The 461,373-nt window shown below is 42.8% G+C and carries 366 protein-coding genes and 1 tRNA gene (1 of these 367 running past the window's edge); 209 read left to right on the forward strand and 158 right to left on the reverse strand.

Annotation, left to right across the window (positions count from 1 at the left end; translation table 11 throughout):
• Positions 1–183: 183 nt before the first annotated feature.
• From BLP33_RS27325 to BLP33_RS27335, 3 genes are read right to left on the reverse strand one after another with little or no spacing between them, the layout of a single operon-like run.
• Positions 184–336, reverse strand: coding sequence for a hypothetical protein (locus BLP33_RS27325; RefSeq protein WP_167516176.1), 153 nt, complete (start codon positions 334–336; stop codon positions 184–186).
• A gap of 35 nt (positions 337–371) precedes the next feature.
• The gene (locus BLP33_RS27330) at positions 372–515 is read right to left on the reverse strand and encodes a hypothetical protein (RefSeq protein WP_175489904.1); all 144 of its coding nucleotides are present in this window, start codon (positions 513–515) and stop codon (positions 372–374) included.
• A gap of 50 nt (positions 516–565) precedes the next feature.
• Positions 566–727, reverse strand: a complete 162-nt coding sequence (locus tag BLP33_RS27335) for a hypothetical protein (protein ID WP_175489905.1) — start codon at positions 725–727, stop codon at positions 566–568.
• A 567-nt stretch (positions 728–1,294) separates the two neighbouring features.
• On the opposite strand from BLP33_RS27335, the gene BLP33_RS02515 reads away from it, so the two are divergent.
• Positions 1,295–2,725 carry a tetratricopeptide repeat protein gene (locus BLP33_RS02515; protein ID WP_090524554.1) on the forward strand — a complete coding sequence of 477 codons (1,431 nt, stop codon included), beginning with the start codon at positions 1,295–1,297 and terminating at the stop codon, positions 2,723–2,725.
• A 24-nt stretch (positions 2,726–2,749) separates the two neighbouring features.
• Here the strand turns inward: BLP33_RS02515 and BLP33_RS02520 are convergent, their stop codons facing one another.
• From BLP33_RS02520 to BLP33_RS02530, 3 genes are all read right to left on the reverse strand, one after another.
• On the reverse strand, positions 2,750–3,049 hold the full coding sequence (locus tag BLP33_RS02520; RefSeq protein ID WP_090524556.1) for a hypothetical protein: 300 nt from the start codon (positions 3,047–3,049) through the stop codon (positions 2,750–2,752).
• 233 nt (positions 3,050–3,282) lie between these two features.
• Complete coding sequence (locus BLP33_RS02525; RefSeq protein WP_090524558.1) at positions 3,283–3,651, reverse strand: helix-turn-helix domain-containing protein; 369 nt, start codon at positions 3,649–3,651, stop codon at positions 3,283–3,285.
• 166 nt (positions 3,652–3,817) lie between these two features.
• A complete protein-coding gene (locus BLP33_RS02530) occupies positions 3,818–6,103 on the reverse strand; it encodes an ATP-dependent helicase (RefSeq protein ID WP_090524560.1) in 2,286 nt (761 codons plus the stop codon).
• A 165-nt stretch (positions 6,104–6,268) separates the two neighbouring features.
• Here BLP33_RS02530 and BLP33_RS02535 point away from each other — a divergent pair, with 165 nt between their 5' ends.
• The gene (locus BLP33_RS02535; protein WP_090524562.1) at positions 6,269–6,775 is read left to right on the forward strand and encodes a hypothetical protein; all 507 of its coding nucleotides are present in this window, start codon (positions 6,269–6,271) and stop codon (positions 6,773–6,775) included.
• Between the two features lie 9 nt (positions 6,776–6,784).
• Here the strand turns inward: BLP33_RS02535 and BLP33_RS02540 are convergent, their stop codons facing one another.
• Positions 6,785–7,144 carry a response regulator gene (locus BLP33_RS02540; RefSeq protein WP_167516173.1) on the reverse strand — a complete coding sequence of 120 codons (360 nt, stop codon included), beginning with the start codon at positions 7,142–7,144 and terminating at the stop codon, positions 6,785–6,787.
• A gap of 389 nt (positions 7,145–7,533) precedes the next feature.
• Positions 7,534–9,498 carry a M1 family metallopeptidase gene (locus BLP33_RS02545; RefSeq protein ID WP_090524566.1) on the reverse strand — a complete coding sequence of 655 codons (1,965 nt, stop codon included), beginning with the start codon at positions 9,496–9,498 and terminating at the stop codon, positions 7,534–7,536.
• 199 nt (positions 9,499–9,697) lie between these two features.
• Here BLP33_RS02545 and BLP33_RS02550 point away from each other — a divergent pair, with 199 nt between their 5' ends.
• From BLP33_RS02550 to BLP33_RS02560, 3 genes are all read left to right on the forward strand, one after another.
• Entirely contained in the window at positions 9,698–10,645 is a 948-nt protein-coding gene (locus tag BLP33_RS02550; RefSeq protein ID WP_090524568.1) for a DUF6438 domain-containing protein, read from the forward strand.
• 85 nt (positions 10,646–10,730) lie between these two features.
• The gene (locus tag BLP33_RS02555) at positions 10,731–12,752 is read left to right on the forward strand and encodes a thioredoxin domain-containing protein (RefSeq protein WP_090524569.1); all 2,022 of its coding nucleotides are present in this window, start codon (positions 10,731–10,733) and stop codon (positions 12,750–12,752) included.
• A 12-nt stretch (positions 12,753–12,764) separates the two neighbouring features.
• Positions 12,765–13,268: an FKBP-type peptidyl-prolyl cis-trans isomerase gene (locus BLP33_RS02560; protein ID WP_090524571.1), complete on the forward strand. Its 504-nt coding sequence runs from the start codon at positions 12,765–12,767 to the stop codon at positions 13,266–13,268.
• Positions 13,269–13,405: 137 nt separating this feature from the next.
• On the opposite strand, the gene BLP33_RS02565 is transcribed toward BLP33_RS02560, so the two are convergent.
• The gene (locus BLP33_RS02565) at positions 13,406–14,125 is read right to left on the reverse strand and encodes a toxin-antitoxin system YwqK family antitoxin (RefSeq protein WP_139159913.1); all 720 of its coding nucleotides are present in this window, start codon (positions 14,123–14,125) and stop codon (positions 13,406–13,408) included.
• Positions 14,126–14,194: 69 nt separating this feature from the next.
• Entirely contained in the window at positions 14,195–16,984 is a 2,790-nt protein-coding gene (locus tag BLP33_RS02570) for a TonB-dependent receptor (RefSeq protein ID WP_090524576.1), read from the reverse strand.
• A 128-nt stretch (positions 16,985–17,112) separates the two neighbouring features.
• Between BLP33_RS02570 and BLP33_RS02575 the strand changes: the two genes are divergently transcribed.
• The 29 genes from BLP33_RS02575 (at position 17,113) to uxuA (ending at position 57,692) form a co-directional block, all read left to right on the forward strand.
• Positions 17,113–17,679 carry an acyl-CoA thioesterase gene (locus tag BLP33_RS02575; RefSeq protein ID WP_090524579.1) on the forward strand — a complete coding sequence of 189 codons (567 nt, stop codon included), beginning with the start codon at positions 17,113–17,115 and terminating at the stop codon, positions 17,677–17,679.
• Between the two features lie 52 nt (positions 17,680–17,731).
• Positions 17,732–19,636: a tetratricopeptide repeat-containing sensor histidine kinase gene (locus BLP33_RS02580; RefSeq protein ID WP_090524580.1), complete on the forward strand. Its 1,905-nt coding sequence runs from the start codon at positions 17,732–17,734 to the stop codon at positions 19,634–19,636.
• A 256-nt stretch (positions 19,637–19,892) separates the two neighbouring features.
• Positions 19,893–20,963, forward strand: coding sequence for a fatty acid desaturase (locus BLP33_RS02585; RefSeq protein ID WP_090524582.1), 1,071 nt, complete (start codon positions 19,893–19,895; stop codon positions 20,961–20,963).
• A 569-nt stretch (positions 20,964–21,532) separates the two neighbouring features.
• Positions 21,533–23,062 carry a TolB family protein gene (locus BLP33_RS02590; RefSeq protein ID WP_090524584.1) on the forward strand — a complete coding sequence of 510 codons (1,530 nt, stop codon included), beginning with the start codon at positions 21,533–21,535 and terminating at the stop codon, positions 23,060–23,062.
• 16 nt (positions 23,063–23,078) lie between these two features.
• Positions 23,079–23,993, forward strand: a complete 915-nt coding sequence (locus tag BLP33_RS02595) for a TIM barrel protein (RefSeq protein WP_090526169.1) — start codon at positions 23,079–23,081, stop codon at positions 23,991–23,993.
• A 180-nt stretch (positions 23,994–24,173) separates the two neighbouring features.
• A complete protein-coding gene (locus BLP33_RS02600; protein ID WP_090524586.1) occupies positions 24,174–24,785 on the forward strand; it encodes a gluconate 2-dehydrogenase subunit 3 family protein in 612 nt (203 codons plus the stop codon).
• A 3-nt stretch (positions 24,786–24,788) separates the two neighbouring features.
• Positions 24,789–26,507 carry a GMC oxidoreductase gene (locus BLP33_RS02605; RefSeq protein ID WP_090524589.1) on the forward strand — a complete coding sequence of 573 codons (1,719 nt, stop codon included), beginning with the start codon at positions 24,789–24,791 and terminating at the stop codon, positions 26,505–26,507.
• 184 nt (positions 26,508–26,691) lie between these two features.
• Positions 26,692–28,371 (forward strand): GMC oxidoreductase, encoded by a 1,680-nt coding sequence (locus tag BLP33_RS02610; protein ID WP_090524591.1) that lies wholly within the window; start codon positions 26,692–26,694, stop codon positions 28,369–28,371.
• Between the two features lie 36 nt (positions 28,372–28,407).
• Positions 28,408–29,835, forward strand: coding sequence for a Gfo/Idh/MocA family protein (locus BLP33_RS02615; protein WP_090524593.1), 1,428 nt, complete (start codon positions 28,408–28,410; stop codon positions 29,833–29,835).
• 126 nt (positions 29,836–29,961) lie between these two features.
• Entirely contained in the window at positions 29,962–30,528 is a 567-nt protein-coding gene (locus BLP33_RS02620; protein ID WP_090524595.1) for a gluconate 2-dehydrogenase subunit 3 family protein, read from the forward strand.
• Positions 30,529–30,678: 150 nt separating this feature from the next.
• Positions 30,679–31,830 (forward strand): Gfo/Idh/MocA family protein, encoded by a 1,152-nt coding sequence (locus BLP33_RS02625; RefSeq protein WP_254780046.1) that lies wholly within the window; start codon positions 30,679–30,681, stop codon positions 31,828–31,830.
• A gap of 26 nt (positions 31,831–31,856) precedes the next feature.
• Positions 31,857–32,909, forward strand: a complete 1,053-nt coding sequence (locus BLP33_RS02630) for a sugar phosphate isomerase/epimerase family protein (RefSeq protein WP_090524597.1) — start codon at positions 31,857–31,859, stop codon at positions 32,907–32,909.
• Between the two features lie 460 nt (positions 32,910–33,369).
• On the forward strand, positions 33,370–34,677 hold the full coding sequence (locus BLP33_RS02635; protein ID WP_090524599.1) for an MFS transporter: 1,308 nt from the start codon (positions 33,370–33,372) through the stop codon (positions 34,675–34,677).
• Between the two features lie 142 nt (positions 34,678–34,819).
• Entirely contained in the window at positions 34,820–35,263 is a 444-nt protein-coding gene (locus BLP33_RS02640; RefSeq protein ID WP_090524602.1) for a c-type cytochrome, read from the forward strand.
• A gap of 34 nt (positions 35,264–35,297) precedes the next feature.
• A complete protein-coding gene (locus tag BLP33_RS02645) occupies positions 35,298–36,548 on the forward strand; it encodes a nucleoside permease (protein ID WP_090524604.1) in 1,251 nt (416 codons plus the stop codon).
• A gap of 2 nt (positions 36,549–36,550) precedes the next feature.
• The gene (locus BLP33_RS02650; RefSeq protein WP_090524605.1) at positions 36,551–37,444 is read left to right on the forward strand and encodes a hydroxypyruvate isomerase family protein; all 894 of its coding nucleotides are present in this window, start codon (positions 36,551–36,553) and stop codon (positions 37,442–37,444) included.
• 50 nt (positions 37,445–37,494) lie between these two features.
• A complete protein-coding gene (locus BLP33_RS02655) occupies positions 37,495–38,370 on the forward strand; it encodes a sugar phosphate isomerase/epimerase family protein (protein ID WP_090524607.1) in 876 nt (291 codons plus the stop codon).
• Between the two features lie 18 nt (positions 38,371–38,388).
• Positions 38,389–39,159: a 3-keto-disaccharide hydrolase gene (locus tag BLP33_RS02660; protein ID WP_090524609.1), complete on the forward strand. Its 771-nt coding sequence runs from the start codon at positions 38,389–38,391 to the stop codon at positions 39,157–39,159.
• Between the two features lie 317 nt (positions 39,160–39,476).
• Positions 39,477–43,667 carry a hybrid sensor histidine kinase/response regulator gene (locus tag BLP33_RS02665; RefSeq protein WP_090524611.1) on the forward strand — a complete coding sequence of 1,397 codons (4,191 nt, stop codon included), beginning with the start codon at positions 39,477–39,479 and terminating at the stop codon, positions 43,665–43,667.
• A gap of 32 nt (positions 43,668–43,699) precedes the next feature.
• Complete coding sequence (locus BLP33_RS02670) at positions 43,700–44,482, forward strand: NIPSNAP family protein (RefSeq protein WP_139159914.1); 783 nt, start codon at positions 43,700–43,702, stop codon at positions 44,480–44,482.
• Positions 44,483–44,934: 452 nt separating this feature from the next.
• A complete protein-coding gene (locus BLP33_RS02675) occupies positions 44,935–46,179 on the forward strand; it encodes an efflux RND transporter periplasmic adaptor subunit (protein WP_090524613.1) in 1,245 nt (414 codons plus the stop codon).
• A gap of 120 nt (positions 46,180–46,299) precedes the next feature.
• Positions 46,300–47,757 carry a TolC family protein gene (locus BLP33_RS02680; protein WP_090524615.1) on the forward strand — a complete coding sequence of 486 codons (1,458 nt, stop codon included), beginning with the start codon at positions 46,300–46,302 and terminating at the stop codon, positions 47,755–47,757.
• A gap of 79 nt (positions 47,758–47,836) precedes the next feature.
• A complete protein-coding gene (locus BLP33_RS02685) occupies positions 47,837–48,502 on the forward strand; it encodes an ABC transporter ATP-binding protein (RefSeq protein WP_090524617.1) in 666 nt (221 codons plus the stop codon).
• A gap of 25 nt (positions 48,503–48,527) precedes the next feature.
• Positions 48,528–49,763: an ABC transporter permease gene (locus BLP33_RS02690; protein ID WP_090524619.1), complete on the forward strand. Its 1,236-nt coding sequence runs from the start codon at positions 48,528–48,530 to the stop codon at positions 49,761–49,763.
• A gap of 31 nt (positions 49,764–49,794) precedes the next feature.
• Positions 49,795–50,985 (forward strand): ABC transporter permease, encoded by a 1,191-nt coding sequence (locus tag BLP33_RS02695; protein ID WP_090524621.1) that lies wholly within the window; start codon positions 49,795–49,797, stop codon positions 50,983–50,985.
• A gap of 21 nt (positions 50,986–51,006) precedes the next feature.
• Positions 51,007–52,380 (forward strand): sigma-54-dependent transcriptional regulator, encoded by a 1,374-nt coding sequence (locus BLP33_RS02700; RefSeq protein WP_090524622.1) that lies wholly within the window; start codon positions 51,007–51,009, stop codon positions 52,378–52,380.
• Positions 52,364–53,662, forward strand: coding sequence for a sensor histidine kinase (locus BLP33_RS02705; RefSeq protein ID WP_090524624.1), 1,299 nt, complete (start codon positions 52,364–52,366; stop codon positions 53,660–53,662). The genes BLP33_RS02700 and BLP33_RS02705 overlap by 17 nt, the downstream gene beginning before the upstream one ends.
• A 386-nt stretch (positions 53,663–54,048) precedes the next feature.
• Positions 54,049–55,719, forward strand: coding sequence for an alpha-amylase family protein (locus BLP33_RS02710; RefSeq protein ID WP_090524626.1), 1,671 nt, complete (start codon positions 54,049–54,051; stop codon positions 55,717–55,719).
• A gap of 779 nt (positions 55,720–56,498) precedes the next feature.
• Complete coding sequence (gene uxuA / locus BLP33_RS02715; protein ID WP_254780047.1) at positions 56,499–57,692, forward strand: mannonate dehydratase; 1,194 nt, start codon at positions 56,499–56,501, stop codon at positions 57,690–57,692.
• A gap of 83 nt (positions 57,693–57,775) precedes the next feature.
• On the opposite strand, the gene BLP33_RS02720 is transcribed toward uxuA, so the two are convergent.
• A complete protein-coding gene (locus BLP33_RS02720) occupies positions 57,776–58,138 on the reverse strand; it encodes a nuclear transport factor 2 family protein (protein ID WP_090524628.1) in 363 nt (120 codons plus the stop codon).
• 181 nt (positions 58,139–58,319) lie between these two features.
• On the opposite strand from BLP33_RS02720, the gene BLP33_RS02725 reads away from it, so the two are divergent.
• From BLP33_RS02725 to BLP33_RS02745, 5 genes are all read left to right on the forward strand, one after another.
• The gene (locus BLP33_RS02725) at positions 58,320–58,868 is read left to right on the forward strand and encodes an RNA polymerase sigma factor (protein ID WP_208864721.1); all 549 of its coding nucleotides are present in this window, start codon (positions 58,320–58,322) and stop codon (positions 58,866–58,868) included.
• A gap of 12 nt (positions 58,869–58,880) precedes the next feature.
• Positions 58,881–59,696: a zf-HC2 domain-containing protein gene (locus BLP33_RS02730; protein WP_090526173.1), complete on the forward strand. Its 816-nt coding sequence runs from the start codon at positions 58,881–58,883 to the stop codon at positions 59,694–59,696.
• A gap of 14 nt (positions 59,697–59,710) precedes the next feature.
• Positions 59,711–60,574: a DUF4097 family beta strand repeat-containing protein gene (locus tag BLP33_RS02735; protein ID WP_090524630.1), complete on the forward strand. Its 864-nt coding sequence runs from the start codon at positions 59,711–59,713 to the stop codon at positions 60,572–60,574.
• A gap of 11 nt (positions 60,575–60,585) precedes the next feature.
• Entirely contained in the window at positions 60,586–61,410 is an 825-nt protein-coding gene (locus tag BLP33_RS02740; RefSeq protein WP_090524632.1) for a DUF4097 family beta strand repeat-containing protein, read from the forward strand.
• Between the two features lie 455 nt (positions 61,411–61,865).
• The gene (locus BLP33_RS02745; RefSeq protein WP_090524634.1) at positions 61,866–62,276 is read left to right on the forward strand and encodes an RNA recognition motif domain-containing protein; all 411 of its coding nucleotides are present in this window, start codon (positions 61,866–61,868) and stop codon (positions 62,274–62,276) included.
• Between the two features lie 88 nt (positions 62,277–62,364).
• On the opposite strand, the gene BLP33_RS02750 is transcribed toward BLP33_RS02745, so the two are convergent.
• Positions 62,365–63,708, reverse strand: a complete 1,344-nt coding sequence (locus BLP33_RS02750; protein ID WP_090524638.1) for an FAD-binding protein — start codon at positions 63,706–63,708, stop codon at positions 62,365–62,367.
• A gap of 252 nt (positions 63,709–63,960) precedes the next feature.
• Here BLP33_RS02750 and BLP33_RS02755 point away from each other — a divergent pair, with 252 nt between their 5' ends.
• The 4 genes from BLP33_RS02755 to ligD all read left to right on the forward strand — a co-directional run bounded on the left by BLP33_RS02755 (position 63,961) and on the right by ligD (position 69,340).
• On the forward strand, positions 63,961–64,605 hold the full coding sequence (locus tag BLP33_RS02755) for a carbohydrate-binding family 9-like protein (RefSeq protein WP_175489906.1): 645 nt from the start codon (positions 63,961–63,963) through the stop codon (positions 64,603–64,605).
• 31 nt (positions 64,606–64,636) lie between these two features.
• Positions 64,637–65,932: a sugar MFS transporter gene (locus tag BLP33_RS02760; RefSeq protein WP_090524642.1), complete on the forward strand. Its 1,296-nt coding sequence runs from the start codon at positions 64,637–64,639 to the stop codon at positions 65,930–65,932.
• A 497-nt stretch (positions 65,933–66,429) separates the two neighbouring features.
• Positions 66,430–66,606 (forward strand): DUF3606 domain-containing protein, encoded by a 177-nt coding sequence (locus BLP33_RS02765; RefSeq protein ID WP_175489907.1) that lies wholly within the window; start codon positions 66,430–66,432, stop codon positions 66,604–66,606.
• 7 nt (positions 66,607–66,613) lie between these two features.
• The gene (gene ligD, locus BLP33_RS02770) at positions 66,614–69,340 is read left to right on the forward strand and encodes a DNA ligase D (protein WP_090524646.1); all 2,727 of its coding nucleotides are present in this window, start codon (positions 66,614–66,616) and stop codon (positions 69,338–69,340) included.
• A 133-nt stretch (positions 69,341–69,473) separates the two neighbouring features.
• Here the strand turns inward: ligD and BLP33_RS02775 are convergent, their stop codons facing one another.
• Positions 69,474–69,980: a hypothetical protein gene (locus BLP33_RS02775; protein WP_090524648.1), complete on the reverse strand. Its 507-nt coding sequence runs from the start codon at positions 69,978–69,980 to the stop codon at positions 69,474–69,476.
• A gap of 207 nt (positions 69,981–70,187) precedes the next feature.
• Between BLP33_RS02775 and msrA the strand changes: the two genes are divergently transcribed.
• The 3 genes from msrA to BLP33_RS02790 all read left to right on the forward strand — a co-directional run bounded on the left by msrA (position 70,188) and on the right by BLP33_RS02790 (position 72,492).
• Positions 70,188–70,796 (forward strand): peptide-methionine (S)-S-oxide reductase MsrA, encoded by a 609-nt coding sequence (msrA, locus tag BLP33_RS02780; protein ID WP_090526174.1) that lies wholly within the window; start codon positions 70,188–70,190, stop codon positions 70,794–70,796.
• Positions 70,796–71,314, forward strand: coding sequence for a peptide-methionine (R)-S-oxide reductase MsrB (msrB, locus tag BLP33_RS02785; RefSeq protein WP_090524650.1), 519 nt, complete (start codon positions 70,796–70,798; stop codon positions 71,312–71,314). Before msrA ends, msrB begins: the two co-directional genes overlap by 1 nt.
• A 146-nt stretch (positions 71,315–71,460) precedes the next feature.
• On the forward strand, positions 71,461–72,492 hold the full coding sequence (locus BLP33_RS02790; protein WP_090524652.1) for a class I fructose-bisphosphate aldolase: 1,032 nt from the start codon (positions 71,461–71,463) through the stop codon (positions 72,490–72,492).
• Between the two features lie 47 nt (positions 72,493–72,539).
• Here BLP33_RS02790 and BLP33_RS02795 read toward each other — a convergent pair whose 3' ends face one another.
• Together BLP33_RS02795 and BLP33_RS02800 are read right to left on the reverse strand one after the other, a co-directional pair.
• Positions 72,540–73,637 carry an alginate lyase family protein gene (locus BLP33_RS02795; protein WP_090524654.1) on the reverse strand — a complete coding sequence of 366 codons (1,098 nt, stop codon included), beginning with the start codon at positions 73,635–73,637 and terminating at the stop codon, positions 72,540–72,542.
• Between the two features lie 7 nt (positions 73,638–73,644).
• Positions 73,645–75,207 (reverse strand): M20/M25/M40 family metallo-hydrolase, encoded by a 1,563-nt coding sequence (locus BLP33_RS02800; protein ID WP_254780048.1) that lies wholly within the window; start codon positions 75,205–75,207, stop codon positions 73,645–73,647.
• A 206-nt stretch (positions 75,208–75,413) separates the two neighbouring features.
• Between BLP33_RS02800 and BLP33_RS02805 the strand changes: the two genes are divergently transcribed.
• The 7 genes from BLP33_RS02805 (at position 75,414) to BLP33_RS02835 (ending at position 90,433) form a co-directional block, all read left to right on the forward strand.
• Complete coding sequence (locus BLP33_RS02805; RefSeq protein WP_090524657.1) at positions 75,414–76,700, forward strand: esterase-like activity of phytase family protein; 1,287 nt, start codon at positions 75,414–75,416, stop codon at positions 76,698–76,700.
• A gap of 417 nt (positions 76,701–77,117) precedes the next feature.
• Complete coding sequence (locus BLP33_RS02810; protein WP_090524659.1) at positions 77,118–80,309, forward strand: SusC/RagA family TonB-linked outer membrane protein; 3,192 nt, start codon at positions 77,118–77,120, stop codon at positions 80,307–80,309.
• Between the two features lie 106 nt (positions 80,310–80,415).
• Positions 80,416–81,954, forward strand: coding sequence for a RagB/SusD family nutrient uptake outer membrane protein (locus BLP33_RS02815; RefSeq protein ID WP_175489908.1), 1,539 nt, complete (start codon positions 80,416–80,418; stop codon positions 81,952–81,954).
• 69 nt (positions 81,955–82,023) lie between these two features.
• Positions 82,024–85,593: a VCBS repeat-containing protein gene (locus BLP33_RS02820; protein WP_090524664.1), complete on the forward strand. Its 3,570-nt coding sequence runs from the start codon at positions 82,024–82,026 to the stop codon at positions 85,591–85,593.
• A 139-nt stretch (positions 85,594–85,732) separates the two neighbouring features.
• Positions 85,733–87,568, forward strand: a complete 1,836-nt coding sequence (locus BLP33_RS02825; RefSeq protein WP_090524665.1) for a 3-keto-alpha-glucoside-1,2-lyase-like domain-containing protein — start codon at positions 85,733–85,735, stop codon at positions 87,566–87,568.
• 12 nt (positions 87,569–87,580) lie between these two features.
• Positions 87,581–89,545 (forward strand): c-type cytochrome, encoded by a 1,965-nt coding sequence (locus tag BLP33_RS02830; protein WP_217633097.1) that lies wholly within the window; start codon positions 87,581–87,583, stop codon positions 89,543–89,545.
• 117 nt (positions 89,546–89,662) lie between these two features.
• On the forward strand, positions 89,663–90,433 hold the full coding sequence (locus BLP33_RS02835) for a 3-keto-disaccharide hydrolase (protein ID WP_090524668.1): 771 nt from the start codon (positions 89,663–89,665) through the stop codon (positions 90,431–90,433).
• Between the two features lie 261 nt (positions 90,434–90,694).
• Here BLP33_RS02835 and BLP33_RS02840 read toward each other — a convergent pair whose 3' ends face one another.
• A complete protein-coding gene (locus tag BLP33_RS02840) occupies positions 90,695–91,924 on the reverse strand; it encodes an MFS transporter (RefSeq protein ID WP_090524670.1) in 1,230 nt (409 codons plus the stop codon).
• 56 nt (positions 91,925–91,980) lie between these two features.
• Complete coding sequence (locus BLP33_RS02845; protein WP_090524674.1) at positions 91,981–92,634, reverse strand: FadR/GntR family transcriptional regulator; 654 nt, start codon at positions 92,632–92,634, stop codon at positions 91,981–91,983.
• Positions 92,635–92,818: 184 nt separating this feature from the next.
• Here BLP33_RS02845 and BLP33_RS02850 point away from each other — a divergent pair, with 184 nt between their 5' ends.
• The 5 genes from BLP33_RS02850 to BLP33_RS02870 all read left to right on the forward strand — a co-directional run bounded on the left by BLP33_RS02850 (position 92,819) and on the right by BLP33_RS02870 (position 101,326).
• Complete coding sequence (locus BLP33_RS02850) at positions 92,819–93,427, forward strand: RNA polymerase sigma factor (protein ID WP_175489909.1); 609 nt, start codon at positions 92,819–92,821, stop codon at positions 93,425–93,427.
• 48 nt (positions 93,428–93,475) lie between these two features.
• On the forward strand, positions 93,476–94,414 hold the full coding sequence (locus BLP33_RS02855; RefSeq protein ID WP_090524678.1) for a FecR family protein: 939 nt from the start codon (positions 93,476–93,478) through the stop codon (positions 94,412–94,414).
• Positions 94,415–94,524: 110 nt separating this feature from the next.
• Complete coding sequence (locus tag BLP33_RS02860; RefSeq protein ID WP_090524680.1) at positions 94,525–97,884, forward strand: SusC/RagA family TonB-linked outer membrane protein; 3,360 nt, start codon at positions 94,525–94,527, stop codon at positions 97,882–97,884.
• A gap of 33 nt (positions 97,885–97,917) precedes the next feature.
• Complete coding sequence (locus tag BLP33_RS02865) at positions 97,918–99,432, forward strand: RagB/SusD family nutrient uptake outer membrane protein (RefSeq protein ID WP_090524682.1); 1,515 nt, start codon at positions 97,918–97,920, stop codon at positions 99,430–99,432.
• A 58-nt stretch (positions 99,433–99,490) separates the two neighbouring features.
• Complete coding sequence (locus BLP33_RS02870) at positions 99,491–101,326, forward strand: alkaline phosphatase (protein ID WP_090524684.1); 1,836 nt, start codon at positions 99,491–99,493, stop codon at positions 101,324–101,326.
• Between the two features lie 78 nt (positions 101,327–101,404).
• Here the strand turns inward: BLP33_RS02870 and BLP33_RS02875 are convergent, their stop codons facing one another.
• Genes BLP33_RS02875 through BLP33_RS02885 form a run of 3 tightly spaced genes read right to left on the reverse strand, consistent with a single transcriptional unit; the run spans position 101,405 to position 105,313 of the window.
• On the reverse strand, positions 101,405–102,136 hold the full coding sequence (locus BLP33_RS02875; RefSeq protein ID WP_090524686.1) for an MIP/aquaporin family protein: 732 nt from the start codon (positions 102,134–102,136) through the stop codon (positions 101,405–101,407).
• Between the two features lie 24 nt (positions 102,137–102,160).
• Complete coding sequence (glpK, locus tag BLP33_RS02880; protein ID WP_090524688.1) at positions 102,161–103,675, reverse strand: glycerol kinase GlpK; 1,515 nt, start codon at positions 103,673–103,675, stop codon at positions 102,161–102,163.
• 57 nt (positions 103,676–103,732) lie between these two features.
• On the reverse strand, positions 103,733–105,313 hold the full coding sequence (locus BLP33_RS02885) for a glycerol-3-phosphate dehydrogenase/oxidase (protein WP_090524690.1): 1,581 nt from the start codon (positions 105,311–105,313) through the stop codon (positions 103,733–103,735).
• A 152-nt stretch (positions 105,314–105,465) separates the two neighbouring features.
• Here BLP33_RS02885 and BLP33_RS02890 point away from each other — a divergent pair, with 152 nt between their 5' ends.
• Positions 105,466–106,230, forward strand: coding sequence for a DeoR/GlpR family DNA-binding transcription regulator (locus tag BLP33_RS02890; protein WP_090524692.1), 765 nt, complete (start codon positions 105,466–105,468; stop codon positions 106,228–106,230).
• A 17-nt stretch (positions 106,231–106,247) separates the two neighbouring features.
• Here BLP33_RS02890 and BLP33_RS02895 read toward each other — a convergent pair whose 3' ends face one another.
• Together BLP33_RS02895 and BLP33_RS02900 are read right to left on the reverse strand one after the other, a co-directional pair.
• A complete protein-coding gene (locus BLP33_RS02895; protein ID WP_090524694.1) occupies positions 106,248–107,432 on the reverse strand; it encodes a tetratricopeptide repeat protein in 1,185 nt (394 codons plus the stop codon).
• A gap of 27 nt (positions 107,433–107,459) precedes the next feature.
• Positions 107,460–108,494 (reverse strand): LacI family DNA-binding transcriptional regulator, encoded by a 1,035-nt coding sequence (locus BLP33_RS02900; protein WP_090524696.1) that lies wholly within the window; start codon positions 108,492–108,494, stop codon positions 107,460–107,462.
• A gap of 258 nt (positions 108,495–108,752) precedes the next feature.
• Between BLP33_RS02900 and BLP33_RS02905 the strand changes: the two genes are divergently transcribed.
• The 5 genes from BLP33_RS02905 to BLP33_RS02925 all read left to right on the forward strand — a co-directional run bounded on the left by BLP33_RS02905 (position 108,753) and on the right by BLP33_RS02925 (position 117,210).
• Positions 108,753–109,373: an RNA polymerase sigma factor gene (locus BLP33_RS02905; protein WP_090524698.1), complete on the forward strand. Its 621-nt coding sequence runs from the start codon at positions 108,753–108,755 to the stop codon at positions 109,371–109,373.
• Positions 109,374–109,452: 79 nt separating this feature from the next.
• Positions 109,453–110,487 (forward strand): FecR family protein, encoded by a 1,035-nt coding sequence (locus BLP33_RS02910; protein WP_090524700.1) that lies wholly within the window; start codon positions 109,453–109,455, stop codon positions 110,485–110,487.
• Between the two features lie 11 nt (positions 110,488–110,498).
• On the forward strand, positions 110,499–113,948 hold the full coding sequence (locus BLP33_RS02915; RefSeq protein ID WP_090524702.1) for a SusC/RagA family TonB-linked outer membrane protein: 3,450 nt from the start codon (positions 110,499–110,501) through the stop codon (positions 113,946–113,948).
• A gap of 17 nt (positions 113,949–113,965) precedes the next feature.
• Entirely contained in the window at positions 113,966–115,498 is a 1,533-nt protein-coding gene (locus BLP33_RS02920) for a SusD/RagB family nutrient-binding outer membrane lipoprotein (protein WP_090524704.1), read from the forward strand.
• Between the two features lie 83 nt (positions 115,499–115,581).
• Positions 115,582–117,210 carry an alpha-L-fucosidase gene (locus tag BLP33_RS02925; protein WP_090526177.1) on the forward strand — a complete coding sequence of 543 codons (1,629 nt, stop codon included), beginning with the start codon at positions 115,582–115,584 and terminating at the stop codon, positions 117,208–117,210.
• Positions 117,211–117,267: 57 nt separating this feature from the next.
• Here the strand turns inward: BLP33_RS02925 and BLP33_RS02930 are convergent, their stop codons facing one another.
• The 6 genes from BLP33_RS02930 to BLP33_RS02955 are packed head-to-tail and all read right to left on the reverse strand — an operon-like array spanning position 117,268 to position 124,586.
• Positions 117,268–120,906 (reverse strand): ABC transporter permease/M1 family aminopeptidase, encoded by a 3,639-nt coding sequence (locus BLP33_RS02930; RefSeq protein ID WP_090524706.1) that lies wholly within the window; start codon positions 120,904–120,906, stop codon positions 117,268–117,270.
• A gap of 22 nt (positions 120,907–120,928) precedes the next feature.
• On the reverse strand, positions 120,929–121,816 hold the full coding sequence (locus tag BLP33_RS02935) for an ABC transporter ATP-binding protein (protein ID WP_090524708.1): 888 nt from the start codon (positions 121,814–121,816) through the stop codon (positions 120,929–120,931).
• 17 nt (positions 121,817–121,833) lie between these two features.
• Positions 121,834–122,571, reverse strand: a complete 738-nt coding sequence (locus BLP33_RS02940; protein WP_090524710.1) for a hypothetical protein — start codon at positions 122,569–122,571, stop codon at positions 121,834–121,836.
• Positions 122,555–122,962, reverse strand: a complete 408-nt coding sequence (locus BLP33_RS02945) for a GntR family transcriptional regulator (RefSeq protein WP_090524712.1) — start codon at positions 122,960–122,962, stop codon at positions 122,555–122,557. Before BLP33_RS02945 ends, BLP33_RS02940 begins: the two co-directional genes overlap by 17 nt.
• A 12-nt stretch (positions 122,963–122,974) precedes the next feature.
• The gene (locus tag BLP33_RS02950) at positions 122,975–123,745 is read right to left on the reverse strand and encodes a hypothetical protein (protein ID WP_090524713.1); all 771 of its coding nucleotides are present in this window, start codon (positions 123,743–123,745) and stop codon (positions 122,975–122,977) included.
• A complete protein-coding gene (locus BLP33_RS02955; protein ID WP_090524715.1) occupies positions 123,738–124,586 on the reverse strand; it encodes an ABC transporter ATP-binding protein in 849 nt (282 codons plus the stop codon). The genes BLP33_RS02950 and BLP33_RS02955 overlap by 8 nt, the downstream gene beginning before the upstream one ends.
• A 183-nt stretch (positions 124,587–124,769) precedes the next feature.
• Between BLP33_RS02955 and BLP33_RS02960 the strand changes: the two genes are divergently transcribed.
• The 3 genes from BLP33_RS02960 (at position 124,770) to xth (ending at position 126,911) form a co-directional block, all read left to right on the forward strand.
• Positions 124,770–125,786, forward strand: coding sequence for a hypothetical protein (locus tag BLP33_RS02960; RefSeq protein ID WP_090524718.1), 1,017 nt, complete (start codon positions 124,770–124,772; stop codon positions 125,784–125,786).
• A 42-nt stretch (positions 125,787–125,828) separates the two neighbouring features.
• On the forward strand, positions 125,829–126,020 hold the full coding sequence (locus BLP33_RS27145) for a hypothetical protein (protein WP_139159915.1): 192 nt from the start codon (positions 125,829–125,831) through the stop codon (positions 126,018–126,020).
• Between the two features lie 111 nt (positions 126,021–126,131).
• Positions 126,132–126,911 (forward strand): exodeoxyribonuclease III, encoded by a 780-nt coding sequence (gene xth, locus BLP33_RS02965; protein WP_090524720.1) that lies wholly within the window; start codon positions 126,132–126,134, stop codon positions 126,909–126,911.
• A gap of 65 nt (positions 126,912–126,976) precedes the next feature.
• Here the strand turns inward: xth and BLP33_RS02970 are convergent, their stop codons facing one another.
• Positions 126,977–127,588 (reverse strand): hypothetical protein, encoded by a 612-nt coding sequence (locus BLP33_RS02970; RefSeq protein WP_090524723.1) that lies wholly within the window; start codon positions 127,586–127,588, stop codon positions 126,977–126,979.
• A gap of 6 nt (positions 127,589–127,594) precedes the next feature.
• Between BLP33_RS02970 and BLP33_RS27340 the strand changes: the two genes are divergently transcribed.
• A complete protein-coding gene (locus BLP33_RS27340) occupies positions 127,595–127,750 on the forward strand; it encodes a hypothetical protein (RefSeq protein ID WP_175489910.1) in 156 nt (51 codons plus the stop codon).
• Here the strand turns inward: BLP33_RS27340 and topB are convergent.
• From topB to BLP33_RS02985, 3 genes are all read right to left on the reverse strand, one after another.
• Positions 127,740–129,599 carry a DNA topoisomerase III gene (gene topB, locus BLP33_RS02975; protein WP_090524725.1) on the reverse strand — a complete coding sequence of 620 codons (1,860 nt, stop codon included), beginning with the start codon at positions 129,597–129,599 and terminating at the stop codon, positions 127,740–127,742. The genes BLP33_RS27340 and topB overlap by 11 nt on opposite strands.
• Before the next feature lie 115 nt (positions 129,600–129,714).
• Positions 129,715–130,800, reverse strand: coding sequence for a phosphotransferase enzyme family protein (locus BLP33_RS02980; RefSeq protein WP_090524726.1), 1,086 nt, complete (start codon positions 130,798–130,800; stop codon positions 129,715–129,717).
• 83 nt (positions 130,801–130,883) lie between these two features.
• Positions 130,884–131,909: a LacI family DNA-binding transcriptional regulator gene (locus tag BLP33_RS02985; protein WP_090524728.1), complete on the reverse strand. Its 1,026-nt coding sequence runs from the start codon at positions 131,907–131,909 to the stop codon at positions 130,884–130,886.
• 414 nt (positions 131,910–132,323) lie between these two features.
• Between BLP33_RS02985 and BLP33_RS02990 the strand changes: the two genes are divergently transcribed.
• The 9 genes from BLP33_RS02990 (at position 132,324) to BLP33_RS03030 (ending at position 148,109) form a co-directional block, all read left to right on the forward strand.
• Positions 132,324–133,637, forward strand: coding sequence for a DUF3472 domain-containing protein (locus BLP33_RS02990; RefSeq protein WP_175489911.1), 1,314 nt, complete (start codon positions 132,324–132,326; stop codon positions 133,635–133,637).
• A 24-nt stretch (positions 133,638–133,661) separates the two neighbouring features.
• A complete protein-coding gene (locus BLP33_RS02995) occupies positions 133,662–135,011 on the forward strand; it encodes a Gfo/Idh/MocA family protein (protein ID WP_090524734.1) in 1,350 nt (449 codons plus the stop codon).
• 576 nt (positions 135,012–135,587) lie between these two features.
• Positions 135,588–138,653: a SusC/RagA family TonB-linked outer membrane protein gene (locus BLP33_RS03000; RefSeq protein WP_090524735.1), complete on the forward strand. Its 3,066-nt coding sequence runs from the start codon at positions 135,588–135,590 to the stop codon at positions 138,651–138,653.
• A 41-nt stretch (positions 138,654–138,694) separates the two neighbouring features.
• Positions 138,695–140,215: a RagB/SusD family nutrient uptake outer membrane protein gene (locus BLP33_RS03005; protein WP_090524737.1), complete on the forward strand. Its 1,521-nt coding sequence runs from the start codon at positions 138,695–138,697 to the stop codon at positions 140,213–140,215.
• Between the two features lie 87 nt (positions 140,216–140,302).
• The gene (locus BLP33_RS03010) at positions 140,303–141,703 is read left to right on the forward strand and encodes an aryl-sulfate sulfotransferase (RefSeq protein ID WP_090524740.1); all 1,401 of its coding nucleotides are present in this window, start codon (positions 140,303–140,305) and stop codon (positions 141,701–141,703) included.
• Between the two features lie 10 nt (positions 141,704–141,713).
• Positions 141,714–142,730: a c-type cytochrome gene (locus BLP33_RS03015; protein ID WP_217633098.1), complete on the forward strand. Its 1,017-nt coding sequence runs from the start codon at positions 141,714–141,716 to the stop codon at positions 142,728–142,730.
• Positions 142,731–142,882: 152 nt separating this feature from the next.
• The gene (locus tag BLP33_RS03020; RefSeq protein WP_090524742.1) at positions 142,883–145,864 is read left to right on the forward strand and encodes a glycoside hydrolase domain-containing protein; all 2,982 of its coding nucleotides are present in this window, start codon (positions 142,883–142,885) and stop codon (positions 145,862–145,864) included.
• Positions 145,865–146,178: 314 nt separating this feature from the next.
• On the forward strand, positions 146,179–146,739 hold the full coding sequence (locus BLP33_RS03025; RefSeq protein ID WP_090524744.1) for an inorganic diphosphatase: 561 nt from the start codon (positions 146,179–146,181) through the stop codon (positions 146,737–146,739).
• A gap of 248 nt (positions 146,740–146,987) precedes the next feature.
• Entirely contained in the window at positions 146,988–148,109 is a 1,122-nt protein-coding gene (locus BLP33_RS03030; protein WP_090524747.1) for an XrtY-associated glycosyltransferase XYAG1, read from the forward strand.
• Positions 148,110–148,216: 107 nt separating this feature from the next.
• Here BLP33_RS03030 and BLP33_RS03035 read toward each other — a convergent pair whose 3' ends face one another.
• From BLP33_RS03035 to BLP33_RS03045, 3 genes are read right to left on the reverse strand one after another with little or no spacing between them, the layout of a single operon-like run.
• Positions 148,217–148,540 (reverse strand): hypothetical protein, encoded by a 324-nt coding sequence (locus tag BLP33_RS03035; protein ID WP_090524749.1) that lies wholly within the window; start codon positions 148,538–148,540, stop codon positions 148,217–148,219.
• 35 nt (positions 148,541–148,575) lie between these two features.
• Positions 148,576–149,508 (reverse strand): cation diffusion facilitator family transporter, encoded by a 933-nt coding sequence (locus BLP33_RS03040; protein ID WP_090524751.1) that lies wholly within the window; start codon positions 149,506–149,508, stop codon positions 148,576–148,578.
• A gap of 5 nt (positions 149,509–149,513) precedes the next feature.
• Positions 149,514–150,554, reverse strand: a complete 1,041-nt coding sequence (locus BLP33_RS03045; protein WP_090524753.1) for an AI-2E family transporter — start codon at positions 150,552–150,554, stop codon at positions 149,514–149,516.
• A gap of 229 nt (positions 150,555–150,783) precedes the next feature.
• On the opposite strand from BLP33_RS03045, the gene BLP33_RS03050 reads away from it, so the two are divergent.
• From BLP33_RS03050 to BLP33_RS03080, 7 genes are all read left to right on the forward strand, one after another.
• Entirely contained in the window at positions 150,784–152,022 is a 1,239-nt protein-coding gene (locus BLP33_RS03050; RefSeq protein WP_090524755.1) for an MFS transporter, read from the forward strand.
• A gap of 7 nt (positions 152,023–152,029) precedes the next feature.
• Entirely contained in the window at positions 152,030–152,884 is an 855-nt protein-coding gene (locus tag BLP33_RS03055; RefSeq protein WP_090524757.1) for an ROK family protein, read from the forward strand.
• 12 nt (positions 152,885–152,896) lie between these two features.
• Positions 152,897–155,557 carry a glycoside hydrolase family 2 protein gene (locus BLP33_RS03060; protein WP_090524760.1) on the forward strand — a complete coding sequence of 887 codons (2,661 nt, stop codon included), beginning with the start codon at positions 152,897–152,899 and terminating at the stop codon, positions 155,555–155,557.
• A gap of 163 nt (positions 155,558–155,720) precedes the next feature.
• On the forward strand, positions 155,721–157,523 hold the full coding sequence (locus tag BLP33_RS03065; RefSeq protein ID WP_090524762.1) for a M61 family metallopeptidase: 1,803 nt from the start codon (positions 155,721–155,723) through the stop codon (positions 157,521–157,523).
• 599 nt (positions 157,524–158,122) lie between these two features.
• The gene (gene rpsO / locus BLP33_RS03070) at positions 158,123–158,401 is read left to right on the forward strand and encodes a 30S ribosomal protein S15 (RefSeq protein ID WP_090524765.1); all 279 of its coding nucleotides are present in this window, start codon (positions 158,123–158,125) and stop codon (positions 158,399–158,401) included.
• A gap of 127 nt (positions 158,402–158,528) precedes the next feature.
• Entirely contained in the window at positions 158,529–160,661 is a 2,133-nt protein-coding gene (gene pnp / locus BLP33_RS03075) for a polyribonucleotide nucleotidyltransferase (RefSeq protein ID WP_090526179.1), read from the forward strand.
• Positions 160,662–160,816: 155 nt separating this feature from the next.
• Positions 160,817–161,089, forward strand: coding sequence for a hypothetical protein (locus tag BLP33_RS03080; protein ID WP_090524767.1), 273 nt, complete (start codon positions 160,817–160,819; stop codon positions 161,087–161,089).
• 203 nt (positions 161,090–161,292) lie between these two features.
• Here BLP33_RS03080 and BLP33_RS03085 read toward each other — a convergent pair whose 3' ends face one another.
• Entirely contained in the window at positions 161,293–162,459 is a 1,167-nt protein-coding gene (locus tag BLP33_RS03085) for a putative sensor domain DACNV-containing protein (protein WP_090524769.1), read from the reverse strand.
• Between the two features lie 240 nt (positions 162,460–162,699).
• Here BLP33_RS03085 and BLP33_RS27345 point away from each other — a divergent pair, with 240 nt between their 5' ends.
• The 7 genes from BLP33_RS27345 (at position 162,700) to BLP33_RS03115 (ending at position 171,726) form a co-directional block, all read left to right on the forward strand.
• Positions 162,700–162,870, forward strand: coding sequence for a hypothetical protein (locus tag BLP33_RS27345; protein ID WP_175489912.1), 171 nt, complete (start codon positions 162,700–162,702; stop codon positions 162,868–162,870).
• Between the two features lie 71 nt (positions 162,871–162,941).
• Positions 162,942–164,102, forward strand: coding sequence for an MFS transporter (locus BLP33_RS03090; RefSeq protein ID WP_090524771.1), 1,161 nt, complete (start codon positions 162,942–162,944; stop codon positions 164,100–164,102).
• Positions 164,103–164,197: 95 nt separating this feature from the next.
• A complete protein-coding gene (locus BLP33_RS03095; protein WP_090524773.1) occupies positions 164,198–164,713 on the forward strand; it encodes a DinB family protein in 516 nt (171 codons plus the stop codon).
• Between the two features lie 141 nt (positions 164,714–164,854).
• Positions 164,855–165,457, forward strand: coding sequence for a TetR/AcrR family transcriptional regulator (locus BLP33_RS03100; protein WP_090524775.1), 603 nt, complete (start codon positions 164,855–164,857; stop codon positions 165,455–165,457).
• Positions 165,458–165,874: 417 nt separating this feature from the next.
• Entirely contained in the window at positions 165,875–167,020 is a 1,146-nt protein-coding gene (locus BLP33_RS03105; RefSeq protein WP_090526180.1) for an efflux RND transporter periplasmic adaptor subunit, read from the forward strand.
• 24 nt (positions 167,021–167,044) lie between these two features.
• Entirely contained in the window at positions 167,045–170,245 is a 3,201-nt protein-coding gene (locus BLP33_RS03110) for an efflux RND transporter permease subunit (protein ID WP_090524777.1), read from the forward strand.
• A gap of 68 nt (positions 170,246–170,313) precedes the next feature.
• Positions 170,314–171,726, forward strand: a complete 1,413-nt coding sequence (locus tag BLP33_RS03115; protein WP_090524779.1) for an efflux transporter outer membrane subunit — start codon at positions 170,314–170,316, stop codon at positions 171,724–171,726.
• Positions 171,727–171,819: 93 nt separating this feature from the next.
• Here BLP33_RS03115 and BLP33_RS03120 read toward each other — a convergent pair whose 3' ends face one another.
• Positions 171,820–173,367: a hypothetical protein gene (locus BLP33_RS03120; RefSeq protein WP_090524781.1), complete on the reverse strand. Its 1,548-nt coding sequence runs from the start codon at positions 173,365–173,367 to the stop codon at positions 171,820–171,822.
• 324 nt (positions 173,368–173,691) lie between these two features.
• Between BLP33_RS03120 and BLP33_RS03125 the strand changes: the two genes are divergently transcribed.
• Positions 173,692–175,482: a beta-N-acetylhexosaminidase gene (locus tag BLP33_RS03125; protein ID WP_090524783.1), complete on the forward strand. Its 1,791-nt coding sequence runs from the start codon at positions 173,692–173,694 to the stop codon at positions 175,480–175,482.
• Between the two features lie 45 nt (positions 175,483–175,527).
• Here the strand turns inward: BLP33_RS03125 and BLP33_RS03130 are convergent, their stop codons facing one another.
• A complete protein-coding gene (locus BLP33_RS03130; RefSeq protein WP_090524785.1) occupies positions 175,528–175,869 on the reverse strand; it encodes a hypothetical protein in 342 nt (113 codons plus the stop codon).
• 334 nt (positions 175,870–176,203) lie between these two features.
• On the opposite strand from BLP33_RS03130, the gene BLP33_RS03135 reads away from it, so the two are divergent.
• Together BLP33_RS03135 and BLP33_RS03140 are read left to right on the forward strand one after the other, a co-directional pair.
• A complete protein-coding gene (locus tag BLP33_RS03135; RefSeq protein WP_090524787.1) occupies positions 176,204–177,979 on the forward strand; it encodes a glycoside hydrolase family 9 protein in 1,776 nt (591 codons plus the stop codon).
• 99 nt (positions 177,980–178,078) lie between these two features.
• Positions 178,079–178,864, forward strand: a complete 786-nt coding sequence (locus tag BLP33_RS03140) for an alpha/beta fold hydrolase (protein ID WP_254780049.1) — start codon at positions 178,079–178,081, stop codon at positions 178,862–178,864.
• On the opposite strand, the gene BLP33_RS03145 is transcribed toward BLP33_RS03140, so the two are convergent.
• The 4 genes from BLP33_RS03145 to BLP33_RS03160 all read right to left on the reverse strand — a co-directional run bounded on the left by BLP33_RS03145 (position 178,861) and on the right by BLP33_RS03160 (position 184,966).
• Positions 178,861–179,898, reverse strand: coding sequence for an Atu2307/SP_0267 family LLM class monooxygenase (locus tag BLP33_RS03145; RefSeq protein WP_090524790.1), 1,038 nt, complete (start codon positions 179,896–179,898; stop codon positions 178,861–178,863). The two genes, BLP33_RS03140 and BLP33_RS03145, sit on opposite strands and share 4 nt — an antisense overlap.
• A gap of 3 nt (positions 179,899–179,901) precedes the next feature.
• A complete protein-coding gene (locus tag BLP33_RS03150) occupies positions 179,902–182,229 on the reverse strand; it encodes a family 20 glycosylhydrolase (RefSeq protein ID WP_090524791.1) in 2,328 nt (775 codons plus the stop codon).
• An 87-nt stretch (positions 182,230–182,316) separates the two neighbouring features.
• Complete coding sequence (locus tag BLP33_RS03155; protein ID WP_090524793.1) at positions 182,317–184,227, reverse strand: AAA domain-containing protein; 1,911 nt, start codon at positions 184,225–184,227, stop codon at positions 182,317–182,319.
• A 94-nt stretch (positions 184,228–184,321) separates the two neighbouring features.
• Positions 184,322–184,966: a response regulator gene (locus tag BLP33_RS03160; protein ID WP_090524795.1), complete on the reverse strand. Its 645-nt coding sequence runs from the start codon at positions 184,964–184,966 to the stop codon at positions 184,322–184,324.
• Positions 184,967–185,410: 444 nt separating this feature from the next.
• On the opposite strand from BLP33_RS03160, the gene BLP33_RS03165 reads away from it, so the two are divergent.
• Positions 185,411–185,944, forward strand: coding sequence for a DUF4142 domain-containing protein (locus tag BLP33_RS03165; protein WP_090524797.1), 534 nt, complete (start codon positions 185,411–185,413; stop codon positions 185,942–185,944).
• On the opposite strand, the gene BLP33_RS03170 is transcribed toward BLP33_RS03165, so the two are convergent.
• Positions 185,936–187,138 carry a DUF763 domain-containing protein gene (locus BLP33_RS03170; protein ID WP_090524798.1) on the reverse strand — a complete coding sequence of 401 codons (1,203 nt, stop codon included), beginning with the start codon at positions 187,136–187,138 and terminating at the stop codon, positions 185,936–185,938. The two genes, BLP33_RS03165 and BLP33_RS03170, sit on opposite strands and share 9 nt — an antisense overlap.
• A gap of 154 nt (positions 187,139–187,292) precedes the next feature.
• The gene (locus BLP33_RS03175; protein WP_090524800.1) at positions 187,293–189,203 is read right to left on the reverse strand and encodes an AMP-dependent synthetase/ligase; all 1,911 of its coding nucleotides are present in this window, start codon (positions 189,201–189,203) and stop codon (positions 187,293–187,295) included.
• A gap of 144 nt (positions 189,204–189,347) precedes the next feature.
• On the opposite strand from BLP33_RS03175, the gene BLP33_RS03180 reads away from it, so the two are divergent.
• Both BLP33_RS03180 and BLP33_RS03185 read left to right on the forward strand, forming a co-directional pair.
• A complete protein-coding gene (locus BLP33_RS03180) occupies positions 189,348–189,944 on the forward strand; it encodes a short chain dehydrogenase (RefSeq protein WP_090524802.1) in 597 nt (198 codons plus the stop codon).
• 222 nt (positions 189,945–190,166) lie between these two features.
• Entirely contained in the window at positions 190,167–190,997 is an 831-nt protein-coding gene (locus tag BLP33_RS03185) for a nuclear transport factor 2 family protein (protein ID WP_090524803.1), read from the forward strand.
• Positions 190,998–191,114: 117 nt separating this feature from the next.
• On the opposite strand, the gene BLP33_RS03190 is transcribed toward BLP33_RS03185, so the two are convergent.
• The 3 genes from BLP33_RS03190 to BLP33_RS03200 all read right to left on the reverse strand — a co-directional run bounded on the left by BLP33_RS03190 (position 191,115) and on the right by BLP33_RS03200 (position 193,314).
• Positions 191,115–191,441 (reverse strand): HesB/IscA family protein, encoded by a 327-nt coding sequence (locus tag BLP33_RS03190; RefSeq protein ID WP_090526181.1) that lies wholly within the window; start codon positions 191,439–191,441, stop codon positions 191,115–191,117.
• A 126-nt stretch (positions 191,442–191,567) separates the two neighbouring features.
• A complete protein-coding gene (iscU, locus tag BLP33_RS03195; RefSeq protein WP_076378185.1) occupies positions 191,568–191,981 on the reverse strand; it encodes a Fe-S cluster assembly scaffold IscU in 414 nt (137 codons plus the stop codon).
• A gap of 121 nt (positions 191,982–192,102) precedes the next feature.
• Complete coding sequence (locus BLP33_RS03200; RefSeq protein ID WP_090524805.1) at positions 192,103–193,314, reverse strand: IscS subfamily cysteine desulfurase; 1,212 nt, start codon at positions 193,312–193,314, stop codon at positions 192,103–192,105.
• Between the two features lie 109 nt (positions 193,315–193,423).
• Here BLP33_RS03200 and mce point away from each other — a divergent pair, with 109 nt between their 5' ends.
• A complete protein-coding gene (gene mce, locus BLP33_RS03205) occupies positions 193,424–193,822 on the forward strand; it encodes a methylmalonyl-CoA epimerase (RefSeq protein ID WP_090524808.1) in 399 nt (132 codons plus the stop codon).
• 13 nt (positions 193,823–193,835) lie between these two features.
• Here the strand turns inward: mce and BLP33_RS03210 are convergent, their stop codons facing one another.
• A complete protein-coding gene (locus BLP33_RS03210; RefSeq protein WP_090524809.1) occupies positions 193,836–194,945 on the reverse strand; it encodes an NHL repeat-containing protein in 1,110 nt (369 codons plus the stop codon).
• 242 nt (positions 194,946–195,187) lie between these two features.
• On the opposite strand from BLP33_RS03210, the gene BLP33_RS03215 reads away from it, so the two are divergent.
• From BLP33_RS03215 to prmA, 5 genes are all read left to right on the forward strand, one after another.
• Positions 195,188–195,436, forward strand: coding sequence for a type B 50S ribosomal protein L31 (locus BLP33_RS03215; protein WP_090524811.1), 249 nt, complete (start codon positions 195,188–195,190; stop codon positions 195,434–195,436).
• A 64-nt stretch (positions 195,437–195,500) separates the two neighbouring features.
• Positions 195,501–196,685: a GlmU family protein gene (locus BLP33_RS03220; protein WP_090524813.1), complete on the forward strand. Its 1,185-nt coding sequence runs from the start codon at positions 195,501–195,503 to the stop codon at positions 196,683–196,685.
• A 116-nt stretch (positions 196,686–196,801) separates the two neighbouring features.
• The gene (tpiA, locus tag BLP33_RS03225; RefSeq protein WP_090524814.1) at positions 196,802–197,566 is read left to right on the forward strand and encodes a triose-phosphate isomerase; all 765 of its coding nucleotides are present in this window, start codon (positions 196,802–196,804) and stop codon (positions 197,564–197,566) included.
• A gap of 120 nt (positions 197,567–197,686) precedes the next feature.
• Positions 197,687–198,157, forward strand: coding sequence for a hypothetical protein (locus tag BLP33_RS03230; protein WP_090524816.1), 471 nt, complete (start codon positions 197,687–197,689; stop codon positions 198,155–198,157).
• A gap of 54 nt (positions 198,158–198,211) precedes the next feature.
• Positions 198,212–199,048: a 50S ribosomal protein L11 methyltransferase gene (prmA, locus tag BLP33_RS03235; protein ID WP_090526182.1), complete on the forward strand. Its 837-nt coding sequence runs from the start codon at positions 198,212–198,214 to the stop codon at positions 199,046–199,048.
• 89 nt (positions 199,049–199,137) lie between these two features.
• Here the strand turns inward: prmA and BLP33_RS03240 are convergent, their stop codons facing one another.
• Positions 199,138–199,779 carry an NAD(P)-dependent oxidoreductase gene (locus BLP33_RS03240; protein WP_090524818.1) on the reverse strand — a complete coding sequence of 214 codons (642 nt, stop codon included), beginning with the start codon at positions 199,777–199,779 and terminating at the stop codon, positions 199,138–199,140.
• 53 nt (positions 199,780–199,832) lie between these two features.
• Positions 199,833–200,240: an Rrf2 family transcriptional regulator gene (locus BLP33_RS03245; RefSeq protein WP_090524820.1), complete on the reverse strand. Its 408-nt coding sequence runs from the start codon at positions 200,238–200,240 to the stop codon at positions 199,833–199,835.
• Between the two features lie 309 nt (positions 200,241–200,549).
• On the opposite strand from BLP33_RS03245, the gene BLP33_RS03250 reads away from it, so the two are divergent.
• The gene (locus BLP33_RS03250; RefSeq protein ID WP_090524822.1) at positions 200,550–200,891 is read left to right on the forward strand and encodes a helix-turn-helix domain-containing protein; all 342 of its coding nucleotides are present in this window, start codon (positions 200,550–200,552) and stop codon (positions 200,889–200,891) included.
• A 23-nt stretch (positions 200,892–200,914) separates the two neighbouring features.
• Here BLP33_RS03250 and BLP33_RS03255 read toward each other — a convergent pair whose 3' ends face one another.
• The 6 genes from BLP33_RS03255 to BLP33_RS03280 form a co-directional block, all read right to left on the reverse strand.
• Positions 200,915–202,036, reverse strand: a complete 1,122-nt coding sequence (locus BLP33_RS03255; protein ID WP_090524824.1) for an N-acetyltransferase — start codon at positions 202,034–202,036, stop codon at positions 200,915–200,917.
• 84 nt (positions 202,037–202,120) lie between these two features.
• Complete coding sequence (locus tag BLP33_RS03260; protein WP_090524826.1) at positions 202,121–202,315, reverse strand: hypothetical protein; 195 nt, start codon at positions 202,313–202,315, stop codon at positions 202,121–202,123.
• A gap of 140 nt (positions 202,316–202,455) precedes the next feature.
• A complete protein-coding gene (gene scpB / locus BLP33_RS03265) occupies positions 202,456–203,007 on the reverse strand; it encodes an SMC-Scp complex subunit ScpB (protein ID WP_090524828.1) in 552 nt (183 codons plus the stop codon).
• Positions 203,008–203,071: 64 nt separating this feature from the next.
• The gene (gene mqnC, locus BLP33_RS03270; RefSeq protein WP_090524830.1) at positions 203,072–204,196 is read right to left on the reverse strand and encodes a cyclic dehypoxanthinyl futalosine synthase; all 1,125 of its coding nucleotides are present in this window, start codon (positions 204,194–204,196) and stop codon (positions 203,072–203,074) included.
• 132 nt (positions 204,197–204,328) lie between these two features.
• Positions 204,329–205,831 carry an ATP-binding cassette domain-containing protein gene (locus BLP33_RS03275; RefSeq protein WP_090524832.1) on the reverse strand — a complete coding sequence of 501 codons (1,503 nt, stop codon included), beginning with the start codon at positions 205,829–205,831 and terminating at the stop codon, positions 204,329–204,331.
• Between the two features lie 97 nt (positions 205,832–205,928).
• On the reverse strand, positions 205,929–206,153 hold the full coding sequence (locus tag BLP33_RS03280; RefSeq protein ID WP_090524834.1) for a hypothetical protein: 225 nt from the start codon (positions 206,151–206,153) through the stop codon (positions 205,929–205,931).
• A 363-nt stretch (positions 206,154–206,516) separates the two neighbouring features.
• Between BLP33_RS03280 and BLP33_RS27350 the strand changes: the two genes are divergently transcribed.
• Entirely contained in the window at positions 206,517–206,684 is a 168-nt protein-coding gene (locus tag BLP33_RS27350; RefSeq protein ID WP_175489913.1) for a hypothetical protein, read from the forward strand.
• 82 nt (positions 206,685–206,766) lie between these two features.
• Positions 206,767–207,222 carry a PA2169 family four-helix-bundle protein gene (locus tag BLP33_RS03290; RefSeq protein WP_090524838.1) on the forward strand — a complete coding sequence of 152 codons (456 nt, stop codon included), beginning with the start codon at positions 206,767–206,769 and terminating at the stop codon, positions 207,220–207,222.
• Positions 207,223–207,301: 79 nt separating this feature from the next.
• Here BLP33_RS03290 and BLP33_RS03295 read toward each other — a convergent pair whose 3' ends face one another.
• From BLP33_RS03295 to BLP33_RS03305, 3 genes are all read right to left on the reverse strand, one after another.
• Positions 207,302–207,745 (reverse strand): hypothetical protein, encoded by a 444-nt coding sequence (locus tag BLP33_RS03295; RefSeq protein WP_090524839.1) that lies wholly within the window; start codon positions 207,743–207,745, stop codon positions 207,302–207,304.
• Between the two features lie 113 nt (positions 207,746–207,858).
• Positions 207,859–208,065: a hypothetical protein gene (locus BLP33_RS03300; RefSeq protein WP_090526183.1), complete on the reverse strand. Its 207-nt coding sequence runs from the start codon at positions 208,063–208,065 to the stop codon at positions 207,859–207,861.
• Between the two features lie 178 nt (positions 208,066–208,243).
• Complete coding sequence (locus BLP33_RS03305; protein ID WP_090524841.1) at positions 208,244–208,447, reverse strand: hypothetical protein; 204 nt, start codon at positions 208,445–208,447, stop codon at positions 208,244–208,246.
• A gap of 329 nt (positions 208,448–208,776) precedes the next feature.
• On the opposite strand from BLP33_RS03305, the gene BLP33_RS03310 reads away from it, so the two are divergent.
• Together BLP33_RS03310 and BLP33_RS03315 are read left to right on the forward strand one after the other, a co-directional pair.
• Positions 208,777–209,346 (forward strand): RNA polymerase sigma factor, encoded by a 570-nt coding sequence (locus tag BLP33_RS03310; protein ID WP_090524843.1) that lies wholly within the window; start codon positions 208,777–208,779, stop codon positions 209,344–209,346.
• A 12-nt stretch (positions 209,347–209,358) separates the two neighbouring features.
• The gene (locus BLP33_RS03315) at positions 209,359–210,450 is read left to right on the forward strand and encodes a S1C family serine protease (protein WP_090524845.1); all 1,092 of its coding nucleotides are present in this window, start codon (positions 209,359–209,361) and stop codon (positions 210,448–210,450) included.
• 203 nt (positions 210,451–210,653) lie between these two features.
• Here the strand turns inward: BLP33_RS03315 and BLP33_RS03320 are convergent, their stop codons facing one another.
• The 3 genes from BLP33_RS03320 to pdxH form a co-directional block, all read right to left on the reverse strand.
• Entirely contained in the window at positions 210,654–211,778 is a 1,125-nt protein-coding gene (locus BLP33_RS03320; RefSeq protein ID WP_090526184.1) for an NADH-quinone oxidoreductase subunit D, read from the reverse strand.
• A gap of 265 nt (positions 211,779–212,043) precedes the next feature.
• Positions 212,044–212,541: an NADH-quinone oxidoreductase subunit C gene (locus BLP33_RS03325; RefSeq protein WP_090524846.1), complete on the reverse strand. Its 498-nt coding sequence runs from the start codon at positions 212,539–212,541 to the stop codon at positions 212,044–212,046.
• Positions 212,538–213,185, reverse strand: a complete 648-nt coding sequence (pdxH, locus tag BLP33_RS03330) for a pyridoxamine 5'-phosphate oxidase (protein WP_090524848.1) — start codon at positions 213,183–213,185, stop codon at positions 212,538–212,540. The genes BLP33_RS03325 and pdxH overlap by 4 nt, the downstream gene beginning before the upstream one ends.
• 109 nt (positions 213,186–213,294) lie before the next feature.
• Between pdxH and BLP33_RS03335 the strand changes: the two genes are divergently transcribed.
• Positions 213,295–213,858: a YqgE/AlgH family protein gene (locus BLP33_RS03335; protein ID WP_090524850.1), complete on the forward strand. Its 564-nt coding sequence runs from the start codon at positions 213,295–213,297 to the stop codon at positions 213,856–213,858.
• Between the two features lie 175 nt (positions 213,859–214,033).
• Here the strand turns inward: BLP33_RS03335 and purE are convergent, their stop codons facing one another.
• The 4 genes from purE to BLP33_RS03355 form a co-directional block, all read right to left on the reverse strand.
• Positions 214,034–214,534, reverse strand: coding sequence for a 5-(carboxyamino)imidazole ribonucleotide mutase (purE, locus tag BLP33_RS03340; RefSeq protein WP_090526185.1), 501 nt, complete (start codon positions 214,532–214,534; stop codon positions 214,034–214,036).
• Positions 214,535–214,573: 39 nt separating this feature from the next.
• The gene (locus BLP33_RS03345; protein WP_090524853.1) at positions 214,574–214,924 is read right to left on the reverse strand and encodes a four helix bundle protein; all 351 of its coding nucleotides are present in this window, start codon (positions 214,922–214,924) and stop codon (positions 214,574–214,576) included.
• Positions 214,925–214,964: 40 nt separating this feature from the next.
• Positions 214,965–216,104 (reverse strand): 5-(carboxyamino)imidazole ribonucleotide synthase, encoded by a 1,140-nt coding sequence (locus tag BLP33_RS03350; protein ID WP_090524854.1) that lies wholly within the window; start codon positions 216,102–216,104, stop codon positions 214,965–214,967.
• 65 nt (positions 216,105–216,169) lie between these two features.
• A complete protein-coding gene (locus tag BLP33_RS03355) occupies positions 216,170–216,559 on the reverse strand; it encodes a hypothetical protein (RefSeq protein WP_090524856.1) in 390 nt (129 codons plus the stop codon).
• 194 nt (positions 216,560–216,753) lie between these two features.
• Between BLP33_RS03355 and BLP33_RS03360 the strand changes: the two genes are divergently transcribed.
• The gene (locus tag BLP33_RS03360; protein WP_090524858.1) at positions 216,754–217,635 is read left to right on the forward strand and encodes a glycosyltransferase family protein; all 882 of its coding nucleotides are present in this window, start codon (positions 216,754–216,756) and stop codon (positions 217,633–217,635) included.
• A 492-nt stretch (positions 217,636–218,127) separates the two neighbouring features.
• Here the strand turns inward: BLP33_RS03360 and BLP33_RS03365 are convergent, their stop codons facing one another.
• Positions 218,128–219,342, reverse strand: a complete 1,215-nt coding sequence (locus BLP33_RS03365) for a BaiN/RdsA family NAD(P)/FAD-dependent oxidoreductase (protein WP_090524860.1) — start codon at positions 219,340–219,342, stop codon at positions 218,128–218,130.
• Here BLP33_RS03365 and BLP33_RS03370 point away from each other — a divergent pair.
• The 7 genes from BLP33_RS03370 (at position 219,341) to BLP33_RS03400 (ending at position 223,302) form a co-directional block, all read left to right on the forward strand.
• A complete protein-coding gene (locus tag BLP33_RS03370; protein WP_090524862.1) occupies positions 219,341–219,940 on the forward strand; it encodes an NADH-quinone oxidoreductase subunit A in 600 nt (199 codons plus the stop codon). The genes BLP33_RS03365 and BLP33_RS03370 overlap by 2 nt on opposite strands.
• Positions 219,933–220,415: an NADH-quinone oxidoreductase subunit B gene (locus tag BLP33_RS03375; protein ID WP_090524864.1), complete on the forward strand. Its 483-nt coding sequence runs from the start codon at positions 219,933–219,935 to the stop codon at positions 220,413–220,415. Before BLP33_RS03370 ends, BLP33_RS03375 begins: the two co-directional genes overlap by 8 nt.
• Positions 220,416–220,425: 10 nt before the next feature.
• The gene (locus BLP33_RS03380; RefSeq protein ID WP_090524866.1) at positions 220,426–220,713 is read left to right on the forward strand and encodes a MafI family immunity protein; all 288 of its coding nucleotides are present in this window, start codon (positions 220,426–220,428) and stop codon (positions 220,711–220,713) included.
• Between the two features lie 29 nt (positions 220,714–220,742).
• Positions 220,743–221,195 (forward strand): DoxX family protein, encoded by a 453-nt coding sequence (locus BLP33_RS03385; RefSeq protein WP_090524869.1) that lies wholly within the window; start codon positions 220,743–220,745, stop codon positions 221,193–221,195.
• 47 nt (positions 221,196–221,242) lie between these two features.
• Complete coding sequence (locus BLP33_RS03390) at positions 221,243–222,151, forward strand: alpha/beta hydrolase (protein WP_090524871.1); 909 nt, start codon at positions 221,243–221,245, stop codon at positions 222,149–222,151.
• 120 nt (positions 222,152–222,271) lie between these two features.
• Positions 222,272–222,757, forward strand: coding sequence for a hypothetical protein (locus BLP33_RS03395; protein ID WP_090524873.1), 486 nt, complete (start codon positions 222,272–222,274; stop codon positions 222,755–222,757).
• A 2-nt stretch (positions 222,758–222,759) separates the two neighbouring features.
• Entirely contained in the window at positions 222,760–223,302 is a 543-nt protein-coding gene (locus BLP33_RS03400) for a GNAT family N-acetyltransferase (RefSeq protein ID WP_090524875.1), read from the forward strand.
• A 64-nt stretch (positions 223,303–223,366) separates the two neighbouring features.
• Here the strand turns inward: BLP33_RS03400 and BLP33_RS03405 are convergent, their stop codons facing one another.
• Complete coding sequence (locus tag BLP33_RS03405) at positions 223,367–223,951, reverse strand: fasciclin domain-containing protein (RefSeq protein WP_175489914.1); 585 nt, start codon at positions 223,949–223,951, stop codon at positions 223,367–223,369.
• Positions 223,952–224,275: 324 nt separating this feature from the next.
• Positions 224,276–224,929, reverse strand: a complete 654-nt coding sequence (locus tag BLP33_RS03410; protein ID WP_139159916.1) for a hypothetical protein — start codon at positions 224,927–224,929, stop codon at positions 224,276–224,278.
• A 79-nt stretch (positions 224,930–225,008) separates the two neighbouring features.
• Here BLP33_RS03410 and BLP33_RS03415 point away from each other — a divergent pair, with 79 nt between their 5' ends.
• From BLP33_RS03415 to BLP33_RS03440, 6 genes are all read left to right on the forward strand, one after another.
• A complete protein-coding gene (locus BLP33_RS03415) occupies positions 225,009–226,022 on the forward strand; it encodes a threonine aldolase family protein (protein ID WP_175489915.1) in 1,014 nt (337 codons plus the stop codon).
• A 207-nt stretch (positions 226,023–226,229) separates the two neighbouring features.
• Positions 226,230–226,832 (forward strand): RNA polymerase sigma factor, encoded by a 603-nt coding sequence (locus BLP33_RS03420; RefSeq protein ID WP_090524881.1) that lies wholly within the window; start codon positions 226,230–226,232, stop codon positions 226,830–226,832.
• A 93-nt stretch (positions 226,833–226,925) separates the two neighbouring features.
• The gene (locus BLP33_RS03425; RefSeq protein WP_090524883.1) at positions 226,926–228,119 is read left to right on the forward strand and encodes a FecR family protein; all 1,194 of its coding nucleotides are present in this window, start codon (positions 226,926–226,928) and stop codon (positions 228,117–228,119) included.
• Positions 228,120–228,393: 274 nt separating this feature from the next.
• Complete coding sequence (locus BLP33_RS03430; RefSeq protein WP_090524885.1) at positions 228,394–231,795, forward strand: TonB-dependent receptor; 3,402 nt, start codon at positions 228,394–228,396, stop codon at positions 231,793–231,795.
• Between the two features lie 25 nt (positions 231,796–231,820).
• Complete coding sequence (locus BLP33_RS03435) at positions 231,821–233,323, forward strand: RagB/SusD family nutrient uptake outer membrane protein (RefSeq protein ID WP_090526187.1); 1,503 nt, start codon at positions 231,821–231,823, stop codon at positions 233,321–233,323.
• A gap of 103 nt (positions 233,324–233,426) precedes the next feature.
• Complete coding sequence (locus BLP33_RS03440) at positions 233,427–235,706, forward strand: GH92 family glycosyl hydrolase (RefSeq protein ID WP_090524887.1); 2,280 nt, start codon at positions 233,427–233,429, stop codon at positions 235,704–235,706.
• A gap of 187 nt (positions 235,707–235,893) precedes the next feature.
• Here BLP33_RS03440 and BLP33_RS03445 read toward each other — a convergent pair whose 3' ends face one another.
• Both BLP33_RS03445 and BLP33_RS03450 read right to left on the reverse strand, forming a co-directional pair.
• A complete protein-coding gene (locus BLP33_RS03445) occupies positions 235,894–236,508 on the reverse strand; it encodes a trimeric intracellular cation channel family protein (protein ID WP_090524888.1) in 615 nt (204 codons plus the stop codon).
• Between the two features lie 55 nt (positions 236,509–236,563).
• Positions 236,564–237,799, reverse strand: coding sequence for a dicarboxylate/amino acid:cation symporter (locus BLP33_RS03450; RefSeq protein WP_090524890.1), 1,236 nt, complete (start codon positions 237,797–237,799; stop codon positions 236,564–236,566).
• Positions 237,800–237,918: 119 nt separating this feature from the next.
• Here BLP33_RS03450 and BLP33_RS03455 point away from each other — a divergent pair, with 119 nt between their 5' ends.
• Positions 237,919–238,494: an HD domain-containing protein gene (locus tag BLP33_RS03455; RefSeq protein ID WP_090524892.1), complete on the forward strand. Its 576-nt coding sequence runs from the start codon at positions 237,919–237,921 to the stop codon at positions 238,492–238,494.
• A gap of 12 nt (positions 238,495–238,506) precedes the next feature.
• A complete protein-coding gene (locus BLP33_RS03460) occupies positions 238,507–239,385 on the forward strand; it encodes a YitT family protein (protein ID WP_090524894.1) in 879 nt (292 codons plus the stop codon).
• A gap of 300 nt (positions 239,386–239,685) precedes the next feature.
• Here BLP33_RS03460 and BLP33_RS03465 read toward each other — a convergent pair whose 3' ends face one another.
• The 3 genes from BLP33_RS03465 to BLP33_RS03475 form a co-directional block, all read right to left on the reverse strand.
• Positions 239,686–240,729, reverse strand: a complete 1,044-nt coding sequence (locus tag BLP33_RS03465; RefSeq protein ID WP_175489916.1) for an adenylate/guanylate cyclase domain-containing protein — start codon at positions 240,727–240,729, stop codon at positions 239,686–239,688.
• On the reverse strand, positions 240,729–241,106 hold the full coding sequence (locus BLP33_RS03470) for a response regulator (protein ID WP_090524899.1): 378 nt from the start codon (positions 241,104–241,106) through the stop codon (positions 240,729–240,731). The genes BLP33_RS03465 and BLP33_RS03470 overlap by 1 nt, the downstream gene beginning before the upstream one ends.
• Positions 241,107–241,169: 63 nt before the next feature.
• Complete coding sequence (locus BLP33_RS03475) at positions 241,170–242,561, reverse strand: sensor histidine kinase (protein ID WP_090524901.1); 1,392 nt, start codon at positions 242,559–242,561, stop codon at positions 241,170–241,172.
• 297 nt (positions 242,562–242,858) lie between these two features.
• Between BLP33_RS03475 and BLP33_RS03480 the strand changes: the two genes are divergently transcribed.
• Both BLP33_RS03480 and BLP33_RS03485 read left to right on the forward strand, forming a co-directional pair.
• On the forward strand, positions 242,859–244,448 hold the full coding sequence (locus BLP33_RS03480; protein WP_139159917.1) for an ATP-binding cassette domain-containing protein: 1,590 nt from the start codon (positions 242,859–242,861) through the stop codon (positions 244,446–244,448).
• On the forward strand, positions 244,441–245,502 hold the full coding sequence (locus BLP33_RS03485; RefSeq protein WP_090524906.1) for a glycosyltransferase: 1,062 nt from the start codon (positions 244,441–244,443) through the stop codon (positions 245,500–245,502). Before BLP33_RS03480 ends, BLP33_RS03485 begins: the two co-directional genes overlap by 8 nt.
• A gap of 33 nt (positions 245,503–245,535) precedes the next feature.
• On the opposite strand, the gene BLP33_RS03490 is transcribed toward BLP33_RS03485, so the two are convergent.
• The 3 genes from BLP33_RS03490 to BLP33_RS03500 form a co-directional block, all read right to left on the reverse strand.
• Positions 245,536–246,636 carry a glycosyltransferase family 4 protein gene (locus tag BLP33_RS03490; RefSeq protein WP_090524908.1) on the reverse strand — a complete coding sequence of 367 codons (1,101 nt, stop codon included), beginning with the start codon at positions 246,634–246,636 and terminating at the stop codon, positions 245,536–245,538.
• Positions 246,637–246,781: 145 nt separating this feature from the next.
• Entirely contained in the window at positions 246,782–247,939 is a 1,158-nt protein-coding gene (locus tag BLP33_RS03495) for an amidohydrolase family protein (RefSeq protein WP_090524910.1), read from the reverse strand.
• Positions 247,926–248,678, reverse strand: a complete 753-nt coding sequence (locus BLP33_RS03500; RefSeq protein ID WP_090524912.1) for a class I SAM-dependent methyltransferase — start codon at positions 248,676–248,678, stop codon at positions 247,926–247,928. The genes BLP33_RS03495 and BLP33_RS03500 overlap by 14 nt, the downstream gene beginning before the upstream one ends.
• A 310-nt stretch (positions 248,679–248,988) precedes the next feature.
• Between BLP33_RS03500 and BLP33_RS03505 the strand changes: the two genes are divergently transcribed.
• From BLP33_RS03505 to BLP33_RS03520, 4 genes are all read left to right on the forward strand, one after another.
• Entirely contained in the window at positions 248,989–250,491 is a 1,503-nt protein-coding gene (locus BLP33_RS03505; RefSeq protein WP_090524914.1) for a B12-binding domain-containing radical SAM protein, read from the forward strand.
• A 96-nt stretch (positions 250,492–250,587) separates the two neighbouring features.
• Positions 250,588–251,547, forward strand: a complete 960-nt coding sequence (locus BLP33_RS03510) for a radical SAM protein (RefSeq protein ID WP_256382329.1) — start codon at positions 250,588–250,590, stop codon at positions 251,545–251,547.
• A gap of 166 nt (positions 251,548–251,713) precedes the next feature.
• Complete coding sequence (locus BLP33_RS03515) at positions 251,714–253,177, forward strand: B12-binding domain-containing radical SAM protein (RefSeq protein WP_090524917.1); 1,464 nt, start codon at positions 251,714–251,716, stop codon at positions 253,175–253,177.
• Positions 253,174–253,995, forward strand: coding sequence for a class I SAM-dependent methyltransferase (locus tag BLP33_RS03520; protein WP_090524919.1), 822 nt, complete (start codon positions 253,174–253,176; stop codon positions 253,993–253,995). The genes BLP33_RS03515 and BLP33_RS03520 overlap by 4 nt, the downstream gene beginning before the upstream one ends.
• Positions 253,996–254,673: 678 nt before the next feature.
• On the opposite strand, the gene BLP33_RS03530 is transcribed toward BLP33_RS03520, so the two are convergent.
• The 6 genes from BLP33_RS03530 to BLP33_RS03555 all read right to left on the reverse strand — a co-directional run bounded on the left by BLP33_RS03530 (position 254,674) and on the right by BLP33_RS03555 (position 261,923).
• Complete coding sequence (locus BLP33_RS03530; RefSeq protein ID WP_139159918.1) at positions 254,674–255,636, reverse strand: nucleotidyltransferase domain-containing protein; 963 nt, start codon at positions 255,634–255,636, stop codon at positions 254,674–254,676.
• Positions 255,637–255,697: 61 nt separating this feature from the next.
• Complete coding sequence (locus BLP33_RS03535) at positions 255,698–256,963, reverse strand: O-antigen ligase family protein (RefSeq protein WP_090524925.1); 1,266 nt, start codon at positions 256,961–256,963, stop codon at positions 255,698–255,700.
• The gene (locus BLP33_RS03540) at positions 256,941–258,065 is read right to left on the reverse strand and encodes a DUF1972 domain-containing protein (protein ID WP_090524927.1); all 1,125 of its coding nucleotides are present in this window, start codon (positions 258,063–258,065) and stop codon (positions 256,941–256,943) included. Before BLP33_RS03540 ends, BLP33_RS03535 begins: the two co-directional genes overlap by 23 nt.
• A complete protein-coding gene (locus tag BLP33_RS03545) occupies positions 258,004–259,206 on the reverse strand; it encodes a glycosyltransferase family 4 protein (RefSeq protein WP_090524929.1) in 1,203 nt (400 codons plus the stop codon). Before BLP33_RS03545 ends, BLP33_RS03540 begins: the two co-directional genes overlap by 62 nt.
• Complete coding sequence (locus tag BLP33_RS03550) at positions 259,196–260,215, reverse strand: glycosyltransferase (protein WP_090524931.1); 1,020 nt, start codon at positions 260,213–260,215, stop codon at positions 259,196–259,198. The genes BLP33_RS03545 and BLP33_RS03550 overlap by 11 nt, the downstream gene beginning before the upstream one ends.
• Positions 260,208–261,923 (reverse strand): hypothetical protein, encoded by a 1,716-nt coding sequence (locus BLP33_RS03555; RefSeq protein ID WP_090524933.1) that lies wholly within the window; start codon positions 261,921–261,923, stop codon positions 260,208–260,210. Before BLP33_RS03555 ends, BLP33_RS03550 begins: the two co-directional genes overlap by 8 nt.
• 176 nt (positions 261,924–262,099) lie before the next feature.
• On the opposite strand from BLP33_RS03555, the gene BLP33_RS03560 reads away from it, so the two are divergent.
• Both BLP33_RS03560 and BLP33_RS03565 read left to right on the forward strand, forming a co-directional pair.
• Positions 262,100–263,512, forward strand: coding sequence for an oligosaccharide flippase family protein (locus BLP33_RS03560; protein ID WP_090524935.1), 1,413 nt, complete (start codon positions 262,100–262,102; stop codon positions 263,510–263,512).
• Positions 263,509–264,714 carry a glycosyltransferase family 4 protein gene (locus BLP33_RS03565; RefSeq protein WP_090524937.1) on the forward strand — a complete coding sequence of 402 codons (1,206 nt, stop codon included), beginning with the start codon at positions 263,509–263,511 and terminating at the stop codon, positions 264,712–264,714. Before BLP33_RS03560 ends, BLP33_RS03565 begins: the two co-directional genes overlap by 4 nt.
• A gap of 87 nt (positions 264,715–264,801) precedes the next feature.
• On the opposite strand, the gene BLP33_RS03570 is transcribed toward BLP33_RS03565, so the two are convergent.
• Complete coding sequence (locus tag BLP33_RS03570; protein ID WP_090524939.1) at positions 264,802–265,605, reverse strand: glycosyltransferase family 2 protein; 804 nt, start codon at positions 265,603–265,605, stop codon at positions 264,802–264,804.
• A gap of 580 nt (positions 265,606–266,185) precedes the next feature.
• Here BLP33_RS03570 and BLP33_RS03575 point away from each other — a divergent pair.
• The 5 genes from BLP33_RS03575 (at position 266,186) to BLP33_RS03595 (ending at position 272,614) form a co-directional block, all read left to right on the forward strand.
• Positions 266,186–266,833: an RNA polymerase sigma factor gene (locus BLP33_RS03575; RefSeq protein ID WP_090524942.1), complete on the forward strand. Its 648-nt coding sequence runs from the start codon at positions 266,186–266,188 to the stop codon at positions 266,831–266,833.
• Positions 266,830–268,122 carry a hypothetical protein gene (locus BLP33_RS03580; RefSeq protein WP_090524945.1) on the forward strand — a complete coding sequence of 431 codons (1,293 nt, stop codon included), beginning with the start codon at positions 266,830–266,832 and terminating at the stop codon, positions 268,120–268,122. The genes BLP33_RS03575 and BLP33_RS03580 overlap by 4 nt, the downstream gene beginning before the upstream one ends.
• A 95-nt stretch (positions 268,123–268,217) precedes the next feature.
• On the forward strand, positions 268,218–269,528 hold the full coding sequence (locus BLP33_RS03585) for a hypothetical protein (protein WP_090524947.1): 1,311 nt from the start codon (positions 268,218–268,220) through the stop codon (positions 269,526–269,528).
• A 419-nt stretch (positions 269,529–269,947) separates the two neighbouring features.
• A complete protein-coding gene (locus BLP33_RS03590; RefSeq protein WP_090524949.1) occupies positions 269,948–272,158 on the forward strand; it encodes an outer membrane protein assembly factor BamB family protein in 2,211 nt (736 codons plus the stop codon).
• Between the two features lie 9 nt (positions 272,159–272,167).
• The gene (locus tag BLP33_RS03595; RefSeq protein WP_090524951.1) at positions 272,168–272,614 is read left to right on the forward strand and encodes a hypothetical protein; all 447 of its coding nucleotides are present in this window, start codon (positions 272,168–272,170) and stop codon (positions 272,612–272,614) included.
• Positions 272,615–272,707: 93 nt separating this feature from the next.
• On the opposite strand, the gene BLP33_RS03600 is transcribed toward BLP33_RS03595, so the two are convergent.
• Complete coding sequence (locus BLP33_RS03600) at positions 272,708–273,988, reverse strand: hypothetical protein (protein ID WP_090524953.1); 1,281 nt, start codon at positions 273,986–273,988, stop codon at positions 272,708–272,710.
• A 133-nt stretch (positions 273,989–274,121) separates the two neighbouring features.
• On the opposite strand from BLP33_RS03600, the gene BLP33_RS03605 reads away from it, so the two are divergent.
• The 4 genes from BLP33_RS03605 to BLP33_RS03620 all read left to right on the forward strand — a co-directional run bounded on the left by BLP33_RS03605 (position 274,122) and on the right by BLP33_RS03620 (position 277,464).
• Positions 274,122–274,772 carry a hypothetical protein gene (locus BLP33_RS03605; RefSeq protein ID WP_139159919.1) on the forward strand — a complete coding sequence of 217 codons (651 nt, stop codon included), beginning with the start codon at positions 274,122–274,124 and terminating at the stop codon, positions 274,770–274,772.
• 19 nt (positions 274,773–274,791) lie between these two features.
• Entirely contained in the window at positions 274,792–275,439 is a 648-nt protein-coding gene (locus BLP33_RS03610; RefSeq protein ID WP_139159920.1) for a LamG domain-containing protein, read from the forward strand.
• A gap of 219 nt (positions 275,440–275,658) precedes the next feature.
• On the forward strand, positions 275,659–276,867 hold the full coding sequence (locus BLP33_RS03615) for a glycoside hydrolase family 88 protein (protein WP_090524961.1): 1,209 nt from the start codon (positions 275,659–275,661) through the stop codon (positions 276,865–276,867).
• A 15-nt stretch (positions 276,868–276,882) separates the two neighbouring features.
• Entirely contained in the window at positions 276,883–277,464 is a 582-nt protein-coding gene (locus BLP33_RS03620) for a TMEM175 family protein (protein WP_090524963.1), read from the forward strand.
• 102 nt (positions 277,465–277,566) lie between these two features.
• Here BLP33_RS03620 and BLP33_RS03625 read toward each other — a convergent pair whose 3' ends face one another.
• From BLP33_RS03625 to BLP33_RS03645, 5 genes are all read right to left on the reverse strand, one after another.
• Complete coding sequence (locus tag BLP33_RS03625; protein ID WP_217633099.1) at positions 277,567–278,904, reverse strand: vanadium-dependent haloperoxidase; 1,338 nt, start codon at positions 278,902–278,904, stop codon at positions 277,567–277,569.
• Between the two features lie 103 nt (positions 278,905–279,007).
• Positions 279,008–282,232: a VCBS repeat-containing protein gene (locus tag BLP33_RS03630; protein ID WP_090524965.1), complete on the reverse strand. Its 3,225-nt coding sequence runs from the start codon at positions 282,230–282,232 to the stop codon at positions 279,008–279,010.
• A 246-nt stretch (positions 282,233–282,478) separates the two neighbouring features.
• The gene (locus BLP33_RS03635) at positions 282,479–284,104 is read right to left on the reverse strand and encodes a SusD/RagB family nutrient-binding outer membrane lipoprotein (RefSeq protein WP_090524967.1); all 1,626 of its coding nucleotides are present in this window, start codon (positions 284,102–284,104) and stop codon (positions 282,479–282,481) included.
• A gap of 5 nt (positions 284,105–284,109) precedes the next feature.
• Complete coding sequence (locus BLP33_RS03640) at positions 284,110–287,283, reverse strand: SusC/RagA family TonB-linked outer membrane protein (protein WP_217633100.1); 3,174 nt, start codon at positions 287,281–287,283, stop codon at positions 284,110–284,112.
• 465 nt (positions 287,284–287,748) lie between these two features.
• On the reverse strand, positions 287,749–289,404 hold the full coding sequence (locus BLP33_RS03645) for a L,D-transpeptidase family protein (RefSeq protein ID WP_090526190.1): 1,656 nt from the start codon (positions 289,402–289,404) through the stop codon (positions 287,749–287,751).
• A gap of 514 nt (positions 289,405–289,918) precedes the next feature.
• Here BLP33_RS03645 and BLP33_RS03650 point away from each other — a divergent pair.
• Positions 289,919–290,563 carry a redoxin domain-containing protein gene (locus BLP33_RS03650; protein WP_090524969.1) on the forward strand — a complete coding sequence of 215 codons (645 nt, stop codon included), beginning with the start codon at positions 289,919–289,921 and terminating at the stop codon, positions 290,561–290,563.
• A gap of 105 nt (positions 290,564–290,668) precedes the next feature.
• Here BLP33_RS03650 and BLP33_RS03655 read toward each other — a convergent pair whose 3' ends face one another.
• On the reverse strand, positions 290,669–291,601 hold the full coding sequence (locus BLP33_RS03655; protein WP_090524971.1) for an AraC family transcriptional regulator: 933 nt from the start codon (positions 291,599–291,601) through the stop codon (positions 290,669–290,671).
• A gap of 154 nt (positions 291,602–291,755) precedes the next feature.
• On the opposite strand from BLP33_RS03655, the gene BLP33_RS03660 reads away from it, so the two are divergent.
• On the forward strand, positions 291,756–293,258 hold the full coding sequence (locus BLP33_RS03660; RefSeq protein ID WP_090524973.1) for an aldehyde dehydrogenase family protein: 1,503 nt from the start codon (positions 291,756–291,758) through the stop codon (positions 293,256–293,258).
• 114 nt (positions 293,259–293,372) lie between these two features.
• Positions 293,373–293,744, forward strand: a complete 372-nt coding sequence (locus BLP33_RS03665; protein WP_090524975.1) for a DUF779 domain-containing protein — start codon at positions 293,373–293,375, stop codon at positions 293,742–293,744.
• 15 nt (positions 293,745–293,759) lie between these two features.
• Here the strand turns inward: BLP33_RS03665 and BLP33_RS03670 are convergent, their stop codons facing one another.
• The gene (locus tag BLP33_RS03670) at positions 293,760–294,992 is read right to left on the reverse strand and encodes an alpha/beta hydrolase-fold protein (RefSeq protein ID WP_175489920.1); all 1,233 of its coding nucleotides are present in this window, start codon (positions 294,990–294,992) and stop codon (positions 293,760–293,762) included.
• A gap of 182 nt (positions 294,993–295,174) precedes the next feature.
• Between BLP33_RS03670 and BLP33_RS03675 the strand changes: the two genes are divergently transcribed.
• The 3 genes from BLP33_RS03675 to BLP33_RS03685 all read left to right on the forward strand — a co-directional run bounded on the left by BLP33_RS03675 (position 295,175) and on the right by BLP33_RS03685 (position 298,216).
• Positions 295,175–295,867 carry a hypothetical protein gene (locus tag BLP33_RS03675; RefSeq protein ID WP_139159921.1) on the forward strand — a complete coding sequence of 231 codons (693 nt, stop codon included), beginning with the start codon at positions 295,175–295,177 and terminating at the stop codon, positions 295,865–295,867.
• Between the two features lie 103 nt (positions 295,868–295,970).
• Positions 295,971–297,512: an MFS transporter gene (locus BLP33_RS03680; protein WP_090524980.1), complete on the forward strand. Its 1,542-nt coding sequence runs from the start codon at positions 295,971–295,973 to the stop codon at positions 297,510–297,512.
• Positions 297,513–297,634: 122 nt separating this feature from the next.
• A complete protein-coding gene (locus BLP33_RS03685) occupies positions 297,635–298,216 on the forward strand; it encodes a hypothetical protein (protein ID WP_090524983.1) in 582 nt (193 codons plus the stop codon).
• A gap of 105 nt (positions 298,217–298,321) precedes the next feature.
• Here BLP33_RS03685 and BLP33_RS03690 read toward each other — a convergent pair whose 3' ends face one another.
• Together BLP33_RS03690 and BLP33_RS03695 are read right to left on the reverse strand one after the other, a co-directional pair.
• Positions 298,322–299,092: a DNA-formamidopyrimidine glycosylase family protein gene (locus BLP33_RS03690; RefSeq protein WP_090524985.1), complete on the reverse strand. Its 771-nt coding sequence runs from the start codon at positions 299,090–299,092 to the stop codon at positions 298,322–298,324.
• Between the two features lie 45 nt (positions 299,093–299,137).
• Entirely contained in the window at positions 299,138–300,193 is a 1,056-nt protein-coding gene (locus BLP33_RS03695) for a winged helix DNA-binding domain-containing protein (protein ID WP_090524986.1), read from the reverse strand.
• Positions 300,194–300,303: 110 nt separating this feature from the next.
• Here BLP33_RS03695 and BLP33_RS03700 point away from each other — a divergent pair, with 110 nt between their 5' ends.
• Positions 300,304–300,624 (forward strand): hypothetical protein, encoded by a 321-nt coding sequence (locus BLP33_RS03700; protein WP_090524989.1) that lies wholly within the window; start codon positions 300,304–300,306, stop codon positions 300,622–300,624.
• A gap of 20 nt (positions 300,625–300,644) precedes the next feature.
• Positions 300,645–300,791: a glycine zipper domain-containing protein gene (locus tag BLP33_RS27355; protein ID WP_175489875.1), complete on the forward strand. Its 147-nt coding sequence runs from the start codon at positions 300,645–300,647 to the stop codon at positions 300,789–300,791.
• A 57-nt stretch (positions 300,792–300,848) separates the two neighbouring features.
• Here the strand turns inward: BLP33_RS27355 and BLP33_RS03705 are convergent, their stop codons facing one another.
• Positions 300,849–302,477, reverse strand: a complete 1,629-nt coding sequence (locus tag BLP33_RS03705; RefSeq protein ID WP_254780050.1) for a gliding motility protein RemB — start codon at positions 302,475–302,477, stop codon at positions 300,849–300,851.
• A 361-nt stretch (positions 302,478–302,838) separates the two neighbouring features.
• Between BLP33_RS03705 and BLP33_RS03710 the strand changes: the two genes are divergently transcribed.
• From BLP33_RS03710 to BLP33_RS03735, 6 genes are all read left to right on the forward strand, one after another.
• A complete protein-coding gene (locus BLP33_RS03710; protein WP_090524991.1) occupies positions 302,839–305,862 on the forward strand; it encodes a glycosyltransferase family 117 protein in 3,024 nt (1,007 codons plus the stop codon).
• A gap of 489 nt (positions 305,863–306,351) precedes the next feature.
• Entirely contained in the window at positions 306,352–307,599 is a 1,248-nt protein-coding gene (locus BLP33_RS03715; RefSeq protein ID WP_090524993.1) for a Pycsar system effector family protein, read from the forward strand.
• Between the two features lie 36 nt (positions 307,600–307,635).
• A complete protein-coding gene (ppk1, locus tag BLP33_RS03720; protein ID WP_090524995.1) occupies positions 307,636–309,672 on the forward strand; it encodes a polyphosphate kinase 1 in 2,037 nt (678 codons plus the stop codon).
• Complete coding sequence (locus BLP33_RS03725) at positions 309,669–310,565, forward strand: SdiA-regulated domain-containing protein (protein WP_254780051.1); 897 nt, start codon at positions 309,669–309,671, stop codon at positions 310,563–310,565. Before ppk1 ends, BLP33_RS03725 begins: the two co-directional genes overlap by 4 nt.
• A gap of 51 nt (positions 310,566–310,616) precedes the next feature.
• Positions 310,617–314,222, forward strand: coding sequence for a BamA/TamA family outer membrane protein (locus tag BLP33_RS03730; RefSeq protein ID WP_090524997.1), 3,606 nt, complete (start codon positions 310,617–310,619; stop codon positions 314,220–314,222).
• A 25-nt stretch (positions 314,223–314,247) separates the two neighbouring features.
• Complete coding sequence (locus BLP33_RS03735; RefSeq protein ID WP_090524999.1) at positions 314,248–316,611, forward strand: hypothetical protein; 2,364 nt, start codon at positions 314,248–314,250, stop codon at positions 316,609–316,611.
• A gap of 63 nt (positions 316,612–316,674) precedes the next feature.
• On the opposite strand, the gene BLP33_RS03740 is transcribed toward BLP33_RS03735, so the two are convergent.
• The 4 genes from BLP33_RS03740 to BLP33_RS03755 are packed head-to-tail and all read right to left on the reverse strand — an operon-like array spanning position 316,675 to position 318,872.
• The gene (locus BLP33_RS03740; protein ID WP_090525001.1) at positions 316,675–317,202 is read right to left on the reverse strand and encodes a GNAT family N-acetyltransferase; all 528 of its coding nucleotides are present in this window, start codon (positions 317,200–317,202) and stop codon (positions 316,675–316,677) included.
• A 26-nt stretch (positions 317,203–317,228) separates the two neighbouring features.
• Entirely contained in the window at positions 317,229–317,819 is a 591-nt protein-coding gene (locus BLP33_RS03745) for a hypothetical protein (RefSeq protein WP_090525003.1), read from the reverse strand.
• On the reverse strand, positions 317,806–318,303 hold the full coding sequence (locus tag BLP33_RS03750) for an RNA polymerase sigma factor (RefSeq protein WP_090525007.1): 498 nt from the start codon (positions 318,301–318,303) through the stop codon (positions 317,806–317,808). Before BLP33_RS03750 ends, BLP33_RS03745 begins: the two co-directional genes overlap by 14 nt.
• 41 nt (positions 318,304–318,344) lie before the next feature.
• The gene (locus tag BLP33_RS03755; protein WP_090525008.1) at positions 318,345–318,872 is read right to left on the reverse strand and encodes a hypothetical protein; all 528 of its coding nucleotides are present in this window, start codon (positions 318,870–318,872) and stop codon (positions 318,345–318,347) included.
• A 268-nt stretch (positions 318,873–319,140) separates the two neighbouring features.
• Between BLP33_RS03755 and BLP33_RS03760 the strand changes: the two genes are divergently transcribed.
• The 5 genes from BLP33_RS03760 (at position 319,141) to rpmA (ending at position 322,363) form a co-directional block, all read left to right on the forward strand.
• Positions 319,141–320,517, forward strand: coding sequence for a dicarboxylate/amino acid:cation symporter (locus BLP33_RS03760; protein ID WP_090525011.1), 1,377 nt, complete (start codon positions 319,141–319,143; stop codon positions 320,515–320,517).
• A 66-nt stretch (positions 320,518–320,583) separates the two neighbouring features.
• On the forward strand, positions 320,584–320,952 hold the full coding sequence (locus tag BLP33_RS03765) for a four helix bundle protein (RefSeq protein ID WP_090525013.1): 369 nt from the start codon (positions 320,584–320,586) through the stop codon (positions 320,950–320,952).
• A 48-nt stretch (positions 320,953–321,000) separates the two neighbouring features.
• On the forward strand, positions 321,001–321,507 hold the full coding sequence (locus BLP33_RS03770) for a hypothetical protein (RefSeq protein ID WP_090525014.1): 507 nt from the start codon (positions 321,001–321,003) through the stop codon (positions 321,505–321,507).
• A gap of 75 nt (positions 321,508–321,582) precedes the next feature.
• Positions 321,583–321,891, forward strand: a complete 309-nt coding sequence (gene rplU / locus BLP33_RS03775; protein ID WP_090467954.1) for a 50S ribosomal protein L21 — start codon at positions 321,583–321,585, stop codon at positions 321,889–321,891.
• 49 nt (positions 321,892–321,940) lie between these two features.
• A complete protein-coding gene (gene rpmA / locus BLP33_RS03780; protein WP_090525016.1) occupies positions 321,941–322,363 on the forward strand; it encodes a 50S ribosomal protein L27 in 423 nt (140 codons plus the stop codon).
• 66 nt (positions 322,364–322,429) lie between these two features.
• Here the strand turns inward: rpmA and BLP33_RS03785 are convergent, their stop codons facing one another.
• The 9 genes from BLP33_RS03785 to pbpC all read right to left on the reverse strand — a co-directional run bounded on the left by BLP33_RS03785 (position 322,430) and on the right by pbpC (position 333,584).
• On the reverse strand, positions 322,430–322,846 hold the full coding sequence (locus BLP33_RS03785; RefSeq protein WP_090525018.1) for an energy transducer TonB: 417 nt from the start codon (positions 322,844–322,846) through the stop codon (positions 322,430–322,432).
• 4 nt (positions 322,847–322,850) lie between these two features.
• Complete coding sequence (locus tag BLP33_RS03790) at positions 322,851–324,443, reverse strand: M1 family metallopeptidase (protein WP_090525020.1); 1,593 nt, start codon at positions 324,441–324,443, stop codon at positions 322,851–322,853.
• 173 nt (positions 324,444–324,616) lie between these two features.
• Positions 324,617–325,030 (reverse strand): energy transducer TonB, encoded by a 414-nt coding sequence (locus tag BLP33_RS03795; RefSeq protein ID WP_090525022.1) that lies wholly within the window; start codon positions 325,028–325,030, stop codon positions 324,617–324,619.
• Between the two features lie 2 nt (positions 325,031–325,032).
• On the reverse strand, positions 325,033–325,392 hold the full coding sequence (locus BLP33_RS03800; protein ID WP_090525024.1) for an energy transducer TonB: 360 nt from the start codon (positions 325,390–325,392) through the stop codon (positions 325,033–325,035).
• 13 nt (positions 325,393–325,405) lie between these two features.
• The gene (locus tag BLP33_RS03805) at positions 325,406–326,380 is read right to left on the reverse strand and encodes a polyprenyl synthetase family protein (protein ID WP_090525026.1); all 975 of its coding nucleotides are present in this window, start codon (positions 326,378–326,380) and stop codon (positions 325,406–325,408) included.
• An 89-nt stretch (positions 326,381–326,469) separates the two neighbouring features.
• Positions 326,470–328,608, reverse strand: a complete 2,139-nt coding sequence (gene rnr / locus BLP33_RS03810) for a ribonuclease R (RefSeq protein WP_090525028.1) — start codon at positions 328,606–328,608, stop codon at positions 326,470–326,472.
• A 78-nt stretch (positions 328,609–328,686) separates the two neighbouring features.
• Positions 328,687–330,384, reverse strand: a complete 1,698-nt coding sequence (locus BLP33_RS03815; RefSeq protein WP_090525029.1) for an ABC transporter ATP-binding protein — start codon at positions 330,382–330,384, stop codon at positions 328,687–328,689.
• 2 nt (positions 330,385–330,386) lie between these two features.
• Positions 330,387–331,094: a 3'-5' exonuclease gene (locus tag BLP33_RS03820; RefSeq protein ID WP_090525031.1), complete on the reverse strand. Its 708-nt coding sequence runs from the start codon at positions 331,092–331,094 to the stop codon at positions 330,387–330,389.
• A gap of 99 nt (positions 331,095–331,193) precedes the next feature.
• The gene (gene pbpC / locus BLP33_RS03825; RefSeq protein ID WP_090525033.1) at positions 331,194–333,584 is read right to left on the reverse strand and encodes a penicillin-binding protein 1C; all 2,391 of its coding nucleotides are present in this window, start codon (positions 333,582–333,584) and stop codon (positions 331,194–331,196) included.
• A gap of 82 nt (positions 333,585–333,666) precedes the next feature.
• Here pbpC and BLP33_RS03830 point away from each other — a divergent pair, with 82 nt between their 5' ends.
• Positions 333,667–334,392: a glycosyltransferase family 2 protein gene (locus tag BLP33_RS03830; RefSeq protein WP_090525035.1), complete on the forward strand. Its 726-nt coding sequence runs from the start codon at positions 333,667–333,669 to the stop codon at positions 334,390–334,392.
• A gap of 226 nt (positions 334,393–334,618) precedes the next feature.
• Here BLP33_RS03830 and BLP33_RS03835 read toward each other — a convergent pair whose 3' ends face one another.
• Both BLP33_RS03835 and BLP33_RS03840 read right to left on the reverse strand, forming a co-directional pair.
• Complete coding sequence (locus tag BLP33_RS03835) at positions 334,619–335,794, reverse strand: glycosyltransferase family 2 protein (protein WP_090525037.1); 1,176 nt, start codon at positions 335,792–335,794, stop codon at positions 334,619–334,621.
• Positions 335,791–336,714 (reverse strand): glycosyltransferase family 2 protein, encoded by a 924-nt coding sequence (locus tag BLP33_RS03840; protein WP_090525039.1) that lies wholly within the window; start codon positions 336,712–336,714, stop codon positions 335,791–335,793. Before BLP33_RS03840 ends, BLP33_RS03835 begins: the two co-directional genes overlap by 4 nt.
• Positions 336,715–336,791: 77 nt before the next feature.
• On the opposite strand from BLP33_RS03840, the gene BLP33_RS03845 reads away from it, so the two are divergent.
• From BLP33_RS03845 to BLP33_RS03860, 4 genes are read left to right on the forward strand one after another with little or no spacing between them, the layout of a single operon-like run.
• Positions 336,792–337,292 (forward strand): hypothetical protein, encoded by a 501-nt coding sequence (locus BLP33_RS03845; protein ID WP_090525042.1) that lies wholly within the window; start codon positions 336,792–336,794, stop codon positions 337,290–337,292.
• Positions 337,293–337,302: 10 nt separating this feature from the next.
• A complete protein-coding gene (locus tag BLP33_RS03850; RefSeq protein WP_090526193.1) occupies positions 337,303–338,442 on the forward strand; it encodes a fused response regulator/phosphatase in 1,140 nt (379 codons plus the stop codon).
• Positions 338,443–338,778, forward strand: coding sequence for an STAS domain-containing protein (locus BLP33_RS03855; RefSeq protein ID WP_090525044.1), 336 nt, complete (start codon positions 338,443–338,445; stop codon positions 338,776–338,778).
• Positions 338,779–338,792: 14 nt separating this feature from the next.
• Positions 338,793–339,344 (forward strand): sensor histidine kinase, encoded by a 552-nt coding sequence (locus tag BLP33_RS03860; RefSeq protein WP_090525046.1) that lies wholly within the window; start codon positions 338,793–338,795, stop codon positions 339,342–339,344.
• A 139-nt stretch (positions 339,345–339,483) separates the two neighbouring features.
• Here BLP33_RS03860 and BLP33_RS03865 read toward each other — a convergent pair whose 3' ends face one another.
• From BLP33_RS03865 to BLP33_RS03925, 14 genes are all read right to left on the reverse strand, one after another.
• Positions 339,484–340,698 carry a glycosyltransferase family 2 protein gene (locus BLP33_RS03865; RefSeq protein WP_090525048.1) on the reverse strand — a complete coding sequence of 405 codons (1,215 nt, stop codon included), beginning with the start codon at positions 340,696–340,698 and terminating at the stop codon, positions 339,484–339,486.
• A 57-nt stretch (positions 340,699–340,755) separates the two neighbouring features.
• Positions 340,756–341,973, reverse strand: coding sequence for a glycosyltransferase family protein (locus BLP33_RS03870; protein ID WP_090525050.1), 1,218 nt, complete (start codon positions 341,971–341,973; stop codon positions 340,756–340,758).
• 9 nt (positions 341,974–341,982) lie between these two features.
• The gene (locus BLP33_RS03875; protein ID WP_090525052.1) at positions 341,983–343,326 is read right to left on the reverse strand and encodes a lipopolysaccharide biosynthesis protein; all 1,344 of its coding nucleotides are present in this window, start codon (positions 343,324–343,326) and stop codon (positions 341,983–341,985) included.
• Between the two features lie 10 nt (positions 343,327–343,336).
• Entirely contained in the window at positions 343,337–343,951 is a 615-nt protein-coding gene (locus BLP33_RS27770) for an acyltransferase (RefSeq protein WP_090525054.1), read from the reverse strand.
• Between the two features lie 24 nt (positions 343,952–343,975).
• Complete coding sequence (locus BLP33_RS03885) at positions 343,976–345,463, reverse strand: O-antigen ligase family protein (protein WP_090525056.1); 1,488 nt, start codon at positions 345,461–345,463, stop codon at positions 343,976–343,978.
• 24 nt (positions 345,464–345,487) lie between these two features.
• On the reverse strand, positions 345,488–345,625 hold the full coding sequence (locus BLP33_RS27360) for a hypothetical protein (protein ID WP_175489921.1): 138 nt from the start codon (positions 345,623–345,625) through the stop codon (positions 345,488–345,490).
• Between the two features lie 47 nt (positions 345,626–345,672).
• Complete coding sequence (locus tag BLP33_RS03890) at positions 345,673–347,838, reverse strand: exopolysaccharide transport family protein (protein WP_090525058.1); 2,166 nt, start codon at positions 347,836–347,838, stop codon at positions 345,673–345,675.
• Between the two features lie 3 nt (positions 347,839–347,841).
• Positions 347,842–348,525 carry a TolC family protein gene (locus BLP33_RS03895; RefSeq protein ID WP_139159922.1) on the reverse strand — a complete coding sequence of 228 codons (684 nt, stop codon included), beginning with the start codon at positions 348,523–348,525 and terminating at the stop codon, positions 347,842–347,844.
• Between the two features lie 4 nt (positions 348,526–348,529).
• Positions 348,530–349,618, reverse strand: a complete 1,089-nt coding sequence (locus BLP33_RS03900) for a sugar transferase (protein WP_090525061.1) — start codon at positions 349,616–349,618, stop codon at positions 348,530–348,532.
• Complete coding sequence (locus tag BLP33_RS03905; RefSeq protein ID WP_090525064.1) at positions 349,599–349,985, reverse strand: response regulator; 387 nt, start codon at positions 349,983–349,985, stop codon at positions 349,599–349,601. The genes BLP33_RS03900 and BLP33_RS03905 overlap by 20 nt, the downstream gene beginning before the upstream one ends.
• A 427-nt stretch (positions 349,986–350,412) precedes the next feature.
• The gene (locus tag BLP33_RS03910; protein ID WP_090525066.1) at positions 350,413–350,796 is read right to left on the reverse strand and encodes a VOC family protein; all 384 of its coding nucleotides are present in this window, start codon (positions 350,794–350,796) and stop codon (positions 350,413–350,415) included.
• Between the two features lie 64 nt (positions 350,797–350,860).
• Positions 350,861–351,082 carry a hypothetical protein gene (locus BLP33_RS03915; RefSeq protein ID WP_090525068.1) on the reverse strand — a complete coding sequence of 74 codons (222 nt, stop codon included), beginning with the start codon at positions 351,080–351,082 and terminating at the stop codon, positions 350,861–350,863.
• Between the two features lie 105 nt (positions 351,083–351,187).
• Entirely contained in the window at positions 351,188–351,622 is a 435-nt protein-coding gene (locus BLP33_RS03920; protein WP_090525070.1) for a VOC family protein, read from the reverse strand.
• A 166-nt stretch (positions 351,623–351,788) separates the two neighbouring features.
• Positions 351,789–352,538: an NUDIX hydrolase gene (locus BLP33_RS03925; RefSeq protein WP_090525072.1), complete on the reverse strand. Its 750-nt coding sequence runs from the start codon at positions 352,536–352,538 to the stop codon at positions 351,789–351,791.
• A gap of 143 nt (positions 352,539–352,681) precedes the next feature.
• Between BLP33_RS03925 and BLP33_RS03930 the strand changes: the two genes are divergently transcribed.
• Positions 352,682–354,313, forward strand: a complete 1,632-nt coding sequence (locus tag BLP33_RS03930; protein WP_090525074.1) for a carboxylesterase/lipase family protein — start codon at positions 352,682–352,684, stop codon at positions 354,311–354,313.
• 81 nt (positions 354,314–354,394) lie between these two features.
• On the opposite strand, the gene BLP33_RS03935 is transcribed toward BLP33_RS03930, so the two are convergent.
• The gene (locus BLP33_RS03935; RefSeq protein ID WP_090525077.1) at positions 354,395–354,685 is read right to left on the reverse strand and encodes a hypothetical protein; all 291 of its coding nucleotides are present in this window, start codon (positions 354,683–354,685) and stop codon (positions 354,395–354,397) included.
• Positions 354,686–354,893: 208 nt separating this feature from the next.
• Between BLP33_RS03935 and BLP33_RS27365 the strand changes: the two genes are divergently transcribed.
• From BLP33_RS27365 to BLP33_RS03945, 3 genes are all read left to right on the forward strand, one after another.
• Complete coding sequence (locus tag BLP33_RS27365; protein WP_175489922.1) at positions 354,894–355,064, forward strand: hypothetical protein; 171 nt, start codon at positions 354,894–354,896, stop codon at positions 355,062–355,064.
• A 74-nt stretch (positions 355,065–355,138) separates the two neighbouring features.
• On the forward strand, positions 355,139–355,663 hold the full coding sequence (hscB, locus tag BLP33_RS03940; RefSeq protein ID WP_090525079.1) for a Fe-S protein assembly co-chaperone HscB: 525 nt from the start codon (positions 355,139–355,141) through the stop codon (positions 355,661–355,663).
• A gap of 19 nt (positions 355,664–355,682) precedes the next feature.
• A tRNA-Leu gene (locus BLP33_RS03945) sits at positions 355,683–355,762 on the forward strand.
• A 224-nt stretch (positions 355,763–355,986) separates the two neighbouring features.
• Here the strand turns inward: BLP33_RS03945 and BLP33_RS27370 are convergent.
• From BLP33_RS27370 to BLP33_RS03980, 8 genes are all read right to left on the reverse strand, one after another.
• Positions 355,987–356,163, reverse strand: coding sequence for a hypothetical protein (locus BLP33_RS27370; RefSeq protein ID WP_175489923.1), 177 nt, complete (start codon positions 356,161–356,163; stop codon positions 355,987–355,989).
• A gap of 15 nt (positions 356,164–356,178) precedes the next feature.
• Positions 356,179–357,363: a hypothetical protein gene (locus BLP33_RS03950; protein WP_090525081.1), complete on the reverse strand. Its 1,185-nt coding sequence runs from the start codon at positions 357,361–357,363 to the stop codon at positions 356,179–356,181.
• Positions 357,364–357,368: 5 nt separating this feature from the next.
• Positions 357,369–358,700, reverse strand: a complete 1,332-nt coding sequence (locus BLP33_RS03955) for a hypothetical protein (RefSeq protein WP_090525084.1) — start codon at positions 358,698–358,700, stop codon at positions 357,369–357,371.
• 132 nt (positions 358,701–358,832) lie between these two features.
• Positions 358,833–359,189 carry a hypothetical protein gene (locus tag BLP33_RS03960; RefSeq protein WP_090525085.1) on the reverse strand — a complete coding sequence of 119 codons (357 nt, stop codon included), beginning with the start codon at positions 359,187–359,189 and terminating at the stop codon, positions 358,833–358,835.
• 60 nt (positions 359,190–359,249) lie between these two features.
• The gene (locus tag BLP33_RS03965; RefSeq protein WP_090525087.1) at positions 359,250–361,724 is read right to left on the reverse strand and encodes a DUF5686 and carboxypeptidase-like regulatory domain-containing protein; all 2,475 of its coding nucleotides are present in this window, start codon (positions 361,722–361,724) and stop codon (positions 359,250–359,252) included.
• A 752-nt stretch (positions 361,725–362,476) separates the two neighbouring features.
• Positions 362,477–364,696 carry a tetratricopeptide repeat-containing sensor histidine kinase gene (locus BLP33_RS03970; RefSeq protein WP_175489924.1) on the reverse strand — a complete coding sequence of 740 codons (2,220 nt, stop codon included), beginning with the start codon at positions 364,694–364,696 and terminating at the stop codon, positions 362,477–362,479.
• 264 nt (positions 364,697–364,960) lie between these two features.
• Positions 364,961–365,242: a 2Fe-2S iron-sulfur cluster-binding family protein gene (locus BLP33_RS03975; RefSeq protein WP_090525090.1), complete on the reverse strand. Its 282-nt coding sequence runs from the start codon at positions 365,240–365,242 to the stop codon at positions 364,961–364,963.
• A gap of 78 nt (positions 365,243–365,320) precedes the next feature.
• Positions 365,321–367,669: a PAS domain S-box protein gene (locus tag BLP33_RS03980; protein WP_090525092.1), complete on the reverse strand. Its 2,349-nt coding sequence runs from the start codon at positions 367,667–367,669 to the stop codon at positions 365,321–365,323.
• Positions 367,670–367,910: 241 nt separating this feature from the next.
• Here BLP33_RS03980 and BLP33_RS03985 point away from each other — a divergent pair, with 241 nt between their 5' ends.
• Positions 367,911–370,223: a PAS domain S-box protein gene (locus BLP33_RS03985; protein ID WP_090525095.1), complete on the forward strand. Its 2,313-nt coding sequence runs from the start codon at positions 367,911–367,913 to the stop codon at positions 370,221–370,223.
• Positions 370,224–370,367: 144 nt separating this feature from the next.
• Here the strand turns inward: BLP33_RS03985 and BLP33_RS03990 are convergent, their stop codons facing one another.
• On the reverse strand, positions 370,368–372,749 hold the full coding sequence (locus BLP33_RS03990) for an ABC transporter permease (RefSeq protein ID WP_090525098.1): 2,382 nt from the start codon (positions 372,747–372,749) through the stop codon (positions 370,368–370,370).
• A gap of 699 nt (positions 372,750–373,448) precedes the next feature.
• Between BLP33_RS03990 and BLP33_RS03995 the strand changes: the two genes are divergently transcribed.
• From BLP33_RS03995 to BLP33_RS04010, 3 genes are all read left to right on the forward strand, one after another.
• Positions 373,449–379,433 (forward strand): DUF2341 domain-containing protein, encoded by a 5,985-nt coding sequence (locus tag BLP33_RS03995; protein ID WP_090525100.1) that lies wholly within the window; start codon positions 373,449–373,451, stop codon positions 379,431–379,433.
• Positions 379,434–379,737: 304 nt separating this feature from the next.
• The gene (locus BLP33_RS04005) at positions 379,738–381,723 is read left to right on the forward strand and encodes a tetratricopeptide repeat-containing sensor histidine kinase (protein ID WP_090525104.1); all 1,986 of its coding nucleotides are present in this window, start codon (positions 379,738–379,740) and stop codon (positions 381,721–381,723) included.
• Between the two features lie 126 nt (positions 381,724–381,849).
• Complete coding sequence (locus BLP33_RS04010; protein WP_090525106.1) at positions 381,850–382,224, forward strand: response regulator; 375 nt, start codon at positions 381,850–381,852, stop codon at positions 382,222–382,224.
• A gap of 72 nt (positions 382,225–382,296) precedes the next feature.
• Here BLP33_RS04010 and BLP33_RS04015 read toward each other — a convergent pair whose 3' ends face one another.
• Entirely contained in the window at positions 382,297–383,706 is a 1,410-nt protein-coding gene (locus BLP33_RS04015; RefSeq protein ID WP_090525108.1) for an MmgE/PrpD family protein, read from the reverse strand.
• 10 nt (positions 383,707–383,716) lie between these two features.
• On the reverse strand, positions 383,717–383,887 hold the full coding sequence (locus tag BLP33_RS27375; protein ID WP_175489925.1) for a hypothetical protein: 171 nt from the start codon (positions 383,885–383,887) through the stop codon (positions 383,717–383,719).
• Between the two features lie 107 nt (positions 383,888–383,994).
• Between BLP33_RS27375 and BLP33_RS04020 the strand changes: the two genes are divergently transcribed.
• The 4 genes from BLP33_RS04020 to BLP33_RS04035 all read left to right on the forward strand — a co-directional run bounded on the left by BLP33_RS04020 (position 383,995) and on the right by BLP33_RS04035 (position 388,141).
• Positions 383,995–386,193: a hypothetical protein gene (locus BLP33_RS04020; RefSeq protein ID WP_090525109.1), complete on the forward strand. Its 2,199-nt coding sequence runs from the start codon at positions 383,995–383,997 to the stop codon at positions 386,191–386,193.
• A gap of 1 nt (position 386,194) precedes the next feature.
• On the forward strand, positions 386,195–386,662 hold the full coding sequence (locus tag BLP33_RS04025) for a low affinity iron permease family protein (protein WP_090525111.1): 468 nt from the start codon (positions 386,195–386,197) through the stop codon (positions 386,660–386,662).
• A gap of 175 nt (positions 386,663–386,837) precedes the next feature.
• On the forward strand, positions 386,838–387,326 hold the full coding sequence (locus tag BLP33_RS04030; RefSeq protein ID WP_090525113.1) for a DUF421 domain-containing protein: 489 nt from the start codon (positions 386,838–386,840) through the stop codon (positions 387,324–387,326).
• 5 nt (positions 387,327–387,331) lie between these two features.
• Positions 387,332–388,141, forward strand: a complete 810-nt coding sequence (locus BLP33_RS04035; RefSeq protein WP_217633101.1) for a DUF72 domain-containing protein — start codon at positions 387,332–387,334, stop codon at positions 388,139–388,141.
• Here BLP33_RS04035 and BLP33_RS27710 read toward each other — a convergent pair.
• From BLP33_RS27710 to BLP33_RS04065, 5 genes are all read right to left on the reverse strand, one after another.
• On the reverse strand, positions 388,105–389,163 hold the full coding sequence (locus BLP33_RS27710) for a DUF892 family protein (RefSeq protein WP_254780052.1): 1,059 nt from the start codon (positions 389,161–389,163) through the stop codon (positions 388,105–388,107). The two genes, BLP33_RS04035 and BLP33_RS27710, sit on opposite strands and share 37 nt — an antisense overlap.
• Positions 389,164–389,245: 82 nt before the next feature.
• Positions 389,246–390,298, reverse strand: a complete 1,053-nt coding sequence (locus BLP33_RS04050; protein ID WP_090525116.1) for a glycoside hydrolase family 130 protein — start codon at positions 390,296–390,298, stop codon at positions 389,246–389,248.
• Complete coding sequence (locus BLP33_RS04055) at positions 390,295–390,666, reverse strand: SpoIIAA family protein (RefSeq protein ID WP_090525118.1); 372 nt, start codon at positions 390,664–390,666, stop codon at positions 390,295–390,297. Before BLP33_RS04055 ends, BLP33_RS04050 begins: the two co-directional genes overlap by 4 nt.
• On the reverse strand, positions 390,650–391,117 hold the full coding sequence (locus BLP33_RS04060) for a hypothetical protein (RefSeq protein WP_090525120.1): 468 nt from the start codon (positions 391,115–391,117) through the stop codon (positions 390,650–390,652). The genes BLP33_RS04055 and BLP33_RS04060 overlap by 17 nt, the downstream gene beginning before the upstream one ends.
• Complete coding sequence (locus tag BLP33_RS04065; protein ID WP_254780053.1) at positions 391,104–392,627, reverse strand: FAD-dependent oxidoreductase; 1,524 nt, start codon at positions 392,625–392,627, stop codon at positions 391,104–391,106. The genes BLP33_RS04060 and BLP33_RS04065 overlap by 14 nt, the downstream gene beginning before the upstream one ends.
• Positions 392,628–392,865: 238 nt before the next feature.
• Between BLP33_RS04065 and BLP33_RS04070 the strand changes: the two genes are divergently transcribed.
• The 6 genes from BLP33_RS04070 (at position 392,866) to BLP33_RS04095 (ending at position 400,341) form a co-directional block, all read left to right on the forward strand.
• On the forward strand, positions 392,866–393,249 hold the full coding sequence (locus BLP33_RS04070) for a TraR/DksA family transcriptional regulator (RefSeq protein WP_090526195.1): 384 nt from the start codon (positions 392,866–392,868) through the stop codon (positions 393,247–393,249).
• A complete protein-coding gene (locus tag BLP33_RS04075; protein WP_090525124.1) occupies positions 393,246–393,473 on the forward strand; it encodes a hypothetical protein in 228 nt (75 codons plus the stop codon). The genes BLP33_RS04070 and BLP33_RS04075 overlap by 4 nt, the downstream gene beginning before the upstream one ends.
• Positions 393,470–394,198 (forward strand): DUF72 domain-containing protein, encoded by a 729-nt coding sequence (locus BLP33_RS04080; RefSeq protein ID WP_090525126.1) that lies wholly within the window; start codon positions 393,470–393,472, stop codon positions 394,196–394,198. The genes BLP33_RS04075 and BLP33_RS04080 overlap by 4 nt, the downstream gene beginning before the upstream one ends.
• 484 nt (positions 394,199–394,682) lie before the next feature.
• Positions 394,683–396,662, forward strand: a complete 1,980-nt coding sequence (locus BLP33_RS04085) for a glycoside hydrolase family 127 protein (protein WP_090525129.1) — start codon at positions 394,683–394,685, stop codon at positions 396,660–396,662.
• Between the two features lie 443 nt (positions 396,663–397,105).
• A complete protein-coding gene (locus tag BLP33_RS04090; RefSeq protein ID WP_090525131.1) occupies positions 397,106–399,109 on the forward strand; it encodes an FAD-dependent oxidoreductase in 2,004 nt (667 codons plus the stop codon).
• Positions 399,110–399,333: 224 nt separating this feature from the next.
• Positions 399,334–400,341, forward strand: coding sequence for a GntR family transcriptional regulator (locus tag BLP33_RS04095; protein ID WP_090525133.1), 1,008 nt, complete (start codon positions 399,334–399,336; stop codon positions 400,339–400,341).
• Here BLP33_RS04095 and BLP33_RS04100 read toward each other — a convergent pair.
• Positions 400,336–401,367, reverse strand: coding sequence for a GntR family transcriptional regulator (locus BLP33_RS04100; RefSeq protein ID WP_090526196.1), 1,032 nt, complete (start codon positions 401,365–401,367; stop codon positions 400,336–400,338). The genes BLP33_RS04095 and BLP33_RS04100 overlap by 6 nt on opposite strands.
• Positions 401,368–401,620: 253 nt before the next feature.
• Between BLP33_RS04100 and BLP33_RS04105 the strand changes: the two genes are divergently transcribed.
• The 13 genes from BLP33_RS04105 (at position 401,621) to BLP33_RS04165 (ending at position 425,305) form a co-directional block, all read left to right on the forward strand.
• On the forward strand, positions 401,621–402,880 hold the full coding sequence (locus tag BLP33_RS04105; RefSeq protein ID WP_090525136.1) for an oligogalacturonate lyase family protein: 1,260 nt from the start codon (positions 401,621–401,623) through the stop codon (positions 402,878–402,880).
• A gap of 13 nt (positions 402,881–402,893) precedes the next feature.
• Positions 402,894–405,752, forward strand: a complete 2,859-nt coding sequence (locus BLP33_RS04110; protein ID WP_090526197.1) for a glycosyl hydrolase — start codon at positions 402,894–402,896, stop codon at positions 405,750–405,752.
• 170 nt (positions 405,753–405,922) lie between these two features.
• Entirely contained in the window at positions 405,923–409,138 is a 3,216-nt protein-coding gene (locus tag BLP33_RS04115; protein ID WP_090525138.1) for a SusC/RagA family TonB-linked outer membrane protein, read from the forward strand.
• A 19-nt stretch (positions 409,139–409,157) separates the two neighbouring features.
• Positions 409,158–410,681: a RagB/SusD family nutrient uptake outer membrane protein gene (locus BLP33_RS04120; RefSeq protein WP_090526198.1), complete on the forward strand. Its 1,524-nt coding sequence runs from the start codon at positions 409,158–409,160 to the stop codon at positions 410,679–410,681.
• Between the two features lie 177 nt (positions 410,682–410,858).
• Positions 410,859–412,268 (forward strand): glycoside hydrolase family 28 protein, encoded by a 1,410-nt coding sequence (locus BLP33_RS04125; RefSeq protein WP_090525140.1) that lies wholly within the window; start codon positions 410,859–410,861, stop codon positions 412,266–412,268.
• Positions 412,249–415,182: an exo-beta-1,4-galactosidase gene (locus BLP33_RS04130; RefSeq protein WP_254780054.1), complete on the forward strand. Its 2,934-nt coding sequence runs from the start codon at positions 412,249–412,251 to the stop codon at positions 415,180–415,182. Before BLP33_RS04125 ends, BLP33_RS04130 begins: the two co-directional genes overlap by 20 nt.
• Before the next feature lies 1 nt (position 415,183).
• Positions 415,184–415,951 (forward strand): rhamnogalacturonan acetylesterase, encoded by a 768-nt coding sequence (locus BLP33_RS04135; RefSeq protein ID WP_090525141.1) that lies wholly within the window; start codon positions 415,184–415,186, stop codon positions 415,949–415,951.
• Between the two features lie 12 nt (positions 415,952–415,963).
• Positions 415,964–416,770 carry a rhamnogalacturonan acetylesterase gene (locus BLP33_RS04140; RefSeq protein WP_090525143.1) on the forward strand — a complete coding sequence of 269 codons (807 nt, stop codon included), beginning with the start codon at positions 415,964–415,966 and terminating at the stop codon, positions 416,768–416,770.
• 26 nt (positions 416,771–416,796) lie between these two features.
• On the forward strand, positions 416,797–417,870 hold the full coding sequence (locus tag BLP33_RS04145) for a glycoside hydrolase family protein (RefSeq protein ID WP_254780055.1): 1,074 nt from the start codon (positions 416,797–416,799) through the stop codon (positions 417,868–417,870).
• 9 nt (positions 417,871–417,879) lie between these two features.
• The gene (locus BLP33_RS04150; protein WP_090525146.1) at positions 417,880–420,021 is read left to right on the forward strand and encodes a hypothetical protein; all 2,142 of its coding nucleotides are present in this window, start codon (positions 417,880–417,882) and stop codon (positions 420,019–420,021) included.
• Positions 420,022–420,064: 43 nt separating this feature from the next.
• Positions 420,065–421,210, forward strand: coding sequence for a glycoside hydrolase family 88/105 protein (locus BLP33_RS04155; protein ID WP_090525149.1), 1,146 nt, complete (start codon positions 420,065–420,067; stop codon positions 421,208–421,210).
• Positions 421,210–423,678, forward strand: a complete 2,469-nt coding sequence (locus BLP33_RS04160) for a glycoside hydrolase family 31 protein (protein WP_090525151.1) — start codon at positions 421,210–421,212, stop codon at positions 423,676–423,678. The genes BLP33_RS04155 and BLP33_RS04160 overlap by 1 nt, the downstream gene beginning before the upstream one ends.
• A gap of 19 nt (positions 423,679–423,697) precedes the next feature.
• Positions 423,698–425,305: an arylsulfatase gene (locus BLP33_RS04165; protein WP_090525153.1), complete on the forward strand. Its 1,608-nt coding sequence runs from the start codon at positions 423,698–423,700 to the stop codon at positions 425,303–425,305.
• 108 nt (positions 425,306–425,413) lie between these two features.
• Here the strand turns inward: BLP33_RS04165 and BLP33_RS04170 are convergent, their stop codons facing one another.
• The 8 genes from BLP33_RS04170 to BLP33_RS04205 form a co-directional block, all read right to left on the reverse strand.
• Positions 425,414–425,752: a hypothetical protein gene (locus BLP33_RS04170; protein WP_090525155.1), complete on the reverse strand. Its 339-nt coding sequence runs from the start codon at positions 425,750–425,752 to the stop codon at positions 425,414–425,416.
• A gap of 189 nt (positions 425,753–425,941) precedes the next feature.
• A complete protein-coding gene (locus tag BLP33_RS04175; RefSeq protein ID WP_090525157.1) occupies positions 425,942–427,873 on the reverse strand; it encodes a PAS domain-containing sensor histidine kinase in 1,932 nt (643 codons plus the stop codon).
• Positions 427,874–428,007: 134 nt separating this feature from the next.
• Complete coding sequence (locus BLP33_RS04180; RefSeq protein ID WP_090525159.1) at positions 428,008–428,259, reverse strand: hypothetical protein; 252 nt, start codon at positions 428,257–428,259, stop codon at positions 428,008–428,010.
• Positions 428,260–428,376: 117 nt separating this feature from the next.
• A complete protein-coding gene (locus tag BLP33_RS04185) occupies positions 428,377–429,231 on the reverse strand; it encodes an SDR family oxidoreductase (RefSeq protein WP_090525160.1) in 855 nt (284 codons plus the stop codon).
• Positions 429,232–429,529: 298 nt separating this feature from the next.
• The gene (locus tag BLP33_RS04190) at positions 429,530–430,480 is read right to left on the reverse strand and encodes a manganese catalase family protein (protein ID WP_090525162.1); all 951 of its coding nucleotides are present in this window, start codon (positions 430,478–430,480) and stop codon (positions 429,530–429,532) included.
• 122 nt (positions 430,481–430,602) lie between these two features.
• Positions 430,603–432,288, reverse strand: a complete 1,686-nt coding sequence (locus BLP33_RS04195; protein WP_090525165.1) for a glycoside hydrolase family 26 protein — start codon at positions 432,286–432,288, stop codon at positions 430,603–430,605.
• A gap of 6 nt (positions 432,289–432,294) precedes the next feature.
• Positions 432,295–434,988 (reverse strand): glycosyltransferase family 2 protein, encoded by a 2,694-nt coding sequence (locus tag BLP33_RS04200; protein ID WP_217633102.1) that lies wholly within the window; start codon positions 434,986–434,988, stop codon positions 432,295–432,297.
• A gap of 287 nt (positions 434,989–435,275) precedes the next feature.
• Positions 435,276–436,538, reverse strand: a complete 1,263-nt coding sequence (locus tag BLP33_RS04205) for a glycoside hydrolase family 2 TIM barrel-domain containing protein (protein WP_090525169.1) — start codon at positions 436,536–436,538, stop codon at positions 435,276–435,278.
• Positions 436,539–436,987: 449 nt separating this feature from the next.
• Between BLP33_RS04205 and BLP33_RS04210 the strand changes: the two genes are divergently transcribed.
• Entirely contained in the window at positions 436,988–438,433 is a 1,446-nt protein-coding gene (locus BLP33_RS04210; RefSeq protein WP_090525171.1) for a phytoene desaturase family protein, read from the forward strand.
• Positions 438,434–438,520: 87 nt separating this feature from the next.
• Here BLP33_RS04210 and BLP33_RS04215 read toward each other — a convergent pair whose 3' ends face one another.
• Positions 438,521–439,105: an RNA polymerase sigma factor gene (locus tag BLP33_RS04215; RefSeq protein ID WP_090525174.1), complete on the reverse strand. Its 585-nt coding sequence runs from the start codon at positions 439,103–439,105 to the stop codon at positions 438,521–438,523.
• Between the two features lie 140 nt (positions 439,106–439,245).
• Here BLP33_RS04215 and BLP33_RS04220 point away from each other — a divergent pair, with 140 nt between their 5' ends.
• The 3 genes from BLP33_RS04220 (at position 439,246) to BLP33_RS04230 (ending at position 445,506) form a co-directional block, all read left to right on the forward strand.
• Positions 439,246–440,415 (forward strand): FecR family protein, encoded by a 1,170-nt coding sequence (locus BLP33_RS04220; protein WP_090525176.1) that lies wholly within the window; start codon positions 439,246–439,248, stop codon positions 440,413–440,415.
• A gap of 138 nt (positions 440,416–440,553) precedes the next feature.
• The gene (locus BLP33_RS04225) at positions 440,554–443,976 is read left to right on the forward strand and encodes a TonB-dependent receptor (RefSeq protein ID WP_139159925.1); all 3,423 of its coding nucleotides are present in this window, start codon (positions 440,554–440,556) and stop codon (positions 443,974–443,976) included.
• 9 nt (positions 443,977–443,985) lie between these two features.
• Positions 443,986–445,506 (forward strand): RagB/SusD family nutrient uptake outer membrane protein, encoded by a 1,521-nt coding sequence (locus tag BLP33_RS04230; RefSeq protein ID WP_090525178.1) that lies wholly within the window; start codon positions 443,986–443,988, stop codon positions 445,504–445,506.
• A gap of 231 nt (positions 445,507–445,737) precedes the next feature.
• Here the strand turns inward: BLP33_RS04230 and BLP33_RS04235 are convergent, their stop codons facing one another.
• The gene (locus tag BLP33_RS04235) at positions 445,738–446,190 is read right to left on the reverse strand and encodes a pyridoxamine 5'-phosphate oxidase family protein (protein WP_090525181.1); all 453 of its coding nucleotides are present in this window, start codon (positions 446,188–446,190) and stop codon (positions 445,738–445,740) included.
• Between the two features lie 395 nt (positions 446,191–446,585).
• Here BLP33_RS04235 and hemA point away from each other — a divergent pair, with 395 nt between their 5' ends.
• Positions 446,586–447,857, forward strand: coding sequence for a glutamyl-tRNA reductase (hemA, locus tag BLP33_RS04245; RefSeq protein ID WP_217633103.1), 1,272 nt, complete (start codon positions 446,586–446,588; stop codon positions 447,855–447,857).
• Positions 447,858–448,091: 234 nt separating this feature from the next.
• Complete coding sequence (locus BLP33_RS04250; protein WP_090525184.1) at positions 448,092–448,784, forward strand: hemerythrin domain-containing protein; 693 nt, start codon at positions 448,092–448,094, stop codon at positions 448,782–448,784.
• A 14-nt stretch (positions 448,785–448,798) separates the two neighbouring features.
• Here the strand turns inward: BLP33_RS04250 and BLP33_RS04255 are convergent, their stop codons facing one another.
• From BLP33_RS04255 to BLP33_RS04270, 4 genes are all read right to left on the reverse strand, one after another.
• The gene (locus tag BLP33_RS04255; RefSeq protein ID WP_090525186.1) at positions 448,799–450,862 is read right to left on the reverse strand and encodes a copper-translocating P-type ATPase; all 2,064 of its coding nucleotides are present in this window, start codon (positions 450,860–450,862) and stop codon (positions 448,799–448,801) included.
• A gap of 38 nt (positions 450,863–450,900) precedes the next feature.
• Positions 450,901–453,093, reverse strand: a complete 2,193-nt coding sequence (locus BLP33_RS04260; protein WP_090525188.1) for a multicopper oxidase domain-containing protein — start codon at positions 453,091–453,093, stop codon at positions 450,901–450,903.
• Positions 453,094–453,136: 43 nt separating this feature from the next.
• Positions 453,137–453,640, reverse strand: coding sequence for a DUF3347 domain-containing protein (locus tag BLP33_RS04265; protein WP_090525190.1), 504 nt, complete (start codon positions 453,638–453,640; stop codon positions 453,137–453,139).
• Between the two features lie 128 nt (positions 453,641–453,768).
• Positions 453,769–454,167 (reverse strand): HYC_CC_PP family protein, encoded by a 399-nt coding sequence (locus BLP33_RS04270; protein WP_090525192.1) that lies wholly within the window; start codon positions 454,165–454,167, stop codon positions 453,769–453,771.
• Between the two features lie 196 nt (positions 454,168–454,363).
• On the opposite strand from BLP33_RS04270, the gene BLP33_RS04275 reads away from it, so the two are divergent.
• Positions 454,364–454,825, forward strand: a complete 462-nt coding sequence (locus BLP33_RS04275; protein ID WP_139159926.1) for a DUF3659 domain-containing protein — start codon at positions 454,364–454,366, stop codon at positions 454,823–454,825.
• Between the two features lie 52 nt (positions 454,826–454,877).
• Here BLP33_RS04275 and BLP33_RS27775 read toward each other — a convergent pair whose 3' ends face one another.
• Complete coding sequence (locus BLP33_RS27775; protein WP_255485223.1) at positions 454,878–455,003, reverse strand: hypothetical protein; 126 nt, start codon at positions 455,001–455,003, stop codon at positions 454,878–454,880.
• Between the two features lie 36 nt (positions 455,004–455,039).
• Here BLP33_RS27775 and BLP33_RS04280 point away from each other — a divergent pair, with 36 nt between their 5' ends.
• The 3 genes from BLP33_RS04280 to BLP33_RS04290 are packed head-to-tail and all read left to right on the forward strand — an operon-like array spanning position 455,040 to position 458,770.
• Positions 455,040–455,414, forward strand: a complete 375-nt coding sequence (locus BLP33_RS04280; protein ID WP_090525198.1) for a hypothetical protein — start codon at positions 455,040–455,042, stop codon at positions 455,412–455,414.
• 30 nt (positions 455,415–455,444) lie between these two features.
• On the forward strand, positions 455,445–457,550 hold the full coding sequence (gene pta / locus BLP33_RS04285) for a phosphate acetyltransferase (RefSeq protein WP_090525200.1): 2,106 nt from the start codon (positions 455,445–455,447) through the stop codon (positions 457,548–457,550).
• Between the two features lie 8 nt (positions 457,551–457,558).
• Positions 457,559–458,770: an acetate/propionate family kinase gene (locus tag BLP33_RS04290; RefSeq protein ID WP_090525203.1), complete on the forward strand. Its 1,212-nt coding sequence runs from the start codon at positions 457,559–457,561 to the stop codon at positions 458,768–458,770.
• Positions 458,771–458,818: 48 nt separating this feature from the next.
• Here the strand turns inward: BLP33_RS04290 and BLP33_RS04295 are convergent, their stop codons facing one another.
• On the reverse strand, positions 458,819–459,631 hold the full coding sequence (locus BLP33_RS04295) for a universal stress protein (protein WP_090525205.1): 813 nt from the start codon (positions 459,629–459,631) through the stop codon (positions 458,819–458,821).
• Between the two features lie 489 nt (positions 459,632–460,120).
• On the opposite strand from BLP33_RS04295, the gene BLP33_RS04300 reads away from it, so the two are divergent.
• Positions 460,121–460,936: a DUF2249 domain-containing protein gene (locus tag BLP33_RS04300; protein WP_090525207.1), complete on the forward strand. Its 816-nt coding sequence runs from the start codon at positions 460,121–460,123 to the stop codon at positions 460,934–460,936.
• Positions 460,937–460,938: 2 nt separating this feature from the next.
• Positions 460,939–461,373, forward strand: the beginning of a protein-coding gene (locus BLP33_RS04305) for a heme-copper oxidase family protein (protein ID WP_139159927.1). The gene runs 852 nt beyond the window's last position; 435 of the gene's 1,287 nt are visible here — the first part of the coding sequence; it begins with the start codon at positions 460,939–460,941; its stop codon lies off the right edge, out of view.

The following is a 461,373-nucleotide window of genomic DNA, read 5'->3' on the forward strand; positions in this document are numbered from 1 at the left end:
ATCAGCAGAACCTAAGTCACGTTTTGGTTGAGGGCCGTTAGCGGCATTTGCTAATGTGGTGGCCGATAATATGGTGCTTAATGCTAAAGTTGCTATTAGTGTTAAATTTTTCATGATGTTTTTAATGTGGGGGTACGTAAATATTTTTTGTTTATTAAATCTCTTGTTCGTTAATGTCTTTTTTTAGTCGGCGCTGCCTAAGTCTCTTTTAAAACCGGTTGTCAGCGAGTTCACTGGTGCAATCACCATTTTGGTTTTGTTTTCATTTTTGTTTGTAGCTGATGATAATGCACCTGCACTAAGGGCTACTGTTGCTATGAGGATGAATTTTTTCATGTTGTTTTATATTTTATTGATCTTGAATAGATAAATCAGTCAGCACTTCCCAGGTCTCTTTTGTAACCGGTTGCGAATAAGTGAAGGTTAGCAAACTCAGCTTTTGGTCTTTCCTTTTTGCAGGATGAAATGACCCCGGTGAACAGAATTGCTAAAGCGATGGTGATTATCTTTTTCATGATCGTGTTATATTATCGATGTGGAACTTCCTGTATGATTTAATTGGATTTCAGTCGGCGCTTCCCAGGTCGCGTTTAAAACCTGCCGGCGTTTTGTTGAAATTGACAGCTGTTGGCTGTACGTCTTTTTTTGCCGATGATGACAAAACTGATGACGATGAGAGCACTCCGGCGCCTATGGTAAGGAGTACAAAAAACACTGCTTTTTTCATATTGATTAATTATTGTATTTAATATTCTATTTTTTAAATTAATACGATATATAATATTTATTAAAATCCGTTAAGCTTATTTAAAGCTTATCACAAATATTTTAAAAGTTTGATTTTACTCTCTGTTTTTTAAAAACTCTGTTTTTCTAAAATTTTAAAAAAGATTCTCTGTTTCGTATTTTTATACTGTTAATTATGGCGTTAAATTACTAATTTTAAATGTAATATCATCTGGATTAATTACCGGTATGGTATACAATTTATTGCACGATTTTCACATTATTTCATTTATTTGATATACAAACTGTAATTATATTGTAAATCTCAGGATATATGTTGCAATATTATTGTAATTGCCTGCAATTTATTTGAAGTGATATTGTATAGGGTGTTTTTTTATTTAATATATTGTTTTTCAGATATTTAACAATGCAAATATAAATATGTTTTTAATAGGAGTAAAAAACATATGAAAATAATTTTCCACAATGTTTTTTATTCTTAACATTAAATATAATTCAGCATTATTTTATAACTTTCACCCCAACAGAACGTAGAAGTGTTTCAATGAAAAAAATCGGCACATTTATATTATTCTTTTTATTATCGCTGTCGGTATACGCGAATGATATAATTGATGTTGCTGCAAAAGACACTAATGAGGTAATAAGCCTGAATACCAGCGCTTATTCAAACAGGCTGACAAATCCGGAGCAAACCGTTGAAGATGCCACCAGGGCGCTGAAGCTATCTACCAAACTCAATTATATTAATGGTATTGCAGAAGCTTACCGTGTTATAGGTATTGGTAAATACTACCTTGATCAGCCTGAAAAGGCTATTGAAAATTATCTGAACTCCCTTTCATATTTTACCCGCAACAATAACCTGAGGGGCGAAGCCAAGGTTTATAATAATATCGGCATCCTGTTTCGTGACCACGACTACGAACGCTCCCTTACCTATCTTAACCGATCGCTGGAGATAGCACAAAAAATAAATGATACCAAGTTGGTGGGCTCATTGTATTTAAATATAGGCAACGTTTACACGCGTAAAAATAACCTGTATATGGCGCTTAAGTTTTATGATAAAAGCTTTCCTATATTTCAGAAACTGAGCGATTCGGTAAACCTGATCCAGTGTTTGCAAAATCGTGGTGTTATTTATTTTAAACTTAAAGATTACGATAAGGCCCTGGGTTTACTGCTGGAGGCTAATACCGGTGCAAAAGCACGTGACCTGAACGAGTCAGTAGCCAGTGTTGACCTTACGCTGGCAGCGCTTTACATGACCAAAGGCGATTTTAAAAATGCGGAAAAGATGGTACGGGAGGGGACCGCTTATACACAATTAGTAAAGGACCCTAAGCTTGACTACGATTACAAATACACCACATACGAACTGGAGTACAACAAAAAGAATTTTGCCCGTGCGGTAAATTTACTAAGGGAAATATATACCCAGGATAGTGTTACCTATAAAACCAACGTATCGGCGCAAATGAACCTGGTTGAGGCCAAACGCAGGCAGGAAGAGCAACTGAAAGAAAACGAAAGGATTGCAGAACGGCAGGCTTACGACCGGTCGAAATTTTGGGCGGTAACGGTAGTTGCCGGTTTGATGCTTGTGGTAATTGGTTTGCTGATCAGCAATGTAAAACGTAAAGCCAAAACCAATGCACAGCTTACATTGCTAAACGGTGAGGTATCCCGGCAAAAAGATAACCTTGATAGGATCAATCATCATCTTGAAGAGATCATTGATGAACGTACCAAGGATCTGCAGTTAAAAAATAAAAAGCTTTCTGAGCATTCTTCATACCTGTCACATCAAATCAGGGGGCCTATAGCTACGTTACGCGGTTTGATCAACCTTGAAAAAGAAGGCCTGGTTGACCAGGCCGAATGTTTGGATATGATGGACAAATGTGTATCTGAAATTGATGAAAAGATCATCGAAATGAGCGACATGCTACATAACCCGCCAAGAGTTTAACCGGCGCCCGGTCCTCCTTCAGGTTTAACTAAAGTGTACAGGCAGGCTGGAGTGGATCTGTGCTTCTATAAGCCCCAAGTAAATACAATACCACGATATCATTTGTAAAACCAGCAGCTGCCTGTGTTTATTATAGCCCTGTGTTTCAAAAGCCAGTGTTGTTTCATCGCCGGCAGTTACAAAAAACCTTACTTCGCCTTTACTCGGTTTAAAACGTGCCCGCAGCAAATCAAACGCCTTAACTTTTAGCTTACTTTTAGGATCATGGATGATACCGTCGCTCGAGGTTTCGTTTTTTGATATGGAAATAAGATAATTTGACATACAATTTGCTTTAGTAATCTGCACGCCACAATTATTACTCCAAAATCGCTATAAAACGCTCATTATGGATAAATTAGCTAATACACCGGGAAGCTTTTTGTCTGAATTTCCTTTTGTTAAATATTGTTAACTACTATTTAATGTAGTGGGTGGAACAGGCCACTGATGCGAAGCAAACAATGTACACTATCGGTAAATTGTAATGTTTACTGCACACCTTTAGATAGCTACACTTAGATAGCCACACTGGCCTTATTGCGCAGCTCTTCATAAAGTAATATTACCTTACGTTGTAAACTGGCTATTTCTGATTCGCGGTCTATCAATTTTTTCTGTGCAAGGCTTAAACTCGACGGCTTCATATCAGTTTCGTCAGTATCAAGGGCCAGTATGTTTACCACGTTTACATCAAAAATATTGGCAATTTGTTCAAGACGCGAGAGGTTTATATCGGTTACTCCTGTTTCAATTTTTGAAAACGCAGGAATAGAGATGCCCAAACGGTTAGCCACATCTTCCTGGCTCCATCCATGCTGATGGCGTAATGCCCGGATGTTTTTACCAACGGATTTGTTTGTTTGTTTTTTAATAGTATCGCTCATATCAATTAAATATTAATTAAGGAAAGGGGATACTTATGCAATCCAAATGGTATGCCATCATTAAATTACCTTTAAATTAGTGTTATTAAGGCGATTTAATGATGGACTGTGGCGAGGCTTGGGGAATCATTTCCTCAAAGTAGGGATTTTAACTCTTGGTTTATGTTTACTGAACTATGTAAAGTTTCGCAAATTTTAATAGCAACTGCTTTTGACCAATCTCCTTAAAGAAGATTGTGGCTTTTATATCGGGCTTATTACCCTCAAGAGCGAGTACTTTGCCAAAGCCAAAACGTTCGTGTTCAACCTCCATGCCCACTTGTAAACCGGATGTATCAGAAGGTTTGAAATTGGCCGAAGGTACATGCGCCTTGGCCAGTATCGAAGTGGTTTTTACCGGTGCTGCAGCTGCCGGTTTTGGTCGCGAAAATGTGTCGGGCTGCTTATCTCTGCTCCATGCTTTACGCTCATCATCAAAAAATGGATTATTGCCCGAAGCGGGTTTGGCAGTGTAGTCGAGCTCGAGATATTTTGCGTCAATTTCGTCCAAAAAGCGGCTTGGCTCGCAATTAATCAGTGTTCCAAACTTAAAACGCGAGGTGGCGTAACTGATATGGAGCTTACTTTCGGCACGCGTAACGGCTACATAAAACAGGCGTCGCTCTTCTTCAAGATCGCTGCGTGAGTTAAGCGACATCTGCGAAGGAAAAAGGTTTTCTTCCAGTCCTACAACATAAACCTGCGGAAACTCAAGCCCTTTTGACGAGTGGATGGTCATGAGCGATACCGTATCGGCATCTTTGTTTTTGTCATTATCATCGTTGGTTAACAGGGCCACATCCTGCATGAAAATATCGAGGCCTTTTTCTTCAATATCTTCCCGCTCTGAAAACTCTTTGATCCCGTTTAAAAGCTCCTGGATATTTTCGTAACGGTTAAGCCCCTCTACCGATTTATCTTCATAAAGGTCCTTCAATAAGCCCGAATGCTGCGCGATATACAAAGCCGACTCATAGGCAGACTTGGTTTTGGTAAGCACCTGGAAGCTTTGGATCATGGTAGCAAAAGTGGACACTGCCCCCGATATTTTACCCTCGAGGTATTTGCCCGGCTCAACAATAACTTCCCAGGGCGTTATACCATGCTGATCGGCAGCTACAATGATCTTATCAACCGAGGTATCGCCAATACCGCGTTTAGGATAATTGATAACGCGTTTTAAAGCTTCTTCATCATTAGGGTTAAAGGTGAGCCTGAAATAAGCTATCAGGTCCTTAATTTCCTTACGCTGATAAAACGAAAGCCCACCATATATTTTATAGGGGATGCCCAGCTTGCGCAAAGCCTCCTCCATAGAACGCGACTGCGCATTGGTGCGGTAAAGGATAGCAAATGCCGACCATTTAAGCCCGTTTGAGCTGCGGTCTTGCATAATAGCTTCGGCTACTATTTTGCCTTCCTCGTTATCGCTGAAAGCCCGCATCACCTTGATCTTATCGCCCGATTCTTTTTCGGAGAATACATTCTTTTTAAGCTGGTCTTTATTATTGCGGATGATGCTGTTGGCTACATTCACAATGTTTTGAGTTGAGCGATAATTTTGCTCCAGCTTAAACACCTTCAGGTCCGGGTAATCCTTCTCAAAGTTTAAGATGTTTTGAATGTTGGCACCGCGGAAAGCATAGATACTTTGGGCATCATCACCTACTACGCACAGGTTTTCGTTAACAGCGGCAAGCTTTTTAACAATCAGGTACTGCGAAAAGTTGGTATCCTGATACTCATCAACCATAAGGTATTTAAACTTGTGCTGGTATTTGTTGAGCACGTCGGGGTGCAGTTTCAGGAGCTCGTTGGTTTTATACAGCAAATCGTCAAAATCCATGGCACCGGCGCGGTAGCAGCGGGTGGCATACATCTCATAGATCTTACCCATTTGCCCGCGGCCGCTCGAAAAGTCGTCGGCCTGGATCTGCTCGTTCTTGTTATATTCCTGCCACGAGATCAGGTTATTTTTTGATGCCGAGATGCGGTTAAGTACAAAGTTTACATTGTACAGCTTATCATCAAGGTTCATCTCTTTTAAAATGGCCCTTAAAACGCTCTTGCTATCGTCGGTATCGTAGATGGTAAAGTTGCTTGGATAACCGATTTTTTCGGCCTCAACTCGTAATATTTTCGCAAACACCGAGTGGAAGGTACCCATCCAAATATTTTTAGCTTCGGTACCAACAACGTGGGTAATACGCTCGCGCATTTCACGGGCGGCCTTATTGGTAAAGGTAAGTACCAGTATGTTAAATGAATCAACACCCTTGCGTATCAAATGCGCCACGCGATAGGTAATAACCCGTGTTTTGCCCGATCCTGCACCGGCAATAATCATTACCGGCCCCTCAGTTTGTTCAACCGCTGCCCTTTGTTCGGGGTTTAATCCCTGTAAGTAATCCAAAATCTTTTCCTCTTTGCTATGAGCCAGCGAAATTAAGGTTTTGGGGCGAAAGGGGAAAGTGGTTTTGTGGATTTCGGATTTTTGATTTTATAATCGCGACAGCAAAAATGATTTATAATAGCTATCAACATTTTATTATTTAAAATTGCGCCGATATATCTTAAAATGACTGAAATCTTTGATACTTACACCCATCGCCCGTTTATTTATAAGCTAATGCAGGGGCCTGCTGTTTTAATGATAGCTGCACTGATTTTAATTTTATTTGATGGTGATAACTTCAATCTGTTTGAAGATATCGTAGTCAGCATTTGTTTATTTGTCGGCTTGGCGGGTTTTTTAGTTCATTCTATGTGGAAAAACATGCCAACTTATATTAAAGACGGGGAGTTGCTTCTTCAGGAAGACCGTGTGAGCTTGAGAGAGGATATTTTTATGCTTAACGATTTGAAGATGATTGAAATAAACTGTTATAACTACGCTGGTTGGAGTAAAAGGTCAAGAAGTGATGGCTCCCGTAACAAAATTATGATAACCAAGATGAATGGGGGAATCATCAAGCAAAAGTTTGTCATAAGCTCGGTAAAAAAATCGCATAACCTCGGGATGATAATGAAGGAATGGAAACAAAATGGCTTTAAAATAATCTCTAATGGGATAGATCTTATCTAATTCCTTCCATCAATTCAAAAACCTGTTAATGGTTTTTACCAGCTTATTTATATCAAAAGGCTTGGGTACAAAGGCATCATATCCAAAATTAACCAGGGCAATAGCTTGTTCATGGTAGGCCGAGATCAGGATCACCGGGATGTGTCGGGTATCTTCGTTGCCTTTAATAAGCTGGCAAATGCGGCCGCCGTTGAGGCCGGGCAGCATATAATCGGTTAATACCAGATCGGGGTTGTACGCTTTTACAGCACCAATAATATCATCAGTACGGTCAAGACCGGTAACCTCAAAATCATGAAAGGTGAGCACTGTTTCAAGTACCCGTAAAATTTCAGCGTCATCTTCAATTATGAGTATATTTCTTGCCATAGTTAACATGCTAATTGTAATTTGCTATTAGCCTTTAATATTAAAAATAAACAAAATGTTTTATAATTAAAAATATTTCCAGTGTTTAATTGAAATTGATATGGGATTGTATTAGTAGGTATATTGCTTATTAATAGTTAGATATAATTTTTTTTTAAGGGTATTTTATTGTTTTGTAAGGCTGTATAACTTTATACTGGCCGCGATATTAAAACAACTCACAGTTAAGTAAACAGAATCGTCAAAAAAAAGCGATGAGCCCAAACACCCATCGCTTTTTGAAGTTCCCTCTAATCTCTAATCTCTAATCTCTAATCTCTAATCTCTAATCTCTAATCTCTAATCTCCTCACAAATCCGAAATCGAAAATCCAAATTCCGAAATCAAAACTACTCTCCCCTGTAAACGTTGTTTTTCAGGTCAACGTCAGGGAGTTGACGATCAGGATCTATTTCCATGCTTTTGATAGCCGATGTTGAGGGGTATTTAAATTTCCAAACACCATCGCGCTGCCAGATGTTTACCGGCAGGTGAATAGTTTCGGTTTTGCCGTTAACCTGAACAATTTTAAGATCAACAGGCATAGCCATTTTTTCATTATTGGTAAGCGTGATCAGCGCACCTTCGGCCGGGTTACCTTTGATATAGCTTACCGAACTAATGGCCTGGTCAAGCTTCCAGGTGGTGAAGAACCATGATTTCCAGAACCAGTTCAGGTCCTCGCCGCTGGCATCATTCATAGCCCTGAAAAGATCGTAAGGAAGCGGGTGCTTAAACGCCCAGTTTTTAACATACTCGCGGAAAGCATAGTCAAAGCGCTCGGGGCCAAGCACTACGTTGCGCAATATATCCAAACCTAACGCGGTTTTGGTATAATACTGACCGTAATCATTGAGACCAATGGCTTCAGGAGCGGTCATGAGCGGGTCTTTGCTGTTGCGGTAGCCGGCTAGTACATTTTGCGCCGAACCACTTTTCTCAACATATTCGCCTTTATTAAATTGTTCGGTAGCGTACTCATTAATAAAGGTGTTAAAACCTTCGTCTTGCCACATGTATTTGCGCTCGTTTGAGCCTACAATCATCGGGAACCAGTTATGGCCTATCTCATGGGTAACATCACCCCAAAGCTGTCCTTTTTTCAGGTTGCTGAGGCAAAAGATAGCGCCCGGATATTCCATGCCTAATGCCACGCCCGATACGTTAACTGCCGAATTCCAGGGATATTCAAAGTATAAGTTTGAATAGATCTCCATGCTGTTTTTCAGGTATTCGGTTGAGCGGCCCCAGCCGTCATTGCCCGAACTTTCAACCGGGTAGGCCGACATGGCAATACCCTTGCGGCCCGATGGGAAATTAACCCTTGCCGCGTCCCAGATAAAAGCGTCAGAAGCGCCCCAGGCAATATCGCGGGTATTCTGCATTTTAAAATGCCAGGTAAGCGTACCTTTAAACGGCCGGGTCGAGCCTTTGCCAACTTCACCTGCACTGATGACGGTTACCGTTTTATCGCTGTTGCGGGCTTCTGCCAGCCTTTTTTGTTGTGCTGGAGTAAGTACATCTTCAGGGTTTTGCAAATCGCCCGAGCCAACTACTATTTTGTTGGCGGGAGCAGTGATATAATAGTCAAAATCGCCGTACTCGCAATAAAACTCGCCCAGTCCCATGTAGGGCAGGGTGTTCCAGCCCTCCACATCGTCATAAACGCACATGCGCGGGTACCATTGGGCAATTTCGTAAACATAGCCCTGTTTAAACTTTTTACGGCCCATACGGTCGGCACCATAAAACGGTATCGCGAAATCGTAATTAACCTTGATCTCTATTTTTTCGCCTTTACCATCCATCGGTGTATTGAGGCGCAGCTGCATGCGGGCATCGGTTATAATAGGATCAACCTTGTAGGTTTCGCCTTTATAGGTAATCTCAACAGAAGCGATATGATAACCACCGCGACTAAATCCACGAACGTCAAACCTGTCGCCGGTGTATGGCGTTACCGCCGCTCCGCGCGAATCTGGTTTAAACAGGTTTTGATCCAGTTGCAGCCACAGATAATCCAACTTATCAGGGCTGTTATTGGTGTAGGTAATGGTTACTTCGCCGGTTATGGTAGTATCCTTGCCTTCATTAAGGGCAGCTTTGATTTGGTAATCAGCGCGGTTTTGCCAGTAATTTGGTGAGGGCTTGCCTGCAGCCGAGCGTGTCCCGCCACTGGTAACGGGCCAGGTAATTGGGCCAAAAAGGTCCTGGTGATTGTATTTTGTGGTGTCGGTAGTTTGGGCCGATGCCGGTCGCGTTAACGGCATCAGCGCCACGGCGCATAATAAATAATTCAGTTTTAAACAGTTCATCTTAAATTTTTGATAACAAGGGGGCAAATAAAGGGAAATAATTTGTGAGTTTGATAATTTTTAGGACTGAAAGGGTTGGAGATAAGTGATTTTGACTTATTGGGGGCGGAGTGTTTTGGGGTTGTTGCTTCAATAAGGAAATTATAATTATTGACTTGTCTTTAATTTAATAAAAGTATCTTTATCTATACCTAACATTATGCCCCACCTTTTTAAGTGTTTCTCATTTCTATTGTTCTTCGTTATCGAAACTGCAGTTGTAAAAGCCAATACGATTGACAAGTTGAAAACAGACAAAGATGTTTTTGATTTGCTCATAAATATTAAGGCTTTTGGCAGTAGTGACACAACAGAAGTAGTGCCTTCAGATATGTTGCTCAAAAGACTGGACTGTAATGATGTTGCTATAAATTGGAAGGTAAAGTCCTGGGAAAAAGTTGACTTCAATCATGATAAACTCACCGATTTGATAGTTACCGTAAAAGACAACAACAGGTTGTTATTCATATTTGCTGTAATTGATAGAGGGAAAGGTGGACTTAAATGTCTTGAATTGTCTAATAACCGGGGTAGTTATTGCCAATTAGTTAAGCCTATAACGGTAGACGGTATACAAATGATCGCTTATTATTCTAAAAGGTTTAGGATGATTAACCAACAGCTTGAATTGAACGAAACAGAGCAAACTGATACGCTAATTTATTTATTTGGTGGTTTTGTTGAATATAACCGCAAGCCACTTGATTATAACATCAAATCGATCTCTATAAAAGTTACTGATTCAATTAGGGTTACCAATCAGGGAAAAATATTTTATAGTCCGGGCTTGAGAAGAATGTTTCGCGATACGTTGGAAATGAATCTGGCAATTGATAGCAGCCACAATACCTACGTTAGTGATGTGCCGCTAAATAAATTGAACAATATAAAAGCGCTGATAAATTATATTAATATCAAAAAAATGAAAACAAGCTACAGCGTTTTGTGGACTGACGACGCAGAGGCCAATTTAATAGTAGAATTTGCCGATGGAACCAAAAAGAGAATAAAAGACTATGGCATGATCGGCTCATTTGGATTAACCCGTCTGTATCTTACATTACTTGATTTAAAGAATTCGTTGACGTGGAAGTTAGCCCGAAAGTAGTATTGTCCTAAAACTTTTCTAAATAAATTCCATTTAACTTACAGGTGCAATTATATCTGCATTTTTGCAGCAAACACACAGCTATATGAATCGCCTGGCCAATTCCACATCGCCCTATTTATTACAACATGCCAATAACCCGGTAAACTGGTACCCCTGGGGCAAAGAAGCCCTTGATAAAGCCAAAGCCGAAAATAAGCTTATCCTGGTAAGCATCGGCTACTCGGCCTGCCATTGGTGCCATGTTATGGAGCACGAAAGCTTTGAAGATGAAGCTGTAGCCGCCGTAATGAACGAATATTTTGTTTGTATTAAGGTTGATAGGGAAGAACGCCCCGATGTTGACCAGATTTATATGAGCGCCGTACAACTCATGAGCGGCAGGGGCGGATGGCCGTTAAACTGTATCTGCCTGCCCGATCAAAGGCCTATTTACGGTGGTACCTATTTCCGTAAAAATGATTGGACTTCGCTGCTCTTTAATCTGGCCGATTTCTACAAACAAAAGCCCGAAGAAGCCGAAGACTATGCCGTTCGCCTTACCGAGGGCATTCAAAAATATGAGTCGATAGAATTTGTAGTGGCACAGGCAGAACATACGCGGGACGATCTGCAAGCCATCGTAAGCAACTGGAAACGATATTTTGATAAGCAGGAGGGTGGCACCGGCAACGCGCCCAAATTCCCGATGCCAAATAACTGGCAGGCTTTAATGCGCTATGGCTATTTAATGAAAGATGATGAAGTAGCGGCGCAAGTGAAACTTACTTTGCATAAAATGGCTTTCGGGGGAATTTACGACCATGTTGGCGGTGGATTTGCCCGCTATTCGGTTGATGGGCACTGGCATGTACCGCATTTTGAAAAAATGCTGTATGATAACGCCCAGCTTATTAGCCTGTATGCCGAAGCTTACACCTGGCACCCGGATGAATTGTACAAACAGGTAGTTGACGAGATCATCACTTTCAGCACCCGCGAGCTGATGTCACCTGAGTATGGGTTTTATTCGGCGCTTGACGCGGATAGTGAAGGAAAGGAAGGCAAGTTCTATATTTTTACCAAAAATGAGATTGAAGAGATTTTAGGCGATGATGCCGGTTTGTTCAGTATCTACTACAATATTACGGAGGATGGCAACTGGGAAGAGGAGGAATCGAACGTATTGTTCCGGAAGGACAGCGATGAAGATCTGGCCGCAAAATTAGGGCTGCCTGTTCATGAATTGCTTGCCAAAATAGCTGCATCCCGTCAAAAAGTTTTTGAAGCACGCAGTGTACGCGTACGGCCGGGATTGGATAACAAGATCCTGGCATCGTGGAATGGCCTTATGTTAAAAGGACTGACCGATGCTTACCGCACGTTTAATAAGCCAGAGTACCTTGAGCTTGCGCTGAACAATGCCGGGTTTATTTTAAATAACCTGCTTGGCCAAAATGGCAGGTTATCACGGGTTTACAGCGCCACATCGTCACCGGATAAACCTGTAGCATTTTTAGATGATTATGCCAATATCATCGACGGGCTCATCGCTTTGTATGAAGTTACCTTCAATGAGCATTGGCTGCAGCAGGCCAGAAGCCTTGCCGATACAGCCATAGCTCATTATTATGATAAAGCAAAGGGCATTTTCTTCTTTACTGCCGACGACGATGAGCAACTGATTGCCCGCAAATCTGAAATTATGGATGGGGTGATCCCGGCCTCTAATTCGGTTATGGCACGGGTGCTTAAAAAGTTAGGCTTGCTTTTTGATAACGAAAGTTACATTGAGGTTTCGGCACAGTTATTACGCAATGTAATGCCGCAGCTGGCAAAATATGGTTCGGCCTATTCAAATTGGGTGACGCTTTTGCTGGATGAGGTGTTTGGAATAAACGAAATTGCAATAACAGGAGCCGGAGCGGAAACTTTCAGAAAGGAAATGGAAAATAATTACATCCCCAATAAAATTATGTTGGGCGGTAATACAGGAAGTTTACCTTTGCTGCAGGATAAGTTTGGTGCATCAACGCAAATTTTCATTTGTAAAGATAAAACCTGCGGATTACCTGCTAATAACCCGGCAGATGCCCTTAATGAGGTAGAAGCCAGATTTTACAACTAAAAACAATTTACAATGAAGATTGCACCACAACACGTAGTATCATTAACCTACGATTTGTACGTAGACCGTGAAAACACCGGTACCGAAACTTTGGTAGAAAGTACCACCCAGGAACAGCCGCTTACCTTTTTATTTGGTGCAGGACAGATGCTGCCTAAATTTGAGGATAACCTGAGCACACTTTCAACAGGTGATACCTACGAGTTTCGCTTATCTCCCGAAGATGCCTATGGCGTATATGATGAAGAAGCAGTAGCTAACCTGCCTAAAGAAATGTTCCAGGGTACTGAACTGCCTGAAATTGGCAGCATTTTGCCTTTACAGGATAACCAGGGCCACCGTTTCCAGGCTATGGTAGTTTCAATTGCCGAAGATGCCGTTATTGTTGATCTTAACCACCCGATGGCCGGTCAGGAACTGCACTTTAAAGGTAATATCCTTAACGTACGCCCTGCAACAGCCGAAGAGTTATCGCACGGCCACGCGCACGGCCCGGATGGTCATCACGCTCACTAAGCCCCACCCAACCCTCCCCTAAAGGGAGAGGGCTTTAAATAAAAAGGTTCATTTTGGATAATGCAAAATGAACCTTTTTTATTTTGTTGCTATTAAAGTTTCCCCTTCCGGCGGAGATTTAGAGGGGGCTTGCCTGCTTAATAGAATTCCAGCCCCCCGTCGTTTCTGAATGCGCACTTAATAAGCACACGGCAACCAACTGCTTCGCCGTTTACAGTAGCCGGTACAAAGATTTTATCGGCAGGGTCGGGTACGTCAATGCTCATATTAAAGGTTTTTTTGTACGAACCGCTGTATACATGTACCTTGAATGATGCAAGCCTCCCCAGCGGACTAATCAACAACTCCACTGCACCAAACGATACATTTGGATTAAGGTTCATTAAATCGGGCGGAAGCTTAAAGAGGTTCAGATAGGGGAGGTATCCAAAAAATCTGCCGCCTACTTTAAGTGGTTTGGTTGTTTTGGCCGAATCATTAAGTTTTACATCAACAAAATACTGCAGGTTTGAAGTACTGTCTTCAGGTGCTTCATAGGTGATCTGGTTGGTCCTGTAGTCGAAATTTTGTACCAGGTGTCCGCGGTTGTCGAAAAAGTGCCAAACGCCGGTCCGTTTATCATTATCATAGTAACCGCTGGCCAGGGCATAGTTTTTTTGATAAAGGGCCTGGTATAGCCCCTGCCTTATGCCTCTGTTCGTTTTAAGCACGTTAAACCGTTCAACTACCGAATCGGTGAGGCGACGTTTTACAACAACGGTTTCCGGGGCAGTTTTTGCAGCGGCAGCATCCTTGGTTTGCGCAAATGTGCTGCCGATAAATATTATCGATATAAAGGTTAAAATAAGCTTTCTCAATGCAGGAATATAGATTGTTGTAAATATATAACAGCGGCTCACGTATCTCCAAAAAAAGCGGGATACAAATTATCCCCTGCCTCCGCGCCGACCGCCGCCAAAGCCACCAAAGCCCTTGCCGCCGCCGTTACGCCCGCCCTGTGGACGGCTGCCGCTAAATTTTTGAAGCCGGAGCGTAAAGCTGAGCATAAAATACCTGCCCAGCCGGTTGGTACGTGTATCAATGATCTGGTTGCCTACAGCGGTACGGGTAATGCCTTTGTTCTGGTCAAAAATATCAAAAGCCTGGAACCTAAGCGAGGCTATATGTTTGTTTAAAAACTGGTATTCCAGGTAGCTGCTCAGCAGGGTAGGGTTCGCTTTTACGGTACTGCTGAAACCGTGATTGATGGTTTGAGTTAAACTGTAACCAAGCACCCAACTGTAAAAAAAGTAATTACGGCCGTCGAGCCCTAATGTCCAGGTTTGGGCATCGGTATTTAATGAAGATGGCAGGCTGTAACGGGTAGTATTAATGCTGTAATTGGCGCTGATCTCGCTATCCATAATGCTGTCAAGATCAACCCTTAGCTTAACGCCCTGGTTAAGCACCCAGTTTTTACCCTCATTGCGCTGATTCTCAATATATGAAATATTGTTGTTGTAGCTTGCACCGCCGTTTAAGGATACGGTGTACTTGCGTTCGGCGAATGGTTTTGAAAAGGAATAGTTGCCGTTTACATTATAAAAACCATTGGTGTTAATATAGCGGGTTGCCTGTATGGTATTGTTGCCTTTTGTGCTTTGGGTGCTATCGGTAACAGGGGTCGAATTGGTAACTATTTTATCCTGGGTTTCGGCAAATGATAAACTGGCGAACAGTGAATTGCCGCTGGCAATGTCAAACTGGTTATAACGCACATTAAAGCTGTTGGTAAATTCGGGTTTCAGATCAGGGTTGCCATAAACCCTGTTTTGGGGGTTTGAATAATCGGGCTGAAGTTGCAGCTGGCTAAATGATGGCTGGGCATTTGAGCCGCTATAGTTGAACGAGAATGAATGGTTTTTTGAAAAGTTATAGATAAATCTTGCCGTAGGGATGATATTAAAGGTAGATGTGGAGGTATGAAAATTGTGCGATTCCCCGTCAAGTTTTGAAGGCTGAACAGCCAGGCCCAGCGTATAATTATATTTAGGTTGTATCCCGCGAAGGTTTAAACCGATACGATTGGTGATGAACTGGTAGTTATACAATGTACTCAATGAATCAACGTAGGTTTGATTGCCTGTTACAGGATCAACCCGGTAGTTGTAGCGGTTATTATCGGTATTTGAATAATTATAACTGTAATTGCTTTCCAGGTAAGTTGTTTTGCCAACAGGTTCGATGTATGAAAAATGCACGCTTACCCTTTGCGATTGATTATCAGAGTTGATCTGCTGAAACAATGGCGTTACCACGGTATCCTGCCGGGTGGTGTATTTATCGTTCAGGCCCTGATCGTTTTTAGAATAGCTTACATTGGCATTGACGCTGAAATTCCGTCCTTTTTTGTGGAACTTGTGGTTATAAAGTACATTAAGGCTGCCTGTTTGTGATGAGTTATTGGTGAGTGCCAGCTCATTGCCTGTAACTAAACTTTGGTTACGGGTATTGCTGAAGGTATCGGTACTCATGTTTTCGGCGGTGGCATATGAAAAACCCGGGTTTATTTTGATATAGTTAGACGTATCAATTTTGTACTCGATATTGAAATCAAAGCGATGGTTGATACCATGGTTATGGTTAGTGCTGTTGTCCATATTGATGATATTACCCGATTGATAAAGGTTTTGCTGCAAGGTTGTGCTGTTAATATCCCTGTCTTTATCGGCAAAACTATAGCTGCCATACACGGTAACTTTTTTGCTCCAGTCATCGCGGTAATTGGTACCTATGGAGCGGTTGGTAGTAATACCATTGGCGGTACTCACCCCGCCCGCGCTGCTGCCGCCTCCGCCACCTCCTCGTCCGGCCCGACCGCCGCCGCCACCGCTGCTGCCAAGGTTGAAGCTATTGGTGTTATTGTTATTCCAGGTGCCTATAACTGCCAGTTGCCTTGCATCATAAAATGAATTGGCCGAAAGACGGGCCTGATACCGGTCGTCATTACCAACGCCAACGCTGCCCTGGCCAAAATTACCTTTACTTTTTCCCTTTTGTATGGTGATGTTCAGGATCTTGTCCGGGTCGCCGGTTTTGATGCCGGTAAGGTTGGCCTGGTCGCCGTAATCGTCAATCACCTGTATGTTTTCCACAATATCGGCAGGCAGGTTCTGGGTGGCGGTTTGTACATCGCCGGTAAAATAATCCTTACCATTAACCCGCACCTTGGTAACCTGTTTGCCATGCGCGGTTACATTGCCGTCTTTATCAACACTTACGCCGGGCAGTTTTTTAAGTAAGTCTTCCACCGGCGATCCTTCCCGTACCTTATAGGCGCTGGCCTTATATTCTACGGTATCCTCCTTAATCGTGATAGGGATCACTGCCGAAACAACTACCGTATTTAGCATATTGGTTTGTACCTTTACTTTGATGGGGTCGAGGTTAATGGGTTTGGTATCGTTATCCATTACATAACGGCGGGTAAAGGGCTGGTAACCGATACCGCTGATGGTGAGTTTAAAGTTTTTGGAGGCAACGGCGGGGAAATAAAATGCCCCGGCAGTGCTGGTTGCTACCACTACGCTGTCTTTGTCGGATATCAGTTTTACCGTAATTCCGGGTATGGCGCCCACGCTGTCAACTACCGTACCACGCACTTCGCGGGCTTGCTGGGCATAGGCAGTTGATAAAAAAAGAATACCGATAAACGCGAGCAGTAAGTGTTTTTTCATAGTTTAGGGTCAATTTAGGTTATTGACCATTAAAGTTTAACGAAGGTTTAACTATTTAACCCTATGTAATACTAATGTTGCATATATTGTATTTTAGTGCTTAACCTTATACTATATTACCATATATTATGAACCCCCTACCTGATATAGACGGCTATAAAAGCGTGGCATTTTCGCAGGCCACCATTACCGAACTGATGATCCCTTCGTATTCTAATTTTGGCGGAAAGATCCATGGAGGGATCTTGCTTTCGCTAATGGACAAGGTAGCCTATGTATGTGCTGCCAAACACGCCGGTAATTATTGTGTAACAGCATCTATCGACACGGTGGATTTTTTACAGCCCGTGGAAGTAGGGGAACTGGTATCACTCATGGCATCGGTAAACTATGTAGGTAATACTTCGCTGGTGGTAGGGATCCGGGTGATATCTGAAAATATCAAAAACCATTCGGTAAAACACACCAATACCAGCTATTTTACTATGGTAGCTAAAGATGATTTTAACAAGCCGGCCAAAGTGCCCGGCCTGGTTCTGGAAAACCGGGAGCAGGTAAGGCGTTTTATTGAAGCCCGCCGCCGTAAAGAGATTAAGCAGAGTTATATGAAAGAGGTTGAACAAATTCAAATGCCCGATAATTATGAGAACTGTATTGAACTGCTGCAGGGCGAGCGGTGCATTGTTGCCGGATAGCTATTGCCCATATTAAGTTTATTATTAGATTGCAGTCTGAAACTGTTAGCGAATGACAAGGCCCCTTGGTTTATTATTGCTGTTATTGATGCATAGTACTGTTTATGCGCAAAAAACAAGCGGAATTGAGCCGGAAAAATCGCCGGCGCTAATTAAAACCATCGACAGCCTTAACAAATTGGTTGAGGAAACCTATGTTAGTGCTCCCTACGAGGCAAGGGTAAGTGCTGAACATGCCTTGCTGCTTTCGGAAAAAATAAAATATAATGAAGGTACGGGCGCCGCTTTTTTAAATTTAGGGCATGTGTACTGGTCGCAGTCATACTATCCTATCAGTTTGTTTTATTTTAATTCGGCTTTAAATTATCTGCCCAAAAACAAGCCGCTGTTACTGGCCCACTGTTATAGTTCTATCGGCAGGGCTTATACAGATTTGCAAAACTATAGCAAGGCTATAAAAAATTTAGACATCGCCGCCCGCTTTGCTGGCCATGATCCTAAAATGCTTGCCGAAGTTTATAACGAACGTTCATTTATTTACGCCAGGCTTAAACAATATGATAAAGGCATTACTCTTGCCAAACTTGCTATGCAGCTTAGCCGTACGGTAAATGACCAGCCCGCAATATGTATATTATATAGCCGGCTGGCTAATGCTAATCGGTTAAAGGGACAATATCAACAGGCCGTAGCTTATTCAGACACTGCCCTGCAAATGAGTTATATTGTTAATAACAGGCGTTTAAGAGCTATCTCATTTATTGAACGTGCTGTTATTTATAATTCGTTAAACCAGTTCGACAAAGCCATTAACCTTGCAAAAAAAGGTGCTGCTTTATCCGATAGCATCGGTGTTATGGATGGCATTTCGTCGGCTTATAAAACCATGGCCTATAGCTTTGAGCAAAAGCGCGATATGGTGCAGTCGTTAGCCTATCAAAAAAAATATACCCAGGCGCTTGATAGCCTTAGTGCTGCCAATAAGCGTAAAAGTACGGAGCTCATACAGAGTTATTTTGAGCTCAACAGCCGTCTTAATGCTATTGCCGCGGTTGAGGAAAAGGCAGGGCAATACCGCGAAAAAATTCATTTGCAAAAGGTTATAATCATTACACTGCTTATTTCATTGCTGGTTGTAATATTGGCTTTGTCGGTTACCTATTACCTTTATAAACAAAAGCGGGTTTTAAATAACCGAATGCGCAAGCAGCATAAAGCCTTATTAATTCAAAAAGAACTGATAGAAGACCAATCGGCAAACCTGGCAAATATTAATAATCTTAAAGATAAGTTACTGGCTGTAATAGGGCATGATCTGCGCACACCGCTCGCTAATCTGAATTCTATATTACGTTTATACAACACCCGTGTTTTAAGCGATGATGAAGTTCAGGACTTGATGAAGGAAATAGAACCGGTAGTACAGGGTGCCGAATTAACCCTTTCAAACCTGCTTGAATGGGCAGGCAGCCAGATTAAGGGAATTAATCATGAGCCATCAGCGGTCGACATTTATTTAGTTGGTAATGAAATCGACAGGATCTTTGGTTACCTTTTTCAGCAAAAAAATATCAGGTTTGAAAACATGGCTTTACCCGGGATGTGTGTACAGGCCGATGAAAGGCATGTAAAAGTAGTTTTAAGTAACCTCGTTAGCAATGCTATTAAGTTTACGGGCAATTACGGCATAATTAGTTTATTAAGCACAGTTGACGAAGGCATGTTGGTGATTAGTGTTAACGATACCGGCAACGGTATTCCTGCAGAAAAACTTAGCAAGTTATTTAGCCTTAATACGAAATACACAGCCACAGGCACTTCCGGCGAGAAAGGCACCGGCATTGGCTTGTTTTTATGCAAGGAGCTTATTGAGTTTAACGGCGGCAGGCTTTGGGTAAATTCAGAATTAAACAGGGGCAGCACCTTCAGCTTTAGTCTTCCTTTGGTAACGGATTAAGTTTTCCTCAAAAATTATTCCTATTTAAAATTAGCGGTTTGCTATACGATTAATGCTTATTAAGTAATATGTAGCTGATATTAACTTTTATAATTTCTTATAAAGAAATTTAATTATTTTGAAAAAGTTTTAATCATTTGTTGGGTAATTTAAATCTATTTATCCCGTTGTTACGTATAAGCAGTAAGTACTTTTTACTATATTGTGACAATTATAAAAATTCTCCGACAATTTTAACTAATCTCCCAAACACTTAATGGCATTTTTAAACACTGTGCTCGAACCACCTGCATATGGTTGGACAGATGGACTTGGCAACCTCTCAAAACCTACTAACACACAAATTGTAAAAGAATTTTTTAAACGGCTAAATGTATTCAGGGATAAAAAAAACTGGCTTTCGTTTTTAAGCTGGTCGCTGGTGCTGACTTTAGTGCCGTTCCTGGGGCTGTTCATCTTTAAATATTTCAGTATCACCGGGCTTATTGTTGCCTTCGTATACAGTATGATTATTATGGGTACCCATGGTACAATCTGGCACCACCGGTATTGCACTCACGGAGCTTACACCTTTAAAAATAAATTCTGGCGGTTTTTTACTCAAAACCTTACGCTTAAAATTATCCCTGAAGAAATCTACGCTGTATCGCACCATGTGCACCATGCGTTATCTGATCAACCCGGCGATCCTTACAATGCACAAGGCGGTTTTATGTATTGCTTTTTAGCTGATGTTAACCACCAGCCAATAGCACGAAACATGGACGAAGCCACTTACAAAAAATGTGTTAACCTGATGAAACATACAGGGGTAAATACAAATACTTACAAGCAGTATCAAAAATGGGGCACCCTGGCTAATCCAACCCGCACCATCATTGGTATTATACTGAACTGGGGCTTTTGGTTTATGGCTTTCTACCTTTTAGGCGGACCGGCATTGGCTTGTGCTGTATTTGGCTCTGCCGGTATTTGGGCAGTTGGCGTACGTACATTTAACTACGAAGGTCATGGTAAAGGAAAAGATATGCGCCGTGAAGGTATCGACCATAACCGCGAGGATATGTCAATCAATCAGTTGTGGCCGGGTTATGTAGCAGGTGAGTGGCATAATAACCACCATTTATATCCTAAAAGCGCCCGCTCTGGCTTTAAACCATATCAGTTTGATTTGGCCTGGTGTTATATTAAAATGATGAGTATGCTGGGAGCTGTAAGCTCATACCGCGATTCAAAAGCTGATTTTTTGAAGGAATATTGTACGCCGGTACCGGTAGTAGCGCCAGCGGCTATACCAGTTGCTGAAATATTGGTAGCGGCGGAATAAGCTGTTATTAAATACATTAAAAGGCCATAGCAAGATAAGTGCTGTGGCCTTTTTGTTTGGTTTGCCGCCACTTTGGCTGCTGTTAGTATTGTCATCGTCATCTTGTGGAAAGAAGAAAAGGCGTGGGATTGTGCGATTTCCTCCCCTGTGAGGGTGTAGGGAGGGGTTTCGTCGACGTGCCTATACCGGAAATAGCAGATGAACCCCTCCCTGCCATTACACATTTCCATCACACCCCTCCCAGGGGAGGGAATTGAAAAACTTTTGCCGTTGTTGGTGTTGTCACCAACAACTATGCGCTGTGCAATTCAACTGGTGATCTCCGCTCTATGTCATCCGATGCGTTAACCTATCTGGTGGTTGTTGGTGACAACACCAACAACGGCAATGTGACAATACCAATAACAACAGCGTCCTGTTTTAACCTCCACTCCGTGTTGAAAATACACTTTGTAAAAATCTGGCTATATATCAAAAATGTGGAGAATTGTTAAAATAGTACTATCTTAATAGCGAATTGATTATATACCTTAGTGAACCGATTATAGTGTACACTAAACACCAAACCAATGCGCTGTAAAATATTAAATGTTGTGTTATGCATGGCTTGCATTGCCTTGTTTTCTGCCCGGGTTAGTGCTCAGGACGTGGGAATATTTGAAGGCCAAACCGATGTTGGTACGGTTAAGCATCAGGGTAGTGGGGCATATGATACTAAATTACAGCAATATACGCTTATTGGTTCGGGCCAGAATATCTGGGCTACGCATGATGATTTTCACTTTGTGTGGAAGAAAATGAAAGGCGATTTCATTCTTCGCACCAACGCCGCATTTATAGGCAAAGGTGTTGAAGCGCATCGCAAGGTTGGACTAATGGTTCGCACAACGCTTGATTCAAATTCAAAACATATCAATGCCGTTGTGCATGGAGATGGCTTAACCTCGTTGCAATACCGTAAAACGGTAAGCGGCATTACCGAAGAAAAGAAAGCGTCCATCACTGCGGCCGATGTGATCCAGTTGGAACGCAAAGGTAATACCTATACCATGTCGGTAGCCCGCAAAGGCGATCTCTTTGTGAGCGAGGAAGTAACCGGTCTTGACCTGGGCGACGACGTTTATGTAGGCATTTTCATCTGCTCGCACAATGCGGATGTTACCGAGAAAGCGGTGTTCAACAATGTACGTATAGTTACACCTGCGCCTGCCACATTGATACCTTACAAACAATATTTAGGCAGCGCCATTGAGTTGCTTGACCTCGAAAGTCAGAATGCAACGGTGGTTTATCAATCACCAAAATCACTTCAGGCACCAAACTGGACGCTTGATGGCAAATCACTTATTTATAACAGCGAAGGTTCATTGTATAAATTCGATCTTAAATCGCATACACCAACGGTACTCAATACCGGCATCGCTAAAAATAATAATAACGACCATGTGCTTTCCTTCGATGGCAAAATGCTGGCTATCAGCAGCGGCGATGGTGGCCCATCAATAGGATACACAGTTTCTTCGGCCGGTGGCGAGGCTACACGGGTAACCCAAACCGGGCACGGCGCAAGTTATATGCATGGCTGGTCGCCTGATAAAAAGTACATCGTTTTTTGTGGTGAGCGCAATAAGGAATTTGATGTGTACCGCATCCCCGCCGCTGGTGGTCCCGAAGAGCGCCTTACCAACACACCCGGACTTGATGACGGCCCTGAATATTCGCCCGATGGAAAATACATCTACTTTAATTCTGTACGCAGCGGCCTGATGCAGGTTTGGCGCATGAAAGCCGACGGCAGTGAACAAACGCAATTAACCAACGATGACTATAACAACTGGTTCCCGCATATTTCGCCGGATGGTAAATGGATAGTTTATATCACCTTCCTGAAAAACGAAGTATCTCCCGGCGATCACCCCTTTTATAAACACGTATACTTACGGGTAATGCCGGTTAATGGCGGTCCGTCAAAAGTAGTAGCCTACCTGTACGGTGGCCAGGGTACTATCAACACCCCGTCATGGGCGCCGGATAGCAAGCACCTGGCATTTGTAAGTAACTCTGATTTATTGTTCCCTGTATTTCCTATTGCAAAATAACCTTAAACATATAACCATGTATACATCACGCAGATCATTTTTAAAAACCGGCGCAATGGCAGTAGCCGGGGCGGCGCTACTTCCTGATAGTTTATTTGCCGCTACGGATAATAAACTTAAACGGGTAGGGGTGCAGCTTTATAGTGTACGCGATGCCATGAAGGCCGATCCGCAGGGAACGCTTAAAAAGATAGCTGATGCAGGTTATGCACATGTGGAGCATGCTAATTACATCGACAGAAAATTTTACGGCTATACCGCCAAAGAATTTAAAAAGATCCTGGCCGATCTTGACCTTAAAATGCCAAGCGGCCATACCGTAATGACACCTCAGCACTGGGATGCAGCCAAAAATGATTTTACCGATGCCTGGAAGTATACTGTTGAAGACGCGGCCACTATGGGGCAAAAGTTTGTGATAAGCCCCTGGCTTGATGAAAAGGTACGTACAGATACCGATGCCCTGAAACGCACTATGGAGCAGTTTAACAAATGCGGTGAGCTTTGCAAGCAATCATCCATGATGTTTGGCTACCATAACCACAACTTTGAGATCAGTACCAAAGTAGGGGATATTACCCTTTATGATTATATCATCCAAAATACCGATCCGGCTTTGGTGGCCCAGCAAATAGATATCGGTAACATGTACACTACAGGTGGCAGGGCGTTGGAGTTTATCAATAAATATCCCGGCCGTTTCCAGTCCATGCACGTAAAGGACGAAATTAAAGTACCGCCACACGGTGGCGATGATACTGAAAGCACCATTTTAGGCGCCGGGATCCTGCCAGTTAGGGATATTGTAAAGGCCGGGGCAAAAAAAGGCGGCACCTCGTTGTTCATTATTGAGCAGGAAGCATACCAGGGCAAAGACCCAATCGATTGTGTAAAAATTGATTTACAAATCATGAAAAAATGGGGCTATTAATAGTATAAGACTAACTTACACCCGTGAAGATTTAATTTTTACAGCCTTTTATTTTGAATTGTAATTATTAAGTTTGGGAACACATTATAAATCATATTAAGCCTTTCTCGTTACCTGTTCAGTAAGTTGAAAGTTTTGTGGCAGATAAATGGGCTTAGCTAAAACAATTTAGTTTAAACAATGGACCGGCGTACCGTCATTAAAAACCTGGCTTTAATAATAGGAGGGGCTGCATTGCTCCCGGCCTGTTCGCAGGATAAAGCAAAGTCGAAGGTTGCACTCAAAAATATCGATATCACTGCCGATCAGGAACAGTTGATAGGTGATGTTTCGGAAACTTTTATTCCTAAAACAACAACGCCGGGTGCCAAAGACCTGCAGCTGCATTTATTTGTGTTGAAAATGGTGGATGACTGCTATAAAAAGGAAGATCAGCAGGCATTTGTAACTGGCATGGGCCATTTCGCAGATCAATCTCAAAAATTATATAGTAAAACGTTTGACCAACTGGATACTAAAACGCGCGAAGAATTTTTGCTGGATATAGAAAAAGAAGGTAAAGCGGAAGAAGAGGCGGCCAGGAAAAACAGTGATAAAAAAGATGCTGCACCTGCCACTCCTCCTGCAGGCAAGTATTCGCCCGAGCTTAAGAAGTTTTACAGCATAGTAAAAAGGCAAACCATAAACGGTTATACCAATTCAAAATATTTTATGACTAAAGAGGTGGTATATGAGCTTGTGCCGGGCAGGTACAATGCGCATTTCCCTTACAAACAAAAGCAAGCAGTATAAGTAATGGCTAATTTAAATATCGACAGCGTTAAAGAACGCACTTTCGACGCGATAGTAATTGGTTCGGGCATGAGCGGGGGATGGGCTGCTAAAGAGTTTGCAGATAAAGGGTTAAAAACATTGATACTGGAGCGTGGCCGCGATGTGAAGCACATTAAGGATTACCCGACTACCAATATGTACCCCTGGGAGTTTGAACACCGGGGCGAATTGCCGATGGCGGTACAGGAAGCCAATCCTATTGTAAACCGCTGTTATGCCTTTGGAGAAAGCGCCGCGCATTTTTTTGTTAAAGATGCAGAGCACCCTTACATACAGGATAAACCCTTCGACTGGATCCGCGGATACCAGGTTGGCGGTAAATCCCTGCTTTGGGCACGTCAAACCCAGCGTTGGAGCGATTTTGATTTTGAAGGCCCCGCCCGCGATGGTTTCGCGGTAGACTGGCCTATCCGTTACAAAGATATCGCACCATGGTATAGTTATGTAGAGAAATTCGCCGGCATTTCGGGTAACCGTGATGGCATTGCCGAATTGCCGGATGGTGAGTTCCTACCCGCATTCCCATTAAATACTGTTGAAGAATATTTTAGAGATCACGTAAAAAGCAAATATAAAAACCGCCACGTGATCAGCGCACGTTGCGCCCACCTGTCAACCCCTAATCAAATCCACCTTGATCAGGGCAGGGTACAATGCCAAAGGAGAACGATCTGTGAGCGTGGCTGCCCCTTTGGTGGCTATTTCAGCGCTAACGCTACCACTATCCCCTGGGCTTTAAAATCTGGTCACGCCACATTAAGGCCATTTTCGGTAGTGGAATCTATTATATATGATGATAAGCTGGGTAAAGCTACCGGTGTGCGGGTTATTGATACCAATACCAAAGAAGCTATCGACTACTACGCCAAAGTAATATTTGTCAATGCAGCGGCGTTAAATACCAACCTGATATTGCTTAATTCTAAATCACACCGCTTCCCTAATGGTTTGGGCAATGACAGCGGTGTGCTGGGTAAATATGTAGCTTTCCATAATTATTCGGCCCATATTGGAGCCGAGTATGATGGCGCTAAAGAATGGACAACTGATGGGCGTAATCCTGCCGGCGGGGGGTATATCCCAAGGTTCAGGAATGTGTACAAACAAGAAACCGACTTTTTACGCGGTTATGCTTCAGGCTTTGGCGCTTACAGATCCCCGCAGCGTAGTTGGGACGGCGTAGGTAGCAGTCTGAAAGATAACCTGGCTAACAAAGAGCTTGGCCCGTGGCGTGTAGGCTCGCACATGATGGGCGAAACCATCCCGAAGGAAAGCAATTTTGTAAGTCTTGATGACAAGCAAAAAGATGCCTGGGGCGTACCATTATTAAAGATGAACATTGATTACGACGATAACGATGAGAAGATGAAGAAGGATTATGTGGAGCAGTTAACTGAGATGTTCACCAGCGCGGGCTTTACTAACATTAAAGCAAGTACCGATAAACGAGCACCGGGGCTTGATATTCATGAAATGGGCGGTGCCCGCATGGGGAATGATCCTAAAACATCGATATTAAACAAATGGAACCAGGTGCATAGCGTTAAAAACGTATTTGTTACCGACGGCGCCAGCATGACGTCAACCTCGTGCCAAAATCCGTCGCTAACTTATATGGCCTTTACGGCAAGGGCCGCCGATTATGCCATGAGCGAGATGAAGAAGGGGAACCTCTCCTAAATCCTCTCCAAAGGAGAGGACTTAAAAAGGGCGGCGTAAGGGGGGCTCCCTCTCCTTTGGAGAGGGCCGGGGTGAGGTCCTTCGTGTAAAAAAAACACAATGTAATATTTGGAAAATGAATTTTATTCATACATTTAACGACACAACCAAGTACTAAACAAATTTAACTAATCATATTATTCGTATGTCTGCAAACACTTATGACGCAATAGTCATTGGCTCAGGAATTTCAGGCGGGTGGGCTGCCAAGGAACTAACACAAAAGGGTTTGAAAACCATCATGCTTGAGCGTGGCCGTAATATTGAGCACATTAAAGATTACGTAAACGCAACCAAAGATCCATGGGAATTTCCGCACAGAGGCGGCCGTACCCAGAAAATGATTGATGATTACCCGGTTCTTAAACGCGACTATCCGTTAAATGAAACCAACCTTGACTATTGGGCAAGTGATAAAGATAGTCCTTATACAGAAATTAAACGTTTTGACTGGTTCCGTGGTTACCACGTAGGCGGCCGCTCGCTGATGTGGGGACGCCAATCGTACCGCTGGGCTGATGTTGATTTTGAAGCCAACTTAAAGGATGGCATCGCTGTTGACTGGCCTATCCGCTACAAAGACATCGCTCCGTGGTATAGCTACGCCGAGCAATTTGCCGGGATCTCCGGTAATAAAGATGGTTTACCTATCCTTCCTGATGGCGATTTTATGCCGCCTATGGAAATGAACGTGGTTGAAAAAGACGTTTCAAAACGCTTGAAAGAATTCTATAAAGAAGCGCGTCACATGATCATTGGTCGTACGGCTAATATCACTGTACCGCATAACAACCGTACCAACTGCCAGTACCGTAACAAATGCTGGTTGGGCTGTCCGTTCGGTGCTTATTTCAGCACACAATCGGCTACATTGCCTGCGGCTATGGCTACCGGTAATTTAACCGTTCGCCCATGGTCTATCGTTACCAAAATATTGTACGATAAGGATACCAAAAAAGCCAAAGGCGTTGAGGTATTGGATGCTGAAACCAATAAAACTTATGAATACTTCGCTAAGATCGTATTCGTAAACGCATCAACCATTAACTCGGCCTGGATCCTGATGAATTCAGCTACCGACGTTTGGGAAGGCGGCTTGGGCAGTAGCAGCGGTGAGCTTGGCCATAACCTGATGGACCACCACCTTAATGTTAGCGCTTATGGCCGGATTGAAGGTTATGAGGATAAATATTATTTCGGTCGCCGTGCAAATGGCTTCTATATCCCGCGTTATCGTAACCTTAACGGCGAAAAGCGTGATTACATCCGTGGTTTCGGTTACCAGGGTTCGGCAAGCCGCGAAGGCTGGAGCCGTGACATTGCCGAACTGAACATTGGCGGTGCGTTTAAGGATGCATTGACCGAGCCAGGTTCATGGCATATAGGTATGGGCGCTTTTGGCGAAACATTGCCTTATCATGAAAACAAGGTTACCATCGACAAAACCAAAAAAGATAAATGGGGCTTGCCTGTTGTTGCCATTGATGCCGAATTGAAAGCGAATGAGCTGAAAATGCGTATCGATATGGAAAAAGACGGCAAAGAAATGCTGGAAGCCATTGGCGCTAAAGATGTACAAACTTCAAGCACTAATCCGTTCCTTGGCCGTGGTATTCACGAAATGGGTACCGCACGTATGGGCCGTGATCCAAAAACTTCAGTATTGAACGAGTGGAACCAGGTTTGGGATGCTAAGAACGTATTTGTTACCGATGGCTCATGTATGACTTCGGCTGCATGCCAAAACCCGTCGCTCACGTATATGGCATTAACCGCACGTGCAGCCAACCATGCTGTTGAGATCCTTAAAAAAGGTGAAATTTAACCAACATCACATAAAAACAACCTAATAAAAACACCTATGACTGAAGAAAAGGACAAAACCCCAAACCCGTCGAGACGGCAATTTATTAAAAGCAGCGCTATCGCAGCCGCTGGTTTTATGATAGTTCCGCGCCATGTTTTGGGCGGTAAAGGTTTTATAGCTCCAAGCGACAAGTTATTGATTGCCGGCGTAGGTGCCGGTGGTAAAGGGCAAAGCGATATTGCTAATTTTTACAAAAGCGGCAAAGCCGAGATCGCCTTCCTGTGCGATGTTGACGACCGCAGAGCGGCAAGATCACGCAGCGATTTTCCTAAGGCAAAGTATTATAAAGACTGGCGCGAAATGTTTGACAAAGAACACAAGCATTTTGACGCGGTATCGGTTTCAACGCCCGATCATAACCATGCCATTATTACCTATAATGCTATGCAGCTGAACAAACACGTTTATGTTCAGAAACCGCTGACGCATGATATTTGGGAGGCCCGTTTATTAACAGAGGCTGCCAAAAAATATAAAGTGGTTACACAAATGGGTAACCAGGGTTCATCAAATGATGGTACACGCTTACTGTCAGAATGGTATGATGCCGACCTGATTGGTGATGTGCACACCGTTTACTGCTGGACAAACCGCCCCGTTTGGCCGCAAGGTATTGCATGGCCACCGCCACAACCAAATATTCCTAAAGAACTGGATTGGGACCTGTGGCTGGGTACTGCGCCTAAAAAAGATTACGTTGATAAACTGGTTCCGTTTAACTGGCGCGGCTGGTGGGATTACGGTACCGGCGCCCTTGGCGATATGGGCTGTCACCTGGTTGAAGCTCCTTTCCGCGTGTTGGGTATTCAGTATGCTAAGGATGTACAGGCCAGTGTTGGCAGTGTTTATGTAGATGAGTTTAAAGAAGGCCACTTCCCCGAAAGCTGCCCTCCATCAAGCCACATCACGTTAACATTCCCTAAAACCGATAAAACCAAAGGTGATGTTACACTGCACTGGATGGACGGTGGTATCCAACCGGAAAGGCCTGCTGAATTATTAGCGAGCGAAGATTTTGGCGGTGAAGAAGGTAACGGTACATTGTTTATCGGTACAAAAGGTAAAATGTATGCGAGCACCTATTCTGATGCAGCGACATTATTGCCGAAATCGCTTACCAAAAGCGCTAAAGCTCCGCAGAAATGGGCACGTGTACCGGGCGGTGCTAACGGCCACTATGCACAGTGGGTTGAAGGCTGTATTGCCGGTTATGGTAAAACCGAGCTAAGCTCATCGTTTGATAAGGCTGGTCCGCTTACTGAGGCTTTATTGATGGCTAACCTTGCGGTTCGCGGTCATGAGCTAAATGGCGGCAGGGTAAAATTAGTTTGGGATAACCAGGCTATGAAAGTTACCAACTTTGATGCTGTTAATCAATATATTAAACGCGATTACCGCGAAGGTTTCGTGTTAAAAGCGTAATTTAGGAATACGTGATTAGCTGGGAAAAGAGTTACGAAGCTTTAAAACTTCGTAACTCCGGTAAACACTAATTCACTAACCCAACTAATTCACTAATTCACTAATTCATTAAATCAATAATTAAACATGAATAGAAGAGAAGCGATAGGCAGGGTAGGTTTGATCCTTGGCGGTACCATCATCGGCGCCGAGTTCTTCATCTCCGGATGTAAACCATCTTCGCCGAAAGTAAACGACCTTTTTACACAGGATGATGTGGCCCTGATGGATGAAATCGGTGAAACCATTTTACCTGCAACTTCAACCCCGGGTGCTAAAGCTGCCGAAATTGGCAAATTTATGACCGTAATGGTACAGGATTGCTATACTGCCGATGATCAGAAAATTTTCACTAAAGGCCTTAAAGACCTGAATGATGCGAGCGACAAAAAATTTGGCAAAAAGTTTTTAGAGGCTACACCTGAGCAACGTACAGAACTGTTAACCGAGCTTGACAAAGAGCAAAAAGCCTATACCAAAACAAAAAAACCGGAAGATCCTAACCATTACTTCAGGATGCTGAAGGAATTAACCCTGCTGGGTTTCTTCACTTCAAAACCGGGTGCCACACAGGCCTTACGTTATATAGCCGTTCCTGGTAAATATGACGGTAACCTGCCATACAAAAAAGGTGATAAAGCCTGGGCAACCTAAAAAATTGCAATATCAATTGATTATACCTTTGATTTTTATAAAATTTGAATTGCTATCAAAAACAGCATTATGTAATAATGCTGTTTTTGATGTATACAATCGATTGAGAAGCGTTTAATCATCAAAAAACATCAACCCCAACAAAAACAAATGAAATTAAGATTAGGAATGATAGGCGGCGGACAAGGTGCCTTTATTGGTGCCGTACACCGCATAGCTGCCCGTATTGATGGCGAATATGAACTGGTTTGCGGTGCTTTTAGCAGTAATGCCGAAAAATCGCAGGCCAGCGGTCTTTTGCTTGGTTTACCGGCAAGCCGCTCATATAGCTCATACCAGGAACTTATTGAAAAAGAAAAGCAACTGCCCGAGGATGAACGTGTGCAGGTGATCAGCATTGTAACGCCCAATCATGTGCATTTTGCCCCAACCAAAATGGCACTCGAAAATGGTTTTCATGTGGTGCTTGATAAACCGATGACCTTTTCACTTGAAGAAGCTAAGGAACTGGAGAAAGTAGTAAGTGCATCGGGTAAACTTTTTTGCCTTACGCATACTTACACCGGCTATCCAATGGTTAAAGAAGCCAAGCAACTGATCAAAGCAGGTAAGATAGGAACCGTTAGAAAAGTTTATGTTGAATATCCGCAGGGATGGTTGAGCAGCTTTTTAGAAGGAGAAGATAACAAGCAAGCCTCATGGCGTACCGATCCGGGTAAAAGCGGGATTGCAGGTGCCATGGGCGATATCGGTACACACGCCTTTAACCTGGCCGAGTATGTCACCGGCTTACAGGTTACTAAAATTTGTGCCGATATCAACATCGTGGTTGAAGGCCGTAAACTTGATGATGACGGCGCTGCCCTGTTGAAATTTAACAACGGTGCAAGTGGTGTGCTCACTGCAACTCAAATAGCAGCCGGCGAAGAAAATAATGTGAAGATAAGGGTTTATGGTGAAAAAGGCGGTTTGGAATGGCACCAGAGCGATGCTAACTCGCTTACAGTAATGTATACTGATAAACCTGCCGAAACCTGGCGCACTGGTGGTGGTTATACCAGCTCATTCGCGCAGCATAACTCACGTACGCCTGCCGGTCACCCCGAAGGTTATCTGGAGGCATTCGCCAACCTGTACCGTAATTTTGCTTTGACAGTTAAAGCCGGTTTAGAAGGTAAGCAGGCCACTCCCGAAGAACTTGATTTTCCGGGTATCGAAGAAGGCGTTCGTGGAATGGCCTTTATCGAAAATGTGATAGCATCAGGTAAATCGGACGTTAAATGGACTGATTTCACTATTTAATCCACCATCTATTTAAAATAAAAAACATGACTACTATAAAAGGACCTGGCATATTTATAGCACAGTTTATAGGCGACGCGGCACCATTTAACAGCCTTGAATCAATTTGCCAGTGGGCAGCGGGTTTAGGCTACAAAGGTGTGCAGCTGCCAACAAACGACACCCGTTTTATCGACCTGCAAAAAGCCGCCGAAAGCAAAACTTATGCCGATGAGATCAAAGGCATTGTAAATGCTGCCGGTTTGGAAATAACCGAACTCTCAACCCACCTGCAAGGCCAGTTGGTTGCAGTGAACCCTGTTTATGACGATTTGTTTGATGGCTTTGCCCCTGAGTATTTGCGCGGTAACCCTGCCGAAAGGCAGAAATGGGCTGTACAACAGTTAAAATATGCTGCGCAGGCTTCAAAAAATTTAGGTTTAAATGCATCCGTTACTTTCAGTGGCGCCCTGCTTTGGCCAATGGTATACCCGTGGCCGCAACGCCCTGCCGGGATTGTTGAAACTGCTTTTGGTGAACTGGCTAAACGCTGGACGCCAATATTAGACGTCTACGAAGAAAACGGCATCGACCTTTGCTATGAAATTCACCCGGGCGAAGACCTGCATGACGGTATCACTTACGAGATGTTCCTTGATCATGTAAAAGGCCACAAGCGTGCTAACTTGCTGTATGATCCGTCGCACCTTGTATTGCAATGTCTGGATTACCTGGAATATATCGATCTGTACCATGAGCGCATAAAAATGTTCCACGTTAAAGATGCTGAGTTTAACCCAACCGGGCGACAAGGTGTTTATGGCGGCTACCAAAGCTGGGTTAACCGCGCCGGCCGTTTCCGCTCATTAGGTGATGGGCAGGTTGATTTTAAATCGATATTTAGTAAATTAACACAATATGATTATAAGGGATGGGCGGTGCTTGAATGGGAATGCGCGCTTAAACATCCGGAAGATGGTGCAAGGGAAGGTGCTCCGTTCATCAAAGATCATATTATCCGTGTAACTGAACGTGCTTTTGATGATTTCGCAGCATCAGGTTCTGATGATGCTTTCAACAGGAAAACGTTAGGGATCTAATTTTCGATTTCGGAATTCGGATTTTCGATTTCGGATTTATTGAATTTAAAAAACGCGTCATGCCGAACTTGTTTCGGCACCCCATAAGATAGGTATGCGAGTGCTTAGTATGGCTGCCTGGCAAGTGGGATGCTGAAGCAAGTTCAGCATGACGACATGATTTAAGACTTACGAAGTTTTTAAAACTTCGTAAGTATGAATTCTATAACTACGCAGTCTAAAACGAGTGTCATGCTGAGCCTGTCGAAGCATGGTGGGAGGCCTTTACGCGCGACCCTCTGACAGGTCCAGGATAACAGGCCTGCGCTCGCGATAATGACTTTGTTTAATGATAAAATAACCCCAACGGTAAAGTATAGGGTTGTTACTAAAAGGAAATATATCGCTGAAATAATTTCGGCAAAAAAGCATTTTGATACAGCCAATTAACCAATTATCAAATAACCTTAAATAATTTAAAATGCAAACTATTAACCGTACACAGCTATTCAGGGCAAGCTGCCTGTCGTTGCTGGTAACCTCATTATCATTCGGTATCCGTGCCGGGATTTTGAATGACCAGGGCGTAAGATTTCATTTGAACGCTTCGCAACTGGGTACCATTGCAGCAACCGCTTTCTGGGGCTTTCCGCTGGCTATCATTGTAGGCGGCTTTATTGTCGATATCATTGGTATGAAAAAGCTGCTGGTGTCAGCCTTCGTATTTCACCTGGTGGGGATCCTGCTTACCATTTTTGCCAATGGCTACTGGACGCTGTTTCTTTCTACCTTAATGATTGGTATTGCTAATGGTACGGTTGAGGCTTCATGTAACCCGCTTGTAGCTTCGCTATATACAGATAATAAAACTACAAAGCTTAATCACTTTCACCTCTGGTTCCCGGCGGGCATCGTGATCGGTACGCTCATCGTGTTCGGACTGGATACCACTTTGGCCCATGGCGTATCGCCCAAACCATACTGGATCTCGCAGGTTGAAATTGCTTTGATGCTGATTCCTACCATTGCTTATGGGTACCTGTTCTCGAAATTGGATTTCCCGGTTACCGAGCGTGTATCTGCCGGTGTAAGTACCGAGGATATGTATAAGGCATTGATCAACCCCTTGTTCCTGTTCATGATCATTTGTATGTTCGGAACAGCTATTACCGAATTATTCACCAACCAGTGGACTGACGTTTTATTCAAAACAGTTACGGACAACGCCATCCTTATTTTAACTTTTGTTGCCTCGGTACAGGTATTGGGCCGCGCATTTGCAAGCCCGATAGTTCATCGTTTGGCACCTCAGGGAGTGCTGCTAATCTCGGCCATATTATCGGCATTGGGCATTTATCTGATGGTACACCTGCATGGTGATGCTATTTACTTCGCAGCAGTAGTTTTTGGTTTAGGGGTAGCGTTCTTTTGGCCTTGCATGATAGGCTTTGTGGCCGAAAACCTGCCGCGTACCGGTGCTGTAGGCCTAAACCTGATGGGCGGCGCGGGCATGTTCGGAGTGTCTATTTATATGATATTTATGGGCGGTTTTTACGATAAAATAATGGCTTCGAAATTACCGGCAGGTGCCAGTCTGGATGCTTACCGTTCGGCGCCGGCTGGCTCTGAAATGGCGAAGGCGTTCGATGCCGCACGGTCGGCGGCCGGTCCGGAAGTGTTAAACACAACCCTGATTATACCGGTTGTATTAATCGTGGCATTTATAGGATTGGTAATTTACATGCGCTCACGTAAAAAAACTGCTTCATTAGGCGCTATATCGGTTTAATAGGGTTTTAATTATGATAAAAAATTGTAATTTTCGCCTCATTAACCAACCCAATTAAAATTACATGATGAAAAATACCAGGAGCTTTGTTAAGGAACAGATTTTCTGTTAGGTTATCATCGAAAACAACAATTAAACTCTTATGAAAAAAGTATTCGTTATTCTTTGTATCAGCGCGGCTTTTGCTGCCTGTGGCGGAAATTCATCAAAAAACACCGGTGGCAGCGACAGTACCCAGGGTGCAAATCAATCTGCTAAAGCGGCAAATTCTGATGCAGATACAGTTGTAGCTAAAACCGGTACCGAATCAACAGGCGGTTCTGCAGGTTCAGCAACCGGCGAAAAATTAATAGCAACGTTAGATTGCAGCACCTGTCATAAAGTTGATACCAAAGTTATCGGCCCTGCATTCCAGGATATCGCTAAAAAATATGATGCTTCACAGGCTAATATCGATATGCTTGCCAAAAAAATCATCAGTGGCGGCAGCGGTAACTGGGGCAACATAGCCATGACCCCGCACCCTTCATTACCTGAAAGTGATGCCAAAGAAATTGTACAGTACATTTTATCATTAAAAAAATAATAAGGGTAATTAAATCCGACCTTAAAGTATAATTATGACTATCGGAATTAGGGTAAAACTTTCAACAATGATGTTCCTGGAGTTCTTTATCTGGGGCGCGTGGTTTGTAACAATGGGCACTTATTTAACGGTTACGTTAAAAGCTACCGGAACGCAAAATGCTGGTGCTTACGCAACGCAATCATTAGGTGCCATTATCGCTCCTTTTGTGATCGGACTTATTGCTGATAAATACTTTTCGGCACAAAGGATCCTGGGTGTACTGCACCTGTTGGGCGCTGCCTCACTTTATTATGCAACTACCATAGCTGATTTTGATAAGTTTTACCCTAATATCCTGTTTTACATGATCATTTACATGCCAACACTGGCACTGGTAAATTCGGTTTCATTTAAGCAGATGCAAAACCCCAGTAAGGAGTTCCCTTTAATCAGGGTGTTCGGCACAGCCGGGTGGATCGTTGCAGGGATAGTTATCGGCTTATTAGGATGGGAGAAAAGCGGAACGCTTGTGCTCACCTTCAAAATGGCATCAATAGCATCTCTCATATTGGGTTTATTGAGCTTTACATTGCCTGATACCCCTCCGGTAAAAAGAGGGCAGAAGACCACATTTGGCGATATCATTGGCTTAGATTCAATCGGCTTGTTAAAAAACAGGTCGTATTTAATTTTCTTTTTGGCGTCGGTAGCTATATGTGTACCATTGGCGTTTTACTACAACTTTACCAACCCTTTTTTAAATGAAGTGGGCGTTAAAGCCGCTGCCGGTGTACAGGCCATGGGGCAGGTATCCGAGCTGGCGTTCATGGCAGCGATGCCTTTGTTTTTTGTGCGGTTCGGTGTAAAAAAAATGCTGGCTATCGGTATGCTGGCCTGGGTACTGCGGTATATATTCTTTGCCTACGGCGACGCAGGTTCAAGCTACTGGATGCTTATTGCGGGTATAGTAATGCATGGTATCTGTTACGATTTCTTCTTTGTAACCGGGCAGATCTATACCGATAATTTAGCGGGCGAGCGTTTTAAAAGCGCGGCCCAGGGCTTTATTACCTTAGCAACTTATGGCGTAGGAATGCTTATAGGTTCGTACATTTCAGGCCCTATTGTTGATCATTGGAAAGTATCAGATACATCACATAACTGGCAAACCATTTGGCTTATACCGGCAGGTATTGCCGCTGTGGTATTGATATTATTCCTCGCTTTATTTAAAGATAAAACAAGCATGGCCACAAAACCAGGTTTGGATATTCAGGAACCATCAGCACAAACCGAAATATAATTATGGCATCAAATCAAAACAGGCGGTCGGCTATTAAAAGCATGATCGCGGGCACGGCCGCAATTGGCGCGTCGGGTGTATTATCTTCATTTACCACCGAAACTGAAAAACATATGCAGGCTGATGATAAGCTCAAAGGCAATATTAACCATGCTGTATGTCGCTGGTGTTACGGCGATTTTACGGTAGATCAGCTTTGTGCCGCCGCTAAGGATATCGGCATAAAAGGGATCGACCTGGTTGGCCCTTCAGACTGGCCTACACTAAAAAAATATGGCTTGTTCTCCTCAATGTGCAACGGTGCCGAGATCAACCTTACCGATGGTTTTGGCGATAAACAGTTTCATGCCAAGCTGCATGAAAACTATACCAAAATGATCCCGCTGGTGGCAGAAGCCGGTTATAAAAACCTGATCTGCTTTAGCGGCAGCCGTCGCGGTAAAACCGACGAGGAAGGCTGGAATAACTGCGTTGAAGGCCTTAAACCTATGGTAGCCCTTGCCGAAAAACACAACGTAATATTGGTAATGGAACTGCTGAACAGCAAAATTGACCATAAAGATTACCAGTGCGACAGGGTAGAGTGGGGCGCGGAACTTTGCCGCAGGCTCGGTTCGGAAAACTTTAAATTGCTGTATGATATTTATCACATGCAAATTGATGAAGGCGATGTGATCCGCAATATCCGCGCTAATCATCAGTATATCGCTCATTACCATACCGGCGGTGTTCCCGGCCGTAACGAAATTGATGAAACACAGGAACTTTACTATCCGGCCATTATGCGTGCCATTGTTGAGGTAGGGCATAAGGGTTTTGTAGCGCAGGAGTTCATCCCGAAACAGAAAGATAAAATAGCTTCGCTTAAAAAGGCGGTGCATATTTGTGATGTTTAAACCTTACATCACCTTATCACTCTAAAAAGCTAAACTAATAAAACAAATACATGACAACCAGAAGAACATTTTTAGCACAAGCCGGATTAATGGCAGCAGGCGCAATGCTTGCACCGAAATTGGTATCGGCGAAAGCTTCAAATAAAGTGGGCCTGCAATTGTATAGCCTGCGCGATCAATTACCCAAAGATGTAAAAGGTGTTATTGCACAAGTGGCAAAAGCCGGTTATAATGAGGTTGAAACCTTTGGCTTTAACAAAGAAACAGGATATTGGGGATTAAAAGGTAAAGAATTTAGTCAGCTATTAAAAGATAATGGCTTAACAACTCCAAGCGGTCATTACGGACTGGACGAATACTTTGGCTCTGGTAAAACTGACGACCTGAACGCATACATTGAGGTTGCCAATACCATTGGCCAGTCGCACATTATTATCCCTTCTTTAAACCACAACTTTATTAAAACGGTTGACGACTGCAAAGGCGTTGCCGAGAAAATGAATAAGATTGCCGAGATACTGAAAGCATCGGGCTTAAAATTAGGTTACCATAACCACAACTTTGAGTGGGCGCCTGTCGGTGATACTACTTTTTACGATGTAGTACTTAACAACACCGACCCTAAACTGGTGGCCATGGAAATGGATCTTTACTGGGTAGTACGCGCCGGTAAAAACCCGGTTGAGATTTTTGAAAAACACCCCGGCCGTTTCGCTTTTGTGCATGTTAAAGACAGGGATAAAACCAATGCCGAACTAAATACAGAAATAGGTAACGGTGATATCGACTTCAAAACCATATTGGGTAAAGCTAAACTTGCGGGCATTAAGCACTTTATTGTTGAGCAGGAAAACTATACCAATATTGATCCGTATGTGAGCATTGCAAAAAGCGCTTCATATCTTAAAAATACGCTTCACGTTTAAACCAATTATTTTAGAGAGATGAAATATCCATTAATACTAACCGCCCTTTTAGCAGGAAGCTGCTTCATGGCAAACGCGCAAAATGCCAAACCTGAAGACACCGAGATTTGGGAACCGGTACCTAAAGTAGTTACGCCGGGCAAAAATTTAGGCGATGCCCCTTCAGACGCAATTATTTTGTTTAACGGTAAAGGCCTTGACGAGTGGGTTTCTGTTGAAGATAAAACCCCGGCTAAATGGCTGGTTAAAGGTGATGTACTTACCGTAAATAAAGCTACCGGTAATATTGAAACCAAAAGAACTTTCAGCAATTACCAATTGCATATTGAGTGGAAAGTGCCTGCTAACATTACAGGCAGCGGGCAGGCCCGCGGCAACAGCGGCGTGTTCTTAGCTTCGATAGGTAAAGGTGATGCAGGTTATGAGCTACAGGTTTTAGATTCGTACGAAAACAAAACTTATGTTAACGGCATGGCAGGCAGCTTGTATAAGCAAGTGATCCCACTGGCAAACCCTGGTCGCAAACCCGGCGAGTGGAATGTTTATGATGTAATTTGGACCGCTCCTGTATTTAACGAAGACGGTTCATTGAAATCGGCAGCAAGGGCTACCGTATTTTTCAATGGCGTGTTGGTTGAAAACAACTTTGAGCTGCTTGGTCCTACTCAATACATCGGCAAACCATCTTATGAAGGTAAAAAACATGGCCCGTCGCCAATTAAGTTACAGGCCCATGGCGATAAGAGCGAGCCGCTTAGCTTCCGCAATATTTGGGTAAGAGAGCTGTAAGCAACGCTACTAATTTTTGAACATATGATAAGCCTCCCGGTAATGCCGGGAGGCTTTTTTTGTGGTACCGTATTTAATATTCTAAAGGCAGACTCTACGGATGCTTAACGCTGTATTCGTTTATATATCGCTATCTGCTAATCCGTTTGTTAGCTTTAGTTTGGCGCATTCCGCTTTCAGTTTTATATGATTGGTTTTTTTTGTCTACATTAAACTTATAAATATTATAGCCGTATAAGCTAACTATAAACCATTTCTGTTTCTCTTTTTAAGGAGCGGATTTTCAGGAACATTAAAACTCAACACAGCCTGTTATTTTGAATATCTATAAATATTTGTTTGTTGTGGTTGCCTTGCTGAGTGCCCGAAATGGGTTTTCGCAGGATAGGAACCTTAAGTTTGAACATATCGGTACCCGGGAGGGCTTATCACAAATTAATGTAAGTACCATAATTCAGGATAGCCGGGGTTTTATGTGGATAGGTACCCGCGACGGCCTTAACCGGTATGACGGGTACAGCTTTGTGATATATAAACACAGTATCCAGGATGACAATTCATTAAGCAGTAACCTGATATCAGATATTGCCGAAGATAAAGAGGGCAACATATGGCTCGCTACACTTTTTGGCCTAAATAAACTCGACCGTAAAACAGGTAAGTTTATACATTACTTTCATGACAGCGCCAATTCAAACAGCATCTCAAGTAATTTTGTAAACAGGCTGATATTTGATCATGATGGTATTTTATGGATAGGCAGCCAAAAAGGCGGGCTCGACAGGTTTGATATCTACCAAAATAAATTTACCCATTATAAACACAACGAGGCCGACCTGTCGTCATTAAGTGACGATGATGTTACCGCGTTAAAGGAAGACTCCAAACACCGTTTATGGGTTGGTACCCTGAGCCACGGTCTTAACCTGTTTGACAGAAAGAAGGAAACTTTTACACGATATCAAAGCCAGCCGGGAGTAAATGCCAGCATTTCAGGAGGGTATGTAAGTACGATTTATGAAGATATTGCGGGCAGGTTATGGGTAGGAACCGAAGATGGCGGGCTTAATTTATTTGACCCGGGAAAAGGCACATTTAAACATTACCTCCAGAATAAAAAAGATTCGGGCACCATCTCGGGCTATACTGTTTTGGCATTAAGCATGGACCTGAACGGTAATTTGTGGGTAGGCACCGAAAATAATGGCGTTAATATCCTGAACCCGGTTACCGGAAAAATAACAGGCTATAAGCATGATGATATTGACAGGGGCAGTATGAATGGTAATTCCATTTACAGTATTTGCCGGGACAGGATGGGTAATATGTGGCTGGGGGCATTTAGTGGCGGTATTAACCTGTATAAGCGCAGTACCGAAAGCTTTTCGCATTTCAGGCATAGCTCATCGCCAAACAGCCTGGCCAATAATTTTGTACTTTGTCTGCATGAAGATCAGGATAGTAATATTTGGGTAGGTACCGACGGGGGCGGCGTTAATGTGTTTAACAAGGATGGTACTGTTAAACACTATGTGAATGATCCGGCTAATGCCAATAGTCTGGCAGGAAATTATGTATTGAACATCATCCAGGATTTTAAGGGTGACTTTTGGATAGGTACCTGGGCTGATGGCTTGTGCCGGTTTAATCCCACCACGGGCAAATTTACCAGCTTTAAACATGATCTGGCAAAACCCGGCAGCTTAAGTAATAATAATGTTTATGCCCTTACCCAAACCCGCGATAACCGCATTTGGGTAGGCACCTATAACGGCGGCCTCGACCTGTACGACGAAAAATCGGGTACATTTTCGGCTTTTAATTATGATCCTAATGATCCTAAAAGTATCAGCAGCGATAGGATCTATTCCCTGCTTGAAGATCATAACGGCAATTTTTGGGTTGGCACTTTTGATGCCGGCCTCAATTTGATGGATAGGAAAACAGGTACCTTTACCCGGTTTCAGCACGATGAGAAGCGTAACAGCATCAGCAATAACAGCGTCCCCGATTTGTTTGAGGATAGTAAGGGCCGCATCTGGATCAGTACACTTTCGGGGCTTAATCTATTTAACCCGGTTACCAAACATTTTACGGCGTTTACAACCAAAAATGGCTTACCAAGCGATGTTATTTATGCTGTGCGCGAAGATAAGTTGGGCACCATATGGGTTAGCACCAATAATGGCTTATCCAACTATGATCCGGTTAAGAATACCTTTAAAAACTATACTATTGAAGATGGTTTACAGGATGAAGAGTTTAAATCACATTCGGCCCTGCAAACTAAGGATGGCAGGATCTTTTTTGGAGGGATTAACGGTTTCAATTCCTTTACACCCGGACAGATTTTAAAACCATCAGCCTTTATGCCCCTGGTTATCACCAATTTTCAATTGTTCAATAAAACCGTGAAAATTGCCCGCGGCAAGGATGACCCATCCCCCTTGAAACAAGATATAAGTGATACCAAATCAATCAAATTATCCTATACTCAATCCGTAATTACATTACAGTACGCGGCGCTTGATTACTCTTCATCTGATAAAAAGAAGTACAGTTACATACTCGAAAACTTCGACACAGACTGGAACAATGTGGGAAGCCGGAATACTGCTTCATATACCAATTTGCCACCGGGCGAATATACTTTTAAGTTAAAGTATCAGAATACGTCAGGGTTATGGTCGCCGCCTTCAGCGGGATTAAAAATTACCATTGTGCCGCCGTTTTGGTTAACCTGGTGGTTTAAATTAATTGCCGCGGCAACCATAATTGCTTTGGTATACTTTATTTTTAAATACCGGATTAAATTTCTGAAGGCACAAAAAACCGTACTGGAGCGCCAGGTAAAGGAACGTACCGAAAGCCTGGTAAAAATGACAACGAATGAACGCCTGGCCCGCGAGGCATCAGAAAAAGCCCGTGAAGAAGCCGAAAGCGCCAATAAAGCCAAGAGTATTTTCCTGGCTACCATGAGCCATGAAATCCGGACACCTATGAACGGTGTTATCGGTATGGCAACATTGCTGGCCAGTACCCGGCTTACCAGTGAGCAGGAGGAGTATACCGAAACCATAAAAAATTGCGGCGATGCCCTGTTAACCGTGATTAATGATATTCTTGACTTCTCTAAAATTGAATCGGGCAATATGGATCTTGATGAAGAGGATTTTGACCTGCGTGATTGTATAGAAGGCGTTTTGGATGTTTTTGCCGAAAAGGCTTCGCGGTTAAATCTTGACCTGGTTTACCAGGTTGAGCATAATGTGCCGGTACAAATTATTTCCGATTCGATACGTCTTCGACAGATCCTGATTAACCTGGTAGGCAATGCGGTGAAATTCACAACCCAGGGCGAAGTTTTTATACTGGTAGGGGTAAAAGAGCAAAAAGATGACGACCTGGAATTGATCTTTAAAATAAGGGATACAGGCATCGGCATTGCCGAGGATAAACTGGAGCGTTTGTTTAAGCCATTTTCGCAGGTTGATTCAAGTACCACACGTAAGTATGGGGGCACCGGTTTAGGTTTGGCTATAAGCGAAAAACTGGTTAAGCTAATGGGCGGCGAAATCAGCGTACAAAGCGAAATAGGCAGAGGGACTACTTTCTCGTTCACCATAAAATCAAAAGTGGGACAAAAGGTAAAACGAAATTACGTTTACCTTAACCTTGCCGAATTGGAAAACAAGCGGATTTTATTTGTTGATGACAATGCCACCAATCGCGATATAATTGACACGCAACTGAGGCAGTGGAAATATGAGCCTGTAGTTGTGGCATCGGCAACTGAGGCGTTAAAAGTGCTTAACGATCAGGATGAGCATGTTGACCTGCTGATAACGGATATGAGTATGCCCGAAATGGATGGCCTGCAACTGGCTAAAGAAGTAAAACGGAAATTTCCTGAAATGCCCATTGTATTATTAAGCTCGATAGGCAGTGAACAAAGTAAACGGGAAGACAACGTATTTAATGCGGTATTGACTAAGCCTACAAAGCATAATCTGTTACATAAGTATATAGTTGAGCAGTTAAAAGCCGGCAGCGGTATTAAAACTGAGTATCAGCAGGTGCAAACAGCGTTTTCTAAAGATTTTGCTAAAAATTACCCCATGAGCATTCTGATAGCCGAGGATAATTTAATAAATCAGAAACTTGCTATGCATATGTTAAGTAAAATGGGCTATAGCGCCGATATTGCGGAAAATGGGCATGCTGCGTTAAATGCTATGGTAACAAAACATTACAACCTCATTTTGATGGATGTACAAATGCCCGATATGGATGGTTTGGAAGCAACGCGCTTTATCCGCAGTAATATGCAGGACCAGCCGGTAATTATTGCCATGACCGCTAACGCCATGCCCGAAGATAAGCAGGCATGTATTGACGCCGGCATGAATGATTACCTGAGCAAGCCCATGAAACTTTCTGATTTAATGGAGATGCTTGAAAAATGGGGTAAATATATAAACGGACATAATAAAGGTTTAATGAATTGACGTTATATTTACTTCGAAAATATAACGCAGTTATGAACCCTTTTGTTAAATCATCTATCGCTTTTTTTACCTGTTTATTTATCGCTGCAGTGGCATTGGCAAATGCACCGGCGCGTAATTATTATCAACTTAAAATATACCATTACAAAACCCAGGCGCAGGAAAATACCATTGAAAAGTATTTACAACAGGCCTATATACCTGCGCTGCACCGGGCCGGTATTAAGAATGTGGGTGTGTTTAAGCCTGTAAGCCAGGTAGATACCGCGAAGCTGTTATATGTATTTACACCCTTTCAATCATGGGATAAGTTGATGGGTATCGATCAAAAGTTACAGGCCGATGCGGCGTATCTTGCCGATGGAAAGGATTACATTGACGCCGCTTATAATGAGCAGCCTTATACCCGTTTGGAAACTATTATACTACAGGCTTTTCCGGGTATGCCTTCAACAGCGGTGCCTAATTTGACCGCTAAAAAAGCCGACAGGGTTTATGAATTGCGCAGCTATGAAAGTCCTACCGAAAAATACAATGTCAATAAGGTAACCATGTTTAATGTGGGCGATGAAATAGGCCTGTTTAAACGGCTTGGTTTTAATGCCGTTTTTTATTCGGAGGTTATTGCGGGCAGTCACATGCCTAATTTAATGTACATGACCACTTTTAACAGTAAAGAAGACCGGGACAAACATTGGGACACTTTTGGTAAAGATGCTTACTGGAAAACGCTTTCGGCTAAAGCCGAGTACCAGCATAATGTTTCCCATGCTGATATTATCTTTCTCCGTCCGGCAGATTACTCTGATTTTTAGGTTGCCGGCAGGTTCAACTTATGGACTTGCACCAGAGGTGCAAAAGGTTTGCAGCATCTAAGAGTCTATTTAAAAATGACTATTTTGAATGTAGAGACGCATAATTGCGTCTCCTGGTTGCAAATCACGTCAGATCAAATGCAGTATCTTAAATTGCATGTGGGAGACGCAATTATGCGTCTCTACAAAAGAGATTCCTCTCATTTTTAAACAGCATCTAAATGAATTGCATTTTTAGTGTGCCAGGGTTACACAACATCTCCGTTTGGAACAACTCAACGGTATAAAAATAAATCAGCGGAATCAACGCAATCAAAAATCAATCAACGGTCGGTATTGAATATTTTGTCCGATATCGATCACTTTTTCAAAATTAAAAACATATAACTTATTGATATTTAATGTTTTAATATTGGTATAGCTCTTGCAAAACCTTATCCAAATTTATCACAATGGATAAGGAAATTACACTTGAAGTTACAGCTGCCAAACGCAAAAAAAGCGCGGTAGTCATCATTATCAGCATAACTGTTTTGGTGCTTGCCGTAATGCTTTTGCGGGGATATATTAAATCAACCATTACCAGGGCCGAAATTATAACCGCCAAAGTTGAAATCGGCAATATCGAAAATACCATCAATGCCACCGGCGAAGTTTTGCCGGAATTTGAAGAGATCATCACCAGCCCGATAAATGCTTCTATCAAAAGTGCGCTGATGGATGCCGGTAATAAGGTTAAAGCCGGCCAATCGATATTAACGCTGGATAAATCGGCTACTCAAACCGATTTTGAAAAACAGAAGTTTCAGCTCGAAACCAAACGCACGGAGATCAGCAAACTCAAGCTCGATCTGAACAAAAGCTTCTACGACATTCAATCCAATAATAATATTAAACAACTCCACATCAGCAACCTTGCCGATGCCGTTGAAAATGCCAAACGCCTGTATAAAGCCGGCGGCGGTACCCGCGAAAATATTGAACAGGCCGAGCTTAACCTCAAAGTTGCACAGCTTGAAAAAAAGCAACTGGAAAACGAGATCAAAAGCAAGCAGCAAACCATGCAGCTGGAGATTAAAGAAGCCGAAATAGCTGCAGATATCCAGCAGAATGATCTTAAAGAATTACAACGCAAACTTGACCTGGCCAATGTGGTGGCAACACGGGCAGGGGTGATCACCTATGTAAACAAAAATATTGGCGCCAATATCCACGAAGGTGAAACCCTGGCCCGTATCGCCGACCTGGGCAGTTTCAGGATCCAGGGCAGTATTTCTGATAACTCTGCCGATCAGCTGCATAGCGGCTTGCCGGTTATTGTGCGGATCAATGATGCCCAGCTAAGGGGGCATGTAAGCAATATATCCCCATCGGTACAAAACAGCATCATTTCGTTTGATGTGCAGCTGGATGACCGGGCCAGCAAATTGCTCCGGCCCAATATGAAAGTCGACGTTTTTTTGGTGACGGCTACACATAATAAAATTATGCGCGTGGCTAACGGCCCGGCATTTAAAGGCCCTTCCGTTCAGGACATTTTTGTACTGAACAATGGTAAAGCCGAACGCCGCACGGTACACATTGGTCTCACCAATTTTGACTATGTGGAGATTCGGGATGGCGTAAAACCCGATGATGTGATAATCACATCAGATATGAGCGAATATAAAAACTCGAAGGAAGTGACGGTAAAATAAGCATCAGCACCACCCAAACCCTCCCCAGAAGGGAGGGCTTAAAAGAGAGGGCTATAAAAAAGTCTCCCCCTTCCGGGGGAGATTTAGAGGGGGTGGCTGTTTATTTAAAAAGATATTATCATGAAATTTCTATACACCATATTATTATTAACCATAACCACGGGAGCGCTGGCTCACAGTGGTGCCGATACCCTGCGGCTAACGCTGCAGCAGGTGGTTGACATGGCCAAAGCCAATTCAATAGCCGCCAAGCAGGCTGCTACTGTACGCGAAACCAAATATTGGGAATACCGCACCTACAAATCAAACTACCAGCCGCAGCTGGCATTAAGCGGTACTTTACCTGGATATACTAAAACATTTTCGCAGGTGCAGCAGCCTGACGGTACTATACTTTTCCAGCCTATTCATAACGATAACTCATCATTACAGCTTAACTTTAGCCAAAGTATTACAGCTACCGGCGGTACTATTTATGGCACCACACAATTACAGCGGTTTGATGATTTTGACAGGCATAATGTATTGTATAACGGTATCCCTTACGGTATAAATTATTCACAGCCGCTGTTTCAGTTCAACAGCCTAAAATGGGATAAAAAAATTGAGCCTTTAAAGTTTAATGAAAGCAAACAGGTTTACATTGAAGCCCAGGAAAAGATTGCTGTTGACGTGGAAGGGTACTTTTTCGACCTGCTGCTGGCTCAGGTAAACCTCAAGATTGCCGAAACCAACTTAACTAATACTCAGGGAATCTTAAAGGTAGCCAACCTCAAGTACGAGTTAGGAAAGGTATCAAAAAACGAGATCCTGCAACTACAGCTGGAAAAGATCAACGCGCAGAAAGCCGTTGGTACAGCCAGGCGCGATATGGAGATTGCAACACTGAACCTGCGCAGTTTTACGGGGCAGGAAGGGAGTGAGCGGATAGTACTGGTAGTACCGAAAAATATTAGCCAGATGATCGTATCATCAGATAAAGTGCTGGCCGAAGCTTATGCCAACCGCTCGGATGCAATCGCTTTTTCACGCCGTATTGCAGAAGCAAAACGGGATGTGGCTAAAGCCAAAGGGCAAAATGGTTTAACCGCCACGCTTACCGCCAGCCTGGGCTTTTCAAATACAGCTACCAATATTCCTGATGTATACAAGAACCCTCAAAACCAGCAATTGCTGCAGGTACAGCTTTCTATACCGATACTGGATTGGGGCAGATCCAAATCCCGTGCTAAAACGGCTTTAGCCAACCAGCAGTTTACCGAATATGCTGTTGAGCAGGATAAACAAACTTTTAAACAGCAGATAGTAACCCAGGTATCGCTTTTTAATGTAATGAAAGAACAACTGGTTTATACCGCGCAGGCCGATAGTATAGCCGCCGAAAAATACCAGATAGCACGTGAACGCTACGTTTTAGGCGACCTGAGCATTACCGACCTTGGCATTGCCTTCCGCGAAAATGACCAGGCCCAGCGCGATTATGTAGCCGCCCTCCGTGATTTTTGGGGAGCTTACTACCAGTTGCGTTATCTTTCGCTCTATGATTTTGAAACAAACAAAAAAATCACCTATAACTAAATCAATAATTTATTTAACAGAAATCTAAACACATAAACGATAAAAATCACTAATTCATTAAATCAATAATTAATCACTCATGATACGTTTACAAAACATTGAAAAGGTATACCGTACTGATACCGTAGAAACCCTGGCCCTGAACAGCGTAAGCCTTGACATTGCCAAAGGCGAATTTTTATCCATCATGGGCCCCTCGGGCTGTGGCAAAAGCACCCTGCTTAACATCATGGGCCTGCTCGACGCGCCCTCAAAAGGACAGATCAGGATTGACGATCAAAAAACAGAAGGTATGAATGATAAGCAACTGGCAACTTTCCGGAATAAAAAGCTAGGTTTCATTTTTCAAAGCTATCATCTTATTAACGACCTGCAGGTGCTTGACAATGTAGAGCTGCCGTTGCTTTACCGGGATACCACCTCCAAACAGCGCCGTGAGCTGGCTGCCGAAGCACTGGAAAAGGTAGGGCTTGCTAACCGTTTGAAACATTTTCCTACACAACTGTCTGGTGGTCAGCGGCAGCGTGTGGCTATAGCCAGGGCCATTGTAGGCAAGCCCGAAATTATTTTGGCCGATGAGCCTACCGGCAACCTGGATAGCGCCATGGGCAACGAGATCATGGAGATCCTCTTGAACCTTAATCGCAACGACGGCACTACGATAGTAATGGTAACCCACGATGAAAATATGGCCCATAAAACCCACCGTTTGGTACGCCTGTTTGATGGCGCCCAGGTTCAGTAATTAACCGGTTTTAACATTAGAAGTTATGCTTAAAAATTATTTTAAAATAGCCATAGCGGTACTTAAGCGCCGCAAGTTTTTTACATTCATCAGCTTGTTCGGGATTAGCTTTACACTTACCATATTAATGGTAGTTACCTCTTTTGCCGATAAGATGTTTGGTCCTAATTACCCGGATAACAAGCGTGATAGGTCGTTATATGTGATTGAACATGAGGAGTTTGATGATAAAACGCAGGGGATGAATAAAGGGCCCATGTCGTTTTACTTCCTCAATCACTATGCTGCCAGTATGAAAACACCGGCAAAGGTCGCCATTTCATCAATGTTCACTTTTACCAATACGTATGTGAATAATAAAAAGATCAGTATCAGCCTGAAATTTGCCAACGCCGATTATTGGGATGTACTTGATTATAAATTTTTAGAAGGAAGGCCCTTTACAAAACAGCAAATTGATAATGCCGAAAAGGTAGCAGTTATATCTGAAGATACACGGAGGGATTACTTTGGCGATATACCATCAGTAGTTGGTAAATACATCGAGGCAGATAATGTTAAATACCGGGTTTTAGGCGTGGTTAAAGATGTGCCTGCAACTTTGTTTACCCTTTATGCAGATATCTATCTGCCATATACCGTATCTAAAAATGATTACAGGAATAAAGATTTCGGCGGCAACTATTCGGCTATTTTAATGGGAAATTCAAAAGACGATCTTCCCAAAATGAAAAACGAGTTTGCAAATGTTATCTCTCGCATTTCGATGAAAGACAAGCAGTTTAACCACCTGTATTGTTATGCCGATAGTTATTTTAACACGCTTGTGCGTACTATGGCCGGTAGAAAGGAGAATTCCGGGATGGCCACGTTCGTTGTCATCATATCTATATTCGTTTTCCTGTTTTTACTGCTGCCAACCTTAAACCTGGTGAATATCAACATCACCCGCATTATGGAGCGTTCGTCGGAGATTGGTGTTCGTAAGGCATTTGGTGCTTCGTCAAAAACACTGGTTTACCAGTTTATTATCGAAAATATTATTCTTACATTTTTAGGTGGGCTTATCGGGGTGGTATTATCTGTTATTGTTATAAAAATAATTAACGGGGCCAATCTTATAGCCCATCTTGAACTTACTTTAAACTTTACCGTGTTGTTTTACAGCCTGCTCACCTGTATTTTCTTCGGACTACTATCGGGCGTATATCCGGCCTGGCGCATGTCGCGGCTCAACGTGGTAACGGCTTTAAAGGCGTAATAAAATCAATTGACATTTTAATCAAAATATTATGTTTAAGCACTTATTTAAACTAATCTGGAATAAAAAGAAACAAAACTTTCTACTTATTTCCGAGATGCTGATCTCCTTTATGGTGATTTTCGCAGTATTCACACTGGTTGTGTATTACTACAGTAACTACAAAAACGCTATGGGCTTTGACTATGACAAGGTTTGGGTAATTAATTATAGTAATTCTGTAAAATCAACCCGTGCCGATTCATTGAGCTTGTTTTATGAAACATTAAAGCAAACTATAAAATCAATGCCTCAAATTGAGGATGCAAGCTTCGTAAGCAGTAACTCGCCCTTTTCGTTTAACCAAAGCAATGGCGGAGTAGAATATGAAAAGAGACATCTTAATAGCGTTGATTTTTTTACAGGGGATAATGATTACCCAAATGTTGTGAAAGTTAAAGTACTTGAAGGGCGTTGGTTTGGCAAACAGGATATAGTGTACAAAAATAAGCCGGTGGTTATTAATCAATCGCTTAAGGAAGAGGTATTTGGAAAAGAAAGCGCTATAGGTAAGATTTTAGGTAATGAAAAAGATAAAGAAGCCGATAAAATGCGCATTATTGGCGTAGTGGCCGATATGAAAATAAGAGGCGATTATAAACCTGCCGGCCTTGGCCTTTATAATAGACTGGATACCGGCTCATTCAAGTGGATAGGCACTATCCTGGTAAAGGTGCGCCCCACCGCCGATGCTGCTTTTGAAAGCCGTTTGTACAAAACCGTATCGAACGCCATGAAAGAGTCAAATGTAGAAATTGAGCATTTAGATAATAAACTTAAAAAGATAAATCAGGTATCCATTGTACCGGCCATCATTTTGCTGGTGGTAGCTACTTTTTTGATCATCAATGTAGCTTTGGGTTTGTTTGGTGTGTTATGGTATAATATTAACAAGCGCCGCTCGGAGATCGGGCTAAGGCGGGCAATTGGCGCAACTGGTAAATCGGTATCATGGCAACTGGTGAGCGAATCATTGATATTGGCTACAATATCGTTAGTTGTGGGTTCGTTTTTTGCGGTGCAGTTCCCGCTGATGAATGTTTTTGATATGCCGGCTACAGTTTACTTTATGGCTATTTTGTTGTCGGTTGTTTTTATTTATGCACTGGTGCTTCTTTGCTCATTGTATCCCGGCAAACAGGCCGCGGCTATTTACCCCGCTGTTGCTTTACACGAAGAATAATTACGATATTAACCGCCTGTTATGATATTGGTTATTGATGATGATATTGCTGTACGCACCTCGCTTATCCTGCTGCTAAAAAGCGAGGGGTATGATGCTGCAGGTACCGATGAGCCTGCCGAAGCCCTTAAGATCATTAAGAAAAAGGCTCCTGAGTTGGTCATTTTAGATCTTAATTTTTCGATAGATACATCAGGACAGGAGGGAATGGAACTGCTTGCAAAGATCAAAGCTTTTAACAGCGCTATCCCCGTGATTCTTATCACCGGCTGGGGGAGCATTGAATTGGCAGTTAAAGGTATGAAACTGGGCGCCAATGATTTCATCAATAAGCCGTGGAATAACGAGTACCTTATTCAATCAGTTAAAACCCTGCTTGATCTGCAGGATAAAAAGACCGAACACCATACCCGTAAGCAACTGGATAAAACCTACAACTTTGAAAATATTGTAGGCGAAGATCCCCGGATGCTCGATATCCTGGAAACCATTGGCCGGGTAGCCTCAACCGATGCATCGGTGCTGATCATGGGCGAAAGCGGCACAGGTAAAGAGCTGATAGCCGAGGCTATTCACCAAAATAGCCTGCGCCGTAATAAGCCATTTATTAAAGTAAACCTTGGGGGCATCTCAACATCGTTGTTTGAAAGCGAAATGTTCGGCCATATCCGCGGCGCGTTTACAGATGCCCGGTTTGACAGGGTAGGCCGCTTTGAAATGGCCAACAAAGGCACCATCTTTTTAGACGAAATAGGCGACCTGGATGCCGGCAGCCAGGTAAAGCTGCTCCGCGTATTGCAGGACCGCACCTATGAAGTATTGGGCAGCAGCCGTACAAAAACGGTTGATACCCGTGTTGTTTGCGCCACAAATAAAAATCTTAACGAGATGGTGGCCCGGGGTACTTTTCGCGAGGATTTATTGTACCGGATCAACCTCATTACAGTTTATTTGCCGGCCCTGCGGGAACGGCCAAAGGATATTCCATTGCTGGTTAGCTTTTTTATTAATAACTTGAAGCAGATCTATAACCGGCCCAATTTGTCGGTAGCACCATCGGCTATGAAGTGGTTACAGCAGTTGCCTTTACCGGGCAATATACGGCAGTTGAAAAACCTGGTGGAGCGCTCCATTTTGGTGAGCCGCAGGGATGAACTGAGTATCGATGACTTCCGGTCGCAGCTGGAATTATCACCTGTTAAAAAAGGAAACATCCAGTTGCCGGGCGTGGGTACTTTAACTTTAGAAGAGGTTGAGGTAGAGATGATAAAACGGGCTTTAGATCATCATAAAAACAAGATAAGCAAGGCTGCCGCTGCTTTGGGGCTTACGCGCAGCGCCCTGTACCGGCGGCTCGAGAAATATCAGATCCCGTACGATGAAGCTGAGGACTAAATACATTTTATTCGTGGTGATCCTGCACCTGCTAACCCTGGTGCTTACTTATTTTATTTTCAACGATAACAAGATCTATTTTATCATATCCGAGGTGGTTGTGATCATCTCTTCGGTAATTGCCGTGCAGCTTTACCGGCAGCTCATTCAGCCACTAAAAATGCTGATGCAGGGCGTTGAGGCTATTAAAGACAAAGATTTTAATGTGAAATTCCTTTCAACCGGCAAGCACGAGGTTGACGCGCTGATTGATGTTTATAACCAAATGATGGACGAGCTAAGAACCGAACGGACACGACAGGAGCAACAGCATTTCTTTTTAGAAAAGCTCATCCACACCTCGCCAACAGGTATCATCATCCTTGATTTTGATGACCGTGTGCAGCAAATAAACCCTAAAGCTTTGCAGGTTTTGGGTATTGATGAAAAAGCGGTGGTTGGTGAATTGATTGGTGAATTAACCAACCCGATTTTTGAACATATCAAAGCTCTTAAATCGGGCGAAACGGAGGTAGTTAAGCTGGACGGTATCAACTCATTCAAACTCCAAAAATCGCATTTTATCGACCGGGGATTTTCGCGCCATTTTATTATGCTGGAGGATTTGACCGCTGAGATCCTGGCAGCTGAGAAGAAGGTTTATGGCAAAGTGATCAGGATGATGGCACATGAGGTTAATAATACAATAGGCCCGGTAAATTCCATCGTGCAATCGGCTATGAAGACCGACCAGCTTTGGGCCGGTCATGATTTCGACCCAATAAAAGATGCCCTGCAGGTTGCAATGGACAGGAACCAGAACCTCAACCTGTTCATGCGCAATTTTGCCGATTTGGTGAAGCTGCCGCCGGCCAACAAACAACCGGTTGTATTGCAAAAGCTCTTAGCATCGGTAGTAAAGCTGATGGATATCCGTGCCAAAGAAAAAAATGTGGTGTTAGTCCTTCATTTACCCGAAGAACCGGTTGGTATCATGGCTGATGAACAACAACTGGAGCAGGCATTCATTAACATTGTAAAAAACGCTATTGAGGCTATTGATGACCAGGGATCAGTAACCTTTACCATCAACCTCAAAGAAAAAAAGCTCGTTATCACTGATACAGGCAAAGGCATTACAGCCGAGCAAAATGCCAACCTATTTACTCCCTTCTTCAGCACCAAAAAAGACGGGCAGGGGATAGGCTTAACCCTGGTACGCGAGATCATGCTGAACCACGGCTTTGAGTTTTCGTTGAAAACCGTTGCCGATCAGCAGACGGAGTTTGTGATTTATTTTTGATAACATAGGCGACGGGGCTATAAATATTGAAGTGATGGTTGTATACTAATAAAAGTTATGTCATTGCGAGGAGCGGCACAGGCGAAAGCATTTGGGGCGACGTGGCAATCTCGTAGCTATTCACATCGGACAAGCATTGGCTACGAGATTGCCGCGCTGCGCTCGCAATAACATAAAAAATCAATACCTCCACCGCTGCTCGGCTCCAGCCGGGTAGAAATTATAAATCGGCCTCCGGCCGCCGTGGAAAAAGCAGTCAAGATGAATTGGTTGGGTAACTTCAATAAAAATTCAACATTGTATTAGCTTTTGCTTAATCCTTTTAGTAATGTTGTAAACCAATTTAAATGTTACCTTAACAGATAATCACTGCAACCACATTTACTATGCAAAGACGGCATTTTATAAAACTTTCTGCAGCTACATCGGCTGCCATGCTTTTCAGTAAACTTACTTATTCGGCCTCTAACGGAGCTGCAATCATGAGCGGTCCCGATGAAGTTTGGGCACAATCAGGTGCCGACTGGGTTAAACTCACTGCCTCAAACGGGTCTCACTACAGGCATAAAGAAATCAGCGTAAGTTTAAAAACAAACGGCAATGCACTTGGCGTATATGTTTCATCACCAAAGCAGGAATTAAATGCTGTACGCTTAAAATGGAAACACAATACCGCTGCTTCCGCTAAATTCCTGGGCGATCATTGGGAGCGATCTTACGGGGACCTGCAATGGAAAACCATAGCTGCCGGCATTAAAAATCCGTGGTATGTAATTATTCATGATGATAAGCAAACGGCATGCTTCGGGGTAAAAACCGGTGCTAATAGTATTTGCTGGTGGGGCGTAAATAATGACAGCATTGAACTTACCCTGGATACAACTTCGGGTGGGGTAGGTGTGCTGCTGAGCGACAGGCAATTGCATGCTGCCGATATCATAACCACCAATGCTAAAACAGGAGAGAATGCTTTTGCCGCGACCCATCGCTTTTGTAAACTAATGTGCGAAAAGCCGCGGATCCCCAAACAACCGGTATATGGTATTAACGACTGGTATTTTGCCTATGGCAACAACTCGGCCGAACTTATCAAAAAAACCACCGCGATGATGGCCGAACTGGTTACGGATCATAGCAACAAACCATTTTCGGTAATTGATGCCGGTTGGGCCACTTATTCGCCGTTATTACCCGGTGATGGTGGCTGGAATGATGACTTTTCAAAGCCAAACGATAAGTTTAAGGATATGCATGCGCTGGGCGATGAGATCAAAAAATTGGGTATGCGCCCCGGCTTGTGGATGCGTCCGCTTTGTGCTAAGCATGATGAAAAGGCCAGCTTGCTGGCTCCGAAGATTCCCGGAAGGGATGATCCGAAAAATCCAACGCTCGATCCAACTATCCCCGAAAATATAGCACGCATCCAACATAACTTCGATGTATACAAGCAATGGGGCTACGAAATGGTGAAGCACGATTTTTCAACTTATGATATCTCCGGTCGCTGGGGTTTTGATATGAAGGATAGCTTTACTTCGCCGGGTTGGCATTTTAACGATAGGAGCAAGACCAATGCCGAGATCATCCTGCACCTGTACCGCTCCATCCGTGAAGCCGCGGGTGATGGCATTTATGTGATTGGCTGTAATACGATGAGCCACCTGTCGGCCGGGGTGTTTGAACTTTGCCGTATCGGCGATGATACCAGCGGTCATGAATGGGCGCGTACCCGTAAAATGGGCGTTAATACGCTCGCTTTCCGCCTGCCGCAGCACAATGCCTTTTATGCGGTAGATGGCGATTGCGTAGGTCTTACTAAAGATATTGAATGGAAAAGGAACAAGCAGTGGCTGCAACTATTAGCCGAAAGCGGCGCGCCGCTGTTCATCTCCGGTCAGCCCGAAGCCATGGGCGAAGAGCAAAAGAAAGCGGTAAAAACAGCCTTTGCACAAGCCGCCAAAGTACAGCCGCTTGGCCAGCCATTGGACTGGATGGAAACATTAACGCCTGCCAAATGGAAGCTAAACGGCAGGGTGGTGGATTTTGATTGGGCGTAAACCAAGAGAGGGGCTTGTCACCCTGAGTGTTTAAATCCGGGGTCTTTGAAGGTGAAATGACAAAAGAGGGCCTGTCAGTCTGAGCCTGTCGAAGACTCGCGCGCAGAGGCCTGCCCGCCATACTTCGACGGGCTCAGTATGACACCCATTTTTTAAGTTGTCATAGGTAGCCAGTCGAAGGGTCGTGTGCAGAGGCCTTGCCTACCATGCTTCGACTGGCTATCCATGACATCCATTTTTTCTGAGTAGCGAAGGATCTTCTTCAATATGCAGAACTGCTATACAGGGCAAGAGTATGTTTCGTTATTACCCATAATAAGCTATAGAACCCAGACTTACGAAGTTTTCAAAATTTCGTAAGTCTTTCCCCGTTTCACTTATTCACTTTTCAACCTGCCGAATTCCCAAACCCGTGGCGATTATTTCTTAACCTGTCCGGGGAATGCGTGAAGAAATCCCTATTACGTATTCGCAACTCAAAATATTTGTAATTAACTGTTAGTCGATTAAAAAAATATAACGATTATTGGCGCGTGATAATTGCAGCTTGATTTGTGTTTACTGACATGGCTGTGTCACTGTTCAATTTTTAAAAATCAGGTGTTCAACGAAATAAGCTGTTAAATGTTATTTTATTGATTATTAGCGTTTTAGATATTTTGTTGTGATATTTTGAACACCTAAGTACTTGATTATCAATATTGGTTTTTTTTTGAAGTGTTCAACCTTTCTAAAATTGAACACTCTGTTTTTGAATATTAAATCTACTACTATATAAAATGAGTGATACCAATACAAGCAATGCCTTCAGCATGATCAACACCATGCGTTGGTATGGCCCTAATGATCCTGTAAGTTTGGCCGATATCAGGCAGGCGGGGTGTACAGGCGTAGTAAGTGCCCTGCACCAGGTACCCAACGGCCAGGTATGGACAATTGAGGCCATTAACGAGCGCAAGGCGATCATTGAAGCTGCCGGGCTTACCTGGGACGTAGTTGAAAGCGTACCCGTACATGAAGCCATCAAAACCCAAACCGGCGACTACCTGCAATACATCGAAAACTATAAGCAAAGCCTGCAAAATTTGGCAACCTGCGGGATCCATATCGTTACCTATAACTTTATGCCCGTGCTTGATTGGACCCGTACCGATCTGGCTTTTACAGTAGAAGACGGCTCAAAAGCCCTCCGTTTTGAAAAAGCTGCTTTTATTGCCTTCGATGTATTTATGCTGAAAAGGGAAGGTGCCGAACAGGAATATACTGCCGATGAGCTTACCCGCGCCAAAGCCCGTTTTGATGGCATGAGCGATGATGACAAGCAACTGCTGCAGCGCAATATCATAGCTGGCTTACCAGGCAGTGAAGAAAGCTTTACGCTGGATAAATTCAGGGATGCCCTTGCTGCTTATGACGGCATTGATGCGGAAAGGCTGAGGCAAAACCTGATCTTCTTCCTACAGCAGGTTATCCCGGTTGCCGATGCCAATAATATAAAAATGGTTATCCACCCGGACGATCCGCCGTACGCCATTTTGGGTCTGCCAAGGGTAGTGAGCACCGCCGAACATATCCATGCGCTTATTGAGGCTGTACCATCATTAAACAATGGTTTATGCTTCTGCACAGGCTCCTACGGCGTAAGGCCGGATAATGACCTGCCAGCCATGGTAAAACAATTTGGCGACAGGATCAATTTCATTCACCTGCGCAGCACCCGCCGCAATGAGTTTGGCGATTTTTATGAGGATAACCATCTGGAGGGTGATGTGGATATGTACGCCGTGGTAAAAGAACTGGTACAGGTAATGAAGCAACGTAAATTAAGTATCCCTATGCGCCCCGATCATGGTCACCAGATGCTTGACGACCTTAAAAAGAAAACTAATCCCGGTTATTCGGCCATTGGCAGGCTTCGCGGTCTTGCCGAATTAAGAGGGCTTGAGCTGGGTATTATCCGCTCAATGGAATAGTGATCTTTATTGCTCCGAAAATAAAAACAAAAGGCCTTTGCGGAGAGCGAAGGCCTTTGTCATTTATTATTGGTTAGGTGCGCTTAGCCCATATTATAAAAAAACTGCTCGGCTATAATTTTTCCGTCTTTCACTTCATAAACCGCAATTTCATTCATTGGCATACGGCCGCCTTCTTTATAGGTAACATCCATATCCATGGTTACCGCGAAAAAATTACCGGTAACAATCGGGTCAGATACCTCGCCGCTGTGAATCTCCTGAACCGAGGCATACCAATATTCTGTTTTGCCTTTAACTGCCTCTTTACCTTCAGTAAGCTCCATTGGCGAACCTTTTGGCTCCCGGCTCACAATATTATCTGCATAAAGCTCATCAATAGCCTGGGTATGTTTGCCTTCACGGCAATACTGAACTAATTTTTCTGCTACTTCGGTGGTGGTCATGATCTTATGGTTTTAATTGTTTATATAAAGTTAGTTAATAACACTTCAAACCAATTGCCTGTTTGGTTTAAATTTCTGTTAAGTTTGATCTGCAATTGCATCTTCCGAAAAAAAATAAAATTTTCTGTAACCATTTTACGCCGCCGAAGTACTTAAGGTATATTACATAATTACAAACTGATTGAACACGCTTACAGACAATGCCATTATGCTAAAGGTGAAAGCCGGCGACCTTGACAGGATGGGTATGCTCTTTGAACGCTACAATCGGCAGTTGTACGGTTTTCTGTTCCACATGACCTACCAGCGCGAACTAAGCGAGGACATGGTACAGCAGGTGTTTTATAAGATGCTCAAGTACCGGCACACCTTTACCGGCACCGGCGAATATATCCACTGGATGTACTCTATCGCCCGCAATGTGTTAAAAGATCACTGGCGAAAAAACAAACAGCAGGTACAGCATGAGGGTGTGGAAGCAGCCGAAACCATAGCCGGGGGCTTGGTACCTGACGAAGCTTTTGAAAAAAAGCAAGCCAAAGCCGAACTGCACCGGGCCATGGAAAAACTAAGTGAAAGCCAGCGGGAAATTTTGGCCCTGAGCCGTTTCCAGGAACTAAAGTGCCAGGAAATAGCCGAGATACTGGGTATGACCGAAGGTACGGTAAAAGTGCGCATCCACCGCGCTATGCAGGAGCTTAAAAGTATTTATGTAAAAATGGAACGATAAAACAGTAATAAGATGAAATGTGAGTTATATGAGGAGCTGTTTACCGGTTGGATAAACAAAGAATTAAGTCCTGAAGAAAGTGGGGCTTTAGAGCGCCATATTGCAGGCTGCGCCAATTGTCGCGAAGAGCTGCAGGGACTTCAGCAAATGTGGGATACAATGGGTCAAATCGAAACGCCCGAACCATCGGCCAATATGGGAGTGAAGTTTTATGCCATGCTGAATACTTACAAGGAATCGGTGAATGAGCAAAGGAGTTTATGGGCTGATATTAAATACCAGGTAAGCCGGATCTGGGAGTGGCAGCCACGCTGGCCCATGGCCTATAACCTGGCAATGGTTGTGATTTTAGTGGGTGCAGGGTACCTGTTTTTCGGTAAAAGCAAAAGTGATGACCAGGATAAACAACTGAAAGCCCTAAGTTCACAGGTGCATGAGCTTAAACAAACCATGATGCTGGCCCTGCTTGAAAATCCATCAGCCTCCGAGAGGATCAGGGGGGTGAGCTATACCAGCGAGATCAAGCATGCGGATAAGCAGGTGATAGATGCTTTACTGGCTACATTGAATAATGACCCAAATGTAAATGTACGCCTGAGCACGCTTGATGCGCTGACACACCTTACCGGTTACCCGGAAGTAAGGGAAGGCCTTATCAAATCAATAGTTGAGCAGGATTCGCCGCTGATGCAACTGGCCATTGCTGATGTCATGCTGAAACTGCAGGAAAAACGATCAGTAACATCATTTAAAGAACTGCTGAAGCAAAAAGGCCTTGATAACGGCGTTCGCGATAAAATCAAACAAACGATAACCCAACTTATTTAAAAATAAACCAAATCATGAAAAGATCACTATTGCCTGTTTTAGCAGGTCTGGGGCTTTGCCTTGCCCAAATTTCGGCCCATGCCCAGGATTATAAAGAGCATATCAGTAAACAATTCACTTTGCAGGGAGCGGCTTCGGGCACTACGCTGGCTATTTACAATATTTGGGGTTCTATAACCGTGCAGGGATATTCAGGCAACCAGGTATCAATTGAGGTAGATGAAACCATTCGGGGCAAAAGCGCCGGTGATGTTGAAACCGGTAAAAAAGAAGTAAAACTGGGATTTGATCAAAAGGCTGATAGTATTATCGCTTACACGGCCGAACCCTATGATACCCGCCCGCGCCGCAACTGGAACCGGGAGGATCGTCATCATATAGACTATACGGTAAAATTAGAGTATACTGTTAAAGTGCCCTATGGTATGAACCTGTGCGTATCAACCGTAAACGATGGTAATGTTGAAGTTAAAGATGTATATGGGGCATTAAAAGTAAACAATGTAAACGGCGGCATAACCATTGCCAATGCCAAAGGTACAACCAGTGCACATACCATTAACGGGCCGCTTAATGTAACTTACCTGTCGGTACCACCGGACGCCTCAAGTTACTATACACTTAATGGTAAACTCGAAGTAACTTACCCCGGTAATCTGGCCGCGGATCTGGAATTTAAAAGCATGAATGGTCAATTTTATACCGATTTTCCAGATGCTGAGATTTTGCCTACAAGAGTAAGTAAAACCGAATCAAAAAGCGGCAGCAGCACTACTTACAAGCTTAGTAAAAATAATGGCGTGCGAATAGGGGCGGGCGGAAAGCTATTTAAGTTTGAAACACTTAACGGCAATATTTATATCAAAAAACAACAATAAAAAATAACAACATGAAAACGATAAGATTTACAGGTATATTACTACTAACTGCGCTGTTAAGCACGAGGCTTTGGGCGCAGGATGGAGAAAAAGGGCAGTTGGTTGTGCCGTTAAGTGATCCGGGAAAGCCATATAAACTGGAAGTAGGACTGATCAATGGTTCTATAACCATAACAGGGTATGAAGGCAAGGATATTATTATTGATGCCCAGGGCGAAGAAAGAAAACACCGTGAAAAGGAACCGGCACCGGGCGGAATGAGGCGTTTATCGGCCGGGAGCAACCTGGATGTGCAGGCTCAGGAAAACAATAACCAGATAAGCGTTCATGGCAGCCCTAATAAAACTACTAATTTGACTATTAAAGTGCCCATGAATAGTACAAGCGTTAAATTATCCACAGTAAATAATGGTAACATCAATGCCAGCAATCTGAGCGGTGACCTGGAAATACGGAATGTTAACGGCTATATCAAACTAAACAATATATCAGGATCTGTTGTGGCCAATACGGTTAACGGCAATGTTGAGGTCACCTTTAAAAGCATTGATGCAAAAGCGGCCATGGCATTTTCAACGCTCAACGGTAAGGTTGATGTTACGTTCCCTGCAAGCCTTAAGGCCAATGTAAAGTTAAAATCAGACCAGGGTGATATATTTACCGATTTTGATGTGGTAACCGAACAACGCAAACCGGTTGTTACAAAAAATAACGGTGAAAAAGGAATGTACAGCCTGAAAATGGAGGATTGGGTTTACGGGAAGATAGCTGGTGGCGGTCCCGAATTATTGATGAAAACCACCTTCGGCAGTCTTTATATCCGCAAGGCAAAATAATTAAGCGGCGTTTAATAAGTTTTAACCAGGCATTACAATATTGGGGAACTATGGGTAAATTTATCAGCAAATTTCACCAGTTAAATGGTAATGCCTGGCTTTAAGAGCATTTGATAAAAGAAAATGAAGCAGTAAATTGTCAAGCGGTACCCCATACTATATCGATTCTTTGAATAGCATCGATTCACAGGCATAACACTCGCGTATATGTGAGCAGCTAAATAAAAGTAAGTGATTGATTATGAGTTGAAATAATAATTCGGACGCTAAAGAGGCTTGAATGGGAGTAATCCAATACAATTGGCTACACAATTAGTGTGAAAAAGCATTCCGGGATAAGATCCGGAACGCTTTTTTTGTAAATAAGCCTTTAACAGATGGTTAAGCAATAGGCTAAACCATTTTTGTGCACTATATTTGCTGACTGGTTACCTATTGCAATTACTTGGTAGAGTATGATTAAGCTTTTTATCGTGGGTTTTCCGCGGGACATGGAAGAAATTGAACTTGTTGAACTGTTCAGTGCTTATGGCACGGTAAGTACCGTGCGGATAATTACCGATAAAGACAGCGGCATTAGTAAAGGTTATGGTTTTTTAGAAATGACTGATGAGGCAGGCGCTCAACGTGCAATTGACGCTATGAATGGTGCTACTATCGATGAGCGTGAGATAAGCGTGAGGATAGCAGAACAAAAGCACCAGCCGCAACAAAAGCAGCAATTTTCAAAACCTAAGCCGGGTTTTAACAAAGTAAAGCCACAAGGTTACAACAAACCCCGCTTTCCGCGCGAAAATAACCGCTATGAGCAGCAGGACGCTGCGGCTCCGGTAAGAGCAAAACGCCCGCGCAGGCAGCAGCCATAAGCTTTTTCGAAAAGCTTAAAGCAAAATGCTCGAGGCTAAAGGCTAATAAATTGATTTTTTAATTAGCAGCAGCCTTAGCCCACTGATTTCAGGAAGTATAAAGCTCGTTTGCTAAAAATTGGTTTCTGAATTTTCCATGCGGATCGTATTCGGCTACCAGGGCTTTAAAAGCATCCATCTTTTCGTAACGTGCTCTTAATATTTTAGCAGGGATGGTAAAGATCTTACCCCAGTGTGGTCTTGCTTTAAACGGAGAAAGCTCACGTTCAATTTGAGGGAGCAATTTCAATACAGCTTCTGTTTCCTGTTTCCAGGTAAAATGGATAGCCACCGATTTTTGATTATGGGCAGGGCTCATCCACAGGTCATCAGCGGCAATTGTGCGGATCTCGGTGATGAAAAGATGAGGGCCAATCTGCTTCCCTAATCGCGCCACTGCTTCGATAGCTTCAACGGCATGATCAAAAGGCACAAAAAACTCTGATTGCAGTTCCTTTCCGCTGCTTGGCGTAAAGCCCATTTTAAAATGTGGCAACCGCTCATACCATGGCCCCGGAACGCCCATTTGCTCGGTGCAGTTTTCGGCAGAGAGCCCTATAATTGGGTGCAGGTTTTTTGTAGCTGCTTTTGCTCCGTAAAATTCCTTCAGGTTTTCGTCTTTATCGGTACCCATCCGGCTTTTTATCCAAACTTCGTTAATATGGTCACTTTGCCAGTCAGTAAACAGGCTAACACTATACCCGGCCGAAACAATTTTTTCAAAGTGCTGCTTTAGCTCGCTCATAGGCAAGCCCGTAAATACATATTGCTTCATCATATAAGTTGGCTGTATTTGCAGCGTAACTTTAGTAATTACACCCAAAGCTCCAAGCCCGACTACCACTGCATTTAGTTTGGCGGCATCTTTTGTTTTTGAAAGATGTATAATACTACTATCGGCCTTAACAATCTCTAAGCCGACCACGGCGCTTGAAAGATTGCCATTTTTTACGCCCGAGCCATGCGTGGCCGTTGTAATTGATCCTGCTACTGAAATGTGAGGCAAAGAGGCGAGGTTATGCAGGGCAAAGCCTTCTTTATGCAGGTATGGCGCAAGTTCGCCGTATTTTATACCACCTTCAACCGTAACGGTATGGTTTTGTCTGTCAAGTGATACCACCTTGTTCAGGTCGCGTGTAGAGAGCAGGTTATCTTTACTGTCGGCAATGGTATTAAAGCAATGTCTTGTGCCCAATGCTTTTATTTTATCGTGTTTATTAATGAGCTGCTGTACCTCTTCAACCGATTTTGGATAAAATACATTGTCCGTGCTGTAAGTTAAGTTGCCCGACCAGTTTTGCAGGCGGGGTTGTTGCGCGAATGATTCGAATGATGATAATAAGGGAGACGCCATCAAGGTAGTACTTAATTGAATGAAAGTTTTTCTTTTCATAACAAATTGGTTAGTACAAGGTAGCTAATTATTAAGCAGAACTGAAAGAGAAATTGCAGGTGGTTCTCCGGTAAGTACAAGGATTGAAAAGTTTTTATATTTTTTTAATAAGTAAATAGAGATTATTAAATAATTTATAAACTTTTTGTTTATTTTGGTAGAAAAATTAACATTAGCGTATTAATTCTGCATGAATCATTGATTTGGGATGCGCTTTTAGTAAATTGAAACTAAACATTTTATAAAATAACAGTGAAGGAAGTTTACGCCCCTTTTATTCCGGGTAGTTACAATGAAAATAACCTTGATGAGCTATCGGTTTTGCTCGAAAAAGGAAAAAAGTACGCTATCGATAATCTTTTATGGAGCGATACCGGATATTTTCCATCAGTTAATTTTTCAATAGCTCATGTCGAAAACGGTGTCGCTCTAAAATATTTTGTAGAAGAGCAGTATACACAGGCAACTTATAAAACAGTAAATGATCCGGTTTATAAAGATAGCTGCGTAGAACTTTTTATAAGTTTTGCTGACGACCAAAATTATTACAACCTGGAATTTAATGCCCTCGGGACCGCGTTGGTTGGCTTTGGTAAAGATCGTAACGGTAGGGAAGCGGTACCTGATGATAAGGTGAGTGGTATAAAAACATTAAGTAATATCAAGTGGGCAAAAGACCCAGTCGGTTTTAACACTTGGGAGTTAACATTGTTAGTCCCTTTCTCCATTTTTGTTTATCACGATGTTAAAACATTGAACGGAACTACAAGCAAGGCAAACTTTTTTAAATGCGGTGATGACCTGCCCGAGCCGCATTTTATAAGCTGGAGTAATATAAATAGCCCCGTGCCTGATTTTCATTTGCCGCAGTTTTTTGGTACGGTAAAATTCATTTAAAATAAAATACCTCTAAATAAAATAACATACTATGGCCCAGGCAACAAGTTCAGTAATCGAATCGCCGGTAAAAAGATCAGCGATAAACCCAATTGTAATTATCGGCGCTTTATTTTTCATTTTTGGTTTTGTTACCTGGATGAACGGAACACTCATTCCCTACTTAAAAATAGCGTGCGAGCTGAGTACCAAGGAAGCATATTTTGTAACTACGGCTTTTTATATTGCTTACGTTGTTATGGGTATTCCCGCCGGAAAAACCATCAAAAAGTTTGGATTTAAAAACGGGATGGCCATAGGCTTGTTTGTAATGGCCATAGGCGCATTGATATTTATCCCCGCTGCAATGACCCGTACTTACGGGATTTTTTTAATAGGCTTGTTTGTTCAGGGCACTGGGCTAACCGTGCTGCAAACCGCTTCAAACCCCTATATCACTATTTTGGGGCCTGTCGAAACTGCTGCCCGGCGGATCAGTATCATGGGGATCTGTAACAAGATCGCCGGCGCTTTAGCACCTGTTATTTTGGGTACTGTAGTACTCGCCAATATTGATTCGATAACCGAAAAGCTTAAAACTTTAAGTGCAGCAGAAAAAGCACTGGAGTTAAATGAGCTGGCATCAAGGGTGATTATGCCTTACAGTATCATGGTGGTAGTTTTGATTTTGCTGGCCATCCTTATTTATTTTTCATCATTACCCGAAATCAACACCGAGCATGAAGACGAAACCGTAGCTGCCGCAAATACCAATAAAACAAGTATTGTACAGTTTCCGCATTTGATGCTTGGCGTAGCAACCCTGTTTGTTTATGTAGGTGCCGAAGTTATTGCCGGCGATTCGATTTCACTTTACGGCACTTCTCAACATATCCCATTATCAACAGCTAAATTTTTTACATCATGTACTTTGATCTCCATGATCGTTGGTTACCTGGTTGGTGTTTTCTGTATCCCAAAACTGATCACACAACAAAAAGCGTTGGTAGCTTCGGCAATTTTGGGTATCATTTTAACCATTGCAACATTGTTAACCCATGGCTATGCATCGGTATTTTGTATTGCATTGCTTGGTTTGGCCAATTCATTAATGTGGCCTGCTATATGGCCGCTGGCATTGGCGGGTTTAGGCCGCTTTACTAAAATAGCATCTTCATTATTGGTTATGGGTATTGCGGGCGGCGCTGTTTTACCCCCGCTCTACGGTTATTTTTCTGAAAAATTTTCGGCACAGTCTGCTTATACTTTACTCATTCCTATTTACCTGTTTATCCTTTTTTATTCTACAATAGGGCATAAGGCCGGCAGGCAAAACATAAACGCCTGATCGTAACATTCTTTTAAGCGTTTTATCTAAAAGCCTGGGAAGCGAAACTTCTCAGGCTTTGTTGTTTGAAACTGTCCTGAATGTGATTTAAAAACTGTTTATGGCATCAATAAAAGGGGGTGGTTGTTTTGCCACTAATAATCGTTAAACAATCGTCGATACTCGAAATATGGTCAATTTTAATTAGTGGTTCGGTATAATTTACTGATGTTTAAATAGTTAGTAAATGGCACGCGGTATGTATCAGTTTTTTACAACAAACAAAATTAAAACATCTAAAAAATAACTATGGAAACATTTATATTCTGGGCAACCCGCTTAGTATTGCTTGCCTGCCTTGCCATACTGGTTTATATGATGATGCCAAACTACACCGAACAAAGTGATGGGTGGGAGTAAGCATGTGCTGATTAATAAATTTTATTACAATAATTTATTAATTAATAATCAAACCTTTAATTGGCCGATCTGTTAATATATCAATCATAAAACTAATCATGAACAACAGGAACAAAGCGGGATTGCATGACAACAGTCTCATCAATACCAGCGAAAATTATGAGGTTGAATACTGGGCAAACAAATTTGGTGTTCGCCCGGAAAGGTTAAAAACAGCGGTACGTGCCGTTGGAAATTCAGCCGCCGCGGTAGCCAAATTTTTGAACAACAAATAGTATCACTATGAGCCTGGAAAAATATGCGGAAAAACGCGATTTTAGCAAAACCCATGAACCTAAAGCGGGGAGGAGCAAAGACAAAGACCACCTGATGTTTGTGATCCAAAAGCATGATGCTTCGCGTTTACACTATGATTTCAGGCTTGAAATGGACGGCGTGCTGAAAAGTTGGGCTATACCCAAAGGCCCCTCAACCGATCCTAAAGTTAAGCGCCTTGCTATGATGGTTGAGGATCATCCTTTTGACTATCGGAATTTTGAAGGCCTCATCCCCAAAGGTGAATATGGCGGCGGTACCGTTATAGTTTGGGATGAGGGTACTTATGAACCCATTGAAGAGATCAAAGGCAAAAAAGCCCAGGAAAAACACCTGCTTAAACAACTCGAGGCAGGGTCGGTAAAGATCAAGCTCCATGGCGAAAAGCTGGAGGGTGAATACGCCCTTGTTAAAACCCATGGTATGGGCGAAAACGGTTGGCTGCTCATTAAGCACAATGACCAATTTGCGTCGGTTAAAGATATTACCAAAAAAGATAAATCCATTCTTTCCGGCAAAACCATTGAAAGTATGGAAAAAACCAGCGAAAAGGTTTGGCAGCACGGGCATGAAGAGGATGTAGAAAAGCCTGAAAAAACAGGTAAAAAAAAAGTCCCGAGCGAACCCGTTGAACAACTGGAAAAGAAAGTAGACACTAATGATACGGAGGATTTTGATGTTGAGCAACTTCTGAAAAAAGCCCCTGAATCAAAAGCGCCAGCTAACATAAAGCCAATGAAGGCCACCCTTGTAGACGAGCCTTTTGATGACCCCGATTGGCTTTACGAGGTTAAATGGGATGGCTACAGGGCCATTGCCGTGATCGACAAAAAAGGAGCGGAGCTGATCTCCCGTAATAATCTTCCTTTTGATAAATATTATCCAATTAATAAATTACTGAAAGACTGGCAGATCAATGCAGTAATTGACGGAGAAATCCTGGTATTGAATGATAAAGGTGTTTCCGATTTTGGAGCGCTGCAAAACTGGCGGAGCGAGGCCGATGGCAATTTGGTTTATTACGTTTTCGATATCCTTTGGTACGAGGGTAAAAACCTGATGGGATTGCCCCTTAAACAACGCCAGGCTATCTTAAGTGCGGTTCTTCCCACCAATGATGACCGCATCCGTCAAAGCAAAGTTTTTGATACAGGCGGGATTGAATTTTTTAACGCCGCCGAACGGATTGGACTGGAAGGTATTATCGCTAAAAAGGCCAGCAGTGTTTATACTTCTGATCTTCGCTCAAAAGAGTGGCTTAAAATAAAAGTGCAGCGCAGGCAGGAAGTGATCATTGCCGGCTTTACTAAAAACGCGGGCACTTCCAAATCGTTCAGCGCGTTGGTGCTTGCTTTATATGATGATAAAGGTAAACTGCAGTATGCCGGTAAAGTAGGTACAGGCTTTTCCGATAAACTGCAGAAAGAAATGATGGAACAGTTTAAGCCGCTTATTACCGATAAAAGTCCGTTTGAGGTGGAGCCTGATGTGGATAAGCCATCAAGGTTCAGGCCGCAGCGCTTAGGGGCCAAACCCACCTGGCTTAAACCCCAGTTGGTTTGCGAGGTGGCATTTGCCGAAGTAACCAGCGATGGGGTGTTCAGGCAAGCCTCTTTTAAAGGGATGCGTAGCGATAAAAAAGCAAAAGATGTTGTACTGGAAACTCCGAAGCATACGGCCGAAACGGTTGAGGAAGCCGAAGGGGCTGATAACGATACACACGCTAACGCCATTAAACCCGTGAAAAATACTGATCGGAAAACCCTGCTTAATCCTAAAGATGAAACCCAGGTACGCAAAATTTGCGGGCATGAGCTCAAATTTACACACCTGAGCAAAGTTTACTGGCCCGAAGATGGTGTAACCAAGCGGGATATGTTCAACTACTATTACCAGGTCGCTGAATATATTTTACCTTATTTAAAAGACAGGCCTATGTCGCTCAACAGGTTTCCTAATGGTATTCATGGGCCAAGTTTTTACCAAAAGGATGTGAAAGGCAAAGCACCCGATTGGATTACTAAAACTTTCCCTTACACCACCAGCGAAGGGGAACATAAAGAATATTTAGTAGGTTCTGATGAATCTTATTTACTATGGATGGCATCACTGGGATGTATTGAAATGAATCCCTGGTTTAGCCGGGTACAATCGCCGGACAATCCTGATTACTGCGTGATCGACCTCGATCCGGATAAAAACACGTTCGACCAGGTGATCGCGGCTGCTTTGGAGGTAAAAAAAGTGCTTGACGCTATAGATGTACCTTCATACTGTAAAACATCGGGATCAACAGGGATGCATATTTATATCCCGTTGGGCGCGAAGTATGATTATGATCAGTCACAGATGCTTGCGCGGCTCGTGGTGGGCATTGTTCATAAGCAAATTCCCGATTATACAAGTTTGGAACGTATGGTAGCCAAGCGAAATGGTAAAATGTACCTTGATTTTTTGCAGAACCGTCCGGGAGCTACCATAGCGGGGCCGTATTCCTTGCGACCTAAACCGGGCGCTACTGTTTCTATGCCCCTGCATTGGGACGAAGTGAAACCTGGGCTCACCATGAAAGATTTTACCATTTTTAATTCCATCGACCGCCTTAAAGAAACCGGCGACCTTTTTAAAGGTGTACTGGCAAAAGGCATCGACCTGGAAAAAACTATTAAAAAGGCGAAGAGTGTGTTTGAGTAAGGTATGTTAATCTATGGCAAAAAGAGCCATTGCAAGGAACTAAGCAATCCCAAACTATGCAGAACGGCTTTGCAGATCGGGGATTGCTTAGTTCATCGTAATCATATTGTGCTATCCTCACATATTTTAGTTGCTAAGCCACAGCAGCCGATAGTATTATCCCATTATGCGCATTCACTACACCGTTGGCATAGCCATTATTATCTATGAACATCTTTTCGTTTTCTATCAGGAAATGCGCTCCGCCAACAAAGAAATTTCCTTTAATGGTTAATACGTGATCAGGATGCTGCGCGTGTATCTCATTCAGCACATGGCTTGATAAACCGCTGTATTCATGCGGATCGAACTGGTAAACGTCCAGCACAGGCTCCGCGTGTCCGGGTTGAAATATCTTAACACGGCCTTTAGTTACATCAAGGCGTATATCAGCGCCGTTTTCATTAGCATTAGCACTTATCCTGATCGTTTCGCCGTTAGGAGCGTTGATATTGGCCTCGATGGTAAGCACTTTGCCCTTTTGCTCATTATAAAATGAAAGGATCCTCAAAAACTCAATATTACTAAGCCCATCGCTATAAGTAAGCGTATTTTGCTCGCACAAAAATATGGTAGTCCCAAAAATGAATGCATGTTTCATGACGGAAATTTTAATTGGTTAATTGATATTGATACAATTAGCAAAATCTCAAAATGTTTTAAATTTCCATTATTCTTTCGAAGTAAAACAGCATGTTTTGTCAAACAACTATCACAAAGCATTAATATGGTAATTTTGCTCAACGCTACCCATGTTTTTTACGTTAGTTGCTATAGATACGCATCGTATAAAACCCATATGTTATACATGAAAAAAATAACTTGTTTCATAGCTGTACTGTTAACGGCTTGTTTCTCCGTGTCGGCATCTGCCCCTAAAAAAGTGTTAGATACCGCCACTTTTGCTACAGGGTGCTTCTGGTGCACCGAAGCTAAATTTCAGCAATTAAAAGGGGTTGAAAAAGTGATCTCCGGATTTTCCGGCGGGCATGTGGCCAACCCATCTTACGAGTTGGTTTGTACCGGTACAACCGGTCATGCAGAAGCTTGCAATATTATCTACGACCCGGCAAAAATTACCTACGACGAATTGCTGGCTGCATTTTTTGTGGCGCATGACCCAACGCAATTAAACAGGCAGGGTAATGATGTAGGCACACAATACCGGTCGGCTATATTTTATCATAATGCCCGGCAAAAGCAAAAGGCCCAATATTACATTACGAAGCTGAATGCCGAAAAAGCTTATAAAGATCCGATAGTAACGCAGGTAGTTCCATACAAAGCTTTTTACAAGGCCGAAGACTATCACCAAAACTATTTTAACCAGAACGGCAGTCAGCCTTACTGTAAATATGTGATCCAACCCGAACTGGAAAAGTTTAAAAAAGTATTTAAAGATAAACTGAAGCAATAATGAAAGCGGTATTTATAATAGCAGCGCTGTTGTTTTTTACAACGGGAGTGTTTGCGCAGCAGGCAAAGACAATAAAGGGGCACGAAAATAATCCTTATTACTCCAATACCGATACCCGGCATTTAAATGTATCGAACGCCGAGTGGAAAAAAATCCTGCCGCCTGCTTTGTACGCCACCGCGAGAGAACAGGAAACCGAACGCGCGTTTACCGGTAAATACTGGAACAAGGATACTAAAGGCACTTATTACTGCGCGGTATGCGGCAATAAACTTTTTCGCTCAGATGCCAAATTTGCAAGCGACTGTGGCTGGCCGAGTTTTTATGAACCTGTGCGCAAAAACAGTGTAATTTATAAAGAGGATAACTCGTACGGCATGCAGCGTACGGAGGTGATCTGCGCCCGCTGTGATTCGCACCTGGGGCATATATTTGATGATGGTCCGCCGCCAACACATAAAAGGTTTTGTATGAACTCCGTTTCTCTTGATTTTGTACCTGAGGGATTTGGACTGTAAGCTGGCGTGACAATTATTAACGACCGGTTCGTTACATCAAATTACCTGCTAAAGTCATCCACAAGTAAACCTGCGATATTCTCTTTGCCGCTTGAAACAAGTATGAATTAACTTGTGTTATTCAGCAACAATCAAGCAAATGACTTATGGAACTGCAAAGCCTGAAAAATATCGCAAAGCAGCTGATGGCCGGTAATAAAGGCCTTTTGGCAATGGACGAAAGCACCGCTACCTGTAACAAACGTTTTAAAGCACTTAATATCCCGCAAACGGAAGAGTACCGACGAAAGTATCGCGAGCTGATTGTGACTACGCCGAGGCTTGAGGAAGCCATTAGCGGTGCTATTTTGTTTGATGAAACCATAAAACAAAGTACTGTGGATGGTAAGCTGTTTATAGATATATTGAAGGAGAAGGGCATTATCCCTGGCATTAAGGTAGATGAAAGCGCGAGGGATATGGATGGCTTTCCCGGCGAAAAAATCACTGAGGGCCTCGATGGCTTGCAGGAACGTTTGGCCGGATATTATGAAGCAGGTGCGCGTTTTGCCAAATGGCGGGCGGTTATAACCATAGGTGAAAATACCCCGACAAGTGGCAGTATCAAAGCAAACGCGTTTTTATTGGCCCGTTACGCTGCTATATGCCAGGAAGCCGGGATTGTTCCTATTGTGGAGCCCGAGGTTTTGATGGATGGAGATCACTCGCTTCAAACTTGTGCTGAAGTAACTAATGAGGTTTTGCATGCTGTATTTAACCAGTTGTACCAGCAAAGGGTAAATTTTGAGGGTATGATATTGAAACCCAATATGATTGTGCCCGGCATTAAAGCAACCCAACAGGATAGTGCTGATGTGGTGGCCGATGCTACCATCAATTGTTTTTTACGCTGTGTGCCTGCCGCTGTGCCCGGTATCGCGTTCCTTTCGGGCGGGCAATCGCCCGAGTTGGCTTCCGAACGGTTAAATGCTATGCATGTGCGCTTTAAAGGTAAATTGCCCTGGGCTTTAACATTCTCATATTCACGTGCTGTGCAACAACCGGCCCTTGAAAAATGGGGTGGTAAGGACGAAAATATTGAAGAGGCCCAGAGATTATTATATGAACGTGCGCATATCAACACCATTGCCCGTGATGGCAAATATACGCCGGAGCTGGAGAAGCATCCGGTAGCATAAAACAAAAACGCCGCCTTTTTTCGGGCGGCGTTTTTGTTGGCTTGTTTTTATAGCCCCTTAACTTTGTAATGGGTATAGGTAGTAAAACCTAAAAAAGTATTGTCGATAGGGACACCAAGCGGTGCTTGTAACCCTCTTAAATATTTTAAGTTACCGGTATCGTAGTGGCCATAGGCAACCTCAACTCCCGGAAAAATTCGGCTGTTTAAGTTGCAGTAATCGCAGCCGGTTTTCTGCTCATAGGCTTTCCGCATAAAATCATATCCAAGACTGATGTTTTTATTGCCGATCTCCCATAAACTGCTATCTCCCCTTATTTTGGCGATGGCAGCAGCATACACATAGGCCGTTAGCGAATATTGGTAATGAACGCAATCTTTACGAACGCATAGTTCAGGCAGCGTACCGTCTGGCTGAATGATGTTGGGCAATTCTTTTACCAGCAAATCATACCCAGCACGATAAACCGAATCCTGATCTAAAAATACACCGATAGCCATTTTTGCATATCCTGCCGATGCATCCCAGTTGTTTTTATAGTCGGGGATCTTGCTGATGTAATTATCCTTTACATTGATAAGATATTTATTAAACTGCTCAATGTCAGCGGCCGTCCATCCCGCTGATTTACCCTTAACTTTATAATACCTGATAATCTCGGCGGCGGCAACAAAACACGGGGTAGTCCATGAAGCTTCCAAATCGGGTTGGTTTGGATTGGTTTTTCCTTCCAGCAAGCCATACTCCTTGAAAGCATATGCCCAACCGTTAAGTAAGCCTATCGCCTTTTTTGCATAATCAGCGTTACCGGTAGCAGCCCAGGCCAATGCAAAGGCGTACACCAGCTCGCAATCTTTTCTGATCTGCGTTTTTGACGGTGATGTAGCCCCATTTGAACCTACAACGATGGTGGATGGGAACGACGCCGGGTACTCATGATCTTTAATAAAATCCAGCACCTTTTGGTAGGCCGCGGTGCGCATTGTATCACCGGCCTTTAGTTGTGTGCTGATGAGGTCCAAACTGCCCCTGGTATTTAAAATACCAGGATGCACAAATTTGGTTTTATTGTTTTCCTGTGCCTGCAAACTAAAGCTTAAGAGCAGCAACAGGAATGTAAATAAGGCCGTTTTATTATATCTCATCTTCAGCCTACTTATCCAATCCGCCGCGGCGCGTTGCTTTAACCTGCGCCGGCCATTTAATGCCTTCGGTTTTGGTATTAACGGTTTTTTGCGGGTCTTCGCTGGCCATATAAGCCATGATGGCGGCTAAAATGGCATTGTTTTTCAGATCGTCGAAAACAACTTTATCATAAGTATCGCGGTTGGTGTGCCAGGTATATGATCCGTACGACCAGTTAAGCGAACCCAAAGAAAAGCCCGGCGCACCAACAGCTACAAACGATGCAAAATCAGACCCGCCACCGCCCGGCTGACCAGGAAATACGGTTTTGATCCGGTTTTTGATCGTATCAGGCACAGCGGCAAGCCATCTGCTTAAATAATCCTTAGCTTCCACAAAACCCTGCCCGGTAAGGTTTACTACGCGGCCGGTACCATTATCCTGATTAAACAGGGCTTGCAGATTACTAACAATTTCGGGATGGTCCTCAACAAAAGCACGTGAGCCGTTCAGGCCTTCCTCTTCGCTGCCCCAATGGCCTACTAATATGGTACGTTTTGGGTGAGGATAGAATTTTTTCAGCAGGCGCATCGCTTCCATCATGGTTAAGGTACCTGTACCATTATCAGTAGCACCCGTGCCGCCATCCCACGAATCAAAGTGCGCGCTCAGCATTACATACTCATTAGGTTTTTCGCTTCCTTTGATTTCGGCAATGGTATTAAAGGTTGGCACTACGCCTAATTCTTTTGATTCGCAATGAATACTGATCACCGGCTTGTTGCCTGATTCGCTCAGGCGGTAAAGCATACCATAATCTTCTAATGCAATATCAACCGTAGGCACAATTTTGGTATAAGCAGCAAAGATCTTATCAACCCCAAACCCGGCCGACCAGTTATTGGTCAGGATACCTGCTGCGCCCGCATTTTCCAATGCTACAGGCAAAGTTTTATTGGTAAACCCGGTTTTGCTGATGCGTTTTTTCCAGGCATCGGTTTGGGCGGTGCGTTCGGCTTTCATTTTGTCAAATGATTCCTTCAGGGCAAACTCCTGCCAGTTATAATCGGGCCTGCCGGTTGGCTGCAGCATGGAGATCATTACAAATTTACCCTTTACGTTGGGGAGCCATTGTTGAAAGGCCACCGAATCAGCCACATCCGGCAGAATAATTACTTCGGCAGTAGTGGTCTTTTTGCCCATGCCCGGGCTCCAGGCCAGTTGCGTGCCTTCTAATGATTTTGCCCTTGGCGATACCATATCAATATGCGAGATCCCGCGTTCCCAGCCGCGCCATTCGCCCCATTTTTCGTTTTTAGCCTGGATGTCCCAGCTTTTGTATTTAGCAACTGCCCAGTCGTTTGCCTGTTTCATTTGCGGCGTACCAACCAAACGGGGGCCGATACCATCAAACAGCTCATGCGCCAGCTTTTCCAGTTGAGAGTTGGTGGTTTCTTCGGTCATGATGCTGTTAATAACCGGGTTAGTTGATTGTGCCGAAGCTATGCCGCTGCAAAGCAGCATGCCCAAAACAAAAGGCCTTGCCTTGTTCCAAAGGTTGTTGCAGGTATAATGGTAAATATGTTTCATAAGGTTAAAAATATGAAAAAGCGGATGAGGTAATACGTTTTATCTTAAACGATATTGGTAAGTAACATAAATATTGCAAAATGTTGAGTTGTTGACATGTTAAGATTTAATAGAATTTGTACCTGTAGGTTAAATTATTGTTATAGAATTAACAATAGGTTTACATATGGCCGATTCCTTTGTAAAACTAATCGATCACTTATCAAATGAAAAAACAATTCCTTAGCGTCATCGCGTTATCCGCGGCGATCCTTTCTTCCTGCCACGATGATAATAAGATAAACCCATTCAGCTATCCTGATATGGCCGAGGCGCAAAATCCGGCTATCCTTTTCACCACTGCCGACGGTGTAAAGGTTTATAATGGCGGCTTTGGATCGGCAGTGGCAGCAGATCCTAACCAGAAAGATGTGTTTTACCTGCTTACCGACCGTGGTTCAAACGTTGCCGGGCAGACAGCCAATTCCATCATCATCGGTAAACCAGACTTTGATCCGCAGATAGGTAAGTTCAGGTTAAAGGATGATAAACTGGTATTGGAACAAACCATAGAGTTAAAAAATGCCAACGGCGGGAAATTAAATGGTTTACCAAACCCCGCCGGAATGGGAGCTTCGGGCGAAATTCCGTTTGATCTGAGCGGAAATCAGTTATCACCAAGTGCCGATGGTATTGATTCGGAAGGTTTGGTTTTGGCAGCCGACGGTACTTTTTGGGTAAGCGATGAATACGGTCCGCATATTGTTCACTTTGATGCCAGCGGCAAAACCATCGAACGCATTAACCCTTACGGATCAGGAACCGGTGGCCGTAAAATCCCGGCTGTATTTGCTACCCGCAGGGCTAACCGCGGTATGGAAGGGTTGGCTATCACACCCGATGGCAAAACACTGGTTGGCATGATGCAATCGCCAATGTATAACCCATCTAAAGCAAAGGTTGCTAACTCAACTGTATTGCGCATCCTTACCTTTGATATTGCAACGGGCAATACAAAACAGTATGCTTACCTTATGGATAATACTTCATTAACAGGCGTTAGCGATATAACCGCTGTTAATGCCACTACATTTTTAACTATTGAACGCGATGGTAAGTTCGGAGGTGCGCCTACCGATCCAGCTACGTTTAAAAAAGTATTTAAAATAGATATCAGCAATGCTACCGATATCTCCGACCCCGCGAACGGTGCTAACGGCAAATTATATAACACCAAAACTGTCGAAGAGCTTAATGATGCCGCCGGTTTACAGGCAGCCGGTATTACCCCGGTTACCAAAACACTGGTGCTCGATTTACTTAAAGATTTGCCAAAGGTATACCCTCATGATAAAGCCGAAGGTTTGGCTTTGTTGCCCGGTAATATCCTCGCTATATCAAATGACGACGATTTTGGTGTTGTTGATAACGGTAAAAATGGCTTTGCAGCTAAAATTCTGCCTGCTACAAATTCGGTTGACAGGAACAGGATCTATTTTGTGAAGCTAAAATAGGGGATTTAAAAAGTTAAAAATGATCAATGCCTTCCGGTGTTAACTGGTAGGCATTTTTGTTTATACAACCTGCACAACGTTAGGGTAATGTTTTAAAATTAAAATCAATTTTATTGTTAAAATAACATTTATTCGGTGATTTAATTTTAACATTGACATGTATTATTTTATCACGATGGCGATAATATATTGGCTTTTGGTTTTGTTTTGAAGTTTTAACTAATTGATAGTTAGTTATTTGAAATTTTAAATTTATATTTTTAGGTTGTGTTAAAATAATACAAAAAACCACTCATATCGTATTATAATCGATTGTTACCTCTGGCTACTTTTACTTAGCATATAATCTCTTTGGCGACAACTGTTAAGAAGTGATCATGTGCTTTAAACCAATTTTAACAAATTAAAGTAAAACGTATGAGAGGAAAACTACGTATCAAAAAAGTTGTGGCCTTAATCTGTACAAGCTTATCATTCGTGTTGATAAGCCTGTCGGGGCAAGCCCAAAGTAAATTGATTACCGGTAAGATCACCGGTTCGGACAACGGACTACCTTTGCCGGGTGTTACCGTTAAGATAAAAGGGAGCACGCAGGCTGCGGGTTCAAAGGCCGATGGTACCTACTCAATAACCGCCGGTAATAATGAAACACTTGTTTTTAGCTTTGTTGGCTTCTTAAACCAGGAAGTTGCCATAAACGGCCGATCGGTTATTAACGTATCATTAGTGCCCGATAATAAAACACTGACCGAGGTAGTTGTTGTGGGTTATGGTACTACTAAGCGTAAAGATTTAACAGGTTCGGTTAGCTCGGTTACAGCCGAGCAAATTGCTAAAGTGCCTGTTACCGCACTTGATCAGGCTTTGCAAGGCCGTTCATCAGGCGTGCAGGTTACCAATAATGATGGTGCACCTGGTGGCGGCGTTAGTGTATTGATCAGGGGGATAGGCAGTTTGGCAAATAATGACCCCTTATATGTGGTTGATGGTTATCCAATTACAGGCGGTCTCAATAATATCAATCCAAACGATATTGCATCAATTGACATTCTTAAAGATGCTTCGGCTACAGCCATTTATGGGGTTCGGGCATCAAACGGTGTTGTGATTGTTACTACCAAAAAAGGGAAAAAAGATGGCGGTGCACAGGTATCTCTTGATGGTTATGCTTCGCTGCAATCAAAACCTAAAACCTATAAGGTATTAAATGCACAACAATGGGCAACGCTGGCTAATGAAGTTCATGCTAATGAAGGATTTACAGAATTGCCGGAATGGAGCAATCCATCAGCTTTACGCAGTGTAGACTGGCAAGATGCAGTTTACCGTCAGGGCTTAAAACAAAATTATAATTTGGCTATTCGCGGAGGTAATGACAAAGTACAGTCGGCATTTTCGGCCGGGTATTATAACCAAAAAGGTATCGTATTAGGTTCATTCTTCAAACGTATTAACTTGGGTACCAACATCGACTATAGTGTTAATAAATGGTTAAAGTCGTCAACAAGTGCTGTGTTTTCGAGGCAAAATAGTAACAATCCATTCGGAACAGGTTCTTTGTCACAACTGAGTGAACTGATCCCTACTATAACGGGTAACAAACTTACCGATCAAATTAAAGATGCCAATGGCAATTACGGTTACTATAACCCGGTAAATATCTACACTAAAAGCTGGAACAATCCTGTTTATACCATTGAAACACAGGATTCAAAAAACGCGACAAACTATTTTCTGGGCCATAGTTCGTTAGAAGCTACTTTGATTGAGGGTTTAAAAGTTAAAACAAGCTTTGGTATCAATACTACGGATTTTTCCAGCCATTACTTTACGCCGTCTGATACCCGTGCAATTCAGCAATATGGTGTAGGCAACCAAAGCAGCATCAGCTTTTATTCGCAAAATGCAAGTACCACTTATGAGTGGCTATGGGAAAATACCATTTCATACACCAAAACTTTTGGTCAGCACAGTATTGATTTTGTTGGTGGTGTATCTCAACAAAGTAATACTGTTACCAACATTGGTGGCAGCGGTAATGATTTGCCAAGTAACGCTATCAGGGACTTATCGCAGGTTAAAAATCTTGTTGCCTACGGCGGAAAACAAACCTATACGCTTGCATCGCAGTTTGGCAGGTTAAGTTATAAGTTTGCAGATAGATATCTGTTAACTGCCACTGTGCGCCGGGACGGATCTTCGAGGTTTTACCAGGGCAATCAATATGGTGTGTTCCCATCAGGTTCAATAGCATGGAAAGCCAAAGAAGAGTCATTTTTAAAAGATGTTAACTGGTTATCAGATTTGAAGTTCAGAGGTGGATATGGTAAAGTAGGTAACCAGGCAGGTATTCCGTTATTCAGGTATTTAGCGCGTTACACATCAGGTGGACCTGCCGCTTCGGGCACTAACGTGGGATATCCGTTTGATAAAACTTATCAAAATGGCTTAGCATTATTAAACCTTGACAATACTAATTTGAAATGGGAAACATCCAAACAAACAGATATTGGTATGGATGCCGCGTTTTTAAACAACAAGCTTACGCTAACTGTTGATTATTATAAAAAGGATTCGAAAGATTTCTTATTAAACATCCTGACTCCGGCACAAACAGGTTTTACAAGTGCTGCTCAAAACGTGGGTAGCATAAGTAATAAAGGATTTGAATTTGCTGTTAACTACCGAAATTCAGTAAGGGATTTCAATTACGGCGTAGGTGTTAATATCACAACAGTTAGCAACAAACTGTTAAGCATCAATAAGGATACTAAGTTTATTACAAATCTTGTTAACCTGCCATTAAATGCAATGGGTTGGTCAACCTTCAGCCAAACCAATATAGGACAGCCGGTAGGCGAGTTTTATGGTTACCAGGCTTTAGGGATATTTCAAACTCAGGCGGAAATAACCGCATTAGATTCAAAGTCGCCTACAGGGCATTATCAAGGTACAGCATCACAACCAACAAAACCGGGTGACCGTAAGTTTAAAGATGTAAACGGCGATGGCCAGATCACTGCTGATGACCGCGTTAGTTTGGGAAGCCCAATCCCCAAGTTTTATGGAGGTATGAACATTGATCTTTCTTATAAGGCATTTGATTTTAACGCATTCTTTTACGGAAGCTATGGCAATAAGATCTTCAATTACCAGGAACGTAATCTGGAAAGTTTCCAGGCGCCGGGATTTGTAGGTGTTGAAAATGTTAGTGTGCAATATTATCAAAACCGCTGGACGCCAACTAACCCATCAAACCGATATGCAAGGGTTACTTATAATGATGATATCAGTGCCAATAACGTTGCATCAAGCGTTTATGTGGAAAATGGCAGTTACCTGCGCTTGCGCAATGTTACTTTAGGATACACATTGCCATCCGCTTTAACTAAAAAGTTCTCTGTTACCAAGATCCGCTTCTATATAGCAGCTCAAAATCTGTTCACAATAACCAAATACACCGGGCTTGATCCTGAAATTGGACAAGCTACCGGGACGGATCCGAATAACAATAATGTATCGACCACCAATCCAACGGCTTCAGGTATAGATCTGGGAACTTATCCTTCCTCTAAATTTTACACTTTAGGTTTAAATGTCACTTTTTAACTAACATTTAACATAACAGTAAAACATGAAAATAAATAAAAAATATATATACATATTGTCAGTAGGACTGGCTGTGTTACTCCCGTTAAGCTGTAAAAAGGGATTCTTGAATCAAACAGATTCTCAGAATCCTACAGCACAGGTTTTATTTGATAAGCCTGAAGACGGTATAGCGCTTGTTAATGCAATTTATGATACGTATCAAAATGCGGACTTATTAAAGAAATCTATCTGGTATTATGCCAACTTTCAGTCACATGACTTTTTTAACTGGGGTGCGGATCGTTTTTACAATACATATGCAATTCCTTCAACCTTTGGTGCTATCGAAGTTTTCTGGACACGCGCTTATGTTGGGATTGCCCGTGCAAACTCTGCTTTGCCTATCATTGCGAAAATGAAAGCCAAGGGCATTTTAACAGCGGCCCTTGCCGATAGGCTGACCGGCGAAGTTTACTTTTTACGAGGAATGACGTACTATTACCTGGCAGCAAGTTTTGGTGGTGTTCCTTTGGAGTTGAAAGATGGTACCAACCTTGGTTTAACGGCACGTAGTACACAGGACCAGGTATTTACGCAAGTAGTATCTGACCTTACAGCAGCTACCGGTTTATTACCATGGAAAGAAGATTTACCAACTTCAGAAACTGGCCGCGCTACTAAAGGGGCTGCCCTGGGTTATTTGGGTGCTGCACAAATGTGGCTTAAAAAATATGCCGATGCATTAGTGTCATACAACCAGTTAACAGGAAAATATACCCTGCTTCCTAACTTCATTGATGTAAATGAATACGACAAGCAAAATAATGCCGAATCACTTTTTGAGGTTCAATTTGATGTTGCCGGCACCCAAAGTTGGGGCGCGAGTAATGAGGTGGCATGGATCAGCACTTTTGGTATGCCCGAAGAGGTAACCAACTTTGGTTATGATTATGCTAACTCGGCTTTGGCTGGTTCTTTCCAGACTGGAGATTTGCGGAGAAGTGCCACCGTGATAGGCCCTGGCGATGAAAACCCAAGCCCGGGTATCAAAGCAAGGGGAGGCATAAAATCATATCCTTTAGTGATTGCCGGTTTTGCAAGTACTGATCCAGCTGTAAAGGCAAAGTATACAGGTGATGATGGAAAGATCATCAACACATGCGGTACAAAAACACATCCTTGGGTTGGTTCTGATAACACGCAGTTGAGAACCGGTTATTACAACGAAAAATTCTGGAGAGACCCTACATTGGTAGGTAACTCAGGCGATCAAACCATATTTGGTGCTCAAAACCAGATACTGTTACGTTATGGCGAAGTTTTGTTAAGCAAGGCTGAATGCCAGGCCCGCACGGGCGATGCCGCTGGTGCGTTGGCTACCCTGAAACTGGTTCGTGACCGTGCTTTTGGCGGCTCAGCACCGTTAACTTTCATTAGCGATGGCAAAGTCATAACTGATCCTTTACAAATGATTTACAGTGAATACAGGCATGAATTATCTGGTGAATATTCAACTTTTTACGATTTGAGGAGAGCCGGTGTAGCTACCGAATTTGTTAAGAATGTGTACGGCGTAACCATACCTGCAGGTCGTGAGTTATATCCAATCCCTCAGTTTGAAATAGGCCTTAATCCCAATTTAACTCAAAACCCGGGGTATTAATATTGTTTATCTTGCTAAAAGGGTTTCTTCCAATCGGGAGAAACCCTTTTACTATTGTAAGTTTTGTCGATGAAGAAAATTTTATCCATCGTTATACTATGTTCATCTGCCTTATTCTCCTGTAAAAAAGCTTCACTTTTTCAGCAGGTTTCATCATCTCATTCGGGCATTCATTTTAAAAATGAGATCATCGAAAACGATTCGATTAACCCGTTAGACTTGGTGAATATTTACAATGGAGGAGGCGTAGGGGTTGGCGATTTTAATGGCGATGGCCTGCCCGATTTATACTTTACGGGTAATATAGTGGCAAGTAAGCTATATCTTAATAAAGGTGATTTTAAGTTTGATGATATTACCGATGCCGCGGGTGTAAATGGCGCGGGCCGATGGGGAAGAGGTGTTGCAGTAGTTGATATCAACAATGATGGTTTACCGGACATTTACGTTTGCAACACCATAACCAAAGACTCGCTAAAAAGGCGGAATATACTATACGTTAACCAGGGGAAAGGCAACGATGGTATTCCTCATTTTAAAGATGAGGCTTCAGAATATGGTCTGGAAGCTGGCGCGCAATCAACCATGGCCAGCTTTTTTGACTATGACAACGATGGTGACCTGGATATGTACCTTACAGTAAACAGCGCCACAGCAAGTTACAACCCTAATTTATTCGGTAATTCAAATTATACGGCAAATCATAGCCGGGGCAGGTTGTACCGTAACGATTGGAATGAAAAATTACATCATGGCGTGTTTCATGATGTATCCGCACAGGCAGGTATTAACCTGGATGGTTACGGCCATGCAGCCACAACGATCGATTTTAACAACGACGGGTGGAAAGACATTTACGTATCGGATGATTTTATATCAAACAACATCCTTTACATCAACAACCGTGATGGTACCTTTACCAATCGCACTAAAGAATATTTTAAACATACATCCTACAACGCTATGGGGCAGGATGTTATCGATATCAATAATGATGGCTTGCCTGATGTTGTTGAACTGGACATGAATCCGGAGGACAACTATCGCAAAAAGATGATCCTCGGCCCCAATAGTTACCAAACTTATCAAAACTTTGATATTTATGGTACCCAGTACCAATATGTACGCAATACCCTGCAATTAAACCAGGGGCCGCGTTTAGGGCAAAATGGAGCTATTGGCGCCCCCGCTTTTAGCGAAATGGGCTTTTTAAGTGGCATTGCTCAAACCGACTGGAGCTGGACACCGCTGATCACCGATTTTAATAATGACGGCTACCGGGACATGATCATAACCAACGGCTTCCCTAAGGATGTGTCTGACCATGACTTTATGACTTACCGTGAGCAGGCCTATGCAGTTACTTCCAAACAAAAAGTTTTGGATCAGATCCCCGAAATTAAACTGCATAACTACGCTTTTGCGAATAATGGCAATCTCACCTTTACCGATGTGAGTAAGGATTGGGGCTTAAGCCTGCCTACTTTTTCAAACGGTGCAGTGTACGTGGACCTGGATAATGACGGGGCTATGGATATGGTGGTTAACAATATCAACGATGAAGCACTGGTTTACCGCAATACATCGCGTGATGATAAAAATAAGCTTGATAAAACCCATTACCTGCAAATTACCTTTAAAGGTGATAAGCAAAATATTAATGGTTTAGGTGCTACGGCCGAGATATTTTACGATAAGGATAAGACACAGGTATATGAAAATGATCCCTACCGGGGATATATTTCATCGGTACAAAGTATAGCGCATTTCGGTCTGGGTAAAGTTACCACAATAGATTCGGTTTTGATCAAATGGCCGAATGGCAAAAGAGAAAAGCTGACAAAGCTAAAAGCAGATCAGTTAATAAAGGTTGATATAAAAAACGCTAAGGAGCCTTATTCCCTGGTTCAGCCGCAAATAGCCGCGAACGCTTTATTTAAAGAAATAACCGATTCCATAGGGATCCATTATACCAACAAGGGAAGCGGTTTTCTTGATTTTAATATCCAGAAACTACTGCCGCACAAACTTTCTGAGTATAATCCGGCTTTAGCCGTGGGCGATATCGACGGCAATGGTTTTGATGATTTGATCATTGGCGGCACCGCTTACGATCAGGCCCAGGTTTTTTTCCAGATGCCCGACGGCAAATTTAACCGCCGTAACCTGTTAACAGGCAATATTAATCCTGTCCATAACTTTCAAGACGAGGGTTTGTTGCTTTTTGATGCCAATGGTGATGGCAAACTCGATTTATATGCAGCCAGTGGAGGTTACGAATTTGCAGCAAATGGCCCTGAATACCAGGACAGGCTTTATATTAATGATGGCAAAGGCAATTTTACGCTTACAACGGATGCTTTGCCTTCAAACCTCACCAGCAAACTTTGCGTACGGGCTTGTGATTATAATAAAGATGGCAAGCCCGACCTGTTTGTATCAGGAAGAGTTAAACCATGGAAATACCCCAACCCGGTTTCGAGTTTTATTTTGCGGAACGATAGTGAAAATGGTCATGCAAAATTTACAGATGTTACAGCACAGGTAGCCCCGGCTTTGAAAAACATAGGCATGATTTGTGATGCCCTGTTTACCGATTATGATAACGACGGCTGGCCCGACCTGGTCATGGCCGGCGAGTGGATGCCGGTAACATTCCTTAAAAATGAACATGGTAAGTTTGTTAATACCACAGTTCAATCCGGCCTGGGCAATAAGCTGGGTTGGTGGAACTCATTGGTAGCCGGAGATTTCAGGCATACCGGCCGTACGGATTATATTGTCGGGAATTTGGGCGAGAATAGCCTGATCAAAGCCAGTGACCAATATCCAGTTTACATTACAGCTAAAGAATTTGATAAGAGCGGCATCTACAGCGCGATTCCGTCTATTTTCCTGCCCGATCAAAACGGGGACAAAAAAGAGTACCCAATGTACGGTCGCGATGATATGCTGAAGCAAATGATCAGCATGAGAAAAAAGTTTACCAATTATCGCTCGTACGCCTTGGCAACTATGGATGAGGTGCTTTCACCCGAACAGAGGAGCGGGGCGTTGAGGCTGAAAGCTAATACCTTACAATCATGTTTTTTAAGGAATGATGGTAATGGTAAATTTACAGCTATCCCGCTGCCGGTTGAAGCCCAGGTATCGGTATTAAACGGTATGGAAACCGGAGATTTTGACGGAGATGGAAACCTCGATGTAGTTATCAATGGCAACGATTATGGCAGTGATGCTACTATAGGGCGTTATGACGCTCTTAACGGTTTAATGCTGAAAGGTGACGGCAAAGGCAACTTTAAGTCATTAAGCATTGTGCAAAGCGGTATTTATATTCCGGGAGATGGTAAGGCCCTGGTTAAGTTCCGCGATAAAAATGGGCAGGTAATATTGGCCGCCAGTCAGCACAAAGATGTTTTAAAAGTTTTCAGATCAAAAAATAAAACAAAAACTATCCCGGTTAAGGCCAATGATGTTTATGCACTGATTAAATATAAGAACGGTAATACCTCAAGGCAGGAATTTTATTTTGGCTCATCTTTTTTGTCGCAATCAGCAAGGTTTATACAGCTTAATGACAAAATATTAAGCGTTACCATTTTTGATGACAAGGGTAATCAAAGGCTTGTAAATTAGGTGTTTTACCATCGGCTGAAATTATACCGGAAATTGATTAAAATATTCGTAATCGATTGCGTAAATTAATTATCTTGCGGTGCTAATGTAAGGTCGACTATGCGCCTTAGCCAATAAACCATATTATAATTAAAAATCAATGCATTGCTTTAATCAATCTCCTAAACTCTTCGGCAGAAAAAAGTTTTGGATAGCATGTGTTTGCCTGTTGGGTTGCCAGCAACTCAGGGCGCAAAACACGGTATCACTTAATGATCTTTCTTTTTTTGATAATCCATCACCTAACTGGAAAGTAGCGGCCGGCGTACAGGCTGATATTGCGCAGAATGAAGTTTTAACCCTTAAAGACGGTAGCGGGATTTTGGTAAACCTGCCCGGCAAAAAGGACGCGAAAGACCTGTTTACCAAAACCACTTATGGCGATGCCGATCTGGAGCTTGATTATATGATGGCCAGGGGTTCAAATTCCGGCATCTATTTGCAGGGTAGGTATGAAATCCAGCTATTGGATAGCTGGGGAACGGTAAACCCGAAATCGGGGGATAATGGGGGCATTTATGAGCGCTGGGACGACAGCAAGCCCGAAGGTCAGCAAGGTTACGATGGCCATGCGCCAAGGCAAAATGCCAGCCGTGCGCCGGGTTTGTGGCAGCACATGAAAATTTCGTTTCAAGCGCCGCGCTTTGATGGCAATGGCCAAAAGATTAGCAATGCCAAGGTCCTTTACATCTGGCTCAATGGTGTTTTGATCCAGGATAATGTGGAGCTTGCCGGACCAACCCGCGGAGCTTTTGATACTAAGGAGGCCGCCACCGGTCCGCTGCGTTTACAGGGTGATCATGGTCCGGTAGCTTTCAGGAATATCAGGATAACCAGTTTTGACAAGCCTCACCCTGCACTTTTAAACCTGAAATACGGGGTTTATAAAGATGGGATTATTGAGGGAGATAGTTATAAGAAACTAAAACCCGAATCAGAAGGAACTTCGCCTGTATTATCATCAAACCAGGGTAAGCTTACTAATGATTTCCTAATCCGTTATACTGGCAGTATTCAAATTAAAGAGGCCGGCGAATACGTTTTTAAACTAAATGTACCGGGTGGTAAAGGCAAGTTGCGTATTGACGGCGCTGATGCGGTTATGTTAGCCGAAAACAGGGGAGAGGGCAAGACCCAGTTACAGCCCGGCGATCATCCGTTTGAATTACTCTACTCAAAAACTGTCGAATGGGCCAGGCTGGCTTTAGGGCTTACGGTGTCAGGCCCGGGCATCCGCGAGTATTTATTGAGCGATGCCAATGTAAGCAACAATGATCCTGTTGATCCTATTTTGATTAATGCAACTTCAAATACTGTATTACGGAGCTTTTCTGATTTACCGGGAGGTATCAGGGTTACCCATGGTGTAAATGTAGGCAGCCCTGAACTGTTGCATTACACTTACGATTTGGATAAAGGAATGATTGTTGAGATTTGGCGTGGTGGTTTCTTAGATGCCACACCCATGTGGCATGACAGGGGCGATGGCTCATCGCGCCCGGCTGGTTCTGTACAATATCTTGGCAAACCTGTCCCCGCTATCGAAAAGTTGAGCGATGCAAATGCCGCCTGGGCTTTGGATACTGCCGGTACAGGGTACAGGCCAAAAGGCTATGTTTTGAATGCCGACGATGTTCCGACATTTAAGTACAATATTTATGGCACTTCGGTAAATGATGCCAGCAGTGTGATGGATAAAGGGCAAGGCATTCACCGGGAAGTAACACTTGCCAATGCAGTAGACGGCCTGTTTTATCATCTGGCATCGGGCAATATCGAAACGCTTGGCAATGGATTATATGTCATTGACGATAAATCTTACTATATCCGTATTGATGATGCAGCAGGCGCCAAACCTATTGTTCGGGATGCGGGAGGAAAGCAGGAACTCATCATCCCCATTCAAAAGAAATTAACCTATTCTATCATTTTTTAAGCTGCCTTGATCATGAACAATACTTTAAAACAAATGATAAACAAGGGCACGTTTTTATTTACGCTTATAATTATCGCGCTGTTGAGCGATATCAAAAATACTTTTGCCCAGGCCGAATCGCCTAAAGAAGATGACTTTTTTAAGATCATGAAAGTGCCCGCGCCCGAGGGTACTATCCTTGAAGTTGGCGGTTTGTGTACGCTGCCTAATGGCACGCTGGCAGTAACCACCCGTCGCGGGGATATATTTATGGTCGAAAATCCAACCGGTCAGCATCCTTTTTTCCGCAAGTTTGCTTCGGGCTTGCATGAGGTGCTGGGTGCCGCCTGGAAAGATGGTGCGTTGTACGTTGTTCAGCGCGGCGAATTGACCAAGCTGGTTGATACCAATATGGATGGTAAGGCCGATGTTTTTGAAACTATTTATGCATGGCCATTATCTGGTAACTATCATGAGTATAGCTTCGGGCCTAAAATAGCGCCCGATGGCTCATTCTTTGTGACTTTGAACCTCGGGTTCCCGCCCGATTGGTGGCACCCGAAAAGCTTTGTGCCTTACCGGGGCTGGGCTTTAAATATTAAGGAAGATGGCACTGTTACGCCATGGGCGGCGGGCTTGCGTTCGCCTTGCGGTATCAGCATGATTGATGGCGAACTTTGGTATTCAGATAACCAGGGCGACTGGGTTGGTTCAGGTAGTATCATGCCGATCAAAAAAGGAGCTTTTATGGGGCATCCTTCAAGCCTGGTTTGGACGGGTTTGCCTAACTCGCCGCTAAAACTCACTTCCGAGCAATTCTTTGCCAAAAACAACCCGAGGATAGAATTTGATAAAAACGGCCAACCAGTAAAGCCGCAGGATATTGTTAATGAAAAATTTAAAACGGAGTTTGAGGCTAAAAAGGAAATCCCTGAATTACAACTGCCCGCGGTTTGGTTACCGCATGGGATCTTAGGAATCTCCAACTCCGAAATTGTTAAAATCCCGGAAGGCGCATTCGGCCCTTTTGCCGGGCAATTACTGATCTGCGACCAGGGTCAAAGTATGGTTGACAGGGTGTTTTTAGAGAAGGTTAACGGCGAATACCAGGGCGCGGCCTGGGCTTTTAGAAGCGGTTTCCAATCGGGCATAGTAAGGCTGGCCTGGTTACCTGATGGTTCATTGGCTACAGGCGAAACCAACCGTGGCTGGGGATCTGCCGGGGAGGCCACTATGGGCTTGCAGCGATTGGTATGGAACAATAAAGTTCCGTTTGAGATGCGTGCTATCCGTGCAATGCCCGATGGTTTTGAGATAGAGTTTACCAAGCCGGTTGATAAGAAAGTAGCTGAAGATATTGCTTCATACTCTGTAGAAAGCTATATCTATAAATACCATGGCGTATATGGCAGTCCGCCGGTGAATACCGAAAAATGCCCGATAGCAGGTGTGAAGGTATCGGCAGATGGTTTAAAAGCGCGATTGATTGTGAATAACCTGCGTAAATATTATATCCACACCATTACGCTTGCAGGCATCCGCGATAAGGAAAACTATTTCAATTTAGTTCACCCAACGGCTTATTATACGTTGAATAATATCCCCGAAGGGCAAAAACTTTCCATGACGGAGGTAAGTACGATAAATTCCGCCAAAGCCGCAGCTGCGGCCGATCTGAAAAAAGGCGTTGCCGGTAAAAAAGCTGCGGCAGTAAAATCTGCAGTTGGGTTAAGCGCGGTTCCTACTTATGCAGAGGTGCAGCCGATCCTGCTGAAAAATACCTGTCTTTCGTGCCATAACGCTACAAAAAGACAGGTTGGTCCGGCTTACGTGGATGTAGCTAAACGCAAATATAGCGTGGCCGAATTGATCCAGCTGATCCGTAGTCCGAAGCCCGAGCACTGGCCAGATTATTCAACGCCTATGCCACCTATGCCGCAGGTTCCTAAGGAAGAGGCCCGTAAGATAGCTTTATGGATCAAATCGCTTGCGAAATAAAGCTGAAAGCCGAAGGCTTAAAGCAAAAAGCTAAAGGCCCTGCCTTAAAAGCTTTTAGGCTTTCAGCTAAACATGAATAGTTATCTGATTATTTAACCCTGATCAATTGTTTTAAAAATGAAACGCAAACTTATTTTCACTGCTTTATTAGCAGGCAGTTCTTTAACAATATTCGCGCAGCAAAATGCGAAGCCGGAGGATACCGAGATCTGGTCGCCGGTGCCGGCTGTAGTTACCCCTGGTAAAACTCTGGGAGATGCACCTTCTGATGCCATCATTTTGTTTGATGGCAAAAACCTCGACGAATGGGTAGCTACAAATGATAGCACATCAAACCATAAATGGAAAGTTGACGATAAAATTATTACGGTAGATAAAACCGCAGGCGATATCCAAACCAAACGTAAATTCATGGATTTTCAGTTGCATATCGAATATCGCATCCCATCAAACATAACCGGCAGCGGACAAGCACGCGGTAACAGCGGCATTTTCCTGGCAGCCCTGCCATGGGGAGCCGGTGGTTATGAGTTGCAGGTGCTTGATAACTATAATAATAAAACCTATGTGAACGGGCAGGTGGGCAGTTTATATAAACAAGCCATCCCCTTGGCAAACGCTTGCCGCAAACCCGGCGAGTGGCAAACTTATGATGTGATCTGGACAGCTCCCCGTTTTAATGAGGATGGTTCGTTAAAATCGGCCGCCCGCGCTACCGTAATTCACAATGGTGTGCTGGTTCAAAACAATACCTCATTAATAGGAGATACCCCTTACATTGGTAAGCCTGAATACCGTAAACATGGTGCTGCTCCCATAAAGCTGCAGGCGCACGGTGATAAAAGTGAACCGATCAGTTATCGTAATGTTTGGGTAAGAGAGTTGTAAAAAAAACGTCGTTGCGAGGAACGAAGCAATCGCAAACTGTACAGAGAGACTTGTATAGCTGCTTTGCTAATAGGGGATTGCTTCGTTTCTCGCAATGACGGTTTTAATAAATTGATGCCGTTTTTAAGGCGATCATCTTGCGCTCGTTTATAACGAGCGCTTAATATGGTTCGGCGATTGTATCGCCATTGCGTTATAAACGCAAACCCACGTTACGCACTCGTTGAAAACGAGCGCGAGATATTAAGGGCATTTAAAATCTTAACTCACTGCCTTCTTCCCTTCAATATTAGGCAATAAGCCGGTGAAGATACCTATCAGCGGCAAGTACGCGCAAACCTTAAATACATAGTTGATACTGGTCATATCAGCAACTTTACCCAATATAGCCGATCCTAAACCGCCCATACCAAAAGCCAGGCCGAAGAATAAGCCCGCTATTAAACCTACCTTTCCTGGTACAAGTTCGGTAGCGTAAACTAAAATTGCCGAAAATGCCGATGAAAGGATTAGGCCGATAAACACAGATAAAACGCCCGTCCAAAATAGCGATACGTAGGGCAGGAGCATGGTAAAGGGCGCTACACCCAATATCGAAATCCAAATGATGTATTTACGGCCAAAACGATCACCTAACGGCCCGCCGAAAAGCGTTCCCGCAGCTACCGATCCTGAAAACATAAACAGATAAATTTGTGATTGCTGAATGCTTAAATGGAACTTATTGATCAGGAAGAAAGTATAATAGCTGGTGATGCTGGCCAGGTAAAAATATTTGGAGAATATAAGCACCAGCAAAATACCGAGGGAGAATATCACCCTCCTTTTGGAGATATTCAACTGAACGGTTTCTTTAGCATTTTTGTTTTTTGCATTAAAACTGAGGCGTTCGGCATACCATTTAGCTATGCGGAACAACACCAAAATTCCGGCGAAGGCGATAAGGCAAAACCAGATCACGTTTGATTGTCCGTAAGGGATCACGATAAGAGCTGCAAGCAGCGGTCCAATAGCGCTGCCGGCATTACCACCCAGCTGAAAAATAGATTGAGCCAGCCCTTTTTTACCTCCCGATGCTAAATGTGCTACCCGCGATGATTCCGGGTGAAATATGGATGAGCCAATACCAATAAGACTTACGGCCATCAGCATAATAGAAAAGTTGCCGGCAAAAGAGGCAAGCATCAGTCCGGATAGAGTGAAACCCATGCCAATTGCCAATGAATATGGTTTGGGTTTTTTATCGGTATAAAGGCCTACAAATGGCTGCAAAATAGAAGCGGTAATTTGATAGGTGAAGGTGATTAGCCCTATTTGAGTAAAATTAAGACTAAACCGTTGTTTGATAAGCGGGTATATGGACGGTATAACCGATTGCAGCATATCATTGATAAAGTGTGCAAGGCTTATTGTAAACAAAATTGAATACACTGTTTGCTGAACCAATTTTTTAGGTTCGGGGATAATAGTTGTTGGCGATGTAGATTCCATTAGCAACAGATTAAATTATAAAACATTATAACATCAGATGAATTTGATGAAATTTTTTAATATTGATGAATTTCGATAACGGTATTCCAGGCCTGTTTCGAATCGCAATCGAGAATGTTTTTCAGTAGCTTTTCGTGAAGGTGCTGAGTTTCGATAAAAATGCGCGTATCAGGGTGGATTTCAGTGAACCAGTTTTTTAAATGTACGGCTGCCGTTTTATATAGATCGCTCAGGATCTCGTTTTTTGATGCTTCGGCAATAGCGATGTGAAATTTAACATCAGCGTCAATACACTCTTCCAATAGCCCGGCTTCGGCAGTTCTGTTCCGGGTTTCTAAATGGCTTTTCATGTTAAAAATATCTTTTTGCGAGCGGTTTATAGCAGCTTTTTCGGCTATTTTCATCTCTAAAAGCTGTCTTACCTCATCAAGGTCCTGAGAGCGGGCACGTTTTAAACGGGCTTCCATAGGCTCAGGATTACTGGCTGTGCGTTCCACAAAAGTCCCAGCACCTTGCTGGATTCTGAGCAGGCCCAAATGTACCAGGCTTTTAGTTGCTTCGCGGATGCTTGAGCGCCCCACACCAAACTCGGCCATGAGTGCGGGTTCGGTAGGCAACTTGTCGTTTACCCGGTAATGGCCGCTGCTTATCTGTTCTTTCAGTTTTTCTGCTATCTCTTGTGCCAGCGATCTTTTAATAATTTTGCTCATTTGTAAATCATCAGATGAATTGCAAATGTATAGGTTTGTTTGAGAAATAAAAGTTATTTTGGGGGCAAAATCTATTTTTAAAAAATAGTGCCAATTATTAGCCTGTGTTTTCTAAAGCATTAATATATATTTAAATTTAGCTTAACATTAGTGCCGTTACTTTGATGCCATAAAAATACCCCTTGTGAAACAATATTCGGATGCACAACTTCTACTTGAACTGCAGGGCGGTAACGATGGTGCATTCCGGGAAATTTATGAGCGTTATGCGGATAGGTTGATTGCCTTCGCGTTAAAGAAAACCCAAAACGAGGATGAAGCGATGGATATGGTACAGGAGCTGTTCCTCTCCATATGGAAAAATCGTAATACCATCCAGGTAAATGGAGCGCTTGAAGCCTACCTCATGGTTTCTGTTAATTACATGAGCTATAAGTGGTACAAAAAGCAAAGTGTCAAGCCGCGCCCGTTAGATGATGTTTCCGAATTACAGGAAACTTATGAACACAGTACCGATCAAAAACTTTCCCTTGCCGAATTGCACTTTTTGATCGACCAGGAAATAGCGGATATGCCCGAGAAAATGCGACAGGTTTATTTGTGCAGCCGCGAGCAGGATATGACCGGCCCGCAAATAGCCGAATTTTTAGGCTTATCGCACCAAACCGTACGCAACCAAATCAGTAATGCTTTAAGCAGGCTGAAGAAATCTGTTCAGAAGTATTACGATGTCATCCCCTTTGATAATTATAGCAGATTTTTGCTGTTGATAATTTTTTTCAAAAAGTTATAGTACACTCCTCCGTCTCAGGTCACTTATCAGGTATAAAGCCCCTGTTAGGTGAATCAAAGAGAAATAAAAAAACTACTCAATAAGTTTAACGCCGGTAAATGCACCGACGAGGAATTGCAGCTTTTACAACAACTGATGCATAACCTTGACACGGATGCCAAAACCGGCGACAATGTTAAAGCCCTTAAGCAACCGCTTTGGGAGCGGATAGAAAAACAAACCATAGAAAGAGGTAAAATCCGCAGGCTAAATACCATCTGGTTGAAAGTTGCCGCTGCTGTTTTGGTAGCTGTATGTGCCGGACTGTTCTACTCAAAATTAGCCACCCACAAAAATGAGCAAATTGCTTACCAGGTAATCACCGCTCCTAAAGGCTGCATGAAACAGGTAATGCTGCCAGATAGCTCAACTGTTCAGTTAAACGCGGGTACATCGTTAAAGTTCCCGGTTAGTTTTGGCGATTCAAAAAGAGAAGTAACGCTGATAAATGGAGAAGCTTTTTTTGATGTAAAGCATGATGTAAAAAGGCCATTCATGGTGCATGCCGCAAAAGTTATTACTCAAGTACTTGGTACATCGTTCAATATCAAATTTTATAAGGAGCTGCCCGATATAGAGGTTTATGTGAACAGCGGCAAGGTTGAGGTGCATGATCAGCGCCATACATTGGGTTTTTACACGCCCAGGCAGCAGTTAATCTATAACAAACAACATGAAAGCTTTACACGCCAGGAACTAACGGCCGATCATTCACTAAGCTGGATGCGTGATGAGCTGATACTGGATAATGTGTCATTTAAGGAGATTACCGTTTATCTGCAAAACCGCTACAGCGTGAATTTTAAATACAATGAAAAACGGCTGGCGCAGCAGCATTATTCGGTAAGGTTTTCAAATAAGTTGAATATCAGGCAGGTGCTGGATATACTTCAGTTTATTGATGGCCGAAAGTATAAGTTAAACGGAGATACAGTAAATATTAAATAACAATATAAAAGGAAAACCAATGCCTGCTCCAACAGGCACTGGCTCAATTAAGTGTAGCTGCCAAAACTAAAAGCCAACAGGCAGTTACTAATCACTTTAAAAACAAATGTATGGAAAAATCTTTAACCCGGATTTCAAGAAGATTAATCTCAGCAATTTTGTTGCTGGTAACAACCCTGACGGCAGTATTGCCCTCACGCGCCTTCGCCGAGCGTAGTGTGTCGCTGATGGATCAGCCGGTAACCGTAAAGTTTGCCGATGAAACCATGGACGCCTCGCTCGAGAAACTCAAAAAAGCGGTAAATACCGTTGCATTTAACTACAAGATGGATGATGTGGCCGTGGTAAAAGTAAAGGCAAATTCATTTGTTAACAAACCATTAAAAGATGTGCTTAACGCTTTAACTGCCAATACGCAATTGGAGTACCGCGAAAAGTACGGCACTATTATCATCTCGCACAAAAAGGTGGTACGTGCACCCGAAAAAATTACGGTGACCGGAACAGTGACCGATAAAGACGGTCCGCTGGCCGGCGTGGCTGTACGCAGCAAAACTTCAACTGCCGCTACCTCAACCGATGTTAATGGTAATTTTAAAATTACTGTTGAAAAGGGCGAGGTGCTGGTTTTTAGCTTTATCGGCTACAAAAGCCGCGAAGTTACTGCCGGTCAATCGCCGCTTAGCATTACTTTGGAGGCCGACGTTACGGGTTTAAACGCCGTAGTAGTGGTAGGTTACGGTACTCAAAAAAATACCGATGTAACCGGTTCGGTAGGTTCGTTAAAAGTTAGTAATGTTAAAGATCGTTCGGTAGGTTCGGTGACCGAAATGCTGCAGGGACAAATTGCAGGTGTTACCGTACTAAACGAAGGTGGCGATCCAACTTCGGGCCCAAGCATCAGGCTACGCGGTCAAAGCTCTTTTAATACTGAAGGCCCGCTGATTGTGGTTGATGGAACCGTTTATAATGGTGGCCCTATTGACCCGGCCGATATCGAATCAATTGACGTATTGAAAGATTCATACGCCGCCATCTACGGTGCCAAAGCTGCCGGTGGCGTAATACTGATCACAACCAAACGCGGTAAACAAGGCAAAACCAATTTAGATATTACCGCAAAAGGCGGCGTACAAAACGCCTTGAAAATATTACAGGCCTTAAACGCTGCTGATTATGCCGATGCGATCAACACAGCTTATGATAATGCAGGCAAAAAGCGTTTGCCGGCCTTTGATGCTACTGTAAATCCCGATTCGCGCATCACACGTACTAACTGGACTGACGCCTTGTTTAGGACAGGCTACATACAGGATTATAACCTGAATATCAGCGGCGGCAGCGAAAAATCTACTTTTTATATTTCGGGCGGTTATCGAAAAAACAACGCAATTCTTTTAAATACCAATGCTATCCGTTATAACTTTCGCGTAAACTCTGATCACCAAATCAACAACTGGTTAAAAATTGGTGAAAGTATGTCATACTCTTACAATAACGGCCAGGGCGCTAACACAACAAGCGCTTATACCGGTGCTATTTTATCAGCTATATTTTATCCGCCAAACGCTTCTATTTACAATGCCGATGGTAGTTTTGGCGGTGTGCCGGCTGACTACGCGGGTTCTTACGGCGACGTAATTAACCCGGTTGCTTACCTGAAACGTTTAGATAACAGTGATGGTGTAAGCAGCTTCAACGTTAACCCTTATGTTGAAATAAACCTGATCAAAGGCTTAAAATTCCGCTCAAATTTAGGTATTACCAAAAACTCAGAAACTATCAAAAACTTCAGCACAAGGATATTGGAGCCGGGTAAAAAGTTTTTTGACAACTTCCTGTTCCAGGAGCAGAACAACTCGCGTACCATTCTCGCCGAACAAACTTTAAACTTCGACAGAACATTTGGCGAAAAACATCACATATCGGCATTGGCAGGTTACACTTATCAGGATGATATGAACGAGTTTTTCAGCGTAAATACTGATAATTATCAGAGCGAAGATCCAGCGGTTCGTTATATCATTAATGGCACACTTAATCCTACAGGTTTGCCATTACAGGGAGCAAAATCTGAGCAGGGTTTAATTTCTTACATTGGAAGGGTAGGATACGATTTTGAAGGAAAATATTTTATTAATGGGATATTTCGTCGTGACGCTACTTCAAGCATCGCAGCGCAGCACAGAGTTGAAAACTACCCGGGGGTTTCCGGTGGTTGGATAGTTAGCAAAGAAGATTTTTTCCCTAAAGACGGCTTAGTGTCTTTTGCCAAAATAAGGGCAAGTTACGGTCAATCAGGTAACCTTGCAGGGCTTAATACCTACTTCCCTACTTCGGTTAGTGTGTCAAAAACATCCGGATATCTCGGAAACCCAGCTACAGGAGTTACCGGTGCAGCTGTTGATGGTTTAGCTAATCTTGATCTCATTTGGGAAAAAGCAGCACAAACCAACGTTGGTGTTGATTTAGGCCTGATGAACGGCAAGCTGAATGTTACAGCTGATGCATTTGTAAAAACAAATACTCATTTTATATTTCATCCACCGGTTGCAGCTGTTTATGGTGTATCAAACCCGCCGTATGTTAATGGTGGAAAGATCCAGAATAAAGGTATTGAGCTATCTATCAAATATCAGGGTAACGTGGGCGAACTTCATTACAATTTCATTGCCAATGGTTCATACATCAAAAATAAAATTGATGACATTTTACCTGGCCAACAAACAATTCTTGCCGACCCAAGCGTAAGGGGCAGCCTGGTGCCTGTTTGGTTGAAGCAAGGTTACGCGATGTATTCTTTCTTTGGTTACAAAACTGCGGGTTTATTCCAATCGCAGGATGAAGTGAATAACTACAAAGGTCCAACCGGAGCGCTTATTCAGCCAAATGCGAAACCTGGCGATATTAAGTTCGTGGATACGGACCATGATGGTAAAATAACCGAAGCAGATAAAACGTACATGGGTACACCGTTTCCTAAAGTTAGTTATGGTTTTACAGCCAACTTTAATTACGGCCCGTTTGATATGAGTGTGTTTTTGCAGGGTGTAGCAGGTAATAAATTGTTCAATGCAGTTAAATACACCGGCCTTAATGCATCTATTCAAAACTATAACCTGCTGGCTGATGCAAAAAATGCCTGGACACCAAGCCATACCAACACTAATATTCCACGTCTGTCGGCAAGTGATGCAAATGGCAATTTTGGCAACGTATCTGACTTTTATGTAGAGAACGGTTCATACATGCGTATTAAAAATGTAACCCTGGGTTATACCTTACCAAAAGCACTATTGACTAAAATTGGTGTACGTAGTGCCCGAATTTTCGCTAATGCGCAAAACCTGGCCACATTTACCAAATACACAGGTCTTGACCCGGAAGTTGGTATCAACCAAAATGGTGTTGATTTAGGCTTGTATCCACAATCAAGGATCATTTTAGTAGGTGTTAACGTAGGTTTATAAAAAATCAGGAACCATAATTAAGGAGATACAGAGATGAAATTTAAAAATATAATTAGCAAAGGCTTAATGGGTGTAATGATTATTGCACTGGCCCAAAGCTGTAAAAAAGGTACTTTAGATAATATTAAACCAGCAGGTTCGCCAACTACCGCCAACTTCTGGAAAACTGCTGATGACGCCCAGGCAGCGGCCAATGGTTTGTATGAAAAACAAAGTAACAGCGAAGACCTTTATGGCCGCGGTTTCTTTTGGTTCATTAATGCCAGCGATGACATGGTTGTTGGCCGTACATCTGCCGACAGGGAAAATATCAAAAACTTTATCTGTACCGGTAACGAGAGTAGTATTTACGCTCCATGGCAGTTGCACTTTGTTGTGATGAAACGTGCTAATGACGTGATCAACAACGTGCCGAACATTAACATGGATGCGGCTACCAAAAACTTTATTTTGGGGCAGGCTTACTTTATTCATGCTGTAATGCACCTGGAAATTGCCGATCTATACGGATCAGACAAACAAGGCGCTCCTTTGCAAAATCGCGCCAATCCATTAGCGTTCCCGGCGCAATTGCCTTCAGTTAAAGATAACTACGCTTATATCGAGGCTGATTTGAAAAAGGCAGCTTCTTTACTGCCTTACTTTGATAAGCTTGCCGCTGCCGATAAAGGCCGCGCTCATAAAACTGCTGCTTATGCTTATTTGGCTAAAACTTACCTGCATGCTAAGGATTACGCTAACGCCGAAAAATATGCCGACTCGGTTATCCTCAGCGGAAAACATGCTTTGCTAAGCAATTATGCTGATGTGTTTAAGATCGCTAATAACTACAGTTCAGAATATATCTGGTCGGTTGCAAGTAATTTGAACGGACAGAGCATTTTACCGGGTGCTATGCTGGAGAACAAAGGCTGGGGCTTATATAACGGTTTCGGTTACTATCAGCCAACTAAAGAGCTTGTTGACGAGTTTGAGGCCGGCGATAAAAGGCTTCCGGCTACTATCCTGCAAAAAGGCGATAGCTTCCAGTATTTCGGTCAAACTTATACTTACCCAATTGGTGGTAAAAGCAACAGCTTAACCGGCTACCAGTTTAATAAATATATGGAACCGTTTAGCTATGCAGGTGGTATTCACGTAAGCCCTAACGGCGATGAGCCTTCTACAGATTTAAACGTACCATTGTTGCGTTATGCCGAGATCCTGCTGATTAAAGCCGAAGCGCAGATCATGCAGGGCAAAAACGGTGATGCCGCGCTTAACCAGGTGCGTGTACGTGCAGGATTGCCCACGATTACTAATGCTACGATGGCAAACCTCAAACACGAACGCCGCGTTGAATTGGCAGGTGAGTGGAGCGATCGTAACTTTGACCTGGTACGCTGGGGCGATGCACAGGCAATTTACGCAAAACCGTTACACGGTTCAGATGGCTCAATTGTATGGAAAGCTCGTAACTTTGACCCGGCAAGGGATAACATTTGGCCAATTCCGCCAAAAGATATCCAGATAAGCCAGGGCCAGCTGAAACAGAATGCCGGCTGGTAATTGACATATTGAAACTTACAAAACCGGGCTCAGCCCGGTTTTGCTATATCTACACCAAATGAAAAAAAGTACTACCCTAATTACGCTGGCGACGCTGCTGGCAAACATTGGTTTAACGGCCAATGCGCAGGTTAAAAACTACACCGTAGCCGACGCACACTCCCACAATGATTACAAAAACAACATTCCTTTTTACAGGGCTTATGAAAAAGGTTTCGGTTCTATCGAGGCCGACTGTTATGCCGTTAACGGGCAGTTGATGGTGGCTCACGATAAAAAGGAGATTGACGCTAAGCGGTCGTTAAAGATCTTGTACATCGATCCGCTGATTGAAAAATTTAAACGCGACCCACAGCGCCATTTAAGGCTGCTTATCGAAATTAAGGAAGATCATAAGGCGGTATTGCCCTTGGTGATCAAAGAACTGAAACCGTTAGAACAGTATTTTAATTATGAAGGTCACCCGGGACGGCTATCTATAGTTATGACAGGAGCAGTGCCCCCTGCGGCAGAGATGACCAATTATCCGGCCTGGATCTCGTTTGATGTTGACCATATGAACGGCTTTACACCGGCGCAATGGAAAAAGATTGGCATGGTAAGCTTTCCGTTTGGCAAATACATGCACTGGAACGGTAAAGGTGTATTGAATAACGAAGAGATCGCGAGGATAAAAGCGGGGATCGATAGCGTACATAACTCCGGTAAAAAGGTGCGTTTTTGGGAGACTCCCGATACCAAAAGCAGTTGGCTGGCGCTAATCCGTTTAGGCGTTGATGTAATTGGCACCGATAAAATAGAAGAGCTTGGCGATTTTCTGAACAAGAAGCCAGCAGGTGAATATACCGCGCCACAAGGGTATGGCATTTATAAGCCAACTTATAAATCGGACGGTGCGGTTAAGAAAGTTAAAAACATCATTTTGTGTATCGGCGATGGCATGGGCTTATCGCAGATTTATTCGACCTATACCGCCAACCGAGGCCAGTTGAATATTTTCCAGATACTCAACATTGGCTTTTCAGTAACTAATTCTGCCGATGCTTATATCACTGATTCGGCGGCCGGCGCCACCGCTTTTGCATCGGGCCAAAAAACTAACGACAGGGCAGTAGGTGTTGATCCGTCAGGCAAACCATTGAAATCATTGGCTGATTACAGCGCCGAAGCAGGCAAAAAGACTGCCGATATTGTGGCCTGTGAATTGACAGACGCTACCCCCGCGGCCTTTTATGCGCACGACTCGGAACGGAGCCACTCTACGGCCATTGCCAATCAAATTACTTCATCGCCTATTGATATTTTTCTGGGCTCGGGATACAAAGATTTTATCTGGCCGGTAAATGGTGAAAGCCCTGTTAATAAAATGAAAAAGAGGGGATACACGGTAATTCGCAACTTTGATGAGTTTTTGAATAGCTCGGCCCCAAAAATCCTGGCTTTGATGGATGACAGCGTAACCCGCCCGAAAATGGAAGGCAGGGGGAGTTATCTGCCGCTGGCATTTAATAAAGTAACCCAAACGTTCAAAAATGCTCCCAAAGGTTTCTTTATGATGATTGAGGGCTCGCAGATAGACCATGGCGGCCATGCAAATAACCTGAAACAAGTAATAACCGAAAATAGCGACTTCGATCGTGTAGTTGGCGACGCCCTGAAGTTTGCTGATGAAGATGGCGAAACCCTGGTAATTGTAACCGCCGATCATGAAACAGGCGGCTTAACCCTGCTTGATGGCAGTATCAACAACGGTTATGTATGGGGCGATTTTAGCACCAACGATCATACCGGTACCCCTGTTCCGGTATTTAGCTACGGCCCGCATTCCCTGGATTTCAGAGGGGTTTATAGTAATACCGAGATCTTTAACAAGATTAAGTCGTTGTTGCAGTAACTGCAGTAGCTTAACTGAGCTTTTAAAGCCTAACGAAGCCCTTAAAACTTCGTTAGGCTAATGCTGTTTTGATGAGATTTATAGCTTAATTGAAAGATACAATAAAGCAGCAATGGAAGCCCCAACCAATGGGCCGATAATCGGGATCCATGCATAAGCCCAATCGCTGGTTCCTTTGCCTTTTATCGGTAGCAGCATATGCATAAAGCGTGGGCCAAGGTCACGGGCTGGGTTGATAGCATAGCCTGTAGTGCCACCTAATGACAGGCCTATCACCCAAACCAGTAATGCTACAGGGATGGCACCTACTGAACCCAGGCCAATAGGCGTTTTAGCAGGAGTAATTTCAGCACCTGCTATGTAAAAGATGGTAAACAACAATACAAATGCGCCAATCACTTCGCTGGCGATGTTTGAAACGTAATTACGTACAGCAGGCCCCGTACAAAATACGGCCAGTATCGAGGCCTGATCATTTGTGCGTTTAAAATGATCATAATACATTACCCAAACTAAAAATGCACCGATACAAGCGCCCGCAAATTGGGCAATAATGTAGGGCACAACGTTTGCCCAGGCAAACTTACCCGCAATAGCGAGTGCTATGGTTACGGCAGGATTAAGGTGCGCGCCGCTATACGGACCTGCAACAACTACCCCTACAAAAACAGCTAATCCCCAGGCAGTGGTAATTACTATCCATCCGCTGTTATTTCCCTTAGTATCTTTTAAAACTACGTTGGCCACTACACCATCACCTAATAATATCAAGAGCATGGTGCCTATCAGTTCGGCTACAAATGGAGACATGTTAAAATATTTTAAAGATGGATATTAAATAACTGTTACAGGATGCCCGGAATTTGACCAGCATTGAGCAGTGCTTACCGCGCGTTTCCAGCCGGCAATGCCCGATTTTACTTCGTCAAGATCGTTGGCCGGAGTAAATTCCGCTTCGGCGGCCCACAAGTGCTGAATTTCGGCTATATCTTTCCAATAGCCTACAGCCAGCCCGGCCATATAGGCTACACCAAGTGCTGTAGTTTCGGTAACTTCGGGCCGGATCACTTTGCAGTTTAATACGTCTGACTGAAACTGCATCAGCAGGTTATTGGCAGTCGCCCCGCCATCCACACGCAGTTCTTTTATCTCCATGCCTGCATCAGCTTCCATCGCTTTAAGCACATCCATGGTTTGGTAGGCTATTGATGATAATGCGGCCCTTGAAATGTGGGCTGCTGTAGCACCCCTGGTTAAACCAACTATAGCCCCCCGGACTTCCGGGTCCCAGTAGGGAGCACCCAAACCTGCAAACGCGGGTACAAAGTAAACGCCCGCGGTATCTTTTACTGAGGTAGCCAGCTTTTCAACATCTGCCGACGTTTTGATAATGCCCAGCCCGTCGCGCAGCCACTGCACTACCGCACCGCCTATAAAAATACTGCCCTCAAAGGCGTAGGTGATCTCGCCGTTTATTTTCCAGGCGATGGTGGTAAGCAGGTTGTTTTTTGATTTGATAAACTCATGTCCGATATTCATCAGCATAAAACAGCCTGTGCCATAAGTGTTTTTAACCATCGCTTTATCAATGCACATCTGCCCGAACAATGCTGCATGCTGATCGCCGGCTATACCTGCAATCGGGATCCTTTGCGCAAACAAATTATTGGCTGTTTGTCCATATAGCTCGCTTGATTGTTTTACTTCGGGCAAGATACTTTTTGGGATATTAAACAGTTGTAGCAACTCCTCGTCCCATTGTTGTGTGCGGATATTGAACAGCATGGTACGGGCGGCATTGGTTACATCGGTAGCGTGAACTTCGCTGCGGGTTAACTGCCAGATGAGCCAGCTGTCAACCGTGCCAAAAGCCAGTTCACCGGCTTCGGCCTGTGCCCTGGCACCTTCAACATTGTCCAGGAGCCATTTTATTTTTGAGCCGGAAAAGTAAGCATCTATTACCAGGCCGGTTTTATCGCGGATCATTTCGCTATGACCGTTTTGCTTTAGTTCATCGCAAAAGGCGGCGGTACGCCTGTCCTGCCAAACAATGGCGTTATGAATTGGTTCGCCGGTTTTGCGGTTCCAAACTATGGTGGTTTCGCGCTGATTAGTTATACCTATGGCTTTAATATTGCCGCCACCCAAGCCTGCTTTTGCAATAGCTTCTGCGGCAACCCCAATCTGGCCTGCCCAAATCTCATTAGGGTCGTGTTCAACCCAGCCGGGCTTAGGAAAGTATTGCTTAAATTCTTTTTGTGCCGAAGCAACAATTTTACCTGTATGATCAAAAACTATTGCCCGCGAACTGGTAGTGCCCTGGTCGAGCGCTAAAATATATTCCTGCATAATTTGGTTTGGTTTACCTTGGTTTATTTATTGAATATCACATTAAATTTGCTCATTTTAATGTGGTGTTAGTATATAATTTTTTGCTGTTTCGTTAAATGCATTAATCTGTGCGGCTTCCCATGCTGCATCTTTTCCCAACTCAGCGGCCATAAGGTGTGCTACTTCGGCAGTCATTTCGGTAGCTAAGCGGGCATCTAAAAATAGTACACGGGTACGGCGCGCCAGGATATCCTCAACAGTACGCGCCATTTCATTCCTTACCGACCAGATTACCTCAGCCTTAGTATACCTATCTTTAGGGTGAACCGGGTTTCCCCAATCCGGGTTTTCATTTTGCAGTGCTACAATCTTTTCAATGTCGGCACCATAAACAAACATAGGGTTGGTACGGTCGGGGGTGGGGCGACTGCCATGGATGGGTAGAGATGCAGTTTTACAAGGTGTGTTTGTAAGCCCGCCTGTTTCAATAGCCTTGTCAACAATATCCTCGGCCATTTTGCGGTAGGTGGTCCACTTGCCGCCGGTTATGGTAATTAAGCCGGACGCGGAAACGATTAATTTATGGCTTCGGGAAATTTCCTTTGTTTTTGATGATCCATCTTGTGGGGCGGCAAGCGGTCGTAAACCCGCAAATACACTTAATACATCGGCACGGGTAGGGGCTTTGGTGAGGTATTTGCCCGCGGTTCGTAGTATAAATTCCACTTCTTCGTCCAGTGCCACCGGCTCAAGGCTGTGCGAGTTGATTGGGGTATCTGTAGTGCCTATCAATAATTTCTCATGCCAGGGAACTGCAAAAAGTACGCGCCCATCTTCCGTTTTTGGGATCATCAGCGCATCGTCGGCCGGTAAAAATGAACGGTCGAGTACAAGGTGTACGCCCTGGCTTGGCCTAACCATGGGCTTCTTTTCGGGGGTATCCATTTTTAGTACATCATCAACAAAAACGCCGGTGGCATTGATCACTGTTTTTGCCTTTAATTGATACCCGGCGCCTGTCTCTGTATCAGTGGCTTTTACGCCTATGATTTTATTAGTAGTATCTTTGATTAATCCGGTTACTTTAAAGTAATTGAGCAAGGTTGCACTCTGTTCAACGGCGGTTTGCGCCAGGTTAATTGCCAGTCGCGAATCATCAAACTGCCCGTCGTGATAAACCACCCCGCCATGAAGCCCTTTTTCTTGTATTCCCGGCAGTCGTTTAGTGGTTTCTTTTTTGGAAATGTGTTTTGCCCGGCCAAAACTTAACTTCCCGGCCAGTAGATCATAAATGCTGAGGCCGATAGTATAAAAAACACCGTCCCACCAGGAGTAATTAGGAATAATAAAACTTTCGTTTTTTACAAGATGAGGCGCGTTTTTCAATAGTAATCCCCGTTCGCGTAAGGCTTCACGCACCAGGCCGATATCGCCCTGTGCCAGGTATCGCACTCCGCCGTGTACCAGCTTGGTGGCACGGCTTGATGTTCCTTTTGCAAAATCGGCTTGTTCCAGTAATAATACAGAGAAACCGCGCGAGGCTGCATCAACTGCAGCGCCAAGTCCGGTAGCTCCGCCACCTATGATGACCAGGTCCCAGATCTTTTCGGTATCGTTAAGGTGGCTAAGGTTCGCTTCTCTTGTAAATGAGTTCATTTTATTTCGATATTTATTCAAATATATAAAATCGAAATAAAATAAAACCAAATGAAATTAAAAATAATTTTATTTGGTTACATTTGACTAACACGGAGCACAGTAAGCTTTGCAAAACATTACAGTCAATTTTTCTGTTTAATTTAGCGATTATGAGTAAAAACACCGACCGGCATAAGTTTATCCTGCAAAAGGTTGAGACAGATGGTTTTGTGAATGTGCAGGACCTGAGCAACCAGTTAAGTGTTTCGGAAGTTACCATCCGGAAGGACCTGAAACTTTTGGAAGATAAAAACCTACTTTTCAGAACGCATGGTGGTGCAAGCCAAACTAACCCTTATGCTAATGACAGGCCGGTAGCCGAAAAGGAGAAACTGAACGGCCCCGAAAAAAGAAAAATTGCCGCAGAAGCAGCGATAAGGATAGATACCAATGATTCGGTTATTATAGCCTCAGGAACCACAATGCTCGCCCTTGCCCGTGCTATGCAGCCAAACAGGCATCTTACGGTAGTTACCGCGGCTTTGCCGGTAGCGCTCGAGCTTCTACAGCATCCGCAGGTTGATATTGTTCAATTGGGCGGGCAAATGCGAAGTACCTCCTCATCGGTAACAGGCAATTATGCCGAACTGATGCTGGACGATATGTTATGCGGTGTATTGTTTTTAGGTGTAGATGGTATCGACCCGGAAATAGGGCTGACTACTACTAATTTATCCGAAGCCCGGCTTAACCGGAAAATGATCAATGCGGCCCAAACTACCATTGTATTGGCCGATAGTACCAAATTTGGTAAGCGGGGCCTGGCAAAAATTTGCGCGCTTGATCAAATCAACGAAATTATTACCGATAGCGGTATTAGCCCGGCAATGCTCAATATGCTGGAAGAAAAAGGGGTGAAGGTAACGGTGGTTTAATGGTATATAGTTAGAAGTCAATTAATCTGCTTTATTAATTGCAGTACTTCGTCTCCATATTTTTCTGTATAACCAAATTTTAATGCAAGGTCAAAGTTTTGTAAGGCATCTTCATTGTTGCCTTGTTCCATTAAAATGATCCCTTTGTTTTTATAAGCGTAAGCATTACCCTTATGTAATGCTAAGGATTTATCGATGAGTGCCATGGCACCGTTTACATCCCCAAGTTTAAATTTTGAAAAGCCAAGGTTATTCAACGTAAAAGAAGCAGTTGCATCCATGGCGATGGCTTTTTCAAAGAAAGGAATAGATTCTGTGTATTGTTCTTGTTTTGAAAGATTGAAACCCTTATGGTTTAAAAGTTCCTTGTCGTCGGGATTCATGGCGAGCAGTTTATCAAGGATAACTGCAGATTTATCATGGTTGCCAATTATATCATAGATATAGGCCTTTGTAACTTCATAATTAATATTATCCGAATCAGGTCTGTTTTCAATTAGTTCGTCTATTAACTTTATTGCCGATTGGTAATCACCTGATTTGTATTTGCCACAGGCTATCAAGTTTTTAAAACTCAAGTCACCCGGGGATAGGCTTAAACCGGTCTCGCAAATTTTAGTCACATCTTCAAACTGATAATAGTAATAGAGAGCGACCGCAGTTTCATAAATCTGCTGTATTTTTTTATTCTTTTTTCCCGTTATTTCGAGTAAGAAAATCTCAACCTTGTTATATGTTTTGGCTCGAATGACATCGAAAGGGGCTGAGAATTTTTTAATTTTCTTTTTGAAATAGTCTTCGGTTATATCTTCAATTAAAATGCCAGCCCTCTCAATAGGCCCTGTTATTGTTTTATCTTCAAAACTGAGGATAGCCAGCAGCAAATGGATACTGTTTATTGACCGCTGTTCATTTATTCTGGCAATAGTGTACGCGTGCTTTACTGTACGTTCAGCCCAAACCGTTAACGCGAAGTCGTCTTTTATTGTTTGAGTGCCATTAGCCGGATATAAGTCTCTTATCTGTTTATCTAAAACCTCTGCATCAATGGCCTGTAAGTATTTACCCGCTAAACATGTCTCTTTCAACATCGCCAAAAACAAATGGACACAATCAATAAAGCCGTGTTTCATCTCCAAGGCTAAAAGTCTGGATCTTGCTGTTATTATGGTAAAATCATCTTTGGGCTTTGAATATGGCATTATTGGGTGTGTTAACCGAAGCTAATTTTAAACTATACCTTTCGCTGAAGATGACCTCACAATCAATTGCGTATCCACTTTCTCAGTCGTAAATTCTTCAACCGGCCATTTGCTTTCTATAGTTTTAATAAGCATTTCTGTAGCCATTTGCCCAATCTGGAAGGCTGGCTGACGTACAACAGTTAATGGTGGATCAAACAGATCAACCACATCCGAATTGGTGAAGCCTGCTATCGCGATATCTCCCGGAACTTTTAAGCCCCATTTTTTTAATATCGACATACTGCTGATGGTTAGCCTGTCGCTGCCGCTAAAAATAGCCTCCGGTTTATCATCCAATGCCAGCAATTCTTTCAGTACAAACTCCACTTCGTCGTGGATCATACCGCCATGGTTGCAATGTTTAAGGTATTCGGGCCTGAATTCGATACCGTGTTTATCAAGTGCGGCCTTATAGCCTTCAAAGCGCTCGTGGCTGATAAGCAGGTTATTTGAATTGGTGAGGTGTGCTATTTTGGTAAAACCCGAATTGATCAAAGCTTCGGTGCCGTTAAATGAGCCCTGAAAATTATTGGCTATCACTTTGTGAGTATTCAGGTCAGGCGCTGCCCTGTCAAAAAATACGATAGGGAAACCTTTATCCAGCAGGTATTTATATTGAGATGTATCGGTTGTTTGCGCTGATAGCGATACCAACAAACCATCCACATGCCGCGATAATAAATGTTTTACATTGGCACTTTCCCTGTCAAATGATTCGTGCGTTTGGGTGATGATAACGTGATACCCGCGGTTATAAGCTATAGATTCAATGCCGTTAATAGCCTGCGAAAAATAATCGTTAGCCACTTCGCAAACCACTACGCCTATGGAGTGGCTTTTTTGTTCTTTAAGACTTAAAGCAATAGGGTTAGGCCGGTAGTTGATTTTTTCAGCGTACTCAAGGACAAGCTTTTTGGTTTCGGTGCCTATTTCATAGCTTCCGTTAAGCGCCCTTGATACCGTTGATGTTGATACACCTAAAGCCTTGGCAATATCCTTAATAGTAACTGATTCAAACATAATTTAGCGTGGCCATCGGTTTTTAAATATCTGGAAATATTTGATACGGGCTAAGTTATTTTAAAAATTGAAATATTTGAGTGTTTTCCATTGTCAAAAGGGTGTGGCTTTTTGGCGATAACTTCTTCAATTCCGGCAAAAGCAATTTTATATCAATTTAATTGTATTATTGATTTTTAATTAGGTGTAAAATTATTGTTATAATTATTACATTGTACCTGATTTCAATTGTAAAACGTTTTATCCCCTGGTTAAGCTATGTCTCACGAACAAATTGTTCATGACGATCATAATACTGCTGTCTGGCTTGCTTTTAAAGAAGGCAATTGGGATGCTTACACGCAATTATATAACCAATATTTTAAGGTACTCAACAACTACGGGCACAAATTTACCAGGGACGTTAATGTAATTGAGGATGCCATACATGATCTTTTTATTAGGCTTTGGACAAACAGGGCGGGGCTTGGCAATCCTGTATCGGTAAAAAACTATCTTTTCAAATCGTTGCGCAGCATTATTTTCCGTAAGCTGCAGTCGAAATCGCGCTTTGTTGATATTGAGGATGAAGCGGAGCATAACTTTCCCTTTGAAATTTCATTCGATCAGCAGCTCATGGCCGATGAGGAAGAACAGGAATTGCAGAAGAAGATTAAGTTTCATGTTAAAGCTTTGCCGGCACGGCAGCAGGAAATTATATACCTGCGTTTTTATGAGGGTTTAGGTTATGATGAAATTGCCGATATCATGGAAATAAACATTAGTTCGGCCTATAAACTGATCTATAAAGCATTCGATAACCTTCAGGAGGTGCTAAAAACTTCAAAATTGGCTATTGTTTTAGCCCTGTATTCATGCTTCTGCATAAATAATCATTAAAAAATAAATTTTTTTTCAGTTTGTAGGGATAATTGGGGTAGGGTGCTGTCTATAAGGAGTAAATAACACCTTATAGATAATGCAGATAGCCAAATACAGTAATTATACCCTGCCGGATTTTTTAGAGGATGATGATTTTCTCCTTTTTGTGATTAGCCCTTCACAAAATGATACCGTTTTTTGGCAGCAAGTTGCTGCAGAGTATCCGCAGCAGACAGAAATAATTGCCGAAGCTTCGAAAATTATTAAAGCATACCGTAAACAGGATGTTTTTACTAATGAAGCTAATCAATCAAAAGTTTGGCTCCGGATTGAATCCTCCCTGCAAAAAGACCAGGTCAAACCAAAAATATTCAGCTTAAACAAATACCTCCGTGTTGCTGCAATGTTATTGCTGGTATCCTCTATCGGTATTTCCTTATGGCTGATTAAAGGCAGGCAAAATGAAATTGATACTGCTTTTGGCGAGCTGCGTACCGTTACATTACCCGATGGCTCAACCGTGGTGCTCAATGGTAACTCGAAATTAACTTACTCCGATAACTGGGATAAAAATTCAAGAGAGGTTTGGATAAATGGAGAAGGATTGTTCAATGTAACGCATATCAATAAAGACCCAGCCCATATTAAGCCTTCTGAAAGATTTATTGTGCATTGCCCTGATATGGATATTGAGGTGTTGGGCACAACTTTTAATGTCAGAAGCAGGCATAATAAAACCAACGTAGGTTTAGTTCAGGGAAAGATCAGGCTTGATTACGTTGATGCCGTAACGGGGAAACAATCGCTTATTATGAAACCGGGCGATTACGTGCAGCATACTTATAAAAAAGCACTTACCCGCATTACTCTTCCCGCTCCTGAAAAAATCACCAAATGGACAAAACACCAGCTTTTATTTAATGATGCCAGCCTGGCGCAGATCAGCGAGATCATGACCGATGATTACGGCTATCAGGTTGATTTTTCAAGCCCTGACTTAGCCAATTTCAAAATAGAAGGTGAGATCAACGTGCCTAATGTTGAGGAATTAATTGAAACTATATCCACCACACTTCCGGTGAAAATTACCCGAACAGACAAAAATATCACTATAACAAAATTAAACCCCTAAACGAATAACTTATGAGAAAACTCGACTCATTCATTTTTTTAAGATGTTGCTGTTTCCTGATGGTATTGCTTGGCCGGTCGGCATACGGCTATGCCCAAATGGCATTAACCAGTAACAACAGGATCCACGCAAAAAGTTACGGTTATACAGATCCGCAAGCTGTTGAAAACAAGGTACTCCTAAAAGACGCACTTGAAAACTTGAAAAAACAATTCAATGTGCAGATAGCTTACCAGGAAGGCTTGCTTGATAACAAGTTTGTGCCTGCAAATTTAACAAGCAACATCAGCCAGTTAACGCTTGACGATAATTTGAAACAATTGTTATCAGCCTTTCAGTTAACATATCGTAAGATAAATGATAACCAGATCTCAATTTTTACAGTGAAGGACCTCACCCCGAACAATGTATCTGTTGCAGCAGTTACATTAACAGGTAAGGTAGTGGATGCAGGCGATGGTCAGCCGGTTGTTGGCGCATCGGTTTATTTAAAAATGGATAATAAGGTGGGGGCAATTACCGATATTACAGGCAGTTTCAGATTGATAGTGCCCGATAAGTATTCGGGGAAACCATTAACCCTGGTGGTAGCCTTTATAGGATATAATCAGGAAGAGGTTGCCGTAAACGATCCTGCATCGCCTTTACAAATCAAACTGGCCCCCAATAACAAAGCACTTAATGAGGTTGTAGTTACCGCGCTTGGTATCAGCAAACAAAAAAAATCATTGGGCTATTCGGTGACTGAGGTTAAGGGTACAGAGTTTACTCAGGCCCGTGAAAATAACGTAGCCAACGCGCTTACCGGTAAAGTAGCCGGTGTTAACGCGGCGGGCTTATCAACCGGTCCGGGCGGTTCAAGCCGCGTGGTGATCAGGGGTAACGGCGGTCTTGCCGGTGATAACCAGCCATTATATGTGGTGAACGGTATGCCGATTGATAACAGCGTACCCGGTGGCCCTGCTACGGTTAATGGTATTACCAATAATGTTGACCGCGGTGATGGTATAGCAGCTATAAACCCCGACGATATTGAATCAATCAGCGTGCTTAAAGGTGGTACTGCTGCCGCGCTTTACGGTTCAAGGGCTGCAAATGGTGTTATTTTGATCACCACCAAAAAAGGCCGGATCCAGAAAGGGGTAGGGGTTGAGTTTAACTCGACAGCCACCTATGATAATGTAGCTGTATTCCCAGATTACCAGTACGAGTACGGGCAGGGCGATGGCGGCGTAAAACCAACCACCTTGGCGGCTGCGCAGGCAAGCGGAAGGCGCTCATGGGGTTCGAAAATTGACGGCTCTACTGATTATGTAGCTGTTGATGGGAAAACCCACCCTTATGTTGCACAGAAAAATAATCTTAAAAACTATTATCAAACAGGTAGTACTTATACCAACAGTCTGGCTTTTTTGGGCGGCAACGAAGCTTTTACCTACAGGTTTTCGGCTGCCGATTTGAACAGTAAAGGTATTTTGCCGGGTACTACCTATGATCGTAAAACTTTTAATCTCGCCCTGAACGGCAAACTGAGCGATAAGCTATCGATTGAGGCTTTAGCACAATACAACGTTGAAACCGGTCATAACCGTACAGGCGCAGGCGATGCTTTGGGCAACCCAAACTGGACCCCGCTTGAGGTTGCTAACACCGTTGATGTTCGCTGGTTGAAGCCGGGTTATGATGCTATGGGCAATGAACAGATCTGGAACGATGCATCCATCGCGTCAAACGGATATTTTGTGATCAATAAGTACAAAGAGGATGATGTGAAGAACCGTTTTATTGGCCAGGGATCAGTTATTTACTCGCCCATAAAAAACCTTACTTTCAAAGCCACCATCAGCCGCGACTTTTTCAATTACAACTATACCAATATACTACCAACCGGTACATTGTACATACCTAATGGCCAATATGCAGGCATTAAATCGGATGTGTCTGAAACCAACGAGTTAGCTACCGTTAGTTATAAAACAAAGATCATTAGTGATTTAAATGTAAATGTTTTGGGCGGCGTAAACAGCCGTAAATACACAACCAATCAGCTAACGCTTAATGGTTCGCAATTTACGATTCCATATTTTTACAGCTTCACCAACCTTGCAGTTTCATCAACCCTACCATACAATGCCAAGATTGTGACCAACTCGATTTTTGGCTCCGCCGATTTTGATTACAAGAGTCTGGTGTTTTTGTCATTTACCGGCAGGAAAGATTGGTTTTCAGTGCTTAGTCCTAAAAGCAACAGTATATTTTACCCAAGCGTGGGCGGAAGCTTCATCCTCTCGGATGCAGTTAAACTCCCTGATTTTTTTAATCTTGTAAAACTGCGTGGCTCATGGGCCCAGGTAGGCGGAGGCGATCCTGATGCATATGCTATCAACCTTACTTATAGTAATGTGCCAAGTGCCGGGCAACCTCTGCAAAATGTCACCAGTAATAATATTACCAACAGCACTCTTAAACCATATACTTCAACAACATTTGAAGGTGGTTTTGAATTGCAGATGCTTAAGAACCGTTTAGGTTTGGATGTTACGCTGTATGATCGTAAAACAACCAACGACATTGTAAATACGGCAATTTCTTCAACATCGGGTTATAATAACGTGATCCTGAACGTTGGTCAGGTAAGCAACAAGGGTATTGAAGTATTATTGAATGGTACGCCTGTAAAAACGAGCAGTTTTACCTGGAGCGCGAGTTATAATGTAGCCTATAATAATAATAAAGTAGTTAAGCTGGCCCCCGGCCTTAATACCATTCAGCTGGCCACTTCGGTAGGTAACTGGGGTATTTTAGATAACATTGAAGGTAAGCCCTTTGGCATGCTGGTGGGTACCCGCATGCAAAGGGATGCTAATGGTACTGTAGTATTTAATGCTACAACAGGTTTACCGGTACAAACCCCGCTGCAACAGTTAGGTAAAAGCGTTGCCCCGCTTACCATGGGTTTAACCAACGAATTCAGGTATAAAAGAATTTCGTTAAGTTTTTTGGTTGACGGTAAGTTTGGTAACAAGGTGTTTTCGGTTATGGAAGTTTACGCCACTCGTTTGGGCTTAATGAAATCAACATTGCCGGGAAGGGAAAACGGCTTAGTATTGAACGGTGTTGATCAAACTGGTGCTCCTTACACCCGCACGGTACCTGTAAGTGGTCTGAGGTCATACTATGATAATTACAAAACGTATTCCGAACTGTTTTTGCACGATGGCAGCTTTGTTAAACTTCGCCAGGTTATCCTGTCATATGCACTTCCAACAAGTCTTTTAAACAAAGTTAAGATCCAGTCGGCCAGTATATCTTTTGTGGCCAGGAACCTCTGGACTATTTATAAGCAGACAGATAATTTCGATCCGGAGCAAAGCTTTACCAATAGTAAAACTCAGGGCTTCGAGTCTATTGGCTTACCGCGTACACGTTCACTTGGTGTAAACCTGGCTGTTAAGTTTTAACAATTAAATTGAATACGATGAAAAGACATTTAACCAAATATATTTATTACGCACTAATAATGCTTGGCATTATCGCCACACAATCGTGTACTAAAAACTTTGATACGCTAAACATCAACCCTGATGCATCATCAAAAGCGGTACCACAGTACATTTTTACCAAATCTCAATATGACGGTACAGCACGTATGCTTGATTTGTTACTGGGCACCATGCAGTACACCACCAGTTTTAATGACGTGGCCGGTTTCGGGTCAAAATATGTATTGAGCCAGGGCCCGCAGTCGGCGGCAGCTTTCACCAATGCTTATCCTAATGAGATCAACGAATTAGGTGAGGTTTTAAAAGCGGTTGGCACCGATGCTTCACAGGTAAACCTGCAGGCCGAAGCGAGGATCTGGAAAGTATATTGCTTCAGCAGGCTTACCGACTTGTATGGCGATATCCCATATTCGCAGGCTGCACAGGGTTATAATCAGGCTATATATAAGCCGGCTTACGATGCACAAAAAGATATCTATGCCGATTTATTGAAGGAGCTTGACCAGGCCGCCCAAAGCCTTGACGCTGCTAAAACAACATTTGGTTCGGCTGATTTAATTTACGGTGGTAATACTGTAAAATGGAAAAAGCTTGCCTATTCGCTTATGCTCAGGTGTGCCATGCGCATGACCAAAGTTGATATCGCTCAAGCGCAAGCCTGGGCGGCAAAAGCTATTGCAGGTGGTGTTATTTTGGATGATGCCGATGTTGCCAAAGTAGCTTACGTTGGTGCCGGCCAGGATATCAATAAAAACCCTTTGGCGCTTGATCTTTACAACAACGATTATATTGCAGGTAACGGCAGTACCAATACCGAAGGAGGCAAGTACCAGGATGTGTTTATTAATTATCTGAAAGCCAATAAAGATCCGCGCCTGGCCGTAGTATCTGTAGTGTGGAACGGCGGCGTAGCTGATACTACTTCAGCTATTCAAAAAGGTATGTCAGCAGGATTAAATGCCAAACCAGCCGATTTTGTAACCTATTCAGAGCCAAATCCTAAAACGATATTGCTGTTAAATTCTCCGCGATTGGTTTTTACCGCTGCCGAAAGTTATTTCCTGTTATCTGAAGCTGCAGCAAGGGGATGGTATACCGCTGCTACTGCCGAGTCATTATATCAAAATGGCATTGCCGCATCCATGCGTCAATGGAGCATTATTGCCGGTAGCGCAGGCACCATAACAACAGCTCAGATCAATTCGTATATCAACGCGCATCCTTTTAATACAGGTGGCACGCTTGATCAAAAAATGGAGCAGATCTATACCCAGTTTTGGGTTGGCATATTCCCTGATGCGCAGGAGGTTTTTGCAAGCTACAGGCGTACAGGTTATCCTGCTCTGGTGCCTAATAATTATGTTGGTAATGCTACAGGCGGTAAAATATTCAGACGGATGTTATACCCTGTTGGCGAGCAAAACCTTAACGCGGCATCATATGTCGCTGCTATCTCCCGTCAGGGACCGGATGATTTTTTAACCAGGATGTGGTGGGATAAACAATAATGTTAAAGTTTGATTTGTTAAATTAGTTGATGTTGTTTCGGGGAGGGCGTGGGGCCTTCCCTGATTTTTTTAACCTTTTTTTGATGTATAAGAAATACCTTTTTTTCCTGCTGCTGCTTTGTTGTATTCAGCGCGTATCGGCACAAAATGATTTGGTTAAGGATGATAATGCAAGTAATTATAACCTGAACAAACCCGGGCGCGAACTGTGGCTTAAAAATACCGGCTTGGGCTTGTTTATTCATTTTAGTATGGATAGCCAGCTGGGTGTGGTGATCAGTCACTCGCTGGTTGGGGCAAGTGACGATTACGTAAACCGTTATTTTAATGAGCTGCCCAAAACTTTTGATCCCTCCAAGTTTGATCCGCACCAGATAGCAACGCTGGCTAAACTGGCCGGTATGAAATACATTGTGTTTACTACCAAGCATCATTCGGGTTTTTGTATGTGGGATACCAAAACAACCGATTTTAGTATAACCCATACACCATACAAGAAAGACCTGTTAAAAGAGTTTGTGGATGCCACTCGCGAAGCAGGTTTGCAGGTAGGATTTTATTTTTCGCCCGAGGACTTTAATTTTCTTCGCGATCATCATATACCTATAAGTCGTACCGATGTGAAGATGGATGCCCAAACCCGCCATGAATATGACGAATACACCCGGAAGCAATGCGAGGAACTGATGACCAATTATGGTAAAATAGATGTACTTTTTATAGATGGCGATCCGAAAGAAGTGGTAAAGCAAACCTGCTGGAAGTTACAGCCGGACTTGCTGATAACCCGCGGCGCCATCAAAACGCCTGAGCAGATCATGCCGGGTGCCATGATCAATGAGCCATGGCTGTCATGCATTACTATGGGCACTGCCTGGGGATATCAGCCAACTAACGAGCGCTATAAATCGGGCACCCAGTTGATAGGTTTATTGATAGAGGCGAGGGCCAAAGGTGGCTCCCTGTTGTTAAACGTTGGCCCGAAGCCTGATGGCGCCTTGCCCATTGAACAGGAAGAGCGGTTACGGGAAGTGTCGACCTGGTATTTTGTTAACCGCGAATGTATCGACAGTGTGCGAAGCTGGGTGATCAGCAAGGAGGGCGATACCTGGTTTACCGCTAAAAACGGGCATACACTTTATGCCATTGTTACCAATGCGGCTGATTGGAAGGAGGGGAGCCGCAAAACTTTTCTGATCCGTTCGGCCATCGCCAATGATCAGACTCAAGTAAGCGTATTGGGGCAAAATAGTAAGGTGATTGAATATAAAACCGATGATGTAAGCTGCCGGTATAAGCAAACCGATAAGGGGCTTGAAGTATCTGTTGTAAAGGCGCAGCGTATTTATGATGATCACCGCTGGCCTAATCCGGTAGTGATCAAACTGGAAAACGTTGACCCCATTTTTAAAGAAGCCGCCATTGTTGAAACAGGTGCGGGTTCAAAAATAAAGACCGGTGCAGTTTTAAAAGGTAAAATCCTGAATTACAAAAGTATTTCGGCAAAAAGGGCCCGGTTTGATTATCGCCCTTACCATGGACAGGTAGAAACTTTATATGCAGGTAAGTGGACAGCCGGCACCTGGGTAAATATTAAGACTGATGGCACTTTTGAAGCGACCATTCCACTAAAAGCCGATTATGAATACAAGGCTATAGTTGAACAGGCTAATGTTGAAATAGAAGGGGAGAACAAATTATTTAAGCCGTAAAATTTGGTGAGATTATGAAAAACGGGGGTACGTTTTGCGCAACCCCGTTTTTTGCTTTTAAAGGTCTTTGATATTATCGTTAGGATTTCTGTCAATGAGTTTACTGAACGGATCGATGCCTACAGAGGCGGGCTGGCCTTTAACAATAACACTGATTTGCTGTACCCCGCGTTTAAGCTTATACTTTTTGATGTACAGGGTATTACTCACCATCCGGTTACCGGCACCTTGAACCTGCTTACCGAAAATCCCGATATCAATATAATCGTTCATGTTTACAGCCGGGATATCGTTGTTTTTGGCATCCTTCCAAACTTTGCCAACATCAAGCTTAAAAGTAATTTTATATTCATTTTTATTACCTGTCGGTTTGCTGCTGGCTTCAACCACCCTGTTATCATATAGTGTGATCTTTTGCCAGGTATCGGTAAGGTAATACTGCAGCGAATCGGGCACATGCTTTTGAAGGCATTGATAAAGATTGTTGGCGCCGGCAAACGGGCCGTCTGTTTTAAAAGTATAGGCCTTTTTAAATTCGCGCAGTGCCACGTTCAGACTGTCTTCGCCAATCAGGTCGCGCAAACCATACAGTGCCACGCTTGCTTTTCCACCCCATAAAAACCATTGATTGGCCTTGATCAAGGGATGCTCGTTTTCATTAAGGTGCCGCCTGATAAACAGGTAATACCATAACTGGTCTAAAACGATATAACGCATGTTGTCCTTACCGTATTTATGTTCGGACATTACCAGTTGATCATAGTTTGAAAGGCCCTCGGGGATTACTAAACTTCCTACAGTGCTGTTTGGGGCTGTCTGGAAACGCCACCATTGTTGCGACAGCAGCCTTGTTGTATTGGCATAGCAATAATCAAAGCTATTGGGATCCCTGAAATCGGCATTCCAGCCAAAGTATTCTGCGTAAGTGTCCAGCGTTGTGATGGAGGCATCCTGCGGACCGTAAACAGACGTTTCCACCAGTCGGATATCATTAAACGGATAGGCACCATAAACCTTGCTGTAATAATTTAAACCATCTTTATAAGCCGCGATATACCTGTCGATATTGGTGCTGTGCTCAGGATTATAATAAACCTCGATATTTACGTTGTGGTCCAGTTGAACAGCGGCTTTTTTTACGGCCAGTCTTTCTGATATAATACCCATCGGCATGTACATGCCGGGCTTATCCTGCACATAATGGAAGTAGTTACGGCCATTCTGCTGCCAGTTTTTTACGAGCTGCCCCGGAGCAATAGCTGTTTGACCGGCGAGTGTGCCAACTGTAACATCAAGTTTCAAAAGATCGGCGGCCCTACCTGCTTTAAGTGTATTGATGCCTTCAGTATTATTTTGCTGTATTTCCTCCTGCTTTTTTTCGGGCAAACCGGCCTTTTTGCGTTCATAAGGACTGTTTAATTCGTCATCTTCATCGTAGCCTAAACCCGGTAATCCTCCGTTAAAGAAGGTACCGTTGTTAATGAGAGCTGCAGCATACATGCCATTGGTAAACCCTTCATGCACTATTTCTGAGTTGATCTCTAATGTTAATGAATCGCCCGGCATTAGCGGTTTTATGAACTTGTATAACCGGAAGTCAGCAGTATCTGTCTTCGGCCTGAACCAGTTGAAAAATCCGCGGGGATAAAGCAGCGGGGTAGTAAACGGAACCAATACGCCATTGGTTTTAAGCGAATAATTGGTGAGCTCATCGCCGTCGAGCAGCATTTGTGATATGGCAACTTTGTTTTTATTGATGATGGTTACCAATGCGTGTGTGGCTACCTGTTGTTTATCCGGGTAAAGATCTGCCTGCATTTTTATCCCGGTCACTTTAGGCAGCGGAAGATGCTCATACTTTTTCAGCGCTTTTTCATACATCACCGCCCTTGCCGTGTTTTCACTTTTGATAAGGTAGCTATTTAAAAAACTTACGTTATAATAATTCCACCCGCCAACAGCTAAAAACGCTATAGCTACTATGGTAGTGATCAGGACTGTGCTGCTGTTAAAGCGCTGGGGCAACAAACGTAACCGTTCTTTAAAAGAGGATGTTACTCCTCGGTAATAAAACAATGCCGAAACAATGATGAGCAAGCCTGCAAACAGCAGCCAGTACAAATTAAACCAATTGACAGGCGTTGCCATGTGGCCCATGCCTGTCATATCAGAGATCCCTGACGATGGCGTATACGAATACAGCAGCAGGTTATAATCAAAAATGCCCGTTTTACGCAAAAAGAAAAAGATGACCCATAAAAACACCCCTATGCCATGGGCTGCAAATTTGTTATTGATAATAACGTGTACCGTATAGCAAAATACAACCATCTCTAATAAGGAAGGCAGCAGTATATAGCCTATATAAGTAAAGTACGCCGATAGGTTCAGCGCATGATATCCTTTTAATAATTGAACAATAACACCGGTTATGATAGGAATAACAGATAGGCCCGTACCGATAAGCAATAAGCTAATAAGTTTTGAACCATTTAGGATCCAGTTTGGCGGTGGGAGTGAATCATTGATAAAGGCATAACGGGTAGTTCTGTCACGGTGCAGGGTTTCACCGGTATAAAACATCAGGATGAAGAAAATAAAGAAGGGAAAGGCTTCATTAAAAATACCCAGTAACACAACAGTACGCGGAAAATCAGGTACCCCATTGCGGCTTTCGCCAAGCCAGAATACAAAACCAAGGAATAAGCTGCCGCTTATTAATATGATCCAGAAATAATTATCGCGAATGATGTTTAGCAATTCGACCTTTACCAGGTTGCGCAGCGTATTCCTGTTGTATTTGCCGGTAAAGCTAACTTCCGGTTTAATGGATATGGCATTTTGGGTTTTAACCCCGACTTCGTCAATAGCTGCCTTATCACGCCTGCCGCTAAAGAAGCGCTCAAAGCTAAACCTGATATAAGTGAAAATTACAACAACTATCCCGATACCTCCCCATACTATACGGTTGAGCATAAACGTACCTGTTACAGGGAACAGCGTAGTGTTCTGTTCAATAGTGCTTGAAGAATTGGTTTGCATCCTGATGCCGTTAAGGCCAAATGGATCGCTGAGGTTTATTACTGTTGGATTGTTAACATGGTTAAGGAAAAATAATGCGATAAAGTAAAACAGGAATAACAGAATCCCCCCAAAGTAGATAACTTTCACATTGCGGGTAATGGCTACCAGTCCAAAAAACAACGAAGAGGTGAACAACACGTTTGGCAGACCGATAGTAAAAAACGGGTGCAGATAGTAAATGAGGTTATTAGGGCCGTATTGTTTCGCATCCGTCCATCGCATGGCAGGGCCAAGCTTAGTACCTATAAATGCACCAATAATAATGGCTGATGCTATAAAGATCATGAAAACGAACGAACCCAGGTAACGGCCCCAGAAATAACCTGCTTTTGTGATAGGGTAGGTTAAGTAATAATCTTTTGTGTTGTACTCAATATCGCGGTACAAAGCAGTGCCCATAATTGATGAACTTACAAGTGTTATCATCATGGTGATGCCTGAACACCACAAGGCAAGTACGTAAGGCGCGTTGATGTGCTCTTTTTCGCCTAAAGGCAATGAGCCTGTTGAAAAAGTGAACACCGTAAATACAAGTGCTGCCAAAAAATATAGGTAAACGGCTGGCCTGCGGACCCTATTCTGGATCTCGAACAGAAATATTTTAAGAAACATAAACTATTGGTTTATAGTGGTTTTAAATGGTGTCTACATCTATTCGTGTAGCGATGTTGCTGAAGTACACATCTTCCAGGTTTGGCGTGCTGCTCATAAAACCATTGCCGGGTTCGGCTTCGCTGATAATGCGGATGTGGAGCTTTCCGGTTTTAAGTTGCGTTGATATTACCTGGTAGTCATCTTTATAAAAGCCCAACTCGGATTGGGTGATCACTTTGCTGTAAATTTTTCCGTTCAACTCATTTACCGCACTTTCCGGATCGCCTGCATATAAAACCTCGCCCTGGCAAATAATAGCGAAATTAGCGCAAAGCGTGCTTACATCCTCAACAATATGGGTCGACAAGATCACGATGGTATTTTCACCCAGGCGACTCAGCAGGTTGTAAAAACGGTTTCGCTCAGCCGGGTCAAGACCTGCTGTGGGTTCGTCAACAATGATAAGTTTAGGGTTACCGATTAATGCTTGTGCTATTCCAAAACGCTGTTTCATACCGCCGGAGTAGGTGCCAAGGTGCTTTTTCCGGTCTTTATAAAGGTTTACGTTTTCTAATAATTGCAGCACCAGGTCTTTGCGTTCGGCGTTGTTGCCAACTCCTTTTAGCTGGGCAATATGGTCCAGCATTCGCTCGGCCGATATTTTTGGGTAAACCCCAAACTCCTGCGGCAGGTAACCAAGCAGCTGGCGTACCGCGGTTTTGTTTTTCAATACGTCCAGGTCATCTAAAAAAATGCTGCCTTTATCGGCCTCCTGTAGGGTGGCTATGGTACGCATCAGTGATGATTTACCGGCGCCGTTTGGGCCAAGCAGGCCAAACATGCCATTATTTAGGGTCAGCGAAACATCTTTTAAAGCATGTACGCCGTTGGCATAGGTTTTAGATAATGAGTTGATTACTAATTTCATGATTTGCTAAGTTTTGGTCATTTATTGTTGCGGATCATCTTTGTATTTCCGTTGAGGATAAGTTTGGCGCTGTCGGCAAGTTTGTAGTTTATACTGCTGAGGCTGTCATCCTTGATCCATAAGCGGCTTCTATTCCGGATATCAAGATTTGTTTTTGCAAATTGGTTGCCCGTTTCAATAGATAAATTTGAAGCACTGCCATTACTAATTCCGGTAGTGGCGTTTAAAATATTGAACTTGTTGTTTTTTAATAATATGGTAGATGCATGGTCCAGGGTAACATTGAGTTTATCCCCGCTGAAACCACTGATAGTAGTTGGACGCCATTTAAAGTCTTCTGCGGCTGTCGTATCCGTAATTTGACCTTCGCCGGCTTTATACTTTGCATCGGCATAAAAGCCCTCCAATCGCGGTAGAGATATGTACAGAACGTTTTGTGAGTGCACATTATGAAAATTATCCTTAAACGCAGCGCGGATAAAAAGGGAGTCGTGGCGTTGTTCAGTTTTCATAAACTCCATAGCGTCTGGGTCGGCAAGTACTTTGAAGGGACCTTTTACCAGCATGATATTAATAGCTGTTGACGAGCCAAGCTCAATGACTTTAAAATCCCTGAAATTTAAGGTCACAAAACCCTTGTAGGGGTTTTTATAATCACCTTTCAGGTATTCGGCTTTCAGCTGAAAATCGTAGATTCCTACCGAAATTACCAGTAGTAATATTGCCGTAAGTAAAAATTTATTGCTTGTTTTCATCGTTGTTTGCCTGGTTTAGTTCTTCTTTTTGCTGTGCCTGGAAGTTTTGGTATTGAAGACTGATCTCATCTATCGAAATACCTAACAGGTACATGTTTTTAAAAAGTTCGGGCAGGTTTTGGCGCACAAAGTTTTCTTTACGATAAGCTTTTACTTTATCAAAACCGTCTTCGGCCACAAATAAGCCGAGGCCCCGTTTGTTATAAATAATTTCAAGTCCCTGTAAAAACTCGTATGATCGCATGACCGTATTCGGGTTTACCTCAAGCTCAACGGCCATATCACGTACCGACGGTATCTTTTGCCCGGCGGGCCATTTACCCATCAGGATCTGGTCGCTTACAAAAGCCGCTATCTGGAGGTATATCGCTTCGTTATCTTTAAATTCCATTATCGTCTTTTATTAAGCCTGTTTCTCCTTTAGTTTAAAGTATGCCGCAATCCAAAATAGGATCACTACAACAGGCATTACAATAAAAACCCAGGCCGATTGCTGCTCATTTAAACCGATAGAATAAAAGTTTGTACCCTCCGGAAAATTGAGGAATGCAAAAGGCGTGGCCGGGTAAATTTTCCTGCCAATAATCAGTCTTAGAAATAATGTATCAGCCAGGATCAGTAATGCATAAAAAATAAAAAAGCTAAACCCTATTTTAATAAAATGCAGTTTCTCAAAACTGATGGCGCCATACAAGGTAATGGCATGCAGCAGTGAAAAAATAGTTATTACTAATAACGATTTATCCTGCAAAAGGGAAAGCATTTCGGGATGATGCCCCGGCCAATGCTTCAGGTTAAGCAGTATGGATAACACCAGGTAAAAGATCCCGGTATAAACCAGCATAAATATTATATATGAATAAACCCAGCCAACCATAAACTTTTCAAATTGTGAAGCAGGTAAGGTTAGTACCGGAATTGCCCTGCGTTTATCGCCAAGGTCGGTAAAGATGGTGCTTGTAAATAATGGCCCTGCTATCAAAATCAGCACTCCAAATATGGCCATTTGAAAACCGGCGTCTACCGGCCCGGGGATCATATAAAATATAAACGAACCGCCAAGCAAAAACACCCCTGCCAAAACCGCTGCCGACATTAAATAAGTGCGGTAATGCTCTACAGTGTGTTTCATAAATAACAGGCCAAAGCGTTTAAAACTGAAGTAGTTATTCATGGGTTGCAGTTGGTTTTAGTACGTTTAATAATTTGCTCCTGTTGGTTGTTGCGGCATTAAATAATAATTCAAGGTCCATTTTACCGTATTTACCTGCCGTGTTTTGCACAATGGCATACTTACCCATAAGAGTATCTTCTTCATACAGTACATTCATCCCGGTAAGGTCTTTAAAAACACCGAAAAATAGTTTCTCGGTAAGCTCGTCTACCGTATTCTCAATCACGATGCGGTGGTCATCCAAAATCAACACGGTATCAATGAGGCTGTCCAAATCCCTTACCTGGTGGGTTGAAATAATGATGCAGCGATCTTCATTTAAAACAGATGCTATCAGCTTTCTGAACTGAACTTTTGAAGGGATGTCAAGCCCGTTGGTGGGCTCATCAAGTATCAGTACACTGGTATTGGTAGCCAGCCCGAAAGCGATGATCATCTTTTTTTGCTGCCCGTATGACATTCTGGTCATTAACAGATCCGGGTCAATATCCAATATTTTCAGATAACTGTAAAAGTCGGTAATGCTGAAGGCAGGGTAAAAGCCAGCTGTCCGGGCTAAAAACTGGCCGGGAGTTAATGCCGGTACGTAAACTTCTTCGGCAATAAAGTAAAGGTCTTGCAGGGTGGATACCAAGCGCTTTGAACTTTCTGTTCCGTTGATAAGGCATTTACCCGATTGAGGAAAGGCCAAACCGGCAATGTTTTTTAACAGGGTTGACTTCCCCGCGCCGTTTTTACCCAATAAGCCATAAATATGGCCGGCCTTTAGTGAAAGGTTTAGATTTTTAAACAACGGCTTTTTGCTGTTGTAACTGAAATTCAAATTACTTATTTGAATCATGGTTTAGTGTATTAGTGTGGTAGTACACTGCAAATGTAATTAAACATTTTTAAAATGCAAGAGGTTTTTTAATCGGATCATGAAAGCATATTGCAATAAGGTTTAGTCAGGTTGGAAATATTACCGCATAGTTAAAACCTTGCTAAGAAAGGCTTGTTTAATGGATACTTAATTTAAACCTTTATGGCACTAAAAAAAATTGCACAAACCCGCTGGAATATTGAAAGCGAGCGGGTGACATTGTATCCTTATCGTATTTATAATGTACTCAGCATTGGTTTCGCGGTAATATTTACGGCATTTATCATTTTCTTTTGTAAAACACTTTATCCCGACCCCTCGCAATCCGTATCGCTTATGATAACCATGTTCCTGGGGCTGACGATTATTGTTGGCATATTGTGGGGAGTTGGCCGTACATCAGTGGTTTTTGATAGCAGTGCACGGGTAATGCGTAAAAAACTTTTTGGTTGGCTTAATATTCGTTCTGAAAAATTTGACGATTTGGATAACATAGGCGTTGTGCGTAATACCATGGGGGGCTATAATTATCGCGCTTTTCCAAAAAGAAACAAATATGGAAAAGGGGTTGTAGTATCGGCAAATTATACAAAGAATGATGATGCGAACGCAATTGCCTTAACCCAGGAAGCGTTCCCGGTAATTATGCAATTCCTTTCGACGGGTTACATTGAGCCCACTTATGCCGATACAGCTATTACCGATTATAAATTTTATGACACCCACCCGCCTTATTATGCAATTAAGCGTAAGTGGATTGGCGGGCTATTGATTGGTTTATGTTTGATAGCCCTTGCTTTAAATGAATTCATCAATCAATCTATGACTCATGATTCGGACCTTTTTCATAAGGTTTTAGTTATTGGGGGATTTTTGCTGGGGGGAGCAGCGTTTGTGTTTTCCGCCTTTACTAAAATAGTTTTCGATACGGCGAACAAGACTGTAAGCAGGATCAATCCGCTTGGTGTCGGTAATCAGACTTTTGCCTTTGCCGATTTTATTAATTTTCAAATCACCAGGCGTACCTATAATTTCGTTTACTCGGGTACCGATATTAACATGTATTTCCAGGTACCGGGATCTAACAAGCAAAAAGCATTAGTTATTAAAAGCTTTTCCAGCACGAAAAAGATAGACCAGTTTTTGCAGGAAACAAGGCACATTATGGCCCTTAAATAGTCATTTAGGAAAACCTATCCCGGGCTTGGTGGTTATTAAGATATGTCAAAGAAGAGAACCATGCCAAACGAGCCAGATGAAATGCCGGTAAACCCGGAGCGGCCGGAGATCAGGCAGCCTACGGACCCCGGAGAGCCGGAAATGCCCGAAGAAGCGCCGGAAAATATCCCGAATGAAATCCCCGATACTGAGCCAAGCCAGCCTGAAGTGGACCCGGATGAGTTTGAAAAGTAAGGGAATAATTTACCGCTCATGAATCATTGCAACTAATTGCTTGCGATGGGTGGCCGTGCTTTTAATATTTTGGAACATGCATGATATAACCTAAACTATTTAAATTGCATCATGAAAATAGCTACGTATAACGTAAATGGTGTAAATGGGCGCCTGCCTGTTTTACTCCGCTGGTTAAAGGAAACATCCCCTGACGTTGCCTGCTTGCAGGAACTTAAAGCTCCACAGGAAAACTTCCCGGAGCAGGCCATACTTGATGCAGGTTATAAAGCCATCTGGCATGGCCAAAAAAGCTGGAACGGCGTTGCAATACTGGCAAAAGACAGGGAAATTACAGAGGTATGCCGCGCACTTCCCGGCGATCCGGAAGATGAGCATAGCCGTTATATTGAAGCACTTGTTGATGGTATTACCATTGGCTGCCTGTACCTGCCTAACGGCAATCCTGCACCCGGACCCAAGTTCGATTATAAATTAGGTTGGTTTGAACGCCTTAAAATTCACGCAGCCGGTTTACTTGCTGCTGATAAACCGGTTATATTAACCGGCGATTATAACGTAATGCCTACCGAGCTCGATGTTTATAAACCCGAGCGCTGGGTAAATGACGCGCTCTTTCGCCCTGAAACACGCGAAGCCTTTAAAACACTGGTAGAACAGGGCTGGACGGATGCTATCCGCAAAATTTATCCTACCGAAGTGATTTATACCTTTTTCGATTATTTCCGCGATGCCTACGGCCGTAACGCCGGTTTACGGATCGATCATTTTTTACTGAGCCCTCACCTGGAAAAACGTCTGGTAGCTGCAGGTGTAAACCGGGATGTACGAGGCTGGGAAAAAACAAGCGATCACGCACCGGTTTGGATTGAACTGAAGGATGATGAATGAGTTTAAGAATTGAAGACTTACGAAGTTTTTAAAACTTCGTAAGTCTGGTTCAAAACTTGTTGCGCTTACCTCCGCATACCAATGTTTTCGTGTACCCATTTGGCCTCTTCTTCCGGGGTTACTTTATCAATGGTACTGTTTACCCTGCTAAAAGTAGCCCCGGGGAAATCATAAGGTTTGCTATCGTCAAAAAACGGACCGACAACGCCAAGCATCCACCCGTTTTTAGCAGCCCAGTGGGGTGGGTTTACACGGTATTTAAACACCTCGTAGTGGATAAAATTGTTTCTGCCGTCAAAATCAATGGTAACCCGTTTAATATGTTCAATTTCGTCGGGGCAGGCATCCAATTCGGTAGGGAACTCCAGCCATTGGGCCAGTGAGCTTTCCGCCCCTTTAATAAGCGTAAGGTATGCCTCCGGGAACAAGTGTAATTCCTCAAGTTCTTTTAAATACAAAAAGGTGTCGTAGCGGGTAAGCAGATTTTGGGCAAAGGGCAAAACATCTTCGGCGGTTAAACCTGCAGACGCTTCCGCCTTTTTATAAAGTGGTAAAATCCTTGCTGATCGCTCCAATTCAAGTTTCTTCTTTTTCTTCTTAACATCAAATAACCTGAAAGCCGCAAATGCTATAATAAAAACTATAATGGTAATGACAATAAGCGTGGTTAGATCCATAATGCAATGAATGTAAGCTTTTATACGGACGAATATCAAATTTATCGTGTTACCAAAGTAAAATCGACACTTAACGTTTTAACCAGCGCCGGAGTAGTTGCAGTTAAGGCCCTGTTATTCTTATTGATAGCGCTATTCATGTCGCCATCCTTTAGGCTGTAACTTTACTCCCGACTGCTTCCACAGCCGGGATTTTCAATGATTTTCCCTGCGCCAGTAATTCGGAAGTGATGGCTCGTGTATAGGTTTTGATCTCGTTCTGGAATTCGGTAACGGATGCTCCTGAACGGATCTCTTCCAGACGTTTTTCCCATGTTCCGGTAAGTTCGGCCTGGGCTATCTGCTGATTTTTTACTACCTCATAAACGGCAATGCCGGTAGTTGTGGGTACCAGGTTTTTCTTTTCCCTGATAATATAATTGCGTTTAAGCAGGGTTTCGATGATGGCTGCTCTTGTTGCCGGCGTTCCGAGGCCGCTATCTTTCATGGCATAACGCAGCTCTTCGTCGTCAATCTCTTTGCCTGCCGTTTCCAATGCCTTAAGCAGGGTGGCTTCGCTGTATAGTGGCCGGGGTTTGGTTTGCTTTTCGAGCAGGGCTTTGGCTGTTATCGGGAGGTTTTCGCCCTGGGTTACTTTAGGCAGCGTTGCGTTCTCTTCGTCCTTTTTGTCGTCTTCCTTATCGTTAAATACAGAACGCCAGCCGGCAGTATGGATCACCGTTCCGCTGGCGTTGAATTTAGCGCCCGATTGCACCACAATTTTTGTGACTTCCTTAATACAATCCTGATGAAATGCTTCGAGCATACGGCCGGCCACCATGTCGTAAACAGCTTGCTGATCAGGCGAAAGCTGGTGCGGGTTTTCGCCGGTAGTAAGCACGGCGTGGTGATCTGTTACTTTTTTTGCATTTACACTTCGTTTGTTAAGCGTAGCGCTGCCCAACGCAATGGCTTGTTTGCCAAACAGCGGATGTTGTTCCAGCTTTTCAATCAGTGCAGGCACGCCTGCAAAAACATCGTCGCCTATATAGCGGCTGCCGGTACGGGGATAGGTAACCAGTTTGTTTTCGTAAAGGTTTTGGAGGATGGTAAGGGTTTGATCGGCGGTGAAACCTTTGCGTTTGTTGGCTTCCTGCTGCAGACTGCTCAGGTCGTGCAGCAAAGGAGGTGGTTCTTTACGTGGTTTTGCTTCTACCTGTAAAATATGACCGCCCTGCGGAAAGCCGCCTTCAATATCCTGTACCTTGTCAAGCACGGCCTGTGCTTCATCTTTTGTTTTATAATTTTCGGCAGATATCGCTTTAAATACCTGCCCGTCTTTATCGGGGTGAATGCTTACCTGGTAAAATGTTTCGGGTACGAAGTTTTTGTTTTCCAGGTACCGAGAACAGATCATGGCAAGGGTGGGGGTTTGCACCCGGCCTAATGAAAGTACCGCGCCACGGATCCCCGATGAAAGACTAAGTGCCTGCGTGGCGTTCATACCTACCAGCCAGTCCGACTGGGAACGGCAATGGGCCGAATTGAACAGTGTATCATAATCGCTGCCGGGCTTCAGGTTACGGAAGCCCTCTTTGATAGCCTCATCAGTTTGCGATGAGATCCAGAGCCTTTTAAAAGGCTTTTTGCATTTTAAGTAATAGTAAATATAGCGAAAGATGAGTTCCCCTTCGCGCCCGGCATCCGTTGCTACAATGATCTCAGTGGATTCATCAAATAGCTTTTGAATGGTATCCAGTTGTTTTTTTACTGATGGATCATCCACCAAACCATCCTTGGTTTTTACTTTACGAATAGAGAGCTTAAACTTTTGAGGCAGCATCGGCAGGTGCTGAACGCTCCAGCCGTAATAACCATACTCCTGCGGGGCGGCAAGCTGCAGCAGGTGACCGAAAGCCCAGGTAAAGGTGAAACCCTTGCCTTCAATATAACCGTCTTTCTTTGTAGTTGCCCCAAAAACTTTGGCAATTTCCCTGGCTACAGATGGTTTTTCGGCTATAATAACTTTCATAAATGTTGTTTCCCGTGCCCCGGTTTAGGCCGGTTGCTGCCAATACGGGCGTCGAAAGTATGAATTTAGCGAGGCCTGTGCAAGGTTTGTTGGTAACATTGTGCGGCCCGACAGGTTAAATGCCGTTGGCAGTGGTCAGTAATTCTTTATCTACACCGGCAATTATTTCACTAAATACAGGTTCGGCATTGATGTAACCTTCAAGTAGTTTAAACTGGTTTTTAGCCCTGATCAAATTATGCCCTTCATATTGTGTACCATAATAAATATCGTTATTTAAGAAATCTGTTAAAAAACGGAGGCCCTGCATATAGATCATTAGTTTGCCCGAAAAGGTGAAATACTGTTTTTCAGTTTCAGTAAGGATGTTGCTCATTTCACTCATATAACCTTTATATATCGCTCTGAAAAAATCTGTCCTGATGATAATCTTATCCAGATCTTTTTCCTCTTCGTTGGCGGGCGACAAATAGGTACGCATCATGTCGCCAACATCACTTAAATAATAGCCGGGCATTACTGTATCAAGGTCAACAATACATAGCGCGTTTTGCTCTTTGTCAAACAGCACATTATTTATTTTGGTATCGTGGTGGATCACCCGGAGCGGGATTTCGTTATTGGTTGTAAATAGGTTATAGGTATGCAATATGTTGATATGATCATCAGCAGCTTTTACTTCCTTAGCTGCCTGTTCCAGTTTTCGGCGTTCGGCTGTTTTTAAAGCCTGTTCAAACTGTGCAACCCGTAATTTTAGATTATGAAAATCCGGAAGCGTGTATTCGAGTTTGCTGATGTCAAAATGATTTAACAAACGGGTAAACCGGCCAAACTGCACCGCGGCGCTATAGGCTTCCTTTGTATCCTGCAAAAAGTTTACTGTATGTGACCCTTCAATAAATGGGAAAAGCCGGTAAAACTTACCGTCGGCGGCTTGAATGATCGATTTCCCGTTTTGATTCTTTAGCGGGGCTACAAATAAATAACCTGGCTTGTGTTTATCAAGATACTCTTTGATTAGTACAAGGTTGCTGTCGATATGATGGGGCCTTTTGAAAACAGCGACGTTGATTTGCTGAAGAATATAGGAATGGTTAGCACCACTTATTTTATAAGTATAGTTTATTAAACCCGAACCAAAAGGCCGGATATGGTATTCAGAAACGTTTAATCCAAAATTTATAAGGATATCATCAAACATATTATAGACGTTAACTCATCAAACATAGCTAATTTCATAAACGATAGCCATGCGCAAACGTTTGAGTGTTTTTTTGTTTAGGTTTATTTTTTGTTTTCAACCAGTTGCGATTCAATGATCACCTTGTAAAAGGCGCTTGGTTCATTGCCGCCGGTACCCTGGTGGTGCAGCAGGTCCATCAAAATATCAGTTGCTTTTTGTCCCTGTAAATATGGGAATTGTTCAACCGAAGCGGCGGGAATATTCTCCATATAATTGATTAGCGGTAAATTGGCATAGCTTACAAATTCAAGATCCTTATTGATCCTGATGTTTAGTTTACTGGCATGTTTAATAGCAAAAAGTGCTACATAATCATTAAAGGTTACTATAGCGGTTGGTTTGCGTTTGCTGGCCAATAATTCATCTAACGCTTTCCTGGTGCCTTCTTCGGTAAGGTCGCACGAAACTATGAGTGAAGGGTCATATTTAAGCCTGTTTTTGGTCATGGCTTTGATGTAGCCCTCTTTACGCTCACCGGTAGCAACCATGGTTTGCGGCCCGTTGATCATGCCTATTGCCCGGTGACCTTTTTTTAGCAGGTAACTCACTGCCTCAATGGTGCCAATTTCCATATTGCAGGCTACATAATGGATGTTGGGTATAGCCGGGATCCTATCGAAATAAACTACCGGGATATTGTATTTTTTTAAGTTTTCAAAATGCTGGTACGAGGAGGTATTTTTCCCTACCGATACAAGCAGGCCATCAACCCGGTGGTTTTTCATTTTTTCAACCAGCTGTTTTTCCTTTTGCTCATCATCATGTGATTGTGCCAGCAATACGGTATAATTTTTTTTATAGGCAGTATCTTCAATAGCGCTTATGGCCGAGGAGAAAAAAGCCTCCGAAAGCTCGGGTAAAATGACCCCGATGGTGAGGGTTTTGCCCTTTTGCAAAAAAATAGCGGTTTGGTTAGGCTCATAGTTTAACTCGCCGGCCAGCTTTTTAACTTTCGCCCTTGTGGTGAGTCCTATGCTCGGATGATCATGCAAGGCCCTTGAAACTGTAGAAACCGAGATGCCTAATATTTGTGCTATCTCTTTTATAGTAGTTGGCTTTGTTTGCATTAATTACGGGCTAATGTTGTTTTTATAGTTAAAGTTAAGCGATTATTATGAAATAGCTTGTATTAACTGCATTGCAAACGTTTGCGTGGCTAAATCATCGGTTTGCATAGGTTGGCCGGTTAGTATAGTGGAGATTTGAATATTGGCAATGCCATATAGTCCCTTTTAATTTTATTTAGAGAGCCTCGCTTATCTGCAATAAAGAAATAATCGTTTAGCAGGCATATTTACCTCCAATTTTAGAAGCCGAAGTCATCAACCCATAATGTTTGATAAATATCTGTTTTTCAATTAATGCCAGTTAAGGGATAATTATGCCCATTTTTCAAACGTTTGCGTTGAAATTGAAACATTTATTTTTTCTTAAAGCCACTAATGCGAGTACATTTAAAACGATACTTGTGTTATAACCCAATGATGAAGAAAACCGTTATAATTTGTCTTTCAATATTGTTTATTTGCATAGGAAATAGAGCTGCCATTGCACAGACGGTACACATTGATGCTTCAAAACTGCGTCATGTTATCCCTTTTGGTGGTAATGCCTGGGTAAGCGCGCCGGATACTATAACCGATGAAGGTTTGATTGGCCTGAGAAGCATAAAATCAACCTGTAATATTTATTTCAGGGTTAGTGTTGCACAGGACCTTGAGCTTGCTCTGGTGGTACGGGTACCGCAGGGGAACAGTACGCTGCTGGTATCGGCAGGAAAAAATGCTGTCGTCAAAAAAATAAGCAACACAAGCTTTGATACTGTCAGTTTTGGGAAGGTTCACATCAGTCGGCCGGGTTATGTAAAGATCAGTTTAAAAGGCATCAGTAAAACCGGGACTGTTTATGCAGATGTATCTGACCTGGTAATTACCCTGCAAAAGCCGGATAATGATATTTCATATGTTGCAAAAGGCAGCTCATTTCATTTTGGCAGAAGGGGGCCTTCTGTGCATTTACGCTACCCAGTCCCCACCGACAAAGAGAATAAAGTAAAATGGTTTTATAACGAGATTATCGTGCCCAAAGGCCAGGACGTGATAGGCTCTTATTTTATGGCAGATGGTTTTGGAGAAGGATATTTCGGTATGCAGGTAAATTCCGCAACCGAACGAAGGGTGCTATTTTCAGTATGGAGCCCTTTTAATACTGAAGATCCGAAGAGTATCCCGGATAGCATGCGCATTAAACGGGTTAAGAGTGGCAGTAATGTGCATATAGGTGAGTTCGGGAATGAGGGCTCGGGAGGCCAAAGTTATATGCGTTTCCCATGGAAAGCCGGGCAAGCTTACGCCTTTTTGCTTAGCGCCGAGCCGGATAATGCAAAATACACAACCACTTATACCGCATATTTTAAAGATGTAACTGCCGGGAAATGGTTTTTAATAGCCAGCTTTACCCGCCCGCAGAAGGCCACTTATTTAACTCATTTGTATTCGTTTGTGGAAAATTTTGAACCTGAAAATGGCGATAAGATCCGCAAAGCTTATTTTACTAACCAGTGGATAGGTGACAGCGAAAACAACTGGCAGGAGCTTACCCATGCCATTTATACCGGCGACGCTACGGCTAATGCCAACTATCGTAAGGATTATGCAGGAGGAAAGGAAGGCGACAAGTTCTTTCTTCAAAACGGAGGTTTTTTTAACAATTACGTACCGCTTAAAACTCCGTACGATCGCAACGCAACAAAGCAAAAGCCTGTAATTGATTTTGAAAAACTCCCTAATAAATAAGCCCCAAAAACCTCAATATTATATATGGAAAGAAGACAATTTTTGAAAACCAGCGCGATTGCGGCAGCCGGTTTTAGCATTTTACCGTCAGGAAGGCTGTTTGCATCGGCACCTGCGAAAGTCCGTTTAGGTTACATAGGCGTAGGTGCCCGCGGCATGAGCCATATTGCCGAAGGTTTGCTTCGCGATGATGTGGAGATCGTTGCCATTTGTGATACACAGGAAAGCTCACTGAAGATTTGCCGCGAATACATCGCCAAAAAAGGCCATGCACCCGTAAAGGAATACACCGGCGGACTGGATGCCTACAAAAAACTGCTCGACCATAAAGATATCGATGCGGTAATTATTGCCACACCATGGCAGTTTCATCACCCACAGGCTATTGATGCTATGAAAGCCGGAAAGTATGTAGGCTGTGAGGTAATTGCCGGTCTTACGGTTGAAGACCACTGGGATATCGTTAACACTTCAGAAAAAACAGGAATCCCATACATGACGCTTGAAAACGTTTGTTACCGTCGTGACGTGATGGCTGCCTTGAACATGGTACGCCAGGACTTGTTTGGTGAGATCATCCATTTGGAAGGCGGATATCAGCATAATTTAAGAGGTGTATTGTTCAATAACGGTAAGCAATATTATGGCGGTGGCGTTGAGTTTGGCCCTAAAGCCCTAAGCGAAGCCCAATGGCGCACGCAGTTCAATATCGATGTGGATGGCGATATCTATCCAACTCACGGTGCAGGCCCATGTATGCACTATGCCAATATCAATGCAGGTAACCGTTTTACCAACCTGGTATCGTTCAGCACCAAAGCAAAGGGTTTGGCAGCATACGTAGAAGAATTATCGCCCGGTCACCCGAACGCTAAGATCAATTATAAAAATGGCGATGTCACTACCACCATGATCAACTGTGCCAATGGCGAAACCATAATGCTGAGCCATGATACGCACCTGCCGCGCCCATATTCATTAGGTTTCAGGGTGCAGGGTACTAAGGGTTTGTGGATGGATGTAAACAAAAGCGTGTATATCGACCATAAATCAAAAGAAGATGATTCATGGGATCCGGCAAAAGAATGGTTTGATAAATATGACCATCCACTTTGGAAAAGATATGAAAAGTTTGCCGAAGGTGCCGGCCATGGTGGCATGGACTGGTTTGTGTTTAACGCTTTCGTGGAATCAGTAAAGCAAAAACGCCAGACACCTATTGATGTTTATGATTCTGTTACCATGAGTGTAATAACACCTTTGTCAACAAAGTCATTGAAAGAAGGTAATGCAAGTGTTGCGTTTCCTGATTTTACTAAGGGTAAATGGAAAGAGCGCAAAAATACCTTCGCGCTTGATGATAGCGGCTTTTAATTATCGTTTATATTTTTTGCATGTTTTGTGTAAAGCCCGGCCAAAAGCCGGGCTTTGCTTTTTAAAACAATCATAGCTGCCCCTGGCTCCGGCACAGCGGTGGCTTTTTAGTGTAACTCCTGTTTTTTTGTATTTAGTTGATTATTAGATATTTATATATGAATAATTGAATTTGTGTTAACCCTGTTAACCCCCTTGTCCGCTTATGCTAACTGCTATGAGCGCCGGCCGGGCAGTGGCGAGCGTGATTGTAAATGATATTCCAACGCGCTTATAATCAAATTCTTCAGACTTAATCCTCAAATAAGCAGAATCCATAAAATTGATGCCCATTTTATCCCTCCCATTACCTGTTTAACGCGCTGAACGCCTCTGAAAATTAAGTTTTCTCACTGCAAAATACTTTGAATCAAACGTTTGCGTAAGCCTGTTTTTACCCAAAGCAAACGTTTGCGCTGTGTTTGGAGGGGCGATTTTTTGTTTTCAAAATCCTGTATCTCTAATTTCCAATATTCAAAAACAAGGCTAAATCACAACAAAAAACTAACAATTAATTAATACTAACACCCACCACGTATGATTAAAATTTACTCAAACCCCAATCAGGGCTTCAGCAAACACATTTATTTAAGGAGGCAGATCAATGGCCTTTTTAAGTTGATGTGCTGTTGCCTGCTACTATTATTGCCGGTACTTGCCAGCGCGCAAACAATAATCAACGGCAGCGTAAAAGATAAAGACGGCCCGGTAATTGGCGCTACCGTTACCCAAAAAGGTGCTAAAAATACCACTACTACTGATGTTACCGGTAAATTTAAAATTACGTTAAAGGGCAATTCAACAATATTGGTTGTTTCTTATGTAGGGTATAAACCACAGGAAGTATCAATTAACGGTTCCTCAGACGTTACTATCATTTTACAAGAGGACCTTAATAAACTGAACGAAGTAGTGGTAGTAGGTTACGGTACCGTTAAAAAAGGCAATATAACAGGTTCGGTTAGCTCTATTAAAAGTGATGACCTTACACTTGGTGGTACTACCACTAATATCGGTCAGGCCATTCAGGGTAAAGCTGCCGGTGTTCAGGTGCAACAAACCAGTTTTGCACCTGGTTCAGGCATTAATATCACTGTAAGGGGTGGCAACTCTATCAATACTTCTACCTCTCCTTTATATGTAGTTGACGGTTTTATCAGCGATAATGGCAACCAGGTTAACCCTAATGACGTCGAAGATATCCAGGTATTAAAGGATGCTTCTGCAACAGCCATTTATGGAGCAAGGGGCGGTAACGGCGTTGTTTTGATCACCACCAAAAAAGGAAAAAACGGCAAGGTTTCTTTGGATGCCGATATATCAGGCGGTACGCAATATCTAAGGTATAAGCCGGATCTGTTAACCGGGCAGCAGTATACTGATATTCAGAATGCTACAGCTATTGAAGATGGTAAACCACAGCCGTACCCGTCAAGTTTCCAGGTGGCCAACACCAATTGGTTAAAGCTTGCAACCCGCAACGCAACAGTTCAAAATCAAAGCATCAGTTTAAGTTCAGGTGATCAGAATTCAAAGATCTATGTTGCTGGTAATCATATTAAACAGGTTGGTGTGTTGCAACATACCGGTTTTGAAAGATATACTGCAAGGATAGGAGCTGAGAAAACAATGAATGAAAACCTGAAGATCAGCGCTAATTTTTATGGTGCCAGCTCAAGCTCAACATTGCAATCGTACTCCGGCGATATAACCGCGCCATTATTTAGTTTATTGACTGCACCACCAAACGTAAAACCATATAATGCCGATGGTACTTATAATTATTACGTTACCCAAGGTACAAAGACTAACGCTTTGGCCGGCCTTTTGGAACCAACAAACAATAGCGGCAATAAATTGATTAACGCCAATATCGGCTTAGACTATAAAATAATTAATGGCTTAACTTATCATCTTACGGCCGGTACCGAATACACTCAAACTACAGCAGGCCAGTACCTGCCTACTACTACCATAGCAGGCGCCAAGCAGGGTGGTGTTGCCAGTGAGCAAACATCATCAGCTTTCAGATGGATAGTTGAAAATTACTTTACCTATAAGTTCAACATTGCTAAGGATCATGACTTCACTGTTTTATTAGGCACATCAAATCAAAAAGATGTTACCGAAGGGTTAAGTGCCGGTGCTAAAGGCTTCTCAACCGATGCATTCTTATACTACAACCTTGGTGCCGGATCATTGGTAAATGGTTATGGCAGCAGTAAGGCAGAGGCTATGTTGACCTCATATTTTACAAGGTTTAATTATGCATATAAGGATAAGTTATTAGCCTCGTTCTCTTATCGTGACGACCGTTCGTCAAACTTCGGTTCAAACAAGCGTTCAGGTTTTTTCCCCGCAGGCGCAGTAGCTTATAAACTTACCGATGATGATTTTATAAAAGATCTGAATACCTTCTCAAACTTAAAAGCGCGTGTTAGTTACGGTGTTACCGGTAATGACCGTATCCCTGCGAGCTTATATCTTTCAACATTTGGGCCTTATGGTGTAGTACTGAATGAAACCGGTAATCTTCAAACAGGGATAGAACCAAAAACATTGGCTAACCCTAATCTAAAATGGGAAAGCACCAGGCAGTTTGATGTTGGTTTGGATATGGGTTTCGCCAATGGCCGTATTAATGCAAGTATCGACTATTACAGTAAAAAAACAACCGACCTGTTAATTCAGATCCCTATAGGACAGCAATGGGGGTTCAGTAATCAGTATGTAAACGGCGGCGCTATTCAAAACCGTGGTATCGAGCTTTCTGTAAATACCAACAATGTGCGTGGTAAAGATTTGTCATGGAACAGTACGGTTACTTTTGCTTACAATAAGCAAAAAGCATTGGATTTAGGTCCGGGAGTAACCGTGATCAGTACCAATACTGCGAACCCAAGCGGTACTGTTTCCGGACAGGAATTTACAAGGGTTGTACCGGGTATTGAATTAGGTGAGCTATATGGCTACGTTTACGAAGGCGTAGTGAAAACCGGTGAAAAATATGCACCGCAGCCAAATTCAAAAGCAGGTGACCCTAAATACAAAGATGTGAACGGCGACGGTAAAATTACCCCGGACGACCGCACTTACCTGGGCAACTCTAACCCGCATTACATGGCAGGTTTTGGTAACGATTTTCATTACAAAGGCATTGATCTGGGGATATTCTTCCAGGGCGCATTTGATTATTACCTGTACAACATGAATGCCATGGTATTAGAGTCAACTACAGGTGTAGCTGGATTAAACAGGTTTGTTGCAGGTAAAAACGAAAATACCTCTATCCCTCGCGAAGGTTATTATCTAAGTACTTACGGCAGCTATGTAAACTCGCGCTTTGTTGAAAATGCTTCTTATGTACGTTTAAAATCACTTACACTGGCTTACAACTTCCCTTCATCATTGTTTCAGCACCTGAAAATTTTACAGGGAATAAGGGTTTATGCGGAAGCACAAAACTTATGGACAATTACGGGCTATAAAGGTACCGACCCGGAAGTTAACGTACATTCTGGTGCTACCGGTGGCGGTTTAGACTTTAACTCGTTCCCGGCATTCAGAACGATAACATTCGGTATTAAGGCATCTATCCATTAATGAAATTATCCATTTAGGGGATCAACAAAATTTTAGTCAAAATGAAAAAATATAATATTCTACTCTTAGCAGCCGCGGTAGTTACACAGTTTTCGTGTAACAAAACCAACCTCGAGCCTAAAATATACAGCAGCTTAACAAGCCAAAACGCATTCTTAACCAAGTCTGACGCCATTGCAGCGGTTAACTCAGTCTATGCCCGCTTAAAAGGTCCGGCGGTTGGTGACAATTTTGATTATTGGACGGTAAGGCACTTCGCCCTTACCGACTTAACCACCGATGTGGGCCACTGCAGCTACGCCGGCGACCCGGGACAATTATCACTGGTACAATGGAACTCGGCCAACGGTTTGATAGCTGAAGATTATAGGCAGATCTATAAATTGGTGGCCAACGCAAACAACGCTATCTATAATATTTCAGCAATGAAAAGTATTACAGATGCCCAGAAAAATCAGTTTTTGGCTGAGATGAAATTTTTACGTGCTATTGCTTATTCTGACCTTACCGATGCATGGGGACCAGTGATCTTAACCACCGAAAAAGATATAGCCAATCCTGATTACAAGGCTCAAACTGCGCCAAGCCCTGTTGCGGATGTTGATGCGTTAATGATCAGCGATCTGCAAAATGCGATCAATGTATTGCCTAAAGATTACACCAAAAGTGATATCTACACAACTAATGATGTTGGTCGCGCTACCAAAGGTGCAGCGATGTTCCTGCTGGCCAAGATCTATCTGCGCGAGCATCAATGGCAAAAAGTTGCTGATTTAACCAAACAGGTAATGGATTTGGGTATTTACCAGTTATATCCAACCTATGATGGTTTGTTTAAAGAATCAAACACCTGGTGTGCTGAAAATATCTTCTCGGTATTAAGCGATGCTAACGTTAACGGAACAGAGTTATTGAACCACTTCGGTCCGCTAAGCCATCCGGTGTTAACCGACAGGTGGCAGTACTACGCTGTAACCTGGGATTTTTACAACAGCTATGGCGATGAGGATGACCGTAAAAAGATGTTCTTCACCCAATACCAGGGCGTCGACGGCTTAACCCACAAACAAGCCCCTTCGCAGGGCGCTACCGCTCCGGATGGAGTATTGTATATGCCGGATGTTGCAACTATGAAGTATGCCGATCCAAATGGGGCCAACACTTACTATGATGGCCATAGTGTGGATGTTTTACGCTATGCAGATGTGTTATTAAGTCGCGCCGAAGCTTTAAACGAATTGAATGGTCCAACCGCAGAGGCTGTTTCATTAGTAAACCAGGTTAAAGGCCGCTCACATGCCAAATTATTGGTGCAGGCTAATTTGACCCAGGCAACTTTCCGCGATGCATTGTTACAGGAACGCGGCTGGGAGCTATATTATGAAGGCAAAAGAAGGGCCGACCTGAAACGCTTTGGCAAATATGATGTGATCGTGAACGCCTATCTGAAACGTGTTGGCCAAACCAATACCGTACAGTTGCCGCGCGACGAGTATTTCCCATATCCGCTTAACCAGGTTAACATCAACCCCAAGCTGAATAATGCGGGCAGGCAGCAATAAGCATAAAATTCAAATATTAGTAAAGAGTATACAGCCTTCAATGGGGTGTATATTCTTTACTGTTTAACCGGTATTACAAAATTAGTGATGAAGGATTGGTTTAAAGTTTTAGCGAAGGGGCTGTTGATTTCGATCATCTGTGGTTGCTCTGGTGGTAATCTGATAAAAGAAATTCACATAGGCCTGTATAATAATAACGAGCTAAAAATTAAGCTTGATGTTATGACCAGCAAGCCTGTTGATCTGTACGCCGAATACTGGATAGAAGGCAAGCAGCCGGTTAAATACCGGTCGACTACTACCAGTAACGGCACATCATATAAGCTTGTACTTTGCAATATTTTGCCCGATACCACTTATTCATACCATATTGTAACCGTTGACGGTGGAGATACGGTTGTCAGCAAACCTCATACTTTTAAATCGCACGAGTTGCCATTGTTTTTACAGGAACAGTTTCATGCAAAAACTGCTGCAAAAGCAACACTGCCGGTACAGTTTAATGACGGCTTAATGCTTATCAACAAACGTTATGCGCCCGGTGTGGCGTTTTTGGTTGATGCCAAAGGGCAAATCAGGTGGTACCACATGATTGACAGGTTGGGTTTTAAAGTGATCAATTTTACTAGGGATAAAACCCTGCTCTCTATTTTAGGCCGCAATGACGAACCTACCAGTTACGGTAGCGAGATATTGGAGATCAATATGCATGGCGACACTTTGCTGCACCTTACCAAAGGACAAGGCGATTTTAAGCAAACCATTCACCACGAAATCCTGAAGAATGGTAAAGGCCAGCTGGTAACCATTTTTGTTGATCAAAAAATCATGGACCTCACATCTGTTGGAGGTAGTAAACAGGATACCGTTAACGGCGATGGTATTATGGTGATGGATAAAACCGGCAGGCAGGTTTATAAATGGAGCGTGTTTGATGTAATGGATCCGTTGAAAGATCCAAAAATCCTGAAAACAAAAAAGGACTGGATGCATGCCAACAGTCTCAGCTATGATACAGACGGCAATTATCTGATGTCGTTCTACAACAACGGGCAGATCTGGAAAATTAACTCGCGCGATGGTAAGGTTATCTACAAATTTGGCAAGGGCGGTACCATAGCCATGCCTGCCGATTGCAACTTTACCCAGGCCCATGCCGCCCATATCAATAAACAGGGCAATCTGATGTTTTTTGATAATGGAGTGGAGAAACACCAGTCTGGCGTGTATGCAATGAAAATTGATGAGAAGAATCAAACGTCGACCATTGCCATGCACATTAAATTACCTAAAGAAATTTTTAACGGACGTATGGGCAGTGCCTACATGATCAATGATACAACCACATTGGTATGTTGCTCCAAAAGGCATATTGTGGTGCTGGCAAATGATAAAGGCGTTTTGCAATGGACGATGGAAACATCGGTGCCAACTTACCGTGCAGGTTTTATAAAATACGAACAGCTTGATCCATATTTAAAACCATAGATCATTAAAAATGAAAAAGAAATATCAATATATAACTTTCCTGTTGCTATTATTTGCTTTGGCTAACGCTATGCAATTAGTATCGTGCAGTGGGAGCAGGGCCGAAGAGGCGGATAAGGCTGATTCGTCAGCCGTGAATAATCTGGTTGCTGTGGATACCAGCAAAATGCCCGGCGGTAAATACGGCGATGCGGTGCGTTATGGTCGCGAACTGATGTTGCATACCGCATACTATATTGGCCCCGAAGGGGTTAACGGTCATTACACCGGCAATAAAATGAATTGTACCAATTGCCACCGCGATGCAGGTACAAGACCATACGCTTTTAATTTGGTTAGGTCATTTCGTGATTATCCGCAGTACAGGGCAAGAGAGGGCAGGATTTTATCTTTGGCCGAGCGCATCAACAATTGTGTAATGCGCCCTAATTTAGGCAGACCGCTGCCATTGGATAGTAAAGAGATGGTTTCAATCATGGCTTACCTGAAGTTTCTGAGTGATTCATCAAACGTATCTAAAACCACCAAAGGGTTAAAGAATATGGAAGTCGAACTGCCGGATGTTGCGGCATCATCAGGCAGGGGCGAAGTGCTATACGCGCAAAACTGCGAGCGCTGCCATGCCAAAAACGGCGAAGGCAAAATGCGTTTTGATAACGTAACTTACGAATATCCACCGGTATGGGGATTATTGGCCTATCGCCCGGGTTCAAGTATGCACAGGGTTGTTAAATTAGCGCAATGGCTAAAAGGCAACATGCCTTATGATAAAACAGCCGAAGGCAAACCCTTCCTGACCGATGCCCAGGCGCTTGATATAGCTGCTTTTGTTAATGACGATAAAAAACATAAACGCCCGCTGCCTAAGACTACTAAGGAGGTTGATTATCCGCATTACGAAGAAAAAGCGATTGATTACGACAAGGGGCCGTTTAAAGATCCTTTTTCCGAACAGCAGCATAAATACGGGCCGTACAAGCCGATCATTGATTATTGGGAAGGTAAGGGGATTACGCCTGCTATTTAAATAGCAATACAAAACCGACTATGTCATTGCGAGGAGGGACGACGAAGCAATCTCGCAGTTATGCCTATTGAAGATGCATTGGCTACGAGATTGCCGCGCTGCGCTCGCAATGACATAGTTTTTATTATAAAAAGACTGACTAAATTTATTTCATGAAAAAACAATTTTTAGCGCTCACATTCCTTTTATCGGGCTTTGCTGCTTCGGCACAAAAGGTGCCTTATGCCAATTGCGATAAATGCTGGCTGGCCGATTCATTGGGTAACCATCGTGTAGTGTTAACCTTTAACGGTACAGGAAAAGTGGCTAAAGCAATAATCAACTGGAGACGCAGGGATAATGAGCCCGAAAATAAGCGGATCATTATTCAGGATGCGAAAACCAAACAAAAGATTACCAACGTAAAAATCGGTACAGTAAACCGAGAAAGTGGCGAATTGTATTTTGAGCCAACATCGGGTAAGGGCACATACTTTGTGTATTACATGCCTTATAAAAATGAGGGCCGTTCCAATTATCCCAAGGGCGTTTATCTAAAGCCCGAAAATACAGCTTCGGCCGAATGGCTTAGTGCAGTAAATGGCCAGGTGCAGTTAGCTGCGGTAAAAGAATTTCAATCTATTGACGCTTTTAATAGTTTTTACCCGATGGAGGTGATTGCCACTAAAGCAGAAACTGAAGCTTTGATTAGTAAACATAAAGTAGAAGCATTTTTGGTTTTCCCGGAAGATAGGATGAACTCCATCCGCATGACCAAAGATTTGCCGCAACGCTGGATAGAGCTTGGTCCGCAGAATAAATATACCGGTGAAGCTGCGCGAGGCGAAAACTTTGCATTTCAGTTGGGCATTTACGCGCTGCAAAATATCGAAAATGTACAGGTAACATTCAGTGACCTTAAATCGGCTACTGGTAAGGTAATCCCGGCTTCGGCACTATTTTGTATCAATACCGGGGGCACTGCTTATGATGCAAAACCACTTACCAAGATTGTTAATGTTGCTAAAGGCGACATCCAGGCATTATGGTGTGGAGTAGATGTACCTGCCACAGTTCTTCCTGCTATTTATACCGGTAATGCCACTATTAGCATCAACGGAAAACCTGCAAAAACAATTGCCTTATCTGTTAAGGTAAATAGCAAAATATCGAAAGATGGCGGTGTAAGCGAGCCTTATAAAATGACCCGCCTGGGCTGGTTAAACTCAACCATGGCGCAACAAAATACCGTTATTTCGCCGTATACGCCGCTTGAAATAAGCGGCAATACTATTAGCCTGCTTGGCCGTAAAGTGGAGGTGAATAAAGATGGTTTCCCAAAACAGATCCAAACTTATTTCACGCCCGAAATGACGGAGTACGCCGCAGCGCCTAATAACCTGCTTACCGAAGGCATCCACTTTCATTTTATTGATGTTGCGGGCAAAAAGATAAACCTGAAAAGTCAGGGTGTACAGTTTTCTAAAAAAGAAGCCGGCACAGTTCAGTGGACTGCAGTAAGCGCCAATGATAGTCTACAAATGGATGTAACTGCCTCATTGGAGTTTGACGGCTTTATGGCTTATACTGTAAAAGTAAAAGCCCTTCAGAATGTTAGCCTGAAAGATATTACCATGCACATTCCTTTTAAAAAGGATTTCGCCAAATACATGATGGGCCTTGGTCAAAAAGGAGGCTATCGCCCTGAAAACTTTGAATGGAAATGGGATGTTGCCCATAAAAACCAGGACGGCGCCTGGATAGGCAATGTGAACGGCGGCTTACAATATTCATTGAGGGACGAAAAATATGTTCGTCCGCTGAATACCAATTTTTACCTGCAAAAACCTTTATTGCTGCCAACCTCATGGGGCAATGATAATAAAGGCGGTATTAAGGTATCTTTTGATGGTAAAGCGGTATTAGCCAACAACTACAGCGGCGAACGCGACCTGAAAAAAGGGGAAGAGCTTTATTACAACTTTACTTTATTGGTAACACCTTTCCATACCATCAATACCGATTTTCAGTGGGCTACAAGGTTTTATCACTCGTACAAACCTATTGATACCATAAAAAACGCAGGCGCAACGCTTATCAACATTCATCACGCAACGGCAATAAATCCAACCATCAACTATCCGTTCATCGCCTGGAAAAAAATGAAGGCCTATGATGATTCTGCCCATGCTGCCGGGTTAAAGGTGAAGATCTACAATACCATTCGTGAGCTGTCAAATCATGCTTATGAAACTTTTGCATTGCGTAGTTTAGGCCATGAAATTTATTCGCCGGGCAAGGGCGGCGGTTTCAGCTGGTTACAGGAGCATGTGGGCGATGATTACATAGCCGCATGGTTTGTGCCCGAAATTAAAGATGCGGCTATTATCAACAGCGGCATGAACCGCTGGCACAATTACTACGTGGAAGGCATGAATTGGCTTACTCAAAACGTCGGTATCGACGGTATTTACCTGGATGACGTGGCGTTCGACCGCGTTACGATGAAACGTATCAAACGCGTGTTGACCAAAAATGGTCATCCCGGCATTATTGATTTGCACTCGGCTAATCAATACAACAAGAGCGACGGTTTTAACAACAGCGCCAACCTGTATATGGAGCATTTTCCTTACCTGAACCGTTTATGGTTTGGTGAATACTTTGACTACGAAAAAAATGATCCTGATTTCTTCCTGACCGAAGTAAGCGGGATTCCGTTTGGTTTAATGGGCGAGATGCTGCAAGGCGGTGGCAACAAATGGCGTGGTATGGTTTACGGTATGACCAACCGTATGCCATGGAGCGATGGTGCTGATCCGCGCCCGATCTGGAAAGCATGGGATAATTTTGGCATGAAAGGCACAAAAATGATTGGTTACTGGGTTGATGATAATCCGGTAAAAACCGATAAGGCCAAAGTTATAGCAACCGTTTACAAAAAAGACGGAGCTGCCATGGTAGCTGTTGCCAGTTGGGAAGATGCTGATACCGATTTTCAGTTAAATATCGACTGGAAAAAATTAGGCATCGATCCGGCTAAGGCAACTATTACTGCTCCCGAAATTAAAAGCTATCAGCCGGGCAAAACATTTGGCTTGAATGACAGGATCCCGGTTGAAAAGGGTAAAGGCTGGTTGTTGATCATTAAATAACAGTTAATGGATAAAAAATGGTTTATAACCATATACTTTTACATTGGCAGATCACTGAGTTAAACCCGCAGCCTGCCTTTGTGGTTTATCGATTGCTGGTTTATTATGTTAGTTTGCAGTGGTGGTATGTACCAAAAGCATGCATACCGCCTGCATTTTTATAAAAGCCGTAAACCCTTGAAACTGAACGGTAACAAGCTCTTTGATGCATTTGGGTAATAAAGTGAATTGAAATAAAATGAAAATATTTTAATCGAATCGGTAAATTGTTAGTACTTTCATAAAAAAATAACCAAAATATTGAATTACTACCAATGAATACACAGCATCCATGGCATGAAGTTTCAACCGGGCCTAAAATTCCCTATGTTGTAAACGCCGTTATTGAAATTCCCAAGGGCTCAAAAGCTAAATATGAGATTGATAAAGAATCCGGACTTTTAAAATTAGACCGTGTGCTTTTTTCTTCAGTAATGTATCCGGCCAATTATGGATTTATCCCTCAAACCTATTGCGATGACGAGGATCCGCTTGATATTTTAGTTATATGCTCTGTTGATGTTTTTCCGATGTCTATTATTGAAGCAAAGGTGATTGGGGTAATGCATATGATTGATAATGGCCAGCAGGATGATAAAATAATCGCTGTTGCCAATAATGATATGTCGGTTAATTATATAAATGATTTAAGCGAATTACCGCCGCATACTATTAAAGAGATTGAGTGCTTCTTTAAAGATTACAAGGTTTTGGAAGGCAAAAACGTAACCGTTGAACGCTGGATGGGGGTAAGTTACGGCCATCAGGTGATAGAAGATAGTATGGTATTATACGATGTTAATTTTAAACCCGTCCAAACCAAAGTTGCCGGTTAAAAATATTAAGATCTGACAAAAAATGTTTAACCCTGCTTCTTTTTATTGACTGCAGCGTTAAACATTTTTTATTTTTACTTCGTCCTGGCATGGAGCTCAGGTAATCTTTGGAAGGTAGTATCGTTGGTTTCCTTCGGGATTTGCCTGCTCCGTTTATACCTCGATAATTTTAGGTTTAAAATTGAAGCAGGCTAAATAATCCCTCCGCGGAATGCATATTTGCATTCTCATATTGCTAATGATGTTTTATGAAAATACTGCACATTATACCTGCTTATAAACCCGCTTACGGCTACGGAGGTCCAACTGAATCTGTATCGCGGCTTTGCGAGGGGTTAGCAGCTAATGGGCATGTTGTTGACGTTTATACCACTACAGCCAACGGTAAAACCGAACTGGATGTAATACCCGGAGCTAAAACGAATGTTGAAGGGGTTAATGTAATTTATTTTAAACGGATCACCGGTGATCATACACACGTTAGTCCGGCATTATGGCGCAGACTTGTTAAAACTGCCAACCATTATGATGTAATCCACATCCATTCGTGGTGGAGCATTTTAAGCGTAATAGCTGCACGGATCGCCTTGTTCAGTAAAACCAAAGTGATTTTGGCGCCCCGCGGCATGCTAAGCGGGTACGTATTTGAAAGCGGAAACAGCAGCTACAAAAAATTGATCCATAAATTAGGTGGCCGTAAAATTTTAAAGAAATGCGTGCTGCACGCTACCGCCCAATCCGAATATATGGAATGCAGGAAGTTGATTCCGGGCTGGCAGGGCTTTGTATTACCTAATATTTTATCATTACCTGATATCGAAATAAAGGCGCCCCGCAATGAATACTTCACGGTTATTTTTATGTCGCGCATTCATCATAAAAAAGGACTTGAAAAACTATTTATTGCTATAAGCAAGCTTTCTTTTAACCTGAAACTTGTTATTGCGGGCGATGGAGAGGACGCATACGTACAGCAATTGAAACAACTTGCAATTGAGTTAAATATAGCTTCAAAAATTGACTGGATAGGATGGGTAAACCGGGAGGAGAAATTTGAACGGCTTAACCAGTCTGATCTGTGTGTCCTCACCTCCTTTAATGAAAACTTCGCGAATGTGGTGGTTGAATCATTGCATATGGGTACAGCTGTTTTAATTTCCGAAAATGTAGGTCTTTCCGATTTTGTTATTGAAAATAATCTCGGGTGGGTCTGTAAATTAGATACCGTTAACATTGTTGAAAAGCTGAACGAAGCTCACCTTGCAAAGCAAAAATTAGATCACATCCGCAAGCATGGCCGCGAAATTATCAGAACGACGTTTCATGAGCAGGTGCTGATAACAAAGTATTACGAAGAGTATTTAAAATAATCCCTCTTTTCTTTCGGCCAATTTACTATCCCTGGATGGCTGCCTTCCTTTAAAGCTAAGCCCGAAATGTGTGTTGGAACTGAGGTAGGAGCGATTAAAGGGCCAGACTATTGCCGGCCCTGCTGATACTTATAATGTAAATTCTTTAGCGTTTCTATAGTCGCCTCATCTGTAGAGATCCCATAGCCCGTTACCAGTGTGCCTTTAACACCTTCCGCTGAAGCAAGGGCGTAAACAATAGCCTCATCGGCGGGGTCGGAGGGGCCTTCGTAGCGGTACAGGTCCACTATTTCAAATTCTTTTACCGGGAAGTTTTCCGCGCCTGCTTTGAGGTGATCACCTTCCAGGCTAAATTCATGGGTATAGCCCTGTTCTTTTAATTTGGTTATAGCTTCGGTTACCGTTGCGTAATGAAATTTTTGTTCTTCCATGAGATAGATGTTTGTTATCAATAGCTAATATACAATTAAAGTACGCTGCCTGTTTCAGTAATTTCTGCCGAAAATGTTTCGGGCTGTACCAATACAAAGCGCACCAAACTAAACTCCTGCTTAATACAATCCCGGATCCGGCCGATAGCTTCGTTGATTTGCTGGGTATCCAGATCATCTTTAAAAGCTACTATCAGCATCAAAATAATTTCATCGGGCGATTGATAGGTTGACAGCATGTGCATCACCTTTAAAACGGCATTATCCTGTTCAACGAGGGTGCTTATCTTCGTACGCGATTCAGACGAAATGCCTTCGCCCATAAGCAAACTCCTGCTCTCCCGGGCTAATATGGCCGAAACACCAACCAAAATTAAACCAACCAATAATGATGCTATACCGTCAAGCACGGGAATGTGGTAACGATGGTTCAGGAACATGCAGATGCCAACAATAAAAAGCCCTGCAACGGCTGCACTGTCCTCAAACATCACTAAAAAGGTTGATGGGTCTTTGCTTTTAACTACGGCATCCCACCAGGTTTGATCGCCCCTTATGGCGTTAAATTCTTTCAGGGCGATGATGAGCGACGAGCCTTCAAATATGACGGATAATCCCAAAACGATATAACTCATCGTAGGATCGCCAAGGGGTTCGGGTTGGCGGATATGTAATATACCCTGGTAAATAGATAGCCCTCCGCCCAGGCCAAATATCATGATAGATACAATGAACGACCAAAAGTATAGCTCCTTACCGTAGCCAAAAGGATGGGTTTTATCGGGCTCTTTGCGGGCCCTGTGCAGACCAAGCAATAGCAGCAATTCGTTAGCGGTATCCACTACCGAGTGGATCCCCTCGGAGATCATAGACCCGCTTCGGCCTATAACGCCCGCTATAAATTTGGTTATTGCTATGAGCAGGTTGGCAATTAGTGCGCTATATATCGATTTTTTTGATGAGGTCATATTCCTTAATGCGCTATTACCTCGGCATCGCCAAGTTTTTTAACATACAATTCATCAACCAAAATCACAATAATGGCCACAATAGGAACTGCCAATATGATACCCAGCACCCCCGAAAGCGTTCCCATAACCACCTGGCTGATGATGGTAAGCGCGGGAGGCAGGTTGATCATACGGTTTTGTACTATAGGCACTACGATATTGCTTACTACGGTTTGCGATATTACATAAATGAGCGCCACTATAATAGCTGTATTTGTGCCCATGGTGAGTGCAAGTAATACACCCGGTATCATGGCTATAACCGAGCCCAGGTTAGGGATGATCTTTAACATACCTGCAAATAAGGCTAATATCAATGCCGCCGGAATTCCCATAATGCTCAAGCCCGTGGTAAGCAGCAAGCCCAATAATACCATAGAGAGCAGCATCCCTTTAAGCCAGCCTTTTAATGAAAGACTGATCCTGTCCATAATATCCTGCCCCAAAGGTTTTTTTTGATCTGATAGCAGCATTAAAATGCCATTTTTATAAACATCGGGATTGGTAGTAAAAAAAATACTCAGGAACAGTATGATATAAATATCACCCAGCACGCCAAAGCTGGTGCTGAAAAAGTGCTGTACAGTAACCACAACTTTATCGGGATCATTATCGCCCGAAAAATAATCAAGTATTTGCTGCCCTGTTGGGTTTGAAGCCAGCTTAGCCTTAAAATTATTAACCGTATGCGGGAGTGTATCTTTAAGTAAAGCTATCTGGTGCTGTATGGTTGTGCCCATTAAATAAAACAAGCCTGCTACAATTAAAAATGAACCAACTACAGATATGATCATTGCATACCGCCTCGGCATTTTAGTGTTACGCTCTATCAGGTCGCCAAGGCCATGAAAATAAGTCGCGATCAGTGCGCCTGAAAGTACCATGAGCAGTACGTTAAAAGCCACCCGGGCTATCAGTATCACTACAACCAATAAGGCAACAATAGCAACAGTGTGCCATACTTTTTCGATATAAGTAAGCTCTTTTTCTTTTTTTGGGGTCATATAGCAGGTATTTGTTCCATTAACACATTCATGTACTCTAAATGTTTTGATTGAATTAAGTTAACAAGATATTACGAAAGAGGTTGAGATCGATTGCTTTTAAACTTTTTAAAATGTTTTAAAAAGGAAGTGTAACAATTTAAATGAGTTTTTGTAAAATTATTCCGCCAACGGCTTTTTTACCGATATTTAGGTTTATACCGAACCAAAAACCATAACCCTCCAGTTGATGAAGAAAAACTACTACATCGTAACGCTGATCATGCTTACGTTTTTTGTTATTTCGTTTTTAACCAATATTATCGGGCCGTTATCTCCCGAGTTTATTAAGGATTTCAAGTTGAGCGATGTAATGGCAGGGGTATTGCCCTTTGCATTTTTTATTGCCTATGGTGTTATGTCAATTCCGTCGAGCATGCTGGTTCAAAAGTATAATGAGAAAACCATTATGGTTGCTGCTTTTGTGGTGGCGTTCTTTGGCTCTTTACTATTGGCTGTTTATCCTAATTATCTTACTGCCATTATATCCTTGTTTTTAATTGGCTGCGGTATGGCTATGCTGCAGGTGGTGATTAATCCATTGCTCCGCACATCGGGCGGAGAGGAAAATTATGCTTTTACCTCGGTACTGGCGCAGCTCATATTTGGCGGGGCGTCGTTTGTTAGTCCGCTGGTTTATTCATACATGGTTAAAAACATGGGGAGCAGCAAAGGTGGTATTTTCCCTTTGCTTGAGGCGCACGTACCCACAGCCATGCCCTGGATCTCGCTTTACTGGCTGTTTGCGGTTATTTGTTTAGGTATGTTGGTGATCATGCTGATATCTAAATTTCCGAAGGTTGAACTGGCCAGCGACGAAAAAGCCGGGCCATGGAAAACCCACGTCGACCTTTTTAAAAAGCCCGTTGTTATAGCTTACTTTATAGCTTTGTTTTGTTATGTGGGCAGCGAGCAGGGCGTATCCTACTGGATGTCGCAATTTTTACTTGTTTACCACAAGTTTGATCCGCAAACCACAGGTGCCAGCGCGGTAGCCTATTTCTGGGGACTGATGACCGCCGGCGGCATTTTAGGCTTGTTTTTACTTAAACTGATGGATAGCCGCAAGCTGCTGGTGATCTTTACCATTTTGGCACTCATTTTCCTCACGCTTGGTTTGTTCGGCAGCGCTCAAACATCATTGTACTCATTTTCAATAGTTGGCTTCTTCATGTCGGTAATGTATCCCATTATATTCTCGCTGGCGTTGAGTTCGATAGCTGAAGATCACGGTTCATTTGCCGGGATCCTGGTTACCGGTATTATTGGCGGCGCGGTGGTTCAGCTCTTGATAGGCGGCTTGGGCAGCCTGTTTGGGTTAAGGCAGGGGATGTTTTTCCTGTACATTACATTCGGCTACATGCTTAGTATCGGCTTTTGGGCTAAGCCGCTGGTTACCAACAAAACTATTTTTGATAATAAAGCATAATAAATAAATGAGCAATATAAAAGTTATAGGTATTGATCTGGGTGCTACCAATATCCGCGGAGCGGTTGTTAATAATAACACCATCGGTAATATTGTATCGCAACGGATAAAAAGCGACGGCAGTGTAGAAGATGTGCTGAACGATATTTATGCCGTTGTTGATGCCCTGTTGCAAAACGATAGGGCCAGCGCCATAGGCATAGGCGTGCCCAGCGTAGTTGATGTAGCCGAAGGTATTGTTTATGACGTGCAATATATTCCCTCATGGAAGGAAGTGCACCTGAAAAAACTGATGCAGGAGCGATACAACATCCCGGTATATGTAAATAATGACGCCAATTGTTTTGCCGTAGGCGAGTTATATTTTGGAAAGGGAAAAGATACTGACAGCATGGTTGGCGTGACCCTTGGCACCGGGCTTGGCACCGGCATTATCACCAATGGCAAACTGTATGCAGGCCACAATTGCGGTGCCGGGGAGATAGGTCTTTTTCCCTATATCGATAACATCCTGGAGTACTATTGCAGCGGCTCATTTTTTAACAATGTGTACGGATTGGATGGCGTACAGGTATTTAAAGATGCTCAGGCCGGCAAAGAGAAGGCATTGGAGCTGTATGCCGAATTAGGAAACCATGTGGGGAATGCAGTAAAAATGATCATGTACGCCTATGATCCCGAGCTGATTATTTTAGGCGGATCGGTAAGCCAGGCTTTTGAATATTTTAAAGATACCATGTGGCGGCAGGTGAAAACCTTTGCCTACTCAAAAACACTTGAACGTATAAAAATCGAGATCTCGGAACTGCAAAACAGCGGTATCATAGGTGCGGCTGCTTTGTATTACGACGATCAGAAGTAAAGTTAATCTATCATGAAAAAAATATTACTAATGTCGGTAATGGTCCTGCTCAGTACAAGGGTATTTGCGCAGGAGCGGCAGGAAAATTTTAACTTACTGTTGAAGGATGACTGGCAGATGCAATCGGCACTTACAGTGCCTGCCACTGCTACGGAGGTTTCGAAAGAAAAATTTGATACCCAGGGCTGGTATAAAGTAAGCGTGCCATCAACCATTTTAGCTGGCTTACTGGCCAATCATGTATATAATTTTGATCCGTTTATGGGCAGGAACCTTGAAAAACTGGCAGATCCTAAATTGGATAAACCATGGTGGTTCAGGAAGGAGTTTACCCTGCCTGCTGCCGAAAATGGCAAAAACGTGATCCTTCGTTTACATGGCATCAACTATAAAGCCAACGTTTGGTTCAACGGGGTTAAAATAGCCGATTCAACAAAAGTGAAGGGCCCATATCGCATCATTGATCTTGACCTCACCAAAAATATCAACTATAGCGGCACCAACACTTTAGCTATTGAAGTGCTTAGGCCTTTTACCCCAAACAAACGTGATGGTGACCTTGCCATTGATTATGCCGACTGGATTCCCTATCCGCAGGATTATAATGGTGGAATCATCAATAACGTTGAAGTGAGAACTTACAATAAAGTAGGTGTGAAGTTTCCATTGGTTACAACAGATTTTGATCTGCCTTCGCTTGCGGTAGCCCATTTAACAGTAGATGCCCAGGTGACCAACTATACCAATAAACCACAGGATGCGGTGATCAAAGGCAGGATCAATGAAAATATATCCTTCGAAAAAAAAGTACACCTGCTGGCTAACGAGTCGAAGAATGTAAACTTTTCACCTTTGGAGTTTAAGCAGCTTAATATTAAAGATCCATCCATCTGGTGGCCCTGGCAATATGGTAAGCCAAACCTCAACCGCATTGAAGTATCGGCTGTGGTTAATAAAAAGCTGAGCAACTCGGTGAGCGAGAATTTTGGGATCAGGCAGTTTACATCCATGATTATTGATAATAACCAGTCGCGCGAGTTTATTGTGAATGGCAAGCCTATTATGTTAAGGGGCGCGGCCTGGTCGCCTGATATTTTCCAGCGCCGTTCGCCCGAAAGGCAGGAGCAGGAGATCCGGTTGGTACGGGATATGAACATGAACATTGTACGCTCCGAAGGTAAAATGGAAGACGATAATTTTTACGATCTGTGTGATAAATACGGCCTGATGGTGATGAACGGCTGGATGTGCTGCGGCACCTGGCAGCATCCTGAAAAATGGGATGCGGCCGAACGAAAAGTTGCCATGGCGTCAGATAGTAGTGTGATGTACTGGCTGCGCAACAAGGCCAGTTTGTTTGTATGGCTCAATGGCAGCGATATGCCGCCGACAGATACCTCGGTTGAGCGCGATTACCTGAAGATTGAAAAGCAGTTAAAATGGCCTAACCCCTTATTAGCAACCGCTAATGAAAGTAAGTCAAAGGTATCGGGCTATAGCGGTGTAAAAATGGCCGGCCCGTATGAGTGGGTGCCGCCTGTTTATTGGGAAACCGATGCCGCCAAAAAGTATGGCGGTACTTACAGTTTTGCTACCGAGATTTCGCCCGGTCCGTCAATCCCGCCGTATGAAAGCCTGGTGAAATTTATCCCTAAAGATTCGCTGAACGTGACCTCGGCCGCCTGGAACTATCATTGCGGTACAGGCTCATTTGGCACCACAAAGGTATTCACCAAAGCGCTTTACGGCCGTTACGGCGAAACTGTATCCATTAAAAATTATGTAGCCAAAGCTCAGGCACAAAACTACGAGGCCCACCGTGCCATGATGGAAGCCTACGGGTTAAATAAATATCGAACGGCCACGGGCGTAGTTCAATGGATGCTGAGCAATCCGTGGCCAGGCATTATCTGGCATACATATGATTATTACCTGTATCCGGCCGGTACTTACTTTGGCATGAAAAAGGCGATGGAGCCGCTGCATGTGCTGTATTCTTACAAAACTAATGAGGTAGCAATTATCAACTCCTATTTAAAAACCGTTACTGGTTTAAGAGTTAAGGCTGATGTTTATAACCTCGATGGGGCAAATAAATTTAGTAAAACCACTACTGCCGATATAGGTGCCGATGCATCAAAAAGATTATTCGCCCTGCCCGCCATTACCGGTTTAACGGATACTTACCTGTTGCGCCTTGAGCTAAGCGATAAAAACGGCGAAACTGAAAGCATCAACTGGTACTGGCTCTCCAAAAAAAGCGATGAGCTCAACTGGAAAAAGTCAAACTGGTTTACTACGCCGCAATCGGCCTACGCGGATTATTCGGCCCTGCAATCTTTACCCAAAACTAAATTAGTGGTTAGTCAAACCGGTAAAGCTGAAAGGGACAGCACTTCGCATATGGTAACTATCAAAAATACAGGCAGTGCAGTTGCGTTTTTTGTACATTTGCGCGCTTTAAAAGGGCAAGGTGGTGACGATATTTTACCAGTGATCTTCAGCGACAACTATATCTCACTGGCACCGGGCGAAAGCAGGGTGATCAAGTGCACCTATAGTACTAAAAATGCCGATGGCACAGCGCCTTATTTCCTAACTTCGGCCTGGAACCTGGATATAGCTGCAAGCAGTGGCGATTGTGGGTTTGAAGATGGGCTGCCGAAGGAGTAGTTTATTCGGAAAATAAGCTGATCATGGCCTGTTTTCTTAAGTTAAAACATCTGGTAAAATTTATCCCCGGTGGATAAATACAGGCATTTTTCGGGCTAATTTCCGGTGATTGGTGAAATAAATAAATCGCTGTTTATTATATTCGGCAAAACCCAAGCAGATAATGAAATCACTATCTAATTTAACCCTGTCATTTTGCCTGTTTTTTTGTGCCGGCGTTTGGGCCCAGCAACCTGTTAATATGCAATATTCGGTGTCGATGGAAAAGGCGGCCGACCATTTGTATCATGTTGAGTTGGCCAATAAAACCCACCTCAAAACGCTCGATTTTAAGATGTGCGTTTGGACACCGGGATATTACCAGCTAATCAATTTTGCCGGAGCCGTACAAAATTTTACTGTTGCCGATGCAAAAGGCAATTCGCTTAAATTTGATAAGCCTACTAAGGATACCTGGAAAGTTATTAACCCTTCGGCCGGCGATGTAAAGATCTCGTACGATGTTAAAGCTGTTGTGCCGTTTGTGGGCAACGTTTATCTTGACGAAACAAGAGGCTACATTACCCCCGGAGGCCTGTTCATGTACCTCGACCAGGAATTACGCCATCCAGTCACCATCCAAATGAAGCCTTACAGCAAATGGAGCGATCTGGTAGCAACCGGGCTGGATACCCTGAAGGGACAATACCATGTTTACAAAGCAGCCGATTTTGATGTACTTTATGACAGCCCTTTTTTAATGGGCGAGCTGGAAGTTTTGCCGCCTTTCAGCGTGCAGAATAAACCACACAACTTTATCGGTTATAAGTTGCCTGCTTTTGACAGGCAGGCGTTTATGGACGACCTGAAAAAGATAGTAGTGACCGGCAGCAACATCATAGGCGAAATTCCTTATACGCATTATACCTTTTTATCAATTGGCGCAGGTGGGGGCGGTATCGAACACTTAAACTCAACCTCGTTAAGTTTTAGCGGAGGTGAAGGGTTTAATACTCCCGAAGCCCGTAAAAAGCTGTACAACTTTATAGCGCATGAGTATTTTCACCATTACAATGTTAAACGTATTCGGCCGGTGGAGCTTGGGCCGTTTGATTATTCGAAAGAGAACCATACCAATATGCTTTGGGTATCAGAGGGCTTTACCGTTTATTATGAGTATATGATAACCAGGCATGCCGGTTTAATGAATAATGAAGATATGTTTGGCGATTTTCAGAATAACCTGCGTAACTACGAAAATGAGCCCGGCCATTTGTACCAATCGGCAACGCAAGCAAGCTATAACACCTGGGATGACGGACCTAACGGCAGGCAGGGCGACGATTTTAATAAAACCATTTCATACTACGATAAAGGGCCAATCCTTGGTTTGATGCTTGATTTCAGCATCCGCCATGCAACGCAAAATAAAAAAACGCTTGATGATGTAATGCGCCTGCTTTATTATAAGTATTACAAAAAGCTGAACCGCGGTTTTACCGAACAGGAATTCAGGAATGAATGTGAGAAAATGGCGGGCGTACTTTTAACCGAGGTATTTGAATATGCATCGACTGTAAAGCCGCCTGATTATCCAAAGTACTTCGCCTTAGGCGGTTTAGCTGTAGATACCGCTACGACCACAGTTTCTAATGCCTGGGCCGGGCTAAACATGCGTCAGGTGCGGGATTCCATGCGCGTTACCACGGTAGCTTATCAATCACCTGCCTGGAATGCAGGCATTCGTGGGCGCAGTGTTATTTTGAAGGTTAATGGCGAGACCGCTAATCCAGAAGCTTTGGGTAAAGCACTGGATAGCCGCAAAGAAGGCGATGTAGTGAAGTTTACCATTCTGAAAGATGGAGTTACCAAAGATATTGATGTAGCGCTTGGTAAAAAGCGTGAAAAATCATTCAGGATAACTCCGTTACCAAATCCTGATCAGCTGCAATCGGCTATCTTTAAAAGCTGGACGGAGGGGCGTTGATTGTTGTCTGAATCAGAATTTACAGGATTTGAGAATTTTCAAAATTATAAACGAGTCGCAAGAAATTCTGTTAATTCCAAAATTCTGTAAATTCTGATTCAGACAATTTGCGTTAGCGATAGTAGCGGGTACCGGCCTCGTGGCTAATGCCTGTGCAGTATGAGCGTATAGCGCGGGCCGAAGGTAACGCCATAATTGATTTCGGAGTCGGGATTTTTGATTTCGAATTTATTATAGCTTAACCGAAATTGAACGAGTTGAGGAATTTATGAATTTGCCTGGAATTCTGCCAATTATTTAATTCCAAAAATTTGAGTTCAGACTATAATAGGCACTTATCGAACTCATCCCAACCACCTTCACTTCAAAAACTAACTACTCATCATAAATCTCATCATAAACCAACCACTCACTTAATCAACCAGCCAACCGTTCACTCCTGAAAAGATAACCACTCACTTAATCCAACCCAATCAGCCATTCACCATTAAAACAAACCCCAAAAACAAATCCATCCGCCCCCTTGCTTTTGCATAATTAATCACTATCTTTGCACCCACAATTAATAAAATAGTTAACGCTTTAATATTATTCAAGTAATGTATTTAGGTAAAGAAGCAAAGGCGGAGATCTTTGCAAAACACGGTAAATCAGCAGCTGACACAGGTTCGGCCGAAGGTCAGGTAGCTTTATTTACTACCCGTATTGCTCATTTAACAGGGCATTTGAAAAAAAACAAAAAGGATTTTTCAACTCAATTATCGCTACAAAAATTAGTAGGTAAACGTCGTGCGTTACTTGCTTACCTGTATAATAAAGACATTGAAAGGTACCGTGCTATCATCAAAGCTTTACAGCTAAGGGATATCATTAAGTAATTCTCTCCTTTTTTATTTAAAAGCCATCCCCATTTTAGGATGGCTTTTTTACTTTTGCAACATATATTTACACACATAAAATCCGATGCGCTCCCGAAGATGAAAAGTGCATCACAAACAAAAAAAGATGAGTTTAAACGTAATTAAAAAAGTTATTGATCTGGGCGACGGACGCACCATTGAGATCGAAACAGGTAAACTGGCCAAACAAGCGGATGGCTCGGTAGTAGTAAAAATGGGTGATACCATGTTACTGGCTACTGTTGTATCATCGCCTGAAGCTAAAGAAGGAGTTGACTTCTTGCCTTTATCGGTTGACTACCAGGAGAAATACGCTGCAACAGGCCGTATCCCGGGTGGTTTTTTACGCCGTGAGGCTCGTTTATCAGACTATGAGGTTTTGATCTCCCGTTTGGTTGACCGTGCTTTACGTCCTTTGTTCCCTGAAGATTATCACGCTGATACACAAGTGATGATCTCTTTAATCTCTGCCGATAAAGATATTATGCCCGATGCATTGGCCGGTTTGGCAGCATCTGCAGCTTTATCTGTATCTGATATACCTTTTAACGGTCCAATCTCTGAGGTACGTGTTGCTAAAATTGACGGACAGTTAGTAATCAATCCTACATTAAGCCAGCTTGAAAATGCAACTTTAGAATTTATTGTTGCAGGTAGCGAGCATGATATCAACATGGTTGAAGGCGAATCAAAAGAAATTCAGGAAGCTGAATTGGTTGAAGCCATCAAGTTTGCCCACACTGCTATTAAACTGCAATGTTTAGCTCAAAAAGAACTGACCATTGAAGTTGGTAAAACCGAAAAACGTGTTTACAGCCATGAGCATAGCAATGAGGACTTGAAAAAAGCTATCTACGCTGCTACTTATGATCAGGTTTACGCCATTGCTTCTGCTGCATCTGCAAAAGAAGAGCGGAGTGCTAAATTTAAAGAAGTGCGTGACGCCTATATCGAAACCTTAGGTGAGATAGATGATATTACTAAAGGCCTTGCTAAAAAATATTACCACGATGTGGAGTATGATGCTATCCGTAACCTTGTGTTAGACGAGGGCAAACGTTTAGATGGTCGTACTACTACACAGATCCGCCCGATATGGAGCGAAGTTGGTTATTTACCATCTGCTCACGGTTCGGCGATATTTACCCGCGGTGAAACACAATCATTAACTACCGTTACCTTAGGTGCTAAGGATGACGAGCAAATGATTGACGGTGCGTTCATTAACGGTTACCAAAAATTCTTGTTACACTACAATTTCCCTGGTTTTTCTACCGGCGAAGTTAGGCCTAACAGGGGTGCCGGCCGCCGTGAAATTGGCCACGGTAACCTGGCCATGCGTTCATTGAAACAAGTATTGCCATCTGAAGATGAAAACCCATACACTATCCGTGTAGTTTCTGATATTTTGGAATCAAACGGTTCTTCTTCAATGGCTACAGTTTGTGCCGGTACACTGGCGCTTATGGATGCAGGTGTTAAAATTAAAGAGCCTGTATCAGGTATCGCGATGGGTTTGATCACCAACGAAATGGGTACCAAATATGCTATCCTTTCTGACATTCTTGGTGATGAAGACCACTTAGGTGATATGGACTTTAAAGTAACCGGTACGAAAAACGGTATCGTTGCTGTACAGATGGACCTGAAGATCAACGGCCTTTCATACGAAGTATTAACCAACGCGTTAAACCAGGCTAAAGACGGCCGTTTACATATCCTTGGCGAAATGGCTAAAACCATTACCGAGGCACGTGCCGACTACAAACCACATGCTCCGCGTATCGTTACCATTAAAATTGATAAAGAATTTATTGGTGCGGTTATAGGGCCAGGTGGTAAAATCATCCAGGAAATGCAGCGTGAAACAGGCGCAACCATCTCTATCGAGGAAAAAGACAACCAGGGTATCGTTCAGGTATTTGCTGATAACAAAGCATCTATCGACGCCGCTTTAGGCCGCATCCGCGCTATCGCTTCAAAACCAGAAGTGGGCGAGATTTACGAAGGTAAAGTAAAATCAATTATGCCTTTCGGTGCGTTTGTTGAAATTATGCCTGGTAAAGATGGCTTGCTGCACATATCTGAAATTGATCACCGCCGTATTGAAACGATGGATGGCATCTTCCAGATAGGCGACGAGGTAAGGGTTAAGCTGCTTGACGTAGATAAGCAAGGTAAACTGAAGCTATCGCGCAAGGTTCTGTTACCTAAGCCTGAGCCAAAGCAAAATAATTAAGTGTTTTTATACAGTAGCAAAACCCTCTTTATGAGGGTTTTGCTATTTTGTTTTAATTTTTTTTATTTTTTTAAAACAAAAAGCGGATGTTTAAACTTATTAACTGTTAATACGTAGTTGATAAAACCATAATTCCGATCCTGTTTGATAAAAAAATGACCCCTGCTGCTAACGATCCTTTAGATTTCCTGAATAGCAATTCGGCTGGTATGCAGACGGGTACTCAGACGGATTTGGTTCAGCAGTTACTGTACGAAATAATAAGGGTGAAGGAAATCATTGTTTATTACGACTCCATCCCCAATGGAGGCGGGCAGCTTGGATCATCTATCCTCAATGAGCTGGTTTCAGAAGCTTATCAGTCGCTGGTTAACTACGATACCGTACTGATGCGGAAATATTACGATTTGTTATTGAATTGCGATTAAGTCCGAACCTGGATTTTTTGATTTTCAGGTTTCACAGATTTTTTTTGCTCGAATTAAACGAATTGAGGATTTTATAGAATGTGTCTTTCGTCTTTCCTTTTTACCCTGCCAATTCTTTAATTCTGTAAATTCAGGTTCAGGCAACCTCGATGAAATCACACCGATAGCCACTAACCTCTAATCTCCAGCCACTAACCTCTAACTCACAACAACAAAATATCAATCTGATGCGCATGCACCATGCCTACAACCGGCGACCATGCAAATACCGTAAACCGGCCGTCCTGAGAAGCTACCAGTGCTAAGGCATCTTTTTGGTCGAAGACAAACTGTGCTGCCGCTAAATGCCTTGTACCGCCGTTTTGCGCCGGGTGGATCACCCTGGTTGAGCAACCGACGATAGGCTCGGTCACTACGATCTCTTCGACAGGTGAGCTTTTTGCTGCACGACCTATTTTGGCGCCGAAAGCCAGCAGCTCGTGTTTATCATTTATTAGCGTAGCGCCGTCTATCGAGGTTAATCCGCCTATGGTATCAACCGCGCGGCGCATTTTTTCCTGCCATGAGGTGTGGTAACGGTCGATGCCTTCGTGAATCATCAAATCGGTAAGGCCCGAAAACGGAGGATCGACAGGGTAGGAGATCGGGGTAATGATAGATTCGCGCCATTCTTCGTTTCCGGAGGGCACAACTAATAATATGCCGCCACGTTTGTGGGCTTGCATGGAGGTAGCCAGCTGAACTAATACGTTTACCGGATCGTTCCATAGGGATGGTAAAGTAAAATCAAGCATGGCCGAAAGTACATTAGGGCAATCAGAAATGCTGGAGCCATGCTCGTCAACTACTTTAATATCGTCGCCTTTTAATATGGCTATGTTTACAAATTTGCCAAAGCCCTCTATACGGCGATGTTTGATCACTAATAATCCGGGTTCAATTACTTCCAGCACAAAACAATAAGCCGGGATAGCCAGGGTGGTCCCCCAGATGTAGAGTTCATCATCTTCTATCCAGATGCCCAAATGGATGCCCGGCTGTTGTACCGCCGAAGCAAATTTGGTGAGGATATTAGGCGCGAGTTTAATTTTACCGCCAAACAACAACGGCTGACCGGCAGCTTCGGGCGGCAAAAAAGCAAGCGTGAATTTTGGCGAAAATCCCTCTTCCCGGCGCAAGCTTGCCCAAAACGAGATATCGATAAGTGATTCAATAGTGGTGCAGCTGGGGGTAGGAGCAAGGTCTATCTCATCGTTATCGGCGAGGGCTTTGGCGTGAAAATGCCTGAAATGCCTTTCGATAATGGTTGCTACTTTACCGGCTGCTTTATATGTAGGTCCTGAACTCAAAGTTTTGGTGGTGTCTTTCATTTAAATACTTATCTCAAAAGTAAAGCTAAAAAAACATGCTAACAAACTAACGCATCAATATTGCAATTGGATGAGCAGGGCTCATCCCAAACTCTCTCCCAAAGAGAGGATTAGGTAGGCCGTTTGTCAACGGTTTATCATACTCATTATCAATTATCTTCCTAAAGTCAGTTGTTGATCCGGGTAAATTTTTTTTGAAACTATTGTAGCAGTTTTGCAGCCGGAAACGATAATGTAATCATGAAACTCATATCACACCTCATATCACTCACCCTGCCGGATACCACACCACTGCAGGTATCAGCCCTTTTAAACCTCGGGTTAACTTACGTACAACAAGGTTTCAATAAAGTTTTTCATAAAGCAGTGCGAAACAATCAGCCCTGCGGCGAGCTTCAGCCATGTATGTAAGCTGCATTTAATTGCAGATAACGGCAGCCGCACTTATAAATTATAGCTAAATTTGCGCTTAATTATTAAGTATGGATCAGCTAACGGCTGCGGGCAAATCAAAAATGCGGATTGCCAACAGTGTCTTCTTCTTTGTTTCGGGCTTCGGGTATTCTTCATGGGCCTCGCGTATTCCATCCATAAAACATCAGCTTAATTTAAATGAAGCCCAGTTAGGGGTTGTGCTGTTTGCCATGCCTGTTGGCCTGATGCTTACCATGCCTTTAACGGCTAAAATGATCAAGCATTTCAGCAGCCGTATAATGATGCTGATAGGTGCACTGGCCTTTAGCCTGGTGCTTTGCCTCCCCGGTTTTGCAGCTTATATGTGGCAACTGATAGTAGTTTTATTTTTTGTTGGCTCAACCCGTAATATATTAGGTTTATCTATGAACTCGCAGGCCGTGGGGATCCAGGCTTTGTATGATAAATCGATCATGGTAACATTCCATGGCATCTGGAGCCTGGCCGGTTTTGGCGGCGCTGCTGTCGGCTATTTAATGGTATTATTTAACGTGGCTCCTTCATATCATTTATTAGGTGTGGGAGTTGCGATGCTGATCCTCTCGGTAATATTTTATCCCTCAACATATGACTATCAGCCTGCCGAAACACCCAATAAATCGGTGTTTTCCATGCCCGATAAACACTTGCTTAAATTTTCTTTAATATGTTTCGCCTCTATGGCCTGCGAAAACACGCTGTACGATTGGAGCGGTGTTTATTTTGAAAAGGTAGTCCATGCCACCAAATCATTCGCTGAGGCCGGCTTTGTAGTTTACATGGTTACCATGACCATTGGCCGCTTCGCGGGCGATAGGGTAGTATCGGCCATTGGTATAAAAAAGGTGTTAACTTATAGCAGCTCGCTGGTTTTGGCCGGTTTGCTGGTATCTGTGTTTTTACCATATACTTTAACCGTTTATTTGGGCTACGCCATGATAGGCATGGGGGTGTCATGTATAGTGCCGCTGATTTTTAGCATGGCCGGTAAATCAAAAACAATGAACAGCAGCCAGGCACTGGCCGCCATATCAACAGTTGGTTACCTGGGTTTTGTTATAGTACCACCAATAGTTGGTTTTATTGCTCAGGCAGCAAACCTGCAAATAGCTTTTTTTGTTGTTGCCGCCTTTGCTGCCATGATGATATGGCTGGTGCGTAAAATTGAAGATGAGCCTGTGGTATCATAGTTTTGTCATATAAGCTGCTTAGTATTTACGCCAGCCCCGTTTTAGCTTATAATTGTGTCATCAAATCCACTGGTTTGATATAACATCTGCAACAAATGAGCACAAACATTACCGAAACCAGCATACAGCCGTCAACAGAATTATTTATCAAAATGGTAGTCTGCAACTGGGAACTGCAAAACAGTCGCCTAAACGGTTTACTCGATAAGTTAACTGACGAAGCTCTTGCTGCCGAAACTGCTCCCGGCCGAAACAGCGGTATTTACCTGCTGGGTCATCTTACTGCTGTTAGCGACGGAATGTTTACTTTTTTAGGTTTGGGCGAAAGGCTCTATCCCCAGCTGGATCAAATTTTTGTTAAAAGTCCGGAAAATTCTGGGTTGGAGAAACCGTCACTGGCTGAGCTTAAACAATATTGGGCTAAAGTAAATGACGTTTTAACCGAAAGAATGAATGCCATGCAGCCCGAAGACTGGTTTAAGCCGCATAGCGCCATCGCGGCAGATGATTTTGCAAAAGAGCCGCACCGTAACAGATTAAATATCCTGATTAATCGTACTATACACCAGGGTTACCATATTGGGCAATTGGTTTACCTGCTAAAAAAATAAGCGTTAACCGACCGGATTTGACTCAAAAGGTTTAATCCGTGACAATTGGATGAAACGTTTTTTACAAAGGGATGGTAAATAATCCTGAAAACCGTTATACTTTTGCTTAACACTGTTAAATGATTTAATAGTGTAATCAAAATGGCAAGTAAAGAACGAATTCAGCGCTTAAAAGAGGAAACCCGGGTTAATATCCTGGATGCCGCGCTCCACATAGTTAAGCACGAAGGCTGGCAGGCCTTAAGCATGCGTAAGATTGCCGATGTAATTGAGTACACCGCGCCCATTATATATGAATACTTTGCAAATAAGGATGCTATATTAATGGAACTTACCCGCAAAGGCTATTTGATATTAGCAAAGGACATGGAGGAAGCCAAAGAAAAGCACCGCCTGCCCGAAAAGCAATTGGAGGCCATGTGGCTTGCTTACTGGAACTTTGCTTTTGACAATAAGGAACTTTACCAGGTTATGTTTGGCGTACAGATGAACTGTTGCTGCGAGATGGTAAAATCAATGCCTGAAGCCCAGCTCCCTACCACTATGGTTAGCGAGGCTATTATGCAACTGATGGATATAAAGGATATCAATGACGAAATGATCTGCACCAAATACTATACCTTTTGGTCGGTTGTGCACGGGTTGGTATCCATCAACTTACTGAGCAGGGGATTCTCTGACGAAGTTAACCGCCAGGTTTTAAAAGATACCATAGGCGGTATCATCAGGTCGATGAAAGATTAATTCTTTCTGCGGCTTGAAAACTACACTGTTAAATTACCTTACAGTGTTAGGCAATTGTTAAGCACTTTTAAAACAAACTCTTAATACAATGAAAAAGCTCACTCACAACCCTCGCAATCTATTTAACAGTGTTAAACGATTTAACGGTGTTGTAACATCTAATTTATGCAATTGCTGTAATTAGCGTACATCGTTTCGGTATATCGTCATGAAAAATCGTGAAAATAACGATATAAGGCATTGGAAATTAAATATTATAAATATAAGTAATTGATAATCAGTTTAATTATATAACTGGCATCTCAATTGAAAATGATCGGCAACAGTAAAACAATGAAAACAATCAAATCATCATATATCACAAGCCCAACGGCTTTTTCTAATCCTATTCATTCACCACTCTTAAAATCATCACTCATGAAAACACTCCTTTTAGCAGCAGTTGCAGCTTTAACATTATACGGATGTTCATCTGCACCGCAGGCTCCAACAGCACCTCCACCGCCAGCCTTACCGGTTGCTTCTATAGTATCAGGTACCGAAACTACTTACCAGGAATATCCTGCTTCAATTGAAGGTGCCGTTAACGTAGAGATCAGGCCACAGGTAAGCGGTACTTTAGATAAAGTATTTGTTGACGAAGGCGCTTTCGTATCTGCCGGTCAGCCAATATTTAAAATTAACGAACAACCATACCGTGCGGCTTTAAATAACGCATTGGCAAGCTTACACGCCGCCGAAGCAGCACATGTAAATGCGCAACTGGAAGTTGAAAAATTAACTTCGCTTGTAGCTAATAAAGTAGTTTCTGACTACCAGCTAAAAACGGCTAAAGCAGCAGCTGATGTAGCGAAAGCCAACATCGAATCGGCTAAAGCTAACGTAGCTACCGCGCAGATCAATTTGGGTTACACCTTAATAAAAGCTCCTGTAAGCGGTTATATCGGTCTGCTTGCTAAGAAACAAGGTAGCCTTGTTGCTCCTGCGGATGTTGCTCCACTAACTCAATTATCAGATGTTCATGATGTACACGTTTACTTTTCATTGGGCGAAAAAGATTTTGTTGCCTTTAAAGAACAATATCCCGGCGCTAACCTGAAAGATAAATTGAAAAATGTACCATCAGTATCATTATTGTTAGCTGATAATACAGAATATGCTAAACAAGGTAAAATTGATATTGTAGACGGTCAGTTTGATAAAAACACCGGCGCTATCACTTTAAGGGCAAATTTCTCAAACCCTGACGGTCTTTTACGCTCTGGTAATACCGGCAAGATCCGTTTAAGCCTGAGCCATAAAGATGCTTTGATCGTTCCGGAAGCTTCAACTATCGAAATGCAGGATAAAGTATTTGTATTTGTAGTTGGCGATAGCAGCAAAGTGAAAAAACAACCTATCGACATAATTGGTAAATCAGGCGATCACTACCTGGTTAAAGATAAAGAAGCCATTAAAGCCGGCGACCAGATTGTGTTAGAGGGCATTGATAAATTACAGGAAGGCATGGTTATCCAGCCTCAAAAAGCTGCAGATAAAGTAGCCGCTGTAGTTAAGAAATAATACATACACTTAAACTTTAAAGTCATGTTTCAGAAATTTATAGAAAGACCGGTACTCTCAACTGTTATCTCCATATTGTTGGTGATAGTGGGTGTGCTTGGTTTAACAAAACTGCCCTTAGAGCGGTTTCCTAATATTGCCCCTCCGTCGGTATTAGTATCAGCCGTGTATCCGGGTGCCAATGCCGAAACTATTTTACGTTCCGTTACGCCTTCCTTAGAAGAAGCGATCAATGGTGTGGAAAATATGACCTATATGACCTCTACCGCCAGTAATGACGGTACATTGGGTATCACCGTTTACTTTAAACAGGGTACTAACCCCGATCAGGCAGCGGTAAACGTTCAAAACCGCGTTTCACAGGCTTCAAGCCAGTTGCCAGCCGAGGTTTTGCAATATGGTATTACAACTACCAAACAGCAAAACAGCTTTATCGGTGCTATGGCCATCTACTCTGAAGACCCCAAAAAATACGATCAGACCTTTGTAGCCAACTATGCGCAGATCAATATCGTTCCGGAAATTAAACGTATCCCGGGTGTAGGTTCTGCCAGTATTTTTGGTGGTATTAAGGATTATTCAATGCGTGTTTGGTTAAATCCTACCCAGATGGCAACTTACAATGTTACACCGGCCGAAGTAACCGCAGCTATACAGGACAAAAACCTTGAAGCAGCGCCAGGTAAATTTGGCGAGCGCAGCAACGAAGCATTTGAGTATGTAATTAAATATAAAGGTAAACTTACCAAACCAGAGGAGTACCAGAACATCGCCATCCGTGCTAATGCAGATGGTTCTGTATTGCGTTTAAAAGATGTAGCACGTGTTGAACTGGGTGCTTATTCATACAATAGTGTTAGTAACCTGAACGGCCACGATGGTATTATCATCGGTATTATCCAATTGTCAGGTTCAAACGCCAACGAAATTCAGATAGCGATTGATAACCTGATGGTGAAACTATCAAAAGATTTCCCTGTTGGTATCAAATACAATCAGTTCTACCGTACTAAAACCGACCTTGATGAGTCTATCAACCAGGTTGAGCATACCTTGGTTGAAGCCTTCATCCTTGTGTTTATCGTGGTATTCGTCTTTCTACAGGATTTCAGGTCAACGTTGATCCCGGCGATAGCGGTTCCGGTTGCTATTATCGGTACGTTCTTCTTTATGAACCTTTTCGGTTTCTCAGTTAACTTGTTAACGCTGTTCGCATTAGTATTGGCCATCGGTATTGTGGTGGATGATGCCATTGTGGTGGTGGAGGCGGTGCATGCCAAAATGGAGCATGACCCAAGTCTTACACCTAAAGCGGCAACTACTGAGGCCATGCACGAAATTACAGGTGCAATTATATCCATTACCCTGGTTATGGCTGCGGTATTTTTACCGGTGAGTTTCATGACAGGCTCAACTGGTATCTTCTATCGCCAGTTTGCCTTAACTATGGCTATATCTATCATTATATCGGCTGTTAACGCGTTAACTTTAAGTCCGGCTTTGGCTGCGCTATTCTTAAAGAATAAACATAGCGGAAACGGTCATGACGCACCTAAGAAAAGCTTTGTAGAGAAATTTTACGCGGGCTTTAATGGCGGCTTCAATTATATGACCAACAGGTATGTTGGCGGCTTGAAAGTTCTGATCCGTAATAAATGGATCAGTATGGCCGGCCTTGCCTTAGTAGTTGTTGCTACAGTTTACATGGTAAACAAAACCAAAACAGGCTTTATTCCTACCGAGGACCAGGGCTTTGTGGCGATAGCAGTAAATACACCATCAGGTACTTCATTAGCAGGAACTAACAAAACCTTTAAACTGGCTGAAGATCAGTTGAAAACATTGCCGTCAGCACGATTTGTTACCGCGCTTTCTGGTTTTAACTTCTTAACACAGTCAAGCAGCCCATCAGCAGGTGTTATCTTCCTGTTGTTAAAACCTACTGACGAAAGGGGCGAGGTTAAAAATATTGATGCTATCCAGAATATTGTTAGGGGCAAATTAGCAGGCATACCAGGTGGTACGTTCTTCGTGTTCAGTTTCCCAACCGTTCCTGGTTTCAGCAACGTGGAAGCGCTTGACGTAATGCTGCAGGATAAAACCAACGGCAGGCTGGATAAATTTAGCGGCGTTGCCAATAACTTTATCATGAAGCTGATGCAAAAGCCGGCTGTTGCTTTCGCCTTTACTTCATACAAAGCTGATTATCCCCAGTTACAATTAGAGGTTGATGACGAAAAAGCCAACCAGTTGGGTGTAAGTGTTAAAGACATCCTGTCAACCATGCAGGCTTACTTTGGTACCGCACAGGCATCAGACTTTAACCGCTTTGGTAAATACTACCGCGTGGTTGTTCAGGCTGATATTGCAGATAGGACAGATCCATCGGCAATTGACCGCGTATTTGTTAAAAATAAATCGGGCGAAAATGTGCCGATCAATACCCTGGTTAAATTAACCCGTGTGTATGGTTCAGAAACTGCTTCACGTTATAACTTGTTCAACTCTATCGAAATAAATGCTATCCCTAAACCGGGCTACAGCTCTGGTGATGCCATCAAAGCGATTGAGGAAACAGCTAAGGAGCAATTGCCGCAAGGTTTTGCATATGAGTTTACCGGCCAAACCCGCGAGGAGATTGCTTCAAGTGGTCAGTCGACTGTGATCTTCCTGTTATGTTTGGTGTTTGTATACTTCCTGCTGTCTGCACAGTATGAAAGTTATATCCTGCCATTGGCGGTAATACTTTCAATACCTACAGGTTTATTCGGGGTATTCATTGTGTTAGGCTTAACCGGTATCGAAAACAACATCTATGTGCAGGTTGCGCTAATCATGCTTATCGGTTTGTTAGCGAAGAACGCGATCCTGATCGTAGAGTTCGCGGTACAGCGGCGAAGGGCAGGGCATGGACTGGTTCAGTCGGCTATCGAAGCTGCTCAGCTCCGTATCCGTCCAATCATCATGACCTCCATGGCCTTCGTATTCGGTTTATTCCCGATGAGTATCGCTACCGGCCCATCTGCACAGGGTAACCACTCTATCAGTATTGGTGCAGCAGGCGGGATGGTTTCAGGCGTATTGTTAGGTTTATTTATCATACCTGTACTATACGTGATATTCCAGGGCTTGCAGGAACGCATTAGTGGCAAACCTAAGCCGCTTGCCGCTGCCGGCGACCATGGTAAGGATGCTGTAGTTCTTGAAAACGAATATTCAGCTTAATCAATCAAAACATCAACTAAAACTATCACGGCCTTTAAAATCCGTGATAGTTTAAAAAAGATATAACAATGAAAAATATAATAGGCAGTTTGGCTCTTGCACTGGTGGTGCTTGCCGGCTGTAAAGTTTCAAAAGATGTTGCTACGCCAAAGGACGCGCAACCTGAAGCCTTCAGGAACGCGGTTACCACCGGCGATACCAGCAGCATTGCCGACTTGCAATGGAAAAACTTTTTTACCGATGCTGCTCTTCAAAAGCTGATTGACAGTGCTATCGTTAAAAATTACGATATGCAGGTGGCCGTAAAAAATATCGAGGCTGCACAATTGCAGTTTAAACAAGTTAAGTGGAATTATGTTCCTACTCTTGGCTTAAACGTTACTGCAAGCACCAACCGCCCGTCTGATAACAGTGTTACCGGTTTAAGTATCAAACAATACAATATTGGTACTAAACATGTTGAAGATTATAATGCTAACCTTTCACTTTCATGGGAAGCTGATATCTGGGGTAAAATCCGCAGTCAAAACCGTGAAGCTTTGGCCCTGTACCTGCAAACTAACGAAGCTAAAAGGGCTATCCAAACCAACATCGTATCAAGTGTATCACAAGGTTACTATAACTTGCTGATGCTCGACGAGCAACTGGAAATAGCTAAGAAAAACGTAAAACTAAATGATAGTACATTGCGCATCATCAAATTGCAGTACGACGCAGGTCAGGTTACTCTATTAGGTGTTCAGCAGGCACAGGCCCAGTTAGAAGCTGCCGCGCAATTGGTTCCTCAGTTTGAACGCGATATCAATGTTCAGGAGAATGGCTTGAGCATATTGGCTGGTAGGTTACCTGACGCCATTGAACGTAGCGCTAAACTTAATGATATTACTTTCCCCGAAACACTTTCGGCAGGTGTACCATCAGCAATGGTGAGCCGCAGGCCCGATGTACGCAGTTCGGAGTTGGCTTTAAATATAGCTAACGCGAGGGTTGGTATCGCTAAAGCCCAGCTTTACCCTTCATTAACTATAACCAGTCAGGGTGGTTTAAACTCATTTAAATCAAGCAACTGGTTTAACATCCCTGCTTCATTATTTGGTACAGTAGCAGGTGGTATAGCGCAACCGTTGTTACAGCATAAACAACTGCGTACCCAATATGAAGTTGCTAAAGTTGACCGCGAAAAAACAGTGATCCAATTCCGTCAGTCTGTATTAAATGCAGTAGGAGAGGTATCTGACGCTTTGGTAAGGCTCCAAAAGCTTAAAGAGCAACAAACAATCGCAGCTAACCGCGTTAAAACATTGCAACAAGCTACAAGCAATGCGAGCATGTTGTTTAAAAACGGTCTTGCTACCTATCTTGAGGTGATTACTGCGCAAGGTAATGTATTGCAAGGTGAGCTTGAATTAGCATCTATTAAAATGGCTCAACTTAGTGCCAACGCTGAGCTTTACCGCTCATTAGGCGGCGGCTGGAAATAAGCTTTATCTACCCCCGTGAAAACGGAAAACGGCTGATCAGAAATCCTGATCGGCCGTTTTGCATGTTAGGGGTTTGTCTTTCCCTGCATTTTATTACGCCTGCCTTTTTTTGACTGATGTTATATATTCATTTATAATCAGCAATAAAACGGGCAGCAGCAAACCCGTCAGTAATGCAAAAAAATATACTAATAATGATTTGGAGATCATTGATTCCCGCGTGTGCCACGTTTCATTTATAATGAGCCTTGGCCCGGGGTCTTGCCTGCCTGATCCATGTAACAGCCTGTTATACTGTTGTTGCTTACTTTCAATTATAGTGTTTATTTGGGCGATAGAATCATTCAATTGCAGCGATAAAAATGATGCTATTGATTTTGAATCTTTTGGTTGATCCACATCTTTTGGTTGCACACTATCTTGAGGTTGCTCAACATCTTTTGGTTGGTCAATGTACTTAAGTTGGCGGACATCTTTAATTTGATGAGCATTTCTGATTTTTTGTTCTTTTACCGTTATGCTGTTAACAAGTGCTTCTTTTATTGAATTAAGTTCGAGTTTGAAAGCGTAAACGCTTGCATCAGCATTGTCCGAATCCTGCATTACCCGCTGTTTATTGAGTTGCGCTTTATTAAAATCCTGTATGAGCGCTTCGATACGGTAATCGCTAACCTGATGATTATCCGGTATGATAACAAAAGCGTCATTAGGTTTCAAGGCGTATGTTTTAACGGCAGTAAGTGCATTTAAGCCGGCTCTTTCTTTTTCAGTCAATACAGTCTTCACCGTCACCAGTACCGGAATAGCTCTCGGCTTTGGCATTTGCCTTGGTTTTTTGATGTTATTCAGTATGGCTTGCTGTTCATGATATTTATCTGCCATTGCTTTATAGTAGGTTATACTATCGTTTAATTTAAGAAGCAATGCAGTATCAACTGCCGGTTTAGTGTTTGAACTGGGCTTGGCATATTGGGCATTGATAATTTCTACAAGCTTATTCAAAAAATCATGCCCCTTTTGAGCATTATTCACGTTTATGCTCAATTCAAAAATGCTATCGCTCAAAATTTTCGCACGCATACTATTGCCAAATTGTTCAGTTAAATCGGCGGAGGAAGTGAGTTTTACAATCAGCGGTAGTTGTATGGGTTTAAAGGCAGGCCCTTTTATTATGGTATAGCGTAAAGATCCGTGTTTAACCGGGTGGTATAGAGGTACATCTGTGAGTACATTATTCTGATCAATCCTGTAAACGTTGCCATTAATTAAATTGATGGTGATCTCAACAGGAGCAGAATAGAAGTTGCTCTTTCCAGGTATAAGCTTAATGGGTAATGAATCCCCGTAAATCTCTTTTGTTGTAAAAGTTCCCTTACGATAATAACTTACCTGGAGCCCTAACGCGTTGACCGCTTTTTCTATCGTGGTTTCAGAGCGCAGCTCCTTAATTGCTGTCGTTAGTAATTCCCAATCGCCGGAAGCAGCCAACTCTATGCTCACTTTGTATTTAGGAGATGAAAAAAGTAAATAAACTGAAGCTGCTAAAACAACAACTACTACTGAAGCAATCACGAAATATCTGTTGCGGAATAACAGGCCAGAAATATTCCTTCCCGCCCTTTTGATGCGAGCCTGGTTCATAGGATGCAATACTTGTGCTGATGTAAATTGCTATAATTTAGTAATTTGCAATTTATCCGGAACGCTCGTTTTGCGATTGTTCTTCGCGCTGTGGTAATTTTAGTAACGCTTTACATGTTGTTATAGCTAACTCCGCAATCGTATCTCAAAAATTGTGAAACAATTTATACAACTCCCTGAGTGCATTGACAGGTGATTTCATGACCTTACGGATAACAACCTGCCCGGTTGCAGGGGTTAAACACTTTGTTACAAACAAATTACCCGGTTTTTCAAAGAAAATTCATATCATAGCAGCCCCAAACTATTTGAGTTGTTTTTTAAATGAAATTTAAGATCGTACTTGTATTTATTTTGTTTTCCGGATACGTACGGGCGCAAAATGTCAATATAATCCCGCAGCCCAAGTCTGTTGTTAATGGTACAGGGCAGTTTACTTTTAGTAATCACAGCACCGTTGGTGTAAATGATGCTTCGTTGTTGCCAATAGCTCGTTACTTCCAAAAACAGGTAAGCCTGTCGGCTGGTTTTATGCTTGCCGTTGATAATAAAGATGCAGGCAGTGTTATTCATTTGTTGTTAACCAACGGCGATCCCACCGCCGGGGCATATTCCTTAAAAATTGTTGCCAATGAAATTACCATTTCTTCGTCAAACCGTGATGGGGTGTTTTATGGGATGATTTCCTTGTTGCAAATGATCAAAGATCAGCCCAGGGGCGAAACCATCAGCTTAGCGTCGTTAACCATTGCCGATACTCCGCGCTATCAATGGCGGGGACTAATGCTTGACGAATCCCGCCATTTTTTCGGGATGGAAAAAGTTAAGCAGATCCTTGACTGGATGGCTTACTATAAGCTTAATAAATTTCACTGGCATTTAACCGATGCCCAGGGCTGGCGTTTGGAGATAAAGAAATATCCTAAGCTAACACTGATTGGCGGAATCGGTAATTACAGTGATTCAATTGCTGATCCTCAATATTATACCCAAACACAGATCAAAGAGATCATTGCTTATGCCGCGGAAAGGTTTATAACTGTGATCCCCGAAATTGATATGCCGGGCCATGCTACAGCGGCCAACAAAGCTTATCCGCAGTTTAGTGGCGGCAGTGTTGAAGGATACCCTAATTTTACCTTTAATCCTGCAATCGATAGCACTTACCAGTTTCTTGGTAATATCATTAAGGAAACCAGCACGCTTTTTCCTTCTAAAATGATCCATTTAGGAGGTGATGAAGTAGCTTTGGGTGTTAAGGCCTGGTCGCTTAACCCTTCAATAGCCGGGTTTATGCAGAAGAATAACTTTGCTGATGTAGGCGAGCTGGAGCGTTATTTCTTTAAGCGCGTAGCCGACACCGCCATAAATGCAGGTAATAAAGTACTGGCCTGGGATGAAGCAACCGGAACAAACCTGCCGGCTGATAAAACCATTATTTTTTGGTGGAGGCAAAATTTACCGGGCCAGCTGCATTTAGCAGTACAAAAAGGTTACCAGGTAGTGCTTTGTCCGCGCCTGCCTATGTATTTTGATTTTGTGCAGGATGCTGATCATATCTCGGGCCGCAGGTGGAAAGGTGTGTATAATACCGTGGGTAGCGTTTATGGTTTCCCTGAAAGGCAGATGCAGAATAACGAAGACCTGCAGTCAAAACAGATCATTGGTGTACAGGCCAATGTCTGGACTGAAATGATCGGCTCTGAAAAGCGCCTTGATTTTATGCTGTTTCCGCGTATAGCCGGTTTGGCCGAAGCTGGATGGACAGCCCCTGAGCTTAAGGACGAAGAAGCTTTCAATAACCGTTTAAAAGCAAGTATCAAAATCTACGATGCAGCTAACATCTATTATTTTAATCCTTTTGATAAGTTTTTTCATGATGAGGCTATTGATTTTGGTCCGAAGATCAGGAAAATGGAGAGACCGGCAGATCAGAATATAGAAGATGAAGGATACCGCCCGAGGAGAAGACATGGAAAGTCTTCAAAAAGAACCTCTCATTCGTCAAAACATTCTTCTTCATCAAAGCATTCTTCCTCTAAGAAGTCATCATCTTCAAAAAAGTCTTCTTCTTCAGGTAAAAGCAAAAAATCATCTCATAAAAAAAGGAAATAGCCCCCTGACAGGTTATTTCCTTTTTGAAGTTACTTCCGGATATTATTATCTGTACGAAGATAAGTGCGTAGTTTTAATACTGAGGACAAACGATTTGCCAACGCTTATCTTTACAGTTTTATCCTTTAAAATCGCTTTAACAGCTTCATCGGCTTTAAGGAGTTCGTACAAATCGCGCGCCACTGCCGATCCGCTGATGTTGTTGGTGACCTTGCCGTTTTCGATATTGATATTAAAGGTATAACCGGATTTCCCCTTGCTGCCGGCCGCTTCAAAATCAGTTATATTTAACTTAAACTGCTGCTCGTCTTGCAGACTTCTTTTCAAGTGCAGGCGTATTACAGGCATGTACTTTTGCCACGTGCTTAAATAATTTCTTTCGTCCATAATAGTGTTTGTAAAAGCGAAAGCCCTCGTAAAGTATTTATACAAGGGCTTCGGTTATCGGGTTAAAGAGGTTGTTACACCTCCCGTCATTAATAGTTCTCAATAAATCAGCTTAATGTAACGGCCAATTTTTATAAGTTTCAAAGTTACCTAAATAAAACGGGTAAACAGGCAGCATGTTATAGTTTGTTTTAATACCCCATTAAATTATAAAGCGTTTTTTGGATAAATTGTAGTGGTAAATTAGGGGTATGGTTGCCGCTTTTTAGGCCAGGGTTACTAACTGTCGGTTTATAAATACTGTAAATTGCATTGATCATTAAACTGCATTTACATGAATTCATTTGTTCGCCGAATTATCCTGTCAGCTTTTTTTTCGCTGTTTTGCTGTCTGTGCAAAGCGGATCCTGTTTTTTACATGAACCAGGTAGGGTATGATGCCCGGGGAGCAAAAACTGTTGTTGTGCGTTGCGACACCAAACTTGTGCCGGGTATACTTTTCGCGTTACAAAACTCAAATGGTAATGCTGTATATATTGCTCCATTAAATGGCCCGTTAAAGGTTGAGGAATGGGACAAGGACGGATATTTTTACCAGGCTGACTTTTCGGAATTCAAAGCGGAGGGAAAATACAGGGTTTACATTGGTACTAAAGATTTTCATTCCCAATCCGATTGGTTTCAGATCAAGGAAAACGCGTTGGCAGTAACTACCATCCCATCGGTATTGAGTTATTATAATAAGCAGCGGGCTAACACACCAACGGAGCTGCAGGCCGACGCAGCCGTTCAGCTTTATGGCAGCGATAAAACAGTTGATCTGCATGGCGGCTGGTGTGATGCGTCGGGCGATGTAAGCAAATACTTTTCGCATTTGGCTTATGCTAATTTTATGTCGCCCCAGCAAATACCCCTCGTAACCTGGTCAATGATCAATACAATGCAAACCGCGCCGGGTTTGTTAAATAAACTGGGGATTTATGATGGCATGATGAATGAAGCACTTTGGGGGGCCGACTACATGATGCGCGCCCTGTCAAAAGACGATTATTTTTACATGATCGTATTCAGCTATTTTAATAAAGATCCTAAAGCCAGGCGTGTTGTAGGGTTAAAAGCAAACAGCGTTACAACAGATGAGTACCAGGCTGCTTTTCGAGAAGGAGGTGGGATGGCTATTGCATCGTTGGCGCGAATCTCGCAACTGAAAAAAGACGGTGACTTTAAGTCGGCGGAATATCTTGCCGCTGCCAAATGGGCTTTCGCGCACTTGCTGGCAAACAATACCCAATATGATGACGACGGCAAGGAAAATATCATTGACGACTATTGTGCCCTGATGGCTGCTACCGAATTGTGGATTGCTACCGATAGTTCCCTTTATCGTGATGAAGCCCGAAAACGCGCGCTAAGTTTGAACAAGCGAATGAGCCCCGCGGGGTATTTTATTGCTGACGACGGCGACAGGCCTTTCTGGCACGCAGCAGATGCCGGCTTACCCGTTATTGCTTTATGCAGGTACCTGGATAAGGAGCAAGAAGCTGATGAGCGGTCCAATGCATTATCAACCATAAAAAAAGCACTGGATTATAACCTGGAGGTAACCGCTAATGTGGATAATCCGTTTGGCTATGCCCGCCAATCTTTTAAGTTTAGGGGTGCTGTAAAAGATGGCTTTTTTATCCCGCATGAAAATGAAACCGGCTGGTGGTGGCAAGGTGAAAATGCGCGCCTGGGCTCGCTGGCAGCGGCGGCATTAGTAGGCGGGCGGTTAGTATATCCCGAAAAAGGAGGCTGGGGCATAAAAAGAAAACTGGCAGAGTATGCATCGCACCAGATAGCCTGGATATTGGGTTGTAACCCTTATCAAATGTGCTTTATGTACCAGTATGGTAAAAACAATGTGCCTTATATGAGTTCAAATTTCGGCCATGGATCGGGCAAGGGTGGGATTTCTAACGGAATCACCGGTAAAAAGGAAAATCCCGACGGCAGCGGTATCGATTTTAAAATAAAAGACAACAGCAACGAATGGCGTTGGACAGAACAATGGTTACCTCATGCCGCCTGGTATTTGCAGGCCGTTACCGCTATGGCTGTGCAGCAGTAATTGGGAGTTGTCATTTTTTATACCTCAAATTGTCGTATTTACTACTCGGCGCCTTATCTTCATACTGATAAGTTTGTATTGAAATTAAAACCTATGGATATGACACAAATAAATGTTTCCGGTAACTATGCCACAGTTAACGGACTGAAAATGTATTATGAAATTCACGGCGAGGGTTTCCCGCTGGTATTAATCCATGGCGGCGGTTCAGATATCGGCGTTACTTTTGGCAGGGTATTGTCGGGCTTTGCGAAAAATCACCAGGTAATAGGGGTTGATTTGCAGGCACACGGGCGTACGCCGGACAGGGGCGTACCTACCTCTTTTGAGCAGGATGCTGATGACGTAGCCGCTTTGCTCAAGCATTTGGATATAAAACAGGCCGATATTATGGGTTTTAGCAACGGAGGTAATACCGCCATGCAAATAGCCATCAGGCATCCGCAACTGGTTCATAAAATAGTGATCGCTTCTTCGTTTTATAAACGCAGTGGTTTTGATGACTGGTTTTGGGATTTTATGAAGAACGCGACCCTTGACAGTATGCCCAAACCTTTGCAGGACGCTTTCCTCGCCATAAACAATGACCAGGCCGCTTTAGAAGTAATGCATAAGCGTGACCTTCATAGGATGCAGGGTTTTCAGGATTGGAGTGATGAGGCTATCCGTTCTATCACCATGCCCGCATTAGTTATTGCCGGGGATAAAGACGTGATCAGGCCTGAGCATACGCTTGAGCTATACCGCATGCTTCCCGATGCCCAACTTTGTATTTTGCCCGCAGGCCATGGCGATTATATAGGTGAGATTAGTGAGGTTCGTGAAGATGGGAACTACCCGGCGGTAACTATCATTGAAGAGTTTTTAACTAAGGCAAAAGCTTAAGCTTTTGCCTTAGTTTCTTTACGTACAACAGGTGCAACCCTGGTGCCGTAAAGTTCAATTGCTTTTAAAATATCCTTGTGCTTGGTAAAGCCCGTAACTAACTGGGCTACGAAACGGGTGTTACCAAAAAGCTCATATTGTTGCATGATCTTGTCGATGGCTTGTTGCGGATCGCCTACTACCAATGGCCCAAAATCGCGCAGGTACTCAAATTGTTCCCTTGTCATGGGCGACCAGCCCCTGTCTTTGCCAACACGGGTCATGAGGGCTTCATAGCTTGGATAAAACTCGTCGGCTGCTTGTTGTGAGTTTTCGGCAATATAAAATTGTGAACTGATGGCCAATTGGAGCTTGCTTACATCGTGCCCGGCTTTGGCCGCCGACTCGCGGTAAAGCTCAACAAAGGGTACAAAATGTTTTGGCGCGCTGCCCAAAATAGCGATGATCATAGGGAGGTTAAGCGTTCCTGCCCGTTTTGCTGAGGCAGGGGTTCCGCCAACGCCAATCCAAACCGGAATTTCCTGTTGCAGCGGACGAGGATATACGCCCTGTTTCCGGATTGGTGCCCTGAAATTACCCTGCCACGAAACAATTTCCTGCTTGTTGACCTGCAAAAACATTTCGAGCTTCTCGGTAAATAATGCATCGTAATCATCCAGGTCGAAACCAAAAAGCGGGAAAGATTCAATAAAGGAGCCCCGACCGGCTATCATCTCCACGCGACCGCCAGATACCAGATCGGCAGTGGCGAAGTTTTGAAATGTACGCACAGGGTCGACCGAACTTAATACGGTAACCGAGCTTGACAACCGGATGTTTTTGGTAATAGCTGCTGCTGCTGATATCAATATTTCAGGTGCCGAGATCACAAAATCGGGCCGATGGTGCTCGCCGAAGGCATATACATCTAAACCAACCTCATCGGCCAGCTTTACTTCTTCCAATAACTCCTGAACCCGCTTATGGGCATTTACGGCGTTGCCGCTCGTCCCATCGGGGTGGATCTCACCAAAGGTGCTAATACCTAATTCCATGTATCAATAATAAAGATCAGCTGCATTCAACTCTTTCTTTTCAAAACTTCCCGGAGCAGTAACATATACTTTAAGCGGCGCTACGCGGGGCCTGTACCTGCCGGTTGGCGGTGGCGGCGCGTTGTATATATACTTTACCTTTATTTGATGAAAACCTTTTGCCAGCGGCAACGCGTATTCAGCTTCTGTTAGCTGTACGCCATCAATAAACAGTTGACTGGCGGCATAATTTGCAAGGGTAAAGTTATAAGTACCATCGGCCAATATATTCACGTAACCGTCATAAACTACACCAAAATTCGGGTTGTCTTTTTTCAAAGCTTCAGCATCCAGTTTATTGCTGACAGCCGAATCTTGAGGTGCTGTATAACTAAGCTGATCGGGTGAGGTGAATGTATTTTTTGTCCACCTGTATTTGAGCCCCTGTTTATTAGTCGTGTAGGTTACCGGAGGTAGTGGCGCTTTATTGTACATTAAAGTGCGGGTAGCAATACTCCTGCGACCGGATGGCGTAATTACCCTTGTCCGCAATTCCCGTTTTTCGTTTTGCGGAATGGAGAAAGTGATCGGCCCGTCGTACTGCAGATCAGTATCCAGGGGATCGCGTCCGTTCAAGGTATAATAGATCCTGGCGCCGGGCACCACCGATTTTAGCGTGTAAACAAAATGAGGGCCTATAACCATGGTATCAATAGTAGTTAACGCGGTTGGCACACGGTAATTGTAGTTCATGGCATCAAGCCTTGCAAAATGTTTGGCCAGCCTTACTTCGGAAAAATTGGTATAGTCCTTGTTCTCCGGCTTACTCCAGGCTACTTCTGAAAGGGCGAATACCCTCGGCATGATCTGGTATTGAAGCTTGGCTACTGTAGGCACATACTCCGTCCAAAGGTTGCCCTGGGTGCCTATAACATATTTCCGTTCGTCGGGAGTAAGCTGCTTTGAAACAGGATCATAATTATAAGTTTCCTCTAAAGTAGCATAACGGCCAAATGATACAGGCTCCTGCGGCGAACTGCTTTGATAATGATCAAAGTAGTTACCGGTGGTTTGCGGTGTCATGATCACGTTATGTTTTTGACGGGCAGCGTTAATGCCTCCTTCTTCACCCTGCCAGCTCATCACGGTGGCGTTAGGGGCAAGACCGCCTTCTAATATCTCATCCCAACCTATAATACTGCGGCCTTTTGAGTTAATGAATTTCTCTATCCTTTGGATAAAATAACTTTGCAATTCCTTTTCATCTTTTAGTCCTTTTTCATTCATCAAAGCCTGGCAAAATGCCGATTGTTTCCATGGTTCTTTACCTGCCTCATCACCGCCTATGTGGATGTATTTACTTGGGAAGAGTGCCATTACTTCGGTAAGTACATCCTGTAAAAAGGTAAACGTTTGTTCGGTAGGGCAGTACAAATTATTGATATCGCGCGGGGCTTTTTGTCCAACAACTGTATCACATTTAAACTCAGGGTAAGCACGTAAGGCAGCTTCGGAATGGGCAGGCATTTCAATTTCGGGGATAACGTTGATATACCTGTCGGCCGCGAATTTTACTACATCTTTAATTTGATCCTGGGTATAATAGCCGCCGTAGCTAACCGAATCGGGCCAGTCGCGGTTGCTGCCAAACATGGTTTGCTGACGGAATGCACCCACCTGCGTAAGTTTAGGATATTTTTTGATTTCGATACGCCATCCCTGGCCATCAACCAAATGCCAGTGGAAGGTGTTGAGTTTGTAAGAGGCGATAAGTTCGATCACTTTTTTTACCTGCGGAATGGTGAAGAAATGACGCGATACGTCCAACATCATTCCCCGGTATCCAAAGCGGGGCGAATCTTCAATTACCGCGCAAGGCAATTTGTAAACGGCTGCGTTTTCAACCGGGAAAAGTTGCAATAAGGTTTGGATGCCGTAAAACAGGCCTGCATCCTTACCAACTATGATGATATTACGTGGTGTGATAGTTAGTTTATAACCTTCCACGGGCAATTTATCGGCTCCCTTTGCAGTTAAGATTAACCCCCTGCTTTTTGCGGCTTTAAGCTTTGAATTGTATTTAACTACTTTAATATTCCGGTGCCGGATATCTTGCAGATAGCTTTTCAACCATAAAACAGCTTTATCTTTCGGATTATCGGCCTTGATTGCTGTAAGCTGGCTAAATGTAAACGTGCCGCTATTTTTGGTAATGGAAGCAGGGGCAGGGATAATGCCCAGATGCGGATCATCGGGGGTGATCTGGGCCGATGCTTTGTTTGTTTGCCCTAAAAAGATAAAAAAGCTTGCGAGCGTGGTGAGTTTTGTTAAATAGTGTGCTTTAAAATTCATACAGGCGTGGATAATGATGAAAGGATAAATTTAACCATTATCCTACGCTGGAATGGGGCTAAAGCTTATGTAACAAACAATTGACGTTTAATCGTAGCCTGCATAATCCCATGCGCTTTGATAACCGTTTAGCTGTTCCGCATAACTGATCATATCTCCATAAAAAGGAGCATACGCAAGTGTTGAACTATCGCCGATCATTACCAGTTTTTTGCGGGCGCGGGTCATGGCCACGTTCATGCGGCGGATATCGTTCAGGAAGCCTATCTCTCCGTTGGTATTGCTGCGTGTGAGGCTGATGTAAACCACGTCGCGTTCCTGCCCCTGGAAACTATCAATCGTGTTCACGGCAATTTTATCTGCGTAAACCATCAACTCCGGTGAATCCAGTAGCAATTGGTTTAAAATCCTGATCTGTTCTTTGTATGGGGAAATAACTGCTATAGTTGGGAAGTTTTCTGTTGAATAAGATCCAGTGAGTTCGCTTACCAGCTTATGCAAGTGTTTGAACAGGAATGAGGCCTCTTCGGGATTCGCCGTACTGGTGCCTTCCTGTTTTTCATCATAACCACAGCCCGCAGTATCAACAAAGCTTATAGGCAAATCGCCGGGAAATAACAACTGATGGGCAACGATGGGGTGCGCTTTTAACCTGTTGTCATAAAACTCTTTGGATGAAAATCCCATAATGGCTTCATTCATACGGTATTGTTCTTCGAGCAATATTACCGCTCCGGGGTGGAGGGCAGCGCATTTTTCGAGCAAGGTAGTACTAAGGCCATCTTTGGCTGCCTGTTGCGATTTAATGGTAGGCGGGAGCTGCAAATGATCGCCGGCAAGGATCACTTTTTGCGCCTTCGATATCGGGATCCAGCAGGCGGGCTCAAGCGCCTGACCGGCTTCGTCGATAACTACCGTATGGAACTTTAAATTGCGGATGGTATAATGGTTAGCGCCTACAGGGGTTGCCGTAATTATCTGCGCTTTACCAATCAGGTCCTCCGTAATAAATTGTTCGGTTTTATCCACTTCTTTAATGAGCTGGTGGGCTGCATCAAAAAGCGCCTTGCGCTGGTCACGTTCGGCTTTGCCAAAATTGCGCTTGTATTTGTGCGCCATGTTCTTGTACTCTGAAGCCTGCTTTTTAAGCTTTTTAATCTCCTTCATATCGCTATGGGCACTTATCCTGCTATCTAAAGTTAAAGCCATTAACTTTTCAGATACCCTTGCCGGATTGCCAATGCGGAGTACATTTAAACCTTCATTGCTCAGCTTTTCGCTTAGCAAATCAACCGCTGTATTACTTGGCGCTACAACAAGGATCTGTTGTTTGTTTTGTCTGATAAGTGCCTTGATAGCCTGTACAAGCGTGGTTGTTTTACCGGTGCCAGGAGGGCCGTGAACTATGGCAAGTTCCTGTGCCTCAATTATTTTTTGAACAGCTTGTTGTTGTGAAGCGTTTAAACCATTAAGCGGGTGATGAATTGTTTCGGGGATAAAAGCCGGCGTACTTTGCCCGGTTAACACCCGGGTAAGGTGGCCTTCTTTATGATCATCAACAAGCTTGGCAGATAGTTTGAGCGCCTTCTGCATCTCGTCATAGCTATTGTCATCAAACAGCAGGTCGATGCCAAGCTTGCCGCTCCTGGTCCAGTCGGGCAGCTCGTCGGTGTTCAAAGTTAATTTTAACCGGTTGCCGCCCTGGTACGATACTGTGCCGTTTACACGATCGGTTTTAGGATCATGGTTGGAGAACAATGCAGCCGAAGCGCCGAACCTGAACTGGTGACTAAGGTCCTGGTGAGAAGGCCGTTCCACCTCAACTGTAAGGTAATCGCCGCGGCCTACTTCGGTGCCTTTTATGGCTATGGGGTACCATGTAAGCCCTGCTGCCCGGCGTTCGGCAGCTGAAGATGTTTCAGTTAGTTTGAGGTAAGCCTGGCGGTCTTCGTCCTGCTCAGTTTGCAGTAAACTGAGCAGTTTTTTAAAATAGTCCATTTTGCAAAGGTAAAGCTTAGGCCCGGCTTTTGTGCAATCACATAAAACACAAAAGGGAACTTGAATTTTTCCTTTTCATATCCCGATTAACAATTTATTGCTGCCAGTTAGGTGCCGGTTTTGCTTCAAGAGCAATTGTATTCCTTGAAAGCTCTTCATTTATCTTACCCAAAAAATGCCTTGTTAATGGTTTTGAAATAAAGCTTTTAACAAAGGGGTACGCCTTGGCCCGTTTCTGATCGGCAGGGTCAACAGAGTTTGAAATAATATAAACCGACACAGGTTTTACTAATGAGCTGTAAATGTTATTGAATAACTTTAAAAATTCCCACCCATCCATTACCGGCATATCGAGGTCAAGAAAAATAATGTTGGGTATTTCTGCATGTTTATCCCGGTTGTTATATAATGCTTTGTAAACAGGTTCCGGATCCATATAAAAGCTTGCATTTAACCAATTATCTTTCAATATGATTTTAACCGTTTCATGAAAAATAATGTCATCATCAATGATAGCAACCGAACGGTGCCGATCGTCTTTAATAAGATTGAGGATATCTTTTTTGATTTCGATAAGTAACGGAGACAAAAGTTCGGTACCGCATTCAATGCAATTCAAGGTACGTGATAACGCAACCTCAAGTGGCACTTGTATCGATAAGCAGGTGGCATCGTTATATATGGAGTTTGCGCAGTCTTTATTAAAGCAATAACAGGTGATTTTTTCGGTGCTGGCCATAGTGTAAAGGTTTTGTTTAGTAGTTCATTTTAAATTGCCTCAACATTGATGCCCCTTGTTGGTTTGTAGTTAAATATTTACAAAGCAGCTTCTATTTTGTTAGGATTGTTAAGGCTTATAAAATTCAATTCCCTAATGCTGAGTTGATTATAATTATGGACTAAAATAGTTGCATTTTAACATTTTTATAACTGCAGCTGTTATGCGAATTAATTTAAATATAAAAAAGATTAACTATAAATACAAATGTGTTTTTTATAGCCCAAGTGTATGTTTAAACTGACAATCCGTTTCTTTTTGAGGCCGCCATCGGCAGTAAAATATTAACTTTAAGTGCCTGTGAACAAGTTGTTTTAAACGATGATTAGATTCTGAATTTAGACGGAATAAGTAAAAAAACCACTGCGACTTTTTTTTGTTATATTGAAACACTAAACTATTAACATGAGCCGATTAACCAGCTTTTTATTATTCCTATTTGCTTTAGTGATGGCACAATCATGCCAAAGTAACCGGCATGCCAATAATTATAACAAGGCCCTGGTTGATGATAACGGTTTATTATTTATTAAAAGCGGGGAAGAATCAACCCTCGCCTCTGTAAAAGCATCTGGTTTGGCAATCGCAAATTCAAAAAATCAACGCGTTATTCAGTTTGCCAAGCTCATGATTGATGACCATACTATGCTGGCAGATGATTTCAAAAAACTAAGGACCGATAATTTTATTGCCGATTCGGTTGTTATTAGCCCTATGCATCAGCAAATTATTAATGATTTGGATACAAAACGTGCCGGCGCGTTTGACAAGGCCTATATCCAAGTGGTTATAAACGATCATACTGAACAAATAGCTTTATACAAAACGGCGGGAAAAGACCGGAGAAATACGAGCCTTGCCGATTTTGCAAATAAAATGTTACCTGGTTTACAGGCTCATTTAGATACTGCAAAGCTGATTAGCAGTACATTAAAATAACTTTAATTGCTGCTCAACAGGTGGTTTGGCTTTGCCAAAAACGGTACGGCCCCCATATTTCCATGAGTCGTTACGTTCCTTTTCAATAACTTTATCAAAGTTGGCATTGGGCGTGAAATCTTTTTCAGCCCTTTCGGCTATTTGGGAAAGGCGTTTGATAGCTTCATTTTTATCGCTGTTGCCCATTTTTGCCTTTTGAATAGCCGTTTGCAGGGTACTTAAGGTTTCGTCATAAACTTTGGTAGGCACCGGGAATGGGGCGCCATCTTTGCCGCCATGTGCAAAGGAAAACCTCGCCGGGTCTTTAAACCGGGATGGTGTGCCATGGATCACTTCACTTACCAGGGCCAGCGACTGTAAGGTGCGGGCACCTAAGCCTTGCAGTAATAGCAGATCTTCAAAATCTTTGGGTTGTTTTTCATGAGCCAGCCAAAGTACGGCACCAAGGCGTTTCAGGTCGACATCTTTGGCATGTACTTCATGATGGCTGGGCATCACCAGTTTACTGATCTCGTTGATCATGATGCCCGGGTTTTCGGCGGCAATCTGCATAACACCATTGCGCGAACCATCCGCTCCCTTATCTGTCATGTTAAGGATATAGCCGCTGTTTTTACCATAGATAAAAGTATGCGGGTCGTTAACAAATGAGCTTAACTGTTCGGAATGCCAGTGGTATCTGCGGGCCGTACGGCTTACATCGCTCATGCCTTGCTGAACCACGGCCCATTTGCCGGTGTCGCTTAAAATAAAATTATGGGTATAAAGCTGGAAGCCATCCTGTATGGCTGTATTATCAACTTTGGCGCTCAGCTTGCTGCATTTTACCAGGTAATTTGCATCAAGTCCCGTGGTTTGGCCAACCTTAACCAGTTCGGCAGGTGTTTGAGTAGAGTGTTTACCTTTACCGCCACAAATATAAATGCCCAATTCGCGGCTATGCGGGTTGATGGATTTTTTCAAAGCGCCCATTACAGAAGTGGTTATGCCCGACGAATGCCAGTCCATCCCCATAACAGCGCCCAAACTCTGAAACCAAAATGGATCACTTAGCCGGCGAAGTACTTCATCCTTACCATAATCCATTACAATGGTTTCCACCACTGCAAGGCCAAGCTTAGCCATTCGCTCAGCAAGCCATTGTGGTACATAGCCATAATGTAAAGGTAAGTCAGCACTGCCCGATCTCTTCATGCTAACAAAGTTAGTAAAAAAACAGAACCTTGATGCACTTGATTGAAGGATTTCCTGATATAAATTTGAACCTTGATTGGCCTGATTAACGATTACCTGATGGACTGCCTTTATCTATCAAGAAATTCTTAAATCCCCAAAATCATGGTTCTGCTTAGTCTTCCTCCGTCTCTCCAACGTACAATTCGTCAATATCGGATGCGTATTTCTTTTCGATGACCTTGCGTTTGGCTTTCATGGTAGGCGTGATCTCGCCCTCATCCATGCTGAAAGGGTTACGTTTTATTTTGAATGATTTGATGCGTTCGAACTTGGCCAGCTCATTGCTGTATTTCCTGATGTCGGCGCCTATCCAGTCAACTATTTCTTTATCGTTAATGAATACCTCAGGGCGTTCAAAGAAATCATTTTGAAGGTTAAAAGTTTCCTGCAGGGTCTCGCGTGCCGGCACAATAATGGCGGCAATGTATTCGCGTTTATCGCCCACCAAAAATACCTGTTCAATTTTAGGGCTTTTGAGGTAGGTGTTCTCTACCGGAGTCGGGTAGATGTTTTTGCCGTAAGCATTCACCAGCATATTTTTGAGACGATCAGTAATCTGAAGATTGCCGCGGAAAAACCTGCCGATATCGCCGGTATGGAACCAGCCGTGCGAATCAATAACGGTGGCGGTTTCTTCGGGCTTGTTCCAGTAGCCTTTCATTACGCAATGCCCGCGAACGATGATCTCGCCTTCTTCGGTAAGGGTATCTTCTTTAAAGTTATCGTGTGTTTGTATGCTGTAGATGTGTTTGGTATCCACATTCTGGATGGCCACCTCAATACCGGGAATAATACGACCAACGGTGCCATAAATTACCCGGTGGCGTTCTGTAACCGCCATTACGGGTGATGTTTCGGTTAAGCCAAAGCCCTCCAAAATTACAATGCCCAGGTCGCCAAAAAATTCACCGATGTTTTTAGGCAGTGCGCCACCTCCTGATACCATGAATTTCAGCCGTCCGCCGGTTTTTTCCTTGATCTTGCTGAATACCAGCTTTTCGGCAATTCCGTGCTGCGCCTTTAAAATAACATTAGGCGATTTACCGGCTTCCTGCACCAGGCGTACTTTTTTACCAATCTCAAATGCCCAAAGAAATATTTTTGTTTTAAGGCCACCTGCCGATGTGCCGCTTTTGATGGCTTTGTCGTGGATGCGTTCCAGTAACCGCGGTACGCAGCAAAGTATAGTAGGTTTAACCTCGGCCATGTTTTTGGCCAGCAGCTCCAAACTTTGGGCAAAAGCTATTTGCGAGCCACGGTAAATTGCTATATGGTAAATGGTGCGCTCAAATACATGCGATAGCGGCAGGAACGACAGAAATCTATCAGTTTTTTCAACAAACGGAATCTGAATTAAACTATTGATAGCGTTTTGCGTGAGGTTATGGTGGGTTAGTACCACGCCTTTAGGTACCCCTGTAGTCCCCGAAGTGTAAATGAGGCATGAAGTATCAGTTGTTAAGATAGCTTCACGTGCTGCATTAATAGCATGGCGATATTGCTCCAGCAATTTGCTGCCCTCGGTAATTACCTGGTCAAAGCCAATTACGCCGGCATTTAAGCTTACCTTATCGCTGAATTTTTCAAAATCATCAAATGCCGGGATCAGGCGGATTAGTTCCGGACAGTTGTTTGCCACCTTTAAAACTTTCCTGAACAAGAAAGGGTTGCCACAGATGATAGTACGAGCCCCTGAGTCATTCAGGATATATTCTATCTCGTTTTCGGTAAGGGTGGGGTATATAGAGGTGTTAACGGCACCAATCTGTTGCAGGGCCTGATCATAATAAACGTAATTGGGCCCGTTTTCAATGATGAGTGAGAGCCTATCGCCCTTCCTGATACCGATGTGCAGGAACCAGGCCGAAATCGCGTCTATTTTTTCTAAGGCTTCACCGTAGCTGATCTCTACCCAGGTATCTTTAACTTTATGAAGCAGGAAAGTATGATCTAAAGGATGGATTTTTGCAACGGTATTGCGAATGAAACTCGGAACAGTTGAAAGCTCGGTATTTTTACTCATTTAAATAATTGGATATTGGAAACAAATCTAAATCTATTTTTATAAAAACAAGCATTGATACGGGTATTTGACAACTGAACATGTTTTACTTTGTGATGATGCTGATTTACGTTAAGCTTACTAACTTGGATAAAAACATATGCTATGAAGATAATTATTATCGGTGCTTCGGGCACTATTGGCAAAAAAGTTACCGAAGCATTGCAAGGCAAAAACGAGATTATTACAGCAGGCTCAAAAAGTGGTGATTTTCAATTGGATATTACTTCACCCGAATCGATTGAAAGGTTTTATGAAAAGGTTGGCCCGTTTGATGCGTTGGTGAGTACTACCGGATCGGGGCATTTCGGCCCACTGGCGAGTACAACCCCTGCCGATTTCAAAAAAGGAATTGAAAGCAAGCTCCTTGGCCAGATAAATCTTGTACTGATAGGCCAGCATCATATTAATCCTAAGGGCTCATTTACGCTTACCTCAGGTATCTTATCGGAAGATCCGGTTGTAAACGGCGTGAATTTGGGCACCATTAACGGTGGACTAAATTCCTTTATAGTAGGTGCAGCCATTGAATTGCAAAATGGTGTGCGGATCAACGCGGTGAGTCCCGGTGTTGTTGAAGATTCGCCCGGTTATTTTGAATACTTCCCCGGCCATGAACCCGTTGCTATGGATAAGGTAGCCAACGCTTACATTAAAAGCGTACTTGGGGCCATTACAGGACAGGTGATCAAGGTGTTTTGATAAGCTTTGTCAAAACCGGAAGAGACTTACGAAGTTTTTGAAACTTCGTAAGTCTGGTAATTTCCAAACTTTCCTTATCTTCACTTCATAATTACTATCTCCACATATAAAACAAGGGTTGCCTAAGGCCCCGGCCTGTTGATACAGGTTCGGTAACACGCTGCAATTCGCGGCAGTGTTTAGTATTGTCTCAAAATTCTGATCAATTTTATTTAACCGGTAATGAAAATTACTCAAATATTTACTTTGGGCATTTGCTGCATTTTTACGTGCATTGCCCGGGAAGCAAAATCTCATACCTGTATGGATACCATAACCAATAAACAAAAAGTATTGTCCTTTTATAAACAAATAGTAGGGCAGCGTAAAACAGAGCTGGTCCCCGAATTTATAGCCGAAGATTATAAACAACATAACCCTACCGTTAAGCAGGGGAGGGCAGGCATAACAGAAATGGTCAATTACCTGAAAACTTTACCACCACCGCCCGAAGATGCAAAGTCGCCAATTATAAGAGCGATACAGGATGGCGACTTAGTAGTGACTCATCTTGATATTTCATTTTTGGGGAGGCGGATGGCTGTGATCGACCTGTTTAAATTAAAGGATGGGATGTTAACTGAACATTGGGATGCTATCCAGCCTTTGCCCGATGAAAGCGGGAAAACAGTCACTGCCACTAATGGCACAACTGAAATTGATCATAATGCGTCTGCGGAAAATAGCAAACTTATTGTTGAGCAATTTTACAAAGCGATTATAGGTAAGCAATCTGCTAATCGGTTTATTGATACCGCTTACATCGAGCATGATGCCTCTGTAATTACGTCGGGTATTGGACTGGCAGACTATCTTGCGGGCCCGGAACGGGCCGTTAAGGTTCACAGGATTATAGCTGAAGGTAATTTTGCTGCAGTTCAATCACAGTTTAACTGGGACGGCAAAACGTTTGTATTTTATGAGATATTCAGGGTGGCTAAGGGTAAAATTGCAGAACACTGGAGTGTAGAGCAGGTTGTACCTGATGGTGTTATAGCAGAGGATATGTTTTAGTGAGTTCAGCTGAAAGCTGAAGCCATGTTAAACCCTGGGCTTGTGAAAGCCCGTGGCAGATTGTAAAACAAAAGGAGGCGCTCATCGCGCCTCTTTTCAATTATTTTAAGGTTGAATTTATACCGAAAAACTTTCGCCGCAGCCGCAGGTACGGCTGGCGTTAGGGTTGTGGAAATTGAAGCCTTTGCCGTTAAGCCCGTCTGAAAAATCAAGCTCGGTACCGGCAAGATACAGGAACGATTTCATGTCAAGCGCCATACGTACGCCCTGGTCTTCAAAAAACTGATCGCCTTTTTTCTCTTCGTTATCAAAATCAAGATTGTATGATAAGCCAGAGCAACCACCGCCCTGAACAGATACACGCAGAAAGTACGAGGCATCAAGCCCTGCATCCTGCATTAGGTGTTCTATTTTGCTTTTTGCTTTATCAGTTACAGTTACCATTTTTTTAGATTTGAGATATGAGATTTGAAACATGAGACCAAGTCACACCGCAAATCATCAAAATCAATTATACGTATACAAATCAGATATGAGTCTCAAATCTCACATCTAATATCTCACATCTTCTTAGTGATGTACTTTTTCGCTTTCAATTGGCGCTAAACCGTTTTTAACGCGGAAATCATTGATCGCTGCTTTGATAGCATCCTCTGCCAAAACTGAACAGTGGATTTTTACCGGTGGAAGGGCAAGCTCTTCAACGATATCCATGTTGTCGATTTTCATTGCATCGTCGATGCTTTTGCCTTTAAGCCACTCGGTAGCTAATGATGATGAAGCGATTGCCGAACCGCAACCGAAAGTTTTGAATTTTGCATCGGTGATAACATTGTTATCATCAACCTGGATCTGCAGGCGCATTACGTCGCCGCACTCAGGTGCACCAACTAAGCCGGTACCTACTTTGTGGCTGCTTTTATCCAAAGTGCCCACATTGCGGGGGTTAGTGTAGTGATCGATTACTTTATCTGAATATGCCATTGTCTTTTTAATTATTGAATTAGTGAGTTAGTGAATTATTGAATAATTTAAACTCGTAATATTTATTTTTTGTATCTGGAATGAAAAATCCGAAATCGAACCTTCCAAATCCGAAATTAAATTAGTGTTCTGCCCACTCAATTGAGTTAAGGTCGATGCCCTCTTTAAACATTTCCCAAAGTGGTGAAAGGTCGCGCAGGTGGGTAACCGCTTTTTTGGTTACTTCAATTGCGTAATCAACTTCTTCTTCGGTAGTGAAACGACCTAAGCCAAAACGGATAGAAGAGTGGGCCAGGTCATCAGACAGGCCTAAGCTTTTCAATACGTATGATGGCTCCAATGAAGCAGAAGTACAAGCCGAACCTGATGATACAGCCAGATCTTTCATGGCCATCATCAAGCCTTCACCTTCAACATATTTAAACGAAATGTTGGCAACATGTGGTAAGCGGTGTTCAACGTTACCGTTTACATAGCTTTCTTCCAACACGGTTAAAGCTGATTGCAATTTATCGCGTAAAGCTGACAGGCGTTTTGCCTCGCTTTCCATTTCCTCGCCGCAAAGTTCGCAGGCTTTACCTAAGCCAACAATACCCGGTACGTTAAGGGTACCTGAACGCATGCCACGCTCGTGACCGCCACCGTCCATTTGTGCGGTAACTTTAACCCTTGGGCCTTTACGGCGTACGTATAAAGCGCCAACACCTTTAGGGCCATATATTTTGTGTGCTGATAAAGCTAATAAGTCGATACCATCAGCATTAACATCAACAGGGATCTTACCTACAGCCTGTACAGCATCGGTCATAAACAACGCGCCGTGTTTGTGGGCTATGGCCGAAATTTCTTTAATTGGCTGGATAACGCCTATCTCGTTGTTGCCATACATAATCGATACCAGGATGGTTTCAGGCGTCATTGCTGCTTCAAGCTCAGCAAGATCAACAAGACCGTCCTCTTTAACCGGTAAATAAGTTACCTTACCGCCCAGTTTTTCTACGTGTTTGCAGGCATCAAGCACAGCTTTATGCTCTGTAACTGCAGTTATGATATGGTTACCTTTGTCTTTGTACATTTCAAACACCCCTTTAATAGCAAGGTTATCTGATTCTGTAGCACCAGAGGTAAAGATGATCTCTTTTTCAGATGCGCCTATCAATTTGGCAACCTGTTCGCGTGCGTAATCAACCGCCTCCTCTGCAACCCATCCAAACGCATGGTTACGGCTTGCCGCATTACCAAATTTTTCGTTAAAATATGGTAACATAGCCTCCAGTACCCTTGGGTCCATTGGTGTAGTTGCATTGTTATCTAAATAAATTGGGATATTCATAGTCCTTTGAAATATATTAACAAAACAAAGATACACAAGTTTTTATTGAAATTCAGCTAAAATCCTTCGCAAATAACCAAAGCTGACCAATAATTTACAATATTTGGACATGAACAAAGTGGAGCACATTGGCATTGCAGTTAACAGTGTTAAATTAGCAGGCGAGATCTACGCTAAATTATTGAACACACCGGTATATAAAACCGAAACCGTTGAAAGCGAACATGTGCTTACTGCATTTTTGCGAAGCGGACCAAATAAGATTGAATTGCTCCAGGCGTTGAATGACGATAGTGCTATAGCTAAATTTATAGCTAAAAAAGGGGAGGGGATCCATCATATAGCCTTTGAGGTAGATGATATAGAACAGGAGATGAAACGCCTTAAAAGTGAGGGTTTTGTTTTGTTAAATGATAAGCCTAAACAAGGGGCTGACAATAAACTGGTATGCTTTGTGCACCCCAAAAATGCTAATGGGGTGCTAATAGAACTGTGCCAGGAAATTTAAACTTTAATCGATATTATTTTGCAGGTGGGATAATTTTCCTGATCCTGGCATTTTGTTCGTCGCCAACATATATGTTACCGCTGGCATCTACCGCTATGCCATGGGGGTCGTTAAATTTAGCCTGCAAGTTTGCACCATCATAAAAGGCTCTTTCTTTTGTGCCTGCAAGCGTAGTTACTTCGCCACTTGCCGCTATTTTTCTAATCAAGCTTAGGTTATCGGTTACATATATGTTTCCGTTTTTATCTACAGCTACACCCAGAGGCCCGTTGAAGGTTGCCGATGTTGAAGCACCGTTGTCAGATCCGGGTGCAAGCTTGCCGGCAACTGTTGTAACTACCGCGGCGGGGGTTATTTTCCTGATCATATTATTACTATAATCGGCTACATAAATATTATCAGCACCGTCAATAGCTAAGCCTTCCGGTAACCGAAAATTAGCTTCTGAACCGGTTCCGTCTGCAAAACCGGGGCCCGAATGCACATTGCCTGCAAATGTTGTAACATCCTGTGATGGCGTAATTTTTCTGATAATGTTATGATTATCTGTTATATACAGGTTGTCGGCGTGGTCAATTGCTATTCCCGCCGGGCCATTAAAGGTTGCTAATGGGCCTTTTCCATCGTTAAAGCCTATTACTCCCGAACCTGCAAATGTACTCACAGTGCCGTCGGTTGCTACTTTTCTAATTACGTTGTTACCAAAATCGGCAACAAAAATATTTCCTTTCGAGTCGAGCGCAATACCTATGGGATTATCAAATTTTGCCGATTTGGCGGGGCCGTTAACCAGTCCGGCCCCCGTCCCGCCCGCCAGCGTAGTTACAATGCCTTCGGACGTAATTTTGCGGATAGCATTGTTGCCCTGGTCGGTAACATACAAATTGCCGGCAGCGTCTACCGCTACACCATTAGGGTTATTGAGTGCTGCATTTGCTCTTAGGCCATCAATATATCCATACGTGCCATTACCTGCAAGGGTATAAGTATGTCCCGGAAGATTTTCTAATTTGGGGTTGTCATCCGTGCCCGGGGCTGGTTTATCTTTACTGCAGCTAAATAATGCTACAGAAGTTGAAATTCCAATAAGTAATAAAGCGGGAATAAATCTTTTATTATTCATGTTTGTGGATATGGTTCAAGTTTGATTATTAAAACAACAAACAGCCGGTTTTATTGTAGCTATCGTTAAAAAGCTATCAAATAGTGCAGGGAGACTGTTTCCCCAAATATAAATTTAAAAGTAAATTGATAGGCATCGTATCTGGTTGATTTTATTTTTAATTTGCTTTTCCAGTTTTCACTTTTATTATTACATTTGCACCTCTTTTAAGTAAAGTACAGAAGGTAAGTTTATATAATATAATGAAAAAAGATCTGCATCCATCAAACTATAGGTTAGTTGTATTTAAAGATATGTCAAACGACTATTCTTTTATCACTAAATCTTGCATCGATACCCGCGAAACCGTTAAATGGGAAGATGGTAACGAATATCCATTGGTTAAATTAGAGATTTCTCACACTTCGCACCCGTTCTACACCGGTAAAATGAAACTGGTTGATACTGCAGGTCGTATTGACAAATTCCGCTCACGTTACAACAAAAAGTAATTTTTGTTTAATTAATATTTACAAGTCCCGGCTTTGCAGTCGGGACTTTTTTTATTTTTGCGCCATGGCAATTATCCTTTTTGACGATAACGCACACCATACGCTGTTACCCCTTACCTATACCCGGCCGGTTGCCGATCTTCGTATCGGGATGCTTACCATTGCCGAAAAATGGGCCAGGCATTTAAAAAGCGCTCATTCTTTTCAAACGCTTGATTACCTAAAGATTAAGTTCCCGGTAAATATTGAGGCTGATAACGTTTTGATCAATGGCGCTATATGTCCGGATGAAAACCTGGTTGAAGCAATTGATAAACTGCAAACCGGGCAGGCGCTTAAATACAATGATCAGTTAATAGCCGTTAAACTTAATGCCGCGGATGCGGAAAGCTTTGATGCTAATGCTGATTTTGGCGATGTGGTAAACTATTCGAACCTTTTTGTATCGATCAAATACCCTGAAGATATTTTCAGGAAGAACGACATCGAGCTTCGTAAAGATTTTCAGCTGCTTACTAAAGGACGAACAAGCGCGGCTATCAGTTCAACTAACATTGTTATAGGCGACGATTTTTTTGCTGAGGAAGGTGCTGTTGCCGAATGTTCGACATTTAACACGACTAACGGACCGATTTACCTTTCGGCTAATACCGAAATTTGGGAAGGTACACATATCCGCGGGCCATTTGCCATTTGCGAACATTCGCAGGTGAAAATGGGGACTAAGATTTATGGTGCTACCACCGTTGGGCCGTATTGCCGGGTTGGGGGCGAAATAAATAATTCGGTAATTTGGGGATATTCCTCAAAAGGTCACGAAGGCTACCTTGGCAACTCGGTTTTAGGCGAATGGTGTAATATCGGCGCTGATACAAACAATTCAAACCTGAAGAATAACTACGCCGAAGTAAAACTTTGGGATTACAGTACACAACGTTTCCGTAAAACGGGCCTTCAATTCTGCGGCCTCATTATGGCCGATCATGCAAAAAGCGGGATCAATACCATGTTTAATACCGGTACAGTAGTAGGGGTAGGGGCCAACGTTTTTGGAGCAGGTTTTCCGCGTAACTTTGTGCCCGACTTTTCATGGGGAGGCGCGCAGGGCTTCGAAGTTTATTTGATCAATAAAATGTTTGAAACCGCCCAGAAAGTATTCGACCGCCGCGATCACCGTGATTTTGATGAAATCGAACAGAACTTATTAACAGCCATATTTGAACAGACAGAGAAGTATAGGCAGTTTTGATTTTGGTGAGTGGTTGATTAGGTGAGTGGGGTAATATCACCATTTAATTGAACTTTATGAACTACTCACCTAATCAACCCAATCAACCATTCACTAATAAATAAAATAATAAAATCATGAGAAAGAAAATCGTTGCCGGAAACTGGAAAATGAACCTTGATTACAATGAAGGTTTAGCTTTATTTTCAGAAATCATCAACATGGTAAAAGATGAGGCTACCGGCACGCAGGAAGCAGTGATCTGCAGTCCGTTCATCCACATTCATAGCCTGGTGCAATTGTCAAAAGGTTATAGCAAAATTGCTGTTGGCGCACAAAATGCCCACCAGGAAGAAAAAGGTGCTTACACAGGTGAGATCTCTGCTAAGATGATCAAATCTACAGGTGCCGCTTATGTGATCCTTGGCCACTCAGAACGCCGCCAGTATTTTGGCGAAACCAATGCTTTGCTTGCCAAAAAAACGGATACTGCTTTAAAAAATGATCTTCGCCCTATCTTCTGCATTGGCGAAACTTTGCAGGAGCGTGAAGCCAATACACATTTTGATGTGATCAAAACTCAGTTGGTAGATGGCATCTTTCACCTTGATGCTGAAGCTTTTGCTAAATTGGTTATTGCTTACGAACCGGTTTGGGCTATTGGTACAGGTGTAACTGCTACATCAGCACAAGCACAGGAAATTCACGAATTTATCCGTAAAGAAATTGCCGCTAAGTATAGCCAGGAAGTTGCTGATGCTACTACCATTTTATACGGCGGTAGCTGCAACCCGACCAATGCTGCCGAACTGTTTGCCCAGCCTGATATTGATGGTGGCCTTATCGGCGGTGCTTCCCTGAAATCGCGCGACTTTACAGATATCGTTAAAACATTTAATTAATATTAGATATGAGATTTTAGATATGAGATCTGAGACAAGGCCCAAACCAAAGCGGGTTTGAGCTGTTTATGAAAATAAACTCTCAAATCTCATATCTCACGTCTCAAATCTAACAGAAGCATGAAGCTTTTAAAAGTTCTTTTACCCGTTTTGGTCGATTTTGGCGTATTTTGGGCGGTTGTATATCTCAATATGCCCGATCACCCTATGCGCATTGGCGAAATTGGTAACGGTAACCTGTATAGCCTCATGGCCTACTTCAGCCTTTTTTGGCCCTTATTGCTTGCAGATGGAATTCTCACACAGTACCTGATCATCATACCGCTTTGGAATTGGGTTAAACATAAAGGAGCTTCGGCGCGCTTTATTGCCGGAGCCTGCATTGCCCTGGTTTGTATATTATTTGCCGGGGCCCTAAGCTATATTATATGGTTGCCGGAAGATGGATATAGCCCCCTGTTTAGTTTTTGGTGGTATATGACCGAAATACAAGCTGTTTACTGGATTGTTAACTTTATTGTACTGTATTTACTCGACAGGAAGAGGACAAGCGCAGATAGCGAGCCGGTTGAACCCGCAGTTGCAGCTTAAATTCTCTGCCGGCCGATCGGATTTCTGGTGTGGGTTAACAACGAAAAAATCAAAATGAATTACTACGAACTGTTTTTTACTACCATCACCACCGAAGATTACCAGCAGGATCTGCTGATAAATGCTTTGGGTGAGATAGGTTTTGATACTTTTGAAGAGCTTGAGCTTGGCTTTAAAGCTTATATTCCAGAAGGTGTTTTTGACCAGCAGGCGCTTGATGAGCAATTATTACCCTATAAAGACTTGTTCACTTTTAGTTACGAGATAACACTCATTCCGCAGAAAAATTGGAACGAGGTGTGGGAAAGTAATTTTGAACCTATAGAGATAGGGGATAAGATTTATGTACGGGCAACCTTTCATGAACCTAAACCCGAGTTTCAATACGAGATAGTGATAGACCCTAAAATGGCATTTGGCACCGGGCATCATCAAACCACAGCTATGATGCTGGGGCTGATGCTTGAAAATGAATTTGCCGGTAAAAAAGTGCTTGACATGGGATGCGGTACGGGGATCCTTGCTATTATGGCAGCCAAACTGGGTGCCGACGATATCACCGCCATTGATTACGACCCGGTTTGTTATGAAAGCACTATCGAAAATTCGGCTTTGAATAATGTGGGTAATATCAAACCACTTTGCGGGTCAAAAGAAGTTATCCCGGATGAGCAATATGATACTATCCTGGCCAACATCAACCGCAATATCCTTATCGACCAGATGCCGCGTTATGCTGAAGCGTTAAAGACCGATGGCGAGATTTACTTCAGTGGTTTCTATGAGTCGCCCGACCTGGATATCATTATCGACGAAGCCCGAAAGTACGGCCTGAAATATATTACCCATAAAAAAGATAAAGAATGGGTAGCTGCTAAGTTTATAAAGTAAAAGCCCCACCCAAACCCTCCCCTAAAGGGAGAGGGCTTTAAATGAAGCTTTTAAAAGTCTCCCCCTTTAGGGGGAGATTTAGAGGGGGCTTAATACCCCACAGTAAATCTTCTCTTCACAAACTGGTTGTTTTCCAGTTCATCAAGAATAGCAACTGCTAAGTCTTCTACTGAAATTTCATGCTCGTGCTTGTCGTTAAACACAGGCTCATCTGTACCGGTACGGTATACGCCTGTGCGGGTGCCCGGATGCAGGTGAATGGCAGGGCTCAGGAAGGTCCAGTCTAAATCTTCTTCTTTTTTGATAATGTTCAGATAGTCGCGGGCCGCTGTGGCGCCTGTTTTCCATTCGGCAGGGAATTGAGGGCTGTCAACTAATTGTACGCCAGGAGCAATAAAAAGACTGCCTGCACCGCCTACAACCAACAGGCGGCTTACACCAGCTTGTTTAGTGGCCTGTTGTATAGCCTCCGACCCTTTAATAAAATCATTGTACAGGTTAGGATTAGCCCAGCCGGCGTTAAATGAGTTTACAACAGCATCATGACCTTTCAATGTTTCGGTTAACTCATCAACGTTATATACATCGGCGGCTTTGAGTATTAATTTAGGGTTTTCAATATCTGTTTTCGGGTTACGGGCTATGGCAGTTACTTCGTATCCACGTTGTAACGCTTCGTTTAAAACGGCTTTGCCTACAAAACCTGTGGCTCCAATTAATGCGATTTTCATTGTTTTTGCTTTTATATTGTAATTAAATTTGTTACAGTTTGTTTTAAATTTTTTTAATCAAATTGATTTACAAAATCAAAAATGGTTATGGTGCTTAGTTTTTTGACGATGGCTGCTTCAACCTCATCGGCCAAATGATCAAGGTGAGTGCCAATTTGCTTGCCGACAGGGCAGGCAGGGTTGGGCTTATTTTTAGCCTGGCCTAAAGCCGGCGGCAGTTTTACTGCCTTATAAACATCTGCAAGGGTGATTTTTTGCGGAGGGAGGGCAAGGCTATAACCGCCGGTTTTACCTTCCTTGCTTTCAATAAGCCCACAGGCGCGTAATTTGCGCATTTCTTTACGTACCAGAACAGGGTTTACATTCATACTGCCGGCAACATAGTCAGACGATAATAGCTCGCCCGGCTGTTTGCAAAGCAGGGTTAATACATGGGTTGCTATTTGAAATTGTCCGTTCATTTATCTGTAATAAAAAATATTACAGTACAAAAATGAAATTTTAATTTTAAAAAGAAGAATTTTTTGCGCTTTTTTGCGCACTAAATTACAATGGGATGAAAATCCAAACCTAAATTACTCTAAAAAATACCGTGTAGCAGGTATGTTTTAGAATGATTTATTTGCTTTAATTTAAGGGATTTGCCAATCGCAACAATTAACTACACTTTAAAATAATAAATTACTCAAATTAGTTGATAATTAGCGTGATAATAAATATTATTGTAAAGTAATTAACTTTTGCGAAACCTACACTATTAATTTAATCAAATGAAAACTCTCGGAAAAAAAATCAGATTATTACGTCATCAAAAGGGGTGGAGCCAGGAGGATGTTGCAAAGAGATTGGATATTTCAATTCCTGCTTTCTCAAAAATTGAAACAGGGATCACAGATATTAATTTATCAAGGCTTGAGCAGATAGCAAACCTGTTTGAAATGTCAGTAGTTCAGTTACTTACATTTAATGACACCGAACAGGATCAGAAATTTGTTAACGAGCTGGAAACCGTTAACAAACGTTTAATGGACCGTGAAACTGAAGTAATCGATTTGCAGAAAAAAGTAATTGAGCTATTTGAAGAACTTCGACATTCAAAAGTAACCGCATAATTTGTTGGCCCGGTTTGACCGGGCTAATCAAAAATGTAACGCATTGTTAAATGCTTTTTGCCAAATGTAGCACCAACTGCTTCATGGATGGCTATCATTTTGTCGTTAAAATCGCCTACCCAGGATAGTTCAAGCTCATCATAACGCTTGAGAGGCAATACATATTCCTTTAATTTTATAAACATCGCCGATTCGAGGCCGTGCTTCTGGTACTTTTGTTTCGTGCCCATCACAATAGCCCGCATGCGGGATACCCCTTTCCAGCGGTAGTATAAAAATTTAAGTTTACCTATCAGGTCCAGTTTGCCGTTTAGCGGTTTAAGCATCTGGTTGGCATCGGGTAAAATGATCATAAAAGATGCTGGTTCATCATCTACATAGGCAAACCAGATCAATTTTTCGTCCATCAGGGGCTTCATTTTTTCGAAGCTTTCCATGATCGTATCGTATGTGATAGGAACAAAGTTTTCAAAATCTTTCCATCCATCGTTATAAACCTCAATAAAATTAGCTGCGAATTTTTCTATTTTTTTTATTTCAAAGTGCCTGAAATCGTATCCGGGCTTTTTTGCTACCCAATTAGCTATTTTGGTAAATCGCTCGGGGAAAGGTTTATGAGCGTCAACATGGTTAGTGATCTGCGCGTACTGGGTTTTAAAGCCGTACTCATCAAAAAAGGCCTGGTAATACGGATGATTATAGTTCATACCATAAGAGGGAGGAGTGAAGCCTTCAACCAGCAAGCCCCAAAAGTTGTCGTTTTCGCCAAAGTTGATGGGGCCGTCCATGGCTTTCATGCCGTTTTCCCTAAGCCAGTTTCTCGCGGTATCAAATAAAAGAAAGGCAGCTTCTTTGTTATCGGTACACTCAAAAAAACCCATGCCGCCGGTTGGCTGCTCGTAATTGTATGCCTTTTTTTCATTAATAAAAGCAGCAACCCGGCCAATTAGATGGTCATTGTCATCTGTCAGGATCCAACGGGTACATTTACCATGTTGATGAAAGTTGTTTTTTGCCGGGTTAAATACAGCTTCAATATCATTATCAAGCGGGCAAGCCCAGTTATCGTCATCTTTGTAAATGATGCGGGCCACATCTAAAAAAGCCTTTTTTGTTGCTTTGTCCTTTACTTCTGTTACTTTCATTTATTGTACGCTACCGGTAGATAATAAAAAAAGCATCCAGAGGCATAGTCTGAATGCTTTGTAAATGTTATGTATTAAAAAGAATTAATAGTCGTCTTCGTCGTCGTCATCGAATGACTCGTAACCCCTGCCCAGATCATCATCTAATGGTCCGTCAAAATCATCATCATCGTCATCAACTACCTTCTTTTTCACTTTTGGGTCAAACTCATCATCATCATCAGGATCATTATCTGAGTTTTCGATCTTTTTAGTGTTCGGTTTCTTTGGCGCTCCCATTGTAATGGATTTTATAAATTAAACTTTGTCAATAATAATAATTAAAATCAGATAAAGAAAAGCGTTTCTAAAATCTTTTACCCTATTGATTCAATAGTAAAAATAATGAAAAATGGTTTTTTTTAAAACAGAAATTAAAATTATTCTGATTGCTCGCCAATGGTAGCGGTATTGTTTGTAAAGTCCTTAAGTTGAGGTAATTCCTCAATACTGTTAATGCCAAAATAGTCCATAAACAAAGCACTTGTACCATAAAGGATAGGTTTTCCGAGCCCTTCTGATTTGCCAATTATAGCTATTAGCTCTTTTTCGAGTAACTTTTGGATCGAATAATCGCAGTTTACACCCCTGATCTGCTCTATATCGGGCTTAGTTACGGGTTGTTTGTAGGCGATAATAGCCAGGGTTTCCAAAGCGGCCTGGCTTAGTTTTTTCTTTGACCGCTGCAACTGTAAAAGGTTAATAACAGCGTGATATTCCTTTTTAGTGAGAAATTGATAACCATTGCCAATTTTAACCAGCTCAATAGCCAAGCTATGATGCTGATATTTTTCATGGATCCTGCCTATGGCATCGGTTACTTCTTGTATATCAAAATCGCGCTCAAAAGCAGCCTGGAGGCAATACATGATCTCCTCCAACCGGATTGCCTGCTCTGATGCAAAAATTAGGGCCTCTATGTATTGTTCCATTTTTAGTCAGTGGCAGTTGCAGTTTAGTTGCAGTTATTTTTTCACTGCTACTGCTATTAAGGGCTTAATAATTTATAACCTGTTCTTCAATTTCAACGGGAATTTCGCGCCACTCGTATCGCTGGGTACGAAGCTGGGGCTCAAAGCCGGCTTCTTTTATGGATTCCTGGATGCCTTTAGCGGTAAATCTGTGAGGTGCACCGGCTGCGGATACCACGTTTTCTTCAATCATGATAGAACCAAAATCGTTAGCACCGGCGTGCAAGCAAATTTGGGCAACCTGTTTACCCACGGTAAGCCACGAAGCCTGGATATTTTTAACGTTGGGCAGCATAATGCGGCTCAAGGCAATCATGCGGATATATTCGTCGCCGGTAACATTATTGGTGATACCGCGTACTTTACGTAAAAGAGTACCGTCATCCTGAAAAGGCCAGGGGATAAATGCTATAAAACCATAATGTCCTTCCGGTTTTTCGGCCTGTACCTCGCGGATCCAAACCAAATGCTCAAAGCGCTCTTCAATAGTTTCAATGTGGCCAAACATCATTGTAGCAGATGTTGGCAGGTTAAGTTGGTGAGCGGCACGCATTACATCAAGCCATTCCTTACCGCCGCATTTGCCTTTTGATATCAGGCGGCGTACGCGATCATTAAGAATCTCGGCACCGGCACCCGGTAATGAATCCAGGCCTGCTTCCTTCATTGCTCTTAGTACCTCAATATGCGGCATGCCTTCTAATTTAGCAACGTGCGCAATTTCCGGCGGACCTAATGAATGCAGTTTTAATTTCGGATAAAGCTGTTTCAGTTCGCGAAACAGGTCGGTATAAAATTTCAGTCCCAGATCGGGGTGATGCCCGCCCTGTAACAGCAGTTGATCGCCGCCGTACCGAAATGTTTCCTCGATCTTCTTTTTATAAGTTTCAATATCAGTAATATAGCTTTCCTCATGACCAGGACGGCGAAAGAAATTACAAAACTTGCAATTGGCTATACAAACGTTAGTAGTGTTAACATTACGGTCAATTTGCCAGGTAACCTTACCATGCGGAACCTGTATTTTACGAAGTTCGTTGGCTGTGTACATCAACTCGGCAGTAGAGGCGTTGTTATACAGGTAAACGCCTTCTTCAAGCGTTAAAAAATCAAACCGCAACGCGCGCTGCAACAGATCGGCTGTATTCATATCACGCAAATATACGCAAGTTGGTAATTTGATTTTGAGCGCTGTTAAATAATTGACAAAAAAATGTAACGGTGCAAAACAATCGTTCATCTAAAGCATTCTCCTTTAGCCTTTAGCCTTTAGCCTTTAGCCTCAAGAAACTACCTTTCCCTTATCCAACCTCAAAACTTTATCAACACTGTTGGGTATTTCATGCTGATAGTGGGTAACATAAATAAGTGTAACATTACCCAGGCTGCAAATGGTATCAACCAGGTTTTTAAAGTGGAGTTGCTGATGATCGTCCATGCCCTGGCAGGGTTCATCAAAAATAAGCAGTGCCGGGTTTTTAATGAGCGCCCGGGCCAGCAGACAGAGGCGTTGTGCACTTGCCGGGATGTTTTTGAGCAATACGCGAGCGTACTTTTCAATTTCCAAAGCTTTCATCCATCGTAAAGCAATTTCTGCACGGTCTTTATTGCTTGGCCTGAACAAGCCAAGCGTGTCGTAATAGCCCGACTCGATTACCTGCAAACAGCTATTATCAGTAGGGAAGTATTGATGCAGTTCGGGCGATACGAAGCCGATTTTTTTTTTGATATCCCAGATGCTTTCGCCTGTCCCGCGTTTTTTATCAAATAAAACAATGTTGTTAGCATAAGCCTGTGGGTTATCTCCGTTGATTAAGCTTAGCAACGTTGATTTGCCTGCCCCGTTAGGGCCCAACAAAGCCCAATGTTCTCCAGGGTTAATCTGCCAGTTTACATCATCCAGCACCACCTTATCGCCATACTTAATGTATACCTGATCCATTTTTACAATGTGCTTGTAAGCGGTCGGGTTTTTATCGATGTTGAGTAAGGCATTCAACTCGTTGGTATCAATCGTATCGCTTTTATCCTGCTCAAAAAGTTCTGCTTTAAAATCCTGTTTGGGGCTTTCGTGTATAATAACCCCTTTGCTTAACACGGCGACATGGGTAATAGCAGTTGGAATTTCATGGATGGAGGTGGCTATTATGATGTTAATACCTGATACCATGATCTGCTCAATAATGTCATTAAATTCTTCACGGGTTTTTACATCCAGGCCGGTTAAGGGGCTGTCGAGCATTAATAATACGGGATTTTTAAGCAGGGCGGCTGCCAGCATCAAGCGTTTGGTTTCGCCGTTTGATAGTTTGATGATCTGTTTATTGAGCAGTGGTTCGAGCCGTAATAATGAAACCACTCTTTCAAATGTCCAGAATGTACCGGTGCCGGGAAAGTGTGGTATCGTATTAAGATAATCTGCAACCGTAAGCGCATCTTCCGAATCGGAAGAATTATAGCGTTGCTGGTAGTAGAAATCAGTAGTGTTTGAAAGGTTGCGGAAATGATGTTTAGGCTCAACCAGTGCTATAAGCTTATGTGGCGTGGCAATATCATTGGCCTTGAAAAATTTGGAGTAATCATTCCAGAAATGATAAACTATTTCGCCGCCTGTGATATTAAAACGCCCGGCTATGGTTTGTAGCAGGGCACTTTTCCCCGATCCGCTTTCGCCGATAAGGGCCCAGCTTTCGCCTTTGTTTATATTAAAGCTTAAGCCGGTAAATAATGTTGTGTTTAAAAAACGTACAGTTGCTTTATTTATTGATAGAAGTGCATTTGTCATAACTTAGCCAGTAGAGTAGCGTGTAAATGTACTCATCTGAGTTAAAGCCATAAAAAATTTTTGTGGATTTATGGCGCTTGCTATCCTTCTCCTGTAATTAAGCCGTGCGTTTTAAGGTTTCAGTTGTAGCCGGTATTTCGTTGGCCTTTTTGTTAAGCCGGTTCCAGGTGGCAAAGTCGATAGTGAGCGCTTTTACAAAATTTTTGCAGCTCTTGTTAGGGCATGTAAGTACCCAATATTTTTTATGCTGTTCAACATGAGGCCTGTTACCGCATTTAATGCAGTTTTCACATTGAATATTTGGTTGTACCGGTATTATCATAGTTGGTTGGAGATAAATTGTTAATAAATTATTTTATACTAAACCAGCACACCTGCTGTGGGCAGCCGGTGTAAACATGTAACCTTCTATAAATTAATTGATATGTTTAATTGGTTTATAACTTATATATATGAACGCTTTATGGCAGTGTTTGGTTTTAAAAATTTGAGATTATTTAGAAAATATTTCGAAGATTAAATTCCGGTTAAAGGCGGCAGTTTATTTATCCTCCCCGGAAACATATTGTATATATAGCTATACAATTAATCAGCTTAAATATCCTGTTATCGAAATTGGTTTTCGACAATAAGCCTGAGGTTAAAAAGGCCTGATTATTGCATGCCTTTTTATCAAACATTAACCATGAAAAACGCACATTTTTTATTATTCATTTTCGCCTTATTAACTATGAGCGGGTGCTCGGTTATAGGCGATATTTTTAAAGCCGGGGCAGTAACCGGTATCATAGCTGTAATAATTGTTATCGCTATTATTATTTGGGTGATCTCTTTATTTAGAGGGAAAAGCTAATTTTCATTTTGGATTATTTTTTATATAATTAATTAAACAATTTAATTTTAAAGGGGTTGATATTATATAAAAACATCTAATCATGGAAAATACACAAGCAACCGTAGAGATTTTAAATGATCTGATACAGATCAACAATGACAGGATTGAGGGCTATCAACGCGCCTCAAAAGATTTGAAGGATGGCGATACCGAACTGAAATCGCTTTTTACAAGGTTTATTGGCCAAAGTCAGGGTTACAGGCTTGCTTTGGGTACAGAGGTTAGTGCTTTTGGAAAAGACATTGAAACCAGCACAACTACCAGCGGCAAAATACACAGGGCCTGGCTTGATGTTAAAGCCGCGTTTACCGGGCATGATACCCACAACGTACTGGAGGAATGCGAATTTGGTGAAGATGCCATTTTAAAAGCATACCGTACCGCGCTTGAAGACGAAAATTTACCGGCCTACCTGCGCGAAACGATCAGCCAGCAGGAAAGTGAACTGCTTGACGCTCATGACGAGATTAAAGCCCTGCGGGATACTGTTCACTAAATTTATTGATAACTAATTAACCACCGGGGGGCAGTTTTATAACTGCTCCTTTTTTATGATTACTGTTAAGCGGTTGGTTTTATGGTTGAGGGATAATGTTTATATTTTTAACTTGCCAGCTATTTTTCTCGGCCCAGTCACCATCAGTATACAACATTTTAACTTCCCAGGCTGATTGTTCCATTTTGCCACTATCGTTCTCAATTTTTACTGTTGATTGTACCTCGTAGCTATTAATTGTTGTATCAATAACCGATTTAAAACTGTTGTTAGGAAAAACCGCTTTTTGAGGTTGTTTCAGCTTTTCCTTTACAAATAATTTTGCCATGGTAAAAGCTTCCTTTGCAGTTGGTTTACGGTTAAGATGAATTGCGCTGTTTTTACTTATGCCAAGCACTACAATAATAAATGTTATCGCAAAAACTATGGCAAAAAGGGTAGCAGTGCGTATATGCGGATGGCGGTGCCAGCCAATACTTTTACGCTCCTCGGCACTAAGCGTTTTCCATTCAGAATATTTCATATTTTATTATGTATCACATTAAGCAATACCAATAGAAATTGTTTGGCGGTTTTGAGCAAAAAAAAAACGCCTCCGGAAAACCGGGGGCGTTTTTTTTAACATAAAAAGTTAAATTACTTTTTAGTAGTGTCTTTTTTAGTGGTGTCAGCTTTAGTAGTATCAGCAGCCATTTTAGAAGTGTCAGCTTTAGTAGTATCAGCAGCCATTTTAGAAGAATCAGCTTTAGTTGAATCAGCAGCAGAAGATGATGAAGAACCTTTACAAGCAGCGAAAGAAACAGCGATAGCTAAAGCTAAAAAGCCTAATTTGAAATTTTTCATGTTTAATTTTTTTAATAAGTGATTTAATAGTTTACAGCTTAATACCAGAAATAAAAAAAGGTAACCCATAATTTTGAAAAAAAATTACAAGTCACCTTTTTTATTGATGGATAACTAAAAAATCAATAGAAAAAGATTAAAAATGATATTTAACTACTTTCTATCTTATCAGAAATAATTATTTCTTGGTGGTGTCTTTTTTAGTAGTATCAGCAACAACTTTAGTAGTGTCAGTTTTAGTAGAGTCAGTAACAACTTTAGTTGAGTCAACTACAGTAGTTTTAGTAGTATCACCTTCAGTTTTTTTAGAGTCACCGTTACAAGCTGAAAAAGAAGCTGCCAGAACTAATGCTACGAATGCTAATTTAAATGTGTTTTTCATTTTCTTAATTTTTAAAATGTTAACGTTTTGTGATCGTTTGTTACTTAATACGCATTAGTTGAAAAGGTAACCCATAAAAATTAAACCTTTGTAAATTCCATAGGGTTTGTAGTTTACGTACCGGTTTTTGCAAGCGGTTTTTTTATTGCAGATTTGCCTGCATAGTTTTTAACATTGGGTTACCTTGTTTACCTGCCGGTATTAACGTTAAATTAATGCAGCACACAATTGTTACAGGTAATGAAATGTAATGCCAATGTTATTAATTTATTTTAGTTTGATTTTTTTTGATAATAGTGGGTTACAATTTGACCTAAATAGTATTAAGAGTGAATAAAGACTTAAAAGCTTCGGCTCCAACAGATAGTGAAATAGTTCTTGGAATACTTAATAACTCGGAAATAGTGCTGAAGAGGCTCTACACAACTTATTTTCCGATGATATTACAGTTGATCATTAACAACAATGGCGATGAGGATGACGCGAAGGATATTTATCAGGAAGCCATTATCGTTCTTTACAATAAAATTAAAGCGGGTGATTTTGAGCTAAACAGTAAGCTTAAAACATATATATACTCAGTTTGCCGGCGGCTTTGGCTTAAAAGGCTGAGCCAAATGAACCGATATGGTGGTGACATCAGGGACTTTGAAGAACACTTACCCGTTGAAGAAGAAATTGATAACCATAACGACAGGGATATCCAGTTTGGTAAAATGGAGAGTGCGCTCCAGTTATTAGGCGAACCCTGTAAAACCATTATGGAAGATTTTTATATAAAAAACAGATCGATGCAGGAGATCTGTGAGCGGTTTGGTTACACCAATGCGGATAATGCCAAAACGCAGAAGTACAAATGCCTGCAAAGGCTGAAGAAACTATTTTTTCAGCAGAAATAAGGAGATCAAGAGATGAGTGATAACCAACTAACAGAATTTATTGAACGGTACCTCGACGGTAGCATGACCGCCGAAGAACGTGTTCAATTTGAGCTGCTTCGCAAAAACGATGCGGCTGTTGAAAGTAAAGTTACCGAACACATTAAATTTATAGGCTTACTGAAGCAATATGGCGAACGCCTTGAGCTTGAGAATCGCTTAAACGCCATTCATAATGAAATTGATGTTCATGCGCTGAAAGAAGAAGTAATGATCCATCCGGTATGGATTGTGCGCATGTGGCGTAATCATCATTCAAAAATATCGGTAGCCGCTTCAATTGCGATCTTTGGCGTTTTGACTATCCTGATCCTGACAGGTAAGCTGAATAATGATAAGTCAAAATATCAGCAACTGAGCGAAAAGATCAACAACATGGAGAAAACGGTTGCTCAGATAGGCCATGGACGTACTCCGGTAAAACCCAAAATAACCAGGACACCAGCTAATTTCAGGGGCACCGGTTTTGCGCTTACATCAAATGGTTACCTGGCTACAGACTACCATGTGATTAAAAATGCTGATTCGGTTTATGTGCAGAATGCCGTGGGCGAATCATTTCATGCTAAGGTTATTTATACCGAACCACAGTATGACCTGGCTATTTTACAGATCAATGATCCATCATTTAAAAACCTTGGCCCTATACCATATAACGTTAAAAGGGCCGAAGGTGATCTTGGAGAGAGCGTATACACACTCGGTTACCCGGCCGATAATATGGTTTATGGAGGAGGTTATTTAGCATCGGCAGCAAATTATTCGGGCGATACTACCGAATATGTAATTTCTGTTCCGGTAAACCCCGGCAATTCAGGTGGACCATTACTTGATGAAAAAGGAAACGTAATAGGTGTAATTACCGCGCGTCAAACCCAGGTTGCAGGTGCGTATTTTGCTAAAAAATCAACTTACCTGTTAAAAGCGATACAAAATATCCCAACCGATTCATTATCGAAAACGCTTAATTTGAATACTAAGAATAAATTAGCTGGATTAAGCCGTACTCAACAGAGTAGCAAACTCAAAAATTATGTGTTTATGGTTAAAGTGTATAACCAGTAATCATCAATAGCCCACTCAATAAAAATTAATATATTAAAATGAGAAGAGACACCGTGAGGGGTCTCTTTTTTTGTGTCTGAATCAGAATTTTCAGAATTTGAGAATTTTCAGAATATGGTAAACTACAATGCTGCGTCCTTTATAAAACCGGATGAATTTTGTTAATCCTAAAATTCTGTAAATTCTGATTCAGACAACTTCGTCTACCTATCCACCTCGCCTAAAACAAAGTCGATAGAACCTACAATCGCTATCAAATCGGCAATTAATACACCCTTGGATAGCTCGGGCAGCACCGAAAGATTATTAAAGCTTGGCCCGCGGGATTTTACACGGGTTGGGATCTCTGATTTGCCGTCTGTAATAAAATAAAAGCCAAGTTCGCCTTTGGCGCCTTCGCAGCGTACATAATAATCCTGTGCTTTAGGAATTGTTTTGCGGGGCATTTTAGCACGGGGATCAAAATCAGGCGTACGTTTCAATTCTTTCTGCAAACGGTCAAGGCATTGTTCAACTATTCTTAATGATTGCTCAATTTCATCAACACGTACCTTGTACCTGTCCCAGCAGTCGCCAACTTTGCCCATCAGGCCCTGCCCAATCGGGATTTCAAAATCAATTTCGGGGTAGGCCGAATAATTATCAATCCGCCGCAAATCCCATTTTAAGCCCGATGCGCGTAACATAGGGCCCGAGCAGCCATAGTTAATAGCTACATCAAGCGGCAAAACGCCCACGTTGGCTGTGCGCGAAATAAATACCTGGTTGTCGGTAAGCAATTGGTTTAGCTCAACCATTTTAGGCTTAAAATACTCCACAAAATCCCGGCAGCGTTCTTCAAAGCCAACCGGCAGGTCGTAAAATAAGCCGCCTACCCAAATGTAATTGTATAACATGCGCGAGCCCGATGCCCACTCCAGCATCCCCATAATATGCTCCCTGTCCCTGAAACACCACAGGAAGGGGGTAAAGGCGCCTATGTCAATGCCGTAAGTGCCAATGGCTATCAGGTGCGATGCTATGCGGTTTAGCTCGCAAACCAGCACACGGATGTACTCCACACGCTTAGGAATATCCTTGTCAATACCCATCATCCGTTCAACACCCATTACAAAGGCGTGGCTGTTGTTCATAGAAGCCAGGTAATCCATCCTGTCGGTAAAAGGGATGGTTTGCTGGTAAGTTAATGATTCGGCATGTTTTTCAAAGCAACGGTGCAGGTAGCCAATATGGGGGATCACCTCTTTTACTATCTCGCCATCGGTAATTAATTCCAGGCGCAAAACCCCGTGAGTGGAGGGATGTTGCGGACCTACATTAAGTACCATATCCTCAACGCTGGCCCCGGCTATCTTTTTATTATACCTGAGGAGTGCTTCTTCGTATTTGGGGTTTGTAATGACCAATTTTATATCCGGTTAAATTTATATCCGGTCATATATTGCTTGGGGCATATTGCCGGATACCAAAAATCAGCTTTTTTTTTTATTTATGGGCTACTTTCGCTGTAAAAATGAAGTAAACAAAGCTGTTATTTAATAGCCTGCCTTTGGCTCATTTTGCTCCGTTAATGCCAGGAAAGTTTATTGGAGGTTAATCTATCCTGATGCCTTTGTAAAATTCAGCGTTCTGGTAATCTTTCCGTAAAGGGAAACCTTCCCAATCATCGGGCAGTAAAATCCGGCGAAGATCAGGGTGGCCTTCAAAGTAAATCCCCAGCATGTCATAGGCTTCGCGCTCATGCCAGTCGGCAGTGCGGTAAACAGGGGTCACGCTTTTAAATTCGGGCAGTTCATTACTTTCTTTTGGATGGGCTTTGCTTATTTTTAAAGTAAGCTGTGTTTTATAGGGGATTGATGCCAGGTGATAAACCACACCATAGCGGTTTGCTTCGTCATTATAATGCACACCGCTCAGGCTCGACAGGAAATCGAAATAAGTTTTGGGATTGTTCCGCAATTCCAGGCATACGGCCGCAATATCATCAGGGTTAATTAACAAGGCGGGTTGCAGACCGCCTGTTTCTTCGCCGGTAATTACGGTATCACCAAGTTTTTCGGTGAGCAGGTTTTTAATATCATCAAAACTCATGGTGCAAGGCGTACTTTTTTCCAGGTTTTTTTATCAGTTTTTTTATACAGGATGCGGTCGTGCATGCGGCTTGGCCGGCCTTGCCAAAACTCAACCAATTGCGGGTTTAAGATATATCCACCCCAATACGATGGTTTAGGCACTTCCTTATCAGCATATTCGGCTTCCAGTTCGTTCCATTTTTGCTCCAATGCATCGCGGCTTTCAATTTCCTGGCTTTGGGGAGATACTATTGCGCCAACCTGGCTGCCTTTAGGGCGCGAATGGAAATATTTTTCAGACTCTTCTTTACTTACTTTTTCAATAGTACCTTCAATACGCACCTGGCGCTCAAGGCCTCCCCAAAAAAATGTTAGCGCGCCCTGCGGGTTCTTGGCAATCTCTTTGCCCTTGCGGCTTAAGTAGTTGGTAAAGAATATAAAACCGCCTGCATGAAAGCCTTTTAAAAGTACAATCCGTGCCGAAGGTTTACCGGTTACGGTGGCAGTTGAAAGCGTCATGGCGTTGGGTTCATGCAATTTTGCCTCCAAAGCTTCGTTAAACCATTGTTCAAATTGTTTAATAGGATCGCCCTTAGTGCTGTTTTCTGATAGGGTAGAGGCACTATAATCCTGCCTTAAATTTTGTATTTCCTGCTGATTCATTTTAATGCAAACTTACAAATTAATTAAACCGTATATAATGATGTAAATCATTATTCGTAATTGAACATATTTTTACTATGCTTGTTACGTAATTAAACAGCTAAACTTTATGCTTAGTCCAATAGCGGCCGCGGCAGGCCATTTACTTATTTCGGAACCCTTTATGATGGATCCGAATTTCAGGAGATCCGTAATCATTTTAACAGAATACTCTGAAGAAGGAGCTATGGGCTTTATCCTGAACCATCAAAGCGAATATTTACTGGGTGATGTGCTGCCCGATGTATCATACTCCGAAATGCCTGTTTATGAAGGCGGCCCGGTAGCCAAAAATACACTGCATTTTATCCATTGCGCCCCCGATAAAATAGAAGGCGGCATTGAAATAGCCGATGGCCTTTACTGGGGCGGCGATTTTGAGCAGGTGAAATATTTAGTATCCAATTACCAGTTAAGTACCGAAGAAATTAAATTTTTTGCCGGATACTCTGGTTGGACACCGCAACAGCTTGATGAAGAAATAAAAGATGATAGCTGGATAGTAACCGATAAATTTGATATAGAAACACTGTTCACCCTTGATGAGCAAAATCTTTGGCGCCAGGTGGTGATCAGCCTCGGTCAGCGCTATGCCCACATCGCTAATTTTCCGGAAAATCCGGCGTTGAATTAGTGGCAGCTTTTAGTTGCAGCAGCAGTTTTTAATAGCAGTTTGCAGTTTTTAGTGACAGTGGCAGCTTTTAGTAGCAGTAAATAATAAAAGGGCGTGTTCATAAACTTGCCCTTTAGTTCTTATAATCTGATTGCTGCTGCAACTGCCACTAACAACTGCCACTGCAAACTGGCAACTATTCTTCCCCTTCCATTTCCCTTGCCGACTCTTCAACTTTCTTTTTAAGGTTTTCTTTAAAGTCGATAAGGTTTTTCACCAGGTACTCATCTCCTGTTGACAGGATCTGTGCAGCGAGGATCCCTGCGTTTTTGGCTGCATTTAAAGCTACGGTGGCTACCGGGATACCGTTTGGCATCTGTAGTATAGATAGGATGGAATCCCAGCCGTCAATAGAGTTGCTTGATTTTACAGGTACGCCAATCACTGGCAAGTGCGTCAATGAAGCTACCATGCCCGGCAAATGGGCGGCACCGCCTGCACCGGCAATAATTACCTTTATGCCACGATCGGCAGCGGCACGGGCGTAGCTAAACATCCTATCGGGTGTGCGATGGGCCGATACCACGGTTATTTCGTATTCAACGCCTAATTCGGCTAAAACATCAGCAGCATCCTGCATTACATTTAAATCGGATTTGCTGCCCATTATAATGGCGACTTTTGTAGTGTTGTTCATAGTTAATGGTTCATAGATCATGGTTCATGGGAAGATCAGCTATATGGAGTTTTTTAACGCCGTGATCATTTTTACCAATACTTCATAATCAGCATAAAAAATTTTAAAGTTTTCTTCAGCGATATAGTTTCTTCTCTTTGCAATAAAAAGACAGCTTACCACTTCAATGGCAGATCTTAGTGAATAACCTAAAAAGACCTTAAAAACTGCTTTACTCTGTCCAGTTGATCCTTCAGCGATATTCAGAACAACAGAATCAGCCGCACGTTTTATCTGTGATGTTAAAATATAAATTTCTTCTTTGGGAAATGTTTTCGTTAGTTGATTTATTTGTTCATCCAAGTCCATAGCTCTCTGCCAAACCTGAAGGTCCTCAAATCTAAATGCCATCTGTTTTACTATGAACTATGATCTATCAACTATGAACTAATTAACTAATTACCTTTAAAGTTTTCTGCACAAACCGTGCCTTTTCAATCGCTTTTTCACGATCTGCGTCAACAATAGTGACGTGGCCCATTTTCCTGAAAGGCTTGGTCAGCGCTTTGCCGTAAAGATGAATATATACTCCCGGTACTTTCAAAATCTTTTCGATACCCTGGTAAATAGCAGGGCCTTCGTAACCGGCTTCACCTAAAACGTTCACCATAATGGCGTTGTTAAGGCAGGCTGTATCGCCCAAAGGCTGATTAAATATCGCCCTCAAATGCTGCTCAAATTGTGATACCACATTGCCTTCAATAGTTTGGTGACCACTGTTATGCGGGCGCGGGGCAAGCTCATTCACCAGGATGCGGCCTTGCTTATCTAAAAACATTTCAACCGCCAGCAAGCCCACAATTTTAAGACTATCGGCAATCTTTTTAGCTATTTGTTCTGCTTTTTGTTGGATGGCGAATGGAAGGGTAGAAGGAGCGATCAAAAACTCCACCAAATTGGCTTTAGGGTTGAACTCCATTTCAACCATCGGGAAAGCGCTGATATCGCCGTTTTCATTACGGGCCACAATTACCGCAATCTCTTTTTCAAAATCTATCCATTGCTCAATCAGGCTCGGCTCTTTAAAAGCGCCGGCAAGGTAGCTTTCATCAATTACTTTATATACACCTTTGCCGTCATAACCATCCTTACGTAGTTTTTGAATATAAGGGAAAGGGATTAAACTTTGTTGTAGCTGTTGGGGTGATGATATGATCTGGAAATCGGCAGTAGGGATATCGTTTTCCTTGAAAAATTGCTTCTGCAAACCTTTATCCTGAATCAGCCTGATAATGCGGGATTGCGGATAAACCAGTACGCCCTCTTTTTCCAATTGTTCAAGGGCGTCAACGTTAACCTTCTCTATTTCAATGGTAAGCAGGTCGACAGTTTTACCAAAGTTATAAACGGTTTCATAATCACCTAATGAGCCTACGGTAAACTCGTCACACAGTTTGCGGCAAGGCGCTTCGCGGTCGGGATCAAGAATTTTAACAGTAACATTATAGTTTATGGCTTGCTGTATCAGCATACGGCCTAACTGTCCGCCGCCTAAAATACCCAGTTTTAAATCTCCGTAAAATGCTTTCATATTTGAAGATGCAAGTTTAGCCTAAATCTTTCAAAAAGCCTATAAATGCTTTAAACAACAATGGTTCAACGTCGTTTTTTGGTCATTAGATAATAGAAAACGCTGTGTACTATGATAAAACTAATGGCCGTAATAAAGTAAAGCGTTTTGTTTTCGGGGTTTAGCTGTAAACGGAAGGCGGTAATGACAAATACAACAGAGCCCGAAAAATAAAGCACCAGCCTTATAGACAGATTGTTGTAATACGCCGGGTTGGCTAAAAACAACATGGGTAGGGTCATTATTAAAATAAAGATGTTGAGTAAAGCCACGCTTTCGGACAAGGAGGGGAGTATCCCGTTTAGGTCCTGGCTTACACCTTTGTGCTGCAGCGAGTAATAAACCGCACTTGCTACAATAGATATGATTACCGAAAAAAGAAAAGTTTTGAAAAGTTGCCTGGCGAGTGCCTTCATAGTGATATTTTATTGATATGTGGTACCGCTAACTGTGCAGTACATTATTATGTGCAAAGTAACGCATCGGGATGCAAACTGCCCTAATCCCAATGTCACAAATTGAAGATACCTGCAATCTGTTGAGCTTGGGAAGCGATGTCTTGAATCTTGTATCCTGAAGTCTTGATTCTGTTATTATCTTTACGCCGCTTATGAAAGTATCCGGTTTTACCTTTATCAGGAACGCTGTACGTAATGATTATCCCATTGTTGAGGCCATTACATCCATATTACCGCTTTGCGATGAATTTATTGTAGTAGTAGGTAACTCTGATGATGGTACCCGGGGATTGATCGAGGGCATCAACTCGCCGGCTATAAAAATCATTGATTCGGTTTGGGATGAATCATTGAAGGAGGGAGGGAAGGTTTTCGCTGCCGAAACAGATAAGGCTTTTGCAGCGATATCAGCTGATGCCGACTGGTGTTTCTATATCCAGGGCGACGAAGCGGTGCATGAAAAATATCATCCCCTTATTAAAAAGGAAATGCATGAAGCTTTAAATAAATCAAATATTGAAGGCTTGCTGTTTAAATACCTGCATTTTTATGGTTCATATGACTATTACGGGCATTCAAGGCGCTGGTACCGCCGCGAGATCCGTTTGCTGAAGAATATTAAAGGGGTTCATTCATATCGCGATGCTCAGGGGTTTAGGCTTGATGATCGTAAGATAAATGTAAAGCTTATTGATGCTTATATATACCACTATGGCTGGGCAAAGCCACCACAAGGGTTAACCCATAAGGTGCGTAACTTTAATAAGTTTTATCACGACGAAACCTGGTTTGCTGAACACTTGCCCGAAACCTATGAGTTTGATTATGGCAATGCAGATCGCCTGATCCGCTTTACCGGCACGCATCCGGCAACCATGCAAAAACGAATAACAGCTACTAACTGGAATATCGATTTTGACTCCAAAAAACTAAGGGCTGGTATGGACTTCCGCCGTAAGGCACTGCAAAAGATTGAAGACCTTACGGGCTGGCGCGTTGGTGAGTACAGGAATTATAAGATAGTGGAGCGGTAGTTAAAAAACGCTATTAAAAATAGGTATTTACACTCATAACTTTGGTGGCGCTATTTTGTCAGCGCTATTTCTAACCGGCGCGGTCAATATCAAAAAAATCCAAAAAGGCTTAAAAAATGGCAAAATAAAAAGGGTGTTTTAGCCCGTATGTGAAACCAGAAGCGCTTACTCCTTAAAGTTTTAATTGTTGATAATTAGATATTTAACGGTGTTTCGTGTAAAATATTATGTATTTGATAATCAATGTGTTTCATTTTTAAAGCGTTCCGCGTTTTCACTCTCAAAAAATGGAACAGTCCTCTTTTTTAAAAAAGAACGCCGGGCTTTTTTTTTATTTTTTTTTGGAGAATCAAAAAATTGGGACACCCGATTTGTTACAATTGCAAAGGAGGATTTCCCGGCATCACCGAACGTCGGCAAATGAATGATAGTGGCAGGTTAGCTGGTAAAATAGCATCAACGAAATCAGCGTAATCGCAAAAAAGTCAACGGTCATATGTTTTGCGCTATCACAAAGCCGCTTGCCCAGGCCCATTGAAAATTATAGCCCCCAAGCCATCCGGTAACATCCACACATTCGCCGCCAAAAAACAGCCCGGGGACTTTCTTAGCTTCCAGTGTTTTTGACGAAAGCTCATCTGTAGATACACCGCCGCGCATTACTTCGGCCTTGTCATAACCTTTATCGCCGGCAGGTTTTACCTTAAAATCATGAATGAGGGTGCTGATGTTTTCAATGTCGGTTTTGGTGAGCGATGCCATGTTTTTTTCGGCGGGGAGTTTGTCGCTCAACGCTTCGGCAAACTTGCGGGTATATAAAGATGCGATGTATGCAAGCAGCATTTTTTTGCCGTTGGTTTCCTTTTCCTGTTGGATCAGGCCGGCAATATTTTGATTGGGCAGGAGATCGATGTTAATGGATTCTCCTGGTTTCCAATAGGAGGAGATTTGTAATATGGCTGGTCCGCTGAGGCCCCAGTGGGTAAATAGGATGTTTTCTTCAAAGCTTGCCCTATCGTTCCAAACCCTACAAAAAATGCTATTGCCTGATAATTGCTCATACCAGGGCTGGTCTTTGCCGGTAATGGTAAGGGGCACCAGGGCAGGGGCGGTGTCGGTAACTTTTAAGCCGAAATTGCGCGCCGTTCGTAAACCAAAATCAGTAGCGCCCATTTTGGGGATGGGCAAACCGCCGGCAGCCATCACTACACTGGCAGCGCTTATATATTCCTGTTTGCCGTTAACTTCGGCACGCACTGTAAAACCACCGTCAGTTTTTTCAACTATTTTAACCTCGGCATTAAGCCAGATCTCCTGCCCAAGGTCATCACACAGGTTGGTGAAAACTTCGACTACATCTTTAGCTTTATCGCTTACCGGGAAAAGCTGGCCTAACGTTTTTTCCTTACCGGTAATGCCGTAGGTTTCAAAAAAGCTAATGGTATCATCAACCGTCCATTGTGAAAAGGCTGATTTACAGAAGTGTGGGTTTTGCGAAATAAACTGCTGATCGGTAGCGTAAAGGTTGGTATAGTTACACCGCCCGCCGCCGCTAATGAGGATCTTAGCGCCAACACGGTCGCTTTTTTCGAGTACCAATACCCGCTTGCCTAAAAAGCCGGCCTGTACGGCGCACATGAGGCCGCATGCGCCTCCGCCAATTATTATAGCGTCAAAATCTGTTTGTTTTACTAAATTTGTACTCATGACGGATGTTTCGCAAATATCAGAATTTGGAAAGATACTCATCTTTATTATTACGGGGATAATAATGGTGTGCGTGATATTTTTTATCAACAAACTTTTGGCCCCCAATAATCCCAACGCCGAAAAATTAAGCTCATACGAATGTGGCGAAGAGCCTACCGGTAATGCCTGGTTACCCTTTAATCCCCGCTTTTATGTGATAGCGCTGGTTTTCCTGCTTTTTGATGTGGAGATGGTGTTTATTTTTCCCTGGGCAACCGTATTTGGCAGTCATGAGCTTGCAGCACAAGACGCACGCTGGGGCTGGCTTTCACTTGCCGAAATGTTTGTGTTTTTGGGCATCCTGATTATAGGTTTAGTATATGTTTGGCGCAAAGGCGACCTGGACTGGATCAAGCCAACCCCGATTGTGCCGCATACCGATGTGCATATTCCGCCATCCTTGTACGAACAGTTGAACCAGGAACAAAGCAGTTTTACAGTAAAAGCTTTCAACGCTGATACAGTATCAACTGCAACTGCAACCGCCACTCCCTCACCAGAACCAGCCCGCAAACCTATGTTTAAGCCAACTTTTAAAAAGCCTGCAAATGAGTAACGATATAACCAGTGAGAACGGTGGTGTAGTGGTAACCAAAATGAACGATCTGCTCAACTGGGCACGTTTATCCTCATTATGGCCGCTAAGTTTTGGAATAGCTTGCTGCGCCATTGAAATGATGGGCTCTATGGCCTCCACCTATGACCTCGATCGTTTTGGTGTTTTCCCGCGCCCATCTGCCCGCCAGGCCGATGTAATCATTATTGCAGGTACCGTTACTTTTAAAATGGCCGAACGCATTAAACGCCTGTATGAGCAAATGCCTGAGCCTAAATATGTGATTTCGATGGGCTCATGCTCTAACTGCGGCGGGCCATACTGGCAGCATGGCTACCATGTGGTAAAAGGCGTTGACCGGGTGATCCCGGTTGATGTGTATGTACAAGGCTGTCCGCCAAGACCGGAAGCCTTAATTGGTGCTATTTTAGAATTGCAGAAAAAAATTGAGGGGGAGCGTTTGATAAAAGCCTAATATCACCGTTATGTTTGGCTGGCGAAAAGAAAGAAAAACAAAGAGTCGGATATTGACACTGATAAATTTGGCTGAGCAGTTAGGTTTAAATGAAAAGGATATAACGAATGCCAAAGAATGTCTTGAATATAACGAATTGGAATTAAGCTTTGACTGCGTGATAACCCAAATTCATGAATATGATGTTGCGATAAACAAAGCGTTTTATTCAATGGCAACTGCTATTGCAAACGAGTTGAAACTGCCAGCTAATGAATACGATTTCTTGATTCCTTTAATAAAAAAGGAACTCTCTTAACTTTACCATCTAATCTTTATTTGATCCTTATGAAAGTCCTGCTCGTTCTCATCATAAGTTTTATCCTTACGACCGTTATTTCCCGTCTATTTGTTGACGACTGGAATATTATGCTTAGCGGTAATGTAGCCATGATGCTGATGCTTTGGTTTACCTCATTGGGGCATTTTATGTTTACCAAAGGGATGGTTATGATGATGCCTTCCTTTATCCCGTTTAAAGGAGCGTTAGTTTATTTAACCGGGATAATGGAAATAGTTCTCGGCGCTTTGCTGGTGGTTAACGCTACAAGGCATATAGCAGGGATTATCTTGCTTGTTCTGTTTGTGGTCATGCTGCCTGCTAATATCAATGCAGCCATGAAGCATGTGGATTTAGAAAAAGCTACTTATGATGGCAGCGGTCCGGGTTACCTTTGGTTTCGGATCCCTTTACAATTGTTGTTCATAGCCTGGATATTATATTTTTCAATCGGGATTTAGTTGGTGATTTTTAAGGATATAGATTATCTTTAAGCGATTAACCAATTATGAAAAAAATAACCCGAAAGCTGCTGGTCATTACGATTAGCACCCTATCTATATCGGTCTGTGCACAAACATCAAGTCCTAAACAGCCATTTTTCCCAAAAGGCAGCTTATTGTATGGTGATGTTAATTATGCCGGTGATACCTTAAAAAAACACTTATTAGATGTTTATCTGCCTCCGGTAGTCAAAGAAAGCTATCCGGTTATTATCTGGATCCATGGTGGCGCCTGGATGCTGAATGATAAATATGCCGATATGGGCTATATGCAAAAAACTGTTCAGGGTTTTATTGATAATGGTTACGCTGTGGCCTCTATTGATTACCGCTGGAGCACTTCTGCACCATTTCCGGCACAGATCCAGGATTGTAACCAGGCTGTTGAATTTCTTTATCAAAACGCATCAAAATATAAACTCAACAGGGATAAGTTTGGGGTGATTGGTTTTTCGGCCGGAGGGCATCTGGCATCGTTACTTGCTTTATCCAATAACAATAATATTAAAGAGTTTTATCCCAACGGAAACAAACCTCATTTTAAAATAAAACTGGCGCTTGATTTTTACGGGCCGTCAAATTTCCTGTCGCTTAAAGGTACCGATGTTAACGATCCTAAGAGCCCGGTTAACCTCCTGCTTGGCGCTTATGCTATTGAGCGGCCCGATCTGGCCAATATAGCCAGTCCGGTTACTTATGTTGATAAAAACGATCCGCCATTTCTCATTGTTCAGGGCGAAAAGGATGAATCGGTCAATTACACCCAATCGGTTTTGCTGAGTTCATACCTTAAACTTGCCGGTGTTAAAAATGAACTTATTATTGTACCCAACGCGCCTCATTACGGGGTAATGCTTGATGCCGAAGAGATCAGGAAAAGAGTGTTTTATTTTATGGATGAATATCTGAGGTAATAATCAGATCAACTGATTAAAATGGAAGTTACGCTCCTAAAGCTAATAGGTAAAAAATATGTTTCATACACAATTTATCGAATCCTAAAAGCATAAATTTACGCTTTTGTAATTTCTGCCATGTTAAAAAAAGAAAACCCGAGAAAGAAAAGTAAACTTGTCAATATCCTGTTCGCCGGGTTTATAACGGGTACGCTTGATGGACTTGCAGCCATGATCCTGAACTATAAAGTAAACCCTGGTGTTATTTTTAAGTTTATTGCCAGCGGGGCCTTTGGACCGGCGGCCTTTGCAGGCGGGGCCGAAATTATAGTTGCCGGGGTTATTTTTCATTATGTGATAGCTTTTCTATTCAGCGCGGTATTTTTTCTGCTGTATCCCTTTTTTTATAACGGACTGCGCAATAAATATTTCGTGGCTGTTGTTTACGGGATAGCTGCCTGGCTCATAATGAATTTAGGAGTTGTCCCTTTGAGCAAAATAACCATGAAGCCGGGATATCATATCCCGGTAAGTACTATTCTGACCGGGATGTTAACGCTGATAATTTGTGTGGGTTTACCCGTAGTTTTCATTGCCGATAGGGAAAACCAGAAATCCAAATAGTTATGATTGGAATGCATTTTTTAAATACCGACCGTTTGGGCTTACGCGGATTACTTGAGTCGGACGCCCTGCAAATATTGGCTCTCCGCTCCAATGTCGAAGTGAACAAACACCTTGACCGTGCTGCTAATACCACTGTTGATGAAGCGTTATCATTTATTAAAAAGATAGAGGATATTGTGAGTAATAACGAAGGTTTTTATTGGGCTATAACCTTAAAAGACAAGGATGAGCTGATAGGAACCATTTGTTACTGGAACCTGAATGCTGCCAATAAAAGTGCAGAAATAGGTTATGAACTTCACCCGGATTATCATGGGCAGGGCTTCATGCAGGAAGCCATTTCAGCGGTTTTGGCCTTTGGTTTTAATGATCAGCATTTTGAATTGATAACTGCCTGCCCGAAACAAGGGAACGAAAGTTCAGTGAAGCTATTAAAAAAGACAGGCTTTTCACTTGCCGGAGATTTTACGGACGAGGAAACTAAAAGTAAATATCTTGATTTTAGATTAACCAAAGCTGACTATTTAACAAGATCATCTTAACGAAAAACCCGGTTGTTGAGGCCGGGTTTTTCATGGATTTAAAATTAAACTAAGTATTTTGTGATTAAGGCATCATGATGCCATTAATGCCATGTACAACACCATTGCTGGCCTCGGTGTCAAATGCGGTAACCAACACTGCATTGCCTTTGGCATCGGTGATCTGCAAATTGCTTTTATCATTTACAGATAAATGCAATGTTTGCCCGTCGATGGTTTTCAGGTCGGCTTTGCCTTTGCCTGCACCTAAGGCCTTAATGATATCGGTTTTAGTGTATTTACCTGCTACCACGTGATATTTCAGTATCGGAGCAAATTTAGCCGGATCTTTCATTAGGGCATCAAATTGTGCTTTTGGCAATTTACTGAAAGCTACATCATTGGGCGCAAATATGGTGAACGGGCCGGCTGCCTGCAATGTTGGCTCAAGCTGAGCTGATTTTATTGCAAGGGCCATTGGCGCGTAGTTAGTTGAAGTTGCCATTACGCCAACCACATCGCCAGATGCGGCAGCTGTAGAAGTGGCTGCAGGAGCAGCAGTTGTTTTAGCAGTGTCCTTTTTGGTTGTATCCTGTGTTTGGGCTATTGCCTTGTTTGATAAGAAACCAATAGCTAATGAAGCAACGGCTATTAAAACTGACTTTTTCATGTTCATCTTTCTTTCTGTTTTTTTAGTGAATTAAAATGTAATGAGTAGTCGTTTTTATCGATATAAATTAATTAAGAGTTATTTATTTGGTGAATTACTATAGTTTAATAACTTTTAATTACGTAAAATAGTTTTGATTTATTAACATTTGTGCTTAAACACGTGATGTTCAGGAAGAAAAAAAGAGGGGAGGGTAGCAGATTTGAGACGCAAGATTTGAGATTAAGCGTTTTGGGAAAAGTAAATTATGCATCCCTATAAACAGAAACGACCACCCTGATGTATCAGGTAGTCATCTATCCGTTTGCCGCTTGATAAAGAGATTTATTGCCGGGCTTTTTGCAATTCGTCAAATTTTGCAATGAGCTTATCGATACTCTTAAGATTGTATTTATGCTCATGGATCTGATCGACCAAGTCGGGTTGATCGCCCATGATATCACTCATGATATCTTCAAAATTTTCGTCGGTAAGGCGTTTCATGCCAGCAGTAGTTTCGCCGTAATAGTAGGTTGTTTTTGAACTGCCGCCCCGGCCACCGCCGCCGCCAAGGTTAATGCCGATGCCGCCGCCAATTCCGCCGCCGTAACCACCGCTTCCGTAGCCTGCTGAGATCCCCGGTGTAATACCAAAGCCACTGCCTCCCCCGCCTTTGCCGCCCTTTGCCATGAACAGTTTCACTGGCTCATCAAGCACCACTTTTACAAAGTCGGTTTCTTCCTTGGTCCACGATTCGTTTGCCGGGGCGTGTGCCACAACAAAGCTGTCCTGACCAACAACATACGATCTTAAGTCGCTGGCGCTTAATTTATATGGATTAGTTTTTTCGTTTTCCTTAAACTCAATGAAACCTTCGCCTTTTATTGGCCCTTTTCCTGAAGGATTAGCGCGGATCAGCCCGGTTTCGCGGTTGCCCTTTACATCAGTAAAGCTACCCTGTTGCCATTTTTGCGATTTTGCTGATACAAAACACAGCATGAAAAATAAAATGATTAAAATTGAGCGCATAACGAGTTCTGAATTCTGATACAAAGAACGCAAATTTTAACTTTTTAATATGATCACTGTTGATTTCCGAAGCGATACTGTAACCAAGCCAACCCCAGGCATGCTTGAAGCTATGTGGAGCGCCAAAGTAGGGGATGATGTTTTTGGCGAAGACGAAACCATAAATGCCCTTGAAGCTAAAGCTGCCGCTATGTTTGGTATGGAAGCTGCTATTTTTTGCCCATCAGGCACCATGACCAACCAGATAGCTATCAAATGTTTTACCCAACCGCTTGATGAACTTATTGCCGATCAAACCGCACATGTTTACAGGTACGAGGGCGGGGGCATTGCTTTTAATTCGGCAGTATCAACCCGGTTGTTGAATGGTTACCGGGGCATCCTTACGCCCGAAATGATAGAGCCGGAAATCAATGCTGAAAACATCCATTACCCGCATACCAGTTTGGTGGTGCTCGAGAACACGGTTAATAAAGGCGGCGGCAGCTGCTACACGCTTGAAAATATCAAACCTATTGCCAACCTCTGCCGGGAGAAAGGTTTAAAACTTCACCTTGATGGTGCCCGGATCTTTAACGCGCTTACGCATACCGGTGACGCTGCGGTTGAGTATGGCAGATATTTTAATGGTATTTCGGTTTGCCTGTCAAAAGGATTGGGTGCACCCGTAGGCTCAGTTTTATTAGCCGATAAGGAAACTATTAAATATGCACGCCGCATCCGTAAAGTGTTGGGTGGTGGTATGCGCCAGGCGGGCTTTTTAGCTGCCGCGGGGATTTACGCGCTTGACCATCATGTTGAACGCCTGAAGATAGACCATGCCCATGCGCGTATTCTGGGTGAGGAACTGGGCCGATTGCCATGGGTAAGCGATGTAATTCCGGTTGAAACCAATATTGTTTTATTTGATACGGTTGAACCGGCTGCTGCGGTGCTTGCCAAACTTGCAGACAAAGGCATTAGGGCAAGCGATACAGATAAAAACCGCATCCGCTTTGTAACACACCTTGATGTACATGCCGAACAGGTGGAGTATACAATAAGGGTATTAAAGGGGTTGTAAATTTAGATGGCTTGCCAACACCATTGTACTGATTGACATTTATTTAATACATACTTAATAGTTAAAAAACTTTGAGAATGTGACCGTTTTATATTTTTTCAAACATTTTTAATTTCTTTACAGTTATACGTTGGTTTCATCGATATAATTATTAATGCTGCAAATACTGCGAATTTTATAATATTTGCGGCAACCATACATTAGCCTATGTTTGAATTTACTCAATCAAATGAGAAGGAACTGCTTTTGCAAGTGGCTCAGGGTAATGAGTTTGCTTTTCGTCAATTGTTTTCTGTTTATCACCAGCGTTTAGGCGTTCATATCTTGCGTATAACCCATTCTGCTGAACTGGCTGAAGAGGTTGTACAGGATGTGTTTATGAAGATCTGGATGACCCGCGAAACGCTTACGGCGGTTGATAATTTTAAAGCTTACCTGTTTGTAATTTCAAAAAACCATGCTTTAAACTGTTTGCGCAAAGTTGCCCGTGAGCAGATGCAGCTTAAAAAGTTGGAAGAAACCCGCATTGTACCTTTTAATGCCGAAGTTCAGGAAACAGATCATTATTATAATTTGATTGATGAGGCCATTGATCAGCTGCCGCCTCAGCAGCAGAAAGTTTACCTCATGAGCAGGCATAACCGCTTAAAGTATCATGAGATTGCCGATGAGCTCGAGCTATCCCGCGAAACCGTCAAGAAATACCTTCAAATTGCCACCTCATCCATAAAAGATTATGTGCATGAACATATGGAGGCGATAGCGTTAGTAATGGCGCTGATTCATTTTTTTATTTTTTTCAAAAAGTAATACCCCCTTTTTTAATCTCACAGGTGTCATGTATATGAGATCTGCCCCAACTCACTGTAGCCAATTATACAGTTATACTGAAAAACATTTACTATGAGCGAACTTTACGCCCGGCTTGATTATTTGTTTCACACTTATTATAATGGCACTGCTACGCCAGCCGAGCGCGATGAATTATTTGAGATCATCAACTCATCGGCAACCGATGCGGAGCTTGCATCGCTCATACATCATGCCTGGGATAAGCTAGACGATCATGGGCCGCTTTTTGACCGCTCGAAAAGCGAGGATATGCTCATGCAGATTTTAAGAACTAATCCCGAACAATCTGTTGCTGCACCGGTAAAGAATAATAACCTCCCCTGGAGAAGGTTAGGGGTTGCCGCTTCACTTTTATTACTTGTTGGATTCGGCGCTTACATTTACAGCAATCAAAAAAAGCTGGTTATTGAAAAAAAAGACATTGCCAAAATTCATCCTAAAAATGATGCTTTGCCTGGTGGCAACAAAGCAATTTTAACATTGGCCAATGGCAAAACTATTACGCTTGACAGTGCGCAAAACGGCCTGCTGGCGCAACAGGGTACCACCCGGATCAATAAAACCCGCAACGGTCAGCTGGTTTATGAAACCGGTACTAATGTTGATGCTCCGGTAATAAATACTGTTTCAACTCCGCGTGGCGGTCAATACCAGTTGGTTTTGCCGGATGGGAGCAAGGTTTGTTTAAATTCGGCATCATCATTAAGCTTTCCAACCAGGTTTACGGGCAAAACTCGTGAGGTCACCATCACCGGCGAAGCTTACTTTGAGGTTGCCAAAAATCCGCAAATGCCTTTCAGGGTTAAATCCGATAACACTACAGTTGAGGTTTTAGGTACGCATTTTAATATCATGGCCTATAATGACGAGGCCGAAATGAAAACCACATTATTAGAAGGATCAGTAAAAATAAGTAACAGCACTGCAATCGGCATTTTAAAACCCGGACAGCAGGCTGTACTCAATAAAGCAGGCAGGCTCAAAGTACTTAACGATGTTGATGTAGATGATGAAATAGCCTGGAAAGACGGCATTTTTCAATTCAGGGATGCGGGGATAGATGCCATTATGAGGCAGGCTGCCCGTTGGTATGATGTTGAGGTGGCCTACGAAGGTAAAATACCACAACGAGAATTTACAGGCCGAATCTCCCGAAACGTAAAAGCATCTCAATTAATGAATATGCTTGGTTATGCCGGGGTAAAATTTAAAATTGAGGATAAGCGCATTACCATACAACAATAGCATAATTATTATACCTACTATATTAAGCAACCAATTGTTAACAATTTAAACAACCCTATGATGGAAGAAATACCTGAGATAAGTTAGCCCGACCCTTGGGATCAAATTGGTAAAACGGTTTATCATGCGTTCAAACATGTGTATCAAATTCCAAAACCAGCATATGAAAAAACCGGGAAGTATTCGCAGTACATTCCCGGCATAAACATCTGGGTCCCAAATTTCTACAATCGATGAATTGAAAGTTAATGTTTAACCCAAACTCTACAAACTTATGAATTTTAATTCTAAGGCCACGCCTATGGCATGGCCTCAATTACGCAAATTTATATTGGCCATGAAGCTAACTGCCTTTATTATAATTGCGGCCCTTACCAATGTGAGTGCCAAAAGTTATAGCCAGATAGTTACTTTGCACCAAAAAAACACTACCGTTGAAAAAGTACTCCGCTCAATTGAAAAACAAACAGGCTATCATTTCATGTATGATAAGCAGGATGTATCAAAGGCCGGAGCAATCAACATTGAAGTTGCAAACGTATCTATAGAGAATGCGCTTGATCAATGCTTTAAAGATCAGCCGCTTACCTACAAAATTTTTGATCAAACCATTGTTGTTAAAAAGAAGGATGAGCCTGTTGTGTCGCAGGTAGCTGTTGCCCCAATTAAAGTAACGGGTACAGTAAGCGATGCCAAAGGCCCTATCCCTGGTGTTACGGTTAAGGTTAAAGGTACCAATGTTGGTGTACAAACTGACATTAATGGTAAATATACCGTCAACGCGCCTGATGCCAACGGAACACTGGTATTTACATTTATAGGATATACAACCCAAAATGTGCCTATTGGCGGCAGGAGCCAGATTGATGTTGTATTGGCAGAAGAACCAAAAGCATTGAGCGAGGTGGTTGTGGTTGGTTACGGTACCGCAAAAAAGGTCGACCTTACCGGTTCGGTAGGTAGCGTAGGTGCAAAGCAATTGCAGGAGCGCCCGCAAACCAATCTTGAGCAGGAATTGTCTGGTAAAATTGCCGGCGTAAACGTATCAAGTAACTCAGGTGCACCGGGTGGCGCAACCAAAATCCGTATCCGTGGTTACAGCTCCATTAATACCAACACCGATCCGTTATATGTTGTGGATGGTGTGGTTTGGACAGAAGGTGGTAACGCCATTAACCCTAATGACATTGAAACTATCGACGTACTGAAAGACGCATCATCAACAGCTATTTATGGTACCCGTGGTGCAAACGGCGTAATTTTGGTTACCACCAAAAGAGGTAAAAAAGGCGGTACCATTTCTTACGATGCCTATATGGCGGTAAATCATATGTTTAAGGAGATACCCGTTCTTAACTCAAAACAGTTTATGCAGATTGAGGATGTTTCTTACGCCAATATCAAAAAATATGACCCTACCGGCTGGGCTGCGGGCGACTATACCGACCGTAACCCGGTAACGCAAAGAACAGCCCTTATCGGTAAACTGTTCGATCAAAATTTAAATCCATTATATGACGTTGACTGGCAAAAAGCTACAACCCGTACTTCGGTAAGCCAAAACCACAACGTTGCATTTACCGGCGGCGCCGAAAATGTAAACTATGGCTTGTTTCTGAACTATGCTGATGACGAAGGTATTATCCTCAATAGCTACCTGAAACGTTATAATGTGCGTTTAACGGTTGACAACCAGATAAAACCATGGGTAAAAGTTGGGGCTACATTAAACTACAACTACCAGGATGGCCGCAACCAGGATCAGGGCACAGGCGGTAACAACATCCCGCGTATGTTAATTGAGATGGTGCCTTTTATTCCTGTCAGATATCCCGACGGAACCTACGGCAAACGTACCGATTACCCTAACCTTGAAGGCGGTGATAATCCGGTAGCACAAGCTAACGAAATTCAATCTCTTACCCGCAACCGTATCTTCAGCGGTAATGGTTATTTGAATTTAAATCTGTTGCCAGGTTTGGAATTCCGCAGCGTTTTGGGTGTAACTACATCTGCCAATTATAACCCGGCTTCTCAAAGCGGGCTTGTTGGCGGCCCTGTTGCAGGACAAAGCTATAGCTCGGCCTCGATAGAGGAGTTTAACAGGACGTTTTGGCAATGGCAAAACTATTTTACCTACAACAAAACCTTTAACAAGGTACATACTATAAACCTTGTTGCAGGTGCCGAACGTCAAAACTATCAGCAACTTCGTTTAAAAGGATCAACAGGTACATTGTCTGACGATTTTTATGAGTATTATAACTTATCTGCTGGTATTGTACCTAACAAACCAGAGTCTGATTATGATGCATGGCAAATGCAGTCGTTTTTTGCCAGATTGAACTATAACTACAACGAGAAATACCTGTTAACTTTAACGGGGCGCGAAGACGGCTCCTCACGCTTTGGTACTAACAAAAAGTACGGCTTTTTCCCTTCTGCTGCATTTGCATGGCGCGTATCTCAGGAAGATTTCTTAAAGGATAATAAAACTATATCAGATCTGAAATTGAGGCTGAGCTACGGGTTAACCGGTAATTCCGAAATTGGTGAATATCGCTCACTCGCAAATATTAATACAGTTGGCTACGCCTTTGGCGGCAACAGTGCGGTAGGTACTACGCAAACCTCGATAGGTAACGAGGATTTGCAATGGGAAAAAACTGCGGAGTATGATTTAGGCTTTTCATTGGGCTTGTTTAACAATCGTTTAAACATTGAAGCAGATGCTTATCTGAAAAAGACAAAAGCATTGCTTTTAAATGCACCGCTGCCAGAAACAAGCGGCTTTCAAACCGTATATAAAAATATAGGTAAGCTGCAAAACAAAGGTCTCGAGTTCACGATCAATGCTACTCCTATAAAAACACAGGATTTCACCTGGAACTCAACCTTTAATATTTCATTCCTGAAAAACAAGATCCTGCAGTTAGGTGCATCTAATGATGATATCTTCCTTGCTCCAACCTTCCTTTCGCAATTTAACCTGATGCGGGTTGGTCTTCCGGCCGGTAGTTTTTATGGTTACAAAGTGCTTGGAACATGGGGAACTGCTGAGGCGACCGAAGCTGCTAAATATGGCTTGTTACCAGGCGACCTGAAAATACAGGATACCAATGGCGATGGCAAAGTTAGCGCTGACGATAAAGTGGTATTAGGTAAATCAATACCTGATGGTTATGGTACTTTCAGCAACAACTTCCGCTACAAAAACGTTGACCTGGGTGTTGATCTGCAATTTAATTACGGTAATCAGATCATGAACCTTACCCGCCACTCGGGCCAGGACCGCACTGGTCAGGCAAACAGCTATGCTACCGTACTTAACGCCTGGACACCGACTAACCAAAACACCAGCATTGCCGAAAGCAGGCCCGCTTATGTACGTTATCAAACCGAAATTTATTCAACCAAAGTTGAAAGCGGTAATTTTATTCGCGGCAGGGCGGTAACACTTGGTTATACTTTTAATGACAATATTCTTAAAAAGTTAAAGTTAAGCCGTTTAAGGGTTTATGCGCAGGCACAAAATCTGTTCCTGATAACCAAATACACAGGTTATGATCCAGAGGTATCAACATACAATGCCTCAAGCAACTTCACCCAGGGTATCCAGTTTTATGATTATCCAAAACCACGTACTTTCCTGTTAGGTGTTAATGTTAGTCTTTAATTAAAAAATGTTAAAACATCATATTATGAAATTTAACTTTAAAAAATACAGGGTAGGTGGTTTGTTACTTATCCTTGCTGCTGCTACAGGCAGTGGTTGCAAGAAATATCTTGATGAAAAAAATAAAAGCAACTTTGTTAAGGATAATTATTTTGTCAGTTCAAACCAGGCTTTAACCTTTGTAAACGGTTTGTACAACGTAATGTATTTTTTTCAAAATGGAGATGCTTATGGTGAAAGTCCTTTTATTACATTGGAGTTGTTTGCCGGCCATGCCACTTCGTTAGGACAGAGCGTAAACAATGGTAACGTGATCCATCAGCGTACCGATGCAGTTAATCCTGGTTTTGAAACAGTATGGTATAACTGTTACAAGGGGATTGCCAATGCAAACCTTGCCATTGAAAAGATCCCCGGCATATCACCAATGGATGATGGCTTAAAAAAGAAACTGATAGGTGAAGCTTACTTTTTCAGGGCATTTTATTACTACCACCTGGTACGTTTATATGGTGATGTTCCGCTGATTACCGCGTCGCAAACAGTGAGCAGCCCTGATCTGTATCCTTCACGTACACCTGTGGCCGATGTTTATAAACAAATCATCAGCGATTTGCAGGCAGCCGAAGAATCAGGTATGCCGAATACTGATGCAAGCGGTCGCGTTTCATTGGGGGCTGTTAAAACCTTATTGGCCAGCGTTTATTTAACAACAGCAGGCTTCCCGCTAAAACAAACCGAAAACTATGCTAAGGCAGCATCAGAAATTGAGCCTGTTTTAGGCTGGTATTCTTTGTTTCCTGATTATGCATTCCTGCATGATAATGCGCACAAAAATCAGCAGGAATTAATATTCCAGATTAATTACCTGGTAGGCACTCAGACTAATGCTATCCCTCAGTTAACTATTCCGTTTAACCTGTTGGTTGGTGCATATGGAGATCACCTTGGCGCTATGATCCCTACCAATCAGTTTGTGGCAAGTTATGAGGCGGGCGACCTGCGTACACAGGAGCGCCAGTTTTATTTCTCAAGCTATCCTCAATACGGTAACCCAGGCAACATCATTCAGTTTGGTGAACATGCACTTTATAAATATTTCCATGTTGAAAGTGCTGCTCAAAGCGGTCGAAGTGATGAGAACTGGACTTTATTGCGTTTGCCCGAAGCTCAGTTGATCTATGCTGAAGCAACTAACGAGGTGAGCGGGCCAACTGCTGAAGCTTATGCCGCTGTTAATGCTATCCGTGCACGCGCTAAACTTGCGCCATTGAGTAATTTAACCAAAGATACCTTCCGCCAGGCAATCTGGAGGGAGCGCTACCATGAACTCGCTTATGAAAATAAGGCATACTTTGATATGCAGCGTACCCATATGGCCTACCTGCCGCAATCAAACACTTTTGCCGACCCTACCGCTTCGCAAACAGAGCAGGGCGTAACCTTTAAAACTCAATATTACCTGTGGCCTATACCACAGCGTGAAATCAGCACTAACAGTAAATTAACCCAAAATCCGGGTTGGTAATTGTATAATGCAAATAATACACTTAAAAGACTGGCTATATCAAGCCAGTCTTTTATATTTACGGCTTGGTAAAACGTTTCATCAAAAATCAAATATTTAAACAATGAAAAAAGCCCTGGTACTTATCACATCAGTGTTGTTGGCGTCCGGTACTTTTGCTCAGCAGGTAAATAAGGTTACCGATCCTGTTGAATACATCAATCCGTTGATGGGTACCGACTCGCACTACGACCTTTCAAATGGTAACACTTATCCCGCTATTGCCCTTCCCTGGGGGATGAATTTCTGGACACCGCAAACCGGTGTTATGGGCGACGGATGGGCGTATACTTACGATGCGCACAAGATCCGCGGTTTTAAACAAACCCACCAGCCATCACCATGGATGAACGACTACGGGCAGTTTGCCATTATGCCGGTCACCAAACATGCAGTAGTAGGCCAAAATAAAAGGGCAAGCTGGTTCTCGCACAAAGCCGAAACTGCCAAACCATACTATTACAGTGTGTACCTGGCCGATCATGATGTAACTACCGAAATTACTCCAACTGAGCGTTCGGCACAGTTCAGGTTTACTTATCCTAAAACTGATAGCTCCTTTATCGTTATTGACGCACTGAACAAAGGCTCATACGTAAAGATCATGCCCGATCAAAAGAAGATTGTAGGCTATTCAACCAAATATGCGCGCGGCCCGCTTAAAAACTTTAAAAACTATTTTGTTATTTATGTGGATAAGCCAATCACCTATGCACATACTTTCGGCGATACTACGCAAGCTGATGGCCTGGAGCTAAAAGCTGAACATGCAAGCGCTCTGATAGGTTTTAAAACTACGCAAGGCGAAAAAGTTCATTTGCGCGTAGCTTCATCATTCATCAGCATTGAACAGGCCGAGTTGAACCTGGAGCGTGAGCAGGGTAAAGACAGCTTTGATGTAACTTGTCAAAAGGCAAAAGCTGTTTGGAACAAAACCCTAAACCACCTGCAGATTGAAGGCGGCTCTGTTGATCAGATGCGTACCTTTTACTCATGCTTTTACCGCATGGTATTTTTCCCGAACAAATTGTATGAGATAGATAAGGATAACAAGATTGTGCACTATAGCGCATCGACAGGTAAAGTATTCCCGGGTTATAAATTTGCCGGTACCGGCTTTTGGGATACCTTCCGGGCGCTGTATCCCTTCCTGAACCTGGTTTATCCATCCATCAATAAAGAAATGCAGGAAGGCCTCATCAATGATTATAAAGAAGGTGGTTGGTTGCCTGAGTGGTCGAGCCCGGGGTATTCTGCGGTGATGATCGGTAATAATTCGGCTTCGGTGGTTTCTGAGGCTTATTTGAAAGGTTTACGCGGGTATGATATCAGTACTTTGTGGGAAGCTTTGGTGCACGGCGCAAATAATGCCGGTCCGCAGGCTACAGGCAGAGAGGGAGTTGAGTACTATAACAAATTGGGTTACGTGCCTTACGATGTTAAGATCAATGAAAACGCAGCCCGTACTTTAGAGTACGCATATGATGATTTTGCGATTTATAAATTAGGCAAGGCACTGGGCAAACCCGAATCAGAGATTGGCATTTATAAAAAACGTGCCATGAACTATAAAAACCTGTTCGATCCGGAAACAAAACTGATGCGTGGTAAAAACCAGGATGGTACTTTTGAAAAACCATTCAGCCCGTTTAAATGGGGTGATGCCTTCACCGAAGGTAATAGCTGGCATTACAGTTGGAGCGTTTTCCAGGATATGCAGGGCCTGATTGATTTAATGGGCGGACGTCAGAAATTTATTACCAAGCTGGATTCGGTATTTAGCATGCCACCGGTGTTTGACGATAGCTATTACGGCGAGACCATTCATGAGATCCGCGAAATGCAGATCATGAATATGGGGCAATACGCCCACGGCAACCAGCCTATTCAACATATGATTTACTTGTACAATTATGCAGGTGAACCATGGAAAACCCAGTTCCATGTGCGTGATGCTATGGCGAAGTTATACAAAGCTACTCCGGATGGTTATTGTGGCGATGAGGACAATGGCCAAACATCGGCATGGTATGTGTTCTCGGCTATGGGCTTTTACCCGGTAACTCCGGCCAGTGATCAGTACGTTTTGGGTACACCACTGTTCAAGAAAATTACGCTAAATCTTGAGAATGGTAAAAAGGTAGTGATCAATGCAGCTAACAACAGTCCGGCTAATAAATATATCAATACGTTAAACGTTAACGGCAAGCCATATGATTTAACCTGGTTAAGCCATTCGGAACTTAAAAAAGGAGCGGTACTTAACTTTAATATGGCTCCTCAGCCTAATAAGGCAAGAGGCGTGAAGGTAAGTGATGTTCCATATTCGTTGAGTACGGAGTAGCCCCCTAACCCCTGAAGGGGGAACAATGGTGGATATTTTAATAACAACCAAGGCGAGGTAAATCCTCGCCTTGGTTGTTAAACGGCTACTGCCGCGGGCTTTCAGCCCGTGGTGAACCATCGTGTCAGCTTTCAGCTGACGTAAAAACAAAATCCGAAATCGAAAATCCCAATTCCGAAATCAAGAATTAATGCCATTCTTCCCGGTACACAAATTTGGGCATTTGCCAGTTATATTTAATAGAAAGTAAACGTAATGCAAGACCAATAATACAAGCTATTACAATTGCCACTCCATTGGGGGCACCCATATGTTCGAGACCTAAATAGCATGCCCCAGTTACAATGGATGCACTGGCGTAAACCTCCTTACGGAACAGCAAAGGTACTTCATTACACAAAACATCGCGAAGCACACCACCTGCACAGCCAGTTATCATGCCGCTTAGCAAAATGATAAGCCATGGCAGATCAATCTGCTCAGCTATCTGGCAGCCTATAATAGTAAATACTACCAATCCCAAAGCATCCAGGTAAAGAAACAGCGTTTTCATTTTGGTCATGAGGCGTGCGATGATGGCGGCCAATATCGCTGCTGCTGCGGTAATCACTAAATATTCGGGATGTTCGACCCAGCTCATGGGGTAATGATTAAACAATATGTTGCGAACGGTGCCGCCGCCTAAAGCTGTAACCCAGGCTATGATACAAACACCAACCCAATCCATATCCCGGCGCCCGGCTGATAATGCCGCTGTCATTGCTTCGGCAATAATGGCTATAATGTAGAGAATGTGAAGCATACAGGTAGTGAAGGGTTTATTTATACGCCAATATAATAAACCTTTATTGAATATGCTATAGTTCTCCCTTAGCGGGGGGCGGTTTCATCCAGTCCTTTCCTTCCGTAAAGCGGGCTACCAGCATGGCAGCAGCCGTATCGCCGGTTGCATTCAACAATGTGGCCATTGGGTCAACCAGCGTACCAATAATAATGGCAGGAGGGAGCGCTTCGGGCGGAAAACCATAGGCCGAAATAAAAAGCAGCTCACCAATATAACCGCCATTGGGTATACCGCCTTCAACCAGGCTTACTAAAACTGTCATAGCAAGGGCTATGATTATAGTTTCAGCGTTGTCAAAGCTTTTACCAAACAGCGCGAAAACTACAGCCATTTTTACTATTGACGAAATGCTTGAACCATCTTTGTGCAAAGTGCCACCAAGCGGAATGGTAATATTGGCAATAGCATCAGAGATGCCCATTTTTTTTGCGGCATCCAAATTTGCCGGTATGGTGGCAATGCTGCTGCAAGTTCCTACTGCTGTAGCCGATGGTATAATATTATTTTTCCAGTATCGCTTAAACGCGCTAACGCCACCTGCGATAAAAGCATACAGACTGAATATCGCAAGGTAATAAAAAGCACCTACTCCATAATATAAAGCCATTGATCGGGCATAACCGCCAAATAATTGCGGACCGAACACACCAACCTGGTAAGCAAAATAAGCACCCAAACCAATTGGGCCAATCCTCATAATGAGGCTGAATATATTTTTGAACACCTCATTGCCGCTGTGTAAAAAAGCTGCAAATGCTTTGCCTTTTTCGCCTGCATGCAGTGTAGCAAAGCCGGTGATCACGGCAAAAATGATCATGGCCAGCATGCTTTTGCGGGATAACAGCTGGTAAAATTCGCTGGTGGTAAAAAGGCTGGTTAGCTGATCGCCAAAAGGTTTTTTGGTGATGGTTTCGGTAATGGGGCTGGCCACCAGGTGCTGATGGATTGGGAAGATCCAAATAGCTATAATGGTAACCATAGCAGCTACTAAAACAGTCGACACAAATACCAGTGAAGTAACGCCCAGCAGTTTCCCCAGCCTTTGTGAGCTGTCTAATGCAGCAATAGCCGATGCTATGGCAAAGAAAACCAGCGGCACAACGGCAGTGAACAGCAGGTTCAGGAAAATATCACCGATGGGTTTGAGCACGGCTACTTTGTCGCCTAAAACAGCTCCGGCGATACTGCCAATGATAATGCCTGTTATTAATAGGATGATGCCTTTGTAGTTTTTAAACCAGCTGTTCATTGTGCTAAGATAATTAATTTGTGCAGCGCAGAGGCATGGTAATATGTCTTCGCGGTTTTGAATTTTGCTAATATCAGTATCCCTCAAATTAATATATTAGCGCCTATTATAAATACTGAATGCAAGTAGAACAAGCCGGGGACTTTATCCTCGACAAAATAAAGAAAGAACTCCCCGAACATTTTCATTACCATAATGCTGATCATGCGCTTGATGTTTATACTGCTGCAAAACAAATTGCGACGGGTGAGGGGATAATCGAAGACGAATTGGAGCTATTACTTACGGCCGTTTACTATCATGATTCAGGTTTTTTGTTCGGCCAGGTGAATCACGAGGCTGGTTCATGCAAAAATGCTAGGCAATATCTGCCTGATTTTGGTTATACGAGTGACGAAATTGAGCAGGTTTGCGATATTATTATGGCAACCAAAATGCCGCAAAACCCTCACAATCATTTAGGCCAGATAATTTGTGATGCTGATTTAGATTATTTGGGCCGAAATGATTTTTTTATCCTTAGTAAAAGGTTATTTTCGGAACTTGTAATTACAGATCACCTTGAATCGGAATTGGAGTGGGACAGGCAGCAGGTGAAGTTCCTGCAAAGCCATCATTACTTCACCCAAACAGCACTCAGGCTCAGGGCTGAAGGTAAAAACGAGCATTTGAAAATTATCACAAAAAAAATTTAAATACTGCTATTAATGACACAACCGGGTTTAAAAATTGAAGAAATTTTGAAAGACGTAGTCACAGTAATTATCGGCATTTTATTCTGTGGGTTCGCCCTAAAAGGTTTTTTAGTACCTAACAGTTTCTTTGATGGCGGGGTAACCGGTATTTCTCTTCTTCTTCACGAGCTGTATCATTTCAACATAGCTTATGTAATCATCATAGCCAACATCCCTTTTATTATCATGGGCATGTTCCAGGTTAATAAATCATTTGCACTAAAAACGCTTGCTTGTGTAATTGGACTTGGCTTATGTTTACAATTTATAGAATACCCAGTAATAACTCAGGATAAACTATTGGTGTCTATTTTTGGTGGCGTATTTATGGGCCTGGGCGTGGGGCTATCCATTCGTGGAGGGTGCGCGTTGGATGGTATCGAGATATTAGCTTTATACACCTTAAAACGCAGTAGTTTCACCATTAGCGAAATTATTTTAGGTATCAATATTATTATTTTCCTGATAGCAGCCGTTGAGTTGGGTTTACAAACAGCATTATATTCTATTTTAACTTATTACACTGCATCACGAACAATAACGTTTGTAATAGACGGATTAGAGGAGTATACGGCTGTAAATATCATTTCGGGCCAAAGTGAGATTATTAAAGAAAGACTGGTTATGGAACTCGGTCGCGGGATCACCATTTACAAAGGTGAACGTGGCTTTATGAAAGAAAGTTTTGATGTTCATCAACCGGTTGATATCATCTTTACGGTAGTAACCCGTTTGGAAGTACGCAGGTTAAAAAACCTCGTACATGGCATTGACCCAAAGGCATTCGTTTTTACAAGTAGTATTAAAGAAGCCGCAGGCGGAGTGTTGAAGAAGAAGGTAAGGGATCATTAATTGGAAGTTCTAAGTATTTAGTTTCAAGTCATAAGTCGTTTACCGCGAAAAACAGCAATGCCATCCCAAAAGGATGGCATTGCTGTTAAATAACAAAGCTGCTTCGGGTTTAGCGGAGCGTAACCCGGAGTGGGCATTACTTAAGCTTCCAGTTTAAGCGCAAAAGATTAGAACACCAACAACGGCCAATTCTTGCCATGTGTTCGTTATCTATAGTTTAAGTGATGGGATGGATGAAGTTGGAAACTTCAATGATGCTACACGGGTTACACTATGCTAAACCCGCGGTAGTTATTTTTATTAATCAATCACCTCGTAAATCTCAACCGGCTTTAATTTATTCTTCAAACTTACTTCGCCAATTTTAGTAAGGGCGAAAGAGCCTTTTGCCTGCTCATAAACATCGGCGCTTACAATGATCTGGTTGGCTTGTGCCACGGTTTGGAGGCGCTGGGCCAGGTTAACCGCATCGCCAATTACTGTATAATCGAGCCGCTTTAATGTGGCCGAACCAATATTGCCTGAGATCATCTCGCCCGAATTGATACCGATAGAAACAGAAGGCTTGAAAGTTTTATCACCCGCCTGGATTTCATCGGCCTCGTGCATTTTATCGCGAACAGCGAGGGCTGCGTCAATAGCGCGGTCAAGGTGATATTCACCGCGGAAAACGGCCATTACGGCATCACCCATAAACTTATCAATATGACCGTTTTGGGCAATGATCTCCTGTACCATTACATCAAAGTACTTATTGATCATACCTACAACCGTATTGGCGGCAACATGCTCGGTTATGGCGGTAAAGCCGCAGATATCAATAAATAGCACAGTTGCCTCGATAGTTTCATTACTCAAAAGGCTGTTCTCAAACTCCTTATGGGTCATGAAGTTAAGTACATTTTCATCCACATACATCCGCAGGATATTGTTCTCCTTAATGGCCTGCATGGTTTTCTTAAGTTCGATAACGTGTTGTAAAGTTTTCTCAATAGTAATGTCAAGATCTTCGAAGTTTACCGGCTTACAAACAAAATCAAATGCGCCGCGGTTCATGGCCGTGCGGATATTATCCATATCGCTATATGCAGAAACCATCACTGCTTTTAATATAGGATTAGCATCGGGCAGTTTGGTAAGCAGGGTTAGTCCATCCATTTCCGGCATATTGATGTCGCTTAAAACTACATCAATATCGGGGTGGGAGGCCAGTTGAGTTAATGCTTCAAAACCATTTTGGGCAAATACAAATTCATACACGCCTTCCCGTATCTTTTTCCTGAATTTTTGCCTGATCAGTAATTCCAGGTCCTGCTCGTCATCTACTACCAGTATCTTGGCCATTATTGTTCTAAGTGTTTAAGTTTGTCTTTTAAGTTGCTAAAATCAAGCGGCTTGGTTAAAAAGTCGTCGGCTCCAAGTTCCATTGATTGTTTATAGTTTTCATCATCGCCGTAAGCGGTGATCATCATCACTACCGGCGGTGGTTTTTCGTAATGCTGCCTGATGTTGCGCAATAGTTCAAGTCCGCTCATACCCGGCATATTGATATCAGATAAAATTAGTATGACCTGCGAGTGGTGGTCTTCCAAAAAATGAAGGGCCTCTTCACCTGATAGTGCGAAGTTGAACTCTATCCCGCCGCTTTTGATCTCTTTCCGGAAACGTTGTAAAAACAAGGGTTGAACATCGGCCTCGTCGTCAACAACAAGTATTTTCATAGTACTTCAAAGTTAAATTTTTGTGTGGTTTTATTAGTGGTTAAACGCAAAAATTACCCGCGTTTAACTTTGGGCAACATTGCCAACAGGGATGCAAATTACAAACCGCGCAAATTCGCCTTCGGCCGTTTCAACCTTAAGTTCGCCACCATGCCCTTTAGTGATAATATCATAACTCATGGAAAGACCAAGCCCGGTGCCCTGCCCGGTAGGCTTGGTGGTAAAAAAGGGCTGGTAAATTTTATCCAGAACCTTTTGAGGGATGCCCGTACCATTATCTTCCACCGTAATTTGCACCATATTAACACCCGATGGCGATTTTACCTTTTTGGTATTAACTGTTACGGTTGGTTCGTACCCTTCTCCCAAAATCCGTTTCTTTTCGGTTACCGAGTAAAACGAATTGTTAAACAGGTTAAGCAGTACGCGGCCCAAATCCTGCGGAATAGCTTCTATTTTACCCAGATCAGGATCAAAACTGGTTTTCATGCCTGCATTAAATGATTTATCCTTGGCACGCAGACCGTGATAGCTCAGCCGGAGGTATTCATCTGCAAGCGCATTGATATCTGTGGGCTCCTTTTTACCCGTTGTAGCACGCGAATGCTGCAGCATCCCTTTGACAATGGCATCAGCACGCTTGCCGTGCTGGTTTATTTTACTTAGGTTTTGGGTAATGTCGTTAATAATATCGCCGGCATCTTCCTTTACGTCGTCGGGCAGTTTATCAAGTACCTCGTCCTTTAGCTCCTCAAGCAGTTCGATACTTACTTCGCTAAAATTGTTTACAAAGTTCAGCGGGTTCTGAATTTCATGGGCAATACCGGCGGTGAGTTCACCCAGTGAGGCCATTTTTTCCGATTGGATCAGCTGCGCCTGAGTGCTTTTAAGTTCGGACAGGGCTTGCTGTAATTCTTCTGTTTGGCGGGTAAGTTCGGCTGTGCGCTCACGAACTTCGCTTTCAAGGTTTACCTTCATGGCTGCCATCATGCGGTTCTGCTCCTGCTCGGCAAAGCGTTGTTTGCGTTCATTTTCAAGTGCTTTGGTTTGTTTGCGGCTGATGAGCCAAAGCGAAAATGCCCAGATAAGCGAGAACATTACCAGGCTTTGTATCAGGTTATCGTGGTTTTCGTAAAAATTAGGGAACCATTTTTCTAATACATCTTGTATCAAGCCGGCAATTGCATAAGGGATCAATGCGAAGGCAAGTTGTTTGCCCGATTTCAAATCTTCGATATAATAGGGTGATATGACAACCCCTAAAAAGAACAGATGTGATATTATCGTGGTCAGCCTTTCTCCATGATCAAAACTTACACCGAATATGAAGATTGCTATAGCAATATAATAGCCTATGTTAAGGTATTTGTTCCACTTGGTTAGCAGCCCGTCATTCTTCAGGTGCCTCCTGAATTGAGTGATCACAAATACGGCAAGGAAAGGTTCTAAACTCATGAAGGTTGTTTTACTTCTTTTATAAATGCGAAGCCGAAATTTAACAATTTTATAGAGATTATTAAACTATGCCTGTAATTTATCAAGAGTAACAGATTAAACAATCTATTTTAATTGCTTTGGTGTTTTATCCCGCATTTATAAAGCAACCTTAAAGCTGTATAAAACGTAGTTAATAATGAAACCAGTGATGAACCTGGTTTTAATTGTTTTATCATCCTCTTGAAGCAAGTTTTAAAAAGTATTCTGCTCATCCTTAGTCAATCTGAAAAGCGGAGGCTTGCCAGGTTAATCATTGTGGACATTATTGTCGCCCTTTTGGATGTTGCTTTTTTAGCAATGCTGTTGCTAATGGTTAATTTTTATACACAGCAAGGCATAAGGACTAACTATAATTTTTTATCGGCCAGTTTTGTCGATAATAAATCGCTGTGGCTTATCGGGATCTTCCTTGTGCTTTTCGCGATAAAAAATTGCATCGGGTTCTTTGCCCAAAACGCGCAGCATCATTTTTTTTACCAGGTAGCTTCGAGATTATCCGAACGTAATATCCGAACATACCTTGATGCAGGTTTTGATCAGTTCATCCACATCGATTCATCAGTACATACCCGGCGAATCAGCCAGCAACCTATCGAATTTAGCCATTATATGCTCACTAATTTTCAGCTAATAATATCACAAACTGTATTGATCCTTTTTACTATTGGGGCTATTATGTTCTATCACCCGGCCTTGTTTGTTTTGTTGTTTGTGTTGCTGCTGCCGCCTGTTGCGGCTTTGGGTTGGTTCATTAAAACCAGGCTAAAATTTATCAGGGGGCAGATCAAAATCGTGAGTGAAAAAACGCTACAGCATTTAAACGAATCCTTATCAGGTTACGTGGAGAGCAATATTTATCAAAAAAATGATTTCTTCAGTCGCCGGTTTTTTAGCTACCAACAGCAGCTTAATCAAAATATAGCTTCACAGCAAACCTGGCAAAACCTGCCTTCACGATTGATGGAAGTATTTGCCGTTCTGGGTTTTTTTATCCTCATCGCTGTAAATAAACTAACGGGCGATACTCCGGTGGTTAGTATTCTGACTATCGGCATTTTTGTGGCGGCAGCATATAAGATCATCCCAGGTATTGTAAAGATACTGAACAGCAGCGGGCAAATGAAGACCTATGAATTTATCCTGGCCGATTTGATCATTGAAGAAGATGATAAACCACAGGTTAATGAGGTTGTTGACGAACAGATTTGGTCATTGAAACTTGAAAAAGTAAGTTTCAGTTATCCGGACAAAACTGTTTTGGATGAGCTTTACCTTGAGATAACTCCCGGTGATATTATGGGCATTTCGGGGAATTCAGGCAGGGGGAAAACTACTATCATTAACCTGTTAACCGGTTTTTTGGAGCCGGCCGAAGGGGGCATTTATATAAACAATAAAATTGCTGCCGCGCCAATGCGCCGGCTTTACCGTAAAAACATCTCCCTGGTTAAACAACAACCGTTTCTTATATATGATACTATCCTAAAGAACATCATACTTGACGATAAAACTGCCGATGAGCAAAAGTTGACCAGTGTACTGGAGTTTTGCGGCTTAGATAAGCTGGTTGCGGAGTACCCAGAAGGCACAGCTAAAGTTATTACCGAAAACGGCAAAAACATCAGCGGCGGTCAGCGCCAAAGGATCATGCTGGCCCGGGCGCTTTATCATAATCATGATCTGTTAATTTTAGATGAGCCGTTTAGCGAAATGGATGCGGATGCGGAAAATGAATTGTTAACCAAATTGCAGCAACTGGTCCGGCAGGGAAAAATGATCATCCTGATCACCCATAACAAGGCCAGCCTGGCTATCTGTAATAAAGTGATCTCGCCCAATGGATGATAACCGTAAAAAAGCATTGCTTATCCTGAGCCCCGGGTTCCCCGAAAGCGAAGCCGATACTACCTGTTTACCGCCTCAACAGGTTTTTGTACGGGCATTAAAAGCCGAAAATCCGGAATTGCATATCACTGTGCTAAGTTTTCAATATCCTTTTTTCGCTGCCGAATATGATTGGCATGGTGTACGGGTGATCAGTTTTGGAGGAAGAAGCCGTGGTAAATTATTCAGGCTGAATATTTGGCTAAAAGTATGGCGAGCTTTAGGGCTTTTAAGCAAGGAATACCAAATAATGGGCTTGCTAAGCTTTTGGCTTGGCGAATGTGCTTTGGTTGGTCATTATTTTGCCTGGATAAAAAATATTAAGCACCGTTGCTGGATGCTGGGGCAGGATGCTAAAGCCGGGAACAAATATGCTAAGTGGATAAAGCCAAAAGGAGAGGAACTGATAGCGCTGTCGGATTTTATTGTACGTGAGTTCGCTAAAAATTACCAGGTAAGACCACTGAATGTTATCCCGGTGGGAATAGATACTTCATTATTTGCTGATTTATCTGCCGGAAAAGACATTCATATTTCAGGGGTAGGGTCGCTTATTCCCTTGAAACGGTTTCACCTGTTTATTGAAGCTGTTGCCATGCTGAAGCAATATTACCCGGATATAAAAACGGTGATATGCGGCGATGGCCCGGAAAAGGAAAAATTATTAAAACAGATTAAATCAAAGCAACTTGAAAGTAACATAACCATTGCGGGCGAACTACCGCATCATGAAGTGCTTAAAATGATGCAGCGCTCAAGAGTGTTATTTCACCCTTCGGAATATGAAGGCTTCGGCGCTGTTTGCCTTGAAGCCCTGTATGCGGGAGCTGAAGTAGTAAGTTTTGTTAAACCGATGGATAATAGTATTACCAACTGGCATATTGTAAACGATATGGAAGAAGTCGGGCAAACTATCCGTTGGGTTTTGGATAAACCGGATTTGGTGAGGAAAAATGTATTGGTTTATGAGATCAGGGATAATGTAAGGAAGATGATGGAGGTGTTTGAACAATAGATTGGATTTGCGACTGCTAAAAGCAAGCAGTGCTTAAAGACTTTGCACTATCCCCTCAACCCTCTCGGCAATAGCCTCAAACGATAAGTTTTGATTATAATATTCAATGGATAATCTCCGCTTTTCTGCAACATTCATTTGTGTGGTTTGCAGGAGCGCAGCAAGCAATGCAGCTTCATTTCCCGGCTCATACAATACGCCGCATTCCCCATTGTTAGTGATCATCCTGAACGAAAGGATGTCTGTAACCAACGGCACGCATCCGCATGACATGGCCTCGCAAATAGCGGTACCGCTACCTTCATAATGTGAGCCGGAGAGGATGAAATCGGCACTGTTGTACCAGTATAATAAATCGGCGTGTGGTACTTCGCCAATTAATTCAATAGCTTCTATATTTGGTGATGAGTTTAATAAGTCGTTGATCTTCGGCAGTAACTCTTCGGTATGGTAGATCATAAAGAGCTTTGCCCCGGGCGAACTTTCGGCGAATTTCAAAAAGGCTCTCACTACATTTAACGGGTCTTTATTTTCGTTTAAGCGGCCTATCCATAAAAACACCGGTTTGCCTTTTGCACCCGTTTGGGAGTTGGCTTCCAGGCGGCTTATAGGATAAAAAACAGAGGAAACCTCCATTACCTCATGTATTTTACCGGGCGATTTGAGGTTGCCGGCGGCAATCCATTCCATCCCCATATCATGCGATGCAAACAAGTTGGCGTTAACCAACCGGTCGGCTGCCCGCTGAAGTATTTTTTTTATACCAGTAAAAGGTTTTTCAGCATGATTTTGTACAATGACCTTTACTTTGCGGCCAAGCATAAGCCGTAGCTGGATAACCTGCAAGGGGAAAAGCAAACCATGTACTATTACCACGTCGGGTTTCAGGCTTTTAATATACAAATGCAAAGCCCATGGAAAATATTTGAGCGCTGCTTTTGGGTATCTTCTGAAATGATAGTTAACGCCATTTTGTGTCAATTCACCTTCGTAATTAATTTGTTCAATGCTGATCACCTCGTTGCTTCTGGCAAGGGCATCTAATATGCCGGTATACATGTTAATGCGCTTTAACCAGGCCTGTGGCTGGTTAAACTCTTTGGTGTACACATAACTGGCAAAAACGTATCTCATTTAAAAAGCATCAATGGAGGCAAAAGCAAACGCTATTTTTATTTAGCGGTATCAAGGTCTTTATCCAGGCCCAAAACGTGGCATCCACCACCGCTTAAATAAATCGCTTTGCGTTTCGATTTTGACCATATTTTTTTTACGATATTCATGCTGCTGGCAGGGCTGGATAGGGTATAGGAAAAACGGCATCCGGCTTGTATCGTTTTATTTCGGTTATCAAACCAGGGATATCGCCCATCACGTATTTGAAATGATTGCCGGTAAAAACCTTGCTGTAATTTTGGTTAATGATACCGGTAAGCTGGTGGTAAAGCGACTCATCAAACAGCAAAATCACGCCCTTATGCATCACCAGTAAAATATCATTGGGTGTTATATCATAAAAAGCCTGCAAACCGGCTTTGTCTTTTGCTTTAGCTATTATAATATCCGCATCAAATCCGTTGATAATGCTGCCACTATTTAGTTTCCAGATTTGGGCAGGGGATGAAGTAAGAGAGCTGTACAATTCATCATCATTAAGCATTTGGGTTTTACGCGCAAGGCGAATGTGATGCCAGATGTCCCAATGCCCGGTAAGTGTGCTGTCTGTGCCAAATAAAATCGTTGTTTTGCTTTTTAGCTCATCAATGGCCGCTGTTTTATTAAGCAGAAAATAGTTTGATTCGGGGCACCAAACCACGGCTTCGAAATGTTTGGCTTGTTGAGGATCCATAGCTACTCCATGGATCCCGATGAGCTTACGCTTAAGGATATTCCATTTAATTAGTTCATCTATTTCGGTATGGGCGATATCGTTTGTGCCCTCGCCTGTATGGATCACAGCCGGTTTATTTATTTTAAGCGGGTTATTGAGCCGTTTTTTCCAGTTTTTTTCAAAGCGGACAGAATGGATGCTCTGGCAATTATCAAATATGGTGATGAGAGGATCATTTATGGTAGCTTTTTCGCCATGGTTTACTACTGTAGTAATGCCGCAAAGCAGGTTTTTATAAACACCCCAGCGCTCGCGCAGGGCAATAGGGATTTTTAGCACAGATGCAATCTCATCAGCGTAAACGCGGTGAATGTGTTTTCCCCATTCGGTATAACTTTCATAGGTTTTATTGCCAAGCTGCGGAAAAAGATTGAAATCAAGATGGTCATGCGAGTTGATCAGGCCCGGAAAGGCAATGGCATCCACAAAGGTCAGCTGTTCGCGGTCATCAGTATGTGAAGGGGAAACCTGTTTTATTTTACCCTCACTTATACTTATGCTTACCACGGCATCATTTCCCGGTATCATCACATTATTCAGTACCATCAGTTCTCCTCAAGTGCAGCCCGTAAATAATGGGAAAGCCTTTATACTTATCATAAACATGAAGCGCGTTTTTATTGGCGTAATAATGCTTCATGGTTTCATCTATTTTAATTTCTTCTTCGGCAACCAGTATAAAGCTATTGTTCAGCAGCGCATCTTTAATAGTATTTACGGGGTGCACATAGTTTTCGACAGCTATAAAACTGCTGCCATGTTTAAATGTCCGCTTGCCGCCATTTGCCAGTGTCTGCGGATGGAAATCGGTAATGATGATGTCGCCGGTCGGTTTTAGGATCCGCATCCAGGCCTGCAAGGCAACTTCAATATTTTTGATGTGCGCAACGGTAAGGGTTGAAACTATGGTGTCAAAACTCCCCGATGACATGTCACCGAACAGGTCGTCGGTAATGCGGTAAATATTTGCCGATGGAAACTTTTGCTGTAAACGGGACAGCATCCCGGCAGATGTGTCAAAGCCGGTTAACCGCCCTGGATTTAGCGCAAACATTTTTTCCCAATGCCTGCCGGTACCGCAGCCAATATCGGCCACGTTTTTACCGGCGATAACTGTATCCGTAACCAGGCGGGGAAACAAAACTTCATCCAAATCGAGCATGAGGTTACCTGGCTGCGCATCATAATGCTCGGCCCAGATATCGTAGGCATCCACCGAGTTTTTCTCTATGATATTGGGCGGGAAAAAGCGCTGCTTAATATAATTTTTTACAGTTTGGATCACAATTGCGGGATATTAGTAACATCTTATATCAGCAAATACGGCCGTTAAATAATAATGGTTGCCAGCTATTTTATTTATAAAGGCAGGCAACCTGTGTGAAAGCCAGGGCGTATTTATTAGTGTGAAAGTGATAGTGTAGAAGCTCAGATTAATTGTTGAATGGGCAATCCCCCCATTTGTGATTGGGTATGGCAGTGGGTTTTATTTTGTGTGCAGACTTTGTAATGGCAGGGGTGCTTTACAGGCTGCTTAAACTAAAAGATAAACCCATTGCCGGGGGGGATTGAAAGCAAAGTATTGATACTAACAGATGAACAAGATATTATTATTTAACCCGCGCAGTGCAAATAACAAGTATCGCATACCTAATTCGATACTAAATATAGCGGCTTCAGTTGATGGAAAATATGACTGGGTAATTGTTGACGGCAATTGTGAGCATGACCCTATGATTAAGATAGATAGCTATTTAAGCACCGGCGAGTTTAAATACTTTGGGTTTACAGTTATGCCCGGTCCGCAGTTAAAACAGGCTATTACTGCGGCAAAAACTATAAAGCAAAGATATCCCAATACCAAAATGATCTGGGGCGGGTATTTTCCATCAAATCAGCCTAACGCGGTTTTATATTCCGGTTATGTCGATTTTATTATCAACGGGCCTGGTGATCACGCTTTCCCCGCCTTGATTGATGCCCTGGAGAAAAACGAACCTTATGAGTTTATCCGCAACCTCATCTATAAAGCAACCGATGGTAAGATTATCAAAACCGCTAAGGAGGACCTTTTAGACCAGGATAATCTGCCGCCTTTACCATATGATAAGCTGAACACTTTTTATCCCATTACCAAGTTTTTGGGTAAAACCTATCTGGGCGAAAAAACAATGGCCTATCACTCCAGTATCGGCTGCCCCTTCACCTGCTCCTTTTGTGCTGTAGTGCCGATATATGAGGCAAGGTGGAAGGCAAAATCAGCTCAGAATGTTTACAAGGATGTAAAATATATTAAAGATAAATGGGGTGCAGATGCCATTGAGTTTCATGATAACAACTTTTTTGTATCAGAAAAGCGCGCGGTTGAGTTTGCCCGTTTAATCAAACCCGAAAACATGACCTGGTGGGGTATGGCCCGTATCGATACCATGTCGAAATTTAAAGATTCATCCCTCGCTGCAATCCGCGAATCAGGATGTAAGATCATCTTTTTCGGAGCCGAAAGTGGTAACAATGCCATTTTAGAACAGATGGATAAGGGCGGAACGCAAACAGGCGACCAGATCATTGAGTTTGCCGAACGTCTTAAAAAGTTTGACATCATACCCGAATATTCTTTTGTATTAGGCACTCCGGCGCCAACCCAGGAACAGGTTCAGTCGCAAATTGATTTTGAAATAGACTTTATAAAAAAGGTAAAGGCTGTTAACCCTAAAACCGAGATCGTGATTTATACCTACAGTCCTGTGCCTACGGAAGGGTCAGAATTGTTTAAGCAGGTAATGAAAAGCGGCTTCCGTTTTCCCGAAACACTGGAGGACTGGATAAGCCCGGCATGGGAAGCCTTTGATCTTCGTAAAAATCCGCTCACGCCATGGCTTACACCGGAAATGATCGATAAGATCAGGAATTTTGAAACGGTGCTGAACGGGGTGTATCCAACGGTAACGGATATCAGGCTCAATATGATTAAACGTATGGCCATTAAACTGGTAGCTACCATGCGCTATAAGGCGAGCATGTACCATTATCCTTATGAAATAAAGTTGCTACAAAAGGTTTGGCGTTACAGGCAACCCGAAATACAGGGATTTTAATTTATGCAGATGACAGGCCAATCGTTATATCATACCTTTCAGCGTCTCCGCACATTGCAAACGCACCGCGTCGCTGCGCTACCCATCGTGATTTTGATGCCGCACAGTGCCTGCAACTGCCGTTGCGTAATGTGCGATATCTGGAAGGATAATAAAAACCTGAAGCAGCTTACCGAAGCAGATATAACTGATCTGTTAGGCGCTTTACGAAAGTTTGGTACAAAGCAGGTATTGATGTCGGGTGGGGAGGCGTTGCTGAATGCCAATTTTTTCAGGCTTTGCGAAATTTTGCGTGCTGAAAAGATCAAGGTTACGCTGCTGTCGACAGGTTTGTCTATCAAGAAAAACGCGTTCGATATTTTAAGACGGATTGATGATTTGATTGTTTCTTTAGATGGCGATGAACTTTTACATGATGCCATCCGAAATGTTCCAGGGGCATTCAATAAATTGAAGGAGGGAGTGGAGTACATTAAATCTCTCGAACCCCAATACCGCATTACAGCCCGTACCGTAATTCACCGTTTAAATTTCAGGAATTGGCCGGCCATTATTGAAGCGGCAAGGCAAATGGGTATTGACCAGGTGAGCTTTTTACCTGCCGATGTGAGCAGCCATGCCTTTAACCGCCAAACTGCATGGGCCGAGCCTCGGCAACATGAGATACTACCGACTGAAAATGAACTTGCCGAATTTCAGGAAATGACAAACCAGGTGTTGGCTAATAAAAGCGATTTTGCCAACAGGTTCATTGCCGAATCTCCGGCTAAGATCCGGGATATTTATGGTTATTATGCTGCTTTTTATGGCCATAATGCATTCCCGTTTAAAAAGTGTAATGCACCATGGGTGTCGGCAGTGATTGAGGCTGATGGCGCGGTAAGGCCTTGCTTTTTTCATGAGGCGATAGGTAACATCAGGGATAATTCATTAAATGATATTTTGAACAGCAAAGAGGCGATCAATTTTCGCAAAACACTGGATATGGCTAATGACCCTACCTGTGTTAAATGTGTATGCTCGCTTAATTTATCACCGCTGGCGAGGTTGGATTGATAAATAGAAATTATAACAGCACGGGATTTGTGCGATTCCCTCTTGAGAGGGATGTAGGGGGGGCGTTTCTTTCAAGATTGCTCGCATGCGGAATAACACACCCTGCAATTACACAGCCTCACGCGCCCCCTCTCAAGAGGGGAATGAAATCAGGTCTTTAAACACGATGAACAATATACTGTTTACACATTCTTACTTTTTACGGTTCGACCCAAAGCAATGGGGCATAGGGCAACCTTATGCGCCGCTGGGTACTATATACGCTGCTGCGCTGATGCGGGAGCGCGGTTACCGGGTAAGCCTGTTTGATACCATGTTTGTGAGCAATCCTGACGGGGTGATAGCCGCTATTGAGTTGAATAAACCGGATTTTTTTGTGGTTTATGATGATGGGTTCAACTACCTGACCAAAATGTGCCTCACCAATATGCGCGAGGCTGCATTTAAAATGTGCAAGCTGGCTAAGGAACGTGGCTGTACAGTTATCGTTTCCAGCTCAGATTCAACCGACAGGTATGCAGCATATCTTGCCGAAGGAGCTGATTTTGTGATATTGGGTGAAGCCGAACAAACGCTGACAGAACTTACTGACCATATCCGAAGTGGCAATACTGATCATTTTGAGATAAAAGGATTAGCTTACACGAGCGGCAGCGAGATTATTAAAACACCCGGCCGCGCGGTAATGAAGAAACTGGATAGTTTGCCAATGCCCGCCTGGGATTTGGTGAATATGGATACCTACCGGGATATGTGGATGAAGAATGCAGGCTATTTTTCAATTAATGTGGTAACCACCCGCGGTTGTCCGTTCAAGTGTAACTGGTGCGCCAAGCCTATTTATGGCAACCGGTATAATTCTCACAGTCCGCAGTATATTGTTAATGAGCTTAAAATGCTTAAGGAGCGGTGCCAGATGGATCATATCTGGTTTTGTGATGATATTTTTGGGTTGAAACCCGGCTGGGTGCAGGAATTTGCCAAACTGCTGGCACAGGAGGGAATTAAGGTCCGTTTCAAGATCCAGTCGCGGGCCGATTTATTGGCAGAGGAAGAAGCTGTAGCAGCCCTGGCCGCCGCCGGTTGTGAAAACGTGTGGATAGGGGCCGAAAGCGGATCGCAGAAGGTACTGGACGCCATGGATAAGGGTATCACTATCGATCAGATCCATACGGCTACGCACCTCATGAAAGCGCATGGCATTAAGCCATCGTTCTTTATCCAGTTTGGCTACCCCGAAGAAACGCGGGATGATATTACGCTTACCATAGATATGATTAACCGGTTGCTGCCATTTGAGATTGGTATTTCGGTATCCTATCCGTTGCCGGGTACCGGTTTTTACGAGCGCGTTAAAACCGAGTTGAAAAAGAAAACCAACTGGACAGACTCCGACGAGATGGCGCTGATGTTTAAAAACACCTACCCGCCTTTTTACTACAAGCAATTACATAAATATGTACACCGCAACTATCACAAGCACCTGGCTAAAAACAGCTTCCAAAAACTGCTAAAAGATCCGTTTGGGAGTTCGGTAAAAAATATCAGGAAAGCGTTATCGGTGTTTTATTATGCGCCGCTTACTTATCTTGAAAAGTTGAAGCTGGAAAAATTTGAAAAGGCAATATGACCGGCACCGCATCACCTATAAACGAACAATTTGCCGAGGCTGCATTCAGTAACCAGTCGGTAGTTTTTGATGAGCTGTACTCAGGCGACACGATAATTGCGTACAAGCGCAAACGCGTGCGTGATCATATCCTGCAATACCTGAAGCCTGGAAGCAACATCCTTGAACTGAATAGTGGTACCGGTGAAGATGCGCTGTTTTTTGCACAAAAAGGATTTAAAGTACATGCTACCGATATTTCAAAAGGGATGCAGCAGCAACTACGCGAAAAGGTGGTAAAGTATGATATGCAGCATGCCGTAAGCAATGAGCTTTGTTCATATACGCAGCTTGAACAGCTAAACAATAAAGGCCCTTATGATCTGATCTTTTCCAACTTTGCAGGCCTCAATTGTACCGGCGAACTGGAAAAAGTATTGAGCTCATTTGCCGGGCTACTAAATCCGGGAGGCACGGTGACCCTGGTGGCGCTGCCCAAATTCTGCCTCTGGGAAACTTTACTGGTATTTAAAGGGAAATTTAAAACTGCTTTTCGCCGGTTTTTTAGCAGTAATGGCCGCAAGGCGCATGTTGAAGGTGTATACTTTGATTGTTTCTATTACAACCCATCCTACATTAAAAAACGTTTAAAATCCGACTTTAAAGTATTGGATGTTGAGGGCTTGTGTACCATCGTGCCGCCATCATATATTGAAGGCTTTGCCGAAAAACATCCGCGTGCCTATAAAACACTTGCCCGTTGGGAGAACAGGTTGAAGGCCACCTGGCCGTTTAAGTACGTGGGCGATTATTATATTATTTCGCTGAGGAAAATGTAATTGAGAACGTCATGCTGAGTTTTGGAATCCAGCGGACTGTGAAGGGCTAATGACAAAAAGATGTGGTCACCCTGAGCTTGTCGAAGGGTCGCGCGCAGAGGCCTTGCCCGCCATGCTTCGACTGGCTACCCATGACAAGATAAAAAATGTGGTTTTTCGCAGCAGATCAGCTTCGGGTGAAAACGAACAGAACGATGCTGGGCGGTGCGGCTGCAGGGGCATAGCAAGTTTTTGCAGAAGCGGAGGCATTGCGTGCGAATCGGGGCAAAATAATTGCAGCCCGTGGTTCTGTTCGTTTTGCAGGGTGAAGGCCGCGCCGATGGCTACGGGGCCAGGTTGTGCGCAAAGAAGCCTCTCTGCTGCAAGCCTTTTTGGTTACTTTTGTGGCGACAAAAGTAACTGGCCCCGCGCGGCAAGAGCGCGACGATGTAAGTCAAATACTAATGAAGCCCGTTACCAGCCTGTCGGGGATTGCTTCATTCCTTGAAGCAATGACATGAACGCAGATGTCATTTTACCTTCAGAGGCCACGGGATTTAAATCACTCAGCATGACAGCTGTTTTAAATTATGCCAAAAGTAACTTGTTTCAGGAACCCATAGAACAGGTATTGTATACAGGGTTTAGACTTAGCATTTTAGGGCCGAAATAATTTCGGTATGACGATAAGGAGGAGTTTTATTGCGCCATCCGCTCTTCAAATTGCTGTAACAGCATGGAAACTTTAATCCGGTATTTTTCTATCAGTTTAATTTGAAAGTTCTCGGGAGAGGGCTTGGCAAAATGTTTGCTTGCGGCCATGCTCATTACCGTACCCCGCATATTCAATTTCTTCATTTCAGTTTTCTTGTTCCATCGCCCGGAGGTGATTTTCATCAATACATTATCCAGCCAATCGCCGAATGGATTATTGAACAGGCTTTCTGCAAATGTTTTATACCACCGCTTTTTTAATGGTTTAGCAGTAGCGAGGCGCATACATTTGTTAGGCAGGAAACCGGAGGTCCAGGCATTAGATTTATAAAAGCTTTCAAAGGTAAGGTCACCCTCTAATGGGATAATAGTTGCTACTTCAATTGCTGTATAAATGTTCTTTTCAACTATCTGCAGTTGGGCCTCATCAATATAGTAGTTCATGCAGTAGTTGTGCTGTTTACCAACCAAAAAGGTAAGTTTTTTGAACATATGCATAAACGTACGTGCAAGCCAAAGCCTGTTGCGTTCGGTAATGATAAAAAAATCAATGTCCGAATTGTCATCGGCAAAGTTTTTGGACAAAGAACCTGAAATGCCTATACCACGAACGTAAGGAAACCGGATCAGGAACGCGCCTATTTCTTTAGCTTTATTGATTAGCCCGGCAGCTTTTTTGTTTCCTTTATTACGCCTCACCGCTATCATATAATCGTTTTTGAGCGAATAAAACCTATCGAAATGAAATACCAGCTTATTGACGATAAGTTGATCAAGCGCTTCAGTGAAATCATGTCGGCCATACTTGTTTTCCAAAAACAGGAATATCTCGCCGTAGGTTAACGGGTAGTCCCACATGTCAAAATAGGCAAGGGTAGCTAAAATATTATTCCTGGTATTTAACAATCGTTTATTGTTTTGTTCAACTAAGATGACTGTACTTTTCACGTCTTTGTATATATAATGATGACGTACCCCTTGCAGCTTTGGTTGCCTGTTAATAAACTAATTACACAATATTCTTAGCGTGGGTAGCTGTTGTTTCTGAGCTTGCAGAAAATATTAGTAGTGAGAAAAATACACTGTAAAAAAAGATGCCTTTATCCACATCTAAAAAGTTTTCTGAAAAGGAAACGGCGGTTATAATAACCATAAAAGCCATGAGCAATAGGTCGCGTTTTGTAACGGCTGCCCTGATGCCAAATGCCAGCACGCACAGGTAAACCATCAACCCAACGACCCCCGATTTAATAAAAAAGCTGATAAACTGGTTATGTGCATTTAACCCGGCCAGGTACGACCGGTAAAATTGATGGTCAAAAAATGGGTCTTTGAGCAAACCAATTTCAGTGCCTGCGCCATGACCTATAACAGGCGATTGTGCTCCCACGCTAATGGCCACGCTCCAGCGCGCTAATCGCGGATCGGTGAGTTCGGCGTCGGTTGATTGGCTCAGGTCTTTTTTTAGCTCGGTTACATAACGTTCCTTAAAAGTATCCCGGGTATAAATGCCTGCCATCACCACAATAAATAATGCTGCGCTAATGGCCATAAACCTGAAGCGGTTTCGCCCTTTTAGTATAAACAAAGGCAGCGCGATATTTATAATAAGCAGCAAAGCTATAAATATCGATTTTGAACTAAGCTGCAAAATGCCCATTGCTAAAATACCGCAGCAAGTAAGCCAGAAAAATTTACGGGGCATTACTGTTTCCGTTACTAAAACATACAGCAGATAAACCAGTGCTATGGCTATCTGCATGGAAAAAAATGTAGCATGGATTTCCAGCGGTTCCGAAAAATTGTGGTTTGTGAACGCTGGGGACGCTAATGCTTTTAAAGGCAGATGATAATATTTTATCGTAACAAGCGCCTGTAAAAAAAGATAAGTGATAGTGATGGTACAGCCTAATGAAAATACGAATAAAAAATTATGCCGGTATTTTTTTAGATCGAGCGGGTTAAAACAAAAGATTAATGGGATAAGCAAAATGGTAACCTGCCTGCCTAATTCTGTAAAAGCCTGGGGTTTATTGGTGGTGTAAATAATGCTCAAAAGTGTTACAAAAAAAACAGCAGCCAAAGCAAAGTTAGCCCTTGTTAATAGCGGATTTATAGTTGTTTTGCGAATTTGGATAATAGTATGCAGGGCCAGGCCTATTAAAAACAGGTGGCTGTAAAACAGGTTGAAGGGCAGGCTCAGCAATAACAGCATCAGCAGGTAATAGCTTATCCTGTTGTTTAGCGTATCATCAGGCTTTAATAGCTTTTCCATGTTGTTGCTGATAGCATTCCAGTATAAAATCTTCGTAATCGTTGATCACTACCTCCCAGCTAAACTGGTATTGTATCTTATGAAGGTTATTTTTCACCATTTCGCGTTCGGTATCCTTGCGCTGCACATTCTCAACCAAATGGCGTACCTCGTTAGCATTATCAAAATAAAAAGCATCTGAATTGAGTACCGATTTATTGAAGGGATTATTATGGGCCGCAATCAGGGCTTCGCTGGCCATGGCTTCAAGCAGCGACGGATTAGTGCCACCCACGCTATGCCCGTGGAAATACAGGTAGCTGTTATTCTGTAGCGCGCGCACAACCGAATTATCAAAATTGGCCCCCTTAAACTGGATGCGGTCATCGTTTTTAAACCTGTGGGTTATGAATTTGCCAAAGCGGTTGCTGGTATCGCCCAAAACCATAAAGCTTTTTTTTGATGAACTGTTGTTAAAGCCTTCTAAAATAGTTTCGATGTTGTTTTCGGGCTCCATGCGGGCCATCAGCAAAAAATAATCTTCTTTAAGCACCTCGCTTTTATCAAACTGCTCACGTTCCTGGTCTGAAAACAGATCGGCACCATAGGGGATATACCGGCTGTCGACCTCGTACTTATCCTTAAGGTATGACCTGATTACCCTTGAGTCGGAAATATAATACTGACTATGTTTCACGGCCAGCTTTTCCGCGTACTTCAAAAATTGTTGTACAGGCTTTGAGTACTTGGAGCGTTTCCACTCCAGTCCATCCATATTGGTAATGATAACGCTGTTGGACGGGTAAAGGTGCCCCCAAACCGAGCTGCTGGTGTAGCCCATAAGCAGTACTACATCAAACTTACGTTTACGGGCATCCATAAGGCAGTTAAAATCATAGGCAAACTGCCCGGCAGTGCCTATCAGATACTCCGGATCGTAACAATGTACAATGTTAACGCCGTTCCAGGTATCGGCTTCATAAGGGTGGTTATGGGAGTTATAAACGGTAACTGAATGTCCTTTTTTTACCAAGCCGGCCGATACATATTCGGAAATATGCTCAAACCCGCCATAGTAGTTCGGGATGCCCCTCGTGCCTAAGATCGCTATTTTTAGTTTCATGACAATGAAAATTTGCTTGTAACAAGTTGTAAAATATGGTGCTGCTTTTTTGCCAGTGGTATTGCTGTTCAACATGCCGCGCTACTTGGCTGGTGAAGGCATCGCCGGGTGGTTGCTGTGCGGCAAGTAATAGCTTTTGCTCAAAATCGGCATGATTGGCCGGGTTAAAAGTATATGGCGCAAAAAAATAGAAATTTTTCATAGCCGTTTCTGCCGAGCATAATACAGGTGCACCACAAATGGCTGCTTCAAGCGGCGGGATCCCAAAGCCTTCGGCTTTTGAGGGATATACAAACAGCCTGCAGGCCCGGTAAAAGGCCGCCAGATCGGCCTGTTCTGCCTGCGGTATCCACCTGAAAAACCGCTCTTGCTCAGGCGTAAGGCTCTTGATGAGCCTGGCTAAGCCCGGTGTTTTTATGGATGCTTTACCAATGAACACCAGGCCAATGCCTTTTTCGTACAGCTTCAGTTTCAAATATTTTTGCAGTAACAAAAGGTGGTTTTTGCGGGGTTCAATGCGGCTGGTGTACAGGATGAAATTTCTTATGCCGAATTTTTCCGCTATCCAATCTTCTGCCTCTGGTTTTGATGACTGGTATTGCAGCAATGAGTTACTTACCCCGTTTTGGATAATATGCACCTCGTCAGCGGGGATTTGGTAATAATCACAGATCCTGTCTTTTGAATAGTCGGATACAGTGGTTTTGATATCTGCATTTTTAATGCTGCGGCCAAAAAGGTAATTGCGCGTTAAGCTGAACAGGATGGGGAAATCTGTCCTGAAATCGTTAAACAGCAAATCGTGCATGGTTACTATGTACCTGCAGCCCGCCATTTTTTTAGGGCTGACGTATTGAAAATGTGCAAAATCAAACCTGTATTTTTTGATGTAGGCCGGTATATCAAATACAAAGCGCAGGATGTTGATTCCCCTGTTTTTATAAGGCAATATGTTTTGCGGCGGCAGCAGGGGGAACAATCTGCGGACATTATCGGTATCGTGGGCGCCGATGTAAATATCTATGTCCGGGCGGTGGGCCAGCAGATGGTTGTATAATTCGCGTATAAAAGTTTGCGCTCCTTGAAATTCTTTGTCAAAGGAGTGGGCATCAACAAACAGTTTTATCTTTTTAGCTGCCATAATTCAATTCGTTTTGATTTAAAACAGCGGTTGGCAGCTCGGCGTCGGCTAATCGGAAATTGCGTTTACCTAATTGGTATAAACTCATCAGCATACGCTCGGGCAGAAATGACATCAGCAGCAAAAAATAATTTTTGAGATGCAGCGGGCTGATAGAAAGTGTTTTCAGCAGGTTTTCCCTTGCCTTTTCCGGCTGATAATTATTCCACAGGTATTTTTTGCCGAGCAGGGCATAATAAGCTCCTTTTTTGATGCGTGGAGATAACTGTTTAATGCCGATCTCAGACAACTGCCTTCCTTCGGCTTCAGTAATGCTCCCCTTGCGCAGGGCATTGTACTTGATCTGCCTAAATTTACCTGTACGCCATTTTTCATCAATGGTAACAGATTCGGCATTGAGCCTCACCTTAATGAGCGGTTGATTAAGGTTAAAAGCTTTTTCGTGTTTAAGGATACCTGCCCACAAAAAATGATCTTCAAAAGTGTAGGCCAACTCATTGTAGCCACCGGCATTTAAAACGGTATCACGCTTATAAAATACACTGGAGTGAATGAAGGGACAAATCCTGTAACTGAGCTGCCTTATCTGGTTATGGCTCAGGGCGTCAGGTTGCCAGGTAAATATCAGATCGCCGTTAACATCGGTATAGTCAACTCCCGAACCAATAATGCTATAATAGGGATGAGATGTGATGAAATCATACTGCACCTGCAGGCGGTAAGGATAACATACATCGTCGGCATCGAAACGGGCTATATAAGGCGCCCGCGCGTGGCGTAAACCGTTGTTGAGGGCTGCAGCTACGCCTTTGTTTTCCTGGCTCAAAATCACTATACGCTCATCGTTAAATGAGTTAATAATATCTGCCGTGTCATCAGTTGAGCCATCATTTACAATCAGCAATTCAAAATCAGCAAACGATTGTTCAAGTACCGATGTAATAGCTTCGCGAATATATTTACCGGCATTATAAGCAGGCATTAAAACAGTAATTTGAGGGCTATGCATACGCAAGTTCCTCCTGCACTGTAGTTTTTGTTTTCAAGTGGGGTGTAGTAGTTTCTTTTATATTGAGGAGTAACATCAATTCAAAAATTACCAGTACCGAGAGCTGCTCGAACCAGTAATCGAGAAAGAATATGCCCGTTACCATCATTAGGATGGGCAAACCATAACTAAGCTTTTTATAATGCCGGGCAAAAAAGCCAATGTAAAATATAAGCAGGGCAAGCAACCCGAGGATACCGTATTCACTAAGCATTTGATCGTAAGTGGAGTAGGGGTTATTGCGTACCGAACGGAAACCTGCGTCCTTGCTGAAAAAGCTCAGGTACAGGTCTAAATGATTGTGCATAAATGCCGGGTTGATATAGATGTATTTTTGGGGATAATTGCCCCTTATACCGGCACCAACCGCCCTGAAAGCTATTTTGGATGAAAAATTTCCGGGAGCTAAACCCACTATACTTTGTAAAGGATGACTGATAAGATAATTAAAGGTTTGTATTGCACCGGTAATCTTTCCAGGCAATGCAGGATTGAAGGGCTCAAGCCGGCAAAGTGGTAGCTGATCCTTGTGAGCAGCTATACAGTCGATAAGCTGTTGCCTGTCGGGAGTCATTTCGCCGGTGTTATAAAATTCGGCAAAGTGTGTGTTTGGCCCCGGGATGTATAGCCTGCCGTCATCGGTAAGCGGCAAGCTTTTGATCTTTTTGTCAAGTGCGCTTGGTTTTTCCTGTTGGGCCTTTATCCTGCTCAGGCTGTCCAGATAGTTTTGTGCAAATTTTCTCCTTTGTTCATCCCTGGTTATGAATCGCCCGCCGGGATTGGCAGTTGTTGCCTGCCCTGCTGCATGGCCCTGTTTTTCAATACGATTTTCCCGCAGCGTACTTTTAGTCACTTCGTTAATATACTTTTCATTTTGCGGCGATATTTTGACGAGGGAGATCACATAAAGCAGCAATGCCACTACTATCATGCTTTTTTGATTGCGCGTGGTTTTATAAACAAAAATGAAAGCGAGGAGCAGCAGTACCAAAATGCTGATGAGGTTACTGTAGGTAAGTGCCAGCGTGCTCATGCACACGATCATCATGGGCAAATTATTCTTATAAATGAAGTAAAACACACCGAAAGCGCAGATAACAGCATTGGTTGATGAAATGTCAAAGCTTATGCCCATTACATCATCGCCGGTATTGATATAATAGCGCTGATGCATTCCCATAAAAGCATAGGGGTTAATGCTTTTAGTGATCCACATAATATGCATTAGGTTACCTGCCGAGAAAACTGCGTTTATGATAAAAAAAATGATCAGTGTACGGTAAATGGTTTCGGCATCTGTTTTATCAACCATCAGCTTAACCTGGTGAACGGCCAGCAGGGCCAGCGCCCAGCATATCAAAGCCCAGCCAAAAACAGGTATATAATACAGGTTGGAAAAATTTTGGTTGATGACTGCTGCGGCAATAGCTATAGGGAAAACCAGCAGATAGAATAACGGGATCCTTGAATTGCGCAGCTTAAAGCCAAATTGAAAGTTAAACTGGCTTATGTAAACAAAAATCAACGCAACTATCTTAAATGGGATCCGCACGTTGATAAACAGCAGCAGGAAGATCAGCAGCCGCCAATCGGCATAAGTTTTCCACCTCTTAATATCAAAACCCGGCAAACTGATTGTCATTATTCCTTTGTATTTATTGATGTTCATTTCCCGGTTTTGCCGGCCTTGTCGCAATTGTTTCGTTTAAATAGGTTACGTGCCAAAAAATGGAATGGTTGCCTCGTTAATGTGCTGATATATGCAGATATTTAACCGGGATATTAAAATGTTACAGGCAACCGGCCGATAAAAACAATAGTATAAGAGTATAAACATATACGTCGTTGTTCAGGAGTAAAGCGTTCATCAGGTTTTTTTCGTCAGGTTTGCAGGCACTTGCCTTGCAGGTGCTTGGCAGTATCTTTTTTTATATTATTTCTGTTTACCTGAGTAAGGACAGCTTTGGAGCCATTAGCTGGATGAATGCCTTATCTATATTTGTTACCACCATCTTGGGGTTTGGACTGGAACAGGTAGTGATCAGGCGTATAGCAGCCTCACAACGGTCGGATTGGGCGGCGGCGGCATTTTTGTTCCATTCGCTCGCTACTTTTTTTGTAACCCTGGGCGTATTGTTATTATTAAGTTTAATATTGCACGACAATATCTACCAGGCGCTGCCATGGTTTTTTATAGCCCAGGGCCTGCTTTTCCTGGGTATTCCGTTAAAACAGTTTCTAAACGCAAAGGAAAAATTTACGCCCTATGGTATAATCGCCGTTATAAGTAACAGCTTAAGGGTTTGTGGTGCATTCTATCTTATTACTATACAGCAATTACAAGTTCGTTCTGTAGTAATGGTAATGATAGGCACAGCCGGGGCCGAATTGCTGGCACTGCTCATGTATGTTATCACGAAAACAGATTTTAGTTTTAAATTTCAACTTCGGGCTTATAAAAAGTTGCTTAAAGAGGCCTCGGCGCAGTATGTATCGGTAATATTTGATATGAGCTTGTCGCGGATGGACTGGCTGTTGCTGGGTTTTATGGCAAGCAAAACCGTGTTGGCCGACTATAGTTTTGCATACCGGGCTTATGAGCTTTCGCGCCTGCCCATGCTTGTTATAGCTCCCGTTATTTTACCGCGCCTGTCAAGGCTGATGGCCTTAAAGCCATCTAACCAATTGCAGGAGCAGGTAAATTCCTTTAATACAGTCGAGTTGCTGTTGGCTATGCTCTTACCACTTGTCCTTAATATACTTTGGACACCTGTAGTGGGGATGATAACCGGCGGCAAATATGGCGCTGCCAATGCTACCGAATTTTTGATCCTGTCATTGTGTATACCCCTGCAGTTTTTCATAAACCTGCTTTGGTCGTTAAGTTTTAGCGTTAAAAAGTACAAGGCTGTATCATCTGTTACCGTAATCTGTGCTACAACAAATATTGCGCTTAACCTGATATTGATCCCGCTACTGGATGGTATTGGTTCGGCTGTGGCATTTTTAATTACCAATATATTACAGGCGGTGCTTTATTACAGGTTGGTGAATGAAAATATTATGCATATCAGCTTACGGCCATTTGTGATACTACTTCCTGCTGCTTTGGCCGGCTGGTTTATAACAGCTTCAATCAACATACATTTCTTGTTCAGGCTTTTATTGGGGATAGTTTTTTATCTGTTAATAGCTTTAATATCAAAACAATTGAGCAGTCGTAATATTCAAAACAGTAAACAGTTTTTAGCGCAATGAACATTTTATACCTGTGCGATGAATATCCTCCCGGACCGCATGGCGGTATTGGAACCTATGTGCGGCTCATTGCCCGGCAAATGGTAAAGCTGGGACATAAGGTAATTGTTGCCGGGTTGTATAGCCGCGGATACGGAGGCGCGGATGAATTTGAGGATGAAGGTGTAAAAGTTTTGAGATATCGCTGGAGCATTGATGATAAGTGGTTTGAAAATCAGCGGTCTGCCGGGGTACGGATGCTCAACAGGATATTACTGGATACAGGTATCACGCAACGGGATATAAAAAGAAGCCTTGCGGCTTATCAAAAAAAACTGGAACATATGATAGCCGATGAGCAGATCAATATTATTGAAATGCCCGATTATAATGACTATATCAGGTTTTGTAAATCATATGTGCCGTTCCCCACATTGCCTGTTCCTATAGTTGTTAAATTAAATGGTTCCATTACTTACTTCAATGCTGAGGCAGGAACACCGGTGGCACCGTATGTTTTGAAAATGGAGCAGGATATTTTAAACCGCGCAGCGGCTGTTAGCAGCGCAAGCGCCTATACTGCAAAAAAAAGCGCTGATTACCTGTCGTATAACAAGTTCATCACGGTGTTATATAATGGTATAGATATAAACTTAGCAGTTGGAAACAGTACACCGGCCGATACCAAACAGGTGGTATTTACGGGGAGCCTTGTTCAAAAGAAAGGGATTTTTCAGTTAGCGGAGGCCTGGAATATAGTTATAAAACAGGTCCCTGATGCCCGGTTACTGATACTGGGGAAAGGCCCGGTAAGTAAAGTAATCGCCTGCTTGCAGAAGGATGCAAAAAGCAGTGTTGTGTTTAAAGGACATGTGGAGAGGGATGAACTTTATGCCTGTTTAAGTAATTCGGCAGTGGCGGTATTCCCATCATATGCCGAAGCTTTTGCACTTGCGCCGTTAGAGGCTATGGCATGCGGAACGGCGGTGATCAATTCAAACCGAACATCCGGCACCGAACTTATTGATGATGGCGTTAACGGGCTGCTGATAAATCCAGACAATATTGAGGAATTAGCATCGGCAATAATTACATTGCTCAATGAGCCTGAAAAACGCCTGCGACTTGCTTTAGCCGGCTACGAAAAAGTGAAAGAATGTTTTGATATCGATATAGTGGCGAGGCAAACCCTGCAGTTTTACCAACAGGTGCTGGATAAATAGTTTTAAGTCGATAGTACTTAGTTGTAAAGCCAAAAGTCCTGTTTAATTTTGACTTCAGACTACCAACTATACGATACCATACCTTGGTTAGTTAATCTGCTCTATAGCCAACTCGTTGCGATAGGTGTTTCGTGTTTGAGACAGCTCTTTATATTGTTTCAGATAAGCGTATTTAAGGCGTGTGTTTTTATAAATAACACGCGCTATAGCCAGTCCTTCGGCTCCATCTAAAAAACCAAGTCTGATAATGTAATTGCGTAAAAAGCCAAAAGCGGGCGAGAAATGTAGTTTGATAAAGGTAGCCTTTTTACCGGCTTTGTAATATTTGGCTGCGCTTAGCTGCGCATAAAGAATAGCTTTACGCTTAAAGTCGTCAATATCAGTTACAGAGTGGTGTTGGATATAACCTGCTATGCTTTTGATCTGGGCATAGGAAGGTAAAAGCAGGGTTTCGTGTACTTCGGTTTCGCCCCATTTTACCAATGAACGGTTAAACAAACGCAGGTGATGATCATTTCCCCAATTACCAAAACGGATCAGCTTTTTGCCAAAGTATGATTTGAATTTGATATCGTAAACAACATTCGGTTTGTCAAAGGTTAAATTATGGAGCGATTTAATAAGCTCCAAATCAGGTACCTCATCAGCATCAATACTAAAGATCCAGTTGTAGCGGGCCTGAGCTACCCCTTTATTTTTGTTTGCTCCATATCCGCTCCAGCTTTTTTGAAACACCCTGCAGCCATAACGGGAGGCAATAAGCGGCGTGCCATCGGTACTGTCATTGTCAATCACAACAATATCATCCGTAATTAAAGAAGCCATTTTTATACAATCTTCAATTAAGGCAGCTTCGTTTTTAGTAATGATCACAACAGACACCGGTACCATGCAGCAGTAGTATTAGTATATAAATTATAAAGAGCTTGTTTTGCCCTTTTATAATATATATCGTGCATGTTCCGGGGATGGTTGCCTTAAAATAAATAAACCGGCGAAAAAACATTATGGATTTTGCTTATTCCATTCTGTTACATTAATCAGCTTATCAGAAATGGCGTTTCGACAATTCGGATTGGGACACAGGATAATCCAGCGATCTTTAGTTTGTTCAATTACCGGACGTGTCCCGCAGGTTTTACAATTTTTTACAGGGAAGTTTGGGTTTATATCGATTCTCATAAAAGGCCTTTAAAGCAGGCGGATTTATATGGCATACGCTATAAGCACACGTACCGGTTGCCTTATTATCAAAAATATAATTATTTGTGAGGATTTATTCAGGACGTGTTAACTTGTCCACATTTTGTATAAATGATTTCTTTAGGTGAGAAAAGTGTGCATGATATTATCCAACTGTGTGAAAAATTTAAATTATTTTGCACAACAGGCAACCTTTTAATAATAGTTGCCGTGATGTGCGTAGATAAGGTTAAATTTATGTGTTTGATTCTGAGTTTATAAACCCCATATGGGCGAAGAAGAGTTACATCAACTGATCAATGGCTGCGTAAAGCAGGACAGGAAAAGTCAGAAAATGCTCTATAAGGCGTTTTATGGCTTTTCTATGGGTATTTGCCTGCGTTACGCGGGCAACCGTGATGAGGCTGCAGAAGTAATGAACCAGGGCTTTATGAAGGTATTTACCCATATAGACAGGTTTGATACTTCCAGGCCGTTTAAAGCATGGATTGGCCGCATTATGATGAATGTTTCTATTGATTATTACCGGGCCAATTTAAAGATGGCTTATACCGAGGATTTGGAAAAAGCAGAAAATGTGAGCGAGGGGGACCTGACAGATAAAAATTTAAATTATGAAGACCTGCTGGCTATGGTACAGCAGTTGCCGCAGGCTTATCGTACTGTTTTTAACCTTTTTGCGATTGACGGGTATTCTCATGAAGAGATAGGGGAAATGTTAAATATCAATCCGGGCACATCAAAGTCAAACCTGCATAAAGCAAGGCATAAACTAAAACAAATGATATTAAAAGCAGAGGAAACTGCTAATAAAACCAATTACAACAGGGGTATGGATTTTAACCCGATTGTGGCCTATAATGGCATAGGTATAGATGTAAGGACAACTTTTTTTAATAATGGTATCAGAGGATGAAAAGCGAAGAAGATTTAGATAACATTTTTAAGAAGAGGCTGGAAGACCCGGCAAATCATCGATCGTTTAACGAGGATGACTGGGATGCGCTTGAGCAAATGCTTGACGAGGGCAAGAAACGTCGTGGAATTGTTTACTGGCTGCCAATTGCAAGCGGAATAGCAGCGATGTTGCTGCTATTTTTAGGATGGTGGTTTTTTAAACCTAATGTAAAGGATGATAATATAGCAGGGCAACAACAGGTTAAGGTTAAGCCCGCTACGCCTAAAACAAATCCCGGAACCAGTGGCGGGGTTACGCCGCAACCACCAACAGACAGTTTATTAACAACCCGGCCGGCCGGGAACAGCAACATAGCTGCCAACAGCAATACAGGCAATCATGCTCATACAGGTCAAATAAGCTTAATACCATCTGTTGCCGGCTCCCACCATAATATTCCAGGTGTAAACAAAAAGGGAATTAGCCGGGATACCATTATGCAACACGATCACGCCCTGATGGCAGGTACCGAGCCAACTGGTAATAATGGTACCATTTCAAATTTGCTGGCAAATAGGGCATTATCACTTGACATACAATCTTCTCCTTTAGCTGTTCCTGATTTTAAAACAAATATTGAAAAGCAACCTTTTCAAGCATCTGCAACAAAACCTAATAAAAAAATAACTAAACAGAGCTTTGGTTACCGGCCGCAATGGGCTATTACGGCGCTGGCATCATCTGATGTTAATGGTACAAATTCCTTTCAGGGTAAAGTTGGCAGCAACTATGGTTTACTGCTTTCATTTGGTGCCACTAAAAAGTTAACTATTACAAGTGGTGTTGTGTATTCGTCAAAGCCTTACAGTACAAGCTTTGCTAATTATAATACTACATATAGCTTTAAGCATGACCCAATTGATGTAACTGCCGATTGCAAAATGCTTGATATCCCAGTTAATATAGCTTACCAGGTGTACGGTAATTTTCGCAATAAATTATCGGTGGGTACTGGTTTATCCTCATACCTGATGCTGCACGAAAAATATACTTATAATTATGGCGATGGTGCTAATAGTGCCGCATGGCCCCAAACTTATACTGTACCTAACAGTAAAGGATATTTATTGAGTATTGTCAATATAAATGCAACCTATGAGCACAAGATAAACTCAAAGTTTGGGATAAGCGTTCAGCCGTATATGAAAGTGCCAATTTCGGGCGTTGGATATTCTGATATTAAACTGCAGTCTACAGGCGTAGCGGTAGGGGTAACGTATAATCTTAATTCGTTCAGAAAGCCGTAAGCATTTTGTACAACCCTTAAGCTGAGGCCAGCATTCCTTTTATACTAAATGGAATTATTATCTTGCGCCACATTTACCCCACAAGATCAATCTCCATGAAAAAACTACTGTTTTTTGCCCCCTTGTTATTACTATTTTCATGTGGGCATGGCCCGGCACAGCAACTCGAAAATAAAAAACTCAACGGCCTTGCCGTTGAATATGTAAAGCTTGGCCTTGCAATAGGGCAATACGACGGCGATTTTGTAGATGCTTATTACGGGCCGGATTCACTTAAACCCAAATCCGAGCCTCTTAAAACTTTCCCTAAGGATAGCCTGCTGGCATCGGCAAACAGCCTGATGAATGACCTGCGTACCATCGCCAACACTACAAAAATTGATACTAATAAAATCCGTGCTAACTGGATGGCCGATCAACTGGTGGCCTTCAGTCGCCGGATCCGTATTTTTTCGGGAGAGGAGAGGCCTTTTGATGAAGAATCGCGCGAGTTATTCGGTGTAGCAGCCCCGGTTTATACCGACGACTTTTTTAAAGGACAGATTGCCCTGCTCGACAGCATTTTACCGGGTAAAGGTAACGTGAACGATAGGTTTCAAAAACTGGCCAATAAGTTTATTATCCCAAAAGATAAATTAGACCCTGTTATAAAAGCGGCTATTGCCGAGGCCCGCAAGCGCACAATTGCACATTACCAACTGCCTGCCGGCGAAACATTTACGCTGGAGTACGTAACTAATAAGCCATGGTCGGGCTATAACTGGTATAAAGGAGGTTACAAAAGTACCGTACAGATCAATACCGATCTGAAGATCTTTATTGACCGCGCTATTGATGTGGGCAGTCATGAAAGTTATCCCGGACACCATGTATACAACATGCTGCTGGAGAAAAACCTTTACCATGATAAAGGCTGGGTTGAAATTTCTCTGTACCCGTTGTTTAGTCCGCAATCGTTAATTGCCGAGGGCAGTGCCAATTACGGTATTGAGGTAGCGTTCCCCGGTGATGATAAAATAAAGTTTGCCAAAAATGTATTGCTGCCGCTGGCCGGTTTGGATACCGCCGGTGCCGACCTGTATTTCAAGGCCCTCGCCATAAAAGGAACTTTAAACTATGCACGTAATGAGGCTGCAAGAGGCTTGATCAATAATACCATGAGCCAGGATAAAGCATTGTCGTACCTTAGAAAGTATTGCCTCATGAACGATGAGACGGCTCAAAAATCAATCAGCTTTATCAAAAAATACCGCAGCTATGTAATCAACTACAATTACGGCCAGGATTTAGTGAAAAACTACATTGAATCAAACGGAGGCACGGCCAAAGCTCCTGCAAAGCGTTGGGAATTGTTTGGCAAATTGCTGAGCCAGGAAGTTGAACCGGTAAGCTTGGTAAAGAAGTAAATGGCGTTTTACTGTTTGGGGGACGTTGTGTCCGTTTGAACGGATGTTTATATAGAAGAAGCTGCGTCATAAGTCAAATTGACAACCCCGGTGCTGTGTTACCTATGAGTTAAAATTAGCCGATAATATTTATACAAAAGGGGTTGCCACATTTTTGCTATAAAATTATACCAATTAATTGATTGTTAATTTTTTAAATAAATATTAACCCTGAATTGTGTTAACCCTGTTAACCCCTGTTTTGTTAGAAAAATTAATTTAATAGAAACTATAATATCGCTTAAGGTATTTGGATTAAAAAATGAAGCTTATCATTTATAATACCGCCTCCTTCTATTTATAAGATAATTTTTATTCATACATTAGAGGGCAACGTTTCCTTATACATAACCAATTTAACACCAATATTATCCTTATAAATGATTAAGCCACGGTATTTTATAGCCATGTGTTTTGTGGCAGGTATTTATACGTCCTGTAAAAATCAGCAAGGCAATCAAAACAATAACTATAGCGGTTGGCCCGCCTATGCGGGTTCAAAAGAAGGGTTACGATATTCATCAAACGAAGAGATTACTTTAAATAATGTAAATAAGCTAAAAGTGATGTGGACTTTTAGTACGGGCGATAAGGATACCGCAAACCGCAGCCAAAATCAATGTAACCCCATTATGGTTGATGGTATTTTGTATGGCACCAGTCCTAAATTGAAGCTATTTGCGCTCAATGCTGTCACGGGCCAGCAAAAGTGGCTGTTTGACCCGGCTAAGGATGATACCACCAATAACGGCGACCCGATGGCTTATTATAAAGTGAGCCGTGGAGTAATATACTGGCAAAATGATAATGGCGGCGAAAAAAGAATTTTCTACAGCGTGGGTGCTAAAACCTGGGCTATTGACGCCGAAAACGGCACCCCGGTGCGCTCATTTGGCAAGGGTGGCTATCTCGACCTTACTAAGAATTTAGACAGGGATACCAAATCATTTGTCGCAGGAACTACGCCCGGCGTGGTTTATAAAGATGTATTGATTGTTGGTGACCGTGTATCCGAATCAGCCGATGCAGCCCCTGGGCATGTGCGTGCTTACGATGCCCGTACAGGAAAGCTAAAATGGATCTTCCACACCATACCGCATCCCGGCGAAGTGGGTTACAATACCTGGAAAGATACAACGGCTTACAAAAAATTTGGCGGAGCTAACAATTGGGCGGGTATGGCTTTGGATGAAAAGCGGGGGATCGTGTACATTCCAACCGGCTCAGTAGGTGGTGACTTTTATGGTGGGTTCAGGAAAGGGCAAAATCTGTTTGCCAATTCATTGCTGGCACTTGATGCAGCTACGGGTAAGCTGAAATGGTATTACCAATTTGTGCATCACGACCTATGGGACCGTGACCTGCCCGCCAATCCAAACCTGGTAACCATCGTTAAAGACGGTAAAAAGATAGATGCCGTAACACAAATCACCAAGCATGGTTATGTATTTATGTTCGACAGAACGAATGGAAAACCTATATTCCCGATAGTGGAAACACCTGTGCCAACCAAAGCCCTTCCCGGCGAAGAAGTTTGGCCTACGCAACCCATCCCAACTTTGCCGCAACCTTTCGCCCGGCAAATGTTTAATCCCGAAGATGTTACCGGCCGTACGCCCGAAGTGCACAGGGAAATGCTGTCAAAATATAACCAGGTTAAAAACCGGATCATGTTCACCCCGCCAAGCAAGGAGGGGGGCTGGATCTTCCCCGGTTTTGACGGCGGGGGCGAGTGGGGCGGAGCTGCTGTCGATCCTGAAAGTAAGATACTATACGTAAACTGCTCTGAAATGCCATGGGCGCAGGTGATGATAGATGTACCTAAAACCAACACTAACGATCATTCACCGCAGGCATTGGGACATGTAGTGTATAATACCAATTGCATCAGCTGTCACGGTGCCGAACTGAAGGGTAATGGCACATCCTATCCATCGTTGGTGAACATCGGCAAAAAGTATACTGCCGATCAGGTGAGCGGTATTATTGCTGCCGGCCGCAACATGATGCCTTCTTTTAAACAGATTTCGCCCACAGATAAAAAGAACCTGCTTGCTTTCCTGCTCAAGATCCCGGAAACTAAGGGGGCGAAAGAGGTAGCCAAAGAACCAACCGGCAATCGCTCCGCCAGTTCGGAGGCGGAAAAGAAAATGCTTGATGAAGTACCTTATGCCATGAATGGTTATAACCGTTTTTTAGATAAGGATGGCTATCCCGGTATAAAACCGCCATGGGGTACGCTCAATGCTATCAACCTTACATCGGGCAAGTTGCTTTGGAAAGTGCCGCTGGGTGAGTATCCTGAGTTAACCAAAAAAGGAATCCCTGTAACCGGCACCGAAAACTATGGCGGCCCCCTGGTTACCAAGGGAGGTTTAATTTTTATTGCTGCAACTAAGGATGAAAAGATCCGTGCGTTTGATAAACGTACCGGCAAAGTGGTTTGGGAAGCTAATTTGCCGGCGGCGGGTTATGCTACCCCGACAACTTATTCAATTGATGGTAAACAGTACATAGTTATTGCCTGTGGCGGTGGAAAAATTGGAAGTAAGTCGGGAGATAGTTATGTTTGTTTTGGATTAACCGACTAACACCTCTTTATGGATTTATTTGAAGCAGTTTTTGATTTGTACGAGCAGATACGGTTAAAGGCCGAAAATGATTTTCAGGATCTGATCAAATGCCAGTACACGCAGCAATGTTACAGCGATAATGGCGCTTTTTGCCTTGTATTGGAGGTCACTGTTTTAAAAAATATCTCTGATGATGATTATGGGTTGGTATTTTCCATCAATGCTCAAACAGAACCAAATTACCCCGACCATAAAAGTGATGCTAAAGGTATATTTTTAATTGCCGATGTGCATCGTGGCGATAATAAGGCGATCAGTAATTTGGATGAGCTTGTTTTTGACCCGCAGAATGAAGATGCCGTTGAGGAGGCTTATGCTAAGATTGAGCAATTTGTTAAACCATTTACCACGAGCGTGAGTGATCTGCTTGTCCAGGGGTATGATATTAAGGTAGAGGATAATTCGGTAAATTAGGAATAATCGCCCACATTAAAACAACGTCATTATAAGGTATGAAACAATGACGTTGTTTAAGGTCTTTTAGTTGACGATCGCGAGCGGCCTCTCTTAAAACTGTTCCTCATAAACCGCTCCTCCGGGTGTTTGCAGCTTATAATGTTTTACCTGCCCCGGCCCTTCAAATTCAAAACGGATGCCTACAATACGGCCCATGGTGTGAGCCTGTTTAAATTCAAAGATCTGTTTGTTATTAAGATATATTTTCAGATAATGGTCTTTAACGCTGCATCTCAGGTTTTGAAATTGCGACATATCTGTGCCAAAAGCACTCAGGTCATGGTTTTTTCCATCAACCCATTCTTCACCGGTTAAAATGCCCATATCGGCGATGCATCCTTTGTTTACTATGGGGATTACAATGGCGGTACCGTTACCTAAAATGGTTAGGTCGGCTTTGGCGCAGGCCGATTGGCCGGGTGTTGAGGTATTGCGCAAGGTGCAATCCATGGTGAAATTATCTGCATTAATTCCCGGAAATTCGCGGATGTTGGCAAACTTTACCCAGGTATTGTTAAAAACAGGTGTTCCTGATTTTTGCTCCATGACATCTGCTGTAATTCCCATAAAGCCCTGCCCTTTAATTTCTTCCGGCGAAAGATAAACAGGTATGGGCTGGTGATCGAGGATGCCTTTCCAGCCCTTGGTTTTAATAAATACCGATGTTTCCTTTCGCACATGTTTGTCTACAATGAGCTTTGCTATAAAATAACCGGGATCATAATAGATAGAGGTATACTGTTTGCCGTCACCGGGTACCTGTTCGCGGCGATTAGGGTCCCATGATTGCTGAATAAAAACGCTATCAGAATGAAATGCTGAGGCATCATAATTAAATACAACTGAGTTAGGCAAATCGTCAGAAACTTTCTTGCTGGTGAATTTTATTGAGCCGGGATCAATAGGCTTATTGCGCTTGCTGCTCATGAAAAACAATGCGCCCAATACCAGCAGCAATGTGCTGCCAAACCATATATAGCGTAAACCGGGTTTTGAAAGCGGAGCCACAACTGAGGTATCTGAATCATTTATTTTAACCGGGTACTCAATTACGCCGTTAACCTGGTGGTGCTGCCTGAAATCGCGCCAACTGGTGTAGTCAAGGAAACGGGCAAGGGCATTCAGCGTTGCTGCATTGGGGAAGCTTTCGTAGCGCACCTTACCCCAGATCCTTTTCAGAGTTGATACACTGAGCTGTACCCGTGTTTTATCAAAGATTTGCTGGCTTAGCTGCTCAAAGTCATCATTAACCCAAATATCACTATCACCCCAATTTAAGGTTCGCTCAATAAGCTGCCGGCATAACAAAAGCAATTGTTTTTCCTTTTCCATTGATCTACAGGTAATAATGTGGTTTAAAAATCCCTAAAACGCTTTGAACAAACTTGAACTTAACTTGAAATGCCGCCCGTGCTTTATTGTAATGACAATTTGCAAGTTTTGATTAAAGTTAAAATCAAAACCCATGAACAACAAGATTTTATTGTTTGCCATACTAAGCATGACGCTTGGCAGCGGCTTTTGTTACAGTCAGCAAAAGAAAGTTACATATGATATTAACCAATTGCTGAAGGAAAATAAACTGGTGAAAGCCTACACCCGCCAAACTGTTAAAGAACTTACCGACGGCAATAAACAAGGTCTGACATTAGATGGTATTTTATGGCTTAAGGATGTGGATTTTAAAACAGGCACCATTGATATTGATTTGCGGGGCAGGGATGTTTTTCAGGAAAGCTTTTTAGGCATAGCTTTTCACGGTATTGATACTACAACCAATGATGTTATCTATTTCCGCCCTTTTAATTTTCAGACCGCAGATACGCTTCGCCGCAAACATACGGTACAATACATCAGCGAGCCTGATTTTCCCTGGGATAAACTCCGTAAGGAGCATCCGCTGGTTTATGAAAATGCAGTAAATCCTTTTCCGCTGGCGGAGGCCTGGTTTCATGCGCGCATTGTAGTTAATGCCGATAATATTGTTGTGTATGTTGACCATTCCCATCAACCATCGCTTACTGTAAAAAAACTGAATAACCGGCAAAGCGGGCTCGTTGGCCTTTGGTCGTCCGGGTTGCCGGGCGATTTTGCCAACCTTGTTATTACTCAATAAGTATAAAACAACCATCATCATGAAAAAATTAGTCTTAATGTTAACGCTGTTTGCTGCCGTGGAAACACGGGCACAACAAAAGCACCAGGTATACAACCTTTCGGTTGTATACCCTAAACAATGGATCATTCCTAAAAACGATACGCTTGGCTATGAGCTCGGCACTTTCCAGGGGCAAAAGGCGTTGCTCATCAAACGGAAGATCGGTGACTACAAATCTGCCAGTTTAGCGTATAAGCCGGGTTTAAATTTCAAGGATGGGATTATTGAAATGGATGTAGCTTGTGTAAATCCTAAAGGAGGCTTTGTTGGTTTGGCTTTTCATATCCGGGATGCCCATCATTATGAAACAGTTTATTTCAGGCCGGGATCATCCGGTACTATTAACGCTATCCAGTACATGCCCGAAAAAAAGGCCGAGTTTAACTGGTGGGACTATGAGGCAACAAAATACCAGGCTAAAGCCATAATTCCGCAAAATAAATGGTTTCATGTTAAAGTGGTGGTTCGGGGCAGCAAAATGGAGGTTTATGTGGATAATGCCCCGAAGCCGGCGATGGTGTACACCCCGCTTGATCCGTCATTGAAAAGCGGTGCGGTAGGTTATTGGCATGGAAACTGCCCCAAAGGTGCTTACAAAAATCTTGTTGTAACAGCTTTTAATTAAGAAATGATGCTAACGGGATTTGTGCGCTCTCTGTCCGGCCTTGCGAGGTTTTTAAACTTCGCAAGGCTTCAATTGCAAAAAATCGCCCTAACTACATCGATGTAGTAGAAATATATAGTCAAATGGCTGTCCTGTGCTTGTTTTTATTGAACCAAAATCTGCACTTTTATAACTTGAAATGTGCCCTGCATAAGCACTTTAACCAGTTATTTATAGTCTATGAAATTTAAACACCTGTACAAATCAACAATTACTGCATGTTTATTAGCGCTAAGCCTCAATTCTTTTTCGCAAAATAGTTTTAAACCCCAAAAGGATGTATTGGCAACCGTCAAAAAAAACTTTGCTAATGCGGATGTACAATATAAGTATATGGCCAAACAGTTTGGGCCTGAGCAATTTCCTAAAACGTATCACCCTAATACCGATAAGTTTGAAACAAGCAACAGTAGCTGGTGGTGCAGTGGTTTTTATTCAGGCACATTACTAAATCTATATCAGCAAACTAAAGATGCTGAGCTGCTTAACCAGGCTAATGAAAACTTGAAAGGCCTCGAAAAAGAACAATATAATAAAGGGACGCATGACCTCGGCTTTATGATGTATTGCAGCTTCGGTACAGCAAACCATCTTGAGCCGAAACCTGAGTATAAAGAAATTCTGATTAATAGTGCCAAATCACTTTCAACAAGGTTTAACCCAACGGTTGGCTGTATCCGTTCATGGAATTCAAAGGCTAATGATTTTCTGGTGATCATTGACAATATGATGAACCTGGAACTGTTGTTTTACGCTACCAAGGCAACCGGCGACTCGAGCTTTTATAAAATAGCGGTTACCCATGCCAATACCACTATGAAAAACCACTTCCGCCCGGATTTTAGCTCGTATCACGTAATTAACTATGATGAACAAACAGGGGCGGTAAAAGAAAAGAAAACCGCACAGGGCTTTGCTAATGAGTCGGCATGGGCAAGGGGACAATCCTGGGGGCTATACGGCTATACAGTTATGTACCGCGAAACTAAAGACAAAAAATACCTTGAGCAGGCAAAAAATATAGCGCATTTTATATTGACCAATCCAAACTTGCCTGCCGATAAAATACCTTACTGGGATTATAACGCACCAAACATCCCCAATGCGTTGCGCGATGCTTCTGCAGCATCAGTTATGGCCTCGGCCTTGCTTGAACTTTGCCGTTATGTTGATAAAAAGGATGGCCAGGAGTATTTTAATACAGCTCAAACTATTATCAAAAACTTATCTGCACCGGCATATAAAGCTGACTTGAACACTAACGGAGGTTTTATTTTGAAACACAGCGTGGGCCATTTTCCGGCAGGTACCGAAGTTGACGTACCTTTAACTTATGCCGATTATTACTTTGTTGAGGCCATGGAGCGTTATAAAGCTTTTGCTAAATAACGCTATATTTATTGCATGGCATTAGGCAAAGGTAGGTTAGAAGCATTTAGTGATGGCGTAATAGCCATCATTATTACCATTATGGTGTTGGAAATGAAGGTTCCGCATGGCGAAAGCCTGGAAGCTTTGAAACCGCTTATCCCGGTTTTTTTAAGCTATCTGCTCAGTTTTGTATATGTAGGTATTTACTGGAACAATCATCACCATACCTTGCAGGCGGTACGCTCTGTAAACGGTAAAATATTGTGGGCCAACCTACACCTGTTATTCTGGCTATCGTTGATACCTTTTGTAACCGGCTGGATGGGAGAGACCCACCTCACCCAATGGCCGGTTTTCTTTTATGGTGTGGTGCTCATCATGAATGGTATTGCCTATCGCATCCTGGCGTTAATGCTCATTAAACATCACGGTGAAGACTCGTTAATAGCAAAAGCCTTCGGCAATGATTTTAAGGGGAAAATTTCTGTGGTGCTGTACGCGGTTGCTATATTATGTACCTGGCTAAATCCTGTTGTCAGCGTTGTAATTTATGTAGTGGTAGCCGGGAGTTGGTTTATACCCGATAAACGTTTCGAACGTCTCCTCGAATCTTAACAGTTGCCTGAATTAAGATCGGGATCCCGGTATGATAAAAAGTGCAGTAACCCCGCTTACTTGGTGCGCATAGTTAAAAAGCAGTTCACTTTTAACTATGCTTTATTTACCCAAATAGTTTATTCCGGCCGTTTTTAATTTTTTAATAACCGCTGCTGCCACATCGCGCCCCTGCTGGTTGCCGTTGACAATGGCATCATTAAAATGAATACCGCCATAAAAACGGGACAAAGAAGCCTCTTCAGCAGCCTGCTTAAACGATTTGAAATCGCGGGGGCCAACACCATAGGGGATTTCCGAATCATCTGTGTAAGCAAAGTTATCACCCAACAGATAACTTAATACTCCAGCCGACGAATTTGACAACACGGCATGGCCGCTTGGATACTCCGGGAATGGCGGGGTTTGCAACATGGGCACCCATTTAATATCAATGTATTTGTTAATATAGGTTTCGGGGCGGATGCCGTTACTGCGATATTTTTCGTCCCAGCAACTGATAAACGCATCCATTTCGGTCATGGCTACCAGCGTCGTTACTTGTATCGATTTATCAAAACTAAGCCCGGCTTTTTTTACGGCAATACCTACAATATTCATCCAGTGCCCACCCGGACTGATTTTTTTAAAACCGATCATCATGTGCCCCGATGTGGTGACAGCAAAAGGGTTGCAATCCCAGAAGTTGGCGATCATGATCTGCTCTGCCGACATGTTTTTGGATACCGTGTAAACTGCATAGGCCTCTTTATAAAACTCGCTGGTGCTATCTGTGCTGAAAACTGCGGGCCTAACCGGCACAAACTGATCGGCTGAGTCAATAAACATCGGGCGAATGGTTTTCCAGTTGGGTTCAACGGCCTCCATATACATCGGCGGGGTAGGGAACCAGTTTTTACCACCTTTAATAGGCGAATACCGAAGCCGGCCGCTCAACTTATTGTAATTATCTGATTTAGAATATTTAATAATCTTAGCCGTCATTTCGGTGGCAGCGGCTATCGATTGCTTGACCACATCTTCGCTGATTCCGTTCTCTTTAAGAAGGGCTACATACTTATCCTCATCATCCTGCAGCATAAAGCCCGATGGGAGCATCTGCTTTCCTGTTTCCAGTATACAATACATAGCGGCTATGCGATAATCGTACTTATCGGCCGGGATGCTGATCTGGTTATCCTGTGTGTAACTTTTGATAAAATTGCCAACCGGTATTATCTGTTTATTGTTTAGGCTAACCAAATTATAAGCCCCCAGGGTTATATAGGCATAATAACGGGAAGCAGCGGGCGGGTTTACAACATCATGGATCATAACCGTCGAAATAGCATTTACAGCCTGATCGATATGCAGGTACGGAAGAATGTTTTTTTTATTCTTTTGCGCATAGGCTGTTGTGCTTATCAGCGCTAAAAACAATATGGATATTTGTTTGATCATCTATTTTAATTTTTGTTTCGAGTTTCAAGCATTAAGGCAGAAGCTAATAGTTCTCTAACACACTAAAGCTCCCGATTCCAGACTTTAGACTTGTTACTTAAACTTAATACTTATAAAACTGCAAAGCCTGGCCCGATGCACCTATCATTACATAATTTGCGCCGTTTATTTTTATTTCCGTGGCCGATTTTACGTCACCGTTTACTGATAGCCCTGCAACCGGTTGGCTTTGGTATGTGAAATTACCCTTCCCGTCGCTGGTAAGCAGGCAGCCATAATTTGCATCAAAGCTTCCCAATTTCAGGCGGTTATCTGAATGGTTGCCCAGCAGCAGGAGGTCTGTTTTGCCGTCATGATTAAAATCGCCGGTGAGGATCTCTGATACCGATGAGTATTGGGCCTGTAAAGGCAGTTCACCTTTTACAAACTTACCACCACGGTTCATGAACAGGCATGTTGCAACTTCATTAGCTGTAAGCTTAGTGGCTTTGGCAAGCTCTTCGGGCGTGAAAATATCCTTCATGGTAGCATCGCAATAAGCTTTGTATGAAGCGAATCTTTTACGCATGGGGTAAATCTGGTCGTTCAGTTCGTCCCGACTTACAAAAGGGTAGCTTACGCCCTGTATATAAAAGTTAAAGAACGGATCGATTGAGCCGTTGCCGTCAAAATCAGCAAAATACATTTCGGCGGGCTCTGTTTGGCTGGCATGGATCTGCGTGTTTTCGCCAAGGTTCCCTGCTATGATATCCGGTTTGCCGTCGTCATCCACATCAGTAATGGTTAGCGTGTTCCAGAAACCGCTAACGGGATGATCAAAGTATTTGGCTGTTTCATCAACAAAACCGGCTTTGGTGTTAGTAAAAACCATGATAGGCATAAATTCGCCGCATACTACCAGGTCTTTACGGCCATCGCCATTCAAGTCGGCCCATTGAGCATCTTTGATCATACCTATGCCTGTAAATGGTGCATCGGTAGTTTCAAAATGACCACCGCCCGTATTGGTAAGCAGGTAGCTTTTTGGTGCAGATGGATAAGAACCCGGTGTAACGTTTGATCCGACAAACAGGTCAATTTTTCCGTCGTTGTTATAATCACAAGGGCGTACACATGATTTACTGCTGGCGGTTAATATCGGGAGGGAGGTGCTTGAAAGGCTGAAATTGCCTTTACCATCGTTCAGATAAAGCTTGTCCTGCAGCTCATTAGCGCCGGGTTCTAATAGTGAATAGCCGCCTTTGGCTATGTACAGATCGGGAAAACCATCGCCATTGGCGTCAAAAAACGCCGCTGCTGATGTGTTTTCTTTGTTAACGTCCGATATCTCCTGAACGGCATAATTGCCGCCTGCTTTTTGAATAAATATCTTGCTCGGTGTATTCTGATCACCGGCAATAAATAGGTCCTCAAGACCATCTTTGTTTACATCAGCTTTGGCTATCACCGGCCCTGTTTTTGAGCTCATGAACAGCATCAAAGGCTGGCGCTTAAAATCATTGATGCTGTTTTCGGTATGGGTGTAATCGATAGCGGGTTTAGCTAACGAGAACAGGGCTTTTTGATTGCTTTTGCTATAGGTTTTAAACATAGAATTGCCTGTTTTATAGGTGATGTTTAAGCGTTGATTTGCTTTAACGTCGCTAAGCAATTGCGATGTTTGATCGGGCCAGATGATCCGTACTGAATCTGCCTGCTGGTCACCCAATCCAAAATTTAAAACTGTAGATACGCATGAAAGATATCCCCTGTTAGGGTTAACCTCCTGGTACTGTACTTGCTTACCGCTATATACAAATACTTTTGAACCTATGGCATTGGTATTTCCTTCCGGTTGTTTAAGATTTACAGCCAGGTAGTTCTTTTTGCCGGTTTCCATGGTCATGTTTTGTAATATGGAAGCCTCGCTGTTGATATTATTAGTAACCAGGTCAAGATCGCCGTCGTTATCAAGGTCGGCATAAACGGAGCCGCTGGAAATGCCACCTTTATTGATCCCCCAATCTTGTTTTTTATCGGTGAAGGTAAGGTTATGATTATTTTGGAAAATATAGTTTGACAGTGTAGTAGAGGGCATAGCTTTAACCAGGTCCATGAGCAGGAAGGGTTCGCGGTTCATAGCTTTTTTGAGTTTATAATCGCCCCAATACCGTAAAAAGTCCTTGTTGGTGTAATCGCGGAAGTAACCGTTGGAGATGAAGATATCCTTGTAGCCGTCGTTGTCAAAATCGGCAATAAGCGGGCACCAGCTCCAGTCAGTATTGGAAACGCCTGCCAGCTGACCGATTTCGCTGAAAGTACCATCACCATTATTAACCTGCAGCATGTTGCGCATATATTGTTTGTACAGGTTCTGGTTCAGCATCAGCTCAAACGATTCGTAGTTTTCCTGTAGTTGCAACAGCTTTTGACGCCGGTTATCAGGAGGCAGCATGTCAAGCGTCATCATATCAGGAAGGCCGTCATTATTGATATCAGCTATATCAACCCCCATTGAAAATTGTGACAAATGTTTGAAGCACTTTTTACTATCCTCGGTAAAAGTGCCGTTTCCGTTGTTTATGTAAAGGTAGTCGGGTTCGTTGTAATCGTTGGTTACATAAATATCCTGTAATCCATCTTTGTTCATATCAGCTATGGCAACGCCAAGGCCAAAGGTGAGGGGATTTTGAATGATGCCCGCTTTTTTGGATACATCAACAAAATGACCACCCTGGTTTTCAAAAAGTTTATTGCTGGCCAATTCGTCGGTTTCGGCTTTGGCCTGTGCAAATTCAAGGTTGCTGATTTTTTTAACGTTATGGTTAAGCAGGAACATATCCAGCTTGCCATCATTATTATAGTCAAAAAATACAGCCTGGGTACTATAGCCGGGATCATCAAGGCCGTATTGTTTGGCCATTTCAACAAATTTGCTGTTGCCTTTATTGATGAAAAGTTGGTTGCGGCGTTTGGCGTTATCACCAAGGCCGGAATAACACACATAAATGTCCAGGAGACCGTCGCCGTTAACATCGGCCATGGTAACGCCGGTTTTCCAGTCGCCGGGCCTGCCCGCGAGGCCGCTGCCGGCTTGCTGGGTAATATCTTTAAATTTCAGGTTCCCTAAGTTGAGGTACAGTTTATTTTGACCAAGGTTGCTGGTAAAAAATAGGTCTTCGAGGCCGTCATTGTTGATATCGCCAACGGCAACACCGCCTCCATTGTACAGGTACTCATAGGAGAGCACGTTGAGCTTTTCGTCCTCAACCAGGTCATTGCGGAATTTAACACTGGTTTCTTCGGGGGTAAGCAGCTTAAAAAGCGGTTGCTGCGCATTACCGCGCATACTTTGTAATGTAAACAGCGCAACAGTACAAAATGTAAAAGTGTTTAACCTTTTAAGTTTAAAATTAACGAGGGGAGAAGAACAACACATTATCAACAGATTTTATTTTTCCGGGCCGCAGGGGATTTAAATTTACTTATTTGTATTGATAATTGCCACCGGATGATTAATCCTTTTTGTTGTAAAAACCAAAAAACAAGGCTATGAAGCCATAGCCTTGTTTTTAAAGTGAATTATATAGGGGTATTATTTATCCCACCATACACGTGATGAAAATTTATCACCACCAGATAATGATGCAACACCGCTTGACAAACCATTAGGGTTTGTTGATTGGAGCGTAATTGGATAAATTACACGATGCGGGATCTCAGTATCAAACTGAGATGGATATTTAACTGGGGTTAAGACAGGGAAACCTGATCTTCTCCAGTTGGTCCAGTTTTCGTTAAACATGAACAATGTTGAGGTTTCAACCCAATATTCAGTATTAATTTGCTGTAAAGCTGATGCACCAAGCGGGTGGGCTGCAACGTATGCTGCTACTGCTGCATCGCTTATGGCAGCAGCTGCGTTAATCTGCGCTATCGACTTCATGTCGGCAGCTAATGCGTTAGCATAGTGCGTAGCCGCGCTACCACCTACACTCCAGCCTCTCGTTGCCGCTTCGGCGAGTAATAATTCTGTTTCGCCGTAAGTTAAAAGCATATTGATAGTGCTTTTGTCAACAGGGTTAATGGTACTTGTTGCTGTGTAATAAACCTGTAAACGCGGACGTGAATATTTGCCCAGAGGCGCCGGAGCATCTTTTTCGACAGCAGGGTCAGCAGGAGTAGCACCCGGATAATTCGGATCGGTAGTTACATCGGTAGCGCCGCCGTTTAAGTCGAGGCCGTTAGGTAAACCAATTTGTTTAGCGTAGGCGGTGTCACCTGCAACCGTTTCATTTTCATTTGCTTTTTTACCATTGCCTGTAGCAATCTCTGCAATCGCGCGTACTCTTAAAGAATCACTTTTTGATTTCATGTAATCAATCAGGGTTTTTGACCAGCGTACCTCGCGGAAATCATCAACAGTTAACAACGCGTTTACAATAGCGTTTGAATAGCCATTAGCATTATTTGTTTTTACTTTAGCGTTGTCATCAATACTGGCCATGGTACCGGCTGCGGCAGCCTTTTCAACATATTTTTGAGCCGTTGCCGGGTCAACTTTAGTTAACCTCATAGCTACGCGTACCATTAGTGAGTAACCAAACCTTTTCCACTTGGCAATGTCGCCGCTGTAAAACAAATCAGAACTTGGCTTGTCTTTGGCCGGATTCAAAGCAGTCAGGGCCGCATCGAGATCGGTTAACATAGCTGTATAAATAGCCTGCTGTTTATCGAACTTAGGGAAGAAAACGCCTTGTTTAGCCTGGCCTGCTTCTGAGTAAGGCACATCACCATAAGTATCTGTTATACGTTGTACAATCAATACTTTCATAATGGTGGCAATATTGTTCAGATTGTCATACCCGGTTTTACCTTTGGTAAGATTTTTTATTTCCTCAACGTAGGTCTCAGCACCATAACCTTCGCTGTAAACGCGGCCTATGTAATCGTTAAACGATCCGCTTTGCTGATATTTATCGCCATTGCCGTAATAACTAAATGTTGATGCTAATGACTGTGTCCACATACTTTGAAACAGCAGCTGCGAGTAACCCGTTTGCGAATAATTCAATTGTGCCTGGGCCAGCAAAAAGTTTGGATTAAACTGATCGGCGGTCGTAGCATTAGGGTCGGTATTTATTTTAGTGAAGTCTTTGGTGCAACCGGCAAACAGCGTTGCTGCCAGGCAAAGGCCACTATATATAAGTCTCTTTTTCATCTCCGTTATTTTCTAAATTTAAAGTTAACATTAATACCGAATGTGCGGGTTGCTGGTAAGCTGGTACCTTCGATGCCTGCATAATTGATATTGTTTGAGAAGCCTGATTCTGGATCGATGTTATCAGAATGTTTCATGATAGTCCAAAGGTTACGACCTACTGCAGAAACCGTGATGGCGTTGAATGGTGATCCATTCAGGAAACTGCTGGTAAAGGTATAGCCAAAAGTAACCTGGCGTAATTTGATAAAATCGCCGTTTAACACGTTAAGTGCTGAAACATTGTATAAACCTTTTTGGTAGTAGTCCTGAGCGTCAACACTTTTTGTATTTGGAGTACCTGCTTCGGTAACACCTTTACCAACCACGCCGCCTTCACGTCCGTCCAGAGTGATTTTGTTTAAACCGCGGAAGATACTGTAAGCATTGGTTGCAGACAGAATTTTGCCACCAAAACGGTAATCAACCAGGAATGACAGGTTAAAATGTTTGTAGTTAAAATCGTTGTTTAAACCACCGTAAATTTTTGGCACGGTTGAACCCATTGGGATACGGGCTGTAGTTTCAGGATAACCGTCTGAGTTAAAAATAATATTGCCACCGGCATCCCGTTTATAATCGTTAGCCATAATTTGCGGGCCAGGTAAGCCAACAACATAGGCAAGGTTAGCATTCAATGGCCTGTAAGTACCTAAGGTTTGTGTAGTACCGAAATCATCAGTTTTTAATACCTTGTTTTTAACATAAGTAAAGTTGATTGACGGCGACCATGAGAAAGTTGAGGTTTGTACAGGTGTACCTTTAATCTCAACTTCCACACCACGGTTTTGGAATGATTGTGTGCCTATGAGGCGTGTGTTGAAACCAGCTGCCGGGTCAAGTTGGCTGCGTAATAGCTCATTGTGTGTTTTACGGCTAAAGTAATCAGCATCGACACTTAAACGACCGTTAAAGAATTTTAACTCCGTACCAATTTCCAACTCGTCAAGCGTGTAAGGTTTTAAATTAAGGTTATAAAGATCCAGCGAGTAGTTACCGATAGTAGTGCCGTTGATTTGATTACCTAAGTTATAGTAAGCTGATGTGCTGTACGCCTTATCGGGCTCACCACTGGTTTTAGCGTATGATACGCGAAGTTTGCCAAAATCAAGTGTGGGAAGCTTCAACAGATCGGAAAACAAAAAGCTTGCTGATACCGAAGGTGTAAAGATGCTCAGGTTATTAGCCGGCAGTTTTGAATAAGCATCGTAACGGCCGGTTGTGCTTAACGTAAGGAAGCTTTTAATGTTAAAATCGGCTGTATAATATGCTGAGTGAACTTCCGATTTATTGAATTGGTAGTTTGCCGGGTTTTTAACACTTACGTTGCTATAGCTATAGAAGAAAGGCAGTGTAAATGGACCACCGCTTAAGCTTGTGTATTCGTACTGGTTTTTGCGAATGTTGGCACCTGCTGAAAAGTCAAAAGCAAGTAAATCCTTTACAATAGTGTGTTTTACACCAACCAAACCGTCGGCATTAAACTCAAAGCTTTGTGCGGTTGATTGTTCATCCAAACCACCCATTAAACCGGTGTAATAAGCGGTACCGGTAGGGGTAACTTTAAAGCGGCTATCATTAATGTTATCATAACCTAAACGGGCCTGCGCATAAATCCAGTCGGTAAAGTTGTAACGGGCGGTTAATGACGAAATTAAACGTTTACGACCAGTATTGTTTATAAAGTTGTTAGCCGCGAAGTAAGGGTTGGTAACATAAGGGTCATCTGTCCATACTTGTTCATAGCCATTAGCCGCTATGCCCGGGTTTAAGATAGATTGATTGATGTTTGGCGCAAGGAACCAGATGTTGTTAGGATTACCCGGACCGTCGCTCAGGCTTGGCCTGTTTTTTGAATTTTCGATCAAATAGTTGGCAACCACAGCTATGTTCAACTTCGGTGTAACATTTTGGTTTACGTTTAAGTTGAATGTTTTCCTGCCTAAATTACTGTTGCGCACAATTGATCCTGCGTTCAGATCAGAAACCGATAACCGGAAAGCACCATTCTCGCCGCCACCATCAAATGATACGGTATTAGTATAAGTGTTACCTGTACGGTAAAAGTTTTGCAGGTTATTAGTACCTGCTGCGGAGTAAGGATACGATTTGCCATCAAACTGTATAGTTGAAGAACCATCCAGTTTTGAACCCCATGCTAAACGGCTTGATTGCTGCGCACCATCAACGGAGGCAGGTTTTACGCCATGTTGTCCCTGGCCATAGGTGGTTTGAAAATCAGTTGTGTTATTAACTTTATCGGCCTGGTAGTTGGTATTAAATTCAACACCGAAGCCCGAATTTTTCTTGCCGCCCTTAGTGGTGATCAAAATTACGCCATTTGATGCACGGCTACCATACAGCGCAGATGCCGACTGGCCTTTCAACACGGTAATAGTTTCAACATCGTCGGGATTTATGTTGCTGATACCGTCACCGTAGTCGGCACCGCCCCATTCGCCCGATGAACCACGTTGGGTATTATCCATCGGTACGCCGTTAATTACAAATAATGGAGAGCCCGCGCCGCCGCTGGTAACGCCACGTAATAAAATACGAGCTGATGAACCCGGGCCACCACTAACACCGCTAATGCTCACACCTGCAACTCGGCCTTCTAATGAGTAGGCAACGTTGGTTTCTTTAGCTTTATCAAGCAGGTCGCCTTTTACTGTTGTTACAGCGTAACCTAATTTTTTTTCTTCCTTTTTAATACCCAAAGCCGTTACTACTACCTCATTAAGGTTAGTGTTTGATTTTAGGGTAATGGTAATAGTTGATTTACCGCCTACCGCTACATCTACAGTTGCATAACCTATGTAGCTTAAAGTTAATACAGCGTTAGGTTGTACATCAAGTGTAAAGTTACCGTTTGCATCAGTTTGGGTACCGGTGGTGGTGCCTTTGATCCTGATGCTTACACCTACGAGTGGTTCGCCTTTTTCGTCAACAACCTTACCGGTAAGCTTAGCGAAGTTTAAGTTAAAATTAATGTTTGATTTGGCTTTTGCTTTTGGCGCTTCAGCAGCCGAAGCCTGCACGTTCAAGAGCACCATACCTGCAAGGGCAAATTTACACAGGCTGAGGGATTGTGATACCCATGGCCTGTGTACACCCACCGGGTGTTTGAAAAATTTCATATTTTATTGAATTTAAAGGGAGTTAATAGCGAAGCGCCCTGGAAGCACAACGCAGTTATAAACATTCAAAAATCTTTTTCGGGGCAGTAATTCCCTCCGGGTAATTATCGCCTGTAGCGGGGAGAGTAAGCTTTTTTTACATAGGCATCAGTTTTCCTGGGTTTATTAATAATGTCATATAGTTTGGTTAATGATCACTGTGCTAAAGGAAAACTATCCTTTGTAGGGAGCACTATGGTGATTTAAAGTGAGGACAATTAAATTTCAGTGATTGCCTACAAACCCATGAAAAATATTTTGCAATTATTAATTACCGGTATTTTAAACTGCATAAGGAGTAAACAGGGAGATAGGGGGCGGCGTGATATTAATCATGTAATGACGGATAGTCGTTAGCCTTAAGTTCTAAGTCAAAAAAGACTAAACTTAACTTTTTACTTGAGACTTAGTACTATTAACTTAACACTAATATTGCCCGCTGCCTGACATGATCATGGATGCAAGCTGTTCGTCGCGGTCATAAATATCTTTGCGGAAGTTGAGCAGATTATTCCTGTCGGTAAAGGCGGTAAAATAAGCTATAAATACAGGCATCTTTTGTTTGAGTGTAACCTGCTGTTCTTTACCAAGATGCATGGCTTTATTAATGCGGGAGGTTGTCCAGGTGCTGTCGTACTTTAAAAGAAATGAAGCCAGTTTTACCGGTTCGCCAACGCGGATACAGCCGTGGCTAAACGCCCGTGAGGATTCGCCAAACAACGACCTTGAAGGCGTATCGTGCAAATAGATACTGTAACTATTAGGGAACAGGAATTTTACCAGCCCCAAAGAGTTTGCCGGTCCGGGTTTTTGCTGAATTACCGGAAGTCCGTTTTCCCGGCCGGTAATGACCATATTATGCTCGTTAAGATAATTTGGGTTGCTGCTCATGGCCGGCAACACTTCATTGCGCACAATACTTTCGGGCAGGTTCCAGTAAGGACTGAATACCACGTACTGCATTTCGCCGTAAAATATTACTGTTTGATGTACTTTTTCCCCCACTACCACATTGCAACTCCATAATAAGCTATCGGCATGGTAGACGTGTAGTTTAAATTCGGGGATATTCACAGCGAGGTAGTCGGTAGTTAAACTTACAGGCAGCCAGCGGCAGCGCTCCATGTTTACAATGATCTGTTTGATCCGTGATTTGAGCGGTACATTCATTTCGGCCATAGTTCCGGGGCCGGGTAAGCCATCGGCGCTAAGGCCGTGCCTGAGCTGGAATTGGGTTATGGCCGCTTTAAACTCGTCATCAAACCTATTGTTGAGCGTATCGCCTTTAAAATCTTCCAGTTTATATAGGCGGGCTTTTATGCGGGCAACTACGGCCGACGAGTCGCCGGGTTTGAGTTTTTTGCTGATAATAATTGGTTCCCAGCTCTCATGGGCATCAAGCCGGCGGTATTTGGCCAGAAAGCTTTTTAGCAGATCGTACTGACGGTATACCGGCTCGCTTATAGCAGGGGTTTTCGAAGGTCTTTTTAAGAGCGTATCCAGGTAATCATCATATGCTATCTTCTTACGCGGCAGGAACCAGTTTACCGAACGGCTAACCGAATCGCTCATGCCCCGGAAAGCCAGTTTTGAAAACGCGAAATATTGGGCAGTGAGCATTAACTCGGTGCCGATATCAGGTTTTTTGACCCTTGTTTTTGAATGATTGTCAAATATCAGGGAGTCTAAATCTTTTTGATAGGGGATACCTTTATATATGCCTTCATTTTGCAGGTTCATAAGCCTGTCGTTCAGGTTACCGGCCTGTTCAATTAAGGTGCCTTTTTCGTACCATGCATATGCAAATTTACGCTTACGGTAAAAACTCCGCAGATCCTGCTCATAGGGGACCAAAGCGGGGTGCTTTTGAAGAAATGTGACGATACGGGTACTGTCAAATACAACTTCAGTTTGATCACTAAAGTTACCGGGAATGGTTTTTGTCCACTCTTTAACCATTTTCTTTTTTAGGGAATCAGCTATATAATTGTGATGTTTTTTGCTGTTGTTTTTGCAGTTGGAGAGGACTAAAACACTTAAAGCAAGTACGATAATATATTGTGGTTTCAGCCTGTTCTGCATAGCTAATTTATTAGTTATACGGAACGTAAATGACAAGGTTTTGTTTTGGAAAAGGAAAGGGTACTGAATGTTAACCGATATAAAATACCCGTAGAGCACAGGAAATCCCGATATTGAAAAAAAGGATGAATATTTTTTAAATAAACACTACTAAGTTTATAGATATTATAGTATATTTGTTGTGTGACATTCAAAAACAGATGACAGGCAACAGTTTAATCAGCAGCAACAAATATGCACCAGCCGAAAACCGGGGGCTGTACATGCCCATGTGTTGCTGTTGTTGAAATTCTCTCCAATACAAAATAAGCTGTTACGCACCTTTAAATTTACTGGCCTCAATTAATATATTTTTATGAATACATCCCGCAATAAACAATTAAGCAACGCCATCCCGCCGGGCTTGCTCATGCGTTACCGGATAATTTATGGATTATGCCGTTGTTGTTGAACAATACAACTTAACTACGATTACCTAAAAACATTATCCGTAACATCATAAATCTATTTTAAAATGCAAACCACAAATAATAATAAATATCCTTTTTTTGACCTGCTTGAAGTTGTTGCCGAACCCGATCTTAAGTTTCGTAAGCTGAAATCATTACATCCTGTAAAAGCGGGCAATTTGGTCCCTGAATTTAAGTTAAGTAACGATTATAGCCGCTGGCAGCAATTTTACAATGGCGGCGAAACACATGGGCCTATTTCGCAAAGAAATTTATTAAATAAACCGCTGGTTATTTCTTTTTATTCGCGTCATTGGGGGCAGCAAGGTCTGGCGCAACTTAAACAACTGAATAATTTGCAGCATGAGGTTAAGGCAAGCGGCGGCAACCTGCTTATTATTAGTGATGAGCGCACCGAAGAGCTTGAAAAATGGGCATGGGAGCAAAGCCTCACCCTTAATTTTTATCACGATGCCGATAAAGAATTAGCACAGCAATTCAGGGTTTATTCTGACGATTACCCGGTGTGGGACAGGTTTTCGGGCATCGACGAAAATGCGCCGTTATTGGCCACCTATATTATTGAACCATCAAAACAGGTTATCTACAGCCATATCGATTGGGATTTCCTGGGCACTTTTTCTGCCGAAGACATCATCAGCACTGTTTATGAATCAGCATTGATCAGCAATAGCCGCAGATCGGCATAAGCACCAGGAGGTTAAACGTCTTACACAACGGCAATCTTATAAGTGTTTGCTAAGCGCACTTATAAGATTGCTTCTTACTTTCCGAATAATATTTTTATTAGTCTGTTAATTCAGGTGCCCACCCCGCAGCCTGGCTTTGTAATAACTTGGCGTAATGCCCTCTATCTTTTTAAATGCGCGGCTAAAGTAGTTAAGGTTATTGAACCCGGCTTTAAAACAGGCTTCAGAGATACTGTTATGCGGATTGTTCATGAGCTGCTTGGCTAATTGCAGGCGCTCTTTAATGATATAGTCAACCGGCGAAATCCCCAACTCGTGCCTAAACGCCCGGAAAAAGCTGGCTTTGCTCATAAAGGCCATCTGGCTCAATGCATCAATATTAAGCTTATCGCTTAAATGCACCCTAATGTATTCCAGTACAAAGGCAAATCGGCTGCTGCTTGATAACTCATGCAGGTTATCGCTGATCTCGTTAATGTTTTGCATCTGCATAATGCGGATTAGCAACTCTTTTAAAGTGAGGTTAGCCAGCACATCTTTGGTCAGCGCATCGCCGGTACTGATGCGGATGAGTTTATTAATGAGCTGTGCCAGCTCATAATTATTAAAAAAGTGGAACTGGTTATAGTTCAGCTGCCAAACCCGCTTATCTTCCCTTGGATAATTCTCATTTAAGAAATCAAGCGTATTGGTAATTTCCTGGTGGTTAATAGCCAAAGCTGTGCACTGAGATGGCTGGTTGATAGTAGCCTCCGGGAAATCAATTTTCATCGTAATATTTGGCGGTACTATAACGGTTTCGCCGGGGAGGTAATCAAACCCCGGTTTATCAAACAGATGCATCACCTTTTTGCCGCGCAGCATGCTTGTTATTACCAGATCGCTAAAAGTTAAGGGCACCAGTTCGCTGCGCTCAAAAGTTTCAAAAACGTTGAGTTCGCAATGGTTCATGGTATAAGCCCTGCGGTTTTCAACCAGGGTATTCAGTTCTTTTCCGTGTGAGAGGCTTAGTGGAGATAACAGGGTTTTGTTATTCATAGCCGTTTATAATTTATACCAAATTAGGCATACTTATCCTGATTAACAAGCGGGTGCAAAAAATGCGACCATTGTGCTATCATTTGAGAACATAATGCAAATGCCCTACAGCAAGGTAGCTCTACATTAGTGTTACCAAAAAACCATAAAAATTATGAGCGCTGTTTCTAAACCATCCTTCAAGGATAAATACGACAATTTTATCGGCGGAAAATTTGTCCCGCCGGTTAAAGGCGAATATTTTGATAACGTTTCGCCTATCGACGGTAAAGTATTCACCAAAGCTGCACGATCAGGAAAGGAAGATGTTGAACTGGCTCTGGACGCCGCTCATGCCGCATTCCCAGCGTGGGGCAAAACTTCAGCAGCGCACAGGGCATCGCTATTAAATAAAATAGCCGATGTTATTGAAGCCAACCTGGAGTTTTTGGCTGCGGTAGAATGCATTGATAACGGAAAAGCCATTCGTGAATGTCGCGCTGCCGACTTGCCGCTGGTGATTGATCATTTTCGTTATTTCGCTGGTGTAATTCGTGCCGAAGAAGGCGGGATTTCCGAGCATGATGAATATACCGTAAGTATTTGTTTAAATGAGCCGTTGGGTGTGGTAGGACAAATCATCCCCTGGAATTTTCCGCTGTTGATGGCTACCTGGAAAATTGCCCCTGCGCTGGCTGCAGGTAATTGCTGTGTTGTAAAACCGGCCGAACAAACCCCGACATCCATCATGGTATTGATGGAATTGATCCAGGATATTTTGCCGCCGGGTGTTTTAAATATTGTTACAGGTTTTGGTCCGGAGGCAGGTAAGCCGCTGGCTTCATCGCCGAGGGTTGCCAAAGTTTCTTTTACGGGCGAAACCACAACAGGCCGCTTAATTATGCAGTACGCATCTGAAAACCTCATTCCGGTTACGATGGAATTGGGTGGGAAATCACCAAATATCTTTTTTGAATCGGTAGCCGATGCCGATGATGAGTTTTTTGACAAAGCTGTTGAAGGCGCCGTATTATTTGCCCTTAACCAGGGAGAGGTTTGCACCTGCCCGTCGAGAATCCTGGTGCATGAAAACATCTACGATAAATTTATGTCGAAGGTGATAGAACGCACTAATGCTATCATTATGGGCAACCCCTTAGATGGCTCCACAATGATGGGCGCACAGGCATCTAACGACCAATACGAAAAAATCCAATCGTACCTGAAAATTGGTAAAGAAGAGGGAGCAGAGGTACTTTGCGGCGGTGAGGTTAAAAAGCTTGACGGTGAGCTGGAAGGCGGCTATTATATCCAGCCTACGTTATTTAAAGGCAATAACAAAATGCGCATTTTCCAGGAAGAGATCTTTGGTCCGGTGGCTTGTGTAACTACGTTCAAAACTACTGAAGAAGCCATCGCGATAGCCAATGACACACTGTACGGGTTGGGTGCCGGTGTGTGGACCCGCGATGCGCACGAGCTTTACCAGGTGCCGCGTGCTATACTGGCCGGCAGGGTTTGGGTAAATAATTACCATGCTTACCCGGCACATGCGCCGTTTGGCGGCTATAAAAAATCAGGTTTTGGTCGCGAAAATCATAAAATGATGCTTGGTCACTACCGTCAAACAAAAAACATGCTGATCTCATATAATAAGAACAAGCTGGGATTTTTTTAATCCCGGCTTTAATCCCCCCGTTCCCCAGACTTGCGAAGTTTCTGAAACTTCGTAAGTCTTTATGTGTTTGAATATTTCTTTACTTATCTGCTTCTTCGCGCGAAATTTGAAGACATGATCAAAAGAGTAACCATAACCCCCGAAGCTTCAAAGCTGATAGCCGAACTCAAATCCCGCTTTGGCGACCTGATGTTTCATCAAAGCGGTGGTTGCTGCGATGGCTCATCGCCTATGTGCTTCGAAAAGGGCGAGTTTAAACTCGGCGGCAGCGACGTGAAAATAGGAGAGGTGGATGATTGTGAATTTTGGATGAGTAGGGACCAGTTTGAATACTGGCAGCATACCCAGCTTCAGCTCGATATTACCAAAGGCCGTGGTTCAAGTTTTTCAATAGAAATACCGACGGGTTTTAGGTTTATGATCCATTCAAGATTGTTTACCGAAGACGAGTTGAAAGATTTAGAACCGGTGAGTTTTATAGATTAGCTCTCTCCAAATCTCTTACTGCTCTGCCTGCACCTTATCCAGCTTATCCATGATCTCTTTGGTATACTTTATTGATAAAGCTTTCTTAAAATACTTTTCGGCATTTGCTTTATCCCCACGGGCTAAAAAGCAATCGCCCATACTGTCATAAACGTTGAAGTTTTTCGGGTAATTATCTATGTTCACCTGGAAAAACATGGCCGCTTTTTCATAATCTTTTTGTTGCAAAAACGCGTAGCCTATGCTATTCATCTCCGGCTCGGGGGGGCGTACGGTGTAACCCATTTCAGCGGACATCATTTTGTAATGGGCAGTTATCATTTGTTTTAGCTGCACGGCATTATACTGTTTATCAAAATATTGGTTGTAAGGCTGGTTTCGAGGAAAGCGGTTGTTTTTGAAAATAAACCGTAAGGCATCATACTCGGCATTGAATGAAACAGAATTATGATCGTCGTCAGGATAATACTTTTTAGCCCATTGCAGATTGTTTGTTTTATTGACAGAAAGATCATCAGCTAGTTTCATGATAGACCGGATATGATGTGATATTTCGGCCGTGTCCTTTTTTACTTGTATAGTATCCATACCTGCATTCATCGTATTGGCAAAACCGAGGAAAAGCTTTTTACCGCCAAAATTCTTTTGCTTAAGGATAATTGTTGCCTGTTTAAGTAAATTATCGTTATCATAAAACATGCTGGGATCTATAGCCACATAGGCATTAAAAACCTGTGTATGTTTTGATAATAAATTGATTACCGTTAATCCTCCCAACGAATGACCGATTATAGTACGATAGGGCGCAGTTGGATTTGTTTTGTCGATATATGGGATTAGTTCTTTTTCCATAAAGGCGGCAAAGTTTTCCCCTCCGCCTGATGACTTGTCCATAGCGCTGCTGGTAGGCGTAAGGTCCCGGGTACGATTTCCGGGTGTATTCAAAATACCAACTATGATCATTTGCGGCAGCACCGTATTGCCTGCAGTTGCGCTAAGTTCTTTGATCATAGTAACCAGCGACATGAAATGATCATCGGCATCTAAAACGTACAAAACCGGAAATTCCGGTTTTGAAAAGTAGTTGGTATCATATCCTGGCGTATAAACCCAAAGGGGTCGTTTCTCTTTCAGGATGTTGGAATAAATGGTATCCACCCTCCCCAAAACTATAGGTTGCTGTGGTGGCTGCGCCTTCAACAGGTATGCAATGGTGAGATGAATGAGTATCAGGATGAGCTTTTTCATGTGACTGTTGATTTTATGATTCAATGGTACAGCAACAATATGACCTTCAGAATTAAATGTGACGAATGTTGTCGTTGGCGTGACGGAAATAATTTGGAGCTTGTTTTCGTTTAAAAAAAGGACCGAAAACATGTTTTGGTAAGTTTTTGTTAGTTATTACAATCATTCATAAAATTATCGCCGTGCTCAATACTTATAATACTGCCCGTAAAAAGAACAGCTTAACAAAGTTTGAGACGTTGATATTCGGATTAATGATCGTGTTCACTATAGGGGCTATCATACTCTTCTTCATTGATAAAAGATATTTTGAGATGATATACAATCGCCATGGCGGTTTTATAGGATACTTCACAGTATTGTTGTTACTTGTAATTTTTTTAGTGTCGGCAGTATATATTGTAAGGCTTTCGCGCTATCGCAGCATCCAGTTTTGTGTGGTTTTAATTTTAACCGGGATAGCAAGCCTGTTTTTTATCGCCGAAAAAATGAGCAGTTTGCCTGATCTTTTTCATCTGTCAACCCATTCGCTTTTTAAAGCCAACACCGCAATATTGGGGGCAAATGCAAATGGAATAATTAAAATTAATGAGACCGGCAAAATCGTGCTCTATTGGATTTTGATAGCCGCAAGTGCTTTTTACTTTTTGATATTGCCGTTTATATATCGGAGTAATTTTAGGGCTAAACGATTTATTGATAGAATCGGAATTCCTATCCCGCACCGCAACCACGTTATCGCAATAATTATATTAACTATTTTGATAATGCTATTTTCGGCAGTAAACGAGTCGGAGGTTTTATGGCTTAATCTTTCTGCTATATTTCTGCTGATCCTGCTTTGCCCGGAAAATATCGGTGTTTTCAGGCGATAGTCATATTTTTTTGCAACACTTTAAATTGTTTTTTTAGGCTCCGTTTAATCCGATCATTTACTGCAACTTTGTAATAAACCTTTCAGTTACAACCTTATAAAATATGGCTACAGTTTCATTGGGCAGCCCGGCCGGCAAATGGATCATGGTTTCGGCTATACTGGCTTCGGCCATGGCATTTATTGATGGTACAGCGCTTAATGTGGTGCTGCCTGCATTACAGCAAAGCCTTGATGCCAAAGGAGCTGATCTCTTTTGGATCCTGAACGCTTACCTGTTGATGCTTGCCTCCCTTATTTTAATAGGCGGCTCGCTTGGCGATAAACTGGGGCGGAAGAAGGTCTTCATGATTGGGATTTTTATTTTTATAGCCGGATCGGCCCTTTGCGGGCTTTCACCGGGCGTTTTTTATCTCATCGTTTTCCGGATCATACAGGGTATTGGAGGCGTACTAATGATTCCGGGGAGCCTTTCGCTTATTTCATCATCCATTGATGCTAAAGAAAGGGGCAAGGCTATCGGAACATGGTCGGCCATTACCACGGTAGTTACAATGGGTGGCCCGGTATTGGGTGGCGCCTTAGCCGATGCCGGTTTATGGCGGTACATATTCTTTATTAATATACCCATAGGGATAGTAGCTTTACTCATCCTGTGGCGCAAGGTTGCCGAAAGCAAGGATGATAATACCGATCAAACCATTGATTTTCCCGGGGCTATTTCTATTGCATCAGGGCTTGCTTTGCTAACATTTGGTTTTCTGCGGATGCCGGCGGTTGGTTTTAATAGCTGGCAGGTTTATGGATCATTAGCCCTGGGCTTATTATTGCTCATTGTTTTTATTTGCATAGAAGGTACAAGCACACATCCCATGATGCCGCTAAGCCTGTTTAGCAATAAAACCTTTAGCGGGATAAACCTGCTTACATTTTTTCTGTATGCGGGTTTGGGTGGCGGTATGCTGTTCATGTCACTAAACATGGTGCAGGTGCAGGGGTATAGCCAACTGCAATCTGGGTTAACATTTTTACCTTTTACTGTGCTCATGATCTCCATTGCGCGTTATGCAGGAGCTATTGCCGATAAAAAAGGTCCGCGTTTATTGCTCATCATCGGTCCGGCTTTGGCGGGAGCAGGGTTACTAATGTTGTCGTTCATCAAACAAACTGCAGGCCCTTCCGATTATTGGACAAGCTTTTTCCCCGGTGTGCTTGTTTTTGGCTTCGGCATGTCATTAACGGTAGCGCCGCTTACGGCAACGGTAATGGGGTCGGTAAGTGATCATTTTTCGGGCACGGCATCGGGCATTAACAATGCCATGACCCGGATTGCCAATGTTTTTGCCAATGCCATTTTTGGCGCCCTGGCGGTTTTGTTTTTTTCGGGAGCGATGCAGGGGGAGTTGAAGAAGTTATCCCTTAATGAAAATGATAAAAAGACGGTTATGGAACAATCGGCCAACTTAGGTAATGCTAAAGTGCCCGCCGGTATCGACGGATCCAACAAAAAGGCAGTCGGGATTGCCTATCACAACGGATTTATTTCGGCCTATGGCAATATTATGCGGATCTGCGCCGGGCTTGGTTTCCTGGGTGCGCTGATGTCGGTTATTTTTATCAGGAATAACGCTGTTAAGAAGGAGTGATTGTTTTTGAAAAAACGTGAATAGAGTGCCTCTGCGTAGATCCTAAGAAAAATCAGATTGGGGTTGCAACCATTTGTTTATCACTATCGTCTACCTTACAAATCCATCTAAAGCTTATTGTTATGTTCAAATCGATATTCTCCCGAAATTCTGTAAAACTCTTTGCCTTATGTTTTTTATGCTTTGTTGCCGTTAGCGTATCCGCCCAGGATAAAACCAAAACGATAGGCAACAAGCCCAGAAGCGGCTCATCCAATAATACCTTTGATGCTGTTAAAGGTGCGCAGGTTGGTATTGAAATGAATGCTGGTAAAAAGCAGGTACAATTACTTACGCTGAACTTTCATACTCAAAACCGATCAAGCGATAGCATTCCTTTTAAAGTAAATGTTTACCAAATGGCCGGGAAGTTTCCAAATGAAGCTAATTTGGTTAAAGACGAAATAAAAGGCTATATTAAAAAATACGACAATGTGGAAAACCATCAATTAACCACTGTCGACTTATCGCCATACAATGTTAAAGTGGCCGGTGATATTGTGGTTTCTATTGAATTTTTGACAACCAAAACCAACTCCAACGTTGGATTTGCCTGCGGCTTATTTAACGGCGGTACCTTCCATAAGGATGGTGAAACCCAACCCTGGAAGAAGATTCCGATTGTTGGTGTTGATTTTAATGTACTGGTGAAAAAGTTGAAGTAGATACCCCTCTAAATCTGCCCTAAAGGAGAGACTTTTAACAACTGCGCTCATTGCAAACGAGCGCAGTAAAATACGCTAAATACTCTTCTTTAAACCCTGCGAGATTTACTCGAACAATTCCTGCTCATCAGTATAATATGTTTTCCGCGATGCTTCGTTAATTATGATCGCGGCGCCTGTAGGGCTGTGTTTTTTCTTTGAATTGTGAATATCCATGAAATCACGAACTTCACCGTTAATGATGTCGGGGTTTGATTTAAGGATATTTTGTTCTGCATCTTCCAATACCGATTTTATTGCCTTAACCAGGTCTTTCAGTTTGGCCTCCGGTATTTTACTGCTTATGGAGAACGGAGAAATGCGGGCGTGCCATAAAATCTCATCGGCGTATGCATTGCCGATGCCTCTCATGATCTTTTGATCAAGCAGTACAGTTTTAATATTGGTTTTTGTTTTTGCCAGGCGCTTTTTTAAATATTCAGCATCGGCATCAAGCGCGTCGGGGACATCCTTTTTTTCGGGGTTGAGGGTAGGTGTTGCTATCCCCTGGAAATCTGTAAGTACTAATCCGCTGCCATCATCAAAGTGCAGCTCGATGATGCTGTACTTGTTTTCGTTTTTGGTATCGAATAAAAACAGTTTACCGTGCAACATCAGGTGCAGACCCAGTACATCGCCCTTGCTAAATTTAATGTGCAGTTCCTTCCCTTCGCGATATACTTTTTCGAGCTTTTGTCCGCATAATACCTCGTTTAATTCGTGTACGCTAACATTTAGTTTTTTAGCGTTAGGTACTTCTATTTTTTTAACGGTTTTACCTGCAAGTATTTTTTGCAGGTTATGGCTAAAAGCCTGCAGATCGGGTAGTTCGGGCATAATATGTTGTTTTTATAAGTAACTTGTTGATGTAGTTAATGTTTGTTATCCGACACCATTAAACTTTTTAAAACGTTGTATGGCGCTTTCAATAGACTGGTTTTGAGCCTTATTGAGTTTGTTAAATGGTTTGAGCTCAATATCAATATTCTTTTTGCCCATATTCCGGCTCCAGTTGCCAACCACCTGGTTATTGACCATTATAGTTGGGAAAAAGGTAATAGCCCCCATTTTATCCCGAAAGCTGGCTGGTACCATGGCATCGCGATTTTTATACGCTATAATTAACTCATCGTAAACAGGCAGAAGGTAAGCCCCCCTTTTTTTTGCTGTACTGAAATCGACATCAGTATCCATCCAATAGCCCACCCCTTCAATGATGATATTACTTAGCCGGCCTTTATTTATTTCGATCCCGGTTTTGGCATCGGCAACTGTAAGGCCGCTCCAATGTACAAAATCATTTATTGAAGCGGGGCCATGGCTTGTAAAATACCGCAAAACCAAACGAGCTACCGCCTCGTCACGATCTATGGCCGGTGTTACAGGTGCCCGTTCGTCGAGCAGAGCATAGGTGAACTGTTTGCCCTGCCTTGCCCCGCTGCAAATTAACTGCTCCAGTTCGGCTTTCATCAGTAATATGGTAAGCCTGAGATCGTCGGTAGCTATGTTTGCCTTATTTAGCGCAGCGGCAACTTCGGTACGGGTTAGTTGTTTGCCGTCCTGTAAGGCTTTTGTAAACACATCAAAGCTTTTATTAAAAATGGCATCTGTAACCTCCTGCTTTTTATACATGGTGGTATTACCGGCATTAATTCGTGGTGCGGTAAGGCTAAGCATCCAGCGGATATCCTGAGGTAAAACAAAATGCCAGGTTGGTCTTAGTACATGGGTGCGCAATATAGTTCCGGTTGTTATAGCCTTTTCTACCATTTTATCCGCAGGTGATAGCATCCGTAAACCAATTGCCCATTTTGCATGCGTGTATTCCTGCGCCTGCATGGCGCACATATATCCAACCACATCTTCAGGTTTTTTAAATTTATCGTGATTAAGATGCTGGTTATAAACCCGCAGGCTGGCAATATCAGGCTTGGTCATATTGATGCTTTTGAATGCTGTTCAAAATAAATATATGGTTATGACAGCAGTTTGTCAGTAGGGTAGAAATAAAAAGTTTCTTTTGTAATTTGGGCTTTCTTTTATAATAAATGAAAAAACTATTTCTTTTGTGCTGTATAACTGCTGTTATCATTGTTTGTGTAGTTCCACGGGTAACAAAGTATAATCAGTTTCACGATGCCGAAATTAACGGTAAGCTGGAATCTGTTTATCGCAACAGAGACTATGTTATGATTTCCGTTAATGGCGAAGAATTTCGTATCATTCCTGTTTCATTAAGTACAACGGCCAACTTCGATGAGGTTGCTAAGGTTGGTGATACTATATCAAAAATGGTTGGCAGTGACAAGTTCAATTTGATACATGAAGAAGATGAAGTGTTTTTGTACACGGTTAGAAAATACTGGTAAATTAAATTTTGATATCGATTTTGAACAGGATAGATCCTAATTATTTTGCAGGTGGGCTGGTGGTTGGCACAGCTATTGGTTTGGCTTTACATAGCCTTGCTGTGGGTATAGCAATTGGTGTAGCCGTCGGGGTATCTGTAGGCTCAAGAAAAAAGAAAAGGGAGTAAAGATTCTCTGGTTTATAGCCTTACAAAGGTTTTAAACTTCGTAAGGCTTTTTATCGATTAAAAATCGTGATATAAATTTCTGAATGAGCTTCTTATTCCGAAGGTGATCATGGTGTTTTTTGAATCTTTCTGATCGTTTTTTTCCTGGCGGTACAATGCGCCAAGTTCCAGGCGTAAATTATACTTTGGGTTAAGTATGTAAGCAACAGTTCCTTCACCATAATAAAGCTGTGTGCTTATACCCTGGCCTATGGTAGTTGTAGTATTTGCCGAAGGTATAAAAGGCTTGATAATTATTTTGCCGTTATTTTCAGTCTTTGTGGCATCAAGTCCATATTTGGCATAATTAAGTTGCCCCTGGAAATCAAACCGGCCAACCGAATAATTCAAAATACCCAAAAGTTCCCTGAAGTTTGCTCCGTAAGGGTGGGCCAGAGGATCGCCATAAAATGAATAACTGCTTATTGACTGCTGGTTGCTGTAAGTGTATGGCTTAACAGTGTTATATTCAAATAGATAGTTTAACCTTTTAACTTTAAAAATATCTGCGCCACGGATACCCAATTGCCAGCCGTTGGTGTTATCGGTACTGTTGCCCGAAAAGAAATCGCTGCCTTTGAACCTGTCGAACATGATCTGTCCGTACAGGGCAGCTTTATCAAAAATCTTGTATTTGGCATTGAACCCTAAAAATACGTTATCCTTTTTGTTCCCGCCCGGGCCCAATGAGCTTGCAAATAAAATAGGGTTTACAAAATTGGCGTCAAAGCCTGCCCGGTTGCCCTGGTTATCAGCTTCGGGAGCTATCAGGGCGTTAAACATACCAAACGAGGCGCGTTTGGTTATATTCCAGTCAATATAATGGAATAAAGCCCATTTGCGGCGGTTACTTCCAAAACTGTCAAATTTTTGTGCAACATTATTGAGGTCTTCAATATAGGCCCACGCTACCATATAACGTACGGGGCCAAGGTCGGCTGTAAGCCTGAGAAGCGGCATATTGGCGGCAAAGTCAGATAAGAGCACCGACCGGTACCCGTCACCAATAAACATTTTATCTTCGCCTAATGTAATATTCAGTTTTTTTGTTACTGAATAGGAGAGTATTGCAGTTACGTACGACCAATCTTGTGAGTTGCGTGGTTGGCCTGTATACTTCCTGGCATATGCCTGGCCGGGTATAAAACCATTGGTATTGACATAGTTGTTATAATACGATACAAACTTGGCCGAATTTTCAAAACCGCTAGTGTAAAATGAAAATTTGCTGCCTACTGTTCCCCCAATTTGATAGCCACGTACATTTAAGTTGGTCGAATTACTGTTAGTGAAATCCCTGCCGGCCTGCAGATCAGTAATATAGTCGGCATAAAAGGTATATTCTTTTGCTTTTACGTCAAAAAGGTGTTCATTAAATAATTTACGCCCGCCCCAGGTTTTGCGGTCTTTAACACCAACATTCATTACCGAATCATAGGTATGCAAAATAGTGCTGTCAATTAAAAAAGGACGCAATGAAGTATGGACCGAGTTTTTTACAGAATAAATATCCGAATTGAACTTTTGATACAACTGGTATGAATTAGGTAAATAAACTGATTGAGCTTTTGCTAATTGCGATGTAAATAAGGCAATTACAGCTATTATAAATGTTTTTCGAAAGCTTAGGAAGTAGAGTTTTTGCATTACAACAAAATAAGTATTAATTGTTCTAAGTTAAAAATTTCATTGGTAAATAAGGATATATACATACATGCCCCGCAGGTTGTTTCTGATATATATTAAAATTATGCAAATTGATTTGGACATGATACCTGGTTAACCGTTCATAATCATTGAATTAATTATTCAATAAAGCAGGTTTATAGTTATTAAATAAATGGATTGAAATATGCCTGTTCGTGGAGATCGGTAAATAAAATTTCTTTAATCCCAGTACTTCAAAAAGTTAATTAATGTTAAATTTTGTCACGTGCAGGTGTTTTTTTTAAATAAGTTATAAAAATCATGATATTTGCCGCGCTATTAAATCAATTGATATTATTAAATGCAGTACAAAAAAATCAATAACCTGTTAGGCTGGCTTTGTTTTGTTATAGCCTCAATAACCTATATTTTAACATTAGAGCCGTCTGTAAGCTTTTGGGATTGCGGCGAATTTATTTCATGTGCCTACCGTTTACAGGTGGCCCACCAGCCTGGTTACCCGGTTTTTGCCATGATAGGCAAGGTTTTGTCGTTATTGTCATTTGGCGATAACACTAAAGTGCCTTTCTTTACTAATATGGGGTCGGCATTGGCCAGTGGTGCAACTATTATGTTTTTATTTTGGACAATTACTGCTTTTGCCAAAAAAATGATGGTTGAAAAACGAGATGAGGCTATTGACGGTTATAAATTATATGTAATTATGGGGGCCGGCCTTGTTGGTGCCCTGGCCTTCACATATACCGATACGTTTTGGTTTTCGGCTGTCGAAACCATTGTATTTGCCCTGTCATCACTATGTACCGCAATTGTATTTTGGGCAATTCTTAAATGGGATGAGCACGCCGACGAACCCGGTGCTGATAAATGGATTGTTTTTATAGCTTATGTTATCGGTTTATCCATAGGGATCCACCTGTTAAACCTGTTGACTATACCGGCCATCGCAATGGTTTACTATTTCCGCCGAACCAAAAATATTACCGTTGGCAATAGCATCCTGACTTTTTTGGCAGGGGTAGTGATTCTTGGCCTGGTACAATACGGCATCAGGGGATATACCATTAAGTTTGCGGCTTATTTCGATCTTTTCTTTGTCAACTCTTTAGGAATGGGCTTTGGAACCGGAGCATTCTTTTTCATCCTGCTGATAGTTGTTGCACTGGTATTGGGGATCCTGTACAGCATCCGCAAAAAGAAGCCTGCGTTAAACCTGGCTTTACTTTGCGTTGCATTTATATACTTTGGATATGGCTCATTCGCTTATATACCTATTCGTGCAACTGCTAATACTAATTTAAATAACTCACATCCTGATAACGCTTTTACGCTTTACGGTTATTTAAATCGTATTCAATATGGCGAAGTGCCTTTGCTAACAGGCCCTATGTATGATTCGCAGGTTACTGATCAAAAACAGGGGAGTATCATTTACCGCAAAGGCAAAACCAAATATGAAAATGCAGGTCGTAAAACTGATTATGTATATGACCATACTACAGCCTTGCCACGTATGTACAGCACCGATCCTAACGATGTACAGTTTTACAAGCAATGGCTAAGGATTCCCGAAGGGCAGGCCCCAACCATGGGCGATAACCTGAAATGGATGTTCAGCTGGCAAATGTACCAGATGTACTGGCGTTACTTTTTCTGGAACTTTGTTGGCCGTTATAACGATGCCGACGGACAAACCAGCACCGAAGGTATTGATGGTAACTGGACAACAGGTTTGTTTGATGGTGGCAAACATCTGCCAAAATCAGTAACTGCAGCTACTACCTATACTCCGCTATATGCCCTGCCATTAATAATTGGTTTAATAGGTTTGTTTTTTCATGTTAACCGCCGTAGTAAAGACGCATTGATTGTTGGCTTGCTATTTTTCTTCACAGGCTTGGCCATTGTTTTATATGTAAACCAGGCATCAGTACAGCCGCGTGAGCGTGATTACTCGTACGTAGGCTCATTTTATGCCTTTGCCATATGGATAGGTCTTGGCGTAATTGCCATTGCCGAATTTGGCCGCAAATATATCGACGCTAAAATGGCCGCTATCGGTTCAACTGTGATTGGTTTATTGGTTTGCCCGGTGCTGTTGGCTGCCAAAGAATGGAAAGATCATGACCGCTCAACCAAGATGACGCCGCATGATATGGCCTATAATTATCTCATCTCATGCCCGCCGAATGCTATTTTATTTACTTATGGCGATAACGATACTTACTCATTGTGGTACGATCAGGAAGTTGAAGGCATCCGCCCGGATGTGCGGATTGTAAACCTCAGTTTGTTTACCGGCGATTGGTACATTCGTCAGATGCAGAAAAAGATGAACAGTTCTGAGCCGCTTCCTATCACTATGCCTTTTGATAAATATAAAGAAGGGGTGAGGGACGTTATTTATTTTAACGATCAGAAACTACCTGGATATCAGGATATTAAAGAAGTGTTTGATTTTATTACTTCTGATGATAAGGCTACGCAGGTACAATATCAAAGCGGCGACTATGGCAACTACCTGCCGACCAAAAATCTGAAAGTTACGGTTAACCCTGATGAGGTAATTGCAAACGGTGTAATAAAAGCCGATCAGCAAGATAAGCTTGCAACCGCCATGGAGTGGAAATATACATCAAACTATGTAACCAAAGAGAATTTGGCCATGTTTGATATTTTGGCGCATAACCACTGGAAGCGCCCTATCTGCTTCACTACTACCATTGGTAACGAAAACCTGATAGGTTTGCAACCTTACCTGTACAAAGAAGGTTTTACCTATCACTTGATTCCATTTAAGCCGGATACAGCTTTACATGATCAGTTGAGCAAAACCAATACTGATGTAATGTATGATAACGTGATGAACAAGTTTAAATTTGGCAAGTTTAAAACTGCTAAATACCTTGATCATGAGTCGACCTCCATGTTTTACCCCGTTATGGTAACCACTTTCCTTGATCTGGCCCAAAGCCTTGTTCAGGAAGGTAAAAACGATAAAGCGTTAAAAGTTGTTCAAAAATATGATGCTGAATTACCTGATATTTACCCGTATGTTGATGTTGCAGGTCGTAAGTTATATTTAACGCAATTGGCTTATCAGCTTCATGACGTGGTGTTGGGTAACAAATTGGCAGGCAATATCGACAATTACCTTACCGATCAGTTGGATTATAATGCCTACCTGCTAAGCCAGGATGTTAATAGCATTAACGGGCGCGATGTACAAATAGGCATGCAAGTGTTGAACGGATTGGTGCAGTTTACCAAAGACAACCATCAAATCGCTCTTGCTACCAAATTTGAAAACCAGTTAAAGGGTTACGAATCAAAATTCCGTGCTGTATTAGGCGGCGGTCAATAGTAATCCTTGATAATATTTATTGGCAAAGCCATCCCGGTTGGGGTGGCTTTGTTGGTGGTTTATAACTGCAGTTAATGGATTTGCTCGTATCTACGGTTGAATTTTCTATAATCTTTTTGATTGAATTAAACGAATCTGGCCCGATCATAGCATACATATAATACAATTATCGGTAGTATGATAATTAGGGTACCAACTGCTTTGTTTCACAATGTAAGCCGTGGCTCAATTGTCATGGTCTTTAGCCTTTAATCGACAAAAAAAATCGACATCTCACGAAATATCGCCACGTAATTGTTGTTGATTGAATTCAAGCTGTTGAAAATCAATGATATGTTTGTGTGGTATAAGGTTTGCAAATGCAAGGGCAACCATTTTCTTGCCTTTTGCATAAACAATGTCCGATAAATTGATGTTTCTCCCCGGTGCATGGCTGCAAATAGGAATTTTTAAAATAAATTTGATTTACTTTTAACAACAAAAACTACGATGAAATTTCAACCGCTGTTAGAACAGGTAAAACAGTACGCTATATCCTATTTTGACGTACATCATGATCCCGATTTAATTTATCATAACCTGAGGCATACTAAAGATGTTGTTGCAGCGGCCACACAGATAGCTAACCACTATCAGTTAAGTGATGAAGATTTTTTTGTAGTGATCTCCGCTTCCTGGTTTCACGATACGGGGTACTTCACCGATAAAAAAGATCACGAATCAAAAAGTGTTGCGCTGGCTACACATTTTCTTAAACAGCATAAAGTTGAGCAAGCTGTTATCGATAAGGTATCCGGCTGTATTTTGGCAACCAAAATGCCGCAAAGCCCTGCCGATTTATTGCAACAGATCATCTGCGATGCAGATTTGTTTCATTTAGGTACAGATGATTTTCGCGATAAAAACAAGTTGTTGCGCAAAGAGATGGAAGCCATCAAAAAGCATGATATTGATAAGGATGAATGGCGCAACTACAACATCGAATTTTTGCAGGGACACGAATACTATACTGATTATTGCCGACTGCTGCTTAACGACCAAAAACATAAAAACCTGCAAAAACTGATAGAAAAGCAGGCTGATGTGGAAGTGAAGGAAACACCGGAAATTCTTATAGCTGATGCAGGTGGGGACGCTGTCATCACGCACGAAAAAGAGAAGGATAAAGACAAAGACCACGATAATGATCACGGTGGTAAAAAACATAAGAATGACAGGCCCGACCGCGGTATCGAAACAATGTTCAGGATCAGCTCCAGCAACCATCAGCGTTTAAGCGATATGGCCGATAATAAAGCCCATATTATGATCACGGTTAACTCTATCATCCTTTCGGCAATTATCAGTTTGGTGCTGCGTAAGCTTGATGAGCATTCAAATTTGTTGATCCCAACTTTCATGCTCCTGTCGGTTAGTTTGGCTACTATGATCTTCTCCATACTTTCAACCCGTCCGTCAATTCCGCCGGGTTTGTTTACACCCGAGGATATCAATAAAAAAACAGTTAACCTGTTGTTTTTCGGTAACTTCTACCGTATGTCATACCAGGATTACAGCGACGGTATGGAGAAAATGATGGAAGACCGCGAGTTTCTGTACGGCAGCTTAATCCGCGATAACTATTCGCAGGGTGTTGTACTTGGCAAAAAATACAGGTTGCTCAGGGCATCGTACAATATATTCATGTTTGGCCTTATCGTATCGGTAGTAGCATTCATCATATCTTCATTACTGTAGGCGGTCGGGGTACTGCCAAAAACAAAATCTACGCCTATGGAATACTCATTTTTCGACAGGGACCTGAGCTGGTTACTTTTCAATGAACGCATATTGATGGAGGCCGAAAGTGAAGAGCTCCCTGTAATGGAAAGGGTAAATTTTCTTGCTATATTCTCATCCAACCTCGACGAATTTTATCGCGTGCGGATGCCGGTGGTAATGGCATTGCACAAGCTTAACCTGCTTAATAAAACCGATGAAAGCGAGGATGTGCTATATAAAGCCCAGCAACTGGTAGAAGCTCAGCAAAATCGGTTTGGGAAGGTTTTTACAGACAGACTTATTCCGTTGTTAAAAGAAAATAATGTAAACCTGTTGTTCAATGAGCGTATTCCTGCTTCTATAGCCGATAGAGTGAGCGACTATTTTTACAGCCAGGTACTTGCCTTTCTGCAACCTATTGACCTGGTAGGCGGTAAAAAACAATTCTTCCCCGAAAATAACCGGCTATACTTTTTAGTGAACCTTGGTTTGGATAAGAAGAAGGAAAGGTCAGTGATCCTCAATATTCCGTCGAACCAGTTGCCGCGATTTTTTAGTGTTAACGAAGATGGTAAACAATACATCATTTTCCTGGATGACATTGTGCGGTACAATCTCGGCAAGATCTTCAAAACCGAAGAAATAAAAGGCTGTTACAGCTTCAAAATAACCCGCGACGCTGAGCTTGAACTTAAAGATGATTATGACGGTGATGTTCAGGAGCAGATAGAAAAACAATTGCTAAAACGTGATCTGGGTTTGGCAACGCGCTTTTTGCATCAGCCGGGTATCCCGCTGCGCATATTGCATTTAATTGAAGATAAGCTGGGCGTACAGGGATCAAGCGTTGTTGAAGGTGGCTTTTATCATAACCTTAAAGATTTAATGAGTTTGCCGGTAGGTATTCCATCATTAAAATATACCAAATGGCCGCCATTGGTAAACCGGCAGATCAGCGCAGACGAATCCATATTTGATTATATAGATAAAGGCGATTGTATTTTTCATGCGCCTTATCAATCCTATAACTCCATTCTTCGCTTTTTTAACGAGGCAGCTATCGACGAAAACGTTGAGGAAATCTCCGTAACGCTTTACCGCGTAGCCAGCGATTCGCGGATTGTAAACGCGCTGATCAGTGCTGCCCAAAGCGGTAAAAAAGTGAGGGTACTGGTTGAGCTAAAAGCCCGTTTTGATGAAGCCAACAATATCAAATGGGCTAAAAAGCTAAAAGCAGCCGGTGCCAATATCATTTACAGTGATAAGGCCATAAAAGTACACGCCAAAGTTGGCCTTGTAAAGCGCCTTGTTGACGGCCGCGTTAAATATGCCGGACTTTTAGCAACAGGTAATTTTAACGAAAGTACAGCTGCTTTTTATACCGATCATATCATGATGACGGCCAATCCGCAATTGCTGCGCGAAATGGACCTGCTGTTCATCTACCTTGCTAAAAAAGCAAAATCGGCCGAGGGATATGATATTGATTTTAAATACCTGCTGGTGGCTCAATTTAATTTGCAATCAAAGTTTATTGAGCTTATTGACAGGGAAATTGAGCAGGCCCGTAAAGGGAAGCCGGCAGGGATCACCATAAAGCTCAATAACCTGGAAGAGCGGGTATTGATTGGCAAACTCTACGAAGCGTCGCAGGCGGGGGTGAAGATCAGGATGATTGTACGTAGTATTTGCTGCCTGATCCCCGGAGTACCAGGCATGAGCGAAAATATTACCATAAGGCGTATTGTTGACCGATACCTGGAACATGGGCGTATTTTTATATTCCACAATGGTGGTAATCAAGAGGTATTTATGGGTTCGGCCGATTGGATGAACCGTAATATTTATCGTCGTATTGAGGTTTGTTTTCCGGTTTATGATGAACGTATCAGGAACGAGGTAATAGCCATGCTTGATATTCAACTGGCCGATAATGTGCAGGCCGTAAATTTAAATGAACAATTGCAAAACATAAGGGTTGATAAAACTGAACCGCAGGTACAATCGCAGCGCGCCATTTATGAACTTTTACAGCAAAAAAAAATATGACAGGGTTTAAAAAACAAGATGCTAAACGTGCAATGACCCTTTATGTAGCCGGCATGCTTGCCGTGGCCGTAGTTTTTTTGATCATCTCTTGTAAAAATAAAGAAAAGGCAATCCCTGCCAGTCCGACGGGATACGACCTTAATAATCCTGTTAAATATAAAATGCCCGAAGATCTCACCGAAATCTCTGGTTTTGCCTTTCACAATGGTAAAAATGATTCGGTTTATGCCGAGCAGGACGAAGAAGGCTTTTTGTTTAACCTGAAACTGGGTGATAAAAAAGCTAACTATACCAAGTTTGGCAAAAGCGGTGACTATGAGGATGTGGCCATTTGCCGTGAACAGGTGATCATGTTAAAAAGCGATGGTACGTTATTTACTTTTCCGTTTAGCCAGGTTAGGACTAAAGAAGTAACCAACGTACAAAAAACTAAAGGCCAGCTGCCCGAAGGGGAATTTGAAGCTATGTGTGCCGATGAAAAGACCAGCCTGGTTTACGTGCTTTGCAAACATTGCGCCGATGAAAAAACATCCAAAAGCAGCAGCGGCTATATTTTGAAAATCCAGGCAGACGGTACCCTGAAGCAGACCGGCAGTTTTGCAATAGATGTTAAGGAAATTGAGCGCCTTGCCGATAAAAAACGCGTGCCGTTCCGCCCTTCGGCAATAGCAAAAAATACATTTACCAATGAGTGGTATATCCTTTCGTCGGTAAATAAAATGCTGGTAGTTGCCGATGCTAACTGGAAAGTGAAAAACGTTTACCCTTTAAGTGTTACCATATTCGGACAGCCCGAAGGTATGGCATTTGACAACCAGCGTAACCTGTACATCTCCAACGAGGGCGACCAGTTAAGCGCGGGGAATATTTTGAAATTCAGCTATAAGAAATAGTGCTATTGAAGCACAGATAACCCAATACTATATACATCCCAACCGGACCTCATGATTAAAAAACTACCCTTATTATTTGTTTTACTATTGGGCATACTCAACGTACAGGCCCAGGATTCGGTACAGTACAGGATGATACTTATTGGAGACGCCGGTGAAATAGATATGCAGCAAAGCGCCGTTTTAAAACATGCAGCTGCCAATGTGCTTAAAAATAAAACTTCGGTATTTTATCTTGGAGATAATATCTATCTACGGGGGATGGGGTTGCCGTGTAGCCCCGAAGAGGCCGAAACTCAAAAGATCCTGCAATCACAATATCAGCCAATGCGTGCCGCGGGAGCGCCGGTTTATTTTATCCCCGGTAATCACGACTGGGATAAGATGGGACCGCTTGGTTTGGCCAAAATAAAACGCCAATGGGAGTACCTGAATCAGCAGGGCGATAAACTGCTTAAAATGGTACCTGAAAATGGCTGCCCCGATCCTGTTGAGATTAATCTTACCAATGATCTTACAGTAATAGCCTTTGACAGCGAATGGTGGTTATATCCATTCAATAAAAGTAACCCCGGCGGCGAGTGCGATTGTAAAAACAAAGATGACATTGCCGATAAGATCAAGCTGATCTTTGAGCGCAATAAAGATAAAGTGATCATCCTGGCATCGCACCATCCGTTTCAAAGTTATGGAACGCATGGCGGCTATTTTTCACTTAAGGATCACATTTTTCCGCTTACCGTAGCCAATAAAAACCTTTGGGTGCCCTTGCCCGTAATTGGTTCGCTTTACCCGTTTTTGCGCTCTACATTTTCAAATCCCGAAGATCTGGGACATCCCTTGTATAAAGATATGATCAAAAAGGTGGATGCTGTTTTTGGAAGTTTTCCAAACCTGATCCACGTGGCGGGTCATGAGCATGGCTTGCAATTCATTAAAAGTAAACAGGTGCAGGTGGTTAGCGGCGCTGGTGCCAAGCAAACCTACGCCATTAAAGGCAAATACTCACTTTTTGCTGACGCTACGCAAGGCTACGTAACTGCCGATCTGCTGATAGATAAACGGGTGCGTTTCACGTATTATATCGACAGTGATAAAGGTGTTAAACAGGTGTTTACGTATACGCAGCCTTATACATCTGTAAAAAATGTCCCTGATACGCTGCACACGCCTATTAAGGCAGATAGCATAATGGTTAGGGTCCATCCGAAATACGATAGCGTAAGCAATTTTCACCGTCGCTGGTTTGGCGAAAACTACCGTAAGGAGTGGGCTGCCGAAACTAAGCTGCCTGTGATAAGGCTGTCACAAATTCATGGCGGATTAAAGGCAGAAAGTATTGGCGGTGGGTTCCAGACGCACTCGCTTCGTTTAATTGATAAGGATGGCAAAGAATGGGTGCTCCGCAGCGTGGAGAAACAGCCCGAAAAGATCCTGCCCGATGAATTCCAGGAAACCTTTGCCAAAGATTGGGTTAATGATGCCATGAGTGCCCAACATCCGTTTTCGGCGTTGGTAGTACCGCCGCTGGCTGATGCCGCCCGTGTGCCGCATGCCAACCCGATAATCGGTGTGGTTTCGCCAGATCCTGTTTTAGGGCAATATGCTAATATTTTTGCCAATAAAGTTTGTTTACTTGAAGAACGCGAACCAGGTGGCAAATCCGATAATACCGTGAAGATGATCGGTAAAATGCTGGAGGATAATGATAATACAGTAGATGGCGACGAATTTTTACGTGCCCGCCTGCTCGATTTGCTTATTGGCGACTGGGACAGGCACGGCGACCAGTGGCGCTGGCGCGATGAGGATAAAGGGAAAGGCAAGTTTTATACCGCCGTTCCGCGCGACCGCGATCAGGTATTTTACACCAACCAGGGTGTATTGCCAACCATAGCAGCGCAGCCATGGGTAGCGCCGAACCTGCAGGGCTTTAGCGGTGAGATCTACAGCGTAAAATATTCCTTATGGAAAACCATGTTTATGCAACGGTGGCCATCGGTACAATACAGTCATGAACAATGGACCAAAATTGTGAATGATTTTGTCGCTGCCGAAACTGACGACGTATTGGAAGCCGGTTTAAGGCGCCTGCCCGAATCATCGTATAAATTAAGGCATGATGTATTGCTAAAGCAACTGAAAGAACGGCGCGCTAATATCCCGGCCGAAATGGAGTATTACTACAAATTCATCAATAAAATAGTTGATATCCATACTTCAAATAAAAATGAGCTGGTAACGGTGAAAGATGAGCCTAATGGCAGTCTCAATGTGATCATCAATAAGATCAATAAAGATGGTGAGATTAAGGATACGCTCATGAACCAGAATTATCATCCTGATATTACCAAAGAGCTCCGCATTTATGTAAGCGGCGGCGATGATAAGGTAGTGCTTGATAATGCCACATCACCAATAAAACTGAGGTTTATCGATAGCACAGGCACCAAAACTTACAATATTGTAAAATCGCTTAACACGGTACAGCTTTATGACCGTGGCAAAAAGCTGAGTATAACTGGCGACGAATCAAGGGTTAACAAACATATAAGCAAGGATAGCGCTAATACATCATACTTAAGAGTTAACCTGATGAACGTGATAGCGCCGCTGGCTAACATCTCTTACAACCCGGATGAGGGCATATTGCTTGGTGCCGGTTTTAAATATACTCACCAGGAAGGCTTTCAAAAGTTGCCTTATAACGATGTTCAAACTGTATTTGCCAGTCACTCATTCAGTACAAAGGCTTTCAAGATTAAATACAGCGGAGAATGGATCCATGCCTTCGGCAAAGCCGACTTTTTGATGGATGCCCAGCTTGATTTTCCGGATAATATCAATTTTTTTGGCCGGGGGAACGAAACTCCATTTATTAAAGTGGGCGATTATCGCAAATATTATCGTACCCGCTTTGATAATTTCACGTTTAGCCTTGCATTCAGGTGGCGCAATGAATCAGGCACTTCGGTAACGTTAGGCCCTGCGTTTCAGTACTATAAATTAGATGTTGATGACAATATCGGCCGATTTATTACATATCCGTTACTCACAAATGCGCCTGACAGTTATACCTTTGACAAAACAAAAATACATGCCGGTATAGTTGTTAACTTTACCAGTGATAAACGCAATGACAAGATACTTCCGGCCTGGGGAAGTTTTGTAAATATTAAACTTCAGGAGTTTAATGGCTTAAATAATAACTCCACAAGTTTTGCCCAGCTTATACCCCAGGTTGCTTTGTACAAAAGCCTGAATGCCAAAAGCACTATTGTTTTGGCCGATAGGGTGGGCGGCGGCATTACCATCGGAAAAACCGCTTTTTATCAGTCGTTGTTTTTAGGCGGGCAGGATAATTTATTAGGTTACAGGCTTTATAGGTTTGCCGGCCAGCATAGTTTTTATAATAACCTGGAACTAAGGATAAAATTAACTGATTTTGCCAGTTATATAGTTCCCGGACAAATAGGTGTTATAGGATTTTATGATATAGGCCGTGTTTGGGAAAACGGGCAAGGCTCAGATAAATGGCACAACGGCACCGGTGCAGGTTTTTATGTTGCACCTGCACGATTGGCAGTTATTAAAATAATTGCCGGTTACTCTGAAGAAGGATGGTACCCTTATCTTTCAACAAGTTTCAGATTTTAAAGAAGGGTAAAATTGTAATTAAAAAATGCACACAGAAGTACTCAATATAAGTAAAAACGAATGCACCATTTGTCAGGTTGAAACATGCCTGACATTCAACCCGTTCGTGGCGCATTTAAAAGAACGGATTGCTACCGAAAAAACGCTCAAGAGCGAGTTTTACCGCTATGTTTTGGAACGTTTTGAGCATGATATATGTATTGACCTGGATATGCGGCCCACGGATGCCGAAAAATACCGGGAAATGCTGGAGCTTATTTACTCCATACTGACACCGCCAATAGCTAACGAAAAGGAATTTCACTGGGCATTGAGTACACCGGTACCTGATAAGATATTTTTCAGTACCGAGGCTTTTTATGATTTCCATTCAAGTCATCATTCTAATTTATATGCGTTGAATGTATCCAAGAATGAAATGTTTAGCGACAGGCAAAAGCGGTTCATTTATAACCTGATCCTTGAACGGATGTACGGCTTTTCGTCGGCGATAAGAAATGAGTTATTGTTTTCATACGAAGATCCGGAAACCGGTCTTTCGCGGTATTTTAATATCCAGACTGATGCCCGTTTCGTGGAAATTGAATTGAATGGCGAACTGCCTGAACTTAGTTTTGATACTATTGAACCATATTTACATTCACATACCAGCCTTGAGTTAATTGAAAAGGTAATACCGCTTAATATTTTTAAATTCAAGGGGTTCACAATAATTACGTTAACAGATGTAACGTTAACGCATGCACTTGAAAATATTCGTACTGAGCTTGTTAACCATTCGGCAAATGAGGATGAGCAATATGCGCACATCATCAGCTCGCTAAAATCCCTTGCCGAAAGCCCGGGCATTGAGTTTGGGTTGATGCCTTTTTTAACCATCAATAATGAGCCTATTTTTGATAACGACGAATGCTCCAGAAGTATCCTGCTTAAGGCCGCTAAAGATTTTAACCTTGCGGAAGAAACGTTTGACGCCATCATTGATGATTACAACCAGAACCCGAGGCCTATCTTTTTCAATTCCATTACCGACGAAAAGATAGGTAAATTCCCCTTTTTGCAGGTTTTGAAACAAGCCGGCATTAAATCTTACGGAATTTTCCCGGTGTACTACAATAAGAAAAATGTAGGCATCATGGAAGTGTTTTCATATAAAGAGATTGTTTTTTACGAAAAACTGCTCTCGAAATTACAGGCTACTATCCCGCTGATTGCCCAATTGCTGCAAAACAGCATCGATCAGTTTGAGGCCCGCATTTCAAGTGTTATCAAAAATAAATTTACCTCGTTGCAACCGTCGGTTCAATGGAAGTTTAATGAAGTGGCCTGGAATTATCTTAAGGAAAAAAGAAAGAGGAAAAAGAGCCCTGAAATTGAAACAGTATCATTCAGCCATGTTTACCCTTTATTTGGTGCGGTTGATATCCGTAACTCCACGGTTGAGCGTAACAGCGCCCTGCAGGAGGATTTGAAAAATCTGCTCACCATACTTATTGAAACGCTCGAGGTTTTAAATGAAAATATTCATTTAAGCCTTACCGGCAAGCTGGTATCTAAATGCGAAGAGTGGCTCGAACGCATCAGCGGTTATATTACTACCAATGATGAATTGATGCTGGATACTTTCCTTCATAACGAGATTAATCCTTTCCTGGAGCATTTCAGAAATAATTACCCTGCCGAAAGGGAAACTATTGACAGGTATTTTAATGCCATGAATGAGGAAACCGGCGCTTCGTTTGAAAACAGGCGCAACCTGGAAACCTCCATGCAGCTTATCAATACTTCTATCAACCAATACCTGGAGCAGGCTCAGACAGAAGTGCAGGAATCATTTCCCTGTTATTTTGAAAAATTCCGTACCGATGGGGTGGAATATGATATTTACATAGGGCAATCAATAGCGCCGCAACGCGTTTTCGATATGCTGTACCTTAAAAATATCCGTTTGTGGCAGTTACGATCAATGGCCGAGATAGCCCGGATGACAAACGACCTTGGCGATCAACTTTCGCGCCCTTTACAAACCACGCATTTGATATTCATCCACTCAAACGCTATAGATATCAGTTTCAGGAATGATGAAAGGCGTTTTGATGTTGAAGGGGCTTACAATATCCGGTACGAGGTGATTAAAAAACGGATTGATAAAGTTTTAATAGCAGGGACCTTTGAGCGCCTTACCCAGCCCGGCAAAATAGCCATGGTATATTTTAACCCAACAGAAGCTGCTGAATATGATGAGTACATCAGGTATCTGCAAGTACAAGGCTATTTGCAGGATGACCTGGAATACCTTGAACTGGAAGAGTTACAGGGCGTTACCGGCTTAAAAGCGTTAAGGGTTGGGGTTAATTATCAATTGCCTTTATTGGTTCAATCAAGCTAAAAGCCGAAGGCTTAAAGCAGAAAGCCAAATAATGCTTTAAGCCTTATGCTTTGCACTTTTAGCTTAATAAATCGCTTTCTTCATTAATAAATCGGTTTGCTTGTCGCTTCCCAGGACAAATTCATGACTGCTGAATACTTCAAAGCCGTGTTTTTCATAAAAGGCAATTGCTTTTTGGTTGTGTTCCCAAACACCAAGCCAAACGTATTGCAGGTTTTTACCGGCGGCTTCTTTTAAGGTGAAATCAATAAATTGGTGGCCTATCTTTTTGCCGTGATGTTCGGCCAAAACATAGATCCGTTCTATTTCGACAGCATTACGGTCCTGAAATTCTGTTTGAGCCAGACCGTAATTTAGCTTGAGATAGCCGGTTATCTCGCCGTTAGATATTGCAAAGTAAAAGTGTGAGTTTGGGTTGCTGAGTTCTGCTTGTATTTTTTGCGGCGTAAAAGCAACAGATGCATAAGCCTCAATATCTTCCGGTTTATTTAAATGGCCAAAAAAATCGAAAAATGTTTTTTTGCTTAAAGCCAGCAATACATCGGCATCGGCCAATGCCAGTTTTTGAATCGTTATAGTCCCGATAGTCATGAAGCAAATCTAAACAAACTACCTTTTCAATCAAATTGCTCTTTCAACCTTACTAACCTGTCAATCATGAGATTTAATTTTTCTTCCTCATTTTTAAACATTCGGGGTTTAAGGTAAAACGTGGTGAACAAAAACCAGATCCCGATTGATGTATAGGTGACTATTTTAAAGGTGAGTGATGAATGTTCAAGTACCTCGATAAAATACATGGCTAAACCGGCGCTTAGCAACAATATATAGGTATAATAAAACCAGCCTATAACTTTGCTCCGGTTTTTTTGATATGCTTTGAGGCTGTCAAGATATTCGGCAGGATTGAGGGTTGCATCGCGCTTACTCAAAATGTGATAATGACGTACCATTAACGAAAGATACATCAACATGGTTACCAGTACGATGAGGATCCCGATAGTAGTAACTGCAGACTTAAATGCCAGAAAAAAAGTGACGACAAAAGCAAACGCAACGGTTACAACCATGGCCACAATACTCCAGTATAACTTTTGGGTTATACTCCTTATTCCCTTCTTTACCTGCTTCAGCACCTCATCCACCGAAAGCTGATCTGGTTTTGGCTGTCCCTGCCAAACCGACATCAAATGATCAAAGTCTTTCATACTGGTTATATAACTCCGTTAATTTTTGTTTTATACGATAAATTTTCACCCTCAGGTTCCCTTCTGATATACCCGAAATTTCAGCAATTTCGGGGTATGGCACCTCATCAAGTACCATAGTTATAATAATCCTTTCTGATTCTTCCAGTTTTGAAATACACTTATAGAGCAAAGCTACCTGCTCGTTTTTATCCGATAGTTCTTCTCGTTTTGTTTCTGCTAATTGTGGGGTTAGTTCGTCTTTGGCCTGGCGTTTTTCCGAGCGCAAATAGGTTAAACAGGTATTTACAGCAATGCGGTAAATCCAGGTTGATATCATGGCCTGGTTACGGAATTTCTCTAAATTTTGCCAAACCTTTAAAAAGGTTTCCTGTAGCAGGTCGTTGGCGGCATCGTCATCGCCGGTATAACCATAGCACAGATGGAATATCTTTTTAGAATTAGCTTCATATATCTGCTTGAATGCTGCTTCTTTGTTGGCCACTTCAGTTAATTTTATATTTAGACGATGTTAAGCTTTATATGTTACAACAAGTGATCATTCTTTTTAAACCAGCCCAGCTTGCTTTCGGCATCGCTTATTAGTTTATTGTAACTGTCCTGGTAATCAAACTGTAAGTCTTCGTGGAGCTTATTGATTAAGCCACGGATCTTTTCAACCTGCCTTATTAATATCAGCCTTAAAGGCTTGTATGATGTATGCCTGTCGGCATATTCAAGGTAATTTTCGCAAAAATTGATCAGCAATTCAATCTCAGCACCTTTTGATGCCATAAACTTGATGTATTTACTCAGCAATCTCAATATTTTGCGCATGCCCTTTGCAGCGTTGTAACTTAATGATGATAACTGGCTGAACATGAAGCCGGCTTCGGCTTTTACTTTTTCTACAAAGGCGGCTTCATCATGGGCTTCAAAAAGCAGGTAGGCCAACAGCTCTTTGTTTTCCTTTTTGTAGCGTGCCAGGCGCAGCATTAATTCGGCCAGCTGCTCGTTAGGCAGGTGCTGAATTTCTTTTTTTATATGCTGTAATCCGTAGGCGGTAGTAGTCATGTTGTAAATAAGCAGGCAAAATACTAATTGTTTAAATATTTTTCACGAATTGCATTTAAGCTTGATTCAATTAGAACGAATTACACGAATGGGTCTACTAATTATATTGATGTAGTTAATGTAGTTCGCAAAATTAGTTAAGAAATTAAATAGCGTTTGCTGGGGCAACGATTTTATTTCCTCAACCGATTTAAACGGAAAATAGAATATTCCCATAGCAGTTTAAACAGCGCGTAAATTTTGTAGTTTTGCAGGCTTATTAAATTAAATGAAAAAAAGCAGACTGACGCTCTTCATTTTTATCGCACTGGTATTGGGTGTGATAGCCGGTTATATTTATAATACCTACGTTTTTGCCGATCTTAATAAACAACTCAGTACCGCAGGTGCTGCAATTAAAAGTATCGACAAAAAAATAGAAGCCTTATCCGATACTACGGTTGCAGCCTACAAAAATCTTAAGTTACAGAGAATTGCCCAGGTTAAACTGCAAAGCCAGGCTACCGATGCACGGGAAGATAAACTTGAACTTTATAATATCCTGAGTAAGATCTTCCTCAATCTTATAAAAATGATTGTGGCACCATTGGTGTTTACCACCTTGGTGGTAGGCGTAGCCAAGGTAGGGGATATCAAAGCTGTGGGCCGGATTGGCGGCAAAACCATGCTTTGGTTTATCAGCGCCACGCTGGTATCCTTATTATTAGGGATGTTATTGGTTAACCTGTTTGAACCGGGCAAAACCATGCATTTGCCACTGCCCGATAGTCATTTAAGTACAGGCATTAAAAAAACGGCATTATCATTAACCGAATTCGTTGGTCACGTTTTCCCTAAGAGTTTTATTGAGGCAATGGCCAATAATGAGATCTTACAGATTGTGGTGTTCTCTTTGTTTTTTGGCGTAGCTACCGCTGCTATAGGTGAGCAAGGTAAAATAGTGATCAAAGCGATGGATGCTTTTGCCCATGTGATTATGAAGATTACCGGTTATGTGATGAAAATGGCCCCTTTAGCTGTATTTGGTGCCATAACTGCGGTAGTGGCCAAGCAGGGAATAGGTGTACTTTCAACCTATGGTATTTTTATCAGCGAGTTCTATTTTTCGCTCATCGTACTTTGGTCTGTGATTATATTAGCCGGGTATATTGTATTAAGAAAGCCGGTGTTCAGGCTGCTTAACAGTATTAAAGATGCTATGTTGATAGCATTTAGTACCTCTACAAGTGAAGCGGCTTATCCAAAGGTATTGGAAGAACTGGAGAAATTTGGCTGTAGCAATAAAATAGTGAGCTTTGTATTGCCATTGGGCTATTCGTTTAATTTGGATGGTTCGATGATGTATATGACCTTTGCATCATTGTTCCTGGCGCAATCATATGATATTCATCTTTCATTCGGGCATCAATTGTCGATGTTATTAGTGCTGATGCTTACCAGTAAAGGAGTGGCTGGCGTACCAAGGGCTTCGCTGGTGGTTATTGCAGGTACGCTGGCTATGTTTAATATCCCCGAAGCCGGGTTGTTTTTGCTGATTGGCATCGATCCTTTATTGGATATGGGCCGCTCAGCTACTAATGTATTAGGTAATGCAATGGCGACAGCCGTTGTGAGTAAATGGGAAGGGGAAGGAATTAATTACTGAATTATTGAGTTATTGAATTATTGATTTAATAAGTGTTTAGTTTGTAAATTAATTATCATTAAAAGCATGGGAGAAAATGATAGAATTGAATTCGCCGAAATGTTCAAAAGGCGAACAAAAAAGTTTGTTGTAGATAATATAAAATTTTTCAGAACGCTACCCAAAACAGAAGAGGCCAAAATTGTCGGCAGGCAATTGTTAAGATCTTCTTCGTCTGTGGGGGCTAATTATCGCGCTGCATGCAGGGCGAGATCTCAGGCTGAATTTCACTCTAAGCTATCCACTGTTGTTGAAGAAGCGGATGAATCAGCTTTTTGGATGGAGGTACTAATTGAAGCCGAAATAACAAAGCAAGCGGATATAGCTTTATTATTAGACGAAGCCAATCAAATCCTGAAAATAGCATCAGCCTCACGAAAAACCGTTTCAAAGTAAAAGTGCCAAAATCAATAACTCAATAATTCCATAACTCAATAATTATATATGTCTCCCCGTTTAAAAAAAGTATTCCTGATCATGACTGTTGTGGTGCCGTTTATACTGTACTGCGTTTATTATTATGGTATGATGATCAAGAACGCACCATACCGCTTCGTTGATTTTGAATCGATCAGTTTTCAGTATGGTCATAAGGACAGTCTTGTAAATAAATACGATTCACGTACAGGTATGTTCCAGTACCTTGACAGGCGCGATTCGTTGGTTAAAGAGCATTTACGTTTAACCAAAGACGACCTGTTATACCTGCACCGCAAAGCTGCCGACCTGGGTTTTTGGGATTTTCCGTCGAAAGAAATTGGTGATACAACATCTGCTGCTGCAAATAAGGCGGTTCGGTATATCATTGAGTTTAAGTATAAAGAAAAAACAAAGCGTGTAATCTTCGACAGTGATTATTTTGGTAATGCCAAGCTGATTGATGCCAACCAGCGGTTGATAGGGGAGATCCAGAAAAAACTTACCGACGTAGAGAACCGCGGCAAAAAATAAAATATTGGGATGTTGTTTATTAAATAATCAATCCCTATATTTGCACCTCGAAATTTAAAACAATATTTAACAAACATGTACGCAATAGTAAGTATAGCAGGACAGCAATTTAAAGTTGCCAAAGACCAGCAGATCTTTGTACACAGGTTACAAGGCGATGAAGGCGCTAGTATTGAATTTGACAGTGTATTGTTAGCAGAAAACGAAGGTAAATTCAAATTAGGTTCTGATTTGAAAGGTGCTAAAGTATCGGCTAAGATCGTGTCACATTTAAAAGGTGATAAAGTAATTATCTTCAAAAAGAAAAGAAGAAAAGGTTACAAAAAGAAAAACGGTCACCGTCAGCAATTTACCAAAATTGAGATCACCGGTATTACATTATAATTAAAGGTTGAACCGGAGTTGTTCTGCAATTCCATAAAAGAAATAAAAAATGGCACATAAGAAAGGGGCCGGTAGCTCAAGAAACGGTCGTGAGTCGCATAGCAAACGCTTAGGTATCAAAATTTTCGGTGGTCAACCAGCAATCGCAGGTAATATCATCGTTCGTCAGCGTGGTACCAAACACAATCCAGGTTTAAACGTTGGTCTTGGTAAAGATCATACTTTATTTGCACTGGCCGAAGGTATCGTAGTTTTCAAAAAGAAAGCTGATAATCGTTCATACGTATCAGTAGTTCCATTTGAAGCTGCTGAAGTTGAAGAAGTAGCTGCACCTGCACCAAAAGCTAAAAAAGAAGCTGTAGCTGTTGAAGCTCCTGCTGCTGAAGAAGCTCCAAAAGCAAAGAAAGCTGCTGCACCAAAAGCTAAAAAAGAAGAAGCTGCTGATGCTGCTGAAGAAATTGTAGCTGAATAATCAGTTAACAAATATTAGGATATGAAAAATCCCGGTCAATTTTGATCGGGATTTTTTATTTTGTGATTATTCGTCAGATTGCAGCATAAAACAACTAATAGGAGAACTATACAAAACCCTTACCGGTTTGCCATTAATACGCCCCGGCTTCCATTTTGGTGATTTGTTTACATGAGCAATGAATGCTTTGCACATTGCTTCGTTTATTTTCCTCCTGACATTGGCATGCGTTACACTTCCGTCGGTTTCTATAATCATTTGTATAAGAAAACTGGCCTGTGTATTCTCTTTGTCGTAGCCTTTTGGTATCGGTACTTTAAAAAGATAATTTGTCCACTTTTCTGTGCCTCCGGGAAATTCTGGCTGTACATCTACTGTTTTATAAACTGTTGTATCTGATTTAACATTCTCCCTTTTAGCTTTGCCTTGTGCAAACAACGCAACAGGTATTATAATCAAGCCAAATACAAGCAGATATCTCATGTGTTTATTCGATGATCAGTTTCTTTAAATAGTAAGTATCAGGATCAATAACCGGCATAGTTTTGCTGGTTATGGTAATGCCTTTTTTATCAAGCGTATAGCGTTTAGTAATGCCATCTGCAGTGATATCAATTGGCAATGGCATATCGATATTGAGCAACTGAACCTGGTATTTATCGCCACGTTGGGCCTTAACATGTACTTCCAGTTTATTGATTGAATAGATGTACATATCGAACAATGGTTTCAAATCCTTACCTGCAGCCTTGCTAAAATACTGCATTACATCATCGGTACTGGCCAAATTACTGTAGGTGTAACGGGGGGCGGTAACAAAACCTTTAAGGGTAGGGAAGAAAGTGCTATCGCCCATAATATACCTGAGTGTATGCATAAAGAAAGCCCCTTTACCATAGATATCTCCATTATAAGCCGATTCTTCGTCAATATCTTTCCCGATAACAAGCGGGATTTTATTGCCGAATGACAGTGCTGAACTTTGGAAAAATTTGATATAAGCTTTTTCGCCTTCAAATTCCCTTACGTACAGCGCGTCGCCATAAGTACAGATGCCCTCGTGGATCCAGTAATCGGCCCAATCCTTAGCGGTAACTTTATTGCCCCACCATTCGTGGCCAAACTCGTGGTGCATGAGGCCGTCATAATCCTCGCCGCCAACTTTGGTATATTTAAATTTGGCGCCGTAGGCATTCATGGTTTGATGCTCCATGCCCAGGTGAGGGGTTTCAACGATGCCTATCTTTTCTTTTGCCCAGGGATATTCGCCAAAGTATTTCTCCTGTTCTTTGATGGTTTTTACAAAAATATCGAGGTGATGCTCGGCTTTGGCGGCATGTTCCTTTAATACATAAAACTGGATAGGTACATTATGCCCATCTACAGTAGTATACGGACGAGTTACTACGGTATAGTCACCTGCATTGAACAAGATACTGTAATTGTTAATGGTGTATTTGGTTTGCCAATGGAAAGTTGCTGTTTCCTTTTGCTTGCTTACGCCTTTTAACAACCCCGGACCTGCAACCACCAGATCTTTAGGAACGGTGATAAACAGATCTACGCCCTCATTTGGTTCGTCGGAAGGGTGATCTTTACAAGGGAAATACAATTTACCGCCTGTACCTTCGGCTGTGATAGCCATCCACTGGTGCCCGGTTGAATCGCGGGTCCAGATAAAACCATCATCCCATGGCGGCCGACGGGCAACGTGGGGTTTACCGCCATAAATTACTTTAACGCTTGCTTTGCCAGCAGGTAGTTCTTTGGCTGTATTAATGGTAATGAGGTTATTCTTGTATTCAAATGCTTCCTGTTTACCATTTACTAAAACCTTGCTGATAGTTAAAGAATCTAACAGGTCAAACAATAAAACCCTGGTGGGTTTCGACATGACTACAACAATGGTAGTAAAACCATTAATGGTTTTCTGTACAGGATCAACAGCAAGCGAAATGGTATAATGCCGCACATCCATTATAGCTTGCTCGGGTTTCAGCTTTCCGCCTGAGGTGAGGGTTTGGGCATACAGGGAGACTGACGATAACAAGATCATTAAAATAAATGAGAACTTTTTCATTTAATGTTGTTGGGTTTAAAATATAACAGCATATCTGGCTGGCTAACGGTTGGTGTACAAAATTGCTGGTTTTCAGTTGTTGAATGAATAATTTACAAGGCTTGGGCATCCACAATCTCACGCAGCCCTGTTTTCGTTAGTTTTATTTTCCTCGTCCATTGTGGTAGAGTTAACTATTCTATATCTCTTTTAAACGAAATAATGATATAATATTTATAATCTATCGCTTTGCCATTTAACATGGCTGGTTCCCACTTAGGGCTTTTATTAATTAACCGCAATGCCTCCCTGTCTTGTTCTTTGGATAAACCTCTTTTTACAATTGCGTCTGTTAATTTGCCGTTTCTCGTAATTGTTGCTTCAACTATCACCCGCCCTTCAATATCCTGACTTTTAACCGGCCATCGCAAATTTTTTCTGACGAAAATGAAGAAATTATTGGTGCCGCCTGGAAATTCTGCTTGCTTGTCTACCTTAATGCCACAACTGGATTTATACTCTTCGGTATCAATTTTAGAAGTTTCAGTTTGCGCTTTTACTAAGATCGGCCAAAACGATAAAGATATGATAACGAAAATTGTTTTCATGCTCACAATTCTATTGATTCATATAGAATGGGCACAGAATATTTTGATTTGATAAACTTGCCATCGCGAGTAGCAGGAACCCACCTTGGAGAAAGGTTAATAACTCTTAAAGCTTCCTTGTCAAATTCAGGAGCAAAACCTTGTACAAGTTTAATGCCCGACAGTAAACCATTACTCTCCACATAAAAACTTACTTTGACTATACCTTGCTTAACAAGTGAATCCTTTGGCCATTTTAAGTTTTGATCTAAAAAATCATGAAATGCCTTATCGCCACCACGGAAATGCGGAGGCGTAAGTTTTTGCGCCTTAGTGCTTAATGAAACCATTAAAATGATAAGGATGGGTAAAAGTTTCTTCATCCTTAAATATAAATCAATTCTCCCTCACCAGCAAGCCGTCTGCAAAATCTCGCAGGTATTGTTTATGATCTTCGGGCAGATCAATAGCGTCGAGGGCTGCAAAAGCCTTATCAGCATAGGTTTGCATGGCTTTTTCAGCATGCTGCCTGATATCAAGTTCGTTGTAAATGTTTGTTATGGCTTTAACTTTTTCTACGCTGTCAAATTCAATAGCATTTAGCCAATGATTTAAAGTTTGCGCTTGGCTATCTTTAGCCAGTTCAAGTGCGCGGATCAATAAAAAGGTTTTTTTATTGGAGATGATATCGCCGCCAACCTGCTTGCCAAACTTTTCAGGATCGCCATAAACATCCAGTATGTCGTCCTGTAGCTGGAAGGCTATACCAAGGTTAACCCCGAAAGAATCAATCAAATCAGCGTCGGTTAAAGCTGCACCGCCAATGATGGAGCCGATTTTTAATGTACCACCTAACAGTACAGCAGTTTTAAGGCGGATCATGTTGATGTACTCTTCGATACTTACATCGTTACGCTGTTCAAAGCTCATATCAATTTGCTGGCCTTCGCACACGCCGGTCGCAGTATCGTTAAAAACGTCAAGTACATTACGTAAAATGCTGTCATCAACCTTCATCATCATGCGGTTGGCTTCTACCATCATGGCATCGCCGGAGAGGATAGCGACATTGGCGTTCCATTTTTCATGCACAGTTGCTTTGCCACGGCGGAGCGGGGCTTTATCCATAATATCATCATGCATCAGCGTGAAATTATGGAATACCTCTATAGCCAGTGCGGGTTCAATAGCCCTGTCAACGTCGCCGCCAAAAAGGTCACAGGCCAGCAGGAGCAGGGCAGGGCGCATACGTTTTCCGCCAATAGATAAAATATAGCTTATCGGTTCATACAGATCGGCCGGGTAAGCGGGATAGCTTAGTTTGCCTACTGCATCATTTATTAGTAACTGTAACTCTGTAAGTTGTTTCATTTATTTACGAGAACCCTGATTTTCTTGATTTTAGGATCGACTTGATTATAAATATCAGGAAATCCTAAAATCAGGCGAATCACGGTTCATTATTCTTGTACCAATATAAAGTCTATCTGTTTTTTGGTCAGATCAACCTGTTTTACCTTAATCTTTACTTCATCGCCCAGTTGGTAAATTTTCTTTTTACGCTGACCGATGATGGCATAGTTTTTCTCGTCCAAAGTATAAAAATCGTCCGAGATATCACGCAGGCGGATCATACCCTCGCATTTATTTTCGATGATCTCCACATACATGCCCCATTCGGTAACGCCCGATATGATACCCATAAAGGTGTTGCCAACCTGGTCGCGAAGATACTCAGCTTGTTTGTATTTTACTGAAGAACGCTCTGCATCGGCGGCTTTTTTCTCCATTAAAGAACTGTGCGAACATAGCTTTTCATAAAACTCGGCATTGGCTGATTGACCGCCGTTTAAATAATGGAACAGGAGCCTGTGTACCATTACATCCGGATAGCGGCGAATTGGTGAGGTAAAATGCGTATAATGATCAAAAGCCAAACCGTAATGACTGCTGCTTTTAGTGGTATAAATAGCTTTAGCCATGGAGCGGATAGCCAGATGGGTTAGCACGTTCTGTTCTTTTTTGCCCTCTACGTCTTCCATCAGGTAATTGAGGGATTTTGCTGTTTCCTTGTCAGATTTTGTATTGATTTTATAACCAAACCTGGCTGCAAATTGGGCAAAATTGGCCAGCGCATCGGGCTTGGGCGAATCATGCACGCGATAAACAAAAGTGTATTTGTGCTTGCCCTTGCCCATTTTGCTTACGCGCTCAGCTACTTTGCGGTTAGCCAGCAACATAAAATCTTCGATCAGTTTATGGGCGTCTTTGCGCTCTTTTACATAAACGCCTGTTGGTTTACCGTTTTCATCCAGTTTGAACTTAACCTCAGTAGTTTCAAAGCTGATAGCGCCGTTTTTAAATTTGCGGTCGCGCAGTTTATAGGCCAGCGCATTAAGCTTAAATATTTCATCTTTAAAATCACCCTCGCCGCTTTCTATTACTTCCTGCACCTCTTCGTAAGTAAAACGCCTGTCGGAGTAAATGACGGTTTTGCCATACCATTCGGTAATGATATTTGCGTTCTCATCCATTTCAAACACTGCCGAAAAGCAGAGTTTTTCTTCTTTAGGGCGAAGAGAGCAAAGGCCGTTTGACAGTCTTTCCGGTAGCATTGGTATAACCCTGTCCACAAGGTAAACTGATGTGGCCCTGTCCAAAGCTTCTTTGTCTAAAGCCGAATCGGGAATGATGTAGTGTGATACGTCGGCAATGTGAACACCGACTTCGTAATTTCCGTTTTCCAGTGCACGGTAGGATAGGGCATCGTCAAAGTCTTTGGCATCAAATGGGTCGATGGTAAAGGTGGTGATGTTTCGGAAATCACGGCGTTTGGCAATTTCTTCGGGCGTGATCGCATCCGGAATTTCTTCAGCATCATGCTCAACCTCGGCAGGAAATGATAGCGGAAAACCATATTCGGCCAGGATGGCGTTCATCTCCGTATCGTTTTCACCCTGGGCTCCTAAGATATGTTTGATCCTTCCGATAGGGTTTTTGGCTTCCGTTGGCCAGTCGGTAATTTCGGCTACAGCTTTGATGCCATTTTTAGCCCCGTTAAGCTCGCTAATGGGGATGAAAATATCGTGCATCATCTTACGATCATCAGGAATAAAAAACGCGTATCGTTCTGAGAGTTTAACAATGCCCGTAAACTCCATTTTGGCACGCTGCAGAATTTCGATAACCTCGCCTTCTTTGTGCTTGCCTTTACTTTTGGCGTATACATAAACTTTCACACGGTCGCCGTTAAGGGCGGTGCGAAGCTTACGAGGAGCGATGAAAATATCGCTTTCAAACTCGTCATCGGTAACGATAAAGGCAGAACCATCATTGGTAAGGTCAACTACGCCTTCAATAAAGGTTTTAAGTTCAAGCAGCTGGAATTTGCCCGGAGCGATTTCTTTTAATACCGATTTTTTAACCTCGTCTTTTAAGATGTCGTAGATGATCTCGCGCGATTCGGGGTCACGGACGTTTAATTTAGCAGAAACCTGTTTATAATTGAGTGGCGTATTGCCGTTTTGTTCAAATATATCAAGTACCATTTGGGTAAGTACCTGGTGTATAGAAGAGTTGTTTTTCTTACGTTTAGACATAGAATAGTATTTGCATCAAAGATACAGAATTTTGGATACCCTATCTTGGCCCAATAGTGATGGATAAAGCAGTTTTAATCAACCCGGTATTGAAGCGATCAGCCTTTTGGTGTATTCTTCTTTTGGGCGATAATAAATATCGTCGGGATAGCCGGTTTCCAGTATTTCGCCTTTGTTCATCACCATAATCCGGTCGGAGATATGTTTAATCACGGCCAAATCATGCGAAATAAAGATATAGGTCAATTTAAGTTCGTCTTGTAGTTCGCGGATGAGGTTTAATACCTGGGCCTGAACCGATACATCAAGCGCCGATACTGATTCATCGCAAATGATAAATTTAGGCTGGAGCGCCAAAGCCCGGGCAATAACAATCCGTTGCCGTTGTCCGCCCGAAAACTCATGCGGATAACGGTCAAAATGTGCGGGCAGCAGATTGACCCGTTCAAGCAATTCAAGTACCTTTCGTTTGCGGGTTGTATCGTTACTGTAAAACTGATGTACCTGCAATGGCTCCATAAGCGATTGCCCAACGGTAAGCTTAGGATTTAATGATGAGTATGGATCCTGAAAAATGATCTGGATATCTTTTCTGATCTGCCTCAACTCATTTTTTTTAAGTTCACGAAGATCAGTGCCGTCAAAAGAAACCTTGCCCGATGTTGGTTCTATCAACCTTAAAATGCTTCGCCCCAAAGTGGTTTTTCCACAGCCTGATTCGCCGACGAGGCCTAAGGTTTCGCCTGGATATACATCAAAGCTTACATTGTTCACTGCTTTTACAACATGATCTTTCCGTTTGAAAAATCCTGTATCAGTTGGAAACCAGGTGTTTAATTTATCTGCCTTTAACAAAGGCTGCTGTTCATATAGTTTACGCTTTCTCTCGGCGATTTCAGTGTCCGGGTAATGATATAATTCCCTGATGTTTTCTATAGTTACTGCGGGCCTGGCCCCATCCAGAAAATCGGCCACAACAGGGAGCTTTTTCAAATGCTGCTGCGGGGAAGGGCGGCAGGCCAGCAATCCTTTAGTATAAGGGTGCCGGGGATTTGCGAATAGATCTTTTACCGCGGCTTCCTCTATAATCTCGCCTTTGTACATCACCAAAACCCGGTCGGCAATTTCTTTGATCACGCCCAAATCATGCGATATAAAGATCAGGCTCATGTGCCGTTCGGCTTTCAGCTTGTGCAGCAGTTCAATGATGGTTTTTTGCACGGTAACGTCAAGTGCGGTGGTGGGCTCATCGGCAATCAAAATCTCCGGGTTGCAGGCCAAAGCCATCGCTATCATTACCCGTTGTTTTTGTCCGCCCGAAATTTGGTGAGGATAGCTGTTGAATATGGCTTCGGGCCGCGGTAATTGTACTTCTTTAAACAGCTCAATGGTTTTTTGTTTAGCCTCCGCTTTACTTGATCCTAAATGCAACCTGATAGCTTCCGTAAGCTGAAAGCCACAAGTAAGTACCGGGTTAAGCGAGGTCATGGGCTCCTGGAAAATCATGGCTACCTGGTTGCCGCGCACACGCCGCATTTCATCTTCCGATAATTTGCACAGGCATACACCATTTAAAAGTACAGAGCCATCTATTAGGGACTGATCTTCATTAAGCAAACGCATCAGGGCAAGGGAGGTAACAGATTTGCCCGAGCCGGATTCGCCGACAATGCCAATGGTTTCACCTTTGTTAAGTGTAAAAGAAATTCCCTTTACCGCTGTGAACTGGTTTTTACCATTCTTAAAACTAACCGACAGATCACTGACTTTAAGCATTATTAGCCTACAATGGTTATAAATTCGTCTGCTATCAGTTCTTCGCCGCGGTAACGTCTTAATAGTTGTGCTGTAGCTATCACATCTTTTTGGCAATAAGCGCAAATGCGCTCCAACTGGTTTTCATTCCAGTATACGCGGCCTACATCGCTGCCATCTATATCGTCTTTGGAGGTCGGGATATTAAAAATTGTGGTAAGCAGGTTTAAGGAAGTGTAGTGTTTGTGATCGCCAAACTTCCATAATTCCATGGTATCTAAATGGACAATCTCCCAGGGCTTTTTACCCGCTATTTGCAGCTGCGGCGGAATTGGTATGCCGTTTACCAGTAAACGGCGGCAGAGGTACGGGAAGTCAAATTCCTTGCCATTATGAGCACATAAAATAAGGTTGGGCGGTTGACTGACCAACAGGTTGCAGAATTTGGTAAGCAATTCTTTTTCATCATGTGATGCAAAAGATTTTACCCTCAAGCCAATGTTTTTCCCGGCAATAAAGATCCCGGCCGAAATGCAAACTATTTTACCAAACTCGGCCCAGATGCCGGCGCGCTCATAATGAATGTCAGCAGGTTCATCTTTGCGTTGATGCCGGGTTTTTAGTTCCCATAAAACCTGCAGATTTTCGGGCAGTTGTTCGTGGGTGCTGTACTGCGGCACAGTTTCGATATCAATTACCAATAAATTATGCAGATCGTACTGTTCAAGCATCCGGTTAAAAATTATCGAGCCAATATAATGATAAAGTTAGTAGATGGTTGCTGCGGACATTTAGTTTACAGAAAAATTAAAATCGATAAGTTGTGTTTTTTATTTCTTCAATACTTCAAACGCTATGCTGATAGTATTGCCGTTGCCATCAACCAACGTAAGAATATGTTTGCCCGGAGGTGGGTTTAAAGCCACCTGGTGAAAATCTTTGGTCTCGCCAACGTACTGATCATCCAGGTGCCAAAAAATCTTCATACCTGGCTGGCGGTGTGCTGCGTTGCAAATCATGCGGCCACGGGTGCCGTCTGCTTCAAGGGGCACGTATATTTTAGCGCCGTTTTTAGGGTAGATGACTTCCATTGTATTTCCATTGTCGGCCTGGATACAATCCGGGCGAAAGGGCGGGAGTACATGATATTGATAGTTTCTGGCTTTGTAATAATATTCCATAGATGGCGGCAACACAAACCAGCTTTTATTGAGGATGTTATCCGGCGGCTCACAATTACCGTTTACCTGCCATTTGGCATCGGCAGATAAATGCACCAATTGATGGTAAGGACAAACAGGGGCTTTCAGGCCGCTTTTGGGTACATATTGCTCATCTGCATCCTGGCAGTATTGCCCGGCCCGGTAGCCGCTTTGTTTGCACACATTTATTTTCACCATTTCGCCCATTGGCATTCCAAACCAATCGCGCGATACGGGCAATAGCCTGAAGATTTCAAACAGGGCAGGTGCAGCTGTGTTAATGCCCGTTAAGCCCGGCCGGCCCTCGCCATCGGTATTGCCAACCCAAACGCCAACAACATATTTAGGAGTAACCCCAATTGCCCATCCATCGCGAAAGCCAAAGCTTGTACCGGTTTTCCAGGCCACCCGCTGGCTCGAGCTAAATTGCTGCCAAAGCATTTCCTCGCCCGGCCGCATCACTTCCTCCATGGCCTGGAAAGTGTAATAAATAGATGCTGCATCCAGCAGCCCGGACTTTTCAAGTTCAGGTTTGGCTGCAGGCTTCTTTTCATAAACAGGATTATGAAAATCGGCAGGGTTATACTTACCGCCGTTTTTGTTGTAATGATTAAGCACACGCGCCATATCAGCATAAGCACCGCTTAATTCCCAAAGTGTGTTTTCCCCCCCGCCCAATATTAACGACAGTCCATAGTGATCGGCAGGTTTGGTTAAAGTGGTGATGCCTGCTTTATGCAAAAAATCATAAAAGCGTTCGTATTTGTATTGCTGCAGCATTTTAACCGCCGGTACATTCAGCGAACGGGATAAGGCCCGCGATGCAGGAACGGCGCCGTCGTAACCCAAATCAAAGTTTTCGGGATGGTAACCCGCGATCATGGTAGGTACATCGGGCATCAGGCTATTGGGTAATATCAGCCCGTCGTGCAGCATTGCCGCGTATAACAGCGGCTTCAGGGTACTTCCGGGGCTTCGCGGGGCATCTATCACATCAACATCGCTCTCCATTTGCGGGTCCTCCCGGTGTGATATGTTACCGGCATATGCAAGTGTTGCACCTGTTTCAACATCAAGTACAATGGCGGCAATATTGTTGATATCATTAGCCTTTAGTAAACTATGATGCTGCTCCAGGATATCATTTACCTGTTGCTGAAGCGACGACTTGATGCTGCTTGTAATGCGGGTATCTCCCTCGGGCTTAGCCTGATGATCGGCTTTAAAACGTTGCAGCAGGTGTGGAGCAAGTTGAGGAAGGGTCATCGGTCTGTCGGGCACAGGCTCGAGCCGGGCGAGGGCTGCAGTTGTACTATCAATGATACCTGCCTTATGCAATCTATCCAATAATGAATTCCGTTTGCGGAGCAGTATGGCCCTGTTCCTGCCGGGATGTACCAGGGATGGCGAGTTAGGCAAAACAGCCATAGCCGCCATTTCGCCCCAGGAAAGTTTATCAGGGCTGCGGCCAAAATATCGCCATGACGCTGCATCCAGCCCAATGACATTGGTGCCGAAGGGGGCGTTACTGGTATATAACGCTAAAATTTCGCTTTTGCTATGGGTTATTTCAAGGCGCATTGCCATGAAAATCTCTTTCAGTTTATTCCAGACATTGCGTTTATGCCTGGTAGCCAGCCTGATTACCTGCATGGTAAGGGTACTGCCGCCGCTGCTTACCTTTTTTGAGCTCAGGTTTTGTTTGATGGCCCGGCTAAAGGCAACAATATCAAAGCCGGGGTGGCGCTCAAAGCGTTTATCCTCAAAAGTGATAATACATTGTTTGAATTTTTCAGGTACTGTGGGATTATAAGGAAAGCGCCATTGGCCATCATTTGCTATGGATGCACCGAGTAACTGGCCCTGATCATCGTCAATTATGTAGGAGGTGGGACTATTAAATAAAGGATTGGGCAAACAAAACCAAAATATCAGGGTTAAAACAAACAAAAAGAAAAGCGATACTATAACTTTAGGCTTTTTTAAATAACTTTTAGCTCGTTTTAGCACAAATTGCATTACTAAATATAAAAATATTAAGCCAGTTCAGGTTTATACAACTATAATTGTGGCAAAAATCTACGAGGCAATAATACAATAAATGACGATACAAAAATTATCAATTATTATCCCGGCTTACAACGAAGGTAAAACCATACATTTAATTTTGGATAAAATTAAGGAGGTAAACCTTATCAACGATATTGAAAAAGAAGTGATCATTGTAAATGATTGCTCAACGGATGATACAGAAGCAGCTATTTATAAATATAAACTTGCCAACCCCGAAGTTAACATTCAGTACTTTAAGCATGAAGTAAACAAAGGTAAGGGAGCAGCTTTACATACAGGTATAGCAAAAGCTACAGGCGATTACCTGATCATCCAGGATGCCGACCTTGAATATGATCCCGCTGAATACAACGACCTGTTAAAACCCGTAGTAGCAGGTTTTGCCGATGTGGTTTATGGTTCCAGGTTTATGGGAAGTAACCCTCACCGTATCCTGTTTTTTTGGCATACCATTGGCAACAGATGGCTTACCTTTGCTTCAAACATGTTTTCCAATCTTAACCTTACTGATATGGAAACATGCTATAAATTGTTCAATACCAAAGTTATCCAATCCATAAAGCTCACTGAAAAGCGTTTTGGCTTTGAGCCTGAGGTTACCCAAAAGATCTCGAGGGTGCACCGGATCAGGATCTATGAGGTAGGTATTTCCTATTATGGCCGTACTTATGAAGAAGGCAAAAAGATAGGATGGAAGGATGGGGTTAGGGCCATTTACTGTATCCTTAAATATGGCTTGTTTAAATCAAAATAAGAGTTTTTCTGCCGGAGTGGCTTTCATAAACTGTATTTCTTCTTCACGGAAATTATCAGCAAGAACTTGAATGACGAAAGCCGCTTTTTAGAGTGGCCCAATCCATTTTAAATTGCACACAGGAGATGCAATGTGACGCGTCTCAATATACAAATCAACGTGTTAAACAGGTTCTAAGATGTTTAACATTCAAAAAATAGCTGTCATTAAAACTTAAATCAATGTTTTACTGCTTTCGTTGCACCTTTTCCCAAACAGCGCTTTGCTTCGTGCTAAAATAACGGATGATACCGGCCAGTACAGCATAGTTCATAACACAAAAATAATAGGGAATGAAAAGGACTTTAATACGGAGCTGCCGCTTTTCCATTATCAGCCCGAGCAAAGCCAGTAAATAAAACAATACCTGTGCCAATAATAGTCCTTGCATAGCTGTTTCTCCAGGTTTAAAAGCCAGCACAACGTTTAAAATAAACGATAATATAAGCAGGAACGGTGTAATGGTCCATCTTAAAACCCGGTGACTGATATACTGAAACGATAAAATTGGGTAGGGGAAAGGATTGAATAATTTTTTTAGCCTTAAAATAGATTGCATTCCGCCGGCAGCTATCCTCACTTTTCGTTTTAACTCTTCCGACACATTTTCCGACGCCGTTTCGGTAGCGTATGCTTCAGGTTCATAAACAATGCGGTAGCCTTTGGCAGCTATCAGCATCGAGATCATAAAATCGTCAAGCACGGTATCCGCTTCAACAGGCTGATATAGCGAGCGGCGCACACTAAACAGTTCGCCTGCCGCGCCAACAACCGAATATAGTTCCGAATCCCATTTTTTCAGGGCTGATTCATATTTCCAGTAGAACCCCTCGCCAGCTGCACTGGCATCTGCGTTCTCGTCAATATGTACCCGTTTTTCGCCCGCAACGGCGCCAACTGTTGCATCGCTGTAATGCCTGCAGATCTTGATCAATGCATCTTTATTTAAAAATGTATTGGCATCGGTAAATACAACCGCATCGGTATTAACATAGTTCATGGCCCGATGTACCGCGGCTATTTTGCCGGCGCGCTGTGGCTGGTGCAGCAATTGTATCTGCGGGTACCTGGCAACAATATCGGGTGTTTTATCCGATGACCCGTCGGTCACAAAAAGCAGTTTTAGTTTTCCATCGGGATAATTAAGCAGGAGACTGTTGCTGATCTTTTGCTCAATAAAATATTCTTCGTTGTAAGCGGCTATCACCAAAGTACAGGTAGGAAGTTCATCCAGGTTTTCTGAAGGAAGAGCTTTCCGGCCTTTAAAAGCCCTTTTGATCCTGATGATCAGGTACAGAAAAATCCCATACCCGGCAAAAGTGTAAAAAACAATAAAAAGGCTTATGGCTAAAATTATTTTCATGTTATGGTGTTAATGGGGTATCCTAAATTGCTGCTGTTTTTTGAGTGGGTAAAATTCCACCATACTGCTTTAAAAAGCATCGGAATAAAGTCGTATTGTTTTTCTTTGACGTAGTTAACCAGGTTACGGGGTACCACAATCAGCAAAAAATAAAAATAAAATAATACTTTTTTAAGCGGCGGGGCATTCCGGCGGATAAAAAGGATCCTGTTCCGGTTCATGAAGTATTCTTTTAGTTTGCTTTTTTTGCCCACCGAAACAGATTCTTTATGGTAAATAAGCGCATCGGTACAAACCCAGGCTTTGAAACCCGCTCTTATAATGTGCTCGCACCAGTCAACCTCTTCATAGTAAAGAAAAAAGTTTTCGCTCATCATGCCCGCCTTTTCAATAGCTTCTTTCCTGATCATCATGGCTGCTCCGTGGCAGTAGGCTGTAGGCGCAGTTATATGATCAAACTGACCTTCGTCCTTTTGCTTTAAGCCTATCACACTATTTCGGCAGGTGTAATAGTTCATAGGCGTGTAGCCCGCATATTGTATTAATTGTTTATCACTGAAATACTTGATCTTGGGCGACAGCATTCCTACGGCGGTGTTACTATCCATTACCTCAACCAGTTTTTCAACTAAACCCGGGGTAAACTCGGTATCATTGTTCACCATAAAAATATAATCGCCGGTAGCTACCGTAAGCCCGAGGTTATTTCCACCGGCAAAACCAAGGTTTACATCCGAGCGGATAAATATTATTTCGGGGTATTTTATTCTCCAGCCGGGAACCGGATCTATCTTACTTGCATTATCAACAACAATTATTTCTATATTACTATAAGTACTTGTATTTTTAATTGATAATAACATTTCCTCGGTAACGGATGGCTGATTAAAACTTACAGTAACAACAGAAACTTTTTTCATCTAAAAGGGGTTATTATCAATATTGCTTTTTACGGCTAATATTAGTAAAAGTTAACCAATTATATCACTATATTCCTTTGAATAATAACCAACCAAATAATGATGAGTCACTGCTTACCATAAAAGCAGATGAGCTTATACAATTGCTGAAAAAGGGGAATGTTGATAAAGAACTTGTTAAAGCCATACAGCAAAAAATAAATAATGCTATTGAAAGTAATTCGAACCAGCAAAAATTTGATGCCTTTAGCGAGTTAGATCAGGAGCAAAGCCGGCTTGATATGGTAACAAACCTGGAATTTTTACTTACCCAACACCAGGTTGATAGCCGGGAATCGAAGAAATACCTGCTGCATGAAAGGATAAAACATATAGTTTTGGTAGCAATTGCGGTTACCATGATCATACTTGGTTTAGCCATGATCATCATGCCTGCACCGCCATATTTTGAAATGTTTACCATTTTTTATTTTTCAAAAGACGACGGTATAACTTTAATGGATGTTATATCGGTGTTAATAGTATTATCGGGTGTATATTTGTTTATAAATGCCCTACTCCGAAAAATTAACGCCTGAACTCACCAATATGCCGAAACGTCCAAAAATACTCCTGGTTGATGATAGCCCGCTCATTTTGATGGTTATAGGGCAGGCTTTGGAAAAAGAGGGTTTTATTAGCCGAAAGGCAAGTAATGTAGAGGAAGCTATGACGGCGCTTGAAAATGAGATCCCCGATTTGATTTTGTCCGATTATCAAATGCCCGGTACAGATGGTTTTGCATTCAGGCAGCATTTAATGACTGTACCTGAGTATAAAAATATCCCCTTTATGTTTTTAACATCAGTTACCGATCACGCTCACATGATAGCGGGGATCAGTCTTGATGCTATTGACTACATTGATAAGGATACACCCATTGTGGTCATTATCTCAAAGATCAATAATTTTTTGAACAGCATCCGCGAACGCCACGAACACACGATCAGGGAGCTGAGCAGCGCCGCAATAGCCTTAAATTTGTATTCTGTTCCGCAGGAAATGCCCCGTATTGATGGTTTTGAAATTGATTTCTGGCATAAATCATTTGAGAATTACCCTGGCGGAGATTTTATTGATGTGTTAACTATAAATAACAGGTATACTTTTATTATCCTGGGCGATGTGATGGGTAAAAAATGGGGCGCATGGTTTTTTTCATTCGGCTATCTGAGCTATATAAGGGCAGCTGTAAGGATATGTGTTTCGGAAGGGGACGTATCAACCAAAAGTATCATGCAAAAAATCAACTCGGTAATTTATCATGACCCGGTTGTGAGCGACGTGTTGTCGACACTTTCACTTGTCAGGATCGATCCGGAGAATGAAACGCTAAGTTATACCGGCGCGGGCGACTTGCCGCTGTTGTATTTTAGCTCCAGGGAAAATAAACTTAACAGGATTAACTCATCAGGCTTGTTGCTGGGGATTAGTAAAGAGGGCGGCTTTGATGAACATTTATTTACCATGCAGCCTGGTGATCAGTTGATCATGATAACAGATGGATTGATAGATAAAGAGACACCGGCAGGAAAGAAAACCGATCTGAACAGTTTTATTGATGAGATTGAAAAATATCTTGGTAAAACCAATTCATTTGCAACCTTAAAATACGATGGCTTTTTGAACGAAAAAGCGAGAGAACAAATTGATGACTGCAGTTTAATATTTATTCAAAAAAACAGCTAAATGATATTACGAACACATCTGCTTAATAATGCATTAATTGCGGATATTCAGCTTAAAGAGGCGAATTTGGCAAATGCTGAACAATTTAAGTCGGAACTGATGAGCCTGATCAATAAAGGAAATAAGTATGTTATTGTAAACTTTGAACAGGTAATATATGTTGACAGTTCTTTTTTAGGCGCATTGGTATCGGCTCTTAAACTGGCCATGAACAACAGGGGAGACATTGCCGTAGTTGGTTTAAATAATGATATCAGGTCCTTGTTTCAATTAGTGCGGCTTGATAAGGTGTTCAGGATCTATACAAATACACAGGAGGCTTTAACCGGGGCATAAACGAATTTACTACCTTGAAGAAATTTGTTTTTAACAATGAAACCGAAGGTATTTATCCTTTAACTGTCCAAATCATTAATTATATCCAAAACATAACAAAAGATATACTTGATGACGACGCCGGCTTCAGGATAAAAACCATCCTGATTGAACTGCTTACTAATTCGCTCAAGCACATGGGCGATGATGTTACCAGGATCGGGATCGATCTGAAAAATAACAAATTATATATAAGTAAACAGGATAAGGGAAGGCCGCTGCAAATTAAGACCAGGCAGGCATTGTTAACCTGGCCGTTAACGCACAGCAAATTTACCCAAAACGAAATTGCTATTTACGGCGATGACTTCGGTACATTAAAAGGACGGGTAAAAAACAGTAATCAGTTAGAATTTTTTACAGAAGACCTCGATGTGCGGTATGTTAACAAGGAAACCATTATGGGGTTAAATGAACATTATGGCCTGATGATCATTGCACGTGCCAGCGATGCGTTTAACTACAAACATAAACCTGATACAGGCGTGAATACATTTACCTCGGTAATTGAACTTAAACAGCGTTAGGCATCATTGCATAATTTCTGAAGGCCTTTGTTAATGGGTTAGGGTATTCTATATAAGTGACCGAACTACAACCATCAGAGAAAAAACTTTCAGCAAAGTAATTATATTATTGGGCAATTAATTATCACACTCGTTTTCGCTATTTCACAGCTGTCTCTTCGTTTACCGGTTCTGCCGGAGCATTATCGTGCGGTGTATGAATAAACTTTTTGTTTGCCCCTTTTAACTTAAACAGAAGTAAAAACATGGTAAAAAATATAAGCGGCAGTTTAAGCATGGCTTCTAAAAGTTTTCTATTATAAAACGATGTTGGTATGGCAACTATGATGCCAAGGTAACAAGCCACTGTTGCCCCGAGCCACAAATGCCAGTGCGGGCCTATGCCCGGAGTAAAAAAAGAGATCAATAGCATAAAAGGCATCAGGCCAAGCATTAATACGCGCGGCAGGATAGCCATCTGATAAATCTCATTCACGTAGTCAAAATTGCCGCGGAAAAATTGGGCCGGCGCGGTTGCTCCATACTTTTTAAGCAAGTTAAACTGAGCCGAAAGCCAGCGTTTACGCTGCTTTTCAAACACTGCGGGATTACTCACTTTTTCATCGTAGATATACGCTTTTTCTGCATAAGCAACATGGATCTTATCACGGGTCAATAATAAGCCCATTTCCTTGTCAAACCCGCCCACGGCATCAATACGCGACATTACATTTACAAACAGGTTGTACTCCAAGGCCATACCCGAACCTATAATGGCTGCCGAAAAATTAAACAATTGCTGCGATTTTCTGAAAATGTGATTGTTAACTTCTTCGCTTACAGCATCAAGTATTGCTACCTGTGTGTTTGAGTTTTTTGCTACCCTATGGCCCTGCACCACCCGGTGACCTGCTTGTAAATAGTTGTTGATCTGGTATAGGTAATCGGGCGCGGCAATGTTATCAATGTCAAAAACAACCGCGGCATCAAATCCAACCGCCGTGTTTTCAATGGCTTTGTTCAGCGCTTTTGATTTGGTGCTGGTTTCAAAAACCACCTCTACTACCTGCAAAGGCATCTGCTTTAATTTAACAATGGTTTCAGGTTTCATGGAGTCGGCTATCACACAAACCGTGAACATATCTTTAGGGTAATCGATAGTTAGTGCCGCCGCCGCCGAGTTTAAAATAATTTCATCTTCTTTATAAGCACAGATATAAACTATGAATTTACTGAGTGCGGTGGCTGTAGCAGGCGGTTTGATGGGGATTAATTTTCCGAATATCGAAAATACAAACAGGTACAGGCTATATACACCAAGGTATATAAACAGCAAAATGGCGATTAGGGATGCTATGAATTTAATGATTTCCATGTGTTTTATTGCTAAACCCTGTTTGTATTAATTAGCAGCAGGTTGTATTATTAAAAATTAACTTTTCGGTTTATTGTTCAAATTTGTTGCCAGCAAACTTTTGATCTCTGTTATACGGTGCTCCCATGTATTTTGTGCGGCTATTTTTAATCTTTTTTGTTGTAAAAAAGGAGTGTCGTTTAACGATAAATTAAGGGCAGCAGAAAATTCATCAACATTTTTGCAGATATATACGCTGTCGCCGGTAAAATCTTCTAAATCTTCGTTAAAATCAGTGATCACTACCGGCCGGCCCGAGCCCAGGTATTCAAATAACTTAAGCGGAAAAATGGAACTGCTTACATTATCTTTTTTGAAAGGGATAATAGCAACATCAAATCCTTTGAGCACGGCAGGCAACTGCTCATAAGGCACGGCGCCTTTTTTGAAAACATTAGGCACGTTAAAAGCAGGATTGTCTTCATAATCCTTACCAACTGGTCCCACAAATACAAAATTCTTGTTCGGATTTTGTTCCAATAACTGCGTTAACAAGTTATAATCAATACGTCGTTCAATGTTACCAAAATAGCCGATTATCGGTTTAGGGATATCAAAAAGGATATCTGCTACAGGCAACGCCGGATCCAGCGCTTTTTGACTATGGCCGATGTCGGCTGCATTCGGTACGAAGTACGAGTTAGGATTAAGTTTTGCTTTTGCGTTGCGTAACTCTTTACTGGTGCTGATCACCAGATCCATATCTTTCACCAATATATCTTCGGATATAAGGCCGTGACGAATTTGGTATTCCTCAATAAGCGGATCAACGCAATGATAAACTTTTAATAATGGTTTCAATTTCAACAACCGGTGCATGGTTGGATAGTAAAACGCATAGGAGTTGATAAAGATGTAGTCCTTTATTTTAAGGCTCTTAATAATTTTATTGAGCCTCGCCGCTACAATTCGTTCGTTCACCTTTACGGCCAGCCGATAGACAGCTCCTTCGGGCAATGAATTGATCGACGGCACCGGAGGCGTAATAATAATCTTTAAATTAGGGATCTCTGTTTGGATAAAACTATTTTTGGGAGAAAAGAAGTGCGGTTTGCGTGCCTTATAGCCCGGCGTATTTTTAAACTGGATATAATCTTTCCAGGTATAGGGCCTGTCAACATAATACACGTAGTTATCTTTGGCCAAATGTTTGGCCATAGTATAGTTTGTTGATTCGAGGCGGCTATCAAACTGCATTTGCGAAAATATTACGATATGCCGGTTTTTAAGCTCCATATAACTTGCTTATTCAGTTAGTCGTTTTCCTTTTATTTTGCCCATCACAACACCTATAAGCTCTTTTAATTCGATGTAGCCTAAAACAAAGATGTCGGATATTTTAAACTGAAGATGTTTTTTTAATGCCCAGTAACCAAATATAGCACCGGTAGCAAAGGTAAAGATAGAAGCAACTGCTACCGCATACAAGTTGTGGAATATGAGAATTCCCGTAAAATCGCCTATTATGTTAACAGTTAGCATCAGGAACACTTTGATCATGTTAAGATGTGGTTTGTTGATGATATCAAGCGTTATCCCGAAAAACCTGTCGATAGGCAACAGCATTACATAACACATAAAAATCCTGAAGATATTGCCTGCATCAGAATGCTGGTATTTAGCTCCGAACAAGAGTCCGATAATAAGGTCGGCAGCAACAAAACATATCACAGCGATAGGGGTAAGCGCTATGGTCAGCATGCCTGCATATTTTTTCATGATATAGGTGACATATTTTTGATCGCCCCGCTGTACAGCTGCCGACATTACTGGCAATGCAGTAGAAATGAAAGCCCTTAGCGGGATTTCAAAAATCTCCATAAGTCGTTGCGGAATGTAATAAACAGCCAACAGATCGGGGCTGAACATAGGCTTTACGATAAACGTATCAGAGCTCCTGAGCAGGTATGAACTTATAGATGTGCCTACACTGTATTTACCAAAATGGGCCATTTGTTTTATTGTAGCCCAGTTTTTGTGTGCTATGGTTTTTACCTTAGCCCAGCCTGTAATAATGCAAATAACGCTGCTTAACAGGTTAGCTGTAAAGTAGCAATATATAGTTGTTTCAAAATTTGATTTGCCTGCAACGGCAACGCCAACCACCAGCGCCAGAAAGCCCCCCTGGTTCATTAATTGCAGCGTGAACATTTTATCAAAGCGCTCTTCGGCCTGGAGCGTCCAAAGGCTCACCGCCGATGGGAGTGTGCATAAATAAATGATACTGAACCATTTAAGCGTAATACCTATATCAGCATCCGGATTTGTGTAAATAAAATAGATCAGGAGATTTACGATGGCAAATACGCAAGTGACCATAAAACCCAGGTACCAGGCGGATCCTGATATGTTTTTCATTCTTTCGGATGTGGAGCCCGAATAAAATTTAATGACCGATGTTTGCAGAAAACCCGTGCGAAAGGTATCGGCCAGTGTAAATACAATCTGGAAAAATACATAGTTGCCAAAGGCGGGTTTACTTAAGCGGCGGGCCAGCAGTGATAGTATTACCATTCCCAAAACCGGTAATACGGCGTTAGTCGCCAGTGAAAGCGTGTGTTTGTTTATTAATTTTTTAAATAAACTCATGTATCATGTTTTACGCTTTCTCCCACAATTGTGTTGTAAAATTATATTGTTTTATTACTTTGGCGGGGTTGCCAACTGCTACCGAATAAGGCGGGATATCCCTTGTAACCACACTGCCGGCCCCAATAACCGAATGTTTACCTATAGTTACACCGGCGGTTACCACACAATTAGCGCCTATCCACACATTATCATCAATAGTAATTAGTTGGGTGGTTACTTTTTGATGGCGGGGCGGTATACTTACGTCCTGATATCCATGATTAAGGCCGGATATTACAACATGCTGCGCGGTCATGCTGAAATTGCCTATTTTAACCGGGCCAATTACTACCGTACCGATGCCAACGCCTGATCCTTCGCCGATAAATACATCGCCAACGCCGTTATTGATCACAGCGAAGTCTTCCACAATACTTTTTGCGCCAAGGGAAAACTTGTTAAACGGAAAAAGGTCCATCCGTGCATTAAACCTTACTACACTGTTTTTACCCCGGTCATGGAAAAAGCGGTTAAGTATCAGCCTAACCCAAAGCCTTGGCCTCGACTGTCCGGGCGGAATAAGCATCCAGTGGACTAATTTTTTTAATTTGGGATTTGATTTTATGGATGATACAAATGACATCTGCTTAATTAATTAGTATTGTCCCTATACTATTTTTTTTAATTGCTCCTGCTCCTGGTTGTCAAGGCGCTTGCATACTACAAGGATGGATATGGCCAGGTAGAACAGGATGTTTGACGGGTATTGAACGATAGCTTGCTGCGGAAAGTTACCAATATTGAACGCGAACAAGATTAGCAACATAGCCAGGCAGTAGTTTTTAAGTTCGGGATTTTTGATACTGAAGTAAAAGTTTATCCCCGTTTTAAGCACTACAAAAAACAGTGTGCAAAATAAGATGAGCCCGATCCAGCCCATTTCAACAGCTACGCGCACATAACCGCTGTCTGGAGGGAATTTGGCTAACATGGAGTTTGGTGAAAACTTACGGCCCCAAACGCCTACAGAACCTAAGCCGCCACCAATAGGGTGGGAAAGGATATAAGGCTTGATCCTCCTTTGATTTTCAGCACGGACGTTGTAAGATGCGTCATCGGATGGGTTAAAAGCTGTTTGAAACCGCTTGATCAATGGGTTGGAGGTCGGCATTACTATCAAAATGCCGAGCATGCCTCCTGCCACAAGTGTGAAAAATAAAACCCGTTTGTTGAAGTTTAAAACGGCCAGCATGGAAAGCGCTCCTGGTACCAATACATAGGCAGCCCTTGTACCGGAATAGAGCATAACATATAAGAAGAAAGCAGCTATAAAGCCCAGTAATACTTTGCGTTTAACAGGTAAATTGCCCATGATAAGCACAACACAGAGCAATGCGCCTATAACCATGTTGTATGAAAATGTAACAGGGTCAGAGAAGATGGCAAATTTACGCATATGACCGTTGATGAACAACAAGCTTACACGGGTAGGATCAGAATACAGGTATCGGCGCTCGAATGAAAAAAAACCTATATTTTCTTGTTGAAAAGCAGAAATTCCCGCCAGTATATCCAGCAATAACCAAAGCTTTAAAAGCGTTTTTATAAACTTTATCGTGCGGATCTGGTAAACAAAAACAAAGTACATCAGCATAATGAAACCCACAGTCCGAACGGTATAAATCCAGGCCAGCCGCGATGCGGCTACTGGGTTTACAAACTCAAACATATTGTAAGCCAGCCATACCAATATCATGTAGCTGATAGGATTTTTAAAATAGGTCCAGTTTTGTTCGGTGCGCTGTTTTATAAAAAAACCAAGGATAAGCAGATAGGTGGTTACATCCATCAATGTACCGATGGGTACTCCGCTTGGTAATAATTCAGCAATGTAACTGATGAAAAATGCACCTATGATCAGCGCGCAAATTCCAAATTCGGGATAAACGGTAATGGCAAATACAATAGGTAAACCTATAGTTATCGCTAAAACAGCACCTACCCCTATAAATCCAAGCTTATAGGTTAAAAAACTTATCACAAGTGAGATAATCAGCAGAAAAAACAGGGCAAACGGATGCGAAAACTTTTGAATCAGAAGCGCTTTCCAAAAGTTTTGCTTAATTTCAGTATTACCTGTTGGTTCATTGCGCATGAAGTAGTAACTCTTTTTATAAATTTACAGGAACAAGATCTTCACAGCCCATACAAATACACTGATAAACGCAAATACTATAGCCGCTTTGCGTGTTTTTTTTTGAAGCGGACTTAAATCTCCAAACGGATCCTTTTTGGGTTTGGGAGGGTCAATTCTCATTTTAAGTAGCATTAAGTGTATGAACCGGTGTTTTGTGTTTCGTTCAATTAAGAGCGTTTTTCTTTTTTCTGATCGTATTCGGTTTTATTGAGTACCCAGCCGGCGAACTTGTTTTCGAGCCCTTTTAAATAGGTTATGTGCTGTTTCTGAATATTGTTTATTTTCCTGTTGGCTTCAAATACAGCTATTGTTTTATTTGCAAACAATAACCATTCTTTGGATTTATTAAGCGCGGTAAGCGGGGCAGTATCAATGATCACTATATCGTATTTAGTCCGCAGCTCGTCAAATTTGCTCTTAACAAAGCCTTCGCTGGCAATTTCAAGCAGGGTTACGTCACCTCCGCGATTGCCTAAAACAGTAGTGTTTAAGCTGCTGAGTTCGGGTTGGCCAAATTGGCTATTTTTAAAATAATCTTCAAGATATACCTGCGGCTGAGCAGTATTACTGATCGTGGCGTTATTGAAGTTGCCATCAATTAACAACACTCTTTTATTGATCATGGAGTAAGAGTACGCCAGGCTTATCGCCAGCAGTGTTTTACCTTCGCCAGGCTCAATGCTTGTTATGGCTAAAATTTTTTCACCTTTTAATTCCTGGTCAATCTCAAACCGTATAGAGCGCAACAGCTCCTTAAAGGTTTTCATTTTTTCACGGTGCTCAACATCCCAAAGTTTGCGCAGATCGAGATTTTCGCCGCTGATCTTGTTTAGATAGCCTAATAATGGCAGCTGGGTTTTATTAACCAGTTCGGTAGGGCTTTTAATGGTATCATCGATGTAAAATAATATAAACAGCCAGAAGAGACAGGCAAATAAACTGCCCATGCCGCTTAATATAATAAGCAGCATTTTTTTTGAAGGTTGGGCCACGTCCGGCTGGGCCATCTCAATCTGCACCAGTTTTATTGAAATGCTTGAACGCAGGTTAGTTTCATTGTATTTGTTCAATACATCAAGGTATTCTTTACCTGCAATATCAATATCAAAATAAAGGGTTTTTACTTTCGCATCAAACGGAACCAGGCGGGAGAATTTAGCATTAAGGTTTGTGAGCTCGTCATTTATTGATTTAACGCTGTATTTAGCCAGATCGCGGGAAATCTCAAGACCAAGCTTTTGTTTAACCTGATCCTCTTTGCTCACAAGCGGATTGGTAATGTATTTATCAGATGTTAAATTTATCTGATTTGAGAGCTGTTGCTGTAACGAATCAAGAGATTCTTTATATTTATTATTAAACCCGCTGCGTACATACTGATCTTCGAGTATATGCAATTGGTCCTGAGTGGAAATGATAGCCTGGTTGTATTTGTTGGTTATCGACTCAACATATTTCCTTTCATCGGGTGAGAACTTTTGGACGATAGCATCAATGGCGCCCTGATTGGATATTACATCCTTTTCGGCCTGCAATTTTCTGTCATTGTAAGTCATGATCTGGCTAAAAATCGCTTTTGACTGCTCATCCAGGTTTAATACTCCGTTTTGAATTTTATACTGCTGTAATTCGCTGGTTTTTTCACTCAGCGCCTTACGTTTGGTATCTAACAGATTTGATAAAAAGTTTACTGCATTTGATTCATTTTGCTTTACGCTTTGGGTATAATAGTCGATAAACTGTTTGCATAATGTATTCACTACAAACGCCGAAAGCTGAGGGTTTTCTGAATTAAAACTTACAGAAATAAAATCACTGCTTTCTTCACGGTAAATTAGCAGGTCTTTTACGATGTTACGCTCATCGTATTTCATTGACCTGAGCAAACCAATAAGTGAGTTCTCGGTTTTATCATAAACAGATAACGGTTGAAGGGTGGCAAATTTCTTTTTAAAAATCGCTAATACGTTATCCTTTTCATAAGGCCGCAATTCAAGTAATTCCTTACTTTGTTTACGAAAGGGATAAGGATCGCTCAGGTCATGGATCATGAGCGAATAAGAAACCTGGTCAATAAGTTTCTTTAGCTTCATGATCGCCATGAGGTTACTGAATTCGCGGTAAACCTGTTGCTCTTGTACGTTCGTTGTCGGATCCTGATCAAGAAGGTGGCTGGACGCGTCAACTATGCCGGTGGCTATTTCCGCATGCGACTGGTAATTATCAGGTAAGTTTTTTACCAGGAAAAAAGAAGTGATTACTGCTACAAGCGGTATTATTATCAGTACAGTTCTGTATTTCTTTAGCAGATTGAAAAAATTGCCTATCTCCATCTTTTACTTAACGTCTTCTAATTTAGTACCCAATAATTCTTCAAGATTGGTCTTGGCTGTAAATGTCGATAATTCAGCTTGTACTTTAAAGGCGTTTTGGCTGTATAAGGTGGTAAGCTGTTCATTATAGATCTGAAAAGTTGTTTCGCCTTTTTGAAACGCGTATTTTAATTGCTTAACAGCACTTTCGGCATCAATTACGGCATTTGCCCGCAGCCTTAGTTCGGCCTGTGCTGCCAGATAAGCAAAGTAATAGCGTTTAACCTGGGCTTCAAGGCTTAACATATACTCGGCCTGTTGAAACTCTGCTGCTTTATAAATTTCTTTCGTTTGCCTGATAACTCCCGGCCTCGAAAACAGGTGCCCTATGTTTAGCGAAAGGCTTATTTGATAACCTTTAAATATGGTTGGCTGCGAAATGTTGATAGATGTTTGCGGACTATAAATGTAAGATGCAGTTAAACCATCAAGCCATGAAAACACGGCTGAGTTATAAACGGCTTTGGCTGCATTAACCTGGCTTTGACGGGATTTTACTTCAGGGTAATTCTTTTTAGCAGTTGCAATCAGTTTTTCAAGAAAAGGATAGTTAATGTCACTTATAAATGAAGTTTGCTGCGCATGTACGCTGCTGGTAAATAAAAGAGCAATTATGAAAAGATAAAGGGGCTTTAGTTTCAGGGGCATATAGTTATACTTTTTCTTTTTGGAATAATGCGGGTACTGTACCGGCAATAATTTTTAAATCTAACCAAATAGAATATTTCTGGGCATAAAAATTATCTAATTTTTTCCTTTCACGTTCAGACATGTCTTCCTTACCGCGCTTGCTGATCTGCCATAAGCCCGTTAAACCGGCAGGGCCAAGAAAACGCATCGACCACTCGTTAGAGGTAAGCATCTCGGCCTCATATAAAGGCAACGGCCTGTTACCAACTACCGACATATCGCCCCGTAGTATATTGAATAATTGCGGTAATTCATCAAGACTTGAATTGCGTAAGAAATTACCCAGCTTAGTAATACGCGGATCATTCTTGATTTTAACAAAGGCAACTTTATTGTCACCACCTTCGGCGGCATATTGATTATTTTCGGCAGATAACTTGGCCAGCAGTTGGTCTGCATCTGTACGCATCGACCTGAACTTATAAAAATCAAATACTTTATAACCTGTACCTACGCGTTTGCTTTTGTAAAATACAGGACCTTTTGAGTCCAGCTTAATCAAAATAGCAACTATTAGCATAACAGGGGATAATACAAACATCATACCGCCCGAAATTACCAGGTCGATGAGGCGCTTACCTGCCGGCATTTTATAAGTCGTATCAACTACTTTTGAAAGCTCAAGCAATTTTGGCTTTATCAGTTTAAAGCGTACTAAAAAGTTAAGCCTTTCGCGCAGGTCACTTATGGCAAACGGTTCGCCATAAAAGTCATGCACCTTTAATTTAATGGCTTTTTGCCTTAAAGTTTTATCATTTTGTGATGAAAGGAGCACAATAATTAAACCATTGAGAAGAAAGCTTTGCTTAACTTCTTCAACCATTTTAATCCATTTACCTTCAGCATCAACTTCAACCAAAATAATATCAGGAACGGATAAAATAGATTGCTCGCCTAAATAATCATTCAACTGGTCAATAGAGTTGTTGTAAGCAATTTTAAAGCCTTCATTTAGTCCAGCCGAAATCATTTCCTTAAACTCGGTGCCGGCATAGGCTATCCTGATATTAGAACCTGAACTTTCGTTCCAATCAGATGTTTGGTGATTCATAAACTTGTAAAACTTGATTAATAGCTGTTTTTAATGCAGTTGGGTTAAACGGCTTGTGAATGTAAGCATCAACCTTAAAGGGCATGTTGCTTACCTGGGCATCAAGATCATGGGCGGCCGATAGCAATATAACAGGTATTTCACGATAAAAGCCACTAATCTTTACGTTCTTAATAAAAGACTGGCCGTCAAAATAAGGCATCTGGAGGTCGGATATAATCAATTCGGGCATGTTGCCGTCTTCGAGCCAGCTGAAAGCTTCGATGCCATTATTTTTAACTACAATATCATATTCTTTTGACAGAATGAAGTTGAGCAGTTTTAGGATACTCAAGTCATCATCAACTATAAGTAGCGTTCTTTTCATGCTTAATTAATGGGGATTATTTATAAAAGAGAAGCAAATGTTTTGTTAATCAGTTTGTTGTATGTTATTATTATTTATTGTAAATGCTGATATGTTAAAAAAAATATAAATTTAATAAATGTTATTAATGAAAAGGAAATGGTTTATTAGCCGTTTTTAACTAACAGCTAAATATAAAATAAATAGCCTTACAATTAGCGTGTTTTGTTTTTCACTGTAATTGCATGCAAAAAACATTCCTCAAATAAAAAAAACAGCCGAAATCAAAGGCTTAGTAGGCTTTTATACGGTTAATATATAAAATGGTTGTGAAAAATTGCGATATTAACAGAAAGTTAATAACCGTCGAGGAATTTATTCCCACGGCGGGTAGCTGTAATTCCCCAAAATGGGATTTAATTTATACCGGGTATAGGTATTTATAGCGCTACTTTTCTATCACGGATAAAAAATTTCCGGCGGGGTCTTTAAACCAGGCTATTTTGGGCCCCCCATCAAGAAAAAGGCCTTTTTCGTTTGTCTTAAAATTCTCCTGGTTATAAATCTCAAACTTAACACCGCGTGCGCTGAGTTCATCAACTGTTTTTTCCACATCATCAACCGGGAAATTCAAGATGGTGAAGGTAGCCGGGGTATGGTTGGGTTTAGTGTATATTAATATGGGGGTGCTCCCTGTAATATTAAGGTTAAGTAAGCCTTGCATTTCGGGTACATCACTTACATCTAACCCAAGTACATCAGCATAAAACGCCCTGGCTTTAGCTGTATCATCTACCGAAAATCCGCTGAATGCTTTGCTGTCTTTTAACATGATAGTTGACTTTATGTTATTGATACTACCTTGCTTTTTAATAATTTGTTTTGTAAAAGTGAGTTTAGCCTTCCAAAACTTCGGCCCGGCAACCTAACTCATTTAAAAAATTGATGAGCGAGTGGGCGCATAATGTGCCGCTATCGCACTGTACCCGCAAAATCCGGTCACAATCATCAAGATCGAAATTGGCTTTATGGTTGCCAAACGTGCTATGGATGGCATTCAAAAGCATATTAGCCTGGCGGCGTTTATTTACATTGGTTTTAAAAACTTCTACTATCATAAGCCTGTTTTGGTGTGTACCTAAAACTTTTGGTTGAACAATAGAAATGTTTGATTTTTTAGGGACGGTGTTTGGTTCACCAGCCCCTAAAGAATCAATAAATTATTATTTGGTGGCGTTAGGATTGTATGTGATCATCCAGTTTATGCCAAACCTGTCGGTAAGCCAGCCAAAATAATCGCCCCAAAACTCATCATGCATAGGCGAAACAGCGTTACCGCCTTCGGCTAAACCGCTATACAGTTTGTCTGCCTCCTCTCTTGATTCGGCACTTATGGTGAGCGAGAAGTTATTACCCATAGTTACGAATGGCATACCTCCCGCGCCAATCGCATCCGTACCCATCAGCATGCTGCCATTAGCAAGGGGGAGTGCAATATGCATAAGCTTATCCTGGTCTTTTTCGGGTGTATTGGCAGCCGCAGGCGAGTCTTTAAAACGCATAACAATTGCAAACTCACCACCGAATACTGACTTGTAGTGGTTAAAAGCTTCTTCGGTATTACCGTTAAAGTTTAAATAAGGATTGATAGCTAACATGATGTGATGTTTTTTGTAGATTTATAATTGAGTGATTTTATAAAAGTAAAATTAAGTCTTGTACCCTAACATAGGAGGGGGGTATCAAGACATGTTAAGGGGTTAATTGCGACATTGTTTCATCGCAAAACACACAGATGGATCAATAAAGAGGGTATTGCCGGCTTTAGCTATTATCCGCCGGCACTCCGTCCGAAACAAATTTATATAGGTATGGTGCCTTATGCGCGCCGCCAGTCCATTTTTTTGCCACCCGCTCCAAAATACCCAGCCCCAGCATTTTACGCTGAAAAGCAGCGCGGATCAGCGTTTTGTTAAGAATGGTTTCGTAGAGCGATTGCAGGTCGCCCATGGTAAATTCCTCGGTCATGAGGTTAAAACCTATCAGCTTTTGGTCAAGCTCATTCTGCAGGGTTTCCAGCGCTTTATTAATAATTTGCTGATGGTCCTGCATCAGCGCAGGCAGTTCATTCAGGCTGTACCAGTCGCAGCTATCAGATATTTCATCGGGTGTTGGGATAGCCTTGGTAAAATCAACCAGCGCATAGTATCCCACCGAAATAAAACGCTTTAATAACCAGTGATCAGCGGGTGGGTTATAGCCACGGGCCTGCATAATGGCCTTAAGCGGCCCGGGATCATACCGGCTGTAATTGCCAAAAACATAAAACTGTTCCAGGTAGATGTTGGTTAAGGCTGTTCGGCTTTGAAGTACCCGCCGCGCCGCTTCGTTCACATCCTCATTATCATGAATAAAGCCGCCGGGAAGCGCATATAGCCCGGTATTTTTATAAGCCAGCAGCAATACCTTTAATTGGTTGTCATGAAAACCAAAAATAACTGTATCTATAGCAAGACCTGGTAGAAAACCCTCGCCCGCGATGTTATTTTCCAGTTGGTAAAACTCTTTATTCATGTATCGTAATAAAACAAAGGCACAAGTAAATAAAAAAAATTGATAGCTATCGAAAAATAATTTATTATTGTAACAAATTGATACAATAAGGATCGAATTCAAAAAATCTCCATCAATTAAACCTGACTAACCAAATACCAGTAATGAAGAAATCAATTTTAGTAATGCTGTTGCTTGCACAAGTTGCCTCGGTAAAAGTAATGGCGCAGCTATCGGCAAACAAAATCACCGTTGAGAACGGTGCGCTTGAGGGCACTCGCGAAGCATCAAACGTATTAAGTTTTAAAGGTATTCCTTTTGCACAGCCGCCCGTGGGCGATTTGCGCTGGAAGGAGCCTCAGCCCGCCAAAAACTGGGAGGGTACATTAAAGGCCGATCATTTTGGCCATAACCCCATGCAGAAGCCCATTTTTGGTGATATGGGTTTTCGTTCGTCAGGTATGAGCGAAGATTGTTTATACCTTAACGTATGGACACCTGCAAAATCAGCCAAAGAGAAGCTGCCTGTATTGGTTTATTTTTACGGTGGGGGCTTAATGGCCGGCGATGGTTCTGAATCGCGCTATGATGGTGAAAGCATGGCTAAAAAAGGTATTGTAGCTTTAACTGTTAATTACAGACTTGGTGTATTTGGCTTTTTTTCGCATCCCGAATTAACTAAAGAATCACCTAACCATTCGTCGGGCAACTATGGGTACCTTGATCAGCACCTGGCCTTGCTTTGGGTACAAAAAAATATAGCTGCCTTTGGCGGCGATCCCAAACGTGTTACCATTGCGGGTGAATCGGCAGGGTCTATCTCCGTATCGGTACAAATGGCTTCACCTTTATCAAGAGACCTGATCGCGGGTGCTATCGGCGAGAGTGGCGCGGGTATCAAACCAACACTTTTCCCTATACCATTGGCTGACGCTGAACAAAACGGCCTCAAGTTTGCTGCTAACGAGAAAACCAATACCCTGGCCGATCTCCGGGCCATACCCGCCGAACAATTGTTGAACGATGCTTTTAAACCCGGTACGCCGCCAATGTCGGCCACTATTGATAATTACCTGCTGCCAAAATCGTTGCCTGAGATCTTTATGGGGGGCGAACAAGCCAAAGTTCCTTTGTTAGTGGGCTGGAACTCGGCCGAAGTACCATTCCAGTTCATGATGCGCGGCGATGCGCCAACGCTTGAAAATTATACCAAAACGCTGAAACAATTATATGGTGACAGGGCAGAGGAAGCATTGAAACTGTACCCGGCTGCTAATGACGGGGAAGTGATCAAAGTTGCAACCGACTTGTCGAGCGACCGGTTTATCGTATACAGCACCTGGAAATGGGCCGACTTGCAGGTACAAACAGGAGGGAAGCCGGTTTATCGTTACCTGTTTTCACGGGTTCGCCCGGCCATGGTGGCTTCTATGGGGAATGCCACCCCGGGGCTTGCCGGCGGTGTGGTTAAGGGCGATGCCGCAAAACCGGCCCCGAAAATGCCGCCACCTGTGGGTGCTGCCCATGCTTCAGAAATTGAATATGCCATGGGAAACCTGGTAGGGAACAAAACCTATGCCTGGACACCCGATGATTTCAAAGTATCCGAAACCATGGAAAACTATTTTGCCAACTTTATAAAAACTGGCAACCCTAACGGCGCAGGCTTGCCAAAATGGTCGGCAATTAAGGATAACAATCATGTTAAATTTATGAATATTGACGTTAAAAGCGAGGAGATGCCGGAGGTTAACCGGGCGCGCTACCTGTTTTTGGATAAAGATTACATGAAATAAGAAATAAGATTTTTTCAGACCAATGGGCTGGCTCCTGTGATTTTTCGCAGGGGCCTTTTTTGTGGATCAATATCATTACATTTATATAATGAAATTTTGTCCGGTAAAAAGCGTGTTATCCAAATGGTTGTTAACAGCTATGGTAATGCTTTGCTTTTTTACTTTTTCAGGGCTTACTGCCCAAACTGCAGATAAGGTAGCTCTATCTGATACAACTTTAGTTGTCAGTTTTGTAAACAGGGTCTCAAAATCATTATCATATAAAGCTGCTCTTAAAACGGCTAAGCGGAATAATCGTTCAACTTTTATTTCCGGGGATAGCTGTCCTGCTGCGTTAAGCTTTTTGCATAGCAGGAAAGCCGATGTCAACATTAAACAAACTTCGAAATTGTTTATACCCGGCAGACTCAACAAACAGACTCTTTTCAATAAAGATTTCAATCCGGATTTAGGCGATGCCGATAATTCCCTCATAGGATAATTCTTCCTTACTGATTACCCAATGTGGTAATCATTCCCATAAATTATTTAGGAACAAACCTAAAAGGATAATACCTGTCGTTTATTTTCTGAGATCGAAATGAAAAGACTTAAAAAGTTCATAAGGCTTTGCGGGCTTATATTGTTTATGGCATTGGCCACTGCCGGGATAGGTATATTGGGCGTAGCGCCCACTTTAACTAAAGACAGAAAGCTGTTTGTTGATACGCACCCCAAGACAGAATTGGCAGAAAAAGCCGAAACCGACTAACGCATAGCAGATAACTTATTTTAACACGAAGTTGATAGCGGCATGAATAACTTGTTAATAGTTATCTTTGCCCTATGAACTACTTTGAATTTTACGGCATCCCTGAATCTTTTAAGGTTGACCAGGCGCTGCTTAAGAAAAAGTTTTACGAGCTGAGCAAGCTTTACCATCCCGATTTTTATGCCAATGAGGATGAAACCAGGCAGCAGGAAATCCTGGAGCTATCTACCCTAAATAACAAGGCTTACCATGCGCTTGGTGACCCGGCAAAGCGCATGGAATACATTTTAAAACTACATGACCTGGTATCTGAAGGGTCAAAACCCCAATTGCCTGCAGATTTTTTAATGGAAATGATGGATATTAATGAACGCCTTATGGAGGTTGATGATGCAACGCACCTGGCTGCCATAACCGCAGAAACACTTGCTATTGAAGGTGATATGAATGACGAGCTGGCGAAGCTGACCGAAGATTATGAACACTTGGACGATACCGCGAAGGAAAGCCGCCTGATAGAAATTGCAAATATTTACTATAAACAAAAATATCTGTTGCGAATTAAGGAGAGTTTATCTACATTTGCAGCCCGCTTGTAAGGAAAGACACTTACAACATGCCCAGCTGGCGGAATTGGTAGACGCGCTGGTCTCAAACACCTGTGGGAAACCGTGCCGGTTCGACTCCGGCGCTGGGTACAACCCTCTCTAAACACTTTAGAGAGGGTTTTTAATTTTAGCTGATTTTTAAATCTTTGTTTCTGGGCTGTAATGCCACATTTTCGGTTCGACTCCGACTGGGTCAACCCAGCCAGACATAATAGTTATCCTTATAGTTTTTTTAATGTAAGGCGTTAAAAACCTGCTTATTACTAATAATTTCAATAAAAGCAATTGGTTCGACCTATTATAAAAATATCATTTCAGGCCTTTTCAGAAATCTTATTTTCTCTCTTTTGTTGTGCAACAGCTATTCGGGCAAAATCATAGCTAAGATTTAATATTATCTGCGCTTCCTCTAAAATTACAATTGTACCATGCTCTTTAAGTATTCTAACAGCATCTTCTGGCTTAACTTTACGCTTTTTATTGATATCCATGATAATTAATACATTTTATGAGAAGGCTGTTACAGTATCTGCCATAAGAAATTCAAATTGCCGATTATATACCGCCAATAAATTGTCAATATTAGGATGAGTTGTTGAAAGATGATGATAACTATGAACTATTTTATTACGAATAGGATATAAAAAATCTGTTATGCTCGTGCCTGTCAATGTGCTGATCAGGCCAATTGCAGTAACCTCTATATTGGGATGATCACTTTTGGTTAACCCACACCTGTTATCGAAAAGCTCACGCATTCTCGCTTCCTCAGATTTCAATACTGCATCGTTCATCTTATTTTTGATAACGTCAACATTTGTTAACAAATCTCGAAATATTGTTAAACTTACATTGGCAGTGAGGAGGGTAGCCAAATCTGCGTCATTCGGATTACGATTAGTGTAATATTCCAGACCAACTCTATTTATTAAGAGCTCAACAATTTGGTATAACAGAATGAATCGAACGAGCGGAGTAAGAGCCAATTTCAATGTCGATTCAAATAATTGACGAACAAAAGGCTCTGCCATTAAATTACTTTTCACATTGTACAATTTAAGCCAACTGGACGTTGCAAAAGCAGCAAATGGCGTGTCTGAAACAGGTAATACTAATATCTCAATATTTCTGTAGTCTGATTTTTTGGATATAGAAACGTAACCATATTTGAAAAGACTCGGTAAAACTTGAACTACATCAAAATGTACTCCTGGATTGAAGTAAATTAAAACGACAGTTTCATCGTCATAGAAATCTTCAATTTTTAGTCCTCTGTCTAAATTGTTTAACTCATCTAAATCAACATTGTTTGAGATCACATTAACCTCATGCAGTAAATTATAGAAAGCAATATATAGGAAGCGGTATAAAAATTCGTCATCAACAACTGTTGGAAGGTTAGAAGAATCGGAATAAACTTTTATAGGAAAAATTATACCAGATCGTTTATCGTCAACCTGTATTCGAAAATATTGATCTTCCTTTGAACCAAAACGGTTCTTAAAAATGAATATCTGATAATCTGCAAAAGCCTCAACTTCGTTGACAATCGGCAATGGATAATCTATTGGATAGTTCCCATTGTTAACACTCTCATAAAGGTTAGCCGATAATTTTCCACCCGAAGCAGTCCAGGCATTGACGACCAAAGGGTATCCTATACCATTCGTATCAACCGCATTTAATGGCATATCAACTATGTTGTTCTTTGAAAGGCGGACTCAACAGCATCTTCGATGACTAAATACTCGTCATCGTTGTGTTTGTTAAACAGCGAGATAAAGAAAAATTTGAAGAAAGTCCTTTGGCTTTCACCGATTTTTCTTGACTCTTTTCTAATCTGCTCTAATCTTACCACTAAGTTTTCAAACGCATCTTTAGGATTTGTTTTAAATTTTATACTTGGAATTACTTCTTTAAGTTCGTCTATGGTGGCGACAATTCCTCTCGATTTTAAATTACTTAAAGCTGCACCTAACCCAGTAAAGACTTGGGATTTAAGAAACACTTGTGATGCATCGTTGCCAAAAGGTGCAAGCCTAACTGTTTCCTCGTTTTTATCGTTACCGACTATTGGAAAAAAGCTTAGATTTTCTGCTGTTAACTCATTGTAATTAAATTTCCAAGCTTCGGATTTTTCAATTATTTTTTTTACAAAAAGGTGATAAACAGCTAAAAACTCTTCAAAAATATCTTCCTTATTATCTTCCTCAGATAATTTCTTCAGGCTTTTAATATAGTTCAACAAGTCAAATCTGTCCAGAGGAAATTCAGAGCCATCTATATATGATGTAACGCCTTCAATTACGTCGCTAAATTTATATTGTCCAACCTTAACAGTTTTATAACTCTCAAATGCCTCCCTTATCAGTATGATGCCGTCTTTTTCCTTTACATAATAATCAGAATAAAGTATCTCGATTTGATGCCTCACTGACATTGGGGTTTGGCCCGTGTTGAGTGTAAGCATCCTATATAAAATACCAAACCGATTAATATTGACGTAAACTTCCAGTCTGATTTGTCGATTATAAAAAGTCTCTAATCTCAATTTGTCGGCTTCAATTTGCTCGCCGGTCTTTCCATTTTCTGAAATTAAATCTGTTTGCAAATCCAGCATAATATTAGTACGCTGCAAACCATCCAATAACTTTAAGTTTAACGCATGATCCCTGATTATTTTTGTTATCTCGTCATAATCAACTTTTGCTCTTTTGTCACTCTTTTGCCCTGAATTAGATTGATCTACAGCTAACACTATGGCCGGGATCAAACAGCCATTAAGCATGTCCTCTTTCAATAGGGCATATACTGTTGAATTACTTGCAACGCGTTTCCGCTGGAGATCATTATTCTTTTTAATAATATTAGCTATATCTAAATAGTCTCTAATGCTGACAGTTGCAAATACATTTAAGGCATCAATTTTATCATCGTAATTATCATCCTTTATTTCTAAGGATAAAAGCTTAGGTGGTTCGGTAGTAGTTGTTATTTCATCCACCTTTTCTGCGATATTTTCGCTCATACTTGGCTAATTTTTATAGTATAAAGTTTGAAAATAAAAATGATTAATGCAAGAAATATAATTGCTCTGTACGTCTTCCTAATCATTATCTAAAAGAGCTTTTTAGCGATCCATAATATATATCCTTAGCTGCTAAGATTTAGGAATATAAACATTGTTGCATTTTAACGGTATTCTGGATAGAATAATTAAATCTTCCTTAAATTGGTTCGTACTAACCAAGTCAAGGAGTACCGAGCCGGGATGAAAGCTTTTCGAAGTTTTTATCCCGGCTTTTTTTCTCTCTAATCTGTTGTTAATCATGTAAATAAAAAATTCCGCCGAGTTAATTTGAGCGGTTCGTACAGCTTTTTCTAAGATCTTCCATTTTTCCGGAAAGATCGAACCAGTAATCAGCCTCTTTTCGTCAATTTCAGCCTCTCTATACAGTTTAAACAGCATATTTAGCCGCAACAACAATGCTCCGTCTATAATTTCGGCGTTATCCATCTGTTCAGTGTTATTTTCCTTCAAAGTTTTTAACCCCGCTTCAATTTAGTTTCATTGGTTTTAAAATTCAGGTTGGAAACTGAATTTGATGCTGAAGACGCGTGCGCCGGGTTGGTCAAGATAATTGCAACGGCGAATAAGGTCGATCCGCAAAAATTTGAAAATATTGGCTATACCGGCCCCGACTTCAACATACGGTATGCTGCCAAGGGTGTAGGTGCCGTTGGAGCCTTTGGTTGCAGCAGGTAAGCGATAAAGGCCTGTGCTTTGAGCCGGATCATTTTCGGCACGCAAGCCACCGTACAATATTTTGGCAGAGATGAATTCCCGCCATTTTAGATGCTTGATTAGCGGGACTTTGTTTAGCAGGAAGCCGTTAAAGGTGTGCGTAAGGTTAAGGCCAACGTAATGATCGCTCACAAATTCAAGATAGTTCATGGCATTATAAGCATCTCGATTGTAGGCGAGCGATTGATTGGCGGGGCTGATATTGAGCAAGGGAAAAGGCACTTTGCCCAGCACGTAGCCGCCGAGCAGGGTAACATCGGTGAAGCCTGCCTGAGAGAGATAAAAGCGCTTATAAATGTTAATTCCAAAGTCGGTATATGCATACTTGCCACCAAAGCTATGGTTAATAAGAAGGTCATAAATAGGATAAGGGTTATGGATACTATGACGCGTACGGCTGCCCTGAATAAGCTCTTCGTGCGGCGCATAGCGTAAGTGAAGATTTAGCTCGCTGGTAGTTAAATTGTTCACCAACCTACCATCATCATTTTTTTGATAAACCAGTGCTGCAGCAGGTGTTTGCTGCCAGTTTTTATAACCCAGAATGTACGAGAAATGATTTTCGAAATCACGGAAGTATTGTAGCTCAAATATTCTGCTATATAGCCAATAGTTGGTTTTTCCGGTTTGAAAAGATGAGAATGCTGTAGCACGGTTGGTTACCGAAAAAGTATGACCAGGTACATCTACATCATATAAATAGCTTACCTTAAAATAATTATTAGGAAAACGATAGGGCGCTGTTTTATTTAAAGAAAAATAAGCGATTGCATTCCCTTTTACCCGATGGTCTTTAGTGCCATAAGCGCCATATCCCTCAAAATAAAAGGTGCTATCCAGCAATGGAGTAGTTCGTCCGCCCAATTCCAAATGCAGGCCTTCCTGGCTATTAAAAGATAAAAAATGTGCAATTGGTCCGATTTGCACTGGCCCCGTATCGGCATAGCCCGCCGTAAGTGTAGACAGCCACCACATAGTTCTTTTGTAAGACGGCATTTGTTCCAGTTTGTACAACTTTTCGTAAACCTGTGCCTGGCCTTTGCTAAGCGTATCAAAACCAGCTTTGCCCGTAGCCACCTGTAAAGTCTCACCCTGGTAAAATGCCGCACTCTGCGGCGCGCCGATTTTGTAGTTACGATATATCACCTTACGCTCACCAAATATACCCCAACCTTTTTTAGTCAGCCCAAAATCTGCCTTAACCCTACTGCTGGCCAGTTCATACCGACCGCCGGTTTGCCGGGCAAAATCTAACAGTACATCAAAGCTTCTAACAAAATTTACATTGATCTTCCCATTTAGCCTTAATTCACAGGCGGTTACTGAAAAACGTCCGTCCAACGTCACAACCAACTTGCCCTCAAATAACAAATCTCCTTTTGTACGCGGCGTAAAAGCGAGCTCCACCTGTTTACCCATAGCTGTGCTAATGGTATCTGTAATAAAAAACTTATAATAATTTGGCGCATGATCCGCTATCGGGCTCAAAAACTGGTTAGCTATAATAAATAGGTTATTCTCATAAATATCCACCTGATGACCGTACAGTTGATTTACATAAAGTTTAACCCCCGCGGTATCAATAAACTGCAATATATTGACGCCTTTATAGGCTCTCTGTATCTGTATTTTCTTCTCCGGCTCCTTTCGAAAATAAATGTCCGACAGTTTTTCTTCCAGCAACACCGGCAAAAAAGTTTGCCCTTGTACCGTATCCAACATGAACTTATATTGGCTAAAAAATTTACTCTCAACCACTTTCTGCGGTAAATTAAAAAAAGACAGCCCCATTCGTTCATACTGCTCGTATTGCAAATAAGCTGCAGCCTCTGCCCGGTTCTCCTGCTTATGATCGATCACTTGCTGAATGAGCGCGACTGCCGGATTTCCTTTGTTGCGATAACGCTGCCCTCTCACCGAGGTTATCGTTACATTTGCCAGCTCATTGGCATCCCGTTCAAGCAATACTTGTAATTTATTCGCTTGCCCGGGTACAATTACTTTGACGGTGGGTAAATAACCAACATGTGAAAATGCTACCTGTGTAAACGTTACTGCTCCGGCCAGCCGAAACCGCCCCAGCGAATCTGCCTGTGTGCCAATATTACTACCTGCAAAAGTCACTGAAACTGATGCGAGGGGCTCACCACTGGAGGCATCTACCACTTGCCCTGTTACTAACGTCTGCGCTGCGGCCCATAAGCCTGATATTGAAAAGCATATCAAAAAACAAAGACGCAAACGCATGATTAATTAACCATTTCTGTGAAAATATGTTTTTGCCTTAAAAAGCATTCAGATAGTTTTCACTTTCTTTTTCGACCTAACAACTCCTAAAAATCAATGCAATCATGAACCTGTTTGGCATTTGGGCTATCGCTCGGTTGAATGGCTGTATTTTCAGACCGAAGAAGAAAATTACCTTTGAGAGTTTCCTCGTTTGTTGACTGATTTGCCGTATCGCATCATTCAAATATTATGGGTCAAGACTACGTAAATTGCCTATTTATCTATACTCAGTAAAATTTCAGTCAATTCATCGGGGCGATGCTCCATAACATTATGTTCACAATCAATCACCTCCACTCGCCATTCCGGAGAATTTTTATGTAATTCATATAGTTGCCGGAAAGGAGTATTTTCCCAGCCGCTGAGATAGATAAAAGTAAGATGTTAAAGAAAAACAATCTTTTTCATACGATTTCATTCGCGTTGTTATTGGATCAAATACCCACGCACCATGCCACCCACCTGGTATAAATAAATAAGTTTTTTTAGTTCTTTCAATCATTGGTCGAAAAGTGTTAGTGAATATTGTGCTTTACTTCAAGTTTTTAGAAGACGAAAGCTAACGGTAATAAAACGACCGCACTGTGAAAAAACAACGATCAACCCGAAAAGCTTTTGATTAAAAGAAGTTTATTTTTCATTGTGATACGTTAAATATTTATGAACAATCTAAGATTTTGCCGGGCCGAAGGGTTTTCAATTAACGTGCACTATAAATAGTCCTTTTCTACAAAAGCTTCTTCCCGGTTTTGTTCAATAGGAAAGGTTATCATTACGGTAACGCCATGGCCATTTTCAATTACAAATTTCCCTTTTAACTGTCTGCCAAGCGCTTTCATCATTTCCATCCCAAGGGAATTAGCTTCACTAAAGTCAAAGTCGGGGGGGAGACCGCGGCCGGTATCAGATACCTTTAAAATTGCGTTTTCATCGTCTGATGTTGACAGGCTCACCTTGATCTCGCCGCCCCTATGATCAAAAGCATATTTTATAGCATTGGTGATAGCTTCGTTTAATATTAAACCGATGGGTACCGCCAGGGCCGGATCAAGGTTAAGAGAATTTAATACCTGGTTTATTTTGATCTGCCTGTAACCTGTATCGAATGAATCGCTCAGGTAATCGATCAATTCACCGATATAAGCGGGCATAGATACGAGGGCAGTGGTTGTACTGCTGTAGAGTTTCTGGTGTAAAAGTGCGATAGCATTTACCCGGTGCTGGCTGCCGCGAATTGCTTCAAGCGCGATATCGTTTTGTAAATAAGCCGATTGGGTGTTCAGAATGCTCATTACAATTTGCAGGTTGTTTTTTACACGGTGATGTACTTCTTTCAACAACCATTCCTTTTGCAGCAGCAGATCTTCCAGCAAAACGTTTTTGGAAGTGATCACCTCGTTGCTTTTTTGCTTATGTACGTTTTGCCTGAATAATAAAGCCGCTATGACCAGTAATAAAAATATGGCGCCGATAGTAAGGTTTTTAACCAGGTTGGCCTGCTGTAAATTAGCCTGCTCAAGCTTGCTCTTTTGGTTTAAAAGTGTAATTTGTGCTTCTTTTTGCCGGGTTTCATATTCAATTTGCAGTTGTTCAATCTGTTTGCTTTTGGTGGTATTAAATATCGAGTCTTTGATGGTATTGGCTGATATAAGATGATGAATAGCCGACTGATACTGCCTCCGGCTGGTATCCAGGCCAAACCAAAGAGTTTCATTGGTGCCAAGGTCATTGTCATTACCAATCTTCCTCAATAGGTCCTGGTTCATTTTGAGGTATTTTAACGCTTCGGCAAACCTTGCGGTTGCGGTGTAAAACTTAATGATCAGTTCATAATAGCTGGTCCGCGCATATAAATTGAGGTTGGGATTGTTGGTTTGTTGTATCAGTTTGTCGCAGTAAAGTTTAGCCGTATCATACTGTTTTAATGCCAGGTAAATTTTAAGATAGGTTTGACTTACCTCATCGCCTCCTTCATATAACTTACCGGAGGGATGCACAAATTTTTGAGTCACCTGTGTTAAAAAGGCTTTGGCTTTTTGGGGCTGATGCATCCGGAGGTAAACATCAACTATATTGCCTGCCAGCAGGTATATGGTTGCATTATCTTTCTCCGATTTTGCAATTTCCAAAGCACGTGAAAAATAATTGATGGCCTTTTGATTGTCGCCAAGCTTTACAAAATCATAGCCCAGGTTATTGTTGATCTGGCATATTAACCTCACATTATCCGCGTGGCTTGCGGTGGCAATTTTCAGGGCCTTTAGTTCATAGCTTATGGCTGTTTTATAGTCGCCCTGGGTATAATATAGCCTTCCTAATAACGCGTAAAGCCCCTGGGTTTCGGTGTAGTGAGCCTGGTCATAATAGGCTAATGCCTTTTTAGTTTCGGCAAAAGCAAGGGTATAATCATTCATCATCTGGTGCAGGTCGGCTAATAACCGGTAACACCTGGCAAGTTCAACCAGTTGGTTTGTACGTTCAAAAGCACCGACGGCCAGATTTAAATAGCGAATTCGGGAAACCATGGTTTGCTGCAAAAAATCCTGACTGTAATATTCAGATAACTCAAAATAAGCTTTACCAAGCAGCACCAAGTTATGTGTCTGCTTAATTTCCTGTATGGTTTGTTCAAGCAATGCGCGGCCGTTTTTGGATTGGCCTTTCGACTTGTAAAAAGCCGAACGGATCAAAGCAATGCGAAAGCTGGTTCCAGCCTGCGGAGAGCGGTAATTAAGCTGTTCGGCCTGGTTAATAAAGTGAGAAGCACTATCCAACTGTGCAGTGGAAGGGTGTCGCAGATGGGTGAAAAACTCCGCCAGTTGCAGCGCAACATGGATGCGGCTGGTGGCAGAACCCGGGAAGCTTTTTTGCGAAAGCAAAGAATCAACATGGCGCCTGGTAATTTCCTGCGCGTTTGCTGAAATGGCCAAAAGAAAGCACAGGATAATCAGTTTGCATTTTCGTATCGTGTCAGCTCGTTTCATCTTTGGTTGGGAGCCTGTCTGCATCAATCTTTTTTTTTAAATTTAGGTATATTCAAGTACATCTGCTAATTTAAAAGCTATACTTATGTGATGTAATTTATTAGTATTCAGTGATTTTAAAGCTTTGTTAAAAGAAATGATTAACAACATCGAAAAAGAAATAGCATAAAAAAAACATTAGCAAGGCTATATCAGCATTCACGGGATCTTTTAATATATTCTATCCGGTATAAATATATCCGTATTTGATAGATCGTCATTGATCAGGATGCTGCAGCTCAATACATTTCTTTTAATTCTTGAGTGATGGCCGGTAATTTGTACCAAACAGGTGCCGCAGCTCCCCATTCCGCAGCACAGCCCAAAGCCCGGAATTGCCAGCTTATCACATATGAGCGACATTAAACTGTGATATTGCCCGGGGAGTGTATGGATACGTTCGCTATTGCCCAGGTGATGCAATGTAAATAGAATGGTGTTTTTTTCGGGCATCGTATGTTACTTTAAACTTTAACGGGTGCGATAGGTAAATTAATAAAAAATCCCCGGTTACCCGTAATGATGCTCGGTTTAAGCCAGTGGTAAACTGAAGTGAAAAACAGATCCTATACCGCTTTCGCTTTCTGCCCAGATCTGTCCTTCGTGCCGGCGGACGATCTCGGCACTTAAATAAAGCCCTATACCGAAACCTGAAATATGACGGGTTTGGTTACTTTCAACCCGGTAATAACGGTCAAAGATCCTCGGCAGGTCCTGGGCATTAACCCCCATTCCCTCATCTTTTATGCTAACCTGGGCAAAGCCATTGACCGGAGCGCATTTCACTTCAATCTTCCCGCGTTTGGGCGAGTATTTAACGGCGTTGCTAATCAGGTTGGAAATTACCGAGCCGATCTTTTCCCTGTCGGCGTTAACCTGCACATGATTACTGATATCAATGTCAATAATATGAGTGGAAACAGTGAGCCCGTATTCCTCAACAACTTCCCTGATCAGTAGGTCCAAATCAAATAATTCTTTATTAATAGCGATTTTACCTGATTCCAGGCGCGATATATTCAGGAAACCGTTGATCATGCTGCTCATTCTCTTCGCCTGGATCTCCGCCTTTTCCATAGCGCCCGCGAGAAAACTATCAGGATTATTTTTCAATTTGAGATTAGCCACCTGGATCAACGCCATTAGTGAGGTTAACGGGGTTTTAAGTTCATGGCTCACCATACCTATAAAATCATTTTTTCGCAGCTCGTCCTGTTTCTGTTCTGAAATATCCCTGGCGATCTTGGAAACCCCGGTGATCTTTCCGTGTTTGTCGCGTATAGGCGAAATGGTTAGGGATACGTCCAGGACACGACCACCGTTTGCCAGCCTTTTTGTCTCAAAATGCTCCATGCGTTCCCCGTTTTTCAGGCGGGTTATGATCTGCGGTTCCTCATCCTGCCGGTCTTCCGGAACCAGTTTAAGAATAGATTGTCCTATCATTTCGGAGGCCGGGTAACCAAAGATCCTTTCTGCCGATTTGTTCCAGCTGGTGATCGTCCCCTCCAGCGATTTGCCTATTATTGCATCATCTGATGATTCTACGATGGCGGCCAGTTTGGCACTGCGTTCCTCTGCTTTTTTCTGATCGGATATGTCAAGCGCGATCACCAGTCCGGCATACACCATTCCCCGTTCATCTGTTAATGGTACAAAATCTACCTGCAGATCATGGCCGCCGGTGCTTTTAAGTTCGGTCCTTATCTGCTCACCGTTCAACATCCGCTCATAATACTCCCTGGTTATGGCATATCGCTCCGGCGAGTTAAGTTCGGCCATATGTAAACCTGCATAACTATCTCCATTGTACCCTAATTTTTGCATCAGTTCACCTTCCATCGTTATCAGGTTATGTTCTCTGTCAATAACGAGGACCAGCGAGCGGGGAATATTGACGGCGATAGAACGGAATAACTGCTCCTTCTTTTGTATTTCGTCCCTGCTTTTTTGTAGTTCCTCATTACTTGCCAGCATTTCTTCGTTTGATGCCGCAAGTTCTTCGTTAATCGCGGTAAGCTCCTCATTAAGAGCTTGCGTTTCCTCTTCACTTTCTGCAAGGGATTTAGTGCGTGAAGCTACCAATTCCTCCAGCGATCCGTTCATCCGTGAAAGTGCCTGCTGTGCCTCCAAAAGCTCCCCATTGATTGAGAGGAGTTCCTCGTTTGTTGTGCTGATCTCTTCATTAGCCGCGGTAAGCTCCTCGTTAAAAGCCGCGGTCTCCTGTTCTTTCACCTCCAGCTCCTGCTGCAGGCGTTCTTTTACCTTTACATCCCGAATTGCACTGATATATGATAATGAGGCGATCACAACGGCGAGTATGAGCATTACGATTATGGCTGCCGGAGCAACAGCGGTATAACGTTCCAAAACCGCCCTGCGTTCATCCAAGAGTTTGCGTTCGGTATCTTCTGCATGGTCAATGGCAAGGCGCAATGCATCCATGGCAGATCTGCCTTCTTCCAGATCGGCTGTGGAAATAACCTGATGATGTTGCTTTTTTGAAACAAGTTGCTCCAGAATGGCCATTCGCCGGGTTAGTATCGCTTGAATGCCTGCCAGGTTGGCTTGCTGCAGAGCGTTATCGGCGGTTAAGGCACTTACCTCACTAATCAGGCGCTGTGTTTTGAGATAGGCACCCTTATAAGGGCCTAAGAAGGCGGTTTTGCCGGTAAGCAGAAAGCCACGCTGCCCTGTTTCTGCATCTTTCATCGATGAAATAGCTTGTTCAAGCTTCTGGATCACCAGCGTGCTGTGGCCAACAGCGTTATTGCTATTTAGCAAATTATTAATCGTATTATAGGAAAAGAATCCGACGATCAGCAGGATCAATATCGAAAACCCGTAGCCGAGCTGTAAATTGCGGGTAAAGTTCAGTCGCATGGAGATACCGGGTATCAATGATGTTAAGTGGTATACAATAATTTATGTTTTTACGAAAAAAACCAAAGGGATGGTTTGGCGTTACCGGTAATAAATATCGAAGGTAACATAGATGTTACAATTATTGGGGCTTGCTATTTATACAACGGTTTAATTTTAATTCAGGGGCTTAATTTTTTTAATTGGTAACTTACTAATTAACAATAACGTTTAACAACTTTATTGATTTTACTGACTATATATGAGAAAAGGGGCGTTCGGAATTGCCTTTGCTTATTTGTTGATTAGCCTGCTGTGGATCCTGTTCAGTGACCGGCTGTTGTTTTATTTCGAAGGAATACTTAGCCCCCACCAATACCTGTGGCTGAGTTTAGGAAAGGGGTGCCTGTTTGTGATGGTTACAGCAATTGCTCTTTACGTTTTGATCAGGTCAGAAGAACGAAGGTTGAAACAGAGCGAAAAGCAATACCGGAGCATGTATGAATCCAATCCAAACCCAATGTGGATTTACGAGCCGGGGACACTCCGTTTCATTTCGGTAAACGATGCCGCAATTGCGGTTTATGGCTACAGTGCGGAGGAGTTCAGGCAACGGACAATATTGGATATCAGGCCTTTGGAAGACCGGGAGAATGTGATTGCTTCGTCCGATCGGGTAGACAGTAAGCTCAATGATAGCGGTACCTGGCGTCACATTAAAAAGGACGGGCAACTGATTTATGTAAATATTACCTCGCATAAAATCTGGTTCAATAAAAAGCCCCATATCATGGTTATGGCTCGTGACATGACCGAACGGGTAGCATTTGAGCAAGCTCTTGAAAAAGTAAACCAGGAGCTTTTAGAAGAAAAACACAAGCTTAGTGAAACCCAGTTGTTGTCGCGGGTGGCCGGATGGGAATTCTACCCCCGTGAAAACAAGCTGATATGGTCAGACGAAGTTTATCGCATCGCAGGTTTGAAGCGGGATGGGCGCGAAGCATTCGATATTTATGTAAATCACATTTTTCCGGAAGACCGGCCGCTGATGATCAACGCTTTGCATGAGCTCATCAGTACCGGTAAACAACTCGATGTAACGCACCGCATCACTGCCCTGGATGGCACAACCCGTTATATCCGGCAGCTTGCCCGCGTTGAAAGCACCGGGGAGCAGGAACTTAAGATAGCAGGTTCGCTACAGGATATTACTGAGCTCAAGCAATTGGAAATGGAGCGTAATCGGTATCAGTATAGCTTTGAGCATACGCTGAACAGTATTACCGATTGCTTTTTTGAGCTCGACCGCCAAATGAAGATAACCCGGATAAACGACATCTTTCGGGAGATGGTTAAAACAGACAGAAGCCAGATTATTGGTGCAAGTATTTTTGAGTTTTTTCCTAAAGCCGAAAATAAGTTTTATCATGTTTACCATAAAGCGCTTGAAGAAAGGGTTATTGTAAGGCACGAAGATTACTCGGTTATCCTGCAGCGCTGGCTCAGGATGGCTGCTTATCCTACCGATGAAGGTGTTGCCGTATACTTCGCCGACATTACCGAAGACAGGCTTAAAGACGAACGGTTAAAAGAAGCAGTTGAACGTTACGAACTGGTGGCCCAGGCGACGAGGGATGTTGTTTATGACCTTAATATTGTTGAAAACAAACTGATATACAATACAAGCCTTACACATTTGGTGCAAATATCGCTCGACGAAATCAGTTATGAACTGGAATGGTGGCGGTCGCTGATCCATCCGGATGATATGGAAGAAGTAGTGAGCAGCCAGGAAAGGATCAGCCGTGCCGGTTTAACCAATTGGGAATGCGAATACCGGCTTAATTGCGGTAAAGGTGAATATAAATACGTGATGGACCAGGGGTATTTTATATATAACGAACAGAAGCAACCGATACGACTGATAGGAGCGGTAAGAGATATTGATGCCCTTAAACGCAGCACCCAGGAAAATAAGCGGTTGGCAGGGATCATCAAACAGGTAAATAATATGGTGCTTATTACAGATGATCTGCGCAGGGTGCAATGGGTAAATAATGCCTTTGTAGAGCTGACCGGTTACGCCATGGAAGAGGTGGTAAATAAGATGCCGGGTGATTTTTTGACAGATCCCGATGACCCGGTGATCCAAACGTTATTAAGGAAACAGCAGGCCAGGGAAGCTTTTGGTATTGATACGATCATTTATACCAAAAACAGAACCCCGGTTTGGGTATCAGCCCAGTTAACCCCTGCATATGATGAAGATAACGCTTTTCAGGGCTACATCATCGTTTGTCAGGATATAACTTACCGTAAAGAAAAAGAAGAAGAGGTTAACAGGCAGAACCGTTTACTCCGTGAGATAGCGTGGATAAGCTCGCATGAGATCAGGCGGCCTGTGGCAACTATGCTCGGATTGGTAAACTTGCTGGATATGGCAGAAGATGAGAACGAGCGAAGAGAGATTTTTTCAAAACTCCGCGAATGCGCGCGGGAAATGGACAGCATGGTGCATGAGATCCACCGTCGCATTGAAGCGGAAAAAGTAATGCAAATTGCGCGCGATCTTTAAACAGGTAACTTAATGGTTAGCATAACGGCTTAGTAAAAATTTAACATTACGGCATTTATCGTTTTAGCGAAAACCTGCCAAATAAAATTAACGACAGGTCTTTTTTTAACTTCACCCCACTATACCGTAACCGGAATTTTCCGGTTATTCGCTTTTTAGGCTCTTTACCGGGCTTGTTAACGCTGCTTTTATCGTCTGTAGGCTAACCGTAAGCAGTGTGATGACAAGCGCTGTAAAACCGGTAATAATAAATATCCACGCCGATATACCCGCCCGGTAATCAAAATGCTGGAGCCAGTTGTGCATCAGGTAAAACGCTATCGGTGTAGCTAACAGTAATGAAAGCATGACCAGGCTAATGAAATCTGCAGATAATAACCGCCAAAGGTTGAAAACTGTTGCCCCCAGCACCTTGCGAACGCCGATTTCTTTCACACGTTGTTCGGCCATAAAGGAAGCCATGCCAAATAATCCAAGGCAACTGATAAAGATTGCCAGCCCGGCAAAGAATGCGGCCAGCCTGCCGATGCGCTGCTCGTTACCAAATTTCTGAGCGTAGGCCCCGTCGATAAAAGTATATTGGAAGGGCTGCTCAGGATTAAAACGTTTAAATACCCTCTGGATATTTGCTATAGCAGTACCGGCGCTCACCTTTGGATTAATACGCAGTAATACGGCGCCTCCGGCATCTTTATTAAAAAAGTAAACGCATGGCTTCACCTGTCCGTATGGCGAATCGACAATAATATCTTTGATCACGCCGATGATTTTAAAAGTGACGCCATAAAAAGTAATACTATTTCTTAAAGGGTCCTTCATCCCCATAAACTTCACGGCGGATTCGTTGATGACTACCGCTGTTGAATCAGTCAGAAAATCTTTAGAAAATTCCCGTCCCTCCCTGAATTGCCATCCGGCGGTTTTTCCGTAGCCGGCCGAAACGCCATTCTGCTGAAAATCTATGCTCAGGTTCGGATCTTTATCTTTCCATTCAATGGCACTGGTGCTGCCCGCGGTTTGTGTTGGGTTTACATCTCCCTCTGCTGCGGAAACCACTGTGCCGGTTTTGTAAAGTTCATCTTTTACGGCTTCGAAACTTTTATGGATTTGGTCTGTACCCGGGTTAACTGATAATAACCCGTCGCGGGTATAACCCACAGGTCTGTCTTTTGCAAATTGTATTTGCCTGAAAACAACAATGGTGCCTATAATTAGCGTAACAGATACTGTGAATTGCAGCACTACCAATGCTTTGCGGGGGAGGGCAGCCATTTTTCCAACCCTGAAAGCTCCCTTCAGTACCTTTACAGGTTGGAAAGAAGACAAATAAAAAGCGGGGTAACTACCTGCCACTATGCCGGTAAACAAGGTAAAGCCTATTCCCATAAGCCAGAAAAAAGGGTTAGTCCAGGGGATAGTTATTTGTTTGCCGGCTACTTCATTAAAAAAAGGCAAACTCAATTGCACAAAAAGCAGCGCAAGTACAAAGGCAAAGGATACACATAATACCGATTCACTAAAGAACTGATAGATCAGCTGGCCCCTGGCCGAGCCGATAGCCTTGCGGATACCCACCTCGCGGGCACGCTTTTCAGACCGCGCAGTGCTCAGGTTCATGAAATTGATACAGGCCAGTAGCAACACAAATACGCCAATAATACCAAACATCCATACATACTGGATACGGCCGCCTGTATTTTTACCATCCTTAAATTCATCATAAAGATGCCATTTGCTCATGGGCTGCAGGAACAGCGCAGGTTTCTTTTTAGCGAGAACAGCGCTCACATTACGCAGCTTGGCATCTTTTATTGTTGATGAGATGACCGATAGGTCGGCGCCTTCGGCAGTTTGAACATATAGCGTACAGAAGTTTGGCCGCCATGGTTCACGCATCGATCTGATGTCATTGGCAGTAAACCCCATATCAAAGGGCGCGATAAAATTGAGGCCAGCAAATGTGGCATTTGAGGGCATGTCTTCAAACACGCCTCCAACTTTTGCATTGTAATGGTTATCAATCTTTAAAGTTTTGTTGATCGGATCACTGTCGCCAAAATAAGCTTTAGCCGTTGAAGCGGAGATCAGGATAGATGAAGGATCGATAAGCGCATTGCGGTTGCCTTTCAGCATTTGCAATGTAAACATTTCGGGGCCGTTAGGTTCCATGAACATGCCGGTACGGTTGAGTTTTTTGTTGTCAAGCGCCAGCATGTGATCGCCATAACCGGCGCTGTTCACCACTTGCTTAAAAAGTCTTCCGTAGTTTTTGCGCAGTTCCGCGGCCAGGGGCAGCGGAACTGATTGCCATGTTTGCACTTCCCCGTTATTGGTTACATTTTGAATTACCTGGGCAATAGTGTCTCGGTTTTTATGATTGCTATCAAAGGATAGCTCATCCCATATCCACAGGCCGATCAGCATAGCTACTGCCATACCAACAGATAGCCCGGCGATATTGATAACAGAGTGTACCTTGTTTTTGATAAGGTTACGCCATGCAATTATTAAATAATTTTTGATCATAAAATTGATTGTTTAATTGGCAGCCACCGATGCGCAGACAGGCCTGCTTCAAGAATATGCATTAAATGTGTGCCAAATGATTAATTTATTGTAAGTCAATTGAATGCGATGTGTGTGTGTCTTGGAATCGTTCGTTTTCGCACAGTGATTGTGCGGTTGCGGATGGTTGATTTCGGATCTGTTTCGGTGGAATGTAACTTTTTTAATAAATGTTCTTTTATCTGGATACCGAAAATGCCTTTTAACGTTGAGTATCAATCTGAAATATAGGTGTCTTGTAGAAGATCATGCGTTGCCGCCGTTACGGTGCCATTATTTCGCTTTCCCCTGATTAACTATTTTTTACAAGTCTAACCTTAAGGGTTACCAACTATTGTTTGGTCAGCAAAGAAGAAGGCCGGCGGCTATCCTTCATAGGGTAGCCGTCGGCATATAATAATCTTTGAAAATAAAGGCGATTCCTGTTCGCCGGTCATCGGGCAATAAAGCCGAAATCTTTTCGCTGCTTATTTTCCTGCACGTCAATCGAATGATTAGTTTTTATATTATTTGAGCGTATGTTTAAGTGTTGATCGCGTGCTTATAATACTTTGTTCAAATAACTGATTTTCTGTAAATAACTAAACCAATTGATCTGGCTGGCCGTATAAAGGTTGAATATTATTAAGAATATTATTTAATAACGTTTTACCTGTGAATATGAGAGGGCGTCATGCTTACTTTTTACTATCGGTTGTTTTAATATTGCTGGGGAATAACATTTTTGCCGCTGTTCCCATCATTACCTATACTTCATCCAATGTTTATACAGTTGGCACAGCCATTACTACCTTGACCCCCTCAGTTACTAACGGCGTTAGCGCGATAGGCTATGGTGCGCCGACAGCGCTTACGGGTGCTACCTTAAGCAACCCGCGCGGAATGGCTATCGACGCGGCCGGCAATATTTATGTAACTAATACAAGTAACAACACCATCAGCAGATATAATTCAAGCGGTACTTACCTGGGTACCTTTGGTACGGGTGCTACCATGTCGCTTCCTAAAGACCTGGTTTTTGATTCATCGGGCAACGCTTACGTGTTGAACCTGGGTGCTACCCCGGGCACAGGCAGTGTATATAAATATAATTCAAGTGGCGTATACCAGTCTACCATACTGAGCAGCTTAAATTATGCATTAGGAATTACCATCGACAATTCGGATAATATTTACATTGCCGATCAGGGCGCTGTTACGGTGCAAAAATACAATACCAGTGGTACACTGTTACTATCGCTGCCCACTACTAATTTAAGCACTCCACTTGGAGTAGCTGTGGACGCATCGGGTAACATTTACGTATTAAATAACGGCACCGGGAATGTAACAAAATACAATTCGGCCGGCACATTTCAATCTATTTTTCTTAGCGGATATACATCAGCGCAAGCCATAACCATTGATGGTGCCGGCAATTTTTATGTAGGCGACAATGCAGCTACCAATATAGTTTATGTTTACAATCAAAGCGGTACGTTACTTACCAGTAAAGCCCTTACGGATCCTGAGGGGATAGCTGTTGACAGCAAGGGCGTCATATTTACCGCGGTCTATTATGCCAACCAAATAAACAAAACTACGCCAACCGGCGGCTTTTTTTTAAACAAGGCTTTACCTGCCGGATTAAGCTTTAACAGTTCAACAGGCAGCATCAGCGGTACCCCGACAGCAGCGATGGCAGCCACCAACTATATTGTTACGGGCTATAATGCCAGTGGTGCAGGTACCAGTAATACATTTTCTATTACGGTTAATCCTACAGCCCCTACAGGTACCGGCGGTTCAACGTGCGGTTCGGGCACTGTAACGCTTTCAGCTTCAGGAAGCTCCCCGTCGGGCGGGGTATATAACTGGTATGCAGCTCTTACCGGCGGCTCATCTTTAGGAACGGGAGCCACCTTTACTACGCCAACTATATCGGCAACTACTACTTATTATGTAAGCTATACTCAAAACGGGGCAACAAGCACGCCGCGCATCGCCGTAACTGCAACAGTAAATGCCAAACCCGTTATATCAACTGCGCCCACTACAGGCAGCTTATATCTTTCCTATCCGTTTACAGGTAACGCTAATGACGCCTCTGGTAATTTTAATAATGGAATACCTCAAAATGCTCCCACACTTACTACTGATCGTTATGGAGCAGCAAGCAGTGCCTATAGTTTTAATGGTTCAAGTCAATACATGGCCACTTCCAGCCTGATACTAATTAGTCCGCAAACTTTTTCTATCAGTGTGTGGTTTAAAACAAGTTCGGCAGGAGGTAAGCTGGTTGGTTTCGGTTCGTCACAAACCGGGTTAAGCTCAAGTGCTTTTGGTTATGACCGTCATATTTATATGAATAGCAGCGGACAACTATACTTTGGGGTTAAACCTGGCAGTACATATAACACAATAAACACTACTGCATCCTATGCTGATGGCGCATGGCACCATGCAGTTGTAACTATGTCATCTACAAATGGGGCCAACCTGTATGTAGATGGCGCACTGCAGGCCAGTGATCCTACGATGACATCAGCAGGAGCTTACACAGGTTATTGGCGGGTTGCTTATGACAATTTAGCAAGTTGGCCAGGTGCACCATCCAGTTATTATTTTAACGGCTCACTGGATGACATAGCTGTTTATCAAACCGAGTTAACTGCGGCTCAAGTGTATACGTTATACGGTGCAGGCAGTGCCCCGGTTTGCCCCGGCGGTACACTTGCTTTCCAGGCCAATACGGTAAGCGGCGCTACCTACTCATGGTCGGGGCCGGGCAGCTTTACATCTACCTCTCAAAATCCTACAATCAGCAATGTTACATCAGCAAATGCAGGCACCTATGTACTTACTGTAACCGGTTCAAATGGCTGTACCTCGCAGTTAAATGTAACCGCAGTTGTAAATGCACTGCCTTCAACAACATTTACTGCAACGTCTTCGGTAAACATTAACTCAAACGCTACTGTCACTTATACAGGGACAGACCCCTCAACTTCAACTTATAGTTGGGATTTTAATGGAGGCACACCTTCAACCGGTACCGGGCAGGGACCGTTTTCGGTACAATGGGCAACGCCCGGAACAAAAACAATTACTTTGACTGTAACCAATGCTGCGGGCTGCTCGTCGTCATCAACACAAAATGTAACTGTAAACCTGGGTACCTATGGTAATTATGCTTTTGGTGAAACCATCACATTAAATACAACCTCACTTGGCATTACATCAAACCTTACCAATTTTCCGGCATTACTCAGCATACAGGATAATAACCTGATCATTACAAATACATGTTCAGACAAAGTGCAAAATCCCAACGGCCCCAATTACGATTTTGCATTTGTAAGCGGCGGCAGCGAGTTATATTACCAGGTTGAAAGCTACAACCAAACCACGGGAACCCTGCTGGTCTGGGTACAAATCCCTACTTTAACTTATGCTACCAACAATATCATATCTTTTTATTACGGTTCAAAATCACCTACGGTAACACACAATACGGCATTTTTTGCGAATACCTGGGCAAGTAATTACCTGGCTGTATTCCATTTTAATGAATCGAGCTATACGGGTTCGGTTGCTGATGGTACCGCGGGAGGGCATACGGGCACTGCCAGCGGGATGACCTCGGCGGACCTTGTTACCGGTAAAATCGGCACGGCTTACAGCTTTAACGGATCGAGCAAAAAAATTACAACCAATGCCGTATCTGTTACAGGCCCCTTCACCTTATCTGCCTGGGTTAAATTAGGAGCTACAGGTCTTGATCAAAAAGTAATGACAAACCAGGATGCAACAGGAGGGTTTAGCGGCGGCTATAAAATGGGGATCTATACTAATGACATCCCTGAATCGGAATCGGGTATTGCCACAAACAGGCTTAGTATCCCTAATCCAACTGCTTTTACCAGCGGCGCATGGCATTATATACAAAGTGTTTATACGGGTACGACCCTCAGTACATATGTTGATGGAACACAATATAAAATATTACTATCGGTCGTCAATCCTGCTGCTAATACCAGCTTTTATATTGGAGTAGGAGAAGGGGGGAACAGCTATTATTTTAACGGGGTAATTGATGAACCGCGTGTTTCAAATGTTGCAAAAACGGCCGATTGGCTTAAGGCAGAATATGTAAATCAAAATAACCCGGCAACGTTTACTACTGTTGGTACAACCTCTGTTAATGTCACTAATGCGGCAAGTATACCGGGCGCACTAACCTATACTTATAAAGGCGTTACAGGAACTTATACCGATGCCAGCAACTGGGATAACACCACCGCTGGTACCACCAATCAGGCACCTGCTTTTGACGGTACAGCTACTTTAATTATTCCAACAGGCAAAAGTATTACAATTAATTCTGATGCTTCGGTATACGGGCTTACTTTAAGCGGTACGGCTTCAATAAGCCTTAAGGCAAATTTAAGTGTTGGGTGCAATATTTATAACCAGGGCACCGGAAAAATAGATTGGAATAATTTAAATACATCAAAGATAACCTGGAATGGGACCAGTGCCGCTCAAAGCTACAATGGTGCAGCCTCTACAGGGTATACACATGTGGGCACTATGGAAGTGAATAATTCGGCGGGTGGAACAATAACGGTTAATAGTGATACACTTGATATTTACAGCGAGCTCAAAATTACCAAGGGGAACCTGGCGGTTGCCTCCGGGGCTATTATGGTACTCAAAAGCAGTTTCTCTCAAACGGCCTCTGTCGATCCTATCCCATCAGGGTACAGCATTATAGGTACAGTATATGCAGAACGTTATTTCAAGGCCGGGACTATTGCTACCAATACCCGCAATTATCGGCTTCTGTCTTCCCCGGTAAATACCACTACAGGTGCTTATAACCTCAGTTATCTGAACGCCAATTCGGGGGATTTCTCCGGGGTTTTTGTTGCCGGACCAACAGGGACGACAGGTGGATTTACTGTCACCAACGCTGCCTCTACGGTTTATTTATACAAAGAGAACCTGCCTGCAAGCAGCACTACTTTTAATTCCGGAAATTTTAAAGGCTTAACAGACATTTCGGGTAATACAATATCTTATTATACCGGCACAGGCACCACCACTGCAACAACAACGCTTCCGGTAGGTAATGGCTACATGTTATATTATGCCGGAAATAATGTTAACAATGTCACCTCCACAACAGCACTGAATAAACAATACCGATTTGGCGGAAGTTATATTGACCCGGATGCTTCAACAATGGTAGCTGTTGGCACACTTAACCAGGGCAGCATCCCGGTAAAAGTATGGTGGAACAGCAGCAGCACCACTTTAAGCAAAGCACAAACCGGTTATAATCTGGTAGGCAATCCATATGCGTCTTCTATTGATTGGGACACTTTTTCGCAAAGCAGTTCAACAAACGGTATTTACGGCCCCGGTGTATCTGCTACCATATATGTTTTTAATTACACCAATAAAAATTATGGTACTTATACCGCTTTGATCCCGGGGGGCATTGGCACCAATAATGCAACGCGTTACATTGCCAGCGGACAAGGCTTTTTTGTGCAGGCTACTACAACCTCGGCTTCATTGACTTTTAATGAAGTTGCCAAAACAACAGTGCAACCCAGCTCCCTGGGGAGTACCCTTTACATGTTGATGAGCAAAAAAGGCCAGGCATTAGCCAGGCCCCAGTTAATGCGGGTGAAACTCTCCTCTGATTCGGTTAATACGGATGAGATTATGGTATTATTTGATCCCGGATCCAAAAACGAATATGAGCCTTTTTATGATTCAGACCGGTTAAACGGCATCGGAAACGTTTCGACACTGGCCAGCTACGGATACAGGAGCCAAAATATGCTCGCCATTAACAGGATGAATGTTATCGATTCCACTACCCGGGTAAAGTTATTTGTGAATGTTAATAATTCGGCGACCACAGATACAATTTCCGGTTCGGGATTTGAATCACTTGATTCGAGATATGACATATATCTGCTTGATCATTATAAAAAGGATTCTTTGCTTTTTAGCCAGTATAAACGTTACCCGTTCAATATCGACAAAACAGATACAACCAGCTACGGCGCAAACAGGTTTGAGATCGTATTTCATAAAAAAAGTTCATTAAACTACCGGTTGCTGAGTTTTGAGGCAAGCCCGGTTAAAGACGGTATTCAGTTAACCTGGAAAACTGAGCATGAAGGAAACCTGTCGGGCTTTACACTGCAAAGGCAGGACGGCTCTAAGGAATTTGTTCTTTTAACATCAATGTTAAGCAATGGCAGCGGATCTTATACTTATATAGACAGGTTCCCGTCAACAGGAACCAATTACTATCGCTTGCAGCAAAATGATGCTTTTAATACGATCAGCTATAGCAAAATAGTGGCGGCAAGTTTCAATGCACCTGGTATTATTAATGAGCAAATTACACTTTATCCTAATCCAGTTAACAGCGAACTTTATATTAAGATCAATAGAAATGTACCGGACAGGGTGGTACTTAAGGTAACCGGCATAACCGGCCAGATAATGTTTTACCGGGAAACGGATGGCAATAATATACAACAGAACGTAGGCAATCTGCTGCCCGGAAACTACATTGTTGAGATTTCGGACAAGGCAACCAAAAGGCTGATTGGAATTAAAAAATTTAATAAAAAATGAAATTTTACCTCTGCAAAACAATCTATCGGGTCAGTAGGATATTATTGACTTTTTACCTGGTTATAAGCCCCATTTTGCTGTTTGCTGATGATCCGGGCGCACCGTGTGATGACAGCGACCCGCTGGATAATAATTGTCCGTTGGATACCTGGATTATTTATATATTCATATTAGTTCTTATTCTCACAGCTATCCGCCTGTACAAAAAGCAGCATGCCTTCGGTCGTTAACACGCGGGAGTGTTGAGCAGGCCTTAAAGTGTCAGGGAATAAAGGCATTATATAAACATTTAGAAAACATATCAATGTTCGGCTTGGCAACGATTCGCAAACTTCGTTTATATACGCTGTGTATTATCATGCATGGTATCCTGGCTTGTATTGGAAATATAATTATCAGTACTTCTGCATGTCGTGCCCAAACCAATAACATAAATACGCAAATAAAAAATCTCGATAAAGCAAAGCACGACACCGACCGGGTAAAGATCTATTACTCTATTTCAAGGTCGTATTGGAGCAGGAATGCCGACAGCGCGCTGCTGATGGCACAAAAATCCCTTGATCTTGCAAAAAAAATCCATTATGAAAAAGGTATTGCACTGGCATATCTCGCAGAAGGGGTAGCCTTCGGGTACAAAGGAAGATGGCCCGAAGCTCTTAACAGTCATTTACAGTGCCTGCGCATTAGTGAAAAACTGGGCATGGAAGGGTTAAGCGGAAATGAGTATAATAATATCGCCGGCCTGTACACCTCAATGGAAGATTATTCGAAAGCGCTTTATTACAGTCAGAAGGCTTATAAGATAGCTATGAAGCAAAACGACCCCGCGCATGAAGGAACGTTTAGCCCGTTGGTGAATATTGGCGAGATATTTAAGAAAAAAGGATTGTCAGACTCGGCAATTGCTTATAACTTAAAGGCTTTGGTTATAGCAAAAAAGGTAAAGGACCCGGTTTTTACTGCCGCCGCAATGTACAATATTGCCGAAAATTATATTACGAAGAAAGAATACCGGCTTGCCGAGGGTTATTTAAATAAGGCGCTTGATATTGCGCAAAATGCAGGCGACGACGAAGATGTTGCTTACTGCCATACCGGCCTGGCACTTACATCTTATTATACAGGTAAATACAATTCGAGTATGCTGTATGCACAAAAAGGGCTTGACGAAAGCAGGAGATCAGGTATTGTTGAACTCATTCAAACCGCCTATAACGTATTATACTTAACTCATCAGAAAATGGGTAATTACGAACAGGCCCTATATTACCGGAACCTTGAAGTTGCTTTGAACGATAGCTTGAAAACCGAACAAAGACTGAAAACTATCAGGAATATGCAGTCTGCTTACGAGCTGGAAAAAAAGGAACGGCAAATTGATTTGCTAAATAAAAATAAAATTATAGGTCAAAAAGAGCTGGAAAAAGTAAGTCTGAAGCGGGATATTTTAACTGCGGGCACCATACTTTTAGTATTGCTCGCTTTTATCCTGCTCAGAAATTACATGCAAAAAAAGAAGCTCAGTGAGCAACTGGCTCTGCAAAATAAAAACATATCTGAGCAAAATCTTCACCTCGAAGAACTTGTACACGTAAAGGACCGCCTGTTTTCAATTATCGGGCACGATTTAAGGGGACCGATCCATACCATCAGTCATATGATGGATATAGTAAAGGAAAAAAGCCTGTCGGAAGAAGAAAGCGATTATTGGATTGAAAAAATAGATGAGACCCTGATAATAACCTCAAGCTTAGTCGAAAATCTGCTATACTGGGCAAAAAGTCAGTTGGACGGAATCCAGCCCAATCCTGCCGGTTTTGATGTGCGAAAGTTAATTGATCAAAATGTTATGCTGCTGAAACAGCGGGCCGCTGAAAAGAAAGTGGTAGTAACAAGTGAAGAGATAGCTGAGCCCGTGATGGTATTCGGAGATGAAACTATGATTGATATTGTGATCAGGAACTTATTGGAGAATGCCGTAAAGTTTTCAAAAGCGGGTGATCATGTTACCGTAACCGCGGAAAAAAGCGAGGCCTTTGCGATACTGAAGGTTCGGGACAACGGGAAAGGTATTCCCGAAGAAGCGCAATCAAAAATATTTAACAAGTATACCTCATATACCACTTTTGGCACAGCCAGTGAAAAGGGGAGCGGTCTGGGGTTGTTATTATGTAAAGAGCTTGTGGAAAGAAACAATGGCACCATATGGTTTGAAAGTAAGGCCGGGATCGGAAGTACGTTCTATTTTACCGTGCCGATAGAAAACGAAGAGTTGGTGGCTGTTTAAAGCTGTTTTAAACAGGCCAGACGATGGGATGTTTACTTATTCTTCAATCATCCTCCGATATCAGGGCATGATGTTTGTGCAAAAAGAGCTATGTTAATATGTTAAAACGTAGCTTTTAGAACTATAATGATTGCCTCTTATCAGAAAAGAGTCCTGGTTGTTGATGATGATAAGGACATTCGTGAGTTAATACATCTGATCCTGGAGATGGAGGGATATGCGGTGACCGAACTGGATAACGGTCATGGCGTCCTTGAAGCGATACAGACCTTACGACCAGATGTTGTGTTGCTGGATGTTATGCTGGGCGATATGGATGGCCGCGATATTTGTAAACATTTGAAAAATGATCCGGGTATGCAGGATATACCTATAATCATTGTTTCGGCAAGTCACGGGTTGCATACGATGCACGAGAAACAATGCGGGGCCAATGATTATCTGGCTAAGCCTTTTGATGTGAATGAACTTGTTAATCATGTGCGTCATTTTGCCGCTTGATCGGTGCCATGCGGTAAATCTCCGGCTGTGCCATGGCCCTGCAGTTACCATAGCGGCTCAAATAATTCTTTTTTATATAGCAGCCAGCAGGTTAATTAAGGTTGAAATTTCGGGGAGGTTTTCGAGGTTACGAACGATGCCGATCAGTTGCTCCTGCATCTCTGCGGAAATAATATTGTTGCTCAGCCGCCGGAACTTTTCAATCGTATCATTCCATGTAAACGGACGGGTAAAAAAGCCATGGTAATCTTCCTGTTCCCTGGTTAGGGTTTGGCCGTTTTTCATGCTGATCTCCACCTTGGTTTTCATTTTATCGGGATATGCAACGGTATAAGGATCAAGGATACCGGCAACTATCAGCGGTTGATGCAGTGGGAAACCCGTACTTACTTTCACTTTCTTTAGTAATTGCTGTACATCGTTATTTTTAATTCTTTCCGGCTCATATTGTTCGGGATAAACTTCGCCATCGAGCAGGAGCACTGCGGCAGCATAAAATAAACTGTGATCAGCCTGTTCCTTCGTTTCCACAATTTGCCGGTTGCCGTAAGCACCGGATCCTATGATGTGATATGCAGTTAAAAATGTGGTGAGCTCAAGGTTTTCAATCTCTTCCGGATTAACCTGCTGTTGTTTGCGCAGCTCGTCAAGGGCTTCCAGTGTGGCCTGTGCATGTACTTCTACATTATATTTCTTCAATACGCAGCGTGGCAGCAGTTCAAAGGTCTCACTATCCCAATCATAATCCAGCTTCATGCCAAACACATCATCAAAGCCCTTGGGGCCTTCAAAAATGGCCACCGGGCCGGTCATCCCTTCCCGGGCCAGGAAACAGATGTTAACGCAGTTCAGCGCATCCAGGGAAGATGCAAACCCCTTCCACTCATAGGTATATGATGCCCGGCTGCTTACCATCGGGCTTATTGAAGTGCCGGTAATGCCCAGTGCATGAGCTGTTCGTTCTTCAGTCAGGTTTAACAGGCGGGCAATTCCGGCTGTCATCGAGTAGCCTAAAAGCAAGGTATGGTCGATACCTTCTTTCATGACCGGGATTTCCAGTACGAGGCGGCATTCTATCTGGTAAGCCACGGCCATGGCAGCAAGGAAATCCTTACCTGATATCGGCCCAAACTGCGCTACTGCCAGCAGCGGGCCTATATTATCACTGGGATGGCAGGTAGCTTCTTTGCCCATAAAATTATCCATAAAATCCGGATAACGGATAAGCGCTGTATACAATTGTGCCGCCCGGTCGTAGGGTAAGTTTTCAATAAGCGGCACTTTGCATTTGCCGCCTTCGCCCATAACCTGCAATTGCCTCAATAATTTTTGGATGGCAGGTTTGTTACAAGCGTGGATCAGCGAGCCCAAAGCGTCAAGCAGATGGCGTTTCAGTTGTTCGACGGAGGCTTCACCGATGTCATCATAGCGGGCATTAAGCGCGAAACGGGCGATCTTGAAATTCTGCAGCTCTTTTTCCATGATTTACCTGTTAATTGCTGCGGCCGCGAAACAATGAGATAACCCAGATGATGACCGCGATAACGACGATTACCGCGAAAATGCCCACGGCAGCACCGGCTTTAAAAATACCGACAACGGCATCACAACTGCTCAATAACAGGCAAAGGCTTAAGAATAGTGGTGTAATTAACTTTTTCATAGACTGATAGTTTTATAATTAAAACTTAAAACATTAAGCGATGTTTTAATTATCATTTAAAAGATATTTTTTCAGCGATTTTTTTAATTGTTAATCGATTTTAACCTATGAACGCATCACCCTGGTTTTGGAATACCAAAGCCGCCCTGCACTTGCCTGACCTTATTCCGGTATATAAAACCACAGCAGGCAGCTATGATTTTAAAATATATGACCTTGGCGACAGCTGCTGGCTGGTGGCCGGATGGCCAAATGACAATCAGATCGCTTTCCGGCTGGCTTATTCACCAAACGACCGGTTACAGATCGCACTAAAAGAAAGGAAAAACGATGTGCGGTTGAAGATTGGCTCGCAGTTGGGCGACTATGAAGTTATTTTGACCTTACCCACAGAAAACCGGCCCGTACTTCATCATACCACCAGGCTAACGCCGGCCTCCACCTTATTGTTCCCTTACTGGCCGCGCGACATTGTGCCGCTTGGTTCCGGGGGAGGTGAAAGCAGGGCCGAAGGAGAAATACACACCAGGCAGGTGGGTACGCGTTCGGGACAGCTCTATTTTAGCATGAACCGGCCAAAAGCTGGTTCAGTATTATACCTGCAAAACTTAACCGCGTTGGCCGGTTACAACCAGCAAACCGAAACCTCCGCGGCGGACAGTGTAGGCGGCGAATGGCCTGAAATTGGCTTTGCCCTGCCGCCAACTATTAAAAATAAACCGCTGGCAGCAGGTACAAGCTATACCTTGAGCGATGCTTTTATTGTTTTTTCGGAAGAAGTACCCGCTGATGAAGCGGCCATGGTTCAGCAATATCTCAATTTATTGGCTGAAGTTTACCTGGCTTTACCCAAACCGGCAACGAATTATACCCATTGGCCCGAAATCCTTGGTAAGGGATTAAAAGACCTGATAGACAGTCCCGGTTGTTGGGTACAACTTGATGGTCATCATTATTTTAACGCCTATGTATCAGACTATGTCACTCCTCCCGAGATCATGGTGCAACTGGCGGTGCTGCTGCCTTTACTTGATTATGTGGAATGGAGCGGCGCGGAACTGGAAGTAATGAAAAAAGTTAAAGCTGGCCTGCCATCATTCTATAGTGAAAAATACGGCACCATAATGCGCTGGCACCCAAAAGCAGCCGATACACTGGAAGGTGAGGAAGAACAAAAACAACCGCTGGTTATGGATTCCTGGTACCTGCACCACCCTTTGTTAAACCTGTCGCGCCTTGCGCTGAAGGGCGATAAGGTTGCCAGGAAACTCTTTTTGGATTCTTTGGAATTTTCGATACGGGTGGCGCATCATTTTGATTATAAATGGCCGGTTTTTTATAAAGTTGACACGCTTGAAGTAGTAAAAGCCGAAACACAGCCAGGTAAAGGAGGTGAAAAGGATGTGCCGGGTTTATATGCCCATGTCATGCTGCAGGCCTGGGAACTTACAGGCGAAAGACACTATTTAACCGAAGCGGAAAAAGCTGCCATGCATTTGCGCGGCCAGGGCTTCGACCTGTTCTATCAGGCCAACAATACCGCCTTTTCCTCAGGTGCAATGCTGCGCCTGTATAAAATCACCAAAAAAGAAATATACCGCGAGCTTAGTTACCTGTGCCTGGCAGGTGTGTTTAACAATGTGAAGCTGTGGGACTGTGATTATGGCTATGGGAAAAACTTCCCGACATTTTTTGCATTGTTTCCGCTTAATGACGCTCCTTATACGGCAGTATACGAAGAACAGGAAGTTTTCTGCGCGCTGCATGACTACCTCCGCTACGCCGAGGATATTGAGATTTTACCATCGGTACGCCTCCTGATAACCGAATATGTCCGTTATCTTGTAGACCGTGCCGCTTATTACTACCCGACGATGCTTCCAAAAGAAATGCTCCAGGAAAAGCCCAAAATAGGAGAGGTTGATCCGAACCTGTGGATCGCGCTTGAGGATTTACACGACGGCTGGGAAAAATCAGGGCAGGTAGGCCAGGAAGTATATGGGGCAGGCAACGCTTTCGGGATCCTGCCGCGCCACTATATCCGTATACCTGATCAGCCTTTCATGATCTTCACTGATTATCCTGTTTACCGCTTTGCCGCCAGGAAGCAAGATTATCTTCATGTCCGCATGGCGGGCGATAATCGCATCGACTGCCGCCTGATGGTGGTTAAGAGCGGCCCTGGTAAATTACCAGGGGTAGAAGTGCGTGTTAATCAGAAGCCTATCGACGGAAAAAAAATCAAAGGCGGCCACTTTGAATATTTAATACCCGGCAATGCCGAAATCACTATTAGCTGGAAATAACATGAAAAAGAAAATCAATTACTTTGAGCGGTTCTCTAACTGGGCCACCGCAGCAACCGGCAGTTCGGCCGCTTTTATTATAGCTGCGTCCACCATAGTGTTATGGGCTGTTACCGGGCCGGTATTTCACTACTCGGAAACCTGGCAGCTTATTATCAATACCGGCACAACCATCATTACTTTTTTAATGGTCTTTCTTATCCAGAAGGCGCAGAACAAGGATTCTAAAGCTGTCCATTTAAAACTGAATGAATTGCTGGCCTCTCATGAAGGTACCAGTAACAGGATGGTAAATATTGAGGACCTGACTGAAGAGGAACTGGATCACCTGTACAAATTTTACATCCGTTTGTCCGAACTGGCGCAAAAAGAAAGTGACCTTACCAAAACACATTCTATTGATGCCGCGCGGGTAAATCAACAAAATAAATCAAAACGTTATACCAGGAGTAATAAAAGGTCAGAGTAACCGGATGCCTGGAAGCGCCCGTGGCGCGTTAGTTATTGAGATTATGATAAGCAAAATAAGATTTTTGATCATCATCGGGTTTGTTGCAGCGGGTATTTGGCTGGCGGTAAGGTATCGTTCGGCTCAAAACGTCAAGCCCGTAGTTGTTTGCAGCGGACCTTTAAAAAATTGAGTTATGGAAAAGTTATTGATCACTGTTTTTGGAGAGGGGAAGGACCTGAATGCGCTGCAAATGAGCAGCCGCGGCGTTGTTATCTTTTTTATCGCGCTTATGCTGATCCGCATTTCAGGACGTCGCTCTTTTGGGTTACGTACCCCGCTTGATAATATCGTCAGTATTTCGCTTGGGGCTGTTATGAGCAGGGCGGTGGTTGGCGCCTCGGCTTTTGTGCCGGTTATTGTTTGCTGCTTTGTGATCGTTCTGCTACACCGGCTGCTGGGCTGGCTTATTGCACGTAACAGTCCTTTAGTTAGGTGGGTAGAAGGGGAGAAGATCCCGCTTTTTCGTGGCGGCCGGTTTGATGAAGACCGGATGAAACGGGCACTGGTTTGCCGTGAAGATGTCATGCAGGGTGTACGCAAATCTGCACTTACTGAAGATTTAGAAAAGATAGACAAGGTGTATATGGAACGGAATGGCGATATCAGCGCCATTAAAAAATGATATGTATGGATTGGCATATAGGATGTTCAGGGTTTTACTATCGTCACTGGAAAAATACTTTTTACCCGGAGGGGTTGGCGCAAAAGCGCTGGTTTGAGTTTTACGCCGGGCAATTCCGTACCCTGGAATTAAATGTGACCTTTTACCGTTTTCCGCAATTATCTATGCTGCGTACCTGGTACGAAAAAGCGCCGGCTGAGTTTCGCTTTGCGTTAAAAGCCCCCAAGGCTATCACCCATTTTAAGCAGTTTCACGGAACCGTGGATATGATCACGAGTTTTTATGATACCATCCGCAATGGTTTACAGGAAAAGTTAGGGCCTGTATTGTTCCAGTTTCCGCCGCGTTTTCATTATGATGAAGAACGTTTGGCACGCGTGTTGGCGCAATTGGATCCCAGCTTTAGTAATGTATTGGAATTCAGGCACCCGGGCTGGTGGCAGGAAGATGTTTATTCACGGCTTAGGGAGCGTGGTGTTTCTTTTTGCGGTATGAGCCATCCCGAACTGCCGGATGAGCCTGTTGTAACCGGCCCTGTGGTATATTATCGTTTTCACGGTGTTCCGGATGTATACCGCTCATCTTATAGTGATGCTCAGTTACGGAATTTGCCGATGAGATTAATTCAAAACCGGAAGTCCGGGAAGCATGGTGTTATTTTAACAATGACGCGGCAGTGGCAGCTATTCCCAACGCAAAGTCCCTACTGCAATTTTCGGTTAAGCACTGAAAGGTTAATAAATAGGGCGACCGAAGCCGCCCTAACAGTCGGTTTGTTTTATTCTGTTTCCGCTGCTGCGGCTTCATTTACATAGTTTTCAGCTACCTGGGTTAACAGTGCATCGGCATTTTTCTCCTCGGCCAGGGTTTCCTCAAGCAGGCTTTGCGCTTCGCTATAGCCTAATGTACCGGCCAGCGTGCGCAAGGTGCCGTACGACGCGATTTCATAATGCTCCACTTTCTGTGCCGCTGAAATGATCGCTACGTCGCGTACTTCGGTACCTTTGTCGGTATCTGACAGCAATTCTGTTGCTTCATTCAGCAAACCTTCCATGGCCAGGCATTTTTTAGCCGAAGCTTTCTCACCAATAGACTCGAATACGCTTTCCAGTCGGGTTACGTGGTTTTTGGTTTCTTCCAGGTGGGTGGTGATGGTTTGCTTCAGATCTTCTGAGGTAGCTCCCTTGATCAATTTGGGCAGGGCGGTGGCCAAATGCTTCTCGGCCCAATAAAGGTCCTTGATCTCGTCGATGAATAGTTCTTTCAGCGCGCTCTCGGCTTCCGGACTGCGACTGGCCGCTGCTGCGGTCTTTTTGTTGTTTTTTGTTGCCATAGTAGATATATGTTGATGATAATTAAATTGAGTTAGCCCCCTGATCAGCATCTCCGCGGTAGCCTGGATGGTTTGCTGAATAATTTCTTCGCATGATCCCTGAAATACTTTTCGAAAACTGAGGTGCCTGTCATGGATCAGCGCATATACAAACATAGTTCCAACCGGTTTTTCCGGGGTTTCGCTGCCACCGGGTGTAGTGAGCCCGGTAACGGTTACCTGTATGTCGGATGGGATAAGGTGTGCCAGGCGGTATGCCATTTCCCTCGTCACCTCCATCGACTCTGGTGTAAACTGATCAATCAATCCCTTCGGTACCCCTAACAGGGATACTTTGAGATCGGCATCATAGCAGGCGATCCCACCCTTGAGAACCTGGCCGGATTCGTCGGTAAGTGCAAACTCCGAACAAAGCCAGCCTGCCGTAGCGCTTTCGGCAAAAGCAATGGTCATCCCCTGTTGAGCTATCAATTTACTACATTCTTTAATCTTATTTTCTGCCATGATTAATTGATCCAGGCCTGTCGATTACAGACTCTATAAAAACCTCCGGAAATACGGTTTTGTTTTGTTGTAATTTATTATTTTAATTATAAATTAAAGTTTGGAGAATGGCACCGATAGAGAAATGTGCGCCGCAAACAAACTCATCGGCTGCTCCATAATAGATGGTTAAACGGTCGCTATCGACAATATGGCCGTTAGTGAAAACTACATAACCGAAAAACCCGCTAAGCTCATAAGCCTCGGTTGGCACCATAATCGGGTTACCACTTCGGGCGATAACCTTTGATGGATTGTTAATATCCATTAAAAAAGCTCCAAGACAATAACGATGTTCAGCATTTGCACCATGATATATCTCCAGCCAGCCATGTTCCGTGCGGATAGGTGCCGCGCCCGCGCCAACGCGACCGCTGTCCCACATTCCGGGCCGGGTTTTTATCAGGCATTGATGATTGCCCCATTGCCGGCTGTCTGATGACTCTGCCAGCCAGATATAATTGCCCCCAATCTCTTTGCTGCTTGGCCGGTGTAAACAGTAATATTTTCCGCCGATCTTTTCTTCAAAAATTGCACAATCCTTATTATGTGGCGGCAGGATCATTCCGCCGCTTTCAAAATGCCGCCAATTGGTGGTTGTTAGCAGGCCCACGCCTACGCCGCTGTCTGATACGGCGGTATAGGTGAGGTAATAAGTGTCATTTATCTGCGTAACCCGGCAATCCTCTATACCAAAACGTTCCAGGTATCCCTTTCCGAATAAGGGTGGATAACCTTCCTGCTCAGTAAAACGGATCCCGTCGTCACTGGCCAGTAAACGCAAATGTGAAACTGTGGTGAGATAATCCAGCCCCTTGTAACTAATGACGCGGGCATCGGTAGCGATAAGGTCGGGGTCGTTAAGCGGCACTTTAATGATTTCGGTATTGCCCGTGGCATCCAGAGCAGGGAAAAATAAAACTCCTTCCTCCTGCATAACACCTTCGGCTACCCTTACAATAAGCCAGGTTTTACCGCCGTAGCTAAAAACGCCGGGATTAAGCAGGCTGATAATTTGTAAACCCTCGCGGCTGGGAGCAAGATCTTTTGGCAACAGCAAAGGGTTTTCGGGAAAGCGTTGTGCCAGGTCTTTCATATCTCTTCCCCGCTAACCCAGGCTTTGGCCTCTTCCAACTGATCGGGTGAAAAACCGCGCGACTTGCCCGGTATCATAAACCGGAAGAGGTCCGTAAACCATTCCACACCTTTCTGGTAGGTTACTACCGCAATGCGGTGCCAGTTTGTAAAGTTCGTTAGCCCAAGTTTGAGGTCGTCCCACCAGGCCGCCAGCGTGAAATTCTCCACGCCTGTTCCCAATACCAGCAAATAGTTAATTTCACCCTGGCGGTTTTTCAGCTCCTGTATCTTGGGTATCAGTATGGTCTCCATATCGTTGCGGGTTACTTCGCCGCTGGCATAAATCCCTACCACGTGCTGCGGGAGATTATTAATTATTTGTAGCATAGCTTGTTGTTTTTTGTGAGATGTGATAACCAATGCCGGCAAAAACTGCGAACACAATATGTGCTGGTATCAGTTGCAGATAGTATTTTTTAAAGTTGAGGGATGGGGGCAACGGGTGCATTTTAAAGGTCGTTTTCCAAACAGCTACAGCTAACAGCCCGCTTAGGCCACCCAACCAAAGATTTGTTTTAAGGTCAGGTTTTAATTTACCGCGGTGCCATAGTTCTACATAAACGAGCGTAAACAGCAGGCCTACGCCGTAATGCCCCAGCCAGCCTAACGCCTGGCTTTGCTGTTTATCTAATTTAGGGATCAGACGGCCGGTTAGCTGCCCCAGTCGCTCCGGTTCGCTAAAGTTTTCGCCATCGGCCAGCGAGACAAGATAGCTGAACAGCGTCATGAAGGTAGTGCCGGTGACTCCCGAAATTAAAATTTCTTTAGTTTTCATCATCGCTTATCCTGGTAAGGCCTTTGGTTGCGGGTCCGGTTAATACATTGCCATCAATATCGTAGCGCGCGCCATGGCAAGGGCAGTCCCAACTCTTTTCTTCGCTGTTCCAGCTAACAATGCAGGCGGCGTGAGTGCAAACGGGACTTAAGGCATGTATGGTGCCGTCGTCATCGCGGTAAGCGGCGATTTTGTTTCCGTCTACTTCAACCACTTTGCCGGTGCCAGGCTTTAACCTGTTCAGCGAATCGGTACTTTTAATATTCAGGCGATCAGCCACAAAGTGGTAGGCTACATCGGCGTTTTCTTTTACAAATTCGCTAAACCCGTCTATCGGTTTTATTCTGCCCGGATTAAACAGTTTTTCATATTTGCTGCCTTTGCCGCTTACCAGGTCGGCAAGGATTTGGGCGGCAACACTTCCAAGCATCATGCCGTTGCCATTATAACCGGTTGCGCAGTAAATACCATTGGCCGCTAAAGGCATGCGGCCGATATAAGGAAAGCCATCTACGGGCACATAATACTGGCTTGACCACCGGTATTTCACCGATGATACATTATAATACTTACGTGCATATTTTTCAAGGTCGCCAAAAGCTTTCTCCGGCTCTTCGTGCCCTGTCTTATGATCCAACCCGCCAATCAACAATAATTCCTGTCCGTCTATTACATGTGTCCGCACATAATGATATGGTTCCTGGCAGTCATAAATTAGTCCGTCAGGATATTTTCCGCTATGGAGTTTAACGGCCAATACGTAACTGCGGTAAGGCGCGCACTCGAAATTGAGCACATTGATATTCGGCGGCATGTGGGTGGCATAGATTACATTTTTTGCACGGATCTTATTTTCACCGGCCTGCACATTATGTATTTCATCTTCAGTGACTATTTTTTCAACAAGCGTATTTTCTAATAAGGTGCCGCCGGCTTCCAAATAAGCTTTTAGTAATCCTTTTAAATATTTTATGGGATGAAATTGTGCCTGGCCATCGAAAGCCAAAGCTTTTTGAAAAGGAATAGGTGTCGGTACTTCGTCAGTATATTTTATAGGAACGCCAACTTTGGTAGCACCCTGGTATATGTCATCCAGCATTTTCACTTCATCTTCATTTTCGGCATACAGGTAACCGGTTTTCGGTTCATAATCGCACTTGATGCCATAGATATCGACATTGGTCTTAATCAGTTCGAACCCCTCATTGATCGCGTCTGCAAAACCCTGTGCGCCTTCCTCGCCAAAAGCGCTTTCAGCTTCGCTGTAAGTAGTATCAGCAAAAGTATTGATATGCGCGCTGGTGCCGCCGGTTGTGCCAAAACCGGTATTATGCGCTTCTGTAATAATGGTAGCCTTGCCTGCTTTTTGTAATAGCAGCGCCGCCGTCATACCGGTAATTCCTGCGCCAACAATGAGGCAATCGTATATTTTATCTTCGGGCTTAACCCTGGCTGCCGGACTGCTGAGATACTGCCAGGGGCTATTCCTGGTACCATCTCGTTTGAGGTTCATAAATGTCATTGCATAGATTTTGTACCATTAAATACAGCGCAAATGCGTAATAGTTTCTTTTGAAGAATATTTTTAATTATTTAATTAAATTTGCGGACACAGCTGATACAATCAACTTTTTCGCGGGGATATGGTGTTAGGGGTTAATCCAAAGGGTTGGGGACGAGCGATTTGAACAGGTTTGTTTGCCTTATCACATTTATGCCAACCATTTATGCAAATGTTTGTTAAGCCAATCATGCAACAAGAAACTACTAAAACACGGTACACTGATACCGAATTAAATGAATTCAGAACGTTGATCAAAGAAAAGATCGGCATGGCACGCGAAGAACTGCAGGAACTGGTGGGTACCCTCAGTGCTTCAAATACCAACGGGGATGATGCCGCAATTGCGGGCAAGACGCTTGAAGATGGTTCGGCAACTTTTGAAAAGGAGCAGATCAACCAGCTGGCCGCCCGCCAGAAAAAATTTATCGAGCAGCTTGAAGCCGCGCTGATGCGTATTGAAAACAGAACTTATGGCATTTGCCGTTCTACCGGTAAACTGATACCAAGGGAACGCCTGCTTGCTGTGCCGCACACTACCCAAAGCATGGAAGCCAAACTTAAACAGGCATGAGTTCGGCATTTGTAAAAGAAGGGGAGGCCAGGCACCTTAAAGATGTTGCACCGAATATAGGCGCACTGCTTTTTTTTCTGCGGGTGGAAAACAACGGGACTATTATCCGTGATGAGAAAATCTACTTTAGTCAAAAACATGGCCGTGATGTTTATGAAATGAGTGACGGCCTGGCCTATGCCCTTGACGATGACAATCATTGGTATATCATACTTGACCTATGAAAGGACTATTTTTTGGAGGTACCAGTGGCTTACAAATCGACAGGCCCAGGCGGGATTTTCCGCCTGAATACAGCCATTTGTCGCGGCTGGGCTATTATGCTTTGCAGGAAAATAGCATCGAGGTTAACAGCTCTTTTTATAAAATCCCGCAAGCAAAAACCATAGCCCGGTGGGCAACGGAAGTAACCGAAGGTTTTCGTTTCACTTTCAAGCTGTGGCAGGGGATCACGCATCAAAAAAGTTTGTTTTTTAATGAGGAAGATGTTACCCGTTTTATGCAGGCTATCCATTTGCCGGAAACTGAGCGGGGCTGTCTGCTTGTTCAGTTTCCGCCAAGCCTGCAGGCGGGTGCACTTCCTCAATTAACAGAGTTACTGGAGGCCCTTAAACCTTATACCTGGCCCATGGCCGTCGAATTTCGTCACCCGTCCTGGTACAGGGATGAAGTTTTTGAACTTTTAAACTGGTACCAGGCTGCAATGGTACTGCAGGATATGCCCAAATCGGCCACGCCCATGGAAATCACTGCCGATGAACTGGTTTACCTGCGCTTTCATGGCCCATCAGGCAATTATAAAGGAAGTTACAGTGAAAGTTTCCTTTCTGAATACGCATCGTATATCAATGAATGGCAGCAGGAGGGTAAAACAGTTTACGTGTACTTCAACAATACCGCCGGGGCGGCACTGGAAAATCTCCAGTTATTGAAACAGCTTCTCGTTTAAGCAATACCCCTGGTAGCTTAAATCTGCCCTGTAACGAACGCTTTATTGGATCGGTATCTGCGTGTGTTTATTAGTGTTATAAATACAATTAATTTTTTTATTTCTGTTTTTCGATATAAATTATTTCGTATCTTGTCGTCATTATAGCCTAAAATAGTTACACCATGGCAAAATTGCTGCTTAGGATGTGATAAACGTAAACAACAATCTGATTGGTTAATTTTATCTCGCTTAATTAAATGTATTTAGTACGCTTATAATTATGTGCGTACGAAATGCCGGTTAGGATGATTTTATCTTAAATGAAAAATTTTTATGATCATGCGGATGTTCAATTGACCGGGCTTTTTGAACCTGGAGATATTGACGCGTGTGAAGGAATCTACAACTGGTATTGGCTAAAGCTCGTAGGATACTTATAGAAATAAACAAAGCGCGGGATGGCGGGTTGGCCGTTACTGCTTTTGAACTAATAATCATCAGGATGAAAAAAAGATTACTTATTGCATTGTCATTTTATTGCGGCGTTGCTTACGCGCAAACTAAGGATTACCCCATTAAGCCGGTATCATTTACCAATGTAAAGCTTAACGATAAGTTTTGGACCTCGCGTATCGAAACTAACCGTACGGTCACCATCCCGGCATCATTTGCCCGGTGCGAGAATACCGGCAGGGTTAAAAATTTTGAAATGGCGGCTGCCCGCAGCGGTAAGTTTTGTACTAAGTTTCCTTTTGATGATACGGATATTTATAAAACCATTGAGGGCGCATCTTATTCTATGGCCGTTCATCCTGATGCAAAGCTGGATGCCTATGTCGATTCATTGATCACGATAGTAGGGAAAGCGCAGGAGCCGGACGGATATCTTTACACTGCCCGTACTATTGACCCATTGCATCCGCACGCATGGTCGGGCCCGGAGCGTTGGGTAAAAGAGAACGAGCTGAGCCACGAGCTATATAACTCCGGACACATGTTTGAGGCCGCGGCCGCACATTACCTGGCTACCAACAAGCGCAACTTTTTAGATATCGCGCTTAGAAATGCCGATCTGCTGGTTAAAACCTTCGGGCCGGGTAAAAGGCATGTAGCGCCCGGCCATGAGATTGTTGAAATGGGCCTGGTACGCCTGTACCGTATCACCGGCAAAAAAGAATATCTCGATCTTGCTAAATTTTTTATTGACGAAAGAGGGCACCGCACCTATGATAAAACCAGTACCGATGAGTGGAAAAACGGGATGTACTGGCAGGACAATGAACCTGTCATAGCACAGGAAGATGCCGAAGGTCATGCCGTAAGGGCAATGTACCTGTACTCGGGTATGGCCGATGTTGCCGCTTTAACCGGCGATAAGGAATACATCGCCGCCATTGATAAGATCTGGAACAACATGGTTGGCAAAAAGATCTACGTGCAGGGGGGAATCGGCGCAGTGCCGGGCGGTGAACGTTTCGGAGCCGATTACGAGCTGCCAAATACTACCGCTTATAATGAAACCTGTGCGGCAATAGGTGATGTGTTCTGGAACCAGAGGATGTTCCTGCTGCACGGCGAGTCGAAATATATTGATGTGATGGAAAAGGTTTTATATAACGGGTTAATTTCGGGTGTTGGGCTGGATGGTAAGACATTCTTTTACACCAATGCCATGCAGGTAACCAATGGGGTTACACATCATGAGCTTGAGCCCGAGCGTTCCGGCTGGTTTGAGTGCTCATGCTGCCCAACCAATATGGCGCGTTTCCTGCCGTCGTTATCAGGCTATATGTATGCTCAAAAGGATAATAATGTATTTGTGAACCTGTTTATTGCTGGTACAGCAAATATGGAGATTGGTAATAAAAAAGTGAGCATTGTTCAAAGCAATAATTACCCGTGGAATGGTGCACTGTCGTTTGCTGTAACACCGGAGACGGCAACTAATTTTGCCATGCACATCCGGATCCCGGGCTGGGCAAGGGCACAGGCGATCCCGTCTGATCTGTATGCTTTCCAAAATAAATCGGCTGCAAAAATCAGCCTGAAACTAAACGGCAAAGCGGTTGCTTATGAAGTTGAAAATGGCTACGCTGTAATTAACAGGCAATGGACAAAAGGTGATAACATTCAATTAAACCTGCCGATGGAAGTTAAAAAGGTTATTTCCAATAAAGCATTGGTTGATGATAAAGGTAAAACAGCCCTGCAACGCGGCCCGATTATGTACTGCGCCGAGTGGAAAGATAACGGCGGAACAGTGAGCAATTTAGCAATTCCTGCAAATGCAACTTTTAAATCTGTAGCCGAACCAAACCTCTTAAATGGCATAACTGTTTTAAAAGGAGAGATCCTGAGTAAAACAAAAGGCGAAGCTGCTAAAAAGGTAGAACTTACGGCCATCCCTTATTATTCATGGGCAAACCGTGGTAAAGGCGAAATGACCGTTTGGTTTCCCGAAGTAAATGCCGCTGCCAAATAAATAGTTAAAGCCTCAGCAACTCTCCCGCAAAAAATTAAGATGGTTTAGGGTAATTGCATTAGTATTCCCGTACTTGTTTTATTATTTGCCAAAGCATTGCTGAGGCTTTTCCACTACAGGCATGTGCCCGCCTGTTTAGCAAATGCCCCCTGTGACCCTAACTATTGAGTGATCAGTAAATACGCGAAAAGTATTAATATATCCTACCAGCCCAACTGAGTTAACCCGCGAAGGAATTGGCAACTCATCGCAGCAAACTTCCGAAACCTATACGCCATCATTTAAGCTCCCCGGCGTGATCTGAAAACATTTATATATTTTTTTAAAATTGTCAGATATTAGGCTTAAAATTAAATAATCAAAATTTACAAGTCTTAACTGCCTAACCTTAAGATTTGCCGGCATATCTTTTTCTGAAAATTTGAAATGTTTAATAAGCAATCATGAAAAATATTAAAGTGATCATCCTTGCAATCATAACGACCTTTTTTATGGCCGGGGCTTCGGTTAATGCGCAAAGCAGCAAATTAATTACCGCCGATGTTTGTGTATATGGCGGAACCTCCGCAGGGGTTATCGCTGCATATACGGCAAAAAAGATGGGGAAAACGGTGATGTTGATAGAGCCGGGAAAGCATTTAGGTGGCATGAGTTCGGGAGGTCTTGGCTATACGGATATTGGGAACAAATATGTGGTGACGGGCTTAGCACGGGATTTTTACCGCCGTATAGGAGCTCATTACGGAAAATTTGAACAATGGATATTTGAGCCAAAGGTAGCGGAGGGCATTTTTAACGATTATGTAAAAAGGGCTGGCTTTCCTGTTTTATTCCGGAACAGGCTTATAAAAGTGAAAAAGGAAGAAAATCAGCTAAAGGAAATTATAGTAGAGGACAGCTATAAACCCTCGACTGCTACCAATAAGACTATTCGCGCTAAGGTATTTATTGATTGTACTTATGAAGGGGATCTGATGGCCCGCTCGGGTATTTCTTATACTGTAGGAAGAGAAGCTAACAGCCAGTATGAGGAAACTATAAACGGAGTAGAGTTGCTGGATAAACACCAGTTTCCGGATAATATTGATCCCTATAAAGTGCCGGGCGACGCAAAAAGCGGTTTATTGTGGGGCATAAGTAATGAGGTATTACAAGTAAATGGTGCCGGCGATAAAAAAGTGCAGGCATACAATTTTCGTATCACGTTAACCAATGTGCCCGAAAACCGGATCCCAATTTCAAAACCCGACAACTATGATCCTAAAAAGTATGAGTTACTGCTGCGTTTAAAAGAGAAGCAACCCTGGAAATCAATTTCCGATGTTTTTATTATAAGTAAAATGCCCAATGGCAAAACGGATATCAATAATAACGGAGGTTTCTCTACGGATATGATCGGGATGAACTGGGAATATCCGGAGGCTGATTATAATACAAGGGCCAAAATATGGAAGGAGCATGAAGATTATACCAAAGGTTTCTTTTATTTTATCGGCAATGACACCCGCATACCCGGAAATATCAGGGACGAAATGAAACAATGGGGGTATCCCAAAGATGAATATACGGATAATGGGAACTGGACACCACAGCTTTATATCAGGGAAGCCCGACGAATGATTGGTGAACTGGTTATGACCCAGCATCATTGTCAGGGAAAAGAACAGGTAGAAGATGGAGTAGGAATGGCCGCATATGGTATGGATTCGCATAATTGCGAAAGGCTGGTAGTGAACAGGATGGTGAAAAATGAGGGGGATGTTCAGGTACATGGTTTTGCGCCATACGCTGTTTCGTACAGGGCAATAGTCCCAAAGCAAAAGGAAGCCGCTAATTTATTTGTCCCGGTATGCTTATCTGCAAGTCATATAGCTTACGGATCAATCAGGATGGAGCCGGTATTCATGGTATTAGGCCAATCTTCGGCTGTGGCGGCATGCCAGGCTATTGATAAAAGAATTGCGGTACAGCAGGTTAATGTAAAAGAAGTACAAAGCTTGCTCAGGACAGACCCTCTTGCAGACGGTAGTATGCCCGAAGTACTGGTTGATAATGAGGACAGTCACATAACAGGCGGTTGGAAAATTGAAAAATCAGGCGGCTATGGGCCAACCTATCTCACTGATGATACAAAAGCAGAAACTGCAAAATCGGTAAGGTTTATTCCGGAAAAATTAAAAAAAGGTGCTTACCATGTTTATACCTATTTCCCCAAGGTTATGAATCCGGCAGCAAAAACTTATATTACTATTTACGATGGTGAGAAGGCCATAGAAAAGATAATCAACCAGTCTGATTTGCAGGTAGAAGGTCAAACTTCAGGTGAGTGGCTTCCACTGGGGCTATATAACTTTTCAGGAGAAAAAAAGGCATATGTTGAAATTTCCAATAAAAACGCGGATGGCGTAATTGTGGCTGATGCAGTGCTTTTTGTACCTGTTAGGTAGTTTTATCGTTTTTGTGCGACGCTTAAATTATTAAATGCCCATATTAAACATAGATTTATTTTATTAGAGGTGGAGCCTTAAAATAGCTGATAAAAAATACCGATGCTGCCTATAACCCCAATATTTTAATTTAATAACATATTTTATATTTTCATTGCTTATCACGGCTTTGATAAAATTAAACTATGTTTAAATCGCCGTTGTAAACCAATTAAACAAGCATAATGCAAACAAAGCAAAGAGCTAATTACGGGGTGAAATCCCTCGTGCAGCAAATTGTCGGATCAATCAGTAAGAATATTGACAAAGGTGTTTACCGGAAAAATGAAAAGCTGCTGTCAATAAATACATACAGCAAGCAACACGGCGTAGCAAGGGATACCATTGAAAAAGCTTACACGATACTTAAGAGCAATGGCTATATCCGTTCGGTTTCCGGAAAGGGTTATTTTGTAGTCGGTAAGCCCGATGTGCGGATCAAGGTACTTTTGTTGTTTAATAAGTTAAGCTCTTATAAGAAAACGGTTTATGATACCATCGTACGCACCCTGGGTGATAAAGCCCGGGTTGATCTTCATATTCATCATTATAATCCCGCTTTGCTTGAGGAAAGTATAGATTCAAATTTGGGCAATTACCATTATTATGTGGTAATGCCGCATTTTTTTGATTATAGTAACGAGCATGAATATTTAACCATTTTAAAGAAGATTCCGGTTGATCAGTTGATATTGCTGGATAAAGATTTGCCCAAATTAGGCAGGCAGTCGGCTGTATTCCAGGATTTTCGCAACGATATCTACGGGGCATTAAACGTAGTCACCGACCTGATTGCCAAATACAAAAAATTAATTATCATATATCCCGTAGATCGCCACCATCCGCCCGAAATTAAGGATGGAATAATGCAGTTCTGTGAAGAGAAAAACAAAAAGTTTGAAGTAATAGACGCTTTTAAAACAGACGATCTCAAAAAAAGCACACTTTATATTGTATTGACCGAAAATGACCTTGCCGATTTGATTAAAGGTGCCAGAGCAAGTGGATATGAATTAGGGAAGGATATAGGGATCATATCTTTTAATGAAACCGTGTTTAAAGAATTATTGGATATTACCGTTATTACCAGTGATTTTGAAGAAATGGGCAGAAAAACAGCTGAGCTAATGTTGCAAAACAAAGCCGCGGTTATTAAAAACGCCTTCAAAATAATTATCCGGAAATCGCTATAACGAAGCCCTGAGTGTAAGGTAAAAAGGCACCTCATAACGGCCCGTAGAGCCATTTTTAATAATATCCGCGGTCATTTTTCCCATTTCCTCAAAATCTGTGGATATGGTGGTTAAGCCATTGAGGATGATTTTTTTTAGCGGGGTTTCATTGTATGATATCACGCCAACATCTTTACCTATCTTTAATTCCGTAGCCAGGATTCTTTCAATCAAAACCACAAGGTCATTTTCCATAAGGTTAATGAATACATCTCCTTCATGTATCGGTTCGCCTTGTATATCATGAACTACCTTGTAAGTAAACGCGTATTGGATACAAAAACTGAAAAAGCCTTTCAAAATCTCGCCCGGAAAATAAGTGTATTCAGGAAATATGATCTTTAGGGTGTGATACTTCTTTAATTGCGGCAGGGCTTCCTCCAGGGCCTGGTAAATGTCTTTTTCAAAATTCTCGTACACGGCAGCAAAATCGCCTTTTATCCCTGGCACTAATTTATCAAGTATGATCAGTTTCTCTTTGGGTAGGGTATTAATAATATCGTGAACGTTTTCGCCGCCGTGCATAAAGTGCGGCAGGATCACATAATGAGTGTAATCGTTGCTATTATTTTGAAGCAGTTTTTTAAAAAATTCGAAGTCGTTATTGTATATATAAAAGTCGATAGCTGCTTCATGCCCAAGACCATCAACTATGGCATCATAAACCAGCTTTTTATGAGTGCTTAGCTTGTTAAATATTAAAAAAACCTTAAACTGTTGCCCGGCTTCAGTGTTTTTGATGTAATACCCCTTGCCAGGTACCGAGCCAAGCAAACCGATTGATTTCAGGTGTTTGTAAGCTTTTTCAGCAGTATCACGTGATATTTCAAAATTGCAGTTTAACTCATTAATGGATGGCAGCGTTTCGTTAATGATTAATTTTCCTTCACGTACACTTTTGATGATCGAGTTAGCTAACTGGATGTATTTGGGGGTAGACGAATAATAATCAATATAAATGTATTCTAAAAATCGTGAAGACTTCATAACTATTGAACTGGCTACTGGCAAAAACTTAAAGTTAATCAAATTAGGTTTGATAAGACTCCCACCTTTTGCGTGTGTAAGCCGGGGAAGCTTAATAAGCAGCCAAAATAAATAAAGTGATGAATTTGTTACAATAACAGAGCCTTCAATCAGGATGGTGCAGGACGCTGTTGGTATAAACATGCTCTAACTTTATATATTATAAACCTCGGCCCATATAAACCGGCCGGTAACCGGATAAAATTATAACATAATGATCAAGCTGCCCTACAAGATCTTGCTGTGTTCTGTTTGCGTTTCGTTGCGGCTCATTGTACCCGTACAGCTATTGCTTGTCCTTTCACAGGTTGCAGAGGCCCAGGCAGTAATGGAAACAGGTGGCACCAGGCATATGCCCGAACAATGGATTGATAGCGAAACAGGTCATAAAGTAATCCGCCTGGTGAACCGCGAAAATGACAATGGCAGTTTTTACTTCAACAATACACCTTTTGTTCCTCAAATAAAGAATGAAGGCGACCTAATGGTATTTTATGGTAAAACGGACAAGGGAGAGCAGCTATTTACGGTTAATTTAAAAACTCAGAAAATAGAGCAGTTAACAAACAGGTCGAAAGTATCCGGCGAGATGGTTTGCGCCAAAACCCGTGAAGCGTTTTACCAAAGTGCCGACAGTATATTCGCCGTAAATGTTAACACCCATAAAACAAGGTTCATTTACGCCTGTTCTCCCGACTTTAAAGGAAGGGTATGTACTGTAAATGCCGACGGAACTTATATGGCCTGTGTTAAATCTACCGGTGAGCAGGAGCGTGAAATACTTGCAAAATATCCCGAAAAGCATGATTTCTTTAACCGGATCTATGATGCCCATATCCAACATACCTTATACGTGCTTGATGTTAAACATAAAACATTGAAACAAATACACCAGGAAAACGAATGGACAAATCACCTGCTTTTTTCGCCTACAGATCCTGATAACCTTTCATATTGCCATGAAGGCCCCTGGGAAAAGGTGGACCGGATCTGGAATATCAATATAAAAACCGGCGAAAACAAGCTGTTGCACAAGCGCACCATGGTCAATGAAATAGCCGGTCACGAGTTTTTTTCACCGTTGGGTAATACTGAGTGGTTTGATTTGCAGAAACCTAAGGGGCAAACTTTTTTTCTGGCAGGTATCAACATGAAAACAGGAAAAGAAGACCGTGTTTATCAAATGGACAGGAACGAATGGTCTATCCATTTTAATGTAACTAAAGATGAGCAAACCTTTGCCGGCGACGGAGGTAATTCCGGGCAGGTAGCCAAAGCACCTGATGGCATGTGGATCTATTTATTTAAACCCAACGGCGATCATTTTAAATCAGAAAAACTGGTAAATATGAAACATCATAACTACCACCTGGAGCCTAATGTGCATTTTTCGCCCGATGAAAAATGGGTTATCTTCAGGGCCAATTTTGAAGGTCATGAGGGCGTTTACGCTGCAGAAATTGCCAAACACTAATACCCCAAACAGGATGTCATTGATCAAAAAAAAATTTAAAATAGCTGTTGCATTCGCACTGGCAATAGGTTCGCAAACAGTATCTGCGCAAATCGGCTGGCCTGCAACTACCAAACAAACCAGGCCCTGGGCCCGCTGGTGGTGGGAAGGCAGCGCTGTAAACAAAAAAGACCTTACCTGGAACATGGAAAGCTACCATAAAGCCGGTTTGGGTGGCCTGGAAATTACACCGATCTATGGCGTAAAAGGGCACGAAAATGAGTTTATACAGTACCTGTCGCCGCAATGGGTAGATATGTTAAAGTACACGCTGGCGGAGGCAAAACGGCTGAATATGGGCATTGATTTGGCTAATGCTACCGGCTGGCCTTTTGGTGGCCCCTGGGTTACCAATGAAGATGCCAGTAAAGAACTGTTCTGGAGAAATTACGATGTCAAAGGTGGTGAAAAGCTGGGCGAACCTGTGGTATTTGTACAGCAGCCCCTCGTGAGGGCGGACGGGCAAGCGCCAAAGATCACCGACCTTGTTGAACCCATCAGCAGCAATAAAAATTTACAGTTGATGGCCCTTGACCAGGTCCGGTTTGAAAAACGGATCCCTTTAACTGTTTTAATGGCTTACAATGGTAAGGGGCAGGTGCTGAACCTTACCGATAAAGTTGATGCAGCCGGTAACCTTAACTGGACGGCTCCCGTAGGCGAATGGAAACTTTATGCACTTTTCCAGGGTTGGCATGGTAAAATGGTTGAGCGTGCTGCTCCAGGCGGCGAAGGTTATGTCATCGATCATTTTTCCAAACCGGCACTTGATCATTACCTTGCCCGGTTTGATCAGGCATTTAAAGGGCAGGATTTAAGCGGGATCAGGGCATATTTTAATGACTCGTACGAAGTGGATGATGCTCGCGGGCAATCGAACTTTACCCCGCAGTTTTTTGACGAATTTATTAAACGCCGCGGGTACGATCTGCGCGATCACTTGCCTGCTCTGTTTGGTAATGATAGCAAAGAAAACAATAGCCGTATCCTGTGTGACTACCGGGCAACTATATCCGACCTGTTGCTTGATGATTTTACCAAACCATGGCATGGCTGGGCTAAAACCAGGGGCGCTTTAATCCGCAATCAATCACACGGTTCCCCATCAAATATACTGGATCTGTATGCTGCTATTGATATTCCCGAAACAGAGGGCGATGATGTGCTGCGGTTTAAATTTGCCACATCGGCAGCACATGTAATGGGGAAGCCCCTTGCATCGTCTGAGTCGGCGACATGGCTTAATGATCATTTTCTATCGTCGTTAGGAGATGTTAAACAGGCTATTGATAAATATTTTGTAGGAGGCGTAAACCATATTTTCTATCACGGAATCAGTTATTCGCCTCAAAATGCCCAATGGCCGGGGTGGTTATTTTATGCCGCGGTACATTTTAATCAAACCAATCCGTTCTGGAATGATTTTTCAACATTAAATAAATACATAACTAATTGTCAGTCGTTTTTGCAGCAAGGAAAGCCCAATAATGATATATTGGTTTATTACCCGTTATTTGATAGCTTTTCCGAGCCGGGGGATAGGGGCCTGCTTAAGCATTATGATGCCATGAAACCCGATTTTAAGGGGACAGGCTTTGAATCCTCTGCCGAAGAAATGCTTAAACAAGGCTACACGTTTGATTTTATATCAGATAAGCAAATAATGGATTTACAAACCTCCGATGGTCATTTGCTTACCGGCGGTCTTAATTATAAGACTATCCTTTTGCCTGATAATAAATATATCCCGTTCGAAACCTTTAATAAAATGGTGGATTTGGCAAAGGCCGGGGCAACAATTGTGGTGTATAAAAATCTTCCATCGGGTGTTCCGGGATATTCCGGGTTGCAGGAACGCGAAAAAGCATTTAAAACAGTGCTTGCCGGGCTTAATTTTACTGCTGAAAATAATGGTGTTAAAATTGCCAAAGTTGGCAAAGGCAGTTTTTTAATAGCAGATGATATTGCTCCGTTGCTGGACGCGGCGGGAATAAACAGGGAACAAATGACCGATAAGGGGCTGCAATTTGTACGCCGTACTTATGAAAATGGGAACAGCTACTTTATAACAAATAGCGGCGGTAACCAGGTTAATGGTTGGGTTGATCTATCTGTTAATGCTGCATCAGTAGTAGTATTTGATCCGATGACAAAAAGTTACGGATTGGCTAAAAGCCGCAAGCAGGCCGATGGTAAAACCAGCGTATACCTGCAATTATCGCCCGGACAAAGCTGTATTTTACAAACCCTGCCTGTAAAAACTCAAATAGCAGCGTATCCTTATTATCAGGTTGTAGGTAATAAAGTGCCTGTTAACGGTACGTGGACACTGAGCTTTACCGAAGGTGGCCCAACATTACCTCAGCCAATAAAAACCGCAGCGCTCAAATCATGGACTGATTTAGGCGGTGATGATCTCAAGGCTTTTTCCGGAACGGGCAGTTATGCTATCTCCTTTAAAAAGCCGGTGCAAAATGCTGCTGTTTGGAAGCTTAATTTGGGGAAAGTTAATGAAAGTGCAGAGGTTTATTTAAACGGAAAAAAGCTGGCCACGCTCATCGGTCCGCAATATGTAGTTACTATGCCTTCAGCACAGTTAAGGACGGTCAATCAGTTGGAAGTAAGGGTAGCTAACCTCATGGTTAACCGGATCATTGATATGGATAAAAAGCATATATCATACCGTATATTTTATAATACCAATTTTCAATCACACAGTCCGGGTTCTAAAGGACGGGACGGACTTTTTACGGCTATAAACTGGGAACCGAAGCCTTCAGGTTTGATTGGTCCGGTAACACTTGAGCCGGTTAAGCCGTTGTTTGTTAAGTAATTATTTAAGGATTAATTTCAAAAAGGTGGTCATGTTGGCTATCTTTTTTTGTGTTTTTGATGTATCGGAGCAGGATACTACAGGATGGTATTATTGAAATTAACTTTTATGTTCGTTTATACAATTATAACCCAAACTGTACCAAACAGTAAACCCCTTAATTTGATTTTATGAAAAGAATTTTTATTTATTCTTGTAAAATGCTATTGCTGTTGCTGCTCTTTAATGTGGCAGGGGCAAACAGTGCATTGGCACAAAAGCTTAGCATTACGGGTACTATTACAGATAGTAAGCACCAGCCGGTTTCGGCTGCTTCCGTGCAAATAAAAGGCACCAAATCGGGTACCACGTCTGATATTGACGGAAAATACGCCATTAAGGCCTCGACAGGAGAGGTATTAATATTTAAATCAATCGGTTTTGATGCTAAAGAAGTTACCGTAGGCACGAACAATACCATCAATGTTAGTTTAACGGAAACCGAATCGCAACTGAACGAAGTGGTAGTTATCGGTTACGGTGCACAAAAGCGGGCTAATGTTACCGGCTCTCAGGCTACCTTCAAGGCCGATAACCTGAACGAACGCGCTATAACCCGTGTTGACCAGGCCTTGGTAGGCCAAATGGCAGGTGTAACTGTTAAGCAAACAACGGGTGTGCCGGGTAAAGCATTTAGTGTTAACGTGCGCGGCAGCGGCTCCATAAGTGCCGGTAATGAGCCTTTGTATGTAATAGATGGCTTTCCTTTGTCTGTATCGGCAATAGGCAGCGGTGGTAGCTTTGGCTCAGGAAATCCGCTCGATAATATCAACCCAAATGATATTGAAGATATCCAGGTTTTAAAGGATGCAGCTGCCGCGGCTATCTATGGTTCAAGGGCATCAAATGGTGTTGTTTTGATCACCACAAAAAAAGGAAAATCGGGCAAGGCTAAGATTAGCTATAGTGCTTACTATGGTTACAATGCTGCAGCCAAATATTTGCCCATGCTTAACGGCGATCAATGGATTGACAGGGCTACCGAAATGATCAATGCCGCCTATGTACTCAAATATGGCGCAAAGGGTGCAACTGCCAGTGATGATAATGCAACACGCCAGGCGATGAATGGCGGTGCCTTTAGCTCAGCCTATATGCTCGATCCGAGATGGGCTATGCCGGGCCACCCCGGCCTGCAGTATATCGACTGGCAGAAAGCGATTGAGCAGAAAGGTGCCATGCAAAACCAGGCATTGAGCGCAAGCGGTGGCAATGAATTTGTAAATTATTTTATTTCGGGCAACTACGCCAACCAGGATGGCTTTGTGAAAGGCCTGGGTTATAAAGCCTACTCGGCCAGGGCCAATGTGGAAGCTCGTATTGCCAAAAACCTGAAATTGGGTTTAAACATTGCACCCACTTATTCAATTTCGCAGGATCCTGGTGTAGAAGGAAAAGACAATATTTTTCACCAGGCCATAAGCTATAGCCCTATCCAGGAGGATACGGTAGGCTTATATCCTAATGCGTTTAGAAATGGGCAATATACCTGGGGTAATTCACCAAACAGCCCTATTGCTAAATTGGAGAACAAGGTAGGGCAAACCAAAAAATACCGCACACTGGGCAGCATATTTGCCGAATATGAAATTATAAAGGGATTAACATTAAGAAGCTCATTAAATCTTGATAATGTGGACAATGCTACCAATAGCTACACACCGTATACCATCGCGGGTAATCTTGCTAACAGAACATTTGATGCTGCTAAAAACCCTAATTTAACAGCTAATACTTCAGGATCATACAGCACCTTTAAAAGGCAAACTTTTGTTAATGAAAACACGCTTACCTATAATACTACAATTCACGCAAATCATAGTCTGAGTATATTGTTAGGTCAGTCTTACAATACCGATCGTTTAGATCAGTCTTCATTATCGTCGGTAGGCGGCTACACCAATAGTATAGTTCAAACGCTAAATTTGGCAGCCAACGTAACTGGCAGTACCTCAAGTACAAAAAGTGTGTTGGTATCATACTTTAGCCGCGCGCAATATGCATATAAGAACAAGTATCTTTTATCCGCAAGCATACGTGAAGATGGCTCCTCAAGATTTGGCGGCAATACTAAATATGGCGTTTTCCCTTCAGCGTCTGTAGGCTGGCGCATCATACAGGAAGATTTTATGAAAAAGCTGCCTGTGATGAGCGATCTGAAACTGCGTTTTAGTTATGGCGTAAATGGTAACAACAGTATTGCCGATTACGGAAGTATTTCACAAATAGGTCCATACGGATATGTTTTGGGTTCATCCCAGGCATTGGCTATTGGTCAGGCCCCAAGCAACTTGCCGAACCCTGATATCAAATGGGAAAAATCACAAACTTATGATGTGGGCCTCGACTTCGGTTTTTTCAGCAACCGTTTAACCGGTTCATTTGACTACTATAACAAACTAAATACCGACTTATTGCTGAATGTACCTATCCTGCAATCTACTGGTTTCAGCAGCCAGCTGCGCAATGCAGGTTCAGTACGTAACGTTGGTCAGGAGCTGGAATTGACAAGTCGTAATTTGGTTGGCAAGGTTCAATGGAGCACATCAATTAATATCAGTCATTACAAAAATAAAATCGTAAGCCTTTACGGTAACCAGAAACAAATTATTATTCCAAACTCCTTTGATGTTTCAGACGCTATTTTGCGCGTAGGCCAGCCAATAAACAGTATCTATGTAGTAAGGCAAATCGGTTTCCTTACACAGGCCGATCTTGATAACCATGTGGCAACCTACGGCACCGGTGAAACCGTTGGTGACCCGAAATATCAGGACTTAAACGGCGATGGTGTGATAACCGAAGCCGATAAACAAATTGTTGGCCATCCCAACCCCAATTATACCTGGGGTATTACCAATACTGTACGCTGGAAAGGCTTCGACCTTACTGTTTTAGTGCAGGGCCAAAATGGAGGATCTGTTTATTCCTTACTGGGTAGGGCCATAACCCGTACCGGCCAGGGCTTTACTGATAATGCTCCTGCATTTTATGATAACCGCTGGAGATCTCCTGAAAACCAGGGCGCCGGCCGCGTTAGCAAAGCCTATTCTACATTTGGTTTCGTAGCCAATACCGATTGGTTGTACTCTTCAGATTATGTGAGGGTTAGAAATATCACGTTAGGGTACGATCTTAAAAACATCTTTAAAACCAAAGTTTTAGGAGCAGCTCGCTTGTACGTTACGGCCGAAAACTTCTTCGGGCATGACAAATATTATGGAGGTTTCAACCCGGAGGCGCAAAACACAGCCATCAGTTCGGACAGTAACTATCCCGAAGCAGGTGATTACGGAGGCTTGCCGTTGGCTAAGTCATTGATCTTTGGGTTAAATGTTACTTTTTAATTATTTCAACATTATCAAAATGAAAAAGATATTTTTTCTATCAACCATAACAGCTGCATTTTTAATGGCCTCCTGTAATAAGGATTTAAACCAGGTGCCTATATCCGCTTCAACAACAGCAACTTTTTACAAATCGCCAAGCGATTTTTTACAGGCTACCAATGCCATTTATGCCGATCTGCACAATTACCCGGTGCGGTTATCTAATATGTCTGAAATCCGTTCGGATAATATTTATGGTGTTTCTGTCACCGTGCGTGACTGGGACCCTGTGAATGATTTTTCGCCATCATTAGCAGCAAACGCTTACGTTACCGAAGCCTGGGGTACCGACTTTAACGGTATTTTCAGGGCTAATACCCTGCTTGACCAGGTTGCCAAAAATGGCAGCTACATAGGTTCGGCTTCGTTAGCTACAAGGCTGCAGGCCGAAGCCAAATTTCTGCGTGCATTTTATTACTTCGATCTGCTTAGGTATTTTGGTAAGCTTCCAATCATTGACCACCCGGTTACTGCGCCTGAAGCTAATTCAATCGGCCGCAGTTCTGTAGCTGATGTTTACAAACTGATTATAGCCGATCTGCAATCCGCCGTAGCTAACTTACCCACCACATATACCGGGGTAGACGTAGGCCGTGCCACCAAATATGCTGCAGAAGCTTTGCTGGCACAGGTGTATATGGCTAAATCGGCACCGAATTACGGTATTGAGGGGCCTGGAACGGGATCAAACGAATGGAATTTGGCTTTACCATTATTGCAGGATATTATCAGCAGCGGCAAGTTTGCTTTTGAACCTACTTACAGCAATATTTTTTCATACACCAATCAAAGCCCAGCCGTTAATAAAGAAGCCATTTTTGATGTGATGTATACCAGCGGTATCAGCGGTATAAGCGATCTTTATGGCGCTTCATACCCCTGGGTACTTACACCTAATGCTTACTTTTTATCTATTAAGGATACCAAATCAAATGGAAGCCTGGAGATCATCCCGGTATCAAATGATCTGGCCAACAGCTATGATGCCGCCGACGTAAGAAAGGCATTTACGATATATACCGCGGGTTACACCAATGCGGGCAGCACAGAAAATCGCCCGTTCTTTAAAAAATGGCTTGATATAACTAAAATCCCAACCGCAAGCCGGTTTGACTGGGGAATTAACTTTATTGCCATCAGGTATACCGATGTTTTAATGCTTAAAGCCGAATGTATTTTGAATGGCGCAACCGGCGGATCCCAGGCTGATGTTGACGCTATTGTCAACCAGGTACGTACAAGGGCCGGCTTACCGCCGGTAACAGGTGTAACGCTGGCACAGTTGTTTGATGAGCGCCGCAGGGAGTTTGCCGATGAAGGTTCGCGCTGGTTCGATCTGCAAAGAAGTGGTAACCTTTTAACTATTATGAATAGCTGGATTGCCAAAGAAGATGCTCAGAAAGCGATAAAGCCGGTTATTGCTAATTATGTTATTTACCCTGTACCACAAACACAATTGGATGCGGCACCGGGCTTATATTCACAAAATCCGGGGTATTGATTTCGGTGAATGAATTATCCTGATCATCATAAAATGGTTTATCCTTCGGGTTTTCGGAGGGTAAACCATTTAGAGAATAACCCGATGTAGTCATTGGTCGAAAGTCTTAAGTTCCAAGTCAAAAAATGAGCTTAACTTTTTCACTTAAGACTTAGTACTATTAACTTAACGCTGCCTATGAAATTATTACGTTATTCTTTTCTTCTGATAGTTATTACCGCAAATGCCGTAAACGGGCAAACTAAGCTTGACTGGGCAAAAAAAGTTGGGGCCAGGCATGCGTCGCAAAAAACAGCAGTGTGGTATGTTAATGATAATGGTGCGGCTAACGATGGCAACACCGTAAATACAGCCGCCATACAAAAAACTATTGACCAATGCTCGGCTAAAGGAGGTGGTACAGTTTCATTTAAACCCGGTAAATATTTAACAGGCTCCATTTTTTTAAAGAATAATGTTTATCTGAATATTGATGAGGGAGTAGAGTTGTTGGGTAGCCAGGATTTAAAAGATTATCCCGAAATTGATACCCGCGTGGCAGGTATCGAAATGAAGTGGCCTGCCGCGTTGATCAACATAGCCGGGCAAACCAATGTGGCAATTACCGGGAAAGGATTGGTTAACGCACAGGGTAAGCCGTTTTGGGATCTCTACCGCAAAATGCGGGCTGAATATGACCCCAAAGGTTTACGCTGGATAGTTGATTACGACGCCAAACGTCCGCGTACGTTGCTGGTTTCCAATTCGGCAGATGTTACCATTAAAAATATTACGTTGCAACAGGCAGGGTTCTGGACGGTGCAGTTGCTTTATTCGGATCATGTTACTGTTGATGGCATCACCATCCGCAATAACGTTGATGGGCATGGGCCATCGACAGATGGGATAGACATAGATTCGTCCAGCTGGATCCTGGTGCAAAACTGCGATATTGACTGTAACGACGATGATTTTTGCCTTAAAGCCGGCAGGGATTGGGATGGGCTGAGGGTAAATAAACCAACCGAATATGTGGTGATCCGCAAATGTGTATCAAGGGCGGGGGCAGGGTTGCTTACCTGCGGCAGTGAAACATCGGGGGGGATCAGGCATGTGCTTGCCACCGATCTGATAGGTAACGGAACCAGTAATGGGTTAAACATTAAGTCTGCCATTACGCGTGGCGGCACGGTGGAAGATATCCACTTTACCAACATAACCATGAATGGCGTGGGCACGGCTTTTCAAATCACCATGAATTGGAACCCAACCTATAGTTATTCTAACCTGCCCGATGGTTATAATGAGGCAACGCTGCCCGACCATTGGAAAAAGATCCTGCATAAAGTGGAGCCCGCGAAAAAAGGGATCCCGCACTTTAAGGATGTTTATATTTCAAATATTAAAGTTACCGGCGCTAAAAAGGCCATTAATGCTATTGGGCTTAAAGAATCAACCATGCAAAATTTTCATTTTGATGGGGTTAATATAGCGTCGGGCACAGCTGGCGATGTGCAGTTTGCAGAAGGATGGGAGTGGAAAAACTCACAGATAGTTACTCAGGACAATACTAAACTTAATTTAACTGATGCCGGAGCTGGTCAATAATAAATACAAGCTTTTAAAGCGAATCCTTATTTGCGTGGGTACGGGTTTGGGAATGCTTTTTTGTGCATGGTCAGTCCCTCCGGCACAGAAAAATGGCAATGTTATTTCGCTGGCAGGTCGTTGGCAGTTTCAGATGGATCCGGCTGATAAGGGGATTGAAGAGAAATGGTTTTTAAGATCACTAAAGGATACTATTCACTTGCCGGGCTCCATGACCCAAAACCTAAAAGGTGATGATATCACCCTTAAAACAAAATGGACAGGAAGTATTTATGACAGCTCCTGGTTTTATAATCCGCGTTTAGCTAAGTACCGGGTTCCCGGCAATCTGAAAATACCTTTCTGGCTTACACCGCCAAAACATTACACAGGGGCGGCATGGTATAAAAAAGAAGTAATTATCCCGGCGGATTGGAAAAGCAAACACCTTGTGCTTTTCCTGGAAAGGGCACATACCGAAACCAGGTTATGGGTTGATAACACTGAATTTGGGATGCAAAACAGCCTGGTGGCACCGCATCAATATGATCTTGGGGATCAGTTATCGCCCGGAAAACATCAAATTACATTATGTATTGATAATCGCATTAAGACCATTAATGTAGGGCCCGATTCTCATAGCATAACTGATCATACGCAGGGCAACTGGAATGGGGTGATCGGCAAGATGGAGTTGAGGGCCGGAAGCCAGACCTGGCTGGATGAGATCCAGGTTTACCCTGACCTGAAACAAAAAACAACCCATATCAAAGTACGGATTAAAACTGGACGCAGAGCTGCTAACGGTAACATCTCACTTTCGGCCCAAGCATTTAATAGCCCGGTTTCCCAGCTGATACCTACTGTAAGCAAACCAGTTGCTGTCAAAGATAGTATGGCAGAGTTAACGATTGACTTGCCGATGGGCGTAAAAATGCAGACATGGGATGAATTTAATCCGGTTTTATACCGGCTTACAGCAACGCTGCATATTGCGGATGGATCAACAGATACCAGAGAGGTTAATTTTGGCATGCACGAGTTTAAAGCCGATGGTAAAACATTTACCATAAATGGCAAACCCGTTTTTCTGCGTGGTACGGTGAATAACTGTGAGTTCCCGCTTACCGGTTATCCGCCTACTACCGAAGCAGAATGGGACCGGATCTTTAAGATTTGCAGGGAACACGGGCTTAACCACATGCGGTTTCACTCCTGGTGCCCGCCTGAGGCTGCTTTCGATGCAGCTGATAAAGCCGGCTTCTACTTGCATGTGGAAGGGCCGTCATGGGCAAACCATGGCAGTGGCTTAGGTTTGGGCCGACCGATTGACCAATATATTTATGACGAAACAAACCGCATGGTTAAATGGTACGGTAACCATCCATCATTTTGCATGATGGCTTATGGTAATGAGCCAAGCGGTAAACAAGTAGAATACCTTACCAAATTTGTTGATTACTGGAAAGCCAAAGATCCGCGCAGGCTTTACACAGGGGCGGCGGTAGGCAGCAGCTGGCCGGTGATCCCTAATAACGAATACATGGCCCGTGCCGGTGCGCGCGGCCTGGCCTGGAACCAGCGGCCCGAAAGTTATTCGGATTATAGCAAACAGATAGCCCAGTTTAATGTGCCCTTTGTAGCTCACGAAATGGGCCAGTATTGCGCCTTCCCCGATTTTAAAGAAATCAAAAAGTATACGGGAATCTATAAAGCCAAAAACTTTGAACTTTTTCAGGAAGACCTTAAAGATCATGGCATGGCCGATGAGGCCGAGAAGTTCCTGATGGCTTCGGGAAAATTACAGGCTTTATGCTACAAACATGAAATTGAAAAAGCCATGCGTACGCCCGGATATTCGGGATTTCAGTTGCTTTCGTTAAATGACTATCCGGGTCAGGGTACTGCCTTAGTTGGAGTGCTTAATGCCTTTTGGGATAGTAAGGGATACATCACAGCAAAGCAGTTTGCCCGGTTTTGCAATTCCACCGTACCACTTATCTGTACGGAAAAGTTTGTTTATCAAAACAGTGAAACGCTAAAGGCGCAGGTTGAGCTGTTTAACTATAGCAAGCCTATGGCAACTACGCTTAACTGGAAATTAACCGATGCTCAGCATAAAGTGATCAGCGAGGGTGTGCTGGATAAAAAAAGCTATGTAATGGGGAACTGTCAGCAGGCAGGAGTGATCAATGTCGCTTTATCAAAAATAAAATCGCCGGTAAAACTGAACCTTGAAGTAGCCGTGCCTAACACTCAATATGTAAACGACTGGGATTTTTGGGTGTATCCCGCAAACTTGCCTGCTGTGAAAACCGATGTGTATTATACTACTTCGCTGGATGATAAGGCCAAAGAGGTACTCAATAATGGCGGCAAAGTATTTCTGAATGCCTCGGGTAAGGTAATAAAGGGCAAGGAAATTATACAATCATTTACTCCTGTTTTCTGGAATACCTCCTGGTTTAAAATGCGCCCTCCGCATACGCTGGGTTTTGTGTGCGATCCCAAACATCCTGCATTTAATGATTTCCCTACATCTGGGTACAGTGAAATACAGTGGTGGGATATCCTCTCGAATGCGCAGGTCATGCACCTGGAAGATTTCCCGGCAACATTTCGCCCTATTGTTCAGCCTATTGATACCTGGTTTATGAACCGCCGTTTAGCGTTGCTCTTTGAAGCAAGGATAGGTAAGGGCAGCCTGATGGTAAGCAGTGCCGATCTTTCGCCGGCAACCGGCGACGACAGACCGGCGGCAAAGCAATTATATTACAGCATTTTAAAATATATGTCGTCACCGCAGTTTAAACCTGCTGACAGCATTTCGATGGAAACTGTTGATGATCTTTTCAAAACGGCTTCAAAAGAGGTGTTCATATCCTATACCAATGGCGCACCCGATGAACTGAAGCCTAAAAACATAAAAAAATAGTATGAAAGTATTGAAACCGGTTTTAGCTTTATTAATAATAGCCTTTGTGGGCCTGGCTTTTATCAATCAGCAAAAGCCAACCATTTATTTAATTGGCGATTCCACTACGCATAACAACGATAAAGAAACATGGGGCTGGGGGAGCATTATCCCATACTATTTCGATCTGTCGAAGATCAATATTGAAAACCATGCCATGGCCGGTCGCAGTACACGCACTTTTATCAAAGAAGGCCGGTGGAACAAGGTTGATTCGCTTTTAAAGCCGGGCGATTATGTGATGATGGTATTCGGCCATAATGAAGGCAGTAAACCCGATACTACCAAAGCCGGGTATCGTGGGGTATTAAAAGGCACCGGTAATGAAACTGTAGAGCTTACCTGGCCTAACGGTACTAAAGAAACTGTACATACCTATGGTTGGTATTTTCACAAATTTATAAGGGATACCAAAGCTAAAGGTGCAACGCCTATTGTACTATCCATGATCCCCCGGAATGAGTTTCGTGATGGCAAAGTTATTCGTGCCGATAACGATTATGGTAAATGGGCACAGGAAGTGGCACAGCAGGAAAGTGTCATCTTCATTGATATGAACCGTATCACAGCCGATAAATATGATCAATGGGGAGCCGATTCGGTTAAGAAATTTTTCCCCGGAGATCATACCCACACTAACAAGATGGGCGCTACTGTAAATGCTGAATCGGTAGTTGATGGCATTAAAGCCAACCCTGCAAACCCTCTGAATAAATATCTTAAAAACTAAATTTTAGCTGCTATGAAAAATAGGTTGCGTACAAATGCCGGCTTAAGCTTACTGCTTGTCCTGGTTATGCTGTTATCTTCTTTTATGCTGATGAAACCGGTTGATAAGCCAACCTTTTACCTGATAGGCGATTCGACCGTAAAAAATGGTAAGGGCAAAGGCGATGGTGGTTTATGGGGATGGGGAAATTACATAGCCCCTTATTTTGATACAACAAAAATATCGGTCGAAAATGACGCACTTGGCGGCACCAGCAGCCGCACCTTCCAAACTATGGGCTTGTGGGATAAGGTACTGGTTAAAATCAAACCCGGCGATTTTGTGATTATGCAGTTTGGCCACAATGACGCCGGTGCGCTGGATGATACAGCCCGGGCCCGCGGAACTATCAAAGGTATTGGCGACGAACAACAGGAAATATATAACCCGATAAGGAAAGTAAAAGAGGTGGTACATACCTATGGCTGGTACATGCGCAAATTTATTGCGGATATTAAAGCGAAGGGGGCAACACCTATCATCTGTTCGCCAATACCTCGTAATGTCTGGAAAGATGGCAAATCTGCAGGCCGCAATAATGAAAACAGCTATGGGCAATGGGCACGTGAGTTGGGCGAACAAACCGGGACTTTTTTTATCGACCTAAACAAACTAATTGCCGATGATTATGACCATGAAGGCGAAGCGAAAGTTAAATCAACCTATTTCGGCACTGATGGCACGCATACGCTTGAGCCGGGTGCGCAGCTAAATGCCAGCATGGTTATTCAGGGCATTCGTTCATTCAATCAGTTGGCGCTCAATAAATATCTAAAGTAATAGGTTCCGTAAATAATTGTGTTTGGATGATGAAAAGAAGAGATTTTATTGAACAGTTAAGCATGGTTTCGGCAATGGCGTTATTGCCAAGTTTGGCCTTTGGTGATACGGATGATCATATTTCGGCATTTGCCAAAAAGCTAAGGCCTGTTGGCCGTGCGTTGGAAATGGATGGTTATTACGTTTGGTGCAATAGCCCTATTGAGGGGCCCGATGGCCGGATCCATGTGTTTTTTTCGAGGTGGGTTGCTTCAAAGAAAATGGGCGGATGGATCAATGGATCCGAGATATGCCATGCCGTGGCAGATACACCGGAAAGCGAGTTTAGATTTCTGGGAACAATCCTTGCCCCGCGGGGGCCGGATTATTGGGATGCTACTACCTGTCATAACCCGTCGATAAAAGTAGTCGATGGTAAATATTGCCTGTTTTTTATGGGTAATTCCAACGGTAAAACCAATACAAAACGGATAGGGTTGGCCATGGCTGATTCTCTTGATGGCCCATGGACGCGGCCGGATGAACCACTGCTTTTGCCCGGACCCGAAGGGGCATGGGACGATCATTGTACAACCAATCCGGCATTTGTTAAGCATCCCAACGGGCAGTACTGGCTATTTTATAAATCATGGAACACCAAAGAATATGAAACATCCACCGACCCGCTGGTAAAAGGGAATCGTAAATATGGTTTGGCTATTTCCGATAAACTGGAAGGCCCTTACATAAAATATGACGGTAACCCGGTTATAGATTTTTCGGGACGGGGCAATAATGCCCAGTTGGAGGATGCTTGTGTTTGGCTTGATAAGGGCCGCTTTAAAATGCTTGCCCGGGACATGGGTGTATTTAATCACCAGTATGGTTTGTACATGGAATCAAAAACCGGCAAGAAATGGAACGAGCCGGAGATAGGCTATTTTAACGCCGATTATTACCATATCAATCAACCACCGCCACCGAAATATTTGAACAAATACGGCAGGTTTGAAAGGCCCCAGCTTTTATTTCAAGATGGTAAACCCACTTACATGTTTACTACCTCGCAGGGCGGTAAATACATGACAGCATCGCCATTCATATTTAAAATAAATTCATAACACCGTGATATGAAAAAACTACTGCCTGTATATTTTGCATTATTTGCTGTTGTTTGGCCGGTTTTATTGAGGGCGCAAAATAAAATAGACCGTAAGGCTTTGGTGCAAAGGCACAATGTAATAAATAATGGCACCGACACGCTTTCTTCCCTGTCTGTCGGTAATGGTCGTTTTGCTTTTACGGTTGACGCTACAGGCTTACAAACCTTTCCTGAACATTATGATAAAGGCATTCCATTAGGCACACAATCTGAGTGGGGTTGGCACAGCTTTAAAGATACCGCAGGCTACAAGTTTGATGAAACATTAAAAACCTATATGCTCAATGGCCGCAACGTAAGCTACTCGGTACAATGGAACCAGCCTGGCCGTAACAGGAATGCTGCTAACTGGTTTAGGGAAAATGTACATCGCCTGCAATTGGGCAATCTTGGCTTTGTGTTATTGCATAAGGATGGGAGCGAGGCACAGATAACCGAGATCCAAAATATCCGGCAGGAACTTGATTTATGGACGGGCGCTATTAGCAGCTCTTTTACATTTGATGGTGAGCCCGTAAAGGTTCAAACCTACGCGCACCAGGATCAGGACCTGGTAGCGGTGAAAGTCCAATCGCCATTGTTAGCGCAGGGCAGGCTTAAAGTAAGGCTGCGTTTTCCTTTCCCCTCCAATCAGTTTGCCGATTATGGCGACAATTGGAAAAATCCGCAAGAACACTATTCGGCAATTGTTGGTTCCGGTGCCAGCCAGGCAGCCATCATTCATCGTTTAGATACTAACCAGTATTTTGTACGCCTCGCCTGGGATGGGGCAGCATCGCTTAAAAATATCGCTGTTCATCAGTTTGTATTATCACCGCAGGGCAAAACCAATGAATTAACATTTACCTGTTTGTTTAGCCCTAAGAAAACAACAACACTTTTACCCGGGTTTTCCCAAACGCAAACAAACAGCATTCAGCAATGGAAGGCCTTTTGGCAAAGCGGCGGTGCGGTTGATTTTAGTGGTAGTACCGATCCCCGGGCAAAAGAACTGGAACGCAGGGTAATACTGTCTCAATATCTTACCAAAATACAATGTTCTGGTCATCAGCCCCCACAGGAAACAGGTTTAACGTATAATAGCTGGTATGGTAAGCCCCACCTGGAGATGCATTGGTGGCACGGGATTCATTTTGCACTATGGGGCAGGGAGCAACTGCTCGAAAATAGTCTGGGTTGGTACCATCATGTAAAAGCCAATGCCCGTGCTATTGCTCAAAGACAAGGATATGATGGCGTCCGCTGGCAAAAAATGACCGACCCAGATGGCAATGAAAGCCCATCATCGGTAGGGGCATTCCTGATCTGGCAGCAGCCTCATTTTATTTATTTTGCCGAACTGGATTATCGTGCCCATCCGAATAAGCAAACGCTGGATAAGTATAAAGATCTTGTATTGGCTGACGCTGATTTTATGGCCTCATTTCCAACTTATGATAAGGAGCATGACCGGTATAATTTAGGCAAAGGAATTATCCTGGCGCAGGAACGTTACAAGCCCGAAGAAACATATAATCCAACCTATGAGTTGCAATACTGGCGCTGGGCTTTAAATACCGCTCAGCTATGGCGCAAGCGCCTGGGCCTGCAGCCGGATAAAAAGTATGCCCAAATCCTGGATAAATTGGCCCCGCTGCCTCAAAAAGATGGCGTTTATCTCGCTGCTGAAAGTTCGCCCAACGCCTATACAAACCCTAAATTAAAAACAGATCATCCGGCAGTATTAGCAGCCTATGGTATGCTGCCCTATAATGATAAACTGGATACCACGGTAATGAAGAAAACCTTTAACCTGGTTTGGGACGTATGGGATTGGAAGGATACCTGGGGCTGGGATTTCCCGATGACTGCCATGACTGCAGCCCGCTTAAATATGCCTGATAAAGCCATCGATGCTTTATTTATGCCCATAAAAACCAATACTTACTTAGCTAACGGCCACAATTACCAGGACGGGCGATTACGCATGTATCTGCCTGGCAACGGTGGTTTACTGGCCGCTGTAGCCATGATGTGTGCCGGCTGGGATGGCTCAACCACTGTAAATCCCGGTTTCCCAAAGAATGGGAAGTGGAAAGTAAGGTGGGAAGGGCTCAGGAAAATGCCTTAATGTTTAACGTGTCTTTTTAGAATGGATATATAAAATCTACGATATGAATAAATTATTGCTTACAATAAAAACGGTATTAAGCACATGCGCTGTTATGGGTATAATAGGTAGTGCATATGCCCAACAGCCTGCAAAAACAGAGGTGTTGGCCGGTATGACCCTGGCCAATAATTATTTTATGCAGAAATGGCCCGATCCGGGAGCATCTGTTACCGTAAAAAATGTAACCCGTACCAGTAATTTGTGGACGAGGGCTGTTTATTACGAAGGGCTGATGGCGATGTATAAAATCGATCCTCAAAAAAAATACTATGATTATGCGGTTGATTGGGGCGAAAAACATCAGTGGAGCCCCCGCGGGGCTGTTGATACCCGTAATGCCGATAATCAATGCTGCGGGCAAACCTATATTGATCTTTACCTGATAGATAAAAAGCCCGAACGGATTGAAAAAATAAAGCAAAGCATCGACCAGATGGTAAACAGCGAAAAAAAGGACGACTGGAACTGGATAGATGCGCTGCAAATGGCTATGCCGGTATATGCCAGGCTTGGCGCGGTGTATAACGACAATAAGTATTATGAAAAGATGTTCGACATCTACAATTACTCTAAAACCGTTCACGGTGGCAAAGGATTGTATAACACTGCCGATCACCTTTGGTGGCGTGATAAAGACTTTGTACCACCATACAAAGAACCTAACGGAGCGGATTGCTACTGGTCGCGTGGGAATGGTTGGGTAGTGGCTGCCATGCTGCGCGTGTTAGAAGTTATGCCTAAAAACGCACCTCACCGCAAGGAGTATTTATCGGTATATAAAGAAATGATTGAGGCTTTGGTTCCCTTGCAACGTGCTGATGGCTACTGGAACGTAAGCCTGAAAGATTCGACCAATTTTGGCGGGAAGGAACTATCGGGCACGGCTTTATTTACTTACGGCATGGCCTGGGGGATCAATCATGGCATCTTGAAAAAGAAAACCTATTTGCCAATAGTTTTTAAAGCATGGAATGCCATGGTCAAAGAGTGCCTGCATCCGGATGGTATGCTTGGCTTTGTACAGGGAACAGGTAAAGAGCCAAAAGACGGACAGCCGGTAGGGTACAATAATGTGCCCGATTTTGAAGATTATGGTTTGGGATGTTTCCTGCTGGCCGGCAGCGAAGTTTATAAATTGAGCAAGTAATGAAAACGATACTCTTGTTTTTAGCTTTTGTTTTAATCGGGGTGGCTGCCTTTGCGCAAACGGGTATTGGCAGCAATAAATCCGGATATAAAAAGGATGGCAATACCTTGTTGTTCAATAATGCCAACGGCGATGTTAAAATTGAGTTATGCTCCGCATCCATGTTTCGGGTAAGGGCCAGCTGGAGCCGCAAATTTGCGCCGGATGAGCATTTAATGCAGGAAAACTACACATGGCCCGCTGTTGATTATAAAATAACTGATGCTAAATCGGCATACATAATCCAAACATCGGCCTTGATTATTACGGTACTTAAATCACCGTTTATAATCAATGTGGCTGATAGTAAGGGCGTGATGTTGTCATCGGAGTATGTGCCTGATAGTAAAAAAAATGGCGGTTTGCATCACATCGGCGATACCGTGATGTGTACCAAAGACTTGTTACCCGATGAGCATTTCTTTGGCTTTGGTGAGCGTATGGATTTTACCGACCAGCGTAACAAACTGGTAAAGCTCAATGTAGGTAGGGGCAAAAGCAAAAACAACTTGCTTGGTGCCTATAACATCAACGAGGCCAATTATTGCCCTGTGCCATTTTTTATGAGCACCAAGGGATATGGCATATATCTGCACAATTCATCGGCTACCGAATGGGATATGGGTAGCAAAACTGATGATGAATACAGCTTTAAAGCAAATGATGGCGAACTGGATTATTACTTTATTTACGGTCCAACGTTCCCGGTAATTTTAAACAGTTATTTAAGCATTACAGGTAAATCGCCTTTGTTGCCGAGGTTTGCATTCGGTTTGCATATGGGCACTTATAGCGGCGGCACCTGGGGCCATGAGGAACTTACTTCGGATAGGTATGTAATAGAACTGGCCCGTAAAATGCGCGAGATGGGTATCCCGGTTGATATCCTTTTCCTTGATTCAACCTGGCGCCTGTTTGGTAAAAAGGGGGGTAAGGGAGCTACAACCTTTGAATGGCGCGAAACATTTAAAGATCCCAAGGCCATGTTTGATAGCCTGTATGCCATGAATTTTAAAATGGTGGGGCTGCATATTCGCCCGAGGTTTGATAATGCCAACAACCTGAATCTGCTTGACCAGGCACGGGCCAAAGGTTTTACGTACCCGGAAAATGGTAAGCCCGGCGAGTTTGTAAATTTTTTTGATCAGCAGGCTGCAAACTGGTGGTGGGATAATGGCGTTATGAAAGTTGCCTCCATTGGTGCTAAATTCCTGAAAACGGATGAAGGCAGTGCCTTTGGTTCATTAGCCAATGAAAGTGAAAAAGTCGGCCCTACTGGTAGAGAAGTGGCACAACTTCATAATGTATTCCCTATTGCATATGCTAAAGCACCATATTTGAAATTTCAGCAATACAATGGCATTCGTGGTTTAAACCAAACGCGCGAAGGTTATTCCGGCATCCAGCGTTACCCGTTCATTTTTGCAGGCGACTGGCCAAGCGAATGGCAATACTTTGCGCCGGTTATAAAAGCCGGATTAAATATTGGCATGTCGGGCGTTGGATATTGGGCACATTGCATGGGCGGTTTTGAACATGCGGCCGATCCTGAGTTGTACATGCGTTGGGTACAGTTTGGCATGTTCAGCCCGGTGGCTATGGTTTTTGGCATGGACCATCCGGGTTATAAAGAGCCCTGGAACTATGGGGCCGAAGCTTTAGCCAACTTTAAAAAATACGACGATCTCCGTTACAGGCTGATCCCCTATATCTACAGTAACGCATATACACAATATCAAACCGGTATGCCACTCATGCGTGCTTTGGTGCTGGAATACCAGGACGATCCCAATACCTATAATGTAGCCGATCAATACCTGTTTGGTGATAATTTGATGGTTTGCCCGGTAACTGTAAAGGGCGCGCAAACACGTACTGTTTACTTACCAAAGGGGATTTGGTTTGATTATTGGACGGGCATAAAATATACCGGAAAGCAATATATCCATATCCTGACCCCTCCAGATCATCTACCCATTTTTGTAAAAGCAGGAAGTATTATCCCAATGCAGCCGGCCATGAAATACATGGATGAAAAACTGGTAGATATAATTACGCTGGACGTGTTTTTAGGCCAGGCATCTGAGTTTAAGCTTTATGAAGATGATGGCATCAGTTTAAAATATCAGCAGGGAGATAAGGCAATCACCCAAATTGCTGTAGCCAATACTGCCGGTGGCGGGCAACTACAAATTAAAAAGCCCGTAGGTAACTTTGCCCCGGCGCTGCATACTTATTTGACAAAAATACATTGGGCCTATGATAGCGCTCCATCTTCAATAATAGAAAATAATGAAACATTGAAAGCGGCTGATAATGTTGACGCATTAGACAAAACAGCTGGCTGGTATTATGATAAAATCAATCATTTGCTTTGGATAAAAACATCCCATAGTAACAGGGATGATATTACCCTTAATTTTAAATAGATTGCGATAATCGTCTCCTATGAAAAAGTTCCTTCAAACCATCTTTCTTTTTGCAGTAGCAAGCAATCCAATATTTGCCCAGGATAAGCAACCAGCTAAGCGTCCAAACATCATTATTATCCTGGCTGATGATATGGGTTACTCGGATATCGGCTGTTTCGGCTCTGAAACCCAAACGCCCAATCTTGATGCGATGGCCAAAGGCGGTTTGCGCATGACACAATTTTACAATGCGTCGCGCTGTTGTCCAACCCGGGCATCGTTACTCACCGGCCTTTATCAGCATCAGGCAGGAGTGGGCGATATGGTAAACCATCGCGATGTGCCGGCTTATCAGGGGTATCTCAACCAGAACTGCGTAACAATAGCCGAGGCACTTCAACAAAGCGGATATAATACATTGATGGCTGGTAAATGGCATGTGGGGACAGACCCTTCGCACTGGCCAGTTAAACGCGGATTTGATCATTACTTTGGTTTGATAGATGGCGCAAGCAGTTATTTTAATCCAACAATGCCTTATCGCCCTAATCAAAAACTTACCATCGCTTTAGATGATAAGGAATACACACCAGGGCCAAACTGGTATTCAACCAATGCTTATGCCGATTATGCCCTTAAATTTATTGAGGGGAATAACGGCACGGGCAAGCCATTCTTTTTGTACATGGCTTTTACCAGTCCGCACTGGCCAATTCAGGCACTGCCCCAAGATATTGCTAAATACAAAGGCAAATACCTGAAAGGTTGGGATAAGCTCAGGCAGGAGCGGCTCGAACGTCAAAAGCAATTAGGGATCATCGCTAAGGATGAAAAACTTTCGCCAAAGGATAAGAGCGTACCGGAATGGGATAGTCTCACCCCGGAAGAAAAAGAGCAGTTTGATACCAAAATGGCTGTATATGCTGCGATGGTCGACCGGATGGATCAGAACATAGGCCGGATCAGGAAAAAACTTCAGGAGCTTGGGGAGGATAAAAATACATTGATCATGTTCTTGTCAGATAATGGCGCCAGTAATGAAACTATCTCGGGGCCGGGTTTTACCCCCGAGGTACTGGCTGCAAACAGTAAGCCTGCAAGTGACTCAACATCTTTTACATCATACGGGTCATTGGGGGCTAATGTAAGCGACACACCTTTCCGCTTATTTAAACACTGGGAATATGAAGGGGGGACAGCTACCCCTTTTATAGCTTATTTTCCCGATGTGATTAAGCCGGGTTCTATAGTCAATAAGCCTGCTCATATTATTGATCTGATGGTAACCTGCCTTGATCTGGCCGGTGCAACTTATCCTAAAGTTTATCATGGCAATAACATTACACCCACGGAGGGGATAAGCCTGGTGCCGGTATTTAAAGGCCAGAAGTGGCAGGGGCATAACGGATTGTTTTTTGAACATGAAGGTAACCGTGCTGTAAGGCAGGGCGACTGGAAACTGGTATCGCAACGCCCCGAAAATAAATGGGAACTCTATAATATCAGCACCGACCGTTCCGAATTAAATGACCTGAGTGCACGATATCCTCAAAAAGTAGCCGAGCTTGAAGCAATGTATAAGGCATGGGCCACCAGGGCAGGAGTGGTGGAGTTTGATAAATTAGCAAAAGCGAAAGGCGAATAATTAATAGTATTAATCATTTGCTTATGGGGCAACAACATAGTAGCTATAAATTAGCCTTTAAGCTTTGTGCATTCCGCTTCCAGCTTTTACCAATGCTAATGTTTCAGATCAATTCCACATAGTACCGTTAAGGCCCAATATAAGGGCCATCCACAAGCCGATGAAATAACCCACAAAACTCAACACAAGGAACAATCGCCCGAACCAACCGTCAAGGCGGCGAAGCGGCTCTGTTAAATCGTAGCAGGCGCCAATCAACGCACCTAAAAAAGGAGTTAACAGGAGGGGTTTCACCCGCCAGTACTCATTCCAGGCAGGGTTACCCTTACCGGCACTGATCACAAAAAAGCTGATCATCAATAAACCGATACCTGCGCCTGTTAACATACGCTTTCCCAAAGCGTCGGTAAAAAAAGGTCTTGTTGTAAATTGTCTCGTTTCTGTCATGGCTTATATTGATACTTAAAAGTACTTTGTTATTCAAAGTTAAATTATAAACTTTATTTATGCAAGCCTTATTTTTCTGCATTTGAATAATCTTTTGTGAATCGACCCGCTTACCGAAATTGAATTGAGGCGCCGGTTCTGGCGTTAATACACTCGTGGAATGGGGATGGAGTTGGACAGGTCGTAGACTTACAAATTATCGGGTGATTCAGCCCGGGGAAGCGAAAAATAAAAAGTTGATCCCTTATCCAATTCACTTTCAGCCCAGATTTCGCCGCCATGTCGTTTAATAATTTCGGCACTGAGATAAAGACCGATCCCGAAACCGGAAATATGGCGTGTATGATTGGTTTCAACGCGGTAATACCGGTCGAAAATATAGCCGAGATCCTCGGGCTTTATGCCCATGCCTTCATCTTTTACACTCACTATTACCATCATATTGCCATTGAGTTTACAACCGATATCGATCTGCCGGCCTTTAGGCGAGTATTTTACGGCATTACTGATGAGGTTGGAAATAACGGAAATGATCTTATCCCGATCGGCATTAACCGTGAGGTTGCTACATTCTTTAAGGCTGAAGATATGGCTCGTTACCGTTAGCCGGGTTTCCTCCAGTATTTCCTGCAGTAATTGCCCCAGATCGAACGGCTGTTTCTCAATTAATAATTTACCGGCTTCGAGGCGCGAAATATTAAGGAAACTGTTGATCATAGCAGCCATCCGCCTGGCTTGCTGATTTGCCTTTTCCATCGCATCTGAAAGGAATTGATCTTCACTCTGCGCCAATTTCTTTTGCGCAACCTGTATAATGGCAGCTAATGACGTCAGCGGCGTTTTCAGTTCATGGCTCACCATGCCGATAAAGTCATTTTTGCGTTGTTCCTCCTGCTTTTTATCTGTGATATCGCGTGCGATCTTGGATAAGCCGATTATTTTCCCCTGCTTATCCATAATGGGAGAGATGGTTAGCGAAACATCCAGTAACCGCCCATCTTTGGTTTGTCTCTTGGTTTCAAAGTGATCAACCCGTTCGCCTGTAATTAAACTGGAAAGAATGTGCGGTTCCTCGTTTTGCCGGTCTTCGGGAATGATCTTGTAAATTGTTTGACCTATCATTTCCTCTGCTGTGTAGCCAAACATTCGTTCGGCCGCGGCATTCCAACTGGTGACCACACTTCCCAGCGTTTTGCTTACAATGGCGTCATCCGAAGTTTCGACGATCGCGGCAAGCTTTGCGCTTTTTTCTTCGGCCTGTTTGATCTCGGTAATATCCAAGGTTATGATAAGCCCGGATTCTACAATGCTGTCGTCATTTTTAAGCGGCACAAAATGGATAAGATAAAATTCTCCCGTTTCTGCCTTTCGCTCTATAGAAAACTTTTCGCCGGACAAAACCCTCTCATATAAATGCCTGGAAGCTTCGTAGCGTTCGGGCGAAATCTCTGACGGATGCTTGCCTTCATAATCGCGCCGGTCATAACCCATCCTTTCCATAATGTCGCCTTCAATGGCCATATACCGGTGGTTCCGGTCAACAACAAGGATCAGCGAACCTGGAATGTTCAGAGCAATGGAGCGGAAAAGTTTTTCACTCCGCCGGAGGTTTTCCTGGGCTTCCAGCAACTCCTCGTTGGTTGTGGCCAATTCTTCGTTGGCAGCTGCCAGCTCTTCGTTGGCCGCAGCATACTCTTCATTGGTAGCGGCCAGTTCTTCGTTGATGGCTGCCAGTTCCTCGTCAAGCGCCTCTTTGGTGTTTTCTAATATCCATATGGCTATGCGGGTAACCTCGCCCTTGTTGTTCTTTACGGGCTTATAAACAAAGGTAACGGGTACAATCTCTTTCTTCCCATTAAGCATTTGTATCATCGTTCCTTTATCATCCTGGTGCTGCCTGCCTTCTACTGCTATTTTCAGTGCCGACTCATCACCGGGTTTTGCAAGGGTAAAGATTTCCCGGTAAGATTTCCCTGCCAGGTCTTCAGCCTGTTTATTGATCAGCTTTAACAAATGAATATTAGCTGTTTCAATGGTCATACTTTCCGCATGAAGTATACAAATGCCCACAGGTGCGTGGAGCATGATCGAATATAAATCTTCCTCGCCGGCTATCTGCATATAAGTAATAAGTAATTTCTTATGGATAAATATAAGTTAAATACAAATTAAGGAGATTAAAAATATTTAATTTACAGGTTATAAAAATTGACAGGCAATTGGTATTGAACGTGGGGGAGCTTTACCGACAGCGCTTATTTTTTAGGCAGCTGGCCGCTCGGCGGCACGTTGCCTTTCGATGTGGTATCTCCGCTTAAGGAATCCTGTAGGTGTTGTTTCCTTGCACTGTTTATGGTGCTTGTGTCGGAGATGGATGGCCCGCCGCCCCTGTTTACACTGCTGCTATCGGTAGAGCCACCTATTTTTCTATTTCGATCGGCAGGATTACAGCCGGTGCTGACGTAGAGCAACAGAGCGACCGCAATAATTAGATTTGTTGTTTTCATGGTGATGCTATTATAACGTTTAAAAAAAGGTGATTGTCTTTTACTGCTAAACAAGCCTGTCTGCCCGGAGGAAGATAACTGATGCCGCTCTTGGGTTTACTTTTATCAGATGTCACCTTATCCGTTTACTACTTCGCCGCCGTTAACATGGATTACCTGGCCTGTAATAAAGGAAGAGTCGTCTGAAGCCAGGAAAACATAGGCGGGTCCAAGCTCAGAAGGCTGTCCGGCACGTTTCATAGCCGTTTCACTGCCAAACTTTTTGATCTTTTCTTCGTCGAAGGTGGATACAATAAGCGGTGTCCAGACGGGTCCGGGCGCTACGGCGTTAACGCGGATCCCTTTTTCTGTCAGGTTGGTAGCCAGTGATCGCGTAAACGTGGTGATAGCGCCTTTGGTTGATGAGTAATCAATAAGCGAAGGCGAAGAGCGATAGGCCGTTACCGAGGTGGTATTGATAATGCAATCGCCTGCATGCATATGATCTAATGCAGCTTCTGCAAAATAAAAATAGGCAAATATATTGGTGCGGAAGGTAACATCCAGTTGCCCGGGGTCAATCGCCCTGACGTCTTTTTGCGGAAACTGCATACCTGCATTATTCACCAGGATATTCAGCTTGCCAAATTCTTTTATAGTTTGTTGTACCGCGTGTTTGCAAAAGGCGGGGTCTTTTACGTCCCCTTTAATGAGCAGACATTGCTGGCCTGTTAATTCAACCAGGTCCTTTGTGATTTCGGCATCTTCGTCCTCATCCAGGTAAACGACGGCCACATTAGCGCCCTCCTGCGCAAAATGCACACTTACCGCTCGGCCAATCCCACTGTCGCCTCCGGTAATCAGGGCTATTTTTCCCTGCAATTTGCCGGCAGCTTTATAGTTGTCTTTAATGTATTCCGGAGCCGGATGCATCTTTGCTTCAATGCCTGGCTGCCTGTCCTGTTTTTGCGGTGTTTGTTCTTTGGTTATCATAAATTCTTTAAAAAAAGTGTTGTTGTTGAGTTGACTAAATTAGGCCGGGACGCCGACTCTTATTGGAAGCTGTTTAATTAAATAATGATTTTTTTTTCTTAAATGTTTATAATATTTAAAAAATTGGAGAATTTTGTGTAGGCACGGGAGTGCAGATCTAATAAACTTTCTTTAAAAACCGATCGATGTAAAGCTCTCGAAAAGGGGGGAAGCCAGCTGTATTAAAATGCTTGAGCAACTGTTTAGTAAAAGCCGTCATCAATAAGATGACGGCCGGTAGTATTTTTTTTAAAGTATTTCAGGCCCTGTTATTATTATCAGGATAAGTACTCCATTGCGCCACGCCTTCGGGCTCAGAGTCCTTTACTTCGGTGCTTTTTTCCTGGCTCATTTGCTTATTCAGCTTTTCGGCCTGTTTAAGTTCCCTCGCCTTATCGTCTTCCAGTTGGGTGAGGCCCTGTGTTTCCCTGACGTGCTTTACCGGGTCAGCTATGTAAATGAATTCTTTTTCCAAATCGGGCATTTCGCCTTCGTTCCACGGGCCGTGAACATCGGCACCATTAGACATATTGAAATACTGCTGGGTAAAGCGTGGATCTGCTGCCAGTACCCCTGGTGGAAAGTTTGGCTGGATATCGTTTAAAGCCGCTTCGAACATCTTGTAATGCGCCACTTCACGGGTCATCAGGAAAGACAGTGTTTCGTGAATGTAAGGATCATTGGTGAATTTCATCAGGTGTTCATAAACCAGTTTGGCGCGTGACTCTGAGGCAAGGTTACTGCGAAGATCGACGGTCAGGTCGCCATTTGAATGGATATAACTTGCACACCATGGTATGCCCTGGCTGTTGCGGGGCGTAACACCGCCGCCTGTAATAACGCCAAACTGTGGATTGGCGAATACTGCCTGGTGAATAATATCTTCTTTGGCAGCTTTACCATTCAAAACCTGCATGATCTCGGAACTGTCGGCAGCGTTTTTAAGCTCGCCATTAACTCCCTTGAGGAGCATTTGAATAGTGGCGCCCACAATTTCAAGGTGACTGAATTCCTCTGTGGCGATATCCATCAGCATATCATATTTGTCGGGGTATGGCACCTTGGCACCAAAGGCCTGGGTGAAGTATTGCATGGCTGCGGCCAGTTCGCCATTCTCTCCGCCAAACTGTTCCAGTAATAAATTGGCAAACTGTGGGTCGGGGCGCGATACGCGCGCGTTAAATTGTAGTTCTTTTACATGGTGAAACATAACATTTGATTTTGGTAGATAGTGTTATGATACAACCATGGGTAGCGTTTTATGTTTTATAATTTAATAAATTTATTTAATATGAAAATAAAAATGATCTATTTTACCAATCATTAATATGACTACTGTTTCAATAAACTACAAAATTTGAGCATCGACTGCGGGGTAATGCTCCAGTTAGGGGCTTTAATATCACCCCAGGCTTTGGGGTTGTCGTATAAATTAAAGTAGCAAACGCCAAAAATATGAGGGTTGGCATTTATTGTTTTAGCGGCATCGGCGAGCCATTTGTCCTGGAAGCTTTCTGATCCCTTTACACCGAATTCGGTTATGAACAAAGGTTTATCAAGAAACCTCATCCGAAAATATTTTCGGTTAAATATGGTGCTGAAGGCTTCCTGCTTATCCTGATCGGTAATGTTTTTATCCGGCAAACCGTAAATGGCTATACTGATATAATCTACCACATCGCTTCCGGGCCAAAAATCCGCCGAGCCCCGGTCGCCGGCAGGTCCCCAAACCTTTCTGACATTTTTGCCCGGCCCTCCGTCAAACTGCATAAAATATCTGAAGGCATTGATGTAGTTAACCGGATCCTGACTTTGCCACTTGTACCGGTGGATCGGGATCTCCATTTCATGCATCCATCTGAGATAAACGATATCCTGTGTGGCAGAAATTATATTAAATAGTTTTTTGATCTGCTTGTTATAACGGCCGTTTAAAATACTTTCCGTGACAGCAGTATCCGGTATTCCGCTGGTGTCACGCCATGGTTCCATGGTTACAATAACGTCATGGTGACGGCTAATGACCTCCGAGAATTTTTTCTCAAAATCGCCTCTTTCAACTTCGCCCCAATCTGTAAAAAGATGTTCTACACTAATTCTTGGTTGATTGAGCAGCTTTTTATTTGGGTCAAATACCCCAATCTTGAGCGATGTCCTTACCGGCTTTTTAGCGGCACTATCCGCGTAGTTGTCGGCACTGTATACGGTATTCCGGTATTTTATATAATAGTCTTTTTGTTCGTTTAGCCAACTGTATTTAAAAGGTGTTTTTCCGGTTTTATTGTCTATGATCAATACAGGTTTGTCTATAAACCTTAAGCGATGGAGCTTATGTTTTAACATATCAGAAACCGTACTATCTTTTGGATAAAAGTTAGTGCTATCTTCGGATTTGCTTCCAAGTGTTATACTTACATAATCAACAGTCTTATTTCCGGGCCAGTATTCGGTATCGCCGGGATAACCTGAGGGCCCCCAGATGATTTGTGCCTTTGGGGCAATCAGTTTAATTTGTTTTGAAAAATAATTAAATGATGTAATATAGTCTTTAGGCGATTTATATTGCCAGGGAAATACACTGGCCGGTACTTCCATGTCAGGGTTCCAGCGGATAAAAACCTGATGGTGACTTTTTGCCGCCAAAACAGCCAGTTCATGGATCTGCTTATCAAAACCGCCGTTAAGCACTTCAGTTAAAACGTTGTTTTGATAATTTACGCCTTTAAGCCAGGTTTCCACGGTAATTAATACATCATTGTTAGCCAAAGCTGTTTCAACATTGCCCCGGCTTGACCTTATAGCTGTATTTTTAAACACCGCCGTATAACAAATAATGGGTTTTGCCGGTAAGGTATCACTTAAATTCCTGCGGTTAAATATGCCAACCACCTGTTCGTTGCTGCGGTAGTAGTCATTTGTAAAATAATCACTGCGAAAAAGTTTAATTCCCCAAAAGGATATAACGAAGATTATACCTAAACTGATCGTTAAATAAATCTTTACGGACTTTTTTTTCATTGACGATTAATTTTGAAGAGGGGTATTTAATGTTGCGTAGTCAACAGTTACATTATTGCCATCGGTTGCAACAAGGTACAGCCTGTATCTGTCGTCATTTTTTGGAATCGTAATGTATACGTCCGGACTGCTTCCTACCTTTTTCATGCCGGTAGCGTTACCCAAATTGTCTGTTTTGACAAGATACCATTCAAAGTTCAATCCGGTTTTTAAATAGGCGGCGATGTTCCAATGGCCGTAGGAAAATACCAGGGCGTTATAGCGCAGGGATGCTCCGGGAGTAGTTGTTAATGCAGGTTTTAGTATTTTAATATCAGGCAAATTATAGACAGGTATATTGCCATTCCAGTTCCTGCTTATTTTATAAAGGTAACGTTTATTCCGGCCCCATACATCTTTTAAACCGTCAAACGTGACAGCAGTGCCGCTTTGTTGATCCTGCCAGTTAGCGTAAAAAATTCCGCCGGAATGCTGTACACCTTCGAGTGCGCCGGGATCAGTGCAACTGAAAAAATAAGGCGTTTTAAAATCACGGCTAACATATTTCAATGACAGTTTATTATCAACAATTACTCCGAAAGCATCAATTGCCGGTATTTGCCCCTTTAATATTTGCATAGCAGGGTTGAGTGTGGGGGAGGATAAAAGGTCAATGGTTAATGGCCTTGTTGGGTCTTCATGTTTAATTTCATTTACCAAACGTTTTAACAAATTGATATAATGCTGTTGGGCCTGGTACAATTGTGGCCCATGATAAAATTGAGATAGCTGTTGGTAAGTACTATTGCCTAAGTTCCAGGCACTGATGTTAGGGTTTGATTTATTTTTATTTATGGTGTTAAGGATGATATTGAATTGCTCGTGCAGGTAGGCGGTATCATTAATGAAGCTTGATGGGGCAGGCACCCAGAAGCTATAATTAATTTTTAAGCCCTTTTGTGCCGCTGCTTCAAAAATTGAGTGGTCGTAAATATTAGGTCCATATATTTTTATGGTATTTATCCCCGCTTTTCGAATGTCTTCAAAATCATTAACTATCATTTTTTTGGTGAGTGGAGCTATGTTCTTGTACCAGTAATTTCCCTTAGAGTAGATTACGCCTTTTACTGAAGAAAAAAATGAAGGGTTTACTGATAAACGTTTTTGACCGGTGACCGGATCTTGTTCAATAATATTTTTCGAAGTATCTGAAAACTTTCTCGAAGTGCTATTGTAAAGTCGCGATTGCCTGATCAATTTCGATAACCCGGTGGTGTCTGATGAAGAGATGAACTCTGCAAAAGACTTTTTGCTATTATCATTCTTTGCATCGAAACCATGCGCAACATTAAAGTTTGCATCTTCATCCGATTCCTGAGAAGCATATATGCAGATGCCAACCACTAATATGCTAAGTATCAGGCTAACTTTCCTTACACCGAAATATATCTTTCTTCTTAACAGCCAAAAAAATATTTTAACATGCTGTATTTTTGAAACAACCGTAAATAATGTCGCATGTTTATCCAGGTAGGCCTGAAACTTGAGTTCTGAACTTGCGATAAGCATAAATATCATGAACATACAGTTCAGACCAACGATGCCGGACATGAAAAGTGTATAGGGGTTCCAGTCGTTGTAAAGACCGTAAATAATGGCTGCAATGGATACAACCAACACTACAATATTAGGTAAGTTGTTTTTTAAATTTTTTTCATCTTTAATATCCTTGGGGGTTGCTATGTAGGGAACGTTCTTCCTGATAATAGTATAGACAAAACCTAATATGAAAACCCACCATGTACCTATGAGCAGTAATCCCCCCACTACATGAAACCCCCGCTCATTATCCTCCATTACCCATTGCTGAACAAAATGCCTGATCAGGACAACTGAAGTTATAAAAGGAACACTGATAACTAAAAATTCAGAAAAGTCCATCCTTAACGGGAAAGCATCTGTGAACAGGGATATGACCGGAATTGAAAAATTAATAAGAAATACAAAACCAGATAAGTAAAACAGAGGTAAAAGACCGTAATGAAGTTTCTGCCGCCAGTTGAATTTTCTAAAAAGTTTAACGTAGGAAGTCACAAGAAGCTCAAAAACACCCCGCGACCATTTCAATTGTTGCTTATAATAAGCTGACAAAGTAGCCGGAACCAGGCCCCGGGTCAACACAGCGGGTACATAAACGGATTTCCAATTGCGTGCATGGAGCTGCATTGCCGTATGCATATCTTCAGCCAGCCCGGCAGCATGTCCACCAATGGATTCCAGGGCCGTTCGCCTGAAAGTACAATTGGCGCCTATAGCCTGCACAGTGCCATAACTGTTCATGCACATCATCATCGGGCCGTAAAACTGATAGGTTTGTTGTGCCGCGCCTTTAGCTATCCATCCAATGTCATGATTGTAATAGGCCTGCACAATTTGCACATAACCAATTTCCGGGTTATCAAAATGAGCTATTATCGGATCCAGAAATTCGGGTACGGGTATATGGTCAGGATCAAGAATTACACATAGTTCGCCTGATGACTGGGCTAACGCGTTATTAATATTGCCGGCTTTGGCGTTGATCTTTTTAGTTCTTGTTATGTGATGAACACCCAGTTCTTTACAAACTGATTTCAGGTAAGGATCATCGGCCTCGTCACATAAAAAGGTTTCATGAGGATAGCGTATAGCCTGAATTGCAGTAAGTGTTTCAACAATCATTTCATATGGTTCACCTGCGCAAAACGTGGTAAATATGTCTACCGTATATTGTTTCGTTATGGGTAAAGCAGGCGGAACGCTTATTGACCAATAATGATACCACTCATATATTACCTTAAAAAAGGTATAAATAAAGGTTGATATTAATAGCCAATATAGTGGCTGATAACCAATAACTGATTTTCTGAGCAGGCTATGTATTAAAAAAAACATACAAAGCAAACCGATGATAATCATCAGCCTTAAATAAAATAATTGCCGTTTGGAAGGTGGTTTTATAGTATTGTTCATGGATTTTTTAATACATAAAAGGGAGTGTTTGAGGTAGCAAAAGAGCCCTTTTGATCATATACATAAACCAATAAGCGATAAGGGCCTTCTGTGGCGGGTACTTTAAACTTCAAGTCCGGCCCGCTTTGCCCGATTATTAAACTTTTAATCTCCTTTGGTTTCTTTTGGTTAAAAACGCCATTGGGTTTGAACCAATCCTCCGCAAATATTTCCCATTTAAATGTTAAGCCGGTGGTATCAGGATCTTCAAGATACACTTTGCTGTTTATTGTTATGCCAGGCTTAAATAAGATATTGTCCCTGGCACCTTTTCCATCTACCAACATGTATTTCAGCACAGGGGCTTTCTTAGACGCTTTTTGGCCCGTCCAGATATAATGCATCACCTGAACGGCCTCGGTTTCGGAGCCATTTTCATCAAACATACTGAACCAGGTTGGCGTTAGTTCCTGTTTTTGGCCCCAATAAAACACCATCGACCCCAGAAACCTGGAGTTATTAACCGGCATGTACTTTTCATAGATAGAAAGATATTGCTCCGCCTTTTTTGTGCTGGTATTTTCAATATAAGCCCCCCAAGCATTTTGATTGTCTGCAACCCAAGGCCCTTCAATTCCCCATTCTGTTATCAGGAACGGGCCATCCCAAAACCAATTGAATTTCTGAAGATCTTCATTTAAAGTTTGGATCGAACCAAAAATATTGAATGAGATGAAGTCAATCTTCGTCCGCAGCTTAATATTGACAATGTTTTTCTTTTGAAAGGACATAATGGTTGTAGTAACCGGATGCTGCGGATCATCCTGGTGGATCATGTCGACCACGGCATTAAATATGGTATAAAACTGATTGTATTTCGGTTTGTAAGGGAATGCAAGCTCATTGCCCACGCACCAGCTCAAAAGCGCGGGATGATGCTTAAATCTATTAACAATCCCGGCAATTTTGGTAACATGGGCACTGGCCTTCGGGGTTTTATAAAAGTCATCTATACTTTCGCTTGGTGGCATTGGCAAACCTGCTATTACAGCTAAATGATGGGCCTGTGCCGAATCTAAAATACTTCCTAAATTTAAGGTGTCCCAAACCCTTATCGTATTGCCTCCAGCCTCGTTTAACTGTTTTAAATTTGTAAAACCGGAAGCTCCTTTTATGAAAAATGGCTCACCATTACGGTACAGTGAATATTTGCCATTTTCGTTTTTGATGTAAACTCCATTTTTATTGACATTGCGAGGCTGTGATCGATTACAAGACAAAAAAGAAAGGCAAAGTATCAGACAACTAATAATTAATCGTAAAAGAGGACATCTCATAAATAGTAGTTCGGTTCATTTAAAAATGCAAACGAAATTTTTGTAGCTACATATAAAACTCTTCGCCTTTTAATAAAAGGAAATTCCAACTGCAGGTTTTGGTTCATGTTGCGAATATTCAAAAAATCATGTAAATATTGACTGTATACGGAAAGTATAATTAATAGTTTATATGTAGATCAGGAATTAAGAGGAGGGGGCCAGATGTTAGCAGATACACCTTACTGCCGGCATGATTTGGGGGACATTTGCAGGATAAATTGCCCGAATTTATAGAACGTAAAGGTAAGGCGACAAGAAATGATGTGTATATTGTGCCTGATAACTTAAATCGTCAGTGCGCGTTTTACTAAGGCAAATTAGTAGCGGGCAAATCCAAAATACAGATACCTGTGAAACCGGAAAAGCATGATTATGACGCAGTAATAGTAGGCTCGGGGCCAAATGGCCTTGCGGCAGCCATATTGTTGCAACAAAACGGACTTTCGGTGTTACTGCTTGAAGGAAAAAGTACTATTGGCGGCGGTTTACGTACTGAAGAACTAACCCTGCCTGGTTATAAGCATGATGTTTGCTCAGCTATTCATCCGCTGGCAGTTGGTTCGCCATTTTTTGAAACACTGCCACTGCGTGAGCACGGCCTTGAATATATTTATCCCACAATATCTGCAGCGCATCCCTTTGATAATGGAACCGCCGCGGTACTTAAAAAATCCATTGTTGAAACTGCCAATCTGTTAGGTGCCGACAGGGATACCTACATCAAACTGATGGCCCCCCTGGTAACTTCGTGGCCCGGTTTGGCGTCTGATGTTTTAGGTCCGCTTACTTTTCCCAAACATCCGGTCCACCTGGCTGCTTTTGGGCTGGATGCTTTAACTTCAGTAAACTATTTGGCCAAACGCTTTAAAACTGAGGAAGCCAAAGGGCTTTTAGCCGGGATGGCTGCTCATAGCATTCTGCCGCTAACAAATCTTACCACATCTGCAATTGCTTTAGTATTGATGGTTAACGGGCATTTAAAAGGCTGGCCTGTGCCTAAAGGCGGCTCGGTAAAAATAGCGGAGGCACTGGCATCATACTTTACATCAATAGGGGGCAGGATAGAAACCAATACCTACATCAATAATTTTGATCAGCTGCCATCGGCAAAGACAATTTTGTTTGATGTTACGCCAAAACAACTGCTGCAAATTGCCGGACATAAATTTTCATCATTGTATAAATGGCAACTGGAACGTTATCGTTACGGGATGGGTGTTTTTAAAGTTGACTGGGCGCTTGACGATGTTATTCCGTTTAAAGCAGGAGAGGCCCGGCAAGCAGGAACGGTACATATTGGCGGTACGCTGAGGGAAATTGCTGCATGTGAACAGCAAATCTGGGACGGTTTGCACCCCGAAAAACCATTTGTACTGCTGGCCCAGCAAAGCCTTTTTGATAATACCCGTGCACCCCAGGGCAAGCATACCGCCTGGGCATACTGCCACGTTCCCAACGGATCAAACAAAGACATGACCGATTTTATCGAAAAACAAGTGGAGCGTTTTGCCCCTGGTTTCCGCGAACGCATCATAGGCAGGCATACTTTTAACACAGGGCAACTGGAAAACTATAATCCCAATTATATCGGAGGTGATATTAACGGTGGGGTAATTGACATTGGCCAGTTGTTTACCCGGCCGGTATTGCGCCGCTCACCATACCGCACATCGGCAAAGGGGATTTATATCTGTTCATCATCCACACCGCCGGGAGGGGGGGTACATGGGATGTGCGGCTACCATTCGGCCAAACGCGCTTTAAAAGATGTATTTAACATTAGCATTCAATCATAATTATTAATCAAAGCTCAGGAGTCGCAGCGGCTCTTCATACCTAAAACGATGTTAGGCTTCGCAAAGCCGTGCGCCACCGCACCGGTATTATTTAAACAACACATAATAAAGGCAAAGCATCGTTGAAACTTGCTTGAAACAGCTCCTTAGGTGTTTCAACGCCACGGTTATCTGGTTTTCAACCGTTCGTTTGGATATTCCTAAGCGGACGGCGATTTCCTGGTTACTCAGGTTTTCCATGCGGCTCATATAAAATATTTCCTGGCATCGCTTGGGCAACTTCTCCAGGTAATAACTCAGTTCCTGTAACAATTCCTGGTTTTTGATCCGGAAGTCACCCTGGTTGTAGTCGGGGAAACTGCCTGCTTCCAGATTATCCAGTTCCAGGATGACCGGGGGCTTCGCTGCACGCATACGATTATAAACCTGGTAGCGGATGGCCGAGAGCAGAAAATTGGGAACAGATTCTATGTCCAGTTGATGCCGGCGATCCCAGATATTCAGGAAAACATCATGTACCGCTTCTTCACTATTTTCACGGTCCTTCAGGTACCGGAGGGCAGTCTTATATAATCTTACCCAGTACCGGTCAAAAAGTACGGCGAACGCGTACTCATCGTCATTACGTACGGCAAGCCACAGCTCCTGATCACTAATATGAGAATTGTACATACAATTGGTTGGATAAAAGTAGGAAAAGCCGGTTAAAATTATTTAACATTTAAGCCTGAGTGGGAAAAAAAGTTAGAAATGTATGTGTGTGTCGTCATAAAATTTACACTAACACCATATAAACCTGCAATTGCAACCTGATGATAACTAAAAACGAGTTCCTTGCGCTGTATGAAAAATATATGAGCGGTCAATGTACTGATGCTGAAAAACAGCTATTGGATGCATACCGCGATGAAATGCAGTTGGCCGACGAGGTTTGGGATGATGAAGAGGTTAGTGAAGCCGATGTACATGCGCGGATTTGGAAAAAATTAACTGAAAGCAGGCAAAAGGCTACCGTCATAAAACCTCTTAAACAAACAAGCTACAAATGGCTATGGGCGGCTGCTTCATTAGTTGCTATAGCTGTATTGGCTGGCTTGCTGTTTATGCCTGTTAAAAGGGATAATACGACAGGTACCATAGCTAAGAATACTAAAACAACCATATTACCCGGAAGCAACAAGGCGTATCTTACTTTGGCCAATGGCAATAAAATAGTACTTGATGACGCCAAAAATGGCCAGCTGGCAGCTGGGGCAGGCGTAAAAGTAAGTAAAGCAGCCAACGGTGTAGTGGTTTATAAATTTGACAAAAAGCCCGGGGAACAAGCGCATGAGGGTGTCCCGCGTATCAATACCATTACTACCCCCCGCGGCGGCCAATACGAGGTTATATTGGGCGATGGCACCAGTGTAAAGCTCAATGCAGCCTCTTATATAAGATTCCCGGAGTTTTTTAGCGGCGCTACCCGCGAAATTGAATTGAACGGGGAGGCTTATTTCGAGGTAGCAAAAGATAAGGCCCATCCATTTATAGTTAAGGCTAATGGTACACAGGTGCAGGTATTCGGCACCCACTTTAACATTAACGCTTATAGCGATAACCCTGATATTACCACCACCCTGCTTGAAGGCTCGGTTAAAATGAGTAAAGGCACAGCCGCAATAATGCTTTTACCTGGCCAACAGGGAACTGTAAACCAAAATGGTTCATCAATAAAAGTACAAAAGGCCGATGTTGAAGCCAATATGGCCTGGATAAACGGCTTTTTTATATTTCATGATCAAAGCATTGTGAATATCATGAAGCAGGTGAGCCGCTGGTATGACGTGGATATTGAGTATCAGGATACGCAGGTTCAGGAAAATGAATTTGGCGGTACCATCTCAAAATATAAAGACATTAAAGAATTGCTTGATAATATCAAGCTTACCGGTAGTATTCACTATAAAATTGAAGGAAGGAGGGTTATCATTATGAAGTAACCTCATACTTACATAATGCTATCCCAAAAAGAAAGTAACCAGGAGCGTTCGCACCGCCCCTGGCTCAAGCTACGGATAGCAATCAGGTCAGTTAACGATCATTTTTTCTCACAACCAGTTATTTAACCTAACATTCAAATGTACAAAAATTCTACTGCATTAAAGCGCGGGCAGATACCCCGTGCCGTATCAAAAATATTTCTGATCATGAAATTGTCGTTCTTTTTGTGTCTGGTTTCGATACTTCAGGTAAGTGCCTCAACCACGTTTGCGCAAAGGATAAGTCTTAGTAAAAATAACGCTTCGCTTGTTGAAACGCTTAAAGACATCCACAGGCAAAGCGGATATAGTGTACTCTACAATTCCAAAATGCTAAAAAAGGCACTTCCTGTAAACGTCGACCTTAAAGATGCGGGATTGGAAGAAGCATTGCAGCAATGTTTCCGAGATCAGCCTTTTAGCTATGTAATTAATAACACTACCATTGTAGTTACCCCCAAACCCGCCGAAAAGAAACCGGTACAGGTAATAACGATTACCGGTACGGTAAAAGATCAGAAAGGCATGTCTTTACCGGGTGTTACAGTAAAGGTTAAAGGTACCAACACGGGTGTACAGACCAATATTGATGGCAATTATACTGTTACTGTGAATGACAATAGCGCAGTGTTGGTATTCAGCTTTGTGGGTTTTGTTACCCGGGAGGTACCTGTAAGCAATCAAACCAAAATTGATGTAACGCTTAAAGAGCAAACATCGGCACTAAACGAAATTGTAGTGGTTGGTTATGGTACGCAAAAGAAAGCAAACCTTACAGGTGCTGTATCATCGGTATCCGGCGAGACGTTGAATAAACGCCCTGTTGTTAACACTGCATCTATGCTTGAAGGTCTTGCACCAGGTGTGCAGATCAACACAGGCTCAGGCGAGCCTGGAAATGAGGCTGTATCTATCCGGATCCGCGGTAACAGCACATTCAGTGGCGCCGGTTCTGATCCGTTGGTATTGATAGATGGTGTTCCCGGTAACTTCAGCGATCTTAACCCAACCGATATCGACAATGTATCTGTTTTGAAAGACGCTGCATCTGCATCAATATACGGTTCAAGGGCTGCCAACGGCGTGGTGCTTGTAACAACCAAGCAAGGCAAGGCCGGACAAATGTCTGTTACTTACGATGGTAACTTAGGGTACAACAGCCCGACCAAGATGTTTAAACTGGTGACCAACTCTGCCCAATATATGGAGATGTTTAACCAGGCACGCATCAACAGCGGCACAACAGATCCTAACTCACTTTATCCGCAGGACCAGATCGATCTGTATCGTTACGCTACAGATAGGGTACGCTATCCTAATACCGATTGGCTGAGCCTGATATTCAGGACTGCTGTAACACAAAACCATAACCTGACATTTAACGGAGGCAGTGAAAAAACTACGTATAACGTGTCATTGGGATATGTTAACCAGGACGGTATTGAAAGGGGCTTTGATTATAAGCGATATAGCGCACGGATCAATCTGACTTCAAAGATTAACGATCATATAAAATTCGGCACCAACGTATTGTTAAAATCAGGCACCAGGGGTGCTGTAGCCGGTAATCCTTCATCACCAAGTCAGTGGGATGGTTCTTCGATGGATCTTTTCCTTTCGGCCATGTCGCAGGCGCCTACTTATGGTCCATATTTAGCTGATGGTAGCGGGCGGTACACCTACAAAGCTTATGACTTTGAGTATAACAATAAAAACCCGATAGCTGTACTTGATCAAAACTTCAGAAGGATCACCAATGATTACGCTGTAAACGCCCAGGGCTGGTTTGAAGTGCAGTTTACTAAAGATATTTCCTGGTATACTAAAGGCGCGGTAAACTTTAACATGGATAAGTACAAGGACTTTAAAGCTACGCTGGATGAGTATAATTTCCGCACTAATCAACTGGCAACATCTCTTGACCTGGGTAAAGGTTTAACAGATCAGGACGAGCAAACCGTTTATACCAACCTGTTCAGTTACCTGAACTATGCGCACAATTTTCATGGGCATAATATTAAAGCACAATTTGGCTATAGCATTGAGCAAAGTAAATATCAGTACTTATCAGGTTACCGTAAAAACTTTGCCGATCTGGACCTGCAGGAGTTAAACGCAGGTGGTTCTGATATTCAAAACGCAAACGGAACCAGTAACCAATGGGCCTTAATGTCTTATTTCGGTCGTGTAAATTACGACTATAAAGGGCGTTACCTTTTAGAGGGCAACATTCGTGATGACGGAAGTTCAAAATTCGCCGGTAAAAACAAATGGGGTGTATTCCCATCGTTTTCAGCCGGCTGGAGGGTTACTGAAGAGCCTTTAGTAAAAGCCATGAATTTAACCTGGCTGGATAATTTCAAACTAAGAGGTTCATGGGGACAGTTGGGCAATCAAAACATAGTAATGAACGGCTATGGTGCCAACTATCCGTATCAGGCTTTATTGAACTTTACCGGCAATTATTCTTTTGATAATTCGACACTGTTAACTGGCGTAGCTCAGCAAAACCTCAACAATCCGGCCATTAAATGGGAAACCACTACTATGACCGATATTGGTTTGGACGTTACCATTTTCAAAAACTTTAATTTAACTGCCGATTGGTATAATAAAACAACGTCTGATATTTTGAGGCAGGCACAGGTTACCGCAGCTGTGGGCTTAAGTGCACCTACCATTAATGACGGATCGGTAAATAACAGGGGTGTTGAGCTTGGTATATCGTATAATAATGTAATAACTGATGGCGCTTTAAGGGGCTTAGCCTTTAATGTAGGTGCAAACGTTGATCATAACCGTAACAAACTGGTGAAATTTGGTCAAACAGAAATTGGAGATTATACCATCAACCAAAACGGGCAACCGTGGAACTCATTCTACATGCTGCAGGTTATCGGTATCTTCCAGTCGGCGCAAGAGGTAGCTAATTCTCCCAAACAGTTTTCTGATTCTACCTTACCGGGCGATTTAAAATATAGAGACGTAAATGGCGATGGTAAAATTGATCAAAATGACCGTACAATTATCGGTGGTGTTTATCCAAAATTAAATTACTCGTTTAACTTGTCGGCCAGCTTTAAAGGCTTTGACTTATCAGCCATGATGCAGGGCGTTTACGGTGTTAAATCTTATGTATCAGGTTGGGGCACTATACCATTTGTACAAGGCTCGTCACCAACTACCGATTGGTTAAATGCCTGGACGCCTGAGCACCCTTCAACCACTATGCCGCGTCTGTATTTTGGCCAAAGCGCACCTGATAAGATCGGTCGCAGGTCATCTTATTTCTTGCAGGACGCATCTTATTTGAGGCTTAAAAACCTGGTGTTTGGTTATACCCTGCCGTCACAGCTTACCAAAAAAGTGGGTATCAATAGGTTAAGGGTTTATTTCGCCGGTGATAACCTATTAACCATAACCAAGTTTAAAGGCCTTGATCCTGAGCGTTATGGTAGCGGCGACCAGGTGCAGTACCCGCAAAATAAAATCTACTCTTTTGGTTTGAACGTTTCCTTTTAATTAGCCCACATGAAAAATCGAATTATAATAACCATCATATTAATTGCATCGCTGTTTTTAGGCGCATGTAAAAAGGCTCTTGATCTAAACCCCAATGATCAGATAGCCACTTCAACTTTCTATAAAACGAAAGCAGACTTTGACGCGGCTTTGGCAGCGGTTTACGCTTCCCTTCAGCCAGAAGAATTTTCCTATGGCATGGGCTTCAGGGATGGCTTTACTGATAACGGCTATAATCAGTTTAATTCGGGAGCTGCCAAGGATTTTGTACAGGGCAACTTTAACCCTACAACCGGCGGTTATGAAACAGCCATTTATAACGATAGTTATACCGGCATCGCAAGGGTAAACCTGTTTTTGCAAAATTTAGGTACTTATAAAGGTTCAGATATATCTGATAGCCAGCGTAAGGTGTATGAAGGCGAAGTAAGGTTTATCCGGGCTTTTCTATACTTCCAGTTATATAGCATTTATGGTGATGTACCATTGGTTGTGGAACCGCTTAACCTCAGCAATCAAAAGCAACCTAAAGTACCTGCAGCGCAGGTGCTTGCCCAGATCAATGCCGACCTGGATTATGGTATTGCCAATTTGAACGCTGCAGCATATTATGCTAACGGCGGCCACGCTGCAGCTTCATCTGCAAAGGCATTAAAGGCAAGGGTTTTGTTATTTGCAGCATTTGGCAGCACCGGTACGCCTGATGCCGCCATGCTAACCCAGGTACGAAACCTTTGTTTGGACTTGATGGGACAATACAAACTGAGTACCAACTTTGAGGATATTTTCAGGGATGCAACCCAGAAAAATAATACCGAGATCATGTTTTCGGTTAACTTCCTTGCGCCAAACAATACAGCTCCGTGGGACATGTATTACGGCGACTGGGATGCCTGCGCGCCTATGCAAAATATGGTAGATGCCTACGAGTGTACTGACGGACAACCATATGGCACTTCGCCATTAACCGATACCAAAAATCAGTTCAAAAACCGCGATCCAAGGCTGGCCAAAACAGTATACGCCGATTCGGTTTATTTTGGCCCTGGCAAAGTTCACCATCCTTCAAACCTGAGGCCTACAGGTTACGGAATTATCAAATTCCTCGAACCGAATAATATCCCTTACGGCTTTTCAACCCTTAGCCAGCAGGATGCGGTTATACTGCGTTTAGGTGAGGTGATGCTGATGTATGCAGAAGCTCAAAATGAAATTGCCGGCCCTGATGCAACAGTTTATAAAGCTATGGCCGATTTGCGCGCAAGGGTAAATATGCCGGCTTACCCGGCCGGGTATACCAAAGATCAGATGCGTGAACGCATCAGGCACGAACGCCGTGTTGAGCTTGCTTTCGAAGGCTTGCGTCACTATGATCTGTTAAGATGGCATATTGCCGGCCCGGTACTTAACGCGGTAAAAACCAGCCTTATCAATTATCATTTTGAGGATAAATTTTACCATTGGCCTCTGCCTCAAACAGAAATTGACAAGAGCGGAGGCGTACTTATACAAAATCCGGATTACAAATAGCAACCGGATCTTAAAAGCCAGAGGCGGCCTGTCAATGAAGCGCATGCCAAAATCTGGACAACAGTCTTAATTAATCATGTGATGAGCCCGGTATTTTATCGGGCTCATTCCTTTAGTTTGAGTTTGACCCATTCCAAAAGCTTTTAACTGTATAATTCCGTACTTTATATAAAAGCTAAAAGCAGAATGCACAAAGTCTAAAGATTAACGTGTTGATTATATTTATGCAGCTCAATGATGTTCAAACCTGCCGGTGACTTTGTCTATCCTGATCTTATAGACGATCAGGTCGATCTTGTCGCCAATATCATACTCATTTGCGGTTATACCATGGGAGGGATGGTCTGTAGCATGTTCCACCAGTGGCATAACCCGGTGGATCAGTAACTGCATTGTCTGCTCTTGTTCCGCTATGTCTGTAATTTCTTCAAATGTACCCCAGGCTATGACACTTTTCCAGCTAAAGATGTTTTTTATATCATCAACTTCAAAACAAACTTTAGGGTTTTTTCGCATCATTTCAATTTTCTTTCCCGGACCGGAATGCGCATAGATTACGCCGTTCTTGTATACATAGTTAACGGGTACGATATACGTGGTGCCCTGGGCATGACACCCTAAACGGCCGATTACCTGCCGGCTAAGCAACGCTTCAATTTCCGGTTGTTCCAATTTTCCTAACATAACGGCGAATATTAATTGACCAAAGCTAAGCTCATCACTGTTTAAACAAAATGCTGCCGGTCAGTTAAGGGCATGATCGCCGTCACATTTGTGTCAGTATCCCTCGAGCTGTTGATGTTGTGATACATGTTATGCATCCCGATCTGCCGGCTGTTGTACATCATCGCAATCACAGGGATATTTACCTGTGATTGTTTTTTATGTTGCTTTATTAATCAATTGGACCGGTTTCGGGTGTACAATCAATTGTATAAGTGACGGCCGTCACTATTTTAACCTGCCGAACATCGCAACTTTACCTCATAAAAATAATGTTATGAAAGTAGTTGAGGTAAGCTATGCCGCCAGTAAACGAACGGTCATTTCCCTGTTATACAATTTAAAGTTTTAAAAGCGTGAATAATAAGAGCAGCATAACTGGGATCGAAAATTTTTACGCGGTCGGAATTAATTATAAAAAATCGGACGCCCGGCTTAGAGGCCGTTTTGCAATTTCAAACGAGCAATATGAAGCCATATTGAAAGAGGCCGGTAATTATGGCGTTAGCTCATTATTTATCTTGTCGACATGTAACCGTACCGAAATCTACGGAGTAACCAATACGCCAAATGAACTGGTTAATCTGTTATGCAGTGTTACCAATGGCGAAATAAAAGAATTTAAGGGTCACTGCTATAAAAAGGAAGGCATTGGCGCGGTTGAACATATGTTTAACGTTGCAGCTGGTTTAGATTCACAGATACTTGGAGACTATGAAATTATCGGGCAGTTTAAACAGGCTGTAAGATTTGCGAAAGACCGCGGTTTTATCAATACCTTTTTAGAAAAGCTATATAATACTGTTTTGCAAGCCTCAAAGCAGATCAAAAATCAAACGGGCCTCAGCAAAGGAACTACTTCCGTATCATTTGCAGCTCTGCAATCCATTAAGCAATATCATGCTGATGCGACAAATATTTTGATTGTAGGGGCAGGTAAAATGGGGCAGCGTACATGTAAAAACATTAAAGATTACCTGGGACAAAAGGTTCGTATTACTTTGGTTAACAGGACTGTTGATAAGGCAGAGCGGCTTGCCGAAGAAATGGACGTTAGTTATGGCCATATAGCAGATTTGCCAACGCTCATTTCTCTTGCAGATGTTATTATTGTAACCACAGCTTGCGCTACGCCTGTAATTTTTAAAGCTGATCTTGAATATTGCAGTGAAAAACTGATCATAGATTTGGCAATACCCAACAATGTTGAACCCGCAGCATCAGAATTACCGCACATTAAACTGGTTAATATTGACGAACTCTCGCTTGTTAACAGTGAAACTATTCAGAAAAGGCAAAGTCAGGTTATTGCCGCGCGAGAGATCAACAACCATTTCATCAACAGGTTTGTTGAATGGTGCGAACTGCGAAAAAGCTGCATAGTGGTGAATGCCATTAAAAAACAGTTAACCTCCATTTGTTTAAGCCAATCTAAATCCGCCGGCTGCGTTGCGGGCTTTGTATCTTCCACGGATGAACAAAGAATACAGCAAATATTAAACGGAACAGCGGGAAAAATAAAAGGCGTTAACAAAGCCGGCTGCCATTACCTGGAGGCTTTAAATGAATTTATGTCGCCCCCGGGTTTACCAACCAACATATTAAATCCTGAGCGAACGTTAATATAAATAACAATAGACAGCCAAGGCAGATGTTTGAGGTTATCGGATAAACGGAAGTAATATCAATTTTGCCTGAATATAACCGGGGCATGAAAGAGATTATTAAATAGCGAATAAGAAAAAGAGGGTTTCCGGCGTTCAAAATATCATAGTACCTTTATTACTAAACATATTTTGCAGTATTGCCTGATACAGTACGATTTTTGTTAGTCATTGATCATCATCTTATCTGACTTCGCTATGGAAACCGCAAATCAACACCGCAGGGATTTTATTAAGACAGCCGCCATTGGGTCACTAACCGGGCTGACATTGTTATCAGCTTGTAATGACAACGATGATGAGGAGGATCAAAAAGTATCGCCACCCGAGGATCTTATGCAGGAGCACGGTTTACTGAACCGGGTGCTGCTCATTTATGACCATTGCAAAGGCCTCCTAATAGATAAGCAGGGTTTCCCGATGGAAGCATTGTTAAACTCGGCTGGCATTATTCGCACCTTTGTTGAGGATTACCATGAAAAGCAGGAAGAAAACTATCTGTTCCCACGTTTTCAAAAGGCCAACCAGTTAACTGATCTTGTACAAACGTTGCTGGCGCAGCATAAGGCTGGGCGTACTATCACGGATGAGCTCATGCAATTAACTAAGTCTCAAAACCTGACCGATACGGAAAAACAGCAGCTTATTACCTTGTTGAATAATTTCAACAGGATGTACCGCCCGCATGAAGCGCGCGAGGATACCATTTTATTCCCCGCCTTCCGCAAGATCGTATCCCATCATGAATATGACGCGCTGGGTGAGGAATTTGAAAATAACGAACATAAACTGTTTGGCAAAAACGGGTTTGAAGACATGGTTGAGAAAGTGGCCGGTATCGAAAAGTCTTTAGGTATTTATGAGCTGGCCCGGTTCACGCCAGGCACCTAACTGCAAATTGCCCACTATTTTTTGTTTCCTATCGATAACAGGCTGGCATTAATAGCCACCACTACCGTGCTCACTGTCATGAGTACCGCGCCAATTGTCGGGCTCACCATAATACCCTGGTTGTACAGAACGCCTGCTGCCAGTGGCAGGGTTATCACATTGTAACCTGTTGCCCAGGCCAGGTTCTGTGTCATTTTACGGTAGGTGGCTTTACCAAACAGGATCAGGTTAACGATGTCTTTAGGATTGCTGTTCACCAGCACAATGCCGGCGGTTTCGGCAGCAATGTCACTGCCCGAGCCAACAGCAATGCCAACGTCGGCCTGTGCAAGTGCGGGGGCGTCGTTTACACCATCACCTGTCATTGCTACAAACTCGCCCTGTTGCTGTAATTCTTTGATCTTTTCCAGTTTTTCATGCGGCAGTACTTCGGCAAAAAAACCATCCATTTTCAGCTGTGTGCTAACACTTTCGGCAACCTGCTTATTATCGCCGGTCAGGAGTATCGACTTGATACCGTTTTCGTGGAGGGTTGCTATCGCTCCCTTTGATTCCTCCCTGATGGCATCGCCAAGGGCAACAAACCCGGCAAGTTTTTCATCGATCAATACAAATACCACTGTTTCGTTACTGGACACCTTGAAATTTGCCGGAAGGCCGATACTATTTTCTTTCAGATAACCGGGACTGACCACTTTGATGTGCTTTTGCTCTGTAACCGCTTCAACGCCTTTACCAGTGATCGCTTTAAATTGTGTTACTTCGGGAAGGGTTAGTTTTCTTTTTTTAACTTCACTTAAAATGCCTGTGGCTATCGGATGTTCTGAATTGCTTTCCAATGCCCCCGCCAGCCTAAGTAATTCATCTTCGCTTTTCAATACTCCTCCGGTAAGCACCGTCCTGGATACCTCAAATTTTCCTTTAGTTAAGGTGCCGGTTTTATCAAAAACAATAGAAGTGATCTTTCGTGCATTTTCAAAAGCAGTCCTGTTTTTGATCAACAGGCCATGTTGCGCCGATAAGGATGTTGATTTAGCTACCACGAGGGGAACAGCCAGGCCGAGCGCATGCGGGCAACAGATCACAATAACGGTCACCATTCGCTCCATGGCAAAAGCCAGGTCGTGCCCCAGGCTAATCCATACCACGAATGTAGTTATACCGGCTAAGAGCGCAATGATAGTTAGCCAACGGGCCGCTTTATCTGCTAACAACTGCGTGTTTGATTTAGCGTTTTGCGCATCGCGGACAAGATCGATGACTTTGAACAAATAGGAATCTTTACCGCTATGTGTAACACGAACTTTTAATGAACCGTTACCGTTCACCGATCCGGCAATCACTCGCTGGCCTTTTGTTTTTTGCACCGGGGCAGATTCCCCTGTCAGCATGGACTCATTCAGGTAACTCTCGCCATCTTCCACCATACCGTCGGCGGGTACCTTTTCGCCTGGTTTAATTAAGATCAGGTCATTTTCTTTCAGGCTTTCCGTTTTCACGTCCTCTGTAATGTCTCCTTTAAATACGTGCGCGGCTGAAGGCATGAGCTGGACCAGCAATTCGAGCTCGCGCGAGGCGCCGGCTATCGATTTCATTTCGATCCAGTGTCCCAATAGCATAATGAGAATAAGCGTGTCCAGTTCCCAAAAGAAATCCATGCCATTAAGCCCGAATACGGTAGCCGCACTGTACAGGTAAGCAACGGATATGGCGAAACCGATCAGGGTCATCATTCCGGGGTTTTTCGCCTTTAGTTCCGAAAGCCACCCGGTCAGAAAAGGCCGGCCGCCATAAAGAAAAACTGCCGTCGACAGCGCAAAAAGTATATACCGGTCGCCCGGGAAACCAATTTGCAGGTGCAGCCAGTGTCGGATCATGGGCGATAGCGCCAATATAGGTAGGGTGAATGCTAGCACTACGTAAAAACGCTTACGGAAATCAGCGATCATGGCTCCGTGATCATGCCCGGCGTGGCCCATGTCTCCATGCCCCATACCATTTTCTTCCTGATGTTGTGGATGCTGGTGCCCTTTCATTTCAGGCATTTCGTGCTGGTGTTCATGATGCTGATGTTCCATAGTCGTTTGTATTAATTAGCTTTACTTACTGATAACTACTAATAGGTTAATGTTAATCCGGCGCCTAAGCCCATATCACTGTCATAGTGGCTGGAGAAAGAAAAATTCTTATTAACGATATAGCGCAGTCCGGTGCTATATTCTTTATCGGTATTGCCTGTTATAGAAAACCGGAGCCTGCTGGTCAATGCAATATCCTCCCGGCCAAGTTGAAACCTGAGTTTGCCATTGCCATCAATACGGGCATCGGCCACAAACAGTAATGGCAAAGTGTAGGCCAAACCTGCAACTACCGTATGCCGGTTGTTTTTATTGCTGAGCTGACCGAACAGGTTTTTTTCCTGTTCGTTTGTTTTTTTATAATGATAATCAAATCCTGCATAAGCATACAGCCATTGCATACGGCCAAAGTACCTTCCAAACATCGTTTCACTCTCATATCCCTTGGTATTGTTTATTCCAAGGTGCCACATGGTAGAAAATTTCCAGCGGGTATTTGCTAAAGCCGCGTTGCCATCGCTGCCGTTTGTTTCCAGCCCCAGTTTGGCCGATGCATAGTATTTACGATCGTCGGCAGCTACTTTCTTAAATCCAGCTGCCGGGTCGGGCACTTCGGGGTTAGGCGGCGAGTTTTCGTAACTGAAGATCCGCCCCATACCGCTCATCATATGGTATAGGATATGACAATGGAAAAACCAGTCGCCGCTTTCGCTGGCACGGAATTCGATGGTGTCCCTTTCCATCGGCATAATATCCAGGGTGTTCTTCAGCGGCGAGTATTCTCCCTGTCCGTTTAATACCCTGAAATAATGCCCGTGAAGGTGCATAGGGTGACGCATCATGGTATTGTTATAGAGAATGATACGAACATTTTCTCCCCGCTTAATCAGGATCTTGTCAGATTCCGAAACGGTTTTGTTGTTGATCGTCCAGACATAGCGGTTCATGTTACCGGTTAATTCAAAATTGAACACTTTGGTAGGGCCGGTTGGAAGCGTTGTCGGTTGAAGGGCTTTCAGCATACCATAGTTCAGGGTAACCGGCGGCTTGCCTTTGTCAAGTTCGGGATACATCACGGTGTTCATGTCCATTACCTGGGTAGTCATCTTCATTCCTTCCATTTCCTTCATGTTACCGTGCATATCCATCATATCATTCATCATTTTCATGCCGTCAAAATATTTCAGCTTAGGCAGCTTTTTAGCGGCGTGTTTGGCACCGCTGCCCAGCCAAAGCGACGTATATTTGGTACGATCTTCGGGTGTCGCCAGGAACTCATAACTGCCATCGGCAGGGATAGTAACTATCAGGTCATACGTTTCTGCAACGCCTACGATCATCCGGTCCACCTCAACAGGCTGAACATCTTCGCCGTCATTGGCAACAACTTTTAGTTTGCCGCCCGCCCAGCCAAGCCAGAAATAGGTAGAAGAACTTCCGTTAATTACCCGCAGTTTCACCTTGTCGCCGGCTTTAAATTCGGGAGCTTGGTTTTCGGCCTTGCCATTGCTGAAAAAACGGTCGTAGTAAACATCGCTTACATCCATAGCCGTCATGCGTTTCCATTCATTGGCCAGCTTTGTTTTGAAATGTCCGGTTTGTATCGCCTGCAAATAATTCTGGGTACTGCCTTTACGGATGGCATACCAGTCTGTGGCATTATGGAGCCGGCGCTGTACCTGTTCCGGGTTTTCATCGGTCCAGTCGCTTAGCAGCAGGGTATATTCCTTTAAAGGGGATGGCTGTTTTTTATGAATGATAAATGCCCCGTACAGCCCGCTTTGTTCCTGCGTCATCGTATGGGAGTGGTACCAGTAGGTTCCGTGCTGCACCAGCGGAAATTTGAATAGGTGCGTTTCACCAGCCTTGATGGGCGTGGTAGTTAGATAGGAAACACCGTCATACCGGTTGGGCAGGATCAGCCCGTGCCAGTGGATAGAGGTTTCCATCATCATTTCATTGTGCACATAGATCTCGGCAGTATCGCCTTCGGTAAATTCCAGTTCGGGTGCAGGGATACTGCCATTTATAGCCATAGCCGGCCGCTGTTTGCCGGTATAGTTAACGGTGGTATCATTGATATATAAGTGGTAAATCTCCCGGTTGCCTGTCTTGGTGAAAAACGGAAGATGCTTGCTCTGACCGGCAGACTCCATTTTCATCCCCGAATGTTGGGCAATGGAACTGACAACAGGCAGCAAAAAAAGGAACAATAAAATAAACTTCTTCATAGTATTAAAATATAAGGCCGGAGTATATGCCCCGGCCCTTTAATTACTTAGCTGCAGGTAAAGTTTCTTTTACAGCGCCACAGGTTAACATTTGATTGCCGTAGTAGGGATTTTGAATAGCGGCAGTTTCACTTAACCAATATGATTTTTTCATCGGACAATAGTCGCGGTAAACAGGGGCATTGTTCAGTTTGATTGCCTGTACGGTGGCGAACATGTTTTCTGAAAGGCTGGCAAAATGTTCACGCTGATGCGTGATATCATCGCTTTCCGAAATATGGCGGGCATCGAACTGCAACTTATCCGCATATTTTGTCCAGCTAGTTTTATCAGCTGCTGAAAGCTTGTCGACCGGAAATGAACTGATTGCAGCCAGCAACATTTTGGCTTTGGCATTGGTTGCAGACGCGTCGCCGCTGATCAGGGCGTTTTTTACGCCATAATAGGCCGAAAGTACATCCGCTTTGGATGAAGTGTTTTGTGCTTTAACCTGGTTAAAAGCAAATAGCATGATGATGGCGAAAACGAAAATTTGAATCTTTTTCATGATATAGAAATGATTAAGTAATGAATATCATTTCCCGCCGTAGCAGGAAACTATAGATTAAAGAAGTTTTAGGGTTGCAGGGTAGCCATAAGAAAGCTACCGGGCTTCGGATTGAAGCAAAAGGAAAATCAAATGCGGAATGTGCAGTTGCGTAAAAAAACAGGTAGGGTAGTGACAAGCGGCGGTGACTGGCCAACCGGATGACTAATTTTCAGCGGCAGGTAATTGTAAGGCACTAACCCGAAAAGCGGTATAACCAACAATGCGGGGCTTGTGCCCAGGCCAATCTGGCTGTACGTAAGTGAGCTGCTCTTTTCCGATTTCAGTTGCTGGTGTTTATCTGTACAGCATTTTTTTGCAGCCTTGCCATGGTAGTTCATACCGCAAGTATTGCATTTTTTGCCCTGCTCATCATGCCACAACGCAACTTTGACCAGCCTGCCCATGCAGTACTGATAATGCAATGTTGCACCCGAAGAAACCCCGAGGTACAGCACAGCTAAAAAAGTTACGAACAGTTTCTTCATCACGGTACAAATATGAGCAAATTAGTAAAGTGTTGTTTATAGAATTTCTTTTTCTTTTTATGTTTTTTTGGGATAGATCACCTTCCAAACATAGAATAAACCATCCTTGCAATAAATGATAACCATTACTTTTTTACATGCTGATGATCAATGATTTGCTTTTTTAAATGCCGGTACTTTGGAAAAAAAAACAATCATGAAAAAACTAATCACAGCTATTTTGTTTATTACAGCTGCGCTATTATGGAATAGCGTACCTGCATTTGCGCAAACAGAACCTAAGAGTGTTCCCGCCAGCGAAATTCATATTAATAAAAAAGGTGAAATCCATGATCACGGCGGTACGCTGCTCGGGTATATCAGCAAAGATGATATCGTAAAAGATGCCCAGGGCAACAAGGTTTATTTTATCGACCGGGACGGTAACGTGATCGATGCCAAGGGCAATAAATTGGGCAAAGCAAGGAAAGACGGTTTTTATTTTAATAATGAGGGTGAAACCGTACTTAAAGTTAAGGATAAGGACGCCGAAGAATGCGAAATCCTTGATCCCGCAGGACATAACCTTGGCACGACACACAAAAATTATAAACTGCATGCATGCGCCGCGCATTGTTTCTGGCTGAAAAAGAAAAATACGCCACACCCGGTGCATTAATTAAAGGGAGTATCACAACATACTCCCTTTTCTGTTTGCTAATTCAAAGCTGCTAATCAGCACTTTCATAGTTGTTGTTTTTAAGCGAGGGTTGTATCCCCACTATCCTGCTCAGCCCGTAGTTAAATATGACGGAGATCATTTTTGTTTTTGATTGTTTACCCTTATCAGATTTCATCCGGCAACGATATTTGTACTATAAAATATTCAAACGATGGAAGCACTTATCGAAGACACCGAACTGGAATTTGAACTTCAGGAAATTTACCTCACTGGTAAACAATGGCTGGCAGACCTGGCCTTCATGGATAATGAGCATGCCTTTTTAACAAAACTGCTGGCTGGCGAAAAAAGCCCGGCCAGGCATATGGAAGAAGGGCTGCACTCCGCTATGCTTGAGCAACATGACCTGCATAAAGATATTCTTCATTTCATAAACAAAATAGAACAATTGATCGTTGTTCCGGGAGCTGTGATCGGGTTATCGCTGATAGATGACTTTATCAGTTTACAGATCAGGGTAGGGGGTGCTTTATTGGCAATGAAGGACCTTAAATTGGCGTTTACAGGCATAAGGCGGGCTGCTTAGTTCCACAAGAAAACTTAATTTATAAAGGTTTTGACAAAAAGTATTTATATCACTTCGGCCGAACCCTATAGCGGCAAATCAGTTATTGTATTGGGCCTGGTGGCTATGCTGCTTGGCCGGGCACAAAAGATAGGTTATTTGAAACCCATTATACCGTTTGGCCCGGAAGAGCAGCCAGATACCCATATTGAAACGGTTTTGGCACATTTTCAACTACCGCAAACTTATCGGGATACCTATGTATTTACCCGGCAGGGGGCTATGCAGCAGATCAAAGATCAGCACCAGGGCGACATGATCGACGCGATTATCGCACGGTTTAAGGCCTTAGAAGCGACGTGCGATTTTACTGTAGTTGAAGGGAGTGATTTTGAAGGGCAGGGAACGGCATTTGAGTTTGAAACTAACCGGCTCATCGCCAAAAATCTGAACTCCCCCGTCTTACTCCTTGTATCGGGCGTGGGGAAAACCACTGCCGGAATTGTTCAGGATGCGCTGAATTTCAAGCAGGCTTACCAGGCGCAGGATATTCAGGTATTAGCGGTTGTTGTCAACAGGGTACAGGCCGATCAGGCTGCAGATGTACAACAATTGCTGCGTGCGCAATTGTCTGAAAATATACTTATCGCGGTTATACCCGCTGATCCGGGCCTGGAAAACCCAACTGTTCACGATATTTTTGAAAAGTTGGACGGCAGGTTGCTGTTTGGTAGTGAACACCTCGGAAACCAGGTTGATAACTTTGTGACCGGCGCCATGCAGGTGCCCAATTTTTTGAATTATCTGAAGGAGAATGTTTTGATCGTTACACCTGGCGACAGGGGAGATATTGTCATCAGCTCGTTGCAAGCCAATCAATCTGCCAGTTATCCCCGCGTGGCCGGCATTATACTTACGGCAGGCGCAATTCCGGAAGAACCAGTGATGAGGTTGATTGAAGGATTGCAGAACGTTGTCCCTATCCTCGCTGTCGGGTCAGGCACTTTTGAAACAACTAACCAGGTGGCAGCGGTTAAAGCCCGTATTACAGCGGATAATACTAAAAAAATACGGCTTGCTACAGAAACATTTAACCGTTATATAGATATCGCCGCCCTTGATAAAATGCTGGTAACATATCATTCCAATGTGATGACGCCGCACATGTTTCAATACCAGCTCACTCAATGGGCTAAGCGGGAACGCAAAACAATTGTACTGCCCGAAGGGAATGACGACCGCATCCTGCAGGCGAGCGCAAGGCTGATTGCCCAGCAGTTGGTTAACATCATCCTGCTTGGCGATCCTGCAGAAATAGCCGCGTCGGTGAAACGGTTGGGCATTGACCTTGATCTCAATAAGGTAACCGTTATACCCCCGGCCAGTTCGCCTCATTACGAAGATTATGTTCAAACACTCTATGAGCTGCGTAAAAGTAAAAACGTAACCCTCGAAATGGCGAGGGACCTCATGACGGATGTATCTTATTTTGGAACGATGATGGTTTATAAAGGGCATGCCGAGGGAATGGTTTCCGGGGCCGTTCATACCACTCAGCATACCATACGCCCCGCTCTGCAGTTTATCAAAACAAAGCCCGGCATCTCTACTGTGTCATCTGTTTTTTTTATGTGCCTGGCCGACCGTGTTTCTGTATTTGGCGATTGCGCGGTAAATCCCGACCCTACTGCCGAAGAACTGGCCGAGATAGCTATCTCGTCGGCAGATAACAGCCTGCGTTTTGGCATTGAACCGCGTGTTGCAATGCTTTCATATTCATCGGGCACATCAGGTTCAGGGGCCGACGTGGAAAAGGTTAGGCGAGCTACCCAATTGGTGCGTGACAGACGGCCCGATATTAAAGTAGAAGGGCCCATACAATATGATGCCGCTGTAGATCCGGTAGTTGGCAGCCAGAAAATGCCCGGTTCGGAAGTTGCAGGCAAGGCAAGCGTATTGATCTTCCCTGATCTGAATACCGGAAATAACACTTACAAAGCGGTACAGCGGGAAACGGGAGCCCTGGCCATTGGGCCGATGCTGCAGGGGTTGAATAAACCGGTTAATGACCTTAGCCGCGGTTGCACTGTTGATGATGTTTTTAATACCGTTATTATCACTGCCATCCAAAGTCAGGATAGCCCGGCCTCACTATAATTTTACATATGGAAATATTTGTTATCAATTCGGGCAGCAGCTCTATCAAATACCAGTTGTTTTCTCAGGATTCAAGCAGCCCGCTTTGCAGTGGCCTGGTTGAACGCATCGGTCAGCCGGATGCGCTGATCACTCATAAATACAGGCAGCATGACGAAGAAAAAGTGTTGTATATTCAACAACAGGTACCCGATCACGAAGCCGGCATGCAGGCTGTGGGCGAACTGCTCATCAGGGATGGTATCGCGGTGATCCGCGATTCGGGACAAGTGGGCGCGGTTGGCCATCGTGTAGTTCATGGCGGCGAAAAACTTACCGGTACCACAGTCATTACGCCCGGGGTAAAAGACAAGATCAAAGCACTGTACCCACTGGCGCCTTTGCATAATCCGGGGCATATAAAGGGTATCGAAGTGTCAGAAAAGATTTTCCCCCAGGCTGTACAGATTGCTGTATTTGATACCGCGTTTCATACATCGCTACCCGAAAAAGCTTTTAGGTATGCTATACCCGACTCTTTTTATAAAAACCACGGCATTCGTGTTTATGGCTTTCATGGCATAAGTCATCAGTATGTTAGTGGTGAAGCAATGAAATATCTTAATCATACAGATGCAAAACTCATTACCATTCACCTTGGTAATGGCTGCAGCATGGCCGCTGTTAACGGCGGAAAGAGCGTGGATACAAGTATGGGGCTTACTCCACTTGATGGGTTGATCATGGGAACAAGAAGCGGAAGCATTGATGCCTCGGTATTATTATACCTTTCAGAACAAGAAAATTACAGTACAGAACAGCTTACTACGTTGTTAAACAAACAAAGCGGCATGCAAGGGCTTACCGGTCATAATGATATGCGGGATATCAGCGCGCTTTATAATAATGGGAATGACCGGGCGGAGCTTGCTTATGAGATGTATGCCTACCGGATTAAAAAATTTATTGGCGCTTATGCCGCTGCAATGAACGGGCTTGATGCAATTGTGTTTACAGCTGGGGTTGGTGAAAATGATGCCCTGGCACGCGACCTCGTTTGCCGGAATATGGATTTTTTAGGCATTAAGCTGGATAACGCAAAAAATTCAGAAAAAGGCAATGGGATTCGTGATCTTAGTGCACCGGCTTCCCGTGCCAGAATATTGGTGGTGCCCACCAATGAAGAATTGGAAATTGCCCGGCAGTGCAGGCAATTGCTCGGTGAAACCACCGGGCGGTAACTGATCCTCAGGCAAATATTTTATAATTCTGGGGATCATTACTTAAGTTCATGAACTCATCGGAACAGCAAGTAACGGTATGTTCAGCCCGGTAGCCAATTGGCGGGTTTTACTTCGGTGAAGAAGTGAAGACCAAAAGCCGTGCTTTTTGGGGATCATGATCAACAACTCGGCGCCACAAGTTATAAGCTCTTTTTTTAATTCGGCAACGATTTTAGTTGAATTAGTTTCTCTATAAACACAATCAATACCAGCTGCCTGGAAAGTATGAGGCACTGTGTCCTGAACAGGTTTTATTTCAGCTGCTTCTTTATTAACATAAAAAATCTCCACCGGCGATTCGAAAGCAATAACTTCATTCCGAATCGTGGAAAGTAACTGTACGGGCTGGTCATTAGCCACATCACATGCCAGCAGGATTTTCTTTAACCCTTTGAACCGGGCGCCAATGGGGACGACCAGTACAGGGAAAGCCAAATTTTTGATGGCAGTTGTAGTTGTATTGCCCAAAATCCAGTCCTGGCTTTCAGGGGCCATGCCAAGCACTACCAGCGAAGCATTGTGCTTTTTTACCAGGTTTTGTAATTCATCTGTAACCGGCGTATAACTGGTTTCATAACTGACAGTGATGTCGTGAATCAGTGCAGTTATTGCTGCTTGTTGTGCAAGCCGGTCTTGATTTTTTGCCTCCAGGTCGCTTACAGTTGAAGCTGGCAGGAGCGTATTCGATTCGTGCAGGGATAAGCTGAAGGCATTAAAAAGCAGGAGCCTGTAGTTGAAATGTTTGGCCAAAGCGGCGGCATAGGTTACCGCGTTTTCAGCAGCCGGCGAATAGTCTGTTGCAGCAATTATAGTTTTCATATGGGTAACTGGTTGTTTTGTTAATATTCATAAAACCATTAAATACAGGCTCGTAAAAGTAGAAGACCCTTTGTACCATAAATAGCTTAGTTAAACAGTGCGACCTGTTCTGCTTTTTTATCGGTGGTTTCTTAAAAACAAAGATCAAGAATGGCTTTAAACTTCAACATGACGTTGATCAGCTTAAAAAATGATCACAATTACTAACAACTGCAGGGAAACCAGAAGGCAATCAGGGAGAAGATCAACTGCCATAGCGCCGGGCCATTTTGAAAAGTTTATTTTAGGAGATAGGGCTTTTTAAAAATAGCGTAGATAATGTGGGCAGAAAGAGAACAGGAAACCAATTGTTGGCAGCCATTTGATCGATGGGTGACTGACGCAAAAAATATCGCAGCAGGGTAAACGTAATCTTTACGTCACCTTTCTAAATAATAAAAGATAATTTTATCTTTTATTATTTACATTTGTCCATCAACTCATAAAAAAATGGAACCGTCAGAAATACACATTGTATTGAATGCTAATAGCCTAATAAGTGATCTGCTGAAGTATAACGAAGAGCTGATAATCCAAAAACTTACCGAACTCAATAAAAATTTTAACCGGCTGAAAAACCCTGTGCTCAGAAAGGTTTTAGCCAAACGGGTATCCGTTGCTCAGGCTTGCAGGATAGCAGGCTGCTCGCTGAATGAATTTTTTGACGTCCTTAAACCGCTTGGATTTAAAGCGGCGCACGAAGCTGTTGAAGTTGACAGGTTACCGCTTTCGCTTGCTGCTTCTTTTAATAAAATTATCGACCTCGATGTCAGACCGATTTTGGCGGCAGGAAATGACCCTTTAAAAATGATCCTTACTACGGCGGCCGGGCTTAAAAATGGCGAGGTGCTTAAAGTGATCAATACTTTTGAACCTGTGCCGTTAATCAACCTCCTGGAAAATAAGGGATACCGTTCGTTTATTGACATCGCGGGACCGGAACTTGTGAATACTTATTTCCTAAAGAAAGAGGCCCAACCTGATGAGCTTATAATGGATATATCGGAATTATCGGTTGAAGCAGATGGGCTCACGGAACTTATGAAAGCCTATCAATTGCACATTATGGATGTCAGGCCTTTCCAAATGCCTAAGCCTATGACTATGATCCTTGACAAGCTGGAAACGCTGAAGACCACTGAAGCCTTGTATGTCCGGCATCGAAAAGTCCCAGTTCATCTGCTCCCGGTATTAAAAGAAAGAGGTTTTGACTTTCGCGTCATGGAAACAGCGGAAGCAGTTATCCTGTTTATCTATAGGCCATGAATATGATCACTAAACAGCATCCCGAATTATACCCTATTGTAAGGGCTCACTACCTGGCTTCAGCGGTTTGTTTTGTGCTTATCGGCGTCTTGTTTTTCTTTGCCTCGGCAGATTTTGCCGGGCACTATTTTCAGCCGAAATTATTAGCCATTACCCATCTTGCCGCGTTGGGCTGGGTTACCATGGTTATTTTCGGTGCAGCGTATCAACTGGTACCGGTCATACTTGAAACAGGTTTGTCAGGCTATCGTTTGCCCTGGTTATCATTCGTCGCTTTTTTGAGCGGGCTTGTCCTGTTGGTTTGCTCTTTCTGGCGTTTTGAACCAGGTTTATGTATGCAGGGAGGGGCTCTGCTGCTGCTAACCGGCATGCTTGGCTTTTCCATTGTTATTTTTCTGACTGGAAAAAGGTTAAAGAACAAAAAGGAGAACATTCAT

The organism is Mucilaginibacter sp. NFR10, assembly GCF_900100445.1.
Classification (GTDB): domain Bacteria; phylum Bacteroidota; class Bacteroidia; order Sphingobacteriales; family Sphingobacteriaceae; genus Mucilaginibacter; species Mucilaginibacter rubeus.

Bases quoted from the DNA above. Each gene is read 5' to 3' on its own strand.
- BLP33_RS27325 (WP_167516176.1), bottom strand. From the start codon at position 336: ATGAAAAAATTCATCCTCATAGCAACAGTAGCCCTTAGTGCAGGTGCA.
- BLP33_RS27330 (WP_175489904.1), bottom strand. From the start codon at position 515: ATGAAAAAGATAATCACCATCGCTTTAGCAATTCTGTTCACCGGGGTC.
- BLP33_RS27335 (WP_175489905.1), bottom strand. From the start codon at position 727: ATGAAAAAAGCAGTGTTTTTTGTACTCCTTACCATAGGCGCCGGAGTG.
- BLP33_RS02515 (WP_090524554.1), top strand. From the start codon at position 1,295: ATGAAAAAAATCGGCACATTTATATTATTCTTTTTATTATCGCTGTCG.
- BLP33_RS02520 (WP_090524556.1), bottom strand. From the start codon at position 3,049: ATGTCAAATTATCTTATTTCCATATCAAAAAACGAAACCTCGAGCGAC.
- BLP33_RS02525 (WP_090524558.1), bottom strand. From the start codon at position 3,651: ATGAGCGATACTATTAAAAAACAAACAAACAAATCCGTTGGTAAAAAC.
- BLP33_RS02535 (WP_090524562.1), top strand. From the start codon at position 6,269: ATGACTGAAATCTTTGATACTTACACCCATCGCCCGTTTATTTATAAG.
- BLP33_RS02540 (WP_167516173.1), bottom strand. From the start codon at position 7,144: ATGGCAAGAAATATACTCATAATTGAAGATGACGCTGAAATTTTACGG.
- BLP33_RS02545 (WP_090524566.1), bottom strand. From the start codon at position 9,498: ATGAACTGTTTAAAACTGAATTATTTATTATGCGCCGTGGCGCTGATG.
- BLP33_RS02550 (WP_090524568.1), top strand. From the start codon at position 9,698: ATGCCCCACCTTTTTAAGTGTTTCTCATTTCTATTGTTCTTCGTTATC.
- BLP33_RS02555 (WP_090524569.1), top strand. From the start codon at position 10,731: ATGAATCGCCTGGCCAATTCCACATCGCCCTATTTATTACAACATGCC.
- BLP33_RS02560 (WP_090524571.1), top strand. From the start codon at position 12,765: ATGAAGATTGCACCACAACACGTAGTATCATTAACCTACGATTTGTAC.
- BLP33_RS02570 (WP_090524576.1), bottom strand. From the start codon at position 16,984: ATGAAAAAACACTTACTGCTCGCGTTTATCGGTATTCTTTTTTTATCA.
- BLP33_RS02575 (WP_090524579.1), top strand. From the start codon at position 17,113: ATGAACCCCCTACCTGATATAGACGGCTATAAAAGCGTGGCATTTTCG.
- BLP33_RS02580 (WP_090524580.1), top strand. From the start codon at position 17,732: ATGACAAGGCCCCTTGGTTTATTATTGCTGTTATTGATGCATAGTACT.
- BLP33_RS02585 (WP_090524582.1), top strand. From the start codon at position 19,893: ATGGCATTTTTAAACACTGTGCTCGAACCACCTGCATATGGTTGGACA.
- BLP33_RS02590 (WP_090524584.1), top strand. From the start codon at position 21,533: ATGCGCTGTAAAATATTAAATGTTGTGTTATGCATGGCTTGCATTGCC.
- BLP33_RS02595 (WP_090526169.1), top strand. From the start codon at position 23,079: ATGTATACATCACGCAGATCATTTTTAAAAACCGGCGCAATGGCAGTA.
- BLP33_RS02600 (WP_090524586.1), top strand. From the start codon at position 24,174: ATGGACCGGCGTACCGTCATTAAAAACCTGGCTTTAATAATAGGAGGG.
- BLP33_RS02605 (WP_090524589.1), top strand. From the start codon at position 24,789: ATGGCTAATTTAAATATCGACAGCGTTAAAGAACGCACTTTCGACGCG.
- BLP33_RS02610 (WP_090524591.1), top strand. From the start codon at position 26,692: ATGTCTGCAAACACTTATGACGCAATAGTCATTGGCTCAGGAATTTCA.
- BLP33_RS02615 (WP_090524593.1), top strand. From the start codon at position 28,408: ATGACTGAAGAAAAGGACAAAACCCCAAACCCGTCGAGACGGCAATTT.
- BLP33_RS02620 (WP_090524595.1), top strand. From the start codon at position 29,962: ATGAATAGAAGAGAAGCGATAGGCAGGGTAGGTTTGATCCTTGGCGGT.
- BLP33_RS02625 (WP_254780046.1), top strand. From the start codon at position 30,679: ATGAAATTAAGATTAGGAATGATAGGCGGCGGACAAGGTGCCTTTATT.
- BLP33_RS02630 (WP_090524597.1), top strand. From the start codon at position 31,857: ATGACTACTATAAAAGGACCTGGCATATTTATAGCACAGTTTATAGGC.
- BLP33_RS02635 (WP_090524599.1), top strand. From the start codon at position 33,370: ATGCAAACTATTAACCGTACACAGCTATTCAGGGCAAGCTGCCTGTCG.
- BLP33_RS02640 (WP_090524602.1), top strand. From the start codon at position 34,820: ATGAAAAAAGTATTCGTTATTCTTTGTATCAGCGCGGCTTTTGCTGCC.
- BLP33_RS02645 (WP_090524604.1), top strand. From the start codon at position 35,298: ATGACTATCGGAATTAGGGTAAAACTTTCAACAATGATGTTCCTGGAG.
- BLP33_RS02650 (WP_090524605.1), top strand. From the start codon at position 36,551: ATGGCATCAAATCAAAACAGGCGGTCGGCTATTAAAAGCATGATCGCG.
- BLP33_RS02655 (WP_090524607.1), top strand. From the start codon at position 37,495: ATGACAACCAGAAGAACATTTTTAGCACAAGCCGGATTAATGGCAGCA.
- BLP33_RS02660 (WP_090524609.1), top strand. From the start codon at position 38,389: ATGAAATATCCATTAATACTAACCGCCCTTTTAGCAGGAAGCTGCTTC.
- BLP33_RS02670 (WP_139159914.1), top strand. From the start codon at position 43,700: ATGAACCCTTTTGTTAAATCATCTATCGCTTTTTTTACCTGTTTATTT.
- BLP33_RS02675 (WP_090524613.1), top strand. From the start codon at position 44,935: ATGGATAAGGAAATTACACTTGAAGTTACAGCTGCCAAACGCAAAAAA.
- BLP33_RS02680 (WP_090524615.1), top strand. From the start codon at position 46,300: ATGAAATTTCTATACACCATATTATTATTAACCATAACCACGGGAGCG.
- BLP33_RS02685 (WP_090524617.1), top strand. From the start codon at position 47,837: ATGATACGTTTACAAAACATTGAAAAGGTATACCGTACTGATACCGTA.
- BLP33_RS02690 (WP_090524619.1), top strand. From the start codon at position 48,528: ATGCTTAAAAATTATTTTAAAATAGCCATAGCGGTACTTAAGCGCCGC.
- BLP33_RS02695 (WP_090524621.1), top strand. From the start codon at position 49,795: ATGTTTAAGCACTTATTTAAACTAATCTGGAATAAAAAGAAACAAAAC.
- BLP33_RS02700 (WP_090524622.1), top strand. From the start codon at position 51,007: ATGATATTGGTTATTGATGATGATATTGCTGTACGCACCTCGCTTATC.
- BLP33_RS02705 (WP_090524624.1), top strand. From the start codon at position 52,364: ATGAAGCTGAGGACTAAATACATTTTATTCGTGGTGATCCTGCACCTG.
- BLP33_RS02710 (WP_090524626.1), top strand. From the start codon at position 54,049: ATGCAAAGACGGCATTTTATAAAACTTTCTGCAGCTACATCGGCTGCC.
- uxuA (WP_254780047.1), top strand. From the start codon at position 56,499: ATGAGTGATACCAATACAAGCAATGCCTTCAGCATGATCAACACCATG.
- BLP33_RS02720 (WP_090524628.1), bottom strand. From the start codon at position 58,138: ATGACCACCACCGAAGTAGCAGAAAAATTAGTTCAGTATTGCCGTGAA.
- BLP33_RS02730 (WP_090526173.1), top strand. From the start codon at position 58,881: ATGAAATGTGAGTTATATGAGGAGCTGTTTACCGGTTGGATAAACAAA.
- BLP33_RS02735 (WP_090524630.1), top strand. From the start codon at position 59,711: ATGAAAAGATCACTATTGCCTGTTTTAGCAGGTCTGGGGCTTTGCCTT.
- BLP33_RS02740 (WP_090524632.1), top strand. From the start codon at position 60,586: ATGAAAACGATAAGATTTACAGGTATATTACTACTAACTGCGCTGTTA.
- BLP33_RS02745 (WP_090524634.1), top strand. From the start codon at position 61,866: ATGATTAAGCTTTTTATCGTGGGTTTTCCGCGGGACATGGAAGAAATT.
- BLP33_RS02750 (WP_090524638.1), bottom strand. From the start codon at position 63,708: ATGAAAAGAAAAACTTTCATTCAATTAAGTACTACCTTGATGGCGTCT.
- BLP33_RS02760 (WP_090524642.1), top strand. From the start codon at position 64,637: ATGGCCCAGGCAACAAGTTCAGTAATCGAATCGCCGGTAAAAAGATCA.
- BLP33_RS02765 (WP_175489907.1), top strand. From the start codon at position 66,430: ATGAACAACAGGAACAAAGCGGGATTGCATGACAACAGTCTCATCAAT.
- ligD (WP_090524646.1), top strand. From the start codon at position 66,614: ATGAGCCTGGAAAAATATGCGGAAAAACGCGATTTTAGCAAAACCCAT.
- BLP33_RS02775 (WP_090524648.1), bottom strand. From the start codon at position 69,980: ATGAAACATGCATTCATTTTTGGGACTACCATATTTTTGTGCGAGCAA.
- msrA (WP_090526174.1), top strand. From the start codon at position 70,188: ATGAAAAAAATAACTTGTTTCATAGCTGTACTGTTAACGGCTTGTTTC.
- msrB (WP_090524650.1), top strand. From the start codon at position 70,796: ATGAAAGCGGTATTTATAATAGCAGCGCTGTTGTTTTTTACAACGGGA.
- BLP33_RS02790 (WP_090524652.1), top strand. From the start codon at position 71,461: ATGGAACTGCAAAGCCTGAAAAATATCGCAAAGCAGCTGATGGCCGGT.
- BLP33_RS02795 (WP_090524654.1), bottom strand. From the start codon at position 73,637: ATGAGATATAATAAAACGGCCTTATTTACATTCCTGTTGCTGCTCTTA.
- BLP33_RS02800 (WP_254780048.1), bottom strand. From the start codon at position 75,207: ATGAAACATATTTACCATTATACCTGCAACAACCTTTGGAACAAGGCA.
- BLP33_RS02805 (WP_090524657.1), top strand. From the start codon at position 75,414: ATGAAAAAACAATTCCTTAGCGTCATCGCGTTATCCGCGGCGATCCTT.
- BLP33_RS02810 (WP_090524659.1), top strand. From the start codon at position 77,118: ATGAGAGGAAAACTACGTATCAAAAAAGTTGTGGCCTTAATCTGTACA.
- BLP33_RS02820 (WP_090524664.1), top strand. From the start codon at position 82,024: ATGAAGAAAATTTTATCCATCGTTATACTATGTTCATCTGCCTTATTC.
- BLP33_RS02825 (WP_090524665.1), top strand. From the start codon at position 85,733: ATGCATTGCTTTAATCAATCTCCTAAACTCTTCGGCAGAAAAAAGTTT.
- BLP33_RS02830 (WP_217633097.1), top strand. From the start codon at position 87,581: ATGAACAATACTTTAAAACAAATGATAAACAAGGGCACGTTTTTATTT.
- BLP33_RS02835 (WP_090524668.1), top strand. From the start codon at position 89,663: ATGAAACGCAAACTTATTTTCACTGCTTTATTAGCAGGCAGTTCTTTA.
- BLP33_RS02840 (WP_090524670.1), bottom strand. From the start codon at position 91,924: ATGGAATCTACATCGCCAACAACTATTATCCCCGAACCTAAAAAATTG.
- BLP33_RS02845 (WP_090524674.1), bottom strand. From the start codon at position 92,634: ATGAGCAAAATTATTAAAAGATCGCTGGCACAAGAGATAGCAGAAAAA.
- BLP33_RS02860 (WP_090524680.1), top strand. From the start codon at position 94,525: ATGGAAAAATCTTTAACCCGGATTTCAAGAAGATTAATCTCAGCAATT.
- BLP33_RS02865 (WP_090524682.1), top strand. From the start codon at position 97,918: ATGAAATTTAAAAATATAATTAGCAAAGGCTTAATGGGTGTAATGATT.
- BLP33_RS02870 (WP_090524684.1), top strand. From the start codon at position 99,491: ATGAAAAAAAGTACTACCCTAATTACGCTGGCGACGCTGCTGGCAAAC.
- BLP33_RS02875 (WP_090524686.1), bottom strand. From the start codon at position 102,136: ATGTCTCCATTTGTAGCCGAACTGATAGGCACCATGCTCTTGATATTA.
- glpK (WP_090524688.1), bottom strand. From the start codon at position 103,675: ATGCAGGAATATATTTTAGCGCTCGACCAGGGCACTACCAGTTCGCGG.
- BLP33_RS02885 (WP_090524690.1), bottom strand. From the start codon at position 105,313: ATGAACTCATTTACAAGAGAAGCGAACCTTAGCCACCTTAACGATACC.
- BLP33_RS02890 (WP_090524692.1), top strand. From the start codon at position 105,466: ATGAGTAAAAACACCGACCGGCATAAGTTTATCCTGCAAAAGGTTGAG.
- BLP33_RS02895 (WP_090524694.1), bottom strand. From the start codon at position 107,432: ATGCCATATTCAAAGCCCAAAGATGATTTTACCATAATAACAGCAAGA.
- BLP33_RS02900 (WP_090524696.1), bottom strand. From the start codon at position 108,494: ATGTTTGAATCAGTTACTATTAAGGATATTGCCAAGGCTTTAGGTGTA.
- BLP33_RS02905 (WP_090524698.1), top strand. From the start codon at position 108,753: ATGTCTCACGAACAAATTGTTCATGACGATCATAATACTGCTGTCTGG.
- BLP33_RS02910 (WP_090524700.1), top strand. From the start codon at position 109,453: ATGCAGATAGCCAAATACAGTAATTATACCCTGCCGGATTTTTTAGAG.
- BLP33_RS02915 (WP_090524702.1), top strand. From the start codon at position 110,499: ATGAGAAAACTCGACTCATTCATTTTTTTAAGATGTTGCTGTTTCCTG.
- BLP33_RS02920 (WP_090524704.1), top strand. From the start codon at position 113,966: ATGAAAAGACATTTAACCAAATATATTTATTACGCACTAATAATGCTT.
- BLP33_RS02925 (WP_090526177.1), top strand. From the start codon at position 115,582: ATGTATAAGAAATACCTTTTTTTCCTGCTGCTGCTTTGTTGTATTCAG.
- BLP33_RS02930 (WP_090524706.1), bottom strand. From the start codon at position 120,906: ATGTTTCTTAAAATATTTCTGTTCGAGATCCAGAATAGGGTCCGCAGG.
- BLP33_RS02935 (WP_090524708.1), bottom strand. From the start codon at position 121,816: ATGAAATTAGTAATCAACTCATTATCTAAAACCTATGCCAACGGCGTA.
- BLP33_RS02940 (WP_090524710.1), bottom strand. From the start codon at position 122,571: ATGAAAACAAGCAATAAATTTTTACTTACGGCAATATTACTACTGGTA.
- BLP33_RS02945 (WP_090524712.1), bottom strand. From the start codon at position 122,962: ATGGAATTTAAAGATAACGAAGCGATATACCTCCAGATAGCGGCTTTT.
- BLP33_RS02950 (WP_090524713.1), bottom strand. From the start codon at position 123,745: ATGAATAACTACTTCAGTTTTAAACGCTTTGGCCTGTTATTTATGAAA.
- BLP33_RS02955 (WP_090524715.1), bottom strand. From the start codon at position 124,586: ATGATTCAAATAAGTAATTTGAATTTCAGTTACAACAGCAAAAAGCCG.
- BLP33_RS02960 (WP_090524718.1), top strand. From the start codon at position 124,770: ATGGCACTAAAAAAAATTGCACAAACCCGCTGGAATATTGAAAGCGAG.
- BLP33_RS27145 (WP_139159915.1), top strand. From the start codon at position 125,829: ATGTCAAAGAAGAGAACCATGCCAAACGAGCCAGATGAAATGCCGGTA.
- xth (WP_090524720.1), top strand. From the start codon at position 126,132: ATGAAAATAGCTACGTATAACGTAAATGGTGTAAATGGGCGCCTGCCT.
- BLP33_RS02970 (WP_090524723.1), bottom strand. From the start codon at position 127,588: ATGGATCTAACCACGCTTATTGTCATTACCATTATAGTTTTTATTATA.
- BLP33_RS27340 (WP_175489910.1), top strand. From the start codon at position 127,595: ATGAATGTAAGCTTTTATACGGACGAATATCAAATTTATCGTGTTACC.
- topB (WP_090524725.1), bottom strand. From the start codon at position 129,599: ATGAAAGTTATTATAGCCGAAAAACCATCTGTAGCCAGGGAAATTGCC.
- BLP33_RS02980 (WP_090524726.1), bottom strand. From the start codon at position 130,800: ATGTTTGATGATATCCTTATAAATTTTGGATTAAACGTTTCTGAATAC.
- BLP33_RS02985 (WP_090524728.1), bottom strand. From the start codon at position 131,909: ATGCAAACAAAGCCAACTACTATAAAAGAGATAGCACAAATATTAGGC.
- BLP33_RS02990 (WP_175489911.1), top strand. From the start codon at position 132,324: ATGATGAAGAAAACCGTTATAATTTGTCTTTCAATATTGTTTATTTGC.
- BLP33_RS02995 (WP_090524734.1), top strand. From the start codon at position 133,662: ATGGAAAGAAGACAATTTTTGAAAACCAGCGCGATTGCGGCAGCCGGT.
- BLP33_RS03000 (WP_090524735.1), top strand. From the start codon at position 135,588: ATGATTAAAATTTACTCAAACCCCAATCAGGGCTTCAGCAAACACATT.
- BLP33_RS03005 (WP_090524737.1), top strand. From the start codon at position 138,695: ATGAAAAAATATAATATTCTACTCTTAGCAGCCGCGGTAGTTACACAG.
- BLP33_RS03010 (WP_090524740.1), top strand. From the start codon at position 140,303: ATGAAGGATTGGTTTAAAGTTTTAGCGAAGGGGCTGTTGATTTCGATC.
- BLP33_RS03015 (WP_217633098.1), top strand. From the start codon at position 141,714: ATGAAAAAGAAATATCAATATATAACTTTCCTGTTGCTATTATTTGCT.
- BLP33_RS03020 (WP_090524742.1), top strand. From the start codon at position 142,883: ATGAAAAAACAATTTTTAGCGCTCACATTCCTTTTATCGGGCTTTGCT.
- BLP33_RS03025 (WP_090524744.1), top strand. From the start codon at position 146,179: ATGAATACACAGCATCCATGGCATGAAGTTTCAACCGGGCCTAAAATT.
- BLP33_RS03030 (WP_090524747.1), top strand. From the start codon at position 146,988: ATGAAAATACTGCACATTATACCTGCTTATAAACCCGCTTACGGCTAC.
- BLP33_RS03035 (WP_090524749.1), bottom strand. From the start codon at position 148,540: ATGGAAGAACAAAAATTTCATTACGCAACGGTAACCGAAGCTATAACC.
- BLP33_RS03040 (WP_090524751.1), bottom strand. From the start codon at position 149,508: ATGACCTCATCAAAAAAATCGATATATAGCGCACTAATTGCCAACCTG.
- BLP33_RS03045 (WP_090524753.1), bottom strand. From the start codon at position 150,554: ATGACCCCAAAAAAAGAAAAAGAGCTTACTTATATCGAAAAAGTATGG.
- BLP33_RS03050 (WP_090524755.1), top strand. From the start codon at position 150,784: ATGAAGAAAAACTACTACATCGTAACGCTGATCATGCTTACGTTTTTT.
- BLP33_RS03055 (WP_090524757.1), top strand. From the start codon at position 152,030: ATGAGCAATATAAAAGTTATAGGTATTGATCTGGGTGCTACCAATATC.
- BLP33_RS03060 (WP_090524760.1), top strand. From the start codon at position 152,897: ATGAAAAAAATATTACTAATGTCGGTAATGGTCCTGCTCAGTACAAGG.
- BLP33_RS03065 (WP_090524762.1), top strand. From the start codon at position 155,721: ATGAAATCACTATCTAATTTAACCCTGTCATTTTGCCTGTTTTTTTGT.
- rpsO (WP_090524765.1), top strand. From the start codon at position 158,123: ATGTATTTAGGTAAAGAAGCAAAGGCGGAGATCTTTGCAAAACACGGT.
- pnp (WP_090526179.1), top strand. From the start codon at position 158,529: ATGAGTTTAAACGTAATTAAAAAAGTTATTGATCTGGGCGACGGACGC.
- BLP33_RS03080 (WP_090524767.1), top strand. From the start codon at position 160,817: ATGACCCCTGCTGCTAACGATCCTTTAGATTTCCTGAATAGCAATTCG.
- BLP33_RS03085 (WP_090524769.1), bottom strand. From the start codon at position 162,459: ATGAAAGACACCACCAAAACTTTGAGTTCAGGACCTACATATAAAGCA.
- BLP33_RS27345 (WP_175489912.1), top strand. From the start codon at position 162,700: ATGAAACTCATATCACACCTCATATCACTCACCCTGCCGGATACCACA.
- BLP33_RS03090 (WP_090524771.1), top strand. From the start codon at position 162,942: ATGGATCAGCTAACGGCTGCGGGCAAATCAAAAATGCGGATTGCCAAC.
- BLP33_RS03095 (WP_090524773.1), top strand. From the start codon at position 164,198: ATGAGCACAAACATTACCGAAACCAGCATACAGCCGTCAACAGAATTA.
- BLP33_RS03100 (WP_090524775.1), top strand. From the start codon at position 164,855: ATGGCAAGTAAAGAACGAATTCAGCGCTTAAAAGAGGAAACCCGGGTT.
- BLP33_RS03105 (WP_090526180.1), top strand. From the start codon at position 165,875: ATGAAAACACTCCTTTTAGCAGCAGTTGCAGCTTTAACATTATACGGA.
- BLP33_RS03110 (WP_090524777.1), top strand. From the start codon at position 167,045: ATGTTTCAGAAATTTATAGAAAGACCGGTACTCTCAACTGTTATCTCC.
- BLP33_RS03115 (WP_090524779.1), top strand. From the start codon at position 170,314: ATGAAAAATATAATAGGCAGTTTGGCTCTTGCACTGGTGGTGCTTGCC.
- BLP33_RS03120 (WP_090524781.1), bottom strand. From the start codon at position 173,367: ATGAACCAGGCTCGCATCAAAAGGGCGGGAAGGAATATTTCTGGCCTG.
- BLP33_RS03125 (WP_090524783.1), top strand. From the start codon at position 173,692: ATGAAATTTAAGATCGTACTTGTATTTATTTTGTTTTCCGGATACGTA.
- BLP33_RS03130 (WP_090524785.1), bottom strand. From the start codon at position 175,869: ATGGACGAAAGAAATTATTTAAGCACGTGGCAAAAGTACATGCCTGTA.
- BLP33_RS03135 (WP_090524787.1), top strand. From the start codon at position 176,204: ATGAATTCATTTGTTCGCCGAATTATCCTGTCAGCTTTTTTTTCGCTG.
- BLP33_RS03140 (WP_254780049.1), top strand. From the start codon at position 178,079: ATGACACAAATAAATGTTTCCGGTAACTATGCCACAGTTAACGGACTG.
- BLP33_RS03145 (WP_090524790.1), bottom strand. From the start codon at position 179,898: ATGGAATTAGGTATTAGCACCTTTGGTGAGATCCACCCCGATGGGACG.
- BLP33_RS03150 (WP_090524791.1), bottom strand. From the start codon at position 182,229: ATGAATTTTAAAGCACACTATTTAACAAAACTCACCACGCTCGCAAGC.
- BLP33_RS03155 (WP_090524793.1), bottom strand. From the start codon at position 184,227: ATGGACTATTTTAAAAAACTGCTCAGTTTACTGCAAACTGAGCAGGAC.
- BLP33_RS03160 (WP_090524795.1), bottom strand. From the start codon at position 184,966: ATGGCCAGCACCGAAAAAATCACCTGTTATTGCTTTAATAAAGACTGC.
- BLP33_RS03165 (WP_090524797.1), top strand. From the start codon at position 185,411: ATGAGCCGATTAACCAGCTTTTTATTATTCCTATTTGCTTTAGTGATG.
- BLP33_RS03170 (WP_090524798.1), bottom strand. From the start codon at position 187,138: ATGAAGAGATCGGGCAGTGCTGACTTACCTTTACATTATGGCTATGTA.
- BLP33_RS03175 (WP_090524800.1), bottom strand. From the start codon at position 189,203: ATGAGTAAAAATACCGAGCTTTCAACTGTTCCGAGTTTCATTCGCAAT.
- BLP33_RS03180 (WP_090524802.1), top strand. From the start codon at position 189,348: ATGAAGATAATTATTATCGGTGCTTCGGGCACTATTGGCAAAAAAGTT.
- BLP33_RS03185 (WP_090524803.1), top strand. From the start codon at position 190,167: ATGAAAATTACTCAAATATTTACTTTGGGCATTTGCTGCATTTTTACG.
- BLP33_RS03190 (WP_090526181.1), bottom strand. From the start codon at position 191,441: ATGGTAACTGTAACTGATAAAGCAAAAAGCAAAATAGAACACCTAATG.
- iscU (WP_076378185.1), bottom strand. From the start codon at position 191,981: ATGGCATATTCAGATAAAGTAATCGATCACTACACTAACCCCCGCAAT.
- BLP33_RS03200 (WP_090524805.1), bottom strand. From the start codon at position 193,314: ATGAATATCCCAATTTATTTAGATAACAATGCAACTACACCAATGGAC.
- mce (WP_090524808.1), top strand. From the start codon at position 193,424: ATGAACAAAGTGGAGCACATTGGCATTGCAGTTAACAGTGTTAAATTA.
- BLP33_RS03210 (WP_090524809.1), bottom strand. From the start codon at position 194,945: ATGAATAATAAAAGATTTATTCCCGCTTTATTACTTATTGGAATTTCA.
- BLP33_RS03215 (WP_090524811.1), top strand. From the start codon at position 195,188: ATGAAAAAAGATCTGCATCCATCAAACTATAGGTTAGTTGTATTTAAA.
- BLP33_RS03220 (WP_090524813.1), top strand. From the start codon at position 195,501: ATGGCAATTATCCTTTTTGACGATAACGCACACCATACGCTGTTACCC.
- tpiA (WP_090524814.1), top strand. From the start codon at position 196,802: ATGAGAAAGAAAATCGTTGCCGGAAACTGGAAAATGAACCTTGATTAC.
- BLP33_RS03230 (WP_090524816.1), top strand. From the start codon at position 197,687: ATGAAGCTTTTAAAAGTTCTTTTACCCGTTTTGGTCGATTTTGGCGTA.
- prmA (WP_090526182.1), top strand. From the start codon at position 198,212: ATGAATTACTACGAACTGTTTTTTACTACCATCACCACCGAAGATTAC.
- BLP33_RS03240 (WP_090524818.1), bottom strand. From the start codon at position 199,779: ATGAAAATCGCATTAATTGGAGCCACAGGTTTTGTAGGCAAAGCCGTT.
- BLP33_RS03245 (WP_090524820.1), bottom strand. From the start codon at position 200,240: ATGAACGGACAATTTCAAATAGCAACCCATGTATTAACCCTGCTTTGC.
- BLP33_RS03250 (WP_090524822.1), top strand. From the start codon at position 200,550: ATGAAAACTCTCGGAAAAAAAATCAGATTATTACGTCATCAAAAGGGG.
- BLP33_RS03255 (WP_090524824.1), bottom strand. From the start codon at position 202,036: ATGAAAGTAACAGAAGTAAAGGACAAAGCAACAAAAAAGGCTTTTTTA.
- BLP33_RS03260 (WP_090524826.1), bottom strand. From the start codon at position 202,315: ATGGGAGCGCCAAAGAAACCGAACACTAAAAAGATCGAAAACTCAGAT.
- scpB (WP_090524828.1), bottom strand. From the start codon at position 203,007: ATGGAACAATACATAGAGGCCCTAATTTTTGCATCAGAGCAGGCAATC.
- mqnC (WP_090524830.1), bottom strand. From the start codon at position 204,196: ATGAATACAGCCGATCTGTTGCAGCGCGCGTTGCGGTTTGATTTTTTA.
- BLP33_RS03275 (WP_090524832.1), bottom strand. From the start codon at position 205,831: ATGACAAATGCACTTCTATCAATAAATAAAGCAACTGTACGTTTTTTA.
- BLP33_RS03280 (WP_090524834.1), bottom strand. From the start codon at position 206,153: ATGATAATACCGGTACAACCAAATATTCAATGTGAAAACTGCATTAAA.
- BLP33_RS27350 (WP_175489913.1), top strand. From the start codon at position 206,517: ATGAAAAACGCACATTTTTTATTATTCATTTTCGCCTTATTAACTATG.
- BLP33_RS03290 (WP_090524838.1), top strand. From the start codon at position 206,767: ATGGAAAATACACAAGCAACCGTAGAGATTTTAAATGATCTGATACAG.
- BLP33_RS03295 (WP_090524839.1), bottom strand. From the start codon at position 207,745: ATGAAATATTCTGAATGGAAAACGCTTAGTGCCGAGGAGCGTAAAAGT.
- BLP33_RS03300 (WP_090526183.1), bottom strand. From the start codon at position 208,065: ATGAAAAATTTCAAATTAGGCTTTTTAGCTTTAGCTATCGCTGTTTCT.
- BLP33_RS03305 (WP_090524841.1), bottom strand. From the start codon at position 208,447: ATGAAAAACACATTTAAATTAGCATTCGTAGCATTAGTTCTGGCAGCT.
- BLP33_RS03315 (WP_090524845.1), top strand. From the start codon at position 209,359: ATGAGTGATAACCAACTAACAGAATTTATTGAACGGTACCTCGACGGT.
- BLP33_RS03320 (WP_090526184.1), bottom strand. From the start codon at position 211,778: ATGGTACTTAATGTAGGTCCGCAACATCCCTCCACTCACGGGGTTTTG.
- BLP33_RS03325 (WP_090524846.1), bottom strand. From the start codon at position 212,541: ATGAGTTTTGATGATATTAAAAACCTGCTCACCGAAAAACTTGGTGAT.
- pdxH (WP_090524848.1), bottom strand. From the start codon at position 213,185: ATGAATCAGCAGGAAATACAAAATTTAAGGCAGGATTATAGTGCCTCT.
- BLP33_RS03335 (WP_090524850.1), top strand. From the start codon at position 213,295: ATGCTTAGTCCAATAGCGGCCGCGGCAGGCCATTTACTTATTTCGGAA.
- purE (WP_090526185.1), bottom strand. From the start codon at position 214,534: ATGAACAACACTACAAAAGTCGCCATTATAATGGGCAGCAAATCCGAT.
- BLP33_RS03345 (WP_090524853.1), bottom strand. From the start codon at position 214,924: ATGGCATTTAGATTTGAGGACCTTCAGGTTTGGCAGAGAGCTATGGAC.
- BLP33_RS03350 (WP_090524854.1), bottom strand. From the start codon at position 216,104: ATGAAAGCATTTTACGGAGATTTAAAACTGGGTATTTTAGGCGGCGGA.
- BLP33_RS03355 (WP_090524856.1), bottom strand. From the start codon at position 216,559: ATGAAGGCACTCGCCAGGCAACTTTTCAAAACTTTTCTTTTTTCGGTA.
- BLP33_RS03360 (WP_090524858.1), top strand. From the start codon at position 216,754: ATGAAAGTATCCGGTTTTACCTTTATCAGGAACGCTGTACGTAATGAT.
- BLP33_RS03370 (WP_090524862.1), top strand. From the start codon at position 219,341: ATGACGGATGTTTCGCAAATATCAGAATTTGGAAAGATACTCATCTTT.
- BLP33_RS03365 (WP_090524860.1), bottom strand. From the start codon at position 219,342: ATGAGTACAAATTTAGTAAAACAAACAGATTTTGACGCTATAATAATT.
- BLP33_RS03375 (WP_090524864.1), top strand. From the start codon at position 219,933: ATGAGTAACGATATAACCAGTGAGAACGGTGGTGTAGTGGTAACCAAA.
- BLP33_RS03380 (WP_090524866.1), top strand. From the start codon at position 220,426: ATGTTTGGCTGGCGAAAAGAAAGAAAAACAAAGAGTCGGATATTGACA.
- BLP33_RS03385 (WP_090524869.1), top strand. From the start codon at position 220,743: ATGAAAGTCCTGCTCGTTCTCATCATAAGTTTTATCCTTACGACCGTT.
- BLP33_RS03390 (WP_090524871.1), top strand. From the start codon at position 221,243: ATGAAAAAAATAACCCGAAAGCTGCTGGTCATTACGATTAGCACCCTA.
- BLP33_RS03395 (WP_090524873.1), top strand. From the start codon at position 222,272: ATGTTAAAAAAAGAAAACCCGAGAAAGAAAAGTAAACTTGTCAATATC.
- BLP33_RS03400 (WP_090524875.1), top strand. From the start codon at position 222,760: ATGATTGGAATGCATTTTTTAAATACCGACCGTTTGGGCTTACGCGGA.
- BLP33_RS03405 (WP_175489914.1), bottom strand. From the start codon at position 223,951: ATGAAAAAGTCAGTTTTAATAGCCGTTGCTTCATTAGCTATTGGTTTC.
- BLP33_RS03410 (WP_139159916.1), bottom strand. From the start codon at position 224,929: ATGCTGTGTTTTGTATCAGCAAAATCGCAAAAATGGCAACAGGGTAGC.
- BLP33_RS03415 (WP_175489915.1), top strand. From the start codon at position 225,009: ATGATCACTGTTGATTTCCGAAGCGATACTGTAACCAAGCCAACCCCA.
- BLP33_RS03420 (WP_090524881.1), top strand. From the start codon at position 226,230: ATGTTTGAATTTACTCAATCAAATGAGAAGGAACTGCTTTTGCAAGTG.
- BLP33_RS03425 (WP_090524883.1), top strand. From the start codon at position 226,926: ATGAGCGAACTTTACGCCCGGCTTGATTATTTGTTTCACACTTATTAT.
- BLP33_RS03430 (WP_090524885.1), top strand. From the start codon at position 228,394: ATGAATTTTAATTCTAAGGCCACGCCTATGGCATGGCCTCAATTACGC.
- BLP33_RS03435 (WP_090526187.1), top strand. From the start codon at position 231,821: ATGAAATTTAACTTTAAAAAATACAGGGTAGGTGGTTTGTTACTTATC.
- BLP33_RS03440 (WP_090524887.1), top strand. From the start codon at position 233,427: ATGAAAAAAGCCCTGGTACTTATCACATCAGTGTTGTTGGCGTCCGGT.
- BLP33_RS03445 (WP_090524888.1), bottom strand. From the start codon at position 236,508: ATGCTTCACATTCTCTACATTATAGCCATTATTGCCGAAGCAATGACA.
- BLP33_RS03450 (WP_090524890.1), bottom strand. From the start codon at position 237,799: ATGAACAGCTGGTTTAAAAACTACAAAGGCATCATCCTATTAATAACA.
- BLP33_RS03455 (WP_090524892.1), top strand. From the start codon at position 237,919: ATGCAAGTAGAACAAGCCGGGGACTTTATCCTCGACAAAATAAAGAAA.
- BLP33_RS03460 (WP_090524894.1), top strand. From the start codon at position 238,507: ATGACACAACCGGGTTTAAAAATTGAAGAAATTTTGAAAGACGTAGTC.
- BLP33_RS03465 (WP_175489916.1), bottom strand. From the start codon at position 240,729: ATGGCCAAGATACTGGTAGTAGATGACGAGCAGGACCTGGAATTACTG.
- BLP33_RS03470 (WP_090524899.1), bottom strand. From the start codon at position 241,106: ATGAAAATACTTGTTGTTGACGACGAGGCCGATGTTCAACCCTTGTTT.
- BLP33_RS03475 (WP_090524901.1), bottom strand. From the start codon at position 242,561: ATGAGTTTAGAACCTTTCCTTGCCGTATTTGTGATCACTCAATTCAGG.
- BLP33_RS03485 (WP_090524906.1), top strand. From the start codon at position 244,441: ATGGATGATAACCGTAAAAAAGCATTGCTTATCCTGAGCCCCGGGTTC.
- BLP33_RS03490 (WP_090524908.1), bottom strand. From the start codon at position 246,636: ATGAGATACGTTTTTGCCAGTTATGTGTACACCAAAGAGTTTAACCAG.
- BLP33_RS03495 (WP_090524910.1), bottom strand. From the start codon at position 247,939: ATGGTACTGAATAATGTGATGATACCGGGAAATGATGCCGTGGTAAGC.
- BLP33_RS03505 (WP_090524914.1), top strand. From the start codon at position 248,989: ATGAACAAGATATTATTATTTAACCCGCGCAGTGCAAATAACAAGTAT.
- BLP33_RS03510 (WP_256382329.1), top strand. From the start codon at position 250,588: ATGCCGCACAGTGCCTGCAACTGCCGTTGCGTAATGTGCGATATCTGG.
- BLP33_RS03515 (WP_090524917.1), top strand. From the start codon at position 251,714: ATGAACAATATACTGTTTACACATTCTTACTTTTTACGGTTCGACCCA.
- BLP33_RS03520 (WP_090524919.1), top strand. From the start codon at position 253,174: ATGACCGGCACCGCATCACCTATAAACGAACAATTTGCCGAGGCTGCA.
- BLP33_RS03535 (WP_090524925.1), bottom strand. From the start codon at position 256,963: ATGGAAAAGCTATTAAAGCCTGATGATACGCTAAACAACAGGATAAGC.
- BLP33_RS03540 (WP_090524927.1), bottom strand. From the start codon at position 258,065: ATGAAACTAAAAATAGCGATCTTAGGCACGAGGGGCATCCCGAACTAC.
- BLP33_RS03545 (WP_090524929.1), bottom strand. From the start codon at position 259,206: ATGGCAGCTAAAAAGATAAAACTGTTTGTTGATGCCCACTCCTTTGAC.
- BLP33_RS03550 (WP_090524931.1), bottom strand. From the start codon at position 260,215: ATGCATAGCCCTCAAATTACTGTTTTAATGCCTGCTTATAATGCCGGT.
- BLP33_RS03555 (WP_090524933.1), bottom strand. From the start codon at position 261,923: ATGAACATCAATAAATACAAAGGAATAATGACAATCAGTTTGCCGGGT.
- BLP33_RS03565 (WP_090524937.1), top strand. From the start codon at position 263,509: ATGAACATTTTATACCTGTGCGATGAATATCCTCCCGGACCGCATGGC.
- BLP33_RS03570 (WP_090524939.1), bottom strand. From the start codon at position 265,605: ATGGTACCGGTGTCTGTTGTGATCATTACTAAAAACGAAGCTGCCTTA.
- BLP33_RS03575 (WP_090524942.1), top strand. From the start codon at position 266,186: ATGGGCGAAGAAGAGTTACATCAACTGATCAATGGCTGCGTAAAGCAG.
- BLP33_RS03580 (WP_090524945.1), top strand. From the start codon at position 266,830: ATGAAAAGCGAAGAAGATTTAGATAACATTTTTAAGAAGAGGCTGGAA.
- BLP33_RS03585 (WP_090524947.1), top strand. From the start codon at position 268,218: ATGAAAAAACTACTGTTTTTTGCCCCCTTGTTATTACTATTTTCATGT.
- BLP33_RS03590 (WP_090524949.1), top strand. From the start codon at position 269,948: ATGATTAAGCCACGGTATTTTATAGCCATGTGTTTTGTGGCAGGTATT.
- BLP33_RS03595 (WP_090524951.1), top strand. From the start codon at position 272,168: ATGGATTTATTTGAAGCAGTTTTTGATTTGTACGAGCAGATACGGTTA.
- BLP33_RS03600 (WP_090524953.1), bottom strand. From the start codon at position 273,988: ATGGAAAAGGAAAAACAATTGCTTTTGTTATGCCGGCAGCTTATTGAG.
- BLP33_RS03605 (WP_139159919.1), top strand. From the start codon at position 274,122: ATGAACAACAAGATTTTATTGTTTGCCATACTAAGCATGACGCTTGGC.
- BLP33_RS03610 (WP_139159920.1), top strand. From the start codon at position 274,792: ATGAAAAAATTAGTCTTAATGTTAACGCTGTTTGCTGCCGTGGAAACA.
- BLP33_RS03615 (WP_090524961.1), top strand. From the start codon at position 275,659: ATGAAATTTAAACACCTGTACAAATCAACAATTACTGCATGTTTATTA.
- BLP33_RS03620 (WP_090524963.1), top strand. From the start codon at position 276,883: ATGGCATTAGGCAAAGGTAGGTTAGAAGCATTTAGTGATGGCGTAATA.
- BLP33_RS03625 (WP_217633099.1), bottom strand. From the start codon at position 278,904: ATGATCAAACAAATATCCATATTGTTTTTAGCGCTGATAAGCACAACA.
- BLP33_RS03630 (WP_090524965.1), bottom strand. From the start codon at position 282,232: ATGCGCGGTAATGCGCAGCAACCGCTTTTTAAGCTGCTTACCCCCGAA.
- BLP33_RS03635 (WP_090524967.1), bottom strand. From the start codon at position 284,104: ATGAAAAAGAGACTTATATATAGTGGCCTTTGCCTGGCAGCAACGCTG.
- BLP33_RS03640 (WP_217633100.1), bottom strand. From the start codon at position 287,283: ATGAAATTTTTCAAACACCCGGTGGGTGTACACAGGCCATGGGTATCA.
- BLP33_RS03645 (WP_090526190.1), bottom strand. From the start codon at position 289,404: ATGCAGAACAGGCTGAAACCACAATATATTATCGTACTTGCTTTAAGT.
- BLP33_RS03650 (WP_090524969.1), top strand. From the start codon at position 289,919: ATGCAAACCACAAATAATAATAAATATCCTTTTTTTGACCTGCTTGAA.
- BLP33_RS03655 (WP_090524971.1), bottom strand. From the start codon at position 291,601: ATGAATAACAAAACCCTGTTATCTCCACTAAGCCTCTCACACGGAAAA.
- BLP33_RS03660 (WP_090524973.1), top strand. From the start codon at position 291,756: ATGAGCGCTGTTTCTAAACCATCCTTCAAGGATAAATACGACAATTTT.
- BLP33_RS03665 (WP_090524975.1), top strand. From the start codon at position 293,373: ATGATCAAAAGAGTAACCATAACCCCCGAAGCTTCAAAGCTGATAGCC.
- BLP33_RS03670 (WP_175489920.1), bottom strand. From the start codon at position 294,992: ATGAAAAAGCTCATCCTGATACTCATTCATCTCACCATTGCATACCTG.
- BLP33_RS03680 (WP_090524980.1), top strand. From the start codon at position 295,971: ATGGCTACAGTTTCATTGGGCAGCCCGGCCGGCAAATGGATCATGGTT.
- BLP33_RS03685 (WP_090524983.1), top strand. From the start codon at position 297,635: ATGTTCAAATCGATATTCTCCCGAAATTCTGTAAAACTCTTTGCCTTA.
- BLP33_RS03690 (WP_090524985.1), bottom strand. From the start codon at position 299,092: ATGCCCGAACTACCCGATCTGCAGGCTTTTAGCCATAACCTGCAAAAA.
- BLP33_RS03695 (WP_090524986.1), bottom strand. From the start codon at position 300,193: ATGACCAAGCCTGATATTGCCAGCCTGCGGGTTTATAACCAGCATCTT.
- BLP33_RS03700 (WP_090524989.1), top strand. From the start codon at position 300,304: ATGAAAAAACTATTTCTTTTGTGCTGTATAACTGCTGTTATCATTGTT.
- BLP33_RS03705 (WP_254780050.1), bottom strand. From the start codon at position 302,477: ATGCAAAAACTCTACTTCCTAAGCTTTCGAAAAACATTTATAATAGCT.
- BLP33_RS03710 (WP_090524991.1), top strand. From the start codon at position 302,839: ATGCAGTACAAAAAAATCAATAACCTGTTAGGCTGGCTTTGTTTTGTT.
- BLP33_RS03715 (WP_090524993.1), top strand. From the start codon at position 306,352: ATGAAATTTCAACCGCTGTTAGAACAGGTAAAACAGTACGCTATATCC.
- ppk1 (WP_090524995.1), top strand. From the start codon at position 307,636: ATGGAATACTCATTTTTCGACAGGGACCTGAGCTGGTTACTTTTCAAT.
- BLP33_RS03725 (WP_254780051.1), top strand. From the start codon at position 309,669: ATGACAGGGTTTAAAAAACAAGATGCTAAACGTGCAATGACCCTTTAT.
- BLP33_RS03730 (WP_090524997.1), top strand. From the start codon at position 310,617: ATGATTAAAAAACTACCCTTATTATTTGTTTTACTATTGGGCATACTC.
- BLP33_RS03735 (WP_090524999.1), top strand. From the start codon at position 314,248: ATGCACACAGAAGTACTCAATATAAGTAAAAACGAATGCACCATTTGT.
- BLP33_RS03740 (WP_090525001.1), bottom strand. From the start codon at position 317,202: ATGACTATCGGGACTATAACGATTCAAAAACTGGCATTGGCCGATGCC.
- BLP33_RS03745 (WP_090525003.1), bottom strand. From the start codon at position 317,819: ATGAAAGACTTTGATCATTTGATGTCGGTTTGGCAGGGACAGCCAAAA.
- BLP33_RS03755 (WP_090525008.1), bottom strand. From the start codon at position 318,872: ATGACTACTACCGCCTACGGATTACAGCATATAAAAAAAGAAATTCAG.
- BLP33_RS03760 (WP_090525011.1), top strand. From the start codon at position 319,141: ATGAAAAAAAGCAGACTGACGCTCTTCATTTTTATCGCACTGGTATTG.
- BLP33_RS03765 (WP_090525013.1), top strand. From the start codon at position 320,584: ATGGGAGAAAATGATAGAATTGAATTCGCCGAAATGTTCAAAAGGCGA.
- BLP33_RS03770 (WP_090525014.1), top strand. From the start codon at position 321,001: ATGTCTCCCCGTTTAAAAAAAGTATTCCTGATCATGACTGTTGTGGTG.
- rplU (WP_090467954.1), top strand. From the start codon at position 321,583: ATGTACGCAATAGTAAGTATAGCAGGACAGCAATTTAAAGTTGCCAAA.
- rpmA (WP_090525016.1), top strand. From the start codon at position 321,941: ATGGCACATAAGAAAGGGGCCGGTAGCTCAAGAAACGGTCGTGAGTCG.
- BLP33_RS03785 (WP_090525018.1), bottom strand. From the start codon at position 322,846: ATGAGATATCTGCTTGTATTTGGCTTGATTATAATACCTGTTGCGTTG.
- BLP33_RS03790 (WP_090525020.1), bottom strand. From the start codon at position 324,443: ATGAAAAAGTTCTCATTTATTTTAATGATCTTGTTATCGTCAGTCTCC.
- BLP33_RS03795 (WP_090525022.1), bottom strand. From the start codon at position 325,030: ATGAAAACAATTTTCGTTATCATATCTTTATCGTTTTGGCCGATCTTA.
- BLP33_RS03800 (WP_090525024.1), bottom strand. From the start codon at position 325,392: ATGAAGAAACTTTTACCCATCCTTATCATTTTAATGGTTTCATTAAGC.
- BLP33_RS03805 (WP_090525026.1), bottom strand. From the start codon at position 326,380: ATGAAACAACTTACAGAGTTACAGTTACTAATAAATGATGCAGTAGGC.
- rnr (WP_090525028.1), bottom strand. From the start codon at position 328,608: ATGTCTAAACGTAAGAAAAACAACTCTTCTATACACCAGGTACTTACC.
- BLP33_RS03815 (WP_090525029.1), bottom strand. From the start codon at position 330,384: ATGCTTAAAGTCAGTGATCTGTCGGTTAGTTTTAAGAATGGTAAAAAC.
- BLP33_RS03820 (WP_090525031.1), bottom strand. From the start codon at position 331,094: ATGCTTGAACAGTACGATCTGCATAATTTATTGGTAATTGATATCGAA.
- pbpC (WP_090525033.1), bottom strand. From the start codon at position 333,584: ATGCAATTTGTGCTAAAACGAGCTAAAAGTTATTTAAAAAAGCCTAAA.
- BLP33_RS03830 (WP_090525035.1), top strand. From the start codon at position 333,667: ATGACGATACAAAAATTATCAATTATTATCCCGGCTTACAACGAAGGT.
- BLP33_RS03835 (WP_090525037.1), bottom strand. From the start codon at position 335,794: ATGAAAATAATTTTAGCCATAAGCCTTTTTATTGTTTTTTACACTTTT.
- BLP33_RS03840 (WP_090525039.1), bottom strand. From the start codon at position 336,714: ATGAAAAAAGTTTCTGTTGTTACTGTAAGTTTTAATCAGCCATCCGTT.
- BLP33_RS03850 (WP_090526193.1), top strand. From the start codon at position 337,303: ATGCCGAAACGTCCAAAAATACTCCTGGTTGATGATAGCCCGCTCATT.
- BLP33_RS03855 (WP_090525044.1), top strand. From the start codon at position 338,443: ATGATATTACGAACACATCTGCTTAATAATGCATTAATTGCGGATATT.
- BLP33_RS03865 (WP_090525048.1), bottom strand. From the start codon at position 340,698: ATGGAAATCATTAAATTCATAGCATCCCTAATCGCCATTTTGCTGTTT.
- BLP33_RS03870 (WP_090525050.1), bottom strand. From the start codon at position 341,973: ATGGAGCTTAAAAACCGGCATATCGTAATATTTTCGCAAATGCAGTTT.
- BLP33_RS03875 (WP_090525052.1), bottom strand. From the start codon at position 343,326: ATGAGTTTATTTAAAAAATTAATAAACAAACACACGCTTTCACTGGCG.
- BLP33_RS27770 (WP_090525054.1), bottom strand. From the start codon at position 343,951: ATGTCATTTGTATCATCCATAAAATCAAATCCCAAATTAAAAAAATTA.
- BLP33_RS03885 (WP_090525056.1), bottom strand. From the start codon at position 345,463: ATGCGCAATGAACCAACAGGTAATACTGAAATTAAGCAAAACTTTTGG.
- BLP33_RS27360 (WP_175489921.1), bottom strand. From the start codon at position 345,625: ATGAGAATTGACCCTCCCAAACCCAAAAAGGATCCGTTTGGAGATTTA.
- BLP33_RS03890 (WP_090525058.1), bottom strand. From the start codon at position 347,838: ATGGAGATAGGCAATTTTTTCAATCTGCTAAAGAAATACAGAACTGTA.
- BLP33_RS03895 (WP_139159922.1), bottom strand. From the start codon at position 348,525: ATGCCCCTGAAACTAAAGCCCCTTTATCTTTTCATAATTGCTCTTTTA.
- BLP33_RS03900 (WP_090525061.1), bottom strand. From the start codon at position 349,618: ATGAATCACCAAACATCTGATTGGAACGAAAGTTCAGGTTCTAATATC.
- BLP33_RS03905 (WP_090525064.1), bottom strand. From the start codon at position 349,985: ATGAAAAGAACGCTACTTATAGTTGATGATGACTTGAGTATCCTAAAA.
- BLP33_RS03910 (WP_090525066.1), bottom strand. From the start codon at position 350,796: ATGTTAAAAGACAGCAAAGCATTCAGCGGATTTTCGGTAGATGATACA.
- BLP33_RS03915 (WP_090525068.1), bottom strand. From the start codon at position 351,082: ATGATAGTAGAAGTTTTTAAAACCAATGTAAATAAACGCCGCCAGGCT.
- BLP33_RS03920 (WP_090525070.1), bottom strand. From the start codon at position 351,622: ATGTTAGCTATCAATCCTTATTTAAACTTTAACGGTAATACCGAAGAA.
- BLP33_RS03925 (WP_090525072.1), bottom strand. From the start codon at position 352,538: ATGAATAAAGAGTTTTACCAACTGGAAAATAACATCGCGGGCGAGGGT.
- BLP33_RS03930 (WP_090525074.1), top strand. From the start codon at position 352,682: ATGAAGAAATCAATTTTAGTAATGCTGTTGCTTGCACAAGTTGCCTCG.
- BLP33_RS03935 (WP_090525077.1), bottom strand. From the start codon at position 354,685: ATGTTGACATCGGCTTTCCTGCTATGCAAAAAGCTTAACGCAGCAGGA.
- BLP33_RS27365 (WP_175489922.1), top strand. From the start codon at position 354,894: ATGAAAAGACTTAAAAAGTTCATAAGGCTTTGCGGGCTTATATTGTTT.
- hscB (WP_090525079.1), top strand. From the start codon at position 355,139: ATGAACTACTTTGAATTTTACGGCATCCCTGAATCTTTTAAGGTTGAC.
- BLP33_RS27370 (WP_175489923.1), bottom strand. From the start codon at position 356,163: ATGGATATCAATAAAAAGCGTAAAGTTAAGCCAGAAGATGCTGTTAGA.
- BLP33_RS03950 (WP_090525081.1), bottom strand. From the start codon at position 357,363: ATGCCATTAAATGCGGTTGATACGAATGGTATAGGATACCCTTTGGTC.
- BLP33_RS03955 (WP_090525084.1), bottom strand. From the start codon at position 358,700: ATGAGCGAAAATATCGCAGAAAAGGTGGATGAAATAACAACTACTACC.
- BLP33_RS03960 (WP_090525085.1), bottom strand. From the start codon at position 359,189: ATGGATAACGCCGAAATTATAGACGGAGCATTGTTGTTGCGGCTAAAT.
- BLP33_RS03965 (WP_090525087.1), bottom strand. From the start codon at position 361,724: ATGCGTTTGCGTCTTTGTTTTTTGATATGCTTTTCAATATCAGGCTTA.
- BLP33_RS03975 (WP_090525090.1), bottom strand. From the start codon at position 365,242: ATGCCCGAAAAAAACACCATTCTATTTACATTGCATCACCTGGGCAAT.
- BLP33_RS03980 (WP_090525092.1), bottom strand. From the start codon at position 367,669: ATGCGACTGAACTTTACCCGCAATTTACAGCTCGGCTACGGGTTTTCG.
- BLP33_RS03985 (WP_090525095.1), top strand. From the start codon at position 367,911: ATGAGAAAAGGGGCGTTCGGAATTGCCTTTGCTTATTTGTTGATTAGC.
- BLP33_RS03990 (WP_090525098.1), bottom strand. From the start codon at position 372,749: ATGATCAAAAATTATTTAATAATTGCATGGCGTAACCTTATCAAAAAC.
- BLP33_RS03995 (WP_090525100.1), top strand. From the start codon at position 373,449: ATGAGAGGGCGTCATGCTTACTTTTTACTATCGGTTGTTTTAATATTG.
- BLP33_RS04005 (WP_090525104.1), top strand. From the start codon at position 379,738: ATGTTCGGCTTGGCAACGATTCGCAAACTTCGTTTATATACGCTGTGT.
- BLP33_RS04010 (WP_090525106.1), top strand. From the start codon at position 381,850: ATGATTGCCTCTTATCAGAAAAGAGTCCTGGTTGTTGATGATGATAAG.
- BLP33_RS04015 (WP_090525108.1), bottom strand. From the start codon at position 383,706: ATGGAAAAAGAGCTGCAGAATTTCAAGATCGCCCGTTTCGCGCTTAAT.
- BLP33_RS27375 (WP_175489925.1), bottom strand. From the start codon at position 383,887: ATGAAAAAGTTAATTACACCACTATTCTTAAGCCTTTGCCTGTTATTG.
- BLP33_RS04020 (WP_090525109.1), top strand. From the start codon at position 383,995: ATGAACGCATCACCCTGGTTTTGGAATACCAAAGCCGCCCTGCACTTG.
- BLP33_RS04025 (WP_090525111.1), top strand. From the start codon at position 386,195: ATGAAAAAGAAAATCAATTACTTTGAGCGGTTCTCTAACTGGGCCACC.
- BLP33_RS04030 (WP_090525113.1), top strand. From the start codon at position 386,838: ATGGAAAAGTTATTGATCACTGTTTTTGGAGAGGGGAAGGACCTGAAT.
- BLP33_RS04035 (WP_217633101.1), top strand. From the start codon at position 387,332: ATGGATTGGCATATAGGATGTTCAGGGTTTTACTATCGTCACTGGAAA.
- BLP33_RS27710 (WP_254780052.1), bottom strand. From the start codon at position 389,163: ATGGCAGAAAATAAGATTAAAGAATGTAGTAAATTGATAGCTCAACAG.
- BLP33_RS04050 (WP_090525116.1), bottom strand. From the start codon at position 390,298: ATGAAAGACCTGGCACAACGCTTTCCCGAAAACCCTTTGCTGTTGCCA.
- BLP33_RS04055 (WP_090525118.1), bottom strand. From the start codon at position 390,666: ATGCTACAAATAATTAATAATCTCCCGCAGCACGTGGTAGGGATTTAT.
- BLP33_RS04060 (WP_090525120.1), bottom strand. From the start codon at position 391,117: ATGATGAAAACTAAAGAAATTTTAATTTCGGGAGTCACCGGCACTACC.
- BLP33_RS04065 (WP_254780053.1), bottom strand. From the start codon at position 392,627: ATGAACCTCAAACGAGATGGTACCAGGAATAGCCCCTGGCAGTATCTC.
- BLP33_RS04070 (WP_090526195.1), top strand. From the start codon at position 392,866: ATGCAACAAGAAACTACTAAAACACGGTACACTGATACCGAATTAAAT.
- BLP33_RS04075 (WP_090525124.1), top strand. From the start codon at position 393,246: ATGAGTTCGGCATTTGTAAAAGAAGGGGAGGCCAGGCACCTTAAAGAT.
- BLP33_RS04080 (WP_090525126.1), top strand. From the start codon at position 393,470: ATGAAAGGACTATTTTTTGGAGGTACCAGTGGCTTACAAATCGACAGG.
- BLP33_RS04085 (WP_090525129.1), top strand. From the start codon at position 394,683: ATGAAAAAAAGATTACTTATTGCATTGTCATTTTATTGCGGCGTTGCT.
- BLP33_RS04090 (WP_090525131.1), top strand. From the start codon at position 397,106: ATGAAAAATATTAAAGTGATCATCCTTGCAATCATAACGACCTTTTTT.
- BLP33_RS04095 (WP_090525133.1), top strand. From the start codon at position 399,334: ATGCAAACAAAGCAAAGAGCTAATTACGGGGTGAAATCCCTCGTGCAG.
- BLP33_RS04100 (WP_090526196.1), bottom strand. From the start codon at position 401,367: ATGAAGTCTTCACGATTTTTAGAATACATTTATATTGATTATTATTCG.
- BLP33_RS04105 (WP_090525136.1), top strand. From the start codon at position 401,621: ATGATCAAGCTGCCCTACAAGATCTTGCTGTGTTCTGTTTGCGTTTCG.
- BLP33_RS04110 (WP_090526197.1), top strand. From the start codon at position 402,894: ATGTCATTGATCAAAAAAAAATTTAAAATAGCTGTTGCATTCGCACTG.
- BLP33_RS04115 (WP_090525138.1), top strand. From the start codon at position 405,923: ATGAAAAGAATTTTTATTTATTCTTGTAAAATGCTATTGCTGTTGCTG.
- BLP33_RS04120 (WP_090526198.1), top strand. From the start codon at position 409,158: ATGAAAAAGATATTTTTTCTATCAACCATAACAGCTGCATTTTTAATG.
- BLP33_RS04125 (WP_090525140.1), top strand. From the start codon at position 410,859: ATGAAATTATTACGTTATTCTTTTCTTCTGATAGTTATTACCGCAAAT.
- BLP33_RS04130 (WP_254780054.1), top strand. From the start codon at position 412,249: ATGCCGGAGCTGGTCAATAATAAATACAAGCTTTTAAAGCGAATCCTT.
- BLP33_RS04135 (WP_090525141.1), top strand. From the start codon at position 415,184: ATGAAAGTATTGAAACCGGTTTTAGCTTTATTAATAATAGCCTTTGTG.
- BLP33_RS04140 (WP_090525143.1), top strand. From the start codon at position 415,964: ATGAAAAATAGGTTGCGTACAAATGCCGGCTTAAGCTTACTGCTTGTC.
- BLP33_RS04145 (WP_254780055.1), top strand. From the start codon at position 416,797: ATGATGAAAAGAAGAGATTTTATTGAACAGTTAAGCATGGTTTCGGCA.
- BLP33_RS04150 (WP_090525146.1), top strand. From the start codon at position 417,880: ATGAAAAAACTACTGCCTGTATATTTTGCATTATTTGCTGTTGTTTGG.
- BLP33_RS04155 (WP_090525149.1), top strand. From the start codon at position 420,065: ATGAATAAATTATTGCTTACAATAAAAACGGTATTAAGCACATGCGCT.
- BLP33_RS04160 (WP_090525151.1), top strand. From the start codon at position 421,210: ATGAAAACGATACTCTTGTTTTTAGCTTTTGTTTTAATCGGGGTGGCT.
- BLP33_RS04165 (WP_090525153.1), top strand. From the start codon at position 423,698: ATGAAAAAGTTCCTTCAAACCATCTTTCTTTTTGCAGTAGCAAGCAAT.
- BLP33_RS04170 (WP_090525155.1), bottom strand. From the start codon at position 425,752: ATGACAGAAACGAGACAATTTACAACAAGACCTTTTTTTACCGACGCT.
- BLP33_RS04175 (WP_090525157.1), bottom strand. From the start codon at position 427,873: ATGCAGATAGCCGGCGAGGAAGATTTATATTCGATCATGCTCCACGCA.
- BLP33_RS04180 (WP_090525159.1), bottom strand. From the start codon at position 428,259: ATGAAAACAACAAATCTAATTATTGCGGTCGCTCTGTTGCTCTACGTC.
- BLP33_RS04185 (WP_090525160.1), bottom strand. From the start codon at position 429,231: ATGATAACCAAAGAACAAACACCGCAAAAACAGGACAGGCAGCCAGGC.
- BLP33_RS04190 (WP_090525162.1), bottom strand. From the start codon at position 430,480: ATGTTTCACCATGTAAAAGAACTACAATTTAACGCGCGCGTATCGCGC.
- BLP33_RS04195 (WP_090525165.1), bottom strand. From the start codon at position 432,288: ATGAAAAAAAAGTCCGTAAAGATTTATTTAACGATCAGTTTAGGTATA.
- BLP33_RS04200 (WP_217633102.1), bottom strand. From the start codon at position 434,988: ATGATTGTTGAAACACTTACTGCAATTCAGGCTATACGCTATCCTCAT.
- BLP33_RS04215 (WP_090525174.1), bottom strand. From the start codon at position 439,105: ATGTACAATTCTCATATTAGTGATCAGGAGCTGTGGCTTGCCGTACGT.
- BLP33_RS04220 (WP_090525176.1), top strand. From the start codon at position 439,246: ATGATAACTAAAAACGAGTTCCTTGCGCTGTATGAAAAATATATGAGC.
- BLP33_RS04225 (WP_139159925.1), top strand. From the start codon at position 440,554: ATGTACAAAAATTCTACTGCATTAAAGCGCGGGCAGATACCCCGTGCC.
- BLP33_RS04230 (WP_090525178.1), top strand. From the start codon at position 443,986: ATGAAAAATCGAATTATAATAACCATCATATTAATTGCATCGCTGTTT.
- BLP33_RS04235 (WP_090525181.1), bottom strand. From the start codon at position 446,190: ATGTTAGGAAAATTGGAACAACCGGAAATTGAAGCGTTGCTTAGCCGG.
- BLP33_RS04250 (WP_090525184.1), top strand. From the start codon at position 448,092: ATGGAAACCGCAAATCAACACCGCAGGGATTTTATTAAGACAGCCGCC.
- BLP33_RS04255 (WP_090525186.1), bottom strand. From the start codon at position 450,862: ATGGAACATCAGCATCATGAACACCAGCACGAAATGCCTGAAATGAAA.
- BLP33_RS04260 (WP_090525188.1), bottom strand. From the start codon at position 453,093: ATGAAGAAGTTTATTTTATTGTTCCTTTTTTTGCTGCCTGTTGTCAGT.
- BLP33_RS04265 (WP_090525190.1), bottom strand. From the start codon at position 453,640: ATGAAAAAGATTCAAATTTTCGTTTTCGCCATCATCATGCTATTTGCT.
- BLP33_RS04270 (WP_090525192.1), bottom strand. From the start codon at position 454,167: ATGAAGAAACTGTTCGTAACTTTTTTAGCTGTGCTGTACCTCGGGGTT.
- BLP33_RS04275 (WP_139159926.1), top strand. From the start codon at position 454,364: ATGAAAAAACTAATCACAGCTATTTTGTTTATTACAGCTGCGCTATTA.
- BLP33_RS27775 (WP_255485223.1), bottom strand. From the start codon at position 455,003: ATGAAATCTGATAAGGGTAAACAATCAAAAACAAAAATGATCTCCGTC.
- BLP33_RS04280 (WP_090525198.1), top strand. From the start codon at position 455,040: ATGGAAGCACTTATCGAAGACACCGAACTGGAATTTGAACTTCAGGAA.
- BLP33_RS04290 (WP_090525203.1), top strand. From the start codon at position 457,559: ATGGAAATATTTGTTATCAATTCGGGCAGCAGCTCTATCAAATACCAG.
- BLP33_RS04295 (WP_090525205.1), bottom strand. From the start codon at position 459,631: ATGAAAACTATAATTGCTGCAACAGACTATTCGCCGGCTGCTGAAAAC.
- BLP33_RS04300 (WP_090525207.1), top strand. From the start codon at position 460,121: ATGGAACCGTCAGAAATACACATTGTATTGAATGCTAATAGCCTAATA.